At 66.0% G+C, this 458,991-nt stretch carries 423 protein-coding genes, 4 tRNA genes and 5 pseudogenes (2 of these 432 running past the window's edge); 255 read left to right on the forward strand and 177 right to left on the reverse strand.

Translation table 11 applies throughout. The features are described from left to right. Together ACQPYR_RS15935 and ACQPYR_RS15940 are read left to right on the forward strand one after the other, a co-directional pair. Positions 1 to 908: the 3' portion of a class I SAM-dependent RNA methyltransferase gene (locus tag ACQPYR_RS15935; protein WP_433632954.1), read on the forward strand. Its footprint begins 712 nt before the window's first position; the window shows 908 of its 1,620 coding nt (coding positions 713-1,620); its start codon lies beyond the left edge, outside the window; its stop codon occupies positions 906 to 908. A gap of 97 nt (positions 909 to 1,005) precedes the next feature. Further along, entirely contained in the window at positions 1,006 to 1,146 is a 141-nt protein-coding gene (locus ACQPYR_RS15940) for a DUF1330 domain-containing protein (RefSeq protein ID WP_433632956.1), read from the forward strand. Positions 1,147 to 1,149: 3 nt separating this feature from the next. Here the strand turns inward: ACQPYR_RS15940 and ACQPYR_RS15945 are convergent, their stop codons facing one another. The 3 genes from ACQPYR_RS15945 to glsA all read right to left on the reverse strand — a co-directional run bounded on the left by ACQPYR_RS15945 (position 1,150) and on the right by glsA (position 4,645). After that, complete coding sequence (locus ACQPYR_RS15945) at positions 1,150 to 1,953, reverse strand: enoyl-CoA hydratase (protein WP_433632958.1); 804 nt, start codon at positions 1,951 to 1,953, stop codon at positions 1,150 to 1,152. A 63-nt stretch (positions 1,954 to 2,016) separates the two neighbouring features. Next, entirely contained in the window at positions 2,017 to 2,700 is a 684-nt protein-coding gene (locus tag ACQPYR_RS15950) for an SIMPL domain-containing protein (protein WP_433632960.1), read from the reverse strand. 79 nt (positions 2,701 to 2,779) lie between these two features. Continuing rightward, positions 2,780 to 4,645 carry a glutaminase A gene (glsA, locus tag ACQPYR_RS15955; RefSeq protein ID WP_433632962.1) on the reverse strand — a complete coding sequence of 622 codons (1,866 nt, stop codon included), beginning with the start codon at positions 4,643 to 4,645 and terminating at the stop codon, positions 2,780 to 2,782. Positions 4,646 to 4,846: 201 nt separating this feature from the next. On the opposite strand from glsA, the gene dxs reads away from it, so the two are divergent. Further along, positions 4,847 to 6,745 carry a 1-deoxy-D-xylulose-5-phosphate synthase gene (dxs, locus tag ACQPYR_RS15960; RefSeq protein ID WP_433632964.1) on the forward strand — a complete coding sequence of 633 codons (1,899 nt, stop codon included), beginning with the start codon at positions 4,847 to 4,849 and terminating at the stop codon, positions 6,743 to 6,745. Between the two features lie 163 nt (positions 6,746 to 6,908). On the opposite strand, the gene ACQPYR_RS15965 is transcribed toward dxs, so the two are convergent. Then, entirely contained in the window at positions 6,909 to 7,478 is a 570-nt protein-coding gene (locus ACQPYR_RS15965) for a CGNR zinc finger domain-containing protein (protein WP_433632966.1), read from the reverse strand. 107 nt (positions 7,479 to 7,585) lie between these two features. Between ACQPYR_RS15965 and ACQPYR_RS15970 the strand changes: the two genes are divergently transcribed. Next, a complete protein-coding gene (locus ACQPYR_RS15970; RefSeq protein ID WP_433632968.1) occupies positions 7,586 to 8,002 on the forward strand; it encodes an SRPBCC family protein in 417 nt (138 codons plus the stop codon). Between the two features lie 14 nt (positions 8,003 to 8,016). Here the strand turns inward: ACQPYR_RS15970 and ACQPYR_RS15975 are convergent, their stop codons facing one another. Then, positions 8,017 to 9,291, reverse strand: coding sequence for an HRDC domain-containing protein (locus tag ACQPYR_RS15975; RefSeq protein ID WP_433632970.1), 1,275 nt, complete (start codon positions 9,289 to 9,291; stop codon positions 8,017 to 8,019). Positions 9,292 to 9,313: 22 nt separating this feature from the next. Then, on the reverse strand, positions 9,314 to 9,865 hold the full coding sequence (locus tag ACQPYR_RS15980; RefSeq protein WP_387286025.1) for a DUF3000 domain-containing protein: 552 nt from the start codon (positions 9,863 to 9,865) through the stop codon (positions 9,314 to 9,316). A 171-nt stretch (positions 9,866 to 10,036) separates the two neighbouring features. Here ACQPYR_RS15980 and hemE point away from each other — a divergent pair, with 171 nt between their 5' ends. Together hemE and ACQPYR_RS15990 are read left to right on the forward strand one after the other, a co-directional pair. Beyond that, positions 10,037 to 11,092 carry a uroporphyrinogen decarboxylase gene (hemE, locus tag ACQPYR_RS15985; RefSeq protein WP_433632972.1) on the forward strand — a complete coding sequence of 352 codons (1,056 nt, stop codon included), beginning with the start codon at positions 10,037 to 10,039 and terminating at the stop codon, positions 11,090 to 11,092. Between the two features lie 15 nt (positions 11,093 to 11,107). Next, a complete protein-coding gene (locus ACQPYR_RS15990) occupies positions 11,108 to 11,662 on the forward strand; it encodes a uridine kinase family protein (RefSeq protein WP_433632974.1) in 555 nt (184 codons plus the stop codon). A 96-nt stretch (positions 11,663 to 11,758) separates the two neighbouring features. Here ACQPYR_RS15990 and ACQPYR_RS15995 read toward each other — a convergent pair whose 3' ends face one another. Beyond that, a complete protein-coding gene (locus ACQPYR_RS15995) occupies positions 11,759 to 12,400 on the reverse strand; it encodes a TetR/AcrR family transcriptional regulator (protein ID WP_433632976.1) in 642 nt (213 codons plus the stop codon). 217 nt (positions 12,401 to 12,617) lie between these two features. On the opposite strand from ACQPYR_RS15995, the gene ACQPYR_RS16000 reads away from it, so the two are divergent. From ACQPYR_RS16000 to hemQ, 5 genes are all read left to right on the forward strand, one after another. Further along, positions 12,618 to 13,421: an SDR family NAD(P)-dependent oxidoreductase gene (locus tag ACQPYR_RS16000; protein WP_433632978.1), complete on the forward strand. Its 804-nt coding sequence runs from the start codon at positions 12,618 to 12,620 to the stop codon at positions 13,419 to 13,421. Positions 13,422 to 13,451: 30 nt separating this feature from the next. Then, complete coding sequence (locus ACQPYR_RS16005; RefSeq protein WP_433632980.1) at positions 13,452 to 14,579, forward strand: DUF5938 domain-containing protein; 1,128 nt, start codon at positions 13,452 to 13,454, stop codon at positions 14,577 to 14,579. An 82-nt stretch (positions 14,580 to 14,661) separates the two neighbouring features. Further along, positions 14,662 to 16,197 carry an acyl-CoA synthetase gene (locus ACQPYR_RS16010; RefSeq protein ID WP_433632982.1) on the forward strand — a complete coding sequence of 512 codons (1,536 nt, stop codon included), beginning with the start codon at positions 14,662 to 14,664 and terminating at the stop codon, positions 16,195 to 16,197. A gap of 103 nt (positions 16,198 to 16,300) precedes the next feature. Further along, positions 16,301 to 17,659: a protoporphyrinogen oxidase gene (locus ACQPYR_RS16015; protein WP_433632984.1), complete on the forward strand. Its 1,359-nt coding sequence runs from the start codon at positions 16,301 to 16,303 to the stop codon at positions 17,657 to 17,659. 399 nt (positions 17,660 to 18,058) lie between these two features. Next, a complete protein-coding gene (hemQ, locus tag ACQPYR_RS16020) occupies positions 18,059 to 18,754 on the forward strand; it encodes a hydrogen peroxide-dependent heme synthase (protein ID WP_433632986.1) in 696 nt (231 codons plus the stop codon). An 89-nt stretch (positions 18,755 to 18,843) separates the two neighbouring features. Here hemQ and msrB read toward each other — a convergent pair whose 3' ends face one another. From msrB to ACQPYR_RS16040, 4 genes are all read right to left on the reverse strand, one after another. Then, on the reverse strand, positions 18,844 to 19,287 hold the full coding sequence (msrB, locus tag ACQPYR_RS16025) for a peptide-methionine (R)-S-oxide reductase MsrB (protein ID WP_433632988.1): 444 nt from the start codon (positions 19,285 to 19,287) through the stop codon (positions 18,844 to 18,846). Between the two features lie 47 nt (positions 19,288 to 19,334). Beyond that, complete coding sequence (locus ACQPYR_RS16030) at positions 19,335 to 20,681, reverse strand: glycosyltransferase family 87 protein (protein WP_433632990.1); 1,347 nt, start codon at positions 20,679 to 20,681, stop codon at positions 19,335 to 19,337. Positions 20,682 to 20,903: 222 nt separating this feature from the next. Beyond that, positions 20,904 to 22,460, reverse strand: coding sequence for an alpha/beta hydrolase (locus tag ACQPYR_RS16035; RefSeq protein ID WP_433632992.1), 1,557 nt, complete (start codon positions 22,458 to 22,460; stop codon positions 20,904 to 20,906). 32 nt (positions 22,461 to 22,492) lie between these two features. Continuing rightward, a complete protein-coding gene (locus ACQPYR_RS16040) occupies positions 22,493 to 23,254 on the reverse strand; it encodes a pyrimidine reductase family protein (RefSeq protein WP_433632994.1) in 762 nt (253 codons plus the stop codon). Between the two features lie 35 nt (positions 23,255 to 23,289). Between ACQPYR_RS16040 and zapE the strand changes: the two genes are divergently transcribed. Next, positions 23,290 to 24,306 carry a cell division protein ZapE gene (gene zapE, locus ACQPYR_RS16045; protein WP_433632996.1) on the forward strand — a complete coding sequence of 339 codons (1,017 nt, stop codon included), beginning with the start codon at positions 23,290 to 23,292 and terminating at the stop codon, positions 24,304 to 24,306. 11 nt (positions 24,307 to 24,317) lie between these two features. After that, positions 24,318 to 25,112, forward strand: a complete 795-nt coding sequence (locus tag ACQPYR_RS16050) for a tyrosine-protein phosphatase (RefSeq protein ID WP_433632998.1) — start codon at positions 24,318 to 24,320, stop codon at positions 25,110 to 25,112. Position 25,113: 1 nt separating this feature from the next. On the opposite strand, the gene ACQPYR_RS16055 is transcribed toward ACQPYR_RS16050, so the two are convergent. The 3 genes from ACQPYR_RS16055 to ACQPYR_RS16065 form a co-directional block, all read right to left on the reverse strand. Beyond that, a complete protein-coding gene (locus tag ACQPYR_RS16055; protein WP_433633000.1) occupies positions 25,114 to 25,605 on the reverse strand; it encodes a GbsR/MarR family transcriptional regulator in 492 nt (163 codons plus the stop codon). A gap of 75 nt (positions 25,606 to 25,680) precedes the next feature. After that, on the reverse strand, positions 25,681 to 26,445 hold the full coding sequence (locus ACQPYR_RS16060; protein ID WP_433633002.1) for an ABC transporter permease subunit: 765 nt from the start codon (positions 26,443 to 26,445) through the stop codon (positions 25,681 to 25,683). A gap of 42 nt (positions 26,446 to 26,487) precedes the next feature. Beyond that, entirely contained in the window at positions 26,488 to 27,375 is an 888-nt protein-coding gene (locus tag ACQPYR_RS16065) for an ABC transporter ATP-binding protein (protein WP_433633004.1), read from the reverse strand. Between the two features lie 100 nt (positions 27,376 to 27,475). Between ACQPYR_RS16065 and ACQPYR_RS16070 the strand changes: the two genes are divergently transcribed. Next, positions 27,476 to 28,228 carry an alpha/beta fold hydrolase gene (locus tag ACQPYR_RS16070; protein ID WP_433633006.1) on the forward strand — a complete coding sequence of 251 codons (753 nt, stop codon included), beginning with the start codon at positions 27,476 to 27,478 and terminating at the stop codon, positions 28,226 to 28,228. Between the two features lie 5 nt (positions 28,229 to 28,233). Here ACQPYR_RS16070 and ACQPYR_RS16075 read toward each other — a convergent pair whose 3' ends face one another. Then, a complete protein-coding gene (locus ACQPYR_RS16075; RefSeq protein WP_433633008.1) occupies positions 28,234 to 28,773 on the reverse strand; it encodes a GNAT family N-acetyltransferase in 540 nt (179 codons plus the stop codon). Beyond that, a complete protein-coding gene (locus ACQPYR_RS16080; protein ID WP_433633010.1) occupies positions 28,770 to 29,996 on the reverse strand; it encodes an MFS transporter in 1,227 nt (408 codons plus the stop codon). Before ACQPYR_RS16080 ends, ACQPYR_RS16075 begins: the two co-directional genes overlap by 4 nt. A 198-nt stretch (positions 29,997 to 30,194) precedes the next feature. Here ACQPYR_RS16080 and ACQPYR_RS16085 point away from each other — a divergent pair, with 198 nt between their 5' ends. The 4 genes from ACQPYR_RS16085 to ACQPYR_RS16100 all read left to right on the forward strand — a co-directional run bounded on the left by ACQPYR_RS16085 (position 30,195) and on the right by ACQPYR_RS16100 (position 35,784). Further along, positions 30,195 to 31,424: a cytochrome P450 family protein gene (locus ACQPYR_RS16085; RefSeq protein WP_433633012.1), complete on the forward strand. Its 1,230-nt coding sequence runs from the start codon at positions 30,195 to 30,197 to the stop codon at positions 31,422 to 31,424. Between the two features lie 149 nt (positions 31,425 to 31,573). After that, the gene (locus ACQPYR_RS16090) at positions 31,574 to 32,890 is read left to right on the forward strand and encodes a cytochrome P450 (protein WP_433633014.1); all 1,317 of its coding nucleotides are present in this window, start codon (positions 31,574 to 31,576) and stop codon (positions 32,888 to 32,890) included. Between the two features lie 51 nt (positions 32,891 to 32,941). After that, positions 32,942 to 34,465, forward strand: coding sequence for a flavin-containing monooxygenase (locus tag ACQPYR_RS16095; RefSeq protein WP_433633016.1), 1,524 nt, complete (start codon positions 32,942 to 32,944; stop codon positions 34,463 to 34,465). A gap of 368 nt (positions 34,466 to 34,833) precedes the next feature. Next, positions 34,834 to 35,784 (forward strand): LysR family transcriptional regulator, encoded by a 951-nt coding sequence (locus tag ACQPYR_RS16100; RefSeq protein WP_433633018.1) that lies wholly within the window; start codon positions 34,834 to 34,836, stop codon positions 35,782 to 35,784. Positions 35,785 to 35,789: 5 nt separating this feature from the next. On the opposite strand, the gene ACQPYR_RS16105 is transcribed toward ACQPYR_RS16100, so the two are convergent. Continuing rightward, positions 35,790 to 36,977, reverse strand: coding sequence for a hypothetical protein (locus ACQPYR_RS16105; protein WP_433633020.1), 1,188 nt, complete (start codon positions 36,975 to 36,977; stop codon positions 35,790 to 35,792). 400 nt (positions 36,978 to 37,377) lie between these two features. On the opposite strand from ACQPYR_RS16105, the gene ACQPYR_RS16110 reads away from it, so the two are divergent. Further along, the gene (locus ACQPYR_RS16110) at positions 37,378 to 38,361 is read left to right on the forward strand and encodes a hypothetical protein (RefSeq protein WP_433633022.1); all 984 of its coding nucleotides are present in this window, start codon (positions 37,378 to 37,380) and stop codon (positions 38,359 to 38,361) included. Here ACQPYR_RS16110 and ACQPYR_RS16115 read toward each other — a convergent pair. Beyond that, a complete protein-coding gene (locus ACQPYR_RS16115) occupies positions 38,333 to 39,583 on the reverse strand; it encodes a sigma factor-like helix-turn-helix DNA-binding protein (RefSeq protein WP_433633024.1) in 1,251 nt (416 codons plus the stop codon). The genes ACQPYR_RS16110 and ACQPYR_RS16115 overlap by 29 nt on opposite strands. 188 nt (positions 39,584 to 39,771) lie before the next feature. Here ACQPYR_RS16115 and ACQPYR_RS16120 point away from each other — a divergent pair, with 188 nt between their 5' ends. Beyond that, positions 39,772 to 40,842, forward strand: a complete 1,071-nt coding sequence (locus ACQPYR_RS16120) for an MASE1 domain-containing protein (protein ID WP_433633026.1) — start codon at positions 39,772 to 39,774, stop codon at positions 40,840 to 40,842. A gap of 13 nt (positions 40,843 to 40,855) precedes the next feature. Here the strand turns inward: ACQPYR_RS16120 and ACQPYR_RS16125 are convergent. The 3 genes from ACQPYR_RS16125 to ACQPYR_RS16135 form a co-directional block, all read right to left on the reverse strand. After that, a tRNA-Val gene (locus tag ACQPYR_RS16125) sits at positions 40,856 to 40,930 on the reverse strand. A 1-nt stretch (position 40,931) separates the two neighbouring features. Beyond that, positions 40,932 to 41,002: transfer RNA gene (locus ACQPYR_RS16130), tRNA-Cys, on the reverse strand. Positions 41,003 to 41,046: 44 nt separating this feature from the next. Next, positions 41,047 to 41,119: transfer RNA gene (locus tag ACQPYR_RS16135), tRNA-Gly, on the reverse strand. A gap of 527 nt (positions 41,120 to 41,646) precedes the next feature. Between ACQPYR_RS16135 and ACQPYR_RS16140 the strand changes: the two genes are divergently transcribed. From ACQPYR_RS16140 to ACQPYR_RS16205, 14 genes are all read left to right on the forward strand, one after another. Beyond that, a tRNA-Val gene (locus ACQPYR_RS16140) sits at positions 41,647 to 41,718 on the forward strand. Between the two features lie 357 nt (positions 41,719 to 42,075). Beyond that, the gene (locus ACQPYR_RS16145; RefSeq protein WP_433633028.1) at positions 42,076 to 44,340 is read left to right on the forward strand and encodes a SulP family inorganic anion transporter; all 2,265 of its coding nucleotides are present in this window, start codon (positions 42,076 to 42,078) and stop codon (positions 44,338 to 44,340) included. Between the two features lie 278 nt (positions 44,341 to 44,618). Next, positions 44,619 to 46,874: a solute carrier family 23 protein gene (locus tag ACQPYR_RS16150; protein WP_433633030.1), complete on the forward strand. Its 2,256-nt coding sequence runs from the start codon at positions 44,619 to 44,621 to the stop codon at positions 46,872 to 46,874. 70 nt (positions 46,875 to 46,944) lie between these two features. Continuing rightward, entirely contained in the window at positions 46,945 to 47,370 is a 426-nt protein-coding gene (locus ACQPYR_RS16155) for a TIGR02611 family protein (protein ID WP_433633032.1), read from the forward strand. Beyond that, the gene (locus ACQPYR_RS16160; protein WP_433633034.1) at positions 47,367 to 48,041 is read left to right on the forward strand and encodes a (2Fe-2S)-binding protein; all 675 of its coding nucleotides are present in this window, start codon (positions 47,367 to 47,369) and stop codon (positions 48,039 to 48,041) included. The genes ACQPYR_RS16155 and ACQPYR_RS16160 overlap by 4 nt, the downstream gene beginning before the upstream one ends. Positions 48,042 to 48,422: 381 nt before the next feature. Continuing rightward, positions 48,423 to 50,474 (forward strand): threonine--tRNA ligase, encoded by a 2,052-nt coding sequence (gene thrS / locus ACQPYR_RS16165; RefSeq protein WP_387284734.1) that lies wholly within the window; start codon positions 48,423 to 48,425, stop codon positions 50,472 to 50,474. 69 nt (positions 50,475 to 50,543) lie between these two features. Then, positions 50,544 to 51,143, forward strand: a complete 600-nt coding sequence (locus ACQPYR_RS16170) for an HIT family protein (RefSeq protein ID WP_433633037.1) — start codon at positions 50,544 to 50,546, stop codon at positions 51,141 to 51,143. Between the two features lies 1 nt (position 51,144). Further along, positions 51,145 to 51,828 carry a phosphatidylinositol phosphate synthase gene (gene pgsA, locus ACQPYR_RS16175; RefSeq protein ID WP_433633039.1) on the forward strand — a complete coding sequence of 228 codons (684 nt, stop codon included), beginning with the start codon at positions 51,145 to 51,147 and terminating at the stop codon, positions 51,826 to 51,828. Positions 51,829 to 51,901: 73 nt separating this feature from the next. Then, positions 51,902 to 52,900 carry a phosphatidylinositol mannoside acyltransferase gene (locus ACQPYR_RS16180; protein WP_433633041.1) on the forward strand — a complete coding sequence of 333 codons (999 nt, stop codon included), beginning with the start codon at positions 51,902 to 51,904 and terminating at the stop codon, positions 52,898 to 52,900. Continuing rightward, positions 52,897 to 54,021: a glycosyltransferase family 4 protein gene (locus tag ACQPYR_RS16185; protein WP_387284728.1), complete on the forward strand. Its 1,125-nt coding sequence runs from the start codon at positions 52,897 to 52,899 to the stop codon at positions 54,019 to 54,021. Before ACQPYR_RS16180 ends, ACQPYR_RS16185 begins: the two co-directional genes overlap by 4 nt. Positions 54,022 to 54,049: 28 nt before the next feature. Then, entirely contained in the window at positions 54,050 to 55,093 is a 1,044-nt protein-coding gene (locus ACQPYR_RS16190) for an NUDIX hydrolase (RefSeq protein ID WP_433635145.1), read from the forward strand. A gap of 112 nt (positions 55,094 to 55,205) precedes the next feature. Further along, positions 55,206 to 55,379 (forward strand): hypothetical protein, encoded by a 174-nt coding sequence (locus ACQPYR_RS16195; RefSeq protein ID WP_157124470.1) that lies wholly within the window; start codon positions 55,206 to 55,208, stop codon positions 55,377 to 55,379. A 218-nt stretch (positions 55,380 to 55,597) separates the two neighbouring features. Then, complete coding sequence (gene pdxS / locus ACQPYR_RS16200) at positions 55,598 to 56,500, forward strand: pyridoxal 5'-phosphate synthase lyase subunit PdxS (RefSeq protein ID WP_040692437.1); 903 nt, start codon at positions 55,598 to 55,600, stop codon at positions 56,498 to 56,500. Between the two features lie 238 nt (positions 56,501 to 56,738). After that, positions 56,739 to 57,233: a hypothetical protein gene (locus ACQPYR_RS16205; protein WP_433633044.1), complete on the forward strand. Its 495-nt coding sequence runs from the start codon at positions 56,739 to 56,741 to the stop codon at positions 57,231 to 57,233. 307 nt (positions 57,234 to 57,540) lie between these two features. Here the strand turns inward: ACQPYR_RS16205 and ACQPYR_RS16210 are convergent, their stop codons facing one another. Further along, positions 57,541 to 58,167: a hypothetical protein gene (locus ACQPYR_RS16210; RefSeq protein ID WP_433633046.1), complete on the reverse strand. Its 627-nt coding sequence runs from the start codon at positions 58,165 to 58,167 to the stop codon at positions 57,541 to 57,543. Positions 58,168 to 58,277: 110 nt separating this feature from the next. Between ACQPYR_RS16210 and ACQPYR_RS16215 the strand changes: the two genes are divergently transcribed. Further along, positions 58,278 to 59,099, forward strand: a complete 822-nt coding sequence (locus tag ACQPYR_RS16215) for an acyl-CoA thioesterase (protein WP_433633048.1) — start codon at positions 58,278 to 58,280, stop codon at positions 59,097 to 59,099. 25 nt (positions 59,100 to 59,124) lie between these two features. Then, positions 59,125 to 59,475 carry a hypothetical protein gene (locus ACQPYR_RS16220; protein WP_433633050.1) on the forward strand — a complete coding sequence of 117 codons (351 nt, stop codon included), beginning with the start codon at positions 59,125 to 59,127 and terminating at the stop codon, positions 59,473 to 59,475. Positions 59,476 to 59,498: 23 nt separating this feature from the next. Here ACQPYR_RS16220 and ACQPYR_RS16225 read toward each other — a convergent pair whose 3' ends face one another. Next, on the reverse strand, positions 59,499 to 61,190 hold the full coding sequence (locus ACQPYR_RS16225; protein ID WP_433635146.1) for an APC family permease: 1,692 nt from the start codon (positions 61,188 to 61,190) through the stop codon (positions 59,499 to 59,501). Between the two features lie 209 nt (positions 61,191 to 61,399). Here ACQPYR_RS16225 and pdxT point away from each other — a divergent pair, with 209 nt between their 5' ends. Both pdxT and ACQPYR_RS16235 read left to right on the forward strand, forming a co-directional pair. Then, complete coding sequence (gene pdxT / locus ACQPYR_RS16230) at positions 61,400 to 62,050, forward strand: pyridoxal 5'-phosphate synthase glutaminase subunit PdxT (protein ID WP_433633052.1); 651 nt, start codon at positions 61,400 to 61,402, stop codon at positions 62,048 to 62,050. Between the two features lie 113 nt (positions 62,051 to 62,163). Beyond that, positions 62,164 to 62,919 (forward strand): YebC/PmpR family DNA-binding transcriptional regulator, encoded by a 756-nt coding sequence (locus ACQPYR_RS16235; RefSeq protein WP_433633054.1) that lies wholly within the window; start codon positions 62,164 to 62,166, stop codon positions 62,917 to 62,919. Between the two features lie 85 nt (positions 62,920 to 63,004). On the opposite strand, the gene ACQPYR_RS16240 is transcribed toward ACQPYR_RS16235, so the two are convergent. Both ACQPYR_RS16240 and ACQPYR_RS16245 read right to left on the reverse strand, forming a co-directional pair. Continuing rightward, on the reverse strand, positions 63,005 to 63,211 hold the full coding sequence (locus ACQPYR_RS16240; RefSeq protein ID WP_040692396.1) for a DUF5988 family protein: 207 nt from the start codon (positions 63,209 to 63,211) through the stop codon (positions 63,005 to 63,007). 553 nt (positions 63,212 to 63,764) lie between these two features. Then, a complete protein-coding gene (locus ACQPYR_RS16245) occupies positions 63,765 to 64,715 on the reverse strand; it encodes an NADP-dependent oxidoreductase (protein ID WP_433633056.1) in 951 nt (316 codons plus the stop codon). A gap of 70 nt (positions 64,716 to 64,785) precedes the next feature. Here ACQPYR_RS16245 and ACQPYR_RS16250 point away from each other — a divergent pair, with 70 nt between their 5' ends. Then, positions 64,786 to 65,781, forward strand: a complete 996-nt coding sequence (locus ACQPYR_RS16250) for a GlxA family transcriptional regulator (RefSeq protein WP_433633057.1) — start codon at positions 64,786 to 64,788, stop codon at positions 65,779 to 65,781. 33 nt (positions 65,782 to 65,814) lie between these two features. Here ACQPYR_RS16250 and ACQPYR_RS16255 read toward each other — a convergent pair whose 3' ends face one another. Then, positions 65,815 to 67,284: an alpha/beta hydrolase gene (locus ACQPYR_RS16255; protein WP_433633059.1), complete on the reverse strand. Its 1,470-nt coding sequence runs from the start codon at positions 67,282 to 67,284 to the stop codon at positions 65,815 to 65,817. 178 nt (positions 67,285 to 67,462) lie between these two features. On the opposite strand from ACQPYR_RS16255, the gene ACQPYR_RS16260 reads away from it, so the two are divergent. The 4 genes from ACQPYR_RS16260 (at position 67,463) to ruvB (ending at position 70,316) form a co-directional block, all read left to right on the forward strand. Beyond that, on the forward strand, positions 67,463 to 67,948 hold the full coding sequence (locus ACQPYR_RS16260) for an MmpS family transport accessory protein (RefSeq protein ID WP_433633061.1): 486 nt from the start codon (positions 67,463 to 67,465) through the stop codon (positions 67,946 to 67,948). 104 nt (positions 67,949 to 68,052) lie between these two features. Beyond that, a complete protein-coding gene (gene ruvC / locus ACQPYR_RS16265; RefSeq protein WP_433633063.1) occupies positions 68,053 to 68,622 on the forward strand; it encodes a crossover junction endodeoxyribonuclease RuvC in 570 nt (189 codons plus the stop codon). Then, positions 68,619 to 69,224 carry a Holliday junction branch migration protein RuvA gene (gene ruvA, locus ACQPYR_RS16270; RefSeq protein WP_433633065.1) on the forward strand — a complete coding sequence of 202 codons (606 nt, stop codon included), beginning with the start codon at positions 68,619 to 68,621 and terminating at the stop codon, positions 69,222 to 69,224. Before ruvC ends, ruvA begins: the two co-directional genes overlap by 4 nt. Positions 69,225 to 69,230: 6 nt before the next feature. Further along, the gene (ruvB, locus tag ACQPYR_RS16275; RefSeq protein ID WP_433633067.1) at positions 69,231 to 70,316 is read left to right on the forward strand and encodes a Holliday junction branch migration DNA helicase RuvB; all 1,086 of its coding nucleotides are present in this window, start codon (positions 69,231 to 69,233) and stop codon (positions 70,314 to 70,316) included. A gap of 108 nt (positions 70,317 to 70,424) precedes the next feature. On the opposite strand, the gene ACQPYR_RS16280 is transcribed toward ruvB, so the two are convergent. Both ACQPYR_RS16280 and ACQPYR_RS16285 read right to left on the reverse strand, forming a co-directional pair. After that, on the reverse strand, positions 70,425 to 70,997 hold the full coding sequence (locus tag ACQPYR_RS16280; RefSeq protein WP_433633069.1) for a DivIVA domain-containing protein: 573 nt from the start codon (positions 70,995 to 70,997) through the stop codon (positions 70,425 to 70,427). 150 nt (positions 70,998 to 71,147) lie between these two features. After that, entirely contained in the window at positions 71,148 to 71,798 is a 651-nt protein-coding gene (locus ACQPYR_RS16285; RefSeq protein WP_433633071.1) for a TetR/AcrR family transcriptional regulator, read from the reverse strand. A 98-nt stretch (positions 71,799 to 71,896) separates the two neighbouring features. Here ACQPYR_RS16285 and ACQPYR_RS16290 point away from each other — a divergent pair, with 98 nt between their 5' ends. The 8 genes from ACQPYR_RS16290 to ACQPYR_RS16325 all read left to right on the forward strand — a co-directional run bounded on the left by ACQPYR_RS16290 (position 71,897) and on the right by ACQPYR_RS16325 (position 81,676). After that, complete coding sequence (locus ACQPYR_RS16290; protein WP_433633073.1) at positions 71,897 to 73,387, forward strand: flavin-containing monooxygenase; 1,491 nt, start codon at positions 71,897 to 71,899, stop codon at positions 73,385 to 73,387. A 181-nt stretch (positions 73,388 to 73,568) separates the two neighbouring features. Next, entirely contained in the window at positions 73,569 to 73,916 is a 348-nt protein-coding gene (gene yajC, locus ACQPYR_RS16295) for a preprotein translocase subunit YajC (protein WP_063043674.1), read from the forward strand. Positions 73,917 to 74,030: 114 nt separating this feature from the next. Next, positions 74,031 to 75,782, forward strand: coding sequence for a protein translocase subunit SecD (gene secD, locus ACQPYR_RS16300; protein ID WP_433633075.1), 1,752 nt, complete (start codon positions 74,031 to 74,033; stop codon positions 75,780 to 75,782). After that, the gene (gene secF, locus ACQPYR_RS16305) at positions 75,779 to 76,975 is read left to right on the forward strand and encodes a protein translocase subunit SecF (RefSeq protein ID WP_433633077.1); all 1,197 of its coding nucleotides are present in this window, start codon (positions 75,779 to 75,781) and stop codon (positions 76,973 to 76,975) included. The genes secD and secF overlap by 4 nt, the downstream gene beginning before the upstream one ends. A gap of 25 nt (positions 76,976 to 77,000) precedes the next feature. Then, the gene (locus tag ACQPYR_RS16310; RefSeq protein WP_433633079.1) at positions 77,001 to 78,707 is read left to right on the forward strand and encodes an ABC transporter substrate-binding protein; all 1,707 of its coding nucleotides are present in this window, start codon (positions 77,001 to 77,003) and stop codon (positions 78,705 to 78,707) included. 37 nt (positions 78,708 to 78,744) lie between these two features. Further along, a complete protein-coding gene (locus tag ACQPYR_RS16315; protein WP_433633081.1) occupies positions 78,745 to 79,317 on the forward strand; it encodes an adenine phosphoribosyltransferase in 573 nt (190 codons plus the stop codon). 50 nt (positions 79,318 to 79,367) lie between these two features. Further along, complete coding sequence (locus ACQPYR_RS16320; protein WP_433633083.1) at positions 79,368 to 79,733, forward strand: DUF4291 family protein; 366 nt, start codon at positions 79,368 to 79,370, stop codon at positions 79,731 to 79,733. A gap of 362 nt (positions 79,734 to 80,095) precedes the next feature. Beyond that, complete coding sequence (locus ACQPYR_RS16325; RefSeq protein ID WP_433633085.1) at positions 80,096 to 81,676, forward strand: ABC-F family ATP-binding cassette domain-containing protein; 1,581 nt, start codon at positions 80,096 to 80,098, stop codon at positions 81,674 to 81,676. Here ACQPYR_RS16325 and ACQPYR_RS16330 read toward each other — a convergent pair. After that, positions 81,647 to 82,078, reverse strand: a complete 432-nt coding sequence (locus tag ACQPYR_RS16330) for a nuclear transport factor 2 family protein (protein WP_433633087.1) — start codon at positions 82,076 to 82,078, stop codon at positions 81,647 to 81,649. The two genes, ACQPYR_RS16325 and ACQPYR_RS16330, sit on opposite strands and share 30 nt — an antisense overlap. 80 nt (positions 82,079 to 82,158) lie before the next feature. Here ACQPYR_RS16330 and ACQPYR_RS16335 point away from each other — a divergent pair, with 80 nt between their 5' ends. The 8 genes from ACQPYR_RS16335 (at position 82,159) to ACQPYR_RS16370 (ending at position 90,353) form a co-directional block, all read left to right on the forward strand. Next, positions 82,159 to 82,671: a winged helix-turn-helix transcriptional regulator gene (locus tag ACQPYR_RS16335; RefSeq protein ID WP_433633089.1), complete on the forward strand. Its 513-nt coding sequence runs from the start codon at positions 82,159 to 82,161 to the stop codon at positions 82,669 to 82,671. 55 nt (positions 82,672 to 82,726) lie between these two features. Continuing rightward, positions 82,727 to 83,992, forward strand: a complete 1,266-nt coding sequence (locus ACQPYR_RS16340; protein ID WP_433633091.1) for a hypothetical protein — start codon at positions 82,727 to 82,729, stop codon at positions 83,990 to 83,992. A gap of 79 nt (positions 83,993 to 84,071) precedes the next feature. Beyond that, positions 84,072 to 85,343: a hypothetical protein gene (locus tag ACQPYR_RS16345; protein WP_433633093.1), complete on the forward strand. Its 1,272-nt coding sequence runs from the start codon at positions 84,072 to 84,074 to the stop codon at positions 85,341 to 85,343. 72 nt (positions 85,344 to 85,415) lie between these two features. After that, a complete protein-coding gene (locus ACQPYR_RS16350) occupies positions 85,416 to 85,781 on the forward strand; it encodes a DUF4345 domain-containing protein (RefSeq protein ID WP_433633095.1) in 366 nt (121 codons plus the stop codon). 621 nt (positions 85,782 to 86,402) lie between these two features. Continuing rightward, positions 86,403 to 87,362, forward strand: a complete 960-nt coding sequence (locus ACQPYR_RS16355; protein WP_433633097.1) for an acyl-ACP desaturase — start codon at positions 86,403 to 86,405, stop codon at positions 87,360 to 87,362. Between the two features lie 105 nt (positions 87,363 to 87,467). Then, positions 87,468 to 88,418 (forward strand): hypothetical protein, encoded by a 951-nt coding sequence (locus tag ACQPYR_RS16360; RefSeq protein ID WP_433633098.1) that lies wholly within the window; start codon positions 87,468 to 87,470, stop codon positions 88,416 to 88,418. Next, positions 88,415 to 89,668 (forward strand): adenylosuccinate synthetase, encoded by a 1,254-nt coding sequence (locus ACQPYR_RS16365; protein ID WP_433633100.1) that lies wholly within the window; start codon positions 88,415 to 88,417, stop codon positions 89,666 to 89,668. The genes ACQPYR_RS16360 and ACQPYR_RS16365 overlap by 4 nt, the downstream gene beginning before the upstream one ends. Before the next feature lie 58 nt (positions 89,669 to 89,726). Beyond that, positions 89,727 to 90,353 (forward strand): NUDIX hydrolase, encoded by a 627-nt coding sequence (locus tag ACQPYR_RS16370; RefSeq protein ID WP_433633102.1) that lies wholly within the window; start codon positions 89,727 to 89,729, stop codon positions 90,351 to 90,353. Positions 90,354 to 90,386: 33 nt separating this feature from the next. Here ACQPYR_RS16370 and ACQPYR_RS16375 read toward each other — a convergent pair whose 3' ends face one another. From ACQPYR_RS16375 to ACQPYR_RS16385, 3 genes and pseudogenes are all read right to left on the reverse strand, one after another. Next, on the reverse strand, positions 90,387 to 90,719 hold the full coding sequence (locus tag ACQPYR_RS16375) for a YnfA family protein (RefSeq protein ID WP_433635147.1): 333 nt from the start codon (positions 90,717 to 90,719) through the stop codon (positions 90,387 to 90,389). A 264-nt stretch (positions 90,720 to 90,983) separates the two neighbouring features. Continuing rightward, a pseudogene (locus tag ACQPYR_RS16380) lies at positions 90,984 to 91,049 on the reverse strand (hypothetical protein); the annotation flags it as partial. Between the two features lie 8 nt (positions 91,050 to 91,057). Beyond that, positions 91,058 to 91,222 carry a hypothetical protein gene (locus ACQPYR_RS16385; RefSeq protein WP_433633104.1) on the reverse strand — a complete coding sequence of 55 codons (165 nt, stop codon included), beginning with the start codon at positions 91,220 to 91,222 and terminating at the stop codon, positions 91,058 to 91,060. Positions 91,223 to 91,368: 146 nt separating this feature from the next. Here ACQPYR_RS16385 and ACQPYR_RS16390 point away from each other — a divergent pair, with 146 nt between their 5' ends. The 19 genes from ACQPYR_RS16390 (at position 91,369) to ACQPYR_RS16480 (ending at position 112,778) form a co-directional block, all read left to right on the forward strand. Next, positions 91,369 to 92,340, forward strand: a complete 972-nt coding sequence (locus ACQPYR_RS16390; protein ID WP_433633106.1) for an alkaline phosphatase family protein — start codon at positions 91,369 to 91,371, stop codon at positions 92,338 to 92,340. A 193-nt stretch (positions 92,341 to 92,533) separates the two neighbouring features. Then, the gene (locus ACQPYR_RS16395) at positions 92,534 to 94,939 is read left to right on the forward strand and encodes a RelA/SpoT family protein (RefSeq protein WP_433633108.1); all 2,406 of its coding nucleotides are present in this window, start codon (positions 92,534 to 92,536) and stop codon (positions 94,937 to 94,939) included. Positions 94,940 to 95,298: 359 nt separating this feature from the next. After that, entirely contained in the window at positions 95,299 to 96,897 is a 1,599-nt protein-coding gene (locus ACQPYR_RS16400) for a cutinase family protein (protein WP_433633110.1), read from the forward strand. 51 nt (positions 96,898 to 96,948) lie between these two features. Then, on the forward strand, positions 96,949 to 97,884 hold the full coding sequence (locus ACQPYR_RS16405) for a hypothetical protein (protein ID WP_433633112.1): 936 nt from the start codon (positions 96,949 to 96,951) through the stop codon (positions 97,882 to 97,884). Positions 97,885 to 97,904: 20 nt separating this feature from the next. Further along, entirely contained in the window at positions 97,905 to 98,780 is an 876-nt protein-coding gene (locus tag ACQPYR_RS16410) for a MinD/ParA family ATP-binding protein (protein ID WP_433633114.1), read from the forward strand. Further along, on the forward strand, positions 98,777 to 99,418 hold the full coding sequence (locus tag ACQPYR_RS16415; protein ID WP_063043703.1) for a hypothetical protein: 642 nt from the start codon (positions 98,777 to 98,779) through the stop codon (positions 99,416 to 99,418). Before ACQPYR_RS16410 ends, ACQPYR_RS16415 begins: the two co-directional genes overlap by 4 nt. 25 nt (positions 99,419 to 99,443) lie before the next feature. Further along, a complete protein-coding gene (locus ACQPYR_RS16420) occupies positions 99,444 to 99,740 on the forward strand; it encodes a hypothetical protein (RefSeq protein ID WP_040692318.1) in 297 nt (98 codons plus the stop codon). 8 nt (positions 99,741 to 99,748) lie between these two features. Beyond that, positions 99,749 to 100,024: a hypothetical protein gene (locus ACQPYR_RS16425; RefSeq protein WP_245567243.1), complete on the forward strand. Its 276-nt coding sequence runs from the start codon at positions 99,749 to 99,751 to the stop codon at positions 100,022 to 100,024. 23 nt (positions 100,025 to 100,047) lie between these two features. Further along, positions 100,048 to 100,701, forward strand: coding sequence for a hypothetical protein (locus tag ACQPYR_RS16430; RefSeq protein ID WP_433633116.1), 654 nt, complete (start codon positions 100,048 to 100,050; stop codon positions 100,699 to 100,701). Continuing rightward, on the forward strand, positions 100,698 to 101,513 hold the full coding sequence (locus ACQPYR_RS16435) for a hypothetical protein (RefSeq protein ID WP_433633118.1): 816 nt from the start codon (positions 100,698 to 100,700) through the stop codon (positions 101,511 to 101,513). Before ACQPYR_RS16430 ends, ACQPYR_RS16435 begins: the two co-directional genes overlap by 4 nt. Next, complete coding sequence (locus tag ACQPYR_RS16440; RefSeq protein ID WP_433633120.1) at positions 101,507 to 102,367, forward strand: hypothetical protein; 861 nt, start codon at positions 101,507 to 101,509, stop codon at positions 102,365 to 102,367. Before ACQPYR_RS16435 ends, ACQPYR_RS16440 begins: the two co-directional genes overlap by 7 nt. Continuing rightward, positions 102,361 to 103,833, forward strand: a complete 1,473-nt coding sequence (locus ACQPYR_RS16445; RefSeq protein WP_433633122.1) for a hypothetical protein — start codon at positions 102,361 to 102,363, stop codon at positions 103,831 to 103,833. The genes ACQPYR_RS16440 and ACQPYR_RS16445 overlap by 7 nt, the downstream gene beginning before the upstream one ends. 2 nt (positions 103,834 to 103,835) lie before the next feature. Continuing rightward, entirely contained in the window at positions 103,836 to 105,326 is a 1,491-nt protein-coding gene (locus ACQPYR_RS16450) for an SCO6880 family protein (RefSeq protein ID WP_063825095.1), read from the forward strand. 7 nt (positions 105,327 to 105,333) lie between these two features. Then, positions 105,334 to 107,637 (forward strand): hypothetical protein, encoded by a 2,304-nt coding sequence (locus tag ACQPYR_RS16455; protein ID WP_433633124.1) that lies wholly within the window; start codon positions 105,334 to 105,336, stop codon positions 107,635 to 107,637. 55 nt (positions 107,638 to 107,692) lie between these two features. After that, positions 107,693 to 108,001 carry a transposase gene (locus ACQPYR_RS16460; protein WP_433597857.1) on the forward strand — a complete coding sequence of 103 codons (309 nt, stop codon included), beginning with the start codon at positions 107,693 to 107,695 and terminating at the stop codon, positions 107,999 to 108,001. A 40-nt stretch (positions 108,002 to 108,041) separates the two neighbouring features. Further along, a complete protein-coding gene (locus ACQPYR_RS16465) occupies positions 108,042 to 109,724 on the forward strand; it encodes a peptidoglycan DD-metalloendopeptidase family protein (protein WP_433633126.1) in 1,683 nt (560 codons plus the stop codon). A gap of 179 nt (positions 109,725 to 109,903) precedes the next feature. Further along, the gene (locus ACQPYR_RS16470; protein ID WP_433633128.1) at positions 109,904 to 110,443 is read left to right on the forward strand and encodes a hypothetical protein; all 540 of its coding nucleotides are present in this window, start codon (positions 109,904 to 109,906) and stop codon (positions 110,441 to 110,443) included. 48 nt (positions 110,444 to 110,491) lie between these two features. After that, the gene (locus tag ACQPYR_RS16475; RefSeq protein WP_433633130.1) at positions 110,492 to 112,318 is read left to right on the forward strand and encodes a type IV secretory system conjugative DNA transfer family protein; all 1,827 of its coding nucleotides are present in this window, start codon (positions 110,492 to 110,494) and stop codon (positions 112,316 to 112,318) included. A gap of 73 nt (positions 112,319 to 112,391) precedes the next feature. Beyond that, entirely contained in the window at positions 112,392 to 112,778 is a 387-nt protein-coding gene (locus ACQPYR_RS16480; RefSeq protein WP_245567240.1) for a DUF4913 domain-containing protein, read from the forward strand. A gap of 67 nt (positions 112,779 to 112,845) precedes the next feature. On the opposite strand, the gene ACQPYR_RS16485 is transcribed toward ACQPYR_RS16480, so the two are convergent. Both ACQPYR_RS16485 and ACQPYR_RS16490 read right to left on the reverse strand, forming a co-directional pair. Continuing rightward, complete coding sequence (locus ACQPYR_RS16485) at positions 112,846 to 113,400, reverse strand: hypothetical protein (RefSeq protein WP_433633132.1); 555 nt, start codon at positions 113,398 to 113,400, stop codon at positions 112,846 to 112,848. A gap of 453 nt (positions 113,401 to 113,853) precedes the next feature. Beyond that, positions 113,854 to 114,672: a peptidylprolyl isomerase gene (locus ACQPYR_RS16490; RefSeq protein ID WP_433633134.1), complete on the reverse strand. Its 819-nt coding sequence runs from the start codon at positions 114,670 to 114,672 to the stop codon at positions 113,854 to 113,856. Positions 114,673 to 114,831: 159 nt separating this feature from the next. On the opposite strand from ACQPYR_RS16490, the gene hisS reads away from it, so the two are divergent. The 3 genes from hisS to ACQPYR_RS16505 all read left to right on the forward strand — a co-directional run bounded on the left by hisS (position 114,832) and on the right by ACQPYR_RS16505 (position 118,064). Beyond that, complete coding sequence (hisS, locus tag ACQPYR_RS16495) at positions 114,832 to 116,109, forward strand: histidine--tRNA ligase (protein ID WP_433633136.1); 1,278 nt, start codon at positions 114,832 to 114,834, stop codon at positions 116,107 to 116,109. 42 nt (positions 116,110 to 116,151) lie between these two features. Beyond that, entirely contained in the window at positions 116,152 to 116,820 is a 669-nt protein-coding gene (locus ACQPYR_RS16500) for a hypothetical protein (protein ID WP_433633138.1), read from the forward strand. 236 nt (positions 116,821 to 117,056) lie between these two features. Continuing rightward, on the forward strand, positions 117,057 to 118,064 hold the full coding sequence (locus tag ACQPYR_RS16505) for a malate dehydrogenase (RefSeq protein WP_433633140.1): 1,008 nt from the start codon (positions 117,057 to 117,059) through the stop codon (positions 118,062 to 118,064). A 20-nt stretch (positions 118,065 to 118,084) separates the two neighbouring features. On the opposite strand, the gene ACQPYR_RS16510 is transcribed toward ACQPYR_RS16505, so the two are convergent. Beyond that, entirely contained in the window at positions 118,085 to 118,480 is a 396-nt protein-coding gene (locus ACQPYR_RS16510; RefSeq protein WP_433633142.1) for a DUF4267 domain-containing protein, read from the reverse strand. A 58-nt stretch (positions 118,481 to 118,538) separates the two neighbouring features. On the opposite strand from ACQPYR_RS16510, the gene ACQPYR_RS16515 reads away from it, so the two are divergent. Next, positions 118,539 to 118,985 carry a MarR family winged helix-turn-helix transcriptional regulator gene (locus ACQPYR_RS16515; RefSeq protein ID WP_433633144.1) on the forward strand — a complete coding sequence of 149 codons (447 nt, stop codon included), beginning with the start codon at positions 118,539 to 118,541 and terminating at the stop codon, positions 118,983 to 118,985. Here the strand turns inward: ACQPYR_RS16515 and ACQPYR_RS16520 are convergent. The 4 genes from ACQPYR_RS16520 to ACQPYR_RS16535 all read right to left on the reverse strand — a co-directional run bounded on the left by ACQPYR_RS16520 (position 118,978) and on the right by ACQPYR_RS16535 (position 124,118). Continuing rightward, a complete protein-coding gene (locus ACQPYR_RS16520; protein ID WP_433633146.1) occupies positions 118,978 to 120,057 on the reverse strand; it encodes a 2-oxoacid:ferredoxin oxidoreductase subunit beta in 1,080 nt (359 codons plus the stop codon). The genes ACQPYR_RS16515 and ACQPYR_RS16520 overlap by 8 nt on opposite strands. Next, complete coding sequence (locus ACQPYR_RS16525) at positions 120,057 to 121,982, reverse strand: 2-oxoacid:acceptor oxidoreductase subunit alpha (protein WP_433633148.1); 1,926 nt, start codon at positions 121,980 to 121,982, stop codon at positions 120,057 to 120,059. Before ACQPYR_RS16525 ends, ACQPYR_RS16520 begins: the two co-directional genes overlap by 1 nt. An 83-nt stretch (positions 121,983 to 122,065) precedes the next feature. Continuing rightward, entirely contained in the window at positions 122,066 to 123,082 is a 1,017-nt protein-coding gene (locus ACQPYR_RS16530) for an Rv2578c family radical SAM protein (protein ID WP_433633150.1), read from the reverse strand. A gap of 31 nt (positions 123,083 to 123,113) precedes the next feature. Next, entirely contained in the window at positions 123,114 to 124,118 is a 1,005-nt protein-coding gene (locus ACQPYR_RS16535) for an NAD-dependent epimerase/dehydratase family protein (RefSeq protein WP_433633152.1), read from the reverse strand. Positions 124,119 to 124,365: 247 nt separating this feature from the next. On the opposite strand from ACQPYR_RS16535, the gene ACQPYR_RS16540 reads away from it, so the two are divergent. Both ACQPYR_RS16540 and ACQPYR_RS16545 read left to right on the forward strand, forming a co-directional pair. Next, positions 124,366 to 124,695 carry a type VII secretion target gene (locus tag ACQPYR_RS16540; protein WP_433633154.1) on the forward strand — a complete coding sequence of 110 codons (330 nt, stop codon included), beginning with the start codon at positions 124,366 to 124,368 and terminating at the stop codon, positions 124,693 to 124,695. Beyond that, positions 124,692 to 126,308 carry a hypothetical protein gene (locus ACQPYR_RS16545; protein ID WP_433633156.1) on the forward strand — a complete coding sequence of 539 codons (1,617 nt, stop codon included), beginning with the start codon at positions 124,692 to 124,694 and terminating at the stop codon, positions 126,306 to 126,308. The genes ACQPYR_RS16540 and ACQPYR_RS16545 overlap by 4 nt, the downstream gene beginning before the upstream one ends. A gap of 157 nt (positions 126,309 to 126,465) precedes the next feature. Here ACQPYR_RS16545 and ACQPYR_RS16550 read toward each other — a convergent pair whose 3' ends face one another. Together ACQPYR_RS16550 and ypfJ are read right to left on the reverse strand one after the other, a co-directional pair. Further along, positions 126,466 to 126,987, reverse strand: coding sequence for a hypothetical protein (locus ACQPYR_RS16550; protein ID WP_433633158.1), 522 nt, complete (start codon positions 126,985 to 126,987; stop codon positions 126,466 to 126,468). 63 nt (positions 126,988 to 127,050) lie between these two features. Then, positions 127,051 to 127,974 carry a KPN_02809 family neutral zinc metallopeptidase gene (gene ypfJ, locus ACQPYR_RS16555; protein ID WP_433633160.1) on the reverse strand — a complete coding sequence of 308 codons (924 nt, stop codon included), beginning with the start codon at positions 127,972 to 127,974 and terminating at the stop codon, positions 127,051 to 127,053. 161 nt (positions 127,975 to 128,135) lie between these two features. Here ypfJ and aspS point away from each other — a divergent pair, with 161 nt between their 5' ends. Continuing rightward, the gene (gene aspS, locus ACQPYR_RS16560) at positions 128,136 to 129,938 is read left to right on the forward strand and encodes an aspartate--tRNA ligase (RefSeq protein WP_433633162.1); all 1,803 of its coding nucleotides are present in this window, start codon (positions 128,136 to 128,138) and stop codon (positions 129,936 to 129,938) included. Positions 129,939 to 130,003: 65 nt separating this feature from the next. Then, complete coding sequence (locus tag ACQPYR_RS16565; RefSeq protein WP_433633164.1) at positions 130,004 to 130,972, forward strand: DUF389 domain-containing protein; 969 nt, start codon at positions 130,004 to 130,006, stop codon at positions 130,970 to 130,972. Between the two features lie 67 nt (positions 130,973 to 131,039). Here the strand turns inward: ACQPYR_RS16565 and ACQPYR_RS16570 are convergent, their stop codons facing one another. Beyond that, positions 131,040 to 132,257, reverse strand: a complete 1,218-nt coding sequence (locus ACQPYR_RS16570) for a hypothetical protein (RefSeq protein WP_433633166.1) — start codon at positions 132,255 to 132,257, stop codon at positions 131,040 to 131,042. Positions 132,258 to 132,450: 193 nt separating this feature from the next. Between ACQPYR_RS16570 and ACQPYR_RS16575 the strand changes: the two genes are divergently transcribed. Continuing rightward, complete coding sequence (locus tag ACQPYR_RS16575) at positions 132,451 to 133,620, forward strand: phosphotransferase family protein (RefSeq protein WP_433633168.1); 1,170 nt, start codon at positions 132,451 to 132,453, stop codon at positions 133,618 to 133,620. A 21-nt stretch (positions 133,621 to 133,641) separates the two neighbouring features. Here the strand turns inward: ACQPYR_RS16575 and ACQPYR_RS16580 are convergent, their stop codons facing one another. From ACQPYR_RS16580 to ACQPYR_RS16590, 3 genes are all read right to left on the reverse strand, one after another. Beyond that, a complete protein-coding gene (locus tag ACQPYR_RS16580) occupies positions 133,642 to 134,889 on the reverse strand; it encodes an RNA polymerase sigma factor (protein ID WP_433635148.1) in 1,248 nt (415 codons plus the stop codon). A gap of 10 nt (positions 134,890 to 134,899) precedes the next feature. After that, positions 134,900 to 135,247, reverse strand: a complete 348-nt coding sequence (locus ACQPYR_RS16585) for a YciI family protein (protein ID WP_327099960.1) — start codon at positions 135,245 to 135,247, stop codon at positions 134,900 to 134,902. A gap of 158 nt (positions 135,248 to 135,405) precedes the next feature. Continuing rightward, positions 135,406 to 137,061: an alkaline phosphatase D family protein gene (locus ACQPYR_RS16590; RefSeq protein WP_433633170.1), complete on the reverse strand. Its 1,656-nt coding sequence runs from the start codon at positions 137,059 to 137,061 to the stop codon at positions 135,406 to 135,408. 86 nt (positions 137,062 to 137,147) lie between these two features. Here ACQPYR_RS16590 and ACQPYR_RS16595 point away from each other — a divergent pair, with 86 nt between their 5' ends. The 6 genes from ACQPYR_RS16595 to ACQPYR_RS16620 all read left to right on the forward strand — a co-directional run bounded on the left by ACQPYR_RS16595 (position 137,148) and on the right by ACQPYR_RS16620 (position 144,711). Beyond that, positions 137,148 to 138,494 carry a replication-associated recombination protein A gene (locus tag ACQPYR_RS16595; RefSeq protein ID WP_433633172.1) on the forward strand — a complete coding sequence of 449 codons (1,347 nt, stop codon included), beginning with the start codon at positions 137,148 to 137,150 and terminating at the stop codon, positions 138,492 to 138,494. A gap of 103 nt (positions 138,495 to 138,597) precedes the next feature. Then, positions 138,598 to 141,264: an alanine--tRNA ligase gene (gene alaS / locus ACQPYR_RS16600; protein ID WP_433633174.1), complete on the forward strand. Its 2,667-nt coding sequence runs from the start codon at positions 138,598 to 138,600 to the stop codon at positions 141,262 to 141,264. Then, positions 141,264 to 141,797: a Holliday junction resolvase RuvX gene (gene ruvX / locus ACQPYR_RS16605; protein WP_433633176.1), complete on the forward strand. Its 534-nt coding sequence runs from the start codon at positions 141,264 to 141,266 to the stop codon at positions 141,795 to 141,797. The genes alaS and ruvX overlap by 1 nt, the downstream gene beginning before the upstream one ends. Beyond that, on the forward strand, positions 141,794 to 143,365 hold the full coding sequence (locus tag ACQPYR_RS16610; protein WP_433633178.1) for an endolytic transglycosylase MltG: 1,572 nt from the start codon (positions 141,794 to 141,796) through the stop codon (positions 143,363 to 143,365). Before ruvX ends, ACQPYR_RS16610 begins: the two co-directional genes overlap by 4 nt. Before the next feature lie 4 nt (positions 143,366 to 143,369). Beyond that, positions 143,370 to 144,182 carry a shikimate dehydrogenase gene (locus ACQPYR_RS16615; protein WP_433633180.1) on the forward strand — a complete coding sequence of 271 codons (813 nt, stop codon included), beginning with the start codon at positions 143,370 to 143,372 and terminating at the stop codon, positions 144,180 to 144,182. 46 nt (positions 144,183 to 144,228) lie between these two features. Further along, entirely contained in the window at positions 144,229 to 144,711 is a 483-nt protein-coding gene (locus ACQPYR_RS16620) for a B-4DMT family transporter (RefSeq protein ID WP_245721038.1), read from the forward strand. A 206-nt stretch (positions 144,712 to 144,917) separates the two neighbouring features. Here ACQPYR_RS16620 and aroB read toward each other — a convergent pair whose 3' ends face one another. The 4 genes and pseudogenes from aroB to ACQPYR_RS16640 all read right to left on the reverse strand — a co-directional run bounded on the left by aroB (position 144,918) and on the right by ACQPYR_RS16640 (position 148,751). Further along, positions 144,918 to 146,093, reverse strand: a complete 1,176-nt coding sequence (aroB, locus tag ACQPYR_RS16625) for a 3-dehydroquinate synthase (protein ID WP_433633182.1) — start codon at positions 146,091 to 146,093, stop codon at positions 144,918 to 144,920. Between the two features lie 412 nt (positions 146,094 to 146,505). Further along, a pseudogene (locus ACQPYR_RS16630) lies at positions 146,506 to 147,024 on the reverse strand (shikimate kinase); the annotation flags it as partial. Next, on the reverse strand, positions 147,021 to 148,214 hold the full coding sequence (gene aroC / locus ACQPYR_RS16635; RefSeq protein ID WP_433635149.1) for a chorismate synthase: 1,194 nt from the start codon (positions 148,212 to 148,214) through the stop codon (positions 147,021 to 147,023). The pseudogene ACQPYR_RS16630 and the gene aroC, both read right to left, overlap by 4 nt. 81 nt (positions 148,215 to 148,295) lie before the next feature. After that, positions 148,296 to 148,751, reverse strand: a complete 456-nt coding sequence (locus ACQPYR_RS16640) for a prepilin peptidase (protein ID WP_433633184.1) — start codon at positions 148,749 to 148,751, stop codon at positions 148,296 to 148,298. A gap of 155 nt (positions 148,752 to 148,906) precedes the next feature. On the opposite strand from ACQPYR_RS16640, the gene ACQPYR_RS16645 reads away from it, so the two are divergent. From ACQPYR_RS16645 to ACQPYR_RS16660, 4 genes are all read left to right on the forward strand, one after another. Then, positions 148,907 to 150,034, forward strand: coding sequence for a M24 family metallopeptidase (locus tag ACQPYR_RS16645; protein WP_433633186.1), 1,128 nt, complete (start codon positions 148,907 to 148,909; stop codon positions 150,032 to 150,034). 47 nt (positions 150,035 to 150,081) lie between these two features. Beyond that, positions 150,082 to 150,645, forward strand: a complete 564-nt coding sequence (gene efp / locus ACQPYR_RS16650) for an elongation factor P (protein ID WP_387284600.1) — start codon at positions 150,082 to 150,084, stop codon at positions 150,643 to 150,645. Between the two features lie 110 nt (positions 150,646 to 150,755). Then, positions 150,756 to 151,265 carry a transcription antitermination factor NusB gene (nusB, locus tag ACQPYR_RS16655; protein WP_433633189.1) on the forward strand — a complete coding sequence of 170 codons (510 nt, stop codon included), beginning with the start codon at positions 150,756 to 150,758 and terminating at the stop codon, positions 151,263 to 151,265. Further along, entirely contained in the window at positions 151,262 to 151,528 is a 267-nt protein-coding gene (locus ACQPYR_RS16660; RefSeq protein WP_433633191.1) for a YciI family protein, read from the forward strand. Before nusB ends, ACQPYR_RS16660 begins: the two co-directional genes overlap by 4 nt. A 246-nt stretch (positions 151,529 to 151,774) precedes the next feature. On the opposite strand, the gene ACQPYR_RS16665 is transcribed toward ACQPYR_RS16660, so the two are convergent. After that, positions 151,775 to 152,752, reverse strand: a complete 978-nt coding sequence (locus tag ACQPYR_RS16665; protein WP_433633193.1) for an NADP-dependent oxidoreductase — start codon at positions 152,750 to 152,752, stop codon at positions 151,775 to 151,777. Between the two features lie 120 nt (positions 152,753 to 152,872). Here ACQPYR_RS16665 and ACQPYR_RS16670 point away from each other — a divergent pair, with 120 nt between their 5' ends. From ACQPYR_RS16670 to ACQPYR_RS16680, 3 genes are all read left to right on the forward strand, one after another. Beyond that, positions 152,873 to 153,475 carry a TetR/AcrR family transcriptional regulator gene (locus ACQPYR_RS16670; protein ID WP_433635150.1) on the forward strand — a complete coding sequence of 201 codons (603 nt, stop codon included), beginning with the start codon at positions 152,873 to 152,875 and terminating at the stop codon, positions 153,473 to 153,475. A gap of 82 nt (positions 153,476 to 153,557) precedes the next feature. Further along, entirely contained in the window at positions 153,558 to 154,454 is an 897-nt protein-coding gene (locus ACQPYR_RS16675) for a hypothetical protein (protein WP_433633195.1), read from the forward strand. A gap of 152 nt (positions 154,455 to 154,606) precedes the next feature. After that, a complete protein-coding gene (locus ACQPYR_RS16680) occupies positions 154,607 to 155,293 on the forward strand; it encodes a hypothetical protein (RefSeq protein WP_433633197.1) in 687 nt (228 codons plus the stop codon). Here the strand turns inward: ACQPYR_RS16680 and ACQPYR_RS16685 are convergent. Together ACQPYR_RS16685 and ACQPYR_RS16690 are read right to left on the reverse strand one after the other, a co-directional pair. Continuing rightward, entirely contained in the window at positions 155,256 to 156,305 is a 1,050-nt protein-coding gene (locus ACQPYR_RS16685) for a hypothetical protein (protein ID WP_433633199.1), read from the reverse strand. The genes ACQPYR_RS16680 and ACQPYR_RS16685 overlap by 38 nt on opposite strands. A 199-nt stretch (positions 156,306 to 156,504) precedes the next feature. After that, entirely contained in the window at positions 156,505 to 157,452 is a 948-nt protein-coding gene (locus tag ACQPYR_RS16690; RefSeq protein ID WP_433633201.1) for a hypothetical protein, read from the reverse strand. A gap of 222 nt (positions 157,453 to 157,674) precedes the next feature. Between ACQPYR_RS16690 and ACQPYR_RS16695 the strand changes: the two genes are divergently transcribed. From ACQPYR_RS16695 to ACQPYR_RS16705, 3 genes are all read left to right on the forward strand, one after another. After that, positions 157,675 to 159,189: a TIR domain-containing protein gene (locus tag ACQPYR_RS16695; protein WP_433633203.1), complete on the forward strand. Its 1,515-nt coding sequence runs from the start codon at positions 157,675 to 157,677 to the stop codon at positions 159,187 to 159,189. Positions 159,190 to 159,240: 51 nt separating this feature from the next. Further along, positions 159,241 to 159,789 carry a DUF4334 domain-containing protein gene (locus tag ACQPYR_RS16700; protein ID WP_433633204.1) on the forward strand — a complete coding sequence of 183 codons (549 nt, stop codon included), beginning with the start codon at positions 159,241 to 159,243 and terminating at the stop codon, positions 159,787 to 159,789. A gap of 135 nt (positions 159,790 to 159,924) precedes the next feature. Further along, positions 159,925 to 161,154 (forward strand): FAD-dependent oxidoreductase, encoded by a 1,230-nt coding sequence (locus ACQPYR_RS16705; RefSeq protein ID WP_433633206.1) that lies wholly within the window; start codon positions 159,925 to 159,927, stop codon positions 161,152 to 161,154. A 142-nt stretch (positions 161,155 to 161,296) separates the two neighbouring features. Here the strand turns inward: ACQPYR_RS16705 and ACQPYR_RS16710 are convergent, their stop codons facing one another. Next, complete coding sequence (locus tag ACQPYR_RS16710; RefSeq protein ID WP_433633208.1) at positions 161,297 to 162,265, reverse strand: quinone oxidoreductase family protein; 969 nt, start codon at positions 162,263 to 162,265, stop codon at positions 161,297 to 161,299. Between the two features lie 82 nt (positions 162,266 to 162,347). Here ACQPYR_RS16710 and ACQPYR_RS16715 point away from each other — a divergent pair, with 82 nt between their 5' ends. Then, complete coding sequence (locus tag ACQPYR_RS16715) at positions 162,348 to 162,923, forward strand: TetR/AcrR family transcriptional regulator (RefSeq protein ID WP_433633210.1); 576 nt, start codon at positions 162,348 to 162,350, stop codon at positions 162,921 to 162,923. Here the strand turns inward: ACQPYR_RS16715 and ACQPYR_RS16720 are convergent. After that, positions 162,920 to 163,633, reverse strand: a complete 714-nt coding sequence (locus ACQPYR_RS16720) for an HD domain-containing protein (protein ID WP_433633212.1) — start codon at positions 163,631 to 163,633, stop codon at positions 162,920 to 162,922. The genes ACQPYR_RS16715 and ACQPYR_RS16720 overlap by 4 nt on opposite strands. A gap of 132 nt (positions 163,634 to 163,765) precedes the next feature. Here ACQPYR_RS16720 and ACQPYR_RS16725 point away from each other — a divergent pair, with 132 nt between their 5' ends. Beyond that, entirely contained in the window at positions 163,766 to 164,608 is an 843-nt protein-coding gene (locus tag ACQPYR_RS16725) for a hypothetical protein (RefSeq protein ID WP_433633214.1), read from the forward strand. A gap of 8 nt (positions 164,609 to 164,616) precedes the next feature. On the opposite strand, the gene ACQPYR_RS16730 is transcribed toward ACQPYR_RS16725, so the two are convergent. The 3 genes from ACQPYR_RS16730 to ACQPYR_RS16740 form a co-directional block, all read right to left on the reverse strand. Further along, positions 164,617 to 165,063, reverse strand: coding sequence for an SgcJ/EcaC family oxidoreductase (locus tag ACQPYR_RS16730; RefSeq protein ID WP_433633216.1), 447 nt, complete (start codon positions 165,061 to 165,063; stop codon positions 164,617 to 164,619). Between the two features lie 61 nt (positions 165,064 to 165,124). After that, positions 165,125 to 165,751 carry an alpha-ketoglutarate-dependent dioxygenase AlkB gene (locus ACQPYR_RS16735; RefSeq protein ID WP_433633218.1) on the reverse strand — a complete coding sequence of 209 codons (627 nt, stop codon included), beginning with the start codon at positions 165,749 to 165,751 and terminating at the stop codon, positions 165,125 to 165,127. A 51-nt stretch (positions 165,752 to 165,802) separates the two neighbouring features. Further along, complete coding sequence (locus ACQPYR_RS16740; protein ID WP_433635152.1) at positions 165,803 to 166,309, reverse strand: TetR/AcrR family transcriptional regulator; 507 nt, start codon at positions 166,307 to 166,309, stop codon at positions 165,803 to 165,805. Between the two features lie 152 nt (positions 166,310 to 166,461). Between ACQPYR_RS16740 and ACQPYR_RS16745 the strand changes: the two genes are divergently transcribed. The 14 genes from ACQPYR_RS16745 (at position 166,462) to ACQPYR_RS16810 (ending at position 183,542) form a co-directional block, all read left to right on the forward strand. Next, positions 166,462 to 167,322 carry an SAM-dependent methyltransferase gene (locus ACQPYR_RS16745; protein WP_433633220.1) on the forward strand — a complete coding sequence of 287 codons (861 nt, stop codon included), beginning with the start codon at positions 166,462 to 166,464 and terminating at the stop codon, positions 167,320 to 167,322. A gap of 152 nt (positions 167,323 to 167,474) precedes the next feature. Further along, entirely contained in the window at positions 167,475 to 168,110 is a 636-nt protein-coding gene (pyrR, locus tag ACQPYR_RS16750) for a bifunctional pyr operon transcriptional regulator/uracil phosphoribosyltransferase PyrR (RefSeq protein ID WP_433633222.1), read from the forward strand. Positions 168,111 to 168,147: 37 nt separating this feature from the next. Next, positions 168,148 to 169,104: an aspartate carbamoyltransferase catalytic subunit gene (locus ACQPYR_RS16755; RefSeq protein ID WP_433633224.1), complete on the forward strand. Its 957-nt coding sequence runs from the start codon at positions 168,148 to 168,150 to the stop codon at positions 169,102 to 169,104. Positions 169,105 to 169,177: 73 nt separating this feature from the next. After that, the gene (locus tag ACQPYR_RS16760) at positions 169,178 to 170,473 is read left to right on the forward strand and encodes a dihydroorotase (RefSeq protein WP_433633225.1); all 1,296 of its coding nucleotides are present in this window, start codon (positions 169,178 to 169,180) and stop codon (positions 170,471 to 170,473) included. Next, on the forward strand, positions 170,474 to 170,971 hold the full coding sequence (locus ACQPYR_RS16765; protein WP_433633227.1) for a transporter: 498 nt from the start codon (positions 170,474 to 170,476) through the stop codon (positions 170,969 to 170,971). Next, positions 170,968 to 172,083 carry a glutamine-hydrolyzing carbamoyl-phosphate synthase small subunit gene (carA, locus tag ACQPYR_RS16770; RefSeq protein ID WP_433633229.1) on the forward strand — a complete coding sequence of 372 codons (1,116 nt, stop codon included), beginning with the start codon at positions 170,968 to 170,970 and terminating at the stop codon, positions 172,081 to 172,083. The genes ACQPYR_RS16765 and carA overlap by 4 nt, the downstream gene beginning before the upstream one ends. Further along, on the forward strand, positions 172,083 to 175,391 hold the full coding sequence (gene carB, locus ACQPYR_RS16775; RefSeq protein ID WP_433633231.1) for a carbamoyl-phosphate synthase large subunit: 3,309 nt from the start codon (positions 172,083 to 172,085) through the stop codon (positions 175,389 to 175,391). The genes carA and carB overlap by 1 nt, the downstream gene beginning before the upstream one ends. A 16-nt stretch (positions 175,392 to 175,407) precedes the next feature. Next, entirely contained in the window at positions 175,408 to 176,232 is an 825-nt protein-coding gene (gene pyrF / locus ACQPYR_RS16780; protein ID WP_433633233.1) for an orotidine-5'-phosphate decarboxylase, read from the forward strand. 658 nt (positions 176,233 to 176,890) lie between these two features. Then, positions 176,891 to 177,208 (forward strand): integration host factor, actinobacterial type, encoded by a 318-nt coding sequence (gene mihF / locus ACQPYR_RS16785; RefSeq protein ID WP_062993489.1) that lies wholly within the window; start codon positions 176,891 to 176,893, stop codon positions 177,206 to 177,208. 8 nt (positions 177,209 to 177,216) lie between these two features. Continuing rightward, complete coding sequence (gene gmk, locus ACQPYR_RS16790) at positions 177,217 to 177,801, forward strand: guanylate kinase (RefSeq protein ID WP_433633235.1); 585 nt, start codon at positions 177,217 to 177,219, stop codon at positions 177,799 to 177,801. Positions 177,802 to 177,860: 59 nt separating this feature from the next. Further along, complete coding sequence (gene rpoZ, locus ACQPYR_RS16795; RefSeq protein ID WP_040692158.1) at positions 177,861 to 178,142, forward strand: DNA-directed RNA polymerase subunit omega; 282 nt, start codon at positions 177,861 to 177,863, stop codon at positions 178,140 to 178,142. A 25-nt stretch (positions 178,143 to 178,167) separates the two neighbouring features. After that, on the forward strand, positions 178,168 to 179,391 hold the full coding sequence (gene coaBC / locus ACQPYR_RS16800; protein ID WP_063043186.1) for a bifunctional phosphopantothenoylcysteine decarboxylase/phosphopantothenate--cysteine ligase CoaBC: 1,224 nt from the start codon (positions 178,168 to 178,170) through the stop codon (positions 179,389 to 179,391). 287 nt (positions 179,392 to 179,678) lie between these two features. Beyond that, entirely contained in the window at positions 179,679 to 180,893 is a 1,215-nt protein-coding gene (metK, locus tag ACQPYR_RS16805; protein WP_387284559.1) for a methionine adenosyltransferase, read from the forward strand. A gap of 132 nt (positions 180,894 to 181,025) precedes the next feature. Then, positions 181,026 to 183,542, forward strand: coding sequence for a primosomal protein N' (locus ACQPYR_RS16810; protein ID WP_433635154.1), 2,517 nt, complete (start codon positions 181,026 to 181,028; stop codon positions 183,540 to 183,542). A 375-nt stretch (positions 183,543 to 183,917) separates the two neighbouring features. Here ACQPYR_RS16810 and ACQPYR_RS16815 read toward each other — a convergent pair whose 3' ends face one another. Continuing rightward, positions 183,918 to 184,763, reverse strand: a complete 846-nt coding sequence (locus ACQPYR_RS16815; RefSeq protein WP_433633238.1) for an NAD(P)H-binding protein — start codon at positions 184,761 to 184,763, stop codon at positions 183,918 to 183,920. Positions 184,764 to 184,837: 74 nt separating this feature from the next. On the opposite strand from ACQPYR_RS16815, the gene ACQPYR_RS16820 reads away from it, so the two are divergent. The 5 genes from ACQPYR_RS16820 to ACQPYR_RS16840 all read left to right on the forward strand — a co-directional run bounded on the left by ACQPYR_RS16820 (position 184,838) and on the right by ACQPYR_RS16840 (position 189,445). Then, on the forward strand, positions 184,838 to 185,428 hold the full coding sequence (locus ACQPYR_RS16820; protein WP_433633240.1) for a TetR/AcrR family transcriptional regulator: 591 nt from the start codon (positions 184,838 to 184,840) through the stop codon (positions 185,426 to 185,428). A 350-nt stretch (positions 185,429 to 185,778) separates the two neighbouring features. Further along, positions 185,779 to 186,435: a PadR family transcriptional regulator gene (locus ACQPYR_RS16825; protein WP_433633242.1), complete on the forward strand. Its 657-nt coding sequence runs from the start codon at positions 185,779 to 185,781 to the stop codon at positions 186,433 to 186,435. A 203-nt stretch (positions 186,436 to 186,638) separates the two neighbouring features. Then, on the forward strand, positions 186,639 to 187,547 hold the full coding sequence (locus tag ACQPYR_RS16830; protein WP_433633244.1) for an esterase/lipase family protein: 909 nt from the start codon (positions 186,639 to 186,641) through the stop codon (positions 187,545 to 187,547). Positions 187,548 to 187,638: 91 nt separating this feature from the next. Further along, a complete protein-coding gene (locus ACQPYR_RS16835) occupies positions 187,639 to 188,328 on the forward strand; it encodes a TetR/AcrR family transcriptional regulator C-terminal domain-containing protein (protein ID WP_433633246.1) in 690 nt (229 codons plus the stop codon). An 82-nt stretch (positions 188,329 to 188,410) separates the two neighbouring features. Continuing rightward, a complete protein-coding gene (locus ACQPYR_RS16840; protein WP_433633248.1) occupies positions 188,411 to 189,445 on the forward strand; it encodes an NAD(P)-dependent alcohol dehydrogenase in 1,035 nt (344 codons plus the stop codon). Between the two features lie 4 nt (positions 189,446 to 189,449). Here ACQPYR_RS16840 and ACQPYR_RS16845 read toward each other — a convergent pair whose 3' ends face one another. Beyond that, positions 189,450 to 191,402, reverse strand: a complete 1,953-nt coding sequence (locus ACQPYR_RS16845; RefSeq protein ID WP_433633250.1) for a vWA domain-containing protein — start codon at positions 191,400 to 191,402, stop codon at positions 189,450 to 189,452. Beyond that, positions 191,399 to 192,793, reverse strand: coding sequence for a sigma 54-interacting transcriptional regulator (locus tag ACQPYR_RS16850; protein ID WP_433633252.1), 1,395 nt, complete (start codon positions 192,791 to 192,793; stop codon positions 191,399 to 191,401). The genes ACQPYR_RS16845 and ACQPYR_RS16850 overlap by 4 nt, the downstream gene beginning before the upstream one ends. A gap of 228 nt (positions 192,794 to 193,021) precedes the next feature. Here ACQPYR_RS16850 and def point away from each other — a divergent pair, with 228 nt between their 5' ends. The 4 genes from def (at position 193,022) to ACQPYR_RS16870 (ending at position 197,218) form a co-directional block, all read left to right on the forward strand. Continuing rightward, positions 193,022 to 193,585 (forward strand): peptide deformylase, encoded by a 564-nt coding sequence (gene def / locus ACQPYR_RS16855; protein WP_040692128.1) that lies wholly within the window; start codon positions 193,022 to 193,024, stop codon positions 193,583 to 193,585. Continuing rightward, entirely contained in the window at positions 193,585 to 194,508 is a 924-nt protein-coding gene (gene fmt / locus ACQPYR_RS16860; RefSeq protein ID WP_433633254.1) for a methionyl-tRNA formyltransferase, read from the forward strand. The genes def and fmt overlap by 1 nt, the downstream gene beginning before the upstream one ends. Before the next feature lie 677 nt (positions 194,509 to 195,185). Continuing rightward, positions 195,186 to 196,502, forward strand: a complete 1,317-nt coding sequence (locus ACQPYR_RS16865; RefSeq protein ID WP_433633256.1) for an RsmB/NOP family class I SAM-dependent RNA methyltransferase — start codon at positions 195,186 to 195,188, stop codon at positions 196,500 to 196,502. Positions 196,503 to 196,876: 374 nt separating this feature from the next. Further along, entirely contained in the window at positions 196,877 to 197,218 is a 342-nt protein-coding gene (locus ACQPYR_RS16870) for an MmcQ/YjbR family DNA-binding protein (RefSeq protein WP_433633258.1), read from the forward strand. A 6-nt stretch (positions 197,219 to 197,224) separates the two neighbouring features. Here the strand turns inward: ACQPYR_RS16870 and ACQPYR_RS16875 are convergent, their stop codons facing one another. After that, positions 197,225 to 198,082, reverse strand: coding sequence for an RNA polymerase sigma factor SigF (locus tag ACQPYR_RS16875; protein WP_433633260.1), 858 nt, complete (start codon positions 198,080 to 198,082; stop codon positions 197,225 to 197,227). Next, positions 198,082 to 198,504, reverse strand: a complete 423-nt coding sequence (locus ACQPYR_RS16880) for an ATP-binding protein (RefSeq protein ID WP_040692115.1) — start codon at positions 198,502 to 198,504, stop codon at positions 198,082 to 198,084. Before ACQPYR_RS16880 ends, ACQPYR_RS16875 begins: the two co-directional genes overlap by 1 nt. A 96-nt stretch (positions 198,505 to 198,600) precedes the next feature. Here ACQPYR_RS16880 and rpe point away from each other — a divergent pair, with 96 nt between their 5' ends. Then, on the forward strand, positions 198,601 to 199,257 hold the full coding sequence (gene rpe, locus ACQPYR_RS16885; protein ID WP_387286007.1) for a ribulose-phosphate 3-epimerase: 657 nt from the start codon (positions 198,601 to 198,603) through the stop codon (positions 199,255 to 199,257). A 12-nt stretch (positions 199,258 to 199,269) separates the two neighbouring features. Here rpe and ACQPYR_RS16890 read toward each other — a convergent pair whose 3' ends face one another. Beyond that, on the reverse strand, positions 199,270 to 199,740 hold the full coding sequence (locus ACQPYR_RS16890) for a hypothetical protein (RefSeq protein ID WP_433633262.1): 471 nt from the start codon (positions 199,738 to 199,740) through the stop codon (positions 199,270 to 199,272). 577 nt (positions 199,741 to 200,317) lie between these two features. Between ACQPYR_RS16890 and ACQPYR_RS16895 the strand changes: the two genes are divergently transcribed. The 4 genes from ACQPYR_RS16895 to ACQPYR_RS16910 all read left to right on the forward strand — a co-directional run bounded on the left by ACQPYR_RS16895 (position 200,318) and on the right by ACQPYR_RS16910 (position 203,437). After that, on the forward strand, positions 200,318 to 200,947 hold the full coding sequence (locus ACQPYR_RS16895; protein WP_433633264.1) for a riboflavin synthase: 630 nt from the start codon (positions 200,318 to 200,320) through the stop codon (positions 200,945 to 200,947). A gap of 156 nt (positions 200,948 to 201,103) precedes the next feature. Beyond that, positions 201,104 to 202,348: a bifunctional 3,4-dihydroxy-2-butanone-4-phosphate synthase/GTP cyclohydrolase II gene (locus tag ACQPYR_RS16900; protein ID WP_063043206.1), complete on the forward strand. Its 1,245-nt coding sequence runs from the start codon at positions 201,104 to 201,106 to the stop codon at positions 202,346 to 202,348. Positions 202,349 to 202,459: 111 nt separating this feature from the next. After that, positions 202,460 to 202,933, forward strand: a complete 474-nt coding sequence (ribH, locus tag ACQPYR_RS16905) for a 6,7-dimethyl-8-ribityllumazine synthase (RefSeq protein ID WP_063043207.1) — start codon at positions 202,460 to 202,462, stop codon at positions 202,931 to 202,933. A 3-nt stretch (positions 202,934 to 202,936) separates the two neighbouring features. After that, the gene (locus ACQPYR_RS16910) at positions 202,937 to 203,437 is read left to right on the forward strand and encodes a PH domain-containing protein (RefSeq protein WP_433633266.1); all 501 of its coding nucleotides are present in this window, start codon (positions 202,937 to 202,939) and stop codon (positions 203,435 to 203,437) included. Positions 203,438 to 203,623: 186 nt separating this feature from the next. On the opposite strand, the gene ACQPYR_RS16915 is transcribed toward ACQPYR_RS16910, so the two are convergent. Then, positions 203,624 to 205,576, reverse strand: coding sequence for a gamma-glutamyltransferase family protein (locus ACQPYR_RS16915; protein ID WP_433633268.1), 1,953 nt, complete (start codon positions 205,574 to 205,576; stop codon positions 203,624 to 203,626). A gap of 211 nt (positions 205,577 to 205,787) precedes the next feature. Here ACQPYR_RS16915 and ACQPYR_RS16920 point away from each other — a divergent pair, with 211 nt between their 5' ends. Both ACQPYR_RS16920 and ACQPYR_RS16925 read left to right on the forward strand, forming a co-directional pair. Then, entirely contained in the window at positions 205,788 to 206,471 is a 684-nt protein-coding gene (locus ACQPYR_RS16920) for an HAD family hydrolase (RefSeq protein ID WP_433633270.1), read from the forward strand. Between the two features lie 118 nt (positions 206,472 to 206,589). Continuing rightward, a complete protein-coding gene (locus ACQPYR_RS16925) occupies positions 206,590 to 207,027 on the forward strand; it encodes a hypothetical protein (protein WP_433633272.1) in 438 nt (145 codons plus the stop codon). Positions 207,028 to 207,037: 10 nt separating this feature from the next. Here ACQPYR_RS16925 and ACQPYR_RS16930 read toward each other — a convergent pair whose 3' ends face one another. Beyond that, positions 207,038 to 208,042: a bile acid:sodium symporter family protein gene (locus ACQPYR_RS16930; RefSeq protein ID WP_433633274.1), complete on the reverse strand. Its 1,005-nt coding sequence runs from the start codon at positions 208,040 to 208,042 to the stop codon at positions 207,038 to 207,040. A gap of 83 nt (positions 208,043 to 208,125) precedes the next feature. Here ACQPYR_RS16930 and ACQPYR_RS16935 point away from each other — a divergent pair, with 83 nt between their 5' ends. The 9 genes from ACQPYR_RS16935 (at position 208,126) to ACQPYR_RS16975 (ending at position 218,489) form a co-directional block, all read left to right on the forward strand. Further along, the gene (locus ACQPYR_RS16935) at positions 208,126 to 208,971 is read left to right on the forward strand and encodes a LysR family transcriptional regulator (protein WP_433633276.1); all 846 of its coding nucleotides are present in this window, start codon (positions 208,126 to 208,128) and stop codon (positions 208,969 to 208,971) included. A 47-nt stretch (positions 208,972 to 209,018) separates the two neighbouring features. Continuing rightward, a complete protein-coding gene (gene uvrC / locus ACQPYR_RS16940; protein ID WP_433633278.1) occupies positions 209,019 to 211,052 on the forward strand; it encodes an excinuclease ABC subunit UvrC in 2,034 nt (677 codons plus the stop codon). 83 nt (positions 211,053 to 211,135) lie between these two features. After that, entirely contained in the window at positions 211,136 to 212,140 is a 1,005-nt protein-coding gene (rapZ, locus tag ACQPYR_RS16945) for an RNase adapter RapZ (RefSeq protein ID WP_433633280.1), read from the forward strand. Beyond that, positions 212,137 to 213,183, forward strand: a complete 1,047-nt coding sequence (locus ACQPYR_RS16950; protein ID WP_433633282.1) for a gluconeogenesis factor YvcK family protein — start codon at positions 212,137 to 212,139, stop codon at positions 213,181 to 213,183. The genes rapZ and ACQPYR_RS16950 overlap by 4 nt, the downstream gene beginning before the upstream one ends. Continuing rightward, a complete protein-coding gene (gene whiA, locus ACQPYR_RS16955; protein ID WP_040692075.1) occupies positions 213,174 to 214,157 on the forward strand; it encodes a DNA-binding protein WhiA in 984 nt (327 codons plus the stop codon). The genes ACQPYR_RS16950 and whiA overlap by 10 nt, the downstream gene beginning before the upstream one ends. 521 nt (positions 214,158 to 214,678) lie before the next feature. Continuing rightward, positions 214,679 to 215,698 (forward strand): type I glyceraldehyde-3-phosphate dehydrogenase, encoded by a 1,020-nt coding sequence (gap, locus tag ACQPYR_RS16960; RefSeq protein WP_063043215.1) that lies wholly within the window; start codon positions 214,679 to 214,681, stop codon positions 215,696 to 215,698. A gap of 5 nt (positions 215,699 to 215,703) precedes the next feature. Further along, on the forward strand, positions 215,704 to 216,918 hold the full coding sequence (locus ACQPYR_RS16965) for a phosphoglycerate kinase (RefSeq protein ID WP_433633284.1): 1,215 nt from the start codon (positions 215,704 to 215,706) through the stop codon (positions 216,916 to 216,918). Positions 216,919 to 216,921: 3 nt separating this feature from the next. Further along, positions 216,922 to 217,707, forward strand: a complete 786-nt coding sequence (gene tpiA, locus ACQPYR_RS16970; RefSeq protein ID WP_063043217.1) for a triose-phosphate isomerase — start codon at positions 216,922 to 216,924, stop codon at positions 217,705 to 217,707. 152 nt (positions 217,708 to 217,859) lie between these two features. Beyond that, on the forward strand, positions 217,860 to 218,489 hold the full coding sequence (locus tag ACQPYR_RS16975) for a DUF1579 family protein (protein WP_433633286.1): 630 nt from the start codon (positions 217,860 to 217,862) through the stop codon (positions 218,487 to 218,489). A gap of 6 nt (positions 218,490 to 218,495) precedes the next feature. Here the strand turns inward: ACQPYR_RS16975 and ACQPYR_RS16980 are convergent, their stop codons facing one another. Next, entirely contained in the window at positions 218,496 to 219,014 is a 519-nt protein-coding gene (locus ACQPYR_RS16980; protein WP_433633288.1) for a hypothetical protein, read from the reverse strand. Between the two features lie 2 nt (positions 219,015 to 219,016). After that, entirely contained in the window at positions 219,017 to 219,808 is a 792-nt protein-coding gene (locus tag ACQPYR_RS16985) for an META domain-containing protein (protein ID WP_433633290.1), read from the reverse strand. Between the two features lie 176 nt (positions 219,809 to 219,984). Here ACQPYR_RS16985 and ACQPYR_RS16990 point away from each other — a divergent pair, with 176 nt between their 5' ends. From ACQPYR_RS16990 to secG, 4 genes are read left to right on the forward strand one after another with little or no spacing between them, the layout of a single operon-like run. Beyond that, complete coding sequence (locus ACQPYR_RS16990; RefSeq protein ID WP_433633292.1) at positions 219,985 to 220,821, forward strand: hypothetical protein; 837 nt, start codon at positions 219,985 to 219,987, stop codon at positions 220,819 to 220,821. Beyond that, positions 220,818 to 221,450, forward strand: a complete 633-nt coding sequence (locus tag ACQPYR_RS16995; protein ID WP_433633293.1) for a hypothetical protein — start codon at positions 220,818 to 220,820, stop codon at positions 221,448 to 221,450. Before ACQPYR_RS16990 ends, ACQPYR_RS16995 begins: the two co-directional genes overlap by 4 nt. A gap of 50 nt (positions 221,451 to 221,500) precedes the next feature. Then, positions 221,501 to 223,111, forward strand: a complete 1,611-nt coding sequence (locus ACQPYR_RS17000) for an MFS transporter (RefSeq protein ID WP_433633295.1) — start codon at positions 221,501 to 221,503, stop codon at positions 223,109 to 223,111. A 58-nt stretch (positions 223,112 to 223,169) separates the two neighbouring features. Next, the gene (secG, locus tag ACQPYR_RS17005) at positions 223,170 to 223,403 is read left to right on the forward strand and encodes a preprotein translocase subunit SecG (RefSeq protein ID WP_063043223.1); all 234 of its coding nucleotides are present in this window, start codon (positions 223,170 to 223,172) and stop codon (positions 223,401 to 223,403) included. On the opposite strand, the gene ACQPYR_RS17010 is transcribed toward secG, so the two are convergent. Beyond that, positions 223,390 to 224,520, reverse strand: a complete 1,131-nt coding sequence (locus ACQPYR_RS17010; RefSeq protein ID WP_433633297.1) for a YbfB/YjiJ family MFS transporter — start codon at positions 224,518 to 224,520, stop codon at positions 223,390 to 223,392. The two genes, secG and ACQPYR_RS17010, sit on opposite strands and share 14 nt — an antisense overlap. A 70-nt stretch (positions 224,521 to 224,590) precedes the next feature. On the opposite strand from ACQPYR_RS17010, the gene ACQPYR_RS17015 reads away from it, so the two are divergent. Continuing rightward, positions 224,591 to 225,424, forward strand: coding sequence for a LysR family transcriptional regulator (locus tag ACQPYR_RS17015; RefSeq protein ID WP_433633299.1), 834 nt, complete (start codon positions 224,591 to 224,593; stop codon positions 225,422 to 225,424). Positions 225,425 to 225,427: 3 nt separating this feature from the next. Here the strand turns inward: ACQPYR_RS17015 and ACQPYR_RS17020 are convergent, their stop codons facing one another. Beyond that, a complete protein-coding gene (locus tag ACQPYR_RS17020) occupies positions 225,428 to 226,276 on the reverse strand; it encodes an SDR family NAD(P)-dependent oxidoreductase (protein WP_433633301.1) in 849 nt (282 codons plus the stop codon). 54 nt (positions 226,277 to 226,330) lie between these two features. Here ACQPYR_RS17020 and ACQPYR_RS17025 point away from each other — a divergent pair, with 54 nt between their 5' ends. Beyond that, positions 226,331 to 227,317: an alpha/beta fold hydrolase gene (locus ACQPYR_RS17025; protein ID WP_433633303.1), complete on the forward strand. Its 987-nt coding sequence runs from the start codon at positions 226,331 to 226,333 to the stop codon at positions 227,315 to 227,317. 5 nt (positions 227,318 to 227,322) lie between these two features. Here the strand turns inward: ACQPYR_RS17025 and ACQPYR_RS17030 are convergent, their stop codons facing one another. The 4 genes from ACQPYR_RS17030 to ACQPYR_RS17045 all read right to left on the reverse strand — a co-directional run bounded on the left by ACQPYR_RS17030 (position 227,323) and on the right by ACQPYR_RS17045 (position 230,123). After that, a complete protein-coding gene (locus tag ACQPYR_RS17030) occupies positions 227,323 to 227,802 on the reverse strand; it encodes a hypothetical protein (protein ID WP_433633305.1) in 480 nt (159 codons plus the stop codon). A 123-nt stretch (positions 227,803 to 227,925) separates the two neighbouring features. After that, positions 227,926 to 228,324 (reverse strand): DUF397 domain-containing protein, encoded by a 399-nt coding sequence (locus ACQPYR_RS17035; RefSeq protein WP_433633307.1) that lies wholly within the window; start codon positions 228,322 to 228,324, stop codon positions 227,926 to 227,928. A 62-nt stretch (positions 228,325 to 228,386) separates the two neighbouring features. Continuing rightward, the gene (locus ACQPYR_RS17040) at positions 228,387 to 229,208 is read right to left on the reverse strand and encodes an SAM-dependent methyltransferase (protein WP_433633309.1); all 822 of its coding nucleotides are present in this window, start codon (positions 229,206 to 229,208) and stop codon (positions 228,387 to 228,389) included. Positions 229,209 to 229,226: 18 nt separating this feature from the next. Further along, positions 229,227 to 230,123, reverse strand: a complete 897-nt coding sequence (locus ACQPYR_RS17045; protein ID WP_433633311.1) for a Scr1 family TA system antitoxin-like transcriptional regulator — start codon at positions 230,121 to 230,123, stop codon at positions 229,227 to 229,229. Positions 230,124 to 230,316: 193 nt separating this feature from the next. Here ACQPYR_RS17045 and ACQPYR_RS17050 point away from each other — a divergent pair, with 193 nt between their 5' ends. Then, complete coding sequence (locus ACQPYR_RS17050; protein ID WP_433633313.1) at positions 230,317 to 230,745, forward strand: hypothetical protein; 429 nt, start codon at positions 230,317 to 230,319, stop codon at positions 230,743 to 230,745. A 67-nt stretch (positions 230,746 to 230,812) separates the two neighbouring features. Here ACQPYR_RS17050 and ACQPYR_RS17055 read toward each other — a convergent pair whose 3' ends face one another. Beyond that, positions 230,813 to 232,987, reverse strand: a complete 2,175-nt coding sequence (locus ACQPYR_RS17055) for a thiamine pyrophosphate-dependent enzyme (RefSeq protein ID WP_433633315.1) — start codon at positions 232,985 to 232,987, stop codon at positions 230,813 to 230,815. A 127-nt stretch (positions 232,988 to 233,114) separates the two neighbouring features. Continuing rightward, complete coding sequence (locus ACQPYR_RS17060; protein ID WP_433633317.1) at positions 233,115 to 233,468, reverse strand: MerR family transcriptional regulator; 354 nt, start codon at positions 233,466 to 233,468, stop codon at positions 233,115 to 233,117. Positions 233,469 to 233,533: 65 nt separating this feature from the next. Here ACQPYR_RS17060 and ACQPYR_RS17065 point away from each other — a divergent pair, with 65 nt between their 5' ends. Continuing rightward, positions 233,534 to 234,307 (forward strand): amidohydrolase family protein, encoded by a 774-nt coding sequence (locus ACQPYR_RS17065; RefSeq protein ID WP_433633319.1) that lies wholly within the window; start codon positions 233,534 to 233,536, stop codon positions 234,305 to 234,307. Here ACQPYR_RS17065 and pgl read toward each other — a convergent pair. From pgl to tkt, 5 genes and pseudogenes are all read right to left on the reverse strand, one after another. Beyond that, positions 234,304 to 235,065, reverse strand: coding sequence for a 6-phosphogluconolactonase (gene pgl, locus ACQPYR_RS17070; protein WP_433633321.1), 762 nt, complete (start codon positions 235,063 to 235,065; stop codon positions 234,304 to 234,306). The two genes, ACQPYR_RS17065 and pgl, sit on opposite strands and share 4 nt — an antisense overlap. Beyond that, on the reverse strand, positions 235,058 to 235,966 hold the full coding sequence (gene opcA, locus ACQPYR_RS17075) for a glucose-6-phosphate dehydrogenase assembly protein OpcA (RefSeq protein ID WP_387284474.1): 909 nt from the start codon (positions 235,964 to 235,966) through the stop codon (positions 235,058 to 235,060). Before opcA ends, pgl begins: the two co-directional genes overlap by 8 nt. Further along, positions 235,963 to 237,522 (reverse strand): glucose-6-phosphate dehydrogenase, encoded by a 1,560-nt coding sequence (zwf, locus tag ACQPYR_RS17080; RefSeq protein WP_433633323.1) that lies wholly within the window; start codon positions 237,520 to 237,522, stop codon positions 235,963 to 235,965. Before zwf ends, opcA begins: the two co-directional genes overlap by 4 nt. Positions 237,523 to 237,610: 88 nt before the next feature. Next, positions 237,611 to 238,729, reverse strand: a pseudogene (tal, locus tag ACQPYR_RS17085) (transaldolase); the annotation flags it as partial. A 6-nt stretch (positions 238,730 to 238,735) separates the two neighbouring features. Continuing rightward, positions 238,736 to 240,877 (reverse strand): transketolase, encoded by a 2,142-nt coding sequence (gene tkt / locus ACQPYR_RS17090; RefSeq protein WP_433633325.1) that lies wholly within the window; start codon positions 240,875 to 240,877, stop codon positions 238,736 to 238,738. Positions 240,878 to 241,182: 305 nt separating this feature from the next. On the opposite strand from tkt, the gene ACQPYR_RS17095 reads away from it, so the two are divergent. Beyond that, positions 241,183 to 242,172 (forward strand): heme o synthase, encoded by a 990-nt coding sequence (locus ACQPYR_RS17095; protein ID WP_387284466.1) that lies wholly within the window; start codon positions 241,183 to 241,185, stop codon positions 242,170 to 242,172. A 1-nt stretch (position 242,173) separates the two neighbouring features. Here the strand turns inward: ACQPYR_RS17095 and ACQPYR_RS17100 are convergent, their stop codons facing one another. Both ACQPYR_RS17100 and ACQPYR_RS17105 read right to left on the reverse strand, forming a co-directional pair. Beyond that, a complete protein-coding gene (locus ACQPYR_RS17100) occupies positions 242,174 to 243,595 on the reverse strand; it encodes an FAD-dependent monooxygenase (protein WP_433633327.1) in 1,422 nt (473 codons plus the stop codon). A gap of 40 nt (positions 243,596 to 243,635) precedes the next feature. Further along, positions 243,636 to 244,052, reverse strand: coding sequence for a hypothetical protein (locus ACQPYR_RS17105; protein ID WP_433633329.1), 417 nt, complete (start codon positions 244,050 to 244,052; stop codon positions 243,636 to 243,638). 85 nt (positions 244,053 to 244,137) lie between these two features. Here ACQPYR_RS17105 and ACQPYR_RS17110 point away from each other — a divergent pair, with 85 nt between their 5' ends. Next, positions 244,138 to 244,740: a TetR/AcrR family transcriptional regulator gene (locus ACQPYR_RS17110; protein ID WP_433633331.1), complete on the forward strand. Its 603-nt coding sequence runs from the start codon at positions 244,138 to 244,140 to the stop codon at positions 244,738 to 244,740. Between the two features lie 268 nt (positions 244,741 to 245,008). Here the strand turns inward: ACQPYR_RS17110 and ACQPYR_RS17115 are convergent, their stop codons facing one another. Next, positions 245,009 to 245,974, reverse strand: coding sequence for a quinone oxidoreductase family protein (locus ACQPYR_RS17115; RefSeq protein WP_433633333.1), 966 nt, complete (start codon positions 245,972 to 245,974; stop codon positions 245,009 to 245,011). Positions 245,975 to 246,035: 61 nt separating this feature from the next. On the opposite strand from ACQPYR_RS17115, the gene ACQPYR_RS17120 reads away from it, so the two are divergent. After that, positions 246,036 to 246,383: a hypothetical protein gene (locus tag ACQPYR_RS17120; RefSeq protein ID WP_387284456.1), complete on the forward strand. Its 348-nt coding sequence runs from the start codon at positions 246,036 to 246,038 to the stop codon at positions 246,381 to 246,383. Between the two features lie 5 nt (positions 246,384 to 246,388). Here the strand turns inward: ACQPYR_RS17120 and ACQPYR_RS17125 are convergent, their stop codons facing one another. From ACQPYR_RS17125 to ACQPYR_RS17135, 3 genes are all read right to left on the reverse strand, one after another. Further along, on the reverse strand, positions 246,389 to 247,066 hold the full coding sequence (locus tag ACQPYR_RS17125; RefSeq protein WP_433633335.1) for a respiratory nitrate reductase subunit gamma: 678 nt from the start codon (positions 247,064 to 247,066) through the stop codon (positions 246,389 to 246,391). A gap of 16 nt (positions 247,067 to 247,082) precedes the next feature. Then, complete coding sequence (locus ACQPYR_RS17130; RefSeq protein WP_433633337.1) at positions 247,083 to 247,385, reverse strand: hypothetical protein; 303 nt, start codon at positions 247,383 to 247,385, stop codon at positions 247,083 to 247,085. Positions 247,386 to 247,504: 119 nt separating this feature from the next. Further along, the gene (locus ACQPYR_RS17135) at positions 247,505 to 248,197 is read right to left on the reverse strand and encodes a type 1 glutamine amidotransferase domain-containing protein (RefSeq protein WP_433633339.1); all 693 of its coding nucleotides are present in this window, start codon (positions 248,195 to 248,197) and stop codon (positions 247,505 to 247,507) included. Positions 248,198 to 248,382: 185 nt separating this feature from the next. Between ACQPYR_RS17135 and ACQPYR_RS17140 the strand changes: the two genes are divergently transcribed. After that, positions 248,383 to 249,219 (forward strand): hypothetical protein, encoded by an 837-nt coding sequence (locus ACQPYR_RS17140; protein WP_433633341.1) that lies wholly within the window; start codon positions 248,383 to 248,385, stop codon positions 249,217 to 249,219. Between the two features lie 22 nt (positions 249,220 to 249,241). Here ACQPYR_RS17140 and ACQPYR_RS17145 read toward each other — a convergent pair whose 3' ends face one another. From ACQPYR_RS17145 to mptB, 6 genes are all read right to left on the reverse strand, one after another. Beyond that, positions 249,242 to 250,153, reverse strand: coding sequence for an NAD(P)-dependent oxidoreductase (locus ACQPYR_RS17145; RefSeq protein ID WP_433633343.1), 912 nt, complete (start codon positions 250,151 to 250,153; stop codon positions 249,242 to 249,244). A gap of 10 nt (positions 250,154 to 250,163) precedes the next feature. After that, on the reverse strand, positions 250,164 to 250,424 hold the full coding sequence (locus ACQPYR_RS17150; protein WP_433633345.1) for a hypothetical protein: 261 nt from the start codon (positions 250,422 to 250,424) through the stop codon (positions 250,164 to 250,166). Between the two features lie 14 nt (positions 250,425 to 250,438). Beyond that, a complete protein-coding gene (locus ACQPYR_RS17155; RefSeq protein WP_433633347.1) occupies positions 250,439 to 251,413 on the reverse strand; it encodes a COX15/CtaA family protein in 975 nt (324 codons plus the stop codon). 64 nt (positions 251,414 to 251,477) lie between these two features. Further along, positions 251,478 to 252,272, reverse strand: a complete 795-nt coding sequence (locus ACQPYR_RS17160) for an ABC transporter permease (RefSeq protein WP_433633349.1) — start codon at positions 252,270 to 252,272, stop codon at positions 251,478 to 251,480. Beyond that, a complete protein-coding gene (locus ACQPYR_RS17165) occupies positions 252,269 to 253,204 on the reverse strand; it encodes an ABC transporter ATP-binding protein (RefSeq protein ID WP_433633351.1) in 936 nt (311 codons plus the stop codon). The genes ACQPYR_RS17160 and ACQPYR_RS17165 overlap by 4 nt, the downstream gene beginning before the upstream one ends. A 125-nt stretch (positions 253,205 to 253,329) precedes the next feature. Then, a complete protein-coding gene (gene mptB / locus ACQPYR_RS17170) occupies positions 253,330 to 255,069 on the reverse strand; it encodes a polyprenol phosphomannose-dependent alpha 1,6 mannosyltransferase MptB (protein WP_433635156.1) in 1,740 nt (579 codons plus the stop codon). Positions 255,070 to 255,419: 350 nt separating this feature from the next. Here mptB and ACQPYR_RS17175 point away from each other — a divergent pair, with 350 nt between their 5' ends. The 9 genes from ACQPYR_RS17175 (at position 255,420) to ACQPYR_RS17215 (ending at position 262,973) form a co-directional block, all read left to right on the forward strand. After that, positions 255,420 to 256,235 (forward strand): helix-turn-helix transcriptional regulator, encoded by an 816-nt coding sequence (locus ACQPYR_RS17175; protein WP_433633353.1) that lies wholly within the window; start codon positions 255,420 to 255,422, stop codon positions 256,233 to 256,235. Further along, a complete protein-coding gene (sufB, locus tag ACQPYR_RS17180; protein WP_433633355.1) occupies positions 256,232 to 257,668 on the forward strand; it encodes a Fe-S cluster assembly protein SufB in 1,437 nt (478 codons plus the stop codon). Before ACQPYR_RS17175 ends, sufB begins: the two co-directional genes overlap by 4 nt. Then, a complete protein-coding gene (gene sufD / locus ACQPYR_RS17185; protein ID WP_433633357.1) occupies positions 257,668 to 258,879 on the forward strand; it encodes a Fe-S cluster assembly protein SufD in 1,212 nt (403 codons plus the stop codon). The genes sufB and sufD overlap by 1 nt, the downstream gene beginning before the upstream one ends. A 39-nt stretch (positions 258,880 to 258,918) precedes the next feature. After that, positions 258,919 to 259,695: a Fe-S cluster assembly ATPase SufC gene (gene sufC / locus ACQPYR_RS17190; protein WP_433633359.1), complete on the forward strand. Its 777-nt coding sequence runs from the start codon at positions 258,919 to 258,921 to the stop codon at positions 259,693 to 259,695. 1 nt (position 259,696) lies between these two features. Next, positions 259,697 to 260,950, forward strand: coding sequence for a cysteine desulfurase (locus ACQPYR_RS17195; protein WP_433633361.1), 1,254 nt, complete (start codon positions 259,697 to 259,699; stop codon positions 260,948 to 260,950). A 3-nt stretch (positions 260,951 to 260,953) separates the two neighbouring features. Further along, positions 260,954 to 261,451 (forward strand): Fe-S cluster assembly sulfur transfer protein SufU, encoded by a 498-nt coding sequence (gene sufU / locus ACQPYR_RS17200; protein ID WP_433633363.1) that lies wholly within the window; start codon positions 260,954 to 260,956, stop codon positions 261,449 to 261,451. Further along, positions 261,444 to 261,815 carry a metal-sulfur cluster assembly factor gene (locus ACQPYR_RS17205; protein WP_433633365.1) on the forward strand — a complete coding sequence of 124 codons (372 nt, stop codon included), beginning with the start codon at positions 261,444 to 261,446 and terminating at the stop codon, positions 261,813 to 261,815. The genes sufU and ACQPYR_RS17205 overlap by 8 nt, the downstream gene beginning before the upstream one ends. A 169-nt stretch (positions 261,816 to 261,984) precedes the next feature. Beyond that, positions 261,985 to 262,437, forward strand: a complete 453-nt coding sequence (locus tag ACQPYR_RS17210) for a DoxX family protein (RefSeq protein ID WP_433633367.1) — start codon at positions 261,985 to 261,987, stop codon at positions 262,435 to 262,437. Positions 262,438 to 262,541: 104 nt separating this feature from the next. Next, positions 262,542 to 262,973: a DUF4189 domain-containing protein gene (locus ACQPYR_RS17215; RefSeq protein WP_433633369.1), complete on the forward strand. Its 432-nt coding sequence runs from the start codon at positions 262,542 to 262,544 to the stop codon at positions 262,971 to 262,973. A 70-nt stretch (positions 262,974 to 263,043) separates the two neighbouring features. Here the strand turns inward: ACQPYR_RS17215 and ACQPYR_RS17220 are convergent, their stop codons facing one another. From ACQPYR_RS17220 to ACQPYR_RS17230, 3 genes are read right to left on the reverse strand one after another with little or no spacing between them, the layout of a single operon-like run. After that, complete coding sequence (locus tag ACQPYR_RS17220; protein WP_357472111.1) at positions 263,044 to 263,706, reverse strand: methionine ABC transporter permease; 663 nt, start codon at positions 263,704 to 263,706, stop codon at positions 263,044 to 263,046. 11 nt (positions 263,707 to 263,717) lie between these two features. Beyond that, on the reverse strand, positions 263,718 to 264,734 hold the full coding sequence (locus ACQPYR_RS17225; protein ID WP_433633371.1) for a methionine ABC transporter ATP-binding protein: 1,017 nt from the start codon (positions 264,732 to 264,734) through the stop codon (positions 263,718 to 263,720). Continuing rightward, on the reverse strand, positions 264,731 to 265,603 hold the full coding sequence (locus ACQPYR_RS17230) for a MetQ/NlpA family ABC transporter substrate-binding protein (RefSeq protein WP_433633373.1): 873 nt from the start codon (positions 265,601 to 265,603) through the stop codon (positions 264,731 to 264,733). The genes ACQPYR_RS17225 and ACQPYR_RS17230 overlap by 4 nt, the downstream gene beginning before the upstream one ends. A 131-nt stretch (positions 265,604 to 265,734) precedes the next feature. Here ACQPYR_RS17230 and ACQPYR_RS17235 point away from each other — a divergent pair, with 131 nt between their 5' ends. Continuing rightward, a complete protein-coding gene (locus ACQPYR_RS17235) occupies positions 265,735 to 266,601 on the forward strand; it encodes a MetQ/NlpA family ABC transporter substrate-binding protein (RefSeq protein ID WP_433633375.1) in 867 nt (288 codons plus the stop codon). Between the two features lie 7 nt (positions 266,602 to 266,608). On the opposite strand, the gene ACQPYR_RS17240 is transcribed toward ACQPYR_RS17235, so the two are convergent. Continuing rightward, on the reverse strand, positions 266,609 to 267,661 hold the full coding sequence (locus tag ACQPYR_RS17240) for an isopenicillin N synthase family dioxygenase (protein WP_433633377.1): 1,053 nt from the start codon (positions 267,659 to 267,661) through the stop codon (positions 266,609 to 266,611). Positions 267,662 to 267,838: 177 nt separating this feature from the next. Between ACQPYR_RS17240 and ACQPYR_RS17245 the strand changes: the two genes are divergently transcribed. Beyond that, positions 267,839 to 268,459, forward strand: a complete 621-nt coding sequence (locus ACQPYR_RS17245) for a hypothetical protein (protein ID WP_433633379.1) — start codon at positions 267,839 to 267,841, stop codon at positions 268,457 to 268,459. Between the two features lie 3 nt (positions 268,460 to 268,462). Here ACQPYR_RS17245 and ACQPYR_RS17250 read toward each other — a convergent pair whose 3' ends face one another. Then, the gene (locus tag ACQPYR_RS17250) at positions 268,463 to 269,242 is read right to left on the reverse strand and encodes a helix-turn-helix domain-containing protein (RefSeq protein WP_433633381.1); all 780 of its coding nucleotides are present in this window, start codon (positions 269,240 to 269,242) and stop codon (positions 268,463 to 268,465) included. Between the two features lie 88 nt (positions 269,243 to 269,330). On the opposite strand from ACQPYR_RS17250, the gene ACQPYR_RS17255 reads away from it, so the two are divergent. Next, a complete protein-coding gene (locus tag ACQPYR_RS17255; protein WP_433633383.1) occupies positions 269,331 to 269,708 on the forward strand; it encodes a nuclear transport factor 2 family protein in 378 nt (125 codons plus the stop codon). A gap of 326 nt (positions 269,709 to 270,034) precedes the next feature. Here ACQPYR_RS17255 and ACQPYR_RS17260 read toward each other — a convergent pair whose 3' ends face one another. The 3 genes from ACQPYR_RS17260 to ACQPYR_RS17270 are packed head-to-tail and all read right to left on the reverse strand — an operon-like array spanning position 270,035 to position 272,255. Then, positions 270,035 to 270,979: a Ku protein gene (locus ACQPYR_RS17260; RefSeq protein WP_433633385.1), complete on the reverse strand. Its 945-nt coding sequence runs from the start codon at positions 270,977 to 270,979 to the stop codon at positions 270,035 to 270,037. Then, a complete protein-coding gene (locus tag ACQPYR_RS17265) occupies positions 270,979 to 272,082 on the reverse strand; it encodes a lycopene cyclase family protein (protein WP_433633387.1) in 1,104 nt (367 codons plus the stop codon). Before ACQPYR_RS17265 ends, ACQPYR_RS17260 begins: the two co-directional genes overlap by 1 nt. Further along, entirely contained in the window at positions 272,079 to 272,255 is a 177-nt protein-coding gene (locus ACQPYR_RS17270) for a hypothetical protein (RefSeq protein WP_433633389.1), read from the reverse strand. The genes ACQPYR_RS17265 and ACQPYR_RS17270 overlap by 4 nt, the downstream gene beginning before the upstream one ends. 286 nt (positions 272,256 to 272,541) lie before the next feature. On the opposite strand from ACQPYR_RS17270, the gene ACQPYR_RS17275 reads away from it, so the two are divergent. Genes ACQPYR_RS17275 through ACQPYR_RS17300 form a run of 6 tightly spaced genes read left to right on the forward strand, consistent with a single transcriptional unit; the run spans position 272,542 to position 280,907 of the window. Next, positions 272,542 to 273,579 (forward strand): 3-oxoacyl-ACP synthase III family protein, encoded by a 1,038-nt coding sequence (locus tag ACQPYR_RS17275; RefSeq protein ID WP_433633391.1) that lies wholly within the window; start codon positions 272,542 to 272,544, stop codon positions 273,577 to 273,579. Position 273,580: 1 nt separating this feature from the next. Continuing rightward, entirely contained in the window at positions 273,581 to 274,489 is a 909-nt protein-coding gene (locus tag ACQPYR_RS17280; RefSeq protein ID WP_433633393.1) for a hypothetical protein, read from the forward strand. After that, on the forward strand, positions 274,486 to 276,192 hold the full coding sequence (locus ACQPYR_RS17285; protein WP_433633395.1) for a fatty acid CoA ligase family protein: 1,707 nt from the start codon (positions 274,486 to 274,488) through the stop codon (positions 276,190 to 276,192). Before ACQPYR_RS17280 ends, ACQPYR_RS17285 begins: the two co-directional genes overlap by 4 nt. Beyond that, complete coding sequence (locus ACQPYR_RS17290) at positions 276,189 to 277,217, forward strand: NAD-dependent epimerase/dehydratase family protein (RefSeq protein WP_433633397.1); 1,029 nt, start codon at positions 276,189 to 276,191, stop codon at positions 277,215 to 277,217. Before ACQPYR_RS17285 ends, ACQPYR_RS17290 begins: the two co-directional genes overlap by 4 nt. Before the next feature lie 13 nt (positions 277,218 to 277,230). Then, positions 277,231 to 278,649 (forward strand): cytochrome P450, encoded by a 1,419-nt coding sequence (locus ACQPYR_RS17295; RefSeq protein ID WP_433633399.1) that lies wholly within the window; start codon positions 277,231 to 277,233, stop codon positions 278,647 to 278,649. Positions 278,650 to 278,669: 20 nt separating this feature from the next. Continuing rightward, positions 278,670 to 280,907: an MMPL family transporter gene (locus ACQPYR_RS17300; RefSeq protein WP_433633401.1), complete on the forward strand. Its 2,238-nt coding sequence runs from the start codon at positions 278,670 to 278,672 to the stop codon at positions 280,905 to 280,907. Positions 280,908 to 280,963: 56 nt separating this feature from the next. On the opposite strand, the gene ACQPYR_RS17305 is transcribed toward ACQPYR_RS17300, so the two are convergent. Next, complete coding sequence (locus tag ACQPYR_RS17305) at positions 280,964 to 281,728, reverse strand: SDR family oxidoreductase (protein WP_433633403.1); 765 nt, start codon at positions 281,726 to 281,728, stop codon at positions 280,964 to 280,966. A 162-nt stretch (positions 281,729 to 281,890) separates the two neighbouring features. Here ACQPYR_RS17305 and ACQPYR_RS17310 point away from each other — a divergent pair, with 162 nt between their 5' ends. The 3 genes from ACQPYR_RS17310 (at position 281,891) to ACQPYR_RS17320 (ending at position 285,129) form a co-directional block, all read left to right on the forward strand. Beyond that, positions 281,891 to 282,961, forward strand: a complete 1,071-nt coding sequence (locus ACQPYR_RS17310; RefSeq protein ID WP_433633405.1) for a phage tail tip lysozyme — start codon at positions 281,891 to 281,893, stop codon at positions 282,959 to 282,961. A 149-nt stretch (positions 282,962 to 283,110) separates the two neighbouring features. After that, entirely contained in the window at positions 283,111 to 284,742 is a 1,632-nt protein-coding gene (locus tag ACQPYR_RS17315) for an ABC-F family ATP-binding cassette domain-containing protein (RefSeq protein ID WP_433633407.1), read from the forward strand. A 153-nt stretch (positions 284,743 to 284,895) separates the two neighbouring features. Beyond that, a complete protein-coding gene (locus ACQPYR_RS17320; protein WP_062991895.1) occupies positions 284,896 to 285,129 on the forward strand; it encodes a helix-turn-helix domain-containing protein in 234 nt (77 codons plus the stop codon). Between the two features lie 66 nt (positions 285,130 to 285,195). On the opposite strand, the gene ACQPYR_RS17325 is transcribed toward ACQPYR_RS17320, so the two are convergent. The 3 genes from ACQPYR_RS17325 to ACQPYR_RS17335 all read right to left on the reverse strand — a co-directional run bounded on the left by ACQPYR_RS17325 (position 285,196) and on the right by ACQPYR_RS17335 (position 287,647). Beyond that, the gene (locus tag ACQPYR_RS17325; protein ID WP_433633409.1) at positions 285,196 to 286,158 is read right to left on the reverse strand and encodes a hypothetical protein; all 963 of its coding nucleotides are present in this window, start codon (positions 286,156 to 286,158) and stop codon (positions 285,196 to 285,198) included. Positions 286,159 to 286,170: 12 nt separating this feature from the next. Beyond that, positions 286,171 to 286,629, reverse strand: coding sequence for a hypothetical protein (locus ACQPYR_RS17330; protein WP_433633410.1), 459 nt, complete (start codon positions 286,627 to 286,629; stop codon positions 286,171 to 286,173). A gap of 589 nt (positions 286,630 to 287,218) precedes the next feature. After that, positions 287,219 to 287,647 (reverse strand): cupin domain-containing protein, encoded by a 429-nt coding sequence (locus ACQPYR_RS17335; RefSeq protein WP_433635158.1) that lies wholly within the window; start codon positions 287,645 to 287,647, stop codon positions 287,219 to 287,221. A gap of 149 nt (positions 287,648 to 287,796) precedes the next feature. On the opposite strand from ACQPYR_RS17335, the gene ACQPYR_RS17340 reads away from it, so the two are divergent. Beyond that, complete coding sequence (locus tag ACQPYR_RS17340) at positions 287,797 to 288,306, forward strand: MarR family winged helix-turn-helix transcriptional regulator (RefSeq protein WP_433633412.1); 510 nt, start codon at positions 287,797 to 287,799, stop codon at positions 288,304 to 288,306. 47 nt (positions 288,307 to 288,353) lie between these two features. Next, positions 288,354 to 289,148, forward strand: coding sequence for a hypothetical protein (locus ACQPYR_RS17345; protein ID WP_433633414.1), 795 nt, complete (start codon positions 288,354 to 288,356; stop codon positions 289,146 to 289,148). Positions 289,149 to 289,229: 81 nt separating this feature from the next. Here the strand turns inward: ACQPYR_RS17345 and ACQPYR_RS17350 are convergent, their stop codons facing one another. Both ACQPYR_RS17350 and ACQPYR_RS17355 read right to left on the reverse strand, forming a co-directional pair. After that, positions 289,230 to 290,048 (reverse strand): SDR family oxidoreductase, encoded by an 819-nt coding sequence (locus ACQPYR_RS17350; protein WP_433633416.1) that lies wholly within the window; start codon positions 290,046 to 290,048, stop codon positions 289,230 to 289,232. A 42-nt stretch (positions 290,049 to 290,090) separates the two neighbouring features. Beyond that, entirely contained in the window at positions 290,091 to 292,655 is a 2,565-nt protein-coding gene (locus tag ACQPYR_RS17355) for a cytochrome P450 (RefSeq protein ID WP_433633418.1), read from the reverse strand. 98 nt (positions 292,656 to 292,753) lie between these two features. Here ACQPYR_RS17355 and ACQPYR_RS17360 point away from each other — a divergent pair, with 98 nt between their 5' ends. Further along, positions 292,754 to 294,031, forward strand: a complete 1,278-nt coding sequence (locus tag ACQPYR_RS17360; RefSeq protein ID WP_433633420.1) for a glycosyltransferase — start codon at positions 292,754 to 292,756, stop codon at positions 294,029 to 294,031. 26 nt (positions 294,032 to 294,057) lie between these two features. Further along, positions 294,058 to 294,786 (forward strand): ABC transporter permease, encoded by a 729-nt coding sequence (locus ACQPYR_RS17365; protein ID WP_433635160.1) that lies wholly within the window; start codon positions 294,058 to 294,060, stop codon positions 294,784 to 294,786. Positions 294,787 to 294,859: 73 nt separating this feature from the next. Here ACQPYR_RS17365 and ACQPYR_RS17370 read toward each other — a convergent pair whose 3' ends face one another. The 3 genes from ACQPYR_RS17370 to ACQPYR_RS17380 all read right to left on the reverse strand — a co-directional run bounded on the left by ACQPYR_RS17370 (position 294,860) and on the right by ACQPYR_RS17380 (position 299,218). After that, a complete protein-coding gene (locus ACQPYR_RS17370; RefSeq protein ID WP_433633422.1) occupies positions 294,860 to 295,651 on the reverse strand; it encodes an SDR family NAD(P)-dependent oxidoreductase in 792 nt (263 codons plus the stop codon). A 99-nt stretch (positions 295,652 to 295,750) separates the two neighbouring features. After that, positions 295,751 to 296,317: a TetR/AcrR family transcriptional regulator gene (locus ACQPYR_RS17375; protein WP_040691943.1), complete on the reverse strand. Its 567-nt coding sequence runs from the start codon at positions 296,315 to 296,317 to the stop codon at positions 295,751 to 295,753. A 96-nt stretch (positions 296,318 to 296,413) separates the two neighbouring features. Continuing rightward, the gene (locus tag ACQPYR_RS17380; protein WP_433635162.1) at positions 296,414 to 299,218 is read right to left on the reverse strand and encodes an aconitate hydratase; all 2,805 of its coding nucleotides are present in this window, start codon (positions 299,216 to 299,218) and stop codon (positions 296,414 to 296,416) included. Between the two features lie 345 nt (positions 299,219 to 299,563). On the opposite strand from ACQPYR_RS17380, the gene ACQPYR_RS17385 reads away from it, so the two are divergent. From ACQPYR_RS17385 to ACQPYR_RS17420, 8 genes are all read left to right on the forward strand, one after another. Continuing rightward, on the forward strand, positions 299,564 to 300,139 hold the full coding sequence (locus tag ACQPYR_RS17385) for an Rv1476 family membrane protein (RefSeq protein ID WP_433633424.1): 576 nt from the start codon (positions 299,564 to 299,566) through the stop codon (positions 300,137 to 300,139). Between the two features lie 264 nt (positions 300,140 to 300,403). After that, a complete protein-coding gene (locus tag ACQPYR_RS17390; protein WP_433633426.1) occupies positions 300,404 to 301,822 on the forward strand; it encodes an NlpC/P60 family protein in 1,419 nt (472 codons plus the stop codon). A gap of 157 nt (positions 301,823 to 301,979) precedes the next feature. Next, positions 301,980 to 303,203 (forward strand): AAA family ATPase, encoded by a 1,224-nt coding sequence (locus ACQPYR_RS17395; RefSeq protein WP_433633428.1) that lies wholly within the window; start codon positions 301,980 to 301,982, stop codon positions 303,201 to 303,203. A 47-nt stretch (positions 303,204 to 303,250) separates the two neighbouring features. Continuing rightward, the gene (locus ACQPYR_RS17400; RefSeq protein WP_433633430.1) at positions 303,251 to 304,207 is read left to right on the forward strand and encodes a DUF58 domain-containing protein; all 957 of its coding nucleotides are present in this window, start codon (positions 303,251 to 303,253) and stop codon (positions 304,205 to 304,207) included. Beyond that, complete coding sequence (locus ACQPYR_RS17405) at positions 304,204 to 305,208, forward strand: VWA domain-containing protein (protein ID WP_433633432.1); 1,005 nt, start codon at positions 304,204 to 304,206, stop codon at positions 305,206 to 305,208. Before ACQPYR_RS17400 ends, ACQPYR_RS17405 begins: the two co-directional genes overlap by 4 nt. A gap of 97 nt (positions 305,209 to 305,305) precedes the next feature. Further along, positions 305,306 to 306,022 carry a 3-oxoacyl-ACP reductase FabG1 gene (gene fabG1, locus ACQPYR_RS17410; RefSeq protein WP_040691902.1) on the forward strand — a complete coding sequence of 239 codons (717 nt, stop codon included), beginning with the start codon at positions 305,306 to 305,308 and terminating at the stop codon, positions 306,020 to 306,022. A 72-nt stretch (positions 306,023 to 306,094) separates the two neighbouring features. Continuing rightward, the gene (gene inhA, locus ACQPYR_RS17415; RefSeq protein WP_433633434.1) at positions 306,095 to 306,931 is read left to right on the forward strand and encodes an NADH-dependent enoyl-ACP reductase InhA; all 837 of its coding nucleotides are present in this window, start codon (positions 306,095 to 306,097) and stop codon (positions 306,929 to 306,931) included. Between the two features lie 21 nt (positions 306,932 to 306,952). Continuing rightward, a complete protein-coding gene (locus tag ACQPYR_RS17420; protein ID WP_433633436.1) occupies positions 306,953 to 308,014 on the forward strand; it encodes a ferrochelatase in 1,062 nt (353 codons plus the stop codon). 22 nt (positions 308,015 to 308,036) lie between these two features. On the opposite strand, the gene ACQPYR_RS17425 is transcribed toward ACQPYR_RS17420, so the two are convergent. The 5 genes from ACQPYR_RS17425 to ACQPYR_RS17445 form a co-directional block, all read right to left on the reverse strand. Further along, positions 308,037 to 310,499, reverse strand: coding sequence for an FHA domain-containing protein (locus tag ACQPYR_RS17425; RefSeq protein ID WP_433633438.1), 2,463 nt, complete (start codon positions 310,497 to 310,499; stop codon positions 308,037 to 308,039). Between the two features lie 183 nt (positions 310,500 to 310,682). After that, a complete protein-coding gene (locus ACQPYR_RS17430; protein WP_433633440.1) occupies positions 310,683 to 311,453 on the reverse strand; it encodes a S1 family peptidase in 771 nt (256 codons plus the stop codon). A gap of 99 nt (positions 311,454 to 311,552) precedes the next feature. Beyond that, the gene (locus tag ACQPYR_RS17435; RefSeq protein WP_433633442.1) at positions 311,553 to 312,371 is read right to left on the reverse strand and encodes a hypothetical protein; all 819 of its coding nucleotides are present in this window, start codon (positions 312,369 to 312,371) and stop codon (positions 311,553 to 311,555) included. 187 nt (positions 312,372 to 312,558) lie between these two features. Continuing rightward, positions 312,559 to 313,386, reverse strand: a complete 828-nt coding sequence (locus ACQPYR_RS17440) for a DUF3097 domain-containing protein (RefSeq protein WP_433633444.1) — start codon at positions 313,384 to 313,386, stop codon at positions 312,559 to 312,561. A 57-nt stretch (positions 313,387 to 313,443) separates the two neighbouring features. After that, positions 313,444 to 314,661, reverse strand: coding sequence for a DUF7373 family lipoprotein (locus tag ACQPYR_RS17445; RefSeq protein ID WP_433633446.1), 1,218 nt, complete (start codon positions 314,659 to 314,661; stop codon positions 313,444 to 313,446). Positions 314,662 to 314,885: 224 nt separating this feature from the next. Between ACQPYR_RS17445 and ACQPYR_RS17450 the strand changes: the two genes are divergently transcribed. Together ACQPYR_RS17450 and ACQPYR_RS17455 are read left to right on the forward strand one after the other, a co-directional pair. Next, positions 314,886 to 315,317, forward strand: a complete 432-nt coding sequence (locus ACQPYR_RS17450) for an NfeD family protein (protein ID WP_433633448.1) — start codon at positions 314,886 to 314,888, stop codon at positions 315,315 to 315,317. Then, positions 315,318 to 316,565 (forward strand): SPFH domain-containing protein, encoded by a 1,248-nt coding sequence (locus ACQPYR_RS17455; protein WP_433633450.1) that lies wholly within the window; start codon positions 315,318 to 315,320, stop codon positions 316,563 to 316,565. 50 nt (positions 316,566 to 316,615) lie between these two features. Here ACQPYR_RS17455 and ACQPYR_RS17460 read toward each other — a convergent pair whose 3' ends face one another. After that, complete coding sequence (locus ACQPYR_RS17460; protein ID WP_433633452.1) at positions 316,616 to 317,152, reverse strand: DUF3558 family protein; 537 nt, start codon at positions 317,150 to 317,152, stop codon at positions 316,616 to 316,618. A 173-nt stretch (positions 317,153 to 317,325) separates the two neighbouring features. On the opposite strand from ACQPYR_RS17460, the gene argS reads away from it, so the two are divergent. The 4 genes from argS to ACQPYR_RS17480 all read left to right on the forward strand — a co-directional run bounded on the left by argS (position 317,326) and on the right by ACQPYR_RS17480 (position 321,587). After that, positions 317,326 to 319,089: an arginine--tRNA ligase gene (gene argS / locus ACQPYR_RS17465; protein WP_433633454.1), complete on the forward strand. Its 1,764-nt coding sequence runs from the start codon at positions 317,326 to 317,328 to the stop codon at positions 319,087 to 319,089. A gap of 83 nt (positions 319,090 to 319,172) precedes the next feature. Then, on the forward strand, positions 319,173 to 319,298 hold the full coding sequence (locus ACQPYR_RS17470) for a hypothetical protein (protein WP_433633455.1): 126 nt from the start codon (positions 319,173 to 319,175) through the stop codon (positions 319,296 to 319,298). 108 nt (positions 319,299 to 319,406) lie between these two features. Then, entirely contained in the window at positions 319,407 to 320,714 is a 1,308-nt protein-coding gene (locus ACQPYR_RS17475; RefSeq protein WP_433633457.1) for a YhgE/Pip domain-containing protein, read from the forward strand. A gap of 69 nt (positions 320,715 to 320,783) precedes the next feature. Beyond that, on the forward strand, positions 320,784 to 321,587 hold the full coding sequence (locus ACQPYR_RS17480) for an LLM class flavin-dependent oxidoreductase (RefSeq protein ID WP_433633459.1): 804 nt from the start codon (positions 320,784 to 320,786) through the stop codon (positions 321,585 to 321,587). Here the strand turns inward: ACQPYR_RS17480 and ACQPYR_RS17485 are convergent, their stop codons facing one another. From ACQPYR_RS17485 to ACQPYR_RS17495, 3 genes are read right to left on the reverse strand one after another with little or no spacing between them, the layout of a single operon-like run. Then, complete coding sequence (locus ACQPYR_RS17485) at positions 321,588 to 322,427, reverse strand: helix-turn-helix domain-containing protein (protein ID WP_433633461.1); 840 nt, start codon at positions 322,425 to 322,427, stop codon at positions 321,588 to 321,590. It abuts the gene before it with no gap. Further along, a complete protein-coding gene (locus ACQPYR_RS17490; RefSeq protein WP_433597674.1) occupies positions 322,424 to 322,969 on the reverse strand; it encodes a DUF6879 family protein in 546 nt (181 codons plus the stop codon). The genes ACQPYR_RS17485 and ACQPYR_RS17490 overlap by 4 nt, the downstream gene beginning before the upstream one ends. 4 nt (positions 322,970 to 322,973) lie before the next feature. Next, positions 322,974 to 323,291, reverse strand: coding sequence for a hypothetical protein (locus ACQPYR_RS17495; RefSeq protein WP_040691888.1), 318 nt, complete (start codon positions 323,289 to 323,291; stop codon positions 322,974 to 322,976). Between the two features lie 164 nt (positions 323,292 to 323,455). On the opposite strand from ACQPYR_RS17495, the gene ACQPYR_RS17500 reads away from it, so the two are divergent. From ACQPYR_RS17500 to ACQPYR_RS17510, 3 genes are all read left to right on the forward strand, one after another. Then, positions 323,456 to 323,848: a hypothetical protein gene (locus ACQPYR_RS17500; protein ID WP_433633463.1), complete on the forward strand. Its 393-nt coding sequence runs from the start codon at positions 323,456 to 323,458 to the stop codon at positions 323,846 to 323,848. Positions 323,849 to 323,959: 111 nt separating this feature from the next. Beyond that, the gene (locus tag ACQPYR_RS17505; protein ID WP_433633465.1) at positions 323,960 to 324,325 is read left to right on the forward strand and encodes a nuclear transport factor 2 family protein; all 366 of its coding nucleotides are present in this window, start codon (positions 323,960 to 323,962) and stop codon (positions 324,323 to 324,325) included. Between the two features lie 465 nt (positions 324,326 to 324,790). Next, positions 324,791 to 325,693: a S1C family serine protease gene (locus tag ACQPYR_RS17510; protein ID WP_433635164.1), complete on the forward strand. Its 903-nt coding sequence runs from the start codon at positions 324,791 to 324,793 to the stop codon at positions 325,691 to 325,693. Positions 325,694 to 325,916: 223 nt separating this feature from the next. Here the strand turns inward: ACQPYR_RS17510 and ACQPYR_RS17515 are convergent, their stop codons facing one another. Then, positions 325,917 to 326,600 (reverse strand): TVP38/TMEM64 family protein, encoded by a 684-nt coding sequence (locus ACQPYR_RS17515; RefSeq protein WP_433633467.1) that lies wholly within the window; start codon positions 326,598 to 326,600, stop codon positions 325,917 to 325,919. 175 nt (positions 326,601 to 326,775) lie between these two features. On the opposite strand from ACQPYR_RS17515, the gene ACQPYR_RS17520 reads away from it, so the two are divergent. The 3 genes from ACQPYR_RS17520 to meaB are packed head-to-tail and all read left to right on the forward strand — an operon-like array spanning position 326,776 to position 331,963. Then, complete coding sequence (locus tag ACQPYR_RS17520) at positions 326,776 to 328,623, forward strand: methylmalonyl-CoA mutase family protein (protein WP_433633469.1); 1,848 nt, start codon at positions 326,776 to 326,778, stop codon at positions 328,621 to 328,623. After that, positions 328,623 to 330,923 carry a methylmalonyl-CoA mutase gene (gene scpA, locus ACQPYR_RS17525; protein WP_433633471.1) on the forward strand — a complete coding sequence of 767 codons (2,301 nt, stop codon included), beginning with the start codon at positions 328,623 to 328,625 and terminating at the stop codon, positions 330,921 to 330,923. Before ACQPYR_RS17520 ends, scpA begins: the two co-directional genes overlap by 1 nt. Further along, a complete protein-coding gene (gene meaB / locus ACQPYR_RS17530) occupies positions 330,920 to 331,963 on the forward strand; it encodes a methylmalonyl Co-A mutase-associated GTPase MeaB (RefSeq protein ID WP_433633473.1) in 1,044 nt (347 codons plus the stop codon). Before scpA ends, meaB begins: the two co-directional genes overlap by 4 nt. A gap of 40 nt (positions 331,964 to 332,003) precedes the next feature. Here the strand turns inward: meaB and ACQPYR_RS17535 are convergent, their stop codons facing one another. Genes ACQPYR_RS17535 through ACQPYR_RS17550 form a run of 4 tightly spaced genes read right to left on the reverse strand, consistent with a single transcriptional unit; the run spans position 332,004 to position 335,363 of the window. Beyond that, the gene (locus tag ACQPYR_RS17535) at positions 332,004 to 332,159 is read right to left on the reverse strand and encodes a hypothetical protein (protein WP_433633475.1); all 156 of its coding nucleotides are present in this window, start codon (positions 332,157 to 332,159) and stop codon (positions 332,004 to 332,006) included. Between the two features lie 36 nt (positions 332,160 to 332,195). Next, positions 332,196 to 333,083 (reverse strand): amidohydrolase family protein, encoded by an 888-nt coding sequence (locus ACQPYR_RS17540; protein WP_433633477.1) that lies wholly within the window; start codon positions 333,081 to 333,083, stop codon positions 332,196 to 332,198. Continuing rightward, positions 333,080 to 334,108: a nucleoside hydrolase gene (locus tag ACQPYR_RS17545; RefSeq protein WP_433635166.1), complete on the reverse strand. Its 1,029-nt coding sequence runs from the start codon at positions 334,106 to 334,108 to the stop codon at positions 333,080 to 333,082. Before ACQPYR_RS17545 ends, ACQPYR_RS17540 begins: the two co-directional genes overlap by 4 nt. 49 nt (positions 334,109 to 334,157) lie before the next feature. Next, the gene (locus tag ACQPYR_RS17550) at positions 334,158 to 335,363 is read right to left on the reverse strand and encodes an FAD-dependent monooxygenase (protein WP_433633479.1); all 1,206 of its coding nucleotides are present in this window, start codon (positions 335,361 to 335,363) and stop codon (positions 334,158 to 334,160) included. Between the two features lie 102 nt (positions 335,364 to 335,465). Here ACQPYR_RS17550 and ACQPYR_RS17555 point away from each other — a divergent pair, with 102 nt between their 5' ends. Continuing rightward, the gene (locus tag ACQPYR_RS17555) at positions 335,466 to 336,038 is read left to right on the forward strand and encodes a TetR family transcriptional regulator (RefSeq protein WP_433633481.1); all 573 of its coding nucleotides are present in this window, start codon (positions 335,466 to 335,468) and stop codon (positions 336,036 to 336,038) included. Positions 336,039 to 336,059: 21 nt separating this feature from the next. Here the strand turns inward: ACQPYR_RS17555 and ACQPYR_RS17560 are convergent, their stop codons facing one another. Further along, positions 336,060 to 337,406: a CoA transferase gene (locus ACQPYR_RS17560; RefSeq protein ID WP_433633483.1), complete on the reverse strand. Its 1,347-nt coding sequence runs from the start codon at positions 337,404 to 337,406 to the stop codon at positions 336,060 to 336,062. A 44-nt stretch (positions 337,407 to 337,450) separates the two neighbouring features. On the opposite strand from ACQPYR_RS17560, the gene ACQPYR_RS17565 reads away from it, so the two are divergent. Further along, positions 337,451 to 338,356: a dienelactone hydrolase family protein gene (locus ACQPYR_RS17565; protein ID WP_433633485.1), complete on the forward strand. Its 906-nt coding sequence runs from the start codon at positions 337,451 to 337,453 to the stop codon at positions 338,354 to 338,356. Next, positions 338,353 to 339,126, forward strand: coding sequence for a thioesterase II family protein (locus ACQPYR_RS17570; protein ID WP_433633487.1), 774 nt, complete (start codon positions 338,353 to 338,355; stop codon positions 339,124 to 339,126). The genes ACQPYR_RS17565 and ACQPYR_RS17570 overlap by 4 nt, the downstream gene beginning before the upstream one ends. Here ACQPYR_RS17570 and ACQPYR_RS17575 read toward each other — a convergent pair. The 4 genes from ACQPYR_RS17575 to ACQPYR_RS17590 all read right to left on the reverse strand — a co-directional run bounded on the left by ACQPYR_RS17575 (position 339,066) and on the right by ACQPYR_RS17590 (position 343,397). Next, the gene (locus ACQPYR_RS17575; protein WP_433633489.1) at positions 339,066 to 339,455 is read right to left on the reverse strand and encodes a DUF2784 domain-containing protein; all 390 of its coding nucleotides are present in this window, start codon (positions 339,453 to 339,455) and stop codon (positions 339,066 to 339,068) included. The genes ACQPYR_RS17570 and ACQPYR_RS17575 overlap by 61 nt on opposite strands. Positions 339,456 to 339,500: 45 nt before the next feature. Next, the gene (locus ACQPYR_RS17580; RefSeq protein ID WP_433633491.1) at positions 339,501 to 340,970 is read right to left on the reverse strand and encodes an SDR family NAD(P)-dependent oxidoreductase; all 1,470 of its coding nucleotides are present in this window, start codon (positions 340,968 to 340,970) and stop codon (positions 339,501 to 339,503) included. Positions 340,971 to 341,075: 105 nt separating this feature from the next. Next, entirely contained in the window at positions 341,076 to 342,410 is a 1,335-nt protein-coding gene (locus ACQPYR_RS17585) for a hypothetical protein (RefSeq protein ID WP_433633493.1), read from the reverse strand. A 51-nt stretch (positions 342,411 to 342,461) separates the two neighbouring features. Next, on the reverse strand, positions 342,462 to 343,397 hold the full coding sequence (locus ACQPYR_RS17590) for an alpha/beta fold hydrolase (RefSeq protein WP_433633495.1): 936 nt from the start codon (positions 343,395 to 343,397) through the stop codon (positions 342,462 to 342,464). Between the two features lie 182 nt (positions 343,398 to 343,579). Here ACQPYR_RS17590 and ACQPYR_RS17595 point away from each other — a divergent pair, with 182 nt between their 5' ends. Further along, positions 343,580 to 344,284, forward strand: a complete 705-nt coding sequence (locus ACQPYR_RS17595) for a TetR/AcrR family transcriptional regulator (RefSeq protein WP_433633497.1) — start codon at positions 343,580 to 343,582, stop codon at positions 344,282 to 344,284. A 1,142-nt stretch (positions 344,285 to 345,426) separates the two neighbouring features. Here ACQPYR_RS17595 and ACQPYR_RS17600 read toward each other — a convergent pair. Further along, a complete protein-coding gene (locus ACQPYR_RS17600; protein ID WP_433633499.1) occupies positions 345,427 to 347,985 on the reverse strand; it encodes an ATP-binding protein in 2,559 nt (852 codons plus the stop codon). 191 nt (positions 347,986 to 348,176) lie between these two features. On the opposite strand from ACQPYR_RS17600, the gene ACQPYR_RS17605 reads away from it, so the two are divergent. Both ACQPYR_RS17605 and ACQPYR_RS17610 read left to right on the forward strand, forming a co-directional pair. Continuing rightward, a complete protein-coding gene (locus ACQPYR_RS17605) occupies positions 348,177 to 349,322 on the forward strand; it encodes an acyl-CoA dehydrogenase family protein (protein ID WP_433633501.1) in 1,146 nt (381 codons plus the stop codon). Further along, positions 349,306 to 349,977 carry a TetR/AcrR family transcriptional regulator gene (locus ACQPYR_RS17610; protein ID WP_433633503.1) on the forward strand — a complete coding sequence of 224 codons (672 nt, stop codon included), beginning with the start codon at positions 349,306 to 349,308 and terminating at the stop codon, positions 349,975 to 349,977. The genes ACQPYR_RS17605 and ACQPYR_RS17610 overlap by 17 nt, the downstream gene beginning before the upstream one ends. Here the strand turns inward: ACQPYR_RS17610 and ACQPYR_RS17615 are convergent. Next, positions 349,974 to 350,351 (reverse strand): hypothetical protein, encoded by a 378-nt coding sequence (locus tag ACQPYR_RS17615; protein ID WP_433633505.1) that lies wholly within the window; start codon positions 350,349 to 350,351, stop codon positions 349,974 to 349,976. The two genes, ACQPYR_RS17610 and ACQPYR_RS17615, sit on opposite strands and share 4 nt — an antisense overlap. Positions 350,352 to 350,663: 312 nt before the next feature. On the opposite strand from ACQPYR_RS17615, the gene ACQPYR_RS17620 reads away from it, so the two are divergent. Then, a complete protein-coding gene (locus tag ACQPYR_RS17620) occupies positions 350,664 to 351,425 on the forward strand; it encodes a DUF4190 domain-containing protein (RefSeq protein WP_433633507.1) in 762 nt (253 codons plus the stop codon). 11 nt (positions 351,426 to 351,436) lie between these two features. Here ACQPYR_RS17620 and ligD read toward each other — a convergent pair whose 3' ends face one another. The 6 genes from ligD to ACQPYR_RS17650 form a co-directional block, all read right to left on the reverse strand. Further along, the gene (gene ligD, locus ACQPYR_RS17625; RefSeq protein ID WP_433635168.1) at positions 351,437 to 352,447 is read right to left on the reverse strand and encodes a non-homologous end-joining DNA ligase; all 1,011 of its coding nucleotides are present in this window, start codon (positions 352,445 to 352,447) and stop codon (positions 351,437 to 351,439) included. Then, complete coding sequence (locus tag ACQPYR_RS17630; RefSeq protein ID WP_433633509.1) at positions 352,447 to 353,532, reverse strand: ATP-dependent DNA ligase; 1,086 nt, start codon at positions 353,530 to 353,532, stop codon at positions 352,447 to 352,449. Before ACQPYR_RS17630 ends, ligD begins: the two co-directional genes overlap by 1 nt. Before the next feature lie 125 nt (positions 353,533 to 353,657). After that, on the reverse strand, positions 353,658 to 354,056 hold the full coding sequence (locus ACQPYR_RS17635) for a cold-shock protein (protein ID WP_387284272.1): 399 nt from the start codon (positions 354,054 to 354,056) through the stop codon (positions 353,658 to 353,660). 31 nt (positions 354,057 to 354,087) lie between these two features. Further along, positions 354,088 to 355,188, reverse strand: a complete 1,101-nt coding sequence (locus ACQPYR_RS17640) for an SPFH domain-containing protein (RefSeq protein WP_040690060.1) — start codon at positions 355,186 to 355,188, stop codon at positions 354,088 to 354,090. A gap of 37 nt (positions 355,189 to 355,225) precedes the next feature. Then, on the reverse strand, positions 355,226 to 355,459 hold the full coding sequence (locus ACQPYR_RS17645; protein WP_433633511.1) for a hypothetical protein: 234 nt from the start codon (positions 355,457 to 355,459) through the stop codon (positions 355,226 to 355,228). A gap of 65 nt (positions 355,460 to 355,524) precedes the next feature. Then, complete coding sequence (locus tag ACQPYR_RS17650; RefSeq protein WP_433633513.1) at positions 355,525 to 356,445, reverse strand: hypothetical protein; 921 nt, start codon at positions 356,443 to 356,445, stop codon at positions 355,525 to 355,527. A 120-nt stretch (positions 356,446 to 356,565) separates the two neighbouring features. Between ACQPYR_RS17650 and ACQPYR_RS17655 the strand changes: the two genes are divergently transcribed. Both ACQPYR_RS17655 and ACQPYR_RS17660 read left to right on the forward strand, forming a co-directional pair. After that, the gene (locus ACQPYR_RS17655; RefSeq protein ID WP_433633515.1) at positions 356,566 to 359,502 is read left to right on the forward strand and encodes a hypothetical protein; all 2,937 of its coding nucleotides are present in this window, start codon (positions 356,566 to 356,568) and stop codon (positions 359,500 to 359,502) included. A 66-nt stretch (positions 359,503 to 359,568) separates the two neighbouring features. Then, positions 359,569 to 360,684 carry a BTAD domain-containing putative transcriptional regulator gene (locus tag ACQPYR_RS17660; protein WP_433633517.1) on the forward strand — a complete coding sequence of 372 codons (1,116 nt, stop codon included), beginning with the start codon at positions 359,569 to 359,571 and terminating at the stop codon, positions 360,682 to 360,684. A gap of 16 nt (positions 360,685 to 360,700) precedes the next feature. Here the strand turns inward: ACQPYR_RS17660 and ACQPYR_RS17665 are convergent. The 11 genes and pseudogenes from ACQPYR_RS17665 to ACQPYR_RS17715 all read right to left on the reverse strand — a co-directional run. Continuing rightward, positions 360,701 to 361,036 (reverse strand): annotated as a pseudogene (locus ACQPYR_RS17665) (MgtC/SapB family protein); the annotation flags it as partial. A 52-nt stretch (positions 361,037 to 361,088) separates the two neighbouring features. Then, positions 361,089 to 361,715 (reverse strand): TetR/AcrR family transcriptional regulator, encoded by a 627-nt coding sequence (locus ACQPYR_RS17670; protein ID WP_051181995.1) that lies wholly within the window; start codon positions 361,713 to 361,715, stop codon positions 361,089 to 361,091. Positions 361,716 to 361,776: 61 nt separating this feature from the next. Continuing rightward, the gene (locus tag ACQPYR_RS17675; protein ID WP_433633519.1) at positions 361,777 to 363,096 is read right to left on the reverse strand and encodes a pyridoxal-phosphate dependent enzyme; all 1,320 of its coding nucleotides are present in this window, start codon (positions 363,094 to 363,096) and stop codon (positions 361,777 to 361,779) included. Further along, complete coding sequence (locus ACQPYR_RS17680) at positions 363,096 to 364,691, reverse strand: decarboxylase (protein WP_433633521.1); 1,596 nt, start codon at positions 364,689 to 364,691, stop codon at positions 363,096 to 363,098. Before ACQPYR_RS17680 ends, ACQPYR_RS17675 begins: the two co-directional genes overlap by 1 nt. After that, on the reverse strand, positions 364,688 to 365,980 hold the full coding sequence (locus tag ACQPYR_RS17685; protein WP_433633523.1) for a heavy-metal-associated domain-containing protein: 1,293 nt from the start codon (positions 365,978 to 365,980) through the stop codon (positions 364,688 to 364,690). Before ACQPYR_RS17685 ends, ACQPYR_RS17680 begins: the two co-directional genes overlap by 4 nt. Further along, entirely contained in the window at positions 365,977 to 367,275 is a 1,299-nt protein-coding gene (locus tag ACQPYR_RS17690; RefSeq protein ID WP_433633525.1) for an aminotransferase class V-fold PLP-dependent enzyme, read from the reverse strand. The genes ACQPYR_RS17685 and ACQPYR_RS17690 overlap by 4 nt, the downstream gene beginning before the upstream one ends. A 139-nt stretch (positions 367,276 to 367,414) precedes the next feature. Continuing rightward, a complete protein-coding gene (locus ACQPYR_RS17695) occupies positions 367,415 to 367,849 on the reverse strand; it encodes a CBS domain-containing protein (protein WP_433633527.1) in 435 nt (144 codons plus the stop codon). 84 nt (positions 367,850 to 367,933) lie between these two features. Then, positions 367,934 to 369,193, reverse strand: coding sequence for a PucR family transcriptional regulator (locus tag ACQPYR_RS17700; protein ID WP_433633529.1), 1,260 nt, complete (start codon positions 369,191 to 369,193; stop codon positions 367,934 to 367,936). Between the two features lie 442 nt (positions 369,194 to 369,635). Then, on the reverse strand, positions 369,636 to 369,833 hold the full coding sequence (locus ACQPYR_RS17705; protein ID WP_433633531.1) for a hypothetical protein: 198 nt from the start codon (positions 369,831 to 369,833) through the stop codon (positions 369,636 to 369,638). A gap of 190 nt (positions 369,834 to 370,023) precedes the next feature. After that, positions 370,024 to 370,260, reverse strand: coding sequence for a hypothetical protein (locus tag ACQPYR_RS17710; RefSeq protein WP_063040235.1), 237 nt, complete (start codon positions 370,258 to 370,260; stop codon positions 370,024 to 370,026). Between the two features lie 202 nt (positions 370,261 to 370,462). Continuing rightward, a complete protein-coding gene (locus ACQPYR_RS17715) occupies positions 370,463 to 371,260 on the reverse strand; it encodes an SAM-dependent methyltransferase (protein ID WP_433633533.1) in 798 nt (265 codons plus the stop codon). Positions 371,261 to 371,613: 353 nt separating this feature from the next. Between ACQPYR_RS17715 and ACQPYR_RS17720 the strand changes: the two genes are divergently transcribed. After that, positions 371,614 to 371,838 carry a DUF397 domain-containing protein gene (locus ACQPYR_RS17720; protein ID WP_387284239.1) on the forward strand — a complete coding sequence of 75 codons (225 nt, stop codon included), beginning with the start codon at positions 371,614 to 371,616 and terminating at the stop codon, positions 371,836 to 371,838. 88 nt (positions 371,839 to 371,926) lie between these two features. After that, on the forward strand, positions 371,927 to 372,814 hold the full coding sequence (locus ACQPYR_RS17725) for a helix-turn-helix domain-containing protein (protein WP_387284237.1): 888 nt from the start codon (positions 371,927 to 371,929) through the stop codon (positions 372,812 to 372,814). A 6-nt stretch (positions 372,815 to 372,820) separates the two neighbouring features. On the opposite strand, the gene ACQPYR_RS17730 is transcribed toward ACQPYR_RS17725, so the two are convergent. Both ACQPYR_RS17730 and ACQPYR_RS17735 read right to left on the reverse strand, forming a co-directional pair. After that, complete coding sequence (locus ACQPYR_RS17730) at positions 372,821 to 373,768, reverse strand: carbohydrate kinase family protein (protein WP_433633536.1); 948 nt, start codon at positions 373,766 to 373,768, stop codon at positions 372,821 to 372,823. Continuing rightward, positions 373,765 to 374,433 (reverse strand): class II aldolase/adducin family protein, encoded by a 669-nt coding sequence (locus ACQPYR_RS17735; protein ID WP_433633538.1) that lies wholly within the window; start codon positions 374,431 to 374,433, stop codon positions 373,765 to 373,767. The genes ACQPYR_RS17730 and ACQPYR_RS17735 overlap by 4 nt, the downstream gene beginning before the upstream one ends. 54 nt (positions 374,434 to 374,487) lie before the next feature. On the opposite strand from ACQPYR_RS17735, the gene ACQPYR_RS17740 reads away from it, so the two are divergent. Then, on the forward strand, positions 374,488 to 375,126 hold the full coding sequence (locus ACQPYR_RS17740) for a TetR family transcriptional regulator (protein WP_433633540.1): 639 nt from the start codon (positions 374,488 to 374,490) through the stop codon (positions 375,124 to 375,126). 50 nt (positions 375,127 to 375,176) lie between these two features. Here ACQPYR_RS17740 and ACQPYR_RS17745 read toward each other — a convergent pair whose 3' ends face one another. The 5 genes from ACQPYR_RS17745 to ACQPYR_RS17765 all read right to left on the reverse strand — a co-directional run bounded on the left by ACQPYR_RS17745 (position 375,177) and on the right by ACQPYR_RS17765 (position 377,681). Further along, positions 375,177 to 375,485: a hypothetical protein gene (locus tag ACQPYR_RS17745; RefSeq protein WP_084508426.1), complete on the reverse strand. Its 309-nt coding sequence runs from the start codon at positions 375,483 to 375,485 to the stop codon at positions 375,177 to 375,179. A 231-nt stretch (positions 375,486 to 375,716) separates the two neighbouring features. Next, the gene (locus ACQPYR_RS17750) at positions 375,717 to 376,019 is read right to left on the reverse strand and encodes a putative quinol monooxygenase (protein WP_040700936.1); all 303 of its coding nucleotides are present in this window, start codon (positions 376,017 to 376,019) and stop codon (positions 375,717 to 375,719) included. 32 nt (positions 376,020 to 376,051) lie between these two features. Further along, positions 376,052 to 376,747 carry an SDR family oxidoreductase gene (locus ACQPYR_RS17755; protein WP_433633542.1) on the reverse strand — a complete coding sequence of 232 codons (696 nt, stop codon included), beginning with the start codon at positions 376,745 to 376,747 and terminating at the stop codon, positions 376,052 to 376,054. 52 nt (positions 376,748 to 376,799) lie between these two features. After that, positions 376,800 to 377,300 carry a DUF2599 domain-containing protein gene (locus ACQPYR_RS17760; protein ID WP_433633544.1) on the reverse strand — a complete coding sequence of 167 codons (501 nt, stop codon included), beginning with the start codon at positions 377,298 to 377,300 and terminating at the stop codon, positions 376,800 to 376,802. Between the two features lie 114 nt (positions 377,301 to 377,414). Beyond that, positions 377,415 to 377,681 carry a hypothetical protein gene (locus tag ACQPYR_RS17765; RefSeq protein WP_433633546.1) on the reverse strand — a complete coding sequence of 89 codons (267 nt, stop codon included), beginning with the start codon at positions 377,679 to 377,681 and terminating at the stop codon, positions 377,415 to 377,417. Between the two features lie 355 nt (positions 377,682 to 378,036). On the opposite strand from ACQPYR_RS17765, the gene ACQPYR_RS17770 reads away from it, so the two are divergent. From ACQPYR_RS17770 to ACQPYR_RS17800, 7 genes are all read left to right on the forward strand, one after another. After that, entirely contained in the window at positions 378,037 to 379,215 is a 1,179-nt protein-coding gene (locus tag ACQPYR_RS17770) for a lipase family protein (protein ID WP_433635170.1), read from the forward strand. Positions 379,216 to 379,438: 223 nt separating this feature from the next. Continuing rightward, a complete protein-coding gene (locus ACQPYR_RS17775; protein WP_433633548.1) occupies positions 379,439 to 380,842 on the forward strand; it encodes a lipase family protein in 1,404 nt (467 codons plus the stop codon). Between the two features lie 97 nt (positions 380,843 to 380,939). Further along, positions 380,940 to 381,965, forward strand: coding sequence for a fused (3R)-hydroxyacyl-ACP dehydratase subunits HadA/HadB (locus ACQPYR_RS17780; RefSeq protein ID WP_433633550.1), 1,026 nt, complete (start codon positions 380,940 to 380,942; stop codon positions 381,963 to 381,965). 113 nt (positions 381,966 to 382,078) lie between these two features. Continuing rightward, the gene (locus tag ACQPYR_RS17785) at positions 382,079 to 383,020 is read left to right on the forward strand and encodes a helix-turn-helix domain-containing protein (protein WP_433633552.1); all 942 of its coding nucleotides are present in this window, start codon (positions 382,079 to 382,081) and stop codon (positions 383,018 to 383,020) included. Positions 383,021 to 383,156: 136 nt separating this feature from the next. Then, on the forward strand, positions 383,157 to 383,999 hold the full coding sequence (locus ACQPYR_RS17790) for an SAM-dependent methyltransferase (protein ID WP_433633554.1): 843 nt from the start codon (positions 383,157 to 383,159) through the stop codon (positions 383,997 to 383,999). Between the two features lie 55 nt (positions 384,000 to 384,054). Then, positions 384,055 to 384,702 (forward strand): TetR/AcrR family transcriptional regulator, encoded by a 648-nt coding sequence (locus ACQPYR_RS17795; RefSeq protein ID WP_433633556.1) that lies wholly within the window; start codon positions 384,055 to 384,057, stop codon positions 384,700 to 384,702. Next, the gene (locus tag ACQPYR_RS17800) at positions 384,699 to 385,307 is read left to right on the forward strand and encodes an Rv1733c family protein (protein WP_433633558.1); all 609 of its coding nucleotides are present in this window, start codon (positions 384,699 to 384,701) and stop codon (positions 385,305 to 385,307) included. Before ACQPYR_RS17795 ends, ACQPYR_RS17800 begins: the two co-directional genes overlap by 4 nt. A gap of 206 nt (positions 385,308 to 385,513) precedes the next feature. On the opposite strand, the gene ACQPYR_RS17805 is transcribed toward ACQPYR_RS17800, so the two are convergent. Further along, entirely contained in the window at positions 385,514 to 387,064 is a 1,551-nt protein-coding gene (locus ACQPYR_RS17805) for an acyl-CoA carboxylase subunit beta (protein ID WP_433633560.1), read from the reverse strand. Positions 387,065 to 387,466: 402 nt separating this feature from the next. On the opposite strand from ACQPYR_RS17805, the gene ACQPYR_RS17810 reads away from it, so the two are divergent. From ACQPYR_RS17810 to ACQPYR_RS17820, 3 genes are read left to right on the forward strand one after another with little or no spacing between them, the layout of a single operon-like run. Further along, complete coding sequence (locus ACQPYR_RS17810; protein ID WP_433633562.1) at positions 387,467 to 388,438, forward strand: transcriptional regulator; 972 nt, start codon at positions 387,467 to 387,469, stop codon at positions 388,436 to 388,438. A gap of 46 nt (positions 388,439 to 388,484) precedes the next feature. Further along, a complete protein-coding gene (locus ACQPYR_RS17815; RefSeq protein WP_433633564.1) occupies positions 388,485 to 389,435 on the forward strand; it encodes an acyl-ACP desaturase in 951 nt (316 codons plus the stop codon). Next, positions 389,432 to 390,442 (forward strand): alpha/beta hydrolase, encoded by a 1,011-nt coding sequence (locus ACQPYR_RS17820; protein WP_433633566.1) that lies wholly within the window; start codon positions 389,432 to 389,434, stop codon positions 390,440 to 390,442. Before ACQPYR_RS17815 ends, ACQPYR_RS17820 begins: the two co-directional genes overlap by 4 nt. Positions 390,443 to 390,590: 148 nt before the next feature. On the opposite strand, the gene ACQPYR_RS17825 is transcribed toward ACQPYR_RS17820, so the two are convergent. Further along, positions 390,591 to 391,058 carry a hypothetical protein gene (locus ACQPYR_RS17825; RefSeq protein ID WP_433633568.1) on the reverse strand — a complete coding sequence of 156 codons (468 nt, stop codon included), beginning with the start codon at positions 391,056 to 391,058 and terminating at the stop codon, positions 390,591 to 390,593. Between the two features lie 80 nt (positions 391,059 to 391,138). Beyond that, positions 391,139 to 393,868, reverse strand: coding sequence for a discoidin domain-containing protein (locus ACQPYR_RS17830; protein ID WP_433633569.1), 2,730 nt, complete (start codon positions 393,866 to 393,868; stop codon positions 391,139 to 391,141). 157 nt (positions 393,869 to 394,025) lie between these two features. On the opposite strand from ACQPYR_RS17830, the gene ACQPYR_RS17835 reads away from it, so the two are divergent. After that, positions 394,026 to 395,057 (forward strand): LLM class flavin-dependent oxidoreductase, encoded by a 1,032-nt coding sequence (locus tag ACQPYR_RS17835; RefSeq protein ID WP_433633571.1) that lies wholly within the window; start codon positions 394,026 to 394,028, stop codon positions 395,055 to 395,057. On the opposite strand, the gene ACQPYR_RS17840 is transcribed toward ACQPYR_RS17835, so the two are convergent. Both ACQPYR_RS17840 and ACQPYR_RS17845 read right to left on the reverse strand, forming a co-directional pair. Further along, positions 395,018 to 396,070 carry a fused (3R)-hydroxyacyl-ACP dehydratase subunits HadA/HadB gene (locus ACQPYR_RS17840; RefSeq protein WP_433633573.1) on the reverse strand — a complete coding sequence of 351 codons (1,053 nt, stop codon included), beginning with the start codon at positions 396,068 to 396,070 and terminating at the stop codon, positions 395,018 to 395,020. The genes ACQPYR_RS17835 and ACQPYR_RS17840 overlap by 40 nt on opposite strands. A gap of 32 nt (positions 396,071 to 396,102) precedes the next feature. Continuing rightward, positions 396,103 to 396,567, reverse strand: a complete 465-nt coding sequence (locus ACQPYR_RS17845; protein ID WP_433633575.1) for a YdcF family protein — start codon at positions 396,565 to 396,567, stop codon at positions 396,103 to 396,105. Between the two features lie 277 nt (positions 396,568 to 396,844). On the opposite strand from ACQPYR_RS17845, the gene ACQPYR_RS17850 reads away from it, so the two are divergent. Continuing rightward, entirely contained in the window at positions 396,845 to 398,056 is a 1,212-nt protein-coding gene (locus ACQPYR_RS17850; RefSeq protein WP_433633577.1) for an esterase/lipase family protein, read from the forward strand. A 229-nt stretch (positions 398,057 to 398,285) separates the two neighbouring features. Continuing rightward, on the forward strand, positions 398,286 to 399,086 hold the full coding sequence (locus ACQPYR_RS17855) for a VOC family protein (RefSeq protein ID WP_433633579.1): 801 nt from the start codon (positions 398,286 to 398,288) through the stop codon (positions 399,084 to 399,086). A 14-nt stretch (positions 399,087 to 399,100) separates the two neighbouring features. On the opposite strand, the gene ACQPYR_RS17860 is transcribed toward ACQPYR_RS17855, so the two are convergent. Beyond that, a complete protein-coding gene (locus tag ACQPYR_RS17860; RefSeq protein WP_433633581.1) occupies positions 399,101 to 400,054 on the reverse strand; it encodes an AsnC family transcriptional regulator in 954 nt (317 codons plus the stop codon). A gap of 85 nt (positions 400,055 to 400,139) precedes the next feature. Here ACQPYR_RS17860 and ACQPYR_RS17865 point away from each other — a divergent pair, with 85 nt between their 5' ends. The 6 genes from ACQPYR_RS17865 (at position 400,140) to ACQPYR_RS17890 (ending at position 405,486) form a co-directional block, all read left to right on the forward strand. Continuing rightward, positions 400,140 to 401,021 (forward strand): VOC family protein, encoded by an 882-nt coding sequence (locus ACQPYR_RS17865; protein WP_433633583.1) that lies wholly within the window; start codon positions 400,140 to 400,142, stop codon positions 401,019 to 401,021. Continuing rightward, on the forward strand, positions 401,018 to 402,232 hold the full coding sequence (locus tag ACQPYR_RS17870) for a carboxylesterase/lipase family protein (RefSeq protein ID WP_433633585.1): 1,215 nt from the start codon (positions 401,018 to 401,020) through the stop codon (positions 402,230 to 402,232). The genes ACQPYR_RS17865 and ACQPYR_RS17870 overlap by 4 nt, the downstream gene beginning before the upstream one ends. A 24-nt stretch (positions 402,233 to 402,256) precedes the next feature. Continuing rightward, a complete protein-coding gene (locus ACQPYR_RS17875) occupies positions 402,257 to 403,207 on the forward strand; it encodes a hypothetical protein (protein WP_433633587.1) in 951 nt (316 codons plus the stop codon). Then, complete coding sequence (locus ACQPYR_RS17880; RefSeq protein ID WP_433633589.1) at positions 403,204 to 403,656, forward strand: ABA4-like family protein; 453 nt, start codon at positions 403,204 to 403,206, stop codon at positions 403,654 to 403,656. Before ACQPYR_RS17875 ends, ACQPYR_RS17880 begins: the two co-directional genes overlap by 4 nt. Beyond that, positions 403,657 to 404,169 (forward strand): DoxX family protein, encoded by a 513-nt coding sequence (locus ACQPYR_RS17885; RefSeq protein ID WP_433633591.1) that lies wholly within the window; start codon positions 403,657 to 403,659, stop codon positions 404,167 to 404,169. A 237-nt stretch (positions 404,170 to 404,406) separates the two neighbouring features. Next, positions 404,407 to 405,486, forward strand: a complete 1,080-nt coding sequence (locus ACQPYR_RS17890) for an alpha/beta hydrolase (protein WP_433633593.1) — start codon at positions 404,407 to 404,409, stop codon at positions 405,484 to 405,486. 58 nt (positions 405,487 to 405,544) lie between these two features. On the opposite strand, the gene ACQPYR_RS17895 is transcribed toward ACQPYR_RS17890, so the two are convergent. Beyond that, positions 405,545 to 406,762, reverse strand: a complete 1,218-nt coding sequence (locus ACQPYR_RS17895) for a PucR family transcriptional regulator (RefSeq protein WP_433633595.1) — start codon at positions 406,760 to 406,762, stop codon at positions 405,545 to 405,547. A gap of 829 nt (positions 406,763 to 407,591) precedes the next feature. Between ACQPYR_RS17895 and ACQPYR_RS17900 the strand changes: the two genes are divergently transcribed. The 16 genes from ACQPYR_RS17900 (at position 407,592) to ilvD (ending at position 430,615) form a co-directional block, all read left to right on the forward strand. Then, a complete protein-coding gene (locus tag ACQPYR_RS17900; protein WP_433633597.1) occupies positions 407,592 to 407,855 on the forward strand; it encodes an acyl carrier protein in 264 nt (87 codons plus the stop codon). A 3-nt stretch (positions 407,856 to 407,858) separates the two neighbouring features. Continuing rightward, entirely contained in the window at positions 407,859 to 414,071 is a 6,213-nt protein-coding gene (locus tag ACQPYR_RS17905; protein ID WP_433633599.1) for an aminotransferase class III-fold pyridoxal phosphate-dependent enzyme, read from the forward strand. Beyond that, on the forward strand, positions 414,068 to 414,907 hold the full coding sequence (locus ACQPYR_RS17910) for a hypothetical protein (protein WP_433633601.1): 840 nt from the start codon (positions 414,068 to 414,070) through the stop codon (positions 414,905 to 414,907). The genes ACQPYR_RS17905 and ACQPYR_RS17910 overlap by 4 nt, the downstream gene beginning before the upstream one ends. Continuing rightward, positions 414,904 to 415,158 carry an acyl carrier protein gene (locus tag ACQPYR_RS17915; protein ID WP_433633603.1) on the forward strand — a complete coding sequence of 85 codons (255 nt, stop codon included), beginning with the start codon at positions 414,904 to 414,906 and terminating at the stop codon, positions 415,156 to 415,158. Before ACQPYR_RS17910 ends, ACQPYR_RS17915 begins: the two co-directional genes overlap by 4 nt. After that, positions 415,155 to 416,870: a fatty acyl-AMP ligase gene (locus tag ACQPYR_RS17920; protein WP_433633605.1), complete on the forward strand. Its 1,716-nt coding sequence runs from the start codon at positions 415,155 to 415,157 to the stop codon at positions 416,868 to 416,870. The genes ACQPYR_RS17915 and ACQPYR_RS17920 overlap by 4 nt, the downstream gene beginning before the upstream one ends. Then, complete coding sequence (locus ACQPYR_RS17925; protein ID WP_433633607.1) at positions 416,867 to 418,270, forward strand: cytochrome P450; 1,404 nt, start codon at positions 416,867 to 416,869, stop codon at positions 418,268 to 418,270. Before ACQPYR_RS17920 ends, ACQPYR_RS17925 begins: the two co-directional genes overlap by 4 nt. Then, on the forward strand, positions 418,267 to 420,990 hold the full coding sequence (locus ACQPYR_RS17930; protein WP_433633609.1) for a PEP/pyruvate-binding domain-containing protein: 2,724 nt from the start codon (positions 418,267 to 418,269) through the stop codon (positions 420,988 to 420,990). The genes ACQPYR_RS17925 and ACQPYR_RS17930 overlap by 4 nt, the downstream gene beginning before the upstream one ends. Continuing rightward, positions 420,987 to 422,309, forward strand: a complete 1,323-nt coding sequence (locus ACQPYR_RS17935; RefSeq protein WP_433633611.1) for an aminotransferase class I/II-fold pyridoxal phosphate-dependent enzyme — start codon at positions 420,987 to 420,989, stop codon at positions 422,307 to 422,309. The genes ACQPYR_RS17930 and ACQPYR_RS17935 overlap by 4 nt, the downstream gene beginning before the upstream one ends. Position 422,310: 1 nt before the next feature. Next, on the forward strand, positions 422,311 to 423,714 hold the full coding sequence (locus ACQPYR_RS17940; RefSeq protein WP_433633613.1) for a nucleotidyltransferase domain-containing protein: 1,404 nt from the start codon (positions 422,311 to 422,313) through the stop codon (positions 423,712 to 423,714). Further along, positions 423,711 to 424,433, forward strand: a complete 723-nt coding sequence (locus ACQPYR_RS17945) for an HAD family hydrolase (RefSeq protein WP_433633615.1) — start codon at positions 423,711 to 423,713, stop codon at positions 424,431 to 424,433. Before ACQPYR_RS17940 ends, ACQPYR_RS17945 begins: the two co-directional genes overlap by 4 nt. Beyond that, positions 424,418 to 425,350, forward strand: coding sequence for a diacylglycerol/lipid kinase family protein (locus tag ACQPYR_RS17950; protein WP_433633617.1), 933 nt, complete (start codon positions 424,418 to 424,420; stop codon positions 425,348 to 425,350). Before ACQPYR_RS17945 ends, ACQPYR_RS17950 begins: the two co-directional genes overlap by 16 nt. Beyond that, positions 425,347 to 426,123, forward strand: coding sequence for an SDR family NAD(P)-dependent oxidoreductase (locus ACQPYR_RS17955; protein WP_433633619.1), 777 nt, complete (start codon positions 425,347 to 425,349; stop codon positions 426,121 to 426,123). Before ACQPYR_RS17950 ends, ACQPYR_RS17955 begins: the two co-directional genes overlap by 4 nt. 166 nt (positions 426,124 to 426,289) lie before the next feature. Further along, complete coding sequence (locus ACQPYR_RS17960; RefSeq protein ID WP_433633621.1) at positions 426,290 to 426,763, forward strand: HAD-IIIC family phosphatase; 474 nt, start codon at positions 426,290 to 426,292, stop codon at positions 426,761 to 426,763. A 208-nt stretch (positions 426,764 to 426,971) separates the two neighbouring features. Continuing rightward, complete coding sequence (locus ACQPYR_RS17965; RefSeq protein ID WP_433635172.1) at positions 426,972 to 428,150, forward strand: MFS transporter; 1,179 nt, start codon at positions 426,972 to 426,974, stop codon at positions 428,148 to 428,150. 284 nt (positions 428,151 to 428,434) lie between these two features. Further along, complete coding sequence (locus tag ACQPYR_RS17970) at positions 428,435 to 428,851, forward strand: MarR family winged helix-turn-helix transcriptional regulator (RefSeq protein WP_433633623.1); 417 nt, start codon at positions 428,435 to 428,437, stop codon at positions 428,849 to 428,851. Between the two features lie 57 nt (positions 428,852 to 428,908). Next, positions 428,909 to 430,615 carry a dihydroxy-acid dehydratase gene (ilvD, locus tag ACQPYR_RS17975; RefSeq protein WP_433633625.1) on the forward strand — a complete coding sequence of 569 codons (1,707 nt, stop codon included), beginning with the start codon at positions 428,909 to 428,911 and terminating at the stop codon, positions 430,613 to 430,615. Between the two features lie 134 nt (positions 430,616 to 430,749). Here ilvD and ACQPYR_RS17980 read toward each other — a convergent pair whose 3' ends face one another. The 6 genes from ACQPYR_RS17980 to ACQPYR_RS18005 all read right to left on the reverse strand — a co-directional run bounded on the left by ACQPYR_RS17980 (position 430,750) and on the right by ACQPYR_RS18005 (position 438,081). Beyond that, complete coding sequence (locus ACQPYR_RS17980) at positions 430,750 to 430,995, reverse strand: hypothetical protein (protein WP_433633627.1); 246 nt, start codon at positions 430,993 to 430,995, stop codon at positions 430,750 to 430,752. Positions 430,996 to 431,443: 448 nt separating this feature from the next. Further along, positions 431,444 to 433,042 carry a GMC family oxidoreductase gene (locus ACQPYR_RS17985; protein WP_433633629.1) on the reverse strand — a complete coding sequence of 533 codons (1,599 nt, stop codon included), beginning with the start codon at positions 433,040 to 433,042 and terminating at the stop codon, positions 431,444 to 431,446. 104 nt (positions 433,043 to 433,146) lie between these two features. Then, a complete protein-coding gene (locus ACQPYR_RS17990; protein ID WP_433633631.1) occupies positions 433,147 to 434,511 on the reverse strand; it encodes an NtaA/DmoA family FMN-dependent monooxygenase in 1,365 nt (454 codons plus the stop codon). Then, positions 434,511 to 435,578, reverse strand: a complete 1,068-nt coding sequence (locus tag ACQPYR_RS17995) for an LLM class flavin-dependent oxidoreductase (RefSeq protein ID WP_433633633.1) — start codon at positions 435,576 to 435,578, stop codon at positions 434,511 to 434,513. The genes ACQPYR_RS17990 and ACQPYR_RS17995 overlap by 1 nt, the downstream gene beginning before the upstream one ends. 131 nt (positions 435,579 to 435,709) lie before the next feature. Continuing rightward, positions 435,710 to 437,161, reverse strand: a complete 1,452-nt coding sequence (locus ACQPYR_RS18000) for an MFS transporter (RefSeq protein WP_433633635.1) — start codon at positions 437,159 to 437,161, stop codon at positions 435,710 to 435,712. 296 nt (positions 437,162 to 437,457) lie between these two features. Further along, a complete protein-coding gene (locus ACQPYR_RS18005) occupies positions 437,458 to 438,081 on the reverse strand; it encodes a peptide deformylase (RefSeq protein WP_433633637.1) in 624 nt (207 codons plus the stop codon). A gap of 166 nt (positions 438,082 to 438,247) precedes the next feature. Here ACQPYR_RS18005 and car point away from each other — a divergent pair, with 166 nt between their 5' ends. Continuing rightward, positions 438,248 to 441,730, forward strand: a complete 3,483-nt coding sequence (car, locus tag ACQPYR_RS18010; protein WP_433633639.1) for a carboxylic acid reductase — start codon at positions 438,248 to 438,250, stop codon at positions 441,728 to 441,730. Here car and ACQPYR_RS18015 read toward each other — a convergent pair whose 3' ends face one another. The 7 genes from ACQPYR_RS18015 to ACQPYR_RS18045 form a co-directional block, all read right to left on the reverse strand. Beyond that, the gene (locus ACQPYR_RS18015; protein ID WP_433633641.1) at positions 441,731 to 442,354 is read right to left on the reverse strand and encodes a TetR/AcrR family transcriptional regulator; all 624 of its coding nucleotides are present in this window, start codon (positions 442,352 to 442,354) and stop codon (positions 441,731 to 441,733) included. It lies immediately after the preceding gene. Between the two features lie 13 nt (positions 442,355 to 442,367). Further along, positions 442,368 to 443,252, reverse strand: coding sequence for an SDR family oxidoreductase (locus ACQPYR_RS18020; protein WP_433633643.1), 885 nt, complete (start codon positions 443,250 to 443,252; stop codon positions 442,368 to 442,370). Further along, positions 443,249 to 444,727, reverse strand: coding sequence for a flavin-containing monooxygenase (locus tag ACQPYR_RS18025; RefSeq protein ID WP_433633645.1), 1,479 nt, complete (start codon positions 444,725 to 444,727; stop codon positions 443,249 to 443,251). Before ACQPYR_RS18025 ends, ACQPYR_RS18020 begins: the two co-directional genes overlap by 4 nt. Positions 444,728 to 444,811: 84 nt before the next feature. Next, on the reverse strand, positions 444,812 to 445,144 hold the full coding sequence (locus ACQPYR_RS18030; protein ID WP_433633647.1) for an acyl-CoA dehydrogenase family protein: 333 nt from the start codon (positions 445,142 to 445,144) through the stop codon (positions 444,812 to 444,814). A 10-nt stretch (positions 445,145 to 445,154) separates the two neighbouring features. After that, positions 445,155 to 445,448, reverse strand: a complete 294-nt coding sequence (locus ACQPYR_RS18035; RefSeq protein ID WP_433633649.1) for a YgaP family membrane protein — start codon at positions 445,446 to 445,448, stop codon at positions 445,155 to 445,157. Positions 445,449 to 445,484: 36 nt separating this feature from the next. After that, on the reverse strand, positions 445,485 to 445,748 hold the full coding sequence (locus tag ACQPYR_RS18040; RefSeq protein WP_433633651.1) for a metal-sensitive transcriptional regulator: 264 nt from the start codon (positions 445,746 to 445,748) through the stop codon (positions 445,485 to 445,487). A gap of 88 nt (positions 445,749 to 445,836) precedes the next feature. After that, entirely contained in the window at positions 445,837 to 447,909 is a 2,073-nt protein-coding gene (locus ACQPYR_RS18045; RefSeq protein WP_433635174.1) for an MMPL family transporter, read from the reverse strand. A gap of 213 nt (positions 447,910 to 448,122) precedes the next feature. Here ACQPYR_RS18045 and ACQPYR_RS18050 point away from each other — a divergent pair, with 213 nt between their 5' ends. Together ACQPYR_RS18050 and ACQPYR_RS18055 are read left to right on the forward strand one after the other, a co-directional pair. Continuing rightward, positions 448,123 to 449,751, forward strand: a complete 1,629-nt coding sequence (locus ACQPYR_RS18050) for an FAD-dependent oxidoreductase (RefSeq protein ID WP_433633653.1) — start codon at positions 448,123 to 448,125, stop codon at positions 449,749 to 449,751. 1,155 nt (positions 449,752 to 450,906) lie between these two features. Next, positions 450,907 to 452,376 carry a bifunctional phosphatase PAP2/diacylglycerol kinase family protein gene (locus tag ACQPYR_RS18055; RefSeq protein WP_433633655.1) on the forward strand — a complete coding sequence of 490 codons (1,470 nt, stop codon included), beginning with the start codon at positions 450,907 to 450,909 and terminating at the stop codon, positions 452,374 to 452,376. 9 nt (positions 452,377 to 452,385) lie between these two features. On the opposite strand, the gene ACQPYR_RS18060 is transcribed toward ACQPYR_RS18055, so the two are convergent. Next, a complete protein-coding gene (locus ACQPYR_RS18060) occupies positions 452,386 to 453,846 on the reverse strand; it encodes an aminotransferase class I/II-fold pyridoxal phosphate-dependent enzyme (protein WP_433633657.1) in 1,461 nt (486 codons plus the stop codon). 119 nt (positions 453,847 to 453,965) lie between these two features. Between ACQPYR_RS18060 and ACQPYR_RS18065 the strand changes: the two genes are divergently transcribed. Further along, a complete protein-coding gene (locus tag ACQPYR_RS18065) occupies positions 453,966 to 454,520 on the forward strand; it encodes a hemerythrin domain-containing protein (RefSeq protein ID WP_433633659.1) in 555 nt (184 codons plus the stop codon). 435 nt (positions 454,521 to 454,955) lie between these two features. Here the strand turns inward: ACQPYR_RS18065 and ACQPYR_RS18070 are convergent, their stop codons facing one another. Next, entirely contained in the window at positions 454,956 to 456,458 is a 1,503-nt protein-coding gene (locus ACQPYR_RS18070; protein WP_433633661.1) for an alpha/beta fold hydrolase, read from the reverse strand. A gap of 284 nt (positions 456,459 to 456,742) precedes the next feature. Between ACQPYR_RS18070 and ACQPYR_RS18075 the strand changes: the two are divergent. After that, positions 456,743 to 457,145: pseudogene (locus tag ACQPYR_RS18075) on the forward strand (hypothetical protein); the annotation flags it as partial. Positions 457,146 to 457,188: 43 nt separating this feature from the next. Here the strand turns inward: ACQPYR_RS18075 and ACQPYR_RS18080 are convergent. Next, a complete protein-coding gene (locus ACQPYR_RS18080; RefSeq protein ID WP_433633663.1) occupies positions 457,189 to 458,115 on the reverse strand; it encodes a TetR family transcriptional regulator in 927 nt (308 codons plus the stop codon). 158 nt (positions 458,116 to 458,273) lie between these two features. Between ACQPYR_RS18080 and ACQPYR_RS18085 the strand changes: the two genes are divergently transcribed. Together ACQPYR_RS18085 and ACQPYR_RS18090 are read left to right on the forward strand one after the other, a co-directional pair. Next, positions 458,274 to 458,405 (forward strand): hypothetical protein, encoded by a 132-nt coding sequence (locus tag ACQPYR_RS18085; protein ID WP_433633665.1) that lies wholly within the window; start codon positions 458,274 to 458,276, stop codon positions 458,403 to 458,405. Positions 458,406 to 458,787: 382 nt separating this feature from the next. Continuing rightward, positions 458,788 to 458,991: the 5' portion of a hypothetical protein gene (locus ACQPYR_RS18090; protein WP_433633666.1), read on the forward strand. 78 nt of this gene lie beyond the right edge of the window; 204 of the gene's 282 nt are visible here — the first part of the coding sequence; it begins with the start codon at positions 458,788 to 458,790; its stop codon lies beyond the right edge, outside the window.

Consider the following 458,991-nt stretch of genomic DNA (forward strand, 5'->3'; position numbering starts at 1 on the left):
AGCGGGGGCCTGGCAGCGAGTCGCCGCGGACCGGTGCACGTGGACACGGCGACGAAGGCCGTCGGGGCGGATCGGAATGGCGGCGTACCGATGACGCAGACGGCCCTGAGGCCCTGCCCGGCGATGCGGATGGTCGCGGTCGTCGTGCCGAACCGGGGCACGATGGCGAGTGGGATCGGGGCAGGCGTCGGGATCGATCTCGTCGTGACGAGTTCGACGGCGCAGGCTCGCGAGGCAGCGACCGGTCCGGATCGGTTGGGGGAGAGGGGGTTCGGCGGCGGGCGGCGGCCCGGCGGGCGGCGACGCACGCCGCTCGGGACGAGTGGGTGATGGGCGGCAGCGGTCGGACGGTCGAGTATGTGGCCGGACGGCGGTGGGAGCTCGCGGCAACCGGGTTCTGGCAGGCGCATCATGGTGCGGCGCAATGTTATTCGGATGTAGTCGCGGGGTGGGCTGGGCTCGGTCACGGGGAGCGGGCATGGGACCTGTACAGCGGCGTAGGGGTTTTCGCGGCCCGACTGGCCGGACAGGTCGGCCAGACCGGTTCGGTGCTCGCGGTGGAATCGACGCGGTCCGCGGTCGCCGACGGTAGTGCCGCGCTGCGCGATCTGCCCTGGCTGGACCTGCGCGCCCAGCGTGTCGAACACTGGCTGGCCGAACACGCCAGCAGCGCCGCCCCGGATGTGGTCGTCCTGGATCCACCCCGCGCGGGCGCGGGTAAGGAGGTGGTCACCGCCGTGACCACAAGCGGCCCGTCCGGCGTCATCCATATCGGTTGCGATCCCGCCTCATTCGCCCGCGACCTCGGCCTCTACCGATCGGCGGGCTACCACCTCGCTGAGCTACGCGCCTTCGACGCCTTCCCAGCCACCCACCACGTCGAATGCCTCGCCCTACTGGAGCGTTGAAGCCCTGTAACGCCTGGCGCAGAGCAGGACCGCCCGCGATAGCGCCATACCGCCGGTCCCCGGGCGTCGGAGTCGGCATCATCAGCGGCGCCCCGGTATGCGGCTGATGTCGTTCCCGGACGAGCCTTCATTCCGCGAGTGGGCGGATTCCCCTGAGTACCAGGAGATCTCGAAGGACCGCCACGCGGGCGCGGATACGGTGACGTTGCTGATCAATGGCATAGACCGCCGCTCGTGACGGTCAGTCTTCGTATACCGGTGGCCGCCGGTCGCGCCGCGCCCGGATGGCCTCGTCGAAATTCTCGGTGGTGAGTCGGACGTAGAGCTGGGACATGCCCTCGTGCTGCATATGGGATTCGAAACCGCCGGCCTCCATGCCGCTCCACAGCATGCGTTTGGTGAGTTCGGTACCCACGCGGCTGAAGCTGATGATGCGTTCGGCCAGGTCGTAGCAGGCGTCCAGGAGTTTGGCGGTGGGCACGACGCGCGAGACGAGGCCGATCCGCTCGGCCTCGACCGCGTCGACATCCCGGCCGGACAACATGATTTCGAAGGCCCGCGAGGCGCCGATGGCGCGCGGCAGCAGATAGCTGATGCCCAATTCCGCTGAGGTGAGGCCGTTATTGATGCCCGCCGCGCGAAAGTAGGCGTCCTCGCCGGCGATTCGGATATCGGTGGCGACACTGAGACAGAAGCCACCGCCGATTGCCGCACCGTTGATCGCGCCGATGACCGGCTGGTTCATCCGCCGCAGCGTGATCATCACATCGTTGAGCAGATCCATCGAGCGCCGCGCAACGCTGGTTTTGGTGAGACCTTCGGTATTGGGAATCCGGCCCGCGTTCTGCAGATCCGCGCCGGAGCAGAAGCCCTCGCCCGCGCCGGTGAGCACCACGACCCGCACTTCGTTATCGGCACTGACCGTTTCGAGGGCCTCGCGCAGCGGGATCATCACATCGAAGGCCATCGCGTTCATCCGTTCCGGCCGATTGAGCGTGACCAGCGCGACCTGCGGTCGCGGTTTCTCGATGAGCACGAACGACATGCGGACCCCTTCAGACGCGATGAGGCCCTCACTATACCCAAGCAAGCGTTAGGTTAGATGGAATCAGTCGAGCTGCCAGGTCGCGCGGATGGCCGCCGAGATTTCGGATTCGCCGAGTTCGACCGGAACCGGAGCGCCACCGTAGGACTCGTTCATCGGGGCCGACATGGCCATGAGTCGGGGCGTGGCGGTCGCAGTGGAGGTGGCGTTCTCGGTGATTTCGAGAACCGGACCGAGGGTCCGCCGAGCACGGTCCGCATACTGCTCAGCCTTTGCGAGCGCGTTGTCCCAAGCGGCATCGCGGGCGCGGCTCAGCAGGCTCTCCTGATCGGCGAAACCGAGATCGAGGCCGCCGAGGCGGACATCGTCACCACCGGCGTCGACACAGTTGGCGATGATCGTGGCGGGGCCCGGATCCGCGGTTTCGCCGATATCGCGCAGCACGACGGTGAGGTCGGTGGTCGCGACGTAACCGGTGATCTTGGAGCCACCGCCTTCGAGCCAGACGGTTTCGGTGCGCACCGACAGTCCGCTGGTGGCGATATCGGTGCCGGGAACGGCATCGGAGCGCAGCGATTCGGTCACTGCGGCGACGCGCTCACCGGCCTGGCCGTAGGCGAGCGCGACCTTGCCGGCCCGGGTTTCGATGGAAATGGTGACGCGCATCAGATCCGGGGTGGCGCGGGCGCTGCCGGACCCGAGGGTGGTGACCGTGCCGGCGGTGTCGTGGGACTTCTTCTTGCTCACGGCGCTCTCCTGACTTCATCGGTTTCAGACGCAACGGTCGATGCTTCGGAAATGTCCCCCTCGACCCGGGCAAAACCGGTCAATAGTCGCCGCCGCGCACGGCGATCGCGCGTACCGCCGCATCCATCTGCGCATACGCTCCTGTGGCGAGTCGCTCGAGCAGCGCGAGCTTGAGGTCCGGTGCTTGCTCGGTGAGCATGTCGAACCGCTCCGGACGCAGAACCGCTACGCGCACCGCGCTTTCCGCACGTGTCTCGTTCACGAACGGTGTCCCGACCAACATCGGGACCTCGCCGAATGACATTCCCGCCGAAAGCGATATCAGCCGATGGGGCCGGGCATCGGCGCCCTCGAAGGTGATCCGGACCCGGCCCTCGAGAATCAGATACAACCCGGAGCGGGTGCTGCCGCGCTCGGCGATGACCTCGCCGCGGGCAATGGTGCGCACCTCGAAGTCCTTGGCCAGCCGGCTGCGATCATCCGGAGCGAGCGCCGCGAGTGCGGGATGGTCCTCGATCGCCAGGGACGTGCACGCCGGTTCGTCCGCGGGCCGATGGTGATCGAGGACGATGTCCTCGCACCATTCGGTCGCGGTATCGCGATCGATGAATACTCGCCCGCGCGGGTCGGCCGGATCCAGGCTGGAGACCAGATGCCCCAGTTTGCTGTCCGGGTCGACAATGGCGACGTAGCAGCCCGCGGCGGCGAGTTCGATCTGCAAGGCATCGAGCATCTGAACCGCGATCCCGCTGACCTCACCAACCCGCCGCAGGTCCACCACCAATGCCGCCAACTCGCGCGCCTGCTCCTCGATCGCGCGCACCGCCCGCTCCGCTCCGGTGAACAGCAGGTCGCCGTGCAGTTCGTAGACGCGGGCGCGGTGCCCGAATTCGGCGAGGACGTCCAACTCGTCGGTGGTGCGTCGCAGCCGTGAGGGCACCTCGGCCACCGTGTACGCGGCGCGGATCGCGGTGCGCGCAGACCGGGTGACGTGCAGGAAGTGCAATTCGAGCCGCTGCGACAGCGCCCGGCAGGCGGCGACACCGCGCACGCTGTTGCCGTGCTTGTCCAGTCGAGGGGAATAGACGGCGATGCCGATCTGGCCGGGCAGCACGGCCAGGATGCCGCCGCCGACACCGCTCTTGGCGGGTAGACCGACGGTGGTCACCCAGTCGCCCGCGGCGTTGTACATGCCGCAGGTGGTCATCACACTGAGCACGCGTTCGGTGAGAGCCGCGGTCAGTGCGCGTTCGCGGGTCAGCGGGTTGAGTCCGTTATTGGCCAGCGTCGCGGCCATCAGCGCGAGGTCGCGGCAGGTGACATCGATCGAGCACTGCCGGAAGTACCGGTCGACCGCCTCGTCCGGATCGGATTCGATGATGCCGAAGGAGCGCAGCATGTAGCCGATGGCGCGATTGCGGAATCCGGTGCGCGCCTCCGATGCGTACACCGCCTCGTTCATGGTGAGCCTGCGCCCGGCGAAGCGGGAGTAGCAGCGCCGGATGCGCCCGAAGCGGTCGGTCGGGTCGCGGCCGGTGATGAGTGCGGCCGCTGTGATGGCGCCCGCATTGATCATCGGATTGCGTGGGCGTTCGGTCACCGGATCCAGACTGATCTCGTTGAACGCGTCGCCGGATGGTTCGACATCGATGTGCTCGGCGACGGTCGCGATGCCCCGATCGGCCAGTGCCAGTGCGTAGGTGAATGGTTTGGAGATCGACTGGATGGTGAACTCGGTGGTGACGTCGCCGGTACCGTAGACCCGTCCGTCCGCGGTGGCCAGGCACAGTCCGAACGAATCGGGTTGTACCGCAGCCAGTTCGGGGATGTAATCGGCGAGTTCCCCGGAATCGTCGGCGCGGCACAGTTCGTAGACATCGGTGACGATGCGTGCCACGACGCCGGGGTCGACCGTTTGCGGAACCTTCTGCTCGGGCAGGGCCACGGGTCCACTCTAAGCTGGGTAACGTTAGGTGGACCGGCGAACTCGTCCGCCCGAGCGTGTCCTCGGATGGGTGGCGATTCGTGTGGAGGCTCACACTTCCACGCGAAGTCGGCTGGTGGCGGGGCATTGTCGTGCGGAGCCACTGGCGCGGCTCCGTAGACTGATCGGATCAGATGCGCTATCCGGAGGGAGCGAGTTCAGGTGGGAGTGCTTTCCCGGGTCGATACGCCCGAAGACCTGCGACGGCTGACCGTTGCCGAATTGGGTGAACTGGCGGAGGAGATTCGCGAGTTCCTGGTGCAGAAGGTCGCCGTCACCGGCGGGCACCTCGGCCCCAATCTCGGCGTGGTCGAGCTGACCATCGCACTGCACCGGATCTTCGACTCGCCGGCCGATCCGTTGATCTTCGACACCGGGCATCAGGCCTACGTGCACAAGATCCTCACCGGCCGCAAGGATCAGTTCGACACGCTGCGCAAGCAGGGTGGATTGTCCGGCTACCCGAGCCGATCCGAGAGCGCCCACGACTGGGTCGAGTCCTCGCACGCCTCGGCCTCGCTGTCCTATGCCGACGGTCTGGCGAAGGCCTTCGCACTGACCGGACAGAACCGGCATGTGGTCGCGGTGGTCGGCGACGGCGCGCTCACCGGTGGCATGTGCTGGGAGGCGCTGAACAATATCGCTGCCGCGCCGGACCGGCCCGTCGTCGTGGTGGTCAACGACAACGGCCGCTCGTATGCGCCGACCATCGGCGGCCTCGCCGACCGGCTGACCGCGCTGCGCACCCAGCCCGCCTACGAGCATGCGCTGGATGCGGGGAAGCGGATCCTCAAGAGCATTCCGCGCGTCGGTGAATCCGCGTACTCGATGGTGCACGCGGTGAAGGCCGGGATCAAGGATGCGGTGAGTCCGCAGGAGCTCTTCAGCGATCTCGGGTTGAAGTATGTCGGGCCGGTGGACGGCCACGACACCGTCGCGTTGGAAGCGGCGCTGCGTCGCGCGAAGGATTTCGGCGGGCCGGTGGTCGTGCACGTGGTGACGCAGAAGGGCCGCGGCTACTCGCACGCCGAGAACCACGTCGCCGACCAGATGCACGCCTGTGATCCGATCGACCCGCTCACCGGCCGCCCGCTCGGCGGCCCCAAGGCGCTCGGCTGGACCTCGGTGTTCTCCCAGGAGCTGATCGCGCATGCGGAGAAGCGCGACGACATCGTCGCGATCACCGCGGCCATGCCCGGACCGACCGGCCTGGCGGCGTTCGGGGAGCGGTTCCCGGAGCGGATGTTCGATGTCGGCATCGCCGAACAGCACGCGATGGCCTCGGCGGCCGGACTCGCCCTCGGTGGCATGCATCCGGTGGTGGCGATCTACTCCACATTCCTCAACCGCGCCTTCGATCAGTTGCTGATGGATGTCGCGCTGCTGAAGCAGCCGGTGACGGTGGTGCTGGATCGTGCCGGGATCACCGGTCCGGACGGCGCCTCGCACAACGGCATGTGGGATCTGTCGGTGCTCGGCATCATTCCGGGCATGCGCGTCGCGGCCCCGCGCGATGCGGCGACATTGCGTGAGGAGTTGGCCGAGGCGCTCGCGGTGAGCGACGGACCGACCGCCATTCGCTTCCCGAAGGGCAGTGTGGCCGAGGATATTTCGGCCGTCGAGCGGCTCGATGGGGTCGATGTGCTGCGGCTGCCCGAGCGTGAGGGCGGCTCTGCTCGAGCTCAGCGCGGTGATGTACTGCTGGTCGCGGTCGGACCATTCGCATCGACCGCGGTCGCGGTCGCGGATCTGCTGGAGCCGGAAGGTATTTCGGTCACGGTGATCGATCCGCGGTGGGTGCTGCCGGTTTCCGATACTGTCGTCAAACTCGCCGAAAACTACCGTCTTGTAGTGACTTTGGAAGACGGCGGTCTGCACGGCGGCATCGGATCCACCGTATCCGCGCGCTTGCGCGGTGCGGGCTTGGATGTGCCGACCCGCGATCTCGGTGTGCCGCAGCAATTCCTGGACCATGCGTCGCGCAACGAGGTGCACGAAGAGCTCGGACTGACGGCTACCGATATCGCCCGCCGCATCTCGGGCTGGCTCGACGCACGCTGAGTCAGAGGTTGTCGCTCTGGCGCCGACTGGCGCTGGGCGGCACCATCATTGGTGCTTTCGACCGGTGATCGCAGGGCGCGATCGACGGGTTCCTCGGTGCCGGTCCACTTCGGCACGCTCTGCTCGCCGTCCCGTAAGCGATCGCCTGTCTGCGCGACTGCGACTATCGTGCTGCGTTACGGCGATGGGAGGCACGGACTTTCACGCGATTGCCGCAGACGTCCATCGAGCACCAGGTGCGGCCGCGGTTGCGGGAATGATCGTAGAAGGCCCAGCGGCAGCTCGGTTCTCGGCAGGTCTTGAGGCGTGACCAGGTGCCTGCTGCGACGGCGGTGGCGACGTCGGCGAGCAGGGTGGCAAGAGCGTGGTCGACGCCGTCGTTGGTGTGCGGGACCAAGCGGGGCGGGGTGCTGGTCACGTCCAGAGTCAGTGGCAGCGCCACGGTGAGCGCGGCGAGTTCGGTGCGGGCCGCCGGGTTCAGACCGTCCGGACGGGGGCTGGTGACGGGTTCGGCGTTGTTCGTGGCAAGTAGGGCGCGCAGCCCCTCGCGGACTCGGATGGTTCGCTGTCGTGCGGCCGTATCGGCTGAGCCCTCGGGCAGCAATTCGTGTGTGCGGAGCCAATTCGTCAATTGCTCGGGTGTGCCGATGGCATCGCCGTCCGCGCGGCGGGTGTTGACGAATTCCACCAGACGAGCGAGTGCCGCAGGTGCGGCATCGACTGTTTCGGGCATGAAATCAATTATAACCACCCATTGACGATGGCTGGTTACTTAACTACCGTTTGGCGAACAGAAGTTATCCAGAGCGAAGACTCCGCTCCGGTACAGGAGGATCAGTCATGGGATCGGTCAAGAGGGAGATCATCGTCGAGGCGCCCGCCGAGGAGCTGTGGGCGATCATCGGCGACTTCGCACAGGGCCCGGTTCGAATGGCGCCCGGATTTGTCACCGACAGCACCCTCGACGGTCCGGACCTGCGCATCGTCACCTTCGCGAACGGCACAGTGCTGCACGAACGGTTCATCGCGCTCGACGAAGCCGAACGCCGGATCGTGTTCTCCATCGTCGGCGGGAGCGTAACCCCGGAGCACGACAGCTCGTCCATGCAGGTTTTCCCGCACGCCGACGGCAGCCGCTTCGTCTGGATCCACGACACCCTGCCGCACGAACTCGCGGACGCATTCGGCGCGTCCATGGAGCACGGCCTGCAGGTCTTCAAGCAGTCCGTCGAGACCGCCGTCGTGACCTCGTCCTGAACGCCGAGTTCGGCCTACTCGTGGGCGGGGGTCAGGGCGGCGGCGAGTCGGGGGACTGCGAGTTCGCGCTGCCAAGGTCGGGCGCCGCCCGACTTGAGGAATCCGTCGATCGCGGCGGATAGGTCGTCGAGCTCGCCTACACGGTCGTAATCGGGGAGTCCGTCCCAGCACAAGCGGCGCACCAGGTCGGGGGAGAGCAGATTCTCCACCGGAATCGCGTACTCGACGGACAGTTCACCCATCGCCGCGCGCGCTCGAACCAGTCGGGCGGCGGCAGCCGGATCGCGGCGCTCCCAGCGGTTCACCGGGGGCGGTCCCTCGAACGGTTGGGTCAGGGGTGGTAGGTCGGTGTCGGGGAGAGCGCGGCCACGGTCGACGGCGGCGAGCCAGTCGCGGGAGTAGCGGCGCTGGCGTGGCCCGCCGAAGACCGGCAGGGTGCGCAGTTGGGCGATGGTGCGCGGTTCGGCATTCGCGGCGGCGATGATCGCGGCATCCGGGAGGATGCGGGCCGGGGCGACATCGCGGGTGCGCGCCAGGGTATCCCTGGTGGACCACAGTTCGCGCACGATGGCCAGCTGGCGGGTGCGGCGCAGGGTGTGGATGCCGGAGGTACGCCGCCAGCGGTCGGCCTTCGGCGTGCTGGGTTCGGTGATCCGGACATGCTCGAATTCCTGTGCGGCCCAATCGGTCTTGTGCTGGGCGTCGAGCGAAACGGCCACCTCGTCGCGCAGCTCGAGCAGTAATTCGACATCGAGTGCCGCGTAGTTCAGCCAATCGTCGGGCAGCGGCCGGGTCGACCAGTCGGCCGCACCGTGACCCTTGCGCAGCGCACGGCCGAGCAGCCGCTCCACCATGGCTGCCAGTCCGACGCGCTCGAAACCGGCCAGCCTGCCACCCAATTCGGTGTCGAACAGTCGCGCGGGGCGCAGGCCGAGTTCGGCGAGTCCGGGGAGATCCTGGTCCGCCGAATGCAGCACCCACTCGAGATCGTTGATCGCGGCGGCCAGCGGTTCGAGCGCTTCGGCGACCGGAATCGGATCGATCAGGAAACTGCCCGAACCCGCGCGCCGCAACTGGATCAGGTAGGCACGCGCCGAATACCGGAAACCGGAGGCGCGCTCGGCATCGACGGCCAGTGGACCGGTGCCCGCCGCGAGCCGAGCAGCGGCGTCGGCGACCTCTGCTGCGGTAACGAGCACGGGGGGCACACCGTCGGCAGGGACGAGCAGCGGCTCCGCCGTGCTTTCTGGTGGCGTGTTGCTTTGCTCGGACTCGTCTGCTACCGACATAAACCTGAACTTTACGTGGCGATCAGGTGTGGTCGTTGCTGGTATACGACTCCGGGCGCAGATGGGTGATTCCGGCGGGCGGCAAACCGGCCGCATAGGCCAGCACTTCGCAGAAGCCTTCGACGTGCGGGCGCATATCGGTGGTCATCGCGGTCCAGGAGGCGCGCAGCTCCAATTGGTGTGCGCGCGGCGGTCCGGCGATATCGCCGTAGCGCACCGAACTGGTGGAGGTGACGGTGCCGCCGAGCGCGGTAAACGGTTCGCCGCGGGTTTCGAGCGCATCGACCAGCCAGCTCCAGGCGACCTCGGGAAGCAGCGGGTCGGTGGCCAGTGCCGCATCGATATCTGCCTGGATGTAGGCAACCAAACGAAAGACACCGTGCCAGGCCTCGCCGCCCTCGGGATCGTGCAGCAGGATCAGCCTGCCGAAGGCATCGCCCTCGGAATCGACCGGCACCACATTGGTTTCGGGGTGTTTGACTTCCGCGCCTAGTGCGTACGAAAAGGGTGCCAGGCGTTGTGGGGGCCGGATCGGTGCCAGCTCGATTCGAGGGTGCACGGTTGCGGTGCCCATCGCATCGACCGCGGCGCGAAACTGAGCTGGCTCGCCGTTGGGTCCTTCGGTCGGTGCGGCTCCGTCGCGGAAGTCGAGCGGTGTCACGGAAGCGACGGTAGACCTTGCGTGCCCGGCGCAGTCGGAGGCGCGCCGCTAGCGGGCCTTGCGGGCCGCATACGATAGGCGGTGATGAGCACTCAAACCCGTCGCCGGTTGACCGATGCCCCGTTCCTGGCCGCCGCCACCGGCGCCGCACCGAGCCGTCGTCCGGTGTGGTTCATGCGGCAGGCCGGACGGTCGCTGCCCGAATACCGCGAACTGCGCAAGGGCATCGGCATGCTGGAGTCGTGCTTCGACCCGGAGTTGGTGTGTGAGATCACCATGCAGCCGATCCGGCGCCACGGTGTCGATGCGGCGATCTTGTTCTCTGACATCGTCGTTCCGCTGAAGGCCGCCGGTATCGATCTCGATATCGTGGCCGGCGTCGGGCCGGTGATCGCCGCACCGGTGCGCAACATCGCGGACGTGCGCGCACTGCCGCGGCTGCGGCCCGAAGAGGTGGGCGCGGTGACCGACGGGGTGAAGCTGCTGACCGACGCACTCGGCGATACGCCGCTGATCGGATTCGCCGGTGCGCCGTTCACGCTCGCGTCGTATCTGGTCGAGGGTGGGCCGAGTAAGAACCACGAGCGCACCAAGGCGATGATGCACGCCGACCCGACGACCTGGCACGAGCTGCTCGGCGTCCTGACCGATATCACCATCGCCTTCCTGCAGGCACAGTTGGCCGCCGGTGTGGACGCAGTCCAGTTGTTCGATTCGTGGGCCGGTGCGCTCTCGCTGGCCGACTATCGCGAATTCGTGCTGCCGCATTCGGAGCGGGTATTCGCGGAGGTCGCCGCGGCCGGGGTGCCGCGGATCCACTTCGGGGTCGGTACCGGTGAGTTGCTCGGTGCGATGGGGGAAGCCGGCGCCGATGTCGTCGGCGTCGATTGGCGGGTGCCGCTGACCGAGGCGGTGCGTCGGGTCGGACCCGGAAAAGCGTTGCAGGGCAACCTGGATCCGGCCGTGCTGTTCGCCGGATCCGCTGCCGTCGAGGCCGAGGCGCGGCGTATCGCACACGAGGCCGATGAGGCGATCACCATGGGTGCGGCCGGTCATATCTTCAACCTCGGGCACGGGGTGCTGCCCGATACCGATCCGAGTGTGCTGACCGCCCTGGTGCAACTCGTCCACGAACTGTGACCGACCGGTCGGCCGGTGCTGCTGGGTAGGCGTCCGGTGGTCGAGGAGATCGCGGGTCGGGTCGCCGCCCGCGCGCCGCAACTCGGTTCGACCCGCCTGGTTGCGGTGGACGGTCCGGCTGGAGCCGGAAAGTCGACGTTCGCAGCGTCTTTGGCGGCACTGTGCGATGCCCAGGTGGTACACGTCGACGACTTCGCGGCTGGAAACAACGAACTCCCCTGGTGGCCGCGGCTCGAACAGCAGGTGCTGGTGCCGATCGCCCAGTGCCGTGTCGGTCGATATCAGCGATACGACTGGGACGAGCGGGATTTGGCCGAATGGCACGATGTCAGGCCCGGGGGAGTGCTCATACTCGAAGGCGTCTCCTCGGCCCGCGCCGTGGTCCGCGATCGGCTATCGCTCGCGGTATGGATCGACACTCCACGTGCGGTGCGCCTGGCACGCGGTCTCGAACGCGACGGTGCTCATACCCTCCCCTTATGGGAGCAGTGGATGGCCGCTGAAGACGAGCACTTCGCCACCGACAACACGCGCGACCATGTGGACCTGATCATCCCCGGTTCGCCTTGACCACCCGCAGACGAATGACGTAACGGAACCGTCGCGCGGATCGCGCCTGATGTGCGGCCGTAAATGGCTGTGCGACAGGGCAATTCCGGAGGCCGACTAGGGCTTGCGCTGTCCGATCACCACGTCGAGCAGGGCGGCTGCTTCGATGGCGAGTGTGTCTACGGCATCGCTGTGGCCGGCGAGTTTGCGCAGCAGCGCCTGCTGGAAGAGGCCGTCGAAGATGGCGTAGGCCGTGGCGGAGGGGACCAGGAGCGGTCGACCCGACAACTCGGCGAAGCGGTCGACGACGTTGCGGATCATCTCCTCGCGATGGCCGTCGATTTCGAGCACGTCATCGCGGAAGGACTCCTCGAACAGACTCTGGTTGCGCAAGTCGTACCAGAGCCGGTGCAGTGGGGCGTCGGCATCCAGGGTGGCCGCCATTGCGGCGCCGAAGTCGCGCCGGAGCTGGTCGGCCGTTGCCGCTGCGGCGACGATGTCGTCGTAACGAGTGACGCACACCTGCTCGTATTGCCGCACCGCGTGGGTGATCAGCTCGACCTTGTCGTTGAAGTAGTAGTGCAGCACTCCGTGGGTGAACTCGGATTTCTGCGCGATCTCCCGCAGGCTGGTCCGGGCATAGCCGAGTTCGGCGAGGGTGTGCAGTGCGGCGGCGGCCAGCTGTGCGCGTCGCTCGCCGAACTTGTCGACCTGTCGGCGCGCGATTCGATCCCGCCTGGTCTCGACGATTTCGGTCATCGTGGCTTCTCTCCGTCACCGCTCGTGTGAATTCGCCCAGTGTATCGCGGTATCGGTAATGGGCGACCAGCTGGTTTGACGATCGTGCAAGAAATGCTTGACGACTGTCAAAAAAAGTCTTGACGACCGTCAAGCATGCGCGCACACTGTGATCCACATCGCATCCGATCAGTCGAATGCGAAATCCGAATGGACGATCTCGAGGAGGAGATGCCGGATGAGTGGGTACGACCTGACCGGGCGCACGGCCCTGGTAACCGGTGGTGCGCGAGGACTCGGCGCGGGTATGGCCGCGGCGCTGGCCCGCGCCGGAGCGGCGGTCGCGATCGGCGATGTGCGCGAGGATCTCGGTAAGGAGACCGTGGAAGCGCTGCGAGCCGACGGCGCGACGGCCGAATTCGTGCCGCTCGATATCACCGATGACACGCAATGGACGCAGGCGGTCGCCGATACCGTCGCGACGCTCGGCGGCCTGGACATCGTGGTGAACAATGCCGGCGTCGAAATCACCGGCCTCATGGTCGATCTCGATCCAGAAGAAGTGCGCCGGATGCTCGAGGTCAATGTGCTCGGCACCGCATTGGGCATCAAACACGCGTTGCGCGCGATGCGACCCGGCGGCGCGGCGGGGCGCGGTGGCGCCATCGTGAATATCGCCTCGGTCGCCGCGACCATCGCCTTTCCCGGCATTTCGGTGTATTCGGCGACCAAGTCCGCGGTGGATCGGCTCACCAGGGTCGCGGCGATGGAGTCCGGGAAACTCGGCTACGGCGTGCGGGTGAATTGCGTGTATCCCGGACTCGTCCCGACCGAGATGGGTGCCCAGTTGGCCGACGATGTCGCCCGGATCGGCTTGTTCCCCACTGCGGAAGCCGCCGTCGGCGCCGTCATCGAACAGACGCCGCAGGGACGCCTCGGCGAGGTTGCCGATATGGCCGACGCAGTGGTGTTCCTCGCCTCCGATGCCGCGCGCTTCATCACCGGTGCTGGTCTACCGGTCGATGGCGGCATGGGCATGTGAGTACTGCGACAACGAAAGGTTCGAGATTTCATGAGCACCGACAAACCCGTCGTCGTCTACGGCGCATCCGGATACACCGGCCGTCTGGTCTGTGAATACCTTCGCGAATTCAATATTCCGTTCGTCGCCGCGGGCCGGGACAAGACCCGGCTGCAGGAGGCGATCGACAAGATCCCCGGTATCGAAACCGTGGAGCACGAGGTCGTCGAGGTCTCCCACGAGGTCGCAACGCTGACCGAACTGTTTCGTGGCGCCGGGGTCGTCTGCAACACTGTCGGCCCGTTCGCACAATACGGCCACGAGGTGGTACAGGCCTGCGTGGCAGCGGGGACCCACTACCTCGACACCACCGGCGAACAGGATTGGCTGATCGACTGCGATGAGCAGTACGGCGCCGAGATGGCCGCGCGCGGTCTGCTGCTCGCGCCGGGCGTGGCGCAGATGTACACCACCGGCGAGATCGCGGCGAATATCTGCCTGGAAACCCCCGGTCTGGACACCCTCGATATCCAGGTCTTCTGGAAGGGTTTCCCGACGGTCGCGTCCACGAAGACGATCCTGGTCAATGCCGCGCTGTCCAAGGCCTACTACCTCGAACAGAACCAGTATGTGGAGTGGCCCGCGGATGCCGGACTCTACGACGTGGTGGTGCCGGGCCAGCATGAGATCGGGCTCGCACTGCCCTGGGGTGGTACCTCACATCCGGTGTGGTTCAAGCGCGATCCACGAGTCGCGAATGTGAAGGTGCTGGGCGGCGTTTTCAACCGGCCGTTGATGCAGGGCGTGCCGCAGATCGTGCAGGCGGTCGTCGAGCAGGTCAAAGACCTTCCGGTGCAGGAGAAATACCGCGTCCTGGCCGAACAGGCCGCACTGGTACGCGACGAGATGCCGCCGCGGGAGAACCCGCGCATCAACACCTCGCTCGATTCCGTGCACGCGTCCGGACCGCTGGCGCGCGCCCACTGTGTGATCTATGGGAACTGCAACTACAAGCAAACCGGCTTGATGCAGGCATTTGCCGCGAATGCGCTGCTGCAGATGCCGCCGAAACGAACCGGGTTCGCCTCGGCGTGCCAGGCCTTCGGTCATCGGGAACTGCTCGGAGTGCTGCGCGGTTTCGGATTGGTCAGCGAACCGGTCCTGAACGTGCATCGTTGATCGCGGCCGCGGGCCACGGGTGCACAGCGCTGCTCGTGGCCCGAATCGGCCACTTCCACAACAGCTTCCGCAGAGGATTACCGTGCGTTTGACCGACTATCTCGACAAGGGCGCTTCACTCGGCGCCGCCGCGCCCTGCCTGACCATGAACGGGCGCACGCTGACCTATGCGCAGGTGCAACAGCTGTCGTGGCGCATCGCCGGGGCACTGGCACGATCCGGCATCCGGCCCGGCGAGCGGGTCGCGATCCTGTCGGCGAACGACACACTGGCCTTCGCCTGCGTTTTCGGCATCGCCCGCGCAGGCGCGGTGTGGTGTCCGATCAATCCGCGCAACGAGGCGGCGGAGAATCGGGAACTGCTCGACCTTTTCGACTGCACCTGCCTGATATTCCAATCCGCCTTCGCGCCACTCGTTTCGGCCATCGCACCGCAACTACCCGGACTGCGGACCCTCGTCTGTTTGGACGGAAATGCCGCCGACGCAACAAGTTTCGAGGACTGGGTGCGCGAATGTCCGGCCGATCCGACGCAGGTCGAGCCGATCGACGAACTCGCCATGCTGGTCGGCACCGGAGGCACGACCGGACGGCCGAAGGGGGTCCGGCTCACCGGCCACAATATCGAGGCGATGACCGCGCTGACGCTGATGAGTTATCCATTCGAACTTCGGCCCCGCTACCTGGCACTGGCACCCCTGACCCACGCGGCGGGCGTGCTGTGCTTTCCGATCCTGACCCTCGGCGGTGAGATCGTGGTGATGCCCGCCCCGGATCTCGGTGAATTTCTCACGTTGATCGAGCGGCACCGGATCACCCACACCTTCTTGCCGCCGACACTCATCTACATGCTGCTGGATCATCCGGCGCTGTCGGAAGCGAATCTCGGTTCGCTGCAGTGCCTTTGGTACGGCGCCGCGCCGATGTCGACGGCCCGGCTGGCCGCGGCGCTGGATCGGATCGGCCCGGTCATGGGCCAGCTGTTCGGACAGTCCGAAGCGCCCATGATGGTTGCTACGCTGGCGCCGAAAGATCACTTCCGTCCCGACGGCTCGATCGCCACCGAACGACTGTCATCGGCCGGACGGCCGACCCCGCTCACCCAGGTGGCCGTCATGGATGCCGAGGGCCACCTGCTGCCCGCGGGTGAGCGCGGCGAAATCGTGGTCAGGGGTCCGTTGGTGATGGCCGGGTACCACAAGAATCCGGATGCGACCGCCGAGGTGTCGCGGTACGGCTGGCATCACACCGGGGACATCGGTTACCTCGATGCCGACAACTACCTCTACGTCGTCGACCGGGCCAAGGACATGATCATCACCGGCGGATTCAACGTGTACTCCGCCGAGGTCGAACAGGCGATGCTGACGCATCCGGCGGTCCAGGACTGCGCGGTCATCGGACTTCCCGACGATAAGTGGGGTGAGCGGGTCACCGCCGTCGTGCAATTGAACCTCGGCCATACCGCGACCGCCGACGAACTGCGCGAGCACACCAAGGCGCGACTCGGCGGGGTGAAAACTCCCAAGCAGGTGGAGATCTGGCCCGATCTGCCGCGCTCGAAAATCGGCAAGGTGCTCAAGCCCGAGATCCGGGCGCAGCTGCGCGGCGACCGTTGAAAACACCCGCCCGGTCCGCGGACTCGGGGCGCCGACCGTGTGCTCGGTCACGAAGTTCAGGGGTGTGGTCGGTGCGGATCCGCCGGCGGGCTACGGTCGCGACATGAGAATCGCGGTGGTCGGTGGCGGGATCAGCGGGCTTGTCGCGGCGTACCGGTTACGGGGGCTGCTGGGGACGCAGGCGGAGATCGTGGTCGTCGATCGCGGCGCGCGGCTGGGCGGGATTCTCTATACCGGCGAATTGGCCGGGGAGCCCTTGGATCTCGGGGCGGAGGCGTTCGTCGGGCGGCGGCCGGAGGTACCCGCGCTGCTGCGCGAGCTCGGGCTGGAATCGGAGTTGGTGGTGCCCGCCGGGTTGCGGCCGCTGGTCTGGGCGCAGGGCAGCGCGCATCCGCTACCGGAACGCACGTTGATGGGCATTCCGTCGGATGCCGAGTCGATGCGCGGGTTGGTCGATGCCGAGACGCTCGAGCGGATCGATGCGGAGACGCGACGGCCGCTGGCCTGGTATCCGGACGCCGACGTCGACGTCTACAGCCTGGTCGCCGACCGGTTCGGCGCACAGGTCGCCGAGCGCAGCGTCGACCCGCTGCTCGGCGGCGTCTATGCGGGCAGTTCGCGCTCCATCGGGGTGCGCGCCGCACTGCCGACGCTGGCCGCCGCACTCGACAACGGCGCGTCCAGCCTCACCCAGGCGGTCGCCGCCGCGATGCCGCCACCCTCGAACACGCCGGTTTTCGGCGGCCTTCGCGGCGGTTACCGGGTGCTCCTCGACGCATTGGCCGCCAAATCCGAGGCGGAATTCATCACCGCGACCTCGGCCACCCACCTGAGCCGCGCGACCCACGGCTGGGTACTCGAACCGATCGGCGCGGTGGACGCAGTGGTGCTTGCCGCCCCCGCGCCCGTGACCGCGAACCTGCTGCGCCCCTTCGCGCCCGCCGCCGCATCGGCCGCCGACGGCATCGAATTGTCCTCGTCTGTCGTTGTGGCCCTGGCCCTTCCGCGTGACACCGCGCTACCGCACAACTCCGGCATCCTGGTCGCCACCGGAGAACCCTTGCGCGCCAAGGCCTTCACCCTGTCCAGTCGCAAGTGGACCCACCTCGCCCAACGCGAAACCGCCGCCGTCCGAGCCTCATTCGGTAAATTCGGCGACGACTCCACCCAGGCTTGGTCCGACGCCGAACTCATCAATGCCGCCACCGAAGACCTCGCCACCGTCACCGGTGCCACCATCGAACCGATCTCGGCCGTTGTTCAGCGCTGGCCCGGCGGCCTCGCCCAATACGCCCCCGGCCACCTCGACCGCATAGCCGAAATCGAATCCATCACAGCCGATTTCGAGGGCCTCGCGATAGCAGGCGCCTACCTTCACGGCGTCGGCGTCCCCGCCTGCGTAGCCTCCGGCACCGCCGCCGCCCACCGCGTAGCCACCACCCTGACCCACACCGCCGCCTGATCCGCGCAGCCCCACCCAGTTCGGCTGCCGGGTAGGCAGCACCTCGAGCTGCGGTGTCTTGATGGCGCTGCACTGCGCAATGCGACTACCGGGTGGGAAGCGCCATGATCTGAGCCACGGCACGGACCGCGACTATGGATTGCCAGCGCCGGATCCGAGCTCCGGCATCGTGATCGGTGCCGCGCCGCGTTGTTCGACTTCCGGTGGTCGGTCCCGACCCGCGGCGTCCAGATCGACGATGCGACCGGGTTGCAGTGCCCTGACCTGAGCCGCGGCGATCTGATCCGCGCTGCGTCGCGCTGCTCACGGCGGTGTGATCGCGGAGATACGGCGCGCGCATCCGCGTCGGGAACGGCCCGCACGGATGCATCGATTCGGCGCAGTGGCACGATGGGAATCATGGCGCGACTCGACTATCAAGCACTCAATTCCACCATCCGCTACCTGATGTTCTCGGTGTTCCAGGTGCAGCCGGGTGTGCTGGGGGACGACCGTGAGGCCGCCATCAAGGAGGCGCGGGCGTTCTTCGATGGGCTCGCAGAGCGTGATGTCGTGGTTCGCGGCATCTATGACGTCGCGGGGATGCGCGCCGATGCCGATTTCATGATCTGGTCGCATGCCGAGCGGGTCGAGGATCTGCAGTCGGCGTACGCGGATTTCCGGCGCACCACCGAACTGGGCCGGGCCAGCGCGCCGGTCTGGAGCAATGTGGCGCTGCATCGTCCCGCCGAATTCAACAAGAGCCACATTCCGGCGTTTCTGGCCGGTGAGGATCCGGGCAACTACATCTGCGTCTACCCGTTCGTGCGCTCCTACGAGTGGTATCTGCTGCACGACGACGAGCGCCGCAAGATGCTCGCCGACCACGGCAAGGCCGCACGCGGGTACCCGGATGTGCGCGCCAACACCGTCAGCTCCTTCGCGCTCGGCGACTATGAGTGGATCCTCGCCTTCGAGGCACCGGAGCTGCACCGCATCGTCGACCTCATGCGTGATCTGCGCGCCACCGAGGCCCGCCTGCACGTGCGCGAAGAGGTGCCCTTCTTCACCGGCCCCCGCGTCGAAATCGAAAAGCTCATCGCCGCGCTGCCCTGAGCTACTGACCGATGGCGCATGCCCCAGTTTTTCGGGGCATGCGCAACAAGCCGGTCGGTCTGTATCTTTCGCTCAGCGCCGCAGTCGTTCTACTCCGCTGCACTGCCCGAGGGGTGCAGTTGCAGGGCGATGGAGTTGATGCAATAGCGCTTATCGGTGGGCGTGTTGTATCCCTCGCCCTCGAAGACGTGGCCGAGGTGGCTGTGGCAGTTCGCGCACAGCACTTCGACCCGGTGCATGCCCAGTGTGTCGTCGGAACGCAGAATGACCGCCTCCGACTTCGCCGGGTCGAAGAATGACGGCCAACCGCAATGCGAATCGAATTTCTCGGCGCTGCGGAACAATTCGGCCCCGCACGCCCGGCACACATAGACGCCCTCGGTCTTGGTGTCGGTGTACTCGCCGGTGAACGGGCGTTCGGTCGCGGCCTGTCGCAGCACCGCGTATTCCTCCGGATTCAGCTTGGCCTTCCACTCCTGTGGGGTCAGCTGGATCTGGGGTACGGGTAAGGACGTGTCGGCGTCAGAACTCATTGCTCCACGCTAATAGGTTTTCGCCGCCTGCGCCGCCTGTCCCGTCGCTACTTGAGCGCACTCGCCCGCGGGTCATCGAGCAATTCGCTGCCGTTCGCCGCCTCGCCGGGAGTGCTCTCGTATGCCGTCTCCGGCTCGACAACCAGCGGCGCGTCCACGGCAGCAGCCCGCGAATCCGGCGCCGAGCGCATCCACTCCGGATCGATTCCGAACTGCAGCCGACCCTCCCGTCGTGCCGCCAGATACCGATCGCCGAGCACACACGTTATGACGATCAGCAGCAGACCCCAGCCGAAGGTGATGCGCAGATACTCCAGATTGCGGCCGAGGCCCTGCCAGCGGTCCGAGAGCCACTTGTCGTAGGACATGAATCCGAAGACCGCCAGCCACGCCGGCCAGTTCCGCAGCACCGAATTACGCAGTACAACCGACATCAGCAGCGGGAACAGCATCATCGAGTAGTACATCTGCCCCAGTGAGGACAGCAGGAACGACGCGGTCATCAGCACACCGGACGAGGTCGTCACGAAGAACAATTCGTCGTCGCGGTAGTAGCGGTACAGCAGCCACAGCGAGATGGCTACCACTACGCCCATCACGATGCGAATACCCCAGGTCAGCCACAGCGGCAGACCGTAGTACGCCGCATTGCCGACAATCGCGCTGTTGAAGTAGTCCCGGGATTCGAAGATGTAGCGCGCCGTCCGGGTGAAGAACTTGTCCGCGTCCTTCGACAGTGGCCACGCGACAGCGGTGAGCGCGACCGGGACACCGATAGCGGTGTAGAACACCTTCCACTGCCCGCGCGCCGCCGCGATCAGCACCAGCGGTGCGAGCGTCGGTTTCACCGCGATACTCAAACCCAATATCGCGCCGGCCCACAGATCCCGCCGGGCGAGCAGCAGCATGATGAAGGCCACCTCGGCCAGCAGCACGCATCCGTTCACATTGGTGAAAACCAGTGTGTTGATGACGGTTTCGGAGCTGAACATGGCCAGCAGCAGGGCCGGCGCCGCCACCGACGACACCGTGAACTTGAACAGCTTGAGCAGCAGATACCAGGCCAGGACGATGGCGGCGGCATTCAACAGGATGAAGCACCAGCGCGACTTCTCCGGATCGATCAGCGCCAGAGGCGCGATCAGCAGCGTGCCGCTCGGGGGATACAGGTAGTGCGGATCCACCAGATTGTAATTCGCGGTGTACACCGGTCGGTGGTTGAGGAACGCCAGCGACGCGTTGTAGACCGGTTTGAAGTCATCGGTGATGAACCCGTTGACTGCCTTGATGAAGACCCGGTTGAGCACAGTCATGACCGCGAGCGGCCAGAGTGCGAACTTGATCACCTCGGCGGTGGTGCGAGCGGTGCGAGGCTCGAGCTGTCGAAGTAACACTGGGGCACGGTACACCGGATCCGCACACGACGGTTGCCTGGACCTACCTGGCGCGCCGAGGTTAGGGGATATGACCGCGCCTCGCTGGCGCTCGGCTCCGTCATATCCCCTAAGGGGGCTGTGCCATTTGATGCGCTCGCTGCGCTCGCCGATATGACCGCGCCTGGCTGGCGCTCGGCTCCGTCATATCCCCCAAGGGGGCTGTGCCTTTGATGTACTCGCTTATGCGGGGCAAGCGGTGCCATCAGCAGGCAGCTTGGCGTCTTTCAGGTAGTCGATCAGAGCCCGCTGCGCACAACCGGAATGGGCGAAAACCGGATGTCCCCAACCCTGCCAGGTGATCGCGGCCTTACGCGCACCGGCGGCGCCGAGCGCACCGGTCACCGAGGCTTGACCGCCGTCGCCGACCAACGGATCCGCGATCCCGCCGAGCACGAGAACCGGCAGGTCCAGCTTCTCCGGCAGCGGCGGTGCGGCGCTGACCGGCCAGGCGACGCATGCCATCATCCCGATCGCGGCAGACCTGCCGAAGACCGGATATTTGGTGCCCCAGGTGTCCGCGAGCTCCTTGGCCTTGGTGGGGCTCGGCGGCAGCTGGTTGTCGGTGCAGCGGTTGACGAACTGGCCGTCGGCCGCGGTGGCGGCGGTTTCGCGCTGGATCAGCGTCCCGAGCGGGCCGCGATCGCCGCGCCCGGCGGCCGAGAGTGCGTCGGCGAGTTCGGCGATATGCGCGGATTGGTCGCGTGGACCGGCCAGGAAGCCCGACAACCCGGTCAGCAGCGCATTCGCGGAGATATCACCGAGTCCGCCGCTGCTCGCCTTGCGCACCAGATCGATGATCGCCGCGCGTGGGTCGGCACCGAGTGAGCAGCCGAGGCCGGTACAACGCTGGGCGAATGCAGTTACCGCGGCCTCCGCGCCCTGGACGCGCTGTTCGGTGCGGGTGACAGCGTCGGTGCCGACGGCTTCCGGTGAGTCCAGCACCAGGCGCGCCAGGTGGTCGCCGAATTTGCGCGCATAGCTGAGCGCGACCTTCGCGCCGTTGCCCGAACCGAGCAGGTCGATCCGGTCGACTTGCCACTGCCTGCGCAACTGCTCGATGTCATCGGCGGCGTGCGGTGCGTCGAAGGTGCCCTCATAGGGCTGCAGGAAGTCGCGGCAGGCGATGGTGGCGTCCTGGCTGAATCCGGTCACCGCTTCGACGGGATCGTTTGCGCCCGGCCCGAATTGCCCGTTGTCGGCCAGGCCGCGGCGGGACTCGGCGGTCATGCAGTCGATCGGTTGCGAGGTGCCGAGACCGCGCCGGTCCACGGCGACGATCGGGCGGCCGGCCAGCAGCCCGTTGCCGGCGCCGACGGCGAGCCCGGCCAGTGTCGCCGTGGAGGAGCGGTCCGCGCCGGAGGTGATGACCAGCGGCGCGACATCGGTCGGGGTCTGCGGCAGCCGGGCCCGCATGGCACCGGTGCGGAAGTTGCCGAGCACGCCGCCGGTCGAATCGATCGGGGTGGTGTATTCGGCACAGTCCAGGACCAGGCCGGATGGCGCGGGGCCGAGGCCGAGTAGGTCGAGTGTGGGCGTGGTGCAATCGCGCCAGGTCAAATCGGTTTTGGGGACACCGGCATCCGGCGGCGGCGCGATGACCGTGGTCGGGTGCGGCCCCGCCCCGCCCTGCGGTGCGCGCTCGACGGCGACGCCGGGGCGATCGGAAGGTCCCGCACCGCATCCGGCGATCATGATCGAGAGTGTCGATGCCAGCACGACGGCCCGAGTCCAGCGCATGCGCTACAGCCTGCCAGGTTCGTGCGGTTTGTTCATGAACGGGTCCAGCGGGTCAGCACGGTGCCGTCGTCGTCGAGCAGGATATGCCTGCGCACCATCGGTACCCGGAACTCGTGTGCCGACAGCGAGATTCGGCGCGCGGTACCGCCCACCAGGATCGGTGCGGTGGTGATGCACAGTTCGTCGACCGCATCCGCCTCCAGCAACTCGCCGAACAGATGCGGACCGCCCTCGCACAGCACGCGCCGCAGCCCGAGGTCGGCGAGTGTGTTGAGCAGGCCCTGCGGGGTGATCGCGACACCGCCCGCCTCGATGACGTGCGCGCCCGCATCGGCGAGTTGTTGTTTGCGATCCTCCGGCGCAGTGCTGGTCGTAATGATCAGCGTCGGAACTTCGGTCTCGGTGAACAGCCGCGCGCCCGGCTCCAGCGAAGCGCTCGCGGTGACAACGGCGATCGGTGGCGGCGCCCCGTCGCGGTGTCCGCCGATGCCGCGGTCGTACAGTACGCGCCGCAAGACCGGGTCGGTGCCGGCGCCGCCGTAGTTCTCCGCTCGTGCGGTACCCGCGCCGACCACGATCACATCGGCCAATTGGCGCAACAGCATGAAGACGGTTTTGTCGGCCGGGGTGCCGAGGCCTTCGGAGACATTGCCGCTGGTGGCGGAGCCGTCGATGCTGGAGACGAAATTGGCGCGGACCCAAGGAGCCTCGAGTTCGGTGGGGTAGGCGTACAGGTCGGCGAGCTCGTCCCGGCTCAGTCCTGTGAGCTGGATCGCATTGTGGATACGCTGCATGAAGAAAGATCACACCACGTCATTAGGCTTCCAGCATGCAAGAGCGCCTTGTCGATCGCCATCCGGAGGTTCCGGCGGACCAGTTGGTCGCCCAGATGGTGCCACCGCCCATGTTCGACGAGGTCAGTTTCGCCTCCTACATTCCCGATCCCAAGGAGCCGACCCAGGCGGCCGCGGTCCGCAAGGCCGAGGATTTCGCCGGTCAGGTCGCCAAGATCCATCAGGCGGCGAACAAGAAGAGCCTGTTCGGGAAGAAGAAACCGATCAGCGGCGCCGGGCTCTACCTCGACGGCGGCTTCGGCGTCGGCAAGACCCACCTGCTGGCCTCCATCTTCCACAGCGCGCCGGCGCCGAAATCCTTCGGCACCTTCGGTGAACTCACCAATCTCGTTGGCGCACTTGGCTTCAACAATGCCGTCGAGCGACTCGCGGCGAACAGCGTGCTGTGCATCGACGAATTCGAACTCGACGATCCCGGCGACACCATGCTGGTCTCGCGGCTGCTGACCGAGCTGTCGGCGCGCGGCGTCTCCATCGCCGCCACCTCCAATACCCTGCCCGGCCAGCTGGGGGAGGGCCGCTTCGCCGCCCAGGACTTCCTGCGCGAGATCAAGAAGCTCGGTTCGATCTTCGAGCCCGTGCGCGTCGACGGTCCGGACTACCGGCACCGCGATCTGCCGCCCGCTCCCGAACCAACCTCACCGGAACTGCTCACCGAACGCGCGTGTGCCACAACGGGTTCCACGCTCGATGAATTCGACGCGCTGCTGAAGCATCTGAGCACACTGCACCCGTCGAAGTACGGTGCGCTGATCTCCGGGGTGTCGTCGGTATTCATTTCGAATGTGCATCCGGTGACCGATCAGGCGGTCGCACTGCGGATCGTCGTATTGGCCGACCGGCTGTACGACGCGAGCGTGCCGGTGACGGTTTCGGGTGCGAAGCTGGACGAGATCTTCTCCACGGAGATGCTCGACGGTGGTTACCGCAAGAAGTACCTGCGTGCGATTTCGCGTCTGCTGGCGCTTTCGCGCTTCGAAGTCGCCGCGTGATCGGAGCAGTCGTGGTCCGTCGTTCCGTTCGAGTCCCGGTCGCGCTGGCTGCCGGTCTGACCGTCGCCTTCGGGCCGGTGGCAGGCGTCGCACTGGCCGATCCGGTCAGCGTCGCCGATCCGGTCGCCGTCGACCGCGCACTGAATCTGCAGGGCGTGCAGAACGGCCGTGACGCGGGCGGCTACCGCACCACCGACGGACACTGGGTGCGCAGCGGGCTGGTCTACCGCACCGGTCAGCTCAACAATGCGACTCCGGCCGATCTGGCTGTGCTGACCGACCGTCAGGTGCGGGTGGTCGACGATCTGCGCACCGTTTACGAGCGGACCATCGCGGCCGATCGACTGCCCGCTGGTGCGGTCGCGAACTGGAACGACGTCATCGGTCAGGCGCCGCCGCAAACCCTGGTCACCACCCTCACCGGCGGCGACGACCTGTACCGCGCAATCATCACCGCGCCGGGCGCGAACGAGGCCTTCGCCTCGGTGCTGCGCGACATCATCGACACCGACGGCGCTGTCCTCTTCCACTGCACCGCGGGCAAGGACCGCACCGGCTGGACCTCCGCGGTCCTGCTGACCATCCTCGGCGTGGACCGCGACACCGTCACGCAGGATTACCTGCTGTCGAATCAGTACCGCAATGCCAGCCCGAACGATCCGCTCAACGGCGTCTCGGCCGCATGGCTGGATGCCGCGTTCGACCAGGCGAACCAGAGCTACGGCAGTTTCGACAATTATGTCCGTGCGGGATTGAAGCTGTCGGCCACCGATGTCGCGGCACTGAAGGCGAAACTGCTGGCCTGATTCAGGAGCGATGTTCGGTATACCACCGATCGATCAGCGCGGGCAGTTCCTTGCCCATCCACACGAAGAATTCGTGCATATCCCGAACCCGTTCGGCGTCAGCACCATTCGGGTCGTCGAATAGTGCGAGTCCGCGCGCGGTCATATTGGTGAGGTCGGTGTACATGCCGCTCTGCTGACGGGTCAGCTCCGGCAGAATTCCGGGCCGGATCGAGTAGTAGTCCTTGCGATCGCCAGGCTTGGAGACCTTGTCCACCCAGCGCATAGTGACAAGCGTCTTCAATGCCGACGAGATGGAACCTTTGGACGCCTGCAGCGCATCCGCGATCTGGCCGAAGGTCTGCTCCGGCGGATCACTGACCAGCAACCACCCAGCGGCCCGACCCGTCATCCGGACCAGGCCCATCCGCTCCAGTACGAGCGCGAAATCCTCGACGAATGCCAACTTTTCCGGGGTCGGTCCGGTTGTCTGCTCGTTGTCGGTGGTGCCCATCGGAGAAGTATCCCTTCCGGATTGCGGAGAGCGGTGAACGGGGCGGACCGTGTCGGGCCGCCCCGTATCGGTCGATCAGACCGCCAGATCGCGGCGATCGAAGGCGGCCAGCGCCGGCACCAGGGCGACCGCGGCCACGACGACCAGCACCACCAGGTGGATACCGTTCCAGCCGTGTACCAGCGGCGCGCCCCCTTTGGCCCAGTAGAAGGGCGACAGCTTGCGCACGAAATCACCGCCGAGGTTATTGGCCAGATAGCCTGCCACCGCGATCAGTGACGCCGAACCCAGTGTCACCGAACGCTTTCCGGTGGCCGCGCCGATCAGCAGCGTGGTCGCGCCGATGGCCAGTGCCAGCAATCCGAGCCCCGCGCTGGCGGCCACGATATTGCCGGTGGGTACCTCCAGCCCACCCTGCTCGGCCCCGGCGATAACACTCAGGGTGAGCACGGTGGTCGCGATCGCGGTCTGTACGGCCAGTGCGGCGAATCGCTGCAGCAGCAGGTTCATCCGGTTGATCGGTTGTGCGAGAAGCAGATCCAGTATTCCGTTCTCCTCCTGCGTCACCGAACGGCTGGCGAAGGTGACCGTGAAGATCAGCATCAGCAACAGTCCCATCAGCGAGTAGACCGTCGCGTTCAAATATCCGCTGGCGCTGGCGAAATCGCTGATGCCCATGGCCTCGTACATCGTGTTCTGCTCGATATCGAGCGAGCCCTGCTCCTTCAGCGACTGGTAGGACGGCAGGTACATCATCGGGATGACGGCGAAGCCGATCGACCAGCCGATCAGGCCGCGCCGCTGTTCGGTCAAGGTCTGCGTGAAGACCGAGCGAGTCATGACGAATTCTCCTGTGCGATAGATGATTCGGACGATGGGTGATCAGCGGCCATAGCGGCTGAAGAAGATCTGTTCGAGATCCGGCTCGGTGGACAGCACGCTCACCAGTTGGTATTTCGCGGCTGTCTTGAACAGACCGTCGACCTCGCCTTCGGTGGTGCAGCGCAGTGTTTTTCCGTCGACGGTCAGATCGCGCACGCCGGGCAGTCCGGCGAAGTCGTCGCCGAAAATGTCCTCGCCGAAGACCAATTCGACCGAGCGCGGCGAACGCCTGCGCAGATCCTCGACATTCTCGGTGCCGAGCAGTTGGCCGGCGCGCATGATGACCGCCCGATCGGCGGTCTGCTGCACCTCGCTGAGAATGTGCGAGGACATGAACACCGTCTGCCCGTTGCGTTTGGCCGCCCCGACGAGATCCAGAAAGCGTTGCTGCAGTAGCGGATCCAGTCCGGAAGTGGGTTCATCGAGAATCAGCAGGTCCGGGTTGTGCATGAAGGCGGCGATAATGCCGACCTTCTGCTTATTGCCCTTGGACATCGCGCCGACCTTCTTGGACAGGTCCAGATCGAGCAGATCGGCCAGGTCGGTGATCCGATCCGGTGCGACATCGCCGTGCAGATCGGCGAGGAAGGCGAGCAGGTCACGAGCGGTATTTCGACCCTCGATCTGAAGTTCGCCCGGTAGGTAACCGATGCGCCTGCGCAATTGCGCACCACCGACGCGTGGCTCGATGCCGAACACCTCGACACGGCCCGAAGTCGGTCGGATCAGATCCAGCAGGATGCGGATGGTGGTGGACTTTCCCGCACCGTTGGGCCCGAGAAACCCGAACACCTCGCCTTGGCCGACCTCGAGGTTCAGATCGGTGAGTGCGACATGCTTGCCGTAGTGCTTGGTCAGGCCCTTGGTGCGGATCGCGGCGGTGGTCATGATGCTCCTTGAGTTCCTGATGTTCTGCAAAGACTGATATGTTCAGTAGAGACTGAACATGCAGAACTTGTCAACCCATGGGTCGGACTACGATCCGGTCATGACGACGTTCAAGACCTGGGATGGGCTGGAGCTCAACTACCGCATGTGGGAGGGCGCGGGCATCCCGGTCGTACTGCAGCACGGGGTAGTGGCCGATACGAATGCCAACTGGATGGCCACCGGGGTGGTCGGCGCCCTGCAGGCGGCCGGGCACACCGTGGTGTCACTGGATGCGCGCGGACACGGTCGTTCCGAGAAGCCCCATGATCCGGCGCGGTATTCATGGGCGGGGATGGCGCGTGACGTCACCGCGCTCTACGACGAGCTGGGTTTCGATGATGTTGTGCAGGTGGGCTATTCGATGGGCGCGATCATCTCGCTGCTGGTGGCGGGAACGGATGAGCGGGTGCGCAAGCTGGCAGTGGGCGGCATCGGCTCCGGTGTGCTCGACTGCGGCGGCGTCGACCGGCGCGTCATCGATATCGACGATCTGCGCGCTGCCATGCGCGGTGACGGCGCGGGCACACCACCGATCGCGATGATGTTCCGGATCCTCGCCGAGGCGGTGCGCGCCGACCGCGATGCCATCGAGGCGGTCGCGACCGGCCTGGACGACGAGCCGATAAAGACCCTGGCCGAGATCACCATGCCGAGCCTGGTACTGGCGGGCGATAGGGATCCGTTCGCCGCCGAGCCCGATCGACTCGCGGCCGCACTGCCCGACGCGACGTTGCGGATCGTGCCCGGCGATCACCTGATGGCCGTCGTGGATCCGAGCTTCCATGCGGCGTTGGTCGATTTCGTGGCCTGAGCGGGTCAGAAAACTCGGCGCATTACGAAATCGTGATGCACCTGGCTACCCACGGTGAAGGTCTTGGTACCGACCCACTCGAACCCGTGCTTGAGATAGAACCGCTGGGCGCGTTCGTTGTCCTCGTTGACCCCGAGCCACACCCCGGCCACCGCCTCCTCGCGAGCCTGCTCCAGCGATGCGTTCATCAGTGCTTTCGAGACACCGGCGCCATGGTGACCGGGCAGTACATACATCTTGCTGATCTCGACGGCCGGCCGCAGGTCGACGGCCTTGGCGACGTCGGGATCGGCCGGGTCACCGTAGTGCAACATCGCGTAGCCGACGATATCGCCGCCCGCGACCGCCTTGAGCACGGTCCGGGCGGGGTCGGTCAGATACTCGCCGAAGCGTTCACCGGAGAGCACCTCGGCGATGAAGATCTCGATATCGTCCGCGGTGGCGTGCGGTGGACAGGCGAGTGGAAAGGTCGCGGCCGCAACGTCACTGAGGGCCTCGGCGTCCCATAGTCCGGCCCGGTCGACGGTGACTGGGATGTTGCTCATGTGTCCAGTACAGCACGGCCTCCGTTGGAAGCGGAAAGCTCATCCGGTTCGGAACGGGAATGGAATACACGTGCGAGTCCGATAACGATTGCCATGAACAGGACGGGGGTCACGAAACCGATCCGATGGCCGAACCCGGCGGCAATCGCGCCGACCAGCCCGCCGCCGACGAGTGTGCCAACGTAGTTGAAGAGATTCAGGCGCGCGATCAGTGCGTCGAGTTGCCGTCCGCTGGTCAGTAGTCCGGCCTCGCTGAAGCACAGCGGTGCGACGACGCCGGTACCGAAACCGCCTATCAGGAAGCCGATAATCGCGACCACGGGCCCGGGTGCGACCACCGCGACGGCCAGCCCGAGCACGCCGATCGCCCCCGCGATGCGCACCACCTGGCGTCCGCCGAGGCGCCGCACCCACAGATCCCCGCTCAGCCTGGCGGCCAGCGACGCGCACTGATAGACCGCCAACGCCAACGCCGCAGTGGACGAACTGGCGAGCAGATCCTCCTTCAGATACAACGCCGACCAGTTGCTGACGGCGAGATCGATCGCGAAAACGAGCGATGCCGCGATGCCGAAGGCGAGGTACATGCGTAGCGGAACCATCCCGGATGCTGAGGATTCGCTGTCTGCCACCTCCGCTGGTCCGGCCTCGGCCTCCGCGGCGCCGAGCAGGCGTTGGCCGGTCACCAACCCGACGATGAGAACTACGCCCGCTGCCGCCAACAGCGATTCGCGCAGCGTGACGTCCAATGCCTCGCAGGCGGATACGAACAGCGCGCCGAGGATCGATCCGGCACTCCACGCCCCGTAAAACGAGGACAAGATGAATTTCCCATACCCGTGCTGAATGAATACACCCTGCATATTCGTGCTCGCATCGACAATGCCGACCGCGATTCCGTAGCACCCGAGGGCGATCGCCAGCACAGGGATATTCGGGGCCAGCGCGATGGCGCATCCGGTGACCGTGATGCCCAGCAGTCCGATCCGCACCGTGGCCCGGCTGGACCACCGCGTGGCCACCTGCTCGGCCGCCACGCTGCCGACGCCGGCGAGGATCGAAACCAGCACCACCGCACCGACGATCAGGCCATCGGACAGGCTGAAGCGATCCTTCTGCTGGGGCAGTTCGGTGAGCACCACCGCGAAGAAAAAGCCCTGCAACCCGAAGGCGAACGAATTCGCGATCCGGGCTCCGCGCAGGACGGCAGAAATCGATCCCATCCGCGGAGAGTATCGGCCCGGCCGTGGCCGTGCCCCGGCAGACGATCGCGGTCATCCTTTTGGTGGATGCGGCGCGCGCGACGGTCATCCTTTGGTCAGATTCGGTCGCCGCGGTCGACGCGCGGGTGGTCGAGATCGCTATCGCGTGCCACTATCGAAGGGGCGCAAGACAACTCGCGAACGGGGAAGGGCCGTCGAATGAGAAAGCTGCCGCAGGATTTCTTTCGTACACCGTATGCCTTCTACGAGGAGCTGCGCGCCGAAGGCCCCGTGCACCCCATCGAGTTGAACAGCGGCGTTCGCGCTTGGCTGGTGGTGGATCTGGACGTTGCGCGCGAGGTGCTGCGTCATCCGGCCATCCGCAAGGACCCGCGCACCGACGCCAGCCGCAAGGCCCGTGGTCTGCCCACCGGTGACACCGGCGTCGGGGCGGTAAATGCCCGGATCAGCTACCACCTGCTGAATACCGATCCGCCGGCGCACGCCCGACTGCGCCGACTGGTCGTCCCCGCATTCGCACCCGCTCGGATCGAGGCGCTGGCCCCGCGCGTGCTGGCGATCGCCGATGAGCTCCTGGACCGGATCGCCGTAGACGGCGCGGGCCCGGTGGATCTGTTGTCGGAGTATGCGTTTGTGCTGCCCATCACCGTCATCTGTGAACTACTCGGTGTGCCGGTGGCCGATCGCGCGGATTTCCGGGAGTGGTCGCGCATCATCGTCGAGATATCGACCGCGACTCCAGAGGAGGTCCGGCACGCGACCGACGCGATCGCCGACTACTTCGAGCGGCTGATCACGCGGCGGCGGGCCGAGGGGTTGGGGGAGGATCTCGTATCGGACCTGATCACCGCCAGTGCCGACGGCGACCGTCTCACCGACGACGAGCTGATCTCCATGGTGTTCCTCATCCTGGTCGCGGGTCACGAGACCACGGTCAATCTGATCGGCAATACCGTGCTCACCCTGCTCTCGGATCCGGCGCGCTACCGTGCGCTGCACGGGAATACCGAGGCGGTGCCTGCCCTGATCGAGGAGATGCTGCGCTACGACGGTCCGGTGAATGTCGCGACCTTGCGCTACACCACCGAACCGATCACGCTGGGCGGAACCGAGATTCCCGCCGGCGAGATGGTGCTCGTCGCATTGGGTTCGGCCAACCACGACGAACGGCACTTCGGCGACGCCGCAGAGTTCGACCCGCAGCGCTCCGCATCGGGCCACTTGGCGTTCGGCCACGGCATCCACTACTGCCTCGGCGCCGGCCTGGCTCGGCTGGAGGCGCGCATCGCGATCACGAGGTTGGTCGAGCAGTATCCGGAGCTGCGCTTGGCGGCAGCCGATGGGGAATTGCGCTGGCGGGAGAGCATGCTCATCCGAGGGTTGCAGGATCTGCCGGTCGAATTGGCAGGGGCGCCCGCCCTGCGTTGAGTCCGGCGTCCGGGATGGTGCGCAGAACGGCGGACTGCGCCGCTGATCAGGCGTTGTGCCCCAGGGTCTTCCGTCACACCGGACAACTGTGCAACAGTGCAGAGAACCGGGCGTAACGATGCGTCCGGCGCCGGATGCGGAGGGAAGCGATGACTGCGGCGTATCCACCCGGTCCGCCGATGCCCGCATTTCTGCAGGGCCTGCTGTACATCCGTAACCGCGCCCAGGTGCTGCCGCCGCTACGGCGGCGCTACGGCGATGTCTTCTCGCTGCATGTGCCGCCGTTCGCGCAGAACCTCGTGGTATTCACCCGCCCCGAACACATCAAGGAGATCTTCGCGGGCGACCCACGCGACCTACACGCGGGCGAAGGCAATCAGATCCTCGGCCCGGTGATGGGCGAGCATTCGGTGCTGATGACCGACGAGGCCGAACACGCGCGGGCCCGCCGATTGCTCATGCCCGCATTCAACGGCGCGGCCCTGCGCGGCTATCGGGATCTGGTCGCCGAGATCGCGGCCGCGGAGGTCGAACGCTGGCGGCCCGGTTCGATGGTCGTCACCCTCGACCGGATGAACGCGCTCACCCTCGAGGTGATCACGCGGGTGGTATTCGGCGTCACCGATGAGCGCACTCGGGCCGCGCTCGCACCGCGCCTGGGTCGCATCGTCGATATCGGGCCGCTGCAGTACATCGGCCTGATGAAACCGGTGCTGCAGAAGTATCCGCCGTGGAAGTCCTTCCACGGCAATATGGCCGCTATCGATGATCTGCTGTACGCCGAGATCACGGCCCGGCGCACCGCCCCCGACCTGGACGAACGCACCGACGTCCTGTCCCGGCTATTGCAGGCGGGCGGCGATAGCGAGTCCGATCCGCCGCTCACCGACCCCGAACTGCGCGATCAACTCATCACCTTGCTGCTCGCCGGTCACGAAACCACCGCGGCTGCGCTGTCCTGGGCGCTGCACGAACTCTCGGTCAACCCGCAGGTACAACGCGACGCTCACGAAGCGGTCCGCATCGATGACGACAAGGCGCTCGAGGCGGTCATGAAGGAGGCGATGCGGATGCGCACCGTCATCCCCGGCGCGGTCCGCAAACTCACCAGGGATATGACCATCGGCGGCTGGGAGCTGCCCGCGGGCACTGTGGTCAGCTGTTCGATCCTGCTGGCGCATCGCAGCCCGGCCAACTATCCCGACACCTGGGCCTTCCGTCCGTCGCGCTTCCTCGACGGCGAGGTCGAACCGAATACCTGGCTACCCTTCGGCGGCGGCGTGCGCCGCTGCATCGGCGCCGGATTCTCGCTGATGGAGGGTACCGCGGTGCTGCGCGAGATCCTCTCCCGTTACACCCTCGCCCCGCCCGAGGGGGCGAAACGCGAGCGCGGACGGGTGCGCAATATCACCACTGTGCCGCGCGACAAGGCCAGGATTGTAGTCACTCCCCGTTCAACTTCGTGAAATCGCACCGAGGCTTTGCCGCATTCGCGCGAGCGACGTAATCTCCGTGCCATGACGAGCGGGAACCGCATCGCAATCGTAGGTGCGGGCATCGCAGGCCTCGCCTGCGCGAAGGTGTTGCGCCAAGAGGGTTTTCCGGTCGAGGTTTTCGATCGGACCCCGGACGTCGGCGGAGTGTGGAGTGCGACGCGCCGGTATCCCGGCCTGCGCGCACAGAACAGCAAACACACATATCACTTCTCCGACTTCCCGATGCCCGACGACTATCCGCGCGTGCCCGACGGGCAGCAGATGCAGCAGTACCTCGACGGGTACGTGCGGCACTTCGGCTTCGGCGAGAGTCTGCGCCTCGGCACCGAGGTGGTCGCGGCCGATCCGGTCGACAGTGGTTGGTTGCTGGAGATCCGCGACCACCTCGGTGTCCACCGCACCTCCTGCGACCATCTGGTCATCGCCAACGGAATATTCAGTGAGCCGGCGGTGCCCGACTTTCCGGGCGTCGAGCGGTTCCGGCAGGCAGGCGGGCAGATCGGGCACGCCTCGGAGTTCCTGGATGTCGAGTGGGCGCGCGGCAAATCGGTCGTGGTGGTCGGCTATGGCAAGTCGGCCTGCGATATGGCCGAGGCGGTCAGTCACGTCGCGGCCTCGACGAATGTGGTCGCCCGCCGACTGATGTGGAAGATGCCGCGCAAGTTGGCGCGGGGACTGGTCGACTACGAACGGCTGATGCTGACCAGACTGGGGGAGGCGCACTTCCGCTATCAGGAGCTCGGGCGGATCGAACGATTCCTGCATGGTTCCGGTCACAGCTTCCGCGAGAGCAACCTCGATGTGATCCAGGAACTCGCCACCAAGAAGTCGCATCTGCGCGAGCTGGGGCTGGTGCCGCAGGGGCGCTTCGAGGACATCGCGGAGAGCACGGTCAGCCTGGTCACCGAGGATTTCTTCGAGCGGGTGGGAATGGGACTGATCGCGGTGCACCGCGACAGCACCATCACCGAGATGGCCGCGAACCAGGTACGACTGTCCAACGGCACGACCCTGCAGGCCGATATCGTCATCTGCGCCACCGGATTCCACCAGCGGGTGCCTTTCCTGACCCCGTACGTGCAGCGTCAGCTCACCGACGACGAGGGCAATTTCCGCCTGTACCGGCAGATCCTGCCGATCGGCGTGCCGAATCTGAGCTTCGTCGGATACAACTCGTCGGTCATCAGCACGCTCAGCGCCGAGGTCGGCGCACATTGGACCGCCGCCCTGCTCCGCGGCCGCCTCGCGCTGCCGACGCAGGAAGAGATGACCGCGCACGTCGATGAGCGGCTGAGCTGGATGGCCGAACGCACGGGTGGCCACCATGCGCACGGCGGCGCCATTACCCCGTTCTCGATCCACAATATCGACGAGATGCTCGCCGACCTGAAATTCCGCCTGCCGCGCAGAACCCGTGCGGCACAATGGTTCCGGATGATCAAGCCGTCTTCGTATCGTGGCCTCGCCGAGCGGTCGAAGGGGCCGGTGGTGAAAGCGGCGCCGGAAATGGCGCCTCAGCTTCCCGCCGAACAGCGCACGCCGTAACTCGATTGCCCGGAGTGCGCCTAGGGATTGCCGGGTTCTCCTCCGCGCTGACGTGTGGCAGGTCGGACACGGCGTTGCGTATGGAGCGCGTACCGGTTCGATCGACGTCGAGGATCACCGGGGCGGAGATCTCTCGGCTCTCGCCGGCCAATGGCCCCGGCGATGGTTGCCGTTGGCGGATGCGGGATCGGAACAGAGTCCGTTCCCGCTGCGGAGCACATCGATTTACCCAGTGCGACTGTGGGTTTCGAGTAGAAGAAGTGCAAAGTGTGACCGGCGTCGCATAGACGTGCGGTAATTGCGGCCGGAGTCGACAATCGGGCCGGACAGCGCTGTCGGGGTCGACACAGCGGATTATCGCCGATGCAATGTTGGTTACCAGTCTTTCCATTCTGGATAATCCAGGAGTGGACGCCCTCGACATGAATCTGCTGGTTGCTCTGGATGCGCTGCTGGAGACCAACAGCGTCACGCAGGCCGCCGAGCGGCTACACACTTCGGCGCCCGCGATGAGCCGAACGCTGGCCCGGCTGCGTCACATGCTCGGCGATCCGCTGCTGGTACGCGCGGGCCGCAATCTGGTGCCGACGCCGCGCGCACTCGAATTGCGTTACGAGGTAAGCGTTCTGGTGGAGCGGGGACGAACGCTGCTCACCCCGCGCGGCGCACTCGACCCGACCACGCTGAAGCGCGACTTCGCCGTGCAGGCGGGCGATATGGTCCTCGGGGAATTGGCGACGCCGCTGCTGGCCGCCGTCCGCGCACAGGCGCCCGGCGTGACACTGCACCTGCTCCCGGATCGCGACGAGGGCACCGCCGCACTGCGCGACGGCCGCGTCGATATCGAGGTCGGCGTCATCGAGCACACCGATCCGGAGACCACCGTGCAGCGGGTATTGCGCGACCGCGTGATCGGCGTTGCCGCACCGGAACATCCGCTGATCACCGGCCCTGTGACGGTGGCGCGGTTCGCCGCTGCCGCCCACCTCGGCATCTCCCGCCGGGGTCGCGCCCGCGGCCCCATCGATGACCGGCTGGCCCTGCACGGCCGCACTCGCCGCGTCGTGGCCACCGTCCCCGACCTCACCAGCGCCCTGCTAGCGGTCCGCTCCGGCGATCTGATCTGCCCCGTCCCCGCCGCCCTCACCGCGACAACGCGCACCGCACTCGGCTTGTGCGCCTTCGAAATTCCCCTGCCCCTCCCCGAAATCGCCATCGCCATCGCGTGGCACCCCCGTAATACCGCCGACAACGCCCACCGATGGCTACGCGAAGTGATCCGCGGCACCCTTACCGGGCTGGACTCGTCCGGCCGGTGAGTTGCTCAGCCCTCGGTGCGGATCGCGAAGTTCGGATCCACGCCGGGTAGTTCGTTCGGCGCGGAGGACGGTTCCGGGCGACCGAAGGGGCCGTGCGGGTTGCGCTTGAGTTCGTCGAGCATGGCCTGCAGCTTGTCGACGTGCGAGGTGTCCTCGCCGGTGCTCGCCCGGTGCGCGCCTGGGGTCAGTGCGCCGTTGCCCTCGGTGCGTGGTGCGGTCATGCCGGTGTCGGGACGGGGTGTGGGCGTTGGGGATTCGTAGCCGTTGCGAGGCGGGGAGGTGAGTGGCTCCAGACGGCCGTTACTCGAGCCGATCGAGCCGTAGTCGAGGCGGTCGCCGGTGGTCGCGGGTTGGGAGTTGGTGTAGGTCGGCGCGGAAGGTTCGGTGCCGGCGGGTGTGGCCGAGTCGAGCCATTCGGGGCGCGAGGTGGGTGCGGAGAGCGGCTCACTGCGGTAGGTCGGCGGAACTGTGGGCGGCACGGGTTGCGGTGTCCGCGCGGGGAGGGACAGGGAGTCGTTGGGCGTTGCGGGGCCGAAGGGTTCGAGGTGTTCGGTGCGGTTGATCGGCGCGGTGAATTCGGTCCGTGCGGGGCGGGGCGCGATGTCTTCGGGCGCTTTCAGCCGCTCGTTGCGCCCGGTCGTGGCGTCCATAGGTCCGGTCGGGGTCGCTAGGCGCCCGTTGGCTCCGGTCGTCGGCGTGACCAGGTCGTCGCGGCCGGTCTTGGGCTCGAGGCGCTCGTTGGTGTCGGGGCGGTTGTTCTGTCCGGTCGGCGTTTGGCTGAGCACGGTGGTGATGTCCGGGAGGCTGTTGCGGCCGGTCTCGGTGTGCGCGCTCGTGGTGTCGGCTCGCCCGTTGACGGCATCGAGGCGGTCGCGACGTGACGGAATCGGTTCGCGCCGTTCCCTGGTCGCGGGCGCGGGCGCGGGTTCCGGACGCACCCGCAGTGCGGGTTCGGCCGGTTCGTCACTGGGCTCGACGGTGACGACCTGTTCCAACCGTGACCCGATCTTCGAAACATCCTCCCCGGTACGGAAAGCCCACGCCTCCAACTTGGCCAGACGACCGGCCAGGTTACGGTCGTCATCCACGTGGGCGGCGACCGCGTCGAGTTTATTGCTCACCTCGCGCAGGGTCGTCGCGAGACTCGACAAGAGTGCGCCGATCGATTCGCCACTCCGCTCGTCGTGGTCCATCCCATACCTTCTTCCCCGTATCGCCCGAAACTCCGCTCGTGGCCGGCCGATTCTATCTGTCGATCGGTACCGCCGTGGTTCGAGGACCGGCCGTGGCCACGCTGTGCACCTTTCGTCCGGTTACGCGGCGGCTTTCGTTCGCTCGTTCGGCGGCATCGGCCGTGTCCAAGGAATGGCCGCAACTATCAATCACCGGAACAACTGTGGCAATGCTCTCGCGTGTCGCAATGAAATCGCTTGTGAGACAGCGCACATCGGCTGGTCGGAGCGTATTCGCGGGTTGTGGCGCACCCGAGCGCGGGGTATAGGGGGCTGGCGGGCGGGCCAAAGCTGACGCACTCTTGATCTATGGCGTAGGTCGTACCTGACCTGCGGTGGTTTTGGGCAGGGGTGAGGTCGCGTGAGAACGAAGCAGCGCGTCGAGCGGGCGTGCGGGCGTCGGGCGATGCTCGCCGAATTGGGGTTGTCGGACGGTCGCGTCGCGGACACCCGGGTGCCGGATGGTCGCGCACCGGTCGGCGGAGCGGTTGGGGCAGGGGGATACGGCTGCACATGCCCGGAATGTGCCGCCGCGCAATGGGATATCCAGCGGCTGAAGTATTGGCTGTGCGGTCGGCTCGCGTCCTACGGTGCCGAGGTGGCCGAGGTGGACCGCCGGGTGGGTGAGGTCCCGGTGGACGTGCTCTGGCGTAGCGGCGATCGGCAGTACGCTATCGAGGTCCGTACCGGCCCGCTCGATCGGGAATCGGCGCAGCACCACACGACGCGGCTGCGCACCGCCGGATGTGACGGGGTGCTGTGGCTGTGCCCGCCGGGCTATTGGGTCGGCCACCTGCCCGCGCTCGGCATCGCCGACTTCGCACCGCCCGCCTGCGATTACCGGGCCGAAGAGGGCATGCTGGACACTGCGAACAGCGCGGTCGTCCTGCCGCGCCGTGAACCCTATGAACTGCGCGATTTCCTGGGCGGCTGGGTGCGGGGCGAAATCGCGTGGGGCTACCGCGATGTGATGACAGGAGGTTGGGCCACCGTGACCGACTGGGAACACCACACGAGGACGCAGGCCAGCGTCATCGCTCGGCAGCGCCAGGAGTTGGTCAACCAACGCACCACCCTGGCCCTGTCTCGAAAATCCGTGCGGGACAAGCAGAAACAGATCATGAAGCTCACCACCCGGCTGGAACGTGCCGAGGAGTCCGCACAGGTGCGCGCGGACTCGCTGGCCGAGGTCAAGCGCAAGCTCGACAACCACCACCGCGTCGACGCCAGCCTGCGCGCCACCATCGTGAGTCTGCAGAAGGCGATCGGCCACTGGCAGCTGATCACTTATTGCGCGATGATGCTGATCGTGACCTTCATCGCGGGAGCGATGTTCGTGCGATGAGGTGGTCGGCTGGATGGTTGCCGGTCAACCGGAACGGCGCACGGTCCCAACGCCATTCGTTGCGCAGCACCAGCGCGATCAGGTCGAGCAGATCCAGCTCCACCTCCGCACGTAACTGCCGCAGCGCGGACCAGTACACCGGTCCGCGCTCGACCAACTCCCACAGTCGACCCTCGGCCTCCGCGGCTACCTTGCGCCGCAATAGATCTGGAATTCCGATCTTGCTGCCGGTCCACACCAGCCAGCCCCAGCCGTTGGCATGCGCATGGGTGCGACCTGCCGCCGACTTGATCCGATTGATGTGGAAGCCGACATGTCCCACCGGTTCGACATCGATCAGGACGACGCGACCATCGGCCAGTCGTGCGGCGATGGTGGGGTAGTAGCTTCGTTGCGTGCCGTCTATTTCGAAGGTGACCGCACTCGGTTGCTCCTGGAATGTCTCGACCAGGTCGCTTGCGTTCACCGTCTGAAGCAGCCGAGCCTCCAAGCCGGAATCGAACCCGATATCGCGTCCGACCTTGTCGAGATAGAACCGCCCGCGCCCTTCGTCGTCGCCGTCGACTATGCGCGCCGAGGCGATCGGCAGGGGAGCGGGTCCTGGCGCGGACGCGGGCCAATCGACCTGTCCCAGCCATGAATTCAGCTCACTCGTCGCCAGCGGCTCATGCAGTTTCGCCAACCGCCGGTTCGTCTTCTTCTGCCACCCCATGATCCGCTGCATGACATATCCGGCGACCCGCTTGGCATCCTCGCCCGCATGCCCTGCCAGCCGCAGCTTCAGATAAGCCAACTCGTTGGCGGCCAGATCGGTATCCGTCGCATAGGTTTCCACCAACAGCGCCCGTACCAACTGCTGATCTCGTGCCTCCACCGGGTATCGCGTCCCGAAGACCTCGGCCGCCCGATGTCCACTCAGCTGCGCTTCCCGCAGAATCTGCGCCACCGCCCGGGTATGCAACTGTCGAACCCGATCTCGCGACAGATCGAATCGAGCCCCGATCCGCGCCAACGTCTCCGGCGCCTCCCCGCTTACCCCGAGCCGAAACCCCACGATGTCGGCATCGCGCCGCTTGCGATCCCCCCGTATCTCGATCAATTCCCCCAATAGCTCGTTGATCTCCTCGAGATCGAACGACACATCCCCGGCGATATCGTCCAGCACATCGGGATCGGCATGGTCGGCAGCCCGCTCCCGCCGATCCGCCTCACTTGCCGCCACCTGCACCCCTGACCACGACTCGGCTCCACTCGATATGTGCGCCGTAGCCTAACGCCGACCACCGACAACCCGGCCCATCCGACCGATCGGCCGCCGAATCGGGCCCATCGGTGCCTGCCGGCTCGGCGTTGCTGTCCGGACTGTCGATATTTCCTGATCGTCGTGGGAAACGGTTCTATGCTCACGTCGTGGGTCGTTTCCGCAGCAACGCCGAGTTGGCGCTGTGGATCATTGTCGCGGCGGTCGCGTATTTTGCGGCTGCCGAGGTCGGATTGCGTTTTGCCTTGGTCGGCGATCAAGTCACGCCGCTGTGGCCGCCGACCGGGGTCGCCCTCGCATGTCTGTTCGTATTCGGCCTGCGTGTCTGGCCGGGCGTCACCCTCGGCGCGTTGGTGGTGAATGCCCTACTCGGGCCGACGCTTCCCGCCGTCCTCATGATCGCCCTCGGCAACACGGTCGCTCCGGTGGCCGCGTATCTGCTGCTCAAAAGGGTCGGGTTCCGCAGCGATTTCGTTGGTGTCCGTGACGTACTCGAACTCGTCTTTCTCGGTGCCCTCGCCGCAATGCTGATCAGCGCAACGCTCGGTACCGTCACTCTGCTCGTGGCCGGTGTGGTTTCCGCACACGCTTTCTGGGGCGCCTGGCTGGTGTGGTGGACCGGCGACGCCATGGGCGTGCTTCTGATCGCACCGCTGATCCTCGTCGGCAAAGGTATTCGCATACCCAAGGCCCTCAGCCCATTACGGGCAATCGAGGCCGCGATGCTCGCGGTGGGCACATCGGTCGTCGCGGTATCGGCCACCGTAGTGTCGGCAAACCTGCTCTTCCTGGTCTTCCCCTTCGTGACCTGGGCTGCGATGCGCTTCCACCTGGCCGGAGCCCTGCCGTGCGCCCTGATCGCTTCGACCGTCGCCATCGTCGCCGTGACTCGCGACTTTCCCGCCTTCAGCGGCCTCGACCTGACCGCCAAAATGATCACCCTGCAAGCATTCAACGGCTCGGTCGCACTGACCGCCCTCATACACGCCACCATCACCGCCCAACGCGACCGCGCCCGCCAAGCCGTAGACGACACCTGCACCCAACTGGCCCAAACCGTCCTCACCATCACCCAGGGCCGCCCTTTGGAAGGCGTCATCGACACCGCACCCCGCCTCCAAACCCAACCCCCTACGCCCGGCACCGCCCCAAGCTCTCGCCAATTCTCCCCACGTCAACTTCCCCAAACACAAGAAAGCCCCGGCAAAAACCGGGGCTGACCTGGGAAAACGATGGTGCGCGATACTGGGATTGAACCAGTGACCTCTTCCGTGTCAGGGAAGCGCTCTCCCGCTGAGCTAATCGCGCGAGGTGGAGACGGGAATCGAACCCGTGTGCACGGCTTTGCAGGCCGTTGCCTCACCACTCGGCCACTCCACCGTGCGAAGGGGGAAGGCTTTACTATTGCCTGGCCCTACTCCTCGAGCGGATGACGGGATTCGAACCCGCGACCCTCACCTTGGCAAGGTGATGCGCTACCAGCTGCGCTACATCCGCATTTGCATCTCCGGGAGGCTTGCGGCCCTCCGTGGTGCGAGACAGAACATTAGCCGACGTTCGGCGCAACCTACAAATCCGCTGGTAGAAGGGCCTGAAGATGAATTACATAGGTGTTGTTCGCGAGGTTGGACAGTGGGCGTTCGCGGGCAAACGTGCTCGGGACCGGCCGAGTCGCGCCTTCTCTTGCGCCACATCCGAATCCCGCCGTAAGGGGGGAACGTCGGCAGGCGGTATCACGGTGGGTGCTGACCGACCGTGCCGCCGTGCGGGATCGAAGCCGAACCTCGCGCGCTCGGATGGCAAAGCCCGCGAAGCCCGCTGGGTTATCCCGCGGCTGTACGTGGGCGGCCCCTCCCGGACCTGCTGCGCCACTTTGTAATTCATGAGCTTGCAGCAACGTCGGCCGCAAAGCTCGACAGCCGATCGCCCGTGTCGGGGCGGCGATTTGGTGGGACGGCGGTAGTGCGTGCTAAGGTTCCATCTCGTTCGAACGGCAGCTCTGCCGCCGCTCGAACGCCGAGTTCGGTCCCATAGCTCAGCGGGAGAGCGTCCGCCTCACACGCGGAAGGTCGCTGGTTCGAAACCAGCTGGGACCACCCACTGAACAAGGTCGGTGCACTGCGAGTGCCCGGCCTTCTTTCGTATCGGCGCAGGTTCCGCCACATCTCCGATCGATCCCGACCCGGGACACCCTTACTCGCGCTGTGACTTGGGTCACATTTTGGTAGCAGTTGGCCCCATTTGCAACATAGGCCTTTCCATGTGCTTTGCGAAGTCTTTACTATTGCGCCTGACCTTCGCGTCATGGGTCACTGCTTCAAGAAGCTGCTCCATGGAGAGCAGATGTAGCACCCAGCGTTCTCAGAAAGCTTCGCCCGCCGCTCGCTTTCGATGCCAGTACATGTTCGACCGATGAACCGATCGGCTCCACGCCGTTTCGGCGAAGGAGAATAATGTCCACCGACACCGATCCCGTACCCCGGACGTCGCCGCTTCGCGCAAGTCTTCCAGCAAGTCTCGCCGCCGTCGGCCGCCATGACCTACCCGCTTCGGTTGTGGTTTTCCTTGTCGCACTACCACTTTCACTAGGAATCGCGGTCGCCTCGGGCGCGCCGGTTGCCGCTGGACTCATCGCCGCCGTCGTCGGCGGTGTCGTCGCCGGGCTGCTAGGTGGCTCGGCCGTGCAGGTCAGCGGGCCGACGGCCAGTCTCACCGTGGTCGTTGCCGAGAGCGTGCACCAGTTCGGTTGGGCCGCTACCTGTTTCATCACCATAGGTGCGGGCCTATTGCAGATTCTGTTCGGGCTCAGTCGCGTTGCGCGCGGCGCGCTCGCCATCGCACCGGTGGTGGTCCATGCGATGCTCGCCGGTATCGGCGTCATCATCGCGCTGCAACAGGTCCATATTCTGCTCGGCGGCAACTCGCTGAGTTCGTCGTACGCCAGCCTCACCCAACTGCCGCATCAGTTGATGTCGGTGCACCGTGGCGATCTGTTCGTCGGCCTGGTGGTGATCGTCATTCTGATCGGCTGGAAATTCGTCCCGCCCACGATCCGCGTCGTGCCGGGGCCGCTCGTTGCCGTAGTGGTCGCGACGATCCTGTCGCTGATACTGCCGACCCATGTCGAGCGCGTCGTGCTGAACGGTTCGCTACTCGATTCGATCGGTTTGCCCGCGATACCGTCCGGCAGTTGGTTCGCCGTCGCGACGGCCATGGTGACGATCGCGCTGATCGCCAGCATAGAGAGCCTGCTCTCGGCGGTCGCCGTGGACAAGACGCGCCCCGACCATCGAACCAATTTCGATCGCGAGCTGATCGGGCAGGGCTCGGCGAATGTGGTGTCGGGTCTGCTCGGTGGCCTGCCGATCGCGGCCGTGATCGTCCGCAGCATTACCAATGCCCATGCTGGGGCGCGGACCAGGGCTGCGACGGTGCTGCACGGCGTGTGGATCCTGCTGTTCGCGGTCGCGCTGGCCGGGTTGGTGCAGCAGATTCCGAAGGCGGCACTCGCGGGGCTGCTCATCCTCATCGGCGTACAACTGGTGAAGCTGGCCCATATCCGGTTGGCTCGGCGCAACGGCGATCTGTTCGTCTACGTGGCAACGGTACTGGGCGTGGTATTCCTGAACCTGTTGCAAGGCATGGTGATCGGGCTCGTACTCGCCTTCGCCCTGCTGCTGTGGCGGGTGGTGCGGGTGAGCATCCATGCCGAACCGGTGGCCGATGCTCGCCGCTGGCTGATCACCATCGATGGCACCTGCACCTTCCTCGCGCTGCCCAAGCTGACCGCGGAACTGGCGAAGGTACCCGCCGACGTGGACGTGACCATCGAGATGACGGTCGACTTCCTCGACCACGCCTCCTATGAGCTGATCGCCGACTGGGCCGGTTTGCGTGAGGCCGCCGGTGGCACAGTCGATTTCGTGGAAATCGGCAGCGCGCGGATGGCGACCGCGGTGGCGGGCCCGCCCGAACGTGGACGCTCGCGTCAGGTTATCGATGAGGTCATCGGGCCGTGGCGGCGGACGGGTAATCGGGAGGATCCGATCGCCGCGGGCATCGCCGCCTATCACCGCGGCCACGCCCATCTGATGCGCCCCCATCTCCACGGATTGCGCAACCGGCCCGACGCCGACACATTCTTCCTGACCTGTGCCGATGCCCGCATCGTGCCGAATGTCATCACCAATAGCGGGCCGGGAGATCTGTTCACCGTTCGCAACGTGGGCAATCTGGTCCCGTCCGGTGGCAGTGATGTGTCGGTGGAAGCCGCGCTGGTCTATGCGCTGGAGAAGCTGGACGTGCGCGCGGTGGTGGTCTGCGGGCACTCCGGTTGCGGGGCGATGGACGCACTGCATCGGGAGGTTCGCACGGGGCCGGGGCTGGGTGACTGGCTCGAGTACGCGCGGCCCAGCCTGGACCGGTTCCGGCTCGGGCATCCGGTCGCCGATGCCGCGGCATTCGCCGGATTCGGCCCGGTCGATCAGCTCGGCATGGTGAATGTGGCAGTGCAACTGGAGCGGTTGCACGCCCATCCCGTGGTCCGGCGCGGGGTGCAGGAGCGGGGAGTGGCGCTATCCGGACTGTTCTTCGATCTCGCGACCGCCCGGGTCATCGAGGTGACGATGGACGGTATCGCCGAGTTCGACGACGAGCTGACGGTCGAAGCATTCGATGAGTTGGCCGATGTGCCCGGCGTGGCTGCCGAGCCTGTCTAGCCGCCGCGTATCGGGTCGAATGATGCGGTCCGACAGGCGAACTCGGCACGTATGTGTTGCGTTTCACACCGATTCGGAGGTATGGATTCGAGTAGTTGGCGGCGAGTTCTCAGGCTTTGCTAAGTCTTTACTAATAGCCTTGATGCGATTTACATCTCGACCCATCGCTGTGTCGGGAACTGCTTCCGCGAGATGCCGGTTCGCGGTCTGTGCCCTGCTGGACATTTTGATCGTCAACCGACCTCGGCGTTCGCGCCGAGTCGGCGAAGGAGAAGTCAATGGCTATTGATAGCGCTGTAGCCGCACCACCGTTACCGCCCGCTGAACAGGGCGAGGGCCATCGCAGTTCCGAACCTCTGTCCGATCGATTGACATCGATCCTGCGCCACGATCTGCCGTCCTCTATCGTGGTTTTCCTGGTCGCGTTGCCGCTGTCCCTCGGCATCGCGGTCGCCTCCGGCGCGCCGGTGGCCGCCGGACTGATCGCCGCCGTCATCGGTGGCATCGTCGCGGGCACGCTCGGCGGTTCGATACTGCAGGTCAGCGGGCCCGCTGCGGGTCTGACCGTGGTCGTCGCCGAGTCCATCAACCAATTCGGTTGGCGGACAACCACGTTCATTGTCGTCGCCGCCGGTGTGCTGCAAATCCTATTCGGGCTCAGCCGGATCGCGCGGGCCGCGTTGGCCGTCGCACCGGTGGTGGTGCACGCGATGCTCGCTGGCATCGGCATAACCATTGCGCTGCAACAAGTTCACGTGCTGCTCGGTGGGTCCTCGCACAGTTCCGCCTGGAACAACATCACCCAGCTGCCGTCGCAACTGCTGTCGCTGCACGGCGATGACGCGATCATCGGCGCGGTGGTCATCGCGATCATGCTCGGCTGGCGCCGGGTCCCCGCCAAGGTTCGGGTGATGCCGGGACCGCTGGTGGCGGTCTTGGTCGGCACGGTTTTGTCGCTGGTGTTGCCCTTCGAGGCCGAGCGAATCGTGTTGAACGGCTCGCTGTTCGACGCCATCGGCCTGCCGCAGATCCCCAGCGGCAACTGGTCCGCGGTGGCGCTGATGATTCTGACCGTCGCGCTCATCGCCAGCGTCGAGAGTCTGCTATCTGCGGTGGCCGTGGACAAGATGCACACCGGTAAGCGCACCAATTTCGACCGCGAGCTGATCGGTCAGGGCTCGGCCAATGTGCTCTCGGGTCTACTAGGCGGCCTGCCGGTCACCGGCGTGATCGTGCGCAGTGCCACCAACGTGCAGGCGGGTGCGCGCAGTCGCGCTTCGGCCGTGCTGCACGGCTGCTGGATTCTGCTGTTCTCGGTCGTCCTGGCCGGGGTGGTGCAACAGATTCCGAAGTCCGCGCTCGCCGGCCTGCTGATCGTCATCGGTATCCAGCTGGTGAAGCTGGCCCACATCAAGATGGCCAGGCGCACCGGCGATCTGCTCATCTATGCCGTTACCATCCTCGGCGTAGTCTTCCTGAATTTGCTGGAAGGCGTGATCATCGGTCTGGCACTGGCTTTCGGGCTGCTGCTGTGGCGCGTCGTTCGAGTTGCCGTGGCGGCCGAGCAGATTCCCGGTTCGCAGCGCTGGCTGCTCACCATTGATGGTTCCTGCACTTTCCTCGCGCTGCCGAAGCTGTCCGCGGAATTCGCGAAAGTGCCGGCAGGCGTCGACGTCACCGTCGAGATGACGGTCGACTTCCTCGACCATGCCGCCTTCGAAGCCATCGAGGATTGGGTGCGGCAGCACGAAAGCACTGGCGGCGCAGTCGATTTCGTGGAAATCGGCAGTGCGCGAATGGCGCACGCGACCGCGGGTCCGCCAGCCCGCGGATTCGGGCGCGCTGTGCTCGACGAGATTCTCGGCCCGTGGCGCGGCGACGACGCGAATACCGACCGAGTGACCTCGGGTGTGGCGGCCTACCACCGCAGCCACGCCCATGTGGTGCGGCCGCACCTGGACGAACTGCGTGATCGTCAGGATCCCGATACCTTCTTCCTGACCTGCGCGGACTCCCGAGTCGTTCCGAACGTCATCACCAACAGCGGTCCCGGTGACATGTTCACGGTGCGCAATGTGGGCAATCTGGTGCCCGACAGCGGTGACGCGTCGGTGGAGGCCGCGCTGGTCTTCGCGCTCAACGAGCTGAATGTCCGATCCATTGTGGTGTGCGGGCATTCCTCCTGCGGTGCCATGAAGGCACTGCATTCCGGCACCGATGATGGACCGGGGATCGGACCGTGGCTCGCCCATGCCCATCCGAGCCTGGAGCGGTTCCGGCTCGGGCACCCGGTGGCGCAGGCGGCCGCGTCCGCCGGATTCGGTGAGGTCGACCAGCTGAGCATGGTCAATGTGGCCGTGCAGTTGGAAACGCTGCACCGGCATCCTGCGGTGCGTGCGGCGATGGCCGAGCGTGGCGTGACGGTGTCGGGGCTGTTCTTCGATATCGCCAGCGCACGCGTCATCGAGGTGACCGTGGACGGCCTCGCCCATATCGACGACACCGGCGCGCGGGTCACGCCGGAACTCGTATGAGCCGATGACAGCTGGACCCGTCCGACCTCGCTCGGGCGGGTCCACGCACGTCGCTCGTAGGCTGATGGAGATGACTGTCGAGTTGGAATCCGAACCCACGCGCACCGGATGGCGCGCCTTCCGCGCCCGGCTGGCCGCGCGGCCTACGCTGAACCTCGCCTACCGGATCGGGGTCGCGGTGATCGGCATCGCGGTGCTGGTCGTCGGAATCCTGGCGATTCCCTATCCCGGACCCGGCTGGGCGATCGTATTCGCCGGACTTGGCATCCTCGCCACCGAATTCGCCTGGGCGCGCCGGGCGCTCGGCTGGCTGCGTGACAAGTACCGGCAGGGTATGGCGTGGTACTCCGCACGAGGCCCGGCCATGCGGGTGTGCGCGGCGGTGGCGACCTTTGCGCTGGTCCTCGCGACAATATGGGTATTGGGAACATTCGGGTTGGTCGGCGGCTGGATCGGAGTCGAATGGCAGTGGTTGCACAGTCCCCTGGAACGGTGAACACGGTCCCCGGCCGTACCCTGACCGAACCGGACTGGCTGTCGGCGCGGATCGCGGAAATGGGGCGCTCCTGGGGCACCGCCGAACCGCGCGTCTCCGGCACGCTCTGGTGGTGCATGGTCGCATCGGCACTGGTCGAACAACTCGCATGCGCCTACGCGAACGAGGAACCCGCGCCGGAGCCGTTCCTGGACCACCTCGACTGCGAGGTCCGCCCGGACGGCGGTATAGAACGAGTCCACATCCACCCCGTCGCGGGTGCGGGCGTAGGGCAGGGTCTCGACGGTGACAGCGGTGCACCGCGCGAGTCCGACGCCGCGCTCGGTCACGCCTGCGCGAAGGCGTTGCGGGAGACCTTGGCGGCCGTGATCGGCCCCGTAGCGGCGGTCTCCGGTGCGGGAGTGCCGTCACTCTGGGCGATTGCCGCCGATGCCATCGGGAACCGGGCACTCGATGCGGGCAATGCCGAGGCCGGGGCGCGGCTCGCAGGCGAGGTCGGTGGGAAGCTGCCGGTTCCGCGGTTCGTGGATGTCGACGGGCGGACCTTTGTCCGCCGGATCTCGTGCTGCCTGGTCTTCGAGGTGCCCGGCTGCGAAATGTGCACCAGTTGCCCGAAGCGGCCGGCCGCCGAACGCACGGCGCTGCTGGCTCGGCTCGCCGCCGAAAGCTGATCGCCCACAAGGTATTCGGTGTCCGCGCGGGGTACCTGAACGTGCGCGTTGGGCTGTGCGCGCCCGAGCAGAGCACACTCGGCGCAATCCGTCGAACCCGATGTCGGTTCCCAACGACGTGGGCCGCGGTGCCGCCGGGCGCACCGCATCGAACCGGCGGCAGTCGCCTGACGGAACCGATTGCCGGATGTCACGTTCTGGTCTCGCGCAACGGCACCGGTCCACCCGCGACGCGGCGATCCGAGTCCATCGACGCGGGGCCTCCCGGGTGCCGATAGCATGGTCGCGCCGGAGCAATTCGCCTCCGACGATGACCCGTGGGCAACCGCCCGCACCAGCGCGGGAACACGCCCGCCAGCGAACGCCAAGGAGTCTCTCGCCGTGACCACCTCAGCACCTATCAGCCCTGTCGCCCTCGTTCGGGTGCCGGCCGGGACGACGGCGGGTGCCGCGGTGCGCGAGGCGGGGCTGCCGACGAAGGGGCCGGACACCATCGTCGTGGTGCGCGATGCGGAGGGGCTCAAGGATCTGTCCTGGACCCCGGACACCGATGTCGAGGTCGAGCCCGTTGCCGCCAATACCGAGGACGGCCGCAGCGTGATCCGGCATTCGGCCGCGCATGTGCTGGCCCAGGCCGTGCAGCAGGAGTTCCCGGAGGCCAAGCTCGGCATCGGCCCGCCCATCAAGGACGGCTTCTACTACGACTTCCAGGTCGACCGGCCGTTCACCCCAGAGGATCTGGCCAAGCTGGAATCTCGGATGAAGAAGATCGTCAAAGGCGCGCAGCGGTTTTCGCGCCGAGTGGTCGAGGTCGACGACGCGCGTGTCGAACTGGCGAAGGAGCCGTTCAAGCTCGAGCTGATCAGCGATAAGTCCGGTATCGACGATCCGGAGGTCATGGAGGTCGGCGGCAAAGAGCTGACCATCTACGACAACCTGGACCCGCGCACCGGTGAACGGGTCTGGGGCGATCTGTGCCGCGGTCCGCACATCCCGACCACCAAATTCATCCCCGCCTTCAAGCTGACCCGCAGCTCCGCCGCCTACTGGCGCGGCGACCAGAACCGCGAGGATCTGCAGCGCATCTACGGCACCGCCTGGGAATCGCAGGAGTCCCTGGACGAGCATCTGCACCTGCTCGAGGAGGCCGAGCGGCGCGACCACCGCAAACTCGGTCTGGAGCTGGACCTGTTCAGCTTCCCGGACGAACTCGGCTCCGGTCTGCCGGTCTTCCATCCCAAGGGCGGCATCATCCGCAAGGAGCTCGAGGAGTACTCGCGCCGCCGCCACGTCGCCGCGGGCTATGAGTTCGTCAATACGCCGCACATCACCAAGGGGCATCTGTTCGAGGTCTCCGGTCACCTGGACTGGTACAAGGACGGCATGTTCCCGGCCATGCACCTGGACGCCGAACTCAACGAGGACGGCACCGTCCGCAAGCCCGGCCAGGACTACTACGTCAAGCCGATGAACTGCCCGATGCACAACCTGATCTTCCGCTCGCGCGGCCGGTCCTATCGGGAGCTGCCGCTGCGGATGTTCGAATTCGGCTCGGTCTACCGTTACGAGAAGTCCGGTGTCGTGCACGGTCTGACCAGGGTGCGCGGCATGACCCAGGACGATGCGCACATCTACTGCACCAAGGAGCAGATGCACGCCGAGCTGACCAGCACGCTGCAATTCGTGCTCGGGCTGCTCGCCGACTACGGACTCGACGACTTCTACCTCGAGCTTTCCACCAAGGATCCGAAGAAGTTCGTCGGCTCCGAGGAGATGTGGGAGGAGGCCACCGAGACTCTGCGCAAGGTGGCCACCGACTCCGGACTGGAGCTCGTCCCGGATCCGGGCGGCGCCGCCTTCTACGGCCCGAAGATCTCGGTACAGGCCAAGGATGCGCTCGGGCGCACCTGGCAGATGTCGACCATCCAGCTCGACTTCAACCTGCCCGAGCGCTTCAACCTGGAATACACCGCCTCCGACGGCACCAAGCAGCGGCCGGTAATGATCCACCGCGCACTGTTCGGTTCCATCGAACGCTTCTTCGGCGTGCTCACCGAACATTACGCAGGCGCCTTCCCGGCCTGGCTCTCGCCGGTCCAGGTCGTCGGCATCCCGGTCGCGGAAACCTTTGCGCCGCATCTGGATTCGGTCATCGAGCAGCTGCAGGACGCGGGTATCCGCGCGCAGGTCGATCGCAGCGACGACCGGATGCAGAAGAAGATCTTCAACAACACCGCGCAGAAGATCCCGTTCATGCTGCTCGCCGGTGAGCGTGATGTGAACGCGGGCGCGGTCAGCTTCCGCTTCCGCGACGGCACCCAGGTCAACGGCGTACCGGTCGCCGCCGCGGTGGCCACGATCGTGGAATGGATCGCGAACCGGGAGAACGCCTCGCCGACCGCCGAGGGTTTTGTGGTGAAGGGCCCGGAATGAGCAGTCAGGGCCCGGAGGAGGCGGCGGGCGTACCACGGAGCGCCCCGCACATACCAGATCGGATAGAGCATGACTGAGCGCACGGTGCCGGACGGGCTCGTGGAGTTGAACGCGGACTCGGACGAACAGGGGAGCATCGTGGATACCGGTGCCGGTGAGCCGGATCGGTTGCAGCGGCTGTGGACTCCGTACCGGATGTCCTATATCGCCGAGGCCGCCACCGCCAATCCGAAAGACACCACGGGCCATCCGTTTACCGATATTCCCAAGATGTCGGATGAGGACGGTCTGGTCATCGCCCGTGGCGAGCACGTCTACGCGGTACTGAATCTGTATCCGTACAACCCGGGGCACATGATGGTGGTGCCCTACCGCAAGGTGGCCAACCTCGAGGATCTGACGCTCGAGGAGAGCGCCGAACTGATGTCGTTCACCCAGCAGGCGATTCGGGTGATGAAGCGGGTCTCGCGGCCGCACGGTTTCAATGTCGGCCTGAATCTCGGCGGGGTGGCAGGTGGTTCACTTGCCGACCACCTGCATCAGCACATCGTGCCGCGCTGGGGCGGGGATGCCAACTTCATCACCATCGTCGGCGGTGTCAAGGTCATGCCGCAGTTGCTGCGGGAAACTCGGGCGCTGCTTTCGGCGGCGTGGAAGGAAGTCGAGTAGGGTGCTCAGCTTCTTCGGCCGCGAGACGTTCTCCAAAGCGACTGCGCCGCTGGGCAGAGCGCTCGTCAGTACCGGACTCACTCCCGACGCGGTGACGGTGATCGGCACTGTCGCCTCGATCGCGGCCGCGGTCACCTTGTTCCCCACCGGACATCTGTTCTGGGGAACCATGGTGATCTGGCTGTTCGTCATGTTCGACATGCTCGACGGCGCCATGGCGAGAGCGCGCGGCGGCGGCACGAAATATGGTGCGGTGCTCGATGCCACGTGCGACCGCGTCGCCGACGGCGCCATTTTCGCCGGGTTGGCCTGGTGGGCGGTATATCACGAGAACAGTAGGCCGCTGTTCTTCGCAACCCTGGTGGTTCTGATCACCTCCCAGGTGATTTCGTACGCGAAGGCGCGCGCCGAGGCCAGTGGCCTGTCGGCGGACGGTGGACTCATCGAGCGGCCGGATCGCCTGATCATTGTGTTGGTCGGTGCCGGATTCACCGGTATCGGCGGGTATTGGGGGATCGAATGGCTGACCTGGGCCGTGCACGTAGCGATGTGGATTCTGGCGGTGTTGAGCATTGTCACCGTGTTCCAGCGGGTGCTGGCGGTCCGGAATTCGCCGGGCGCACGGGACGTGATTCCGCCCGCGCCGCCGCAGAATCCCGCGGACGCGACGGAGTCGCCCTCGTGAGCGAGCGAAGCGAGGGAACCATGTGCCAGCGTGCGGAACGCACGACGAAGCCGAGCGCCAGCGAGGCGCAGTCGTGAGTTCCCAGTCCGAAGCCGTCGGCTCGCGGATCAAGTCCGGACTGACGGATTGGGCCTATGCGGCGGGTTGGCGGGTTGTGCGCGCGCTGCCCGAATCGACGGCGCGGCGGGCCTTCGATTGGGGCGGTAATCAGGTCGCGGACAAGGCGAATCGCGCCTTCCGTGCCGGTGGCGAACCGAATCAGTTGCGGCGCAATCTCGCTCGCGTGCTCGGTGTTACTCCGGCCGAGGTCCCCGATGAACTGATCCGCGCGAGCATGCGCTCCTACGCCCGCTACTGGCGCGAAGCCTTCCGACTGCCGACGATGGATCACTCGGCACTGACCGGTTCGATCGTGGAGGGTGTGGAGAATCTGGACGCCGCCCTGGCGCGGGGACGCGGTGTGGTGCTTGCGCTGCCGCACTCCGGGAACTGGGATGCGGCCGGTGTCTGGTTGGTCGGCCACAGCGGCACGTTGGCGACCGTCGCCGAACGGTTGAAGCCGGAATCGCTGTTCGAGCGGTTCGTCGCCTACCGGGAGAGCCTGGGTTTCGAGGTATTCCCGCTGACCGGTGGTGAGCAGCCGCCGTTCACCGCGCTGGCCGCCCGCCTGCGCGCGAACAATGTCGTATGCCTGATGGGCGAGCGGGACCTGACCGGTAAAGGTGTCCCGGTGACCATGTACGGCGAGCGCACCTGGCTGCCCGCGGGCGCGGCGAAGCTGGCCATCGAGACCGGTGCGGCGCTTATTCCGGTGCACGTCTGGTTCACCGTAGATGCCGATGGTCGCGAGGGTTGGGGGATGAAGACCGAAGCGCCGCTGGATGTTTCGGATGGTGTCGCTGCGGTCACCCAGGCGCTGGCCGACCGGTTCGCGGCCAATATCGCCGAGCATCCCGCCGATTGGCATATGTTGCAGCCACAATGGGAGCAGGACCTTTCGGCGGAGCGGCGAGCCAGGATCGCCGCGGCGCAGGCTGGGTTGGACAGCGCCAAGGGGGAGAAGACACCATGAAAATCGGCATGGTCTGCCCGTATTCGTTCGATGTCCCCGGTGGTGTGCAGGCCCATGTCGTGGAATTGGCGCGGGTATTCATCGAACGCGGCCACAAGGTGAGCGTGCTCGCGCCCGCATCGGAGGACACACCGCTGCCGGATTTCGTGGTTTCGGCCGGTCGCGCGGTGGCGATTCCGTACAACGGTTCGGTCGCCCGGTTGTCCTTCGGGCCCATGGCATACACCAGGATTCGGCGCTGGATCGACGGCAACGACTTCGATGTGCTGCACATCCACGAACCGAATGCGCCGAGCCTGTCCATGCTCGCGCTGAAGATCGCCGAGGGACCCATTGTGGCCACCTTCCACACCTCGACCACGAAATCGCTGGTGCTGAGCACCTTTCAGGGTGTGCTGCGGCCCTATCACGAGAAGATCAGCGGCCGGATCGCGGTCTCCGAGTTGGCGCGGCGCTGGCAGGTGGAGGCACTCGGTTCGGACGCGGTCGAAATCCCCAACGGAGTCGCCGTGCCTGCCTTCGCGCGGGCCCCGATGCTGCCCGGATATCCGCGCGCGGGCGGAACGGTGCTGTTCCTCGGTCGCTACGACGAACCGCGCAAGGGGATGGAAGTCCTGCTCGGTGCGCTGCCCGAATTGGTGCGCAGACATCCCGATGTCGAGATCCTCATCGTCGGTCGCGGTGACGAGGAGCGGCTGCGCCGCGAGGCCGGGCCGCTCGCCCGGCATCTGCGTTTCCTCGGTCAGGTGTCGGACGAGGAGAAGGCCTCGGCGATGCGCAGCGCGGATGTGTACGTCGCGCCGAATCTCGGTGGGGAGAGCTTCGGCATCATCCTGATCGAGGCGATGGCGGCTGGAACCGCCGTGGTGGCAAGCGAATTGGACGCATTCCGCCGGGTATTGCGCGATGGCACGGCGGGAATGCTCGTCCCGGTGGGTGATTCGGTTCGACTCGCCGCGGCGCTGGACACCCTGCTCACCGACGATGTGCGCCGCGAAGCCCTGATCCACACCGCCGATCAGGTGGTCGGCGAATACGACTGGCCGGTGGTCGCCGAACAGATCCTGCGGGTCTACGAAACGGTCACGGTGGGGGATACGCGCGTGCGGGCCGCCGGATGATCGATAGCACGATGAGGGCTGCTGGATGATTTCGTTCTCCGCCACAACGGTTCTCGTACTCGCGCTCATCGCCGCGGTGGTCGTCGCGATCGGTCTGTGGGCGGCTTCGACGGCAAACCGGCTCGACCGATTGCATGTGCGGTCGGATCAGTCCTGGCAGGCCCTCGACGGTGCGCTGGCACGACGGGCGGTGGTGGCCAGGTCGGTCGCCGTGGCCATCGCGGGCCCGACTGCCGATTCCGCGCTGGTCGAGCAGGCCAAACGGCTCACCACGCTCGCCGATCGGGCCGAGCGGGCGGGTCGCGCCGACCGTGAAACCATCGAAAATCAGCTCTCCGCAGCGCTTTCCGCAATCGATATCGCCCAGTTGCGCCCGCAGCAGGTCGCCGAACTCGCCGATGCCGAGGCCCGAGTGCTGATCGCGCGTCGCTTCCACAACGACGCGGTGCGCGACACCCTCGCCCTGCGCACCCGCCGCCCGGTCCGCATCCTGCACCTGGGCGGCACCGCGCCGCTGCCGACATATTTCGAGATCAGCGAACGCGCCACCCCGGCCGCCTCGACCGGCCTGGTCGTCGATACGGTCCGCACCTCGGCGCGCGTGGTGCTGCTCGACGAACAGGACCGCGTGCTGCTCATGCGCGGCAATGACCCCAAGACCCCCGACGTCTCCTTCTGGTTCACCATCGGCGGCGGCGTGGAACCTGGGGAGACCCTGCGCAGCGCGGCGGTGCGGGAACTCTGGGAGGAGACGGGGCACACCGCGGATCCGACTGCCCTGCGTGGCCCCATCTGGCGGCGGGTCGCGGTATTCCCGTTCGACGGTGAACTCATCCGGGCCGAGGAGCTGTTCTTCGCCCTGCGCGTCCCGGCCTTCGACCCCGAGCCGGGCAATCTCACCGCGGTCGAACGCCGCAGCATCACCGACAACAAGTGGTGCACCGGGGCGGACATCGTCACCCTGGACCACACCGGCGAGACCGTTTACCCCTACCACCTGGACCAACTGCTTCCCGAAGCTGCCAAAGCGGCGTCGGGTGACTCCGATCCCGAGGTGCGGTCTATCCGGTGATCGGTGGATCGCCTCGAGCGTGAACAGCGTGCGCGCCTGGATCTTTCGGCTGTGATGTGTTTCACGATCGTGATAGCGTCGCGACTGGATTGCTGCCGCCTGGGTAGTGCTGGTGGGGGAGCGCTACCGGGAGTTCTGGTGGTACTTCCACTGCAGTGAGATGGTCCGTTGGCGTGTGGAAGGTAAGCAGTACATGTCCTACCTGTTGTTCGATTTCCTATTGCCGTTGTTGGGTTCCGATGCCGCGGGGTATTGGGCCCAGTTGCTGGTAGTCGGCCCGCTGTAATTCCTGTCGGGTGTTCGTCGGGACGGCGCGAGACTTGCGTCGGCCCCGACGGATCCGTCTCGCGACCGGTCCAGTGGTTGCGGCCCGGACCCGGACTCGCTGGTCGGGACAAGGCCAGTGGTGGCCAACTGGCTATCAAGTGGCCTGATCGGCCCGCCTAGAATCGGTGGCGTTAGTTCCAAGCGACCCGATTGGCGCACATGACTCAGGAGTTTGCCGTGACCACGCCCGAGACCACCAACACCATCGGCACCGCCCGCGTGAAGCGCGGGATGGCCGAGATGCTCAAGGGCGGGGTGATCATGGATGTCGTCACCCCCGAGCAGGCCAAGATCGCCGAGGACGCCGGCGCGGTCGCGGTGATGGCCCTGGAGCGTGTTCCGGCCGATATCCGCGCACAGGGCGGCGTCTCCCGGATGAGCGATCCGGACATGATCGACGGCATCATCTCCGCCGTCTCGATTCCGGTGATGGCCAAGGCGCGTATCGGCCACTTCGTGGAGGCGCAGATCCTGCAGAGCCTCGGCGTCGACTACATCGATGAATCCGAGGTGCTGACCCCCGCCGACTACGCCAACCACATCGACAAGTGGAACTTCACCGTGCCGTTCGTATGCGGTGCCACCAACCTGGGCGAGGCGCTGCGCCGGATCACCGAGGGGGCGGCCATGATTCGCTCCAAGGGTGAGGCGGGCACCGGTGACGTCTCCAATGCCACCACCCACATGCGCAAGATCCGCGCCGAGATCCGCAAGCTGTCGTCGCTGCCCGAGGACGAGCTGTTCGTCGCCGCCAAGGAATTGCAGGCGCCGTACGAGCTGGTGCGCGAGGTCGCGCAGACCGGCAAGCTGCCGGTCGTGCTGTTCACCGCAGGCGGTATCGCCACCCCCGCCGACGCCGCGATGATGATGCAGCTCGGCGCCGAGGGAGTCTTCGTCGGTTCGGGCATCTTCAAATCCGGCAATCCGGCCGAGCGCGCCGCCGCCATCGTCAAGGCGACCACGTTCTACGACGACCCGGATGTGCTCGCCAAGGTTTCGCGCGGTCTGGGCGAGGCCATGGTCGGTATCAATGTCGAGGAGCTGCCGGTCGATCACCGGCTGGCCGAGCGCGGATGGTGATTCGGCACTACCGCTGAATCGAATCGACGCCCGCGGCACCAGGATTGCTTGATCCACTGCCGCGGGCGTGGCTCGTCCTGGGTGCGGGGGAGAAGCTGTCGCGGCCCTCACAGTCGTCTTATGTCTGCCACAGAGTTGGTGGCTAGCTTCGGAATTCGGTGCACGTCGGCGGCCGCGCGGGCAATTGGCGCGGCACCGTCGGGGTCACGGACCTGTCCGAACGGCAAAGGATGATCAGTTGAAGCTTCGTAAGACCGGACGTGTCGCGATCGCGGGTCTGGCCGCCGTGGCCGCCCTCAGCCTGTCGGCATGTGGCAGCGATGACTCGAAGACCGCGACCACACCGACCAAGACCTCGACCAGCGTCACGAAGTCGAATGCGAGCTTGCCGCCGACCCCGAGTGTCGCCGACCTCAACGCCCAGTTGCTCCGCGCGCTGGACCCGTCGGTGCCGAGTTCGGAGAAGCTGGACCTGGTGCAAGGCGCGCAGGCCGATCCGGAACTGCCGAACCGTCTCGCGCAGGCATATCAGCAAGCGGGCGCCAAATCCGAGGTCACCGAGGTGAGTGCCTTCGGTGACGCACTCGATGCCAAGGCGAAGTTCACCATCAACGGTCAAGAGAACATCGTCGATGTGCCTTTCGTCGCTGAGGACGGCAAGTGGAAGGTCGAAAAGAGTTGGGCCTGCACCATGTTGACCAATCTCGGTCAGCAGTCAACGGCCTGCGGCTAGTCCTTGATCCCGGCCGCGGTGGGTTCGGCCGGGGGAGTGGGTGATGCGGGGCGGCGAGCATTGGGCTCGTCGCCCCGCTGCGTCTCTCATATCGCGAATATCCGCACCTTCCTTCCTGGGGAGTCGCGTTGTGTACCGCCTTACGGATCTCGAGAAGTTGGGGTATCCAACCGAGCTGCCGGTATGCATTTTGCTACGTGGATATGCGCATCTATCTATGTATTGTCCCTTTGCGCTCGAGTGCGGAACTGTCTGTGTCCCAACAAAATTGCAGAGGATGGGCGGCCGGCGTTCGGACGGGGTACGACTACCGACGAGCGGTGTCGTCTATGCGGAGCGCCGGACGATCGGGGTGCTCCCAGCGGATGAAAAAGGTTGGGTTGCTGGGGTTGTCGCGGTCGTGACCGAGAAGGGCCGGAATGGTCCACCGGTCGTCGGGTGGCGTGCGGCGGTGCAGGGCCCGTTCGGACATGTCGAGGTGAACGGTCAGATCGAAGTGGAGACCGCGGCCCAATAGCATGGGACCCGCGACGAGCAGGACCGTGTCGGGTGCGGCGGCGCGGATAGGGGATCGCGCCGAGCGGTCGCGGTCCTCGTCCCAGAGCGCGGGGAGCCACCGGGCGTCGTGGCGTAGCGCGCGGATGACTTCACGGTCGAGTGCGGGGTAGTCGAACCAGGCGGTGCGATAGGACATTTCGTCGGTGCGGCCGAATTCCATGCGGAGTGACGCCGGGCGGATGTAGTCGTGCAGAGAGACGACCTCGGCGGCGCGGCCGGTGTCACGCAGTTCGCCCGCGACGCGGTCGGCGATCGCCACGGGCTCGGCCGCGTCGGCTCCGTCGATGGCGGTCAGCATCCGCCCGTTGAGCTCGAGGATGCGGTTGGTGATGAGTTCGACGAGGCCGTCCCGGGTGATCGGATCGAAATGCGGCACCGATCCATTCCATCAAACCGTGCCGCGGACCCCTGTTCTGGGCGGCGGACGTGGCCGTTGCTCAGAGGTCACCGAGAAGTCGCGGTGGCGCTCGGGATAATCTCGCCCTCATGGCGACAATCGAAGAGGCGCTGGAGATCGAGCGGCTCGAGCAGAACATCTTCCGTGGCGCGTCCACCAAGACACAGCTCGTGCGCACATTCGGCGGACAGGTTGCCGGCCAGGCGCTGGTATCGGCGGTACGGACGGTGGAGCCGCGGTTCCAGGTGCATTCGCTGCACGGGTACTTCCTGCGGCCGGGCAATCCGGAAGAGCGGACCGTGTATCTCGTGGAGCGCATCCGTGACGGCCGATCCTTCTGCACCCGCAGGGTCACCGGTGTGCAGGACGGCGCCGCGATATTCACCATGTCGGCGTCGTTCCACGTCGGTGACTCGGGACCGGAACATCAGGACGAGATGCCGCCGGTACAGGGTCCGGATGAGCTGCCGGACGCCAGCACCACGATGAGCCCCGAGCGACTGTGGGCCATGCGCGAATGGGAGCACTGGGATATCCGCACCGTGCCGCAGGATGTGGTGACCCGCCGCGACGGCGTCGTCTCCCCGCAGCAGGTGTGGTTCCGCTACCGGCATCCGCTGCCCGACGACCCGGTCGTGCACGTCTGCACCCTCGCCTACATGAGCGATATGACCTTGCTCGGTTCTTCGAAGGTCACCCACCTCGACGAGCCGACACAGAACGCCTCGCTCGATCACGCCATGTGGTTCCTGCGCCCGTTCCGTGCCGACGAGTGGCTGCTCTACGACCAGTCCTCCCCGTCTGCGAGTTTCGGTCGGGCACTGACCGGCGGCAAGATTTTCAACCGCGAGGGCGAGTTGGTGGCGGCAGTTGTGCAAGAGGGCTTGATTCGCACGCTACGCGGGGAGTGAGCGTCCAAAACGCACACTTTTCCCAGTGCTGGGAAATGCCGAACGGTCTGTATTTGTTCGGGCGGCTCGTAGACTGCCGCGCAAAGAAGTCGCCGACCAGGAACGACGGTTTCAATGCGTCAAGAATGGAGGCAGGAATGTGGCTGTCGGGAGCTTTTCCTACCAGAACGGGTCGGGCTATTCAGACCGGATCGATAATCCGGACGAGTACCGGACCTACAACATAGCCATCGGCCGGGGAGCGGCGGACAACCAGACGAGTGCGACGGTCTGGCTGTACGCCCGGACGGACGGTCAAGGGGATTCCATCTACCTCGACCCGGGCGCCAACACCTATCTGAGTACTAGCTACCAGAGCTGCAAATTCACCAGCTGACCGGCCGGATGGGCTCCTCGGGCTCAGACCACCTGGACGCGCAGATGGCACACCACCGTGTCGGTCATCCGACGTAGTTCGCGTTCGAGTTCGTCACTGCGGTGACTTGGCAGTACCCGGTCCCAGCCGGTCGGCGGATCGATCTCGGCGATGACGACGACCTTGCGCCGTCCGGAGAAGTTCTCGCGGACATAGCGTGCGACGGGCCACCCGACCGTGGCGTCGCTGTCCTCCAGCAGAACCAGCCTGACCTCGGGATGCCATGCCTCCCAGGCCTTGGTGAACGCCTTGACCGATTCACCCGGCAGGCAGACATGCACCGCGACAACGTCTTTGCCGATCGACATGGCGGCCGAGAGCGCCTCGCGGCTGAGCTCGGAGACCTCGGAGATCGGCACCACGATCGCCGTACCGGTGGCTTGTGGCTGGTCCGGAATCGCGCCATTGCCGCGGCGGCCGCCGATTCTGGTGTAGGCGCCGCGGACTCGTTCCATACCGAGTACCAGGGCGGGCAGTACCAGCACGATCAACCACGCACCGTCGGTGAATTTCATTGCTGTGGTGACGATGGCGGCGACGCCGGTGAGCAGTGCACCGAAGCCGTTGAGCGTGAGCCGCCAGCGCCAGGCCGCGGTCTTGGTCTGCCACCAGTGCCGGACCATGCCGGCCTGCGCGATGGTGAATCCGACGAAGACACCGATCGCGAACAACGGAACGAGTGCGTTCATATTGCCGCGCGCCGCGATCAACAGCACCCCCGCCGCTACGCCGAGGGTGAGCACGCCGTAGCGGTACACCTGACGCGGCGAGGTGACCGCAAATCGGTGCGGTAGGCAGTTGTCGTCGGCCAGGATCCGGGTGAGCGTCGGCAGCCCGCCATAGGAGGTGTTGGCGGCCAGTGCAAGCAGTACGACCGTTGCGAATTGCACTATGTAGTAACCGATTCCGTGCCCGAGGGCCGCCTCGGTGAGCTGAGAAAGCACCGTCGTACCCTCGGTCGGCCGCACCGAGAACTTCTCGATGAGCACGGCGAGCCCGATCAACATGACACCGAGCAATGCCCCGAGTGCCACCTCCGCCCGTTGCGCGCGTTTGACCTTCGGCGCGTCGAAGCTGGGCACCGCATTCGCGATCGCCTCGACACCGGTCAGCGCCGCACAGCCGCTGGAAAATGCCTTGAGCAGCAATAACACTCCGACAGTGTGAATAGCGCCGACGGCCGTCGACCCGGTGGCGACGTCGGCCGGTTCGGAGCGCATCAGGCCGCCGGCGATGACGGTGAAGATGCCCGCGACGTAGACGATCGTGGGAATCATGAAGGCGCGCGCACTTTCTCGGATGCCGAGCAGATTGAGCGCGGTCACCCCGACCAGGATCGCGAGGCAGATCCATACCGTATACCCGTGCAGCGCCGGGAATGCCGAGGTCAGGGCAGCGACACCGGCCGCGATCGAGACCGCGACATTGAGGATGTAGTCGACGATCAACGAGGCCGCGGCTACCAGGCTGGTGCGGTGACCGAGATGGCGTTTCGCCACCGCGTACGCGCCACCGCCGTCGGGAAAGGCCGCGATCACCTGCCGGTAGGAGGCGACCAGTACGGCGAGCAAGGCGGCGATCGCAAGGGTCACCGGCAGTGTCATGCCGAGTCCGGCGCCACCGGCGGTGGCCAACACCAGCACGATCGCTTCCGGGCCGTAGGCGACCGATGCCATGGCATCGAGGGATAGTCCCGCCAAGCCGGTCGAAACGGTCAAACCCCGCCGCGCCGAACCGGCCGCACGGGGCGCGGGCGCCTTGCGCGGCAACACCGTAATCACATCTGTGAGTGTCGACCGCTTTCGAGCGAATGAACCCGGTCTTGACGCAACGTTGACGGCCACCGTGAGCAGGGCCACAGCGCGGCGCCTCGTAAGCTCATGGCGTGAACGCATCGGTCGCCTCGCCCGCAACGGGCGCGCAGAGCAGTCCCGACCGGCCCACCATCGGTGTGCTGGCCCTGCAGGGTGACGTGCGCGAACATGTCGCGGCACTCGCGGAATGCGGTGCGCAACCGGTGCTGGTGCGCCGCGCGTCCGAGCTCGCCGCGGTGGATGCGCTGGTGCTGCCCGGCGGTGAATCGACCACCATCAGCAAGCTGCTGGAGGTCTTCGAACTCCTCGATCCGGTGCGCGCGCGGCTGCGGGAAGGTATGCCCGCCTTCGGATCCTGCGCCGGAATGATCCTGCTCGCGTCCGAGGTGCTCGACACTCGCCCCGACGCCAAGCATCTGTCCGGTATCGATATGACGGTGCGGCGCAATGCTTTCGGCCGTCAGGTCGATTCGTTCGAGACCGATCTGGACTTCGCGGGCCTGACCGACGGTCCGGTGCGCGCGGTGTTCATCCGGGCGCCGTGGGTGGAGCGGGTCGGCGCGGGGGTCGAGGTGCTGGCGACGGTTCCCAGTGGCCCGGCCGCCGGGCGCATTGTCGCGGTGCGGCAGGGCAAGGTGGTCGCGACGTCGTTCCATCCCGAGGTCACCGGCGATTTGCGGGTGCATCGGATGTTCGTCGATCTGGTTCGGGCAGCCGACTAGTCGCCCACAGGAACCGGCCGTAACCGGACGAGTAGGCTGAGAGAGTTGTCTACCCGGCCGGTGCGGGTACCGTGCGCACGATCAGACGTGCTGTCGACTGGAGGAAGCAGGGAATGAGCGGCCACTCCAAATGGGCCACCACCAAGCACAAGAAGGCGGGGATCGACGCGAAGCGCGGCAAGCTCTTCGCCAAGTTGATCAAGAACATCGAGGTGGCGGCCCGCACTGGTGGCAGTGACCCGGCGGGCAATCCGACGTTGTACGACGCCATCCAGAAGGCGAAGAAGTCGTCGGTTCCGAACGACAACATCGAGCGTGCCCGCAAGCGCGGCGGCGGTGAAGAGGCCGGCGGCGCCGACTGGCAGACCATCATGTACGAGGGCTACGGCCCCAATGGCGTCGCGGTGCTGATCGAATGCCTCACCGACAACCGCAACCGCGCCGCGGGCGAGGTGCGCGTTGCGATGACCCGCAACGGCGGCAATATGGCCGATCCGGGTTCGGTTTCCTACCTGTTCCACCGCAAGGGCATCGTGACCTTGGAGAAGAACGGGCTGTCCGAGGACGATGTACTGCTCGCAGTGCTCGACGCGGGCGCTGAGGACGTCAACGACCTCGGTGATTCCTTCGAGGTCATCAGCGAACCGTCGGATCTGATCCCGGTGCGCAAGGCGCTGCAGGACGCCGGAATCGATTACGATTCCGCCGAATCCGGCTTCCAGCCGTCGGTATCGGTCGCCGTCGACGTCGACGGCGCGCGCAAGGTGTTCAAGCTGGTCGACGCGCTCGAGGACAGCGACGACGTACAGAACGTTTACACCAACGTGGACATCTCCGACGAGGTCGGCTCCCAGTTGGAACAGGACTGACACGGCTCGTCATCGACCAGCGCCTCGGGGCGGTTCGCAAATGTGCGGACCGCCCCGAGTGCGTTTCGCACCAGGCGTGAACCGGTTATTCCGCGATTCGTGTCCGATCGGACCATTCGTAGACGCGCAGCCGCCCCTCGGGCGTATCGGCCTCCCGATTGGTGACCTTGAAGTGCTCGTATCCGCCGCGGTATTCGACTTTGAGCTCGACGCCGGGCGGCGTGATCGGAACGATGCGAGCGGGCAAGTCTTTCGGCCCACCTTCTAGGACAGCCTTCACAACATTGCTCATCCTTCGGATGGTAGGTCTCGGATGTGACGCATGCCACAGACGCGGCCGAAGGGCGCGGGTTGCCCTGGGGGAATTTCGATGCCGCACCCGAGGGCGTCCGAGACGACCGATTGAGATTGCTGCAAGTTGTCTGATCGCATTTCGTCGGTTCGGATCAACTGATCGCTGCTGTCGATATCTGCGGTGTAACGATTGCGGCTCGATTGCTGATATGCGAATCGAGTGCCGCGGCGGACCGTCGCGACCGCAGGCTTTTGCGCACCGAGAACTTGTCCCGCCCCGGAAAGAGACCAGCCATCATGAGTCGATCCCTTGCCGACGAGCGTTCCGGCGATTCAACCGACCTGGATATCACCCTCGCCCCGCTCGCGGTCGCGACCGGACTCATCCTGCTCATCGCCGCATTCGCGACGGTGAATCGGATGCCCGGTTGGGCTGCCGACTACGGTGCGAGCCTGGTGTACTTCGCGATCTTCCTATATGTGGCGATCGCCGGACGCCTGACTTGGTGGGGCGCCGGCACGCTGATCGGCCACGGGCGAGAAGCGCTGACTCACGGCACCGTTAGCACCAATTTGCCTACAGTGCGGCCGGTTTCGCCGAGTGCGTGCGCCTTCGCCGCCTCTGCGAATGGGAATACCCCGGCGACGGCCGGGCGCAACGCCCCGGATTCGGCGAGTTGCGCGAGCGCGATCATTCCGGCGTGATCGTCCTCCACCAGCATGCGCACGGCCCGGACTCCCAATTGCTTCGCCTCGGTGGCCAATTCGGTCGCGCCGAAGGCTCGCAGCGAGACCAGCAGGCCGCCGGGGCGGAGCGTGCGCAAGGAGCGCAGACTGTTCTCGTCATCGATCGAATCCAGCGCAACGTCGGCATCGCGGACCGCCTCGGCGAAGTCGGTTGTGCGGTAATCGATCGTCTCGTCCGCGCCGATTTCGCGCAGGAATTCGTGGTTGGCCGCGCTGGCGGTGCCGATGACGTGCGCGCCGCGCGCCTTGGCGATCTGAACGGCGAAGTGTCCGACGCCACCCGCCGCCGCATGGATCAGGACGCGTTGTCCGGCTTGTAGTTTCGCGGTGTCGACGAGGGCCTGCCAGGCGGTGAGCGCGGCCAGCGGGATGGCTGCGGCCTGAATGTGGTCCAGGTTCACCGGTTTCGGGGCGAAGGCGCGGGCGGGGCCCACGACATATTCGGCGAATGCGCCGTGTCCGTGGGGATAGGGGAGCATGCCGAAGACGGCGTCGCCCGGCTCGAACAGGGTGACCCCGATGCCCGTGGCCACCACTTCGCCCGATACATCCCAACCCAGCACGAACGGCGGTTCGCCGAGGAAGAGTCCGGAGGCGCCGCGATGCCGCCAATCGGTCGGGTTGAGACCGGCTGCCCGCACCCGGACCAGGATTTCGCCGGGGCCGGGTGTCGGGATGGGCAGTTCGACTTCGGACAGGACCTCGGGACCGCCGATCAGGTCTTGGCTGATCGCGCGCATGGTGGTGTCGTTCATGTCGTTCAGCCTGCCGTCGGCGACTCCGTGGGAAAATGGCACGATTGCCAATATTCGATATGATCGTGCCATGGTCGACACCACGGACGGGCGCTCGGCGCGACACCGAGTGGTCGTGCTCGCCTTGGACGGGGTATATCCGTTCGAACTCGGCACTCCGAACCGCGTTTTCGGCACCGCCGCGGATCTGTACGAGGTGAGCACCTGCTCGATCGATGGGGCAGCGGTCCCGAGCCGAGCCGATTTCGCCATTGCCGTCCAGCACGACAGCCGGGCGCTGGCGACCGCCGACACCGTGGTGATACCGGCCTGCGATATCGATATGACACTCGGTGGCACGCTGCCGCCCCCGGTGGCCGCGGCATTCGCGCGCATCCGACCGGGCACCCGCATCGTGTCGATCTGTACCGGCGCATTCGTGACCGCAGCCGCCGGGCTGCTCGACGGTCGTCCGGCGACGACGCACTGGAATGTGGCCGAACTGTTCCGGCGCACCTTTCCTCGAGTGCTACTGAATACCGATGTCCTCTACGTCGACGACGATGACGTGCTCACCTCGGCGGGTGCGGCGGCGGGCATAGATCTCTGTCTGCACCTGGTGCGCCGTGACCACGGCAGTGCCGTCGCGAATACGGTGGCGCGCCGCTGCGTCGTGCCGCCGTGGCGTGATGGCGGCCAGGCGCAATACATCGAAGAGCCGGTGCCGCCGTCGACCTCGGCGGGCACCGCCGCCGCCAGGCACTGGGCCCTCGAGAATCTCCGATTGCCGTTGACCATGGACGATCTCGCCGTCCAGGCCCGAATGAGCAAGCGCACCTTCGCCCGTCGCTTCCGCGACGAGGTCGGCACGAGCCCGGGCCGCTGGCTCATCCAGCAGCGCGTCTTCCGCGCCCGCCAGCTCCTCGAATCGACCGATATGACCGTGGACCGCATCGCGGGCGAGGTCGGCTTCGCCACGGGCAGCTCACTACGCCAACACCTGCACGATTCCATCGGCGTATCACCGCTGGCCTATCGCCGAACTTTCCGCGCCGAGTCGGTCGTCCCGGCCGAAGTCCTGGGCTGAGCGCGGCTCGATTCATCTACCGGGCAATCGGTTTCAGGTCGCGTCGGGTACCGGGAGACCAACGCGGGCGACGATCCAGGGAAACGACGAGGTGAACGCGGCCGAGGCGAATTGCCAGGTATGGCCGCCCTGGGTGGTGTGAATGGTGCAGTCGATGCCGACCTCGTGGCCTGCGTCGCACAGCTTTTCGGCGGCGCCGACCTCACCGGTGTCGAAGACTCCGTCATGACCCCCCATGCCCACGTTGTCGTCGTCGGCGGCTGCGGATTGTTGGCGTGCACCATGGGATCCCGGACCGGATTTGGGCGGGGTGAGATCGTCGAACAGACCCGCCATACCCGTATAGGGACCGTGCTCGGCCATAGCGGTGAGCGGATCGAACGCGGCCCAGCGGTCGGCGTCGCCACCGAAAAGCCGTTGGATCGTTTGTTCCTTATTGCCCGAGGCCGGGCCGAGATCGCCCGCGATATCGATGAAGGTGTGCACCAATTCCGGGTGCATGACCGCCAGATCGACCGCACAGGTGCCGCCCATGGACCAGCCGACAACCGCCCAGTTCGCCGGATCCGCCGAGGCGCCGAAGCGAGATTCCAGATAGCTGGGCACATCCCGGGTCAGATGGTCGGCGGCATCGCCGCGCGGACCGTTCACGCATTCGGTGTCATTGTTGAAACTGCCGCTGGAATCGACGAAGACGAGGATCGGGGCGCGGCCGCCGTTGGCGGCGGTGAACTTGTCCACCTCGGGCATGATCTGACCGCTGCGGATCCAATCGGCGGGCGTATTGAATTCGCCGCCGATCATCATGACGACCGGCAGTGTCGGCGGCGTCGGACCGGCGAACCAGGCCGGTGGCAAGTACACGTATTCGGTTCGATGCGGAAAACCGCTGCCCGCGTCCGGAATCTGCACCGGCACGATCTTGCCGGTGCTGACATCGGTATTGCGCAGTCCGGGCAGCGCATCGATATCGGTCTGATTCGGCAGCGGACCCGCGGTGAGCGCACTCCACGCGGACTGCACGGTGGGGTAGTAGCCCACCCACTGATTGAGCACGATGCCGGTGCTCAACAGTGCCAGCGGTATGGCGAGCACCGAGACGCCACGCCGCCACCACCTGGCACTGCGCCAACCGAGCGCGGCGACCGCGATCGCCGCGACCGCGACGCCGACACAGGCCCACAACTCGACCGGTGCCGGGTCCGAGGCCAGCCCCTGATCGTTCACATACGCCCACGCGGCCACCGCGCCCGCCGCACCGAGCACCACGCAGACCGGCAGCAGCACCAGCCGCCAGCGCCGGGTCCGCCAGCCGACCGCCAGGATCAACGCGGCCACCGCGACCAGTTCGACGGTCACCGGCAACCAGCCGTGCAGCAGCGATATGCCGTGATGAAAGCCGTTCTGATAGTTCGGATTCAGATTCGCCGAAGGCAGCCGCGGTGGTGGCGGCGGTGTCACGGGGGTCGCGGGTGCGGCGAGCAGGGCACGGACTACGGGCACCTACGGCATTGTCGAGACCGTTCCTCGAGAAAGCCTGTGAATTGGCTCCGATGAACCTGGGCGACCCTGAAACGCCGGTCGATCGCATGTCGATAACCGCACAGGTGAATCCGGGCTCCGAACCTCTTGTCCGGTAAAGTCCAGTAGCTGGTCGTGCAGGATTCAGGAGGGGGTGCACATGACTTATCAACCACCGCCGCAGTACCCGGGTTATCCGGGGCAGGGGTATCCGGGCTACCCGGGATATCCGCCGCAGCCGCCCAAGGGCAAGCCGGTATGGCCGTGGGTACTCGGCGGCGTCTTCCTGGCGATCGTGCTCACCGTCGGCGGCTGCGTCGCGGTATTCGGATCCATCGCCTATCGGCTCGACAAGGAATCGAAGAAGGAAACCTCGATCACCTACGAGGTCTCGGGCTCGGGCACCGCTGATATCTCCTACAACACTGGCGATTTCGATACCACCAATGCCAATGATGCACCGCTGCCGTGGACCAAGGCCGTGACCGTGACCGGATATGTCCGCACGGGCCGGGTGTCGGCGACCGTCAGCGGATCCAGCGGCGGCACGGTGACCTGCCGCATCCTGCAGGACGGCAAGGTGGTCGTCGAGGATTCGGACTCCGGCACCTACGCCTATGTGAGCTGCTACCACTCCTTCAACTAGTCCAACTAGCCGAATCCCGGACGGGCGCCGTGTCGTTGGTGAAGGCCGCCCGCGCCGTCCACTAGACTCTCGAACAGTTGTTCGTGCCTTCGAGAGGGGATCGTGTGCGGGTGATGGGCGTCGACCCGGGACTCACCCGGTGCGGCCTCAGCATCGTCGAGGGCGGGCTGGGGCGGAAGGTGACGGCGCTCGATGTCGACGTGGTGCGCACCCCCGCGGATATGGACCTGGCACACCGGCTGATGGGCGTCGCCGACGTCGCCGAACACTGGATGGATACGCACAAACCCGACGCGGTCGCGATCGAGCGGGTTTTCGCCCAGCACAATGTGCGTACCGCGATGGGCACTGCCCAGGCGGGCGGCGTGATCGCATTGGCCGCCGCGCGCCGAGGGATACCCGTGGCCTTCCACACCCCGAGTGAGGTGAAGGCCGCCGTCACCGGCAACGGCACAGCGGACAAGGCGCAGGTGACCGCGATGGTGACGCGTATTCTCGGCCTCCGGGTCGCGCCGAAACCGGCGGATGCGGCCGATGCGCTGGCCCTGGCGATCTGTCATTGTTGGCGGGCGCCGCTGATGGCGCGGATGGCCGAGGCCGAGGCGCGCGCCGCCGAGGCACAACGGCGGTATACACGGCGGCTTGCCGAACAACGGAAGGTGGTGCGCGGGTGATCGCGTCGGTACGCGGTGAGGTGCTCGAGATAGCGCTCGATCATGTGGTGATCGAGGCGGCGGGCGTGGGCTACCGGCTCAATGTCACCCCGGCGACGCTGTCCACCCTGACCCGCGGCGAGGAATCCCGGCTTTTCACGGCGATGATCGTGCGCGAGGATTCGATGACGCTGTTCGGATTCGCCGATACCGAATCCCGTGACCTGTTCGGCCTTTTGCAGACCGTCTCCGGAGTCGGACCCCGGCTGGCCATGGCGGTGCTCGCGGTGCTCGAGCCCGAGTCGCTGCGCAAGGCGCTGGCGGAGAGCAATGTCGCGGCGCTGACCCGGGTGCCCGGCATCGGCAAGCGCGGGGCCGAGCGCATGGTTGTCGAGTTGCGCGACAAGGTGAATCTTGTTCCGGTGCAGGCGGGTCCGCCCGGCAGCACGCCGACGCCGGTGCTCACACCGGTGCGCGAGCAGGTTGTCGAGGCGCTGGTCGGACTCGGATTCCCGGTCAAACAGGCCGAACCCGCGGTAGATGCGGTACTCGCCGAAGATTCCACCGCCGATACGTCGAAGGCGCTGCGGGCGGCGCTCGGCTCGCTGGGGAAGAATCGGTAAGACGTCATGGATCACGATCCCGAACCGGATGCCGAATCCCAGGTCAGCGCAAGCCATCTCGAGTCCGATGGTGATATCGAGGCCAGTTTGCGCCCGAAGTCCCTGGACGATTTCATCGGCCAGCCGCGCGTCCGTGAACAGCTCGCGCTGGTGCTGCGCGGCGCAAAACAGCGCGGCGGCACCCCGGACCATGTGCTGCTGTCCGGTCCGCCCGGGCTCGGCAAAACCAGTATGGCGATGATCATCGCCGCCGAACTCGGTACGGCACTGCGCATTACCTCCGGTCCGGCGCTGGAACGCGCGGGCGATCTCGCCGCGATGCTGAGCAATCTGGTCGAGGGCGATGTGCTGTTCATCGATGAGATCCACCGGATCGCCCGGCCCGCCGAGGAGATGCTCTACCTCGCCATGGAGGATTTCCGCGTCGACGTGGTCGTCGGGAAAGGTCCTGGGGCAACGTCGATTCCGCTGGATATAGCACCGTTCACCCTGGTCGGCGCGACCACCCGCTCCGGCGCGCTCACCGGTCCGCTGCGCGACCGTTTCGGCTTCACCGGCCATATGGACTTCTACGATCCCGAAGAACTTCTGCGCATTCTGCAGCGCTCGGCCCATATTCTCGGGGTCACCATCGACCGCGATGCCGCCGCCGAGATCGCGGGCCGCTCCCGCGGCACCCCCCGCATCGCAAACCGTCTGCTGCGCCGCGTCCGCGACTATGCCGAGGTTCGCGCCGACGGCGTGATCACCCGTCCCATCGCGCAGGCCGCCCTCGAGGTTTACGACGTGGATGTCCTCGGCTTGGACCGCCTCGACCGCGCCGTTCTCGGCGCGCTGGTCCGCAGCTTCGGCGGTGGGCCCGTCGGTGTTTCGACCCTCGCGGTCGCCGTGGGGGAGGAGGCCGCGACCGTCGAAGAGGTCTGCGAGCCGTTCCTCGTCCGTGCGGGCATGGTGGCCCGCACCCCGCGCGGCCGCGTCGCCACCGCCGCCGCCTGGGAACATCTCGGCCTCGTGCCGCCGCCCGATCTCGTCTTCGGCTCCATCGAAGTCCGCGGTCGCGAACCCCACCCCACCCTCGACCTCTTCGACTGACCCGCGGGCGCTCGCTCGAGATCAAGTGGAACTGGCGCCGGTGGCTACTCGCTTGGCGGTTCCGCCATGGATTCCACCTGAGCTCGAGCCGCGTCGTGCGCTGTGGAGCTAGCGGTGGTTGTTTTCGAGGGCGGTGACGACTAGATCGAGGAAGGCGTCGACCTCGTCGCGGGCGTAGCCGCGGGTACCCAGGCGGGCCTCGGTGAAGCGGACGGCGCGGACGTCGGTGACAGTCAGGCTGCCGGGGCCGCCGTGGGCGAGGGTGGCGGCGACGAGGTCCATGAAGGCGTCTACTTCTTCGGTGCCGTAGCCACGGCGGCCGACCGCGGCCTGGGTGAACTGCATGCGGTGCACATCGTCAGGGGTGAGCAATGCGGCGGAGCCGGAACCATTGCCTCCGGCGGGGACCGGACGGGAACCGCGCTGCCGGAATTCCAGTTCGATGCGGACCCGGTCCAGGAATTCGTCGACCTGATCGGCCTGGTAGCCGCGGCCACCGAAGCGGGGGGCGTCGAAGGCGACGTGCCGGATATCGTCAGCGGTCAGCACACCCTGACCGGCCAATGTCGCCGAGACCAGTTCCAGGAACGCGTCGACCTCATCGGCGTGGTAGCCGCGGTGCCCCAAAGGTGGCATGGCGAAGTGGATTCGGCTCACGTCGTCGGGGGTCACCCGCGACATTGTTCCAGGGTCGCTGCCCTGCTCGCGTCGAATGCGGTTTTTTCGAACTAGGCGGTCTCTGCCGAACACGTGTTGCCCCCGTTTGGCGGGTCGATCCGGGTCCACCCTAGCCGGAATCGGCTCACCTAGCCGCTGGAGATTTGCCGGTTTTCAGTCCTTGCGCACGCCGTCGATCAGCAGCCGCCGGATCGCCTCGTTCAACTCCTGCACCGCGGCCTCGTCCGGATTGCGCAGCCCGTGCACGATGCCTGCGAGCAGCATGCCGGTCACCGCCTTCGCGGTGTACTTGGTGTCGAGATCCGCACGCAGATAACCGAGTTCGACACCGTGCGACAGGTAGCCCGCGGTGAGCGCGTCGGCCATATCGAGCAGACCGTAGAGCCGGGCGGTGAGCTCGTCATCGATGCCGGTGGCATGGAACAGCAGCAGTTGGGCGACGCGGCGGTCGTCCACGAGGATCCGGGTGAGCGCGGCGCCGATGCGGTCGATCTGGACGCGATATTCGTCAAGGGAGGTGGCGGCGTCGGGTGCGTTGTCGGTGCCGAGCGCCTCGATGATCCGGGCGGCCAGATCGTCGATGACCACGTCGATGATCTCGCGCTTATTGCTGAAGTACCGGTAGAAGGTGCCGTGGCCGATGCCCAATTCATTGGCGATATCGGCGATGCCGGTGGCGTGATAGCCCTTCTCGGCGAAGCAGACGAAGGCGGTGTCGATGATCTCCTGCCGCAGTTCGGCCTTGCGTCGCTGGATCGCATTTCCGGCCGCTGGGCGGGGCGCACGCGTGGATGGCTTCGTCACCTGTCCGATGATACGGTGTTCACAAACGGAATGATGTGTCATTCCGTGAGGAATGGTTCCTACATTCCCGATGGAATGTTTAAAGCAGGAGGTTCGACGTGGCGCCTCAATACGACGCGGTCGTGATCGGTGCGGGATTCGGCGGCATGGGAGCGGGTATCGAGCTCGACCGGCTGGGTCTGAGCAATTTCGTCATTCTGGAGCGGGAGGACGACCTCGGCGGCACCTGGCATGTCAATCACTACCCGGGTCTCGCGGTCGATATCGCCTCGGTGACCTACTCGTATTCCTTTGAGCCCAACCCGTATTGGACGCGCCTGTTCGCGCCGGGCGGGGAGCTCAAGAAGTACGCCGCCCACGTCGCCGACAAGTACGGCCTGCGCCCCAGGATGCGTTTCGGCACCGTGGTGGACGGCGCCCGCTGGGACGAGGAGCACCAGCACTGGGTCGTGTCCGTCGCGGGCGGTGAAACCGTCACCGGCCGTTACCTTCTCACCGCCACCGGCTTCCTGTCCCAGCCCTACACGCCGCCGTTTCCCGGCATCGATTCCTTCGCGGGCAAGATCATCCACACCACCGCGTGGGAGGACGATTTCGACCTCTCGGGTCGCAAGGCCGCCATTATCGGCACCGGTGCCACCGCCGTGCAGCTGATTCCCGAGGCCGCGAAGAAGACCGAGGAACTCACCGTCTTCCAGCGCACCCCGATCTGGGTCGTGCCGAAGATCGACACCGCGATTCCCGCGCCGGTGCAGAAGCTGTTCGCGCGCGTGCCCGCCACTCAGAAGGCCGCGCGCCTGGTCAACACCAGCATGCTCGAGGCGCTCATGGTGGTCGGCGTCCTGCACTTCAAGCAGGCCAAGCCGCTGAATATGGCCGCGGGCGTACTCGCCAAAGCGCATTTGCGTGCCCAGGTGCGCGACAAGGAGATTCGCAAGCAGCTCACCCCGCACTACGACTTCGGCTGCAAGCGCCCCACCTTCTCCAACCAGTACTTCAAGACGTTCAACCAGCCCAATGTGCGGTTGGAGACCAATTCGATCGATCACATCGAGGCCGATGGCATCGTCACCGCCGACGGACACAAGACCGAGATCGATACCCTGATCCTGGCCACCGGCTTCAACCTGTGGGATGTGAATTTTCCGGCCATCGAGATCATCGGCCGCGACGGCGTCGACCTCGGAAAGTTCTGGCGCGACAACCGTTTCCAGGCCTACGAGGGCATCACCGTGCCGAAGTTCCCGAACTTCCTCAGCCTCAACAGCCCGTACTCCTACAGCGGTCTGTCCTACTTCACCACCATCGAGGCCCAGATGAAGCACATGGGCCGGTTGCTCGGTGAGATGTTCCGGCGCGGCGAGACCACCTTCGAGGTGACCGAGCAGGCCAACACCCGGTTCCTGGACCGCGTCACCGAGAAGTTGGGTTCCTCGGTGTTCTACGGTGGTGACTGCGCGACCGCGCGCAGCTACTACTTCAACCAGCACGGTGAGGCCGCGCTACTGCGTCCGACCAGCACCGTCAATGCCCACCGCGAGGCGGTCAGCTTCCCGCTCGACGACTACATCTACGGCAAGACCGCCTAGAACGCCCCGTTTGGCAGCCCCACGACCTTCGTTCGGTCGCGGGGCTCGTGCTGTCCCGGGGCGGCTCGAGCCCCGGATTCCGGGACTCGAGGGTGTGCCGGTGTGGTGGTGAGGACATGAGCTGGCAGACTGTTGGGGTAATAGCCCATTCCCACCCACAGACTAGGGACTGACTTCGACGATGGAACTTCTGTTTCCGCTCCTACTGGTAGCCCTGCTCGTGCCCATGTTCCTCGGTGTGCGCCGCCAGAAGCGCGAGGCCGAGAAGGTCACGTCCATGCAGGAAAGCCTGAAGGTCGGCGATCAGGTCACCACCACGTCGGGTCTGTACGGAACCGTGGTCGATCTCGACGACACCACGGTCGATCTCGAGATCGCCGAGGACGTTGTCACCACGTGGTTGCGTCAGGCCATCCGCGATGTGCGCACCGAGGACGAGACCACGGATGAGACCGTGACCGATGAGACCGAGGCCGGTCCCGTCGAGGAGTCCGCGGAGCAGACCGAGACCCGGCTGACCAAGGACTGATCGGTTTGCTGATGTGCCCGCGTGCTGCAGATCGCCGCGGGCCATCCGTCCGGGTGCCCGGCCGTGCGCGCCCGCCTGTTCCACCCTCGACTTCCGCCTAGGAGATGACGAACTGTGCCACCTTCCCAGGGATCGGCGCATCCGCTCCGGTTGCTCGGCGTCTACGCCGTGTTGCTGGCCGTGATCTATGCGCTGGTGTTCTTCACCGGTGACCATTCCCCGACCCCCAAGCTCGGCATCGACCTGCAGGGCGGTACTCGCGTCACATTGACCGCGCGCACGCCCGACGGCAGCAAGCCCAACCAGGACAGTCTGCGCCGGGCGCAGACGATCATCGAGAACCGCGTCAACGGTCTCGGTGTTTCGGGCTCCGAGGTCGTCATCGACGGCGACAACCTGGTGATCACGGTTCCGGGTGACGATGGTGGCCAGGCCAAGGCGCTGGCGACGACCGCCAAGCTCTACATCCGTCCGGTGCTGTCGGCGGTGCCCGCGGTCGGCGGCAAGGCCACGCCGCAGACGGGTACGGCGGGTACGGCTGGGACGCCGGGGGCGGCAACGCCGGGCACTGTGCCGGATACCACCCAGCTCAACCCCGATGGCACCGTACCGACCCAGCCCGCGCCCACCACCGAGGCGGCGCCGACCACAGAGTCCGCGCCCGCGGCGGAGTCGACCCCGCAGCCACGCGTCTTTCCCGCGCAGGCCCCGACCTCGCCGCCGGCCCCGCCCGGCGGCCTGACGCCGCAGGAGCAGGCGAAGAAGGAAATCGCGGACGCCAAGGCGACCAGGCAGAGCACCGATCCCACGGTGCAGCAGGCCGCGATGGCCGCGATGGATTGCACCAAGTCCGACCCGCTGGCCGGTAACGACGATCCGAATCTGCCGCTGGTCGCCTGCTCCACCGACGGCAAGGAAATCTTGCTGCTGGACAAGAGCCGCATCGACGGCCAGGAGATCAAGGACGCCACCTCCGGACTCAACCAGCAGCAGGCGCGCCACGAGGTGAACCTCGAATTCAAATCCGGTGGTAGCGATGCGTGGGCCTCGCTGACCGGTGAATACATCAACAAGCGTGTCGCATTCGTACTCGACTCGAAGGTGGTCAGCGCGCCGGTCGTGCAGTCGGGTCCGCAGCAGGGCGGTCGTACCACCATCTCCGGCAGCTTCACCGCGGCCAGCGCCAAGGAGCTCGCGAACACCCTGAAGTACGGTTCGCTGCCGCTGTCGTTCCAGACCTCCGAGGCCGAGACGGTTTCGGCGACGCTCGGTCTGTCCTCGCTGCGCGCGGGTCTGCTCGCGGGTGCGATCGGTCTCGCGGTGGTGCTGCTGTACTGCCTGCTCTACTACCGGATGCTCGGCTTCCTCGCCGGATTCTCGCTGATCGCCTCGGGTGTTGCTGTATACGGCATCATCGTGCTGCTCGGCCGGTGGATCGGATTCACGCTGGACCTGGCCGGTATCGCCGGTTTGATCATCGGTATCGGTCTGACCGCCGACTCCTTCGTGGTGTTCTTCGAACGGATCAAGGATGAAATGCGCGAGGGTCGCAGCTTCCGTTCGGCGGTGCCGCGCGGTTGGCAGCGGGCCCAGCGCACCAACCTGTCCGGTAAGACCGTCAGCCTCATCGCCTCGGTGGTGCTCTACATCCTGGCCGCGGGTCAGGTGAAGGGCTTCGCGTTCACCCTCGGTATCACCACCGTCCTCGACGTGATCGTGCTGTACCTGGTGACCGCGCCGCTGATGATGCTTGCCTCGCGCTCGTCGTTCTGGGCGAGGCCGTCGGTCAACGGGCTCGGTGCGATTCAGGAAGTGGCCAGGGAGCGTAGGGCCGGCGAGGCGCTGGTTAAGGAGACGGCACGATGACGAACTCGACCCTGGAGCCGTTCGCCGACGAGGTGAACGATATCGAGGCGCCCAAGCACAGCATCTTCGAGCGTCTCTACACCGGTACCGGCGGATTCAAGATCGTCAGTCGGCGGCGTTTCTACTACGCGCTGACCGCCGCCTTCGTGCTGATCTCGTTGCTGAGCATCGGAATTCGCGGATTCACCCTCGGCATCGATTTCGCCGGTGGTTCGCGCATCCAGTTGCCCGCGGCGGGCACGGCCACCACGCAGAAGGTCGAGGACATCTACTCCCAGACCATCGGCCATGCCCCGGTGACGGTGCAGAAGGTGGGATCCGGCGCGGCGGAGACCATCCAGGTCCGCTCGGACACGTTGAGCGCCACCCAGACCGACACGCTGCAGACCGCACTGTTCAACGCCTTCCAGCCGAAGGACAAGGACGGCAACGTTTCGCGCAATGCGATCAGCATCGCCGAGATCAGCGAGACCTGGGGTAGCCAGATCACCAAGAAGGCCTTGATCGCGCTGGTCGTGTTCATCGCGCTCACCATGGTCTATATCGCGATCCGCTTCGAACGGGATATGTCGATCGCGGCGATCGCCTCGCTGTTCTTCAACATGATCGTCACAGCGGGCATCTACTCGCTGGTCGGCTTCGAGGTGACACCCGCCGCGGTGATCGGTCTGTTGACCATCCTCGGCTACGTGCTCTACGACAATGTCGTTGTCTTCGACAAGGTCGAGGAGAACACCCGCGGTGTGGTCAATACGACCCGGCGCACCTATGCCGAACAGGCGAACCTCGCGGCGAACCAGACCTTGATGCGGTCGATCAACACCACGGTCATCGGCATCCTGCCGATTGTCGGCATGCTGGTGATCGCGGTGTGGCTGCTCGGTGTCGGCACGCTGAAGGATCTGGCGCTGGTGCAGCTGGTCGGCATGATCGTCGGCGCGTATTCGTCGATCTTCTTCGCGGTGCCGCTGCTGGTGTCGATCAAGGAGCGGTGGGGTCCGGTCGCGGCGCACACCAAGAAGGTGCTCAACAAGCGGGCCGGACTTGCATCGGCGCGTGCCGGAGCCGAGGCGGAGCGGCGCGCTGTCGCGGCGACCGGCCGGGAGCTGGGTGCGCGTCCCGTGCGGGAACCCGGACAGGCTCCGCGTCCGGGCGCACGGCCGAGCGGAAAGCGGAACAAGCGCAGGCACTGACAGCCGACGGCAGGGGTTTGCATATATGAAGCAGTCGCGAGGGGCACGTCTGATCGGAGCGGTGGCTGCGGGCACCGTGGCGGCCACGGTGATGGCGGGGTGTTCCAGCCAGAATCAGGTGCCCTCCATCGGCTATGCCGTCGACGCGGTGATCGCCACCTACAACGGCGGTACCGCGCTCGGTGCGAGCACCGGCTCGGATGCGGTGTTCGCGCGGGTGCTGACCGGGTTCTTCTACACCGGACCGGACGGTCAACAGGTCGCGGACACCGATGTCGGCACCGCGAAAGAGGTGCCGGGCGAGGCGCAGACGGTGCAGTACCGGCTCAATGCGGACGGGGTGTACTCCGACGGGGTGCCGACGTCATGTGACGATCTGGTGCTCGCCTGGGCCGCGCGCAGCGGCCGCTACACCAAACCCGGTGACCGCGGCCAGGTTCCGCTCTTCGATGCCGCGAGCACCGCCGGATACTCCGATATCGAACGGGTGGACTGTCAGCCGGGATCCAAGGACGCCACCGTCGTGTTCCGCGCCGACCACCACTACCTGCCGTGGCGCAACCTGTTCACCGCGGGTGAGTTGATGCCCGCGCATGTCGCCGCTCGGGTGGCGAATGTGGCGAATGTGGTGACGGCCGTGCAGTCCGGTGATCAGGCCGCCTTGCAGCGGATCGCCGACTTCTGGAACAACGGGTGGACGATCGGCGCGGACAAGGTGGATCTGTCGCGGTTCCCGTCGTCGGGGCCGTACCGGATCGATTCCTACTCCGCCAAGGACGGTCTGGTGCTGGTCGCGAACGAGCGCTGGTGGGGCAATAAGCCCGAGACCGGGCGGATCGTGGTGTATCCGAAGACCGCCGACCTGAAGGCGAAGGTCGGCGACAATGCGGTCGGGGTCATAGATATCGGTGCCGGATCGGTGAAAGACATCAATCTGGACGGGTTCTCGGTGCGGACCGTGCCCGGGCGCGGCGCCGAGCAGTTGGTGCTCGCTACTTCGGGAGTGTTCGCCTCGGCCGACGCGCGGCGCGGTTTCGCATTTTGTGTGCCGCGCCAGGACCTCTTCGACAAGCTCGGCAAGGCCAAGGATGCGCCGAAGACCGGGCTCGGCACGGCCGTGCTGAATTCTCGTATCACACAGCAGGATTCGCTGTATTACCCGAACGTGATCGGCGCGGCCGACAAGTACCGCGGTGGTGATGCGACCGCGGCGGCCGCGAGCGCCGGTGCGGCCAAACCGACCATCCGGATCGGATATGTGAAGCCGGACGATCGGCGCGCGCAGACCGTGCAGATGATCGCCGACGCATGCAAACCCGCCGGTATCAATGTGGTGGATGCCGGATCCGCCGATTTCACGCCGTCTCAGCTCACCGAGGGCAAAGTCGACGCCGTCCTCGGCAGCACCGCATCGGCCCCGGGTCCGGCCGGATCCGAGACGGGTGTGGCCGCTACCAGCGCGTTGCGCACCGGTAGCGGGCTCAATTTCGGTCGCTTCGGTAACGGCCGCTACGATTCGATCACCGATCAGCTTGCGGGCGACGACAACTCGACCACAACGCTGAATCTGCGCACCGAGGCCGAGAACCTGCTGTGGGCGGAGATGCCGAGCATTCCGTTGTTCGTCACGCCCCGCACCATCGCGTTCGGCAACGGTCTGCAGAACGGCATAGCCGGGCCCACCCAGGAGGGCACCGGCTGGAACATGGACCGCTGGGTGCTGAAGCGGTGACAGGTGTTGGTGGGTGAGTAACCATGGAGAGGTGTCGATGAGCAAGCATGCGGCGGTGGAATCGGACGACGTCCTAGCCGAGCGGACAGGTAAGGCGGCCGAACTGGTCGAACGCCTCACCCGCTGGCGCGACGATTTCCCCTCTCCCGGCATTCGCTTCGCCGATCTCACGCCGGTCTTTGCCGATCCGGAGGGTTTCCGGGCCGTCATCGACTGCCTCGCGGCGTGCGCGCCCGATGCCGACCTGGTCGCGGGCGTAGACGCGCGCGGATTCATCCTCGGGGCCGGTGTCGCCGCGACGCTGGGAACCGGTGTCATGGCGGTGCGAAAGGCCGGTAAGTTGCCGCCGCCGGTTATCTCGCGTGAGTACAGCCTCGAGTACGGCACCGCATCGCTCGAGATTCCGGCCGACGGTGTCGAGCTGAAGGGGCGGCGCATTCTGCTGCTCGACGATGTGCTGGCCACGGGTGGCACATTGGCCGCCGCCGCGGATCTGTTCCAGGCCGCGGGTGCCGAAATCATCGCGGCCGCAGTGGTTCTGGAGCTGAGTTTCCTCAATGGCCGGGAGCGCCAAGGCGATTACCCGTTGACCTCGGTGGTTCGGGTCTAGGTCGTTCGGCCGGGTTTGCCGGCTCGGATTCGAGCTGCGAGGATCGCGGAGTGGATGTTTCCGCGCCGACACGGCAGATTCGGGCTTCGTACGACGATTCGACAGTAGCTGTCTATCAAGCGTATTCGCCGCAGATTGCCGAACCCGCCGTGGCCGCAGGGACTTTCGTGAGTCCGTTCAAGCGGGAGCGGATGACGTGGATCAAGCCGTCGTTCCTGTGGATGATGTATCGCTGCGGATGGGGCCGCAAGCCCGGGCAGGGGATCACCGAGATCCGAGACGTGACCGATCAGGCGCGGCGAATCCACGAGCTGGTGATCGCCGGGCAGTTGTCCGCAGCTGGTGATGCCCTTCCGGTCGAGCGACCGTATCCGCTGTCGGCGGAGATCTCGGCGGTGATCGGGACCGGCGGGTAGTTCGGCGTTCAGTGTGGGCGGACCGGGTAGTCGAGGTGGGTTACTCGGTCGCCCTGGACGATTCGGGGGTTTTCCGGGAGGAGGGGATGCTGTCGCCGAAGAAGCGGATGCCGGCGCGGGACCAGGGCGGAGGCGAGTTCGTCGACGAGGCTGGCGTTGCGGGCTCGGGTGCCGATTTCGTCGCTGCGGCGTTCCGAACACAGCATGTGATCCGAATATCACTGGCACAACATCCGCGGATGTGTTTAATCTAGACGGGTCTTATCCCCGTTGATCGGAGTCATGTCGTTGCTCTCATGAGGTAGCCACTCGGGCGGCCCGCATCCTGTGCGCCGCATTCCCGCGCAACCTCTGGGGTCCACATGACCAATCTGTCTCTTTCCGATCTCGCTTTCTCCTGGCCCGATGGCACCCCCGTCTTCGACGGTCTGGACGCAGTGCTCGGACCGGGCCACCTCGGCCTGGTCGGCGGCAACGGTGCGGGCAAGTCCACTCTGCTGCGGCTGATCGCGGGTGAGCTGGCCCCGGCGCGCGGTTCGATCTCGCTCACCGGGCGGCTGGGCTACCTGCGCCAGGATCTCGGACTCGGCGACGGTCAGCGCGTCGACGCGGTACTGGGCATCGCCGAGACGCGAAAGGCACTGCACCGCATCGAATCCGGCATCGGCGACGAGTCCGACTTCGATATCGTCGGCGCGCAGTGGGACGTCGAGGAGAGTGCCGTCGCGCTGCTCGGCCGACTGGGCCTGCACTATCTCGCCGACTCGACCGAACAGCTGGACCGCCGCCTCGAAACCCTCTCCGGCGGCGAGACGATGCTACTCGGGCTGGTCGCCGAGCTGCTGCGCGATCCGGATGTGCTGTTGCTCGATGAGCCGACCAACAACCTGGATCACGTTGCCCGCCAACGTCTCTACGAGGTCGTCGCCCAGTTCTCGGGCACCGTCCTCACGGTCAGCCACGACCGCGAGCTGCTGGAGCGGATGTCCGCCATCGCCGAACTGCGTCAGGGTGAATTGCGTTTGTTCGGCGGCAATTTCAGCGAATACGAGCGGATCATCGAAGCTGAGCAGGAGGTCGCGCGCGCGACAATCCGTGACGCACGCAGCGATGTTCGCAAACAGGCACGCGAACTGGTCGAAACTCGGATCAAACTCGATCGCCGGGCCCGCTACGGGCAGAAGATGTTCGAGAACAAACGTGAGCCGAAGATCGTCATGGGCGCACGCAAACGCGCAGCGCAGGTGTCGGCGGGCAAGCTGCGCAATAACCACATCGAAAAGCTGGACACCGCGAAGGAGCAGCTACAGCAGGCCGAGGACCTGTTGCGCGACGACCGACAGATCCGGATCGACCTGCCGGACACCCGGCTCTACCCGGGCCAGGACGTCATCGATCTCGAGGGGGTGGAATTGGCATGCGGTCCGACCGTGACATTGCGGGTCTGCGGGCCGGAGCGGATCGCACTGACCGGTCGCAACGGCGCGGGCAAAACCACACTGCTGCACCGCATCGCCGCCGAACCGCCGCAGGTGCCGTGGCGCATACTGCCGCAGCGCCTCGACATCTTCGGCGAACAGCGGACGGTCTTCGAGAATGTCGCCGCGACCGCACCGCATGCCGGCGCCGAACAGATCCGAGCCCAACTGGCCCGCTTCTTGTTTCGCGGCGTCGACGCCGACGTCGCGGCGGCGGCCCTGTCCGGCGGTGAACGCCTGCGCGCGGCCCTGGCCATGCTCCTGCTCGCCGATCCGGCCCCGAAGCTGCTGCTGCTCGACGAGCCAACCAATAACCTCGACCTGCCCAGTCTCGACCATCTCACCCAGGCCCTGGCCAACTACGAGGGCGCACTGGTCGTCGTCAGCCACGACCCCCGTTTCCTCGACGATATCGGGGTGACCCGACGACTCGAGCTAACCGGTGCGGGGCTGGTCGAAACGTGATAGCGCGCGCCGCATGACGCCCGGATGACGAAGTAGGCGCGGCGCCAGCTTCACCGCCAGCAGGGTCAGCGGGAGCCAGGGCCGCAGGTGCGGTTCGAGGCGGCGGATGCGGCCGTCGGCGTCCAATTCGAGGATCATCGCCTCGGTCATCCGGAACGGTCCGACGGCGGCCTCGGCGAGCAGAACTCGGCGCGCACCCTCGCCGATGTGCTCGGTCCAGCGCAGCCGGCCGAGACTGCCGTACGCCGCGGCCAGCAGGATGCGCAGATCCTGGTGACCGCGGAAGACCAATCTGCCCGAGACCGGAGAGGTCAGTGCGGCATCGGGTGCGAGGGTCGTCATCAGCGCATCGACATCGCCGGCTTCCGTCGCCTCGCGAAACCGCGCCACAGCATCGGACATGTCTCGATCACCCCTTCGCAGTTGGTTGTTTCGCAACGTAACGGAGTCACTTGCAAAAAGCAATGGACTAGGATGGGTGGGTGCCCAAAGCTGCCATGTCCGACATTGTGTGCTCGATCGCGCGAACGCTCGACGTGGTCGGGGAGCGGTGGACGCCGCTGATCCTGCGCGACCTGTTCGTCGGGGTGAACCGGTTCGAGGACATCCGCCGCGATCTCGGCATCGCCTCCAATGTCCTGACCGCGCGTCTGGATGCGTTGCGGCAGTACGGGATCGTCGAGGCGAGGGCCTATCAGACGAATCCGGTGCGCCACGAATATGTGCTCACCGAGCAGGGGCGCGATCTGTATCCGGTGCTCACCATGCTCATCACGTGGGGCGATAAGTGGCTCGCCGGGCCTGCGGGGCCGCCTGCGCTGGTCGTGCATCGCGATTGCGGACACCTCACTTCCGGGGTGGTGGTCTGCCGTGATTGCGGCGGGCCGCTCACCGCCGACAATGTGGACTGGCGGCATGGTCCCGGCGCGCGGCGCGGACCGGGAACCATGCTGATCGGCGATCATCTCGAACCGGCCCCTAGGTCAGTCGGGTAACGCAAGTGTTTCGCTCGAGTTGATCGACGTGCCCGGCTGCAGCATGATCAATCCGATGGATCCGGTGTTGCGGGCGATAGCCGATGTCGATTGGGCCGAGCTGGAACATGCTTACGGCCCGGCGGCGGATGCTCCGGCGCACCTGCGGGCCCTGATGGACGGTGATGCCGAGTCCTGCGTCGACGCGGTCGGCTATCTCGACGCCGCGCTACTGCATCAGGGCAGTGTGTACTCCGCGACCGCGCCGTTCGTCGCGATCGTGGCCGAACTGCTGGCGCGCCCGCATACCGAGATGAAGGTCGAGGACATACTGCCGTGGGATCCGGGTCAGCGACCGTTGCGCGTCGCGCTGCTCGAGTATCTCGAGGTGTTCGCGCAGGGGTGTTGTTCGGGGATCTCCGATGACCAGTTGTATGCCGAGGCCTATCCATCCGGCCGTACCGAAGAGGATCTGCAGCGCGTCAAGGCGAATCGGCGCGCCGGGCTATTGGAATTGGGGCCCGATCCAGCCAATGCCCTTCTGGTGGAACATGTTCCGACGCCACCGGGCTTGCTGGCCGCCATCGATGACCACGAATTCCGCGCGGCGATGCGGGCCAGGGACGAGATCGCTTGTCGCGCAGTTGTTCCCGGCGTGATTGCGGCGGTCGAGCCCCTGGTCGACGCTCCGGATGTGACGGTGCGCATGGCCGCGCTGCGGGCGCTGATCGAACTCACCGCGCATCCGGCCTATGCCGAGAAGCGGGCCGCGCTGCTGCAGCGGGTGGACGAAATCGGGCCGACCATGTCGGATCCGGTCGAACGCGCCACTGCCGCACGGATTTCCGGCCTCAATGGCGGCCGTCCGGAGCAACTGCTCGCCGATGCCCATCCCGGTGTGCGCACCTGCGCCGCCCTCGCGCCCGCATTCGCCGCCGAACAGCGTGCCACCGACGAACTGCTTGCCGCGCTGGAGCATCCTGAGGTCATCGACCGGTGGTTCGATCGCCATCTGCCCGGACAGGACGGCTGGCTGCGCCACGATGTCATCCGCGAACTCGTCAGCCGGGTCGATGATTTCGAGACGCTGCTGCCCGCCGCGATCGAAGCGGCCTGGGCCGCGAATCCGAGCACCGTGCACGCCGACTGTATTTCCTTCCTGCACAGAGCCTTTCCGGATACCGTCCGGGTCGGATCGGAACTGTCCGCCGCCCAGCTGTCGTTCCTCGCGGTACTGGTGGAGATCGATGATCTATGGCAGCTCGGTCAACTCGAACGCTGGCTCGACACCGTGGGCCTGCCCGGCGGGCGGGACGGCTGTCGTCGGCTCGTCGAGCAGTAACCGCTACGTCCCACGTCCACAGACTAAGAGTAGGGTCCTGACTTTCGCCGCCCGAACGCGGACACGAGGATGTGTATCCATGGGAATCGAGTTGCACGCGGCGGGGGTATGCCGCGCGCCCACCGCGGACTTCCTCGATCAGGTGGGGGAGTGGCTGCTGACCGGCCCCGCCGGAGCGCGGGTCGGCTGGACCGCCACGTCCGCGCCACTGCGGAAATCGGTGGAGGTCTCCGGAGATCGCCTGCTGGCAGTGCTGCATCCGGCGGCCGAGCCGGTCGATCTTCGTGCGGCACACGGGCAGGTCGTGGTGAGCGCGGGGTGCGCGTCTGCCGGGCCGGGCTATCACCGGCACGTCGCGGCGGTGCTGCACGAAATGGGTCGGCGATTCGACATCGTGTGGGACGAGGGGACCGAGGATCCGCTCGGATTGGGCGATGACCGTGCCGAGGTCGAGCGCGACTATCTGGTGTGGATCCGCAGTCTCGCGGATGCGGTCCTGACCGAAGTGCCTGCCGAGGGCGCCTGGGTTTCGATCGGATTGTCGCTCGGCAGTGACCGTTTCGACTACGACGGGCTTGCCGCGAGCTGGTTGGGGCCGCGCGACCGCGACTGGTTCCAGGCCGTCCGTGACGGCGACGAGGTGGCCGCGCGCGCGTTCTTCCCGTGGTGGGAGGACGGTTGGACCGCGCCGACGATTCGCAATACCGCGATGGGCATCATGTGGAACGACGTGCGTTGGCGGGCTCCATCGGACGCCGATGACACGCCCGCACTGCACCAGGCCGACGCATTGCTCGCCGAGGCGCACCGGCTCGACGCGGCGCTGGAACTGCCGTGGTCGGCGTGGCACGAATTACGGCTGCTGCTCGGGGATTCGGCCGCCACCGCGCCGGGTGCGCCCGCCGATCTGTCCGAGCGGGCCGCCGCTGCGGACCAGGTGTCGCTCGGCTATCGTCGCCGCCCGGTGCACACCACACCGGTATCGGGGTGGAGCCTGCGCATTCCCGGCGATTTCACCTACGGCTGGGATGGCGATCGGTGGTGGGCCTGGGACGGCACCCGCCAGATCGAGATCACCATCCTGCGCGTCGGCGACCCGAAAACCGGGCCGCCACCGGCCGCGATGCTGCAATACGGCGCCAACGCGACCGCGGGCCATCGCGGCGAACCGGTCAGTGGCGGTCCCGGTGACGGATGGTGGTTGCCCTCGGAGGACGGTGCGGAGGTCGGCGTGCAAGGGATCGCCAGTCGTCGCAATGGTGAATTGCTGCTCGTCACGATCAGTGTTCCCGGGACGCAACTGGATTGGGCGATCGAGGCCTGGCGCTCGCTGCAGTACAACGGCGACTGACCACACGTTTGTGGAAGCGGGTGCCCGCTCCGGTCGGGCATGCTGGCCTTCCGACTCGAACAGGAGGCTCCCTTGGCAACTGTCGTCAACACCGTCGTCGGCGTGTTCTTCCTCGCGATGGGTGTCTATGCCCTCGCGGCGCCCGCGGCACTGACCCGCCCCTTCGGGATTCGCCTCGAACAACCCGAGGCCCGCTATGAGATCCGCGCCGTCTACGGCGGATTCGGTCTTGCGATGGCGGCGATGCTGGCGGTCGCGGCGACCCACGACGGAGCCTTGCGCACCGGAATCATGATCACCATCGGAGTCGCACTCGGCGGAATGGCATTCGGCCGCATCGTATCCGCGGTACTCGATGACCGACTAGCCTTCTACCCCAACTGGTTCTACTGCATCGTCGAGACGGTTGCGGCAGCGGCCTTGGTGTCGGTCTCCTGAGCCGATAGCGGCACGTGCCGCCGCGCTCCGGTGCCTGGCTCGGCGGAAATAGGATCGGCTCAGTAGGTGCAGGAGTCCCTCGGTGTCGATGGCACCGTCGGCCTGACGGCCGGGTGAGCCCCAGCCGTCGAATGCGGATCGGATCTTCGTGCTCAGGCACGAGAAGGATCGCGCCACGGGTCGCGGCCGCCGAACCTTCGGTGGCGAGTCTGATCGTCCTGGCCGTGATACCTCGCCGATGCACGGGGCCGCGATGCGGGTAACGCGCAATATCCCGACGTGGTAGCCAGATGGTGGTGCCGCCGCGCAGGCCGCCGATCGAGGCAATCGATCGGCAGCGCAATTGGTCGAGTTGCCCGCGTCGTATTGGTTGGATCTGTGGGAATACGACCCGGTCGCGGTTGCCGCCACGCTGGGAAGCCGATGTTCATCCTGCGGGGGGCAGGTCACCGGCGATGACGACTTGTCGCTGTGGCGATACCGTGTCGGCCGGTCTTCGCGATAACCAGTAGTGAGCCGTTTGTGTCTCTGGCGAAACGAATTCGCCGCAGGGGATTTCGGCGGCGCGGCAATCGGGGCACTCTGGAAGAGAGCCCTTGATCCGATGACAGGAATCCGATCGTGACACGTACCTTGACACAGCTGGAGTTGCTGACCGAACTCGAACCCGTTGCCGAACAAAATCTCAACCGTCACCTATCGATGGCCAAGAACTGGCACCCGCACGACTATGTGCCGTGGGACCAAGGCCGCAATTTCGCCGAGATGGGCGGAATCGATTGGGAACCAGCGCAGTCCCAGTTGAGTGAACTGGCCAAAGCCGCGATGGTCACCAATCTGCTGACCGAGGACAATCTGCCGTCCTATCACCGACTGATCGCCGAATCCTTCTCCCAGGACGGCGCCTGGGGCACCTGGGTGGGGCGGTGGACCGCCGAGGAGAACCGGCACGGGACCGTCATGCGTGACTATCTCGTCGTCACCCGCGGGGTCGACCCGGTAGCGCTGGAACATGCGCGGATGGTCTGCATGACAGCCGGGGTGCAGCACCCGACCGGGGTGGACGACAACGGATTCCTACCCGGCGTCGCCTACGTGACCTTCCAGGAACTGGCGACCAGAGTCAGTCATCGCAATACCGGCCGGGTCTGCAACGACGCGATGGCCGACCGGATGCTGCAGCGCATTTCCGCCGACGAGAATTTGCACATGGTCTTCTACCGCAATCTCTGCGGTGCTGCCATAGATCTGGCTCCCGACCAAGCGCTGGTAGCGATCTCCGCGATCATCCGCAACTTCCAGATGCCGGGTGCTGGCATGCCGAACTGGCGTCGCAACAGCGTGCTGATGGCCAAACACGGCATCTACGATCTGCGCCAGCACCTCGAGGAGGTTGTCACGCCGGTGCTGCGCAAGTGGAATGTCTTCGAGCGCAACGACTTCGGCGCCCGCGGCGAACAGGCGCGTGAGGAGCTCGGTGTATTCCTCGAGCAGCTCGGCAAGGATGTGCTCAAGTTCGAGGAGCAGCGCGACCGGGCACTGGCCCGTGAGGCGCGCAAGCGCGAGTGGCAGGACGCCTGAGCCGATCCCGCTGGATCGATGATCTTGGTTCTCGTCGGTGGACGCTTGACGCGCTGAGTTTTGGTCGAATACACTAAAACTAGGTTCACGAAAGGAAGTGATGACATGGGATACGGGCATTGGGACGACACCGCCTACCGCGCGGCCAAGACCTTCCGTGCCGGTCGCGGTCTGGACGACTTCGGATACACCGCGCAGATGCAGGGGCAGCCGTATTCGGATTGGCGGGCGCATCCCGCGCTCAAACCGCTCGGCGTCACCATGCGCGAATGCCGGGATTCTGCCGAGCACGGCAATTCGCTGCCGATCGCGGTGCTCTTCGACGTCACCGGATCGATGGGGCGGGTGCCGCGGATCATGCAGGACAAGCTCGGCAAATTGCACGGGCTGCTGCAGCGCAAGGGCTATGCGCAGGATCCGCAGATCATGTTCGGCGCCATCGGCGACGCCGATACCGACCGCGTGCCGCTGCAGATCGGGCAGTTCGAATCAGACAATCGGATGGACGAGCAGTTGCGCAATATCCTGCTGGAGGGTGGCGGCGGCGGACAGAAGTCCGAAAGTTATGAACTGGCCGCGTATTTCATGGCGACCCACGTCGCGACCGACGCATGGGAGCGGCGCGGTAAGCGCGGCTACCTGTTCATCATCGGCGACGAGCTGAACAAAGCGAAGCTGGCGGGGCGCCATATCCGCGGCGTCATCGGCGATCACGTGCGCACCGATATCGAGGTCGCATCGATCTATCGGGAACTGGCCCAGCGCTGGCACGTGTACTACATCCTGCCGAACCAGTCGAGCTACTTCGACGATCCCGAGATCGCCGAACACTGGCGGGGGTTGCTCGGCCAGAACTTCATGAAGCTGGACGATCCCGCCGCGGTCTGCGAGCTCATCGCACTCACCATCGGGCTGGCGGAGGACCGCATCGACGTGCCTGCCGGACTCGCGGATCTGCGCGATGTGGGGTCGATGGCGGAGGCCGATTCGGTCGGAAAGGCGTTGGGCGTCAAGGCGGGACCGAGTCTTTGTGCCCTGTCGCGGGGTGAAAGGTGATTCCGTCTCACATTATCGTGCTCGACCTCGGGTTCGGGGATGCGGGGAAGGGAGCGACCGTCGATTGGCTGTGCTCACCGGAAGCGGGGCTGGACGTATCGGCGGTCGTGCGATTCAACGGCGGTGCGCAGGCCGCGCACAACGTGATCGCCGACGGTCGCCATCACACCTTCGCGCAGTTCGGATCCGGAACCTTTTCCGGTGTGCCGACGCTGCTCTCGCGGCACATGCTGGTCGAGCCGATCGCGCTGGCGCGTGAATCGCGGCAGCTTGCGGCGCTCGGTGTGCGGGATCCGCTGTCGCTCTTGCGCATCGATGGTCGCGCATTGCTCACGACCCCGATCCATATCGCCGCCAACCGCGCGCGCGAGGATGCGAGGGGTTCCTCGCGGCACGGTTCCTGCGGTCGCGGCATCGGCGAAACAGCGAGTTACGCACTCGAATACGATGCGCCGACCGTCTCGGACTGCCTGCGCCCCGACGTGCTGTACGCCAAGCTGCAGGCGATGGCGGCACACTACGGGCCGCTGATCGCGCCGAGCGCGCACCGATACGAAGCGATTCGCGAGCTGGTCGATATGTACCGGGAATTCGCCACCGCCGTGCGCATCGTCGACGGCACCGACCTCGCCTGCCTGGCGCAACGCGGCCGCCTGATTTTCGAAGGCGCACAGGGCGTTCTCCTCGACGAATGGCGCGGCTTCCACCCGTACACCACCTGGTCTACCGTCGAACCGCGCAACGCGCGCGCCCTGCTCGCCGAAATCGACTCCTCCGCTTACACACTCGGCGTCACCCGCACCTACCTGACCCGCCACGGCGCCGGGCCGTTTCCCACCGAAGACCCCACCATGACCATCCCCGAACCGCACAACACCACCGGCCCCTACCAGGGCCATTTCCGACGCGGCCACCTCGACCCCATCCTGCTCCGCTACGCCATCGAGGTCTGCGGCGGCATCGACGGCATCGCTCTCACCCACTTGGACGCGCGCGGAACCGGCTACGCCGCAACGGGATACGCGACTGCGCGCGGGGTAATCGACCGCCTCGAACCAGGCCGCTGGCAAGACCTCGACCACCAACGCGACCTCACCGCCCTGCTGACCAGGGCCGATCCGATCCTGGCAGCCGCGCCAACCGACCCGGTGCCGTGGCTGGAACGTCAACTCGGTGCCCCGATAGTCCTGACCGCGGACGGCCCGGACCGTCGCAACCGGATCCCGAACCGGGTCGTCGCCGCTGCCTAGAACGTCGTTGGTGTGCCACTCGGTCGAAGCCGGCCAGGGTGCGGCAGGATGGGGTGGCGTGGAGCAATCCGTGGTTTCGGTTGATGTGGTGGCATTGCGGTTCTGGGCCGACGATGCCGGGGTGGCCGTGGGTATCGCGCCGCGGCAGGTGGAGCCGTTCACCGGGCAGCTGGCGCTGCCGGGAGTCCTGCTCGGGCGGGGGGAGCGGTTGGTCGTGGCGGCGCGGCGGGCGGTGCATACCAAGTTGGGCGTACCGGAGGCGGCGATCGGGGCGGTCGGGCAGTTGGTGACCTTCGACGAACCCAATCGCGACCCGCGCGGGCCGACGCTGTCCATTGCCATGTGGGCGGTTGTCGGGCCGCATGAGGGGCCCGCGCAATGGGTTTCGTTCGACGCGGTGCCCGAATTGGCCTTCGACCACAATCGCATCGTCGATGCCGCTCGCGGCCAGCTGGCCCGCCTGCTCTGGAAGGATATGGCGTTCACCAGAGCGCTGACCGGCGACGAATTCCCGGCGACCCGCGCGGTGGAACTCAGCTCCTCCGTCCTCGGCGCCCGCCCCGACCCGGCGAACCTGAACCGCACCCTGGCCGCCATCTCCGGCCTGGAACGCACCACCGAACGCCGTCGCGTCAAGGCCACCGGCCGCCCCGCCGCCGTCTGGGCCTTCACTGCCGGCGAATAGCGCACCGCGTCAACGTCTTCCACGCAGCAGCGTTCAGTCACGAGGGGCGTACATGATGACGGCGACGCCGAGGAGGCAGACGGTGGCGCCGAGGTAGTCCCAGCGGTCGGGGTGGAATTTGTCGACGATCATGCCCCAGGCGAGTGAGCCGGCCACGAACACGCCACCGTAGGCGGCCAGGATGCGGCCGAAGTTGGGGTCCGGTTGGAAGGTGGCGACGAAGCCGTAGGCACCGAGTGCGAGTACGCCTGCCGCGATCCACAGCAGCCCGCGATGTTCCCGCCAGCCCTGCCAGATCAGCCAGGCGCCGCCGATCTCGGCGACTGCGGCAAGGGCGAACAGCAACAGCGACCGGACGATCGTCATGCGGTAGAACGGGCCGCCGGGTCTACGGCGAGCGTTTACACCTCGTAAATAGGGTGTGCCCGGGTAGTCGGGAAACCCACCGCTGCCACCCATCACGCCGGCGATACCGACCTGCCGTCCCTGCAGCTCGAGCGTGATCGCATCGCCGTCGAGCACGTGCACGCCGAGTGCGGTGAGCATGGCCGCGATGCGGTCCCCGAGCCGCCGATCGTGATCGTGATTGCCCAGCACCGCGACCGCCGGCATCGCGAGTCCGGCGATCTCGGCGCACAGCAGATCCGTCTCGTGCGGCCCACCGCCCTCGGTGAGATCGCCGCCGAGCAGCAGCACATCGGCGTTCAGTCGCAGGAGTCCGGGCGGAAACGTCCCGCGACGGCATCGCGCATATGCAGATCCGCGACGGCGGCGATCCGAAGGGGTGCGGCGGGGGACATGGCGGTCAGCCAGCCACACGTTGGACGGCGGGTCAATCGGCTTCTGCTGTTCACCTCACCGATACGCACCCGTGAACAGTATGAATAGCTGTTGGCTATTGCTAGTTCAGTGGTTGTTCAGCAAGGCGACCGGCGATGGCGAGACCGATGAAACGTCCATGAACACTCACTCGGTGCGCTACCGAAAGGCACTGTCGTACCGGATCGTTCGGGATATGAGCGCGCGAACCGTAGCCACCACATCCCTCGCACGCAGGCAACTTTTCTCCGGCGCCGTCGCCGTCACGGCTGTTTCGACCGTCCTCGCCGCCGGGCGTGCGCAGGCCGCCCCCCAAGCCGACAAGGTCGTCCTCATCGGACTCGACGGCACGATGTACCGCAAGATCGAGGAGGTGCGGGCGCCGAACCTGTTGCGGCTCAGCGCCGAAGGCACCCTCGGCCGTGGCTCCATCGCCCCGCATATCTCCATCTCCGGCCCCTCCTGGGCCACCGTGCTCACCGGCGTCTGGGGCAGCAAGCACGGCATCACCGACAACAACTTCGACGCCACCCCGTTCGCGAAATATCCGACGGTCTTCACCCGCCTCGAACGCCACGATCCGACCCTCAAAACCCAGTCCATCGCCACCTGGGATCAGATCGCCACCATGACGGCCAGCGGCGATCCGCGCGCCGACGTCGTCATCTCCACCCCGGTCGTTCCCGACGACGACAACGAAAGCGCCACCGACGCCGCCACCACCGACAGCGTCGTCACCGCCATCACCAAATACGCCCCCGACTTCCTCTTCACCCACCTCGACCAGGTCGACCGCGCCGGCCACCAGCACGGCGGCGCATCCAGCGAATACCTCGACGCCGTCACCCGCATCGACGCCCTCGTCGGCCGCATCGTCGCCGCCGTGGACACTCGCGCCCGCGCCAACCCCGCCGAACGCTGGACGGTCCTGGTCACCACCGACCACGGCCACCGGCCCAAGGGCGGCCACGGCGGCCAAACCCCCGACGAGACAAGCAGTTTCGTCATCGCCCGCGGCCCGGACTTCCTCGCCGGTGCGACCAGTTCCAGCTTCTCGCTGGTCGATATCACGCCCACCGTGTTGGACATCTTCCACGCCCCGCTCGACCCGGACTTCGACGGACAATCGCGCATCCGCCAGCCCGTTGAACCTTTTACCAGCCGATAAGGCACCCTCCGCACGCTCGGTTCGTTGTCGCCGCATACGATCGCCTGCGCCGTAATTCACCCGCATAACCGGGGCATTTCCGACTCGGCAACCTCGGATCGGGCAGGTGACCTGCGCGCGGACTAAAGTTGTGGTCTGGGCGGTTGCAGCGGTCGGATACTGTGGTCCGATCGCGGCGTGGAGAGGTGGTGGCATGACTCAGCATCTGGGCGAGGCGAATGTCGAGCAATCGGCAGGTGCCCCGCAGTCGAATGGTGCGGCCGCCTCGGATGTGACCACGCCGAAACCGCAGATGAGCGGCGGTGCCGCACCAGCGCGTCAGCCCGGTACCACGGCCGCGGTCCCGACCTCCGCCTCGCGGCGGGTGCGCGCCCGACTGGCCCGGCGCATGACCGGCCAGCGCGGTATCGCGGCGGTCAAACCGGTACTCGAACCGCTGGCCAGCGTGCACCGTGAGCTGTATCCGAAGGCGAATCTCACGCTGCTGCAGCGTGCCTTCGACGTCGCCGACGAGCGCCACGCCCACCAGTTCCGCAAGTCCGGTGATCCCTACATCACCCACCCGCTCGCGGTCGCCAATATCCTCGCCGAACTCGGCATGGACACCACCACGCTGGTCGCGGCGCTGCTGCACGACACCGTGGAGGACACCGGCTACTCGCTCGAGCAGCTGACCGAGGACTTCGGCGCAGAGGTCGCGCATCTGGTCGACGGCGTCACCAAACTCGACAAGGTCAACCTGGGTGCCGCCGCCGAGGCCGAGACCATCCGCAAGATGATCATCGCGATGGCGCGCGACCCGCGCGTTCTGGTGATCAAGGTGGCCGACCGCCTGCACAACATGCGCACCATGCGCTTCCTGCCGCCGGAGAAGCAGGCGAAGAAGGCCAAGGAAACCCTCGAGGTGATCGCCCCTCTGGCACACCGCCTCGGTATGGCCACGGTCAAATGGGAGCTCGAGGACCTCGCGTTCGCGATTCTGCACCCGAAGAAGTACGACGAGATCGTGCGCTTGGTCGCCGACCGCGCGCCGTCGCGCGATACCTACCTGGCGCGGGTACGCGCGGAAATCGTGAATACGCTTGCGGCATCGCGGATCAACGCGATCGTCGAGGGTCGCCCCAAGCACTACTGGTCGATCTACCAGAAGATGATCGTCAAGGGTAAGGACTTCGACGACATCCACGACCTGGTCGGCATCCGCATCCTGTGCGACGAGGTGCGCGACTGCTATGCGGCGGTCGGTGTCGTGCATTCGCTGTGGCAGCCGATGGCGGGCCGGTTCAAGGACTACATCGCCCAGCCGCGCTATGGCGTCTATCAGTCGCTGCACACCACGGTCGTCGGTCCCGACGGTAAGCCGCTGGAAGTGCAGATCCGCACGCAGGACATGCACCGCACCGCCGAATTCGGCATCGCCGCGCACTGGCGCTACAAAGAGACCCGCGGCAAGCATTCCAACGACTCCACCGAAGTCGACGACATGGCGTGGATGCGTCAACTGCTCGATTGGCAGCGAGAGGCCGCTGATCCGGCCGAATTCCTCGAGTCGTTACGCTTCGACCTGAAGTCACCCGAGATCTTCGTATTCACCCCGAAGGGTGATGTGATCACGTTGCCGCAGAAATCGACTCCGGTCGATTTCGCGTACGCCGTGCATACCGAGGTCGGGCACCGCTGCATCGGCGCGCGGGTCAACGGCCGGCTGGTCGCACTGGAACGTCAGCTCGAAAATGGTGAGGTCGTCGAGGTATTCACCTCGAAGGCGCAGAACGCAGGACCCAGCCGCGACTGGCAGAACTTCGTGGTCTCTCCGCGCGCCAAGGCCAAGATCCGGCAGTGGTTCGCCAAGGAACGCCGCGAAGAGGCTCTGGAAAGCGGTAAGGAGCAGATCTCCAAGGAGGTCCGCCGCGTCGGGCTGCCGCTGCAGCGGTTGATGAGCGTGGACGCGATGACCGCCGTCGCGCACGAACTGCACTACACCGACATCTCCACCCTCTACACCGCCGTCGGTGAGCATCAGGTGTCCGCGCACCACGTCGTGCAGCGGTTGATGGCGCAACTCGGTGGCATCGGCGATGTCGAGAACGAGCTCGCCGAGCGCTCCACTCCGTCGACGACGCCGAGCCGACAGCGCGTGACCGGTGACGCTGGGGTGCTGATTCCCGGCGCGTCGGGCACGGTGGCGAAGCTGGCCAAATGCTGCACTCCGGTCCCGGGTGACGAGATCATGGGCTTCGTGACCCGCGGTGGCGCGGTGAGCGTGCACCGTACCGACTGCACCAATGCCGGTTCGCTGCGCGATCAGGCCGAGCGCATCATCGATGTGGAGTGGGCGCCCTCGCCGTCCTCGGTCTTCCTGGTCGCCATCCAGATCGAGGCACTCGACCGCACCCGGCTGCTCTCGGATGTGACCAAGGTGCTCGCCGATGAGAAGGTGAACATCCTGTCCGCATCGGTCGCCACACACGGTGACCGGGTCGCGATCAGCAAGTTCACCTTCGAGATGGGCGATCCGAAACACCTCGGCCACTTGCTGAATGTGGTTCGCAATGTGGAGGGCGTCTACGACGTCTACCGGGTGACCTCGGCCACTTAGCGCCCACCCGTCAATCTCGCTGGACATAGCCGGCGTACCCGCATGGAAAGTTGCGGTTGCCTCCCGGTGTGGTTCGGCGTTCGCTGGAATGCGAAGTCCAGGTTGATGATTCGAATACCCGGCGGGTCGCCGACCGGTTGCGGGGCGGCTTCCGCCGTCGGAAACTTGTCGGATAATCCAGAATGGCACGCCGTGAACTGTCGTGCGGCACTCGGCGGTTCGCGCAAACTTTTCGTCGAAGCCGCAGCAAGAGTCGGAATCTGTTACGGTCTATTGCGTTTCATGGCGTTTAGGTTAGCTGCGGCAACACGAATTGATTGCGGATCGCTATGATGAACTACTCGGCACGGATCTCGGGAATGCTGATCGCATTCGCCGTTGCTGTGGCGACCGCAGGAACCGCCGTAGCGGAACCGTCCGATTCCGCAGGCCCGTCGACGAACATCGCCATCGGTACGTGTCCGGCACTGTACGCCTTGGGGATTCAGGGCACAGGCGAATCGTCACCCGATGCCGCGCCGACCACCGATACCGGCATGCTCTCCACGGTCTTCATGCCGATGCTGGCCAAGGCCGACCCCAGTCTGGTCGACCGCGCCTATGTCCCATACGAATCCGGTTTCGGCGGCGCGACCGCCGGTGGCACGGTGTCGTATGCGGAGTCGGTGATCGGCGGACTGCTCCGGCTGCGCTCGATGGCCCAGGATGTCGCGACCCGCTGCACCGAGACCCGCTTCGCGATCGTGGGCTATTCGCAAGGCGCGCACGTGGCCTCGATGTTCGCCCAGGAGGTCGGCCAGGGCCACGGCGTGATCCCGCCCGAGAAGGTCGCTGCGGTGGCCTTGTTCGCCGATCCGACCCGCAATCCCGGTGCGCCGCTATTTCCCGGCTCACCGGGCAAGGCGACGCCGGATCCGGCACCGGGCACATCAGGGGACCGCATCGCATCCATCGCGGCACTGTCGCAGGAGCCCGCCAGTGGCGGCGGAATCGGGCCGGAGCGCGATAAGGCCCCCAATTTCGCCGCGCTCACCGGACGTGTCGCGAGTTTCTGTGCCGCAGGCGATCTCGCATGCGATGCACCGGAGGGTGCGCCGATTCTGAAGGCAGTGGCGTCTATTGCGGGCCAGTCCAAGTTGAGTGGTGGCGACCCGATCGCATCACTGGTGTCGATTTCCCAGGCGCTGGCGTACACGTCGATCAAAACCGCCACCAAAGTCATCAATGAGGATGTCCAAGGCAACTCTCTGGCGAATTTGTCGATTTCACCGCAGAAGTCGATTTCGCAGCGCTTGGCCGATGCCGCCGATCCGCGCACACCGCTGAATATCCCTGCGGCACTGCAGGCATTGCTGAACGTCGGCATGATCGGACTGAACGCGGTCGTGACGGTGGTCAAGTCGGTCATCAACTCGGCCGATATCAGGCAGCTGGCCACCGCGGGTCTGACCGATCCGGTCTCCGGAATCCTGCTGTTCGGCACGAAATTGCTGGGCGCAATTCCGCAGTTGGTGCCGCCGACGACCGGTGCCCGACTGGTAACTCAGGCCTTCGACGCGGTTGTACAGAACATCACCGATAACAGCGAACTGCTCAATGTGACGACCTGGGTACGCTATTGGGACACCGTGCAGCGCCACGGCGCCTACAATACGGCGGCGATCACCGCGACCGGTGATGCGCCCACCCGATTCGTCGCGGACTGGTTCGCGGCGGCGGCACACGATCTGGCCGATAAATATGGCAGCGGATCTGTGCCTATCGGCGACAGCAGGAAATCGACGACCGGATTCTTCGGAGAAAGTTCCGGCGCGTCGACTACGCCGAATTCGTCCGGTACGGGACAATTTCCGTTCGGGACAGGAGCCGACGGCACCTCATCCGGCGGCGCGACGTCGACTCCGCCCACCGTAGTACCCGGCACCGTAAACAACACCTACCCGTTCTCCACGAACTGATCGCAGAGAGGGTCCGATTATGCATGTGCCTCGCTCTGCGGGAATGGGGGAATGTTGAAGTCGTACAAACAGCTGTCGCGCTGGTACGGCGCGCTGGAGCCGGAGACGGGGGTAGCGGCCCCGAACCCCGACGAGCCGGGATTGCGGGATCCCGGTGACGAGGACGGTGCGCCCCGGTTTCCGCACTACATTCGCGAGGAGGATCCCGACGAGGTGCGCGCACGCAACGAGGTGCCCGCCGATCTGGCCTCCAGTCGCAGCGAATTCACCGGTGGGTGGTCGGATTGGGTGGCCGGACGCGCGCCCGGTCCCGACGACGACTACGTCGGTCCGCGCGATGGCGAACTTGTACAGTTCCCGTGGCCGGAGGACGACGACCACGACCACGTTCCGCGCGAACGGTCGACTCGCGCGACGCGCGCATTGCGCCAGGAGGCGCGCGATCATCCGGCCACGCGCCGGGCCCGGGTGATCGCGGTGCTCGTCGTGGCCGTGCTGCTGTTGGTCGCGGTCGCCGCGGGCGCGGTATTGCTCCTGCGCTCGTCCGGTGATCGCGCCGCCGCGCCGGTCGTGCCGTCGATGCGATTCACCGCGGGCAGTATCCAATCCCGTGGCATCGCCGACTGTCCGACCGAACGCGGCGATCGCATCGTGCGCAGTGCCGAACCCGGCGGCACCGACTCCGGACCGGACGCGATCCTGGCGTTCCAATACGCCTACTACGTGGAACGCTCCGGCGAGCGGGTCCGGGCGGTGGTCGCCCCGGATTCGAATATCTCCTCGGCCACGGTGATCCAGCACGGCATCGACACCATTCCGTTGGGCACCACGCATTGCGTCCGGATCCAGACGATTACCGATGACCGGTATTCGGTCGAGGTCACCGAGTACCGACCCGGCGGCGCGCCCGCCACGTACAACAAGCAGACCGTCACCACGGTGGTGGTCGACGGCCGCACGCTCATCACGGGCGTCGCGGCCGGATGAATTAGGGAGAGCTGATAGCGATGGGAGACGACTGGAGCCGCTGGCTCGACGAGGCGCCCGATGCGGGTGATCCGTCGGACCGGCATGCGGCTTCGAAGGCTCCGGTGGTGCGTCTGCGGCGTAAGGGCGGAGACAGCGAATCCGCGGAACCGACGCAGCGTTCGATTCTGGTGGTCGGTGGCTGTGGTGGTGCGGGAACCACGACCACGGCCTTGGGCTTGGCCGGTGAACTCGGCACGACGGGCACCTCGACGGTAGCGGTGGACGCCACGGCGGCGGGCAGTGATCTGGCGCTACGCGGCGCCGATGAGCACCTGCATCCGATCAGCCTGCAATCGTGGTTGTACGGGCGCGGCAACGATGAGCCTGCGCCGTTGAAGGAGTGTCTGTCGCAGGCGAGTTCGGGTATCGGACTGCTCTGGCGCGACGCCGCGCCACTGCGTCGGCGTGCCACATATCTCACAGTTGCGCGCGCGATCTATGACGCCGGGTACACCGCTGTCTATGACGGCGGCAACCCGATTGCCGGACGGCAGCTGCGGCCATTGCTGGATGACGCGGATGTCGCTCTGGTACTTGCCATTCCGGCGCGCGCAGATGCCGCGAACCGGCTGCGGGTGACCCTGGAATGGCTCGATGACCAGTTCGGCGCTTCGGCCGAGGGGCAGGGCGGCGGCATCGTCGGCGACACCACAATCGTTGTCTCACACCAGCTCCCCGGCGCGGACTCGCATGTTGCCGATCATTTGCGTGAGCACCTTTCGGGCTGGGTTCGTGATATCAGGGAGATTCCCTACGATCCACATCTGGCGCGTGGTGAACTCGTTCGCCACGCATCGCTGGCTTCGGAGACGCGCCGGGCTTATGGGCGGCTGCTCGCCGGAGTGGCATCATGACGGCCGCCATGAAACTTCGTCGCCAGTCCGAAGCCGCCCAGGCCGGTGTGGTCGCCCCACCGGAGTCCCGTCGCGCGCCCATTTGGGACCGTCCCGTACCCGGCGTCGGCCGGGCACCGCTGTGGTGGCTGCTAGGTGTGCACGGCGGTGCCGGAGCCAGTAGCCTCGCGCGGGTGCTTGCGCCCGCGGCGGATTCGGGCCGCCGCTGGCCCGGCGTCTTCGACCGCGAATCGCCCTTCGTCGTCCTGGTGGCTCGCGAGACCATTGCCGGACTCACTCGCGCGCATGATCTGCTGCGCCAACATCATTCGGGTTTCGCGGGCTCCTGTGAGGTCCTCGGTCTGATTACGGTCGCGGCTCGTCCCGGGCGCATGCCCGCCGAAATCCGCCGCTACCGCGATGTGGTCGGCTCCCTGGCCGGTCAGGTCTGGCAGGTCCCGTGGTACGAGGAATGGACCCTCGTCGAACCGGAGAGCCTGCCGATCTGGACCCCGGGCGACGAGATACCGCAGAAGAAGAAAAGGATCGACCCGCTCGAGGAAGTTCCGCTCGAGATCCGGGAGCTCGGGGCCGATATCGTTGCGGTCGTGCGCGAAAACCTGGACAGCAGTGCATCTTTCGACGAGGGCCACCGTTGACCGCCACTACCAAGAAAGGCAGCCGATGAGCATGATTCTCCTTGCCGTGCAGGACACGTACGGCACTGTCCTGGCTCAGGTCGGCAACCCGACCCCGGAAGCGCCTCCCGGCTCGGAGAAGATCCTGCAGCTGGTGCGATACCTCACCTGGTTCGTGTTGCTCTCCGGTATTTGCGGAATCACCTACGCGGGCGGCAAATTCGCGTGGGAGAAGTGGACCGGTGGTGGGCTCGAATCGCCGAAGATGGTGGCCGGAGCCATGATCGGCGGCGTCGTCGCGACGAGCGCGGGCACCATCATGAACGCCGTCATCGGAACCTGATGTCGGCGATGGCTACCGTGCGAATGTCGGCGGCGGAATTGCTTGCCTACAAGCAGATGCCCGCCGAAGTGCTGCAACCGCTGATGCAGCTGCTGAACTGGCTGCTCTGGTTCGTACTGCTGGTGTGCCTGGCGTGGATGATCGTATCCGCCGGTCGCCTGTGGATCGCGTTCCGGAGCGACCTGGCGATGAACGACGCCTCGCACGGCGTATTGATGAGTCTGCTCGGGGCGGCTGTGGCGAGCACGGCCTCGGGGATCGCGTTGGCGTTCCTGCCGACGTGAACGGGGATGGGGACGGCCCTGGGATGATTTCCACAGTTGTGCGGGAGCAACCCGGCGTGTGGCGGCGCGGCATTCGCAAGCCCGCCGCAGGTGCGTTCGGTGCTGCCATGCTCCTTGCGGCGGTCGGCTGCGGCGGCGGTGACGGTGATGCCGGCCCGAACCTGACGGCCGCACCCACCCAGGTGCGGTGGCAGCCGTTCCAAGGCGTGGCACTCCCGAGTGCCGACCAGGGGCCGAAGCAGATATCTGAAGGCGCCGCAACGGGTTTCGAGCATTCGCCGACCGGTGCCGCGTTGGCGGCGATCATGCACACGGTGCGATTGTCGGTGGCCGCCGACAGCCAATGGGCCGATATCGTGCGCCAAGAGGTGGTGCCGAACAAGGCCAGAGACGAGTGGGCGGTCAACCGGGTGCAGCTCTCGATCACCGGTCCGGCCGCGCCCGAATATGCGCCGAGAGTGCTCGGATACAAGATCACCGGCTACACCGATGCGGCTTCCGCCGTCGACGTCTATACCGAATATTCGGACAACTCGAAGGCGGTGAACCACACCACTGTCGAATGGTTCGGCAACGACTGGAGATTACGACTGCCGGATCCCGACGCGACCGCCCGGCCCATCGAGGCGGTCGATGAATTGCCCACGGACATAGTGAAATTGGAGGCGCCGAAGTGAGTGAGAAGGAGTCTTACGCGCGCGATCGCGTCTCCTTCGGTGCCATCGCGTCCGCTGCCGTGCTGGTGCTCATCGTGGTCGTCGGTGTATTCGTGTACGTAAGCCGGGGCGATTCGGGTTCGGGTGGCGACAAGTCCTCCGCCGCGGCCAATTCCGGCGGTGAGGGCTTCGCGACCCCCGAGGTGGATATTCTCGGCAGGCGCGTCGATATCCCGAACAACCCTGCCGGACAACCGCTTCCGCAGGATCCGACCCGGCAGCGCAGGCCGTCGGACGCGGACTGGCTGACCGCGGCACCCGAGGGCACCACCGCACCGCACGGTTGGCAGCGGGTCTACGGCGCATCGGTCCCGTTCTCCACCTCCGACGGACCGACCCACATCGAAGACGGTCTGGCCGTCGGGTATTCGCACACCCCGCAGGGAGCGGTGCTCGCCGCCGCCCAGATCACCTACCGCCTCAACGCCCGCCCCGCCGACCGCGACCTCTACGTCCGCCAGGTCCGCGTCTCGGCCCAGCAGATCGCCGCCTACGACAAGGCCCTGTCGCAGGACAAACTCCCGCAGCAGCAGCCGGAGAAGGTGACCAAGTATTTCGTCGCCTCGGACGCGTTCAAGGTCGAGAACTATGCCGATGATCTGGCGATCATCCAGCTGGCCACCCGTGGCCAGGTGGTCGATGGCAAGCAGCTGTGGGCGGCGCTGCGATTGGTGATGGTGTGGGATGCGGGGGACTGGCGGCTCAAGCCGGCGACCTCGAACAACCCGCAGACCGAATATGTCGAGTCGTTGAACGGGTGGACCAAATGGTGACCACGGGACCCGGATCCGGTCCGGCAGGCAAACGTTCGCCGCTCGCGATGCTCGGCGTCGGTGCGGTGCTTGCCGTGGTCGTCGCGGTCGCGGTGACCGTGGTCGCCATGCGAGACAACGCCGCCGGGGGTGACCAGGTATCGAAGACCAGCGCGAGTTCTGGCAGCGCGCCGGTCATCGCTTCCGCCACCAGGAGGGCCGCCGGATTCAGCGGCTCCGACGTGGATTCGTTCGGCCATCGTTTTGATGTTCCGAACAACCCTGCCGGACAACCGCTTTCGGAGTCGGTTACGCCGCGTCAGCCCGCCGACACCGACTGGCTGTCCGGCGCTCCGGGGGGCACAGGTGAGCAGGGGGGTTGGCAGCGGGTGTACAGCGGCCCGGTGATCCCGTTCTCGACGACCGACGGCCCGACCCGCATCGACAACGACATACCGATCGGATTCACCCGGACCCCGCAGGGCGCCGCGCTCGCGGCCGAGCAGATCTACTGGCGCACCGTGGCACGTCCGACCGATCGGGCCCTGTGGCAGCAGCTGGTGATCCTGTCGGACCAGGAGCAGGCCGATCGCGACCGGAAGATCGCCGACGGCAAGATCCCGAATGAACTGCCCGACAACATCAAACCGTTGTTGTTCGCCTCCGATGCATTCCGAATCGAAAGCTATGGTGACGATTTCGCTGTGGTACGTATCGCCCGCAAGACCCGTGATTTCCTGCACGGCGGGCGCAGTTGGGTAGCCATGAGACTTAATGTGCTCTGGCGCGATGGTGGTTGGAAACTCAAGTCGTCCACGAGTGATGCACAGCCGCTCGAGACGATCGACTCGATCGATGGGTGGACAAAATGGTGAGGCGCGTTGTCACGATCCTCGCGGTCATCTTCACTGTCATGATCGCGACACCGACGGTGGCGTACGGTCAGACCTACGGATTCGACGATACGTGCAACGAATTGCACGACACGCTCGACAACGTCGGTCTGCCCGGCTTCTCGCTCGGTGACGCCGCGTCGGCCGCGTGCAAGGCGGGCAATGCCGCCTCGCACCCGGGCAGCGCCGCGAACGCGGTCAAGGACAAGGCCTGGGATTCGACCTTCGGCAAGGTCGTCGATTCGCTGATGAACGGTCTCGGTGAGGCCATCATCCTCGCGTTGACCTTCTGGATGAAGGTCCCCAACGAGGCGGCCAGCGATTCGGGTTCGTTGTTCGTCAAGATCAACGACTACACCTATCAAGCGCAGATATTGCTGCTCATCGCCTCGGTGATATTGTCCGGCGCCAGATTAGCCGAGGCCAGACGCGGCGCCGTCATGAATGAGGCAGCCGAATCGTTCCGTATGTTCACGCGGGTGGTTTTCAGTTCCTGGATGCTCGGCGCCGTCATCGTCGCGGGCACCCAGGCCTCGGATCGCTTCTCCGAGTGGATCATCAATGATTCGACCAACGGCAATGCCAAGGACCTGGCCGAGCTGATGGTGAAAACCAGTAAGCTGCAGGCATTCTCGCCGGGTCTGGTGTTGATCATCGCCATCGTCGGACTGCTCGGCGCGCTGGCACAGATCGTGCTCGCCATCGTGCGTCAGGGTCTGCTGATCATCGCGGCCGGTGTGCTGCCATTGGCCGCGGCCGCATCCGGGATGAATATCGGCAAACAGTCGTATCAGAAGCTGATCGGCTGGATCATCGCGTTCATGCTGTGGAAGCCGGTGGCCGCCATCGTCTACATGATCGCGTTCACCACCGCGGGCCATGTGGATTCGCTGACCGATACCGGCGGACTGCCCGAAGGTGAACAGGCACAACGGATGTTGGTCGCCATCGTGCTGCTGTGCAGTGTCGCGTTCGTGCTGCCCGCGCTGATGCGGTTGGTCACGCCGGCGGTCGCGATCGTTGGTAGTGGTGGTTCCGGTCTCACCGCCGCCGGCGGAACCTTGCTCGCGGTGGGCGCTTTGGGTGCGATGGGCACCAAGGCCGTCGCGACGAAGAGCGCCGCCCCGGGCTCGGCGGGTTACGTCAGCGGTACCTCCACCGGTCCGCGTCCACCGGGTGGTGCGGGCGGTCCGCGCGGCGGTGGTGGCGCGCCGCGCCCGGTGCCGCCACGCGGCGGTGGTGGTGGCGGCGGAGCACCTCCGCGCGCCTCCGTCCCGCAGGGCGGGGCGGGAGTACCGTCCGGTGCGTCGAGGGCGGCGGGTGCGATCGGCGTGGCCCGCGCGGCGACCGCGCCGCTGAACCGAGCCGATGAAGCCATGGGTGATGTGGCGGGCGACCGCTGGGCGAACCGTTCGCCCGACCTCGGGAGGAGCACCATTCCGCGATGACGATGACGACGAGCGATACCTACGAGCGCCGCTCGTACGGACTGTGGCAGAAGCCGCGCAGCGCAGGCCTTTTCGGTCTGCGCTGGGAAGAGACCGTCATCGGCTTCGTCGTCGTGATCACGGCCCTGATCTGCGCCATGGTCGGCGGCTTCAAATGGGGTCTGATCGTGGGCGGCACCGGCGTTGTCGTGATGGTTCCACTGGTGTGGCGGACAGGGGGCCGCTCCGGATACGAGAACGGATTGATGATGTTCAACTGGATGCGCTCCCGCAACCGCGGTGAGCACGTGTATCGCGGCGGCCGGTTCTCGCGGATTCCGGGCGGTGTCACGCGGCTGCCCGGTCTGCTCGCGCCCTCGAAGCTCTACGAGGGCATCGACGCGGGCGGCTACAGCTTCGGCATGATCCACCTACCGCAATTCGCCCAGTACACAGTGGTTTTGCGGGCTTGGCCGCAGGGGCACGAGGCCGTGGACCAGCCGGTCATCGATCGCTGGGTCTCGGCCTGGGGTACGTTTCTCGCCTCGGTCGGCCAGACCAGTGACATCGTCGCCGTCGTCCCGGTGATCGATACCGTGCCCGAGACGGGTAACCGGCTGCTCACCGAGGTATCCACGATCACCCGTCCGGAAGCGCCGGAGCTGGCGCAGCAGGTGATGTACGAACTTGCCACCGAGTTGCCGCAGGAACGGGTGCAGCTGCTGCCGCGCGTTGCGATCACCTTCAAGGCGACCACTGCCGAGCGCCGCAAGAATCCGGCCGAGGAGGCCGTCGAGATCGGGCGCAGGCTCCCCGGAATCTGTGCCGCGCTGGCCGAGGCGGGTGTGCGCGCTCAGCCGATGTCGGCCGATGAGGTCATTTCGTTCATCCGGCGCAGCTACGATCCGGCCTCGCAGGCCGATCTCGAGGTCGCCGCGGGCGAACCCGAAGGGCACGGCCTGGATTGGGCCGATGCCGGACCGGTTTCACACGACGAGAAGTGGGATCATCTGGTGCACGACGGTGGCCGTTCGGTCACCTGGGAGATGGACGCGGCACCCGAGGGCGCGGTGGACGAGCGAGTGCTGCAGCGGCTGCTCGCGCCGAACCCCGAAGTGCCGCGCAAGCGCATCGCCATCGTGTACCGTCCGCATTCGGCCGCCGACGCCGCGGAAATCGTCGACGACGATTTCAAGAACGCGCTGGTGGCCCAGCAGAGTGAACGCGGTGTCGTCTCGGCGGCCGCGACCCTGCGGGTGGGCGCCACCCAGCAGGCCCGTGAGGAACAAGCCCGGGGTCACGGTGTGACCCGCTTCGGTGCGCTGGTGACCATCACCGAGCCCCTGCGCGGTGATCTGCCACGCATCGAAGCCATTACCCGCGACCTGTCCACGCAGGCGCGGTTGAAGATCCGGCGGTGCTACCGCTACCAGGCGGCGGCCTTCGCGGCCTCGCTCGGTTGCGGGGTGATCCTGCCGGAACACGCGACAATTCCGAAAGCCTTGGCGGGGTGAGCATTACATGGCACGTGAGTACGAGCCACCCGTGCGCGAACGGGACGAGGCGCCGGTGCGGCGCAGGCGGCGGCCCGAGGACGCGGCATTGGAGCGGCCCGCGGACGAACGCGCTCAGCGGTCCACGGGAGGTCGGGTCGAGCGCTCGGGCATCGAGGAGATGCCCGACCGGGATCGGCGGGCCGCGCGAGGCCCGGCGGGGGTGAGTGGCGGCGAGCGGACCGGCATCGGCGAAACGTCCGATCGGGAGCGGCGACCGTCGCGCGATGCGGCCGAGCGACGGGCGCGACCCGGTGCCGCAGCCGCGGACGGTGGCCGTGCCGATCGGCCGCATCCGGACCGCGGTCGCATCAGACCCGAACACGGCCGCGGTGAACGGACTTCGACGGAGCGCGGACGTCCCGACGGCGTTCGGACCGCTCGCCCGCGCGATGGCGCACCGCAACGAACGGCACGGGGGGAACGCGTGGCACGACCGGAACGCAATGGATCGCGGACGAGTCGCGCGGCACAGCGCGCGGCGAAGATCGACTACACCGCGGACCGCGCCATGGGCACGCCGCAGATGGACAAGGCCGCCCGTCGCGCAAAGGCGAGGTCGGACAAGCGCAAACAGTCCGGTCCGCCGCTGCTCGACGATGTGACCAGGGCCAAACTCGAGCAGATCAGCCGGGAGGGCACCGGCCTGCGGGCGGCATTCGCGACCTTCCGGATCCGCACCGATGATATCCGCCGCCGCAACTACGCGGCGCGTGCCGAACAGGTCTTCGAAGACGGATTCGACCGCAGCACAGCCCAACTCACCGATCGCGGCTATCTGGGTCCCGGCGGCGGCCGGATGAACGTCGTGGGCCGCCCGGTCGAATATCGGGCCACCACCGCCCAGGTGGCGGGTCTGTGGCCGTGGTCGGTCGGCGCGGGTGCGCCGTTGATCGGCACCCCGCTCGGCTCGCATCTGCATACCGGCGCCCCGGTCTGCTTCGATCCGATGAACTGGTTCCTGCGCGGCAGCTTCATCACCGCGCCCAGCCTTTTCGTACTGGGGCTCAACGGTTTCGGTAAGTCCTCGCTGGTGCGCCGGATCGTGCTCGGCGGTATCGCGCAGGGCATCACCCCGCTGATCCTGGCCGATGTGAAACCGGACTACCGTAAGTTGGTCGAACTGGTCGGTGGCCAGGTGATCGACCTCGGTTACGGCCACGGCAAGCTCAACCCGCTCGCCGCCGGTGTGCTCGGTTCGGTCGTGCCGATGCTGGACGAGTTTCCGGCACTGCAACTTCAGGTGCTACAGGACCTGCGCGCCCGCCAGGTCACGCTCATCGCCGGTCTGGTCGAACTCGTACGCGGCGCGCGGGTGCGCGACTACGAGGAGACCCTGATCTCCACCGCGCTGCGCATCCTCTACCGGCCGGGCAGCGGCTACACCCCGGACCAGCCGCCCATCATGGAGAACTTGCTCGAGGTAATCGTCGCCGGCGGTGAGGAATTGATGCTCGACGCGGGTGCCGACAATCCGGACGAATACCAGGTGGCCATCAAGGGCCTGCGCCGTTCGCTGCGCGCGCTGACCCAGGGCCCGTTCGGCGCGATCTTCAACGGGCAGACCACCGTTCCGATCGATACCAGCGCCGTCGCGGTCTGCATCGACGTATCGCATATCCCCACCGGCGATAAGAAGCTCAAGGCCGCGGTGATGCTGGCCTGCTGGGCCGACGGTTTCGCCTCGGTGGAGGCCGCGCATGTGCTCGCCGATGCGAAACTCGGCCCGCAGCGCTACTTCCAGGTGGTGATGGACGAGCTGTGGCAGGTGCTCGGCCTCGGCGACTTCATGGTCGACCGGGTCGATGAGCTGACCCGTCTGCAGCGCACCATCGCCACCGCGCTGATCATGATCAGCCACACCATCAAGGACCTGCAAGCACTGGGATCGGAAGCCGCCATCGCGAAGGCGCTGGGCTTCCTCGAACGCGCGCGCGCCAAGATATTCGGCGCGCTGCCCGGCGAGGAGATCAAGCGGTTGGACAGCGTGGTTCCGTTCACATCCGCCGAGGAGGAGATGGTGACCGGATGGTCCGCACCGCAAGCGCTGACGGGCGAGGCGCTCAAACCTGGTCAGCTGCGGCCGTCGCCGCCGGGTACCGGCAAATTCCTGCTGAAGATCGGTGAGGATCGCCGCCCCGGCATCCCGTTCCATATGGAATTCACCTTGTCCGAGAAGGAGAGTGGGATCCACGAAACCAACCAGCGCTTCTCCGAGTTCACCGAGTCGACTTCGCGTGGTGGCGATTCCCCCAATGGGAGTGCCGCATGAGGGCGCTTCGTGCACGGTTGTCGAGAGCGGTGGATGGCTGTGGGAGGTGGGGCGCATGATGCCGCACCGGTCCTATCGGAGAGTGTCGCCGGAAGTGCGCAAGGCCGCGGTCGAGCAGGTCATCGCACTTACCGGCAAACTACGCAGCGAATCGGAGGCCTGCCGGGTGGTCGCCGAGCAGATCGGCGTGCATACCAACTCGGTGCGCAACTGGGTGCGCGCTGCCGAGGGACCCGGTCTGGAGCGCCTGGACGCGACGGCGCTGCGCCGCAAAGTCGCACTGCTACAACAACAATTGGCCGCCGCCGCGGAGATGAACCGCACCCTGGCCGACACCCTCAACGAATCTCGGCGGCAAACGTGATGGCTTCGGTTCGCGGTCGTTCGGCACTGCCGGGGATGCGGTGACCGGGCGGACCCTCCTCTACCTGGCGCTGACGAGCGTACTCGGGCTGATGACACTGGTGGTCGTCATCGTTATGCCCGCCGTGGACGACTCCTGCGAGGGCACCTCGGTGCTCGTATCGTCGACCATGCTGGCGCCGCTCGGCGGATACGCGCCGGGTAATTCCCGCGTCGCGGGCACCCCCACTCCCATGAGTGCGACCGGCAATCCGACTGCCACCCAAGCCCATTCGACCGCCACCGGTGCGCCGTCGCTGGCCGCGGGCGTGGGGCCGATCCGGCGGACGCTGCCGCTGGCCGCAGGCACCTTCACCGTCTCGGACGTATTCGGCGCACGCGGCGGCACCCATAAGGGCGTCGACTTCGCCGCGGCCGACGGCACCACGATCTACTCGGTCTCCGATGGACGCGTCGTAGCGGCCGGTCCCGCTTCGGGTTTCGGCAACTGGGTCGTCGTCGATTCCGTCGACACCAACGGTCGCGCATATTCCGCGGTGTACGGCCATATGTGGGACAGCGGGGTGCATGTGCACGTCGGCGATACCGTCGTCGCCGGTCAGCCCATCGCGCAGGTCGGTTCGGCGGGTGAGTCCAGCGGCCCGCACCTGCATTTCGAGATCGTGCCGGGCGGACGCTTCACCGGTGGTCGGCAAATCGACCCGCTGCCCTGGCTCGACGGCGCACCGACCCCGGATGTGGGTGGCGCGCAGGCATTCTCCTCCGACCCGCGCTGTAATCGCGGCTTCGGCACCGCGGGTGGTGCGCTGGCCGCGGGCAAGGTGCCGCAGGAACTCGAGATCTGGTATCGGCGTGCGGGTTCCATCTGCCCGCAGATCACCCCGTCGCTGCTGGCCGCACAGGGCAGGCAGGAGTCCGGATTCCGGCGCAGCGCGTCCTCTCCCGCAGGCGCGCAGGGGCTGGCCCAGTTCCTGCCCGGCACAGCGGCCAGTATCGATCCCGATGACGGTCAGCCCTATGTCATCGATGCCGACGGCAACGGCGTCGCGAGCGTGTGGGACGACGGCGACGCGATCATCGGTCAGGGCCGCTATATGTGCGCGCTCGCGCACAAGATCACGGCGTGGGAGTCCCAGGGCCGGGTGCAGGGCGATGTCGTCGCACTGACCCTGGCCGCCTACAACGCCGGCGAAGGCGCGGTACTCGCCTCCGGCGGTATGCCGAACCAGGTGGCCGCGCACTACGCCGAAACCCAGCCGTACGTCGCGAATATCCTTGCGATGGAACCGCAATACCGCGCGCAGGGTTCCAATGGCCGCTTCACCCCGCAGGAGGGGGCGGGCGGCGTTCAGGTCGTCCAGGCGGCGCGGCAATGGCTCGGCACGCCGTACGTCTGGGGTGGCGGTGGCCCGCAGGGGCCCAGCGGCGGCGGCATGGACGGCCCCGGCCTCACCTCGGCTGCGGTGTTCGCGGCCTCGTCGGGCGCGGTGACCTTGCCGCGGACCGCCGAACAGCAGTGGGAGGCGGGCGCCGAAGTACCGCTGAGCAAGTTGCAACCCGGTGATCTGGTCTTCAGTTCATTCGGCCCGCGCGGCCCCGCCGAGGTCGGAATCTATTCCGGCAACGGCCGAATGATCCAATCCGTGCCCGCCGCATACGGGCATTCCAGTGGCGTGACCGAGGTCGCGGTGCCGGGTGACGGCCGCGGGAGGAGGGTGCTGTGACGACAACCGATACCGCGGCCGGCGAACACGCCGAAGCACGCGCGGCGATTGGACCGCACAAGTGTCGGTCCCGGCGGCTAGCCTTGAATAACACGGCGGCGCGAGCGACGGACCCGGAGGCGGTAGCGGAGCGTGACCACGAAGGGGCCCGCGAACGCCGCAAATCGAATACTGCACGCGTGAAACTGGTGGTGATGCTGGTGCTGAGCGTCGCGATGTCGGGTGCGGGGTGCGCCGGCCAGGATCGGGAGTCGGGTTCCGGTGCGCCGCAGCAGCCCACGTCCACGACCCGATTGCTGGAGGGTGTGCCCGCACCCGATCCGGTGACGCCCGACGGCGTCGCCGTGGCCGCGCTGAAGGAGATCTACTCTTGGCAGCCCGCCGCCGAGGCTCAGGGCGCCTCGCTGTCGCGCGCGCGGAAATGGTTGGGCCCCAGCCTGATCCGCATGCTGGACAGCACACCGACCGGGATCGAGACACCGAAAGCGACGCTGCAATGGGCTGACTGGGCCAAGGCGCAGGCACATGTCGAAGCCTTCACCTTTGCGTCGGGTGAGCGCCCGCCCGCGAGCGCCGATCCGAACGTCCAACAGTTCAAGATCGGGATCGAGCAAACGGTCGTCTACCCGAACGGGCGCAAGGAATCCCTGCCGCCCGCGACGGTTATCGCGACCGTGGTGCGTACGTCGGAAGGTTGGCGACTCGACGCCTTCCGCTGAACCCGCACCAGCGACAACCACATAGCTAGGTCCTAACAGGAGGCAGACATGGCGAAAAAGAAGAAGGTGCAGGATCCGGCCGTGGTCGGACCCGACATCACCCTCTACATGATCTACGCCGGTTTCGCGACCCTCGGAACCCTGTGGATCGCCCTGCATCTCGGCAACGCGATGGCTGTCACCCCTCAGGACATTCCGATCAACCCGATCGCGATCGTCGCCGATCTGGTCCGGGGGAAGCTGCACTGGCCGCGCGCCTCCACGGTGATCGTGTTGCTCGTCATCGGCGCGATCGTCGCCTATGTGGTGGTGCGCAAGCAACTCGCCGCACGTCGGTCCGTCGGTCGGCTCTCCGTGGACGACAAGGCCGATGTGATGGGCAGCGGCAGCGCCATCAAATCGCTCACCGAGGCCGGGGTGCGGTCGAAGGCCGAAATGCTCGGTGTGCGGCTCGGCTACAACGACAGCCCGGGTGTGCCCATCGGCATCGGTGTTGCCGATGGGGTGATGCTCTACGGCTCGTATGAGGATCTGCACCTGGACATCTGGGGTCCGCGCCAGGGCAAATCGACCTCGCGGGTGATTCCCGCCATCCTGACTGCCATCGGACCGGTCCTGTCCACCTCGAATAAGCGCGATGTGGTCGATGCGACCCGGGATGTGCGCGAGGCCAAGGGAAGTCGTACCTTCGTCTTCGATCCGCAGGGCGTCGCGGGGGAGGAGCCGACCTGGTTCTGGGATCCGCTTGCCTGGGTGGACGCACATCACGATGGTGCGGAGATGCGGGCCGCGCGGCTGGCCGGACACTTCGCCGATGCGGACAGCGGTTCCGATGCGGCCAAGGGGGATGTGTTCTTCGACCCGGAGGCCGAGGATCTGCTCGCCGGGCTGTTCCTGGCGGCGGCGCTCGGTGGTCGCCCGATCGTCCAGGTCTGGGACTGGGTGACCAATCCCAACGACTCCGAACCCATCGAGCTGCTGCGCAATTCGAGTAAGCACTACACGGCCTCGGGCCTGGCGATGCAGTACAACGCCGATCCACGCACCAAGAGCGGTATTTTCGGCACCGCGAAGAAAATGATCCGCTGCCTGCAGCTGTCCAATGTGCACCCGTGGATCCTGCCGGGCGACAACCGCATGCAGTTCGACGAACTCGAATTCATCGAGAACAACGGCACGCTCTACAGCCTCTCGCTCGAGGGCCGCGGTTCGGCGGCGCCGCTGGTCAGTGCGCTCACCGAGGCCGTGGTCGATGTGGCCATGCGCAAGGCCACGCATTCGCCCGGCGGACGGTTGCCGATCCCGATGCTCGCAGTCCTGGACGAGGCGGCGAATGTGGTGCGCTGGAAGGATTTGCCCAAACAGTACAGTCACTTCGGTTCCCGCGGCATCGTGGTGATGACGGTGCTGCAGTCCTGGGCACAGGGTGCGCGCTGCTGGGGTGACGACGGCATGCTGGCGCTGTGGTCGGCGGCCAATATCAAGGTGCTCGGTCCGGGCGTCGACGATATGAACTTCCTGCGCGACCGCTCCGAGGCGATCGGCGAATACGACGCGATCTCGTCCTCGGTCTCGGAATCCAAAGGCGGCAAGAGCTATTCGCGTTCACTCGGTTCGTCCAAGACATTCACCGTGAACGCGCTGGCTACCCTGCCACAGGGCCGCGCGATCGTCTTCACCTCCGGCCAGCCCGCGGTGCTCGTGCGTACCGTGCCCTGGTGGGAGGGCGACTACGCTGACGACGTGAAGAAGTCGATCTCGCACCATCTTCCGGGGCGTAAGACCGAGATCGCCGACCTGTTCGGCTCGCCCAACCTGACCAAGGCTGCTCCGCCACCCGAATACGGTCAAATCGAGGAGGTTCGGCCACTGTGACCGAGCGTAGCGAGGGAACCATGGACACAGCACGGCCAGTCACAGCGGAGCCGAGCGCCAGCGAGGTGGAGCTGTGACTGAACAGCAGCAACAGCCCATGATCTACAGCAATGTGGTGGATTTCGTCGAGAACTACCTCGGCCTGGTGTACCGGCGTCAGGTCACCGACATCAGTGAAACGGTGTGGTGCCCGGAGTGGTGGAAACATGCCGAGGCGGTGGCACGACTAGATGCGCTCTGGCGCGCATGGGAGCACTACCGGCTCGAGCCGAGCACCGGATTGAGCATCTGGTTCCTCGACCACGCGGACCCGCATATGACCAAACTCTTCGATCCCCGCGGACCGTTCAAGTACTGCAGTGTGCGCAACGGCCACAAGGACATGCTGAGCCCACTGCCGCTGAAGTCGCCCACCCAGGGGCTTTTCGGCGATCCGACCATCGGCGATTTCCGCGTCTGAGGAGCCGAAAACGTCGAAACGCCCGCTGATTTCAGCGGGCGTTTTCGGTTTCCGGCGTCGGATCCAGCTACTGTCGGACGCGTTCCAAACCGCGTGCGTCCTGTTCCCGACCTCGGGCAGCGGCCGCGCGGGCGGCTTCGTCGCGTATGCGTACGGCCTCTTCGGGCGGTTGGCCCTGACCTACCTCGATGAGCATCCGCACCGCCGCGAGTTCCGGTGCGATACCGATCCGGGCGAGATGCGCCGCGATGGCCTGCCGACGCTCCTGGGAGTCGTAACGAACGAGCGGTTTGGACTGGGCCGACGCCGTCGCGGCCATCCGGCTGGCCTCTGCCTGTGCGGAGAAACGGTCCTTCTCCAATGAAATACCCTTGGCCGGAACCGATTTCTCGACCATTCGGGCCAGTTCGAGATTGCGTGGGTCCTTCGCCTTGGCGTCGCGGGCCTCACGGATCTGGACTTCCCGGGCCTCCTTGATGCGGGCCTCGGTCTGCTTGACGCGGGCTTCGGCTTCCTTCTGACCACGCTCACGGGTCCGCAGTGCGACAAGAGTCGCAAGCTGCAATGCGGTCTTCATCAAGGCGGCGGTTTCCCGGCCGATGTCGTCCAGTTCCTCGGACATGGCTGCTCCCCGATGCTGCAGTGATCACTATGGATGTTGTGGTGCTTCGTCACGGACGCCGCCACGTCGAACTGTAGTCCGCCGCGCCGGTGCCCCGCCTGCAAACGTGGACACCCAGAGAACTTGTCGCGTGGCATTCCCGGTTGGGGATCGTCCGGTCCGGAGATGACTACGCTACGCGTTCTCCTTTATTCGAGATTACCCGAGAAAACCCGGCGCCAACCGTGTGGGCGTGCCGCTTAACAGCATATATCGCACAATTCCGGCGGGTACGGGAAAGCTTCGGAGGATATCCGGTTTTAGCACACCCTAACCGAACGATTAGGGTCGCCTACCCTGGTTGGTTCACGGAGGCAGGTCGGGCCCGCTGCTCATTGTGCGCAGCGGGTCCGAACGAAGCGAGTATTCGGATCGGGCGTGTCGTAGCGACTGCTTTGGCCCGAACGGGCCAGCTCAGTCGAGGCGGACCGACTGGATGGTGACGGGAAGATTGGGCTTGCCGTCGCCTTGGCCGTTGGAGTTGTCCTGACCGCCGGCGGCGATCTTGTCCAGCGTGCCCATGCTGTCCGGATCGACGGTGCCGAAGATCGTGTAATTCGGCGGCAGTTTCGAATCGCCGTAGACGATGAAGAACTGACTGCCGTTGGTGCCACCGCCGGTGACGGGATCCGGTCCTGCGTTGGCCATGGCCAGCGTGCCGCGCTTGTAGTCCATGGGCTGCTGCAATGCGGGGTCGGCGGGGTTGTACCGATTGGTCGGGTACTCGTTGTCGAACTGGTAGCCGGGACCACCGGTGCCAGTGCCGGTCGGGTCACCGCACTGCAGCACCTTCAGGCCCTCGTCCGCGGTCATGCGGTGGCAAGTTGTGTTGTCGAAGTAGCCCTGACCGGCCAGGCTGGCGAAGCTGTTCACGGTGCACGGCGCCTTGGCGTTGTCCAGGGTCAGGCCGATAGGGCCCTGGGTGGTCTCCATGCTGACGCTGAGACTCGCATTGTCGCCGGTGTTCTCAATGCCGCTGGTGCGTGGCTTCTGCACCTGCTTATCCGCGGGCTTCTGACTGTCTCGGTAGTCGCAGCTGATGGCCGCGGGCTTATTATCGTCACTCTTGGTCAGGAAGTAGACGCCGACGGCCGCCGCCGCCACGACCACCACGCCGAGCGCCGATCCGGCGATCATGAGTCGCTTGCGCTTGCGCGCCCGGTCGGCCCGGTTGGCCAGCTGGCGCTCCAGCTTGCGTTTCGCCGCTGCCCGTCGCTGTTCGTTGCTCGGCACTACCACGTTCCTCCCGTATCCGTTACGTACGGCACAGGATTGTGCCATCTATTCCTGAGACTGCTCAGCAGGCCATTTCGACCAGTCGTGACGCTGTATGAACCCGTGGTGGCAAACCGGTTGGACTTGACGGGCCGTAGTGGTGGAAACTGGACCATCGTGACCAAGACCAGCAGCTTCTCCGCCCCGAAGGGGGTTCCGGATTACGTGCCACCCGGCTCGGCCGAGTTCGTCGCGGTGCGTGACGGCTTGATCCGTGCCGCCCGACTCGCCGGGTACGGGCATGTGGAGCTGCCGATCTTCGAGGACACCGCCTTGTTCGCGCGGGGTGTCGGTGAATCCACCGATGTGGTGACCAAGGAGATGTACACCTTCGCCGACCGCGGCGAGCGCAGTGTCACGCTGCGGCCGGAGGGCACCGCGGGTGTCATGCGTGCGGTCATCGAAAACGGGCTCGACCGGGGACAATTGCCGGTGAAGCTGGTGTACTCGGGTCCGTTCTTCCGGTATGAGCGCCCGCAGGCCGGTCGGTACCGGCAGTTGCAGCAGGTGGGGGTCGAGGCGATCGGAATCGATGATCCGGCGCTGGATGCCGAGGTGATCGCGATCGCGGACGCTGGATATCGCGAACTCGGGTTGGATGGCTTCCGGCTGGAGATCACCTCGCTCGGTGACGAGACCTGTCGCCCGCAGTATCGAGAGCTGTTGCAGGAGTTCCTGTTCGGGCTGCCGCTGGACGAGGAGACCAAGCGGCGGGCGCAGTTGAATCCGCTGCGGGTGCTCGACGACAAGCGGCCAGAGGTGCGCGCGATGACCGCGAACGCGCCGCTGATGATCGATCACCTGTCGGAGTCGGCGAAGACGCACTTCGAGCAGGTGCTCGGGTATCTCGACGCGCTCGGCGTGGCCTACGTGGTGAATCCGCGGATGGTGCGCGGCCTGGACTACTACACGAAGACGACCTTCGAATTCGTGCACGACGGTCTCGGGGCGCAGTCGGGTATCGGCGGCGGCGGACGCTACGACGGGCTCATGGCCGAACTGGGCGGACAACCGCTGTCCGGCATCGGATTCGGGCTCGGCGTGGACCGCACCATTCTGGCGCTGCGGGCCGAGGGCAAGTCGGCGGGCGATCCGGCGCGGTGCGAGGTCTACGGCGTATCACTGGGCGATGCCGCCAAGCAGCGGTTGGTCGTGCTTGCGGCACAGTTGCGGGCGGCGGGCATCCGGGTCGATCTGGCCTACGGAGGTCGAAGCGTCAAGGGGTCGCTGAAGGCTGCGGATAAGTCCGGCGCGAAATTCACCCTGGTCCTCGGTGACCGGGATCTGGCCGAGAACACCATCGGCCTGAAGGATATGGCAACCGGTGAACAGCGTCAGATCCCACTGGACGAGACGGTGGCCGCCGTCGCGACCGCTCTGCGCTCGGGCGAGTAGTACGGTGCCGGGGTACACCCGCACCACGACGAATGGGCAGCCGTGCCTGTAGAACCCACGAATCCCGGTGCAGCCCAACCAGTTCCGTCGGTAGGACTCGATCTCGTCGCGCCCGAGACCTACGCGCCCATGCTGCGGCGACTCGCCTTCGCCGCGGTAGGGGTGGGTATCGGTGCCGCATTGCTCGCGGCGCTGCTGGTGCCGTGGTCGATCGCGATCGCGATCGGTCTCGTCGTCGGTGCACCCACCGTCGCCTACGCCATCGCGCTGCGCCGTCGGCGGATGTGGTTGGCCGGGACCACGATTCACGCGCGGCGGGTGATCGGGGAGCGTCAGGTCGATATCGCGGCCGCCAACGGCGTCGAGATCCTCGTCTTCCCGGCCCGTTTGAGCCGCATCGTCCTGCGGGTGACCGCAGGCGTCGAGTCGCAGGTCGTGCCGCTCGCGATGTACACCGATGCGGGCAGTGGTCGCGAACTCCATCTGCTCGGCCTCCGCAAACTGGCCGACGCCCTGGCCGCCAGCGAACTCGCCGCGGCCGTAGCGGTGTCGACCATGCTCGTCCACCAACTGCGCGCCGAGGCCCAAGATGCCGGACTGGAGGAGCGGCCGCTGTACCGTGCTGTTCGCTTGGCTCGGGCTAAGGACTATGTGTCGCCGATCGTCCTGACCGATCAGGAAGTCGCGGGACTGTGTGGAAACGCGAGTTGAGTTGTGCGACACGCAAATCGGCGTGCCATGCGAGTTCGCATGCGATGCGCGGTTGCGTCATGCGCTGAACGGTGCGCACTCTGTCGGATTTCGCGCCCGTTGGGGGTGCTTGTCGTTAGCTGGCGCGGGTGGATGGATGTGGCGGGGGGATTGTCGCGTAGCTCACCACTGGGTTCGGGTGCCGTGAGAGTCGTTAGGGTGGGGATCGAGTGTCCGTCTATCGCAAGGAGTTTCTCGTGAGCACCGCTGCCCGGACCGCGCCCGTGACCGTCGCCGTGACCGGAGGTGCCGGGCAGATCGCCTACGGCCTGCTGTTCCGGATCGCGTCCGGTGCGCTGCTGGGATCCCAGACGCAGGTACGGCTGCGGTTGCTGGAGATTCCGGCGGCAGTGGCGTCGCTGGAGGGTGTGGCGATGGAGCTCGAGGACGGTGCGTTCCCGCTGCTCGAGTCGATCGACATCAGTGACGATCCGTGGGTCGGGTTCGAGGGCGCGAATATCGCACTGCTGGTCGGTGCCCGGCCCCGCACCGCGGGGATGGAGCGCTCGGACCTGCTGGCCGCCAACGGCCCGATCTTCACCGAACAGGGCCAGGCGATCAACGCCAGCGCGGCAGACGACGTCAAGGTGCTCGTGGTCGGGAATCCGGCCAATACCAACGCCTTCATTGCCATGAGCAATGCCCCGGACGTCCCGGCCGAGCGATTCACCGCGATGACCCGCCTCGACCACAACCGTGCCATCGCGCAGCTGGCCAAGAAGACCGGCGCGCCCGCCGCCGATATCGCCCGCGTCGCCATCTGGGGCAACCACTCCGCGACCCAGTATCCGGATATCACCCACGCCACCATCGCGGGCCGCCCCGCCCGCGACCTCGTCGACCAGGGCTGGCTGCGCGAGGAATTCATCCCCACCGTGCAACAGCGCGGCACCGCCATCATCCAGGCCCGCGGCGCCTCCTCGGCCGCCAGCGCGGCCAGCGCCGCCATCGACCACATCCACGACTGGTCACTCGGCACTCACACCGACGACTGGACCTCCATGGCCGTCCCCTCCGACGGCTCCTACGGCATTCCCGAAGGCCTCATCACCTCCTTCCCCGTCACCTGTGCGGACGGCGAATATTCGATCGTCAAGGACCTGGAGCTCGACGAATTCTCCCGCGCGCGCATCGACGCCAGCGTCGCGGAACTCGAACAGGAACGCGACGCCGTCATCGACCTCGGCTTCGCCAAGCACGTCTGATCCACATCCGTAGCGACAGCTCAGGCCGCGGCTACGGCCGAGCGCCTGCTGCCGACGGCCAATTGACCCGCGGTGGCGAGATGAATCAGCGCGAGCACGCTGCCGCCGACCATCATGCCCGGAATTCCCTGGGTGGCGCCGATGGCGACGTCACCGAGCTGTACCGCACCCGACACGGTCAGCAGCGGTAGGAGAGCCCGCTTGTGGCGGCTGGCCAGGCTGAATAGCAACGCGGCGCCCAACGGGATGGCACGCGCGGCGTAGGCCTGGGCATACAGATCGACTCCGGGCGAGTCCGCGCTGCCGGTTATCGCCAGAGCCGGATCGACAAGTGCCGCGACGCTGAATGCCACGGCAATGCCCGCGCCGACCGCATTGACAACGATCACGAATCTGGTGAGCTTCTTGTCCTGCATCTTTCACTCCCTAAATCGTTCAGACCATGAATGATTTATGGACAGTATTATGCTGGCTATGAAGAACGTCAAGGTGGAAAAGCTGCCGGAGACCGTTACCTTCCGGCTGGGACTGCTGGGCGCGTTCCTGACCGGCCGCTTCAGCGCCGATGTGTCGAGTCTCGGACTGAAGCCGAAGCATGCCGGGATGCTGAATGTGTTGGCGGCCAATGGCCCGACGTCGCAGATGGAGATGGCGCAGGTACTGCGCGTCGCGCCGAGTCTGGTAGTCGCGCTGGCCGACCACCTCGAGTCCCTCGGGGCGATCGAACGGTTACGGGATCCGGAGGATCGCCGCCGCCAGAACCTGAGCCTGACCTCTCACGGCGGTGCACTACTGCGCAAATGCCTCGACGCCGCGCAGGCGATCGACGCCGAGACCACCGCGGACCTCAGCGCCGCCGAGCGTGCCGACCTACATCGCATCCTCGGCACGCTCGCCGATCGGCACGGTCTGCCTAGCTGATGGTCCAGGTTTCCGAGCCGTTGAGCAGGGACTGCAGTGAATCCTCTTGTACCGGTTTGCGTTCCCGCGCCATGGCGGTTTGGGTGCGAACCGCATCGTCGTAGGTGGGCCGGGTGACGTTGCGGAAGATGCCGGTGACCACGTGGCCGAGGTCCTGGTCGGATAGGCGCGAGAGCGCGTAGGCGTACTCCGGATTGTCGGTGTAGGCGTCGTGCACGATGATCTCGGACTCTTCGACGTCGTCGGTGCGCACCACGGTGAGCCCGAAACCGGCACGTACCACGGCGAATTCGCCATCGGCGCCGAAACGGATCGGCTGACCGTGGTGCAGCGGGATGAGGCGGGATTCGGCATCGCCCTTACGTAGCACATCGAAGGAACCGTCGTTGAAGATCGGGCAGTCCTGCAGGATCTCCACGAATGAAGTCCCGCGGTGTTCGGCGGCGGCACGCAGCACCTCGGTGAGGCCGGCCCGATCGGAATCCAGAGCGCGCGCGGCGAAACTGGCTTCCGCGCCGAGCGCGACCGACAGTGTATTGAACGGATGGTCGACCGACCCCATCGGCGTCGACTTGGTGATCTTGCCCTCTTCCGAGGTTGGGGAATACTGGCCCTTGGTGAGTCCGTAGATCCGGTTGTTGAACAGCAGGATCGTCATATTCACATTGCGGCGCAGGGCATGGATCAGATGGTTGCCGCCGATCGACAGCGCGTCACCGTCACCGGTCACCACCCACACCGACAGATCCGGGCGGGTCACCGCGAGCCCCGTCGCGATGGCGGGCGCGCGGCCGTGGATGGAGTGGATGCCGTAGGCCTCGAGATAGTACGGGAACCGGCTCGAGCAGCCGATCCCGGAGACGAACATCAGGTTCTCCCTGCGCAATCCGAGTTCGGCGAGGAAGCCGCGCACGGTCGCCAGGATCACGTAGTCACCGCAGCCGGGGCACCAGCGCACCTCCTGATCGGAGGTGAAGTCCTTGACCTTCTGCGGCCCGTCCGCGGCCGGCACTCCCGAGAGTCCGGTGAGGCCCAGATCGGTTCCGACGAGTGAGGTTTCGACGATGGTCATCAGTTACCCCCAGTCGAGTACGTGGCACGCGCCCGTGCCGCGAACGCCTTGTCGTGTTCCATATCCTCGATCGACCCGTCCAGTGCCGCATCGATTACCCCGACGAGTTCCTGTGCGGAGAATGCCGTGCCCGCGATCTTCGTCCACGGTTGCACATCCACCAGATACTTCGCCCGCAGCAACATGGCCAGCTGACCGCCGTTCATTTCCGGCGCGACCACCGTCCGGTAGCTCCGCAGCACGGTGTCGAGGTTGGCGGGCAATGGATTCAGATATCGCAGATGTGCCTGTGCGACCGGGACGCCGCGACGGCGGGCGCGCCGACACGCCTCGCCGATCGGCCCGAAGGAACTGCCCCAGCCGATCAGCAGGAGTTCGGCCCGCCCGTCCGGATCGTCCACCTCGAGATCGGGGACGGTGATGCCATCGATTTTGGCCTGCCGCAGGCGAACCATCAGTTCGTGGTTGCCGGGCTCATAGGAGATATTGCCGCTTCCGTCGGCCTTCTCCAGTCCGCCGATCCGATGCGCGCGACCTGTGGTCCCCGGCACCGCGAGCGGCCTGGCGAGGGTATCGGGATCACGGGAGTAGGGCTGGAATGGTGTGCCCTCCTCTGCCTCGGGTTCGAAGCGCGGATCGATCGGCTCCAGCTCGGTGACCCGCGGAATCGACCACGGCTCAGAGCCATTGGCGATCGAGCCATCGGAAAGCAATAGCACCGGCGTGCGGTAGGTGAGTGCGATGCGACCCGCCTCCACAGCGGTGGCGAAGCAGTCGGCGGGGGAGCGGGGCGCGAGTACCGCCACCGGCGATTCCCCGTTGCGGCCGTAGAGCGCCTGCAGTAGATCGGCCTGTTCGGTCTTGGTCGGCAGTCCGGTGGACGGTCCGCCGCGCTGCACGTCGACGATCACCAACGGCAGTTCCGTCATCACCGCCAGCCCGATGGTTTCGCTCTTGAGCGCCAGCCCGGGGCCGGAAGTGCTGGTGACGCCGAGCGCGCCGCCCAGCGCAGCGCCGAGGGCCGCGCCGATGCCGGCGATCTCGTCTTCGGCCTGGAAGGTGGTTACGCCGAAGTTCTTGTGCTTACTGAGTTCATGCAGGATGTCGGAGGCTGGTGTGATCGGATAGGTGCCGAGAAAGACCGGCAATCCGGATAACTGCCCCGCGGTGACGAGGCCGTAGGCGAGCGCGGTATTGCCGGTGATCTGGCGGTATGTGCCCGGCGGGAGCTTGGCCGGGGCCACCTCGAAGGTGGTTGCGAAGCTTTCGGTGGTCTCGCCGTAGTTCCAGCCCGCGCGGAAGGCGAGCAGATTCGCCTCGGCGATATCGGGTTTCGCGGCGAATTTCTCGCGCAGGAAGCGTTCGGTGCCGCCGATCGGGCGTCCGTACATCCAGGACAGCAGGCCGAGCGCGAACATATTCTTCGCGCGCTGAGCGTCCTTCTTGCCGACACCGGTCGGCTCGGTCGCGCCGAGGGTGAGTGAGGTCATCGGCACGCGGTGGACCACGAAATCGCTCAGTGTGTCGTCGTCGAGCGGATCGGTGATGTAGCCGACCTTGCCGAGATTGCGTTTGGTGAACTCGTCGGTGTTCACGATGAGGGTGGCACCTCGCGGCAGGTCCTCGAGATTGGACTTCAGCGCCGCGGGATTCATCGCGACCAGCACATCGGGCTGGTCGCCCGCGGTGAGAATGTCGTAATCGGCGATCTGGATCTGGAAGGACGAGACGCCGGGGAGCGTGCCCTGTGGCGCCCGGATTTCGGCCGGGAAGTTGGGTTGGGTGGCGAGGTCGTTGCCGAATGCGGCCGCCTCATGCGTGAAGCGATCACCGGTGAGCTGCATTCCGTCACCGGAGTCCCCGGCGAACCGAATTACGACCTTTTCCAATTTCGCTGTGCCGACATCACTTTGGTCGGAAACCATATGCCTGCTTCACTTCCTCGTCCGATGGGAGGTGCCATTGGCCAACCTACTCCGCCGTGTGCGGGAATTGCTTGTGAAATGCTTTACGCGAAGAGCGCCAGCTGCGTGTCGTTGGGCAGCGGAGTCGGGGGTCGTGTCTGCGGCTCCGGTGTGTGCTCGCGGGTGAGGCCGTGTTGTTGGAGCAATGGCTGCACCCGCTCGCGTAGCCAGGACGCATACTCCGGCGTCACATAGGCGCCGCGGCCATACAGCTGGCGGTAGCGGCGCACCAGCGCTGGATGCGCCTCGGCCAGCCAACTCAGGAACCAGCCACGGGTGGCGCCGCGCAGATGCATCGGGAATGCGACCACCGATACCGCCCCTGCCTCGGCGACCGCGGCGAATAATGCGTCCAGGTGGGCGCGGCTGTCGGTGAGATATGGAATCACCGGCGCGACCATCACATTCACGTCGAACCCCGCATCGGCCAGTGCCCGCACCATCTCCAACCGCGCCCTGGGCGATGGCGTACCGGATTCCAGGCTGCGGTGCAGATCCATATCCAGGATCGCGATGGAGACGGCGATGCTCACCCGGACCTGGCGTGCCGCCGCCGTGAGCAGGGGTAGATCCCGGCGCAGCAGCGTGCCCTTGGTGAGAATGGAGAACGGTGTGCCGGAATCGGTCAGCGCGCGAATAATGCCGGGCATCAACCGATATCGGCCCTCGGCCCGTTGATACGGATCGGTATTCGTGCCCAGCGCGACCGGTTCGTGATGCCAGGACCGCCGGCCGAGTTCCTTGCGCAGCACCGCGGCGATATTGGTCTTCACCACGATCTGCGAATCGAAATCCCGGCCCGCGTCCAGGTCCAGATACTCGTGGGTGGGCCGCGCGAAACAGTAGCGGCAGGCGTGTGAACAGCCGCGCATCGGATTGATCGTCCAATGGAACGGCAGATTCGACGCCTCCGGCATCTTGTTCAACGCGCTCTTGCACAGCACCTCGTGGAACGTGATGCCCTCGAATTCGGGGGTCTGTACGGTGCGTACGAAACCCGCCCGGTCGAGACCGGGCAGGGCGCCGTCGTCGGCATCCAGGGTTTGGCTTTGCCACCGCACCCCATCAGTCGAACATGTGTTCTAAGTAGTGTCAAGCGATCTGTCGGGCGTCGAGCGCGGTGAGCTGTTTCGGATCGGTGAAGAAGGTGACCAGGTCGCGCACCGTCTCCTCGATGGGCCTGGGCTGATAACCGATTTCGCGCTCCGCCTTGCCGTGGTCGACGATCGGAGCGGAGACCAATGCGCCGAGTGCGGCCTTCGACACGATGTCGGTCTTGAGCAGTTTGCCGATCGGTTCGAGCACCGGAATCAAGCCGTTGACGACCTTGGGCGAGATCGAGAACTTCGGTCCCTTCTTGCCGCCGCATTCCGCCGCGGTGCGACACAGGTCGAGCATCGAGATCATCGAACCGCCGAGCAGGTAGTTCTCGCCGGTCCGGCCCCGCTCTCCGGCCAGGATCAGGCCCTTCGCGACGTCGCGGACGTCGACCAGATCGAAGCCGCCGCCGATCATCGCCGGTACCCGGCCGCGGGCGGCGTCCTTGAGGGTGCGGTTGATCCTGGACAGCGGGGTGCTGTAGTCGAGCGGGCCGAAGACGCCGGTGGGATTGCAGATCACCGCGTCCAGGCCCTGCTCGATCACCTTGCGCAGTTCGATTTCCCCAGCCCATTTGGAGCGGTCGTAGACGGGCAGGCTGGGATCGGTCGAGCGCGCCGAGGTCTCATCGATGCGACCGCCGCAGGTGTACTGGTTGAAGGCGTGGATGGAGCTCGCGTGCACCATGCGGCGCACGCCCAGATCCAACGCCGCCTCGGCCACGACGCGCACCCCCTCGGTATTGACCTTCCATGCCAGGTCGTGCTGCTCGGCCAGGGTGATCACGGCGACGAGGTGGTAGACGATCTCCGCGCCGGCGAGCACGGTGCGCATGGATTCGGGGTCGAGCACATTGCCGGAGACCCAGGTGACGTTCGGGTCCGTCCGCTGCTCCGGAACGACGCGATCGATTGCTGTGACCTCGTGTCCTCGTTCGACCAGCAGGCTGAGCAGATTCGTGCCAAGGTAGCCGGCTGCGCCGGTCACTGCGACCTTCATGCGATCGAGAATATAGAACTTGTTCTAATTTGCAACCTGTTCCAGTTCCTTTCCGGTGGCCGCGTTGGGCTCGAAACTTGCCGGTGGGGTCCGCTATATTGAGCGCAACCGCAGCGGCGCCGGCACCGACTCGCAGCTGCGCAGGGGCCCGATCGCAGCCGAGCTGCCGGTGCGGGCAGGGAGTAGATGTTGATCGACGCTATGAACACGGAACTACAGTTCACGACGATTTGGGGGGTGCAACTCGATGGCTGATCTCTCGGTGGAGACCGATGCGGTCCGAGCATTCGCGGCGACCAATGCCGGAGTAGCCGGCGAGATCGCGGGAGCGGGCAATTTCGATGCCGTGCAGAACGTTGTGGCGCTCACGCCGGTATTCGGGCTGATCGGCGCCGATTATCTGTTGGCGTTCGCCGCGGCACAGGTGTTGCAGGCCAAGGACATCAATGATCTGTCGGCCAAATACGACAAGCTCTCGAAGTCCGCGTTCACCGCGGCCGCAGCGTTCGATACCACCGACTTCGGGAACGCGGGCGCACTGAACGCGATCGCCGACCAGGTCGGAGGCGGGGCATGAGACCGATGGATTCCGGTGCGACCGGCGTGATCGCGCCCGATCAGCAGAGCGTGGCGATCGAAGAGGCCGTGATCGCGACGCAGAATACCGCCGTCGACGCACTGCAGAACGCATCGCAGGGATTGAGCGATCTGTCGCTGCCGCAGTTGCCCGCGGATCTGCCGCCGATCGAGGCGCCCGAATTCGTGCTCGCGCGCAAGATCACCGAGGATTCGCCGCAGCTGGGAACCGTACCGACCGGCATGCCGGGGCTCAACGGCAATTCGACCCCTGACGCGAGCGCGATTCTGTCCGGTGCGGTGCCCCCCGATGTGTCGCAGGCGCTTACCGATGCGCAGACCGCGATCAGCCATGCTGCCGCGCCGGTGGTGCAGGCGGCCCAGAGCGCGGCGCAACAGGCGCAGAGTGCGGTCAGCAGTGCCCTCGGCGGGGCGGGCAACCAGGGCGCTGCGGCGGCTTCGGCGGCGACGAATATTCCGTCCGATCCGGTCGCAGCGCTGATGCAGGGGTTGTCGATTCCCGGAATTCCCGGCATCGACACGCTGTTCCAGCCGATCTTGGAGCTGCTCAACAGCTTCGGCACCGGCGTCATCGGAGCCTTCGACCCGACCGCGATTCTCAGTCAGTCATCCAAGATCATCGAGGCCGCGGTATCGGTCGGCAAGGGTGGTCTGCAGACCGTCGAGCAGCTGTGGCAGGGCCAGTCGTCCCGCGAGGCGCAGGCCGCCAGCAATACCGCGCAGACTCAGGGCCAGGACACCAGTCAGCGCGGTATCGATATCTCCGAACTCACCCAGCGGGCCGCCGCGGTGGTGCAGCAGGGCAATGCGCAGCTGCTCGGGATCGCGAGCGAATTCGCCACGCAGGCAACCGCGCTCGTGCCGGTGGCGCTGACGCCGCCCGGTCAGGCCGCGCTCATCGCGACCGCGACCGAACATCTTGGATCGGCCGTCGCGGTCGCCAATGCCACCCGCGGTGACCTGGCCGGGAAGACCGCCGAGCTGACCGGTTTGGTGAACCAGCTGCTCGGGACCAGCGGTCTGCCCGCGCCGCAGGAGGTCGCGCAGGCGGTCATGCAGAACATCGGTGAGCCGATCATGGAACAGGCGCAGTCGGTCGCACAGGATGCGTCGACCAATGCCGCCGGCCTGTTGGACGGTTCCAACACCTCCGGTTCGCCGAGCACGTCCACCATGGCGGCATCGACCAATACCGGGCACACCACCTCGGGGATCTCGGGCATGAGCGGCATCGGAAGCCGTTCCGGTTCGCCGGGTACATCGGGCTCGCCGTCGACGCAGAAGGTGACCGGCACGCCGGGCAGCACCGTCTCGCCCATCAGCCGGGTCTCGGGTTTGTCCGGCACATCCTTGGGCACAGGTACGTCGACCAGCGCGGCCGGCTCGGGGAGCTCCTTCATGGGCGGCAGCCCCGGCGCCACCGGCCAACGCGGCGGCAACGACGACGAGCACACGCGCAATGTGGACCCGTACCAGAGCCGCACCGGCAACGACGACCTCACCGGGCCACTCGGTGAGTCCACCCCGGACGTCATCGGCGCGACCCACCCGGATGAACTGGTCAGCTCGGACTACGAACAGGACCAGTTCTAGGCCGAAACAGTCCTCCAGTGCCCCCGCTCGGTTTCGAGTGGGGGCACTGGAGTTCCAGCTGGGCATACGTCCGAACGGTGTTGCGGTACCTCGGGCCTCGGAGATACCGCAGCGCGCAACGCTCCTCGTGCCATCGCTACCGAGGTCGGCAACCGGCTCAATGGTCTCGGGTGAAGGCGTCGACGAGTTTGCGATAGAGGTCGGTGAAGCGCTTGCGGTTGGCTTGTTGGTCAGCGGTGAGGTTCTCGGTCGCGTCGGGGGCGTACATGAGGACATGGACGTCCTGGTCGGGCGGCGTAGGCATGAGGTCGATGATCTGAGTGCCCTGGTCGGTGGAGCCGGGCATGCCGAGGTCGAGGGCGGCGAGTGATTTGGTTTCCGCCAGTGCGGCATTCAGGACGTCGGCGGGGACGGTGCCGGTGAGCCGCTGCGGTGGGGTGTCGGCGGCGCGGGTGGTGGAAGCGGCGTCGGGCTGTGCGACCGCGTGGCCGTCGGCGTAGATCTGCAGCACTGGGCGCAGGTCGACCCGCTCGGACCAACCGCTCGGGATGGTGGTGAGTGTCAGCAGTGCCGGGGCGGGCGGTTGTGGTGCGTCGGCCGCGGGGTCGGCCGAGGCGACACCCCAGCTACCCGCAAGCGTCACGACGAGAAACAGCAGTGCCGACTTCGTTCTCCGCATGAAATCCCTATCTACGCTGTGCCACAGTCCAACTGGATTCGATTATCGATCAGCCGTCGGCCATCAGCGTAAGGCCGACGGGTTGTTCAGGTCGGAGGCCGAGTACGTGTCGCATGCTTGGACCTGACCGGATTTGTAGCCGGTGAGGAACCATTTCTGGCGTTGGTCCGAGGAACCGTGGGTCCAGGCCTCCGGGTTGACGCGCCCCTGGGCGGCACGCTGGATTCGGTCGTCGCCGACGGCGGACGCGGCGGAGAGGGCGTCACGGATATCGTTGTCGGACAGAGGTTTCAGGAAAGGTTGATCGCTGCCGGGGGCGGGCTGCTTGTCGGCGAAGTGGGCCCAGATGCCCGCGTAGCAGTCGGCCTGGAGTTCGGTGCGCACCGCGCCGGATTCCGGTCCGCGCGGATCCTGCTGGGCCCGACCGATATCGCCGAGCAGATTCTGGATGTGGTGGCCGACCTCGTGTGCCACCACGTACTCCTGGGCGAGCGGGCCGCCGCTGGAACCGAAGCGGTCGACCAGTTCCTGGAAGAAGGCGGTGTCGAAGTAGGCGGTCCGGTCGGCCGGGCAGTAGAACGGGCCGACCGCGCTGGTCGCATTGCCGCAACCGGTCGAGACCGCGCCGGAGAACAACACCAATTTCGGCTTCGAATACTTCTTGCCGGTCTGCTGGGGCAGCTGTGCCGTCCACACCGCGTCGAGGCTCTGTGCGGTGAGCACCACCCGGCAGTCGACGTACTTGTTGGCGTCCGCGCCGGTCTTGCAGTGTGCGGGCGTGCCCGCGGTGCCGGGCTGCACAGTGCTGCTCTCGCTGCCGTTCAACTGTCCGAGCAGCGAACTGGGATCCCCACCGAGCAACAGGCCGATTACCAGCAGGATCAGACCACCCGCACCACCGCCGAGGGCAAGCTTGCCGCCCATCCCGGGTCCGCCGCCGGATGAAGCCCGATCCGGGTCGATCTGGAGGCCTTCGTTGAAGGTCATCTGCTTCGCTTTCTCGTGTCCTAAACGCCTCGGTCAAACCCTGCCGATACAGCTTCGCACGCGGGGCGGCGATATCGGTTTCCTCTCGGGATATGTGTCTCACTACGATGGCAACCGCACCGGATCGCCCTGCCGGTGTCACATTCGTCGAAAGGAATCCCGTGCTGCGCACCCACTTGGCTGGTTCGCTGCGAAGCGAGCACGCCGGTCAGAGCGTCACCCTCACCGGCTGGGTGGCCCGGCGTCGCGACCACGGTGGCGTGATCTTCATCGATCTGCGCGATGCGTCGGGTGTGGCGCAGGCGGTGTTCCGCGAGGGCGAGCCCGCGGCGCAGGCGCACAAACTGCGCGCCGAATTCTGCGTCCGGGTCACCGGTGTGGTCGAGCAGCGGCCCGACGGCAACGAGAACCCGGAGCTGCCGACCGGTTCCATCGAGGTCAACGTCAGCGAACTCGAGGTGCTCAACGAGAGCGCGCCGCTGCCGTTCCAGCTCGACGAGCAGCCCGGTGACGAAGCCCGCCTCAAGTACCGCTACCTCGACCTGCGCCGCGAGGCGCCGGGCAAGGCCATCCGGCTGCGGTCGAAGGTCAACGCGGCCGCCCGCGCGGTGCTGGCCCATCATGAATTCGTCGAGGTCGAGACCCCGACGATGACCCGCTCGACGCCCGAGGGCGCCCGCGACTTCCTGGTGCCCGCGCGCCTGCAGCCGGGCAGCTTCTATGCGCTGCCGCAGAGCCCGCAGCTGTTCAAACAGCTGCTGATGGTCGCCGGTGTCGAGCGGTACTACCAGATCGCGCGCTGCTACCGCGACGAGGACTTCCGCGCCGACCGCCAGCCCGAATTCACCCAGCTCGACCTCGAGATGAGCTTCGTACGCCAGGAGGACGTGATCCTGGTCGCCGAGGAGATCCTGGAGGCGCTGTGGAAGCTCGTCGGCTACGAGATTCCGTTCCCGATTCCGCATATGACCTACGCGGAGGCGATGCGCCGCTTCGGTAGCGATAAGCCGGACCTGCGCTTCGGTGTCGAGATCACCGAATGCACCGAGTATTTCAAGGAGACCCCGTTCCGGGTGTTCCAGGCGGAGTACGTGGGCGCGGTCGTGATGCCCGGTGGCGCGAGTCAGCCGCGGCGTCAGCTCGACGCCTGGCAGGAGTGGGCCAAGCAGCGCGGCGCCAAGGGGCTGGCGTATGTGCTGGTACAGGAGGACGGCACACTCGGCGGTCCGGTCGCCAAGAACCTCAGCGAATCCGAGCGCGAGGGCCTGGCCAAGCATGTCGGCGCGGTGCCGGGTGACTGTGTGTTCTTCGCCGCCGGTCCGGCCAAAGCGCAGCGCGCGCTGCTCGGTGCTGCTCGTGGCGAGATCGCGCGCAAATGCGGTCTGATCGATGAGAACGCGTGGGCGTTCGTGTGGATCGTGGATGCGCCGATGTTCGAACCCGCCGCCGAGGCAACCGCGAGTGGCGATGTGGCACTTGGTCATTCGGCATGGACCGCGGTGCACCACGCGTTCACCTCGCCCAAGCCGGAGTCGCTGGACACCTTCGACACCGACCCGGGTTCGGCGTTGGCCTACGCCTACGACATCGTCTGCAACGGCAACGAGATCGGCGGCGGTAGCATCCGTATCCATCGCCGCGATGTGCAGGAGCGAGTCTTCAAGGTGATGGGCATCGGGCATGACGAGGCGCAGGAGAAGTTCGGCTTCCTGCTCGACGCGTTCTCCTACGGCGCCCCGCCGCACGGCGGCATCGCCTTCGGCTGGGACCGGATCACCGCGCTGCTGGCAGGCATGGATTCGATCCGCGAGGTCATCGCCTTCCCGAAGACGGGTGGTGGTGTGGATCCGCTGACCGATGCGCCCGCGCCGATCACCGCGCAGCAGCGCAAGGAAGCGGGCCTGGACTTCAAACCGGAGAAGAAGAAGGACGAGGGCGGCGACGCGGGTCGCGCTTCGGAATAGCGCGGGCAGCCGCTGGAACGGTACTTTCTGGTCAGTTTTATCGAAGCTGACCACAAGGGGTTCCAGTGCTGCACTTGCGCATGATCAGCCCGCCCGAACTCACCGACAAGGTGATGGCGGTGCTGAGTGCCGACCCGGGCGTCACGCATGTGACGCTGGCGCGCGGTGTCGCCGTCGAGCCCGTCGGTGATCTGATCCAGGCCGATGTCGCGCGTGAGGCCGCCAATGATGTGCTCGCCGATCTGACCGCGCTCGGCATCAAGCACACCGGCGGCATCACGCTCGGCCCAGTCGAGACGGTGATCTCCGATGCGGGTGAGCGGGCCATCGAGGAGGCTCCGGGTGATCCGACCGACGCGGTGGTGTGGGAGGAACTGCTCGCTCAGACTCATGAGGAGTCCTCGCTTACGCTGACCTTCGTCGCCTTCCTCACCATCGCGTGCCTGCTCGCGGCGGTCGGCGTGGCCACCGACTCACCGGTGACGATCGTCGGCGCGATGGTGGTCGGGCCGGAATTCGGGCCACTGGCAGCCTTTTCGGTGGGGCTGTGGCGGCGCGATTTCATGCTCGCTCGCAAGTCGGCGGTCGCGCTGCTGGTGGCATTTCCGGTGGCGATGGTCATCACGCTGTTGGCGACCTTGCTGTGGGAGCAGTTCGGCTGGATCACGGTGACCGGTGTGGAAACCATCGAGAATGTCGACTTCATTTACGAGGTCGGGCCGTTCTCACTGGTGGTCGCGCTGTTGGCTGGTGCAGCGGGGATGCTGGCGGTGGTCACCGCGAAATCCGCGGCACTGGTCGGGGTGTTCATCTCGGTGACCACCGTGCCCGCGGCCGGATTCGCGGTAATCGCGGCAACTCTGGGGCAGTGGCATATCGCATTCATGTCGGCGGGGCAGCTCGCGGTGAACCTGGCGGGCATCGTCACGGCCGGGGTGCTCGTGCTGGCGCTGCGCCCGCCTGCGGGTAGCGAGGGGGGACCGATCGCCCGGTTCAAGCAATGGTGGTGGCTGCGGTCATTGCCCGCGAAGTGACCGCCAATTGTGTTGCGGGGCTGATGTTCCGGTGCGCTGGGAGCGGATGCCCCCAGCGCACCGGAGGCTAGGACACGGACACGGTGCCGCCGGTGAGTGCCCGGTAGGCGTAGGTCACCGCGATCGTGCACACCGGTCCGGCGACCAGCAGGCCGAAGCCGCACAGCAGGGTGGCGACAAAGGTGATGACCAGTACGGCGAGGCCGAGTAGCAGCACCTGCCCGATATTGGCGATGACCAGCGTGGCGCTGGACTTGATCGCCTCGAACGGACCCTGCTCTTGATCGACGACGAAGTGCAGCGAGAACATGCACAGGAATCCGGCGATCAGACCGGGCACGAAGCACAGCGCCGCGCCGATCCAGGTGAGCGCGAAGGCGAGCAGTGCCGTCAAGAGGACATTGCCCGCATTCACGAAATGAAAGTAGGACGCGAAAGTCGGTTTGTTGCCGTCGGTTTCATAAAGAGCGCCGCGGATCATGGCGGCCTGCAACAGCCAGATCGCGACCATGACCGCGAGGAAGATCAGCAACAGACTGAACAGCGAATTCGGTTGCACGGCCTGGACGATGAGCACGAAGGCGAGATAGATGATCACGCCGGTCGCGGTAACGGCCAGCCAGGGGCCGAAATTCGCGCGGAACTTCTCCCAGCCGTAGCTCAGGGCATTGCCGACATCGAGGGTCGTCGGCGCGCCGGGGGCGGATTGGTAGCCGTAGGTCGGCGCGGCGGGCTGAACGCCCGGAGGCATTGCGCCGGGGGGCGGCATCGTGCCAGCAGGTTCGAAGCCGGTTTGCGTTGCGCCGGGAGGTACGGCACCGGGCGGCATGGTGCCGGGCTTCGCCATGCCGGGGGCTGCTGCGCCGGCCGGATCGAAGCCGGGTTGCATTGCGCCCGGCGGGACCGCTCCAGCAGGCGTTGCGGCAACTCCGGGCGGCATCGTGCCGGGGGGCATCGTTGCGGGATGCGCCGAGCCGGGACCGGTTCCCGGGGGGCCGTAGCTCGGCTGTCCCGGTTGTCCGGGCGCGCCGACCGGCGGTGGCGGCTCCACCGGTTCACTGCCGTACTGCGCCGCGCCGGGACCCTCGAACTGCGGGTAGCCCGCGGGGCCGGCCATCTCGTGCCTGCTGTGCCCGGTGCTGGGTTCCGTCGGGTGCGGATTCGGGCTTTCGTGCTGACCCGGACGCGCGGCGAACTGTTCGCCGTCACCTTCGTCGGGCGCGCCGCCGCTCGGTTCGGGCGAGCCAGTTGGTTCGTTCGGCTTGGGCGACGGTGAGTCGGACATTGTCTGCAGACCTTTCGACGCAACTGGTTTGCGGTGTGGCGCACGGCAGTTGACGATGAGAAAACCGGACAGCCGCAATGGTGTCAAGCAACCAGCGCCCGTTCCGCAACCTTGACGCAGACACGCCGAACGACGCGGAAAGGTTGTGTAACCGCTCGCTAGAAGTGACCCGGTGCGAGTAGCTTGATTAGCGATGACCGCACTATTGGCCGAACGCGCCGCCGAAGTCGTGTCCGCAGCACAGCAGTTGCTCACAAAGCGAATGGGTGCTCCGGTAAAGCTGAGCGATCCGATGGAACTCAGCGGTAGTGGTAGGACGACGGTCCTACGCGTGCGTGTTTCAGAGAACGCCTTCTCCCTGCCCCGGACGCTCATCGTCAAGCAGGTTCGCGGATCCGCGGCGGACCGCACGACGGGTGGACTAGCGCCCGGCGTCGCCAGCGTCGACTCCGCGTTTCTACGCGAGGCCGTGTCGTATCAGTTCACGACCGCGCTCAGTCGCGATCAGCGGCCCGGCGCGTACCTGATCGCGCACAGCCTCCCGGACCGGCTGCTCGTCCTGAGTGATCTCGGCGAGAACGCCCGGATGACGCAGGTGCTGCAATCCGGTGCGGAACCGGCGACGCGCAACGCGCTGATGGCCTTCGCGCAGGCGCTGGGTCGGATGCATGCGGCAACCGTCGGGCGCGAAGCGGATTTTGTCGCGCTGCTGCGCAGGGTGGATGTGGTGCACCGGGTCGACGGCATCGCGCAACAGGCCGAGGCCGCCATCTCCGAGGTGCCTGGCATGCTGCAGCGCGAACTCGGCATCGAGGTGCCCGGTGAGATCGCCGAGCGGATCGTTCGAGGCAATCGTCTGTTCTCCGCGGGGCGCTTCCGCGCATTCAGCCCGTCGGACCTGTGCCCGGACAATGTGATCCTCAACGAGGAGGGCGCACGCTTCCTCGACTACGAATGGGGCGGCTACCGCGACGCCACCCTGGACATCGCCTACGCGCTGGTGTCCTTCCCGGGTTGCCTCTGCGACTTCGAACTGTCCCGCGAGCGCGCCAAGCAAATGGTCGAAGCGTGGCGCGCCGAGGTCGTCGGCGTGTGGCCCGCCCTGGCCGACGACGCCGTACTCGCCGAACGCATCCTGGAAGCCCGCCTAATCTGGGTCTGGCTCACCACCTACTGGTTCCTGCCCGCCGACCACACCCGCATCGCCGCCGCCCGCGAACACGGCCTGTCCGTTCCGCGCTCGGAAGCCCTGATCAATCGCTGGGCCGCCCTGGCAGAAGACGCGCGCTGCACCGGCGACGACGCGGTGGGGGATTTCGCCGAGGATGTGTCGGCGATGCTCGAAGAGCGCTGGTCGGAGTAGTTCGGCGCCTACTCGGCTGCGTCAGGCCGTGAGGTCGGATAGCCGGGATTCGAGGTGGGCTCGCTCTACGGTGTTTTCGGTTAGGAGTAGAGCGGATTCGTAGGCCCGGGCGGCTTCGTTGGTGCGGCCCAATTGGGTCAGAAAGGCCGCGCGGGAAGCTTCGAGGTAGCCGTAGGTGGCGAGGGACGGTTCGGCGGCGAGCGCGTCGAGGAGGGCGAGCGCTCGGCTCGGATTGCCGGAAAGGCCCACTGCTACCGCGTGATTGAGGCGCGCCACCGGTGCGGGCCAGATCCGGAGCAGGAGTACGTACAGGCCGGTGATCTCACGCCAGTCGGTTTCCGCCCAGGAGGGTGCCTCGTCGTGGACGGCGGCGATGGCGGCCTGCAGCGTGTACCGATCCGTATGTGGCAGAGCGGTTTTCACCAAGGCAATACCCTCGGCGATGGCCGCGCGATCCCAGCGGGAGCGGTCTTGGTGTTCGAGAATGCACAGGCGCCCTTCGGTATCCACGCGGGCGGCGCGGCGCGCGTCGGTGAGCAGGATCAGGGCAAGGAGGCCGGTGACGGAAGGGTCGTCCGGGACGAGCGCATGCATCATCCGTGCAAGTTGGAGCGCCCGTTCGACCAGATCGGTACGAACCAACGCGTCACCCGACGGCGCCGTGTGACCGGTGGTGAACAGTAGGTGGATGACCGCGCAGATGGCATCGAGTCGGTCGGGGAGTTCGCGCACCGACGGCACCCGATACGGAATGCGCGCCACCGCGATCTTCTTCTTGGCGCGCGTGATTCGGGCTGCCATGGTCGATTCGCTGGTGAGGAAGGCGCGGGCGACCTCGGCGGTGGTGACACCGCAGACCAGACGCAGGGTAAGCGCCACCTGGGCCTCGCGGGCCAGTGCCGGGTGGCAGCAGGTGCTGATCAGGCGCAACCGGTCATCGGGAATGGCCGATGCCGAATCCAGTTCCGCGAGTGCGAAATCGGCGGTGTCGTAGGCCAGGTCGGTGATCAGCATGGGCAGTGCTCGCCGCATGGTCGAATCGCGGCGCAGCAGGTCGAGGCCGCGGCGGCGGGCGACGGTGGTCAGCCAGGCGCCCGGCTTGGCGGGAACGCCGTGCGCGGCCCACTCGGTGAGTGCCCGCGCGTAGGCGTCCTGCACGCATTCCTCGGCGAGGTCGAAATCGCGGACCAGCCGCACCGTCGCGGCGAGCACGAAGGCCCATTCGCGACGGTGCGCCTGGTCGACGGCGGCAGCCGCATCGGTGTCGATCGGCACAGGGCTAGTCGAAGGTCATGATCGGGCGCACCTCGACGCCGCCGAATCGGGCGGGCACCTGCTTGGCCACTGCGATCGCGGCATCCAGATCTGCGGCCTCGATCAAGTAGTAGCCGCCGAGCGCCTCCTTGGCCTCAGCGAACGGGGCATCGGTCACGGTGAAATCGCCGTCGTCCTTCTGCCGGATGGAGGTGGCGGTAGCAGTCGGCTGGAGTGCGTTGCCGCCCTGCACGGCGTCGCCCGCGATCTCCTGGAAGGTCACATGCGCCTGGTAGACCTCACCCATGACCTGCTCCGATGCGGTCGCGTACGCATTTTCGTCCTCGTAAATCAGCACCAGGTACTGGCTCATGATCTCGCTCCTTCGGGTTGCGCCGGCCCGCCGATCGGGCCGTCGTATTCGTTCCGACGATCGAGCTCGACGGAAATCGACAACCTTTCGCGAGAAATTCTGCTCCTGGAATCGCGCGGCGTCTCGCATGTCGGGCCGATGCGGACTCTCCCGAACGATCAGGCGACCGGTCCCGGGCGTGGCTCGACGCGGCCACCGGAACGAACGGCGAACGAAGCACCGTGACGCACGCCGGAATCGGGATCGGCGACATCGGTGACGTAGAACCAGTCCATCTGCGCCTGCGCCGGGGTGAGCTCCAGGACGCCGTAGCCGTGCGACTCCATCTCGACGTACCGCAGATGCCGATTCAACCCCTTGACGGACTCCTCGACCGAGACCGCGACCGTGCGCGGCGGTGCCTTCAGCAGCTCGCCGAGACTCGACGAAGTCACCGACGGGACCACGAATTCCGCGCCCACCGTCGGCCCGCCCGGATAGTCCGCAGGGTCGACGGGCAGGTCGGCGGCCCACGAGGAGTGGACATCGCCGGTCAGGAAGACGACATCGCGGACCTGCTGATCGGCGATCGACTGGAACAGTGTGCGACGGTCGGCGGTGTAGCCGTCCCACTGGTCGGCGTTGGCCGGAACGCCGGATCGCGGCACACCCACCATGGTCGTGATGGCCTCCGTGGTCGCCGGTTCCAGCGGCGGGAACACCAGCGGCGCGATCATCACCGAATTGCCGACGAGCTTCCACTGCACCGGCGCGGATGCCAAACCGGCAGTGAGCCAATCCATTTGGGCCTTGCCGGTGATGGTGCGCGCCGGGTTGTCGACCTCGCGCCAGCCGGCGACCGGTTCGACCTCCTGGTCGCGGTAGCTGCGCAGGTCGAGCATGGACAACTCGGCGAGGTCGCCGAAACGCAGCCGCCGATAGATCTGGACGTCGGACCCCGAACTGCTCGCCCGGACCGGCATCCACTCGAGATAGGCGCGGGCCGCGGCGCCGCGGCGCCGCTGCCAGTCGCCCTCGGTGGCCGGATCATGGTTGTTCGCACCGCCGGACCAGGCATTGTCCGCGAATTCGTGATCATCCCAGGTGCAGATGAACGGCACCCGCGCGTGCAGCGCGAGCAGATCCGGATCGGTCTTGTACTGCGCGTGCCGAATGCGATAGTCGGCCAGGGTGACGATCTCGTCGGCGGGCTCGTGTGGACGTACCGCGCCGCTGCGCCCGCTGTATTTGCCGCGACCGTATTCGTAGATGTAGTCGCCGAGGTGCACGATCGCGTCGAGGTCGGTGCGATCGGCCAGATGCCGGTACGCGCCGAAGTATCCCGCCTCCCAGTTCGAGCAGGACACCACGCCGAAGCGCAGGCGATCAACCGCGGCAGAAGTAGCCGGAGCGGTTCGGGTGCGGCCGACGGGGGAGTGCACGCCGAACGCGGTGAAGCGGTAGAAGTACGCGCTGCCGGGCTGCAGATCGGTCACTTCGATCTTGACAGTGTGATCGTAATCCACTGTGGCCGTGGCCATTCCGGATGCGATCACGGATGCGAAGCGCTCATCGCCTGCCAGTTCCCAGCGCACCGCCGCGGATGCGCCGACGCCGGAACCGGGTGTCGCGTCGTCGGAGACGGTGACACGGGTCCAGATGATCACACCGTTCGCCAGCGGATCGCCCGAGGCGACGCCGTGACGGAATACCGGTCCCTCGGCCCGTGCGGGCGTGGCGACCGCGAATGCGGCGACTGTCGCCGCGGCACCGCCCTTCAGCAGAGTGCGTCGAGCGAAAGGCTCGGAATCCGGAACGACGACGTTTTCAGCCACGGCTGCGATCACAGTCGATCCACGGTCGGCGAGGCAAATCGGCACACGACCCGGAGCTGTCGGTGCTCCTCGGTAACGTGCTCGGTGTGAGCGAAGGCTTATTCGACGTGCCCGGTGACGAGGTGCCGACCGGACACTCCATCGACAGTGTGGTGCGCCGCGATGCCGGTGCGCCGCTGGCGGTGCGGATGCGGCCCGCGACATTGGATGAGGTGGTCGGCCAACAGCATCTGCTCGGGCCCGGCTCGCCGCTACGACGGTTGATCGAGGGTTCGGGCGCGGCGTCGGTGCTGCTGTACGGACCGCCGGGAACCGGCAAGACGACGCTGGCGTCGCTGATTTCGCAGGCCACGGGTCGGCGCTTCGAGGCGCTGTCGGCCTTGTCGGCCGGGGTGAAGGAAGTGCGTGCGGTCATCGATGTGGCCCGCCGCCGTCTCACCGCGGGCGAGCAGACTGTGCTGTTCATCGATGAGGTGCACCGTTTCTCCAAGACGCAGCAGGACGCGTTGCTGGCCGCGGTGGAGAACCGGATCGTGCTGCTGGTCGGCGCGACGACCGAGAATCCGTCGTTCTCGGTGGTCTCGCCGCTGCTGTCGCGCTCGCTGGTATTGCAATTGCAGTCGCTGACCGCCGCCGATATCCGGCTGGTGCTCGATCGTGCGCTCGCGGACCCGCGTGGTTACGGCGGCGCGTACACGGTGACCGAGGCCGCGCTCGAGCACATCGTGCGGATCGCGGGCGGTGATGCGCGCCGGGCGCTCACCGCGCTGGAGGCATCGGCGGAATCCTCGTTGGACGGCACCGTCGATGTGGATCTGGTCGAGGCCAGCGTGGACAAGGCGGCCGTGCGCTACGACCGTGCCGGTGACCAGCACTACGACGTGGTGAGCGCCTTCATCAAGTCCATTCGCGGCTCGGATGTCGATGCGGCACTGCATTACCTGGCTCGCATGCTCAGTGCCGGCGAGGACCCCCGCTTCATCGCCCGCCGCCTGGTCATTTCGGCGAGCGAGGATATCGGCATGGCCGATCCGATGGCGCTGCAGACCGCGGTCGCGGCGGCGCACGTCGTGCAGCTGATCGGCATGCCCGAGGCCCAACTCACCCTGACCCACGCGACGATCCACCTGGCCACGGCCCCCAAATCCGGTGCCGTGCCCGCCGCGCTCGGCGCCGCGCTCGCCGATATTTCGGCAGGCAACGCGGGTACGGTCCCCGCACATCTACGCGACGGCCACTACGCGGGAGCCGCAGCTCTCGGCAACGCCCAAGGCTACAAATACCCGCACGACGACCCGGACGGCGTACTGGCCCAACAGTATCCGCCCGACGAAATCGTCGGCCGCGACTACTACACCCCGACCGATCACGGCGTCGAACGCGATATCCAACGCCGCGTCGAGAAGCTGCGCAGAATCGTCCGCGGACGATAATCGCTCACTTCGCCGCAGACCCGGTCCGGGTCGCTCCCGCCGGCGGAGGTGGACCCCCGGTCGCTGAAAAAGGGGATGCGGGGCACCGGTAGGCTGGATATCTGTGCAGACCCACGAGATCCGACGGCGATTCCTGGACCATTTTGTCCGTGCCGGACACACCGAGGTGCCCAGTGCCTCGCTGATCCTGGCCGACCCGACCCTGCTGTTCGTCAACGCGGGCATGGTTCAGTTCAAGCCGTACTTCTTGGGCCAGGAGGCGCCGCCGTTCCCGCGCGCGACCAGTGTGCAGAAATGCGTCCGCACCGGTGATATCGAAGAGGTCGGCGTCACCACCCGGCACAACACCTTCTTCCAGATGGCGGGCAATTTCTCCTTCGGTGACTACTTCAAGGAGGGCGCCATCACCCTCGCCTGGGAGTTGATCAGCAAGTCGCAGGAGGACGGCGGCTACGGCTTCGATCCCGAGCGGATCTGGGTGACGGCCTACGAATCCGATCCGGAGGCCGCCGAGATCTGGCACCGGGTCGCGGGCATCCCGAAGGAGCGGATCCAGTTCCGCGACGGTAAGGATAATTACTGGGATATGGGTGTGCCCGGCCCGGGTGGCCCGTGTTCGGAGATCTACTACGACCGCGGCCCCGAATACGGTAGGGACGGCGGCCCGGTCGCCGACGAGGACCGCTACCTGGAGATCTGGAATCTGGTCTTCATGCAGGACATCCGCGGTGAGCAGAGCCCCAAGCTCGGCCACCCGCCGGTCGGATCGCTGCCCAAGAAGAATATCGATACCGGCATGGGCGTCGAACGCATCGCGCTGCTGTTGCAGGGCGTCGACAACGTCTACGAGACCGACCTGCTGCGCCCGATCATCGATAAGGCCGAGGAGTTGACGGGCCGGTCCTACGGTGTCGAACACGAGGACGACCGCCGCTTCCGCGTCATCGCCGACCACGCCCGCACCTCGGCCATGCTGATCGCCGACGGTGTCAACCCGGGCAACGAGGGCCGTGGCTATGTGCTGCGCCGCCTGCTGCGCCGAATCGTGCGCTCGGCTCGGCTGCTCGGCGCGGACAAGCCGGTGATCGGCGAATTCATGAAGGTCGTCAGCGAGCTGATGTCGCCGTCGTATCCGGAACTGGCCACCGACTTCGCGCGGATCGAGAATGTCGCGGTGGGTGAGGAGACCGCGTTCCTCAAGACGCTCAATACCGGCTCCCGGTTGTTCGCCGATGCCGTCGACGAGGTTGCGGCCAAGGGCGGCAAGACGATTCCGGGTTCGGACGCCTTCAAACTGCACGACACCTATGGCTTCCCGATCGAGCTGACCCTGGAGATGGCGGCCGAGGCCGGACTGTCGGTCGACGAGGAGGGCTTCCGCTCGCTCATGGCCGAGCAGCGGAAGATGGCCAAGGAGGATGCGCAGGCGCGCAAGCACGGCCATGCCGACCTGTCCATCTACAAGGAGTTGGTCGACCGCGGCGCAACGGAATTCACCGGCTTCGACGAGCTCACCTCCGAGGCGCACGTTCTCGCGCTGATCGCCGACGGTGTCCGGGTGCCGACCGCCACCATCGGACAGGACGTCGAGGTGATCCTGGACCGCAGCCCGCTGTACGCGGAGTCCGGTGGTCAGATCGCCGATCGCGGCACCATTACGGCGCAGGGCCTCAAACTGCGCGTCAACGATGTGCAGAAGATCGCCAAGAAGCTGTGGGTGCACAAGACCACCGTCGAACAGGGCCAGATCACCGAGGGCGATGTCGTACTCGCCCAAGCCGATCCGGCCTGGCGCCATGGCGCCACCCAGGGCCACTCCGGCACGCATATGGTGCATGCCGCGCTGCGGCAGGTGCTCGGCCCGAACGCCGTGCAGGCCGGTTCGCTGAACAAGCCCGGTTATCTGCGCTTCGACTTCAACTGGCAGGGCCAGCTCTCCGAACAGCAGAAGGCCGATATCGAGGCCGTCTCCAATGACGCGGTCGGCTCGGACTTCCCCGTGAACACCTTCGTCACCGATCTGCCCAAGGCCAAGCAGATGGGCGCGCTCGCGCTGTTCGGCGAGAACTACGGCGACGAGGTGCGCGTGGTGGAGATCGGCGGACCGTTCTCGATGGAGCTGTGCGGTGGTACGCACGTACAGCATTCCTCGCAGATCGGCCCGATCACCGTGCTCGGCGAATCGGCGATCGGTTCCGGTAAGCGACGCGTCGAGGCCTTCGTGGGCCTGGACTCATATACGTATCTGGCGAAGGAGCGTGCCCTGCTGGCCGGTGTCGCGTCCTCGTTGAAGGTGCCTTCGGAAGAGGTGCCTGCGCGCGTCGAGCAGCTCGTGGAGCGGCTGAAGGTGGCCGAGAAGGAGCTCGAGCGCACCAAGATCGCCACGGTGCTCGCTTCGGCGGCCAAGTTCGTGGACGAGGCCGAGCGGGTCGGCAGCGTGCTGCTGGTGGCCGCGGCCGCGCCCGAAGGTGTCACCGCCGGTGACCTGCGCACCCTCGCCACCGATATCCGCGGCCGGTTCGGCACCGAACCCGCGGTCGTCGTGCTGCTCGGCAATGCCGATGGCAAGGTCCCCTTCGTCGTGACGGTCAACAAGAGCGCGCAGGATCTCGGCTTCAAGGCCGGAGACCTGGTCTCGAGCTTCGGCCCGAGCATTTCCGGTCGTGGCGGCGGCAAGCCGGAGATGGCGCAGGGCGCCGGTTCGGACCCCTCGGGTATCGAAGTCGGTCTGGCCTCGGTCCGTGCCCGGGTGGCCGAACTCGCCCGGTGATGGGCGACTCGGAGAGTCATCGTCCCTCGCCCGACACCGATCCCGGCCGCGGCAGGCGGATCGGCATCGATGTCGGCAGTGTCCGGATCGGGGTCGCCTCCAGCGACCCGGACGGCCTGCTCGCCACGCCCGTGGAAACAGTGGCGCGCGCAAAGCCGAATAGGCGCGCGCCCGGACCGGCAAGCGACATTTCCAGAATTGCCGAAATTGTGCGGGAATACGAGGCCGTCGAGGTTATCGTCGGTCTGCCACGGACATTGCGCGGGGAAAAAGGGACCGCAGCCGATGCGGCGATGGCGTTCGCGGAGCGTTTGCGCGCAGTCATAGCCCCGGTGCCTATCCGACTTTCCGACGAACGTTTGACTACGGTGTCAGCTGCACGTGCATTGCGGGACAGTGGAGTTCGCGCGCGTGGCCAGCGGCAGGTGATCGATCAGGCGGCCGCCGTAGCGATCCTGCAGGGATGGTTGGACGAACGGAGTGCGGTGTTGAAGTCGGCCGAAGCGGCGTCTGATTCCGGAGACGGTGCATGACGGATCGATGGGCGCGAGCCGAGGAACGTTTCCGTCAGCGCGAGGCTGAGCGGCGTTACCGGCGAAACGACCAGGCATGGGAGGACTACGACGACGACACCACGGTCATTCCGCGCTATACCGACGAAGATCACGACGAGGTGCTCGCGGCGGAGCGTTCGCGACGTGCGACCCAGCGCGCCGAGCGCGGGGAACCGCGGCGTGGGCGGCCGCAGCGGACCGAAGGAGCCGAGCCGCGGCGGGCCCGCGGTGACGGGCTGGGTGGACGCTCCGGTGCCGCGTCCGCGCGCTCCGGGCGTACCAGGCCCGAGCGCGGCGGGAGCCGGACAGACGAGGAGCGTGCGGAGTCCCGCTCGGAGCGTCGGCGCAGTGCGCCCGCGCGGGGCCGACGGTCCCGGGCGGCCTCCCGCAAGGCGGCCGAGCGCAAGAAACGGCGCCGGAATCTGTGGCTGATCGGTGCGCTGTTCGTGGCGCTGTTCGCCGGCGCCGCGGTATTCGCGGGGATGAAAGTGGTAAAGATGTTCGGCGCGCCCGAGGATTTCGCGGGTCCGGTCGGACCGCTGGTGGTGGTGCAGGTCCATCCGGGCGATACGTCGAACCAGATCGCGGAGGAGATGCACAAGAAGGGCATCGTCGCGAGCAGTGAGGCCTTCTTCCAAGCAGCCGTGCGCAATTCGAATATGAATTCGGTGCAACCCGGCTACTACGCGATCCCGAGTCACAGTCCGTCCACGCAGGCGGTGACGGCACTGCTCGGCAAGAGTTCGCGGGTCGGCAATCTGGTCGTCTCCGAGGGACGGCAGCTGCACGACCAGCAGGACGTGAATACCGGCTCGCGCAAGGACGGCATCTACCGCAAGATCGCCGACGCCAGCTGCGTCGGCACCGGTACGAATCAGAAATGCATCACTTACGACCAGCTCGATGCCGCCGGTGCGGGTGCGGATCTGACCGCCCTCGGCGTGCCGAGCTGGGCCGAACAGCGGGTGCGTGACGTACCCGACCGCAGCAGGCAGCTGGAAGGTCTTATCGCCGCGGGCACCTGGGATTTCGATCCCAGTGGTACGCCGGACCAGATTCTGAAGCAGCTGGTGAGTGCGAGTGCGCGCAGCTACGAGTCGACCGGTCTGCTGCAGTCCGGCGCCGAGACGAAGCTGAATCCGTACCAGACCCTGATCGCCGCCTCGCTGGTGGAACGCGAAGCACTGCCGCAGGATATGGGCAAGGTGGCGCGGGTGATCGTGAACCGGCTCGCGGAGAACCAGCCACTACAGTTCGACTCGACGGTGAACTACGCACTGGACCGCACCGAGGTCGCGACCACCGACGCCGACCGGGCCAAGCGCACGCCGTGGAACACCTACGCCATGCCGGGACTGCCGGCGACCCCGATCTCCGCGCCATCGTTGAATGCGATGCGCGCCGTGGAGAATCCGGAGCCGGGGACATGGTTGTACTTCGTGACAGTCGACAAGCAGGGGACCACCTTGTTCACCGAGAGCTACAGCGAACATCTGCGCAATATCGAAAAGGCCAGGCAGAGCGGAATTCTCGACAGTGGGCGGTGAGGCGATGACGCAAACCCGCAAGGCGGCCGTGCTCGGTAAGCCGATCGCGCATTCGCGGTCGCCGCAGCTGCATCTTGCGGCCTACCGTGCGCTCGGGCTCGATTGGACCTATGAGCGGATCGAATGTTCGGCCGAGGAGTTGCCCGGTCTGGTCGATGGGCTCGGACCGGAATGGGTCGGGCTTTCGGTGACCATGCCGGGTAAAGAGGCCGCGCTGGCATATGCGAGCGAACGCACCGAACGGGCGGTGCTGGTCGGCTCGGCCAACACCTTGGTTCGGATCGGCTCGCAGGGTTGGCGTGCCGACTGCACCGATGTCGACGGTGTGCTCGGCGCGTTGCGCGGCGGTGGTGGCGGTGAGTTGACCGAGGCCGTCGTACTAGGTGCGGGTGGAACCGCACGTCCGGCGCTGCTCGCATTGTCCGAACTCGGTGCCAGGGCGGTCACCGTCGTCGCCCGCGATGCCGGAAGGGCGCGCAACGCAGTGGACCTCGCTGAGCAACTCGGTATGACCACCGCCGTGATCGGCTTCGACAAAGACGCATTGCGCACGGCGTGCGCGGATGCCGGTGCCGTGGTGAGCACGATCCCGGCCGAGGCGGCCGCGGTTGTCGCCGAGGCGGTGGCAGCAGCCCCGGTGGTGCTCGACGCGATCTACAACCCGTGGCCGACGCCGCTGGCTGTTGCGGTCGCGCGGGCGAAGCACACCGTGGTGGGCGGGCTGGAGATGCTGCTGAACCAGGCCTACGGACAGGTCGAACAGTTCACCGGCCGTCCGGCTCCGCGCGCGGAAATGGCCGCCGCGATAAATCTGTAACCGGTTCTCATTTGGATCCGGCCGACTCGAGGCTATGGTGTTGACCATGAATGGTTGGGTGTTGCGGGCCATCGGGCTCGGTGCGCTGGTCGTTTTCCTGCGTGCCGCGTTGGGATTCGCGATGGTGTACTGGCCGACCCAGGGCAGTTGGATGCGACCGCTGTGCCTGGTGGTGCTGCTCGCCGCGGTGGTGTTCTGGGGTGTGCTGGATGGCCGCAAGGACCGTGAGGTCCATCCGGATCCGGAGCACGGCTCCGACCTCACCATCCTGTGGCTGAAGACCGCGGCTGCCGCGGGTCTGGGCAGCGGTGTGGTTTCGTGGCTGCTCGACTGGCTGCCCCGCTTCGATCTCGGCGATAACGGCCTGCTCTTCGAGCTGACGGCGGGCGCGTCCTTCATCATCCTGCTGGTCTTCATCCCGGGCCTCATCGGCATCGGCATCGGCCGCATCATTGCCGACCGCCAGATCAACAAGTCTGCTAAACGGTCGACACCCCAGGCACCGGGCGCCGCCGCGACTCCCGCGTAGCCGCTGGCGAATTCGATTGGAGGCGACCTTCATCGGCCGATACGGCCGCCAGGGTCGCCTTCGTTTTTCCGGATGGACCGCAGCCTGTTCAGGTGCTGAGCTCGCCCATCCCGCGGGCGGGCCGATGCCAATGTGCCTGCGGCCGAGATCGTGACGCAAAAGCGGCGCAACCGACCGAATCGGATGCGCCGCTTCGCTGTTCGTGACTACAGCAGGATCGCGCCGCTGCTGGCGCTGTCCTCGCGGGCGATCGCCGAATAGGCGGCGGCGAGCAGGGTGGGGTCCGGGCCTTCGAGGCGGCCGGGCTTGGCGAGGCCGTCGAGGACCACGAAACGCAGCACGCCGGAGCGGGTTTTCTTATCGGTCTGCATGGCGTCGAGGAGTTGCGGGAGGGCGTCGGCGTCGTAGCTGGTCGGCAGGCCGACGCTGGCCAAGACACTGCGATGGCGGTCGGCGGTGGCATCGTCGAGGCGACCCGCGAGTCGGCCGAGTTCGGCGGCGAAGACCAGGCCCACCGACACGGCCGCACCGTGACGCCAGCGGTAGCGCTCGCGGCGCTCGATGGCGTGGCCGAGAGTGTGGCCGTAGTTGAGGATCTCGCGCAGGCTGGCTTCCTTGAGGTCGGCGGCAACGACATCGGCTTTCACCTGGATGGCGCGGCGGATCAATTCGGGCAGCACGTCACCGGTCGGGTCGAGCGCGGCCTCCGGATCACGCTCGACCAAGTCCAGGATCACCGGGTCGGCGATGAAGCCGGCCTTGATGATCTCGGCCATCCCCGCGACGATCTCATTGCGCGGGACTGTCTCCAGGGTCGCCAGATCTACCAGCACAGCGGCCGGTTCGTGGAAGCTGCCGACGAGATTCTTGCCCGCCTCGGTATTGATACCGGTCTTACCGCCGACGGCCGCGTCGACCATGGCCAGCAGCGTGGTCGGCACATGCACGATATGCACTCCGCGCATCCAGGTCGCGGCGACGAATCCGGCCAGATCGGTAGCCGCACCGCCGCCGAGCGATACCACCACGTCATTGCGGGTCAGGCCGATGCGGCCGAGCACCTCCCAGCAGAAGCCGGCCACGGCCAGATCCTTACCCGCCTCGGCATCCGGGATTTCGACGCGGTGCGCGTCGATAGCCTTGTCGGCCAAGGCCTTGCGCACCACCTCGGCGGTTTCGGCCAGCGGCGGCTGATGGAAGATCGCGACGGTGCGCACGCCGGTGGTCGCGCCGACGACCGACTCGACGAGCTCGCTGAGCAGGCCGCGGCCGATGATCACCGGATACGGATCGGCGGTGCGGACCTCGATGCGACTCGGCTCGGTCGGGCTGGTCGGCTGCTGCTCAGCTGGGCTGATGGGTCGCTCGCTTCGCTCACTCACGTGTACTCGGCTCCGATTCTGTGCGTGCTGATTGTTTGAGCGCTCGCGCGCGGGCGCGACGTGCCCGGGTGCGGCGGGACCGGCTTCCGGGTGTCGCTGGGTCACCGGGTCCTTCGGAACCGGCACGCCCGTTGGCGATTTTGCCGGTGGGCTTGGGGCGATCGACTGTTGCGGTATCGGTCGTGATCCGGCCGGCCGCGGTGATATTGCCGCTGGACTCGAGCCGCTCGGTCGCCGCGGATTCGGTGCCGTCCGCCTGCGCGGCGGCGGCCCGACGACGCGCGGCCGCCCGGGCCCGGGCGGCGCGCCGGGCTCGGGATCTATTGCTGCCCTGCGGTTTCGGCGCTACGACGTCCGGCGTAGGTCCGCTCGAGTCGGGCTCCGCTTCTTGCGGCAGTACCGATTCCATGCCCAGCTTCGCCATGATCATCCGCACCACGCGACCCGGACTGCGACCGTCGGTGCGCACCCGCACCGTGGCGACCTCCCGATACAGCGGTCTGCGCTTGCGCATCAGCTCGCGATATTTCGCACCCGGATCCGCACCGTTGAGCAGCGGTCGCTGCGTACTCGCGCCGGTGCGCCGAAGTCCTTCGGCCACACTGATTTCCAGATACACCACGGTGCGATTGCGCAACAGGGCCCTGGTGTCCTCGGACAGCACGGCCCCACCGCCGAGGGAGACCACACCGCGTTCGGCGAGGATGGCGCGACGCACTACCTGCTCCTCGATCCGGCGGAATTCCGGTTCGCCATCCTCGGCGAAGATCTCCGGGATGGTGCGTCCGGTCTCGCGCTCGATTCCGGCATCGGTGTCGTAGAGCTCGACACCGAGTTCCCTGGCGAGCTTGCGGCCGATCGTCGACTTCCCCGCCCCCGGCGGTCCGACCAGCACCACGCGCGGTGCGCGCGGATCGGACTGCACGATCATTGCGGCACGTGTGGTCGGGTGCCGATGCGCTTGACGTAGCTGGTGATGTTGTCGACGGTCTCGACCAGTGAGTCACCGCCGAACTTCTCCAGCGCGGCCTGCGCGACGACCAGCGCGACCATGGTCTCGGCGACGACACCCGCGGCGGGCACGGCACAGACATCGGAGCGCTGGTGGATGGCGACAGCCTCCTCGCCGGTGGTCATATCGACCGTGGACAGCGCGCGCGGCACCGTCGAGATCGGCTTCATCGCGGCGCGCACGCGCAGCGGCTCGCCATTGGTCATACCGCCCTCGAGACCACCGGCACGGTTGGTCGAGCGCAGCACGCCGTCCGGCCCCGGCTTCATCTCGTCATGTGCCTGGCTGCCGCGGCGGCGCGCGGTTTCGAAACCGTCGCCGACCTCGACACCCTTGATCGCCTGAATCCCCATGAGTGCGCCCGCGAGGCGCGAATCCAGCCGATCCGCGCCGCTGATGAACGAACCCAATCCAACCGGTAGCCCGTCCACGACCACCTCGACCACACCACCGAGGGTGTCGCCGTCGTTCTTGGCGGCCTCGATCTCGGCGATCATCGCGGTCTCGGCGTCCTTGTCGAACGCGCGCACCGGACTCTCGTCGATCGCGGCCAGGTCGGCGGCCGTCGGCACGATGCCGGTGGTATTGGCGGCGGTACCGATCGAGACGACATGCGAGATGACCTCGACGCCGAAGGCTTGGCGCAGGAAATTCCTGGCGACCGTGCCAGCTGCGACGCGCGCGGCGGTCTCGCGGGCGCTGGCCCGCTCCAAAACATTGCGGGCGTCGTCGAAGTTGTACTTGAGCATGCCCGAGTAGTCGGCGTGCCCCGGCCGCGGCCGGGTCAGCGGTGCGTTGCGGGCCAGATCGGCGAGTTCGTTCTCGTCCACCGGATCCGCGGACATGACCGTCGTCCACTTCGGCCACTCGGAGTTCGCGATCTCGATGGCCACCGGTCCGCCCATGGTGCGCCCGTGCCGCACTCCGCCGATGACGGTGACCCTATCGGCCTCGAACTTCATTCGGGCGCCGCGCCCGTACCCGAGCCGACGGCGCGCCAACTGTGCGGAGATCTCGTCGGACGTCACCTCGACACCGGCCACCATCCCCTCGAGGATGGTGACAAGAGCGGGACCATGGGATTCTCCGGCAGTTATCCAGCGCAACACGCTGTCCATCTTCCCATGTCGACGGGGGTGCTCCGGCACGCGGCCCGCCGTGATGACCGGCACGGTGACGTCGCGCATCGGCTAGCCATACGCCGCCGCCAGGCTCACCACCGTCGCGACGCACATGGCGGGCCCATGGGGAAGCGGACGCGGTCCGGCCCGATCAACACCGGACCGAATCCGCCGGTGAGCCAATACGGCGAGCCCGAATGCCGCAGTCAGCACGGGTGCGACGAGCGCCGCCCGCACCCATACCTGCGCACCGCCGAGCGCCGCGACCGCGCCGAGCCCGACGGCCAGTTTCACATCACCCGCCCCGAGTGTGGCCGGTGCGATCAAGTGCACCAATAAATATGGCGTCGCCAACAAGATCGAACCGACCACACCGGCGGTGAATTGTGTTGTGAACAGCGCATATCCGAAGATGATCAGCGCGCCGGAGACGGTGAGCGCATTGGGCAGTCGGCGCTGCCGGATATCGCTGGCGGTGAGTACCGAGCACCATGCCAGCAGCAGGGCAAAAGCGGTGGGGGACATGGCCTTCAGCCTCGTCCGCTACCGGTCGCGGATGCAGCCCCCGATTTCGGATTGGGGATAACCGATCGATATGTGAACATCGATCGCCTCGCTCGAATACCGGTAAACCTGTGTTTTATGCGGGATCTGCGGCGTGTCGGCGGTAGTTTTGATACATGTCTGCTGATCACGCGGGTCCTGGGCCCGACTACGCGGCGCGCCGTGGCGCACTGCGCAGTCTGCTGGTGGAGAACGAGGTCGACGCGCTGTTGGTCACCGATCTGGTGAACATCAGGTACCTGACCGGCTTCACCGGGTCCAATGCCGCACTGCTGGTGACCTCCTGGGATATGCGTAATTCCGAGGAGCGCACCGTGATCGGCACCGACGGGCGCTATCTTGGCCAGGTCGCCGAACAGGTGCCGGATCTGCGCGCCGAAATCGCCAGGGCCGCCGCCCGGCGCATCGTGGAACTCGCGGGGGAGTGGCAGCTCGGCCGGGTCGGCTACGAGAGCCATATCGTCACCGTCGACCAGCATCGCGGATTCATCGAGCAGAAGACCGGATTGGAATTCGTCGCCACTCCGGGGCTGGTCGAACAGCTGCGCATGGTCAAGGACGCTTACGAGATCGAACAGTTGCGTGCCGCCTGCGCCGCAGGGGACGCCGGGCTGGCGACCCTGCTGGAACGCGGCGGCCTGCGCCCCGGCCGTACCGAGCGCCAGGTCGCCAGGGATCTGGAATGGGCGATGTTCGAACACGGCGCCGATGCGGTCGCCTTCGAGACCATCGTGGCGACCGGTGCGAACTCCGCCATCCCGCATCACCGGCCCACCGCAGCGGTCCTGGCCACCGGTGATTTCGTCAAGATCGACTTCGGCGCCGTGGTCGGCGGCTACCACTCCGATATGACCCGCACCTTCGTACTTGGCACCGCATCCGACTGGCACCGAGAGGTGTACGCGCTGGTCGAGGCGGCCCAGCGGGCCGGACGCGAGGCGCTGAAGCCCGGCGCGCCGGTCACCGACGTGGATGCGGCCGCGCGTGCGGTAATCGAGGCGGCCGGGCACGGGAAGCTGTTCGTGCACGGTCTCGGACACGGTGTCGGACTGCAGATCCACGAAGCGCCGGGAATCGCCAAAACCGGAACCGGTACACTTCTGTCTGGCGTGGCGGTGACCGTCGAACCAGGTGTGTACTTCCCCGGCCGCGGCGGCGTCCGGATCGAGGACACGCTCGTGGTGCGCGAGGGGGGCCCGGATCTGCTCACCAACACCAGCAAAGACCTGACCGTCGTCGAATGATGCCGGTCATCGAGACCGCATATCCAGAACTAGGAGATCCGAGAACAGTGGCGGACACCAGCGACTTCAAGAACGGCCTCGTGCTGAAGATCGACGGTCAGCTCCAGCAGATCATCGAATTCCAGCACGTCAAGCCGGGTAAGGGCCCTGCCTTCGTGCGGACCAAGCTGAAGAACGTGCTGTCCGGCAAGGTCGTCGACAAGACCTTCAACGCGGGCGTCAAGGTGGAGACCGCCACCGTCGACCGTCGCGATATGACCTACCTGTACCACGACGGTTCGGATTACGTCTTCATGGACGGCGAGACCTTCGACCAGATCTCCATCTCCGAGGAGACCATCGGCCCCGGCGCCCGGTTCCTGCTGGAGAACATGGTCGTTCAGGTCGCCACCCACGAGGGCGCGCCGCTCTACGTCGAGCTGCCGGTCACCGTCGAACTCGAGGTGCAGCACACCGATATCGGCCTGCAGGGCGACCGCTCCACCGGCGGAACCAAGCCCGCCACCCTGGAGACCGGCGCCGAGGTGCAGGTCCCGCTGTTCATCAACACCGGCGACAAGCTGCGCATCGATTCGCGCGACGGCAGCTACCTCGGCCGCGTGAACGCCTGATCGCCCGCCCCGCGGCAGTAGCGACGGGCCCGGAGGCGGTAGCGCAGCGTGACCACGGAGGGACCCGCTGCTGCCGCCATCAGACACTGCGAACAGGGATAATGAGTGCTGTGGCGGAACAGCCCATAGACAAGAAGTCCACCTTCAAGAAGCTCGGCGCGCGCCACAAGGCCCGCCGCCGGGCGGTCGATCTGCTCTTCGAGGCGGAGGCCCGCGATGTGGACGCGGCCGACCTGCTCACCGAGCGGGTCGAGCTGGCCACCCAGGATCAGGCGGTCGCCCCGGTGCATGCCTATACCCGCACCCTGGTCGAGGGCGTCGCCGACGATCTGGATCGGGTGGATGGCACCATCGAGTCCTACCTCAAGGACTGGGAGCTGTCCCGGCTGCCCGCCGTGGACCGGGCCATCCTGCGGATCGCGGTGTGGGAGTTGTTCCACGCCAACGATGTTCCGCCGGTGGTCGCGGTCGACGAGGCGGTGGAGTTGGCCAAGGAGTTGTCCACCGACGATTCGCCCGGATTCGTCAACGGTGTGCTCGGCCAGGTCGTGCTGGTCGCCCCGCAGGTGCGCGCGGCCGCCGCGGCGACCAGGGCACCGCGTCCGGAGTCGCAGGCGTGATCAACAAGTATCTGGTCATGGCGATGCGCAAGCCGTCGTTCGACCCGGCGGTGATCGAGCCGCACAAGCAGTTCCTGAACGAATTGCTCGAGCGCGGGCAGTTGGTGGAGAGCGGTCGATTCACCGACGGCACCGGCGGCGCGTATGTGATCAACGCCGAAAGTCTGGAAGCCGCAAGGGAAATCGCGTTCACCGACCCGGTGCACACCACCGGTTCCTCGGAGCTCATCGTGTACGAGTGGGAGATCGCCGTCTCCGCCTGATTGCCGTCGGCCAGGCCGCACACCGGAATGGTGTGCGGCTGTTGACGTTTCAGGGCCCATCGATCCGGTGCCATAGCCGCCCCGAGCTCCCGCTGGTGGGTGTACTGGCCCAGCGGGAGCGAACCGCGAGGACCCTCTCGCGGAATCGGGTGTGCCTGGGGCCGCGGTGCGCACCGACGGATGGTGTGCACCGCATTCGGCGAACCTTGGCACGGGTCGATCCTGGTTCCTGAACTGCACTCGAGGTCAAGATTCCACTGTGTGGTCTGGGTCACTCACGGTGAGCACGATCTTTCCGCTGGTTCGGCACTGCTCGATGAGGCGGTGTGCCCGCGCTGCCTGCTCCAGTGGCAGCACTGTTTCCACGTGTGGGCGCAGCTGCCCGCTCTCGACCAGATCGGTCAGTGCTTCGAGGTCGGCGCGGTCGGGTTCCACCAGGTAGCCGCTGGCGCGTACGCCGAGTTCGGCCGCGCGCTCGGCCATTCCGGGTGTCCATGCCACCTGTGCGTTGACGAGAATGCCATCGGGACGCAAGGTTTCGAGCATGCGTAGCGCCGGTTCGCCGCCATGCATCTGGATCACGATATCGATATCGCGGAGGGTCGCTGCGATATCGGTCGTTGTGTAGTCGATGGTCTCGTCGGCGCCGAGTGCGGTCAGGAAGTCGTGCTTGGCCGCGCGCGCGGTGCCGATCACATACGCCCCGAACGACTTTGCGATCTGCACGGCGAGGTGGCCCACGCCACCTGCCGCAGCCGACACCAGAACGCGCTGCCCGGGAGCGACTTTGCCGATATCGACGAGCATCTGCCAGGCCGTGAGCGCGGCCAAGGGCAGCGCCGCGGCCTCGGTGAAACTGGAACCCGTTGGCATGGGCGCGAATTGGTGCGACGGCGCGGTCACGTATTCCGCGTAGGCACCCGCCGCGCGCGGGAACCACGGCATGCCGTACACGCGGTCGCCGGGCCGGAAGCGGGTCACCCCGTAGCCGACCTCCTCGACGATACCGGCGACGTCCCAGCCGTTGACGAAGGGCAACGTCAATGCCCGTACGTACGCCCGTCCTTCTCGGGTGAAGTAGTCGATCGGATTGACCCCCGCCGCAATGACTTTCACCAGAATCTCGGTGTACAGCGGTGTCGGCCGTGCGATCTCGACGAGTCGCATGGTCTCCAGCCCGCCCCACTGCTCCTGCTGAATAGCGCGCATGATCTGTCCTCTCATCTCGAGAATGTGGACGCTCGTCCGAGGTGTTCGAGCGGCCGTGTATCCACTGAGCTGCGGGTTTTCCGCCGATTAGGTATAGAGATTCGCCTATCTGGTTGTCGTCGAGTCGAAACCAAGATCGACAAGCGGCTACAGCGCGGTGAGCGATCTCGCCGCGTCATCCTCGACCGTGCCATGGATATCGCCTCGGTCGAAGGCCTGGAAAGCCTGTCCGTGCGGCGTTTGGCGACCGAACTCGACCTCAGCAAGAGCGGCGTTTTCGCGCACTTCGGCTCCAAAGAAGAACTCCAGCTCGCGACCGTCCGCGCGGCCGTCGAGGTCTTCATCGCACACGTGGTGAGACCCGCTCGACGTGCACCCGCCGGCATCCGCCGGGTCCGGGCACTGGGCGAGTCCTGGTTGGACTATGCCGCGAAGCCCTACTTCAGCGGCGGCTGCTTCTTTCTGTCCGCCGTCGCGGAGTTCGACGCCCGCCCCGGGCGCGTGCACGACGCCGTGGCCGCATCGCGCCGAGACTGGTTGCGGCTCTACGAAACCACCATTGCCGAGGCGATCGGCCTCGGCGAGATCGTCCCCGATAACGAGCCTGCCGACCTCGCCTTCGAACTCGACGCCATCGCACGCACCGCGGCCCAGGATGCGTTGCTGTTCGGCGAATCGGTGCCCTACGGCCGAGCCCGCCGAATCCTCGCCGCTCGACTTGACGCCGTCGCACACTGACTCGCCAGTGCGACTTGACCATTCGCGCGCTGCGTCGACCACAGGTGCACCTATCCTGGGTAGAAACCGTAGGAGAGGCCGTATGGCACGGGTGCTGATCTGGCTGCGGAATAATGTCGACGGTTTCGTCGCCCTGGTTCTCGCGGTCATCTTCGGTGTGATCTCGCTGATCGATATCGGTTTCTTCGATGCGGATCTGATCAACGCGGTCATCCTGCTGGTGCTCGGTTTGCTGGCCACCACGTTGCTGCGTGATCGGCATCTGTCCGGCAAGGCCATTCGGCATTCGAACTCGGGACAACTGCTGTACGGTCCGGAGATCGGGCATGCGCATATGCTCGCGCGCCGCGGTACCGAACAGTGGCTGTTCAAAGGGGGCACCGGAACCTATCTGCGGGCCGTCACACTGCGCGAATGCGTGGAGAACGCGCGCCGCGAACAGCGTCCGCTGCGGATCCAGGTGGAGGTGCTGGATCCGACCAATGAACTGCTGTGCAAGATCTACGCGCAGTTCCGCTGCTCGCTGGTGCCCGAGGCCGACCGCACCGGCGAATTGTGGACCACCGAACGCACCCGCAAGGAGTCCTTGGCGACGGTCCTCGCGGCATGCTGGTACCGGCAGCGATTCACTTTCCTGACCATCGATGTCGGACTCTCCATGGTGATGACAACCTTCCGCTGGGACCTCTCGTCGAGTTGCGTCATTGTCACGCAGGACAATCCGAATACTCCGGCCCTGATGTTCGAACGGGACAAGCCCTCCTACCGGGACTTCAGCCGCGAGCTAGTGGCCAGTTTCAGACAGGCCAGACAGGTGCCGCTGAGCCGGAGCGAGAAACTCGCACTCGCCGACGAGCCGTCGGTCGATCAGACTCGTGCGCTGTTCGATCTGCTCGGTCTCGCGCTACCGGCTTCCTACACCGATCGCGACATCGCCGATATCGTGCGGCGCGCGCTCCAGCCGAGGAATCCGTACTGAATCCTGACCGGCCTATGCGGTCACGAGCCCGCGACTGGCCCGCATCGGGTGCCGCGCCTGACAACGAAGAAATCGCTACGAGGTGCACGATCATGTTCTGGAACGGAGGCTCCGGTGCTCGAAGGTCATGGCGTTCGGGCAGACTCGGGCCTGTGATGACGTATGACAGCCTTCGTCTCGCCGTCCGCGGCGGCACCGCAGGGTCGGTGATGTCGTTCGTGCTCGAGGAGATCGCCGACGGGCGCACAACCATTGCCGCCGTTGCGCATCCGCTCGGGTTCGTCTGCCTTCCGCTGCGCCGAGAAGGGGAACGCGGTGTCTGCGTGCACGCGTGGCGCGACGACGTTCCGCAGGTGGCGCCGACGACCTCCTTCATCCATGCGCACAGTTGGGACCTGTTCAGCTACGTGTTGTATGGCGCGATTCGCAATAATGTCATCGAGATCACCGATACGGTGACCGATCCCACGCACCGGGTCGCCGAGATTCGTAGCACCGGGCCGATCGACGAAATCCGTCCCACTGGCCGATTGGTCCGAAGTGCGACTGTGGCAACCGAACTCACTTCCCGCAGCGCCGTCTATACACTGGATGGCGGGATCTTTCACACGAGTGTTGTCGACGGCCACGCGGCGACCCTTGCCTTCAGCAGCGCATGTCCCGGCGCGATCGACCTCTCGCTCGCCGATCTCGACATGCAGCCACATTCGGTAAGGCGCCGATATTGCGACCGAGTGGAGACCGCCCACATCGCGCGGGAGGTGCTGACGCGGCTGCGGGCCGGCGGCACGCGTGGCCCGATCAGGCCCCCTGAGGCAGGCGGTCACCGGCGCCTCTGAGCGGCCGCCTGGTGTCATGCAACGCCTTGGTAATGATGTCCACTACGTCGGCATCGGTATAGTTCTCGGGCAACGCGAGGCCGAGGACCTCGAACAACGACCGTACATCCGGGACGCTCGGTTCCTCCCTGAGCGGGACATCGCGCGCGTGTTCTATTGGTACCCTTCGGCATTCGTCAAAACTCGTCCCGAGCTCGAAGTCCCAGGAGTCGTAGTAGGGCCGGCCTTTCTCCACAACCATCGCCGGAAATCTCGGTCCACGCTGGGTGAGGATGAGATACCGGGAGGACAGATCCCAGCGAAACATCGAAACGCTGGAGGTCAGCGCGATCTCGATATCCAGCAACCGACCGAGCTGCTGTTTGTGACAACAGGCCGCCAGAATGGTGGCGTACAACTCGATCTGGGTACCTTTGGCATCCCAGGTGCGCGCATCGTCATCCTCGTCCGCCAGTGCTTTGTAGAGCTGTGCGTATCGGTCGCAAACTTCCCGCTTGGTCGGGTCGAGGATCTCCAGCCGCACCTTTAGTTGCCGATGATCACGCTGGGCTTGTCTGATGCAGACCGGCAAGGTCACCACCCGCGTGTGAGTGCCGGTGCCGCCCTTGAAGATCCAGCGATCCGTGCCCGTACGCGCCTGTTCCAGTACATCCGTTACCTCGGCGCCGATCACGAACCGCACCGTCGACAACCCATCCAACGTCTGCTGCAGCTCATTGATCGATGGGATGCGCTCCATTCGCTCATTTACCTCACGCAACGTGCCGCCGAGGGTGGTGATGGTCGTCTGGATCTCGGCATTCACCGTCTCCTGACGCCACCGGTCGCGCAGCATCGCGAACGCGATCACACCAAGCGTCAATGGAATGACCTTGCTGACCAGATCCGTGGGAATCACGTCGACGAGTCCCAGCACGCTCATGGCCACCGCGAGGACCACAGCGACCATGCTCTCCACATTGGCCTTGACCCACAACAGATCCGCTCTGATTCGCGCGGCCAAACGCCCCATCTGTTCCCACCTTCGCACCCACCCCGGCACCCCGTTCAGTTCCGCTCATGCGGGGGAGCCCGCGTGAGCGGCGATCTCCGAAAGAGGTGGCACGGTATGCGGTTCATTCATGGACCGTCTCAGCGTAGCCGCACCGCGCGTGGATCGCTCCGATTCATGCACCGGCACAACGGATCACCGAAATAACGTGGGCGCCATATCACGCGCCGTTATCTTGTGCGAGAGCCGTGTCGACTCCCTCGAGTTTGGCCAGGACATGCTCCAGGTCCTGGAGCAGAATTGCGAGGGCGGGCGGATACGCGAGCGCCGGTCGTCCGTTGATCATTTCATCGACTGATTTGGCCCGCCGCTGCGCGGCTTCGACATAACCGCGCAGGCTGGCGATTTGATCCTTCGGCGGAGCGAGGATGTTCTTGCCCAGCAGTGACTCCAGGTCCCGCAACGCTTTGAGCGAGTCGGAGGTCATCACCGTGAAAGCGCCCCAGAGCTCGTCCTCCTGCGGGACCTCGAACTGGGTGGACAGCGCTTCGTAGGCCTCGTTGCGGCGGGCAACTGCCTCGTGCAGATCGCGCAGCGCCTCTCTGAGCAGGTACCTGGCTTGCTCGGGAAAGGGGTAGCTGGGGAGCTGCATCTGCTGGCTGCCGACCGCGCGACCGATCTGGGCCGCATTGTGGAGTGCCTCGTCGAGATCCTGCATCACCACCGAGAGATACGGCGCCACGAGATAGAACCGCGGCGACTTGGCCTGCAAGTCGTAATACTCGACGGCACGGTTGTTGGCGGCGGTCAGATTTCTTATCAGCAGCGCGATTTGCTCATAGACGCCGTCGCGATGCAGTGTCTCCTCGCGGGCCCGGTTCAGCGCTTCTACCACCTCGGGTGCGGTGCCCTCCTGGATGAGTTGCACCGCGATATCGACACCGTTGCGGCTGAACGCTTTGGTGAAGCAGAAGGTGCTGATGGTCAGCGTGGCGCCGAGCACGAAATCCGGCTGCACCTCGTAGATCTTGTGTAGATTTCCCCTGGCCAGCACCGTCACCGCGATCAACACACCGATACCGACGCCGGCCCACAGGATCTGGGTGCGGGTCATCCTCAGAAGAGCGGCAAGCATCCCGCTGCGCTGCTCCATGCCGGCAGAAGCCATTCGATACTCCGTTGATCGTTCGAGCCACGAAAACGAGGAGTGGGCATCGGAGACCATTGGCCGGTCAGCGGCCGAACCCCCCGTCGCGGTTGCATTCACAGGGTACGCACAATTCTGCCGTCGCGGACCGACTAATCGGGTGGAAGTTACCCCGAGTCCGTCGGATGACCGGTGGCATTCCGATTGGGCCCCTTGCGTATTGGCCTGAGCCATACTGATGGCGTGCTTCAGGGAGGGCGGCGGGACTTTTACATCAGCTATTCACCGGCCGACGAACGATGGGCCACATGGTTGGCTTGGCAGTTGGAGACCGCGGGTTACAGCACCCTCATCCAGGCGTGGGATTTCGTTCCCGGTACCAACTTCATTGATTTCACGGATCGCGGCGTGCGCGAGTCGGCGGTGGTGCTGGTGGTGCTGTCGCAGAACTATCTCGGCTCCTACTACGGAACCATGGAATGGCAGGCGGCCTACCGCATCGATCCGGGCAAGCTGATGCCGGTGCGCATCGGCGAATGCGCGCTGGCGGGGCTGCTCGCAGTGATCACCTATCTCGACCTGGTGCCGGTGCCCACCGCCGAGGAGGCGCGCCGAGTCCTTTTGGAGCGGGTCGGACATCTGCTCGGGGGGCGGGCGCAGCCCCCGTCGGAACCAGGCTTTCCACACGACGTTCCGGATCTGTTCGCAGTCGAAACGATCACGGACACAACAGAATTCGTGCGGCCACGGCGCACGCCGATTGCGGTCCCGGCCTTCCCGGGTGTCACCGATCATGAAGAGTCGCGTACCAGCGTCTCGGTGCTGCATGTCGCCGGTCCGCGCTTCGGTCGTGGGCTGCTCGCGCCGGACGAGCCGAGCACCGCGGCCGAATTGCGGGCGCGCATCCATGCCGATGTGACCCATCTGGTGAATCAGGGTGTGGCCGAACCGGATTTGATCGTGGTGTCAGGGGATATGACCGAATCCGCCCGCCCGCGCGAGGTCGACGAGGCGCTGAGCTTCCTGAGCGGGTTGCCTACGCTGCTCGGCGTCGGTCCGGAGCGACTGGTCGTGGTGCCCGGCAATCATGATGTCTCCAAACCGGCCTGCCACGCGTACTTTCTGAGCTGCGAGGCTCGCGATCGCGAACCGCAGCCGCCGTATTTCCCGAAGCTCGAGCAGTACGCGCGGATGTTCGGCGCGCTGTATCAGGGGTTGGATCACCTCGTCTTCGATATCGGACAGCCGTGGACACTGTTCCCGATTCCCGAATTGCGGGTGGTGGTAGCCGGATTGAACTCGACCATGGCCGCGACCCATCGGCCCGAGGACGATTACGGCCGGATCGGCGAACCGCAGGCGTCCTGGTTCGCCGAGCGGCTGCGCCCGTTCGAGGAGAACGGTTGGTTGCGCATCGGTGTTGTCCGGCATGGTCCGCTGCCCCGCGCAGGCACGCCCGCCCATGATCCGGACCTGCTGCGCGACGCCGATACGCTGTCCCGGATGCTCGGCGGCCGGTTGAACCTGTTGCTACACGGTCCTGGACCCGGTGGTCCGCACCTGGATCGGCTCGACGACACGCTGCCCGTTCTGTCCGCCGCCGCTCCGGGCCGCGACGATATCATCCAGCTCACCGCCGCGGGGCTGGCCCGGTTCTCCGGACGCGGTGAGTCCACCGCGCAGCTCGAAGTCGATTGGCTGAAGGTGACCGCAGCGCTGCCGACGGCCGAAGAGGCCGAACTCCTCGAACCGGAATGAGAGATTGATAGCCTTATTCTCGCAACGCTGCCGTGGAGAAGGAGATCGGTCATGGCCGAGAATGAGAGCGCGCAGTCCGATCTGTCGGACTTGCTCGATGGTGGATGCACGACGGATCAGGCGTGGGAGCTGTTCGATAGATTGCCCGCGGCCAGGGTTGCGGAGGTGACCGTCGGCCGTTGGCGGGGCGAGGAACTGGATACCGGGCATCCGATGGCCGGGGTGCTGGTCGCCTCGGGCTGGTACGGCAAGCAGTTCGATGATCCGGAGTCGGTGCATCCACTGCTGTTCGCCGACGAATCGGGAAATATCTTCGCAGTCGATCCGCGGCGGGTGCCGCTCGGTCTGGCCGGTAAGGTGCCGCTCGCGGGCGTGCAGACGGCGCGGAAGCTATTGCCCGTCCTCGCCCCGGCGATCCGAACTCGCAGGCCGACAGCACGTTTGCGCGATATCGAATACCGCGGTGTGGTGGGTGCCGCGATGGTTTACGACCAGTTGCCGATCATCGACCACTTCCGCCGGGTGGATGTAGATACGCTGCTCGGGGTGATGGATATGCGAGGGATGACCGAGCCGTACTTTTTCGTTCTCCGCCGCTGATCTGATCGCTGCCGCAACGGTTACGTGCCTTGGGCTCGACTGCGCGGCATACCATTGAAGTCGGCCAGGGAAACCGCTACATCCGCGCCCGCGGAATGTCCGTCCGGCGTGTGCGCACGGAGGGAGGTCGGGGCAATGGAACGTACGACGTGTCTGGTGGTTGGTGGTGGACCGGCGGGTATGGTGCTCGGGCTGCTGCTGGCTCGCGCCGGTATCGATGTCACCGTCCTGGAGAAACACAACGACTTCCTGCGTGACTTCCGCGGCGACACAGTACATCCAACGACCCTGGACCTGCTCGATGAACTGGGTCTCGGCGAGGAGTTCGCGAAACTACCCGCGCGCAAGCTGCAGCAGATCCAGCTGCCGATCCGCGGGTCGGTGCAGACGGTATTCACCCTGGAACATTTGCCGGGTACGCACAACTACATCGCGATGGTGCCGCAGTGGGATCTGCTGGACCTGTTGGCGGGGGCGGCCGATCGGGAGCCGAGCTTCCGGCTGCGCAGGAATACCGAAGCGACAGCGGTGATTCGGGAGGACGGCCGGGTCGCCGGTGTCGCCTACCGGACCAGAGACGGCGAAACCGGCGAGATCCGCGCCGATCTGACCGTGGCCTGCGACGGCCGTAACTCGGTGCTGCGGGCCGAGGTCGGACTCGGCTCACGAAGTTGGCCGACACCGATGGATGTGTGGTGGTTCCGTTTGCCGCGCACCGATATCGACCCCACCGGTTTGATCGGACTGCTCAGCGCCCACCGCGCCGCTGTCATGTTCGATCGCGGTGACTATTGGCAGGTCGCAACCCTCATCGCCAAGGGTGGCGACGCGGCGGCCCGGCGCGGTCCGGTCACCGAAATCGTGTGCAGTATGGCCGATTCGGCACCGTGGTTGCGTGACCGGGAGGATGCGCTGCGCGACTGGGACGAGGTGAAACTACTCGATGTGAAATTGGACCGCCTGACCAAGTGGTACACCGACGGCCTGCTCTGCATCGGCGACGCCGCTCACGCCATGTCACCCGCCGGCGGAGTCGGCATCAACCTGGCCATCCAGGACGCCGTCGCCACCGCGAGAATCCTTGCCCCACCGTTGACTTCGGGCACCCTGACCACCCACGACCTGGCCAGGGTGCAGCGTCGCCGCACCCTGCCGACCGCCGTCACCCAGGGCCTGCAACGTATCCTGCACACCGCCGTATTCCGCCCCGCCCTGTCCGGCCGAATCGATATCGCCAATGCCGCAACGACTCCGTTGCCGCTACGCATCCTGCGCCGAATTCCGGTCGTCCGCACCATCCCACCATTCCTGATCGCCCGAGGGATACTCCCAGAACACGCCCCCGCTTTCGCTCGTCGCCCCTGACGCAGCCGGTGGATGCACTCGGCGCAAATATGCAGCCCGCGCACCGAACGCTACATGGGAAAAATCAAGGGCCACAATCCATTTCGATACCCCCCGTACGAACTTTCGATGACGGCAGCGGCGCGGCGGATATCGGCGGTGCTCAGGGACACAGGACGATCTTGCCGATGGGGGAGCGCTGCTCGATGAGCTGGTGGGCTTTGGCCGCCTCGTCGAGGGGGAGAACGGAATCGATTCGGGGAGTGAGTGTTCCGGAAGTAGCTCGGTCGAGGGCGGCGGCACCGGAGCGGGATACCTCGGTGAGCCAGGCCGGGCCGGCGCAGGCGGTGAGGGTGAGGCCGTGGGGGAGTAAGTCTGTTGTGGATATCTGGGCGGGGGCTCCGGAGAGCCAGCCGTAGCTGAGGATTCGGCCGCGTACCGGGGTCATGGCTGCCAGTAGGTCTCGAGCGGTGCTGCCGCCGATGGAATCGAAGACGACGTCGAGTGTTGCGCCGTCGAGGGCTTCGCGCAGCCGGGCCGGCCAGTCCGGCGCATTGTGGTCGATGACCTCATCCGCGCCCAATGTCAATGCCCGCGCGGACTTTTCCGGACCGCCGGCGGTTGCGATGACGCGCGCGGCGCCGAATTCCTTGGCGAGTTGGGTGAGTGCGCTGCCGACTCCTGTCGCGGCGGCTTCGATCAGGACGGTTTCGGTGCCGGTGAGCGCCGCCTTCGTGAGCAGAGGCAGTGCCACCGATCCGTCCATCAGGACAGCCGCCGCGTCTTCCGATGAGAGGGCATCCGGGATCGTGATCGCGGAAAACGCTGGTGCACAGACGAATTCGGCGTAGGAGCCGAAACCTGCGGTGGCCACCGCGACCCGTCGGTCCAGCAGTGCCGAGTCGACCCCGTCCCCGATCTCGACGACCACTCCGGCGGCCTGGAAACCGAAGACCGTCGGTGTTTCGACAGGCATCGGGAACTCACCCGAGCGCAGTTTGGTCTCCGGGAACAGCACCGGAATCGCCTCGGCGCGGATTACCAGTTCGCCGGGGCCCGGATGCGGTACGGCGACATCCTGGGCGACCAGGACCTCGGGTCCGCCGACGCCCGTCATTACGATTGCCTTCATTGCTGACTCCATAACTTGACTGCCGGTCCAGATGTCTCGAACAATATGGACTGCCGGTCAAGTTGTCAATGAAGGTGGTGGAATGACCGACGAACGCCCGAGGGAACGGGCGGATGCCGCGCGTAACCGGCAGGCGATCCTGGCCGCGACGGCCGCCCTGCTCGCCGAACACGGCGCCGACGCACTGACCATGGATCGAGTCGCGGCGGCCGCCGGGGTCGGCAAGGGCACGATCTTCCACCGCTTCGGCAATCGCGCCGGACTACTGCACGAGATGATCGCCGAGAGCACCTTCGCCTTGATGGATGCCGTCCGGAGCGGACCGCCGCCGCTGGGTCCAGGGGCGCAGGCCGGGGAGCGACTACTGGCCTTCTTCGACGCCTTCGTGCGAATGATGACCGACAACATCGAGGTGACGGTCGCCTACCTGCAGGGTCCGCCGCATCCGCGTGCCGCGGAAATTCACGAATTCTGGGACGCACACATCACCGCGCTGTTGCGGGAGGCCCGCCCGGACCTGGATGCCGAAGTGGTCGGCAGGCTGCTGTTCGGCGCACTGGGTGGCGAACAGGTGCCGCGACTGGCTCGTGCGGGAGAGACCGAACGGCTGCTCGCGGCGGTTCGTGCACTCGTCGAATCGGTGCTGCGCGGGCCCTAGTCCCTGGCGAGAATGGCGTCGAAACGTTCGTCGGCGCTGTCGAGCTGGTGCAGGATATGCCTTTTGACGTGCTCGGCGAGCGGGGTATCCGAGCGGGTGACGAGGTCGCGGTAGACATCGGTGAGCGGGCGGTACTTGGTGGCGAGTTTGCGCATCGCCGGTCCGTCGGCGTAGAGGATGCCGACGCCATTGTCGGTGAAGTCGGAGAGTTTGACGATGCGGGCCCACGGCGCCCGATCGAGATTGGCCGCCACATGTTCGCGGTATTGCGCGTGCTGATCTATGTCCGGATCCGGTTCCGGATTGGTGACGGCGGCGACGAGTTCGGCGACCCGGGTGCCGAACCGGGCCGAGAGTTCGGCTAGGGCGGCATCGGTCGGCGAACCGGGACGCGCTCCGGCCAGTTCTTCCGGGTGATCCTCGACCGAATCGTGCAGCAGCCCGGCCGCGACGACATCCGGGTCCCGCACCTCGTAGTGGCTGACGATCCGAATCGCAACGCGCAGTAGGTGACTCAGATACGGCTCGCGGCCGTAACGATCCTCGCGGTGCAGTTCGGTAGCCAGGTCCAATGCCTCGGTGAGCCGTTCGGTATCGGACAGTTCCGCGATTTCCAGCAGTAGTCGTTCACGCAGTCCGCTTTCGCCGTAGACCTCGCTGATCGTATGCAGCGGCATCACGGCCAAAACCCCCGCCCCAGGATTGCTCATATGGCCAATCTATCGGGGGAGGCCGTGCACCGCTGTGCTCTGGACCACTGTTCAACCACGCGAAAAATCCGTTGCCCCGTCGTGGCGGCCGTGTTCTCCTGGAATGCACGCGAGGCAGAACCGGAGGTGAACGTGGCCGCGCAGAACAAACGGCCGCGCCCTGGTTCGGCTACCGACAATATGGCGAAACTGCATCGACGCACCATGGTGCTCGACGGGCGGGTGTATACGGTGCTGAGCCTGCGCCCCGGCAGCGATTTCCGATTCGCCACCAACCATTTCCACGAGACTTGGCATGTGCTCTCCGATTGGCGTGGTGCGCGCATGCTGGCTCGACTGCTGTGGGGCCTGGCTTATCAGCGGCGCCCGGGCACGCTCGTGGTCATCGATCCGGCGCAGCTGGATCCCAATCCGTTCGACGCAGCGCCCTCGGATCCGATTGTGCTGGTTCCCGCCGACCTGACCGTCTTCACTCGCGCCGCCGCGGTCGCTCTGCACAGGCAACTGCCGTTCCGCGACGGTTCGCAGGGCACGGTGCGCTGGCAGACGTTCGGTTTGGATGCCGCGGTGGCCCAGCTGCAGGAGTGGCGTGCGAAGGGGCCGGGGGAACGCGACTGGAATTTCGCCGATATACCGACCGGGTGGGAACGGATCGACCGCATCGGCGGCATGGTCACGATTTTCGGTGCGCGCGATCAGCTGCGATCCTGGGCAACCTCGCTCGCCACCCTCGGGACCTACGCCTACTACGGCATGGATTACGAATACCTGGACGAGGACCGCAATGGCGAGGTGCAGATTTTCCGGCAATACCGCCGGAAGGTGAATATCGCACGTCAGGCCCGCGCCGAAGTGCTCGTCCGATTCGACGGATGTGCCTCGACGGAGGAGGTGCAGCGGGCCATCTGGTCGCACGGCGCGACCGTTCGCCGCCGTCGTTTCCCGACGCGCGAGGAACGGCTCGCCACGCCCTGAACCGATGGCTACTTCGCCTGCGGGACCAGTGTGTTCTGCCGCGCCGCGGTCCACCACCGACCATTCTGTTCGACCAGGACGTACAGCGCGATCATCGCGTGATCGATATCGATCAGTTCCCCCTCGGCCGTGGTCGCCCGGGCGAGCTTGTGCGCGATCGCGATATCGGGCCGCAGGAATACGATGTCGGCGACCTCGTAGCGGACGTACTGATCCTTCAGAAATCCCGCCAGCCCCTGCCGATTCGCCTCCAGCAGTGTGTCTTTCCCGATCATGAGCGCACCGACCGCATTGACCACCGCCGCATTGGCGGTGAAGTCGGCGGTCATGAGTTCGGCATTGTTGGTGTTGTACGCGGTTTCGACATTGGCGATGATCTGCTCGATCGCCGCAATGTCGTCGGTGTGGTCGACCGTGGTGTCCGCGACCACGGGCTGAATTGTCGTTGCGCTCATGCAGGCCAGCTTCTTATCTCAACCGTGGTTGAGGTCAACAAGCCGTCACGCCGCTGCGTAGTCAGCGCACGCCGCGCGGTCGAAATTGAATGCTGATTCGCGGCCCGGTCGGCCTGCGCGTCTTCGGTACGGCGTGTTCCCAGGTGCGCTGGCATGAGCCGCCCATGACCAGCAGATCTCCATGCCCGACCTGAAATCGAAGACTCGCGCCGCCACCGCGCGGTCGCAGCAGCAACGCTCGCGGCGCACCGATCGAAACGATGGCGACCATCGTGTCGTCGGTCGCGCCGCGCCCGAGGGTATCGCCGTGCCAGGCCACGCTGTCGCGTCCGTCGCGGTAGTAGCACAACCCGGCCGTGCGGAACGGTTCGCCGAGTTCCTCGCGGTAGTGCCCGGTCAGTGCCTCCCGTGCCTCGTCCAATGCCGGATCCGGCAACTCCGCGCCCTCTTCGTAGAAACACAGCAGCCGCGGCACATCCACCACCCGGTCGTACATCGGCCGCCGCTCCGCTTGCCACGGCACCCCATCCGCCAACCGTTCGAACAACACATCCGCCCCCGACAGCCACCCGGGCAACACATCCACCCAGGCCCCATGACTCAACGCCGTCCGGCGCACACCATCGAGCCCGCCCACTTCGATGTCTCCGAATCCGTCGAGCAATGATCCCTGCAGCGGTGTCGACATGCCGTCGAATCTACGCGCTGTCGAACATATGTGCTAGCGAGAAACGGTCATTCAATTCTTGGTGAGAATGTCTCGCGCGATATCGACGGCCGCGGCGTAGCACTCGTCGTCGGTGAGCGGAAGGTCGCCCATCATGGCTGTGCTCCAGCTGATGGCGAGCAGGGCTTCGCGTGCACGGAAGACGGCGAGCGGCGGCTGGTCCGGACCGGCCATCAGGTCAGCGAGCACGCGGAACTGGTAACGCATGCTCGAGCCGAAGTCGAGCTGGCGGAAGGCCGGCTGGTTCTCGTGCCAGAAGCGGACCATGCCGCGGCCGATGCCATGCAGCAGCGCGCCGTAGCGGGTGAGGATTTCGTTGGCTCGCTCCCTGCCGGGCGGGGAGCTCTCGGCCCAGGCCACGATGTCGTCGATGCCCCGACGCAGGTCGTCGGAGAGGCTCGCGACGATGTCCTCCTTGGTGCGGAAGTGGTAGTACAGCGCGGCCTTGGTGACGCCGAGGCGGTCGGCGATCTCGCGCAGGGAGGTCTTCTCGTAGCCGCGTTCGGAGAACAATTCCATTGCGACAGTACGAATCCGCTCGCGCGTATCGCTGCGACGTCCGTCCATTGCGTCCTTCTCTTTTTGCTTGACGACCGGCTAGTGGAAGCCTAGCGTCTTCGCTGTGCCCGAACTACTAGCCGGGCGACAAGTTATCTATTGGGGAGGCAGTCATGACCGAAACGCATCCGAAGGCGCCGACAGCCGGTGTCGCATTGACCGCGATCGGTGTCGCGGTCATCAGGGCGAAGGAATCGGCGCGCACGGACCGCTTGTACGACGACCCGTTCGCGCAGCTGTTCGTCGATGCCGCACGCCGCGCCTACGGCGAGATCGACGGCGGAACCGAGCGTTGGGCGCGGCTGGAAGAGGTGGCGGCCATGTTCTTCGAGGGCCGCACGGTCGGCGTCCGGCTCGTCGATGACCGGGTCACCGAGGCGGTCGCTGACGGGATACGCCAGATCGTGCTGATCGGTGCGGGTTTGGACACCAGGGCATTCCGCATGGCTATGCCCGCCGACGTTCGAGTATTCGAGATCGATCTGCCGGAGCTCTTCGCATTCAAGGAACCGGTCCTCGCCGCGGCACGTGCGCAACCTCGCTGCGGCCGCGCGGTGCTCGCCGTCGATCTACGCGAAGACTGGGCAAAGCTGCTCGGGGAGCGCGGTTTTCGGCCGGATCTGCCCACGCACTGGGTGGACGAGGGCGTCCTGGGCTACCTGACCCACGAACACGCGTTGCACGTGGTCACCACACTGACCGAATTATCCGCTCCGGGAAGCCGTTTCGGCGTCAGCCGCTTCGCCGTCGACGAAAATGCCCGGCCGTACGCCGAACTAAAACGCCTGGTCCGCGGCGACGACGCCGCGGATCGTCCGCGCACCGGCCTCGGCGCCGATGCCAGAAGCTGGCTGGACGAGCACGGCTGGCATACCGAATTCCGTAGCTGGGACGATATGGTCGCCGCGCTGGACCGGCCGGTCGCTTCGAACGATCCGGACATCGGAGTCGTCATCGCGGTCCGCGAAGCGTGAACCGCCCGGAATGCCCGGAGTGTCCGAACCGTGCGTGGCCCCGCTCACAGCGGGATATGCCTGGTTAAAGCGGTGCAAACGGCGCTGCTAGGCTGCATGCCGTAAAGACATCCTTTAACGGACCGTCCGGTGAGGCGGGGAAGGAGGTCGGCATGGCCGTGCCCGAGGAACGGGCCGCCAAGTCCGGCGCTGCCGAAACGTCGCAGCGACACACCCCGGAGCGGGTGAGCGCGGGACGCGAGTTGCTGTCTCCCTCCGACGTCGGCCGGACCATCGCGCGTATCGCGCATCAGATCATCGAAAAGACCGCCCTCGATGCGGGCGAGCCGGACGCACCGCGTGTGGTGCTGATCGGCATTCCCACCCGCGGCACCACGCTGGCCGCGCGGCTCACCGACAAGATCGAGGAGTTCTCCGGGGTCCGCCCGGCACTCGGCTCGCTCGACATCACCCTCTATCGCGACGATCTACGCAGCCGTCCGCACCGGCCGCTCGAGCGCACCTCGGTGCCCGACGGCGGTATCGAGGACGCACTCGTGGTCCTGGTCGACGACGTGCTCTTCTCCGGCCGCACCGTGCGCTCCGCCCTCGACGGTCTGCGCGATCTCGGCCGCCCCCGCGCCGTCCAACTCGCGGTGCTCATCGACCGCGGCCATCGCGAACTCCCGATCCGCGCGGATTTCGTCGGCAAGAACGTGCCGACCTCCCGCAGCGAGGACATCTCTGTATTGCTCACCGAACACGACGGCCGCGACGGCGTCTACTTGCATCAGGAGGAAGCGCAGTGAACCGGCTCGCCGGAGCGAGTGTCTATGAGGTGCGCTCGTGAGACATCTCTTGACGGTGACCGACCTCGATCGTGCCACCGCCACCGAATTGCTCGACGAGGCCGAGCGCTTCGAACAGGCGCTGCTGGGTCGCGAGGTGAAGAAGCTGCCGACGCTGCGCGGCCGCACCGTGATGACGGTCTTCTACGAGAACTCGACTCGCACCCGGGTCTCGTTCGAGGTCGCGGGCAAGTGGATGAGCGCCGATGTGATCAATGTCAGCGCGAGCAGCTCCTCGGTCGCCAAGGGCGAATCCCTGCGCGACACCGCGCTGACTCTGCACGCGGCGGGCGCCGATGCGCTCATCGTCCGGCACCCGGCCTCCGGTGCGGCGCATCAGATCGCGCGCTGGATGGATGGCTGGGCGGTCGCCGAGGGCCGGCCGGGCCCGGCCATCATCAACGCCGGTGACGGTACCCACCAGCATCCGACGCAGGCGCTGCTGGACGCCCTGACCCTGCGTCAGCGCCTCGGCGATATCGAGGGCAAGCGGATCGTCATCGTCGGCGATATCCTGCACAGCCGGGTCGCGCGCTCGAATGTCTTTCTGCTCGATACTCTTGGCGCCGAGGTGGTGCTGGTCGCGCCGCGCACGCTGCTGCCGGTCGGTGCGGACCTCTGGCCCGCTCGGATCTCGCCTTCGCTCGACGCCGAATTGCCCGGCGCAGACGCGGTGCTGATGCTACGGGTGCAGCAGGAGCGGATGAACGGCGGTTTCTTCCCGTCTGCGCGCGAATACTCGGTCAACTACGGACTTTCCGAGCGCAGGCTGGCACTGCTCGACGAGAACGCGGTCGTCCTGCATCCGGGGCCGATGCTGCGCGGCATGGAAATCGCCTCGCCGGTGGCCGATTCCTCGCAGGCGGCGATCCTGCAACAGGTGACGAACGGAGTGCATATGCGGATGGCCGTGCTGTTCCGGCTGCTGGTCGGTACCCAGGAGGCAGCCGCATGAGCGAACGAAGTGAGCGAATCATGCGCCAGTGTGCATGGTGCATGCCGGAGCCGAGCGCCATCGAGGTGAAGGCATGAGCCTGCTGCTCAAGGGTGTTCGGCCGTACGGCGAGGGCGAGCCGGTCGACGTACTCGTGCGCGACGGTGTAATCGCCTCCATCGGAACCGATCTCGGCATTATCGACGCCGAGGTCATCGACGCGCAGGGCCAGATCCTGCTGCCCGGCTTCGTCGATCTGCACACCCATCTGCGCGAACCCGGCCGCGAGGACACCGAGACCATCGAAACCGGTTCCGCCGCAGCGGCACTCGGCGGTTACACCGCGGTCTTCGCCATGGCCAATACCAACCCGGTCGCCGACTCGGTGGTCGTCACCGATCACGTGTGGCGGCGTGGTCAGGAGGTCGGGCTGGTCGACGTGTACCCGGTGGGGGCGGTCACGGTCGGGCTGGAAGGTAAGCAGCTCGCCGAAATGGGCACCATGGCCGCCGGAGTCGGCGCGGTGCGCATGTTCTCCGACGACGGCCACTGCGTCTACGACCCGCTGCTCATGCGCCGCGCACTGGAGTACTCGAACTCCCTCGGCGTCTTGATCGCACAGCATGCCGAAGAGCCGCGCCTGACCAAAGGCGCTGTCGCACATGAAGGTCCGACCGCGGCCCGCCTTGGCCTCGCCGGTTGGCCGCGCGCCGCGGAAGAGTCGATCGTGGCCCGCGACGCACTGCTGGCCCGCGACGCGGATGCGCGCGTGCACATCTGCCACGCCTCCACCGCCGGCACCGTCGAGCTGGTGAAATGGGCCAAGGCCCAAGGTATTTCGATCACGGCCGAAGTCACCCCGCACCATCTGCTGCTCGACGACTCGCGCCTGGAGACCTACGACGCGGTCAACAAGGTGAACCCGCCGCTGCGCGAGGTCTCCGACACCATCGCGCTGCGGCAGGCACTCGCCGAGGGCATCCTCGACTGCGTCGCCACCGATCACGCCCCGCACGCCGAACAGGACAAGTGCTGCGAATTCGCCGCCGCCCGCCCCGGCATGCTCGGCCTGGAGACCGCGCTGTCGATCATCGTGCAGACCATGGTCGAACCCGGCCTGCTGGACTGGCGCGGTGTCGCGCGCGTGATGAGCGAGCGTCCGGCCGAAATCGTCGGACTCGACGGTCACGGCCGCCCGATCGAGGTCGGCGAGCCGGCCAATCTCACGCTGGTCGATCCGGATGCGAGCTGGACGGTGCGGGCCACCGAACTCGCCAGCATTTCGAACAACACGCCGTTCGAGGACATGACGTTCCCGGCTCGGGTGACAACGACGTTGCTCCGAGGCCGGGTAACCGCCCGTGAGGGCAAGGCGGTGGGAGGTTCGTAAGTGGAAAGAGCACTGTGGGTGGTCGGACTGCTCGCACTGTTCGCTCTGTGCATCTGGTTGATGTACCGAGGCTGGCAGAACCGTGCCGCGCGGCAGGCGGCCCGGATCGGCGAACTACCGCATGTGCCGGGTGATCTCGGCGCTCAGGTACTGGAGCCGACCACCGGACTGTATCTCGGCAGCACCATCGCACCCAGCTGGCAGGACCGGATCACGGTGGGCGACTTGGGTTTCCGGGCCGTGGCGGAACTCACGCGGTTCGAACGAGGGATTCTGCTCGAGCGCGACGGTGCGACGGTGCTCTGGATTCCGCAGGAATCCATTACCGCCGTACGGACCGAACGCGGACATGCGGGCAAGGTGATGACGGAAGATGGTGTGCTGGTAATTCGCTGGAAGCTGCCGACCGGAACCGAGATAGATACCGGTTTCCGAGGTGACGACAAGACGGTGTACCCGGCGTGGGCCAGGGCGATGACGGGAGACGACGAGGGATGACACAAGAAGCAGCAGCATTGGTGTTGGAGGACGGCCGGGTTTTCCGCGGCGCGGCCTTCGGTGCCGTGGGCGAAACACTCGGTGAGGCGGTGTTCTGCACCGCGATGACCGGGTACCAGGAGACCCTCACCGACCCCAGCTACCACCGCCAGATCGTGGTGGCCACGGCCCCGCAGATCGGCAATACCGGCTGGAACGACGAGGACGACGAATCCGGCAAGATCTGGGTCGCCGGATACGCGGTCCGCGACGCCTCGCGCGTCGCGTCGAACTGGCGCTCGACCGGCACCCTGCAGGGCCAGCTGGACCGTCAGCAGATCGTCGGCATCGCGGGCATCGACACCCGCGCCCTGGTGCGTCACCTGCGCACTCGCGGTTCGATGAAAGCGGGCATCTTCTCCGGCTCGGCGCTCGCCGATGCAGACGAACTGCTGGCCCGGGTCAACGGACAGCCCTCGATGCTGGGTGCGGATCTGGCCGAGGAGGTGAGCACCGACGCGCTGTACACGATCGAACCGAACGGCGACCCGCGCTTCACCGTCGTCGCGGTCGACCTCGGCATCAAGACCAACACCCCGCGCATGTTCGCCCAGCGCGGCATGCGGGTGCATGTGGTGCCGTCGACCGTTTCGCTGGATCAGATCCTGGAGCTGAAGCCGGACGGCGTCTTCCTGTCCAACGGTCCGGGCGACCCGGCAACCCAGGACGGCGCGGTCGCCATCACCCAGGGTGTGCTGGAGCAGGGGCTGCCGCTGTTCGGCATCTGCTTCGGCAATCAGATCCTCGGCCGCGCCTTCGGCCGCAAGACCTACAAGATGAAGTTCGGCCACCGCGGCATCAATATCCCGGTCGTCGAACACGAGACCGGCCGGATTTCGATCACCGCGCAGAACCACGGCTTCGCGCTGGAGGGCGAACAGGGCGAACAGTTCGACACCCCGTTCGGCAAGGCCGAGGTCAGCCACGTGTGCGCCAATGACGGCACCGTTGAGGGCGTGCGCCTGGTCGACGGTCGCGCATTCTCGGTTCAGTACCACCCGGAAGCCGCCGCCGGACCCCATGACGCCGCCTATCTCTTCGACCGTTTCGCCGGTCTCATGGAAGGAGCCTGATGCCTCGCCGCGAGGATCTCAAGCACATCCTGGTGATCGGCTCCGGTCCGATCGTCATCGGCCAGGCCTGCGAATTCGACTATTCCGGCACCCAGGCGTGCCGGGTGCTGCGTGCCGAGGGCCTGCGGGTATCGCTGGTGAATTCCAACCCGGCGACCATCATGACCGATCCAGAGTTCGCCGATTCGACCTATGTGGAACCGATTACGCCGGAGTTCGTCGAGAAGGTCATCGAAAAGGAGCGCCCCGACGCCATTCTCGCCACTCTCGGTGGGCAGACCGCGCTGAATACCGCGGTCGCCCTGCACGAGCGCGGAGTGCTGCAGAAATACAACGTCGAGCTGATCGGCGCCGATTTCGAGGCCATCCAGCGCGGTGAGGACCGGCAGAAGTTCAAGGACATCGTCGCCAAGGTCGGTGGCGAGAGCGCCCGTTCGCGGGTCTGCCACACCATGGACGAGGTCCGCGAAACCGTCACTGAACTGGGCTTTCCGGTGGTCGTGCGGCCGTCGTTCACGATGGGCGGGCTCGGCTCGGGCATGGCCTACAACGACGAGGACCTCGATCGGATCGCGGGCGGCGGTCTGGCGGCTTCGCCGACGGCCAATGTGCTCATCGAGGAATCCATCCTGGGTTGGAAGGAATACGAACTCGAGTTGATGCGCGACGGCCGCGACAATGTCGTGGTGGTCTGCTCGATCGAGAATGTGGACCCGATGGGTGTGCACACCGGTGATTCGGTCACCGTCGCACCCGCCATGACCTTGACCGACCGCGAATACCAGCGGTTGCGCGACCTGGGCATCGATATCCTGCGCGAGGTCGGCGTCGACACCGGTGGCTGCAACATCCAGTTCGCGGTTAATCCGGCCGACGGACGCCTGATCGTCATCGAGATGAACCCACGCGTCTCGCGCTCGTCCGCATTGGCTTCCAAGGCAACGGGTTTCCCGATCGCCAAGATCGCCGCCAAGCTGGCCATCGGCTACACCCTGGACGAGATCGTCAACGACATCACCAAGGAAACCCCGGCCTGTTTCGAGCCGACCCTGGACTATGTGGTCGTCAAGGCGCCGCGCTTCGCCTTCGAGAAGTTCCCCGGCGCCGACGCCACGCTGACCACCACCATGAAGTCGGTCGGCGAGGCGATGTCGCTGGGTCGCAACTTCGCCGAAGCACTCGGCAAGGTGCTGCGCTCGCTGGAGACCAAGGCCGCCGGCTTCTGGACCCAGGGCGACGGCAACTGGACCGATACCGAAGCCATTCTCGAAGACCTGCGCACCCCAACCGAGGGACGCATCTACCAGGTCGAGCGGGCGCTGCGGCTGGGCGTGAGCATCGAGGACGTCGCCGCGGCCTCCGGCATCGACCCCTGGTTCGTCGCCGAGGTGGCCGGACTGGTCGAGCTGCGCCGAGAAATCATCGACGCACCCGTACTCGACGAGCCGCTGCTGCGCCGGGCCAAGCACTATGGACTCTCCGATCGCCAGATCGCCGCGCTGCGACCCGAATTGGCGGGTGAGACCGGCGTGCGCGCACTGCGTCATCGGCTCGGTATTCGTCCGGTCTTCAAGACCGTGGACACCTGCGCCGCGGAGTTCGAGGCCAAAACCCCGTATCACTACTCGACCTACGAACTCGATCCGGCCGCCGAGTCGGAGGTCTCGCCGCAGCGCGAACGCGACAAGGTGATCATCCTGGGTTCCGGGCCGAACCGGATCGGCCAGGGCATCGAGTTCGATTACTCGTGTGTCCATGCGGCGCAGACGCTTTCGCAGGCCGGATACGAGACCGTCATGGTCAACTGCAACCCGGAAACCGTCTCCACCGACTACGACACCGCCGACCGGCTCTACTTCGAACCGCTGACCTTCGAGGATGTGCTCGAGGTCTACCACGCCGAAACCGAGTCCGGCACCGTCGCCGGGGTAATCGTGCAGCTCGGCGGCCAGACCCCGCTGGGGCTGGCGCAGCGCCTCACCGACGCCGGTGTGCCGGTGGTCGGCACCAGCGCCGCCGCCATCGACCTGGCCGAGGATCGCGGCGAATTCGGTGACGTCCTGGTCGCCGCGGGCCTGCCCGCACCGAAGTACGGCACCGCGACCACCTTCGCGCAGGCCAAGAAGATCGCCGCAGGCATCGGCTACCCGGTGCTGGTGCGCCCGTCCTACGTGCTCGGCGGTCGCGGTATGGAGATCGTCTACGACGAGGACTCGCTGGAGGGCTACATCTCCCGGGCCACCGAACTGAGTCCGGAACATCCGGTGCTGGTCGACCGGTTCCTGGAAGACGCCATCGAGATCGACGTCGACGCGCTCTGCGACGGTGACGAGGTCTACCTCGGCGGTGTGATGGAGCACATCGAAGAGGCGGGCATCCACTCCGGCGACTCCGCCTGCGCACTGCCGCCGATCACTCTGGGCCGCAGCGATATCGAGGCGGTGCGCCGCTCCACCATCGCGCTGGCCAAGGGTATCGGCGTCAAGGGCCTGCTCAATGTGCAGTACGCGCTCAAGGACGATGTGCTCTACGTACTCGAGGCGAATCCGCGGGCTAGCCGCACGGTTCCGTTCGTCTCCAAGGCCACCGCGGTGCCGCTGGCCAAGGCGGCCGCACGGATCACCATGGGCGCCACCATCGCCGAACTGCGCAAGGAGGGCATGCTGCCCGCCGAGGGCGACGGCGGCCACGTGCCGCTCGACGCACCCGTCGCGGTGAAGGAGGCGGTGCTGCCGTTCCACCGGTTCCGCAAGGCCGACGGCAGCGGTGTGGATTCGCTGCTTTCGCCGGAGATGAAGTCCACCGGTGAGGTCATGGGCATCGACGCCGATTTCGGCACCGCCTTCGCCAAGAGCCAGGCCGCGGCCTACGGTTCGCTGCCGACCGAGGGCACCGTGTTCGTCTCGATCGCCAACCGGGACAAGCGCGCCATGGTGTTCCCGGTGAAGCGCCTCAACGACCTCGGCTTCCGCATCCTGGCCACCGAGGGCACCGCGGAAATGCTGCGCCGCAACGGAATTCCGTGCGAACAGGTGCGCAAGCACTCCGAGGAGGGGCCGGCCGACCAGCCGACCATCGTGGAGCAGATCCGCGACGGCGAGGTCGACATGGTGTTCAACACCCCCTACGGCAACTCCGGGCCGCGCGTGGACGGTTACGAGATCCGCACGGCGGCGGTCGGGGTGAACATCCCGTGCATCACCACGGTGCAGGGTGCGGCCGCGGCCGTGCAGGGCATCGAGGCGAGCATCAATGGCGGCATCGGGGTGCGCTCGCTGCAGGAACTGCATTCGGTGCTGCGTGGCTGACGAAGGAGATGGTGCGGTGAAGACCTTCGGTGCCCGATTGCGGCACGCCATGCGGCATCTCGGGCCGCTGTGCGTCGGCATCGATCCGCATCCCGGCCTGCTCCGATCGTGGGGTCTCACCGACGATGTCGACGGTGTCGAGGCCTTCGCCGAGATCTGCGTCGAGGCTTTCGACGGCCGGGTCGCGCTGATCAAACCGCAGGTCGCCTTCTTCGAGGCTTATGGTTCCGGTGGAATCGCGGTGCTCGAGCGCACCATCGAGGTGCTGCGCGCCTCGGGCACCCTGGTGCTCGCCGATGCCAAGCGCGGCGATATCGGCTCGACCATGGATGCCTACGCGCGGACCTGGCTCGCCGACGGCACGCTCGGCTCGGATGCGGTGACGGTCTCGCCGTATCTCGGATTCGGTTCCCTCGCACCGGCTTTGACGCTCGCGGAGGCGAACGGGCGCGGTGTCTTCGTACTCGCCGCCACCTCGAATCCCGAAGGTGCACAGGTGCAGCGGGCAGTAGCGGCGGACGGTCGCACGATCGCGCAGACCATGGTGGATGCGGCGGCACAGTGCAATGCGGGCCAGGAATTCGGCTCGGTCGGCATTGTGCTCGGCGCCACCCTCACCGAAGCGCCGGATCTCGCCGAGCTCAACGGCCCGATCCTGATGCCGGGCGTCGGCGCGCAGGGTGGCGGTCCGGAAACCGTGCGTGAGCTGGTGCCGGAGCAGTCGTTGCACGCCGCGGTGCCGACCGTTTCGCGCGAGGTGCTCGGCGCCGGTCCATCCGTGTCGGCACTGCGTGCCAAGGTGAGCGCGCTGCAGGAGGAGTTCGCCTTCCTGCGGCGATGACGCGTGACGATTGCGATGGACCGACGCTTCGGCGTCGGTCCATTTCGCGTTTCGGGCGAGGTGGGCACGCTGATCGGGGATGACGTGTCATATCGAACAGCTGTGCGGCCCGCTGCGCCGATTTTCCCGCCATCGGGCACCCGGGTGGCCGAGGCGGCGTCCTGATCGATCACGGAGCCAACTGGACCGGCACAGAGTGCCGTTCGCTCGCGCCGTGCTGTGGTCCAGGCGAATGCCAGGACTTTGTGGCGATCCGCGGGTCCGGTGTCGGTTCGGGCGGTCCGGAAGCCGGAAATCGGTCATTTCGAGCCTCCGACACGCGCAAGAACAACGCGACACGCGGAAAAATCCCAGAAAATTCCAGGTCGGACACGTGACCGGTTGCTGGTCCTGTGCAGGTTGGCGCCGCAACCACTCCGCTAACCCGCTTTCGGTATGAAAAAGCCCTGCTAGCGGGGCATTTCGAGATTTCGGCGGTAGGATCGCCGCAGCGATCGACGTGCTGTGCGCATCCCGCCGGGCCCACCCTTACGACATCGGCGAATCATGCGCTGACCTGGGGGGTGGGTTCGCAATCGGGCAACGTCGTGGGTACGGTCGCTGAGACTGCTGGGTTACCGGCAGGAGTTGATGCAATGAACGATGAGACGGAGGAACCGTGGCCCTTCCCCAGCTGACTGACGAGCAGCGCGCCGCTGCTTTGGAGAAGGCGGCTGCCGCTCGCCGTGCTCGGGCGGAGCTCAAGGAGCGCCTGAAGCGTGGCGGCACCGACCTGAAGCAGGTCCTCACCGACGCCGAAACCGACGAGATCCTCGGCAAGATGAAGGTGTCGGCGCTGCTGGAGGCCCTGCCCAAGGTGGGCAAGGTCAAGGCGGCGGAGATCATGAGCGAGCTGGAGATCGCCCCCACCCGGCGTCTGCGCGGACTGGGTGATCGGCAGCGCAAGGCGCTGCTCGCCCGATTCGACTTCGCCTGACCACCAAGGTGGTCGAACACACGCGGAAGGGTCGACTGGTAGTACTGGTCGGCCCCTCGGCCGTGGGCAAGTCGACCGTGGTCCGCTGCGTCCGCGAGCGACTGCCCCAACTGGTCTTCAGCGTGTCGGCGACAACCCGGGCCCCCCGGCCCGGGGAGGTCGACGGCCGCGACTACCGGTTTGTGTCCCGGGAGGAGTTCGACGCCATGATCGCGGCGGGCGAACTCCTCGAGTGGGCTGATATCCACGGGGGGTTGCAGCGCTCGGGTACACCGGCGAAACCGGTGCGTGACGCACTTGCCTGCGGCCTGCCGGTGCTCGTCGAGGTGGACCTCGAGGGCGCGCGGTCGGTGCGCAAGGCCATGCCGGCGGCGCTGCTGGTATTTCTCGCCCCGCCCAGCTGGGAGGAACTGGTTTCCCGGCTGACCGCGCGGGGTACCGAATCACCCGAGGTGATCGCCCGCAGGTTGGAGACCGCCAGGACGGAATTGGCGGCCTGTGACGAGTTCGACATCGTCATAGTGAACGACGAGGTGACCAGCGCCTGTGAGCAGTTGGTATCGTTGTTCGTTAGCACAAATTCGAGTTCGTGACCCGCACTCTCGGAAAAACCACCCAGCCCGAAGAACCGATCCCCGCAGGAGCCCTCTCAGTGAGCAGTACGGACATCAAGCCCGCGCCCGCATACGACACTCCGGTCGGCCTCACCAACCCGCCGATCGACGAGTTGCTCGAGCGCACGTCGTCCAAGTACGCGCTGGTGATCTACGCGGCCAAGCGGGCCCGTCAGATCAACGACTACTACAACCAGCTCGGCGACGGCATCCTCGAATACGTCGGCCCGCTGGTCGAGCCGGGTCTGCAGGAGAAGCCGCTGTCGGTCGCGATGCGTGAGATCCACTCCGACCTGCTCGAGCACTCCGAAGGCGAGTAACAACCACATCTAGGCCGGAGGCGTAGTGACCACACGGATCGTCGTCGGCGTCGGCGGAGGGATCGCCGCCTATAAGGCCTGTTCGATCGTGCGCCGGTTCACCGAGACCGGGCACCAGGTACGGGTGATCCCCACCGAGTCGGCGCTGCAGTTCGTCGGTAAGGCAACCTTCGAGGCGCTGTCCGGGAATCCGGTGCACACCGATGTGTTCACCGATGTCCCCGAGGTGCCGCATGTGCGGTTGGGCCAGGAGGCGGACCTTGTGGTCATCGCTCCGGCGACCGCCGATCTGATGGCGCGTGCCGCACAGGGCCGCGCCGACGATCTACTCACCGCCACCTTGCTGACGGCCCGATGTCCGGTGTTGTTCGCGCCCGCGATGCATACCGAGATGTGGGAGCATCCGGCCACCGTCGCCAATGTCGCGACGCTGCGCGCGCACGGTGCGATCGTCATGGAACCCGCGTCGGGCCGGTTGACCGGTACCGATACGGGACCCGGCCGGTTGCCCGAGCCCGAGGAGATCTTCGGGCTGGCGACGCTGCTGCTGGAACGCGCCGACGCCATCCCGCGTGATCTGGCGGGCCGTCGCGTGGTGATCACCGCGGGCGGCACAAGGGAACCGCTGGATCCGGTGCGTTTCCTCGGCAATCGCAGCTCCGGCAAGCAGGGCTACGCATTGGCCAGGGTCGCCGCGCAGCGCGGCGCCCACGTCACGTTGATCGCGGGCAACACGATCGAGATGGCCGCACCCGCCGCCGTCGATCTGGTGCACATCACCACCGCCGAACAGCTCAAGACCGCCGTCGAGAAGCATGCGCTCGGTGCGGACGCGGTGATCATGGCCGCGGCCGTCGCCGACTTCCGGCCGACCACCGTGGCCGCGGCCAAGATCAAGAAGGGCGCGCACGAGCCCGACGTGATCCCGCTGACCAAGACCGACGATATTCTCGCCGGACTCGTTCAGTCGCGACGTGATGGTCAGCTACCCGGAACCGCGATCGTCGGGTTCGCCGCCGAGACCGGTGACGAGCACGGCGATGTGCTCACGCACGCGCGGGCCAAACTGGCGCGTAAGGGCTGTGATCTGCTGGTCGTCAACGCGGTCGGCGAGGGCAAGGCGTTCGAGGTCGACACCAACGACGGCTGGCTACTCGGTGCCGACGGCACCGAACAGGCGCTCGACCACGGATCGAAGGCATTGCTCGCGAGCCGGGTGCTGGACGCGCTCGGTCCGCTGCTGCGCTGAGACCCGTTGCGGCGCTTGGTTTGTGCTGTGCATCGAGGATGTCCGGTGGATACACCGCCGCGTGATGGTTAGGCTGTTGTCGACCGCAACCCGGACTGGTCGATGTGTTGGAGGCTGGAGCCCCGGCCCGACATATCGACGGATTTCAATAGTCTGAGACAGTTGCCTTTCGTCGACCCCGTCGCGTCGGTGGTTTGGAATAGTCTGAATGAAGGGTTGTGCGGTGGCCGCATCGCGTTACCGTCGCAATCCGATACGAGTAACCCGTTGAGGGAGAGGGAAGAACTGTGCCCACGTCTGGCAGCCGCCTTTTCACCAGTGAGTCCGTGACCGAAGGTCATCCGGACAAGATCTGTGACGCCATCAGCGATTCCATCCTCGACGCCCTGCTCGCGGCGGATCCGCGCAGCCGGGTCGCGGTGGAAACTCTCGTGACCACCGGCCAGGTGCACGTCGCGGGTGAGGTGACCACGTCGGCTTATGCGGATATTCCGAAAATCGTCCGCGAAAAGGTTCTGGAAATCGGATACGACTCGTCCGCAAAGGGTTTCGACGGAAATTCCTGCGGTGTGAATATTGCGATCGGCGCACAGTCGCCGGATATCGCACAGGGCGTCGACACCTCGCACGAGGCACGTACCGCCGGATCGGATGACGAGATCGAGCGGCAGGGCGCCGGCGACCAGGGCCTGATGTTCGGCTACGCCAACACCGACACTCCCGAGCTGATGCCGCTGCCGATCGCGCTCGCGCACCGGCTCTCACGTCGGCTGACCGAGGTTCGCAAGTCGGGTGTGCTGCCATACCTGCGTCCCGACGGCAAGACCCAGGTCACCATCGAATACGACGGCGACCGTCCGGTCCGCCTGGATACGGTCGTGATCTCCACGCAGCACGCCGCCGATATCGACCTGGACAACTTGCTGGCACCCGATATCCGCGAGAAGGTCGTCGATGTGGTGCTCGCCGATCTTGATCTGCCCGCGCCGCTGGATGTCTCCGATATTCGCCTGCTGGTGAACCCGACCGGCAAGTTCGTTCTCGGTGGTCCGATGGGCGATGCCGGCCTGACCGGCCGCAAGATCATCGTGGACACCTACGGCGGCATGGCTCGTCACGGTGGTGGGGCGTTCTCCGGTAAGGATCCTTCGAAGGTGGACCGCTCGGCTGCCTACGCCATGCGCTGGGTCGCCAAGAACGTCGTCGCGGCCGGACTCGCCGAGCGGGTCGAGGTCCAGGTCGCCTATGCCATCGGCAAGGCCGCACCGGTCGGTCTGTTCGTAGAAACCTTCGGCACCGAGAAGGTGGATCCGGCGCGCATCGCCACGGCCATCACCGAGGTCTTCGATCTGCGTCCCGGCGCGATCATCCGCGACCTCGACCTGCTGCGCCCGATCTACGCGCCGACCGCCGCGTACGGCCACTTCGGCCGCACCGACGTCGACCTGCCCTGGGAGCACACCGACCGGGCCGACAAGCTGCGCGCGGCCGTCGGCCTGTAGGAGTAGCCGCTATGGATAAGCCGACCCGCCCTGGGAGGCCCTGCCTGATGCGCGCGGACAAGTTGCGCGCAGCCGTCGGCCTGTAGGCATATCGGGGCCCGCGTGCACGAACCCACAGCGGACCTCACCGCCGTGGCTTCCGCAGGGGCGGGAGCCACGGCAACGCACGATTCGACAGCAGCGGGACACCCGATCGCCCGGGTACTCCCGCTGCTTTCGCCTGCTCACCTGGACCGAGACTTCGACTATCTGGTCCCTCCTGAGCTGGACGAAATCGCCCAACCCGGCGTCCGAGTCCGCGTCCGTTTCGCGGGCCGCCTCGTCGACGGGTATCTGCTGGCCCGCCTGTCGCACAGCGACCACACCGGGAAAATGGTCAAACTCGAACGCGTGGTCTCCGCCGAACGCGTCCTGACCCCGGAAATCCTGAAACTGGCCACCGCTGTGGCCGCCCGCTACGCAGGGACCCGCGCGGATGTTCTACGGCTCGCGATTCCGCCTCGGCATGCGCGCACCGAGAACGGGGGCTCGAAGAAGGCGGCCGTATCGTCGTCGCCCGGCTCACCGTCGCCAGATCCCACGCTGGTGACTGACTCGGCAGCTGACGCTGTCGGGCCTGCTGAAACTCCGAATGCCGCAGCGGCGGTGGCGGATTCGCCTGACCTGCCGCCAGTGGGTGATTCGGCGACGGGGGCCGATTCTGCCGAATCCGCTGCGGCCGACGCGGCGCTCGATCATTCCGTCGATGCGCCGACACTGGGCGGCGAGGACGAGGCGGTCGACGTTCGCGATCGGTTCGGTACTGCTCGGACGCCCTCGCGCTCGGCCGATCATGTGATGGCTGCTGGTGTTGGATCGGAGTCGCTGTCGGCGGATTCGATCGAATCGGTGGAGGACGGTGTCGCGGCCGCCGACGGACGAGGGGAGATGGAACCGGAGGGTGCTGACGCGCCGGTGGGTGAGCGCGCTGTCGTTGCTGCTGAATCAGCGAATATTGTTGCGGTACTGGCCGATTCGGGTGGCATCGGGCTGCCGGACGGTGTGGAACTGCGGCCGTGGGAGCGCTACATCCATGGGGCGGCGTTTGTGTCGGCGCTGGGGCAGAGGAAAGGGGTACGGGCGGGGTGGCAGGCGGTGCCCGGGGAGGATTGGGCGCGGCGGTTGGCGGAATTGGCGGCGGTTGTCGTGGGGCGGGGGCGCAGCGCGATTCTGATGGTCCCGGATCAGCGGGATCTGGATCGCGTGCTGGCGGAATGTGTTCGGCTGGTGGGGGATTCGGCGGTCGGGTTGGCTGCGGGGTTGGGGCCGGCCGCGCGGTATCGGCGGTGGCTGGCGGCATTGCGGGGGACCGCACGGGTGATTGTCGGTACGCGCAGTGCGGTGTTCGCTCCCGCAGTTGATCTCGGGTTGATCGCGATCTGGGACGACGGCGACGACACCTATGCCGAGCCTCGAGCGCCGTATCCGCATGCGCGCGAGGTCGCGATGCTGCGGGCACATGACACCGGGGCGGCATTCGTCGCGGCAGGGTTCGCGCGGACGGCGGAGATCCAGGCCGTGGTCGATTCGGAGTGGGCGCACGACCTGGTCGCCGATCGTGCTGTGGTGCGCAAATTTTCCCCACGCATCAGCGCACCGGGTGACTCCGATATCGCGATGGAGCGTGACCCGGTCGCGCGTGCGGTCCGCATTCCCGCCGTTGGTTACGCTGCCGCGCGATCCGCGCTGAAGGAAGGTGCCGCGGTGCTGGTGCAGGTGCCGCGGCGCGGATACATCCCGGCGCTGGCCTGCGCGAAATGCCGTACGCCCGCACGATGTCGGCACTGCAATGGCCCACTTTCCTTGCCGGATGGGCGAGCTGGGCATCGCGGCGAGACCGCGCACAGTCCAGCATGTCGCTGGTGCGGTATCACCGAGGCCGCCTTCCGCTGTCCTGCTTGTGCTTCCAGAGCGCTACGAGCGGTGGTGATCGGTGCGGCCCGGACCGCCGAGGAACTCGGTCGGGCCTTTCCCGGCGTACCGATTCGCGGATCCAGCGGCGGCGCGGTACTCGACACGGTGGAACCGGGACCGCAGGTGATCGTGGCGACGGTCGGCGCCGAACCGGTGCTGCCCGGCGGCTATGGCGTCGCCCTGCTGCTCGACGGATGGGCGCTGCTGAGCCGGGCGGACCTGCGCGCCGCCGAGGACACTCTGCGTCGCTGGATGTCGGCGGCCACCCTGGTGCGCAATCACGGCCAGGTCATCGTGATGGCCGAACCTTCGCTACCCACGGTCCAGGCGCTACTGCGCTGGGATCCGGTCGGCCACGCCCGCGCCGAGGTGGCCGGCCGCGCCGAGGTCGGCTTCCCACCTGCCGTCCGCATGGCCGCCATCGACGGCACCGCCGACTCCATCGCCGAATTGCTCTCCGCCGCAAAGCTTCCCGACCATGTCGACATCCTCGGCCCGGTACCCCTCCCGCCCGGCGCCCGCAAACCCTTCGACAGCGGCGATACTCCCGCCGAAGTCGAACGCATGCTCCTGCGCGTACACCGCACCGCCGGCGCCACTCTCGCCCGCGCCCTCACGGCCGCCCAGGCCGTCCGCAGCACCCACCGCTCCGACGCCCCCCTGCGCGTCCAAATCGACCCGGTCGATATCGGCTGATCCCCCGACGAGACCGTCGCGCTCATCGTCGCCGGCGACCACGCCCAACTCGCCCAGAGAACGGGCGCGAACAAGCAAGAGCGCGGTCCTGTGAACTTGAAAGCCGTCTGTGGTTGACCTGGCCACCTGGTAGGCCGCCCGGGACGAGCTGCTGGTCCGCGAGAAGGCCCACACCCGGGCGGGCGACGCCCTCGCCGCGGCCCGACCAGCTGCCCGGTACCGCAGTGGTCTCGCCCTGGCACGACCCCCGTGTAGACCCGCGGCCGGGACGGCGACCACCACTGACGCGGCTTCGTTCGACGACAAGCTGCTCTCCCTCGGCGCCGATGTACGAGATCGCGAGGGCGAGTACCAGATTCGAGTTGGCGGCGAAGGTCAGCCGAAGATGGCGCGATTGCGTTGCGCCCATTCGGCATACGATGTCGCGGGCCGTCCGAGCACCCGCTCGACATCGGTGCTGACCTGCTGCTCGGCCGGTGTCGGCGCGCCGAGGATATCGAGCGTGCCATCCGCCACATCCTCTGGCATGAATCGCAACATGCCGGAACGCGCCTGATCACGGGTCAATTCGACGAATTGCAACGAAATTCCCAACGCCTCTTCGACGGCTTGGGCCTGCTTGCGCGGACTGATCGCGGCGGGACCGGTCAGTTCATAGGTGCGTCCGGAGTGGCCGTCGGTGCGTAATACGGTTGCGGCGACCTCGGCGATATCTTCGGGATCGATGGCGGGCAGTGCGGTATCGGCGAAGGGGGCGGCAATCACCTGCTCGGCCCGGATCGACTCGATCCACGCGTAGGTGTTGGAGAAGAATCCGGTGGGCCGCAGGATCGTCCAGTCCAACTCCGATCGCTGCAGCGCGGACTCGAACGCATGCAGTCGAGCATGTGAGGCCAGTCCGGGCCGGGTACCCGTCGCCTGCGACGACAGCAGCACCACCTTCTTGACTCCACCCGCCGCGGCGACCTCGATGAACCGCGCCGGATGGGGTCCGGTAACCAGCTGCGGCCCGGTCAGCAGCAGGAAGAGCGCATCCGCGTTTTCGACTGCGGGGGAGAGGCTTTCGGGATCGGCGAGATCGGCCCGCCGATGCCGCACGCCGTCGGGCACGACGATGTCCTGATTCCCGCGGGATACGGCGGTCACCTGCGCACCGGCGGCGGCGAGGTGGCGCACGAGGGTACGTCCGATATTGCCGGTCGCTCCGGTCACTACGATCACGTTCACTCCTGAGTTAGTTGGCTGACTTAAGCGAAGGTAGCCGATGGATCCGATGCTTGTCTATAGTTAGTTGTGTGACTAACTCAGTCGAAGGTCGGCGCGCGACGCCCAAGGCGGGCAAGCGTGAACGCCTCGCCGCCGCGGCCGCTCAGGTGTTTCACGAGCAGGGCGTCGAGAAGACGACCATCGGCGATATCGCGCGGGTCGCCGATGTTCCGCTCGGCAATGTGTACTACTACTTCAAGACCAAGGATCAGCTGGTCGAGGCGGCACTCGGCGCGCACGCGCAGACGCTGCAGGAGTTGATTGCCGTGCTCGAGCAGTACGACGAGCCGCAAGACCGGCTGCAGGCGCTGGTCCGAGGCTGGGTGGACCAGCGTGACCGCGCCGTGCAATTCGGATGCCCCACTGGGACTTTGGCCTCGGAGCTGGGTAAACGTGGCGACGGCCTGGAGTTGGCGTCAGCGGCGAGTATTCGCACGCTGCTCGACTGGATCGAGCAGCAGTTCACGGCAATGGGTCGCGTGGATGCGGGGGAACTCGCGGTTGCGCTGTTCGCCGCCTATCAGGGGATCTCGTTGCTGACCAATACCTTCCGTGATCCGGAACTCATGGTGACCGAGGGGCATCGGCTCGAGCGCTGGATCGATTCGCTTGCGCCATAGTGGAGTTTTCCCGGGTTGATGAGCGCCTGGTCGGTAACTCTCGGTTCGCGACGCCGAGACGCTGGCGAGTGTCCGGCTGCCACACCGTGTTCCGTCGGGCTTCCGCGGAGTTGGGTGCCGGCCGCCACTTGTGTCCTGACTTGCATGCGACATTCGGCGGTGACTTGTTCCACCAGGGCAAACCGCTCATCTGACCAGTCGCTATGCGGGCCGCGCATCGACCGATGCGCGGCCCATTCCTAGTTTCAGAGCGCCCGGTCGGTTCGTGTCGCCGATCACCCTTGCATGCGATGCATTGCCGATATATCGTCGATAGCATGAGATATACACGAGGGCCCAAGGAGGCTGACATGGAGAACATCGAATACGGAGAATTCAGAGGTCGTGGTCGCTGGCGGAAGCCTGGTCACGACGAGGGCGACGCCGGTCGTCGCCAGCATCGCCGCGGTGGGCGGCACGGTTTCGGACCCGAGTTCGGACCGGGCTTCGGTCCTGGTTTCGGGCCCGGCTTCGGTCCGGGATTCGGACGTGGGCGTGGCCGCGGTGGCCGCGGCAGGCGCGGTGACGTGCGTGCCGCGGTGTTGTTGCTGCTCACCGAGCGTCCGATGCACGGCTACGAGCTGATCCAGCAGATCAGGGAGCGCAGCGACGATGTCTGGCGCCCGAGCCCGGGATCCATCTACCCGGCGCTCGCGCAGCTCGAGGACGAGGGTCTGGTGCTCATCGAGAAGGTCGCCGGTCGCAAGACCGCGAAGCTCACCGACGCGGGCGAGACCTACGTCGCCGAGCATCGGGACGAACTCGGCGATCCCTGGGCCGATGTCAAGGAGGACGTCGGCACTCAGGCGATGGATCTGCGTGCGCTGATCGGACAGCTGATGGGTGCGGCCGCTCAGGTCGCGGCGGCGGGTACTCCGCAACAGGCGGCTCGGGCCGCGGAGGTGCTCACCGATGCGCGTAAATCGCTATACCGCATTCTCGCCGAGGACGACGCCCCCGAAAAGTGATGGCAGTGTGAAACGCCGCCTGAGCGTGCACTTTTCGAGCGGATCGGGTACATCATTGTGATATGGAACAGCCGAGCGGTCAGTGGGGTTGGGGAGTATCACAGTTCAGGCGCGTAGTGTCTGCCGGCGTCTTGGCCGGAGCCGTCTTCTTCGGCTCCGGCGCGGCACCCATAGCAAGTGCCGAACCGGCTGATCCTGCGCCGGTGAGTGGCCAGATCGCCGGATATCGCCCGCCGGATGTACCCACCCAGATCGGTCCGTCCCAATCGGACCATCTGGCCGCGGCGGTGTATCAGAAGGCGCACAAGAACGTTGCCCCGGCTGGTACCAACAACTTCGACTGCAAGCCGACCGCCGAACATCCCCGCCCGGTCGTCCTGGCGCACGGCACCGATTCCTCGGCGTACTCCGACTGGGCGGCCATCGGCCCGCAGATCTCGGCGCTCGGCTTCTGTGTCTTCGCACTCAACTATGGCGGTGCACCGGGCAAAGACACCTGGGGCACCGAGGACATGTGGGTGAGCGCCTACCAGTTCGGCGCATTCGTCGACCAGGTACTGGCCGCCACCAATGCCACCCAGGTCGATATCGTCGGATTTTCCCAGGGCGCCAACGTCACTCGCTACTACGTGAACAAGCTCGGTGGCGCGCCGAAGGTCGGTCAATGGATCGGCCTCGCATCGCCGAGCTACGGCGGGGTGATGTATGGACTGGTGCCGGTGGCGCAGGCGATTCCGGGTGCGCTGCAGGCCTTCGCGCAGGTCACCTCACTCGCGGCGGTGCAGCAGGTGCAGGGCTCGCCGCTGATGGTCGAACTCAATGCGGGCGGTGACACGGTGCCCGGCCCGCACTATGTGACCATCGGCAGCCGCGTCGACGAGATGATCCAGCCGTTCAGCAATATCGCACTGCACGGCCCGAACGTGGAGAACATCGCACTGCAGGACGAATGCGCGATCGACCAGACCGGTCACTTCCACATGGTCTACGACCCATTCGTGCAGGAACTATTGCTGCGGACGCTGGACCCGGTCCACGCACCGGCTCCGACGTGCCGAGAGGTGCCGCTCGGCACCGGCATTCCCGAGGTCATCATCGCCGGACATTCCTGACGGCCGCCGTTCGGTCGACCGGGCGGAGTGTCGACCCTCCGCCCGGCTCGGCCGTCCATGCCGGGCTTACGCCGTATGGGAGGATGCGTAAGTGGCGGCCGAAGTCGAGTCTCGAATCCCATTGAGCCGGATGCGAGTACTTTCCACGGCAATCGGCGTCGCTGACACGAGTGGTATCGAAGCGCTGACGATGCGTCGGTTGGCGGAACTGCTCGGGGTCGAGGCGATGTCGCTATATCACCACGTGGCCAACAAGGAAGACGTGCTGGACGGCGTCGTCGACGTCATCGCGGGGGAGATCAACGAGGTCGTTGCCGACATCGATGTGCCCGCTGCCGGCGCCGCGTGGAAGCAGGCCGTGCGGCAGCGGATTCTGTCCGCACGCGAGGTGCTGCTCCGACATCCTTGGGCGCCGGGTGTTTTCCAGACGCGGACCAATACCAGCCAGGCAGTGCTGCGCTACTACGACGGCCTGCTCGGGCTGATGCGCGAAGGCGGCTTCTCCTACGACCAGACCCATCACGCGATGCATGTGCTCGGTAGTCGGGCACTGGGTTTCACCCAGGAGTTGTTCGATCCCGGCGACGGGCCGATGGATGCCGAAGCCATGGCCGCGCTCGATGGAATGGCCGAGGCGCTGCCGAATCTGGTCGGGATGTTGCGAGAGGTCGCCCACGACGATCCGGACTCGACGCTGGGTTGGTGTGATGACCAATTCGAATTCGAATTCGCGCTGGATCTGATTCTCGACGGTCTCGACCGCCTGCGTGAGACTGCTTGATCTGCAACGACTTCGGTCGGCATCACTCGCGGCAGCCATTGACGCGCCTTACAACGTAAGGGTACCTTACGTTGTAAGGCGCATGAGCGCGGGCGGCGTCTCGGTGCCGAGATCTGAGGAGAACATGATGAAGGCCTATGCCCTTCGCGCATTCGGACCACCGGAACAGCTGGCTCTCACCGATATCGACCAGCCGGCACCGGCCGAAGACGAGGTATTGGTTCGCGTGCGTGCCACCTCGGTCCAGCCCTATGACTGGCACTTCCTACGCGGCGAGCCGTATATCGCGCGGCTGATGAGTGGCGGCGTCGGATTGCGCAAGCCGTCCATCGCCATCCTTGGCGCGGACGTGGCGGGAGTGGTCGAAGCTGTCGGCACAGCGGTTACCGGATTCCAGCCCGGCGACGAGGTATTCGCGATGCTCAAAGGGGGCGGCTTCGCCGAGTACGTATGCGTGCGGGAAAACGAATTGGCGCCGAAGCCCGAGAACCTGTCGTTCGAGCAGGCGGCCGCGGTACCGCTGGCGGCCAATACCGCACTGGTGGCCCTGCGTGACGAGGGACGGATCCAGCCCGGGCAGCGGGTATTGATCAACGGTGCGTCGGGAGGTGTCGGCACGTTCGCCGTACAACTCGCGCATGCGTTCGGCGCGGTGGTCACCGGTATCTGTGGCACGCGGAACATGGAGCTGATCCGCTCGCTCGGGGCGGATGCGGTAATCGACTACACCGCAGCGGATTTCACGCGCAGCGGGCAGCGCTACGACCTGCTGGTGGATATCGCGGGAAGCCGCTCGATGTCGGCATGTCGCCGTGTGCTGACCGCCAAGGGCACCTATGTCGCGGTCGGCGGGCCGGCGGGTCGTTGGGTGCAACCCGCCGGACGGATGTTCGCGGCGTTGGCGCTCGCGCCGTTCATCTCGCAGCGAGTCGCGCTGGCGGAGGTCACGCGATGCACTCGCAACAGGGAAAACCTCATGGAGCTTACCGAGCTCATCGAGGACGGAAAGATCACCCCGGTTATCGACCGGACATATCCCTTCACCGAAATACCGGCGGCCGTGCGCTACCAGGAGGAAGGCCATGCCACCGGAAAGGTGGTCGTGGTCGACGACTAGCGGATCAACCGCGCCTGCCGCGCAGGTAGTCGCTGACCACGGCGGCGCCGAGTCCGTCCAGGTCCGGGGCGACGACGCGACCGCCGCTGCGGCGGGCCACCAAATCGACGAATGCGGCCAGGCTCGGATCCTCGCCGAGCATGAAGACGGTGACCGATGCGCCGAGCTTGGCCAGGGCGTCGACCTGGGCCATTGTCACGGCCAGGGTGCGCGGTGCGGTCGGCCAATTGAAGTACGCCGCACCGTTCGGTTCCAGGTGCGCGGTCGGCTCGCCATCGGTCACGACGAGTACAACCGGCACCGCGTCCGGATGTCTGCGCAGATGGCGTGCGGCCAGCAGTAATGCGTGGTGCAGGTTGGTGCCCTGTTCCCAAACGCCTTCCAGCGCAGTCAGTTCGCCGATATCGACGGTGGTGGCGTGCCGACCGAAGGTGATCAGGCTCAGCGCGTCGGAGCGGAACCGGGTGCTGATCAGCTGATGTACCGCGAGGGCAGTGCGTTTCATCGGCAGCCATCTGCCCTCCTGCACCATCGACCATGAAGTGTCGACGCAGAGCGCAACAGCGGCCCGGGAGCGCTGTTCGGTTTCCATGATCTCGACATCGGACACGTCGAGCGTGACGCCGCGACGGCCCACCGACATCGACCGCAGCACCGCATTGCGCACCGTCCTCGGCACGTCCCACGGTTCGGCATCGCCGAACTGCCATGCCCGGGTGGCGCCGGTCGGCTCGCCCGCCGCACCGGCCAACCGGGTATCCCGCTCGCCGCGCCGGGACCGCAACTGTCCGATGACATCGCGCAGCGCGGTCTCGCCGAGCCGTCGTAAAGCCTTGGGCGTCAACCGAAGTGAGCCGTCCGGTGCTCGCTCGAATACGCCCTGTCTGCGCAGTTCGCGTTCCAGTTCGGCCAATCGGGCGGCATCCACGCTCGCGTCGTCGCCGAGTTGGCGGGCCAGGGCGTCCAGATCGATATCCTCGAGGCTGGCGCCCGGATAGGACTGGCTGAGTTGTTCGGCGAGCGCGTCGAGTTCGGCGAGATCCTGCAGGGCTTGGGTGCCCGCACCCAGGCCCAATGGATCGTTGCCCCGAAACCGCTGGGCGGAGTCCCAGTCCTCGCCCGGCCGCAGCGCCCGCAGCGCGGCGTCGAGGGCGGCGACCTGCTGGGCAACGCGCGGATCGCCGAATGCCTGCCCGATCAGCTCGGCGAGTTCGGCTTGCTGTTCGGCGGACATCGAGTTCAGCATGCGTTGGGCAGCGGCGGACCTGGCGGCGAGCGCGTCGATCAGTTCGTCGGTATCGCGCGGATTCTCCGGGAAGAATTCGCCGTGCTCGGCCATGAATTCGGCGAACTGCTGTTCGGTGTCTTCGCCTCTCGCATGCGCCGCGAGCAGGTCGTTCAGATCCGATAGCATCCGTCCGACGCGCTCGACATCCTCGGGAGTGGTGTTCTCGAGGGCCTGTTTCATGCCCTGGAACCGGGATTCGAGCAGTTCCTGACCGAGCAGGTCGCGGATCTTCTGGTAGCTTTCCCTGCCGGTGTCGGATCGCCATTGGTAATCGGCGAGTTCGTTGACGGCGGCCGCGGTGCTCGGCGGCAAGGCATCCAGCTGTGCCTCGGCGAATCTGGCATCGTCGGAGGGATCCGGAAACAGTTCGCGGCGTTCGGCTTTCAGAGCCTGTTCCAGCAGCTCACGGACCTGTTGCAGGGTGCCGTCGAGCCGGTGTCGGCGACTGATCTCGGCGCGGCGCTGCCACACCTGCCGGGTGAGCTCATCGAGCCCCCGCATTTCGCGCATACCGCGGCGCAGCAACTCCTCCAGTGCGGAGCGGGGGGAGCTGCCCTCCATCACGTCGCGGCCGATCTGGTCCAGCGCCTCGCGCAGATCGAGCGGAGGCGCCAGTGGATCGGGTCCGTCGTGATAGGGCCCGTAGGCATAGCGGTCGGACGCGGTCATGAGCCGTACACCGCGACGCCGTCGTCGGAGTCCTTGGCTATCTGACGAGCCAGATAAAGGGCTTCCAGCGCGAATTCGACCGCGGACGCGATGCGGGCCGGCGGTTCGTCGGCGCCGACGCCGAGCCGACGGGCCACCTCGTGCAGGACAGGCAGTTCCGGCAACGCCGAGAGCACATCCTTGCCAGGGACGCGTTCGCCGGTGGTGACCAGATGACCGTCGCCGACCGCCTCCGCCAACGGCCGCAGATTCAGGCCACCGAGCAGCGCACTCCCGGCCTCGGCGAACGAACGCCGCATCAGGTGTGTGAGATGCTCCTGCTCCCGACCTTCCTCTCCGGACTCGAATTCCAGCTTGCCGCGCAATACCGCGGGCACGGATTCGAGGTCGACGGGTCGCGCGACCGCGGGACGCTCGCCGGTGAGCGCCGATCTGCGCAGTGCGGCAGCCGCCACCGTCTCGGCGGCGGCCACCGCGAATCGGGCGGATACGCCGGAGCGCTGGTCGATCGCGGACGATTCGCGCAGGTGCCGCACGAATCGGGCGAGCACCTCGATCAGCGGGTCGCCGACCTCGGCCACCAATTCGGCCTCCTGCCGGACCAGCGCCACCTCGGCCGGCACGCTCAACGGATAGTGGGTGCGGATCTCCGCGCCGAACCGGTCCTTCAGTGGGGTGATGATCCGGCCTCGGTTGGTGTAGTCCTCGGGGTTGGCGGTGGCGACGAGCAGCACGTCGAGAGGTAGTCGGAGGGTGTAACCGCGGACCTGGATATCGCGCTCCTCCATCACATTCAGCAACCCGACCTGGATGCGTTCGGCGAGATCGGGCAATTCGTTGATGGCGACGATGCCGCGGTGCGCGCGCGGTACCAGCCCGAAGTGGATGGTCTCGGGGTCGCCGAGGCTACGGCCCTCGGCCACCCTGACCGGATCGACATCGCCGATCAGGTCACCGACCGAGGTGTCCGGAGTCGCGAGTTTCTCCGCGTAACGCTCGGAACGGTGCCGCCAGGTGACCGGCAGGTCCTCGCCCAACTCCTCGGCCAATCGGCGACCGGCCGGGCTGATCGGCGCGAGCGGATGCTCGCCCAGTTCGGTACCCGCGATGACGGGTGTCCACTCGTCGAGCAGGCCGATCATGGTGCGCAGCAGCCGGGTCTTGCCCTGGCCGCGCTCACCGAGCAGTACGACATCATGGCCGGCCAGCAGTGCACGTTCCAGCTGCGGCAGGACGGTCCGATCGAAGCCGACGATGCCCGGCCACGGATCGTCACCGGAAGCCAACCGGGACAATAGGTTCTCGCGAATCTCGGACTTCACGCTGCGCGGCAGATGGCCGCCCGCGCGCAACTCGCCGACGGTGGTCGGCAGGTGCTCAGGAACAATCACCCCATCGACGCTACGTCGGTTCGGCGACGCGGTCGACGTTCAGCGTGCTTGGAAACAAGCCGGAAATAAGCTTGACAAGCACAGGCGGCCGGGCGGAGGGGTGAACACCCCGCCCGGACCGCATTGGAGTTCTACCAGCTTTTTCCCGTTCGGTCGGGGAGATCGGTGTGAACGGTGTCGCTCTCTAGAATGAATCGACCGTGTTCATCGTTTTGGGGAGCCGCCACCGTGACCATTCAGCCCGTTCGCCTCTTCGGCGATCCCATCCTGCGATCACGTGCGGCGGAGGTCACCGAATTCGATCGTGAGCTGCGGCAGTTGGTCACCGACCTGACCGAGACCATGCACGATGACGGCGGGGTCGGAATGGCCGCGCCGCAGATCGGCGTCGGGCTGCGGGTTTTCGTCTACGACACCGAGGACGCCAGGGGGCATCTGATCAATCCGACCTACGAGGTAGTGGGTGCGGAGGAGCAGGTCGGGCCCGAGGGCTGCCTGTCCATTCCTGGGCTGCGCTATGACACGCGCCGCGCGCTGCGGGTGCGGGCCGCCGGTGTCGATGTGAACGGTAAGCCGGTGGAATTCGCGGCCGAGGGCCTGCTGGCCCGCTGCGTACAGCACGAGACCGATCATTTGGACGGTGTGCTGTTCATCGATCGGCTCGATCCCGCGCAGCGCAAGGAGGCGATGCGCACCATTCGCGAATCCGATTGGTTCAGTGCGGGTATCACCGTGCGCAGTTCGCGTGCGCTCGGCTCGACCGAGGCCGGACCGTTCGGACGGGGTCGCTGATGCGCATCGTCTTCGCGGGCACACCGGAACCGGCGGTCCCGTCGCTGCAGCGTTTCATCGATTCGGAGCGGCACGAGGTGCTCGCCGTGCTGACCCGCCCCGATGCCATCGCGGGGCGCGGACGCAAGGTGCAGCGGTCGCCGGTCGGGCGGCTCGCCGATGAGCACGGTATTCCCGTGCTGACGCCGCGGCGCCCGGCCGAGCCAGAATTCATCGAGCAGCTCACCGAACTGGCGCCCGACTGCTGTCCGGTCGTGGCCTACGGTGCGCTGCTGCCGCAGCAGTTGCTCGATATTCCGCGCTTCGGCTGGATCAATCTGCACTTCTCGCTGCTGCCCGCATGGCGCGGCGCGGCTCCGGTGCAGGCGGCGATCGACGCGGGCGACGAGATCACCGGCGCGTCCACGTTCCAGATCGAGGCGGGCCTGGACACCGGCCCGGTCTTCGGTGTGGTGACCGAGAAGGTCGCGGTGACCGATACCGCGGGCGCGTTGCTCGACCGGCTCGCGAATGCCGGGGCGGTGCTGCTCGAGAAAACGCTCGACGGCGTGGAAGACGGGACACTGCAGGCGGTTCCACAAGCGCATGACGGTGTTTCCTATGCACCCAAGGTGCCGGTCGAGGCCGGGCACATCCGCTGGGATCAGCCCGCGCTGGCGATCAACCGCCGCATTCGCTCGGTCACCCCCGCACCCGGTGCCTGGACCGAGGTGAACGGCACCCGCTTGAAGGTCGGTCCCGTCGAGATGGTCGAGGAAGTCCTGCCGGAACGGACGATCGAGGTCCGCAAGTCCGGGGTCTTCGTGGGCACCGCAACCACCGCGGTCCGCCTCGATCAGGTTCAGCCGCAAGGTAAACGCATGATGTCGGCTCTCGACTGGGCCCGCGGTGCGCGCCTGCAGGCCGGCGCGGTGGTCGAGTGACCACGCCGAATCGCGAGTCCGCAGTCGACGCTGGTTGGCTCGCCCGCGCGACGTCAGCGAAAAGTGGTGCACAACAGAAGAATTCGCAGTCCATACGGCGCGACGAGGAAGCCCGACCGTGGCGCACCGACCAGATCCGCGGCGCTGTGCCGCGGACCCAATCAGAGCGGCGGAATATGACCGATCAGCGCAAGTCCGCATCATCGGGGGACAGTTCGTCGCAGCGCAAAGGTTCGGGCTCGGCGCCGGGCAAAGGCTCGGCGCGCGGTGGATGGCAGGGCGGTCGAGCCGGCGGGCAGGACGAGCCGGCGAGGCGTGGCGATGCCACCAGGCGGTCTTCGGCGCGGGATGACAGCACCCGGGACGCGCGACGGTCCGGCGATGACCGGCGCGGGGGCGCGTCATCTTCAGCGGACCGGCGTGCTCGTGCACACGAGAGCGATGCCGCGTCCGGCGGGCAGCGGCGGGTCAACCGCTCGGCGAAGTCCGGTTCGGCGGGATCGAACGAGGGGCGACAAGCTGCGGGTGGTGATGAGCGGCGTTCGAACCGTGCTCAGGGCTCGGCTGCGGCGGCAGGCCGAGGCGGCCGAACCGGTGGCGCGGACACGCGTGCCGCCGCATCGAAAGGTCGTGGGCGGCAAAAGGATTCGGTAGCACACGGCGATCCGGTGCGGCTGGTGGCGCGCGACGTGTTGCGGGCGGTGCGGGAGCGGGACGCTTACGCGAATCTGGTGCTGCCCGGGCTGCTGCGCGACCGGCGTATTTCGGGGCGGGATGCGGCGTTGGCGACTGAACTGACCTACGGGGCCTGCCGTTCACTCGGGCTGCTGGACGCGGTGATCGCGGCGGGCGCTGGGCGGCCGGTTGACGAGATCGATGGGCCGCTGCTGGATGTGCTGCGGCTCGGGGTGTACCAGTTGCTGCGTACCCGGATCGGGGCGCATGCCGCGGTGGATACCTCGGTGGCATTGGCGCGCACGGAATTCGGTGCGGGCAAAGCGGGTTTCGTGAATGCCGTGCTGCGGCGGGCGGGGGAGAAGTCCGTCGACGAGTGGGTGGACGAGCTCGCGCCGCGAGATCCGGTGGGCCGGTTGGCATTCGAATTCGCGCATCCGGTGTGGATCGCGCAGGCATTCGCGGATGCGCTCGGCGCGCGGGCCGGGGAACTGCGGGACGTGCTGGCAGCCGACGATGCTCGTCCGATCGTGCATCTGGTGGCTCGTCCCGGCGATATCACCGCCGAGGAACTGGCCCTGGTGACGGGCGGCGAAGAGGGCAAGTGGTCGCCGTACGCGGTCTACCTCGACAGCGGCGGCGACCCCGGCAAGCTGGAGCCGGTCCGTGAAGGTATGGCGGCAGTACAGGACGAGGGCAGTCAACTCGTCGCACTCGCGCTGACCCGCGCAGAACTGGACGGTCCGGACAACGGCCGCTGGCTGGACCTGTGCGCAGGCCCCGGCGGCAAGGCGGCCCTGCTCGGCGCGATCGCCGCAATCGACGGCCACCGCGTCGACGCGGTCGAACCGGCAGAACACCGCGCCGAGCTGGTCCGCAAGACGGTCCAAGACCTACCCGTCGACGTGCACGTCGCCGACGGCCGCAATAGTGGCCTCACTCCCGGCTACGACCGCATCCTCGTCGACGCACCGTGCACCGGCCTCGGCGCACTGCGTCGCCGCCCGGAGGCCCGCTGGCGGCGCACGCCCGCCGACGTCGCCGAACTGGTCGTCCTGCAGCGCGAACTCCTCGCCGCCGCATGGGATCTCCTGCGCCCCGGCGGCGTAGTCCTTTATTCGACCTGCTCCCCACACCTTCTGGAGACGGTCACCGTTGTCGCAGACGCCGCCCGCCGCACCGGCGCCATCCAACTCGACACCCGCGACCTCCTTCCCGGCGTCACCGATATCGGCGATGGCCCAGGCGCCCAACTCTGGCCCCACCGCCACGGCACCGACGCCATGTTCCTGGCCGCCTTGCGCAAGCCTGTGGAGTAGCACCTGATCGGAGACGCGCCCAGCGGTCTGCGACATTGGGCTCGGCAATCGAGCGGCGACGGGTCGCGAGTTCGTGCCAGGTGCGGCATGGGATCCGCACCGCCGGGTGGCGACGCCATGTTCGTGGCTGTGCTGCGTCGCATGTCGAATAGCACCTGATCCGAGGCACCTCTGGCAACTTTCCAGGGTCCCGTTGGCAGTCAGCTTGGTAGCAGACTGTGCCGCTTGCGGTTTGTCGCGCTGCATCGTCGCGCGTGCCGCATCAACATCGCGTCGGGCCTTGCATCGGTCGGCCTGGAAAGACCACAGGAGGTCCACAGTCCGAGGCGACATTCGTCCAAGACTCGGGCAGGTCGGCGGCGCAGACTGATCGCATGGCGATGACATGGGAGCAGGTGGTGGCGCTGGCGACCGAACTGCCCGAGGTGGCGGAATCGACGTGGTGGCGCAGTCCCGCGCTGAAGGTGAGCGGTAAGGGGTTCGCGCGGTTGCGGTCGGAGGCCGAGGGCGGACTTGTGCTGCTGTGCGAGATGGCGGAGAAGGAGGCCATGCTCACCTCCGGTGACCCGGCCTTCTACACCACCTCGCACTATGACGGATATCCCTACATCCTCATCGACCTCGACCGGATCGAGCCCGATCACCTGCGCGAGCTGCTCGACGCCGCCTGGTGGTTGTCAGCGCCCGCGAAACTCCGCAAACAGCAGGCACGCTGACTCCGCTCAGTCGCGGGCCGACTGTTCGCGCAGGCGGGCAAGGGTTTTCGCAAGAATGCGCGAGACGTGCATCTGCGAGATACCCATGCGCTGGGCGATCTGGGTCTGCGTCATCGATTCGAAGAACCGCATGGTGAGGATGCGGCGTTCGCGTTCCGGGAGTCCAGCCAGCAGCGGACGGATCGCGACATACTCCTCGACCCGGTCGAATTGGGATTCCTCCTCGCCGAGGGTATCCAGCAGCGATGCCTCGGTATCGCGCCCGAGTGAGGCGGCATCGATGGAACTCGGCTGGTAGGCGTTGCCCGCGATGACGGCCTGGGTCACCTCGTCGGGATCCACATCGAGTTCGGCCGCAATCTCTTTCGCGGTCGGGGAGCGGCCGAGGGATTGCGAGAGCGCGTCGATGGCCGCGCCGATGCGCAGATGGGTCTCCTTCACCCGTCTCGGCACCCGCATGGCCCAGGTGTTGTCGCGGAAATAGCGACGCACCTCACCCATGATCGTCGGCACCGCGAAGGACAGGAAGTTCGAGCCCCGGGAAATATCGAAACGGTCCACCGCGTGCACCAGACCGACCCGTGCCACCTGCGTGAGATCATCGAACGGCTCACCGCGCCCACTGAATTTGCGGGCGATGTGGTCCGCGAGTGGAATGCACCGGCTGATCAGCTCGGCACGCAGTGCGGTATGCCGCGCGGTACCCGGTTTGGCGGCGGCGAGCTGCTCGAACAGCGCGCCGACATCGTCGTACCCCGCGCCGGACGCCTGGAGGGTTTCGACTTCCTCGGCGGCCTCTTCGGTCAGCACGGGTTCGGCGTCGTCGTCTCGCTCGGCGTCGGACACGGTGTTCTCGTCCGCCACTACGCTTTCCCCCGGACCCGACGGAACTCCACCGTCGTCGGATATCCGGATGCGGCCGAGTCGAATGGGTCCTGTGTCGCTTGTACTTCATCGGTGAGGGTGCGCAGCACATGCCAGCCGAAGCTGCGCTGATCCGGCAGCCCCTCCGTCCCGGCGAGGCCGGTGACCTTGACGAGCAATTCGGTGTCACCCACGGTGAACCGGCAGTGCAGGCTGGTCGCCGGTGCTGCGACCGCGATCAGCGTCGAGCACACCTCGTCCACGGCCAGCCGGATGTCGGCCACCTCATCGAGGGTGAAATCGCTGAGCAGCACCAGTGTTTCGGCGAGCCCGCGCACGATCGGCAGCTGCGTCACCGACGCAGCCACCCGAATCTCCACCGGGGTGCTGTAGAGCCCCTGTTCCGCCGAAATGTTGATCACCCTATGCAGGCTACCCACTCCCGGCCGGAGCAACCCTAGGTACCGGTAAGCTCCCGCGATGTGTCCTCTTCGACGTTTACGCGCCCGACCACGCCGATGATCGCCCCGTCCATCCTGTCCGCCGACTTCGCACGCCTCGCGGATGAGGCGAATGCAGTGCATGGCGCGGATTGGTTGCACGTCGATGTGATGGACGCACATTTCGTGCCGAATCTCACTCTCGGACTCCCGGTGGTCGAAAGCCTGTTGAAGGCCACCGATATTCCGCTCGACTGCCATCTGATGATCGAGGATCCGGCCCGCTGGGCTCCGCCCTACGCGGAGGCAGGCGCGTACAACGTCACCTTCCATGCCGAGGCGACCGACGATCCGATCGCAGTCGCGCGAGATATTCGCGCGGCAGGCGCCAAGGCCGGTCTTTCGGTGAAGCCGAATACGCCGATCGAGCCGTATCTGGAAATCCTGCGCGACTTCGACACACTGCTGGTGATGAGTGTGGAGCCGGGCTTCGGTGGCCAGTCGTTCATCACGCATGTACTGGAAAAGGCGCGGATCGTGCGTCGACTGGTGGACGCGGGCGAGCTGCGTTTGATCGTGGAAATCGACGGCGGCATCAATGCCGACACGATCGAGGCCGCAGCGGAGGCGGGCATCGATTGTTTTGTCGCCGGATCCGCGGTCTACAACACCACCGATCCTGGTGCTGCCGTGGAAAAGCTGCGGCAGCAGGCCGCGGCGCTGCGTAGCTCCTAGCTCGCGAATCTCCTAGCGGGCGGGCGCTTTCCGGCTGCCGATGGCACGTGTCGCTTCGATCACCGCGCTGAGCGGTGGCAGGGTCGTCGCGTTCTCCGGCGGCTGGATCCAAGTGCGATAGCCGGTGCGCTCGTCATCCGGTGAGGGCAGCACGACCTGGCTCCCGGTACAGGCGACCGTCGCGTAGAGCCGGAACAGCTCTGCGGAGACGGCCGCGCTGAGGGTATCGGGCCGGGCGGGGCCGGTGATGAAGGTCCAGCGCTTGGCTCGCGGATGGTGCACCACCGGTGCCGCGATCTGCGTGTGGGTGAGCTGCTGCTGCACCTGCTCGCCCAGCTCTGCGGGCATCGTTATAGCGCCGTAATGGGTGCCGATATGGAGCAGGATGCGGCGGGACGTCGGGTCGATCGACGCCGGCATATGGAATTCGCGCCGATACTGCACACAGCGAACTTCCAGCGTCGAATCGACAAGAGTGGTCACGCAACACCCCCGTTGGTATCGAACCTGATTTGACCCACTGCTGTCTCTGGCTTCCTCGAGTGGTGGATTTCCCTGGGTCGAACTCGCCGGACCGCGTCGGACTGGGTAGAACCGTTCCGCACTGCACTGCTCGGGTCGAAGTTGAACGATAGGAATCAACAACATAACAATCTTGCGACCGTTTTCGGACCCGCGCAAGGTTTTGGTGTAATCGTGTCTCCGCTGGGTATTACGACCTGTTCGACACTATGCGCCACGTATGAAATCCATTCGTGTGGTTCCGGAAACAGGAATGAATAATTGTCGTCGCCGCTGAAACGGCGATATTTCCGCGTGGATGCGTACTATTTCGCTTCGAAAAATAACTGCCGCTGGTTCGACGCTGCTCGCGCTGCCCTGCGGTCCGCTTCCCGGCGGGCTTGCCGAACCGCGGTATCGACCGACCGCTGGTTGGAACCGCGGTGTCGTCTACGACCCGGCGTCGTTAGGCTGAGGAGGGATCGGCGTACCGGCGGGAATAGTCGTCCGATCCCGGCTGTTCGGCAACCGTAGAAACGACGCGACAGGGAGTCAAGGCATGTTCACAGGCATCGTCGAGGAACTCGGCGAGATCGTCGCCACCGAAGAGCTGGCCGATGCCGCTCGGCTGACGATCCGGGGCAAGCTGGTCACTTCCGATGCCGGACACGGTGATTCGATCGCCGTCAACGGCGTCTGCCTGACCGTTGTCGACGTGGTCGACGGCGACTCGTTCACCGTGGACGTGATGCAGGAGACGCTGAACCGCTCCGGCATCGGCGGACTCGGCACGGGTTCGCGGGTGAACCTCGAGCGTGCGGCCGCGCTGAACAGCAGGCTCGGCGGCCACCTGGTGCAGGGCCACGTCGACGGCACCGGGACCGTGCTCGCGCGCACACCCTCGGAGAACTGGGAGGTCGTGCGGATCTCGCTGCCAGATACGATCGCCCGCTATGTAGTGGAGAAGGGTTCGATCACCGTCGACGGCATCTCGCTGACCGTCTCGGGCCTCGGCATCGCCGACGCGCCCGCCGCAGACGGCAACCGCGATTGGTTCGAGGTCTCGCTGATCCCGACCACCCTGTCCATGACGAACCTCGGTGCCGCCGCCGTCGGTGCCAAGGTGAACCTGGAAGTCGATGTCATCGCCAAGTACGTCGAACGCCTCCAGCAGCGCGGCGCTGTCTGATTCCGCGCCTGCGGCGCGGCGTGTTCGCGGCCGACTGGCCGCGAACGTCGCTCGTAAGACTCGCTCCGCGGTGGCTGGTCGGACGGCTCGGCGTCGGCCTATGACCAGTCGACTACTGTATGTCAGGCACCTATATCGAGATGGAGCACAACAGACGTGACCAGGTTCGACACCATCGAGCGCGCAGTCGCCGATATCGCTGCCGGTAAGGCGGTTGTCGTCGTCGACGACGAGGACCGTGAGAACGAGGGCGACCTCATCTTCGCGGCGGAAAAGGCGACCCCCGAGCTGGTCGCCTTCATGATTCGCTACACCTCGGGTTATATCTGTGTGCCGCTCACGGGTGAGGACTGCGATCGGCTCGGCCTGCCGCCGATGTACGCGCAGAACCAGGACAAGCACGGCACCGCCTACACCGTTTCGGTCGATGCCAGGGACGGCATCACCACCGGTATCTCCGGTGCGGACCGTGCCACCACCATGCGACTACTAGCCGATCCGAACGCCAAGGCCGACGATCTGACCCGGCCCGGTCACGTGGTTCCGTTGCGCGCCAAGGAAGGCGGCGTGCTGCGTCGTCCCGGGCACACCGAGGCCGCGGTCGATCTGGCGCGGATGGCCGGATTGCAGCCCGCCGGTGTCATCTGCGAGATCGTCAGCCAGAAGGACGAGGGCCATATGGCCCGCACCGAGGAACTGCGCGTCTTCGCCGACGAGCACAACTTGGCGTTGATCTCCATCGCGGAAATGATCGCTTGGCGGCGCAAGCACGAGAAGCAGGTCATTCGGGTCGCCGAGGCCAGGATCCCCACGGCGCACGGCGAATTCAAGGCCGTCGGCTATCAGAGCATCTACGACGATGTCGAACATGTCGCGTTGGTGCGCGGTGATATCGATGACGGCGACGATGTGCTGGTGCGCGTGCATTCCGAATGCCTCACCGGTGACGTCTTCGGTTCGCTGCGCTGCGATTGCGGTCCGCAGCTGGACGCCGCACTCGAGATGGTGGCCCAAGAGGGGCGCGGTGTGGTGCTCTACATGCGCGGACACGAGGGGCGCGGCATCGGGTTGATGCACAAGCTGCAGGCCTACCAGCTGCAGGATTCGGGCCACGACACCGTCGACGCGAATCTGGAGCTCGGTTTGCCCGCCGACGCCCGCGACTACGGCACCGGCGCACAGATCCTGGTGGACCTCGGGATTCGGTCGATGCGCCTGCTCACCAACAATCCGGCCAAGCGCGTCGGACTCGACGGCTACGGGCTGAAGATCACCGAGCGGGTGCCGATGCCGTTGCGCGCCAACGCCGAGAACCTGCGGTACCTGCGCACCAAGCGGGATCGGATGGGGCACGACCTGATCGGGCTGGACGAACTCGATCTCGGCGAGACCGCCCAGTGATTTCTCACCTCGACGCAGCCTGGAAGGGACACCAGTGAGCGAGCGCAGCGAGCGAGCCATGTCACAGCGTGCATCGCGCATGCCGGAGCCGAGCGTCAGCGAGGCGCAGGCATGAGCGGCACTGGCGTACCCAGCTTCGAGCTGTCGGATGCCAAGGATCTGAAGCTCGGCATCGTCGCCTCGCGCTGGCACACCCAGATCTGCGACACGCTGGTCGCGAATGCGGAGCAGGTGGCCAAGGACGCGGGCGTCGAGCACATCACCGTGGTCCGGTGCGCGGGTGCGATGGAACTTCCGGTGGTCGCTCAGGAGTTGGCCCGCTCCCACGACGCGGTGGTCGCGCTCGGTGTGGTGATCCGTGGTGGCACACCGCATTTCGAATACGTCTGTGATGCGGTGACCGCCGGCCTGACACGGGTGTCACTCGATGCGGGTACGCCCGTGGCCAACGGTGTGCTGACCACCAATAACGAGGCGGAGGCGCTGGACAGGGCCGGATTGCCGGGCTCCGCCGAGAACAAGGGCGAACAGGCCGCCGCGGCAGCGCTCGATGCCGCGCTGACGCTGCGCGCACTGCGGCCGTAGATCATGCCGGTCGTTCGCATCTGGCGTAGAGGCCCGGCCGCGGCTGCCGAATCGGGCTCCGGCGAGTGGGAGCTCGAGGTGCGGCCGCATCGCGCGGTGCGGACCGCATGGACCGTGGCGGTGCTGCTCGTCGCCGGTTTCACCGCGGGCGGCATCCTGTTGCGCCACGGTTCGACCGGTGTGAATTTCCGGCTCGCGGACCAATTCGCGATGATCGGCATCGGCGTGCTCGGTGCGGCGGCGGTACTCCTGCTGACCCGGCCGCGCGTCCGTGTCGGCAAGCGCGGTGTCTCGGTGCGGAACATCCTGGGTGACACCGAATTCCCCTGGGAGTACATCCGCGGCGTCTCCTTCCCGGACCGAAAGTCCTGGGCCCGCCTCGAACTCGTCGATGACGACTACGTCCCCCTCATGGCCATCCGTTCCAACGATAAGCAACGCGCCGTCGAGGCTTTGGACAAACTGCGCGCACTCGGCGCGAAATACACCGCCGCCGAAGAGTAGTCGGCGCCGGACGTCAGCTGTCGCCGAGGCATTCGCTGACGATCCGTTCATGACCTACTTCTGTCCGATTGCGGTTCGCCGTCGAACAGCGCACCGCTGTTCTGGGATTCATGCAGCCTGACCTGGCGCTCGACGACGGCCCGATGCTTCTATCCGATGCCGCAGACCGGATAGAGCAACCGCGGGTTAACGGGTGTCGCCGAGGACGGCGCCTTCGCGTCGGGGATCCGCACCGCCGATCCAGCCTTCGGCACCGTCACGTTGCAGTGCGCTGAGGCCGCTGGATTGGGGGGCGACCGAGACCTGGTGGCCGAGTTCGCGCAGGCGTAGGACCAGTGGGTCGTGATCGCCGTTGTCGGTGGCGTTGATGGCCGGATGCTCGCCGCCTACACCGGTGGCCGGACTGTTTCCGGCGCCGAACGCGACCGCGGACACCGCCTGTTGCGGGTCCAGGCCCCAATCCAGCACGCCGACAAGTGCTTTCACGACGAACTGGATGATCACCGAACCACCGGGGGAGCCGGCGACCTGGGTCAGATCGCCGCGTGAGCCGTCGGCATTGTGGTCGAAGACCAGGGTCGGGCTCATCGAGCTGCGTGGCCGCTTACCCGGCTGCACGCGATTGGCGACGGGTGCGCCGTCGGTGCCGAGCGGATCGGCGGAGAAGTCGGTGAGCTGGTTGTTCAGCACGAATCCGTCGACGAGATGGAATGATCCGAAGGCCGATTCGACCGTGGTGGTCATCGAGGCGGCATTGCCGTACTTATCGACGACCGAGATATGGCTGGTGCCGTGCTCGGGCGGCTGCGGGCCGACACCGAGTGGCACCGGGCCGAAATCGCCCGGCTGCGCGGTGCCCATGCTGTGGCCGGGATCGATGAGACCGGCACGCTGCTTCAGGTAGTCCTTGTTCAGCAGGGTCTGCGGTGAATTACCCGGCAGTGGAATGAAATCCGTATCGGCGACGTACTTGTTCCGGTCGGCGTAGGCGAGCCGCTCGGCCTCCGAGATCAGATGCACCGCTTCGGCCTTCGGCTTGCCGCCGTTGCGGTCGATATTGTCCGGCTTCAGCGGCGATAGGTCGAAGTTCTCCAGAATGCCGAGCGTGGCCGCGACGGTAATGCCGCCCGAGGACGGGCTGGGCATACCGCAGATCTCGTGCGTGCGGTAGTTCGTGCAGAGCGCGGTCCGCTTCTTGGCCTGATACCCGGCGAGGTCGTCGGCGGTGATGAGGCTCGGGGTACGCCCGCCCGCGGCGGATCCGGCCGCATCGACGATGTCGTGGGCGATAGCGCCGGTGTAGAAGGCATTCGCGCCGTCGGTGGCAATGGCGTTCAAGGTCTTCGACATCGCCGGGTTGGTCAGTACGGTGTCGGCCCGTTTCGGGGTTCCGTCCGGATTGAGGAAGTAGGCCTTCGCGGACTCGTCCACCGCGAGATCCTTGGCGGATTCGGCGATCTGACCGGCCAGGCGCGGACTGATGGGGAAGCCGCGATCGGCCAGTCCGACGGCCGGGTCGAACAGGTCTCGCCAAGCGGTCTTGCCGTGGTCGCGATGCGCCAGTTCGAGCATGCGCAAGACGCCGGGCACGCCGATCGAGCGTCCGCTCGCACGGGCACTCGGCTTCGGCTCGGTGCGATCGGTATCGCTGACCCAGCGCAGATAATTCTCGGTCGCCGCCGCGGGGGCGATCTCCCGACCGTCGTACGCCTCCACGCTCTTGCTGGCCGCGTCGTAATAGAGCATGAACGAGCCACCGCCGATGCCGGAGGCCTGCGGCTCCACCAACCCGAGCACCATCTGCGCCGCGACGAGCGCATCCGCGGCCGTGCCGCCGTTGCTCAGCACCTCACAGGCGGCCTTGGTGGAGACCGGGTTGGCCGTGGACACCGCGTAGGACTTGGTGCGCACCGCCGTCATATCGGACCGGTAGCCGGTCGCGATCTCGGGATTGGTGCTCAGATCCTTGGTCGCGCCTGGAGTCGCACCCGCTGAGGTCGCGACCACCGGGGTTCCGTTCGGCGTCGCACTACACGCCGCGCTCGTGGGTGTGTCGTCGGAGGAACATCCGCTGACAACGCCGACGATGAGCGTGAGCGCCGCCGCGGCGCTGACCCAGGTTCTTCGCGTGCCACTCATGGACGGCACTGTATCGCCGATCGCCGAACGTCGCGGCAAATCCGGCGCTGTGGGCTCCCAGTGCTGGTAAGTTCAGCGAAAACGGTTAGCGGGCAATTGCATTGAGCGCCCATTCTGAAGCGATTTCCGCGAAATCTGCGGAGGAATGGGGGCGCTGAGGCCAATTCCGCTCGACCCCAATGACAACCGTCGTCATCGGTAGGCTGGCCCAGTGGCGATCGAGGCAGTTCTCTTCGACTTCTCCGGCACTCTGTTCCGGCTGGAACCCGATGAAACCTGGGCCGATATGGTCGGGGCCGATGGCAAACCCCTGGACCGGTCGCAGCAGGATGCGATCCTGGATCGGATGACCAGGCCGGTCGGCGACGGTGCGGTCTTCGACGCGGAGGGCCGGTTCGCATGGGAACGGCGGGATCTGGATCCGGCGATGCATCGCATGGCCTACCACGAGTTGATGCGACAAGCCGGGGTGCCGACACCGGCGCTGGTCGCGCGACTCTACGACTGGATGCTCGACCCGCTCGCTTGGACGCCGTATCCCGACACTGGTGCCGTATTGAAAACCTTGGCGGCACAGGGCATCCCGGTCGCCGTGGTGAGCAATATCGCCTTCGATATCCGTCCGGCGTTCGCCGCAAACGGTTGGGATCGGCTGGTCGCCGCGCACACGCTGTCGTTCGAAGTCGGTGCGGTGAAGCCGGATCCGCGGATCTTCCTGGCCGCGGTGGAACAGCTCGGCGTGCGTCCCGAATCGGCGCTCATGGTCGGCGACAGTGCCGAGGCCGATGGCGGCGCGGTCGCGGCCGGCTGCGGTTTCGCGCTGGTCGATCCGTTGCCGACGGTGCAGCGTGCCGAAGGTCTGCTCGAGGTATTGCGGCGGCACGAACTGACCTAGTGTCCAGTATGTGACCTGCGACACACTCTGCTGTTCCTGGATGTCGATGTCCGCGAACTGAATTAGCTTGCTGTGACGCCCACCACATCGCGGTGCGCAAGCTCGACGGGGAGTGGCCATGGATGATGCCGAGGTATATTTCGAATCGTCGGTTGTGCGGAAGGTGCGGCCCGCCGGCCTGCCCGGATCGGTCGGCGAGGCCAGAGAGGCCGCATTGGGACTCGCGGGCTTCGGCGTCGCGTATCCGGTCGTCATGGGCCTGATCGCCGGGGACGAGGCGGCCAGATCCGCGGCCCTGCAATTCGGCTGCAGTTGGGTACTCGGCCTCGCGGTACTGGTTCTCGGCCATGGGCCGCGGGTGCGCCGGGTCGCGATCGTTTCGGTCGTGCTGCAGTCCGTCGCGGTACTGCGGATTCACGTAGAGGCTGTCCCGGACTCGGCCCGGCTGGTCGTCGTCCTCTTCACACTGGGCGCGTCGGCGACGATCCTTTACCAGCTGTCGCGACCGGAAGCCAAGGCGTGGTTCGACATTCGGGTCGCCGACGCCGAGTGGTGAACAGTTCGGATCAGGCGGGTTGTACGGATGGCTCGGCTGTCGCGAGATCGGCCGGTGCTGATCGCGCGGAGCGCTGAGCGAGCACGGTGCAGGTCAACAGCTGAATCTGGTGGAAGACCATGAGCGGCAACACGATCAAGCCGACCTGATGTCCCGCGAACAGGACCGAGGCCATGGGGAGACCGGTGGCCAAGCTCTTCTTCGAACCGCAGAATACGGTGACGAGCTGATCGGGGCGGGCGAAGCCGAGGAGGCGACTGCCGAAGGTGGTAATCGTCAGGACCACGGCGAGAATGCCTGCGCAAACCGCGACGATTGCCAGTAGCGCCTGCGGCGAAATGCCGCTCCAGATGTGTTCCACCATGCCCGCGCTGAAGGCGGCATAGACGACGAGATAGACCGAGCCACGATCGACGGCCTTGGTCACCCTGGCATGCCGCAGCAGCCAGGTCATCCGGGGGCGCAAGAGTTGGCCCGCCAGGAACGGCAGCAGCAACTGAACGACGATCGCGAGGATCGCGGCGGGCGAGACGGTCGCGTCGCCGGTGGTGTCCATCAGCAGCATGACCAGTAACGGGGTCGCGAAGACGCCGATCAGATTCGACAGCGACGCACTGACCACCGCGCCCGCCACATTCCCGCGGGCAATCGAGGTGAAGGCGATCGATGACTGCACGGTCGATGGCACCAGGCACAGGAACAGCACGCCGGTGTACAGATCGTCGGACAGCACCGATGGCACCAGCACATGCGACGCCAGCCCGATCAGCGGGAAGATCAGATAGGTCACCGCCAGCACCGTCGAATGCAACCGCCAATGCCGTAGCCCGGCGAGCGCCTCACCAGGCTCGAGCCGGGCGCCATAGAGCAGGAACAGCACACCGATCGCGATCTTGGTTATCCAGTCGAGCGCATCGGCCGCGATACCCCGCGCGGGCAACAGCGCGGCCACCGCCACGCTGGCCAGGATGCCGAGCATGAACGCATCGATCCGGAGTTTGGCGAGGATCTTCACCGGTCGACCGTACGACTCGGCCAATTGAACGCGAAAGGCGTTCAGCACGATATCTGTAAACGCAAACAGTGATAATTGAGGGTGTGTTCGAACCCGAACTGCTGCGCACCTTCCTTGCGGTCGAGCGCGCGGGCGGATTCACCGCCGCCGGTCGCATCCTCGGCCTGCGTCAGTCGACCATCAGCGGCCACATCGCCCGGTTGGAGAAGGCCGTGGGGCGCGAATTGTTCCGCCGCGATACGCGCAATCTCGCGCTGACCGCCGACGGCGCGGCCATGGTCGGCTTCGCCCGCACCATCCTCGACGCGCAGGGCCAGGCCGAGCGCTATTTCTCCGACTCCACCCTCACCGGCCTGATCCGGCTCGGCGCCTCCGATGATGTGATGGCCCGCGAACTCCCCGACGTACTCCTGGAATTCCAGCGCACCCATCCTGGGGTCGATCTGGAACTCACCGTCGGCCTGAGCGAAAACCTCAAAACTCGTATGGAGACCGGTGAACTCGACCTGGTCGTCGGCAAACGCCTGCCCGGCGAACGGCACGGCGAACTGCTCTGGCGCGACCGCCTGGTGTGGGCCGGCCGTTCGGCGACAACGGAATTCGAGGATCCGGTCCCGCTGGTGACCTATCCGCCACCCAGTCTCACCCGCCGCATCGCATTGCAGGCGCTCGAACGCGACGCCCGCAGCTGGCGCGTGACCTGCACCAGTGACAGCCAGCTGGGCTTGCGCGCCGCGGTGCTCGCCGGTCTCGGCGTCATCGTGCATGCCGAAACCCTGATCCCGGACGGTCTGCGCGTGCTCGCCGACCCACGGCTTCCGGTGCTCGGCGACCTCGAATTCGTGCTGATGCGGCGGCGGACGACCCTGTCCGCGCCGGGCCAGGCGCTGTGCGACGCGATCGTCGCCAGTGCCCGCCGCTTCGGCTGAGCCGCGCCCGTGCGGATGTGTCGGAGCCGGTCGATAGGCTTGGATTCGTGGCAGATCCCGCGACCTACCGGCCGAAGCCGGGCACGATTCCCGTTGAACCCGGTGTCTACAAATTCCGGGACGCGCACGGGCGTGTGATCTATGTCGGCAAGGCGAAGAGCCTGCGCAGCAGGTTGAATTCGTACTTCGCCGATGTGGCGTCGCTGCATCCGCGGACCAAGCAGATGGTCACGACGGCGGCCGGCGTCGAATGGACCGTGGTCTCCACCGAGGTGGAAGCCCTTCAGTTGGAATACAACTGGATCAAGGAGTTCGATCCGCGATTCAACGTCCGGTATCGGGACGACAAGTCGTATCCGGTGCTGGCGGTCACCTTGAACGAGGAGTACCCGCGGCTGTTCGTCTATCGCGGCGCGCGCAAGAAGGGGGTGCGGTACTTCGGGCCGTATGCGCACGCCTGGGCCATTCGGGAAACCCTGGATCTGCTGCTGCGGGTCTTCCCCGCGCGCACCTGCTCCAACGGAGTCTTCAAGCGGCACAACCAGATCGGGCGGCCTTGCCTGCTGGGCTATATCGACAAATGCTCGGCCCCGTGCATCGGCCGCGTCGATGCCGACGAGCATCGCCGGATCGTCGAGGACTTCTGCGACTTCCTGGCCGGACGCACAGATCGCATGGTGCGCGACTTGGAGCGCCGGATGCACGACGCCGCCGAGGACCTGGACTTCGAAACCGCCGCTCGGCTGCGCGACGACGTCCAAGCGCTGCGGCGGGCACTGGAGAAGCAGGCCGTCGTCCTCGGCACCGGCACCGACGCCGATGTGGTCGCCTTCGCCATCGATGAGCTCGAGGTGGCGGTGCAGGTCTTCCACGTCCGCGACGGCCGGGTGCGCGGCCAGCGCGGCTGGGTGGTCGACAAATCCGGTGACGCCATCGACGGTCAGGAGGCCGGTGGTGAGGTCGCCGCACTGGTCGAGCAGTTCCTCACCCAGTTCTACGGCGAGCAGGCCGCACAGGCCGAACAGGGTGCGGACGAACAGGGCGAGGCCGAACAACCGGCCACCGCGGTGCCGCGCGAGGTGCTGGTGCCGGTACTGCCCGCCGATGCCGAACAGGTGGAGGAATGGCTGAGCAAACTGCGCGGCTCGGCGGTGCGGCTGCGGGTGCCGCAGCGCGGTGACAAGAAGGCGCTCGCCGAAACCGTGCAGCGCAATGCGATGGAGGCGCTGGCCCAGCACAAACTCAAGCGCGCCGGCGACCTGACCTCGAGATCCGCTGCGCTGCAAGACATTCAAGATGCCCTCGATCTGGACAGCGCGCCGCTACGAATCGAGTGTGTGGATATCAGCCACGTGCAGGGCACCGATGTGGTGGCTTCGCTGGTGGTGTTCGAGGACGGCCTGCCGCGCAAGTCCGAGTATCGCCACTACGCGATCAAAGAGGCCGCGGGCGAGGGCCGCTCCGACGATGTCGGCAGCATCGCGGAGGTGACCAGACGGCGGTTCTATCGCCTGCGCCGCGAACGCGACGAGCTGGCGGCCGAGGAGTTGACGTCCGGTCAGGAAAACGGACACGCCGACGACGACCTCGAACTGATTTCACGCCCCGGCATCGACCCACGCACCGGCCGTCCGCGCAAATTCGCCTACCCGCCCAATCTCTATGTGGTCGACGGCGGCGCACCCCAGGTCGCGGCCGCCGCGGAGGTCCTCGACGAACTCGGCATCACCGATGTCGCGGTGATCGGCCTGGCCAAACGGCTGGAGGAGGTGTGGGTGCCGGGGGAGAGCGATCCGGTGATCATGCCGCGCAACAGTGAGTCGTTGTATCTACTGCAACGGGTGCGCGACGAGGCGCACCGCTTCGCCATCACCTTCCACCGCAGCAAACGCTCCCGTCGGATGACCGCGTCCGCACTGGACTCGGTGCGCGGCCTCGGCGAGTCGCGCCGGACCGCGCTCGTCACCCATTTCGGGTCGGTTGCCAAACTGAAGGAGGCTACGGTCGAGCAGATCACCGAGGTGCCCGGCATCGGTGTGGCGACCGCGAAGGCGGTTTTGGCCGCTTTGCGGGAGGAATAAGACACCTACGTTGTGTGTCTGCGCCCGATACCCGAACCGGTGCGGGATGATCGACACGCACCCTGACACAGATCCGGTAGGACATGACACGCGTCGAATCGAACAACAGTGCGGGCAGCCCGCGGTCGACCGCTGGGCGGACCGGCCCCGCGGGCCCTGTCGGCGCACCTGTCGAACGCGGCGACGGCAGCCCGGCGCAGCCAAAGGTCGAGGTCGTCATCGTGACGGGGCTATCCGGCGCGGGTCGCGGTACCGCGGCCCGGGTACTCGAGGATCTGGGCTGGTATGTCACCGATAACCTGCCGCCCGAGCTGATCGGGCGCATGGTGGAACTCGGCGCCTCCGCCGTACCGCCGATTCGCAGGCTCGCGCTGGTCATGGATGTACGTAGTCGTTTCTTCACTGGCGATCTCTCGGCCGTCACCGATCAGCTGCGGTCCGCGGGCGTGCCGACCAGGATCCTGTTCTTGGAGGCCTCCGATGACGTGCTGATCCGGCGCTTCGGCTTCGCACGCAGACGCCACCCGCTGCAGAGCGAAAGCGCCGACGGTACGCTCTCGGCGGGCATCGCAGCCGAACGGATCCGCCTCTCCGCCGTGAAAACGGCGGCCGACCTGGTGATCGACACGACTGAACTCTCGATCCACCAGCTGCACCGCAAGCTGGAGGAGGCCTACGGCGGCGGGGCGCCCACCGCACTGCAGCTGACGGTGCAGTCGTTCGGATTCAAGTATGGGGTTCCACTCGATGCGGACATGGTGTTGGATGTGCGTTTTCTACCCAATCCGCATTGGATACCGGAACTTCGGGAACATTCGGGACAGGAGACCGTGGTCAGCGAGTATGTATTGTCGCGTCCCGGCGCGGCCGATTACTTGAGCACCTGCCACCACCTGGTCGACCTGACGACGAATGGTTACCGCCAAGAGGGGAAGCGATACATGACGGTGGCAGTGGGCTGCACCGGAGGTAAACACCGCAGCGTGGCGATAGCCGAGGCGCTCGGCGAACTGATCGGCTCCGAGACGGAGAAATCCGGCCCGGCCGATGTCGTGCGGGTCGTGCATCGGGATCTGGGGCGCGAATGACGGGGTGGGAATCGGATCCCGCCATAGTTGCGCTCGGTGGCGGGCACGGGCTGTATGCGACGCTCACCGCGGTGCGGCGGCTGACCAGAAAGATCAGCGCGGTGGTGACCGTCGCCGATGACGGCGGATCGTCGGGCCGACTGCGCGCCGAACTCGGTGTGCCACCGCCCGGCGATCTGCGCATGGCCCTGGCGGCGCTGGCCGCGGACGGCGACGATGTGTGGACGCGCACCGTGCAGCACCGCTTCGGCGGCACCGGCGCGCTGGCCGGACATTCGGTCGGCAATCTGATCCTCGCCGGCTTGACCGAGGTGCTCGGCGATCCGGTCGCCGCGCTCGACGAGGTCGCCAAGATGTTGCGTATCACCGGACGGGTGTTGCCGATGTCGCCCATCGCCCTCGATATCGAGGCGGATGTTTCTGGGCTGGAAGCGGATCCGCGGGTGAGCCGCTGTATCCGCGGCCAGGTCGCCGTCGCGACGACACCGGGCAAGGTGCGGCGGGTGCGGCTGATTCCGTCCGATCCGCCCGCCAGTCCGGAGGCAACCTCGGCCATCGAACACGCCGATGTCGTTGTGCTGGGCCCGGGTTCCTGGTTCACCAGCGTGATTCCGCACGTGCTGGTACCCGAATTGCGTGATGCGCTGGTCTATACCAGAGCACGCAAGATCCTGGTGCTGAATCTGGCCGCGGAGCCGGGAGAAACGGCGGGTTTCTCCGCGGAACGCCATCTACATGTATTGTCCCAGCACGCACCGGAATTCGTGGTCGATGAGGTATTGGTCGATTCCGGGTCGGTGCCGGAAGGTCGCGAAAGAGAACATGTGGCCAGGGCTGCCGAACAATTGCGGGCGCGAGTAACCTTCTCCGATGTCGCCGAAGCGGGAAGCGACCGGCATCACCCCGGAAAGCTTGCCGCCGCACTGGATCAGCTGATCCGGCAACCTCGGCCACATATGGCAGGGCTTCGAGTCGAGGGACGGCACATGGGTCAGGATGTGCGTTCCGGGTTGGGTGGAAAGGAGCGCGTCTCGTGGCGATGACAGCCGAAGTGAAGGACGAGCTGAGCAGGCTCACGGTCTCGCAGGTGAGTTCTCGCAAGGCGGAATTGTCTGCGCTGCTGCGGTTTGCGGGCGGTCTGCACATCGTCGGCGGGCGGGTGATAGTCGAGGCCGAGGTGGATATGGGTTCCATCGCGCGCCGGCTACGGCGCGAGATCTTCGAGCTGTACGGCTACGGCTCCGATGTGCACGTGCTCGGCGCGGGCGGTCTGCGCAAGACCTCGCGCTACGTGGTACGGGTGTCCAAGGAGGGCGAGGCGCTGGCCAGACAGACCGGCCTGCTCGATGTGCGTGGCCGTCCGGTGCGCGGTCTGCCCGCACAGGTGGTCGGCGGCAGCATCGGTGATGCCGAAGCCGCTTGGCGCGGAGCGTTTCTCGCGCACGGCTCGCTCACCGAACCCGGTCGCTCCTCGGCGCTCGAGGTCAGCTGCCCCGGCCCGGAGGCCGCACTGGCACTGGTCGGCGCGGCGCGGCGGCTCGGCATCACCGCGAAGGCGCGTGAGGTACGCGGCACCGATCGGGTCGTGGTACGCGACGGCGAGGCCATCGGCGCACTGCTGACCCGGATGGGCGCGCAGGACACCCGGATCGTCTGGGAGGAGCGCAGGCTGCGCCGCGAGGTGCGGGCCACCGCGAACCGCTTGGCCAATTTCGACGACGCCAACCTGCGCCGATCGGCCCGTGCCGCGGTCGCCGCCGCCGCGAGAGTCGAACGCGCACTGGAGATTCTGGGCGATGAGGTGCCCGACCATTTGGCCGCGGCGGGCAAGCTGCGCGTGCAGCACCGCCAGGCGTCCCTGGAGGAGCTGGGCCAGCTCGCCGATCCGCCGATGACCAAAGACGCTGTGGCGGGCCGGATTCGGCGACTGTTGTCGATGGCGGACCGCCGGGCCAAGGAGCTGGGGGTACCCGATACCGAATCGGCCGTCACCGCCGAACTGCTCGACGAAGCCTGAGCCGAATCGCCGCCCGAGACTGGGCGGCGATTCGATCGGACGTCGCATGTCAATGTGTCTTACGTCGAATATCGGTGGCGTCCACCCAGCGGTGCAACCAGCCGGTAATTGGGGATCGCCACCGCCGAGTTGCCCGCCGACGTGAATTCAATAGACAACGATTCGATCGACGTAGGTCCCGTTCCGGGCCAGTTGACCACCATGGAGCGAGTCTTACGAGCGAGGTTCGCGGCCCGTCTCGCGTCCGAATCGTCGAAGCGCATGCGCCGTAGGCGCGAGTTTCGACAGCGCCGCTAGCGACTGCTTGCAGGTCGCTCGAAAGGGTCGCCACGCTCATCGAACGCCGCCGGACGCAGTCCGCCATCAGTCTCTTGCGCTTGGACGAGCGAACGCGAGGCCACCGCACACCAGGGGGGCCGCGAACACGCAGCGCCGTAGGCGCTGCAAATCCGACACAGCTCGGGCACTACTGTGGTCTATGGCATCGGAATGAATCCGCTTGAAAGCTGAGGAGCGATAACGTGACTGTCCGGGTAGGCATCAACGGCTTCGGCCGTATCGGACGTAACTTCTTCCGGGCGGTGGAGGCGCAGAAGGCGCTCGGCACCACCGACATCGAGATCGTCGCGGTCAACGACCTCACCGACAACGCGACGCTGGCCACTCTGCTCAAGTACGACTCGATCCTGGGCCGCTTGCCCCAGGACGTGTCGCTGGACGGCGACGACACCATCGTGGTCGGCGACCAGCGGATCAAGGCGCTGGCCATCAAGGAGGGCCCGTCCGCGCTGCCGTGGGGTGACCTCGGCGTCGACGTGGTCGTCGAATCCACCGGCATCTTCACCGACGCGACCAAGGCGAAGGGCCACATCGCCGCGGGCGCCAAGAAGGTCATCATCTCCGCGCCCGCCAAGGGTGAGGACCTGACCGTCGTCATGGGCGTCAACGACGACAAGTACGACGGCAGCCAGAACATCATCTCCAACGCGTCCTGCACCACCAACTGCCTCGGTCCGCTGGCGAAGGTGCTCAACGACAGCTTCGGCATCGAGCGTGGTCTGATGACCACCATCCACGCCTACACCCAGGACCAGAACCTGCAGGACGGCCCGCACGGCGACCTGCGTCGCGCCCGCGCCGCCGCGCTGAACATCGTGCCCACCGGCACCGGCGCCGCGAAGGCCATCGGCCTGGTGCTCCCGGAGCTCAACGGCAAGCTCGACGGCTACGCGCTGCGCGTCCCGGTCCCGACCGGCTCGGTCACCGACCTCACCGTGACCCTGAGCAAGTCGGCCTCGATCGATGACATCAACGCCGCCTACAAGGCCGCCGCCGAAGGTGCACTGAAGGGCATCCTGAAGTACAACGTGGACCCGATCGTGTCCAGCGACATCGTCACCGACCCGCACTCGTGCATCTACGACGCGCCGCTGATCAAGACCATCGATGACCAGGTGAAGGTTGTCGGCTGGTACGACAACGAGTGGGGCTACTCCAACCGCCTGGCCGACCTCATCGGTCTCGTCGGCAAGTCGCTCTGACGCGCATGGCAGTCGAAACACTCCAGGATCTGCTGAACGAGGGTGTCGAGGGTCGGGGCGTACTCGTGCGCTCCGACCTGAACGTCCCCCTCGACGAGAACGGCGAGATCACCGACCCGGGCCGCATCATCGCCTCGGTGCCGACGCTGCGGGCGCTGGTCGAGGCCGGTGCCAAGGTCGTCGTCACGGCGCATCTGGGCCGTCCCAAGGGTGAGCCGGATCCGAAATTCTCCCTCGCTCCGGTCGCGGTGAAGCTGGCCGAGCTGCTGGGCCGCAATGTCCAGCTGGCCGGTGACGTCGTCGGCTACGACGCGCTGTCGCGCTCGGAGGGCCTCACCGACGGCGATGTGCTGCTGCTGGAGAACGTGCGCTTCGATGCACGCGAAACCAGCAAGGACGATGCCGAGCGGGCCAAGCTGGCCGCGGCGCTGGTCGAGCTGGTCGGCGATGACGGTGCGTTCGTCTCCGACGGCTTCGGTGTGGTGCACCGCAAACAGGCCTCGGTCTACGACGTGGCGAAGCTGCTGCCGCATTACGCGGGCACGCTGGTCGCCGCCGAGGTCGAGGTGCTTGCCAAGCTGACCGAGAATTCGGAGCGCCCATACGCGGTTGTGCTCGGCGGGTCCAAGGTCTCCGACAAGCTGGCCGTCATCGAGGCACTGGCCCCCAAGGTCGACACCCTGGTGATCGGCGGCGGCATGTGCTTCACCTTCCTTGCCGCACAGGGCCTTTCGGTGGGCGCCTCGCTGCTGCAGGAGGAGATGATCGAGACCTGCGAGGGGCTGCTGGAGCGCTACGGGGACGTCATCCACCTGCCGCGCGATATCGTCGTCGCGAATAAGTTCGCGGCCGATGCGGACTCGAAGGTGGTGCCCGCCAACGAGATTCCGGACGGCTGGCTCGGCCTCGATATCGGTCCCGAGTCGGTGGACCGGTTCGCGGCGCTGCTCACCGAGGCGAAGACGGTGTTCTGGAACGGCCCGATGGGCGTATTCGAGTTCGAGAACTTCGCCGCGGGTACCCGGGGTGTCGCCGAGGCGATCGTGACCGCGACGGGCAAGGGTGCCTTCACCGTTGTCGGCGGTGGCGATTCGGCCGCGGCCGTGCGCGCGCTCGGCCTGCCCGAGGACGGTTTCTCGCACATCTCTACCGGTGGCGGCGCATCCCTGGAATACCTCGAGGGCAAGGAACTGCCCGGTATCGCGGTACTGGAGGACTGAACCATGGCACGCAAACCGCTCATCGCGGGCAACTGGAAGATGAACCTCAACCACCTCGAGGCCATTGCCCTGGTGCAGAAGATCGCCTTCGCGCTGCCGGAGAAGTACTTCGCCAAGGTCGACGTCGCGGTGATTCCGCCGTTCACCGATATCCGCAGCGTGCAGACCCTTGTCGAGGGTGACAAGCTGTTGCTCACCTATGGTGCGCAGGATGTTTCGACGCACGACGAGGGCGCGTACACCGGCGAGATCAGCGCCGCCATGCTGTCCAAGCTGGGCTGCACCTTCGCGGTCGTTGGCCATTCGGAGCGGCGGCAGTACCACTCCGAGGACGACGCCACCGTGCTGGCCAAGACCAAGCAGGCGCTGAAGTACGGGATCACCCCGATCGTGTGCATCGGCGAGGGTCTCAATGTCCGCGAGGCGAAGACCCATGTCGAGTACAACCTCGAGCAGTTGCGTGGTTCGCTCAAAGGTCTGACGGCCGAAGAGATTTCGAAGATCGTCATCGCCTATGAGCCGGTCTGGGCCATCGGCACCGGCAAGGTCGCCACCCCCGCCGACGCGCAGGAAGTCTGCGGTGCGATTCGCGCGGAGCTCGTCGAACTGGCCTCGCCCGAGGTCGCGGCGGGCGTGCGGGTGCTCTACGGCGGTTCGGTGAATGCCAAGAACGTCGGCGAGTTGGTCGCGCAGACCGATATCGATGGCGCGCTTGTCGGCGGTGCGTCGCTCAAGGGCGACGAATTCGCCACGCTGTCCGCGATTGCCGCGGGTGGTCCGCTGCCCTGACGGGTGAATGTTCGAATCAGCCCGGTAGCACGCTCGAGCGCGTGTTGCCGGGCTGATTTGCGTCGGGCCTTCCCGCTCGGGGCAAGGCATACCGGAGCTCGGGATGCGATGCTGTTCGAGTCTCTGATCCGTAGGCCGACAAGGACTTTCACGTGAGATCAACGAAGGCGCGCGCACTGGTGACGGTTGCGCTCATGGCGTTCACCGCGTTCGGGGCCGGATGCTCCGACGATTCTCCCTCGCCGGTGGAAACCATATCGAGTTCCGAGGCGGCTCCCACCAACCAGGATGCCGGGCACCAGAAGTTGAATCAGCTGGTGGGCGAATGGAATGGCGCGAAGTCGACATTCATCGCGGGCGGCACCGCGGACAATCCGATAAAGAGCGATATCACCTCGCGCTGGCACTGGATCGGCAAGACGGGCAACAACTTCATGCAGGAGGAGGCCGAGGGTACCTTCGGTGGCAAGCCGTACTACCGGCTCGGCACGCTCGGCTATTCGCCGACCGACGACCGCTACGAATGGTCCACAGTGGACAGCGTGACCCCGATGATGATGACCTACAAGGGCGCCAAGGCCAGCGGCAGCGCCGCCGACATCGAGGTGGCGGGGGAGTTCACCGATCCGGGTGTGCTCGGTCCGCAATTCGTCGGCAAGACGATTCCGATGCGGACGGTGATCAAGCTGGAGTCGGCCGATCGGGTGACCATGGAGCTCTACTTCGCCCCGCCCGGGGAGGCTGAGCGCATTGCGGACCGGGTGATCCTGACGCGGAAGTAGTTGGGATCACAGGTGGTTCACGATGAAACCGCTGGCGGTGAGTGCCAGCTCGAGTGGCTCGTCGTGCGGGTCCGTCGAGATCTCGGCGGTCCGCACGTTCGGATAGTGCACGTGTAGTCGGTACAGGGTGCCGCGCAGGAGGTGGGCGAGTTCGGCGGGCTGCTTGGTGGCGTGCACGATGTACAGCTTGGCCGTGGTACCGGAGATGCCGACCGAGCATTCGGCCAGGAGTGCGCCGTCGGGGTCGATAAAGCCCAAAGTGAAGGTGGTGTGCAGGAATTCGTCGCGCGCGGCGAGTAGCGCGGCGACGGTATCCATATCCAAGCCGCCGTGTTCGGTGCGGCGGATGCGGCCCGCGGCGGTGTAGAGCTCGGCGTAGCGGACGAGGGTTACCGGGGACGGCGGCGCGGGCAGCTTCTCGATGTGGGCGGACGGAAGGTCCGGCCACGGGCCTATCTCGGTATGCCAGGTGCGTTTGCGGTCCGGGTGGCGGAGATTCGGTGTGCGGGAAGCGTTTTGGTCCACGACTATGCCGCGCGTAAGGTCAGGCCGAAGCCGTTGGTATTGCGCAGTATCAGCGCGTCCGCGTCGATGGTCGCTGTTGTCTTGCCGTCGAGGGCCTTCAGCACCGCCTGCTCGACCTCCATGATCTCCGGCGCGCACGCCATCTTCGTGGTGCCGATCTGGAACGTGACGTCCGGACCGTTGGCGGTGGGCGATGCGGTGGCGTGACCGGTCATGCGATTGCATCCGGCGCTTCCGGCGACCCCACCGTCTGCCGCGATGGTGAGCGTCGGCTTCACATCGTCCAGCGTCTGGGAACGGATCTGCGCATCGGGCGTCATCAGGGCGGAGACGATCCATGTCGTGCCGATGAGCGGCCTATCGGGTTGGGCGAGCTTCTTGTCCAGCAACGTGACCGTTGTTTCCTTCCCGGTCAGCGTCAGTGTCGAATCATCGACCCGCCACTTCGGCAGCGACGTCAGCACTTTGTCCTGCCAGCTATCGGCTTGGCTGCGTTCATCCGGGCAGGCCATCAGCGTGCTCGAGAGCGTGCCGACATGCAGGGTCCCATCGGTCAGATCCACCGTGCCATCGGCGGTATTGCAGCCGGAGTTCGCCGAGATCCTGCCATCGGTAAAGGTGAGCGTCATCGGTCCGCCGCCCGGAATCTGCCGCCCCTCGACCCCGGTCGAGACAAATGTGCGCCCCATCGGCGACCCCGCCGGTCGGTTCTGCTTCTCATCGTCCGAACATCCGGCCACCAGACCGGCCGCCATAGCCAGAAGAATCCCGACGCGCACCGTTGTAGCCGACATGTAGCCGATGGTACGGGCGTTGCCGCTGGAAACCGCGCAATTCAGCTGGCCACTGCGGCGGGCTCGACCGTCGAAACAGGTAGTGGATTACTCGTGTCGGTGTGTCGGGGCGGGGCACAGACTTGATTCCGGAGCACGGATCGATGCTCGGTGATCCGCGTTTCGGAGAGGTAGCTATGAGAAGCGAGGTGCGAGCGTTCCTTGTCGCGGCGGCCGCCGCGGGTGTGCTCGGCGCGGTGGCGGTACCGATGGCGGTGTCGGAGCCCACGACAACCACACCTACACAGACCACACCTACGCCGACCACATCTTCGACAACCGCAGGGCAGGCGGGGCCGTGCACTACGGCGCGCACGGCGGTGGGGGAGACTTGTCCGCGTCCCGATCCCACTTTCGACGTTGCGCCGACCCGTGCGGAACGAGGCACACAGATCGCAGTGAACGGCAGTTACTGGCCGTGTACCGTGGTCCGGCTTACCCCGAGCTGGTCCGGTTCGCCGCAGAACGCGTCGGTCTCCCAGGGGACCTTCGCCACTTCCATTGCCGTGTCCAATCAGGCCGCAACCGGCCCGCAGACGATCAGCGCGGCGTGTGGCGAGGCGTCCGCAGTCCGGCAGATCACGATCGCACCTCGCTCCGGCACGACCACGACCACGACCACCAAGCCGATCACGACGACCACTAGCCAAGCAGCTGTCGCGCAAACATCCGACACGTCGACGGCAGGGCGGGCGCCGCAGCGGCGCAACCACTTCGGCGCAGTGTTGGGAATCGGCTTGCTCCTCCTCGCCCTCGGTGTGGCGGCGCTCGTACTGCGCCAGTGGCGTAAGGCAGCCGATCGGTCGCGCGCGTACCACCGTGATCCGCGCCCGCCGTCGGTACGCGTGGAGGTGGCGGGGGACTTGCGGCCGTCGATTCATATTCGGGAATTCACGCGCCCCACGGTTCCGGCTGTTCGGGTTCGGCTGAGTGCCGGTGAGCCGCAACTGCACATCAGGGAGGTTTCGCGATGACGAGGCCGATATCGATCACGGCTCGGGCGGTCTTGTTCGGGCAGCTAGCGCGTGAGGCCGTCGAGGGAGAGCTGGCCGAGCGCTTGGGCGCGAGCGGCGTCGAGCAGCTGGCTTTGCGCAGAACACCGGTCGCTACCGAGGTCGTGCGGACGGCGGCGCTGCATGAGGTGGCGCGGGTGGTGGACGGGTTGCTCGAGGTTGATCTCGGCGGGGTCGTGGTCGCGGGTTGGCGTCGCTACCAACGGCTGCACAATGCGGCGATGCGAACCCGCACGGGCGGAGTCGAGCAGGTCGAATTGTTCGAACACGAGGTCACCCGGAGCTATTGTCCGCGCCTCGAGGTAACTGTCGACGGCAGCCAGGTGGGCGAATTCGAGCTCGAACTCTGTGTCGCGGTGCTGGTTCGGCCACTCGCGGCAACTGTTCGCGATGGCATGCTGGCGGCGTTGGGCCCTGGTGACTGCACGGTGACGGTTTCGATCGGCGTACCGGAAGTCGGGCCGATCATCGAGCGTGCACATCCGATCCCGCTGGCGACCATGGTCGATCTGCGGCGGCCGATCCCGCTCGTCGACCACCAGCCGCTCCGGCCTGCCACCGCGGCGACCCGAGCCGTGCCGAGGTCGTAGTCACCAGATCCACACCAATGGCGAACGGGCACGTAATTCGACCCGTAGCTATGCTCGGGCCAGTGACCACTGCTGATGCGACGACACCCTTATCCACTTGGGCGCCGTTACGGTCGCGAATCTATCGAGCGCTCTGGATCGCGCAGCTGGTCTCGAATCTGGGTACCTGGATGCAAACCGTTGGGGCGCAGTGGATTCTGGTCGATGCGCCCAATGCCGCGACGTTGGTGGCCTTCGTGCAGACGGCGACGACATTGCCGGTGATGCTGTTATCGATTCCGTCGGGGGTGTTGGCGGATCTGTTGGATCGGCGCAGGTTGCTGGTCGGGGCCCAGTCGGCGATGGCGGTGTTGGCGGCGGTGCTCGCGGTGTCGACGGCGACCGGGCACACCACTGCGGGCGTGCTGTTGACGTTGCTGTTCCTGCTCGGGTGCGGGCAAGCGTTGACGGCGCCGTCTTGGCAGGCGATTCAGCCGGAACTCGTTGCGCGCGAACAGATCCCGTCCGCCGCCGCGCTGGGCAGCATGAATATCAATATCGGGCGCGCGGTCGGACCCGCCATCGCGGGCGTACTGGTCTCGGTATCCGGGCCGACGCTGGTGTTCGCGCTGAACGCGGTGTCGTTCGTCGGCATCGTGACGGTGTTGCTCAGCTGGCGAAGACCGGCGAAGGAACGGAAGCTGCCCACTGAACGTCCGCTGGCGGCGCTGCAGGCGGGCACCCGGTTCATTCGCGCCGCGCCCGCGATCCGGCGGGTGTTGTTGCGCTCGATTCTGTTCATCGCGCCGGCGAGCGCGGTGTGGGCGCTGCTTCCGGTCATCGCCCGCGACGAACTCGGCTTGTCCTCATCGGGCTACGGTCTGCTGCTCGGCGCGCTCGGGCTCGGCGCGGTGGCGGGTGCGGTCGGGTTGGGTCGGGTCCGTGCCCTGTTGACACCCACGCAGCGCTTGACCGCGGCCGCGGTACTGTTCGGCATCGCCTCGGCGGGTGCGGTGGTGCTGCCCAGCGTGCCGGTGGTGCTGGTGCTGCTGGTCGGGGCCGGATTCGCCTGGCTGCTCGCGATGTCGACGATGAACTCCACCATGCAATTGCTGCTGCCCGCATGGGTGCGGGCGCGCGGGTTGTCGGTGTACATGCTGGTGTTCATGGGCGGCCAGGCACTCGGTTCGCTGGTGTGGGGTCTGGTCGCCGGCGCGGTGGGCCCGGTGGCCGCACTGCTGGCGGCGGCGGTGCTGTTGGCGGGTTCCGCGCTGAGTTCGGTCTGGCTGCCGATCCGCCACAACGCGGAGGAGATGGATCTGAGCCCGAGCGTCTTCTGGCCGGAACCGCAGCTCGTGGTCGAACCGGATCCCGAGGACGGGCCGGTGCTGGTGTTGCGCACCTACGATGTCCCGCCGGAGAAGATCGACGAATTCCTGGCCGCGATGGTGTTCGTCGGAAGGTCCATGCAGCGCACCGGCGCGATGGAATGGCGGCTGTATCGCGACGTCGGGGTGATCGATCGCTACGTCGAGGCCTTCGTGGTGCGCTCCTGGTCGGAGCATATGCACCAGCATCAGGTGCGGCTGACCGCTCAGGACCAACTGCGCGAACGCGCCGTCGCGGAGTTCATGATCGGCCAGGACACCGCCACGCACCTGGTTGCGGTAGACACACCGTAGGTCGCGTCGAGCCGGGGTGATTATGCGGGTACCGACCCGCACCCATAGACTGTGCGGCATGCGGATGTTCCTGGATATCCTCCTGATCGTCACCAGCGTGCTGCTGGTGCTGCTGGTGCTGCTGCACCGCGCCAAGGGTGGAGGTCTGTCCAGCTTGTTTGGTGGCGGCGTGCAGTCCAGCCTGTCGGGTTCGACCGTCGTCGAGAAGAACCTCGACCGCATCACCATCTTCACCGGCTTGATCTGGCTCATCGCCATCCTCGGGATCGGCCTGGAGATCAAGTTCGCCTGAGTTGCCTGGCGACGATGACGGCTGCCGCTGTCGCCGCCGCCAGCACGAGGGTCGCGATTACGAAGGCCATCGCATAGCCGTCGCCGATTACCGGTGCGACAACCAGGGGACCCAGCATCTGCCCCGCGCCATAGACCGCGGTGAGTGTGGCCGCGGCTCGATGGTCGGTCAATTCGATGCCGATCTGGATCGCGAGCATGCAGATGCCCATGAACGTCGCGCCGAACAGTGCGGCCGCGATAATCGCCGACCACATGGTTGTCGACCAGGCGAGCAGGGCCGACGAGGCGCACTGCGCGAGCAGCGCGAGGACCAGGGCGGTCGTCGGCGTCCAGCGATGTGCGGCAATGCTCCAGAGCACCGCCGGTGCGGCAGCCGCGCCGACGATCACCCACATCGCCGAGCCCACGGTCGCGTTGTGCGCGCCGACGGCGGCGACCAAGAAGGTACCGATCACGATATAGCCGACGCCTTCGAGCGAGTAAGAAACCAGCAGTGCGCGCCAAGCCGTGCTTTTCCGTTTCGCGTGGACCACCTCGGCGCCCCGCCCGTCGTGGATATCCAGTCGGAGGGCGGGCAACAGCAGTAAGGCGGTCAGTCCGGCGGCACCGAGCCACAGGCCCTGCCAGGACAAGACCGGCTGCGCGGCCAGCGCGAGCAATCCGGTGAGTGCGATACCGAAACCGACCCCGCCGAAGGCGATGCCCGCAGCATGCGCGCGGCCACCGAGTCGAGCGATCGTGCCCGCGCAGCCGACGAAGATCATCGCACTGGCCAAGCCCGCGATCAGTCGCAGCAGCGCGGGGATCACGGTCGGGCCGGGCAATACGACCAATGCTTCGCTGACCACCAGGACCACGGTCGAAATGCGAAAGATAGTGCGGCTGTTCATCTCCGGACGACGCGCGAGCAGCACCGCGCCCACCAGATAGCCCGCATAGTTGGCGGCGGCGATGAGCGCGCCATCGTGGGCGTCGATGCGGTGCGCGTCCACCATCGCGGGCAGCAGCGGTGTGTAGGCGAAGCGCCCGACACCGACGGCGCCTGCGAGGCCCGCACCTGCGGCGATTGCCGGTGCCATGGTGCGGCGCGGGGTGTCGAGAGCTGATGCGGTCACAAGATCCGACGGTATGGCCCGCTGACAAGCCTGTGAAATGCTTTCTGTGCACGATGTATACCCTCGACGCATGGATATCGAGCTGCGGCACCTGCGGGCGTACGTCGCGCTCTGCGACGAAGCGAACTACACCCGCGCCGCCGCCCGGCTGCACCTCAGCCAGCCCGCGCTGACCCGAACCATCCAGCAGTTGGAGCGCCTGGTCGAATGCCGGTTGGTCGAGCGCACGTCCCGGCGCTTCGAGCTGACCGACGACGGAGCCGAGCTGCTCGAACACAGCAGACGCATCATCGGCGATATCGAGACCGTCCAGGCCGATCTGCGCATGCGCGCCACGATCGAGGTCGGATTCTCTTGGCTGGTGCCCGATGCCTGGTTCGCCGCGATCCGCACCCGCTACGAGGCGCTGGGCGGCCGGATTTCGCTACGCCGCGTGGAGGATCCGATGGCGGCACTCGACGACCGCTCGATCGATATCGCCATCCACCGCAACGATATCTGGTTGCCGCACCATCTCGAATCCCGCGAAATAGGGTCGGAGCAGCGGGTGTTGGCGGTTTCGGTGCATTCACCGCTGGCAACCGCGGTCGAGCTGCGTTGGGCCGATCTCGCACACTTTCCGCTGGTGGCCAATACCGTTTCCGGCACCACCGATGCCGAATCATGGGACGCACCCGATCCGAACCGAACCGTGATCACCTGCACGAATTTCGACGAATGGATCGAACTCGTCGCGGCGGAACGCGGTATCGGGATCGTGCCGGTGCTGGCACGCTCTCGGGCACCGCATCCGGGCGTGGTCTATGTCGACATCGTGGATGCGCCGCGCTCGCATATCTATCTGACCTGGCGGGTCAAGCCGACGCCGTTGCGATCGGTGCGGCGCTTCCTGAGCCTGGTCTGAATCTCAGTCGTTGCGCGGGATGCGGCCGTCGACGTCGGTGAAACCGTACTCTTCGGCGAGATCCGCTATGCGCCAAGCCGATCCGGAGCGTTGGCTGCGGTCCGGATCGGCGGCCAGTGCGACGACCGCGCGGCCCGGAAAGCGGGGGGATTCGGCGTTGTCGAGGTCGTAGGTGCCCTCACCGGGCAGCGAGACGACGCGGCGGCCGTCCTTATCGCGTGGCACCATTTGCAGCAGTTCGGTGTCGACGATTCCGGGCCACAGCGAGACCACCGTGACGCCCGAATCGGCGAGATCGTCGGCCATATCCGAGGTGAGCCGGTCCAGCGCGGCCTTGGCGACGCCGTATACCGCGTTGTGCATATAGCGTTCGGCGCCGGGGGAGGAGATATTGGCGATCAGGCCCGCCGATTCGATCAGCAGGGGAGCGGCGAAAACGCTTGCGACGTAATGTGATCGGAGGCCGACGTCGAATGTCTCATCCCAGGCCTGCGGCGGCACCTCCCAAAACGGTTTGCCCAGCCAACGCGCGGCAGCGGGAGCGTTGTAGACGTTGTTCACCAGCACATCTAGTCGTCCGTGCTCGTTGCGGATCCGCTCGAACAGTCGCTCGACCGCATCGTCGTCGCGGTGATCGCAGACGACCGGAACCCCGACGCCGCCGTGCAGGTCGATCTCGGCCGCGGTCGCGTGCACGGTCCCCGGCAGCCGTCCTGGTACGGCCGAGCGCCCGGTGACGAAGACGGTGGCCCCCGCAGCGCCCAGCTCCAGCGCGATGCCCTTGCCGATGCCGCGGCTCGCGCCGGTCACCACTGCGACTCGGCCGCCTAGAACCTGAGGTATTCCGTTCACGATCCCGGGACATTACCGTGAAACAAGAACACGTTCTAGCAATTGGAGGCCGTAGTGGAATTGATCCATCGGTTCGTTACGAGCAACGGCATTCGCATGCATGTCGCCGAGCAGGGCGAGGGGCATCCGGTGATCTTCTGCCACGGCTTTCCGCATACCTGGTTCATGTGGCATCGCCAGCTCGCGGCCGTCGCCGCCGCGGGTTACCGGGCCGTTGCGCCGGATTTGCGCGGATACGGGCGCACGGATGTGCCGACCGATATTGCGGACTACACCAACCGCGCTGTCATCGGCGATCTGCTCGGCCTGCTGGACGAGATGGGTGCCGAGCAGGCGGTCTTCGTCGGTCTGGACTTCGGGGCCGCGCTGGTGTGGGAGCTGGCGTTGCGCGCGCCGGAGCGGGTCAGCGGTGTCATCGTGCTCAATAATCCGTTCGCTCCGCGGCCGCCGCGCGCGCCATCGCAGCTATGGGCCAAGGCCGCTCAGCGTCACTTCCTGCATCTGGACTATTTCCAGAAGCCTGGCGTAGCCGATGCCGAACTGGGCGGTCGCACAAGGGAATTCCTGGCTCGCGTCTACTATTCGCTCAGCGCCGACTACCACTATCTCGACACCTGGCGCTTCCCGGCCGAGGGTACCGGCTACCTCGACGTTCTCCCCGAAGCCCCGCTGCTGCCGTGGCGCTGGCTCTCCATCGCCGAATTCGACACCTTGGCACAGGATTTCGAGCGCACCGGCTTCACCGGCGGTCTCAACTGGTACCGCGTGCTCGATCGGAACTGGGAAGTCACCGCCGAATTCGCCGGCGCCGAGATCTCCGTTCCGACGTATTTCCTCTACGGCGACCGAGATCCGGATATGGAGGGCTTCAGCGGGCGTGACCCGCTGGCAACTCTGCGTGCGAACGTTCCGGAGCTGCGCGCCGTCACCAAGATCGCGGACGCGGGTCATCTGGTGCAGTTGGAACGCACCGACGAGGTCAACGCTCTGATCACGAGCCACCTGCGCGACCTGGTCCCGAATCCGGCCCTCACGCAATAGCCGGGTCAGCGGTATTCGTTGGTCAACTCGGGGTAGTCGGCCCAGCTGGGGAGTGGACGTCGGTCCAGGTAGGCGGTGAGCCGATCCAGCAGGTACTGCCAGCGCGGGCCGACCGAGCAGGCGTCGGCGGGGCAGATGTGGCGGCGGATGAGTTCGAGATTGGTGACGACCCCCACCTGTGTCATATGCATTTCGAGGATGCCGCCATCGATATGGATCACCAGATCATGTGGTGCGCGGCAGTCTTCGACACGGATTGCGATGGGGCCGGGGACCGGACCGTCGAACGGTTCGATGGTCAGGTTGCCATTGCCACCGGTGACCTTGCCGAACCAGCGATCCAGTTGCCTGCGTTCGGCGCAGGCGGACCATACGTCGAGTACGGGCAGGCGGAACGACCGCAGAAAGTGCAGTAGCACCCGGCCTTCCTCGATCGCCCGATCGTGTTCGGGTCGTACCTCGCCGAGCATGGACATCGTGGTCATAGCCGTGCCCTTTCGCCGCTGGTCACCGTAGGTCCACTGTATTTCCCCGGTGGCGCCGCCGAATCGGATTCACCGGAAGTCGGCTACCGCGTGTCGGATCGGTCGGCGCCACCGGGATAGCTCTCAGGCCGCGATGAATCGCGCGCAATCGAATTCGTTGTTCAACACACCCTGCCGGAAGGCATCGAACTCATCCTGATCGAAGAGTAGTTCCACGCCATCGATCGGCTGGGGAATGGCGGCACGGAAAACGTATCCGCCGTCGCGACGCGATATCGCCAGATATCGATCCTCGACGCGACCCGCCCGCATCCCGGCCTGGAAAACGTCGAACTGCTCATCGGTGAAGACGAGAATTTCCTGGTCGCGCAACGCCGTTCCGGGCGTGTAGCGTTCGTCGGCGAGCTTGTCGTCCCAGACCGCAGTCCACCCGTTCTTGCGTGCGATGCGCACGCAATTCTGGTTGGGCGAGCTGAAGGTCGCCTTGCGGAATTCGGCGACGGTGAAGGTGGGCTGCGTCATTGCATGTCCTTTCAACGGGTAGAGCAGGAGTCGCGCGGGTTGGCAGACCCGTTGCTCGTCCTTCAAGGCTTATAGCCAACGGCGGCGAAATTACACGGCCGCGCCGTATCCGCCCGGTCGACCGGTTGGTCCGGGCGCCAGTCCGGTGCGTAGGCGATACCGGGTTCGACCAGGTCCAGGCCGTCGTAGAGGGCGGTGAACTGGGCGCGGGTGCGCAAGGACACCGGATCGGAGGTCTCGTCATACAGTGCGGCGGCTGCGGCCATCTGCTGCTTGATCTCCGGACCGGCGTCGTCCAGGGATACGTGGGTCATCGCGGCATAGCTGCCCGAGGGGAGCCGGTCGCGTAATCGAGCCATCAACTCGTGCGGCTGGTCGGCGTCGGGCACGAACGGCCAGACGCTGACGATCAAGAGGCCCAGCGGCTGCCCGAAGTCGATCAGCCGTCGGGTATCCGGATGGTCCAGAATCAGGTCGGGATAACGCAGGTCGGCCTCGATGACGGCGGTGTTGTCGAGGGCATCGCCGTGCAGCAGGAGGTCGTGGGCGCGATTGACCGCTTCCAGGTCGTTGTCGACATAGACCACGCGCGAATCCGGCGCCGATTCCCGTGCGACCTCGTGCGTATTGCCGACGGTGGGGAGTCCGGAACCGATATCGAGGAATTGCCGGATGCCCTGCTCCACCATGAATCGTGTTGCGCGGCGCAGGAATCCGCGGTTGAGATGTGCCCACACATCAAGGAACGGAAGTATTTCGAACAGTCGCTCACCGAAGATCTTGTCGACCTCGAAGACGGCTTCCCCGGACAGGTAGTAGTGGTACATGCGGGCCGCGGATGGTCGGCTCGCATCAATTTCTCGGGGCTCGAAGTCGGCGGACATCCGGGTGCTCCTGATTCGTCAAGTACTTGTGAATGTCTTGCGGCGCAACGATCGTGCGACGTGCTCCATGAATTTCCGGGAGTCCGCGGCGCCGAGAGCGGCGGCGCTGAGCCGGGACCATACGGTTTCGCGGGCCGCCACCGCGGGTTTGTCATCGATGTAGCGGATATCGCCCTGGCTCTCCACGATCGCCATCTCGAGGTCGCCTGCGGCACCCGGTGACGGCACTCGGACCAGGGTGTACCGGTCCTCCATCCCCGCCCCGCGGGTGGTGACAGTGAATGGGAGTACCTGGATCAGGATGTTCGGCCGCCTGGACAGACTCGACAAGTGTTCGAGTTGTTCGAGCATCACCTCGCGCCCGCCGTATTCGCGGCGCAGACAGGATTCGGACAGGATCGCGCGGAATTCCGGCGGGTCCGCCTCGGTCAGGACCTGTTGCCGGGCCAGCCGCGCCTGCACCGACTCCTCGACGGTCACGCGGTCGGCCGCGACCGTGGTGGTTGGTTCGTGCAGTGCGCGAATGTAGGACTCGCACTGCACGAGTCCCGGCATGATCTCCGCCTCGGCGGTGCGCAACAGACTGGCATGCGCCTCCAGATCGACGAGGAGTCGCAGGTCCTCGACGTAGGCGCGGCGATGGCCGGTGGTCCAGAAGCCGCGCTTGTGGTTGTCACGGCGTAGTTCCTTGAGCGTCTCGACATAGCCCGGATCGGTGAAACCCAGTGTGGTCGTGAGAAGTTCCAGATCGCCGACGCTGATGGCGCCGACTCCGTTGATCAGCTGGTTGATTCGGCTCTGGGTCGACTCGATGATTTTGCCCGCCTCGGTCTGGCTCACACCCGCGGTGCGGACCATATGCTCGATCTCGCGTCCCAGCAACAATTTTCGCGCGGTCCGTAATCGAGTTCCCATGGCTCCCCAGCGTATCGGTCTGACGCTACTCATCCGATTCACTTCCTGGAGCGTGATAATCACGCTAGCATTACCACACCAAAGATATCACGGCACGCCGAGGCAGTGGGTGTCATCGAGGACTGTCCCCTGCGTCGCGGTTTGAGGGGGCGTCGGATGACGACAGCCACGAACGATCGTCGGATGGTGTGAAATGGCCAGTAGCGCAGAGGCAACCGCGCAGCGCTGTCGGCACTACCAACGCGATCTGGGACTGCCCGCGGTGATCCTGCCCGACACCGAGACGCGGATCATCGTGCAGACCGGACCCGTCAATGCGGTGTTGATGCCCTCGAGACTGGCAACGGAAGTCGTCGCGCAGCAGCAGGGGCCGTTGGGGCCGGTGATAGAGCATCCGGCGTCGCGGCGGTGGGCCTTTCTGACCGGACCGTCCGGACCGTGTCCGGAGAGTCTGACCCCCGCGCTGCTGCGCTGGAATATCGGCGTTGCGTCGAACTACATTGTGCTGCCCTCTCCCGCTGACGAGCGGCGCGGATTTCGGCGCTGGATCCACGAGCCGCACAACAGGTTTCGGCCATCGATGCGAGAAGTCCTGGAAACGGTGCTGCGGTTGCGGCGATAACGGTTCCAGCGGGCGCGCGGTACTCGCCGATACGAGGGGTCGGCGAGTGACGCGCGGTCCGGAACGGCTAGCGGGTGAGGAGTTTCGTGGCTGCGGATTCGATTCGGGATTCGTCGAGCAGGACGGTAGTGGCGGCCTTGCCCAAGGGGATGAAGGAGTCTGCGCTGGTTACGCGGGTGACGGGGCCGTTGAAACCGGCGTCGATCAGGGCGGCGCAAAGGGATTCGGAGACGCCGCCCGCGTGGCGGGTTTCGTCGGCGATGAGGACTCGGCCGGTGGCGCGGGCGTGGTCGAGTAGGTCGTCGAGAGGGAGGGGCGAGAGCCAGCGGAGGTCGAGCACGCGGACTCGGATGCCGCGTGATGAGAGCCGTTGGGCTACACGCAGACTCATGGGGACACCGTTTGCGAAGGTGACGATGGTGAGGTCGGTGCCGTCGCCGTAGCTGCGGGCGCGGCCGATGGCGATATGGTCGGTGTCGGAAGGTGTTGCAAGCCAGGCATTGTCGCCGGGTTGGTGCAGGTCGCGGGTGTGGTAGAGGGCGATCGGTTCGAGGTAGAGGCATACGCGGCCGTCGACGCGCGCGGCGGAGACACAGGTGCGCAGCATGGCGGCGGCATCGTCGGCGCGAGCGGGGGAGGCGATGATCAAGCCCGGGATATCGCGCAGTGCGGCAATGGAATTGTCGTTGTGGAAGTGGCCGCCGAACCCCTGCTGATAGCCATAACCGGCGATGCGGACGATCATCGGATTCCGGTATTGCCCCTGGGAGAAGAACGACAGTGTGGCGGCTTCTCCGCGCAACTGGTCCGCGGCATTGTGCACGTAGGCGAGATACTGGATCTCCGGAATCGGCACGAAACCGGCGAGCCCGGCGCCCAGAGCCGTGCCGAGCACGCTCTGTTCGTCGAGCAATGTATCGAAGACGCGGCGCACACCGAACTGCTTCTGCAGGCCCTTGGTGACGCCGTACACGCCGCCCTTGCGGCCGACATCCTCACCGAATACCAGGACGTCGTTGTCCCGGTCGAGCAGGGCGGCGAGCGTCTGATTGATCGCCTGCGCCAATGTCACCGAATCACCTTGTGTCGCTGAGTGTCCTCGACGCAAAGCGTCGGCCTGCACCAGGTCCGGATGCGGCGGGGCCAGCGGTGCCATCACCGCAGCGGCAGAAGTCAATTTCGGTTCACGACAAACCAATTCGGCCATGGCGGCGACTCGGCCACCGATTTCGTCGTAGCGTGCGATGACTTCGGCCGGGGTGGCGACACCGGAAGTGACCAGGATGCGGCCCGTTGCAACCACCGGGTCGCGGCGCAGGTCGGCGGCGATATCGGTGGGGTTGCGGTAGGCGGATTCGACATCGGATCCGGCGTGTCCCATGAGTCGTACGGTGCTCAGGTGGAGAAAGGCGGGCTTGCGGTGTTCGCGCACCCAGTCGACAACCTGGGTCGCGGTTGTCGCGACGTCGAGGAGATCGCAGCCGTCCGCGTCGAAATACTGCAGCCCGAGGCGGATGCCGTAGGACTGTTCGATCCAGCCGGGCGGGGTCGGGACGCTGATGCCGATGCCATTGTCCTCGCATACGAACAGTAGCGGCAGCGGAACACCTTGGCGCGCTGTGTGAATCGCGGCATTGATGGCACCGGCGGCGGTGGAGTGATTGGCCGACGCATCGCCGAAACTGCAGAGCACCACCGAATCCGACGGCCATTCACAGGTTACGCCGAGCCGAGCCGCACGCTCGATTGCGAAGGCGAGTCCGACGGCGCGCGGCAGATGTGATGCGATGGTAGAGGTCTGCGGGATAACCGCGGCCGGTTTGCTGCCGAAAACCTTGTGACGGCCGCCGGATATCGGTTCGGTGGCCGCCGCGACCACGCCGAGGAGCACATCGTGGATCGGGTCGAGGCCGGGCACCTGCCTGGCCCGGTGCACGAAGAATGCCCCGGAGCGATAGTGCAGCAGTGCCGGATCGGTGGGGCGCAGAGCCGCCGCAACCGCCGCGTTGCCCTCGTGCCCGGACGACCCGATGCTGTAATAGCCGCGCTTGGCGCTGCCCAACCGGCGCGCCGCCAGATCGAGATGCCTACTGGTCGCCTGTGATTCGAACAGGTCCAGGCACTGGGCTCCGGTGAGCCCTACCTCCTCGAGCGGCTGTTCGACAGGACGGCTGGGCCGCGGCTCCAAGGCCGATAGCTCGGCACGGAACCGCTCCTCGAGGTCGACTCGCTGTTCGGTCACGCTGTGATCATCTCCGACAAACGCTGCTCCGCGGACCTGATTTCGGCGCTATTTCCGAAAATATTCTGATCACCTCGGTAGTTGCAAGAAAATTCTCCGAGTACCACGGCGTCGAATCGCGGATCTATCAGCCTGACTGCTCGGTCTCCTCGATCGTCCGCCGCAGCAGATCGCGCGCGGTATCGAGCTCGGCGGCCCGCCGATCCAACTCCGCCAGCCGATCCCGCAACGCGGGCAACACACCAGGACAGGCCCGCAACGCACCGTCGTCGAGAGCGCACGGCAGCAACTGCCCGATCACCCGGGTCGAGAGCCCCGCCGCGAGCAACGCGCGAATCTGCCCGACACGCTCCTCGGCATCGGCGTCGTACTCGCGATACCCATTGTGGCGGCGTTCGGCCGACAGCAACCCGACCCGCTCGTAATACCGCAGCAGCCGCTCACTGGTGTGGGTACGGCCGGCCAGCTCACCGATCAGCATGATTTGACCTTCCCATGGTGTCAGGGATCAACACTCGAGCCCACAACTCGATTCCGTCAGGAGAAATGTTGATCATCGACGCACACAGCCACGTCCACGACCCGCTCGCCGACCACATCGCGCTACTCGATGAGGCAGGCGTGGACAAGACCATCGTGTTCATGACCCGACCACATCCCGAACGAGCCGGAAACCTCACCGAACTACGCGAAGAGATGGACCTGCTGACGCAGGCGCTCGCCGGCGGCGGCGACCTCGGGCGCGAAACGGCCCGGCGCGAACTCGATGCCGCAATCGCCGCCTACCCGGACCGCATCATCGGATTCGCCTCGGTACCGCTCGACCCGCCCGATGCCGACGCGATCGTCGACCGCGACGTAGTCGGGCGCGGTCTGCGCGGCATCGGTGAGTTGACCCCGCCGCCCGACCGAGCGGCCCTGATCGAGCCGGTACTCCGCGCCGCCACCGACCACGATGGACTTCCTGTCGTCGTGCACGGCGCCGCACCAACAACCGCCGCCGACCTGCGCACCCTGACCGCCCTTGCGCGACGCTACCCCCGCGTGCCGCTCGTGGTCTCCCAACTCGGCGGCGCGCACTGGATGGACGCGATCGAACTGGTTCGCGACACCCCGAATATGTACCTGGAACTGTCCACTGCCAGTATCGTTTTCGCGGTCCGCCTGGCCATCGCCGAAATTCCCGAGCGCACCCTCTTCGGCTCGGATGCCCCCTATGGTGACCCGGTCATCGCACGCATCACCGTGGAACGCGCCACCCGCTCACCACACGTGCGTGAACTGGTCCTCGGCGCAACCGCGCAGCAGTTGCTGAGTTAGCTCGCGGCATCCGGCAATGCCGCGGCCGCATCCCGATCCAACAGCCACGTAGTGGATTCCGACCCGACGGCACCCGCCGAGGGAATCTCCACCGGATCCGCACCGGCAACCGCGGCGGCGACGGCCTCGGCCTTGGCGGCACCACCGACAACCAGCACAACATGGCGACTGTGTCGCACCGCGGGCAGCGTCAGCGTGACCCGCACCGGCGGCGGCTTCGGCGAATTCGATACCGCGACAACGAGTTCGTGCTGTTCGCGCACCGCATCGGTATGCGGGAACAGCGAATTCACATGCCCCTCGCCACCCATACCGAGCAGATGCAGATCGAAAGCCCCGTGCTCGGCCAGGTGCGCGTGCACTGCCGCCGCATATTCGGCGGCGGCTTCGACCGGATCCGGATACTCACCATCGGAGGTGGCAACCGGATGCACTCGCGACGGATCAACCGGCACATGATCCAGCAGCGCCTGTCGCGCCTGCAGATCATTGCGCTCCGAATCGCCCGCGGGCACGAATCGTTCGTCACCCCAGAACACATCGAGCCGCGACCAGTCGATATCGCCGGGTGCCTTACGGACCAGTTCCAACAGTCCGATCCCGGTGCCACCGCCGGTCAACACCACCGACGCGGAGCCACGTTCGGTCTGCGCCGCCACCACGACCGCGACGAATCGCGCGGCTGCGGCGGCGATCAAGGCATCGGTGTCGTCGTGTACTTCGACGGCGCTCGCGGGAACATTCGCGCGGTCACTCATATGTCACCTTTTCGATTCCGGCGAGTGCCTCGGCATAGATCTCGTCGGCATCCAGCCGTCGCAGTTCCTCGGCGAGGCAGTCGCGAGTTTCTCGGCGCGCCAAGGCGATTCGCTGATCCGGATCACCGGTGCGGGTGAGTGTCGCGGTGCGCCCGGTCTGCGGCCGCTCGATCGCGATCGACACCGTCGGGCGATGCACCTCCACCCGCAACGCACCCGAGCGGCGACGCACCGGACAGTTGAGCCGGGCGGCCAACCAGCCCGCGAGCATATCCAGCGCGGGTTCTTCGCGCAGTCCGGAGATGATCACCGAATCCACCGGCTCGAACGGCGGTTCGTCCATGGCGGCCGCCAACAGCGCCCGCCAGTAGGTGATGCGACTCCACGCCAGATCGGTATCGCCGGAGGCGTAGGAGCCGAGCCGCTTCTTGATCGTCGCCTGCGGATCGGCGGCGAAGGTGGCGTCGGTGATGCGGCGAGTCGCCAAGCGCCCCACCGAATCCTTGGACGGGAACTCCGGGGCACCACGCGGCCACCACGCCACGACCGGGGTGTCCGGCAGCAGGAACGGGATGACGACGCTGCTCTCATGGTTGATCAGATCCCCCTGCAGCCGCAGCACTATCACTTCGGCTGCTCCGGCATCACCGCCGACGCGGATCTGGGCATCCAACCGGGTCTCGGCCTCGCGATCCCCGCGCGCCAAAACGACCACACGGCAGGGATGTTCGCGGCTGGCGTCATTGGCGGCGTCGATGGCGTCCTCGGCCTCGGAACTGTCCAACGTGCACACGACCAGAGTCAGCACCCGGCCCATGGTGATCACACCATTGCTCTCCCGAAGGCGCACCAGGCGTTTGGTGACCTCGGCGGTGGTGGTCTGCGGCATATCGACGATCATGGCCGCCGCCATTCGCGCCCGGTGCGGGCCAGCATCTCATCGGCCGAGGCCGGACCCCAGGTCCCCGCCTCGTACTGTTCGGGTTTACCGTCGGCGGCCCAGTGCTCGAGCACCGGATCCAGGATGCGCCAGGACAATTCGACCTCCGCGTTCACCGGGAACAGGGACGGCACCCCGAGCAGCACATCGAGGATCAGGCGTTCATAGGCCTCGGGGGAGGATTCGGTGAACGCCTCGCCGTAGCTGAAATCCATATTGACGTCGCGCACTTCCATGCTCGACCCCGGCACCTTCGAACCGAATCGGGTGGTGATGCCTTCATCGGGCTGCACCCGGATGACCACTGCGTTCTGCCCGAGGTCCTCGGTCATGGTCTGGTCGAACGGCAGATGCGGGGCCCGCTTGAACACCACCGCGATCTCGGTCACCCTGCGGCCCAGGCGTTTTCCGGTGCGCAGGTAGAACGGCACACCCGCCCAGCGCCGGGTGTCGATGTCGAGGGTGATCGCCGCGTAGGTCTCGGTGCGCGATTGCGGGTCGAAACCCTCCTCGTCGAGCAGCCCGACCACATGCTCGCCGCCCTGCCAGCCCTCCGCGTACTGTCCGCGCGCGGTGGTTTCGTCGAGGGGCTCGACGAGTTTGGTCGCCGAGAGCACCTTGATCTTCTCCGCCTGCAGTTGCTTGGGCTCGAAGCTGATCGGCTCCTCCATGGCGGTCAGCGCGAGCAACTGCAGCAGGTGATTCTGGATGACATCGCGGGCCGCGCCGATACCGTCGTAATAGCCTGCGCGCCCGCCCAATCCGATGTCCTCGGCCATGGTGATCTGCACATGGTCGACGTAATTCGCATTCCAGATCGGTTCGTAGAGCTGGTTGGCGAAGCGCAGCGCCAGGATGTTCTGCACCGTCTCCTTGCCGAGATAATGATCGATGCGGAATACCGTCTCCTCCGGGAACACCCGGTTGACCAGTGCGTTGAGTTCGACCGCGCTGTCCAGGTCGTGGCCGAACGGCTTCTCGATCACCACCCGACGCCAGGGTTTGCGGCCCTCGCCCTCGGTTTTCGTCGGCTGGGCCAGTTTGTGCTCGGAGAGCTGATCGAGCACCACCGGGAACATATTCGGCGGAATCGACAGGTAGAAGGCGTGATTGCCGCCGGTGCCGCGGTCCTTGTCCAGCTTCGCCAATACGTCGGCGAGTTTGGCGAAGGCGGAATCATCGTCGAAGGAGCCCTGCACGAAGCGGATGCCCTCGGCCAGGTGGTCCCAGACCTCCTGCCGAAAGGGGGTGCGGGCGTGCGCTTTTACCGCCTCGAGCACGACATTCGCGAAGTCCTCGTCAGCGTAGTCCCGGCGGGCGAAGCCGACCAGCGCGAAGCCCGGGGGCAGCAGCCCCCGGTTCGACAGATCGTAGATGGCCGGCATCAGTTTCTTCCGGGACAGATCGCCGGTGACGCCGAAGATCACCATGCTGCACGGCCCCGCGATGCGGGGGACCCGCTTGTCCCGCTCGTCGCGGAGCGGGTTCTTCCAGGTATTCGTCTGCGTGCCGGCCATCGGGTCAGTTGTCCCCGGACCCGGCAGGATCGGCAGGCCCGGAGGAGGTAGCTTGCGTGGCCACGGAGGGACCCGATCCTGCCGAATCGGCAGCAGTCAGTTCGCCTGCCGTGGCGGAAAGCAGCTCCTCCCACGACTTCTCGAACTTCTCCACACCCTCGCGCTCGAGCACGTCGAACACGTCGTCGAGGTCGATGCCGACCGTGGTCAGCTTGTCGAAGACCTCCTGCGCGGCCGCGGCGGTACCGCTGACGGCGTCGCCACGGATCTCGCCGTGATCGGCGACGGCCTCGAGGGTCTTCTCCGGCAGCGTGTTCACTGTATTCGGAGCGACGAGTTCGGTGACATACAGCGTGTCCGAGTACTCCGGATTCTTCACACCCGTCGAAGCCCACAGCGGCCGTTGCCGATTCGCACCGGAGGCGGCCAGATGCGCGTAGGTCGAGGTGTGCGCTCCACCGTCGAAGACATCCTGGTATTCGGCGTAGGCCAGGCGCGCGTTGGCGACACCAGCCTGTCCGCGCAGTGCCAGCGCCTCCGGTGTACCGATCGCCTCGAGTCGCTTATCGATCTCGGTGTCCACGCGGGAGACGAAGAACGAAGCGACCGAATGGATCTTGGCCAGGTCGTGGCTGGTGGCCTTGGCTCCGCGCAGACCGTCGAGGTAGGCGCCCATCACCTGGCGGTAGCGCGTGACCGAGAAGATCAGGGTCACGTTGACGCTGATGCCCTCCGCGATCACCCGGGTAATCGCGGGCAGGCCCGCCTCGGTGGCCGGAATCTTGATGAACAGGTTGGGCCGATCCACCGTCTTCCACAGGTCGATGGCCTGCGCGACCGTCTGCTCGGCGTCGAAGGCCAGGCGCGGGTCGACCTCGATGGAGACCCGGCCGTCGACACCGTTGCTGGCCTCGTAGACCCCGGCCAGCACGTCGCAGGCCGCACGCACGTCGTCGGTGGTGATGGTCCGGATCGCGGAATCCACATCCGCGCCCTGGGCGGCAAGCTCTTTCACCTGACCGTCGTAGGCGTGGCCCTGGCTCAGGGCGCCCTGGAAGATGGTCGGATTGGTGGTGACGCCGACGACGCTGCGGGTTTCGATGAGCTCGGCCAGGTTCCCGGACTGGATCCGGTCCCGAGACAGATCATCGAGCCACACCGAGACGCCCGCGGCGGAGAGGGCGGCGAGGTTTTCGTTCTGTGCCATGAGCTCTTATCCCTTCACATTTTCCAGGGTGCGCTGCGCGGCAGCGACTACGGCTTCCGCGGTGATACCGAACTCGCGGAACAGGGTCTTGAAATCGGCCGAGGCACCGAAGTGCTCGATCGAAACGATCTCGCCCGCGTCACCGGTGAACCGGTACCACGGCATCGCGATACCGGCCTCGACGGCCACGCGAGCGGCGACCGCCGGCGGCAGCACCTCGTCCCGATATGCCTTGTCCTGCGCGTCGAACCACTCCACACACGGCATCGAGACCACGCGGGTGCCGATGCCCTGCGCTTCCAGCGTAGTGCGGGCGGCGACTGCGAGTTGGAGCTCGGATCCGGTCGCGATGAGGATTACCTGCGGGGTGCCGGTGGACGCCTCGGCCAGCACATAGCCGCCCTTCTTGACGCCCTCGTAGCTGGTGCCTTCGACGATCGGCAGATCCTGGCGGGTCAGCGCGAGCGCGGACGGCCCGTCCTGGTGTGCCGGTTCGGAGACCGAGAAGTGCGAGGTGTGCTCGCTGCTGTCGCGCTCGAGGATGGTGCGCCAGGCGTAGGTGGTCTCGTTGGCGTCGCCGGGACGGACCACGTTCAGGCCCGGAATCGCGCGCAGCGCGGCCAGGTGTTCGATCGGCTGATGCGTCGGGCCGTCTTCACCGAGGCCGATGGAGTCGTGCGTCCACACGTAGATCGCGGGCACCCGCATCAGCGCCGCCAAGCGCACGGCCGGGCGCATGTAGTCGGAGAAGACCAGGAAGGTGCCGCCGTACGGACGGGTCGGTCCGTGCAGGGCGATGCCGTTCAGGATCGCGCCCATGGCGTGCTCGCGCACACCGAAGTGCAGGGTGCGGCCGTACGGGTTGGCCTTCCACATGCCGGTCGAGATCGACTCCGGACCGAAGCTCGGCGCGTCGGGCATGGTGGTGTTGTTGGATTCGGCGAGGTCGGCCGAACCGCCCCACAGCTCCGGCAGCACCGGCGCCAGCGCGGCGAGCACCTTGCCGGACGCCTTGCGGGTGGCCATCCCCTTCGGATCCGCCTCGTAAGTAGGCAGATTCGCGGCCCAACCCGCGGGCAGCTCACGCTTGGCGAGCCGATCGAACAGCGCCTTGTTCTGCGGGTTCGCGGCGGCCCACGCGTCGAACTGCTGCTGCCACGCCGCATGCGCCTGCCGACCGCGCTCGATGACCTTGCGGGTGTGCGCGATGACGTCGTCGTCGACCTGGAAGTTCTTTTCCGGGTCGAAGCCGAGGATCTTCTTGGTCGCGGCCACTTCGTCTGCGCCCAGTGCGGCACCGTGCGCGGCGCCGGTGTTCATCTTGTTCGGGGCGGGGAAGCCGATGATGGTGCGCAGCACGATGATCGACGGCTTACCGGTCTCCGCCTTGGCCGCGGCCAGCGCCGCCTCGATGGCGACGACGTCCTCGCCGCCCTCGACCACCTGAACGTGCCAGCCGTAGGCCGCGTAGCGCTCGGCGACATCCTCGGTGAAGGCGATGGTGGTGTCGTCCTCGATGGAGATCTTGTTGTCGTCGTAGATCACGACCAGGTTGGCCAGCTGCTGGGTGCCCGCGAGCGAGGAGGCCTCGGAGGTGACGCCCTCCTCCATGTCACCGTCGGAGGTGATGACGTAGATGAAGTGGTCGAACGGGCTGGTGCCCGGTGCGGCGTCCGGGTCGAACAGACCGCGCTCGCGCCGTGCCGCCATCGCCATACCGACCGCGGAGGCCAGACCCTGACCCAGCGGGCCGGTGGTGATCTCGACGCCGTCGGTGTGGCGGAATTCGGGGTGGCCCGGGGTGAGCGAGCCCCACTTGCGCAGGTGCTCGAGATCGTTCAGCTCCAGACCGTATCCGGCCAGGTAGAGCTGGATGTACTGGGTGATGCTGGAGTGGCCGCAGGACAGTACGAAGCGGTCCCGGCCGACCCAACTCGGATCGCTCGGGTCCAGGCGCATGGTGCGCTGGTAGAGCGTGTAGGCCAGCGGTGCGAGGCTCATCGCGGTGCCGGGGTGCCCGTTCCCGGCGTTCTGCACCGAATCGGCGGCCAGAACCCGAACGGTGTCGACGGCCTTGGTGTCCAGATCCGTCCAGTCGTCCGGGTGGTGCGGCTGAGTGAGGGCGCGGATGTCGTCTGTCACTGACACGACCGAGGTTCTCCTGACATTGTTTCGTCGACGGTGGCGGAGGGGTGCACGCACGGCAGCGGTGGAATGCGAACCGGTTTACCCCAACTACCCTAGATGTGCCCGGTGACCGGCATGTGAGGAACCCGGCTTACTACGGGTGTCGAATCGCTGCGACAGTGTGCCGGAGCGAGGGGCTATGGAAAGAAGGCTGTGCGGCTGGGTCTACCATCGTCTGTAGTAGTTGCCGCCTCGCACCAGCTCGAGCAGGGGGGGACGGTGGCGGTTCGATGCCGGATGCGATGCACAGCGTGCGAGGAGAGACAGTGCGGATTGGGCAACAGCCGGGTGGCAATGGCGCACACGGCTCCTCCGCGACGGCGCTGGCCGACCGGTTGACCGGCGACGGCCTGCTGTCCCGACTACTGCGGCGACCCCTCGCCTATATCGCGTTGACCAAGCCGCGCGTCATCGAGCTGCTGCTGGTCGCGACCATTCCGACGATGCTGCTGGCCGATCGCGGCCATGTCGACATCCGGCTGATCCTGGTCACGCTGTTCGGCGGTTGGATGGGCGCCGCGAGCGCCAATACGCTCAACTGCGTCGCCGATGCCGATATCGACAAGGTGATGAAGCGGACGGCGAAGCGGCCGCTGGCCAGGGACGCCGTGCCGACCTCGCATGCCTTCGTCTTCGGTGTCACCCTCGGCATCGGCTCCTTCGCCTGGCTGTGGTGGCAGGCGAATCTGCTCAGTGGTCTGCTGGTCGTCGCGACCATCCTGTTCTACGTCTTCGTGTACACCCTCGGCCTCAAGCGCCGGACCTCGCAGAACGTGGTGTGGGGCGGCGCGGCCGGATGTATGCCCGCGCTGGTCGGCTGGTCGGCGGCCACCGGAAATATCGGCTGGCCCGCGATCGCGCTGTTCGGTGTCATCTTCTTCTGGACGCCGCCGCACACCTGGGCGCTGGCGATGCGCTACAAGGAGGACTACCGGGCGGCCGGTGTGCCGATGCTGCCGGTCGTGGCCACCGAGCAGGCCGTCACCAAGCAGATCGTCATCTACACCTGGCTCACCGTGCTCACCACTCTCGCGCTGGTCCCCGCGACCGGTGTGGTCTACGCGGCCGTCGCGCTCGTGGCCGGAGCCTGGTTCCTGCTCATGGCGCACCAGCTGTACTCCGGTGTGCGGCGCGGTGAATCGGTGAAGCCGCTGCGACTGTTCCTGCAGTCCAACAACTATCTGGCCGTGGTGTTCTGTGGTCTCGCGGTGGATTCGGTGCTCGGGTGGGACACGATCGGCAGCTTCTTCGGCTGAATCAGCCGATATATCCGTCGGGCCGGACTCGTACGGTGGTGCCGTCGACCGCGTCATAGGCGGTGAAGGCGTGACCGTCGACATCCACGACGTACTGTCCGGTCGCCTTGTCGCCGGGACGGATCACCATGTACACCTCGACACCGGGGTCGGGCGGTATGTCGGTTTCGCCGAACGACAGCAGCGTCGCATGCGGTCCGCGGAACAGGTCGAACAGTCGAATCGGCCGCCCCTCGGCATCTTTGACCGGTGCGTCGGGTGCGCGATCACCGGCGACCAGCACGCCGTGCTGGGCGGGATCTCGGTAGCTGATATCCAATTGACGCGTCTCCTCGCCACGCTGCATGGCGTCCTCGGCGCCGTCGACCAGCTTGTCCAGCAGTTCGGTACTGATCCCGAGCACCCGCGCGGCTACTGTGCGGCGTTCGGATTCGTAACTGTCCAGCAGTGATTCGTCGCCTGCGACGGCGGTGGCGAGCTTCCAGCCTAGATTGTAGGCATCTTGGATACCGGTGTTCATGCCCTGTCCGCCGGTGGGCGGATGCACATGTGCGGCGTCGCCCGCGAGGAATACCCGCCCCTCCCGGAATCGTTGCGCCAGACGGATATTCGGCCGCCACACCGTTGCCCAGGTGAGATCGGTCAGGACGATACCCAGATTTCCGGCATAGCGGTCGAGGAATTCCTGTAGCATCTCGATGGTGGGCTCGGTATCGGTGTCCAATGGCGCACCGAACTGGAACTGGCTGCCACCGGGCAACGGGGACAACATGATTCCCTCCATCGGCCGACCGGCCGCGGCGAACCAGTAGCCGTAGTCGTGATCGAGTGCATCGGCGCCGACATCGCCCAGCAGCATCCGGATCGAATCGTCGGTGGTGCCTTCGAACGGAATGCCGAGCGTCTTACGTACGGTGCTTTTCCCGCCGTCCGCACCGACCAGATAGGCGACACGCAACGTCTCGACGACACCGTCGTGCGCCAATTCGACGCTGACACCCGTCTCGTCCTGCTCGAAACCGACCAGCGCCGTGGCGAGTTCGACCCGCACGCCGAACTCCGCGAGCCGGTCACGCAGTATCGCCTCGGTCCGCGACTGGCCGAGTACCCAGAGGTTGGGGTAGGGGACCGAGGGCGTCGGCTCGACCGGTTCGGCCATCCGATGTTCGCCCGCGAATTCACCGCCGAAGTACGCGCGGATCACCGGCGACGGTGATCCGGCCCGGCGGACCGCATCGAGCACGCCGAGGTCGTCGAAAACCTCGAGTGTGCGTGGCTGGATACCGTCGCCGCGCGACCCGGCGAAGAATTCGGTGGCCCGGTCGATGATGCGCACGGGAATATTGCGGCGGGCCAAGTCGATGGCGAGGGTGAGGCCGGTGGGTCCGGCGCCCGCGATGAGTACTTGCGTGTGGTCGTGCACGATATCTCCGTACTGAATTGTGTTGGTTACCGTCGATGGATCAATCCGGGACGACGACTACCCGGGTGGCGCCGAATTGCGCGGCGGCCCACGCCTCTTCGATCTTCGAGAGCGGGAACTCCTGCACCGCGGTGTCCAACCGGCCGTCGGCGATCAACTGCATGTACTCGGGGATCGCGGCCAGGATCGACTGCACCGACGCGGATCCGGCCCCACTACCCGAGATCGTGATGCGACGGCTGCGCAACAGCGCCGCCGGAACGGCCGCCTCGGCCCCGGCCGTGGCGCCGATCGCCTCGGCCAGTGCCGACGCGGTGGCGTCTTTGTCGTCCTGCAGCGTGACCGTGGTCGCGCCGTATCCCGCCGCCACCAGCTCGACCAGCTCTCGGCCTTCGGTCGCCTCCGGCTCGTCGAAGTCGGGAATCTCGCCGGCGCGGCGCAGGACTGCTGCTTTCATGATCCTCACCAAACTGAATTGAAATTCACTGAATCTGAATTCAGTATGGAGGTTGATAGGTTTTCGTGTCAAGGAGGTGGTGCGAGTGACGCCGAGTCGCCGGGAGAAGTCCGCAGAGACCGAACAGGCACTGAAGGATGCGGCGCGGCGGGTGTTCGCCGAACGCGGCTACTTGAGCACCAAGATCACCGACATCACTGCGGCCGCTGGGCGTGCGGCCGGGTCGTTCTACAACCACTTCGCGAGCAAGGAGGAGCTACTCCAGGCGCTGCTGAACGATCTGGCGAGCGCGGGCGACGAGCGCGCGGAGCAGCCCGAACACAAATCCGATTTCAGTGATCCGGAGGCGGTGCGGTATCACATCGCCGGGTACTGGTCCTTCTCGCGGGAACATGGGGCGGTGATGCGCGCGATTACTCAGGCGGCGATCGTCAGCGAGGATTTCGCCCGGGTGCTCGGACAGTTCGGGGTAGAACAGCGCGCGGATATCGCCGATCACCTGGATGGCCTGGCCGACAAGGGATTACGGCTGCCGAGCAGCGTCGATGCCAGTCTGGCGATGATGTTCCAGGTCACCCAGGGGATGTTGGCCGCGGTCGAGGACGGTTCCCTCACGCTGACGGATGAACAGGCGATCGAGGGTTTGACGCGGTTTGTTTATCGTGGTCTGACGGGGCAGGACTACTGATCCGACGGATCTGGTTGCCGGGCAGCGGAAACCGGCTCGGCAGCACCCGAGAGTGTGAATCGAGCTGACGGGCGTCGGAACCGATCGGGCGGCGGCCGGTATTGCGAATCTGGTTGCCGTGTGGCGGAATCGATCAGGTTGGGGCTGCGGGTGTGAATCGAGTTGCTGGGCAGAACCTTATCGGTACCGTCTGAGGTGCGAATTAGGCTGCTGGGCAATGGATTCCAGGTGCCAACGGCCGCGCTGGGGCGCGGCCGTCGGCATAGGGTTACGGCAGCAGGACGATCGACCCGGTGGTCTTGCGGCCCTCGAGATCGCGGTGCGCCTGCTCGGCCTCGGCCAGCGGATATGTAGCGCCGATCCGCACATGCAGCGTTCCGTCGGCGATCGCGGTGAGGATATCGGTTGCGCGCCAGAGTAATTCGGCCCGGTCGCGGGTGTAGTGCACCAGCGTGGGGCGGGTGACGAACAGCGATCCTGCCGGGTTGAGACGCTGCAGGTCGAAAGGCGGTACCGGGCCGCTGGCCGCGCCGAAAAGTGCCAGCATGCCGCGCACCCGCAAAGACGCGAGGCTGGCCTCGAAGGTGGCCGCGCCGACCCCGTCGTATACGGCCGCGACGCCGACGCCCTCGGTGCGTGCACGAACCTGATCTGCGAGATCATCGCTGTAGCGCAGCACCTCGCTCGCGCCCGCCTCGCGGGACAGTTTTTCCTTCGCGTCCGAGGAGACGGTGGTGATCACCCGCACCCCGCGCGCGGCGGCGAGCTGGGTGAGCATGAGACCGACGCCGCCCGCGCCCGCGTGCACGAGTACGGTTTCGCCCGGTTCGGGCTTGTAGATCGATTCGATCAGGTAGTGCGCGGTCATACCCTGCAGCAGCGCCGAGGCGGCGACCGGTGCGTCGACACCGTCGGGCACCTTGACCGCGACCGCCGCAGGTACCGCGACCCGCTGGGCATAGCTGCCGGGTGCGGCTGCCCAGGCGACCCGGTCGCCGACTGCGAATTCCGTCACATTCGTGCCGATCCCGGCCACCACGCCGGTGCCCTCGGCGCCCGGAATATAGGGCACCGCCTGCGGGTAGCGGCCGGTGCGGATATAGGTATCGATGAAGTTGATGCCGATCGCCTCGGTGTCGACGAGCAGCTGATCCGGACCGATCTGCGGATCCGGCACCTCGACGTAGTTCAGGACTTCGGGACCGCCGTGCTCGGAAACCTGAATAGCGCGCATGAGATCCGTTCTACACCCACAGGGGCTGGACCCGAACATACCGGTCAGTAAACTGACCGCCATGAGTGTTGAAGCCGCCGCCCCAGTCCAGCTGTCGGGTTCCCTGGTGGATTCGGTCAAGGGATTCGTCGCCGAGCACGGCGGCTCCGCCACCGCTGTACTGCAGCCGATCGGCCGCGCGGGCGTGCGCGTCACCCTGATCGGCTCCGACGGTGTCCTCGGTGACCGCGTGGTCGACGACCTGGCGACCGCCAAGGAATTGGTCGAGACCATCAATGGCCTGACCGAAGCCGATGAATGGGATCGCGAGCTGATCTCGGTGGTCACCCCGCGCAAGGGACACTGGGCCAAGATGGCCGGTTGGGTCGCCCGGCAGACCCGTTTTCCCAAGGCGCGCAACGAGAACTGAGCCGTTCAGCCTCCCGTGGTCGCGCCGTTCAATCCGCGAGTCTCGCGTGGGACGGCGCGCAGGATCCGCCGCGCGACCGGGCCCGCGAAGATACCCGCGAGCCGGGTGAATGGCCAGATACCGAGGACCAGCAGCAGGATCAGACCCCGCGCCTGGTAGATGAGAGGTGCATGCTGCATGGCCTCTGGATTCGGATCGATGGTGACCAGCGAGCGGAACCACGCGAAAAGCGTTTCGCCGGTTCGATATTCGCGCGCCACCGTGGTCGGATCGTATTCGATGATCACCCCGGACAGCAGCGCGGCCGTCAGGGCCGGGAAGGTTATGCGGTCCAGCGGGGTGGTCACCGGACGCGAGGGACCCACTATCAGATCCGGTAGGAACAGCAATACCGCCCCGATGGTGGCAGCGGCGACGCCGCCGATCTGCACGATCGTGGTGACCACGTGCAGCGCACCGGAGGGGCGGGCGTGCGGTTGGGTGGTGATCACATTGATCAGTCGGGTGAGGACTATGAGGCACACCCCGGACCGAAATGCCGTCGATCCGAACCGCTGGCTGCGGTCCATCTCCGGATAACGGGTATAGCTGCGGAAACCGTCGCGCCGGTAGCGCCACACATGACCGAGCACGAAAGACACGAACGCGCCATAGGGCAGCGCGATCCACAACAGCGATGTCACGCGAGTTCGCTTCCGCTTACCGATGATCGGACGTACCACCGTCGCAGAGACACCGAATGTCGAACAAGGGACCAACGGCCCTTACCGAAGGGTACTTCGGGCGTCGGCGGCGAATCGTTCGCGGATCGCCGCCGACTCGCGGTCGATGGCCGACGAAGACATTCTGCACCTTGGTTTCCAGCTCCTCGGCCGGGCGATCCAGGAACCGACGGGCGCCACCAGACTGCCGCGTCCGGTGATCGATCAGAACTTCGCCGAGATGGTCCGGCTTGATCGTCGCGGTGACGCGGGCGATCTTGCCGATCACGTCTGTCGCCACCGACACCTCCCTGCCGCGGTTCGACCACTGCACGCTAGACCTCGCGGCCACCGAGAGCCGTTGGCGCAAGCGATCTTTACGTTTCCCTTATGCCCGCTGGCTGCACGCCCTGTCTCGCCTCAGCCCAGCGCTTTGACGATCTCTGCGGCCAGCGGTGCCGACGATGCGGGATTCTGGCCGGTGTAGAGATTGCGATCGATCTCGATATGCGGTGCCCACGGCTCGCCCTCGCGGAAATCGACGCCGAGCTCCACGAGCCGATCCTGCAGCAGCCACTTGGCCTTATCGGCGAATCCGGCTTGTGCCTCTTCGGCATTGGTGAATCCGGTGACCTGGTAGCCGACGAACGGGGAATCGCCACCGATAGCGGTCGCGAGCAGCGCGGCGGGCGCGTGGCAGACGACGCCGAGTGGTTTGCCCGAGGCCAGCGCGGCGGTGAGCAGGGCACCGGAGTCGACATTCACCGACAGGTCTTCCATCGGGCCGTGTCCGCCCGGGTAGTAGACGGCGTCGTAGTCGGCCAGGTCGACATCCTCGAGCCGGATCGGGCTGCGCAGTTCTGCCGCATCGGCCAGGGTCTCGGCGATCTCCGCGGCACCGTCCGCGCCGCCGTTGACCTCGGGTGCGAGACTGCCCTGGTCGACCGTCGGTTCGACGCCGCCGGGAGTGGCGACCACGATCTCGTGACCCGCCGCCTTGATGGCCTTGTACGGAGCCACGACCTCTTCGGCCCAGTACCCGGTCGGATGTTTCGTGCCGTCGGCGAGCGTCCAGTAGTCGACGCCGGTCATGACGAAAAGAACCTTCGACATCGTGTGCCTCCTGATCGGGGATTAAATTGACGCGCTGGCGCGTGCGGCGTGTCAGTTCGTCGCGATGTCGACGTTAGGCACCCGTTCATCGAAGCACCAATAGGATCGCCAATAAGAGACATCGTAATATTGATGGGTCTCTGGTTCCGGGTGCGGGCGGCGTCCGGATCGTAAAGTAGGGGACGATGAACGCGGATAAGGCGAGCGAGCTGGCGGCTCGGCGGGTCGGCACCGCGCATGCCGACGCGCAGCACCGCGTCGCGCTCGCCGAGAGCTTCTATCCGCCGCAACTGCGCGCCTACCGTCGGGCCGAAATCGCTTTTCTGCAATGGGAACTCGCTCGCGGTGTGCTGCACGCCGATACCGGCAGCCCGTGGTGGCGGGCCATCAACGACCGCTTACTGCACGACAAACTGGAGGCCGCGCTGCTGCATCACGCCGATGCCCGCGACGCGTCGACACCCGGTGCCCGGCTGTGGCTCGAATTCCTCATCGCGCCTTCGCCCGCGGCGTGGTACCGGGCGCACAATCGCAGCATCGTCGCCGGTTATCTGGAACATCAGGAGTTGGCCGCGGCCGAATTGCCCGCCGAGCGGTTGATGATCAATGTGACGCTCATGCGGGTGCTGTTCACCCACGTCCTGGTGGCGCGGCCGACGCTGGCGCTGGGCCGGTTCGGGGCTCTCGGCAGCTGGTCGGCCGATCCGCGCCGCAGCTCGGTTCGCCTGTTCCTCGACCTGCGGAATGTTTTTCCCGAGGTGTATCCGCTGGCGAATATGTCCGTCGATGCGGTGCTCGCGCTCGAGGGACGCGTGGCGCGGGCGCTCGATTACGGTCTGATCGTGCCCAAGTTGGAGCAGATATATGCGTTCGCCGCGGAGCAGTTGGATGAGCCGACGATCGTCGGGCTCGTCGAGAACGGCGATCCGTGCTATGCGGGGTTGCGCATCGAACGCGGGCAACTGGCATCGGATGCTTTGATCCGAACACTCGCGCGTGTCACCCGGCCGCGGTCCGGGTAGCCGCCGTTCATCCGTGAGCGACTCAATAATCCCCGCGCACAAGGTTTTTCGGTAGCTCACCAGCCGCGAATCGGGCGATCTCCGCGGCGACAACGGCGTAGGCGCGTTCGAGGCTGCCTCGACTACTTCCCGCGACATGAGGTGTCAGCAACAGGCCGGGCGCTGTCCAGAGCGGATGCTCGGGCGGAAGGGGCTCCGGGTCGGTGACATCCAGGGCTGCGCGCAATCGCCCCGAAACCAGTTCGGCCAGTAGCGCTCCGGTCCGCACGATGGGTCCGCGCGCGACATTCACCAGTACCGCCCCGTCGGCCATCTTCGCCAAGAATTCGGCATCGACCATGCCGATGGTCTGATCGGTCACCGGAACCATCAGCACGATGGCATCGAATTCGTTCAGCAGCCGGGGCAATTCGTCGACACCGTGTACACCGTCGCGGGCGGTCGTGCCGACCAGCGCCAACGTCGCGTCGAAAGCCTCGACCCTGCGGCGCAATTGGATACCGAGATCACCCGCGCCGATGCCGAGGATCCGCTTGCCCGCCAACGTATCCGTCCGATGCTGATACCAGCGCTGCTCGCGCCGCAAATCTGCGAACTCCGTCAGCTCGCGATAAATCGTCAGCAGCGCCGCGACCACCCACTCCGCGGAACTGCCGCCATGTGCACCCCGCGCATTCGACAGCAGCACCCCATCCGGCAGCCGACCGATCCACCGTTCGGCCCCGGCCGTCAGCATCTGCACCAACCGCAACTTCGGCAACCCGGACATATCGATCGAATCGGGCCGAGCCAGAAACGCTGGAACCAGCACCTCCGCCAACTCCGCTCCCGCGGGCAGCGGTTCGCCGGGCGAATACCGCACCGGGCGAATCCCATCGAGCCGGGCCAATACCCCGACTCCAAAATCATCTGGCACGAGGACAGTGACCGGCATGCCTGCCAGGTTAGCCGCGCCCGCCGCCGAATTGCATCCGATCATCGGACCATTCACCTGGATATACGTTGGGATCGAATAACTTTGCCGATCCGCGGCGGCCGCCGCTGCCCGGTCCGCCGTGCACCACGAGCGCGGGCTTACCGTGCGAGTTACCGCTGGTCTCCCAATAGACCTGGTTTCCGTCGCCGACGTCGAGGAGTCCGACCTCATACGGCTCGATATCCGGGAAAGGTTGTGGCGCTTCGGTACTCGACGCGGATGGGCACATCGGAACAGTGTGCGCTATGCCAACTGTTCCGCGGAGTTGGAGACCGACGCCGTGACGCGTTCGCGGGTGTGCAGGCAGGCCCAGAGGGCGGCGGTGGCGGCGGTGCAGGCTGCGGCGCCGCCGACGTGGGTGGCGACCAGGGCGGCGGGCACGTCGGTGAAGTACTGGACGACGCCGACGAGAGACTGGGCGCAGACCAGGCCGAGCAGGACGAACAGTCGGGTGCGGACGGCGGGGGCGATGCCGACGGCGAACAGGCCGAAGGCCAAGCCGATGAGCAGTGCGAGATAGCCGACGAGCAGCTGCGAGTGCAGATGCACCAGGGTGACGATCTCGACCTGCAGGCGTTCGACCGGTCGCTCGATGCTCTTATCGCCCGCATGCGGTCCGGCGCCGGTGACCAGCGTGCCCGCGACGAGGACCCCGGCGAGCGCGACCCCGCTCAGTCCGGTGAGCCAGCGCAGTGGCGCGGGCGCCTGGATCACTTCGATGCCGTCGTCGGGTTCGCTGACCTTCGCGAACATGACCACCGCGACCCACACCATCAGCATCGATGCCAGCAGATGCACCGACACCGTCCACCACAGCAGACCGGTGCGCACGGTGATGCCGCCGATGATCGCCTGCAGCACCGTGCCGCCCGGCATCAACCATGCGTACACCAGCACCTCGCGACGGCGACGGGCCCGGGTGACGGCGAGCACGATGAGCGCCGCGCACAGTGTCACCGCGAAGGTCAGCATGCGGTTGCTGAATTCGACGGTCTGATGCAGCACCGGAACCTCGGCCACCCCGGTGGGGGTGAAGCTGCCCGGGAAGCACTGCGGCCAGGTCGGGCACCCGAGTCCGGACGCCGTGACCCGCACGATCGCACCGGTGACGGCGATACCCGCCTGGGAGACGATGACCGCGATGGCGATCAGTCGCTGCACCCGCAACGAGGGCAGCGGGAGCAGATCGACGAGTCGCAGGAATGCGCGATACAGCACCCAACGATGGTAGCCGGGCCACTTCGGCCACCCACACCCGGTCTACTACATTCCGTCGTTGGCCCTATTGATCGAAGCGGAAGAAGCGGGTGGCGAGGAAGGCGGCGACGCCGCCCCAAGCGGCGAGCACGGCGATGCCGAACCAGTCGATGCTGGTGCGCATGGCGTCTTCCAGCGTGACGGCCAGCGCCCCGGACGGCACCAACCGCACGAGCACATTCACCGCCGCGGGCAGATCGTCGGATGCGAACACGATGCTCGAGATACCGAGCATGACGAACCACAGGATATTCGCCAGCGCCAGCACGATCTCCGCCTTGAGGGTGCCGCCGAGCAGCAGACCCATTGCCGCGAAAGTGGCTGTCCCGAGCGCGATCACCAGTGCGCCGAGCGCGACCCCGGCGAGTTCCGGTCGCCAGCCGAGCGCGAATCCGATGGCCCCCAACAGAATTGCCTGCATCACCACCACGATCAGGACCGCGGCGCTCTTGCCCGCCACAATGCCCCAGCGGGGGAGCGGGGTCGCGCCGAGGCGTTTCAGCGCACCGTAGCGCCGGTCGAATCCGACCGCGATGGCCTGTCCGGTGAAGGCGGTCGACATGACCGCGACCATCATGACCGCGGGCACGATCTTGTCGACCCGGTCCTCGCCGAGGTCCCCGAACGGCAACAGACTGAGCCCGACCAGCAGCGTGATCGGAATGAACATGGTGAGCAGCAGCTGTTCGCCGTTGCGCAGCAACAGGATCAGCTCGAGCCGGGTCTGCGCGGTCATCATGGCGAGGCGGCCGCTCGGGCGCGGATCGGGGGTGAAAGTGCCCGGCGCGAAGCGGTTCCCGGTGAGATCTGGCTGATTCATCCGCGTAGGTCCCGTCCGGTGAGTTCCAGGAAGACGTCCTCGAGGCGACGCTGATCGATCCGGATATCGGTGGCCAGCACATTCTGCTGGGCACACCAGGCGGTCAGCGTCGCCAGCACCTGCGGATCGATCTCACCCTCGAGCAGATACTGTCCCGGCGTTGTCTCGCGCGGCGAGAAGCCTTCCGGTAGAGCGGTTTTCAACAGGCGCAGATCGAGTTTCGGCGGGGCGGAGAAACGCAGCTGCCCGGCCGCACCGTGTGCGGTGACCTCGGCGGGTGTTCCGGAGGCGACGATCCGTCCGTGATCGATGATCACCAGTTGGTCGGCCAGTTGCTCGGCCTCGTCCATCATGTGGGTGGTGAGCAGCACCGTGACCCCGTCACGGCGCAGCGCGTCGATCAGCTCCCACACGATGAGTCGGGCCTGCGCGTCCAGGCCCGCGGTCGGTTCGTCGAGGAAGACGATCTCCGGCTTCCCGACCAGCGCGCAGGCCAGGGCGAGTCGCTGCTGCTGGCCGCCGGACAGCCTTCGATACGGGGTGCGTCGGTTGTCCTGCAGCCCAAGGGTTTTCAGCAACCACTCGGGATCGAGCGGGTCAGCCGAGTAGGCGGCGACCAGATCGAGCATCTCGCCCGCGCGCGCGCCCGGGTACGCGCCACCGCCCTGCAGCATGACGCCGATGCGCGGTCGCAACCGGTCGGAGTCGGTGATCGGATCGAGTCCGAGCACCCGGACCGAACCGGCATCCGGGGTTTTGAACCCCTCGCACATTTCGACCGTGGTGGTCTTGCCCGCACCGTTCGGGCCGAGCAGGGCCAGCACCTGTGCCCGTTCGACCGCGAAGCTGATCCCGGCGACGGCGGTGGTTTCGCCGTAATGCTTGACGACGCCGTCGATACAGACGGCGGGTTCCGAGGCTGCGGTCACCATCGCGCCCCGGTGCTCGGCTCCGTCGCGTCCAAGGGTGCTGTGCCCATTGTTCGCTCGCTTCGCTCCCTCACGGTGTCACACCGTAAGCCGTCGACGGATGTGACCCGGACGACACCCCTGCCTCGTCAACTCTGCGGTCCGGAAGGACCGGCCGCGGTGGGCGCGGTGTCGGCGCCGAGTTGGTGTAGGCGCCACGGCAGCGACTTGCGGGTGGCCAGGATCATCAGCGTGCAGGTGAGGATGGTGATGCAGGCCGCATAGATAAGGACGAAAGGCTGGATTTCGCTGCCGGAGGGCATGAGCATGACGCTGATCGCCGCCGAGGCGATCGTGGCCGGGACCCGGAAGGCGGGGCGGCTGGCCCACGCCGCCAGCGGGACGATGCCCCAGAGCAGATACCAAGGCTGCACCACCGGGAACAGCAGGACGACCGCGCCGAAGGCGACGCCGAGCGCACCGACCGGATGCAGCCGCCCGCGCCAGGTGGCCACCATCAGCCGCACCACGATCAGCGAGGCCGCGACCGCCGCGATCGGTCGGGTGATGCTCAACAGCGCGGTGGTGTGGTCGCCCAATCCCAGTAGAACGCCGCCGAATCCGGTGACCACCCCGAGCGCGGTGGGCAGCGACATCCAGCTGCGCACCGAGTTGGCCATGGTCAGGGTGTCTATCCAGCCGAAACCGAGACCGCTGCCCAGGCAGACCGCGAGCATGACGGTACCGGTGACGCAACCGAGGAATAGCGCGGATCTGAGCACGGCACGCCAATCGCCGCCCCATTTTCGGCTCAGTGCCATCCACACGAACGCCAGTGCCAGCATCGATGGAATCTTGACCATGGCGGACAGTGCGATCAGCGTGGTGCCCGATAAGAGCAGCACGAGTGCGTGTCCGCGCATCGGTCCGATATTGCTCAGCGCCGCCAGACAATATTCCAACCCGACCAGCATCAGGCCGAGCATCATGGCTTCGTTGTGCACACCGGATACCAGGTGGAATATCACCAGTGGGTTCACGGCGCCGAGCCACAATGCGGCCACCGGCGATACCCGGCAGCGCTGGGCCAGTCGCGGCAGCGCCCAAACGATGCAGGCCACGCCGAGCAACGCCAGCATTCGGTGCAGCAGCACTCCGGCGAGCATATTGTCGCCGACGATTTCGGCGATGCCCTTGCCCAGCCAAATCGAGAGGGGCCCGTATGGCGCGGGCGAATTCTGCCAGATATTGGGGACGCTGCGCGTCAGAATATGGTCCTGGCCGAGTCCCTGTACCGGGCCGACGTCGTAGGGATCGAGTCCGCTGGCCGCGATCTCACCCTGCGCCAGATAGGAATAGACATCTTGACTGAACATCGGCGGTGCGACCGACAGCGGGATGATCCACAGCAGCAGCGTGCGGTCGAGTTGTGATCGGCTGATGCGGCGGATGCGATTGGACTGCAAGCCGAGTGCGAATCGGCCGAGCAGCAGCCACGCCAGCATGACGATGACCGTACCGACCATGGTCGTCGCCAGTCCCGAATTGTGCACCCGCGCGGGCAGCCCGAGAATCGCCTTGCCGTAGGTCGGATTCTGCAGCGTGGGCTGGGCGCCGAGGCCGAGCGCGCCGATGGCCATCATCACCGCACCCGTCGCGCCCAACAGACGGACGCGGCGCAGCTGTGCGGTCTCCTGCGGGTTGAGTTCGGCGGCTTCGGGTTCGTTGATGTGCAGGGTGTCGCCGACGGTGTGGTCGGGCGCGACATCCAGACCGATGACCCGGCGCCCCAGCGCAACGGCGGTGCTGATGGGCGCGGTCCGACGCAGGCGAATCAGGGTGGTCGACCGGCTGCGTTCGACACCTGGTTCGCCGTGTTCGCCTGACATCACGCGGCCAGCGTAGCCGATACCACCGGCGGATCCGGTGCCCCGCGGAACCGACCGCGGGCAGGTTCGGGCCGGGCACAGGCGCGGCCGCGTAAGTCCGAACCGAGCCCACTGTCAGGTGTCGATGAAGCTGGTCACGGTGCGCTGACGGATTTTCGGCACCGACGTGTGGCCTAAATCGCACTCATGATTTCGTCGGATGCTCGGGCCGGTCGTCGTACGAGACCCGCAGGTAACGAACGTGTCGCAGCCGAACGCCGCCGGAAAAGCGCTCCCGTGCAGGTCATCGGCGCGTTCAACTCAGGGCACCCTTATTAGATTCCGGGAACGAATTCCGTCACACTGGTGTTGTGAAAACCGTGGGTTTGCCGCACGACGAGGATCGAGGGGCCGGTCGCCGTACCGGTGCCGGGTCCGTTGTTGCGCCCGCGCCCCTGGTGACGGGCGGTGAAGGACATACTCGCGCCGCCGTGGTCCAGCTGCTGCTCGAAGAGGGCCCGATCACCGCGACCGCGATCGGCACCAAGCTCGGCCTGACGCCGGCCGGTGTCCGTCGGCACTTGGACGCGCTGATCGAATCCGGTCAGGCGCGGGCCAGCCGCTCGGCGCCGTGGCAGCAGAAGGGTCGCGGCCGGCCCGCCAAGCAATATCAGCTGACGGCCGTCGGCCGGGGACGGCTCGGCCACGCCTACGACGATCTGGCCGGTGCGGCCATTCGCCAGCTGGGTGAGGTCGGCGGCGAGCAGGCCATTGCCGATTTCGCGCGCAAGCGGGCGCGGGCCATCGTCGAGGGCATCGAGCCGGTCGCTGAACACACCCCCGAGACCACCACCGCCAAGGCCGACGAGATCGCCGAGGCCTTCACCGACGCCGGATTCGCCGCGTCCACCCGCAAGGTCGGGGCGGGCGTGCAGATCTGCCAGCACCACTGCCCGGTGGCCCACGTCGCCGAGGAATTCCCGCAGTTGTGCGAGGCCGAACTCGAGGCTTTCCGGGACCTGCTCGGAACCCACGTGCAGCGACTTGCGACGATCGCCAACGGCGACTGCGCGTGCACGACCCATGTGCCGCTGTTCGTTCTCCCTATCACCGATAACGCTTCCCATAAAACCGCTGCACAGCCCGCAGCGGTACGTACGAACGACTCCGGAAGGAGTGCCGAATGACGACGACCACCGACCAGGTGCAACCGCTCACTCAGGAAGAAACCATTGCTTCCCTGGGCAAATACGGTTACGGCTGGGCCGATTCGGATGTGGCCGGTGCCAGTGCGCAACGAGGCCTGTCCGAGGCTGTCGTCCGCGACATCTCGGCCAAGAAGAACGAGACCGAGTGGATGCTCGAGCATCGGCTCAAGGCATTGCGCATCTTCGATCGCAAGCCGATGCCGAGTTGGGGCTCCAACCTCGACGGTATCGACTTCGACAACATCAAGTACTTCGTGCGCTCCAGCGAGAAGCAGGCCGAGAGCTGGGAAGACCTGCCCGAGGACATCAAGAACACCTACGACAAGCTCGGCATCCCGGAGGCGGAGAAGCAGCGCCTGGTCGCCGGTGTCGCCGCGCAGTACGAGTCGGAGGTCGTCTACCACTCGATCCGCGAGGACCTCGAGAAGCAGGGCGTCATCTTCCTCGACACCGATACGGGTCTGCGTGAGCACCCGGAGATCTTCGAGCAGTACTTCGGCTCGGTCATCCCGGCCGGTGACAACAAGTTCTCCGCGCTGAATACCGCCGTGTGGTCGGGGGGTTCGTTCATCTACGTGCCGCCGGGCGTGCACGTCGACATTCCGCTGCAGGCCTACTTCCGGATCAACACCGAGAATATGGGCCAGTTCGAGCGGACCCTGATCATCGTCGACGAGGGTGCGTACGTGCACTACGTCGAGGGCTGCACCGCGCCGATCTACAAATCCGATTCGCTGCATTCCGCGGTGGTCGAGATCATCGTGAAGAAGGGCGGCCGCTGCCGCTACACCACCATCCAGAACTGGTCGAACAACGTCTACAACCTGGTCACCAAGCGGGCCAAGGCCGAGGCGGGCGCGGTGATGGAATGGGTCGACGGCAATATCGGCTCCAAGGTCACCATGAAGTACCCGGCCGTGTGGATGACCGGCGAGTACGCGCGCGGTGAAGTGCTGTCGGTGGCGTTCGCCGGTGCCGGCCAGCACCAGGACACCGGTGCCAAGATGCTGCATCTGGCGCCGCACACCTCCTCGACCATCATCAGCAAGTCGGTGGCGCGCGGCGGCGGCCGGGCCTCCTACCGCGGTCTGGTCCAGGTCAACAAGGGCGCGCACGGCTCCAAGTCGACCGTGAAATGTGATGCGCTGCTCGTCGATACGATCAGCCGCTCCGACACCTACCCCTACGTCGACATCCGCGAGGACGACGTGACCATGGGCCATGAGGCCACGGTCTCGAAGGTGTCCGAGGACCAGCTTTTCTACCTGATGAGCCGCGGCCTCACCGAGGACGAGGCGATGGCGATGGTGGTGCGCGGCTTCGTCGAGCCGATCGCCAAGGAACTCCCGATGGAGTACGCATTGGAACTGAACCGGCTCATCGAGCTGCAGATGGAAGGGGCCGTTGGCTGATGGCGACTGGTGTAATTGGAGCGGTCGAGGGCGAGAACCCCACGGCCAAGCCGATTCAGAACCCGGGCGCAGGGGCCGCGACCAACAAGGGGGAGGTCTTCACCTCCTACGAAGTGAACGCCTTCGAAGTGCCTTCGGGCAAGGACGAGGCGTGGCGGTTCACCCCGCTGCGTCGACTGCGCGGTCTGCACGACGGCACCGCGGTCCGCGACGGCAAGGCCACGGTCGAGGTCTCCTTGGTCGCCGGTGTGAACGTGGAGACGGTGGCGCGCACCGACTCTCGTCTCGGCGCGGCCGGTGTGCCGTCGGATCGTGTTGCCGCCCAGGCATACTCGGGCTTCGAGTCGGCGACGGTCGTATCGGTCGGCTCGGAGATCGAGGTCGCCGAGCCGGTGGTCGTGACGGTCACCGGTCCCGGCGAGAGTAAGACCGCCTACGGGCACCTGCAGATTCGCCTCGGCAATTTCGCCGTGGCAACCGTGGTCATCGACCAGCGCGGCAGCGGAACCTACGCCGAGAATGTCGAATTCGTGCTCGGTGACAGTGCGAAGCTGACCGTCGTCGCGGTCCAGGACTGGGCCGACGACGCCGTGAACACCACCGCGCATCACGCCAAGCTCGGTCGCGACGCGACCCTGCGGCATATCGCGGTGACACTGGGCGGCGATCTGGTGCGCCTCACCGCGAACGTTCGCTACGACGGCCCCGGCGGCGACGCCGAACTGCTCGGCCTCTACTTCGCCGATGCCGGTCAGCACTTCGAACAGCGCCTGCTCATCGACCACGCGGTGCCGCACTGCAAGTCCAATGTGCTGTACAAGGGTGCGCTGCAAGGTGATCCGCATTCGCCCAAGGGCGATGCCCGCACCGTGTGGGTCGGTGACGTGCTGATCCGCGCCGCCGCCGAGGGCACCGACACCTTCGAGGTGAACCGCAACCTGGTGCTCACCGACGGCGCGCGCGCCGATTCGGTGCCGAACCTGGAGATCGAGACCGGCGAGATCGTTGGCGCCGGACACGCCTCCGCGACGGGTCGTTTCGACGATGAGCAACTTTTCTACCTCCGCGCTCGCGGTATTCCGGAGGATGCGGCCCGCCGTCTGGTGGTACGCGGCTTCTTCCACGAAATCATCCAGAAGATCGCGGTCCCCGAGATCCGGGAGCGGCTGGAGGCGGCCATCGAGGCCGAACTCGCCGCGATCGGCGTCTGATCGACTGATACCTACTCCCCACAAAGGAACTCGAATTCGATGACCACTCTGGAAATCAAGGACCTGCACGTCGAGGTCGCCAACCCGGACGAGTCCGGCGAGCCCATCAAGATCCTCAAGGGCGTGAACCTCACCATCAAATCCGGTGAGACGCACGCGATCATGGGCCCGAACGGCTCCGGCAAGTCGACGCTGTCGTACGCGATCGCGGGGCACCCGAAGTACACGGTGACCTCCGGTTCGATCACCCTCGACGGCGAAGATGTGCTCGCCATGTCGGTCGACGAGCGGGCGCGCGCGGGTCTGTTCCTCGCCATGCAGTACCCGGTCGAGGTCCCCGGTGTCTCGATGTCGAACTTCCTGCGCACCGCCGCCACCGCGGTCCGCGGCGAGGCGCCCAAGCTGCGCACCTGGGTCAAGGAGGTGAAGGAGTCGATGAGCGAGCTGGAAATCGACGCCGCCTTCGCCGAGCGCAGCGTGAACGAGGGTTTCTCCGGCGGTGAGAAGAAGCGCCACGAGATCCTGCAGCTGGGCCTGCTCAAGCCGAAGATCGCCATCCTGGACGAGACCGACTCCGGCCTGGACGTCGACGCGCTGCGCATCGTCTCCGAGGGCGTCAATCGCTACAAGGAGCGCGAGAACGGCGGCATCCTGCTGATCACGCACTACACCCGCATCCTGCGCTACATCCAGCCCGAATTCGTGCACGTCTTCGTCGGCGGCCGCATCGTCGCCGAGGGCGGCGCCGAGCTGGCCGAAGAACTCGACGCGAATGGCTACGTCCGTTTCACTCAGACCGCTACCGCTGGAGCCTGATATGACCGCCACGGTCCGCACCCTCGATGTCGCCCGGATCCGGGCCGACTTCCCGATCCTGAGCCGCACGGTTCGGGACGGGAAGCCGTTGGTGTACCTGGACTCCGGCGCGACCTCGCAACGTCCCCTCGCCGTGCTCGACGCGGAACGTGAATTCCTCACCGAGCGCAATTCGGCCGTACACCGCGGTGCGCACCAGTTGGCCGAGGAAGCCACCGACGCCTACGAGGGCGCGCGGGCCGATATCGGCCGATTCGTCGGCGTGGACGCGGACGAGATCGTGTTCACCAAGAATGCGACCGAATCGCTGAATCTGGTGACGTACGCGTTTTCCGATGACCGCTTCCCCTACCACGTCGGTCCGGGCGACGAGATCGTGATCACCGAGCTCGAGCATCACGCAAATCTCGTGCCCTGGCAGGAGCTCGCCCGCCGGACCGGTGCCACCCTGAAGTGGTACGGCATCACCGACGACGGCCGGATCGACCTCGATTCGTTCGAATTGTCTTCCGCCACCAAGGTTGTCGCGTTCACGCATCAGTCGAATGTGACCGGCGCGGTCAGCGATGTCGCCGAATTGGTCCGCCGGGCAAAGGAAGTCGGCGCGCTGACCGTGCTGGATGCCTGCCAGTCGGTGCCGCATGTGGCGGTGAACTTCCGTGAGCTGGGTGTCGACTTCGCCGCATTCTCCGGGCACAAGATGCTCGGCCCGTCCGGCGTGGGCGTGCTCTACGGGCGGCGTGCGCTGCTCGAGGAGACCCCGCCGTTCATCACCGGCGGCTCGATGATCGAGACCGTGACCATGGAGGGCAGCACCTACGCGCCGCCGCCACAGCGGTTCGAGGCCGGTGTGCCGATGACCTCGCAGGTGGTCGGATTGGGCGCGGCCGTGCGGTATCTCGAACAGATCGGCATGGATGCCGTTGCGGCGCATGAGCACACGCTCACCGGCGCGGCGCTGGAGGGACTCGCGGCGATCGCGGGCGTGCGGATCATCGGACCGACCGAGAACATCGATCGCGGCGGCGCGGTGTCGTTCGTGGTCGAGGGCATCCACGCCCATGACGTCGGGCAGATTCTCGACGATGAGGGCGTCGCCGTGCGAGTCGGTCACCACTGCGCCTGGCCGCTGATGCGTCGTCTCGGCGTGCCCGCCACCGCCCGTGCGTCCTTCGCGGTTTACAACACCCTCGATGAGGTAGACCAGCTGGTAGCCGCCGTGCGGAAGGCCCAGAGCTTCTTCGGAGTTGCATAAGACATGCGCATGGAGCAGATGTACCAGGAAGTGATCCTGGATCACTACAAGCACCCGCATCACCGCGGGCTGCGGGAGCCGTTCGGTGCCGAGGTGCACCACGTCAACCCGACCTGCGGTGACGAGGTCACCTTGCGCGTCCAGCTCGACGACAACGGTGATGTCGCCGATGTGTCCTACGACGGTCAGGGCTGTTCGATCAGCCAGGCGGCCACCTCGATCCTGACCGATCAGGTGATCGGGCTGCCGGTGCAGCAGGCGCTGAAGGTCGTCGACTCGTACAGCGAGATGATCTCCAGCCGCGGCACCGTCGAGGGCGACGAGGACATGATCGGCGACGGTATCGCGCTGAGCGGAGTGTCCAAGTACCCGGCGCGGGTCAAATGCGCACTGCTCGGCTGGCTGGCGTTCAAGGATGCGGTGATCCGGATATCCTCCGCGGAAGAGGCCGAGCGGACCATGGGCAGCGACATCTCCACGAATGGAAAACGGCATGAGTGAGACACCAGTCACCGAAACGATCGAGCAGGCCGAACTTTCGGCCGAGGACATCAAGCAACTCGAGGACATCGAGGAGGCGATGCGCGACGTCGTCGACCCCGAACTCGGCATCAATGTCGTCGACCTCGGCCTGGTCTACGGCATGAGCGTCGACCAGGACAATATCGCTACCCTCGATATGACCCTCACCTCGGCGGCCTGCCCGCTGACCGATGTCATCGAGGATCAATCTCGCAACGCACTGGTCCGCTCCGGCCTGGTCGAAGACCTCAAGATCAACTGGGTCTGGATGCCCCCGTGGGGCCCCGACAAAATCACCGAAGACGGCCGCGAACAGCTCCGCGCCCTCGGCTTCACCGTCTAGCACCACGAATCCGGCCGCGGCCGAACCCATTCGCAGCGACCCCGACCATCCGGTCGGGGTCGCCGCGTTTCGCGCCGTCGTCACATTTCACGGCAGGGAGCGGTCATAGCGGTGGCGGCAGATGTCCGTCGCCGCCGCATCGCGGTGGATGACCTGCGGAAGAGGGAACATGTCGCAACGCTTTCGGTCGGAGCGGGTACGTACCGGGCTCTACTGGTTTCTCGGATTCGAGTTCTTCGTCGGCTTCGCAACCAAGTTCTGGCCCGGGTCTACGTTTTTCGGACCCGCCTATTCGGAGAAGTTCGCGGAGTGGGGATTTCATCCGAGCATGCGGTTCGTGGTCGGTGGACTGGAGTTGATCGCCGCTGTGCTGCTCGTGCTTGCGCGCCGCGAGAGCAGATTCTTGGGCGCGGCCATGCTGGTACTGGTGCTGACCGGTGCGGTCACCACACATCTCATCGATGACGCGCCGTTCTGGCAGGGCACCTCGGCGCCGATTCATCTGGTGATCATGATGGTTGTGGCGCTGGCGAATTGGCCGGCGGACTGGCGGGATGTGGTGCCGCCGTGGGGCTCGTCGGCGTTAGCGGCAAGAGGACCTGAGGCGCTGGGGGATCGCTGACCGACGGGTTGTCCAGCTCTGGTGATACAAAGGTTTGGACAATTCGGATCGGAGCGGTCAGGATTTCGATCCGAAGCTATTTTCGGAACTGGGGAGCGCAACACATGTCACTATCGTCCAAGGCTGCCATGGGTCTGGTGGCCGCGTCCGCGGGTGCGTTCGTCGCCGCCGGCACCGCACAGGCGGACGATGGCCTCTACGGCTCATTGGCGATTTCGGTCTCGTCGCGCGGCGACGCGACCCTCGGATGGGCGTACAACTACTCGAACTGGGCGGATTCGGACCGCGCGGCGGTGCAGCAGTGCGGACTGTCCAGCTGCCATGTCATCGTGCAGTTCGCCAATGCGTGCGCCGCCGTGGCCCGCAATGGCGATGATCACCTGGGCTGGGCCTGGGCGCCGACACGGGCCGAGGCCGAGCAGCAGGCGATCGCCAATGCCGGGCCGACCGCACCGCCGCCGCTGCTGAACTTCGGCAGTTCGGCACCGCGCGAACCGCGCATCGTCGATTCGCAGTGCACCGCCAACGCGAGCTGAACGGAAAACCGAGTGCGCTCTCGACGCGATCGGCGTCGAGAGCGCACCTGGTTGCGGCAGCGCCGAGGGATCAGCGGCGCAGCACCTTTCGGGCAATGATATTGCCCAGGAACTGAATCCCCTGCACGCCGACGATAATGATCAGTGTCGCGACCAGGGTGACCTGCCAATCGAAGCGCTGATACCCGTAGACCAGCGCGAAATCACCGAGCCCGCCGCCGCCGACCGTGCCCGCCATGGCGGACATATCGACGATGGCGATCACCACGAAGGTGTAGCCGAGTACCAAGGGCCCCAACGCTTCCGGGATCAGCAGTGTCAGAATGATCCGCAGCGGCCCGGCGCCGACGGCCCTGGCCGCCTCGATGACGCCTGGATCCACCGTGACCAGATTCTGTTCCACGATGCGGGCGATACCGAAGGATGCCGCCACGATCATGACGAACGCGGCGGCCTCTGTGCCGATGGTTGTCCCGACTACTTCGAGGGTGACCGGACCCAGTGCCGCGAGCAGAATGATGAACGGAATCGGCCGGACGACATTCACCAGCACATTGAGCAGCACATTGATCGGCGCATTCGCCAGTAGCCCGCCCTTGCGGGTGGTGTAGAGGGCAGTACCGAGGAACAGCCCGATCAACCCGCCGACTACGAAGGTGAGCAGCACCAGATAGATGGTGGTGCCGATGGCCTCGGTCAGTACCGGCCGGAGTTTGTCCCAATCCGTATGCACGAGTTCTCCCTTCAGCCGGCCCGGTGATCGAATACCTCGACCACCTTGTCCACATCGTCATCCGAACCGTGCAATGCCAGCGTCACGCTGCCGAACGTCTTGTCCTGCAACGTACTCACCCCGCCGTACACCACCTCGAACTCGACACCCGCATGCGCGGCTGCGGCCAGCGCCGCACCGATCCCACGCTTGTCATCGATATCCACGGTGACCAACCGGCCGCCGTGCAGTTCACCGAGTCGCCGCAGTTCTTCGGCGTCGGGCCGATTGTGGAGCACGGTCTCGACGAACGACTGTGTCGGCGCCGCCTGCGGAGTAGCGAAAACTTCGAAGGTGCTGGCCAATTCGACGATCTTGCCTTCGGCGAGCACAGCGACCCGATCGGCCACCGCGCGGATCACATCCATCTCGTGCGTGATCACCACAATGGTGACACCGAGTTCGCGATTGATCTTCTTCAGCAGCCGCAGCACCTCACCGGTGGTCTCCGGATCCAGCGCCGAGGTCGATTCATCGGCGAGCAGCAGCGACGGCGAGGTCGCCAGTGCCCGCGCGATGCCGACCCGCTGCTTCTGACCGCCCGAGAGCTGATCCGGGTAGCTGCGGGCCTTGTCGGCGAGGCCAACGAACTCCAGCAGCTCCTTGACCCGTGCCTTGCGCTCGGCGCGCTTCCAGCCCGCGACCTTGAGCGGATATTCGATATTGCCTGCGGCCGTGCGCGATCGGAACAGGTTGAATTGCTGGAATATCATGCCGATATCCCGGCGGATGCGGCGCACCTGGGCCTCCCGCACACCCGTGACGGGCGTGCCCGCGACCTCGATGGTGCCGGTGGTCGGTTTCTCCAATGCGTTGATCAGCCGGACCAGCGTGCTCTTGCCCGCGCCGGAATAGCCGATCACACCGAAGATCTCGCCCTGTTCGATGCGCAGGTCGATATCGTCGAGCGCGACCTGCGCCTCCGCGCCCTTGCCGAAAACCTTCGTGACCGACCGGAATTCGACCGCAGGGACCGCTTGCTCGCTCACTTGCCGTCTTTGATGGTCTGCTGCACCCTGGCCAGGATCTGCTCCAACTCGGGACCGCTACGCTTTACTTCGACCGCGGTGTTCTTGGTGACCTCGGCGTGCGCCTGCTGCACCTCCGGATCGTGCCAGAGTTGGGCCACTTTCTGATAGAGCTCGTTGTTCTTGTCCTCGGCCCTGGACACCACGACATTGATGTACGGCTCGGCCGCCGGATTCTTCGGATCATCCTTGTAGAGCGCCGAATTCGGGTCGATGCCGGAACGATCGAGGAAGGTGTTGTTGATGATCGATCCGTCGACCGAGGCCAGCGAGAGCGCGGTCTGCGCCGCATCGACCGGGGTCACCTTGACCTTGGACGCGCCCTTATCGATATCGGCGGGGGTCGGCGCCTTGCTGTCGCCGGAGAGCTTCAGCAAACCAGCAGCTTGCAGGACGAACAGCGCCCGCGCTTGATTGGTCGGATCGTTCGGGATCGCGATCTCAGCGCCCTGCGGCAGATCCGTGAGCGCCTTGTGCTTCTTGGAGTAGAGCCCGAGCGGCACGATATAGGTTGAGGCGATCGGCGTCAGGGTGTCGTTGTTGGCCACGTTGAAGGCGCCGAGAAACTGCAGATGCTGGAACAGATTGAGATCGATCTGCTTTTGCGACAGTGCGAGATTCGGCTGCTTGTAATCGGAGAAGTTGGTAATCCGCAGGTTGATGCCCTGTGCCTTCGCCTTCTCCTCGAAGACGTCCCAGGCGTGGTCCTTGTCGGTGGTGCCGATGCGCACTACGTTGTCGGCGGAAGCCTTGTTGTCGCCGCACGCCGTCAGGGTGAGGGCCGCGGTGGCTACCAGGACCGGGATCGCCAGTACCCGATGGAATTTCACTCGTGCTCCCGAATGCTTGTCGCAATATGAACCCGGTAATCCAAGCGATGCGCACGGGGGTCGGACAACGGTTTGGATTGTGCTGAGCGAAACTCTGGCAACTAATTGGACAAGCGTCTAGGTTGCCTGCAATGCGATTGCTGCGCCGTGTTCTGGTGATTCCCCTGCTCCTTGCTCTGGCCGCCGGTGGGGTCGCGTGTGGTCGGGAGCACCATGACGATGTCGTGCGCATCGGCGTGAACGACATCTCGCTGCCGCATTGGGATGTCTACAAGAAGAAGGCCGCCGAACAGGGCATCGCCATCGAATTCGTCAACTTCACCGACTACAACCAGCCGAATCCCGCACTGGCACAACGTCGGATAGATCTCAACAAGTTCCAGCACGTGCGGTACCTGGCCAACTACAACGTCCGCAACAACGACACCCTGGTGCCGATCGGAGCGACCGAGATCTACCCGCTCACGCTGTATTCGCGCAAGCACAAGTCGGTGGCGGAGATCCCGAAGGGCGGCCAGATCACCCTGAGCAATAACCCGGCCAATCAGGTTCGCCCGCTGCTCGGTTTGGCTGCCGCCGGACTGATCGTGCTGAAGGGCGGTGCGAGTTGGGATTCGAAGATCGAGGATGTGGACACCGACGCGTCGCGGGTGACGCTGAAGACCATCGATCCGACCCTGACCGCGCAATCACTGGAAAGCGTCGATGCAGCATTCGTCGACGACACCTTCGCGCGTCCCGCGGGTCTCACCAAGAACGAGACCATCTTCACCGACGACCCGGAACGCCCGGAACTGAAGCAGTACATCAATATTTTTGCGGCTCGCGCCGAAGACAAAGACAACCCGAAACTGCTTGCGCTGGTGCGGCTTTACCACGATCCGGAGGTCGAGGCCGCCATCCGTGCGGAGGCTGGATTCCAGGGCATCTTCAAGACGAATGATGCGGCAGATCTGCAAGCCACGCTCGCCGAGCTGGAGACGAAATTCCGCAAGTGAGTGGCGCTCACTCCGGAGTGCGTTCGGTGCTGGCAGCGGCGAGGGCCCGTGCCGCCTCGCGAGTGGCATCGGTATTGGGTTGCAGGGCACGGGAACCGGCGAGTTTCGTGCGCAGGTGTTCGGCGACGGTGATCGGGGCGTATTTACTTCCCTCGCCGAGGCAGGAGGGGAGTGTTTCGATGACGGCGTCCGGATTGCCGTCGTGGAAAAAGGCCGCGCTGCGACGTCTTTGGATGGTTCCGTCGGTGATCGGCGGCATGACGCGGTGCAGGGTGGACAACCAGCGTTCGTTGGTCCAGCGCGCCATCACGTCGCCGAGATTGACCAGCAGGGCGTTGTCGGCGGGTTGTACATCGTGCCAACGGTTATCGGCGCCGACGACCTGGAGACCGGGGACTTGGTCCGCCCACAAGACGGTGACGATGCCGTAGTCGGTGTGTTCGCCCATACCGGTGAGTTCGTCGTCGATTTCCACGGGGCCCGGCGGCAGCGCGTAGTTGTTCATCCGCAGGACGTCGAGGGAATGGTCGGTGAACCTGGTGAAGTAGCCCGGCGGCAGCTCGAGGGCATCGGCGAAAATGGTGGTGAGGGTTCGCGCGATCCGAGCGGCATGTGCGAAATAGGTCTCCACGGGTGCGCGGAAGCCGGGAACCTCTGTCGGCCACAGGTTTTCGGCGTAGTTGCCAGCGGACAACTCGACCTCCGGATAGGCGGCCGCGGAGATGCCCACATTGAATGCCTCGAAGTAATCGTTCATGCGGGTGGCGTATGCGCCGCCGAGGCTCAGGCTGAGACTCTCGCTCTTGGGCGGTGAATAGCCGCGATTGATTTCGGGCGGGGTGCGATAGCCCTGTTTGGTCACCGGTTCGAGGTCGAAGAAGCTGTCGAGTGCGGCCGCGAAGTCGTCGAGCACCGGTTGTGGGATGGCGTGGCCGGTGATCTGCATGAAGCCGACCGTGCTCGCGGCGGCGTCGACTGCGCGGGCAACGGCCCGGCGTTCGGCCGGGGCGCCATCGCCGATGTAAGACGAGATATCGATGACCGGCACTTGGAATTCCACGGCAGTGTCCTTCCCTCGACAACATCTTGATAATAGGCGACAGCAATCAGAATTTGCTGGTCTGGTCGAGCGGGGCCGGTATCAGCCGGCCGTTCGTGAGCCAGATCGAGCGCGGTGTCAGCGCGCCATCGGTGCGATTCGCCAGCGCGGGCGCCCCGCAGCGGCGATGATTTCCGGGTGGACGACATCACGTATCGGAACACCCGGCTCGCGCTGCACGCGGTGGGGGAGTTGTTGATCGCGGGCCCACAATATCGGCGCTTCGGGACCATCCGGCTACGGGTGGTGCACGGTGGTTTCGGCGGTGCGCAGTGGCCGGTGTCGGTGGTCGGCACCGATCTGGTGTGGCCGGAGGGCCGGGTCGCGCTCGCAGGCACCTTCGACAAGGTCGCTGCCGCCGCGGGCTTCGAAACCGAGGCACCGGCCGGTGTCTACGCCGATACCACCGGAGTCGACCCCGGCGATCAACTGGCCGTCGATCCCGAGGCAGCGGGCCTCATCGCGGACTGGTTCGCGCTCGGGGATTCGACGCTGCGCTGCACAGCGCCTGATGTCATCCCGGTGCTGTGGCCGGAGCACTTCGATCTGTCCAGCACGCTCAACGAGGTCAATTACGGTGTGTCACCGGGTGATTCGGCGCATCCGGGACCGTACGCCTATGTCGGGCCATGGACGCCGCGCACCGGCGAATTCTGGAATGCCTCGTTCGGCGCGCTGCGCCCGCGCGAGGAGGTGAACAACCCCGCCGCCCTGCTCGATTTCTTCGAAGAAGGCAAAGCGCGGGCCGCCGAGGTCTGAAGATCACCTGGCGAATGAGTGCAGGTAGGCGCTGGTGGTTTGATCGGCAGGAAAGTAGGACTCGATGGCGATCTCGTCGAGGGTCACGTCGAAGGCCGCGCCGAACCGCATGATCGTATTGAACAGCGACAGCTGCGTGCCGCGGTGTTCGAGATGGATGGGCAGCGCGACCTCGGACGGATCTAACTGCGGGAAAACGTTTTCCGATGCGAACACACTCAATTCCGCATGGAGCGCGGCCAATTCGGGATCGCCGGACAGCGCCGCCTGCCGCGCGAGCCGGGGCAGCAGGAATCCGCGCACCTGCTCGATATTCCGCACGCGCGGCGCGAACCCGTTGGGATGCAGACCGATTCGCATCATATTTATCGGCGGCTCCAACAGCTCCGCGGCCACATTCTCGAAGAACACCTCAGCCGCCGTGTTGGCGAACAGCAGATTCCACTGTCGATCGACCGCCAGCGCGGGGAACGGTTCGTGGGCATCGAGTACGCGCCGGACCGCGGCGCGTGCCTGCGCAAGATCCGGATCGTCGAGTGCACGATGCCGGTACGTCGGCGCGTAGCCGGCCGCGACGAGCAGCCGATTGCGTTCGCGCAACGGGATCTCCAGATGTTCGGCGAATCGCTCGACCATCGCCGGGCTCGGAATGGTGCGCCCGGTCTCCACGAAACTCACATGTCGCGTGGAGATGCCCGACTGCACGGACAACTCGAGCTGGCTGAGTCTGCGCCGCAGCCGCCACTCGCGCAGCAGCACTCCGACGGGGCGTTCGCTATCCACCCGGTCAGTATCACCACACCATGCGAGCAGCCGCCATTACATGCCAGGTAATCGACAGGCTTACCGTGTGATTGCGACGGTTACCGCCATGACGAACAACCTGGCAACCCGAAATAGGGATCTCTTACTGCACGGCCTCGCCGAGTTCAGTGCGGGCAATATCGAGGTACTGCGAGATCTGTTGCACGAGAACTTCATCGAGCACAGTCCGGGCAATCCGTCCGGCCGTGACGCCTTCATCGAGTTCATCGCGAACGCGCCGGTGGCCGCCGCCCGACTGGAGATCAAACGGGTCGTCGCCGACGATGAATATGCCGTCGTGCACTACCACATGATCACGCCCGACGATGCCTGCGGCGTGGCGGTGGTGGATATCTGGCGGCTGGTCGACGGCGTGATCACCGAGCACTGGGATGTCGTACAACCGGTGCCCGACGCCGACCAGCTCCCGCACGGCATGTTCTGATCCGGGCTAGCGGGCGCCCCGTCCCTCAGCGGCCAGTCGGCCGCGGCGGATCAGCGCCCGCTTCGTGCCCGGCGGCACCGCGGCCGGGCGCCGTCCGTGGAATCCAGTTCGGGCTCCGATCGGAGTCGGGGGCGCCCAGCACGCGTTATCCGGGCTGTCCAGATGTTCGGCACCGAGGTGAGCGACCACGAGGTGTACGGCTTGGTGGTGGTTTCGAATGCCTCGTAGCCCAGATCGAGCACCTAGCGCAGAGGCTGGGGCCCATCGAGACGATCGCTACGGCCGGGTCCATGCGGCAAGTTTGCCAGGAGTATGCGGGTAGTCGGTTATGCGCCCTTGCGGGCCGCTGCTTTCTTCGCGGTCTTCTTGGCGGGCTTGGCGGCGGTCTTCTTGGCCGCAGACTTGGAGGCCGCTGCTTTGGTGGCCTTCTTCGCCGGTGCCGCCTTGGCCTTGGCGGCCGGCTTGCCGGAACTCTCCGCTGTCCGCCGCCCACTGGCCTCCAGACTGCGTTGCAGCGCGGCCACCAGGTCGACGACCTCGGCGTCCATCGCGGCGGGCGCCTCCTCGGGCTGACTGACCACCTTCCCGGTGCCGCTGGCGATGGCCTCGTCGAGCACCTTCTGCAACTCGATCTGGTACTCGTCGGTGTATTGCTCGGGATCGAAATCGTCGGACATGGTCTCGACCAGCGTCTCGGCCATCTTGATTTCCTGCGGCTTCGGCTCGGCGACACCGTCCAGGGATTCGAATTCGACGGCACGGACCTCATCGGGCCATAGCAGCGTCTGCAGCACCAGTACGCCGTCGCGCACCCGCAGTGCCGAGAGCCTGGTCTTCTGCCGGAGCGTGAAGTGTACGAGCGCGGTCCGATCGATGCGTTCCAGTGTGGTCGCCAGCAGGACGTAGGCCTTGGGGGTATTCGAGTCGGGTTCGAGGTAGTAGCTCTTCTCGAACAGGATCGGGTCGATCTGGTCGTTGGGTACGAACTGCAACACCGGAATCTCGTGCTTCTCGGCGGCAGGCAGCTTCGAGAAGTCCTCGTCGGTCAGGATGACCTTGTCCCCCTCCGGGGATTCATAGGCCTTATCGATATCGGCGAATTGCACGGACTTGCCGCAGACCGTGCAGACGCGGTCGTACTTGATCCGGCCACCGTCCTTGGCGTGCACCTGGTGGAACCGAATGTCGTGGTCCTCGGTGGCCGTGTACACCTTGACAGGGACGTTTACCAGCCCGAACGCAATCGAGCCCTTCCAGATAGCTCGTGCCATCACTCCATCATGGACGAACCGATTCGAATAGGCGAGCGAATCGGAATCCCGAGTGTCGCGGTCGCGACGCGCCGACGCAGCGGTGCGGGCAGGGCGGCGAAGAGGGTGCGCATGGCGGCGACGGTGCCGCCGAGATCGGTGCGGCCCGACAGATAGGCCCGTTGCAGTTGCGGTGGCAGGGTGAAGAAGGCATCGAAGAAGACGGGAAGGTCGGCGGGCGGCAGTGCGAGCAGTGCGCGCAGACCCGCGGACCGCAACGCGTGTACCGCTCGCGCCCGGGCAGGCCATGCCGACGCATCGCGGGCGACAGTGTCGGCGGCGGCGAGCGATGCGGTGACGCTGTAACCCGTTGCGGGATGAGTGAATGCGCCCGCCGCGCCGAATCGTCGCTGTCCGGGGTGACCGCCCTGCACCGGGAAACGCACGCGCTCGATCGGTTCGGTGCCGGTGAGTTCGATTCCGCGCGAGCGCAACCGGTGGTGCAGGCGGTCGCGCAGCACCGCGGTGTCGAGGGCGGGGCGTCCGGCGAGGCAGGTCTCCTCCAGCAGCATCGTCTCCGCGTTCAGCGGCACCGCGTACAGAAACGACCGTGGCGCATCGGGTTCCGCGCCGTTGTCCACGCGCCAGTCCATGAACAGAGGTTCGATGTCGCCGTCGCGTCGCACGACCACGCCGTACGCGGTTTGCTCGGCGAGTTCGGAGGAGCGGGCAATTCCTCGTGCGTCGATAACACGTTTCCCGCCGAATATTGTTTCCGAAGCCAAAGTCACTGTGTTGTGCCGAATTTCGACAACCCGATCGGTAACTATTTGCGCACCATCGAGATTCAGCGAATCCCACAACCGCGCGGAGTCGAAGACGACATAGGTTCGGTCGAGTCGATGCGGCCTCGCACCCCAGGCCGTCGGATGCTCAACGGTAGTGGCGATGACCGAAGGATCCAGCCATCCCGGCAGCTCGTCGTACCACCCCGCATACGTCGCCGACCAGCATCGATCCGGCACCGGATCGATTGCGGTGACCGACATTCCGTGTGCGAGACAGCGGTGCGCGAGTGCGCGGCCGGCGGGTCCGAGACCGCAGACGACGATGTCCGCGGTCATCGCGTTTCCCATGCGGAACGTGGATGCCGTTGTGGCACAGCGAGTTCGGTGGTGTGCAGGGTGGACCCCTTCGTTGTCGGCGCGGTTCGTCGGTCGTGCGGATCGTACTGCCGGGCGGTCGGGTCACCGTTGCGCTGTGATAGTTCACGGATATCGACGGTGACATTCTTCATAATGCGATCATGTCAGATCTCGCTTTTCCAGCAACGATGTGACTCGCCAGTAGCACCGTGCTGTCAGCTGGCTGGTCACATTGTCTGGTGCGCCGTATGCTCGGCGTTGTCGAACGGATTGCCCAGGGTCGGGTAATTCGGATCCGATTACCGAAACCAATGTCGATTTCGGAACCTTCTGTCCTCGCGATCGCGTGGAACGGAATTCCCGCATCATCTGCCCGCGGCCATTGTCGTGCCAGCCGGGGAGTTCGTGCTGCCCGTCTCTGTCGAAAGGACCGCTACGGTGAATTCTTCCCGATTACGCGCCCTGGGAGCCGCCCTTCCGGACGGCGAATACACCACTTCGGAAGTGCTGAGTCGGATGACGAGCGGCGGCGAGTTCGACGTCGAGCGAATTACCGGCATCGGTCATCGCTATATGGTCGACCGCACCAGCGAGGACACCCTGACGCTCGGCGCGCGGGCCGCGCAGGACGCGCTGGCGAAGTCCGGGTTGGACGCCGCCGACCTGGACATCATCATCTGTGGCGGCACCACCGTGCACGACGGGTTCCATATGGTCTTCGAACCGTCGGCGTCGCAGGAGATCGCCCGGCGCATCGGCGCGGTCAATGCCTCCGGCTATGACGTGGCGAATGCCTGCGGCGGCACCATGACCGGAATCTATCTGCTGGACAATCTGATTCGCGCGGGTGCGGTGCGCAATGGCATGGTCGTCACGCCCGAGGTGATCTCGCCGGTGACCGAGGGCGCACTCGCCGAGGCCGTCGATGTGCGCGATCCACAGTTCGCCGCACTCACGCTCGCGGATGCCGCTGTCGCGGTCATTCTGGACCCCGCGGTGGACGAGGAAGACGTACTGCACTACGTCGATCTGACGACCTGCGCCGAGTACTCGCCATTGTGTATTGCCAAACCGAGCGATGCCAGCGAGAACATGATCATGTTGACCGACAATCTCACCATGCAAGCCGCGCCGCGTCGGGAAACATGGGCGAAATTCCATCGCGATATCCTCGCAAAGCGCGGCACCACATTCGCGGACGAGAAGTTCGACTTCATCGTGTTCCACCAGCTCGGCGTCGGATTCACCGAGAAGCTCGCCGAATCCGGCAGCAAGATTCACGGCACCGCGATGCCACCGCGGCTGGCGACCGTCGAAAAGTATGGCAACACCGGCGCAAGTACGCATTTCCTGGTGCTGCACGACTACATTTCCCGAGGCGAGCTCCCGAGGGGGGCCAAAATCTGTTTCGTGCCGACGGCCTCCGGAATGGTCTTCGGTGTCCTTTCGGCAACTATCAGCGCATTGGTGGGATGAAATGACGTTCACTATTCGGCGGTCCGCCGTCAGTGCCGACCCCACCCTGGGTTCCATCGACCACGCCGTGCGGGCGGCCGGGGAGTGCCTCTCGGGCGCGGGCGTCGAGCCGGACGATATCGACGTGCTGATCAATGTCGGCGTCTACCGCGACAGCAATATCGTCGAACCGTCCAATGCGGCGCTGATCCAGAAGGAATTGGGGATGCACCTGGACTACCAGGTCGGCTCCTCGCGGGCGGGATTCTCGCTCGATCTGCGCAATGGGGCCTGCGGCGTGCTCAACGCATTGCAGGCCGCGGGTGCGCTGCTGGAGAACGGCACGGTCGAGCGGGTGCTGATCGTCGGCAGCGACGCCCATCCCGGCGGCGTCGGACACGCACCGGCCGACTTCCGATATGCCGCGGTCGGTGCCGCCTTGCTGGTGACCAAGGGGATCGATGAGGGCACCGGCTTCGACCGCGTACATATCCCGGCGCCGCTGCCGCGCGCGGTCGGTACCCATCCCGGTGTCGCCGGGTATCTCGATCTGAAGGCGATGGGTAACGACGGGCAGCGCTCGATCACCGTCGATGTCGCCGACGACTACGCCGAATTGGTCAGCGGCGCAGCATTTGCCGCGGTCCGTCCGTACCTGGCCGAACATCCGGAGGGGCAGCGCGTACTGGTCACCAATAACCCGGTGCCCGACTTCGCGACCACCCTGGCGAGCGAATTCGGTTTCGTCCGAACCCATCAGGCCGCGACCGGCGACCTGGACGCGGGCAGCTCGGGTTTGATCATCGGCTACCACCAATTGCTCGAGGCCGGTGCACTGTCGGCCGGTGACGAATTGCTCTTGGTCGCCGCGGGATCCGGTCCGATCGCCGGCTGCGTGAGCTACACCGTTCCCGTCGGCGGTGCGGGGTGAGCCAGCAGCCCGCAGATCTGAGCGCGCTGCTGGAGCACCAGCTCCGGCAGCGCGCCGACCTGCCCGCTATCAGCTATCCGACCGTCGCGCATCCCGAACGTGCCGAAGGCGCAGCCGATCTCGACTTCGCGGTGCTGACCTTCGCCGAACTCGGCGCGCGGGTCGAGGCGTATGCCGCGGCCTTCGCACGGATCGGAATCAGCAAGGGCGTCAAGACCATTGTCATGGTCAAGCCCGATCCCGATCTGTTCTCGGTGATCTTTGCGCTGTTCCGGGTCGGCGCGGTGCCGGTGGTGGTGGATCCGGGTATGGGCGTGCGCCGCATGCTGCATTGCTTCCGCAGCGTCGGTGCCGAGGCGTTCATCGGTATACCGCTGGCGCATCTGGTGCGGCTGGCGGCGCGGCGCACCTTCGCATCGGTGCGGGTGCATGTGACGGCCGGACGTTCGTTCTGGGGTGGGCACACCTTGCTCGCCATGCGGCAGACGCCCGGTGCGGCCGCACCCGAAATCGACCATGTGCCCGGCGATCTGCTGATGATCGCTTTCACCACCGGCAGTACCGGACCGGCCAAGGGAGTCGAGTTCACCAGGGCCGGATTCGCGGCCTCGCTGCGGGTGATCGAGCAGTTGCACGGTCGCCCAACGGGTTTCGTCTCGCTGACCTCGGTGCCGCTGTTCGGCATCTTCGATCTGCTGCAGGGTGCGCATGTGGTGCTCGGACCGGTCGATCCGGTTCGGGTGTCCAAGGCCGATCCCGCACTGCTCACCGATGTGGTCCAGAGTTTCCAGGCCACCGATATCACCGCATCGCCCGCCCTGCTCGGTCCGCTCGGCGCATATCTGACAAGAACCGGGATCACGCTGCCGAGTCTGGTTCGGGTCATCTCGATGGGCGCGCCCGCGAACCTCGATGCGCTGGCGGGGGTCAGGGCCGCTCTCGGTGAGTCCGCGCGCGTCTTCACCACCTACGGTGCGACCGAGGCATTGCCGCTGACCACCCTCGAATGGTCCGAACTCGACGAAACCCGCAAGCAGACCGCCGAGGGCGCGGGCACCTGCGTCGGCCGCCCCATAGCGGAATCCGACAGCGCTGGGTCCGAAAACGAGTCGAGAGTACGGATCATTGCCGTCTCCGATGACGAAATCCCCACCTGGCGTGAGGATCTCGTGCTGCCGCAGGGGCAGATCGGCGAAATCGTCGCCACCGGTGCCCAAGTCAGCACCGCCTATCACCGCAACCCGGCCGCCGATGCCCGCAACAAGATCGACGAAGCCCGCCCGGACGGCTCTGTGCGCCGTTGGCATCGCGTCGGCGATCTGGCCTGGCAGGACGAGTCCGGTCGGCTGTGGTTCTGTGGCCGCTCGGCGCAGCGGGTCCGCACCGCGGCCGGTGACCTGTTCACCGTGCAGTGCGAGCAGATCTTCAACACCCACCCGGATGTGCAGCGCACGGCGCTCGTCGGTGTCGGGGAGCCGGGTGCACAGATTCCGGTGCTGTGCTTCGAATTACGGTCCGGGGTGGCGGAATCCGAGATCCCACGGGTCCAGCGGGAGCTGTGGTCCATTGCGCGTGAACGCGAATTCACCAGATCCATCAAGGTATTCCGCGCCCATCCCGGATTCCCGGTCGACATCAGGCACAACGCCAAGATCGGGCGCGAGGAATTGGCCGTATGGGCCGGAAAGGGTATGACGCCATGAGGGCCTTGGTCACCGGGGCAACCGGATTCCTCGGCAGCCATCTCGTCGACGCCGCGGTGGCGGCCGGTGACGAGGTACGTGCTGTCGTCCGGCCGTCGAGCGATCTCGGCTACCTGTCGACGGTGCCCGAACTCGAAACGGTGGCAGGCGATCTCGGCGACTACGAATCGCTGGTCACCGCGTGTAAGGCCGTCGATGTGGTGTACCACAGCGCCGGGCTGGTCGCCGAGGTCGGTAGCCGGGCGCAGTTCCGGGAGGCCAATGTCGAGGGCACCCGGCGGCTGATGAAGGCCGCGCGGGAGGCCGGTGTCGGCCGCTTCGTCTTCGTCAGCAGCCCCTCGGTGGCGACCTCATATGACACCGACCGCTTCGGCATCGACGAGTCCGAGCCGTACGTGACCGCCCCGAAGAGTCTGTACGTGGAGACCAAGGCCGCCGCCGAACAGCTCGTCCTAGCCGCCAACACCCCGGATTTCGTGACCTGCGCGCTGCGACCGCGGATGATCTGGGGTCCGCGTTCCTCGGGTTGGATGACCCTGCTGCTGCGAAAGTTGCAGTCCGGCAAGCTGCCCGACCTCTCCGGCGGCAAGAACGTCATGGTGTCGATCACCTACTGCGAGCATGCCGCGCAGGCCTGTCTGCAGGCGGCGCGCTCGGCTCAGGTCGCGGGCAATGCCTACTTCCTAGCCGATCCCGAGGATGTCGATCTGTGGAAGTTCGTCAAGGATCTCGCCGTCGCATTGGATCTGACGCCGCCCACCCGGACCATTCCCAAACCGGTATTCGACGCCGCCATAGCGGTTTTCGACACTATTTGGCGAGTGCCGGCGATCAAGGAGCGCTACGCGCCGCCGCTGTCCAGCTGGACCACCGCGGCACTGACCGTCTCCAGCACCTATGACACCAGCGCGGCCACCCGGGATTTCGGCTACGCGCCGACGGTCTCGCTGGCCGACGGACTGGCGGCCTACGTGGACTGGGTCGGACAGATCGGCGGCGTCGACGCCGTCATCGCTCGCGGATGACTAGGAGACTCGCATGATTACCACTCGGCTCGCCAGCCGCCCGACCGGCACGAATGCGGTGCCAACCGCACCGGGCGCCCTACCCCTCATCGGCCATTCACACCGCCTCGCGCGCAGGCCGTACCGCTTCCTGCAGACGCTGTCGGACCTCGGACCCGTGGTGCGGGTGAAGATTCCGGGTTACGACACCTATGTCGTCACCGAACCGGATCTGATTCGCGAGGCCTTCGTCGGCCTGTCCGATCAGGGGGCGATGATCGATCGCGCGGAGGCGTTGCTCGGCGCCGGCGTCACGGTGCTGTCGGGCCCGCAGCACAAGCGGGAACGCCGAATGATCGCCCCGGCCTTCGCCCGCGGCCGCATCGCGCAGTACGCCACCGTAATGACGCGTCTGGGCGCGGAACAGGCCGATGCCTGGCGCGACGGTCAAATGGTGGTCGTCGATACCGAGATGCACGATCTGGCGCTGCGCACCGTCGCGGGGGCGCTGTTCAGCGGCGACCTCGGCGCGGAGACCGGTGCGGAAATCCACGAGATGCTCACGCCGGTCATGACGCTGCTCGCCCGTCGCGTCACCCGCCCGGCCTGGATCGACAAGCTGCCACTGCCCGGCAACCGGCGCTTCGAAGGCCTTGTCGCCGGGATGAAGTCGGCGACCAGCAAGATCATCGCCGCCTACCGTGCGGACCTGGCCGCCGACCCGAACCTGGATCACGGCGACTTGCTGGACACCCTGATCAAGGCCCGCGACGAGGACGGTGTCGCGCTCACCGATGCTCAGGTCCACGACGAGCTGATCAACTTCCTGGTCGGTGGCACCGAGGCCACCGGCATGACGCTGTCCTGGGTGTTCCACGAGTTGGGCCGAAATCCCGAGCTGGAGGCCGCTTTCCACGCTGAGATCGACGCGGTGCTCGGCGGCCGCCCGGCCGAATTCGCCGATCTCGGTCGACTCGATCTGACCAAGCGGATCGTCACCGAAACCCTGCGCATGTACTCGCCGTGGCTGACTGTCCGCGATGTGCCCGCGAACTACGAACTCGGCGGCAAGGCGTTGCCGGAGGGCGCCATGTTGCTGGTGTGTCCCGTTGCGGTACATCGGGATCCGGCGATCTTCCCGAAGCCCGACGAATTCGACCCGGACCGCTGGCTGCCTGCGGCAATGGAGTCCCGGCCCAAAGGCGCGTACCTGCCGTTCGGTATGGGCACGAGGCAGTGTCCGGGAAACGTGTTCTCGCTCACCGAGGTTGCCCTGCAGGTTGCTACGATCGGCGGGCGCTGGCGCCTGCGCCCGATGCCCGGTATCGCGGTGCAAGAGACGGTGATCGGCGCTCTGGTGCACCCGAAGTATCTGCCGATGCGGGTGGTGGCCAGGCAGGTGCAAACCGGGCACGTCGCGGATTCGTCAGGGAGCGAACGCGGCGCGGCTTAACGAGTGATGAGGGTGTAGCGGTGTTCGAACCGACCAAGCTGACCATTTCGAGCGACCGGCAAGCAGTCGCTACGCAGCGCAGCAAATGGATTCTCGGCATATTTGTCGGTCTCGCGCTGCTGATGGGGATGCTCAGCTCGACGTTGTTCGACAAAGTCCAGGGGGGTGGCTACAGCGATCCCGGCGGCGAATCCAGCCGGGCCATCGAGATTTTGCGCGATACCTTCGGTCAGGCGCCGCCGAACTTCGTGCTGCTGGTGCACAGCGACACCTCGGTCGATGATCCTGAATCGGCCACGGCCGCAGTGAAATTGGCGCTCGGGCTGAAAAATGAGCCGGGCGTCGCGGGTGTCATGTCGTACTGGATGGACAAGTCGCCCGCGCTGCGCAGCGCCGACGGCAAATCAGGGCTGATCGTCGCGAGCATTCTCGGCGAGGAGGGCGCGGTCGACCAGAAGGTCGGCGGTCTGGCGGATCGCTACGGTGGCACGCACGGGCCGGTGCGGGTGCGCGTCGGCGGTTACGCGATGTTGTTGCACGAGACGGTGCAGCAGAGCGAGAAAGATGCCGTACTCGGCGAATCCATCGCCTTCCCGATAACCCTGATCGCCCTGCTGTTCGTATTCGGCGGTTTGGTGGCGGCCAGCCTGCCGCTGGTCGTCGCGGCGGTGACCGTGATGATCACGATGGGCGCGCTGTGGATGATCACCCTGGTCACCGATCTCGCCGCGACCGCGACCAATGTCGCCACTCTGCTCGGCCTCGGTCTCGCGATCGACTACAGCCTGCTGATCATCAGCCGCTACCGCGACGAATTGGCCGCAGGTGCCGCGACCGGTCCGGCTGTTGCCGCGACCATGCGTTCGGCCGGACGTACGGTGGCCTTCTCGGCGGTCACCGTCGCGGTCGCGCTGTCGGGCCTGCTGTTCTTCCCGCTGCTCGCGGTGCGTTCCATGGGCTATGCCGGTCTGGCCGTCGCGGCGATCGCCGCGACGGTATCGCTGACGGTGCTGCCCGCGATTCTGCTGCTGCTCGGCAGCCGCATCGATCGCGGCCAACTGGGTTGGTTCTTCCGTCCGCAGCGTCCCGCGCCCGGTGAGGGTTTCTGGCATCGGCTCGCGGTATTCGTAATGCGCAAGCCGATGCCCATCGGCTTGGCGGTCGCGGCCTTCCTGCTGCTGCTCGGGACCCCGTTCCTCGGTGTGAAACTCGGCTTCCCGGACGAGCGGGCGTTGCCGGAGTCGATGAACAACCGGCAGATCACCGAGACCATCCAGCGCGACTTCGCCGCCACCGACACCAATGGACTCTTCGTCGTACTGCCCGACGGCAAATCCGGGCTGGACGGCTACGCCAGGAAACTCTCCGAGGTCGACAATGTCCGTCGCGTGGATACCGCCACCGGCAGCTACGCCCACGGCGGGCAACTCGCCCCGGCCATGGCACAGCACGCGCGCTTCGAAACCAAGGACGCCGCATACCTTTCGGTGACACCGGACACCAGCGATCCGGCGCTGCTGGATCGGGTGGCCAAGGAGTTACGCGCCGTGCCCGCCCCCGCACAGCGGTTGGTCGGCGGCATCGCGGCGGCGAGCGCCGATTCTCTCGATGCGGTGACCTCGGCGCTGCCCGTGGCATTGGCCTACGTCGTGATCGTCATGCTGGTCGTACTGTTCCTGCTGACCGGCAGCGTGGTGCTGCCGCTGGTCGCGATCGTGCTCAGCGCCCTGAGCCTCACCGCGGCCTTCGGCGCGCTGGTCTGGATCTTCCAGGACGGGCATCTGTCCGGCCTGCTCGATTTCACCGTGACCGGCGACCTGCCGCCGACCGTGCCGGTCATGCTCTTCGGTGTCGCCTTCGGTCTGGCCATGGACTATCAGGTATTCCTGCTGTCACGGATCCTCGAAGAGTACGAACGCACCGGCAAGAACGAATCCGCCGTTGCCCATGGCCTGGAGAAGATCGGTCGGATCGTCACCGCCGCCGCGGTCCTGATCTCCCTGGTGTTCCTGGGATTCCTGGCCTCGGACATCACCTTCATGAAGTCCTTCGGCATCGGTCTGCCGCTGGCGGTGCTGGTCGATGCGACCCTGGTCCGTGGCTTCCTGCTGCCCGCGGTGATGAAACTGCTCGGCGACTGGAACTGGTGGGCGCCCGGCCCGCTCGAGAAGCTGCACGAGCGTTTCGGATTCGATGAGGGACCGTCCGCGCCGTCACTGCCCGATCCGGCAGATCTGCGCCAGCCCGCCAGGGTATAGCGACGCCGATGGCCGTGCGGTATTCGCCGCACGGCCATCGGTTCTGTTGGGACGGTTCAGATTCCGCCGGTAGACAGCAATCCGCCGTCGACGCGGATCGTCTCACCGGTGATCCACTTGGCCTCGTCCGAGACCAGGAATCCGATCAGCTGCGCCACATCCTCCGGCGCACCGAGTCGCTTCATCGGGTACACGCTCGCGGCCCGCTCCTCATCCGCCGAGTACAGCGCATCGGCGAACTTCGTCTTGATCACGCCCGGCGCCACCGCGTTCACCCGGATATTCGGGCCCAGCTGCCAGGCCAGTTCATCGGTGAGCCGGATCAGCGCGGCCTTGGACGCGCCGTACGCCGCGATCACACCGGTCGAGCGCAGTCCGGCGACACTGGCCACATTCACCACCGCACCGCCGTGCTCGCGCATCCAGGCCTTGTAGGCCTCCTGCAGGTAACCGAGTGCCGCGACGACGTTGACGTCGAAGATCTTGCGCACCGCCTCCAGATCCGCATCCATGAGCGAGCCGTAGACCGGATTGATGCCGGTGTTGTTGATCAGGATGTCCAGCGAGCCGAATTCCGAGACCACCCGCCCCACCGCGGCGGCCCGGCTGTCCGGATCACCCGAATTGCCCGCCAGCGCGCTGACCTCGCCTCGATGACCGAGCGCCCGCAGCTCGGCGGCCGCCTCCTCGAGCGGTTCCGGCTTGCGGGCGGTGATCAGCACATTTGCGCCGCGGCGCAGCAACTCCGCCGCGACGGCCTTGCCGATGCCCCGGCTGGCTCCGGAAACGAGTGCGCTCTTGCCCAACAGATCGGTCGTCATGTGATGGCACGCTACCGCTGTTCAAATCCGCCGAATGGACCCGGTCGGTTTTGCGCGAAATCGACCAGGCGCGACTGTTCCCACAGGCGGGGATCCAATGGTCGGAGCATGGCGCCTAGCTGCGATTAAGCTGCCGGAGAGGTATCGACGGGAAGGTGAGAAATGGCTGTCGACACATCGCTGCCGTCGCGCCCGGATGCACCTATCCTCAACGCCTTCGCCAGTCACATAGAGACGGTGCTGGCGAAGTTGGTGAAGGCGGTGGGCGACGGTTCGGCGAAGTCGATTACGGTCGAGGGACTGAACGGCCTGGGGGAGTCGCAACTGAAGGACGGCGATCTCGTCGCGAAATACCAGGCCAAACAGACCGACGACACGAAATATAAAGACGATCTGAACTCGTTGGACAGCAGTATCGCCCAGATCGCGGCGAAATCGGCCGATGTGTCCAACACAGTGACCAAAGAGGTCGAGAAACTGGTGGGCGACATCAAGGAAATTATGGCCGGTGTGCCGAATCTGACCGACGTGGCGCTGCCGCGCAGCATCGAGTTGCAGATGAGCGCCATAGACAAGATCGATGAGAAGGTCGACAAAGCAGCGAAAGCAGTCTCGGACGCGTACGACGCACTCGACGATCACGCCGGAAAGATCACCGACCCGGAGTCGACCGACAGCGGAAGCGCCCCGAATTCGATCGGTAGCGGCAACCAGTTCCCTGCCTATACCGGAAGCGGTGGAAACCGCCGCAACTCCACCGGACCCGCAGGTCTCGGCAACAGCGCGAGTGCCCAACCCATCAGCGGCGGTAAGCGAGTGACGGCCAGCGATATCTATAAGTATCTCCTCAGCAAGGGCTTCACACCGGCGCAAGCCGCGGGCATCTTGGGCAATATGCAGGTCGAATCGGGTTTCGATACCGGCGCCTACAATCCCGGCGAGGGAGCCATCGGCCTCTGCCAGTGGGAAGGCGGCCGACGGACGAATCTCGAGGCGTTCGCCGCCGCTCAGGGCAAGTCGGTCACCGACTGGCACGTCCAGGTCGATTTCATGATGCACGAACTGCAGGGCACCGAATCGGGTGCCTACGGTCAGATCAAGTCTGCGAACTCGGCGGGTGCCGCGGCGGCGGCGTTCGATCAGTACTACGAACGCAGCTCCGGCGAGGCCCGCGGCCAGCGCGTCGCGAATGCCAACAGCATCGCGTCGAGCATGGCCGGCCTGGTTGCCTAGCACCGGCTGCGGAGTTAGCGCGGTCACACCTGGATCGTGGGGTGTCAGAAGCACCGCTGGCACCAGGTAAAATCGGTGGTTCTTGTGCGGGTTCGCGTCGCACAATCGAACAGCAACCGACCAGCACCACGTACCCGTAGGAGAAGCCTGTGATCACCGCGACGGACCTGGAGGTCCGGGCCGGCGTCCGCACCCTGCTGTCGGCCCCCGGGCCCGCGCTGCGGGTGCAGGCCGGCGACCGGATCGGACTGGTCGGACGCAATGGCGCGGGCAAGACGACCACGCTGCGCATTCTGGCGGGCGAGGGTGAGCCCTACGCCGGAAAGATTCTGCGCTCCAGCGATATCGGCTATCTCCCGCAGGATCCGCGCGAGGGCAATCTGGACGTACTCGCCCGCGATCGCGTGCTCTCCGCCCGCGGCCTGGACACCCTGCTGCGCGATATGGAGAAGCAGCAGGCGCTGATGGCCGAGGTGGTCGATGACGCCGAACGCGAGAAGGCGGTGCGCAAATACGGTCGGCTGGAGGAACGCTTCTCCGCGCTCGGCGGCTATGTGGCCGAGAGCGAAGCCGCGCGCATCTGCAATAGCCTCGGCCTGCCCGATCGGGTGCTCGGCCAGGCGCTGCGCACGCTCTCCGGTGGTCAGCGCCGCCGAATCGAGTTGGCGCGCATCCTGTTCGCGGCTTCCGACGGCAGCGGCGGACGTTCGGACACCATTCTGCTGCTCGACGAGCCGACCAACCACCTCGACGCCGACTCCATCACCTGGCTGCGCGGCTTCCTGCAGAACCACGACGGCGGTCTGATCGTGATCAGCCACGATGTCGAACTGCTCGGCGATGTGGTGAACAAGGTCTGGTTCCTGGACGCGGTGCGTGGTGAGGCCGACGTCTACAATATGGGCTGGCAGAAATATCTGGACGCGCGTGCCACCGACGAACAGCGCCGCCGCCGCGAGCGCGCCAATGCCGAGAAGAAGGCCGGCGCCCTGCGCGCCCAGGCGGCCAAACTCGGCGCCAAGGCCACGAAAGCCACTGCGGCACAGAACATGGCCAAGCGCGCGGACCGCTTGATGGCCGAACTCGACGAGGTGCGGGTGGCCGACAAGGTCGCGCGGATCAAATTCCCCGAACCCGCCACCTGCGGCAAGACCCCGCTGATGGCCGAGAACCTGACCAAGGTCTACGGCTCGCTGGAAATTTTCACCGGCGTCGATCTGGCCATCGACCGCGGCAGCCGCGTCGTAGTGCTCGGTCTCAACGGTGCGGGCAAGACCACACTGCTGCGCCTGCTCGCCGGGGTGGAGACGCCGACGGCGGGCGGTCTCGTGCCCGGTCACGGGCTCAAAATCGGCTACTTCGCCCAGGAGCACGACACCCTCGACGATCAGGCCACGGTGTGGGAGAACATCCGCCATGCCGCGCCGGATGCGGGGGAGCAGGAATTGCGCGGACTGCTCGGTGCGTTCATGTTCTCCGGACCGCAGCTGGAGCAGCCCGCAGGCACCCTCTCCGGCGGTGAGAAGACCCGTCTCGCGCTGGCGGGGCTGGTCTCCTCGGCGGCCAATGTGCTGCTGCTGGACGAGCCGACCAACAACCTGGACCCGATCTCGCGCGAACAGGTCCTCGACGCGCTGCGTACCTATGCTGGCGCGGTCGTGCTGGTCACCCACGACCCGGGTGCGGCCGAGGCGCTGTCCCCGGAACGGGTGATCTTGCTGCCGGACGGCCAGGAAGACCACTGGTCGGCGGAATATTTGGAACTGATTCAGCTGGCCTGATCCGGGGTGATCCGGCCGGAGTTTCGTTGCGGGCGGTGGGTTTTCGCTTCCCCGGGATCTGATCTCCGGTGATTTTCATCACAAAGACCCGTTGATCACAGCTTCCTGAGTGTCTAGCCTGGAAAGACGCGGCTCGGCGACTCGGAGGAAGCCATGAGCGACAGGCCCACACAAGTCAAGGCCACACTGGGTAAGGGCACACGCGTCACGGGGAAATCACGAGACCGTTTGCAAACCCAGCTGAAGAAGCAGTACGAGGCGGGTGCCAGCATTCGATCGCTGGCCCGGTCCACCGGCCGCTCCTACGGCTTCATCCACAACGTGCTGGTGGAGTCGCACGTGCAGCTCCGCAGTCGTGGCGGTGCGAACCGCCGCAAGGGCCAGTAGCGTTCCTGGATCTGGATGCCGGTGTCGGCGAATGGATTTCGCCGACACCGAGCGAGATCGTGCGCGCTAATAGCCCGGCACCGCGCCGTCACCGTTGACCAGCAGGTTGGCGAGGCTGCGGAACATCGGCAGGCCCGTCTTGATCTCCAGATACGCGAACTGGCCCTGTGGGTTGACCTCGAGGAAGTAGTACTCGCCGTCGAGGCCGAGGCGGAGATCCAGCACGCCGAAGCTCAGGCCGAGTGCGCCCATCAGCGTCGCCAGCGACTTGCTGACCGAGGCGGGCAGATGCTCCGGTACGAAGTCGACCGTGGTGTCCAGCCGGGAATCGACCCGGCCGACCCCGGACTGCGAGTCGATTCGCACCGCCCATTCGACGCCGTCCATCCACACCACACGCAGATCGCACTGTGCCTCGACGTAGTCCTGGAAGGTGGTCGGCGCGGAGCGGATGCCCGCGAGGCGGCCGAAGTCGGCCTTGGTAATCAATCGGGTTTCGGCGAATTCGGCGCGTCCGGTGCCGGTTCGCTTGTAAACCACCGAGCCCGAACGTGATTCGACGAAGCTGCGTGCCTCGTCCGGATCGTTGGTGATGAGCGTTTCCGGAATCACGAAACCGGCTCGCCGTGCGGTCTCCAACTGCACGATCTTGCGGCTCGCGGTGCGATCGGCGCCCGGATCGTTGACCCAGTACGCCGGAATCGACCACAGCAGACCCTGGATGAAGCCATCGCACTCGGCTTGGCGGTAAGCGTCGTCCGAGGCGCGCACGCCGGCCGGAACCTGTGCGGGATGCGGTCTGCGCCACCAGACCGAGCGGACGTCGTCGAGTCCGATCACATGCGATAGCGAACGCGTGGTGCCCTGCCGATCGAGCCGGAAACTTCCGGATTCGCGCGGGAAGTCGCGCAGGTCGAGGTGAATCGGGCTGAGCCCGTGGTGTTCTCGCAAGGTTGCCGCCATCGCGGTCCCGTGCAGATCATCGGATTCGGAGACGATGAGGACCGAACCTGTCCGGCGCGCCGCCATGCGCAGTTCCGTTCAGTCGAGACTGTCGCAGTTTATGCCGTCGTCGCTTGTCGCGAGCGATTTGGTTTGGCAGTAGGTGAAGGTCGCTCCGCTGGTGCCCGGGCAATCGGCGAGCTGCAGGCTGTCGGCCCAGGATGCGGTGAGTTGTTGCAGCGCTTCATCTCCCAGTGCCGCGGAGGGTTCCTCGGCCAGTGTCATGGGCCGGTCGACGAGGTCGATGCGCAGACGGCGGGTGAAATCGGCGGTGGCGCCGGGACGGATATCCATGAGCACCGGACGGCCTTCGCGCTCGGTGGTCGCGCTTTCGGTCCAATCGAGGACCCGGAGTACATCGTCGCGGCGGAAGGTCCAGGTTCCTTCGGTCACTCTGACCGTGAAATCTCGTTCCGACTCGGCCACCAGCAGTCCCTGCAACGCGGGGACGCGGTCACCCGCCGGCCCGGTGCCGGGGAGGTGGATTGCGTCGGTCATAGTGAGCTCTCCGATCTGCTCGCGATTTGCCAGGACCCCCGAGCGGGAACTGGATCATATCGCGCAAGTGGTCTCGCACGGTCCGGATCGCGAGATTTCACCGCCGCTGGCAAACCAGATTTCGGCTCGGGATGCGCTAGCGCCGAAAGATTTTCGGTATAGACCCGCCACGGTATCAGCAATCATTGAGCTACTTCCGAACGGTTTCGTGCGATCGATATTGCCCGGGATTGGCGGCTGTGCATCCGTTGGCGCGGATCTGCCCGCCGCGGTTGAGAGTCCGAGCAGATCCGGTTGTTCGGCGATGGCGCGCAAGCGTTCGCCGGGATCGGTGACCAGTTTGCGTGCGGTGAGATCCAAGATGCCGAGTACCATCTCGACCTCTGCTGCGACAGTACCGTCGATCTCGCGGATCTCCTGGTGTATTCGAAAGATCTTGCCGCCGGCTCCTCCGCCTCCCTGGGTCTTTTGCCGGTCGTGGGTACCTCGACCGTCTCGTCGCGGGCCGGCGGTCGACCGTTCGGTTGCGTTTTGGACGTACACGACGAGTTACCCATGTGCGTACGAAATCAGTTGTCGCTGTGTTGCTTCACGAATCGCGCCGGTTCGCGTTGCGCTCGGCCCACCATTCGGGCGACTCGACGAACCAGTTGTCGAATTCCTCCTGGGATGCCGCCAGTTCTTCGAAGGTGGCTTCGCCCTTGACCAGCCGGTCGAGCAGGCGGAAGTAGCCGAAGCGCTCCACCGCGGGCATCAGGGCGATCAGGATCCGCGCGGAGCTGTCCGGGGCGGCGCCGAAGGCGTGCGGCATGAGCTTGGGGACGACGATCGACCCGCCCGCTCTGACGGTGACGATCTTGTCCCCGGCCAGTACCTGCAGTTCGCCGTCGGCGACGTAGAACAGCTCGTCCGACTTGGTGTGGTAGTGCGGTGCCGCGCCGTCTGCGCCCTTGTCCATATTGACCTCCAGATGGCTGACCGCGCCGCCCGCTTCGTTCGAGTCGATGAGCAGGCGCATGGTGACCGAGGGGGTCACCAGGGTTTCGGCATCCTGCGGCTGGCGGATGGCGAAGTTGCGGTCGGTGGTGGCGTTCACGATGTTCTCCGATTGATTCGGTGGTTGATAATTCGCTACCGAACTATATAGCAGCGAATAGAATCTTGTCCATGGGTGAGATCGAGCGGGATCCGGTGGATGCGATCGTCGAGCAGTGGCGGCGGGAGCGGCCGGACCTCGAGCTGGAGGCGATGGGCGTAATCGGGCGGCTGGGTCGGCTGCTCGTGGTCGCGCAGCGGGATATCGAGGCGGTCTTCATCGCGCACGGGCTGCAACGCGGCGAGTTCGATGTGCTTGCCGCACTGCGTCGTTCGGGTGAGCCGTGCGAACTGAACCCATCGGTGCTCGCCGACACTCTGATGCTGTCGCGCGCCGGAATGACCGGGCGGCTCGACCGTCTGGAGTCGGCGGGGTTGGTCCGGCGCACCGCGGATGCGCAGGATCGCCGCGCCATCCGGGTGGCGCTCACCGAGGCGGGCCGCACGCTGATCGACAAGGCCGTCACCGCGCATACCGAGAACGAGACCAGGATGTTGTCGGTCCTTTCGGCGAAGGATCGACGCGACCTGGATCGGATCGCCCGGGTACTGCTCGGGAGCCTCGAGGGCGGCGCGAAATAGGGTAGTTCGCTACTCGGGTGCTGGGCGGGTCATGAGTTCACCATGGGATGATGATCGACATCATCACCCTCCGCGGCACGGGTGAACCGCGGAATACCAATGGGACGCCCGCCGGCATGCTGCGCGATGTCACGAAACTGCTCGATCCCGGCCGTTTCACCGCCTTCGAGCCGGATTGGCCTGCCTCGGTCGGGCCGAGCCCGGATCTGTGGGGCCCTTCGCTGGATACCTCGATCCGGCTCGGTGTTGCCGCGGGCGTGCGGGCGATTCAGGACTCGCCGAATGTCTGTGGGCTGCTGAGCTATTCGCTCGGAAGTATCTGTGCGAGCAAGATTTTGGAGGGAGTGCGGTCGGGTAAGTACAAGAACACCGATGGCTCGCCCCTGGAGATCGCCTTCGCCGTCAATATCGCGAACCCGCTGCGCAAACGCGGCCAGTCGGTCGGCAATCTGTGTCCGGCAACGACTTACGGCCTGCACGGGGAACGCGGCGCCTGGCCGGCCCTCGATGTCAAGGAGTATGCGAATCCGGGCGATATCATCACCGCGTCGCCGGGCGACTCGCCGCTGCGGGTCATCGATGTCGGCATCTCGCCGTTCTCGTTCGTCGAAGGCGCTCGCATCGGAAATGTGGCCCCGCTGATCTTCGCCGAATTGCTGCGTTTCCTGATGAACGATCCGATCGGCAATCTCGATCGCTATGCGACCGCGGTCAACGGTGTCATCGGCTATCTGACGCCGTGGCCGGACGGTCAGCACGTTCTCTACTCCGGACACAATATGCCCGGCACGAATGTCCTGTGGACGACCCATGCCGCCGACTATCTGAACGCCAACTACTGACCCGTCCGCGGCGGTTTCCGCCGGGGACGGGGCGACCATCATCCCCACTCTCCCCGGCGGCGTCGCACCAGAGATCGCGGCTCAATCCCCTTGTGCGGCAGCGGAGATGGGCTGCCACTCGCGCCAGAGCGCCAAGCGGGATTCGTAATCCGCGGTGGCGATGGTCAGCGGGACCTCGCCGAGGAAAATGCGCAGCGGCGGCTCGGGCGCGTCGACGACCGCGAGGATGGCGGCGCTGGTGGCGGCCGGATCGCCCTGGCGCACCGCCGAGCGTTGGGCGGCTCGCGCGGCCCTGGCCGCATCGTAGGCCGGGAGCGGGGTCGCATGCCGCGAAGAGGGGCCAGCCCAGTCGGTGCCGAATCCGCCCGGTTCGATCAGGGTGACGTGAATGCCGAAGGGTGTGACCTCCTGAGCGAGCGCCTGTGAGAAACCTTCCAGCGCCCATTTCGACGCGTGGTACGCACCGAGGTTCTGGAAGGCCGAGATGCCGCCGATGCTCGATACCTGGATGATGTGGCCGCTGCCCTGGGCCCGCAGGATCGGCAGTGCCGCCTGGGTGACCCACAGTGCGCCGAAGACATTGGTTTCCAATTGGGCGCGAAACTCGTCCTCGCTGAGTTCCTCGATCATGCCGAACTGGCCGTAACCGGCATTGTTGATGACGATATCGAGCCGTCCGAATCGCTCGGCGGCCTGCTGGACTGCGGCAAAATCGCCGTCCCGGTCGGTGACATCCAACTGCAGCGGAAGGAATGTGTCCGGATACTTGGCGACGAGATCATCGAGTGTGCTGGTATCGCGAGCCGTGCCGGCCACTTGATCGCCGCGCTCCAATGCGGCGAGTGCCCATTCACGACCGAATCCTCGTGAGACTCCGGTGATGAACCAAACTTTGCTCATGCGACCCACGCTAGTGACCTGGAGTGCACTCCAAGCAAGTATTTATCGCGGTCGCAGCGTAACCGGCAGCGCCGAGGGAGACAGTACGAAGTCTCGATTGGAGGCGCGCACCGTGTAGTTCGGGTCGGGTGTCGGGCGCCAGCGGGCCAGCAGCGCGGCGGCGGCGAGGCCGATCTCGATCATGGCGAAATGGTCGCCGAGGCAGCGGCGACGGCCGACGCCGAACGAGAGGTTGGCCTTCTTGTCGATATCGGCTGCGCGCTCGGGCGACCAGCGATCCGGGTCGAACGCTTCCGGATCGGCGTAGTAGCGCTTGCTGTGCTGAACCAGGTAGGGGGAGAACATTATTGCCGTGCCGTCCGGAACGGTGAGTCCGCCGATGGTGACGTCGCCGTCGGCGGTGCCCGCGCTGATCCACGGCCCCCAGAACCGAAGCGTCTCTGCCACAACCTGTTTCAGGTAGGGAAGTGCGCCGAGATGATCGGCGCGGACCGGGCCCGTTCCGACGACGGCATCGAGTTCGGCATACAACCGCTCGGCGATGTGCGGGCGACGCATGACCTCGTGCCAGAGCCAGCCGGTCAGCGATGCCATCGAACCGACGCCACCGGCCAGCATGAGGATCGCTTCGTCGATGATGTGCTCATCGGACAGCGTCGCGCCGGTCTCGCTGTCGGTGTGCCGGATGAGCGCCGAGACCACATCGTTGAAATCCTCATCGCGGCGGCGGTATTCGGCGATGACGGCGCCGATGGCCGTGCGCAGGTGGCGAGCCTTGGTGCGCCAACGCCAGTTCGAGATGAGCCGCAGGCGGCGCACCTGCGGGGGCAGCGCGGTGCGCAGAATGACCTGACTGAGCAGCCACGGGACGCTGTCCCGGATCTCGCGGCGCGCGTGATCGCTGAACTCGGCGGTGAACAGTGTCGAGGAGACGGTGTCGAGAATCAGGCCGTGCGCCTCGTCCATGAGATTCACGCGTCTGCCCGAAGGCAGTCCCGCCGACCAGGTTTCGGCGATATCGGCCGCCGACCGCGTGTATTCGGCCAGCCTGCTCTGCCGCAGTGCGGGCGAGATCATGCGTCGCCGCAGCTTGTGTTCTTCACCGCGCAGAACATTGACGGATCCGCCCGCGACATCCTCGATGGCCTCACGCAGATCGTCCCGATTGAGTTCGGCATCGCCGAGCCCGACCTCGCGCACGAGATCCGGTGTGGTGAGCAGATATCCGGTCTTCTGGCCGAACCGCAGGCGCACGATCGGGCCGAGATCGGCCAGCGAGGTGACGAAGCCCGGAGCGTCGCGCAGGGCCCGCGGACTGTGGCCGACCAGTGGCAATCGACCAGGCGCGGTAGGTACTTCCGAAAGTGATTGCGGCATGACCAATTCTGGGCTGCGCGCGGACTCGGCCCGAGCCTGTCGATAGATTTCGAGCACGGTCCCGATGTGCTGCGACTGGCGCACCGAGTCGCCGTATTTGCCGAGAATCTGGCGCATTTCCGCGAGCGCGGCGCGATCGGTGTCGAGCTCGGCAATGGTGTCGGCGATCGCTACCGGCGACGGATCGGCGGTGCGAATGCCACCCCCGGCAGGCACCGACTCGTCGAGATCGGGATCGCAATAGATGATCGGCAGGCCCACGGCCACCGCCTCCAGCAGGACCATGCCCTGTGTGTCGAAACCGTTGGAGGGGAACAGCAGTGCGTCGCCTTCGGACATGGCGGCGAGGCACTCGGACTGAGTGATCCTGCCGTGCAAGCGGATTCGGTCCGCGAGTCGAAATTCGGTGATGGTGGCGGCCGCCTGGGGCAGCAGGTCGCCGTCGCCGAAGACGTCCAGTGTGCAGTCGTCTAGATACCGCACTGCCTCGATCGCGGCGAGCAGCCGCTTCTCGGCCGACAGCCGCCCGCACCAGATCAGCCGCAATGGCGCGTCGATCGCGCGTTCGACAACCGGTGTGCCGCCGAGGTTTTCGATGAGCTCGTCATCGACGCCGTTGGATACCACCCGAAGCGGCCGGGTCAGACCGTGGGCGAGTAGTTGGTCGGCGAAGTGCTGGGTCGGCGCGATGACGCGATCCGCGGCCTGGGCCTGAGCGACGATCGTCCACCAGGCATGGCGTGCCGCACGGCTTTCGGCGCGGTGCGGCATGTGCTGATCGTGCGGTACGAACCGGCCGTGCAGGGCGCGCAGTGCCAGCGCCACCGGATAGGGTGCGGGCGAGGTGTTCTCGATGAACGCGTCGTCGCGGCTCTGGGCCGTGTGGATCAGCGGAATCCGGTGTCGCCGTGCGGCTTTCATGCCGGCGATGGCGACACCGTAGGTGGTGTGGGTGTGTACGAGGTCGATCGGGCCGCGCGCGGCGAAGGCGGCGTCGATGAGTTCGGCATTGTGCTTGGTCGGCAGCACAACTGGGAATCCGTTCACCGCGAGACCACCGGCGGCGCGCAGCGGCACCACATTCGGGAGCCGGTCGGCGCCCGGCTGCGGTGCGACGAACAGGGTGACGCGGTGACCTGCGCGTTCGAGTCCTCGGCACAGCGAAGCGACCGCGGTCTGGACCCCACCGAGGGTGGCCGGGTGGTAGTCCATGAACATCGCTATGTGCACAATGGCACTGTACTGACACATCGCCGCCGTGCGGAGCCCTCAATTCTGTGGAATATCCGGTCGGCGTCGTCAGGGGACCCGATACCGAAAGAGCCGCCGTGAAAATAGCGATTCCGCTCACCGGAACCCGCGGTGATGTCCAGCCCGTCGTGGCGCTCGGACTGGAGCTGCGTCGTCGCGGCCACGATGTGCTGCTCGGGGCGCCGCCGAATCTGGTCGAATTCGCCACGGCCACCGGGCTTGCCGCCATCGCCTGCGGACCGGATGTGCAGCAGCTCTACAGTTCGGACGCCGGGCAGCGGGCGCTGGCCGCGGGCAACACCTTGCGGTTGATGCAATTGGTAGCCCGGCAGATGGCCGACTATGCCCAGCAGATGAATCGAGACGTCATCGACGTGTGCACGGGTGCGGATCTGATCGTGGCGAGCACGGTCACCGAGGACCGGGCGAGTTCGGTTGCGGAGGCAATGGGGATTCCGCTGGTAAGCCTGCATTATTTCCCCTGCCGGAGTAATGGCGCATATCCGTTTCCGGGTGCGCTGCCGCCGCGGTGGAATCCGCCCGCGGCCGTGAATCGTGTGACATGGGCGATCGCGGAGAATCTGCGCCGGATGGTGTTCATGCGTTATCTCAACGATCTACGCGCCACGCTCGGGCTGCCGAAATCGTGGGCGAGTACCGCAGCGGTATTGGCACGTGCGCATGTTCCCGAGGTGCAGATCTACGATCCGGCGTTGGTTCCCGGATTGCCCGAACAATGGGATGAGCGTAGGCCGTTCACCGGATTTCTGACGCTCGATCACGCCGCCCGCCAGGCCGTTGGCGATCTGGCCGGCGACCACGCGGGCATTCTGTCGTGGATCGAGGCGGGGGAGCCGCCGGTGTTTTTCGGATTCGGCAGTATGCCCATTCGGGATACAGCCTCGGTGCTGGCGATGGTTATCGAGGTGTCTGCTCGTCTGGGGGTGCGTGCTTTGGTCAGTGCGGGATGGAGTGATCTGGATATTGCCGATGCGCAGGCGGGGCCGAATGTGAAAGTTGTCGGTCCGTTCGCGCACGATCTGGTTTTTCCGTATTGTGCCGCGGCGGTGCATCACGGCGGTATCGGGACGCTGTTCGAGAGTCTGCGCGCCGGATTGCCGACGCTGGTGTGCTCGGTGTCGTTCGAACAACCCATGTGGGGCGGGCAGGTCGAGCGGCTCGGTGTGGGTGCGCATCTGCCGTTCACGCAACTGACCGAAGCCCGGCTGGAACAAGGCGTCGCGTCGCTGCTGACGCCCGAACGCCGCTCCCGCGCAGCAGAATTCGCGAAGACGCTGAGCGCCGAGGACGCCGCCGCCCGCACCGCCGACATCATCGAAGCCGCCGCCCGGTGACCGACGTCTTCGCCGACACCCTCGTCATGTTCCGACGCTGTGCCCGGCACACCTTGCGCAGCCGCGACACCCTGATCATTTCGCTGCTCATGCCGATTCTGGTGATGCTGCTGTTCACCTACGTCTTCGGCGGTGCCATCGATGTCGGCGGACCCTACCTCGACTATGTGGTGCCCGGAATCATGTTGCTGTGCACGGGTTTCGGCTCATCGATCACCGCCACCGCCGTCTCCACCGATATGACAGGGGGCAGCATCGACCGCTTCCGTACCCTGCCGATGTTCCGTCAGGCCGTGCTCGCAGGCCACGTCGCCGAGGGCGTTGTCCGCAATCTCGCGGCCATCGCGATCGCGGTCACGGTGGCGCTCGCGCTCGGCTACCGCCCGCAGGCCGGTCCACTCGGCTGGCTGGCGGCCCTCGCGGTAATCACCCTGTTCGTCACCGCGATCTCCTGGATCGCCGTCGCGCTCGGCCTGGTCGCCAAGAATCCGGAAGCCGCCGGCGGCCTCACCTACGCCATTATGTTCATCCCCTACATCAGCAGCGCCTTCGTCCAAACCACCACCATGCCCCACTGGCTGCGCGGCTTCGCCGACTATCAACCCGCCACCCCCATCATCGAAACCGTGCGCGGACTCCTGAACTCCCTGGACACCGGCCACAACGCCCCCCTCGCCCTCCTCTGGTGCGCTGTGCTCGGCACCCTCGGATTCGCCGGTGCCGGCATCGTATTCAGTCGCCTGTCGCACAGCTGACCAGCTGCTACGCGCCGCCGGTGCGGATCGAGGCGACGAGTATTGCGGGATGCGTCGCATCCCGTCGTAGGGCTCAGCGCATATTGCGGTGACCAGCGGCTAGTTCGGTCATTACCTTGTCGGCGCCGAAGAGACGCTGGACGCGGCTCGAGAGATTGGGGGCGATCAGGGCCAATGTCGCGCCGAGGCGGACCGGGAGGGGGGCCACGTCGGTTTCGGCGATGTTCCGTTCGATCGCTCGGACCACGGCTTTCGCGACGTCTTCCGGGCTCCGGGTGCCGGCGCCCCGTGGCACGGCCGCGCCGGATTTGACGAACATGCCCGCGTCCCTGACGAATCCGGGGTAGATCGAGGAGACACCGATGCCCCGGCTTTGCAGGTCGGCGCGTAAGGCCAAGGCGAAGCCGCGCAGTCCGAATTTCGTCGCGTTGTACATCGCCGCCTTGCCGGATGCGGCCTTGCCGGACAGGGAGTTGATGAAGACCAGATGTCCTTTGCCGCGTTCGGCCAGCTGCGCACCGGCAAGGCGGGCAAGCACGATGGGGGCGCGCAGATTGACCTCGAGCGCTCGATCGATGTCGGTCAGCGAATAGTCGAGCAGGTCGCCCGAACCGGGCAGTGCGGCGTTGGCGATGACGACATCGAGGTCACCGGCCTCCTCGAGCAGCTTCTCGGCACCACCCAGCACGGCGAGGTCCGCGACCACCGCCCGCGCGCCGAACCGGGTCGCGACCTGGTCGAGTGCTTCGGCTCGCCGTCCGGACAGCACTACGTTCGCACCCCGTGCGGTGACCGCGGCGGCGATCGCGACCCCGATCCCGCCCGTCGCGCCGGTGATCAGGACTCGTGCTCCGTTCAGTTCCATGTCGAGGATTATTGTCGAGATTCCGCATTCCGTGACGCATCCGTGGTTGCAGGGTGTCGTCGTGACCGGATGGTCCGCGCGGGGGATGCCGCGGCTGACTCACTCCTTGCGCCGGACCGAGGCTTCTACGAGATCCAGTACGGCCGAAAGGTTTTCGTTGGTGTGCCCGGAGGCGATGCGGGCGATGAGCCCGTCGAGCACGAGGTCCAGATATCCGAGCAACACGTCGGTCGGGACATCGTCGCGCAAAGCGCCTGCGGCCTTGCGGCGTTCCAGGCGGGCGAGGGTGGCTGCGGTCAGTTCGGCGGAGCGCTGGGTCCAGCTCGCACGGAATTCCGGATCGGTGCGCAGGCGGCGCGCGATCTCCAAACGGGTTCCGAGCCAATTGAATTGCTCCGGGTGGGCGAGCATATCGCGCATGACCTGCACCAGACCCTGATTGGCCGCGACGTCGGCCATGCGGTCGGCATCTTCTTGGGCCAGCGCGAGGAACAGGGCGTCCTTGTCCCGGAAATGGTGGAAGATCGCGCCGCGAGACAGGCCGATGGCCTCTTCCAGGCGGCGCACGGTCGCACCGTCGTACCCGTACTCGGCGAAACAGGCCCGCGCCCCGTCCAGAATCTGACTACGCCGGGCGGCGAGGTGATCATCACTGACTTTGGGCATTTCGGCGGGCTCCTCCGAGCGAAGCGGGCAATGCAATGTGAAGAGGTCCGCGCACCGCGGGTAATGCGGTGCGCGGACCTACTACAGCACAGTCGTTCAGCCGCGAATCATGTTGCGCAGCACATACTGCAGGATGCCACCGTTGCGGTAGTAGTCGGCCTCACCGGGGGTGTCGATCCGGACCACCGCGTCGAAGGTGACGACATCACCGTTCTCCTTGGTGGCGGTGACCTTCAGGGTCTTCGGAGTCGCACCCTCGTTCAGCTTGGTGATGCCCTCGATATCGAAGGTCTCGGTGCCGTCCAGCTTCAGCGACGCGGCCGACTCACCGGCCGGGAACTGCAGCGGAATGACACCCATACCAATGAGGTTCGAGCGGTGGATGCGCTCGAAGGACTCGGTGATGACGGCCTTCACACCCAGCAGCGAGGTGCCCTTGGCGGCCCAGTCACGCGAGGAACCCGAACCGTACTCCTTACCGCCGAGCACGACCAGCGGGATGCCGGCGGCCTGGTAGTTCTGCGAGGCGTCGTAGATGAACGCCTGCGGGCCGCCGTCCTGGGTGAAGTCGCGGGTGTAACCGCCCGAGACATCGTCGAGCAGCTGGTTGCGCAGCCGGATGTTGGCGAAGGTGCCGCGGATCATCACCTCGTGGTTACCGCGACGCGAGCCGTAGGAGTTGTAATCCTTGCGCTCGACGCCGTTGGCCTCCAGGTACTGCGCGGCCGGGGTGCCCGGCTTGATGTTGCCCGCGGGGGAGATGTGGTCGGTGGTGACCGAGTCGCCCAGCAGTGCGAGCACGCGCGCGCCCGTGATATCGGTGACCGGCTGCGGCGTCTGCGGCATGCCCTCGAAGTACGGAGGCTTGCGGACGTAGGTCGACTCCTCGGCCCAATCGAAGGTCTTGCCCTCCGGGGTCGGCAGCGAACGCCAGCGCTCGTCGCCCTTGAAGACGTCCTTGTAGTCGTCGAGGAACATATCGCGGGAGATGACCCGGTCGATGGTGTCCTGGATTTCCTGCGGCGAGGGCCAGATGTCCTTCAGGAACACATCGTTGCCGTCGGTGTCCTTGCCGAGCGCATCGTTCTCGAAGTCGAAGTCCATGGTCCCCGCGAGCGCGTAGGCGATGACCAGCGGCGGGGAGGCCAGGTAGTTCATCTTCACGTCGGGGGAGATGCGGCCCTCGAAGTTGCGGTTACCGGAAAGCACCGCGGTGACGGTCAGGTCGTTGTCGTTGACCGCCTTGGAGATCTCCTCCGGCAGCGGACCGGTGTTGCCGATGCAGGTGGCACAGCCGAACGCGACCAGGTTGAAGCCCAGCTTGTCCAGGTACGGCCACAGGCCAGCCTTCTCGTAGTAGCCGTTGACGACCTGTGAACCCGGCGCCATCGAGGTCTTCACCCACGGCTTGCGGGTCAGGCCCTTGTCCACCGCGTTGCGGGCCAGCAGGGCCGCGCCCAGCATGACCGACGGGTTGGACGTGTTGGTGCAGGAGGTGATCGAGGCGACCACGACCGCGCCGTGGTCCAGCACGAAGTCGCCGTACTCCTCGGTGGAGACCTTGACCGGCTTGGACGGGCGGCCCACCGCACCGTTCGCGGCCGACGGCAGCACGGCGTCGTCCTCGGCGAAGGAAAGCACCGCCGGATCGCTGGCCGGGAAGGACTCCTCGATGGCCTCGTCCAGGTGGGTGTGCGGGGTCGTGGCGGCCGGACCGGTCTCGGCATCGCTGGTGTAGTTGTGGATGTCCTTGCGGAAGGCGGTCTTGCTCTCCGACAGCAGGATCCGGTCCTGCGGACGCTTCGGGCCCGCGATGGACGGCACCACGGTGCTCAGATCCAGCTCCAGGTACTCCGAGTAGGCGGGCTCCTTGTCGGCGTCGTGCCAGAGGCCCTGCTCCTTGGCGTAGGCCTCGACCAGCGCGACCTGCTCATCGGAGCGGCCGGTCAACTTCAGGTAGTCGACGGTCACCTCGTCGATCGGGAAGATCGCTGCGGTGGAACCGAATTCGGGGCTCATATTGCCCAGGGTGGCGCGGTTGGCCAGCGGCACCTCGGAGACGCCCTTGCCGTAGAACTCGACGAACTTGCCGACCACACCGTGCTTGCGCAGCATATCGGTGACGGTGAGCACCACGTCGGTGGCGGTCACGCCGGGGTTGATCTCACCGGTCAGCTTGAAGCCGACCACGCGCGGGATGAGCATGGAGACCGGCTGGCCCAGCATGGCCGCCTCGGCCTCGATACCGCCGACGCCCCAACCCAATACGCCGAGACCGTTGACCATCGTGGTGTGCGAGTCGGTGCCCACGCAGGTGTCCGGGTAGGCCTGGCCGTTGCGAACCATGACGACGCGCGCCAGGTGCTCGATATTGACCTGGTGCACGATGCCGGTGCTCGGCGGGACGACCTTGAAGTCGTCGAAAGCCGTTTGGCCCCAACGCAGGAACTGGTAGCGCTCACCGTTGCGCTGGTATTCGATGTCGACGTTGCGCTCGAAGGCGTCCGCACGGCCGAATACATCGATGATGACGGAGTGGTCGATGACCATCTCGGCAGGGGCGAGCGGGTTGACCTTGTCCGGGTCGCCGCCGAGGGTGGCGACGGCCTCACGCATGGTGGCCAGGTCGACGATGCAGGGCACACCGGTGAAGTCCTGCATGATCACGCGGGCCGGGGTGAACTGGATCTCGGTGTTCGGCTGAGCCGACGGATCCCAGCTCGCGATGGCGCGGATGTGATCGGCGGTGATGTTGGCGCCGTCCTCGGTGCGGAGCAGATTCTCCGCGAGGACCTTCAGTGCGTAGGGGAGTTTTTCGGTACCGGGCACGGCCGAGAGACGGAAGATCTCGTAGGAGTTGCTTCCGACCTCGAGGGTGCCCTTGGCGCCGAAAGTATCGATACTTGTCGTCACGTCAGCTCCACTCGTCTGTGAGGGTGGCCGCGGGCGGGGCTGTGCCCGCGGCTGGTTTTTCGAGCGACTTGCAGGCAGTCGCTACGGTTACGTGTTCGGAGGGTTCCAGCGCTGGAACGTACTGGCTCCTCGCGGCTTCGAGCCTAACAGTACGCTTGTCCTGTGAAACGCGCGGGTGCTGTTGAACGCGCCGTCCGAAGGTGAGCCGACACTCCGTCGCGTACTGTGCTTTCGAGTTGTTCGGAGTGACCGGTGGGCCCGCACCGGTTCACCCTGCAGTGTTGTATGCCCGTCGCCTCGCGTGCCGATGCGGCTCGACAGACCGGATGGAAGATGACCGTCTCGCACACCTCGGTGTTCACGCCTATGCGCGCCGAACTCCCCCCTGGTATCGACGACAAGACGTTGACCCAGATCAAGGAGGATGTGGTCGACAATCATGTGGCCACGCCGAAGGGGAAGGATCAGGACGCACTCGAGGCGGTCGTCGCCGATGCTCGTGCCCACGGCATCGAGCTCAGCATCGTGGTGATTCCCGGTAATCCAGGCCACGACTCCAATCTACGGGACCTGGCCACCGAGGTCGGCAAGACCGAGCACGGAACCGTTGTGGTGTTCAGCGACGACTGGGTCGGCACCTACAGCGACTCGATCAGCCGGGTGAAGCTGGAGCGGGCGGAGGACCTTTCCAAGAGCACGCAGGGGCATTCGGCGCAGGCGGCGCAGCTTTTCGTCGATCAGCTGGAGCGGCCGGAGACGTTCTCCTGGACCGTGATCACCAGTGTGCTGCTTGTCGGCACGGCGGCGCTGGTCGGCGGACTCTACTGGGTGAAGTCCCGCCGTTCTGCCGAGCGGGCGGTGCCGGTAGGGGTTTCGGGTCGCGGCGACGACCGGGACCCCACCTCGTAGCGAGCATCCGCTCAGTTACTTTTCCTGTCGGTCGGTTTGTTTTTGCCGACCGAATCCCCGTGCCCGTGTGGCTATTTCTCGGCAACGACCAAATTACGCGGCTGTAGTTCTGTTGCCGGAGTTTCTTTAGTGAATGATGTGTCGTACGGTTCGAATGATGACTGATGGGGAAAGAGTGTTCAGAGAGCTATCTGTGCACCACTGAGCGTGATGGTTCGCAGGGGGCTCGTGAGGTTAAGCCTGGTCGGGTCCTTGGGAGGTGCGATGCGCAACAACGGCGTTGCCGGTTCTCGGCGTCCGCTGTGGGTCGCTCTGGGGTTGCTGGTCACTGCCGCTGTGCTCGTCACGGCCGGACCGGTCGCTGCGGTGCCGCCTGCCCCGCCCAACCCGAGCGATAGCCAGATCGCCGACGCCGGAGCGCAAGTCGACGCCAGAGTGACCGAGGTCGGCGCGCTGATCAACCAGGTCGCGGTGACGGATCAGAAGCTGCAGGAACTCGACGGCGCGATCGCCCGGAAGCGCGAAGAGGTGAACAGGGCCCTCGTCGATCTGCAGGACGCTCGCGACGCCGCCGACGCGGCCGCGGCCGCGGTGGTGCGGACCCAGCGCGAACTGAGCGACGCCGGAGCCCAGGTCGACCAGGCCAGACGCAACTTCGACCAGTTCGCGGTGCAGGCGTACACCCGGCCCGCCGCGACCTCGATGGTCACCTATCTGTCCTCGGCCACCCCGGATGTCGCCCTCAGCCGCGCCCGGGTGGTCACGCTGGTATCGAAGAATCAGCAGTCGGTGCTCGATTCGTTGCGCCGCGCCCAGATCGAACAGGGCAATAGGAATGCCATTGCGCGCCAAGCGAAATCGGCCGCCGACGCGGCCGCCGCGGTGGCCGAGCAGAAGAAGACCGACGCCGAAAACGCCGTTGCCGCCGTGAAGGCCGAACAAGATCAGCAGGCGGCGCAGCGGGAGGGCCTATTACGCGAGCGCGCGGTGGCGCAGGGCCGTCTCGACCAGGCGCGCGCGAATGTGGCCGGGCTGCAAGGGCAACGCGAGGCCTATCAGGCCTGGGACGAACAACGCAAGGCCGAGGAGGCCGCCATCCGCGCGGCCGCCGCGGCCGCCGCCGCCCGTGCGGCCCAGGACCAGGCCGCCAAGGACCGCGCGGCACAGGCGGGCGAGGGTAAGCGGCCGCATATCCAGATGGAGGGTTCGCCGTCGCCGCGCCAGACCCGCCCGCGGGTGACCATGCCGTCCATCGGCGGCTCCGAGGCGATCGAAACCGTGGTCGATCGGGCCATGTCGCAGCTGGGTGTCGTCTATGCCTGGGGCGGTGGCGACGAGGACGGGCCGACCCTCGGCATCCGCGACGGCGGTGTCGCCGACAGCTACGGCGATTACAACAAGGTCGGCTTCGACTGCTCGGGTCTGATGATCTACGCCTTCGCCGGCATCGGCGTCTCACTGCCGCACTACAGCGGCTATCAATACAACGCGGGCACCAGGGTGCCCGTCGCCGAGCGCAGCCGCGGCGACATGCTGTTCTGGGGGCCGAACGGCAGCGAACATGTTGCGCTCTACCTCGGAAACGGGAAGATGGTGGAGGCGCCGCAATCCGGCGAGGTGGTACGGGTGTCTCCGGTGCGCGAGGGCGGCATCATGCCGTACGCGGTGCGGATCGTCTCGTAACCCCTAGGCTCGTCTGGTAACCCCCGGGCTGGGCCGCACGCCGCGAACCCGACCGTGAACCTGTTGATTTGCCGTGATCTCGGGTCCGGTTGCGGCATATGCGGCCATTACCTGGAATAGTTGTGGCAGCACGCACAGGACCAAAGCGAAAGCGGGGATGTTGGTGACTTCGACGGACGGTGTGAGCGGGGCAAGTTTGGCGAAAGAGGCCGCTGCTCCCGCACCCAGCACCCTGGAGCGTGACGTCCAGACCCTGGAGAAGGCGATATACGAGGTCAAGCGCGTTATCGTCGGCCAGGACCGGCTCGTCGAACGGCTGCTCGTCGGGGTGCTCGCACGCGGCCACGTACTGCTCGAGGGTGTGCCGGGTATCGCCAAAACCCTTGCGGTGGAGACCTTCGCCAGGGTGGTCGGCGGTTCGTTCGCCCGCGTCCAGTTCACCCCCGACCTGGTGCCCACCGACCTGATCGGTACCCGCATCTACCGCCAGGGCCGCGAGGAATTCGATACCGAACTCGGCCCGGTCGTGGCGAACTTCGTGCTCGCCGACGAGATCAACCGCGCGCCGGCCAAGGTGCAGTCCGCACTGCTCGAGGTGATGGCCGAGCGGCATGTGTCGATCGGTGGCAAGACCTACCCGATGCCCGATCCGTTCCTGGTCATGGCGACCCAGAACCCGATCGAGAGCGAGGGCGTGTACCCGCTGCCCGAGGCGCAGCGCGACCGCTTCCTGTTCAAGGTGGTCGTCGACTATCCGTCGGTGGAGGAAGAGCGCGAGATCATCTACCGGATGGGTGTCACCCCGCCGGAGGCCAAGCCGATCCTCGAGCCGTCCGAGCTGATTCGCTTGCAGAAGGTGGCCGCGAATACGTTCGTGCACCACGCGCTGGTCGACTACGTGGTCCGGGTGATCGCGGCGACCCGCAAGCCCGGCGATTTCGGCATGCAGGATGTGGCGAGTTGGATCGCCTACGGTGCCTCGCCGCGCGCCAGCCTCGGCATCATCGCCGCGGCCCGCGCCGTCGCGCTGATCCGCGGCCGCGACTATGTGGTGCCGCAGGATGTCGTCGAGGTGATTCCGGATGTGCTGCGCCACCGGCTGGTGTTGTCCTACGACGCGCTCGCCGATGAGATCAGCCCCGACGATGTGATCAAGCGTGTGCTGCAGACTGTCGGCCTGCCGCAGGTCGCGCCGCAGGCGGTCGCACCTCGAGGAGCCGGGGCACAGCCGCAGGCCGCACCCGTTCCGGCCGCGTCGCCCGCCATGGGGCCGCACGGGGCGCAGCCGCCGATCCCGCAGCCGCCCGCCCCCCAGGACGCGGTGCCGCAGCCGCCGGTCGCGCAGATGTCTCCGGCCGCCGGCAATAACCAGCCGAAGTGACCTCGGCATCGGCTGTGCCTGATTTTCCACAAGACGGGGTTCCACCAATGCCGATGTCCCCACATGCACCACCGTCTTTCCGATCGGGTGAACTGTCCGACCCCAAGCTGACCGCAGCGCTCAGAACGCTGGAACTGACCGTCCGTCGCCGGCTCGACGGTGTTCTGCACGGCGATCACCTCGGTTTGATTCCGGGCCCCGGCTCGGAGCCGGGCGAGGCAAGGACCTATCAGCCGGGCGACGATGTGCGCCAGATGGATTGGTCGGTCACCGCCCGCACCACCCATCCGCATGTGCGGCAGATGATCGCGGACCGGGAACTCGAGACCTGGATGGTGGTCGATTTGTCGGCCAGCCTCGACTTCGGTACCGCGCTTTGCCAGAAACGCGATCTGGCCGTCGCGGCCGCCGCGGCGATCACCCACCTCACCAGTGGCGGTGGCAATCGGATCGGTGCGGTCGTCGCGACCGGTGAGCAGTTGACCCGCATTCCCGCGCGCAGCGGCCGGGTGCACGCGCAGTCGATGCTGCGCGAGATCGCGACGACGCCGCACGCCCCCGACGGTGTGCGCGGCGATCTGCGCGAGGCGATCGAATCGCTGCGCCGCCCGCAGCGCAAGCGCGGACTCGCGGTGGTCATCAGCGACTTCCTCGGTGATATCAACTGGCAGCGCTCACTGCGCGCCATCTCCGCGCGCCACGATCTGCTCGCGGTGGAGGTGCTCGATCCACGCGACCTGTCGCTGCCCGATGTGGGTGATGTGGTGCTGCACGATCCCGAGACCGGGCGCACCCGCGAATTCAGCGTGACGCCTTCGCTGCGTGCCGATTTCGCGGCCGCCGCCGAGCGGCATCGTGTTCAGGTCGAACAGGCGCTGCGTAGTTGCGGCGCACCGGTGCTCACCCTGCAGACCGATCGGGACTGGATCTCCGACGTGGTCCGGTTCGTGTCCACCCGGCGCCACGCATTCGGCGCCCCGAGCGGACGGGCGCCGCGCCAGTGAGTATTTCGCATTTCACCGCGCTGGTCTGGCTCGGTTTTCTCGCTGTGGTCGTACTGATCGCGTTGGGCTATATCCTCGTTCAGCGCAGCCGCCACCGGCACATGCTGCAGTTCACCAATATGGAGCTGCTGGAGAAGGTCGCCCCGTCGCGGCCGAGTCCGATGCGGCATGTGCCGATCGCGCTGATGCTGGTGGGTCTGGTGTTCCTCACCATCGCGGCCGCGGGGCCGACCGCCGTCAAGAAGGTGCCGCGCAATCGCGCGACAGTCGTTCTGGTGATGGACGTTTCGCTGTCCATGGAGGCGACCGATGTGCCGCCGTCGCGACTGAAGGTGGCGCAGAAGGCCGGTAAGGAATTCGTCGACGGGCTACCGCCCGGTATCAATCTCGGCTTCGTCACCTTCGCAGGCACCGCCTCGGTGATGGTGCCGCCGACGACGAACCGCGAGGCCGTCAAGGCGGCCATCGACAACATCAAACTCGCCGAGCGCACCGCCACCGGTGAGGGCATTCTCACCGCGCTGCAGTCGATCGACACCATCGCCACGGTGCTCGGTGGTGCGCAAACGCCACCGCCCGCGCGCATCGTGCTGATGTCCGACGGTAAGCAAACGGTGCCCGACGACAAGGATGTCGACAACCCACGGCACGGTTTCACCGCGGCCCGCCTCGCCAAGAACAAAGGCGTTCCGGTGTCGACGATTTCGTTCGGCACGTCATGGGGCACGGTGGAGATTCCGGATCAGGACGGTAAAGGCGCCCAACGCGTCAAGGTGCCTGTCGACGACGATGCGCTGCGCGAGATCGCCAAACTCTCCGGCGGCGATTTCTATACCGCCTCGAGCCTGACCGAGTTGACCGCGGTCTACGACACGCTCGAAGAGCAGATCGGTTACGAGATGACCAGGGGCGATGCCAGCAGACCGTGGCTTTTGCTCGGCATGCTCGTTGTCGCTGCCGGTGTAGTTACCGGCTTGCTCTATCGTCAACGCCTGCCGTAGTCGTCAATGCCTGCCGTCGCGACGCGCCCGGTTCTACATAGAGCACTATGTGTGGCCCGGGCGTGGCGCACGAATCCGAACAGATAGGTTGGTCCTCATGTCGAACATCACATCCCGGTCGGTCCTGGTGACCGGTGGCAACCGCGGTATCGGACTCGCGGTCGCGCAGCGTCTGCTTGCCGATGGGCACAAGGTAGCCGTCACGCATCGTGGGTCGGGGGTTCCGGACGGTCTGTTCGGTGTGAAATGCGATGTGACGGATAGTGATTCGGTCGATGCCGCCTTCACCGAGGTGGAGCAGCATCAGGGGGCGGTCGAGGTGCTGGTCGCCAACGCGGGCATCACCGACGACACCCTGCTGATGCGGATGAGCGAGGAGCAGTTCACCAAGGTCATCGATGCGAACCTGACCGGTGCGTTCCGCTGCGCCAAGCGTGCCAACCGCGCCATGTTGCGGGCGCGCTGGGGTCGGATGATCTTCCTGGGCTCGGTGGTCGGTCTTGCCGGTCAGGCCGGACAGATCAACTATGCCGCGTCCAAGGCCGGTGTCATCGGTCTGGCTCGCTCGGTCACCCGTGAACTCGGTTCGCGTTCGATCACCGCCAATGTCGTCGCGCCCGGCTTCATCGAGACCGATATGACCGCTGAGCTGCCCGACGATCTGCGCGATATGGCGAAGAAATTCATTCCGCTGCAGCGGCTCGGCGAGCCCGAGGATGTCGCGGCCGTGGTCAGCTTCCTCGCTTCCGAGGATTCGCGCTACGTGTCCGGCGCGGTGATCCCGGTCGACGGCGGCATGGGCATGGGCCACTGACCCAACCGACAGCCGGCGTGTTCGGCGGTCGCGTAACCAGTTGAACTTCGATTACAGGAGAACCGAAAACCCATGGGCGGATTGCTCGAAGGCAAGACCATCCTGATCACCGGCATCATCACCGATTCCTCGATCGCGTTCCACGCGGCGGCGGTCGCGCAGGAGCAGGGCGCGAAGGTGATCATCACCGGCATTCCGGAGCGGCTGCGGCTGATCGATCGGATCGCCAAGCGGCTGCCGCAGGAGGTCGCCCCGGCCATCCCGCTCGATGTCACCAACGAGGACGACTTGGTCGCGCTCGCCGATAAGGTCCGGGAGCTCGCACCGGACGGCCTCGACGGTGTGCTGCACTCGATCGCCTTCGCGCCGCGCACGCTGATGGGCCCGGAGGCGCGTCCGTTCCTGGACGGTCCCGGTCCGGATGCGGCCAAGGCCTTCGAGATCTCGGCCTGGAGCTACGCCTCGCTGGCCCGCGCCGTGCTGCCGGTGATGAACGAGGGCGGTTCGCTCGTCGGCATGGACTTCGATCCGCGCACCGCGATGCCGTTCTACAACTGGATGGGTGTAGCCAAGGCCGCGCTGGAGTCGGTGAACCGGTATGTGGCGCGCGAGGTCGGCACCGCCAAGCGGATTCGCTCGAATCTTATCGCCGCGGGCCCGATCAAGACCCTCGCCGCCAAGGCCATCGCGGGCACCGCGACCGACGATGCCGCCAAGCTGAACCAGCTCAACACCTACTGGGACGGCGCGTCGCCGATCGGCTGGGACGTCGACGACCCGACCGTGGTGGCGAAGTCGATCGTCGCGCTGCTCTCGGACTGGCTGCCCGGCACCACCGGTTCGATCATCTACGTCGACGGTGGAGCCAGCCACAACACCTGGTTCCCGGAGAACATGTCGATCAACTGAGGTAATCCGAAGGGAGACACCGTGGTTCGGGCCGCCGACGCCCTGCTGCTGCTGTCGTTCGGCGGTCCCGAGCGGCCCGAGGACGTGATGCCGTTCCTGGAGAACGTCACTCGGGGCCGGGGCGTGCCGCGCGAACGTCTCGAGGAGGTCGCGCAGCATTACCTGCACTTCAGCGGTGTCTCCCCGATCAATGCGCTCAACCGCGACATCATCGCCGCGGTGGAGCGCGAATTGGCCGGTGCCGGAATCGAATTGCCGGTGTACTTCGGTAACCGCAACTGGGATCCGATGGTCGAGGACACCGTCGCGCGCATGGCCGCCGACGGTGTGCGGTCTGCCCTGGTGTTCCCGACCTCGGCGTGGGGTGGATACTCCGGCTGCCTGCAGTACGACGAGGACATCGCAAGGGCGCGTAGCGCTTTCGGGCCGGACGCGCCGGAACTGGTGAAGTTGCGGCAGTACTTCGATCATCCACTGTTGATCGAGGCGTTTGCCGCGGCGATTCGCGCCGCGGTGGATTCGCTTGCGGCCGAGCGCCGGGAAGGTGCCCGGCTGGTGTTCACCGCGCACTCGATACCGGTGTCGGCCGATATTTCCGCCGGACCGCCCGCGGACGGTGGTCGGCTGTACAGTCGTCAGGTCGCCGAGGCCGCGCGATTGTGCGCCGCCGCAACCGGATTCACCGATTACGACGTGGTGTGGCAGTCCCGCTCCGGTCCGCCGCAGATTCCTTGGCTCGACCCCGATATCGTCGATCATCTCGAGGATCTGTCCGGCAAAGGTGTGGATGCGGTCGTGGTCTGCCCGGTCGGGTTCGTCTCCGATCACCTCGAGGTCATCTGGGATCTGGATAACGAGGCCAAGGAGAAGGCCGAGGAACTCGGCATGGCGTTCGCGCGGGCGGCCACCCCCGGAACCGATCCCCGCTTCGCGCAGTTGGTCGTGGAACTGATCAACGAGCACCTGACCGGTATCCCGCCGCGCCGACTCGGCGACATTCCGGGTTATGGGTGCACCGTGAACGGTGCCCCCTGCGCAATCGACTGCTGTGCCGCACCGCGACGGCCTGCCGCGGCAACGTAGCTGTCGAAGTGGGCGTCCGCCGTCAAATCCTCGCGCGGCGCGCACCGCGGCGCCGTGGACGCAGCTGATACAGGCGGTACCAGGCCAGCGCTAGGAAGACTGCCCCCAGCCCGGCGACGACTCCCATATCGAGCAGCCATGTGCCGATGCTGTGTTTCCACAGCGGGTCGGCCGCGCCCGAGTGCGGTGAGAGGGTGTCCAGGTCGATGGTGGCGGCTCCGGCGGCGAACCCCCAGCGGGCCGGCGCTATGTATGCCAGTTGCTCCAGGCCGAAGGTGCCGGGTAGCCGCACCAGCCCGCCGGTGAGCACCAGCTGTGCCATCGACAGCACAATCAGCAGCGGCAGTGTCTTCTCCGAGGTGTTCACCGACACCGACACCAGCAAGCCCAATGCCAGCGATGCGATCCCGAGCAGCGCCATCGCCAGGATCAGCTCCAGCTCGACGGATGTGAAGAGCCCCTTGGGCGGTCTATCCACACCGATGAGGCCGATCAGCACGAGCACCGCCGACTGCAGGGCGGTGATCACGCCCAGGACCAGCAGTTTCGACATCAAATAGACTCCGGCCGACAGGCCGGCCGCGCGTTCTCTGCGATAGATCGTCTGTTCCTTGACGATCTCGCGAATCGAGTTGCCGGTGCCGACGAAGCACGCACCGAATGCCAAAATCATGAGCTTGGTCGCGGCATCGATATTGGATCCCGGCGCGCCGGCGAATCCCTGGCCCGACGGGATCGCAGCGATCAAGCCGCCGAGTAGCAGGGGCATCACCCCGAGGAGGGCCAAATAGCTGCGGTCCGAGGCGATCACTGCCAGATATCGCCGGCACAGGGTGCTGAGCTGGCTGAGCTTGGACTGCTGTGCGGGCGGGGGCGCGGGTGTGTGTACTTCCGTTGGGCCGACGTCGTCGGTCAGCCCGACCGCCACGTAGTTTTCGAAGCGTGGCGAAGTACGGAACTCATCTGCCCAGTCGCGGTCTTCCTCGCGGTCGAACGCCTGGAACACCTCGGCCCAGCTGCGCTGTGCGAACTGCTGCAGCCCCTCGGCGGGCGGCCCGTAATAGGCCAGCCGACCGCCGGGCACCAGGACCAGCAGGCGGTCGCAGGAATCGAGATTCGCCACGCTGTGAGTGACGACGATGACGGTCCGTCCGTCGTGCGCCAGTTCCGACAGCATTTCCATGACCGTCTTGTCCAGGCCCGGGTCGAGGCCGGAGGTCGGTTCGTCGAGGAACAACAGGGACGGTTTGGTCAGCAACTCCAGTGCCACGCTGACCCGTTTGCGCTGCCCGCCCGAGAGCCGATCGATGCGAGTATCGGCGTGCCGCGCCAAACCGAGCTCGTCGAGGACCTCGTCGACCCGCTGTTCGCGCTCCTCGGCGCGCGTATCGCCGGGGAAGCGCAGCTCGGCCGCGTAAAGCAGTGCGCGCCGGGTCGGAAGCTGGTTGTGCAGGATGTCCTCCTGCGGGACGAGTCCGATGCGGTGCCGGAGTTCGTCGTAGTCGGTGTACAGGTCGCGTCCGTCGTAGCGGACCGTCCCCTCAGTCGCGGGCCGTAACCCGGTGACCGCGCCGAGCAGTGTCGACTTGCCCGCTCCGCTCGGCCCGATGACTCCGACAAGTGAGCGTTGCGGAATGGGGAAGCTGACCCCGTCGAGGAGCACCTTGCCCTCGGGAGTCCGCACGGTGAGGCTCTGCACCGAGACCGATACGTCACCGGTGTCGACGAACTCGCGCAGTTCGTTGCCCACCAGCCGGAACGTGGTGTGGCCCATGCCGATCAGATCGGATTCGGACAGGTCCGCGGCGTCGATCCGGTGGCCGTTGACGTAGGTGCCGTTGTGGCTGTCGAGGTCGACGATCCGGTATCTGCCGTCGCCGATCGTGCGCAGCTCGGCGTGATGGCGGGAGAGCATGAGGTCGTGCGCGACGATGTCGTTGTCGGCCGCGCGTCCGATCCGAATGGTGGGCGATGTGATCTGGACGATCGCGCTGGGGCGGGCCACCGAAGGTGACGTTCGCGAAACTCGCCTGGACCGACCCGCGTGGAATCTCGTGATCGTTGCTTCATCGGCGAGGTCGTAGCCCGGATCGGAGACGATCATCGTGTCTACCCCGATATCGGCATCGGACTTTTGGCCGGTTTGGTCTTCTTGCCCTTCTAGGGAACAGGCCAACTGCTCGCCGTCCACGGCGTGACCGAGCTGGAACGTCTCGTCGTGGTCGATCAGCATCCGCTCGACGCGGTGACCTTCGAAAAAGGTGCCGTTGAGGCTGCCCGCATCCTCGATTTCCCAACCGTCCGCACCGCGCTCCAGCACCGCATGCACCGAAGACGCGCGTGGATCGGTCACGATAACGTCGGATGCCGGATCGCGACCGACGTTATACGCCGTCCCAGCGCGTAGCCGATAGACGCGTTCCCGGGTGTGCACCACAAGAACCGGCGTCCCGGGGGATTCGATGGAGGACTGGTGATCCGCCATGACGCGAGTATACGACTGGACCGCAGCCTCCCGGCAATGTTCGACTACCTCGCAACTCCGGTCGTCGGCAACCCGCCAGCACAAACACTCGTTCGGTGTTGGTGTCGACGATGTATACAGCGGTCCAGGCTGACGTCGGGACCCGCAGACCAGTTCAGGCAGGCTCCGTCGCGGTGTTGTCGATCAGAAGCTGAGGGTGGTGAGGTAGGCGTAGACACCGGGATACCCCGGGCGGGCGCTGCCCTTGCCCCAGGAGGTGAGCCCGATCAGGCGGCCCGCGACGAGGAGTGGATCGCCGCTGTCGTATTCGGCGGTATCGGCGTCGGGGGATCCGGCGCAGAGCATATCGGCGGGGTCGAAGGCGGAGCCATATGCGGCAGCGCACGTGGCGTTGGAGACGATCGGGACGGGTGCGGAGCGCAGGAGCGTATTCGAAGTGTCGCTCTCGGAGGTCGCGCCCCAGCCGACGATGGTGCCGGTGTCGCCGTATGCGCGCGGATCGCCCTGTGGCGCGGCGATTTCCAGGAACGGGCCCGGTCTCGGCTCGTCGAGGACGAGGATCGCGAGATCGTTGTGGTGCACGGTCTCGCCCTCGAAATCGGATTCCCGGAAATCCGGGTCGATGCGAATCTCCTTGACTCCCACGGTGACTCCGTCGTGCGCGCGCAGGTCGGTGCGGCCGAAGGTGACGGTGATCGCCTGCGGCAGCAGCCGCGCCACATCGACGCAGTGCGCAGCTGTCACAACCCGATCGGGCGCGATGAGCGCACCGCCGCAGAACTGCCCGGATGGTCGGAAGACGTAGAACGGGCTGCCGACGGCGGCGAGCCACGGGTAGGCGCTCGCCGCGGTGGTATTTCCGCCCACGATCGCCGTGGCGGGAACGGCAGGGGCGCTGAGGGCGACGATGAATGCGGCGGTTACCGCCGCGGCAATGCGAGATATGCGAAACATGGCGCCTCCCGGACGATTCAGGCGATCGCTCGGCCCATTCAACCAGAGGATGCCGGTGTTCTCGCGCCTACGGGACCGGTGGCCGCCTTGCGCCGTGCTTTACGAATTGCCACGAGCCGCGGCGTGTACCGCCACCAACCGTGCGGCGCGGATCGCGTCCCACAGTGGGCGTAGGAGGTCTTCCTGCGCGCCGATGGCGGTGGCCGAAGTGGGGGAGGAGGCCGGTTCGCGTTGGGCGACAGTGAGGATGGCGGCGACGTGGTCGGCGCTGTCGAGGATTCGCCTGGCGCGCAACGGGATCGAATCCGGATAGTCGTGGCGGGAGTAATCCGCGAGCTCGGCCTCGATGAGTTCGCGTGGGTCGGAGTCGACGGACGCGCCCGCGGCAGTGGTGTGCAGGCGCATCAGGGCGTCGGCGGCATCGCGCACCGCTTCACGCATCGTGTATTCCGCCTCGCCGAGCGACATATCCTGGCCCGGCGCGGTCGGAATCGGGGTGCTGTAGACGGTCCACTGCAGGGTGTCGTCATCGGGCCACTGCGGGATCAATCCGGTGCCCTGCTCGCCCGGAACGCCGAACAACATTCCCTCGCCCGCCTCGATGGCATCAGCGGCGAAGGCCGTTCCGGTCGGCAGTCCGCGCACATCGCCGGGCACCGGCAACACCAAGCGCAGCTGTGCACCGGGTTGTGCCATCGCCTCGCGAATCACCTTGAGTAGCGCCATGACTCCGGTGCCGGACAGGTTGTCGCGAGAAGACCACGGCAGGTCGTCGCGGCCGCCGGTCAACGGATCGCCTGCGGCGATGGTGTGCCGCGGCGCCCAGGCGTACAGCGCCTCGAGGATGTCGTCGGGCGCGCTGCAACCGGCCAGCCAGGAGCCGGCCCACACCGTCAGCGTGGCACTAGGAGAGCACATAATTATCGAGCATAAAGGAGGGTTGCGACTCGGGGGCGGCCATGCCGGATACCCCGGTGAGCTGCGCGCATCGATCCGCCACCCGGTACCGCGAGTACCACAACGGCGGGTGCGCCGCCGCCGTCGGCGTGCGGGCCGAATTCCGCGGAGTGGGACATGATTTCAGCGAATGGACCCGATATACAGGTCACTCCGGTTCGGTGACGAAGTCGATGAGCCGCTCCACCGCGCCGATCAGGGGGGATTCCAGATCGCGGAAGGATTCGACCGCGTTGTAGACCCGCCGCCACCCCTCCTGCGGTGTGCCCCAGCCGAGACGACGGCAGATGCCGGTCTTCCAATCCTCCCCGCGCGGCACCTCCGGCCATGCCGCGATACCGACCGCGGCAGGACGCACAGCCTGCCAGACATCGACATAGGGATGCCCGGTGACCAGCACATACTTACCGAGGCCGGTGGTCAGCTGGGTTTCCTTGGAACCGGTGACCAGATGGTCGACCAGCACACCGACCCGTCGACCCGGTCCGGGCGCGAATTCGGTCAGCCGCTCGGCCAGATTGTCCAAACCCTCGAGATGTTCGACCACCACGCCCTCGACCCGCAGATCGTGCCCCCAGACCCGCTCCACCAATGCGGCATCGTGGACGCCCTCCACCCAGATCCGGCTCGTCTTCGCGACCTGCGCGCGCAGCCCCTCCACCCGAGTCGAACCCGATGCCGACCGGGTCGGCTTCTGCGGCGCCGCGGCCTTGGGCCGCACCAGCGTGACAGGCGCACCGTCGATCAGGAATGCTGCCTCGCGCAATGCGAACAGCCGCACGGCACCGCGCGCATCCTCCAACTTGACGAATTCGCCGTCGTAGCTGCGGTCGAATCCGACCACGGCACCGCAGAATCCGGTCACCGCATCCTCCACCACGAGGTCGCGTTCGGCGACGACCGTCGGCACGGTCCGCTTCTTCGATCGCGAATGTCCGGAGAAGATGTCGCCGCCATACATGTCACGCTCGCTCACCCGCCCGAAACTAGCACCGCCGGTTCGGGTTGCGGCGCAAGCGAGTTGGTGTGCCGGTCACAGACTATTGGCGAACAGCGCGTATTGCGCCGCCACTTTCTGCCGAACGTCGGCTTCGTTATCGCCGTTTACGTTCCCGACATAGCGCTTATAGGTGACGTAGCAGCTGTGCTTGTACTGCTTATCGGTATCACCGCGCCGATTGAGTCGCTGGCAGATCGCGCCGGGCACATCCTTGGGCGCATCGATCGGATCGTATTCGTCACCGGAACGCGCGATGAGCTCGTTGACCAGGCGCGGCCCCGAGGCCTCGTCGCGCACTCGATAGACGATGGTGTCGTCCGCGATCGCCCAGGCGTCCAACCCGGTTTCGTCGATCATCCGCTGCGAGGTGGCCTGATTGGTGGCGGTGTGCACGACGATGGCCGGGCCGTACACACTGAATTCGCGCAGGTCGAGCGTGTGGTTGCGGCGGTCGCGGACGACAGCGCGGGCCAGCAGCCCATCCGGATCGATCTTCAAGTCGTCGAGTTGGTCCACGGGGGTGGCCCGGAATTTGTCGGCGACGGCGAGTTCGGCGTCGAAGGTGTTGCCGAGCCAGCCCAGTAGATCGCGTTCATCGGCCTTGGGTCGCTGGATGAATACCTGCAGGACGAATTCCTTATCGGCGATGAAGGATCCGATATTGGCGACATCGGGCCGCCAGTGGATGTGGGCATTGGGATATTTGTCCAGCTCGAGCCGCTTATTCTGATCGGGTGCGACCGCGAAATCGGCGGCTTCGAGTTCGCGTGCCGCCTGTTCGGCCTCGGTCGCGTTCGGGAAACGCATCAGCAGTTGCGAGATGATGGTGACGTCCGGGCCGGGGCCGCGCTGATCGATCTGGAACGGCTCATAGGGGCGGTCCGCACCGACCGCGCCGTAGGCGGCCAGCATTTTGTGGCGCTCGAGCACCGGTATCGACGCGCTGCCGGTGTAGTAGTCGGCCGCTTCCTGGTTGTCGGATACGACGCCACCGAGCACACCGAAGGTCAATTTCGGATCGATACGGCTCGTCGGCACCACCGCCTCGGCCATCCGAATGCCTTCCAGCAGTGCGCCGTTGCCGTGCGCGTCCTGGTCGTAGTGGTATTTGTCGACCGGATAATCGCCGATCTCCAGCTTGCGAACATCGGGTTCGGCCGCGACCGGTATACCGGCGATGCCGCACCCGGCCAGCAGACCGGCTACCACTATGCAGGCAGCCGAAATGACGGTGCGTGATCTCCGAAACATGCCAGGTTCCTCGTCCTTCGTCCGCGATGTTGTTGCGATTACGGACGCGGAGCCGGATTGGTTCAGCGGATTGCCGCTGGGTCGGCGTTTCGGCCGAAATCAATGGGCGCACAGTCGTTTCGGCTTCGATGGCTGAGCAGTGCGACAAAAGACGCGGCGAACCGCCGCCGGTGATCTCGAGTCTGTCGCGCCCCAGAAGTGGTTCGGACCACTACAGTGGGGCTGTGGCCGCAATCGTTTGGCTGGTCGCGGGCCTGCTGCTCGCGGCGGCGGAGATGCTCACCGGGGACCTCACGCTGCTGATGTTGGGCGTCGCCGCGCTCGGCACCGCGGGAGTCGGTGCGGTGGCCGATACCGGACTGGTCGCCGACGCCGTGATCTTCGCGGTGCTGGCGCTGATACTGCTGCTCGGGGTGCGGCCAGTTCTGCGGCGCCGCTTCGGAACTCCGCCGCCGATCCCGACCAATGTCGATGCGCTGCCGGGCAAGCAGGCGCTGGTGCTCGAACCGGTCGCCGAACACAGCGGCCTGGTCAAAATCGGTGGCGAAGAGTGGACCGCGCGGCCGTTCGATTCGACGGTCGAGTATCCCAAGGGAACTACGGTGTACGTCATGAAGATCGACGGCGCGACCGCCGTCGTCTGGAAGGAGCCGTAAATGGCTGTGCTCATCGTTGCCGCCGTGCTCGTGCTGTTGGTCGTGGTGGTGGTCTTCAAGTCGATCGCCCTGGTGCCACAGGCGGAGGCGGCCGTCATCGAGCGATTAGGCCGATATTCGCGCACAGTCTCGGGCCAGCTGACGTTCCTGGTGCCCTTCGCCGACCGGATCCGCGCGAAGGTCGACCTGCGCGAGCGGGTGGTGTCCTTCCCGCCGCAGCCGGTGATCACCGAGGACAACCTGACCCTGCATATCGACACCGTCGTGTACTTCCAGGTGACGAGTCCGCAGGCGGCGGTGTACGAGATCAGCAACTACATCGCGGCCGTCGAGCAGCTCACCGTGACGACTCTGCGCAATGTGGTCGGCGGCATGACCCTGGAGCAGACGCTGACCTCCCGCGATCAGATCAACGGTCAGCTGCGCGGGGTGCTCGACGAGGCCACCGGGCGCTGGGGGCTGCGCGTCGCGCGGGTCGAACTCAAGAGCATCGATCCGCCGCCATCGATCCAGGAGTCGATGGAGAAGCAGATGAAGGCCGACCGCGAAAAGCGTGCCATGATCCTCACCGCGGAGGGCACCCGAGAGTCACAGATCAAGACGGCCGAGGGCGCCAAGCAGGCGCAGATCCTCTCCGCCGAGGGCGCAAAGCAGTCTTCGATCCTGGCGGCCGAAGGTGAACGGCAGAGCCGGATTCTGCGCGCCCAGGGTGAACGGGCCGCTGCCTACCTGCAGGCGCAGGGCCAGGCAAAGGCCATCGAAAAGGTCTTCGCCGCAATCAAATCCGGTAAGCCGACACCGGAACTGCTTGCCTACCAATACATGCAGACGCTGCCGATGGTCGCCCGCGGTGACGCGAACAAGGTGTGGCTGGTGCCGAGCGATTTCGGCAAGGCGCTCGAAGGCTTCGCCCAGAACTTCGCGACCAAGGGCGAGGACGGCGTATTCCGTTACGAACCCACCCCGGTCGACGATGTGGAGAGCAAGCCGGAGGACGATTCCGATGTCGAGGGCTGGTTCGATACGGCCCGGGATCCGGCCATCGAACAGGCGGTGCGCGCGGCGGAGGCCGATGCCCGCGCTTCGGTGGAGGGCGTGGCGACTCCGGTGACCCGAACCCAGCCCTCCCCACATCAGCCGGTAATGCCAGCTCGGCAGGAGACCCCGCCGCAGCAGATTCCGCCGCACCAGCCGGCGTACCGTCCGGACGGGCCGCAGGGACAGTCCTGGCAGCCGCCGGCGCAGTAGCCGCGAACACCCCGGATCCTGTCGAGATCCGGGGTGTTCTTGCTCGTTGCCTACGGCGCGAGATCGATGGTCAGCGTTGCCAATTGGAGTGCGATGGCGCAGGGATCGGGTGTTGTCGTGTGGGAATTGTTTTGCGCGCGCCAGACGATGGTGCCGTTGTCCGCGGCTGCGACCGCGCAGTCACCAGGATCCTGTGGATCGCGTGTATAGAAACCGGTCGCGGTGACGGTCGCGCCGAAGATCTGTTCGGTGATCGTCAGATGTTCGGTCTGGAAACCGTCGTTCTCGGCCCGCTGCCATGTCTGCTGGAGCGATTCGCGGTCGGTGTAGGTGAAAGTCAGCTCGGATTCGTCGGCGCCGCGTTGTGCCTGCCAGACGCAGATCGGTGGACGGTGGCGGGTGGTGAGGGTGTCGGCCTGCGCGGCCCGGCTGATCTGCTCTTCGGTCAGCGGTGTGCAGTTCGCCAATGAGCCGGCCGCAGGGGTGGCGGAGGGATGGGCGTCCGGTGCGGCCTTATCTGAACAGCCGGTCAGCAGTCCGGTGGCCGCGAGCACGGCCAGTCCGCTACGCACACGGAATGCGGTCACAGCCGCTCCCTTCCTCGAACACCGAGCCTCGGCCACTCGTCGAGGCTACCGGCCGGTCCGCAGGCAGGGCGGTCTCGCCGCGGTGACCTGGTCAGCGCCCGCTGGGGAAAATGGTTCGGCGTGGCATCGGGTGCGCTGCAATACTCACGGTCCACAAGGACAGGAGATTGCGCGTGGCTGATTCCGGGGTATTGCCGCTGCTCGATCGGGTTGCCGTGGCCGTAGGCGCGGCGATCGGTCGGGCTCGTGCGGACCTGGTGGGGACGGATCCGGTGGTGCGGCGCTCAGAGCGTGCGGATTTCCAGTCGAATGTCGCGCTTGCGGCCGCGAAGCGGGTGGGGGTGCGGCCCGCCGAGTTCGCCGCGGAATTGGTCACGGCGTTGGGTTCGGGCGATGGCCTGTTCGACGCGGTGACGGTTTCGGGTCCGGGATTCCTCAATATCGCCGTGTCGGATCATGCCGTGTGGGAACAGGTTTCGGCTCGACTCGATGATGGGCGGTTGGGTGTACCGGATTTCGAGCGTGGGCGGCGGACGGTGGTCGACTATTCGGCACCCAATATCGCCAAGGAAATGCATGTCGGGCATCTACGGACAACGATCATCGGCGACTGCATCGCACGGGTGCTGACCTTTCTCGGCGCCGCGGTGATTCGGCAGAATCACTTGGGAGACTGGGGGACTCAGTTCGGGATGCTGATCCAATATCTGGATGAGCATCCGGGGCTGCTCTGGCGGCGCGATGAGCTGAGCGGCGATGCGTCGGTGGTTTCGGCATTGGATGGCCTGTACAAGGCGGCGCGGACGGAATTCGACGGTGATCCGGCGTTCGCGCAGCGGGCCAGGGCTCGGGTGGTGGCGCTGCAATCCGGCGATGCGGCCACCCTGCGGCGGTGGCAGGAGATCGTCGCCGAATCGGAGCGGGCGTTCGGTGAAATCTACGATCGGCTCGGTGTGCTGCTGACAGCCGCCGATTATGTCGGCGAGTCGTTCTACAACCCGATGCTCGCCGACACCATCGCCGAGCTGGTCGACAAGGGCATCGCCGTCGAGAGCGACGGCGCCCTGGTCGTCTTCTCCGAGGAGGTCGATGGCCCTGACGGCCAACCGGTCCCGCTGATGGTGCGCAAGCGCGACGGCGGATACGGCTACGACACAACGGATTTGGCGACCATCCGGTACCGGGTGCAGACCCTGCGCGCCGAGCGGCTGCTGTATGTCACCGATTCCCGTCAGGCCCTGCACTTTCGGCTCGTCTTCGAAGCCGCCCGGCGGGCCGGTTGGTCGACCGATGTCATCGAGGCCGAACACATCGCCTACGGCACCGTGCTCGGCCCGGATGGGCGGCCCTTCAAAACCCGTGCGGGCGGCACGGTCAGACTGACGGACCTACTCGACGATGCTGTCACGAAGGCCAGAGCCGTTGTCGCCGAACGGAATCCGGACCTGGTCGCCGCCGAACTCGACGCGATCGCCGAACCGACCGGGATCGGTGCGGTCAAATACGCCGACTTGTCCACATCCCGGGTCAAGGACTACACCTTCGATCTGGACCGCATGGTCGCATTGAACGGCAACACCAGCGTCTATCTGCAATACGCGCACGCCAGAATCCGGTCCATCCTGCGCAAAGCTCGAGATCACGCCGTGCGGATCGATCCGACGATCGCACTCGAACCCGCTGAACGGGCCCTGGCACTCGAACTCGACGCCTACAGCACCGTCGTGATCGAGGTCGCCGCAACCCTCGAACCCCATCGACTGTGCGGATACCTCTACGACCTCGCGCGCGACTTCACGGCCTTCTACGAGACCTGCCCGGTCCTCACCGCGTCCGATCGGATACGGGAAAACCGTCTCGCACTGTGCGATTCGACAGCGCGGACGCTCGCGCACGGACTCGGACTTCTGGGCATTGCCGCACCCGAGCGCATGTAACCAGGCTCAATCGCCCGATATCGCAGATTGCGCATACTTGCGCAACTGATTGACGGACCGCTGCGGCGGGTTTCTAATGATTGATGGCGCAATTCGTGCTGGTGGCCACCAACGGCTATGACCGCCATGGCCGCGAAATCGGCGTCGCGGATATGCGCGGCACCATATCGCGGATGAATGCGGCCGAGGAGAAGGGCTGGCTGCGCTGAGGCTGTGATCGCGGTCTCGGTGATGGGTGTCGGTGGCGGGGTGTGAGCAGCCACCGATACGCGCCGGATCGGTACCGAAAAACCGCCGCGACGGATTACCGTGCGCCCATGACGATTGCCGGAACGGCTGCCCGCCATCTGCGGCCACGGGCTTGGATCGCCCCGATCGCCGTGGTCACTCTGCTCATGTCACTGCTGGCCACGATGTATCTGGCATATGTGGTCAATCCGACCAAGAACCTGCACGATTTCCCTGTCGCACTGGTCAATCAGGACGACGGCGACACCCTGGGCGCCAAGCCCGCCAATGTCGGCGATCAGATCACCGACGCACTCGTCGCGAGCCTGCCCACCGACAAGATCGACCTGCGGGTCGTCGGATTCGGCGAGGCACAACGGCAACTGAGCCAGGGCAAGGTCTACGGTGCGATCGTCATCCCCAGTGACTTCAGCAAGCGGCTGGCCATTCTCGGCGCGGCCGGTGTGGTGCCGGGCAAGGTCGAACAGCCGATCATCACGGTGCACACGAACCCTCGGGCGGGCAGTTTCGCCACCGGGGTCATGCAGCGCATCGCCGATCAGGCGTTGACTCGCGTCGATGAGACAGTCGGCAAACAACTCACTGATACCGTGCAGACGCAGTTGCAACCTGCCGGGGGCGGCCAGGCGCCACAGCTTGCCGGTGCCAGCCAATTGATGCTCGCCCATCCGATCCAGGTGGTGGTCGATCCCTATCGGCCGCTGCCCGAGGGCACCGGACAGGGTTTGTCCGCGTTCTTCTACACGATCATGGTGCTGCTCGCCGGATTCACCGGCGCGATGATCATCCACGCGATGACCGATTCCGCCCTCGGTTTCGCGCCCACCGAATACGGCCCGTGGTACGTGCACTATCCGGCCGCGCCGATCTCCCGCTTCCGCACCCTGCTGTTGAAATGGGCGATCCTGATCGTCACCGCACCGATCGTCTCCGCGGTATTCCTCGGTGTCGCAGCGGCATTGGACGTGCCGCTCGATCATCCGCTCGCGCTGTTCCTGTATTGCGTGCTCGCGATCATCGCGGTCGGTGTGACCGCGCTGTCGGTGCTGGCCGCGCTCGGCACCGCGGGTCTGCTGGTCAATCTGATCCTGTTCATCGTGCTGGGCCTGCCGTCCTCGGGCGGTAGCGTGCCCATCGAAGCCACGCCGACGTACTTCGAGTGGCTGGCCACCTTCGAACCCATGCACCAGGTCTTCCTGGGGTTGCGCGCCATCCTCTACTTCAACGCCAACGGTGCCGCCGGACTCGCGCGTGGAAGCTGGATGGCGGTGCTCGGTTTGGGCGTCGGCCTGGTCGTCGGTGCCCTGGTGACCCAGTATTACGACCGAAAGGGCTTGCACCGCAAACCCGCCGAGCAGGCGGCCACGACGGAATGAGCGTTGCGGGCATGGGGCTGAGCGATCGAGCCATTGGAACGCTCACAATTCGTTCCTAACGTTGTGCTCATGACCTTCGATATCGGCGTGATCCTCCCGACCTCCACCCCCGATCCGGCGCATCCGATCCTCGGCGATGTGCGGGCCGCCGCCCGCCTCGCCGAACAACTCGAGCTCGAATCTGTGTGGTCCACCGACCATCTCGTGGCCAGCGCGCCCATGCTGGACAGCACCGTAACGCTGGCGACCGCTGCCGCCGTCACCGAGCGGATCCGGATCGGCTACAACGTCATGCTGCTCGCACTGCGCCCGGTGGCGTGGGCGGCCAAGCAGATCAGCACGCTGCAGTACGTATCGGAGAACCGGTTGCTGCTCGGTGTCGGCACCGGAAATCCGGCGCACGGCGATATCGGTTGGCGCGCGGCCGGTACGACATTCGAGAACCGCGGTCGGCGCACCGATGCGGCGCTGCGGGTGCTGCCCGATCTCGTCACCGGTTCGACCGCAACGGTCAACGGCGTCGACGTGGCGCTGGCACCCGGATCGACGATGCCGCCGGTCCTGGTGGCGGGCAATGGGACTCGGGCGCGGCGGCGGGCGGCCGAATACGCCGACGGCTGGATCACCCTGCAGCCGGGCCTGGACCAGTTGGCCGCCGACTTCGACGAATTGCGGACGCTGGCAGCAGGATTCGATCGCCCGGTGCCAGCGGTGACCGTGGTGGCGCCTACATTGCCCGCCGATCATTCGGCGGCTGTCGAATTGCTCGTCGCCCACCGGGACGCCGGCGTCGAACGCGTCATCCTCGCTCCCACCGGCCCCGAATGGCAGCACGATTACGAGAATGCCGCGAAACTCCGTGCGGCACTGTAACTACAGCTGCGTCAACCGCAGCTTCAACGCATCGGTGATTATGGCTCGGGCGGCTTCGCCGTACCGGGCCTGCCGGTGCAGCGCTGCCCAGGTCTTCTCGTAGTACGCGAGTTCGCGCGGCTGGGTGATGGTCAGACCCGCCGAGATGGTCTCGACCTCCGCGATGCGTTTGTCGAGAAGTACGAAACATGTTGTGGTGTAAAGGAAGTCCGCCGTCCGCGGAATGATGCCGAGTGCGAGCCGGGGCAGCGGCATCACATCGATGAGACGTTCGAGCTGACCGGCCATTACCTCGTTGTCGCCGACGGTGGTGTAGAGCGCCTGTTCGGCCAACAGGATGCTGATCCGATGGGTGCCGTGATGCAGAATCCGTTGGCGCGCGATCCGCGCCGCCACCGCGCGATCGATATCGTCGATACCGCCGACGAAGTCGATACAGGTCTCCAGCACGGCTCTGGCATAGGGTTCGGTCTGCAACAAGCCGGGGACGACTGCGTTCTCGAAATTGCGGATGGTGGTGGCGCGCGCCTCCAACTCGATGCGGCGGCGCTGCTGCTGGGCATGTCCGGTCGCGGCGATGCGCCGCCACTCCTGCCAGAGCGCCTCGATATTCGCCAGTGCCGCACGCAGATCCGGCAGCAGCAGTTCGGCGCCGCACAGTCGGCACCACTCGGCCAGATCGCTATCGCTCGGCGTTTGCTTACCGTGTTCGATGCGCGACACCTTGGCCGAATGCCAGCCCGCGTCGGCGGCGAGCTGCACGCCGGTCAGATGTGCGGCCTTGCGCACTTCGCGTAAGCGTGCCCCGAAGGCTTGCCGGGACTGCTCTACACCGGTCATCCACTCCGCCCGCCGGGCATATAGTCGTGGTGCGGAATTGCTTTGTTCCACAGTGTATCTCGTACTGTTGTGCAGCGTGCGACCAGCACGGGGTCGGTGGTCACCGCGGCCCCCGCCAGATCGCCGGTCTTGGTGAAGATCGTAAAGGCGACCGTATCGTCGAGCAGCCACCATTCGTCGTCGGTGTATTCCGAGGGATCGGCGAGATGCCTTGGCAGCCAGCGGATATCCTCGCCGTAGCGCTGATTGCGATCGGTGAGCGCGTGCAGGAATCGCACGTAGTCGGTGAGCGGCTCCGAGACCACCCGAACGCGCCGGATCGGCACACCGCGTCCGGCGACCTCGCTGGTGAGCTCCTCCCAGGCCCGCCACGACGGCGGATAGGACTCCTCCTCGAACGGCGGAAGGCCCGCGAGCACGCGGCGCATCGGTTCGGTCTCGTCGGAGACCTGGGAGTGGTCATCGGATACCTCGAGATGGAAAGCGTCGCTTCGGGTCTCGCGAATGAGATCGTTGGTTTCCTCGATGCTGAAGAAGAGCATTGCATTACCATTCCCACGGGCTCTGTCCGACCGGGACCGCGACCGCGGTTTCGTGCTCGGGAATACGCATATGCGCCAAGGCATCCGGATCGGTGATCGGCTGTCCGGCGAGGGTGAAGGAACCGTGCCCGGAATCGAGCAGCGGAGCGCCGATGTAGGTGCCGGGCTGCAGCCAGCCGAGCAGCATATGCGGTATTTCGACGCGGTTCGCGTCATGGGCCACCCGGTAGCCCTGCACGAGATATAGATGTCGATCCTCATCGATCCACAGCCGGGGCGAGCCGGTGTTGTTGGTGGGTCCGCCGAGCAGTTGTATACGCATCAGAGTGGCCTCGTCTCGCGTGGGTATTGCGCTGGCTGCACACCATCGTCACCGGTCAGCGTCAAATGGGTCAACAACTTCCGCAAATCCCCGCAAAACCATGGTGCCGCGCCCGGCCGATTTTCTACCGTTCTGGGTGGGTGCTGGCAGACAGGGTTGGTGATATGAGCGGGTCGGAACCATGGGAGGTTGTCGGGCGGTTGGCAAGCGAAACGGGGTCACTTGGCAACGGGGTGGCGATCAAACCGTGGGCGATCGGGTTCGTGCGGTGGGATATTTCGGGATCGATGGTCGATCACGATGTGCGGGTGACCCGCTGCTGCGCGGCTCGAATGGGGTACGAGTTGGTCTCGATGAAGGTGGGTCCGCAGGGCGATCCGGTCGCACGGCTGCTCGCGGCCATCGTGCGCTGCGGTGCGCGTGCGGTCATCGTGCCGAGCAGAGAGCACATCTGGGCGTCGCGTCGCGCGGTCACCGAGATCTGCGATCTGGTCGTGGTCGCCGGGGACACGGTGTGGGAGCGCGGCCATCAGTGGCCGCGGTGGTTCGCGCGCTGATCCTTACCTCGCGCGTAATCGACTCCGTGATCGGCAGCGGGCAAGGTTGAGGGCATCCGCCGGAGCTTTCCGGCGGAGACCGAAATACCTTCCAGCAGAGGATGATTCGCTATGTATCAGTACGAGGATGCGGTGCGGCGCTACTTCACGGCATGGAATGCCACCGATGACGAGGTGCGCGCGAAGGCAGTGGCGGCGGCCTGGCGCGAGGACGGTTTCTACACCGATCCACTGGCCGATGTCGCCGGACACGAGCAACTGACCGCGGCCATCGGGGGCGTGCACCAGCAGTTCCCCGGCTTCGAATTCCGGCAGCTAGGAGCGGTCGACGGACACCACAGTACCGCCCGGTTCTCCTGGGAGCTGGTTTCGCCCGACGGGAGCGCACCGGTTGCCGGGACGGATGTGATCACGCTCGCCGAGGACGGCCGGATCATCGGTGTGCACGGCTTCCTGGATCGCGTGCCCGGCGCGTAATCGAACGAATCTCCACCAATCGCGTGGTTCCCGCGCACCAGCTCGGCCGGGCGACGGCCGGGCAGGTGCTGCGCGGCGGCGGGGCGCGGCTGACGCTCGGCTGCTCGGAGCAGGTGCGGGGCGCGGTGGCATCGCGGACATCCTCGGGCAGGTGGCATCCACGACCAACTGCACCCTCGGCTCCGTCGCGCCCGGACGCTCGCACCCGATACCGTCTCAGACGGTTGGGCAATAGTTGTGCGCGGACGCGCTGCCTCCGCGGGCGTTGGTGAACGTCGGATGAATCCGGTTGCGCCTGTGGCGAACACGCTGCACCGGACGATGTGGCGGAGGATGCTGGAGAGGGCGGCCTAGATATCGAGTGCGCGCCCGATGAGCAGGATGGTGGTCAGCGTGGACGACGAGTCGGTCCCGTTGTCGGGTCCGGAAGACACCACACGGCAACAGGATCTGGATGATTCGGCGATGGACGCGTACTCGCGGTCGGTCATCGCCGTCGCGGCGTCGGTAACACCACATGTCGCGAGTGTCCGGACCCGGCGGGGGAGCGGATCCGCGGTGGTCTTCACCGACGACGGATTCCTGCTGACCAACGCGCATGTGGTCGGCTCGTCGAGCAGCGGCGATGTGGTGTTCGCGGACGGTGTGGAATCACGCATCGACGTCGTCGGCATCGATCCGCTCTCCGATCTCGCGGTGCTGCGCGCCCGCGCCGGTGCGCCGGGCGCGGTGGTGCTCGGCGATGCCGACAAGCTGGTGGTCGGCCAATTGGTGGTGGCGGTCGGAAGTCCGCTGGGGTTGGCGGGCTCGGTGACCGCGGGCGTGGTGAGCGCGCTGGGGCGCGCTGTCCCGGTCGCCTCCCGCCGGGCCGGTCGGGTGATCGAGGACGTGATCCAAACCGATGCCGCCCTTAATCCGGGCAATTCCGGTGGCGCACTTGCGGATTCATCGGGACGGGTGGTCGGTGTCAATACCGCGGTCGCGGGCGTCGGACTCGGCCTCGCCATCCCGATCAACGCCACCACGCGTCGCATCATCAGCACCCTGTTGAAAGACGGCCGGGTGCGCCGCGCCTACCTGGGCCTGGTCGGCGTTCCGGCTCCATTGCCCGCATCGGTCGCCGCCCGGACCGGCCAACATGCCGGTGTCCGCATCGTCGAAGTCGTCCGCGGCGGCCCCGCCGATCACGCGGGGCTGCGCCGCGGCGACCTCGTACTCAGCGTCGCCCGCTCGGAAGTGGCCGACGCCCAGGGCATCCAACGCCAACTCTTCGGCGACGCCATCGGGGTCTCGATGCCGGTGACGGTATTGCGCAACGGCGCGATGGTCGATGTCTTCGCCATCCCGATCGAGTTGACCGTGGATTAGCTCAGGTCGTCATCGGCCCCACGGTCGGATGACGTCGTCGGCTAGATCTTCGCGGGGGTCTTGATTCCAGTTGTCGTGGTTATTGCCGTTCGGCCCTGGTTCGACTGCGTGTACCGCCATCGTTCGTCACCTCCCTTCGAGCGGTCGTTGCTGTTGCGGGTTAGCCGTCCGCACGCAACCGCAAACCGGAATCGATGCAAAGCGTGCATACGCCGCTCGGGCGTCAGTCGGTCACGGTGACGGGGGCGGTCTCGAGATCCGGCTCGTGGGTTTGCGTCCAGCGCGCATCGATGATCAAACCGATGATGCCGATGGCGATGAGCACCCCGGAGACTGCGAGCATGCCGGGGTGGGTACGGCCGGTGAGAGCATCGCCCAGGATGACAGTGCCGATGGTCCCCGGGAGGATGCCGATGACGGTGGCGATCAGGTATGGCCAGAAGCGGATCGAGGAGAGGGCGCAGCAGTAGTTGATCACCGAGAACGGTGCGAAGGCGATCAGGCGCAGCGAGCCGACGGCGAGCCAGCCGCGGCGTTCGAGGCGTTCATCGATGGATCGGACCGCCGGATGGGTGAGGTGGGCGGCCACTCGATCCCGATCCAGCGCGCGGACGAGCAGAATCGCGAGTGCGGCGCTGACCGTGGTCGCCGAGGCGGCCAGGACGATGCCGAGCGCGGGACCGAACAGGACGCCCGCACTCACCGTCAGCACGGTCCGTGGGACCGGGGCCACCGTGACCAGCGCATGGACCACGAAGAACAGCAGCGGGAAGATCGGGCCGACCGAGGTGGCCCAATCCTGCATCTGCTGCGGTGTCGGTAGCGGGACCAGCATGGCCGCGGTGAACAGCGCCGCGCCACCGACGAGCAGGGCGAGGATGCGGGGGTCACGGATGAGCCTGAGCACCGCGCAAGGTTACCCGTTGGTAGTGGCGGCCACGGTCAACCGGCTGCGGAGCTGCCGCTAGCATCGAAGGAAACGCCGACGAATGCTCGTTAACCGATGTGCTCGCTGAGCTGGGCGAATGCAACGGTTTCGGGCGCACGCGAGATGTGCGTCGAGGAGAAGAGGAACAGCAGCTATGCCGATTGCTTCAGAGCCGGTGCCCGATTACGCCGCATGGCGCAAGGGCGTGGCGGAGGTACTGGCGAAGGCCCGCAGGGTCGACGTCGCCGAACTTCCGGAGGAGCCAGAAAAGCTGCTCGAGGAACAGACCTACGACGGTCTGACCATCGCCCCGCTGTACACCCGCGGGAATGAGCGGGCCGAACTGCCGCTGCCGGGTGAATATCCGTTCGTTCGTGGCCGCGACGCCACCAGGGACGTGCATCGTGGCTGGTATGTCAGCGCCTTCATCGGCGCGGCCGATGGCGCCGCGGCGAATCGCGAGATCCTGGCCGCGCTGGAGAACGGGATCAGTGCACTGTGGCTCGGCGCGGGGGAGCGCGGTGTGCCGGTGGCCGAACTGCCCGCGGCGCTGTCGGGTCTGCTGTTCGAACTGGCACCGCTGACACTCGCCGCGGGTGACGCGGTTTCCGCAGCGGCACAACAGGTCTTCGCGCAGCTCGACGATTACCAGGTGGCGGACCGGACCGAAATTCGAGTCGCATTGGGTGCGGCCCCGCTCACCAGTCGCTTCGCCGGAACCGCCGATATCGAGCTGGCGGAGGCCATCGACTTGGCCGGTCAGGCGGTGCAGCGTCCGGAGAGCGTGCGCGCTATCACGGTGGACGGCACCGTCTTTCACGATGCGGGCGCCTCGGACGCCCAGGAGCTCGGTGCGGCGGTGGCCGCCGGCCTGGCCTACCTGCGTGCACTCGCCGAAGGCGGTCACGACATCGCGGATGCCTTCGAGCAGTTGGAGTTCCGCTTCGCCGCGACCGACGACCAGTTCGCCACCATCGCGAAATTCCGTGCGGCCCGCCAGCTCTGGGCCCGCGTCGCGCATGTGTGCGGCGCACCCGCATTCGGTGACGCCCCGCAGCATGCGGTGACCTCCGCCGCGATGATGACCCAGCGCGACCCGTGGGTGAATATGCTGCGCACCACCCTCGCGGCCTTCGGCGCGGGAGTCGGTGGCGCGGACACGGTCACGGTGCTGCCCTTCGATTCGGCATTGCCGCCCGGCGAACTCGGCGTCTCGAAGTCGTTCGCCGACCGCATGGCTCGCAATACCCAGCTGCTGCTGCTCGAGGAGTCGCACCTCGGTCATGTGCAGGATCCGGGCGCCGGTTCCTGGTACGTCGAGGATCTCACCGCCGCACTCGCCGCCAAGGCATGGGAGTTCATGCAGGAGCTCGAGGCCGCGGGCGGTTACCCGGCCGCGCTGGACTCCGGCCTGCTCGCCGAGCGGATCGCCGCGACCCGGTCGGCTCGGGACGCCGATGTGGCACACCGCAAGACGGCGGTCACCGGTGTCAACGAATTCCCGAACCTGGCCGAGCAGCCGCTGTCGGAGGCCGCGCGCCGGCCCGGACAGGTGGTTCGCTACGGCGCCGCCTTCGAGGCGCTGCGCAACCGCTCGGATGCCTACCTCGCCGCCAAGGGGGCGCGACCACGTGCGCTGCTGGTGCCGCTGGGAACAGTGGCCGAGCACAATGTGCGGGTCACCTTCATTGCGAACCTGCTGGCCTCGGGCGGTATCGAGTCGATCAACCCCGGTCCGCTGGATGTGGCCGGAATCGGGACGGCGGCAACCGAATCCGGTGCCACGATCGCCGTATTATGTGGTTCGGACAAGCGTTACGCCGAGCAGGCGGGCCCGGCGGCCGAGCAGTTGCGGGCCGCCGGTATCGAGACGGTGCTGCTGGCCGGTGCGGAAAAGGCCGTCGCCGACCTCGGCGCCGCACAGCGCCCCGACGGTTATCTCGCGGCCCGCATCGATGCGGTGGCCGCACTGTCCGACCTGCTGGAGAAGGTGGGAGCCTGATGACATTGAGTCATATCGACAAGCCGGGCGAAATCGACGAGCCGGGCGGCATCGAGCACCGGATCGGTAGTTTCGCCGAGGTGCCGCTGTCCGAACGTCCGGCCGAGCCCGCCGACGTCGACTCCGCACAGGTCGACGCCTATGTGCGCGCCGCCGCCGAGGCGAACAACTACACCCCCGAACAGTTGGTGTGGTCGACGCCCGAAGGTATCGATGTGCCACCGGTTTTCACCAAGGCCGACCGTGATGCCATTGCGGCCGAAGGGTATCCGCTCGACAGCGTGCCCGGTATCGCGCCGTTCCTGCGCGGTCCGTACCCGACGATGTACGTCAACCAGCCGTGGACCATTCGCCAGTACGCGGGCTTCTCCACCGCTGCGGATTCGAATGCCTTCTACCGCCGCAATCTGCAGGCGGGCCAGAAGGGTCTGTCGGTCGCCTTCGACCTGGCCACCCACCGCGGCTACGACTCCGACCACCCGCGTGTCCAAGGTGATGTGGGGATGGCCGGTGTTGCCATCGATTCCATCCTCGACATGCGTCAGCTCTTCGACCACATCCCGCTGGATCAGGTCTCGGTGTCGATGACCATGAACGGCGCGGTGCTGCCGATCCTCGCGCTCTATGTGGTCGCGGCCGAGGAACAGGGCGTCGCACCGGAACAGCTGGCCGGAACCATTCAGAACGACATTCTGAAAGAGTTCATGGTCCGCAATACCTACATCTACCCGCCCAAGCCCTCGATGCGGATCATCTCCGACATCTTCGCCTACACCAGCGCGAAGATGCCGAAGTTCAACTCGATCTCCATCTCCGGCTACCACATCCAGGAGGCCGGAGCCACGGCCGATCTGGAATTGGCCTACACCCTCGCCGACGGTGTCGAGTACATTCGCGCGGGTATCGCCGCGGGCATGGAGGTCGACAAGTTCGCGCCGCGGCTGTCGTTCTTCTGGGCCATCGGCATGAACTTCTTCATGGAGGTCGCCAAACTCCGTGCGGGACGGCTGCTCTGGAGTGAGCTGGTCGCGAAGTTCGAGCCCAAGAGCGCGAAATCGCTTTCGCTGCGGACGCATTCGCAGACCTCGGGTTGGTCGCTGACCGCGCAGGACGCCTACAACAATGTGGCGCGCACCTGCATCGAGGCGATGGCCGCGACCCAGGGCCACACCCAGTCGCTGCACACCAACGCCCTCGACGAGGCGCTGGCCCTGCCGACGGACTTCTCCGCGCGTATCGCCCGCAATACCCAGCTGCTGATTCAGCAGGAGTCCAACACCACCCGCCCGATCGACCCCTGGGGTGGTTCGTACTACGTGGAATGGCTCACCCACCAGCTGGCCAACCGCGCTCGCGCGCATATCGCCGAGGTCGAGGCGCACGGCGGTATGGCGCAGGCGATCGGCGAGGGCATCCCGAAGCTGCGCATCGAGGAGGCGGCCGCTCGCACGCAGGCTCGCATCGATACCGGTCAGCAGCCCGTGATCGGCGTGAACAAGTACCAGGTCGAAGAGGACCAGCAGGTCGAGGTCCTCAAGGTCGAGAATTCGCGGGTGCGCGCCGAACAGATCGAGAAGCTGAACCGGCTTCGCGCCGAACGCGATTCGGCCGAGGTGGAGCGGGCGCTGGGCGAATTGTCCCGTGCGGCGGCCGCTTCCGAGGGCGGCATGGAGAACAACCTGCTCGCGCTGGCCATCAACGCCGCGCGCGCCAAGGCCACCGTCGGTGAGATCTCCGATGCGCTGGAAAAGGTGTACGGCCGCCACCAGGCCGAGATCCGTACGCTCTCCGGTGTATACCGCGACGAGGCCGGGAAGGTGACAAACATCAGCAAGGCGATCGAACTCGTCGAGGAATTCGCCGAGGCGGAGGGTCGTCGGCCGCGCATCCTGGTCGCCAAGATGGGCCAGGACGGGCACGACCGAGGTCAGAAGGTGATCGCCACGGCCTTCGCCGACCTCGGCTTCGACGTCGATGTGGGCCCGCTGTTCCAGACCCCGGAAGAGGTGGCGCAGCAGGCGGCCGATAACGACGTACACGTCGTCGGTGTGTCCTCGCTGGCGGCCGGCCACCTCACGCTGGTGCCCGCCTTGCGGCAGGCACTGGCCGATGTCGGGCGACCCGACATCATGGTCATCGTCGGCGGCGTCATCCCGCCCGGTGACTTCGAGGAGCTGTACGCGGCGGGTGCCGCCGCGATCTTCCCGCCCGGCACGGTGATCGCGGACGCCGCGATCGATCTGCTGAAGAAGTTGGCGGGCGAACTCGGTCACGAGATCGGCGGCGGCAGCGGCGAATGACTCCAGCATCGCGCAGCGATTCGAGCAGCGGTGGTGGTCGGGCGACGGGTGCGAAGCGCGTCATAGATGTCGACGCGCTCGCGCAGGCGGTCCGCTCTCAGGAGCGGGCCGCCCTTGCCCGGGCCATCACCCTGGTCGAGTCGACCAGGGCCGATCATCGCAAGCTTGCGCAGCAACTGCTGCTGCAGCTGACCCCGCCGACCGATGCGGTCACCTCGAATCGTGTCGGCATCACCGGTGTCCCCGGCGTCGGCAAGTCGACGTTCATCGATGCGCTCGGTATGGATCTGATCGGCAAGGGGCATCGGGTCGCGGTGCTGGCCGTCGACCCGTCCTCGACCCGCACCGGCGGCTCCATCCTGGGTGACAAGACCCGCATGGCGCGACTGTCGTTGGAGCGCAACGCCTATATCCGTCCGTCGCCGACCGCGGGCACCCTCGGCGGCGTCGCCAAGGCGACCCGCGAGACCATCGTGGTGCTAGAGGCCGCGGGTTACGACGTGATCCTGGTGGAGACCGTCGGTGTCGGTCAGTCCGAGGTGACGGTCGCCGATATGGTCGACGTATTCTGCTTTCTGACCCTGGCCCGCACCGGAGATCAGTTGCAGGGCATCAAGAAAGGTGTCCTGGAACTCGCCGACCTGGTCGCGGTGAACAAGGCCGACGGCAAGCACGAGATCGAGGCCAAGGCCGCCGCTCGCGAGTTGGCCGGGGCGCTGCGCCTCATCCATCCGCACGACGCGCTCTGGCGTCCACCGGTGCTCACCATGAGCGGTCTGCAAGGCCATGGGCTGGACAAGTTCTGGGACACCGTCCTCGACCACCGCCGGGTGCTCACCGAGGCCGGTGAATTCGCCGAAAAGCGGCGCCGCCAACAGGTCGACTGGACCTGGACCATGGTGCACGACCAACTGCTGCGCCGCCTCGCGGAGAATCCGAACGTCAAAGCCATTCGCGCACAAGTGGAGAAGCAGGTGCGCGACGGAACCTTGACCGCCGCACTGGCCGCCGAACAGCTTCTCGACGCCTTCGACAGTTGAGGTGGTGACCCGCAGTGCCGCGGGGTTGTCGCCGAGCGTGTCAGAGCGAATCGCCGTGGGCCTCGCGCAGGGTCGGCGAACCGGCGCCGACCGGCTCGGCGCGGACGAACTGCTCATGAATGCCGACCGAGTCTCGGCGATATCCGTAGCGGAATTCGCGGTAGCGCTGCTCGACGAAACCCAGCGACTCTCGCACCGGCGAACCAGGTTCACCGGCGCATCGGTGTGCGTGCTATGCGATGTCGAAGAGCCGTGCGGCATTTCGGTAGCAGACCTGCCGCAGCCAGGAATCACCCAGGTCCAGGCGCTCCAGCGCACTGATCGAATGCCCGTAGGAGTAAGGGATATTCGGAAAGTCGCTACCGAACAGAATACGGTCACGCAACGAGTGCAGCCTGCTGTGCTCGGCGGTCGGAAAGGGTGCGGTGGCCTCGGTGAAATCGGTCCACACCATCGTCGTGTCCAGGTGCACACCCGGGTATTCCTCTGCCAGATCCAGGAATTCGGAGTACTCGGGTGTGCCCATATGCGCGATGATCAGCCGTAGGCGCGGATAGCGTTGCAGCAGACCGGCAATGGGCTCCGGACCGGTGTACTCGCCGGGCGCGGGTCCGGAGCCGCAGTGGATCAGCACCGGTATTCCGGCGTCCTCGATCATGCCCCACACCGGATTCAGCAATGGATCACCCGGATGGAAATCGCCGACCTGCACATGCACCTTGAACACCCGGGCACCGCGCTCGATCGCCGCCTCCACATAGCTGTCCGCGTAATGTTCGGGATAGAACGTCGCCGTGTGCAGGCAGTCCGGGGTGCGTTCGGCGAAATCGGCGGTCCATTCGTTGAGCCACGCCGCCATATCCGGCTTATGCGGATACACCAGCGAGGTGAACGCGCGAACACCGAAGCCGCGCAATGTCTTCAAACGGACCTGCTCATCGTCGCGGTAGGCGATCGGCCACTCCCGGCCGACCAGCGGGCCGGCCGAATCGAAGTACGCCCACACCTTGGCCATGACCTGCTCCGGCATGAAATGCGTATGGACGTCGATGATTCCGGGCAGTTCCAGCCGGGTGCGGAAAGCGGTCAGGTAGAGATTGTCGTCGCTGTCACCGATCATCGAGCAGCCTCCTGCGGGTATACCGACCGCGCGAAGCCACCGACCCTGGTGATCAATCGCTCGAAGAACACCTCGGGGTCGGTGCCGACCACGATGTCGGCGTTGGGTTCTCGGCCCCACATGCCCGCCCAGTCCGCCACCGTGGTGGCCCGGGTGATGGCGCCGACGAGTTCGACATCGACAGTGGCCGGTCGAGTTATGGCAAGCGCCGGATCCAGCGCGACGGCCGCCGCGAACGGATCGTGCATATGCGCGAGATAGCCCTGGTCGTAGAGTTTGTGGAAATCGAAGTAGAACCGGACCGCATCGGTGAAGTAGCGCACGATCGGGTTACTCGTCGCGGACCTGGCCTCCGGTGGATCGGTCTCCGAAACCAGCTCCACCGGCAGACTCCCCGCGCGCTCGGCGAGCTGCGCCACATGCTTGGGCCGCATCTCGATGGTCTCGGTGATATCGAGCGCGCATACGATCGGCCGTCGATCGGCGGGGGCGGCGGAGAAGGCGTCGAAGACCTCCTTGGCCGCCTCCGGATCCACGTGCACATTCCATTCGTTGGTCGGCGTGGTGTTGCCCGGGTGATTGAAGGCTCCGCCCATGATCACCAGCCGCCGCAGCAGCAGCGGCAGCCGTGGTTCGAGGCGAAGGGCGAGCGCCAGATTCGTCAGCGGTCCCGTGCAGAGCCCGACGATCTCGCCGGGAGCCCCGCGCACCAGTTCGACCCACATCTGCGCCGCCGACCGGGCCGAGATCGGCCGAGCGGATTGCGGCAGTTCCGCATATCCGACCCCCTGCGGCCCGTGCGTGTCCTCGGTGGTGCGCAGCGGGATCGCGAGCGGTTCCGCGGCACCCAGCGCGACCTCGATATCGGGTGCGCGGCACACATCCAGCCAGGCGAGATTGTTCGCCGCCACCTGAGGTGCGGGCACATTGCCCGCGGTGGCGGCGATTCCCACGATCTCGGCCTCCGGGGAGGCGAGCAGGTAGAGAAGCGCGAGTGAATCATCGATCCCGGTATCGACATCCATGACGATCTTCTGCCGCACCAGTCGAGCCTAGCGAGCGGGCCTGGGCGGCTCAGTAGGTGGGCAGCACGTAGTCGTCGGTATTCGACATCATCCGCAGCATGACCGGGCGCATCACCCGCGAGGTCATCACCTTCATACTCGCGCGCGCCATCCGCGTGCCGAGGCGCGAGGTGGGCAGCATCATCTTGATGCCGCCACCGGGCAGCTCCTTGGCCTTGTCCAGGAACGGTTCGACGATTTCCTCGTAGCGGGTCAGTGCGGTCGCGAGGTCATCTGGGGTGGCGGCGATTTCACCGGCCAAGACGTAGGCGCCGACAATGGCCATGGCGGTACCCATACCGGTCATCGGGGAGCCGCAAAAGCCGGAGTCACCGAGCAGCGTGACGCGTCCGGTCGACAGCGACGGCATATCGACGCGTGCCAGCATGTCGAAATAGAAGTCCGGGGTGGTGCTCATCGCGTCGAGTATGGCCGGGGTCTCCCATCCGGCCTCGGCCAGCATGTCGTGGATGAGCCGCTGCTGCGCGGCGACATCGCGGCGCAGCGCCGGATCGGCCTCGGTGCGCAGGGTGATGATCGCCTTCGAGGTGGCCGGATCGGCATCCGGTCGAATCGCGACCGCGGCGCTGGGCACAGTATGCATCTTGAACCAGCCCGGCTCGGTTCCGGCGGGTGTCGGGATGGTGAAGAACGACATGTAGCCGCCGAGATAGGTGACGAACTGCTCCTCCGGTCCGAAGGCCAGTTGCCGGGTCGCCGAGTGCACACCGTCCGCGCCGACGACCAGATCGAAACGCTCGGTGCGCCCCGATGCGAAGTCGACCTCGACCCCGGTGTCGTTCTGGCGCAGCGCCGCGATCCACTCGCCGTAGCGGTAATCGAGTTCGCCCGCCGTGCCGGCCACTTCGGTGAGCAGTACCTGATTCAAATCGCCTCGGGTGATTTCGATTTCGGCCACCGGGCCCTTGCCGTCGAACATCTCCGCGGGCATCCGCGCGAATTCCCGGCCGTTTTCGTCGACGTAGGCCATGCCGCGCTCGTCGAGCTGGTACTTGCGGATGCCCGACATGAGTCCCATCCGCTCGGCGACTTCGCGGCTCGGGCCGCGCAGGTCCACGGCCTGTCCGCCCGGGCGTGGCTTCGGAGCGCGCTCTACGACGGTGGTTCGGATGCCCGCCCGCAGCAATTGCAGTGCGAGTGCGTTGCCCGCGATGCCGCCGCCGCTGATGAGGATGTGGAGGGATTTGATGCTCATGCCCCGCGCCAATCTTTCGAACGAATGTGTCAGACGTATGTCTAACACATGGTTGGCACGAGTGTCTAGTACAAATGTCTTAGGCGTGTGTAAGCTGAGGTCATGGGAAACCGAGAAGACCTATTGGCAGGAGCGCGTAAGGCCATCATCGAACGTGGCGTGGCGAAGACGACCGCACGCGATATCGCGGCGGCCGCGGGTGTCAGCCTGGCCGCGATCGGCTATCACTTCGGCTCGAAGGATCGGCTGATCACCGAGGCGCTGGCGGAGGCGCTCGGCAACGATATCGGTGATCGGATGGAAGCTCTGATCCGCGCGGGCGGCGGCCAGTCGCCGCTCGAGGCGTTCACGCAGATGTGGAACGCGATGCCGCAGGTCTTCGAGGACAACCGGGACGGCATGCTGGCCAGTCTGGAGAATCTGGTTCGCGTCGCGCGGACGCCGGAATCGCGGACGTTCATGGACGAAAGCCTCGACGGTGCATACGAGGACATCGGTCGAGCGGTCCGGGAATCCCGTCCTGACCTCGATGCGGACACCGCCCAGGCGATAGGTGAGCTCTACTTCGTGCTGACCCAGGGCCTCGGCATCCTGTGGACGATCACCCGCGGCGAGAACCTGCCCGACGGCGCGCGACTGGCCAAGGCGATTGCGGCCCTTGCCGGTGAGTCCTGAGCGCGTCGAACGGCGGGCGTGCTATCGGGTGTGCAGCGGCCACACCGGCCGGTCCGCGCCGTATCTCGGTGCCGGCCACGCGTAATCCGGATACTCGGCGAGCACCGGGGCTGCGGTGGTGACATTGCCATGGGTGACCGCCGCCATCGGACTCGGCGGCGCGGCCTGCGAATGACGCGGGGTGCGTCCGGGCGCGTCGAGGAGCCAGGCTGCGGTGCGCGCCAACGCGACTCGGACGTCGCGGCCGATACCGTCGTGTGCGCGGGCGACCAGCGCATCGATCACCCCGGCGGCCAGCAGATAGCCGGAGGCGTGGTCGAGTGCCTGCGCGGGCAGCGTCCCCGGCACCGCGGGTGCGCCCTCGACGATCGAAATACCGGCTGCGGCCTGCACGATGCTGTCGAAACCGCGCCGCCGACCCCACGGGCCGGATTCACCCCACGCCGATATCCGACCGTGGACGAGGCCGGGACGACGGGCGGCGGTGAGCCCGGCGTTTTCCAGTACGCCGGGTCGATATCCGGTGATCAGTACGTCGGCGGCGGCGAGCAGCTCGTTGATCAGCGGCAGGTGCCGGTGCAGATCCAGCAGCGTGGAGCGCTTGCCCTGGCAGGTGTCGTGATACTGCCATGGGATCTCGGGTAGGTGCGGCGGGTCGATCCGCAGCACCTCGGCGCCGAGCAGCGCCAGGGTCCTGGTCGCGACGGGTCCGGCGATCACCCGGGTCAGATCGAGTACCCGGACTCCACGTAACGGCTGCAATGGCGATGCCCCGATCGGCAGGCCGAGTTCGCCACGGTCGATCCGGGTGTCGATCGCCACCAGCGGACCCGATGCGGCGGCCTCACCCTGTGGGCTCTGGGCCCACTCCTGCTCGCTACGGACTTGGACCGCAATGGCGCCGTGCGCGGCCGCACGCTCCTCGATATCGCGGGCCCGGCTCATCGCCATCTGCGCGACCGCGAGATCGACGGGGGCGTCGTCGGGCAGTCCGAGCGAGGCGAGCAATCGCGCGCGATGATGCGGATAGTTGGCGTGGGTGCGGACCCAGCCGTCGAAGGTGGGAAAGAATCCCGACAGATCGGCGAATACCTTGGCGGGCGCACCGCCGACGCGCAGCAGGCGTTCACTGGAGAAGGCGGCGGTGATCCGGACCGGATCCAGTCGGTGCAGCACCGGATTCAGGTGGTGTGCGTCGCGAATTCGGTTCGCCGCCGCCGTCACCGCGGCCACCGATCCGGCGGCCAGCGCCCAAACCGGCAGCGCCGCAGCCAAACAGCTGCCCGGATCGGCGGCGGGGACGGTGCCGGAGGCCGGTACACCGATTCCGACCTCATAGTCGCGGACCAGCTGTTCGTGCGCAATCACAAGATCGAGAGTAGTTGTTGCGCCGCAGTAGTAGGGTCGGGGCCATGACGCCGCTGCAGCGTTATATCGCCGAAGAGATAGCCACCGACCATGCCGACGGATTGATCGGCCGCCGGGAAGCACTGCGCCGACTAGGAATGCTCGGGGTCGGCGCCACCGCCGCGGTCGCCTTGCTCGCCGCTTGCTCCAATAGCGGCGACCAGGCGAATACCGCGTCGACGGGCTCGAAACCCGCGGCGTCGTCGGCCCCGCCGGGCACCAGCGGCGCGGTCTCGGCCACCGCGATCACCTTCCCCGGACCGGACGGTCGCCGGCTACAAGCCGCGTGGGCGGCCGCGTCGCAGCCGCGCGGCAGCGTGCTCGTCATCCATGAGAACAAGGGTCTGACCGACCACATCCGTTCGGTGACAGGACGTTTCGCGGGTGCCGGATATTCCGCACTCGCGGTCGACCTGCTGTCCGAACTCGGCGGCACCGCCGCCTTCACCGACCCGGCGGCGGCCACCGCCGAACTCGGCAAGATCGCGCCGCAACAGTTCATCGGCGATCTGCAGGCCGGTATCGCCGAGTTGGAACGGCGGGTGCCGGGAAAGAAGATCGGCGCGACCGGATTCTGCTTCGGCGGCGGTCTGGTGTGGATGCTGCTTGCCGCGGGTACGCCGACACTCGCTGCGGCGACACCGTTTTACGGCCCATTCCCGGAGAACGGGGATCTGTCCGGTTCGAAGGCGGCGGTACTCGGGATCTACGCCGCCAAGGACGAGCGGGTGATCGCTTCGCGTCCCACCGCGGAAGCGGCCCTGGACGGGGCCGGTCTCACTCATGAGATCTACGTCGCACCGAATGCGGACCACGCCTTCTTCAACGACACCGGACCGCGCTACAACCCGACCGCCGCCGCGGAGGCGTGGCAGCGGGTCCTGGATTGGTACGGAAAGTATCTCGGGTGAAGGAGAGCGACGTGGGCAAGGCCATTGCCGCGACGGACTGGCTGCGGGTGTTGCGCGCACATCCCGCGCCGAGCCATCAACTGCTGTGTTTCCCGCCGGGCGGGGGAGCGGTCACGGCTTATCGGGCACTGGCCCAACGCTTCGACAACGGCATTGCCGTTGCCGCCGTCCAGTACCCGGGTCGGCAGGACCGGCTCGGTGAGCCCACCATCGGCGATATGGACACCCTCGTCGACCGGATCGTGCACGAGGTGCTGAATCAGGGCCCGGTGGAACAACTTTCGCTGTTCGGTCACAGCATGGGCGCGACCGTGGCCTTCGAAACCGCACGCCGCCTGGAACGCAAGGGGCAGCCGCTTACCGCGCTGTTCGTATCCGGTCGTCCCGCACCGACTTTCGTCGAGCAGAGTCGGCTGCATCTCGGCTCCGACGACGATCTGATCGGTGATCTGGAGCGCTTGGCGACCGATCCCGCGTCCGTCCAGATCCTGCGCGACGAACCGAGCCTCGCCGAACTGGTACTGCCCGCGGTGCGCAGCGACTACCAGGCCGTCGAGACCTACCGTTACCGCGAGGGCGTACCGCTGTCCTGCGCTGTGTCGGCCCTGGTCAGCACCGAAGATCCGACGATGACACCGGAGCAGGCCGAGGAATGGCGCGAACACACCACCGGGTCGTTCGACCGCACGGTCTTTCCCGGCGGTCATTTCTACCTCGACGACAAGGTCTGCGAGGTCGCCGACCTCATCGTCCGCACCCTCCACACATAGCCCACCCACGACACCACCACGCACACCGCGACCAGCCCGCGCACCAATCCGAGCGCACTCTGCGGGTAGATCACCCCGGTCAGATAATGGTCGATGAACCCGCTCGGCGGCAGCCCCGCCATCCCGGCCCGGTGCCGTGCCCAATTCTCCAAATATGTGAGCGGACAATCGAATCCGAACAGCACTGTGCTGAATCCCCACCCGAACGCGATCAGATGCAGCCAGATGGTGCGCGGCCACCGCCACGCCACGAACCCGCCGACCACCACGTACGCCACGAATACGAAATGCACCGCGGCGGTGGCATCGGCCAGCAGCCGATACAGCATATGCCCAGCGTAGCGCTGGATGCGTACGGCCTCGGCCCTAGCGGATCACCAGGGCGAGGGTTGGTAGTCCTTGAGGAAGCAGCCGTAGAGGTCGGTACCGGATTCGCCTTGGACGATCGGGTCGTAGACGCGGGCGGCGCCGTCCACCAGGTCCAGCGGCGCGTGGAAGCCCTCTTCGGCGAGGCGGAGTTTGGTGTAGTGCGGGCGTTCGTCGGTGATCCAGCCGGTGTCCACTGCGGTCATCAGGATGGCGTCCTGTTCGAACATTTCGCGGGCACTGGTGCGGGTCAACATATTCAGCGCGGCCTTGGCCATATTCGTATGGGGGTGGCCCGCACCCTTGTACGCACGGGAGAACTGGCCTTCCATCGCGGAAACGTTCACAACGTATTTGCGGCGGGCCCCGGCAGCGGCCATGGCCGGGCGCAGCCGGGAAACCAGAATGAACGGCGCCACCGAGTTGCACAGCTGGACCTCGAGCAGCTCGGTCGGGTCCACCTCGGCGACGGTCTGCACCCAGCTGTTGGTGTGGGCGAGATCCGGCACCAGGCCACCGGCGTCGATGGCGATACCGCGCGAAATGCGTTCCGGCGTGGCCGATCCCGCGACCAGCGCCAACTCCGCCACATCGGCCGAGGACAGCGTCGGGGTCAGGGATGCGGTGAGTGCGGTGGGGTGCGCCTGCATGGTCTTGCCGAAGGTCACCACATCCGGCAGCGCACCCGCGGGCAACGGACCGGACTCGGCATCGACCAGCGCGCTGTACGCGCCGGGGGAGCGGCGCACGGTCTGGGCGGCATTGTTGATCAGGATATCCAGCGGTCCCTGTGCCGCGACGTCATCGGTGAGCGCGACGACCTGGGCCGGATCCCGCAGATCGATGCCGACGATGCGCAGCCGGTGCAGCCAGTCGGCGCTGTCGTCCATGGCGGCGAAGCGGCGGATCGCATCGTTGGGGAAACGGGTGGTAATGGTGGTGTGCGCACCGTCGCGCAGTAGCCGCAGCGCGATGTACATGCCGATCTTGGCGCGACCGCCGGTCAGCAGGGCGCGCCGCCCGGTGAGATCGGTACGGGCGTCTCGTTTTGCGTGGCTGCCTGCCGCGCAGTCCGGGCAGAGCTGGTGATAGAACGCGTCGACCCTGGTGTAGCGCTGCTTGCAGATATAGCAGGGCCGTGCCCGCAGCAGCGTGCCCGCGCTCGCACCCGCCGCATTCGAGGTCAGCGGAATGCCAGCGGTTTCGTCATCGATCCGATTCGGCGATCCGGTCGCGGTCGCCGCGACCACCGCCCGGTCCGCCTCGGCGACCGCATCCCTGGCCACGGTTCGCTTGCGTTGCTTCAATTTCTTGAACATATGGCCGACGGCGCGCTGCACCGTGACCGACGCCGGATCGTCCTTGTCCAACTGCCCGGCCTGCTCCAGCACGCGCAGACAGATCGCCAGCTCATCGGGGTCGATGGCGGTGCCGCTCGGCGCTGGTGCGGTAGACGTCGACGCGGTGTTCTGAACCATCGGAATGCGAATTTATCCTTCGTGAACTGGGAGGTTGACCCAGCCATTGTCGCATTCGAATGCGGACCGGTCGGCGCGGGCGGTCCCGCACCGACCGGACATCGCCTATTTGCGCAGCTTGCTCATGGTCGAGGTAGCCGTCTTCTTCAGCAGATCGGTGACCTCGGACGCGCTGAGGATCTTGCTCGAAGACTTCGACGAACTGGACGAATACTGCGACCAGCTGATGTGGTAGGTGGCCCAGCCGTCTCGCACGGCCAGTGAGACATCGGCCGTCGGATCGTCCGACTTGTGCTTACCGGTGATCACATACGCCTCGTCGCCGAGTCCGGAGATCTTGTCGACCTTCGCGTCCTTGCCGTATTCGCTTTGGGTCCAGGTCTCGTACGACGCGGTGAACTCCGGTCCCGGATTCGTCTGCTTGTGCACCTGCGCGCTGGTGTAGATGGCGGCGTAGTCGTACTTCTCGGTCGAGCCGGACGGGGTGAAGCGGACATCGCACCCCATCGAATCGACCGCCGCGTGCTTGGAACCCTCGTGCTTCGGGTAGGTATTGCCCGAGGAATCGGTCTTCGACAACGTCAAGCCGGCACTGGTGTAGGGCGAGGTGTCGGTGATATCGCAGAGATTGGCGACGTACTTGTAGCCGCGCAGATCGGCATCCTTGCTGATATCGGCCTTGCCCGCATCGAATGCGCCGATCGCGAACATCGCTCCCGCCCATACCGCGGAGGTGACGACGACCGCGCCGAGCGCCCAAAGCCAGCCTTTGCCACCGGATTTGGGCGGCTGCTGATATCCGGGTGCCTGTTGCTGGTATGCGGGCTGTTGGAAACCCGGTGCGCCCTGCTGGAATCCGGGCGCGGCCTGCTCGAATCCGGGTTGCTGGAACCCTGGCTGCGCGAATCCCGGTGCGGCCTGTGGCGCCCCGGCTTGCGGGAATCCGGGTGTGGCCTGTGGCGCCCCACCCTGCTGGAATCCAGGCGCGGCCTGCGGCGTTCCCGGCTGCGGATATCCGGGCGAGGACTGGTGGTAGCCCGGTTGCTGATATCCGGTGCCCGATTGGTATCCGGCTGGTGTGGCTTGCGGTGCTCCGGCCTGCTGGAATCCGGGCGCGGCCGGCGATGTCCCCGGCTGCGGATATCCGGGCGAGGACTGCTGGTATCCGGGTTGCTGATACCCGGTGCCCGATTGGTATCCGGCGGGCGCGGCCCCCGGCTGATCGAACGACTGACGCACCATCGTCGGATCAGCGGGCTGCTGCTCGGCTGGGCCTTGCGGTCCAACCACCGGAACCGCGGGCTGCGACGGCAGTTGATACCCCGGCTGCCCGACCATCGTCGGATCCGATTGTGAATACTGCGGTCCCTGCTGCTGCGGCTGTTCCTGCGCCCACCATGCGTCGTTGGGCTGGTTCTGTTGTTCCCCCGGTCCGGTCATGCGCGCAAAGTACCACCCCGTCAGATTTGTCGGCCACTCACCGCTGACGGGTCACCGCGGGATGCTGGTGTTCGCCGCGCGCAGATCCTCGACGAAGTTCGCGATGGCCTCGGCGACGAGCAGCGGCTCGGTCACCGGCAGCCAGTGATCGGCCGGAATCGGGCAGCGCCACAGTCGATCCACCCAACGTGCGCTGCCGTAGTAGAGGAACGGGGGCACCAGCACGTCGGTGGTGTCCACGACGAGTTGCACCGGAACCGCGGTGGTGCGCTCACGCGGCCGCAGCAGATGATGCGCCAGATTGGCCAACGCGATCCGGGCTCCGGCGGCCAGATCCGCGCGCCAGGTCGGTGCGATCGGCGCGTACATCCGGGCGACGCCGCCGAGCTGTTCGATCAACCAGGTACGCACCCGGGGCGGATAGGCGATCCGGCGGGCTGCGGTCTGGGCCGTTCCGACTCCGTGCCGCCAGAATTTCCGGTCGGCGATCAGCTCCAGCGCTCGGCGGGGTTGGCCGGCCAATTCGCGCAGTGTCATGCCGACGTGATCGAGATTCGGACCCGCGACGGCGGTGAACGAGGCGATCCGGGTATTGGCGCGCGGATCGCAGACCGCCTCCCACACCTGCACCGCACCCCAACCGTGTCCACAGACGTGCACCGGCCGCTTCGGACTGATCGCATCGATCAGCGCGAAGAAGTCCTCGGCCAGGTGATCGAGCCGATAGTCTTGTGGCACACCGGGTTTCGCCGATCCACCGTGCCCGCGCATATCGTAGGCGATGACCCGGAAGCCATCGGCCAGCAGCGTCGCCACCGCGGACCAGACCAGATGGGTATCGGACAACCCGTGCACAAGCACGAGTGGTTCCGCGCCGCGATCGCCCCATTCGAAGACTGCCAGCTCACCGTTCGCGCCGGCCACCGTGGAGTGGCGGTGTGGACGCTGGATGCCGGTCGGGTCGGGGGAGTCGAGCTGTTCGGTCATCTGCTTGCCTCGATCGATGCGCTGGGTGCCGCGTGTACCGCCGGTACGTGATCCGATACTGACAGTACGTATTACCCGAGGCAATGGATTGAAACCAGGACCGACTATGAGGTCGGTCACGCAATAATCCAGGGCGCTTCGGCTCAACGGGTCGTACCGCCGGTACGTGTATGCTCCGGACCATGGCCCGTTCGGACAGATCTGCCAGATCAGCGTCGCGGACGATCACCCGCGAGGAGATCGTCGACGCCGCGATTCGGGTGATCGACCGGGACGGTCCGAGCCCCAGCATGGACGACATCGCCCGCGAGGCCCGGATCACCAAACCGCGCCTGTACCGCCAGTTCGCCGACAAGGCCGATCTCTACACCGAAATCGGCGATCGGATGGCCGGTTCCGTCGCCGCCGGCGCGGGCAACGATCTGACGCTGATGCTGCAACCGCCCCGGGTTGCGCTGCGCCGCGTGCTCACCGGCTATGCCGACAGTATTCTGCAGCACCCCAATGTCTTTCGGTTCCTGGGTCACGCGCACGTCACCCAGCACTCCGACGGTTCGGTACCGCAATTCGATCTCGGCCGCGCGGCCGCGAGTCGCGTCGCGCGCCAGGCACGCGAGATTGCCGAATCCATTCCGATCGATGCCACCGGCATCGACTATCTGGCCCGCGCGGTCGTCGGCGTCGTCGTCGCGATCACCGACCTGTGGCTGGGTGACGTGCATCCCCGCCGTGCCGACGGCACCGCCGAATTCGTCGACCAGGCAACCGAATTCGTCTGGGGTCTGATCGATGGATTCCTGCGCCGCCAGGGCATTTCGGCTGATCCGGACATCCCGATCTTCACCGCCCTCGCGGCCGTCAACCAGGCGCAGCGGCCGACCGGCTGATCCGCTAGGTTCGAGATCGACCGACGAGGCGATGTTGTCATCGCTGTGCGCGGCAGCGACAGGCTTGCCACATGCACCGTCGGTCGGGATCTGGTGCGGCGCGGGGCGCACGGTGCGGATCTGGAACCGGCCACACTTCCAGCCGGACGCCTTCGAGGGCGGCGCCGCCGGTCGAGCTGCGATCGACCCCGCCGTGGCCGTACCTCGCCGCGGCCGCAGTCACAAATCGACTTCGTGCACTGCGGCACCCGCTCGCACTTCGAGGACCGCCAGCAGGACCATCCGGCACACCGACATATCCGACATGTGTCCACGCAGGGTTATCACCGCGTGTGCCTCGGCTCGCCGGCATTCCTGGACGAGATCGACGAACGCCGGGGGCAGTGTCCCGTTCCGCGGTGGGGACTCGCAAAACACGGCGCCCAGCTCGTAGCCGAGTGACCTGGCAGTGTCCCGCAGTCTGTCTTCGCTCGAATTCCGGTCGCGGCCATGGAGCAAATCGTCACGCAGGTATCCGTATGCAAGAGGTAATAGTGCAGTTGTCATGGGATGGTTTGGTCTCCGGTCGGTCGGCCGCGAGAGATTACACTGCTGGCAGCCGGAATTGTTTTGTCATCGCAGGGCGGGAAATGCGCACCTGTTCGCCGTCGACTCGGCAATGAAGTCGAGTTCGGCCGTCGCAAGGTTGTGTGGTTGAAGGTCTGATGGTGGCGTCACCTGGACCTTCGTCTTTCGCGCGGACAACCAGCATGGCTCGTAGGTATATATCGCCGCATCGGTAATGGACGTGGGTTATACCTATGGAAAGGCAGCAGCATGGCCTCGCGAACACAAGCGCCACTCGGGCGTGCAGGAGGATGACCTCGAAGAATGCCGAATGTCAGAATGAGCGCGGTCGATCAGAACGCTGTCCTCGAACTCGACTGTCGACCTCGAATGCACCACTCACCGACCTGGCCTCCGGGAAGGACTCCACACGCCGTTGCCTGGACGAGCTGAGCGCCTACATCCGCGACAGTTTCGTCGAACTCGCCGATGTGTTGATACCGGGTGATGATGGCGAGCTCGCTGACGACATAGCCCGGGTAAGTCGGGACCGAGATCGGATCCTCCGGGTCTTTCGGACGGGACGGTCCCTGCTGTCAGCGCGGCCGGCGGGCGATTTCGCCTCGGACCTGGTCGGCGAATCCACTGGGGATGTGCTGGGATATGTCCGCACGTGAAGTGATGGTCAGTTTATTGAAAATCGCCGCGATTTGGGCGTCGACAGTTCGGGACGACTTTCCACGGCGGAACGCAATGTCGATGTTGGTCCACCCGGCCGCAGCCAGGATCGCGACCTGTTGTTCGGTCCGGGTCAATTCGTGCCAGTGCGATGTGGCGGCCGCCTCGGCGGGAGCATCGATGGTCAGTCTGCCCAGTGCCAGCCGTTGCACTTCATTTCGTTCCGGACGTAGACGCATGCCTCGGGCTTCTGCCGCAGCGTAGGCGTCGGGCCCCAGTACCCGGCGGGCGACAGCAATAGCCTTTTCGGATTCGTCGAGGAGGGGGCCTGACGCCTTGATGTCGATGCCGAGCTTGGCTCGTAGGGTTGTGGTGCCGCCGGCCAGGTAGGCGATTTCGGTGGCGAGGGCGACCAACTTCTTGCGGTCGGATTTTCCGGCGACGATCGAGTCGGTGATGATGTGCGCCAATGACCATGTCCGGTACTGCACCAACCACACCGCCGCCCATTGCTCGTTGGTGGCGAGGTGATATGCCAGCGAGGATCGTTCGAGGGCCAATGCTTCAGTGGGGTTGCCGTGTCGGGACAAAGCTGTCGACCTGGTGAGTTCGGCGCAAGCCTTTTCCCATGGAATTCCGCCGACGTTCGCGCGCTCGAGGTAACGCTGCGTGATCTCATGGGCCTGCTGCGCGGTTCCCAACATGCCCGCGGCGAGGGCAGTGAACAGCTCGTTCATCGAGGCAGCGCCGCGGTCGCCGTAGGCCTCGAATTTAGCCTGGGCTCGGCTCAGGACGGTGATGGCGCGGGCGTCACGGCGCGCGAAAATCAGCTCCGCCCCCCATGCGAATTCGACAGGAGCGGGCAGCCCGATGTCGGTCTCGGCGGTGTCTCGCCAGTTACGCCTGGTGTCCGGGTCGGGGATGCAGGCGGCGACGCAGTCCTCGAGCAGCTGTTCGGCATCGTCGAGGGTGCCTTGGAGCGTGGCGAGCCATGCGATGGTGGCCATGGCCCCGATCTGGAGTTCGGTGGGTTGCGGGGTCGCTGCTCGGGTTGCGTCGAGGCAGCGAAGGGTCCACTGGCGTATTTCTCGTACCGAGCCGCTGGTGAAGCACACCTGCAGGGTGATCAGCCCGAGACAGATCTCCAGACCGTCGCCGGCTCGGCCCGGGGTGGTGATGCTGGTTTCGATCGCGGTCAGGGTGTTGGCCCAGACCGTCCGGGCCCAGTCCACCAGGGCTTGCCCTTCGGGATCGAACCAGTTGGCTGCGGCGTAGGCGATCCTGTCGTGGTAATAGCGGCAGTGCCGCTGGGCCAAGCGGGTGGGTTCGTCCACCGCGGCGGTGGAGCGCTGGCGCAGTCGCTGCTGGGCGAACACCCGCAGGCTCTCCACCAGTGAATACCGCACGGTGGTCGCCGTCCTGTGCATGGTGACCAACGATTGATCGACAAGGCGCTCGAGCAGGCCCTCGATTTCCTGCCGGGGCAGAGGCACTTGGGTATCGCTGGTTTCGTCGTCGCAGCAGATTGTCTCGATGGCGTCCAGCTCAGCACCCACATCCGGTGCAGCCTCTGTGGTGTCGTCGGGATTGGTGTCGTAGCCGGCGGCGAACACCGACAGGCGGTCGAACAGCAGACGTTCCTTATCGCTGCACAGCTCGTAGGACCAGGAGATGACGTCGACGACACCTCGATGGCGCAGGTCGACGCCCACGCGGGGGCCATGCGTCCAACTCAGTCGAGTGTCATCAGCGTGGCCGGTGAGCCCGTGCAGGATGGCGGCCAACGGCTGGCGCAGCAGGCGTGCGGCCGCCAACTGGATGTAGAGGGGATGGTTGTGCACGTGGTGGCAGATCTCGGTGGCGGTGGTGGCCTGGTCTTTACCGGTGACGGGATGCTCGGTGAGTTCGGCGCGTTGCCGAAATAGGGCCAGGGCCTCGCGCTGCGATAGCGGCGGAACGGTGATCAGATGTTCGTCGATCCAGCCGATGGGTTCGCGGCTGGTGGCCACGATGCTCAGCCCCGGTACCGTCTCGATGAGGTCAGCGATCAGGGGCCCCACACCGGAGAGGACGTGCTCGCAGTTGTCGAGCACCAGCACGGTGTGCCGGGCACGTCCGGTGGTGTCGGTTGGGGTGAGGGTGTCGACCAAGGCGTCCCACGCCGATCGCCCGGAGAAGTCCGCCTCGATCACTGCATGGGCGACTTCTTCTGCTACCGCGGTCGAATCCGAACCCGGAGACAATCGAGCCAATCGCACCCAGCACGCTCGTGTTTGCCTGGCTTCGGCTTTACTGCAACGGCGCAACGCTTCGACGGCCAGACGCGTCTTTCCGATACCACCCGGGCCGGTGAGAGTGATCAACCGGGCTGGGCCCAGCAGTAGGGTGCTGATCTTCTCCAGCTCGCGGTCTCGACCGACAAAGCTGTGGGTAACAGTCGGTAGGCTGCCTACACCTTCCCGGCGCCTGACATCCATATCACATAATCATAGCCCCGCAGCCCGGGCTGAATCCCGTGTCATCAGCGTCCGCATGCCCCCTTCGTGATCCGGGCCACGGACGCCTCGACCAGCCTCGCCTTGCTTTGTTGACATCATGCCAATAGTGCGCCAATCTGATGACGAGACGCGGGTGCGGTGGCCCGCGCGATGAGCAAAGGATTTCTGCGATGGCACGCGCGGCATGGAGTGACGACGAGGTCGAGGCGGTCCGGGAACTGGCGCGCAACTTCTTTGAGAAGGAAGTCGTCCCGCACGAGGAGAAGTTCGTCGCGCAGGGACATCCCGACCGCGCTCTGTACAACCGGGCAGGCGAACTCGGCCTGCTCTGCACCGCGACCCCGACCGAATACGGCGGCGGCGGTGGCACTTTCGCGCACGAGGCCGCCATTATCGAGGAACAGGCCTTCGCGGGTGACGGCTCGATGGGCATGGCCGTGCACACCTCGATCATCGCGCCCTATATCCACCACTTCGGTACCGAAGACCTCAAGCGGCGGGTGCTGCCCAAGGCGGCGTCCGGAGAGATGGTGCTCTCCATCGGCATGACCGAACCGGGCACCGGCTCGGATCTGCAGAACATCAAGACCCGCGCGGTCCGCGAGGGGGACGAATACGTCATCACCGGGTCGAAGATCTTCATCACCAACGGCTGGCTCTGCGACGGCATCATCATCGCCGCCAAGACCGATCCGACCAAGGGCGCGGCGGGCGTTTCGCTGATCTTCGCCGAGGTGGGTGATGACACCCCCGGCTTCAAGCGCGGCCGCATCCTGAACAAGATCGGCGGCAAGGCCCAGGACACCGCGGAACTGTTCTTCGACGGACTGCGCGTGCCCGCCTCGAATCTGCTCGGCGAGGCAGAGGGCAAGGGCTTCTATCAGATGATGCAGCTGCTGGCCCAGGAACGGCTGGTCACCGGCATTATCGCGGTCGCGATGATGGAGAAGGCCGTGCAGTTGACCGTCGACTACACCAAGGGGCGCGAGGCCTTCGGCAAGCCGCTGTTCGCGATGCAGAACACCAAATTCGAGATGGCCGAATGCGCGACCATTGCCAAGGTGAGCCGGATTTTCCTCGACGACTGCATCGGCAAACATCTGCGCGGCGAACTCGATATTCCCACGGCTGCGATGTCGAAGTACTGGCTGACCGACCAACTCGGTATTGTGGTCGATCGCTGCCTGCAACTGTTCGGCGGCTACGGCTACATGACGGAGTATCCGATTTCCCAGCTCTACACCGGTGCCCGCGTGCTGCGCATCCTCGCGGGCAGCAACGAGGTTATGAAGGATCTCATTGCCAGGTCACTCTGAGGTCGCCGCCAGCGATCGCTTGCGGGTCGCTCGAAACGACACCGAGGCGCAGCCGCGCAGGCGCAGGCTGGAACCGGACGAGCGGCGCGCACAGATCCTGGAGTGCGCGATCGACATGTTCGGCGAGCGGCCCTACGCGGCGGTCTCCACCGCGGAACTCGCGCAGCGGGCGGGCGTCGCGCGCGGGCTGATCAACCATTACTTCGGCAATAAGCGCGACCTGTATCTCGCGGTCGTGCGCAGGATGGTCACCCTGCCGCGCCTCGACGATATGGTCGCGCCGACCGGCACCGATCGCGAACGCGTCGACGCGAGTGTGCACTGGCTGCTGGATGTGATCTCCGAACACGGCAGCACCTGGGTCAAGGTGACCAGTCACGAGGGCGTCGGCGATGATCCCGAAGTGCAGCAGATCCTGGATCAGGCCGATGACGCGGCCGCCGAGCGGATGCTGCTGATGGTCGGGCGCGCGGAGTCGGCGCACAGTGCGCAACTGCGCGCAATGGTCCGCGCATTCGGTGGCTTGGTGAAAGTCGCGGGCCGAGAATGGATCACCCGCGGCGCCCTCACCCGCGAGCAGGTACACGCGCTGCTGTCCGACATGCTGATGACACTGGTGACCGAAACCATGCCGAAGGTGGATCCCGGGCACTAACTGTGCGGCGTCGGCTGTTTCGGCAATTCCGAAGGCCTTTCGCCCGCCGCGATCCTGCGCTTGGTCGCGCTGTAGCGGACGCGCCGCACATGCCCGGGGGCGTGCCCGTTGCGACCGTACTTCCGCTCGATCACTTCCTCGCGGCGATGCTCGACCAGCAGTGCGGCGATTCCGGAGATCCACAATGCGGCGGTCACTGTCGCACCGATCTGGGTCCAGCCGATGAAGCCGTAACCGGCCGCGGTGAGTGTGCACGCCATGGCGACGATGCCGAGCGCGCACAGAATGATGCCGGGCACGTTGTAGTCGTCACCGAGTAGATCGCCCGCGTGGGAATGCCACGGCCGCCCCTGTTGTCCTCTCGAACCGCGCATGCATCCCTCCTCTGCTGACGTCATCGCATGGATCGGTCCCGAGACCAGCATGTACCTCGACGGCGCGCGGCGCGAGTGGTGTTTGCCGGTTTGTTACTCCGGTGCTGGAACCGCACCGTGCCGAATCCGGTCGCCCCGGTGCCGAGTAGAGGCCGAGTTGACATGGTGGCGTTCGCGATTACGGTTTGATGACGATTGATCGGCCGTTTCGGATGATGTTGCGGCCGTCGGCCCCTATCCTTTGTCGGTATCGGGGCGGGTCCGGGCAGTTCGTGGTTCCTGCGCGGTTTGTGGTGTGGAAGAGGGACCTGAATGGCACGGACGGATAACCGTGAGCGCGAGCGCTGGCCGGAGGCGCAGCCGGAGGAGTACGAGCCGGAGACCGGAGCGATCGGCCGGTGGCCGGATCCGGATCCCAACGACCGCTGGCCGGAGGCCGAGCCGCCGGCCCGACGCCCGACCCGGGCCGGTCGCCTGCGGGTCGAGGTCCCGCCCATCGTCAACCCGTATGCGATCGTCGCGTTGGTGGCCGCGCTGCTCGGCCTCTTTCCGGTCGCGATCGTCTTCGGGTTCATCGCCTTCAGCCATCCGCGCGGCAAGACGATGGCGGTGTGCGCACTGCTGCTCGGTGTGATCGAGGTGGTCGGTATCGCCGGATATGTCGTGCTGTCGGGCAGCAATTTCTCCGACGCGCTGTCCGGGGCGCACCGGGCCCCGGTCGTATCGAGTGCCGCGCTGCCCTCCACCATCGCCCAGACCGCCGTCCCGCAGCCCTCGGTGGTGCCGACCGTTGTCACACCTCCGGCCACCTCGGCCGCGGCGCCGACGAGCCAGGTGGCCCCGAAGAAGGGCACGGTGTGCACCGAGCCGGGCCGCATCGGCACGGGGGCCGACGGCAACACACTGCTGTGCCTGGCCAGCGGCGGTGTCTACCAGTGGAACGGTCCGTACACCGTCGGCGGCACCGTCGCGGAGCCGGGGACCAAATGCGACGGTTCGACGAAGAGTGCCCGCACCGCGGACGGGCGTGCAGTGACGTGCGAGAGCAAGGTGTGGGTGCTCTGGACCGAATAGCCTGCTGGTAGCTAGCCTGCGGTTTCCGGCTTCTTGGCCCGGCTCGGCTGTACTCGGGGCGGCTCGTTCGGCATCTTGGGATATTGCGGTGGCCACGGTGCGTCCATGAGTCCGGATGCCATATCCCGCTCCGACATTTTCAGCAGCGGCTCGATGGACTGGGCCGGTCGGTCCGCCCACGGGTCACCGGATTCGGCCAGCCGCGCGGGGATGGTGGCAATGGTCAATTCCTCGGGGACAACGGTATCCAGATCGGACCAGGCGATCGGCGTGGAGACCTGCGCGCCGACCTTCGGTCGCACACACCACGCGCCGAAAACCGTTTTGTGCGGGGCATTTTGGTTGAAGTCGACGAAGACACGGTTGCCGCGCTCCTCCTTCCACCACTGCGCGGTGATCTCGTCCGGATGTCGCCGCTCCAGTTCGCGAGCCAGCGCGACCGCGGCCGCGCGCACCTGATAGCCGTCCCATTTCGGTTCCAGCGCAACGTAAATGTGCAATCCACGCGAGCCGGAGGTCTTGATGCGGGAGTCGATGCCGAGTTCGGTGAACAGCTCACGAGTGAGTACGGCGGCGTGTTTGAGATCATCGAAGGTGATACCGGGGGAGGGGTCCAGGTCGATGCGCAGCTCGTCGGCGATATCCAGATCGTCGATGTGATTGGGCCAGACGTGGAAGCCGAGGCAGCCCTGGTTCACCGCCCACAGAATGTGTGCGAGATCGTGGGCGACCAGGGCATCGCTGGTGGTGCCGTTGGGCGTGGCGACCTCGACGGTGTGCAGCCAATCCGGCGCGGATTTCGGCACCCGCTTCTGGAACCACGACTTACCGGACGCCCCATCGGGATAACGCTCCAGCAGCAGCGGCCGATCGCGCACCACCTGCAGGAATGGGTCGGCCACGGCCTGGTAGTACTGGATCAGATCGAGTTTCGTCTCACCGCGTTTGGTGAAGTAGATCTTGTTCGGATTGCTGATGGCGACGGTTCGGCCGTCCACCTCGATATCGACCGACTCGGTCATCATTGCCCCCGGGCTTCGGTGAAGATGTCGCTCAACTCGGCCGGTGCGACCTCGTCGAGTTGGGCGTAGGTACACGATTCCGGTGTTCGATCGGACCGGAAGCGCACCAGCCTGCCGCCGTGCCGCAATCGGCCGGACTGCACATGTTCGTAGCGGACCTCGGCGACCAACTCCGGACGCAGCGCCTCCCAGGACAGATCCTTACCGCCGGTCCATCGGCTCACCCCGCCCGGCATCTTGCCGTCGGCCTTCGCCTGCGCCGCGGCATCGGCCCACTCCCGCCACGGATGATTCGCCAATGCGTTCTCCCGCAACGGTTTCAGCTCATCCACCAGCGACTTGCGTTTGGCCGCGGTGAAACTGCTCGCGACTCCGACATGATGCATATTGCCCTCGTCGTCGAACAGTCCGAGCAGCAGCGAACCGACGCCCTCGCCATCCTTGTGCCAGCGGAAACCGGCCACCACGCAGTCCGCGGTGCGCTCGTGTTTGACCTTGAGCATCACCCGCTTGTCCTGCAGATACGCCAGCTCGTTGGATTTGACCATGACGCCGTCGAAACCCGCACCCTCGAAGCGGGTGAACCAGTCCTCGGCGACGGCGGGATCCTGGGTGATCGGAGTCAGGTGCACGCGGGCGAGTTCGGTATCGAGAATTGTCTCCAGCAGCCGTCGACGTTCGGCGAACGGCTCACTGGTCAGATCCTTGTCGCCGAGAGCGAGCAGATCGAAGGCTACGAAACTGGCCGGTGTTTCCTTGGCCAACTTGTTGACTCGTGAGGCCGCCGGATGCAACCGGTTCTGCAGGGTGTCGAAATCGAGTCCCTCATCGGTCACCACCACGATTTCACCGTCCACCACGCATTTATCCGGCAGCGCCGCCTGCAGCAGTTCGGCGACCTCGGGAAAATAGCGGGTGAGGGGGCGGTCGTTGCGGGAACCGAGTTCCACTTCGTCGCCGTCGCGGAACACCACGCAGCGAAAGCCGTCCCATTTCGGTTCGTAACTCAGGCCCGGCTCGTGCGGCACCGAGGGTGCCGTTTTCGCCAGCATCGGCCTGACAGGCGGCATGACCGGTAGGTCCACACGATCCTCCTCGGGGTTCGCTCCTCACCTGTGCCGACGTCGCGGGCGACGCGGATTCATCGGTGCGGGCTCGAGCTCGATCGTAAATCGCAGGTCCGACAAGCTTGTGAACTTCGCGTTGCGCGCTATTCCAGCCAGCCGTGCTGATCGGCGAAGGCGGTGAGGCGGTCGCGGATGGTGAGGATCTCACCGGCGGTGAGGGCGGGGCTCGCGTCCAGTAATAGCTCGGTGATCAGGCGTTTGTGTTCGGTGACAGTCAGCTGGCCGGAGCCGGATCTGTCCTTTTTGTGCCGAGGAGCGGGTGGTAGTGGTTGACCGCCGACCACCGCGAGGTTGACTGCCTTCGGACCACGATCACCCTCGGTCACATCGAATTCGAACACCCGCCCCTGGCGCAGTTCATCCTCGTCCAGTCCGATGTCGTTCACATGAACGAACACATCCGGGCCACCATCGTCGGGCCGAATGAACCCGAACCCCCGCGAACTGTCGAACGACACCAATTTCCCGATGGACACCAACACCCGCTCCTCGCGCCGTCGCTACTCGGCCACTTTAGCCCGCATTATCCCCGTCGTTGGATGAAAGCGCCTTTTGTAACGAGTTGAATACAGTGAGGCCCTGACCGACCATTCCGTTGACCAATTCGCCGACACCGTCAGGTCCGTTGAGCACCGTCAGGTTGGCGTTCGCCAGGCCGTTGGAGGCCTGCTTGACGATTTCCGGCAGCTGCTCGATCAGCAACTGGTCCAAGGCGATCCGGTTGTTCGAGGCCGCCGCCTCGGCCTGGATCCGGGTCCGATCGGCCTCGGCCTCGGCGAGGATGCGTACCCGTTCGGCTTCGGCCTGAGCGGGTTTCACGACTTCGGCCTGCAACTGCTGCTCCCGCAACTCGGCCTCCTTGCGCGCCTGCTCGGCCTGTGCGGTGAGCACCTCCTGCATCGCCTTGGCCTCGGCCAGCGGACCGGCCTGTGCCGCTTCGGCATTGGCCTTATCGATATCCTGCTGATACTGCGCCTGGAGAATGGCGGTCTCACGCTGATATTCGGCTCGGCGGCGCAGCGATTCCTGTTCGGCCTCGGCGGCACGCTGCGCGGCCTGTGATTGCGCGATCTGCGCATCGCGCTGCACTGCCGCGTTGTGCGGTGCGGCCAATGCGGTGATGTACCCCAGATTGCCGTCATCGATGGATTGGATTTGGAACGAATCCACCCACAGACCGATATTGCTCATCTCCACCTTGGAGGCCACCAGCACCTCGTCGGCCAGCCGCTGGCGTTCCCGGATGATCTCCTCGACCGTCATCGAGCCGACGATCGAGCGCAGGTGCCCGGAGAAGATGCGGCCGGTCAGCACCGACATCTCCCGCTCCTGTTCGGACAGAAAGCGTTGGGCCGCATTGACGATCGACTGGGTATCGTTGGCGACCTTGAACGCGATCACCGCGCGCACCTCGAGTTGGATGGCCTGCTTGGTGACGCAGCGTTCCTTGATCTCGGCCTCGAACATGGCCAGCGACAGATAGCTCACCTTGCGGAAGAACGGCATCACCCATTTGCCGCGCCCGATGACTACGCCGAAAGGCGCGTTGTCCTTGCTCGTACCGCCGCTGACCAGCATCGCTTCGTCAGGATCTGGAACGTGATAACCCAGCACTGTGCCTCCCTGGCAGTTCATAACTTCGGTCGCGGTGTCAGATGTCATCGACCGGGACGGGTTCCAGCGGAATCCACGGCACCACATCGACGATGCGGCCCGGTAGTACCGCGATGATCAGGACGGTTTCACCGGCCGAGATCGGCTCGGCCGCCCGCGCGATGTATATCTCCGTGCCCCCGCGAATCGCAACCAATACTTCGCCGAGCATTCCGGGTCCCCGGATCGGCGAGGTGAGCGTACCCGTCAAACCTTGCACGGGGTCGGTCATCGCGGTGAACTCCTCGCACTCGGTGCCAGAGTTGTCAGCGTACGCGCGATTCGGAATAGCTCCGGTTACGAGAGGGACTCGGCGATGATGCGCCCGACCGATTTCTTGGTGAGATAGTGCGTGGCATCGTGCGGACTGGAGCCATTGTCGAGTTCGGGATGGGTCGTCGGCACCACATCGCGTCCCGGCGCGGGCGGGAAATAGGGCGCCAGATCCAGGTGCGCCGCGACGATATCGTCGCGATCGGCCAAATTCTCCCAGCGGGTGAGCGCGGCGGGCACCGTGGGCGGCTGCGGGTGCAGCAGCGGATAGATGATGGACTGCAACGCCAGCGGCGAACCAAGGGTGACCAGCGTCGCGGGCTGATCGGTCCGATGCAGTGCCTCATAGGCGACCACCGAGCCGAGCGAATGTCCGATGACGAGCCGGGTCTGCGAACCGATCAGGTCGAGCACCTGTTGCTGCGCGTAGGCACGCACCGCGTCCTCGGCCAGATATCTGCTGACCTGGGCCAGTGACCGGTTGACGAATTTCCCCGCCATCCCGAAACCGAAGGGCGCGAACCACTTCAGCTTGGTCAGCGTATTCGCCGCAGGCCTGGCCTTGCGGCCGAAGCCCTGTGCACCCTCGGTGCCGAGCGCGGAATTGTCCAGGTAGCGTCGCGCTTCCAGCCGATCGCGCTGGTCGGCCGCCTGCTCGGCCGCCGTTGCCAACCACGCCTCGGCGATCTGCTCGGTGAGTTCGGCATTCTCGGTACCGACCGGTCCGCCGCCGCCTTGCGCGCCGGGATCTAGAAAGGCATTGCCGTAGAACGCCATTCGAACCTCTAGCACCCCCGGGCGCTGGCCGCGCCACAGCTGATCGGCGAGTTCACCGTAGCCGGCCGTGCGGACCCCCGCGGCCAGCGCCGGAAGCCATTGCGCTTCCAGCAGATCCGCGCCGTATTGCTCCTGTGCGATCCCGTGCACCAACACGATCGCTGCCATCAGCCGCCCCCGTTGTCACTTGCCCCGATGTGTGTTCGGGTACCTTCCTACCACGCACGGCGGCCCATGTCGGGGTGTCGACGTGGTCGGGGAGTCGAAGGTGGGAATGGTGGTGCTGATATGGGAGGAAGGCTCGCCCTGGTGGTCGGGTCCGAGTGTGCGGCACTGGGGGAACTGGGATTCACCGGTGAATTGGCCACGGGTCTGTATGGGACACTGACCGGATCCGGCGGTTGGCGGGCGGCGACGCAAGCCTCCGGTCCGGTACTGAACCCGACAGTGGCACAGCTGGTTACGGCGGTGGACGAGGCATTCGACGCGGCCGCGCGGGAGCAGGCGACGCTGCTGATCGGATTCGTCGGCCATGGCACCGCGACCAGCGCGGAGGATTTCTTTCTGCTCGGCCATGATTCGCCCGTGGTGCCGAACTCGCATACGGCCTTCCATCTGACACAGGAGATTCGAGAGCGGCTGAACCGATCGTCGCTGGACGGGCTGGTCGTCCTGGTCGACGCGTGTGAGACCGAACAGGGCGTACTCGGCGCGGCCCGTCGCTGGACCGACCTGCTGTCGCGGGCAGCGGGCCGGATGGAATTGCTGGTCGCCGCCGGTGACGGGCCGGCGTATGCCGGATGCTTCACCCGAACGCTGCTGTCCACCTTCGCCGCCGGACTACCAGCGCGCGGGGAGAATCTGCTGCCGTCTGATCTGGTCGATCCGATCGCCGCGGCCTGCACCCGGCAGCAGCCCGAACATCTGTCGTTCACCTCGGGCACGGTATCGGCGGCCGAGGGCGGTGATCCCGGCCTGTGGCTGGTGCCGAATGTCGCCCGTCACCGCGATGCCGTAACCGGCCGTCCGGCAGCGGGTTTCGTCGATCAACTCACCCGCAGACTGCTACTGACCACGGCCGTGCGCGAGACGCTCGACGATATCGTCGGATCCGGCAGCTACCGGTTGCGCGGGGTGATCGGACCGCCCGGCGTCGGCAAATCGACACTGCTGGCAATGCTCATTCGGCCGAGCCTGGTCGACACTCTGCCGGTCGCACCCGAATACATCACGGCCGCAGTATTTTTGACCGTCAGCAGTTCCCTCGAGGCGGTCGCGGCCGAGTTGTCCGCGCAATTGAGCACCCGGTTGCCCGGTTTCCGAGCCGCGGTCGCGGCGGCGCGTGGCCTGGCCCGACACAGTCTCACCCCACCCGATGTCTTCGATGTCGAGGTGCGACAACCGCTGGCGGACCTGGGCGGATGGGGTCGCCGGGTCACCATAGTCGTGGACGGACTGAACGAACCGGAGCAGGGCACCCAGCGACTGCTGGTGGCCGCCGTGGCGGAGTTGACCCGGCGACCGGAACTCGCGCACGTCCGGGTGATCGTGGGCATCCGGGAGGGGCTCGGCTTCGAGAACGATCCGGAACTGCGGCATATGCATCGGATCGTCGTCGCCGAGCCGGTGGCCGAGGATATCGCCGCGATCGTCGAATCGGCCGGATATGAGCGCGCCGCCATCGACGAGCAGGAATGGGTCGGCTGGATCGATGCGCGGTTGGCCGAAGCACCAACGGCGCGTGCGGATTCCCCTGCCGCTGCGGCGGGTTGGCTGTTGGCCGGATTGCTGGCCGAGGTCGCCAACGAGGTCACCGATCGGGTGGTTGCCGAGGATATCGGCGTCGACGGTCTGGTGGCGTTGCGGGTCGGCGCGGCCATCCGGGCCGCGGCGGGCGATGGACCTGATATCGCACCGAATGTCGCCGATGCCTGGGGGATCGGCGCGGTGCTCGGTGTGCTCGTCGCGGCAGGTGTCGGTCCGGTGCTGCCGCTGGAACTGCTGGATGCGGCGATGCGTGAACTCGGGGCCGAGGTGAGCATTGCCGGAATCCGCGATCTCACAGTGGGTTTGGGTGTGCTGGTCACGCGCAGCCGCCCCGGCACGGCCGACGAATCGCTCGGTATCGCGCACGCCGCCCTGCTCCCTGGACTGGCCGATGAATGCGATCGGCTCGGTGTGCACAGCGAGGATGCGCACCGCGCGGTGATCGCGGCCATCGAGTCGGCCACCACCGCGCGCGTGGCCGACTATGCCCGTGGTGCGGCGGTGCGCCACTACTTGGCCTATGGTGCCGCGGCGGCCGCCTTCGGCTACCTCGAATCGCTGGAAACCACACGCGTGGTGGACAATCGGGACCTGTGGGTGGCCTGGCTGCCGAGCTTCACTGCCGCTATGGGGCCGGATCATCGCGTCACGCTGCTGGTTCGCAACCATCTCGCGAACTGCCGTGGCCGAAGTGGCGAATTCGACGCCGCCGTCACCGAATTGGAGGAGCTGGCCCGCGATCAGACGCGGGTACTGGGCGTAGATGATCTCGACACCGTCACCACCCGCTACGACATCGCGGATTGGCGCGGTCATATGGGCCAGCTCGAGCGGACGGTAGCGGACTTCGAACGGCTCGTCATCGATCACGCCCGCATCCTCGGCACCGACCATCCGTGGACGCTGCGCGCGCGAAACAGCCTGGCCTACTGGCGCAGTGAACGCGGCAGCCTGCGCCGTGCTGTCATCGAATTCGAACAGCTGATCGCCGATCAACAGCGCGTCCTCGGTCCCGTCGACCCGCAAACACTGCGCACCCGACTGCATCTCGCGCGTTCCCGCGCCATGGCGGGCGAGTTGGTCCGCGCGTTCACCGAATTCGAACTGTTGCTCGTCGATCAGGTCCGCATCCTCGGCCCGGATGACGCCCAGACCCTGCGCACCCGCATCAGTATGGCGCGCTGGCGGCGGGAGAGCGGCGAAACGACCAGGGCCATTACCGAATACGCCGCCCTGCTGACCGATCAGTTGCGCATTCTCGGGCCGGATCATCCCGATACTCTGCACACCCGCAATTGCCTCGCGGGCTGCTATGGCGAGGCGGGTGATATCGGTGCCGCCATTGCCGGATTCGAGCCGCTGCTCGCCGATCAGATCCGGGTCCTCGGGCCCCACCATCCGCACACTCTGCTCACCCGCAGCAACCTGGAATACTGGCGCGCTCGATCCGATGGCTAGGCGGGACGTGTCGGGGGTTAATGTTCTTGTGGGCCAGCGGCTGGCCCAGTCGTAAGGAGTGCGACGATGGCCGAAATGCGGGCGCAATTCGGTGTGCTCGGGCCGGTGCAGCTGTCGATCGATGGCGTCGCGCAGCCGGTCGGCGGGCCGAAACAGCGCGCGGTGCTGGCGTATCTGGTGGTCAATGCCAATCATCCGGTCTCGGTGGATGCGCTGGCGCAGGCGGTGTGGGAGCAGAGTCCGCCCTCGGATGTGCGGGTGAGCCTGCACGCCATCATCTCGAATCTGCGCAAACCGCTGCGCGCTGCCGGAATCGACGCCCGCGGCGTACTTACCCAGGTCGGAACCGGTTACCGAATTGCGGTGGCCGATGGCGCAAGTGATGTGCAGCGGTTCCGGGCGCGCAAGGAGGCGGGCCTGCGGGAGCTGGCGGCGGGTCACTTCACAGCGGCGGCCGAAGCGCTGTCGAGCGCACTGGAGCAGTGGCGGGGCCCGGTGCTGTCGGATCTGCGCGGTCTCGGATTCGCAGACGCCTACGCCGCGGCGCTCGACGATGAACGGGTCGGTGTCATCGAGGCGCGGGCCTCGGCCGATATCGCGCGCGGACGCGCGGACTCCGTCGCGGCCGAACTCGCCCTGCTCGTGGGGGCGCATCCGTTGCGAGAACCATTGTGGGAGAAGCTGATCACCGCACTGTATCTGAGCGGGCGGCAATCCGACGCGCTGGGCGCGGTCCGGCAGCTACGGACCACACTGGACGACGAACTCGGCATCGACCCCGGCCCGGCGATCCAGGAGTTGGAGGCAAGGATCCTGCGCCAGGATCCGCTCAGCGTCCGGGCGGTCGCCGATGTGACGATGACCCGGGCGACCACCATTGTCGAGCAGGCCGCGGCCGGGGCGCGGGCCGAATTGCGCGATCGGCGGAGCGAGGTCTATCCGATCACCGGATCGGTGACCCGGATCGGGCGGCTGCCCGACAACGACATCGTGCTCGAACACGGCAAGGTCAGCCGTCAGCATGCGGTGATCGTGGACAACGGGCTGAATTTCGTGATCAAGGATCTGTGGTCGTCCAACGGGGTGTACCTCGATGGTGCGCGCATCATCGACAGCGTGACGCTCACCGACGGCGCGGTGATCCGCATCGGCGAATTCGAATTCGTCTTCACGCTGATCTGAGTTGTGGCCGGATCTCTGCGCCCGCGGCAGCAGTGATGAACATGCCCGCACCCGCCAACGCGCCGACCGCGGCCGAACACCACGGTGTCGCAGCGGTATTGAGTCCGCGCACATTCAAACCGTCGCGGATGATCACACCCGCGCCGAGGAAACCGATGCCGGAGACGATCTGCGCGGCCACCCGGGTCGGATCGGCGCCACCGCCGTGGAAGCCGTGCGCCGAGAGCAGGACGAACAGTGTCGCACCCGCCGCGACGAGCGCGGTGGTGCGCAGCCCCGCCATCCTGGCCCGATACTGCCGCTCGAATCCGATCACCGCGCCCAAGCCGACGCCGGTCAGCAGCCGCCCGATGTGAGCCGCGCAACGTCCAATCGCGCTGCGGCGGAGCCGAATGCGTGTCGAATCAGGACTGGTACAGCGAGCGGTAGGCGGCGAGCGTGGCCACGCAGTGGTCGATTACCTGCTCGCGGGTGGCGCGCAGCGATCCGTTCAACCATGCCGAGAACATGCCCGCATTACCGCTGGCCATGGTGAGCGCGGCCAGTCTGCGGCGCACCGGGTCATCGATATGAGCGAACAGGTGGTCCTGCAGGACCTTGGTGAAGACCGGCATGACCGCGATGGTGGTCTGGCCGAGGCCGGTACTCGAGTACGGTTCGACCAAGAACAGTCGGGACTTGCGCGGGTCGGCCAGCACCTTGTCGACCAGGATCTCCGACAGCACGCGGTCGCGGGAGGGATCGGCGGCGGCGAACGCTGTCATCGGTTCCAGGAATTCATCGGCGACCTGCCGGTAGAGCACATCCAGCAGTTCGTCGCGGCTGGCGAAGCTCTCATAGAAGTACCGGTCGGTGAGATTGGCACGCCGGCATACCGCGCGCATGGTGACACCGCCCGCGCCCGATTCTCCGATCAGGTCGAGCGCGGCCTCGAGCAGCGCGGAGCGGCGTGCCTCCCGACGTTCGGTGAGCGTGGTACCGCCCCAGATCCGAGGACCGGCATCGTCAGCTGATTCCTGGCCTTTTTGCACCCGCCCACACTAATGCCTGGCCGTAATGACCGGCTCAGCGCTGGGCCACACCGATCGGGAATCAGCCGCCGCGTTCGAGTGCGAATCCGGCATCGCGCCAGGCGACGATCCCGCCGCCGAGGCTGCTGGCGTCGAAGCCGTCCTGGCGGGCGATGGCGGCGAAGCGCAGCGATAGTTCGCCGACCGGACAGACGAAGACCAGCGGGCGCGATCGGGAGAACGGGATGCCGTGGGTGAACATATCGTCTAGTTGGTCGTCGCGGATATTGATCGCGCCGGGCACATGGCCGATGCGATAGGCCATCGCGCCGCGGGTGTCCACGATGGTGGGCCGCGCGGTGCGGTCCAGTTCGGCCAATTCCTGCGGGGACACCGCCGGTGTCGCGGCGAGTTCGGCGGGGGTGGGTGCGCGGCGGCGATCGACGCGGTCGAAGAGTTCCGGTCTGCGTTTCTTGATATAGGACAGGTACGGCTCGAGCCGATCACAGACGATGAAGACCGCGACGACAGGTTCTTTCGATGAAAGTTCCTGCTCACCAAGGGCTTCCAGCGCGGCGGCATAGCTCGCGCCGCTGGTCGGACCGGCCAGGATGCCATACCCGGTGGCCAGCGCGAGCGTGGCGTCCACCGCTCGGGTGGAATCGACAGTGACGATGCGGTCGTAGAAATCGGGCTGGAACAGCCCGACATCCCACATCTCGGTCTCCGAGCGGATACCGGGTATGAAGTCCGACCGATCGGAAACTACTGCGATACAACGCAATTCGGGATTGTGCTTGCGCAGATAGGTTGCGGTCCCACGGGTGGAGCCGGTGGTGCCGAGCCCACCGATCAGATAGTCGACGCGGGTGATGTCGGAGGCGGCCAGATCCTCATGGATTTCGCGGCCGGTGCCGTGGTGATGCGTCTCGATATTCTTCTCATTGGTGTACTGCGAGGCGTGATAGTAGGCACCCGGCTCCTTGGCCATGGTCGCCTCGATCACCGAATACACATCGTTCGGTGTGGTCGGGTCCGGACATTCGGACAGCCCGGGCAACTCCACGATCTCGGTGCCGAACAGCTGCAGTAGCTCTCGCACCTCGGCGACCTTGATCCGATTGGTCACCGCGCGCAGGCCGATGCCGTGTATCGCGCCGAGAATGCGCAGCGCCTTGGCGGTATTGCCGCTCGACGCCTCGATGAGCGTCTGCCCGCTCGCTCGGATCTCGTCGAGATCATCGCGGAGCATGCCCCAGGCCACCCGGTCCTTGACCGAGCCGAAGGGATTGTGCGACTCCAGCTTCGCGTACAGCTCGACATCGGCCAGCCCGTGCACGGCCGGATCCAGCCGCAGCAGCGGCGTATTGCCGATCAGCTCGGTGATGTGGTCGTAGCGCATTACGGCGCTCCAGAGGGTCGGCGCGGCAGCGGACGACGCGGGCCGCGCGGGGGAGTGCGGCGCGGTGGCGGCAGACCGACGGGTATGAGCGGTTCGTAATCGGTATCGCGATAGACCTGGAAACTGCCCGCACGGTGCACGACAGCGAGTTTCGCGGGCAGTGCGTGCATCGACGCCGAGGCCGCGGACAGGTCCATGTGATAAGCACCGGTATTCGGGAACACCACCAGATCGCCCTGGCGCGGGCACTGCGGCAGCCACACCTTGTGATTGGTGATCAGATCGCGCTCCAGGCACAGGCGTCCGGCGAAATACACACCGACCGGCCCGGATTCGATCACCGGACGCAGGGTCGGCATGGTGTCGGCGGCACTGCGCAGCGGCGTCACCCCATCACCCGGGACGGCGTTGTGGACAGCAGCGCTACTCGGTATATGCGCGACACTCGGCAGGATCACCGGATCGACCATGACCTCCTGATCCGCCGGGGTCACCTGATCCCGGCTCAGATCCAGATTCACCAGCACCGTGCCATCGGCGAGTTCCTTGACGAACTCCACTCGCGACACCGTCACCCCCGCGTGATCGACCAGCGCCTTACCCGGCTCCAACCAGATATCGAGCATATTGTCCCCGGCCACTTGGGCCACCGTGCGGCCACCGTGCCGCTCCAGCGCAGCGCCGAGCAGATCGTTCAACATCGCCGTCGCGGGAACGGTGTTCGCATACTTGTGGAAGACCGGAATCCCGTGCACCACACCGTCGTCCACGTGATAGCCGAAGGTATTGTTCGACCAGCTCATCGATTCGCCGCGGCCGAGCAGCGATTCGCGCAGCGCCCGGACATACCCGTCGAAGCGGTCCGCGTCGGCGGTGAACACCTGTCGGAAGCCGCCGCCGATATTCAACACCGACGGGCCGAGGCCACGGTCGTAGGCGCGCTCGACCAACTCCAGGCAGGCGTCGATGGCTCGGATGCGTTCCCCGGTGTCACCGGAGTCGATATGAAAAGCGAAGCCGAGGAACGCGATTCGCCTGCGATTCGCCGACAGCAGATCCAGGGCCTGGTCCACATGGGCCAGCGGCACACCGAACCGGCTCACCGCCGTCTCGTCGAAACCGGAAACTCGCAGCAGCACCGGGACTCTCGCACGGTCGCCGGCTAATTCGGTGATCCGCCGCAGCTCCCACAGATTGTCGACATTGATGGTGACGCCGCAGTCGATCAGATCACGCAGGAACGCTTCACCTTTCGGCCCGGTCACCTCGATCCGCATCGGACCGAATCCGGCCCCGATGGCACTGGCCAACTCCTGCGGAGAAGCGACATCGATGGCGATACCGGCATGTTCGGCGGTGCGCACCAAGGCACGCGATTGATTCACCTTGTGCGCATAGCAGATTCGGTAGCGCCCACCCCTGCTGTCGAGTACGGCGCGCAACCGTTTCAGATTCTCCGCGTAGACCTGCGGAAACACCAGGTGGGTCGGTGAACCGAAGCGAATCAGCGTTTCCTCGACGGCATCGCGGGTATCGAGAAAGGCGCGTACCAGCGGATGGATCTTCGCGGGTAGCGCCGGTAGCGGTGCCGTCATACGACGGTTTCCGTGGGCTGGGACCGTGGGGATGTCAATGCGGTTCGGGCCGGTTTCTCGGCCACCGGGTTGTAGCCGCCGTCGCGGATCGACTCGAAGGCGCGGGCCCGATTACGCGGACTGCGGAATTCGGCGACCACCCGTTTACTGGGCAGATCTATCTCGATCACCTTGATGCCCATCGTCTCCAGCACCCCGGTGATCGTGCGGACACAGTGCTGACAGCTCATATCCGGCACATAGAAGATCCGATCCTCGGCGCTGGCAGGAGCGTCGGCGGTGAGTTCGTCCAGCTCCGGACTCACCTCGGTGATCCGAATCCGCTCGGCGAGTTGTTCGAAGATCTCGACGAACTTGTCCACCACCAGCGGCAACAGATTGTAGTGCCCGCCGCCGAGGTGATGGGGCATGGCGGCCAGGCAAGAGGGGCGGGTATTGGCGGGCAGCAACGCGTACTGGCGGGAGATGAGATCGAGATCGTCGTGGTATTTCGCGATGGCCGCGTCGACGCTCAGTCCCTCGACCCGGGTCGCTCGCCGCATCACCGCGTGCGCGTCCTCGATGGTGGCGTCCTTCATCGCGCGCAGTGTCGCCACCGTGTCGGCGGTGTAGCGCACCGTGCCGTCCGGTTGGGCGGCCAGCGTCACCGGGATCATGCCGCGCCGGTAGGTGGAGGCCTGCAGTTCCCAGAACCAGCGGGTGGCGACCGCCGAGAAGATGCCGGAATTGTGTATGCCCCTGGCGAATTCGGCCGCACTGCGATAGTGCGTCTGCCGCGCCAGCAGTGCGTGCTGGGCCAGTGCGCGCCCGGTGGCCTCGATGCCGACGCGGAAGATTTCGATCGGATCGTGATCGGTGGTGGTGCCCTCCAGCACCGCGTGTTCGCGCGGGCCGAGACCGTCGACCCGTTGTGTCAGTGCGGAATTCGCGGCGAGGGCATGCCACAGCACCAGCACGGTTTCGCGCATGGCGATGGGCACAAGCGGCCCGAGGCCGTCGGCTCGGAAGTGTCCGGTATTGGGGACGCCGTCGCTATCGGTCCAGGCGATGCGGTGCGTCGCGCTGGTGACCTGCGCGGGTTGGCACGGCCGCATGAACTGCTGCAGGTACAGCCGCTGCGAATAGGTGAGGTGACTGTCGGGCTCGGGACGCAGTGCGGCGCAGGTGTATTCGATATGTCGACGCGACGGTACCGCGATCGCACTGGTGAACAGTCCGGGTTGGGCCAGGCCCGCCAGCACGCGGGACGCCGCCCGCCGGTCATAGCGCGGGGTGTCGTCCATTCTCATGTGACCTCCTCGGCAATCGTCTTGACGCAGGTCGCGAACCGGTCGATCTCCTCGACGGTGTTGTAGATGTGCGTGCTGACCCGTACCGAGTCCGTGGCGTCGTCGCCAGCCCGGGGTGAGCAGTGTAAGCCGGTGCGGACCAGAAAACCCAACTCGCTCAATACGAATCCGAGATCGGTCGCGGAAATGCCTGCGAGCGTGAAGGACACGATGCCGTAGCCGATCGCGCACGGCGCATGCGCCGGACCGGGCAGGAATTCCAGCCCGGGCACCGGACGCAGATTGTCGATAAGCCGCAGCGTCAACTCGCGATTGTGCGCGGCGATCACAGCGACATCCAGCGATTCCAGCACCTCCAGCGCGCTGCCGAGAGCCAGGATACCGGGGATGTTCTGGGTGCCGCCCTCGAGCAGTTCCGGCATGCCGGTCGAGGTCAATCCGGCGTCGGTGAGGTCGACCCCGGTATTGCCGCCGGGCAGGAAGGGCAGCAGCCGATCGTGAACTCTGCGGTGGCAGTAGAGGATTCCGGTGCCCGGTGCGCCGAACATCTTGTGCGCAGCGAAGATCGCGAAGTCGGCTCCGAGTTCGGTCACATCCAGCGGCATATGCCCACCGCTCTGACTGCAGTCGAAGCACAGCAGAATCCGGGGATCGAGTTGGCCGCGCAACTCCTCGAGCGTGGTGAGTCCGCCGAAGACGTGGTGCAGATGGCTGGTGGTGATCAGCCGGGTGCGCGGCCCGACCTTGTCCAGAATGTCCGCGGTATCGGCTTCGCCGAGTTCGGTCGCCCGGTAGGGGACCAGTTCGATGCGCCGACCGAAGCGCGCGAGCACCTGGCGCAGATGGTGCCACGGATGCACATTCGAGGCGTGATCGCGTGGGTTGTAGAGGATTTCGTCGCCGTCATCGAGTTCGGCCAGCCCCCAGGACAATGCGACGGCATTGAGCGCCGCGGTCGCGCCGCCGGTGAAGACCACCTCTACGGGCGATTCGGCGCCGATGAAGGTTGCCATGCGATCGCGGACCCGGGCCAGGCGGGTGGTGAGGTTGGTAGCCCACGGGTAGGTTCCGCGACCGGCGTTGGCGGTACACGAAGTGTGATAGCGGTGGATGGTCTCGATGACCGGCAGCGGCTTCTGCGTCGTGGCCGCGCTGTCCAGATAGATCTCCGTGGATTCGCCCAGCGCCGGAAAGAGTTCGCGCACGGTCGCGAGGGGCGACGGCGCCAGAATCCGCGGTGCGGACCGGGTGGTGGCCGGTCGGGCTAGGTGCGTCCCGGACGCAGATGACCGCAAGGTGGCGCTCCCTCCGAGAACCGCGCTGGACGCCACCAACGATACGCACATTCGGTGACGACTTCGAAGGATTCTCGTAGCCAACGTCTTTCGGCAAGTCGCAGCTACCAAAGGCCCTGTCGCGGATAACCGCGACAGTTCAGTACTGCCCCTGTACGTACTCGACCAGATGCTGACGTTCGGTGGCCAGTTCGGAGATCGCGCTCTTGACCACATCGCCGATGCTGACGATGCCGATCAGGCGGCCGTCGCGGACCACGGGCAGGTGTCGGACGCGGTGCTCGGTCATGGTTGCGCGCAGTCCGTCGACCAGGTCGTCGGGTGCGCAGGTGCGCACATCGACGGTCATGATCTCCGAGACGGGCGTATCCAGCAGCGCGGCGCCACGCGCGTGCAAACTGCGCACCACATCGCGCTCGGAGACAATGCCGACGATCCGGCTGCCGTCCGGCGATACCACCACCGCCCCGATATTGTGCTCGGCGAGCTTGCCGAGCAGGGCCCGTACCGTGGTCTCGGGCGCGACGGTCGCAACGTCGCTGCCCTTCCTGTGCAAGATCTCCGCTATTCGCATAATCCACCATCCAGAGGTCGCAGCACTACCAGGATGACGCCTTTGTGATCTCGTGACCAGCACAAATCCGCATCAGGGTGCAATCTACAACCGTCGGGCGACGCTGCGGTCCAGATCGCGCGCGAGCAGAGCGATGGCGGCCTGTGAGATGCCCGCCGAGGTGGCCAGATCGATCGAGGTCAGCTGGGCGATGCGGCGTAGCCGGTAATCGACGGTATTCGGGTGCACATAGAGCTGGCGCGCGGTGAGCTGGCGATTCATATCGTTGCCCAGGTAGGCGCGCATGGTGTCGAACAGTTCGGGATGGGCGTCGAGTGGATCCAGAATGGTCGCGATGCGTCGAGTGGCCGGGCCGCCCCGGGTGAGCTGGTACTCCACGGCCAGGTCGGCCATCTGGTACAGGCCGGGATTGCGTCCGCCGACCCGCACCAGATTGAGTAGTTCGTGGGCCTGATCGGCGGCGTCGGGTATCTGGTCGGTCTCGCTGGTGACCAGCGTGGCGGTGAGCGCGACCTCGGCGGATTCGGCGAGTAGTCGCAGTGTTTCGGCGGTCAGGCCCGGTGCATCGTCCTCGATCGGGACCAGTAGCGTGCCGCCCTTGGTGCTCAGCAGCGCGAGTACCCGGGATTCGAAGGCGGTGGCCAGCTCCGATTGCAGGCGGCGCAGTTTCCTGCGGGCGGCGACATGGCTGTCGACGCGTGGATCGCGCTCGTCCGGATGTTCGGGAATCGATAGCGCGACCACCTGGTACGAGTCGGCGATCGGGATGCCGGCCTGGCGGGCGAGCGCGGAACTGCCGCGACCGCTCAGCAGCGCCGAAGCCAGCGTCTGCGTCGCGGTCTGGTGTTCGCGGGCGACGAGGTGCTGTTCCTCGACGTAGGCGTCCGAAACCGCCGCGGTGATCGCCTCCAGGAGTTCGAGCATGAGGTCGGTGGCGACCAGCAGTTCATCGATGTCGTCGGCCTTGGCGCGCGCGGTCACCAGCCCGAATGCGATGCGCAGCCCCTCGTGGTAGGCGCGCAAGATGGTGCCGAGCGGCACCGCCTCGCGGGCCCATTGCGCCGCCGCCTCCCTGACCTCGCCGAGCTGTTCCTCGCCGGGAACCGTGCGCTTGTCGAACATTTCGGCGGCCAATGCCAGGCAGCTGCGGGTCAGCTTGGTGACATCGCCGCGTAGCTGCTCGCCGGGCAGCGTGCGACACGGTGCCATACAGGTCGCGAAGTAACCGACCATGCGCGAGGCGACGCGGTCGGTATTGAGTAGGGGAATCGACGCGGGCTGGCCGCCGATCTCTAGGACAGGGTCCGTCGGGTCGACGGACAGATCCAGCGCGGAGAAGGTCATACGCGTCGCTCCAGTGCCACATCGGACGTGATAGATCTGCGCCCGAATCGTTGCACCACTATACGAAATGGTTATGAACCAGGGAAGACTACGCGAAATCTATTGCGGCGCGGCAACGTTGTGCATTGTCCACATGCGGGCCATGTCCCGTGGTGGCAAGCTCCAGCACCCGGCGCGAGTTGTCGAAATCCGTGACCAGCCGCCTTAACGTCGGCCTCGGAACCGACGCCGGTGTGTGATCGGCCTGCGCCAGCGTGACGCGCAGATGCGACAGTGCACGACGTCACCTCCAGGACGGCTGTGATCAGGAACATGTCCGTGCACCCGACGACGATGTCCGCGCCGCGCACGGCATCCATTGCGCTGCAAGCACTCGACCCGGCCGTACATCCGAACCTGCTGTGCGCCTTGCACTCCCGGTTCGTCGGCGGCGCCGCCGAAGCTAGGCCGCGCCTTGCTGATTTTGCCGTTCGGAATCGATTACGGCAGCGCCGCTGCGGATTTCGCGTTCGATCGCGATGGCGGCGTAGTGCTGGCCGCTGGCGCGCAGTTCGGCGATGCGTCGCTGCAACGCGTCGGTGCCGTAGGCCGCGGCGATATCGGCGATCCCGAGTCGACCGGCAACGCGTGGTGGATTCATGCGAATGCCCCCTGTGGCTCTGGCGCCGAGAGATCCCGATGGCGACAGCGGCACGGGCTCTCGATGCGAAACTCCCTTGTCGCGCACGAGTTTAAAGCGGCGTGTCGTGCAGATGCAAGTACATCCGTACGAACATCGCTGCGTGCGAAGCGATTTGGGGCCGTGTCAGTGGAACCGTTGGGGTCGAACGTTATTCGTCGTCCAGTCCGGCGGAGAGGTAGGCCGCAGCGGCAAGCCATTGGCGGCACTGCGGGCCGTGTACCTCGTGCAGGTGCAGGATCTCGCGGGCCTGCCGATAGGTGAGGCCACGCGGTTCGACACCGCAATCGAGGGGCGCATACTCCGGCGCCGAGCATTGCCGCAGGGTGTCGATCCCGGATCCGCCGGCGATCGTGGCCCCGCGCGGAGTTCGGAATGGCGTACTCATCTCGACCGCCCCTCGCGTCTGCCGGATGGGGAGGTGAATGTGGTGACGCCGGCGTGAACTCCCTGCGTACCTCCCCGATTCTGGTTCCGAGTCTAGGCTGTCGGCACTTACAGATGCAAGTACATTTGCACGAACGACCAACAGAAATATGAACGGCGGTCGACGACCGGGTGGCCGATGACCGCCGTTGTGCCGCTTGCGCTTAGGGCTTGCGCGCGACCGCGCCGTAGGCGGAGATCGGCCGGACCTCACCGACCTCGGCGGCATCGGTGCGCCACTGGGTGATCGATACGAATCCGGGATCGACCAGTTCCAAACCGTCGAAGACGGCACGGATTTCGTCCTGGGGTCGGGGAACATAGGGCACGCCGCCGGTGCCGGTGTAGTTCTCACACAGCGTCACATACTCCTTGCTGTCGTCGGTGCCGTCCCACATGACCAGGAAGCTGCCCGACGGTACCGCCGCGAGCACCGTGCGCACGATGCGAAGCAGCTCGTCGTAGGACTTGGCGTGGCCGAGCACGCCCATGAACATCACGGCGACCGGCTCATTGAAATTGAGCACGTTGCGGGCGTCGGCGATGATCTGGTCCGGATCGTGGTAATCGCAATCGACGTAAGTGGTTACGCCCTCGGGAGTCGTGCTGGTGAGCAGCGCTCGCGCCATCGTGAGGACCAGTGGGTCGTTGTCGACATAGACGATCTTCGAGTCGGGCGCGACGCTCTGGGCGACCTCATGGGTGTTCTGCATCGTCGGCAGGCCGGTGCCGATATCGAGGAACTGGCGGATGCCCTCCTCGCCCGCCAGGTAACGCACCGCGCGAATAAGGAACTGACGCGACTGCACGGCCATGGTGGTGATGTCCGGATCCACCTCGACGCCGGCATCACCAGCGATCCGGTCGATTTCGTAATAGTCCTTACCACCCATCCAGTAGTTCCAGATGCGCGCGGAATGCGGGATGTCGGTCCGGATGAGCGGGGTTTGGTCGTCGGACATGGGGCTGGACTCCTCGGCGAGCTGATAAACGGTGAACCGGACTGCTCAGGCGGCGGGTGTCGCGATTGGCTGGCACGGCCGATGTGCACTGTGACAGTACAAGATTCGCATCGGCCCGACCTGCGGGATGGAGTAGTCGATCACCCATTTCGGGTACGTCGTGTGCAGCACTCGCGTAACGCGTTGAACAGGGGTCACGAAGGGGACCGGCAGGTCTGAATTCTTTTGTGCCGCATAGGGGAGCTTCGTGCTATCTTGCAGATGTAGGTGCAAATGCAAGAACGTTTGAGCGCACATCTGCAAAGCCGCTCGAGCGTACATCTCACACTGGAAGCAGCCGAGGAGTGGGGAAGATGTTCGACACCGGTACACCCAAGATCAAAGGCACGTGGCGCAAGAGCTCGTTCAGCGGTCCGTCGGGCGGTAACTGCGTCGAGGTCGCCGAGGCGTCGGATGGTTCGATCGCCGTTCGCAATTCACGCGACCCGGAAGGTGGCATCCTGTTCTACACTCGACCGGAGATCGACGCGTTCGTGCGCGGCGCGAAGGCCGGGGAGTTCGACGACCTGACTAGCTGAGCGGTAACATAGGCGATCGGTGCGGTGTGTTTCCAAACGTGGTATTTGTGACACACTGTGGTCAAACCCGAGTATCGGAGATGACTTCATGATCGCAGAACCCGATGACGACGGTCGTGTGCAATCGGTTGTAGTGGAACGTGGTCCGACCGTGTTGCGGATCGCGCTGGGCGGGCAGTTGCGTGACCTGCGGGTGAAGAATGGCATCACCCGTGAGGCCGCAGGTGACGCCATCCGCGGTTCACACGCCAAGATCAGTCGTCTCGAGTTGGGGCGCACCGGATTCAAGGAACGCGATATCCGCGACCTGCTGACCCTCTATGGCGTCACCGACGCCGAGGAGCGGGAGCGATTCCTGGATCTGGCCAGGCAGGCGAACGAACCAGGCTGGTGGCATCGCTACAGCGATCTGCTGCCGTCCTGGTTCGGCACCTACCTAGGCTTGGAGCAGGCCGCGACCAAGATCCGTACCTACGAGGCGCACCTGGTGCCCGGGTTGCTGCAGACGCCCGAATACGCCAGGGCCGTAATGTCACTCGGGTACGAGGACGCCGATATGGATCGCCGCGTGCAGGTCCGCATCCGTCGGCAGGAGGTGCTGCGCCGGGCCGAGCCACCGATCATCTGGGCGATCATCGACGAGGCCGCGCTGCATCGGCCGGTCGGTGGTTCGCGGGTGCACCGCGAGCAGATGGAACACCTCATCGAGCTGGCGGAACTTCCGAATGTCACGGTGCAGGTCCTGCCGTACTCGGCGGGCGAACACGCCGCTGCGGGTAGCTCGTTCAGCATCTTGCGTTTCGCCGAGACCGAACTGCCCGACATCGTCTATCTCGAACATCTGACCAGTGCGCTGTACCTGGATCGGAAACAGGATCTGGCGCTGTACCTCTCGGTCATGGACCGCCTGAGTGTGCAGGCCGAGGCACCCGGCGAGTCGCTGAAGATCCTCGCCGAGTACGCCAAGAACGCCTGAACCTCGCTATCGACCCGGCTCGTTCGGGTCGATAGTGCGTGTTTCGGCTGCGAACGCCTCCACCGCGGCGAGATCGAAATCGCCGTGGTCGCTACCGAGTCCGCGGGCGACCAGTGCCGCGACCGCATTGCCGAGGATCGCAGCGGCACGCAGATTCCGGCCCAGTGCGATCGCACGGATGAATCCAGCGGAGAAGGCATCACCACACCCGGTGGTGTCGACGACGTCCACGGCGAACGCGGGAATGTCGTGATAGTTGTCCGGGCCGACGAGTAGGGTGCCGTCCGCGCCCCGCGTGACCGCCAGGATGCAAGCGCCCGCGTCCTTCAGCACCTCGCAGCCTGCCACCAGGTCGGTGGTACCGGTGAAGCCGAGCACTTGTTCGTCATTCGGGAGGAAGTAGTCGGTATGCGGGAGGACTTCGGCGATGGCGTCGAGGCTACCGAGTGCGCCGGGCGCGATCAGATCGACCGAGGTGCTGACGCCATTGTCCTTGGCGTGCCGCAGGATTCGCGCCGCGGATGCCGCACCGATCAGTTCCGGACCACCGAGGTGCAGATGATCGGCGGCGGCGACCGCAGCCCAATCGACATCGTCGAGGGTGTAGAACGGGTTGGCGCCCAACAGATGCAGGCTGGGACGCTGCCCGTTGGGGCGGATCGGCAGCACCGACGACGAGGTGGGCTGATCTTCCTTGCGCACCACCAGTTCGGTATCGATGCCGGCCTTGGCGAGCAGACCGAGCAGGATATCGCCGGAGGTGTCCGCGCCGATCGCACCCGCGGTCCGCACGCTCGCGCCGAGTTTGGCCAGTGTCAGCGCGGTACCCGCGGCCGTACCCGCCGCGGTGATGCGGATGTCCTCGACCAGTGCGGTCTGCTGCCCGTCCGGTATTGCCGCGACGGGTCGGACCAGGATATCCAAAACATGTGCACCCAAAGCGATTACGTTCATTCGGTGTCCTTCTCCAGCGGTTTGCGGGTGCCGTATCCGGTACGTAGTGCGACCTCGACGACCGCGGCCTGCTGCTGTTCGGTGAGTTCGCGCGGCCTACCGATCGTCATCGCGTCCAGGTACAGCGCGCAGGCCCATTCCAGCAGCAGTGCGGATTCGACGGCCTGGTCCAGCGATGCGCCGATGGTGACCGCGCCGTGATTGGCCAGCAGCGCGGACTGCTTGCCCTGCAACGCCGTTCGCACCGCATCGGCGAGTTCGACGGTGCCGAAGGGATGGAACGGGGCGACCCTCGTCGCACCGCCGAGCAGCAGCTGCTGGTAATGGATGACCGGCAGTTCGTCGAGCACACAGGCGATGGCCGTCGCCTTGGGCGCATGGGTGTGCACGACCGCCTGCGTGGCGTAGGTGCGATAGATATCGAGATGCAAACCCAATTCGGAGGTGGGCGCGTAGCGGCCAGCGACCACCTGACCCGCCAGGTCGACCACCGTGACGTCGTCGGCGATGACCTGCGCCAGCACCGCGCCGGTGGCCGTGACGGCGACCAGATCGCCGCAGCGCAGGCTCACATTGCCCGCGGTGCCGATCAGCAGTCCGTGTGCGGCCAGGCGCTGACAGGCCGCCGCTACCTCGGCGCGTTCGGTTGGTGCGGTGGTGGTCATCCGGATACTCTACCCAAACCTGAATATGATTCATATTACGTTCGGAGGTATTCCGTGCCGATCCGTGCACTACCCGAGGTGGGCCTGCGTCGCGTGCCGATTCAGGCGCGCAGCCGGGAGCGGTTGGCGCGGGTGCTCGAGGTGGCCGATCGCCTGATCGCCACGGAGGGCGTCGAGGCGCTGACCATGATCAGAGTGGCTGCGGAGGCACGGATTTCGGTCGGCTCGCTGTATCAGTACCTGCCGGATCGCGAGGCCGTCATCGAAACCCTCGCCGTGGCCTATATCGAGCAATTGGAGGCCAAGGCGGCCCTGCTGCTCGAGCTCGCGCGCGCCGAGCGCTGGGACGATCCGATCGGCGTGCTGGTGGATGCGTTCGCCCAGGTCTACCGCGACGAGCCGGGCTTCCGCGCGCTGTGGTTCGGCAAGGATTTCAACGAGGCCGCCCGCGCCGCCGATCGCGAGCACAAACGCCGGATGGCGGTGACGCTGCGGGAGGTCATGCTTGCCCAAGGCGCCGTCGCCGATATCGAAGGACTCGATATCGCCTGCCGCGCCGCCCATCTCATGGGCGATGCCGTCCTGCAGGAGGCGTTCCGATCCGATCCCGACGGCGACCCGAATCTGTTGCGCGAGGCCAAGGTCGCACTGCGGGCCTATACGGCACAGTGGGCATCGCCGACCGAGGCGTAACGCAATTCGGTTGCGCTGCTACATCATGGACGCAGTGGTCGGTACTTAGGTCACTGCTTGATGAAGCTGGAGGCGATGCGCCAGAAGGTCGCCGGTTGCAGGGTTTCGATGTCCCAGTCGTCGGCCATCGCGTGCGCGGTGGTGACGATCCGGTCGATGTCGAAATCATGTCGAGTGGCCGCACCGGTCGACTCGACGGCATCGATGACGAAAGCGACTGCGGTTTCTCGCGAGTACGCGGTACTGCGCTGTCCGCTTCGGGTCGACGGTGTGCTCATAGTTGTTATACCGTTCGCTGGCTGGTCGGCCAGTGCGGCTTCGGCGATTCCGAGCCGACCGCCGTGAAGTGGTTGGTCCATTCGAACGCCCCTGACGTCTGGCGGCAGCAAACCCCTGGCGACATCGGCCCTTGGTTCACCCACGCGGCCTCCCCTGGTTGTCCCCTGTAATGCCTTGCGGGACTGAGTTTAGGTCTGTGTGCCTTTCATTTGCAAGCACATCTGCACGATCGATTGTGCCTTCGCAGTTGGGTTTTCGCACCTGCTAATCATCCGCGAACCGGCGCGGATGCGAGGGCTAATTCGGCGCGATCATTTCGCATTGATCACGACATCGGTGCTGTAGTGCACCTGAGTGCCCGGCTCCACATATCGGTCGGCCGCGCAGCGCCAGGCCAGGAAATGCTCGGTGAAACGGTGTGCTTCGGCGGCCTCCTCATCGATATAGACCTGGTAGAGGAAAAACCGGTGCGGATCCACCCGGTCGGCGCACACATCGAATCGCAGGCAACCGGGTTCCTCGCGCACCGATGCGGCGGCACTGCGACTGACCACATCGAGGAATTCGCCGCGGGATCCGGGTCGCAGCTTCAGGGAAGTGATACGGCTGAACACGGTTATCTTCTCCAATCTGGCGGCGAAAAATATCAATCGGTAAGTGCGGCACCGCCTTCGGCGACCGGCTGGCTACCAATATCCGAGACGGCGCGCGTTACCGAAATGTCGCCCGCGACGAGTTCCAAAGTGGTGTGCGTGGTCTGTGCTGCGCGCAGAATTTCGGCGAGGACGGCGGCGACGTCGGCCCGCGCGATGCTGCCGAAGGGCAGTGGCGGCGTGCTCAACAAGACCCGGTCGGTCGCGGCGGTATCGAGCAGCCGGCCCGGGCGCAGGATCGTCCAATCGAGATCGCGGGCGCGTAGATCGTCCTCGGCCTGGGTCTTGGCGTCGATATAGGCGGCCCAGACCTCATCGGTGCCTGGCGCGGGCGGCTTACCCGCGCCCATCGTGGAGATCTGCACGAACCGCCGGACACCGGCCGCCTCCGCGGCATCGGCCAGCAGCACCGAACCGCCCTTGTCCACCGTGTACTTGCGGGCGGCGCCGCTGCCCGCGCCGGCGCCCGCGGCGAAAATCACCGCATCGGAACCCTTTACGACGGTGGCGAGCTCGGCCACCGTGCTGTGTTCGAGATCGAAGACGACCGGTCGTGCGCCGGTGGCCGCGACCTCTTCCGCGTGATCGGCATTGCGGATCAGGCTCTCGACCTCGTCGCCGCGCCCGGTCAGTATTTCGCCGAGCAGTAGCGCGATCTTTCCGTGTCCGCCTGCGATGACGACGTGCATATGGGGGGTCCTTTCAGGCCGTGGCGATTGCTTGGCAGATCGCTCGAAATGGTCAGCGTTCGGGTCCTCCGGGATTACACGATGCCTGGACAGTGGCCTGATAGCCCACGGCCGGCCGCCAGGGTTCCAGATTCCAGCTCTCCTTGTTGGGCTGCACCATGCGGGCCCAGACCCAGTGACAGACGAACTGGTCGCGCATACCGGGCGTATCGGCGTCGGGGGAGTGCGTGAGCACCTCTTGCCACGCCCGTTCCTCGGTATCGGGGAAGGTTTCGCGCCGCCCGGCCTCGGTGGGGTAGACCTTCAGGCGAGCACCGTCGACGCCCTCGGTCCACATGGTGTGGTCGATGAGCGGCATATCGGCGTAGGGATCGACGCTCGGCAGCGCGGCAAGCGCAGTGGTGGTTACGGCCGCGGCCGTGGGTGTCGTCGTGGTCGTGGCTACGGCCGACGGTGCCTCGTCGGAGCCGCACGCCGCGACGGCCGGGGTCAGCGCGCCACAGCACAGCAGCGCGGCACCCCATCGTGCCCATTCGGTATTCCGCTGGGTCAACGTCGATCCTCCCGCATGGTGTCCACCATCCGAGAGTAGCCATCGTGCGGCGACGTAACAGCCATACCGGGATGTGGCCGCCCAGCGTTTACGGCAGCGACGCCGCAGCCACGGTCAGTGCCACAGCGAGCGGCACGGCAGTCTGCGCAGTCCGGGTCGCACCTTGCTGTCGACCGTCACAGTGAGCCCGGCGTTGAGCGCGGCCGAGGTGAACTCCCAGGCCTCGGTTCGGGTGGCGGCGTACTCGAGCACGAGTGCGTCCTCGGCGGTCGGACCGTCGAAGTAGACGGTGACCCGTCGCGTCGGTGGATCCTGGATATCCATCGGATACACCGAGCTTCGCTCGGGGGAATCCGTTCCAGATTTCACAGTGCCGTCCATGCCACCGTCTCCTTCCGACCCGACTTGCCGCGTCGATAGGTGTGACGGTAAGTCGCGCACCATGGTGCAGAACATGGTCTGGCCGATCGGCTGGACATGTCACAGGCACGACACCTCGCGATCGGAGACAGTCACGAAGACGCCGGACCGCCGACCACGGTTCGGGCGCCCGAGAGTTGTGATTTCTCAAAACATTTCGCTTGCCCGTTGCCTTCGCGACAATCGCCATCGACTATGTTCCCAACGTTGGACCAAACTCTCTCCCGGAGGCAATACGTCGATGAGACAGGCCCTGCGTAGACCGATTCGCGCAGTCGGCGCCGTGATTCGAGCGACCGGCAAACGGTCGCTGGCCATGACGATCGGTCTGCTGATGGTGCTGACGGCGGCGGCTGGCGTCGCCCACACCACCCCTCTGTATCCCAGCCCTGATCCCGACCCTTTCTACGCCACCCCGCCCGATCTGGCGGATAGGAAACCCGGTGATGTGATCGCGACGCGGGTGATGCCCCCGCTGGCGATCTTCCCGGATACCACCGTCACCGTCGTGCGCTTCCGTTCCACCAGCTCCGAAGGTCAGCCGATCGCGGCGACCACCACGGTGCTCACTCCGAAGGCGCACGCCCCGGACGGCCCCCTGCTCTCCTACCAGCACATCATCAACGGTCTCGGTGCCGAGTGCTCGGTATCGCGGGTGCTCTACACCGGCGATCCGAACCTCATCGTCCGGGAGGCGCCGGGCTGGAATGTGCTGCTCTCGCGCGGCTGGAGCGTCGCGCTGCCGGACCACCTCGGGCCGAATTTCGCCTACGGCGCGGCCAAATTGGGCGGCATGATCACCCTCGACGGCATCCGGGCGGTGAAGCAGGTCGCCGAATTGCAGGTGCAGAAGAGCCCGGTCTCGATGGTCGGGTACTCCGGCGGCGGCATGGCTACCGCATGGGCGGCCGCACTGGCGCCCAAGTACGCGCCGGAGGTGGAGATCGCCGGCGCCGCGATGGGCGGTGTGCCGATGAATCTGGTGACCATGCTGGAGACCCTCGGCCTCAACTCGCATCCGGTCTTCGGGCTCGCCTTGGCGGCCGGTCTCGGCCTGGAGCGGGAGTATCCCGACCGCTTCCCGCTCAGCGACCAACTCAACGAGCGCGGCCTCGCCGCACGGACCGCGATCGCCAATAGCTGCACCAACGACATCCTGGCCGCGGGTGCGGGGCGTGGGGCACTGGACTTCGCGAAGTCGACCTCGATGATCAACGATGCGGCCGCACGCGCGGTGGTCGAGGAGAACAGCCTCGAACTCTACGACGGCGTACCGAAAACGCCGATCTTCGAATGGCATTCGCCGATCGACGGACTCATTCCCGTCGATGCGGTGGTGAATACCGATAAGCGCTGGTGCGCGGCCGGGGCGCGGGTGCAGTCCGAGCAGATACCGGTACCCGACCATCTCACGGCCGCGGTCCTGGGCATTCCGGCGGCGCTGAATTGGTTGGACGCGCGATTCCGAGGGGAGGCAGCGCCGAGCAACTGCTGAATCCGACCGCGCCGGATCCGCGTTGCTGGACAAGCGGATTCGGCTCGGATTGTTGCGATTCGGCGACATGACACACACAACTCGGGCACGGCGGGGTATCCGCGCGAGTTCCCTCGGTTAGCCTGACTTCCTGGCCTCGGCACTCAGGGGCATTTCGGGGGTCGAAGGCACCAAAAAACCCGGGCGCCAGGGAACCCGACGTCGCACCCTGGGGCGTGTGCCAATGAAGTGCCTGCGTGTCATCATTTTTGTGCTGTTGCTTGTGTTTCCGGTCGCGGTGGGGGAGGCGTCGGCCGAACCGCCGCCCGCTCTTCCCGGCCTGCCCGCATTGCCGATTCCGACCGATGCCGGTTCGATACTGCCGGATCTGCAGCAGTGGATCGATAGCGTCATCCCGCCGCCACCGATCGCTGTCGGGCCGCATTTGTCCGGTCCGATGCAGGAGGCAACCACCATGTCCCCGGCGCTGGCCGCGCTGCGCCAGGCCTCGGCGCCGAGCGCTATCGGTGATCCGGCCTTCGACGCGTGGCCGGCGAACCTGGACGATTACGCGCCCGGCGAGCTCGTAGAGGTGCGCGATGTCAGCGCGACCGCCGCACCGCTGGTATTGGTGCCGATTCGGCAGGCGCTGCTGTTGAAATACCGCACCGCCGATTCGCGCGGCGCGGCGTCGTATGCCACTGCGACATTGATCATTCCGGCCACCGCATGGCCCGGTCCGGACAGCCGACCCGTCGTGGTGAACAACCTCCCGATCGATGCGCTCGGCCGGGACTGCACCCCCGGCTACACCTTCTCGCACGGTTGGTCACGCAATACCAGCATCACCGACTTCCTCCCGCCCACAACGCAATTGGCCGCATTGCGCGGATACGCGGTGCTGATTCCGGATCACGAGGGACCGTGGATGGCCTACGCGGAGCCCTACGTCGCCGGACATGCCGTGCTCGATGCCATCCGCGCGGTGCGTGGATTGCGCCCCGACGAATTCGGCGACAGCCGATTCGGAATGACCGGATACTCCGGCGGCGCCATCGCCACCAAGGGAGCGGTGAAGCTGATCGATAGCTACGCCCCGGAATTGGCCGGATCGATCGTCGGTGCCGCGCTCGGCGGTGTACCCGCCGACTACGAAATCCTCGGGCGCAGCATGAACGGCAACCTCGCCTCGGGGGTCTTCCTGGCCGCGACCTTCGGCGTCGGCCGGGAGCGTCCGGAGATCCTGGCCAGCATGAACAACCTGGCGCAGTGGGCGGCGACATCACCGCTGAAAGACCTGTGCGGCAGCGTATTCGGTGCGGTCGGGTTGTTGATGCTGCCGATCGATATCGCTGCCAGGATTCCGGATCCGCTGCACTCCGAGGTCGCCACCGAGATCTACGATGTGACGCGCATGGCGGGCATGAAGTCCGCGACACCGCTCTACATCTACAACGGTGAGCAGGAATTCTGGATTCCGGCCGAGGGCGCGCGCAACCTCTACCGGGAGCAGTGCGGCCTCGGTGTCTCGGCGGTGTATCGCAGCGTCCTCGGTGAACACATCATCGCAGGCGGGCTCGGTTATCCGGATGCGATGATCTGGCTGGATCAGCGCCTGCGGGGGGTGCCGGCACCCGATGAATGTTGAGAGATTTATGGCGGTCAGCTATTAGTGTTGCAACTGGCGCCCGGGGCGCGATTTATGACACGTGACGGTTTTGAGTGGATCTGAACAAGCTAGCGCGATGGTGGGGCGCCACTATCGGATGTCCGACCATTACGAGGTCGGGCGGGAGAAGATCCGCGAATTCGCCCGTGCGGTTCGCGGTGTCCATCCTGCGCACTATCACGAGGAGGCGGCGTGGGACCTCGGCTACGACGGGCTGGTCGCCCCACCCACCTTCTCCGCGATCATCTGGCTGCTGCTTCAGCGCAAGATGTTCGATTCGGTGCTGACCGGCTACGACATCAGCCAGGTGCTGCATACCGAGCAGAGCATCCGGGTGCACCGGCCGCTCGTTGCCGGTGATCAACTGCGCTGCGACACCTATGTCGAATCGTTCCGGCAGTTCGGCGACATGGACTTCATGGTCATCCGGAGTCTGCTCACCAATCAGTACAAGGAATTGCTGCAGACCGCGCACACCACCGTGGTGGCCAACTCCGGCGCCGACGTCGCCACCGAACTGGTCACTGCGGTCGACGGCGTCATCATGAGCGGCGAGGCGCTGAGCCAACGGCAGGACGCCACCCGGCGGCCGGAGCATCCGTTGGACGGCGGTGTCGTCGAATGCTTCGACGAGGTGTTGCCCGAGGACCGGGTGGACGAGCCACCGGTGCGGGTGCCGTGCGGCATCGAGTTCGACGAGCTGCGGGTCGGTACCGAACTGCCCGCCCGTGTCGTGCCGCTATCACGTGGTGATCTGGTGAATTACGCTGGGGTGTCGGGTGATTCGAATCCGATCCACTTCAGCGAGCATGTCGCGGTCGCCGCGGGACTGCCCGGCGTGGTCTCGCACGGCCTGCTGACCATGGGGCTCGGCGCGAGCTACCTCACCGACTGGCTCGGCGATCCGGCCGCGATCAGCGAATACGGTGTGCGGTTCGCCGGATTCGCCCCGGTCTCGGCGACCCGGCAGTGCGAGATCGAATTCCGCGGGCGGGTGAAGGCATTGGATCCGGATCGCCGCGCCGCGACTATCACGCTCACCGCGATCTGCGACGGCCGCAAGCTGTTCGGCCGGGCAGGCGCGGAGGTGCTGCTGCGCTGAACCGAAGCCGGTCCGAAGATAGTCGGGAATGTCCTTGCAGATGTACGAATACTTGTGGAAATAGGGCATTTTGGTTCTAGAGAGTCGCGGCTATTTCATGGCAGACTCATCGAATGCGTGCTTCGGAAGTGCGACATTCATTTTCCGGCAAGAACCCTGCTGACGACGGTGGACCGACCGTGCTGCGGATGATGCTCGGCAGCCGGATGCGACGGTTGCGCGAGACCTGTGACATCTCCCGCGAGGATGCGGGCGAGGCGATCCGCGGTTCCCATTCCAAGATCAGTCGACTCGAGTTGGGGCGCACCGGTTTCCGGGAACGCGATCTCCTCGATCTGCTTACGCTCTACGGGGTCACCGACCCGGATGAGCGCGAGGAGTTCAGGGAGCTCGCGCGCCAGGCCAACGCCTCGGGCTGGTGGCATCGCGACAGCGATTGGTTGCCGAAGTGGTTCGACACCTATCTCGGACTCGAGCAGGCCGCCAAGCTGATCCGCGGCTATGAGCCGAGGGCGGTGCCGGAACTGCTGCAGACCGCGGACTACGCGCGGGCACTGCTTGCCATGGCGCATCCGGCCGAATCGGCGGAGGGGATCGCACGGCGGGTCGCGCTGCGGTTGCGCCGTCAAGAGATCTTGCGTCGCCCGCATCCGCCGCAGTTGTGGCTGATCGTCGAGGAGGCCGCGCTGCGCCGACCGATCGGCGGGTCGACGGTATGGCGGGCCCAGCTCGAGTATTTGCTGCGCATCGCCGAGGAGCCGCACATCACCGTGCAGGTGCTGCCCGATCATGTGGGCGGTCCGGCGTTGGCCGACGGTGCGTTCACCATGTTGCGCTTCGCCGAAGCCGATCTCCCCGACATCGTCTATCTGCAGCAACTCACCAGTGCGCTGTATCTGGACAAAACCGCTGACCTCGACGCGTATCGCGCGGTCGCCAATCAACTATCGGTGCATGCCGCGCCACCCGAGTACTCCCCGGGGTTGCTGCGCGCCCTGTGCGAACGGCATCCGGAGACGCTCGATCACCCGGCCGCGCCCGGCGATTCGCGGTGATAAGCCGAAAATAATAAGCGGGGCAATCGAACTCGGCGTGGTGCGCTGCCATGCCGGGTTCGTCAAGTGCGTACGGTGTGATGCCGGGTCTCATACGATAGGAACCGCACAGGTCCCGTGGACGAAGGTGTTGACAATGACCGACGATGCTGCGCCCACGACTCGGCTCGACCGGGAAATCGATCAGAGCAAACCGAGTATCGCCAGGGTCTATGACTATCTGCTGGGCGGCAAGGACAACTACCTGGTCGACCAGGAGATCGGTGATCACTTCAAGCTGAACCTGCCAGGTTCGGTGGCGATCGCCTTTACCAGCAGGCAGGCGCTGACCCGCGGGGTGCGCGATATGGCCCGCGCGGGGATGCGGCAGTTCATCGACTTCGGCAGCGGTCTGCCGACCGCCGACAATGTGCATCAGGTCGCGAAGCGGCACACCGCCGACGCCCGGGTGGTCTACGTCGACAATGATCCGATCGTGCTCGCACACGGTCGTGCGCTGCTGGCTACCGATAAGAACACCACGGTGATCCAGGCCGACGCCCGCGATCCCAAGTCGATCCGCGATCATCCGGATATCGCGCGGCTGATCGATTTCGAGCAGCCCGTCGGCGTCATCTTCAGTTCGATCCTGCACCACTTCAACGACGACGAGGATCCGGCCGCCGTGGTGCGCTTCTGGAACGACCAGATTCCTTCCGGCAGTCACGTATTGATCACGCACTTCCGATCCGGGCACAATCCGGAGACCACCGCGGCCGAACAGAAGCTGCAGGCTACCTTCGGCCGCGGCCGCTGGCGCGATACCGAGGAGATTCGCGACCTCTTCGGCGCCCTCGAAGTCCTCGAACCCGATATCGTTCCATCGGCGCAGTGGCGACCGGATGTGGCCGCCGGTGACGCGGCGTCGGTCGGCAGCCCGGGGCGCGAGCTCACCGTCTGGGAGCAGCTCATCGTCACCGGGCTGGCACGGAAACCCTGATACGAATCACACCGAACTAATGTCCCGATGGGACAATAGGGCGTAGACTGCGGATATGGGTATCGACGACGCGGTCGACCTCGACGGCCGTCGGCTGCGCACGCTCCGCAGTCGCGCGGCAATGTCGCGCGCCGCATTCGATCTGCTCAACGAGCGCGGGTTGGGCGCGGTGGCCGTCGAGGACATCGCGGAGCGCGCCGGGGTCACCCGGCGGACCTTCAGTCGTCATTTCTCCTCCATCGAGGATGCCGTGCTCGGTGAAATCGACCAGGATGTGCACCTGTTCAACGAGGCGCTGTGCCGCCGGCCCGCTGGCGAGTCGCCGCTGGTCGCCTACCGCAATGCCCTGCACGACTGGCTGGCCACCGAGCACACCGGCGCGAAGGCGGCGCGCCTGGCCCGACGCTGGGCGCTGTTCCAACTCTTCGAGACGGAACCGACACTGGCCGCAGGCTATCAGCGCATCCGACTCGACGGGCAGCGCGAATCCGTGCGGATCATCGCCGCCAGACTCGATGTCGATCCCGCGGTGGACCGGCGTCCGGAGGCGGCTGTTGCGGCCGGGACCGGACTGCTCATCGCCGCACTGCAGGTCTGGGGCGCGGGCTCGGACACCGACGGACTCCCCGATCTCATCGACACATTCTTCGACACCCTTAACGGGCTGACAGCTGAATTCCAGAGCGAGGTGTCATCGTCATGACCGCAGCAACCGGGTCACCCAGCGTTGTCCGCCGCACCTGCCGCCGGGTCGGCCTGGATCGAAATCCGATGCGCCGCCGCGAGGATCGCCTGCAACTGGCGGTCGCCGCGGTGCTCACGCTGTTGTTCCTGATCATCGCCCCGGTGCTGTCGATGGCGATCGGCGGCCGGATCTACCAGACGGAGGACCGCATCGCGCGCGCCGAGGCGGCGCAGTTACACGAAGTCGACGCGACCGTGCTCGAGGTCGGCAAAGCGCCGCTCTACGCGCCCATCACCCCGGCTCGGGTGCAGTGGCGCGACGCCGACGGTGTCACGCACACCAGCGACTACCAGGCCACCGGAGTGATGAAAGCCGGTGCCACGGTGAAGATTTGGCTCGACGGCTCGGGCAAGGTCACCGAGCCGCCGTCGGATACCCGGGCACTGAGCAAGGCATTGCTGATCACCACGGGCATGGTCTTCGGGATCGCGGTCTGTTTCGGCTGCGGATACGCACTGCTGCGCCGCGCGCTCGATCGGCGCAGGGCCCGGTTGTGGGAGACCGAATGGGCCACGGTGGAACGCACTTGGGGCAACCACGGGACACGTCCGGATCAGGCCTAGTTTCAAGTGCGGCGCGCCCACTCGCCAGTGGGTAGGGACACTCTCGGTGGGCGCGCCGCGTACCCGGCCGTCGTGCGGCGAACACGGGTCGGGCACGGATGACGTTAGGGCACAGCGGTATCGGGCCGCGTGGCGAGCGAACCAACATCGGATATCACACGACCGATACGCGTTTGTGCTGTGACACAACACAAACGGGCCGACGACTAGACCGGGAAGAGGCTGTGCTTGCGCGGGTTGTGCTTCCTGACCGCGCCCTTCTCGCGCAACAGGCGCAGCGCCCTGCGAATCTCCAGCCGGGTCTGCGACGGTTCGACGACGGCATCGATGTAGCCGCGTTCGGCCGCGGTCCACGGAGTGGCGACGGTGGCGTTGTAGAAGTCGATCATCTGCTGGCGCACGGTAGCGCGCTGGTCGGGCGGGGTCGCCTCCAGCTGCCTGCGGCCGATGATGCCGACCATGCTCTCGGCGCCCATTACCGCGATCTGTGCCGTCGGCCAGGCCAGTGCAAGATCCGCGCCCAGCGGTTTGCAGCCCATCACCGCATAGCCGCCGCCGTAGGCCTTGCGCGTCACGATCGAGACGATCGGCACCGTGGCCTCGATGACCGCGCGGAAGAACCGGCCGCCGCGCTTGATGACGCCATTGCGTTCCTCTTCGAGACCGGGCAGCACCCCCGGGGTGTCGACGACGAAGATCAGCGGCAGGCCGAAGGCGTCGCACAGCCGGATGAAATATGCCGCCTTATCCGAGCACAGTCCGTCCAGCGCGCCGCCGAGTACCTGCGGCTGATTGGCGACCACGCCCACACTGCGACCGTCGACCCTGGCGAATCCGGTGATCAGGTTCTGGGCGGTACCAGCGCTGATCTCGTGGAACTCGCCGTCGTCGAAGATGCGCAGCAGCACCTCGTGCATGTCGTAACCGGACCGGTCGGAATCCGGAATGATCGAGTTCAGCTCGAGGTCGTGTGCAGTGGTTTCGGGTTCCAGTCCCGGATTCACCACCGGAGCCTGTTCGAGGCAGCTCGACGGCAGGTAGCTCAGATAGCTGCGGACCCAGTCGAAGGCGGCCTGCTCGTCGGCGGCGACATGGTGCACGGTGCCATTGGCCTGCAGGGCGGCGGCGCCGCCGAGATCGTCGGCGCTGACCACCTCGCCCGTCACGCCCTTGATCACCTCCGGGCCGGTGACGAACATATACGACTTCTCGGTCGCGACCAGCACATCCATATTCACCGGACCGTAGACCGACCCGGCCGCGCATTTGCCGAGCATGACCGCCACCATCGGCACGAAGCCGGACAGATCCTCCTGGCGTCGGCACATCAGCGCGTACCAGGCCAGTGAGGTCACCGCCTCCTGGATGCGGGCGCCGCCGGAATCGTTGATCGACACCACCGGGCAGGCGTTCTCCTGTGCGAACTCCATTGCGGCGGCGACTTTTCGGCCGAACATCTCGCCGACCGAACCGCCGTGCACGGTCTGGTCGTGGGCGATGACGACGACCGGCCGGCCGTCGATGTAGCCGCGGCCGGTCACCACACCGTCGCCGTACATGCCGTCGGTGCTGCCCGGCTGTCGCACCAGCGCGCCCATTTCCACGAAGGAGCCCTGGTCCAACAGCATGCGCACGCGCTCGCGCGCGCTCGGTATGCCCTTTTTCTTGCGTTTCGCGATGCCGGTCTCGCCGGCGGGTTCCTCGGCGAGCTCCAGGATGTCCCGGAGTTCCTCGAGCTTTTCTCGCGTGCCGCTCATATGGGGTATGCCATCCTTCGAACTAGTCGCCTGTACTGTCCGGGTCCACCGAACGGTACAAGGCGCTCGATGCTATCGGGTGTAGGACCCGCAGCACAGGGACTCAACTTTAGTCATGGGACGGCTCACCGGTCCGCCGGGTGTGCCGTCCTCGGTGCCGTCGGTGGATCATCGCCGGGCGTTACAGCCACCGCGCCGAAGTGTCGCACCCGCGTCAGTGTCCCCGTGGAGCACTCGGTGTCGCCGACTATATCCGGTCATCCGAATGACCGGAAATATTGGACCGAGAATCGCTCCGCTGCTTGTGATTTCGCCCAAGCTGTTCGGCACGGTGTGATGACTTTCCTAATTAGCGGGCCGGGTATGCAATTTCGGTACGAATGCCGCTAGCCTTTCGGAGTCATGGTGGGCAGACAGGCTGGTTCGGGCAGCAAGAGCCTGGAATCGAAACTGGTCGAACATTTGACTTTTCAGGCCCGGCGCACGCAGCGCGGAGATCTCGGTACTATCACGCGCACCTGTTTGGCGGAGGCCGCGCAAGTGCTGGAACCGCAGCTGGATCCGGTCCCGGAGCAGCCCGCGGTGATCACCGGATCGGCCGCGCGGTGGGCCCGCGAGGGGGTGGCGCTGGAAACTGTGCTGGACGCCTATCACGACGGTGTGCGGGTCGGACTGGAATTCCTTGCCGATCAGGCGGCGGACGAGGATGCCGATCAGGTGGCGGCCGCGGCCGGATTGATCGTGCGCGTGCTGGAAATGGTGACGACGGCGACATCCACGGCCTATCTGGATGAACACCGCCAGGTCGCCCGGGAACAGCAGACCGCCGCACAGACTCTGGTATCGGCGCTGCTCAGCGGGCACGGCGTTGCACGGCTGGCCGGTCGCGCCGGCATCAACGTCGCCGCGTCCTATCAAGTCGTCGCCCTCGCGATTCCCGCACATCCGGACGAGCGAAGACGCGGTCTGGGTGCGCCGTCCGCGGCCCGACGGAAGTTGCGCCGGGTGCAGGCGGCGCTGGCGATGCCGCTCGGTTCCCGGGCACTGTCGCTGCTGTCCGATGAGGGCGGCACGGTCCTGGTGCCGATCGACGAGGTATCCGCCATGACACCGCTCGCACTCACTCCAGACGTGCTCGAGCTGGTCAGCGAGGCTGCCGAGGTACCGCTGACCGCGGTGGTGGCCTCCGGTGAAACCGCTCGGATTCCCGAATTGGCCGGATCGGCACAGGAACGGCTCGCCCGACTTCTCGCCGAAGGCTGGGAGCCGGGGCTCTATCGGCTGGCCGATCTGCCGGGTTGTGACGGTTTCCAGCCAGGTCGTCGAGCTGTCGTCACCTCGCCCAATGATCGTCGAATCACCCGTTCGGCCTGAACAAGCCCGCTTATGGTCGATTCGGGGAGTGAACAAAGGAGCACGTGTGACGACCGCGTTGACCGATCTCGACATTTTGCGCGAACTGGAGCCCGTCGCCGAACGTCATCTCGACGAGCATCTGCGCAAGGCCAAGGAGTGGCACCCGCACGACTATGTGCCGTGGGACGACGGCCGGAATTTCGCCGCCATGGGCGGTATCGATTGGCAACCGGAACAATCTCGGCTGTCGGAGGTCGCGCGGACCGCCATGGTGACCAACCTGCTCACCGAGGACAATCTGCCCTCCTATCACCGGGAGATCTCGGAGTCGTTTTCGCAGGACGGTGTCTGGGGCACTTGGGTCGGGCGCTGGACCGCGGAGGAAAACCGTCATGCGATCGTCATGCGCGATTATCTGGTGGTCACTCGCGCGGTGGATCCGGTGGCCCTGGAACAGGCCAGAATGGCGCATATGACAACGGGTGTCGCGAAGCCGGAGAAAGGCCCGCAGTTCCTGCGTTCGGTCGCATATGTAACGTTGCAGGAGCTGGCGACCAGAATAAGTCACAGAAATACCGGCGCCGCCTGTAATGAGCCCGTCGCCGAGCGTATGCTGCAACGGATTGCCGCCGACGAGAACCTGCATATGATCTTCTACCGCAACCTCAGTGCCGCCGCCCTCGACCTCGCACCCGACGAGGCCATGCGTGCGGTCACCGATATCGTCACGCGGTTCCAGATGCCCGGACTCACTCAGCCCAACTTCCGGCGAAACGCGGTGGTACTGGCCAAAAACGGCATCTACGACTTGCGTCAGCATCTGGATGTCGTGCTGCGGCCGGTGTTGCGCGCCTGGAATGTCTTCGAGCGCACCGATCTGTCCGACGAGGGCGAGCGCGCCCGCGACGAGCTCGGCGCCTACCTCGACGAATTAGCCATCAAGGCAACACGTTTCGAGGAGCAGCGCGACCGGGCCGCGGCCAGACAGGCGAATCGAGCCGCCGTCGTACTATGAGTTTTCGAGCACCGATCACCGCGGCGGCGATGGCCCTCATCGCCACGCTGGCGTCCGTGCCCGCAGTCGCGGATCCGCCCGCTGTCGATCCGGCCATGACACGGACCGGAACTATCAGCATCGAGACGGTCGGGCCGCGGCACGAACGTTTCGCCATCGCGTCGGCCGCCATGCGTCGGGTCATCACGGTGGATGTGTTGCACGGCAGCGGTTCCGGACCGCGTCCGCTGCTGTATCTGCTCGATGGCGTCGACGGCGAGGCGGTCTCGGGGTGGCTGACCAAGGGGCATGCGGCGGAGTTCTTCGCGGATAAACCGGTCGATGTGGTGTTGACCAGCGGTGGCACCGGGAGCATGTACAGCGACTGGTTGCGCCGCGACGCCACTCTCGGGGTCAACCGCTGGGAAACCTTTCTCACCGCCGAGCTGCCGCCGATTATCGAGTCGTATCTGAAAACCGATGGGCGGCGGGCGATCGCGGGTGTGTCCATGGGTGCGCAGGCGGCCATGATGCTTGCCCAGCGGAATCCGGGGCGATACCGTGCGGTCGCGGGAATGAGTGGATGTTATTCCACCGCAGACGATCTCGGCCGGGCGGTCACCACGATCACCGTCGCGTCGCGCGGTGGCAATGTCGAAAACCTCTGGGGCCCACCCGGATCGCCGGAGTGGAGTGCGCACGACAGCCTGCTCGGCGCACCGCAGCTACGTGGCACCTCGATCTACCTGGCCGCGGCGACCGGCCTGCCGACCGATGCCGACCTTGTCGCGGTATCGCGTGCGTCCGACCTCGGTGAAGCCTTGAAGACGGCAGGCGGGGGTCTGGCCCTCGAGGCCGGTGCGCGCTCGTGTACCGAACGCTTCGCGGCACGACTGGCGGAGCTGAATATCCCGGCCACCGTCGACTACGCCCCGACGGGTATGCACACCTGGCCCGACTTCGAGGCCCAGCTGCCGCGGGCCTGGCGCGTGCTGGCACCGGCGCTCGGCCTGCCCGACCCGCACTGATTCACTCGACACTCCGAGCCGGCGAGGCTCGTCTTGGTGCGGCGCGTCGGTAGCTCGTCTATCTCGCGCGGCTGCGCCGGCAATCCGCCGCCGCGGCCAAGTGGTACGCGGCCGACGCGCTGGACCGATTGGCGCTGAAGGTGGCGGACTAACCGGGCAGTGTTGTCGTGGTGGCACAGGCGCTGTCGCGCAGGAGTTTCGCTGTGGTGTCGAGTGGAATGTCGTACCAGAGATCGAGTTCCAGTCGGTTCCCGGCACCGATGGTCACCTCGGTCGGTTGACGTTTGATGGCCATGGCATCGTTGCTGACCGGATGTGTGGTGCCCGCGGCGTCGTCGAGTTGGTAGTCGGTGGTGTGGGTCGTATGGAATGTGTTGTCGGCGTTGACAATCGCCACTCGAACGCGAACGAACTGCCCCTTGGGCAGCCATTCGGCATGCGTGCCGGAGATATAGCCGTGCCCGGGCTCGACAACGAGCGCGGTGATTTCCAACTTGATGCAATCCGCCGGTGTGCGGACGTAATCCGTGGTCGTAACGGTCGTTGCGCTCGGCGTCGCTGTCGGGTCAGCGCAGGCTGCGAGCGGGAGGAACAAGAGCGAAAGCAACTGACGCACCCGTCTCATGCTAGGGCCCGACCCGGGGTGACGTGCCCGTATTGTGCACCGGAACCAATCGGAGCGCCCAGGAGTGCGGATCAGGTTCGGGGGCCGGTGATTTCGAGTTCTCGGAGGGTGGGGTGCGGGGTTGGGGTCGAGAGTTCCAGGCGGATGTAGCGGGTCGAGAGGGGAGTGGGAAGGGTTCCGGTGGTTGGGTCGGGGGTGATCGGGGTCCAGGTCTGATTGTCGAGGGAGGTGGTGAATGTGGTTGGGGTGGGGGCGGTCCAGTGCGGGAGGATCCGTGCGATGTGGGTTTCCTGGCCTAGGTCGACGGTGAGGGTGGCGGTGGGGGTGTTGGGGGACCAGCTGGTGGCGGGGGTGCCGTCCACGGCGGCTTCGGCATATTTGCCGGGTTCGTCGGAGCTGGTGGTGACCGGTTTGCAGCGGGCCAGGTTGTCGGTGGGGGTCCGGTCGGGGCGCCGGGTCGGAACGGTCAGTTCGCTGTCGAGGCGGTGGGTTTCGGTATCGGTTCGGACCGGTAGCGGTTGTCCGTCGGTCAAGGTCAGTTCGGTTTTATCGGGACCGATGGTGGCGTCGAAAGTTCGTCCCTGCCAGTGGATTCCACGGATGGTGAGGCCGTCGGTGAGTTCGGGTGGAAGGGTTGGGGCGATCCGGATTTCGTCGGTGTCGAAGCGCAGGCCCAGTAGGCCGTTGGTGAAAGTCTGCAGGAAGCCGCCTGCCGCGGTGACGAAGGTGAAGGCGGGCGCACCGGCGAGCGGGTCCTTCGATCCGACTTTGGCCCCGCGGGCTTCGGCGAACTGGCCGAAGGGGGCGCGGACGAACGGGCGTGCGGCGCGCTCGAGGAAGGTGTCGGCGGCACAGCCGGGGACACCGATTCTCGCCGCGTCGATGGCGTGCACCGAATCGGTCATCGCTGGACCGTCGGGATCGGTTCGCTCCGAATAGTATTCGAGCACATTGGCCGCCACATCCGGCGGCATCGGCCAGTCCAGGGGATAGATCAGTAGTGCGGTGTCGGCCTGTTTGATGGGAGTGCCCGTGTAGCCGTCGAATTGGACGAAGATCCGTTGATTGCGATCGAACGGCATGCGCAGCCCATCGGCGATCGCGGTCCACTCGGGCCGGTGCGGTTCGCCCAGAATCTGCGCCGCGCGGGTGGCATTGCGCAGGGCGAGGGCGGCGACAGCATTGGTGTAGACCGCGTCGTCCACCCCGTTGCTGTACTCGTCGGGACCCGCGACATTGCGAATCGAGTAGCTGCCGTCGTCGTTGCGCGTCACCCGCGAGGCCCAGAATTCGGCGAGCGCGCGCAGCACCGGCCAGCCGCGTTCGCGCAGATAGCCGGTATCGCCGGTGGCCGCGTAGTACTGCCAGGCCGCCAGGGACGCATCGCCTTGCAGATGGATCTGGGTCAGGCAGTGCGGCGGATCCCAGCTGTGGCATTCGTCGAGATCGCCACGGCTCGCACTGGTCCACGGATAGAACGCGCCACGGTAGCCGAGCCGCTTGGCGTTCGCTCGGGCGGCGGGCAATGTCCGAAAGCGGTAGTCCACCACCGATTTCGCCAACTCCGGTGCGAACTGCAGCAATCCGGGGAACATCCAGATGTCCGCATCCCAGAACACCGCGCCGCCATAGTTGTCGCTGCTGAGCCCGACGGGCGAAATGCTGTTGTCCTGTTGGGAGTTCGTGCTCGAATACAGCGAATACAGCGCACCGCGCGCCCAGGTCTGCACATCGGGTTGACCGGGCACCTCGATGTCGCCGCGCCACCGTGCCCGCCAGGCCGCGGATGTTTCCGCGAGCAGGTTCGCCCACCCCGTCCGCACGGCCCGCTGTGCCGACTCGAGCGCGGTCGCCGCCGGATCAGGAGAGGTACGGGTGGTGTCGACCCCGACGAACTTCGCCAACTGATACGTGCCGCCGTCGCGCACCGGAAACCGAACATCCTGGCGCGCACTGAGATCGCGGCCCAGTGGCATCGGCTGAATCGCGTTCGAAGCGATACCCGCCCCCGGCCGCAGCACCGAGAAGATATCGCCGCCGACATCGGTGCCGTCGGCACGGAATCCGACCCGGATGGTGTCGTCATCGCGAGCGCCGACCTCGGACTGGCCGACCCGACGCGCGCCGGCGCCGTCGACGAGATCGGAGACGACCATCTCGCCCGACCAGTGCGGCATCACCGTGACGTGCACCGCGCCGACATGCTGATCCGCCTGGTCGGTGAGCACGTCGTAGACCAGATCGGTGGCCTTGCCATCGGGCGCGCTCCAGGTCAGCCGGGTCCGCACCAGTCCGCAGCGCAGGTGCAGTGTTTGCGTGAAGTTCGAGATCTGAGCAGCGGGTGTGGCGGGCGAGTAGGTGTGCTCGCCGACGCCGACGAGCAATCCGGACCAGTTCGGAATGGCCGCGGCGACCTCGCGGTTGTCGGCTACACCCGGAGTGTGCGCATAAAGACCGGCGACGAAAGCGCCGTCGTAGGCGGGCGTGTAGAGCGGCCAGCCGGTCGTCTCATCGGTCGCGGTGTATCCCATGCCGCGCGGTGGCACACGCAATCCGAGATAGCCGTTCCCGACGAACGGATGTGCATCGATCGGCACGTCCACCTGATCGTTCGACGGCGCCCAGCCGGGAGCCGAGCCCGATGGGTCGTCCGGACATGCACCACTGGCAACTCGATCGGTGTGACGCACCGCGACCAGCACCGCTGTAACCGCCAACATGATCACCGCCGTTAGCGCGATACCCAACACAATGGTGGTGCGACGGCTCACACGTTGGAACAACTGGCCGATCCGGGACATTCGCGCCTCCACGTCGAGCTCGACGTTCGTGCCGAGCCGCGATACGCGTCGACGACCGCAGGACCGGCTACCGGGTTACGCAGGTGTGATTCCCATTGTTCCATCCACAACGATCCGCGCGGTGGAATGCGGCGGCGCCCGGGGTGTTGACACACATATGACTTCGGTACTCGATGCGGTGCGGTTTTCGATTCTGGATCGCTCGCGCGTACGACGCGGACAGAGCCACCCGGAGGCACTGCGGGAGACCGTGGAGTTCGCGCGCTCGGCCGAGGATTGGGGATATCACCGGTTCTGGGTCTCGGAGCACCACAGCGTGCCCGGCGTCGCAGGCTCGGCGCCAACCGTGCTGGCCGCGGCTGCCGCTGCGGTGACTTCGCGGATCCGAATCGGGACCGGCGGGGTGATGCTGCCGAACCATCAGCCATTGGTCGTGGCCGAGCAATTCGGTGCCCTGGAATCGCTGTACCCAGGGCGGATCGATATGGGGCTCGGGCGTTCGGTGGGTTTCACCGATGGGGTGCGACGGGCGCTCGGACACGGCAAGAGCGACGCCGACGATTTCGATCAGCAGCTCACCGATGTGCTCGAATACTTCACGCGCGGCAAGTCGGGTGTGCACGCTTGGCCTGCGGAGGGGTTGCGGGTACCCGCATTCCTGCTGGCCACCGGCTCCGGTGCGGAGCGCGCTGCGCGTTTCGGCCTGCCGCTGGTCATCGCCTCGATCGCCGGAACGGGGCGCATGGTCGAGGCGATCGACCACTATCGCGCGGAATTCCGGCCGACGCCCTGGGGGTCCGAACCGTATGTCGTCGTATCCGGTGCGGTGGTGATCGCCGATTCGACCGCCGAAGCCCATCGGCTGTTGCTGCCCGAGGCGTGGTCGAGCGCGTATTCCCGTACGCGCGGTGAGTTTCCGGTGCTGATTCCACCCGCGGAGATCGAATCCATGACGATGACCGAGCGGGAACGCCGTATCTTCGATGAGGCGCTGCGCGAGCACATCCACGGTACCGAGGATGAGGTCGCGGAGGCGTTGGAAGCCTTGGTCACACGCACCGGCGCGGACGAAATCCTGGTCCACACCAGCACTTACGACCGCGCCGCGCGGCTGGACTCACATCGCAGACTCGCGCGGCTGACCGGACTTCAATCCCGCTTCGGGAAAAGGACTTCCGCCGCCGCGTAGCCGAAAAGCCTACGGCCGTGCGATCTTGCGTCCAGCGCGACCGTGGCCTTACGGCGATGCGAATCGAGTGAGGCTATCCGACCACGGAATTCGATGGCGCTGGCCTGTAGCGGCGGAATGTGCAGATAGTGCGTGTAATGCGCGAACTGGGCGCGGAATCGGGTGGCAGCCGCCGGGTCACCGAGCCAGCCGCCGAGGTACCCGGCGGCCAGGCCGAGTTTGAGCATGCCGGGGGCGACGACGGTCGGTAGACCGGTCGCGTTGGCGGCCTGCTCACTGAACAGCACCGGATTGGTATCACCGGTCACCCCGGCATAATTGACCAGGTCACCGCGCGACAGATGTACGATCCGGGCCGGCAGCTCCGTACCGACCGTAAGAGAGTCGAAATCGACCATGGTTCGCGGTGCGCGGGATGAGATCGGTGCCACGATCGCGTCGCCGTCGCCCGGAACAACGACGCCGGGCGTACCCGGCGCATCTGTGGAGTGCATGGCGATCCGGCCGACCCACTCCGCCGATCCCGCGCCCTCCGGCCTGGTGCGTGCCAGCAGAGCCGTCGACCCGGTCTGGACCACCTCGCCATGCTGGTCGGTCAATACGCTCTTGACCGCGAGTACGTCGTAACCGGCGAAATGCCGGAATGATTCGAAATAGACATCACAGGTGATCCGGTCGCCGGCGACCAGTGGCCGACCGATATCGAGCACCTGGTCCGCGTGCAGGATCCGGTGCGAATCGTAGCCGGTGATGAGGGTATCGAGTATTTCGCGATGGACCCGGAGCAGGATTATCGAGGAGAATGTGGGCGGAGCGATCAAACCGTCGAAGCCGAGCTGCGCGGCCGCCTCCTCGTTCCAATGTGCGGGGTGGAAATCCTGTATCGCGCGGGCGAATTCACGGATCTTTTCCCGTCCGACCTCGTAGGTGGTGGCGGATCGATATCGGTGGTCGAGTAATGCGCGGACCTGGTCGGCTGGGGCGGCAGCAGCATCGACGGCGCTCTTGTTCATGTTTGCTCCTGTGTTGCGGAATGTGGTGCGGCTCAGGGTCTCGGCCCGAACTCCCAAACGAGCGGCGGTACCTTTTCGGGAGTGACCGTGGCGACGACGGCTATTCCGGCATCGCCGAAAAGCGCCGCGGCCCGGTCGATATGGTCTGCGGAGGTCACCACGACGGCGTCGCGCATGCCGATGTCGTGCATGATCCGAGCCGAACGTTCGGCATTCTGCGCGGTCGACACCGCCTCGGGCTCGATATGGACGCGCTCGGCCGGAATGCCGTGTCCGATAAGCCAATCCGCCATCGTCTGCGCCTCGGTGACTCCATTGCGCGGACCGCAGGCCGGCTGTGCAGCAATGCCGCCACCGTCACGGCACCGAGCACGGTTCCCGCGGTCATCCGCGCGACGCCGCGGCCGAAACGGACGGTGGACTCGATCGGGTCGAACATGGCTGCTCCACTCATTAGCCGTCGGGTGGCCGCCGACGGTTGGAAAAGGTGGAACCATGGTCGTGCCGAATATCGCGAATTCCTCGTGATCCGTTGGTGATCTGGAGAATTCACCGAATTCGATCGTGCGAATTGTGTCCGCTACCGCGGCGCCGGAAACCGTCTTTGTGTCGCACCCCTAATGGAGACAAAGCCGTTTCGTGAGGTATCCAGTTACCTTGCCGCCGTATGGGTTTCGCCTGCACCCGGCTTTAGCGTTGGCGCAGTTTCGGTGCCGTCGACCGACATACCTCGGCGCTGCGACTCGAACGCTGTCGTTCTCCAGGAGGCATGTCATGAAACGAAGTAGATGCGGTCGGTCGGTCAGCGCCGCGGTGATGATGGGCGTCTCGGTGCTCGCCATGAGTGTGACCGGGGTCGCAGCCAATGCGAATCCCGATCCGGCGCCGACGGAGCAGACATTGGCCGACTACATCGCCGCGGGCCGGAAGGCGGCGCCGGTCGCTGCCGATTCCGGCAGCGCGGGCAGTTCGGGTTCGGCCTGCACCTCGGGTAGCGGTGCGGGATCGGGCAATGGCTCCGGTGATTGCTACGGCGGCTCCGGTAGCAGTTCCGGATCATCGGGCGGATACGCCAGTGACACAGTAGGTTACGGCCCGCCGAGCACAGCGTGGCTGGCCGCGTTCGGCTACGGTCTGCTGAATCCCGATGTCGCGCCGCCCGGCACCAACGACTGGAACTGCAAGCCGACCGCCGAACACCCGCGCCCGGTGGTCGCACTGCACGGCACGTGGATGAACGCCTACAACGGGTTCGCCTACATGGGCCAGCCGATGAAGGATGCGGGCTTCTGTGTCTTCACCTTCAATTACGGACGCTCGAACCTGCTGGAAGGCGGCGGTCTCGGATCGGTGCTGCCCGGTGTGATGGGCACCGGCTATATCCAGGATTCGGCCGAACAGGTCGCGACCTTCGTCGATCGAGTACTCGCCGCGACCGGCGCGTCCGAGGTCGATATCGTCGCCCACTCGCAGGGCGGTTCGTTGGCCAACTGGTACACCAAGTTCGAGGGTGGTGCGGCCAAGGTGAAGAATCTGGTCACCTTCGGCGCCACGCACCACGGCACCAGCCTCGACGGCATCGGCGCACTGGGCCGGGCCATCAATAACTTCGGGATCGACATTCTCGGCTTCATCGAGATCTTCGTCGGTCACGCGGGCATTCAGCAGACCATCGGCTCGGATTTCGTGAACCAGCTCAACGCCAACGGCGACACCATTCCCGGCGTCGACTACACCGTGGTCGGAACTCGCTACGACGAGGTCACCAACCCCTACGACCTGACCTTCCTGAAGGCGGGTCCGGGCGTGACCGTCCACAACATCACCCTGCAGGACGGTTGCGAACAGGACCTCTCCGACCACCTGACGATCATGTACTCGCCGCGCGCGCTGTCGATCGCGCTCAACGCGCTCGACCCGGCCGGCCATCCGAATCTGGACTGCGCCTTCAACCCGTGGCTGATCGGCGGTGGTGGCCGACTGTGACATCCGAGTAGGCGCGTGGCGGCGTGCCCACCGGGCCGATCCGCACAAATCGGCCCGGTGGGTATTCGCATATCCGAACCCGTGTGGTGTCTGTAAACGTTCGGCAACTCCAAGACATCGGCCAGTGATGCTGGTTCACTACTAGACAACAATGTGATCGGCATCATTTCGGGCGGTGTCAGCGCGTCTGCCCGGTACCGCAGCAATCGACGAGTGAACGGAGATGTAGATGCCTGTTCGAAGCACGCCTTGGTCCGAGGGCACCCCGTGTTGGGTCGACTGCCAGGTCGACGACCCGGTGAAGGCGAGCGAGTTCTACGCCGATCTGTTCGGCTGGACCATCGAGGGCGGCGGGGACGAGGCCGGCGGATATCTGATGGGGATGAAGAACGGGCAGGCTGTCGCTGGGATCGGCCCCAAGCCGCAGCCCGCCATGCCCTCGGTATGGACGACCTACCTCGCCGCCGACAATGCCGACGCGATTGCAGAGAAGGTGGGTGCGGCAGGCGGTCAGGTCGTCATGCCCCCCTTCGACGTGCTCGACGCCGGGCGCATGTTCATCGGGGTCGATACCGTAGGCGCGGCATTCGGCGTCTGGCAGGCCCGTGCGCACAACGGCGCCGCCGTCCACAACGAACACGGCGCCTACTGCTGGAACGAACTGCACACCCGGCAGCTCGACACCGCCAAGAAGTTCTACGCCGATGTCTTCGGTTTCACCTACGCCGATGTCGGCGACGGCAAGAACATGATCTACGCGATGTTCACCCCGCGCGGCGGCGAACAGTCCGCCGGCGGCATGAACGACGACACCGTGATGCCCGGCGAACCCATGCCCAGCTACTGGCTGACCTGGTTCCAGTTCGACGACGTCGACGCCGGGTTGGCGCGGGCCGGCGAGCTCGGCGCGACGGTGCTGATGCCGGCCTCCGACTCGCCTGCCGGCCGGATGGCGATGGTCGCCGCGCCACAGGGTGAGGTATTCGGAATCATCGACACAAACGTGCGGGTGGGGGAGATGCCGCAGTAAACGACCGTCGACGACTAACGAAATATTTGGGCGTCGCGCTTGGCGTGGGAGGCGATCGGTGTGGTTTCCATGCGTTCGATGCCGTCCAGTGTGGTGATCCGCTCGGTGAGGTAGGCATACAGCTCTGCCGAGTTGCGGAAGATCGCGATCGCGATCAGATTGTGCTCGCCGGTGGTGGCGCCGATGAATGCTGCCTCGAAGTCGGAAGCCAAGGCTGTCGCCACAGTCTGGAGCTGATGCGGAACTACGCTCATCCAGATCACGCAGGAGACGGTGAAACCGAATGCGGCGGGGTCGATTTCGACGCTGAACCGCAGGATCCCGGCGCGTCGAAGCTCGTCGAGTCGACGCCGGATCGCTGTCTCGGACCAGCCGATCCGGCGGGTGAGGTCGGGGTAGGAGGTACGGCCGTCGAGCGATAGGGCGGCGAGTAGCCGGTGGTCGAGCTCGGTCAGCGAGAGCGACTGTGTCGCGGCGGTATCCGGTGGTTGCAGTGCCTCGATTTGCGCGGTGGTCAGCGCGCAGGTGCGGCCGCGCCAGCGGCGTTGCATGAAGTGGTGCAGGAGCCGGTGTGCGGAGATATCGAGGACATCGCCGTGCCGGGCGAGTCCGGCCAGCGGTGCCGGGCCGTCGTCGGGAATGCGGAAGATGCACACGATTTCGGTACCGCTGTCCACCACCGTCACCCAGGCGGTGTCCGGTCGCTGGGCGAGGGCGCGCGCCAGCGTGCCGGCGGCACTGGCTCGAACCGTGATTCGGACGATCCACTCGGCGGTAGCGATCGGCCCCGGGGCCGCGACGCCGGTGACTCGGACGAGTCCGTTGGTGCGCAGACGGCCGTAGCGGCGGGCGACGGTACGCGAGGAAACCCCAAGTACCTGGGCGATTGTGCTGTATGCGGCCCGGCCGTCGATCTGTAGTGCGTGCAGCAGTTGCAGGTCGAGATCGTCGAGGGTGTCCGAATCCACCCGATCAGGGTAGACAGATGTCCGAAAACGGCGTCGACCGCCCGATAAGCGGTCTTCGACGCTGTGTTCGAGCAGGCTCGTTCGCATGAACGACGACATGGGCCAGCAGTACATCGGAGCCATCCACCACACCGGTCTCAAGGGCAGTGACTTCGATGCGATGACGAGTAGATACCGGTCCTTCGGATTCACCTTGACCCCACGGTCTCGGCACCTGATGAGCCAGCGGCCGGGGGAACCGGCGATTCTGGGTTGCACCGCCAACGAATGCGCCGTGTTCGGCGACTCGTACATCGAATTGTTCGGCATCGTGGATGCCGCCGCGCCGGACCCATGGCACGCGAAGCGGCTGCCGGATGGATTCCGGATTCTCAATCTGGAGACCGACGACGCCGCGACGGTCAGCGCTGGGCTCATCGAAGCCGGACTGCCCGCTTCCGGTGTGCTCGAGTTGGAACGTGACGTGGACACCGAGGACGGCGTGCGGACCATGCGCGCCCGCACGGTGCACATCGACCCGCGCAGTACGTCTGAGGGTCTGCTCGGCATCTCCCAGCACCTGACCCGCGAATATGTGCACCAGCCACGGTATCTCGACCATCCGAACGGGGCGCGCGGGATCGCGGCGGTGACGATCGTGGCCGCCGACACCGAGTTCGACGAGATCGTCGATCGCTACCGCCGCATCGTTGCGGTCGATCCGACCACCGAGGATTCGTTGACGGTGTTGGCGCACAAAGAGGTTCGACTGGAGTTCGTTCGGGCGTCGGACGCCGACAAGGTGCTGCCTGGTGAGCCGGTGCCTGCGCCGTCGTATTTCGCGGCGATGACCATTCGGGTCGAAGATGTCGAGCACGCGCGTCGGATTGTGGAAAGCACTGTTACGCCGACTCGCACCACCGCGACGGGGTTCTTTGTGTCCGCGCGTGACGCGTACGGCGCCGGACTGACATTCGTCGCGCGATGATCGTCGAGACGGCCGCGGGGAAGATCAGGGGGAGCGCCGACGGTGCGGTAACCGCATTCCGCGGCATTCCATTCGCGACTGCCGAGCGGTTCGGCGCGCCGCGCGCTCCGGAGCCGTGGCCGGGCATCCGCGACTGTATCGAGATCGGCCCGGCCGCACCGCAGTTGGCGTCACGGCTGGAGCGCGTCATGGGTCGGTTCACGATTGGCCAGGCCGAAGACTGTCTGTCGCTGAATGTTTGGGCACCGGCCGGGGCGGGTCATCCGGTGCTGGTTTTCCTGCACGGCGGCGGATTCACCAGCGGCTCGGGCGGATTGGCCTGGTACGACGGCGCGGAGTTGGCCGAGCACGGTGACATCGTGGTCGTCACGATCAACTATCGACTCGGTGTTCTCGGATATCTGTGCCTGCCCGGGGTGAGCGAAGGCAACCTCGGATTGCTCGACCAACTGGCCGCACTGGAGTGGGTGCGCGACAACATCGCCGCGTTCGGCGGGGACCCGGCGCAGGTCACCGTTGCCGGGCAATCCGGCGGGGCGCTCTCGATACTCGCGATGCCGACCGCAACCGCCGGACTTTTCCGGCGTGCGATCCTGCAGAGCACCCCTGCCGGTATGCCGCCCGCGCCACTCGAGGACGCGGCCACTGCCGCGCGAATGCTGTTGAGCGAGTTGGGTCTTGCGTCGGAGGAGCAGCGGCGATTATTCGATGTTCCGGTGGCCGAGCTGCTCTCGGCGCAGTATGCGGTCGCGGCCCGCGTCGGTGGCGCGGCGCCGCCGTATCAACTGGTCGCCGACGGTGTTCTCGTGAGCGACGACTTGGTGCGGTCGGTCTCTGCTAGGGGCATCGAGGTCCTGCTGGGAACGACAAAGGACGAGGCGGCGGCGATGGTCGACGACGCAGCCGACACCGTGACCCACCAACTGTTCCGTGCTCCTACCTTGCGTTTGGCGGAAACCCTTGCCGCGCAGGGAAATGCCGCATGGCTCTACCGGTTCGACTGGCATCCGGCAACCAGCCCCTTCGGTGCCTGTCACTGCCTGGAACTGCCGTTTCTGCTCGGGAACGCGGCAGCGTGGGCGCACGCACCGATGCTCATGGGCGAGCGGCCGCAGGCCCTGGTCGAGGACATGCGCGAGCGCTGGATCGGCTTCATCCGCCACGGCGACCCCGGCTGGTCCCGCGCCACCGAACACCACATAAACACCTGACGAGTTCCTGCCGAAGGACACGACATGACCGCCCTGCACTGGCATCGCCCACTGATGCTGCTCGCCATCGCGATGGCACTGCTTGTTCTATTCTCGATCGGGGGCCTGATCGTCGACGATCGCATTCTCACCGGACTGCCGATCTGGGCCAAGGCGGTGAAATTCGCGCTCTCGGTGCTGATCTACGCGCTCACCTGGGCCTGGCTGATCGCCCAGCTCACCCGCTGGCGGCGGGTCGCCTGGTGGGCGGGCACGGTGGCGGCCGTCGGCCTCGGTGTGGAACTGGCTGTCATCGTGACCCAGATCGTGCGCGGCACCACCAGCCACTTCAACTTCACCACTCCGCTCAATGCGGCGCTGTGGGACACCATGGGGCTGTCCATAATCGTGGTCTGGGTCGCGACGCTGGTCGTATCGCTGGTTCTGTTCGGTAATCCGACGCCGGATCCGGCCCGAAAGGCCGCGATCCGCTACGGCGCCGCACTGTCGCTGATCGGCGCGGCGCTGGGGATGCTCATGGTGCTGCCGACTCCGGCCCAACGCGAGACCGGCAGCGCCATCCAAGGCGCGCACACCGTCGGCCTCCCCGACGGCGGACCGGGCCTGCCGATTCTCGGCTGGAGCACCACCGGTGGTGATCTACGCATCCCGCATTTTGTCGGAATGCATGCGGTGCAACTGCTTGCGCTGGTCGTCATCGCCCTGGAACTCGGTACCCGCCGAATCCCTGCCTTGCAATCGGCCCGATCCAGAGCAGCGCTCGTGACTGTCGCGGCGGCAACCTTCGGCGGCCTGCTCGCCGTGCTGACCTGGCAGGCGCTGCGCGGACAATCCGTGGTGCATCCGGACGCACCGACACTACTGACACTCGCCGTAATCGTCACTGCTGCAACCGGATCTGCCACGGTGATCATTCGGCGCCGACCGCGAGCCACGCATCCGTCACCGCTGACCGCGATGGGAGCGACTCGATGACCCGTGCGCTATTCGATCTCACCTTCTGGTCGGCTGCGCCTTTCTGGGCACTGATGATCCTGGCGCCGCGTTGGCACCGAACCCCAACCGTCGTCGCGTCACCCCTGATCTGTGCGGCGCCGCTGCTGATCTACGCGACGCTGGTGCTACCGGAGTTCGGGCCGTTCCTGTCCGTGCTCACCGCGCCGAACTTGCCTGGGCTGCAAGCGATTCTTGCCGGTGGTACGGGCGCGGCGGCAGCGTGGGCGCATTTCGTCGGATTCGATCTGTTTCTGGGCCGCTGGATCTACTTCGACAGCCGTGCACGCGGCGTCCATCCCGTACTGATCAGCGGACTGCTGACGTTCACGATCTTGTTCGCGCCGCTGGGCGTACTCGGCTACCTGACCATCCGATTGCTCCCGGCATACCGACCGGAACCACAAACACCCACGCATGCGGAGGCATAAATGGAAACCCTGATCTTTCTCCTGATCGTGCTGCTCGGGCTGCGTCTCGCGGGTGCGCTGGGAGCCAAGCGACTCACCGGCTGGCCGACGTGCGCGGCGTATGCGCTCGCCGCGATGCTGATGCTCACCGGCACAACGCATTTCCTGCCCGACAGCCTCGCCGATGGACCCGCTCCCACCCACGGCGATCTGGTGCCGATGGTGCCACCGTTCGTGCCGTTTCCGGATTTCATGGTGTACCTGACCGGGGTGCTCGAACTGCTCGGCGCGCTCGGACTCGTCCTGACCACGACCCGTCGACCTGCCGGGGTAGGCCTGGCCGCACTGTTCGTCGCACTGCTGCCCGCCAATATCTACGCCGCCGTATCGGACACTCCGTTCCACGGCGCACCAGCATCTCCGCTGTTGATTCGGATACCCGAACAGCTGCTCTACATCGCGGTGGCGCTGTGGGCGGCCGGGCTGTACGGCCGGAGCCGTGCCGAACTCGTCGACGTGGCAGTGCAACGCTGACCGGTGTCGTCACACCGAACGTCGGGTCTTTGTGCTGGCAGGGCACCAGCGGCCGCCGAGGATCGCGCGGGTTGTGCCGTATCCCCAGGGGTGTCGGAGGCATTCGTGAGGTGTCCAGATCCGGCCGGTGCCAGCGGAACATCATTCCTTTCTGGTTTTAGCGTTGGCAGAGTTTCGACGCCGTTGACGAGGACGAACGGTGCGAGTCGGCGAACGCCAGGGTTGTGGAGGAAGTGAATGACGAAACGAAGTTCCGCCGGACGAACGGCTGCGGTGGTTGCCGAATCCGGCCGAGCGAGCGGTGAAATACGTTGCCGCCCTTGGGTACGTGCGTTCGCCGCGCTTGCTGCGGTGTGCACTGTGGGTGCGGGCGTGGTCGCGGTGCCATCGGATGCGAAGGCTGATGCGTCGTCGATCACCGGGTCGTGGGCCGAGGACGATCGCACGGTGCAGCTGCGGGTGTATTCCGCTGCGATGCAGCAGGACATCATGGTGAAGGTGTTGCGTCCGGCGGATCGGTCGACACCGCGGCCGACGTTGTATCTGCTGAACGGTGGTGGGGGCGGGCAGGACAGCGCGACGCGGCAGAAGAACACCGATGTCCTGAAGTTCCTCGCCGACAAAGACGTGAATGTGGTGCAGCCGGTGGGCGGCAAGTGGAGCTACTACACCGACTGGCGTGCGCCCGATCCGAAACTCGGTCTCTACAAATGGAAGACGTTCCTGACCGAGGAGTTGCCGCCGCTGATCGATGCCGAGCTCGGTACCACGGGCGTCAATGCCATCGCGGGGCTGTCCACGTCGGGCACTTCGGTTTTGCAGTTGCCGATCGCGAAACCCGCTCTGTATCAGGCGGTTGCGGCCTACAGCGGTTGCGCCCAGATCAGCGATCCGGTCGGGCAGCAGTTCGTGAAGCTCGCGGTGGAGGGCTGGGGTGGGGGCGATACGGTGAATATGTATGGGCCGCCGAATGATCCGATGTGGGCGGCCAACGACCCATACCTACATGCCGACCGGTTGCGCGGCATCCACCTGTTCATCTCGACGGGGACGGGCGTGCCTGGCATGTATGACCGCTACAACGGCCGTCATATGCAGCCCGGACCGCGCGGGTTCGTCAATCAGCTGGTGATCGGCGGTGTCATCGAGTCCGCGGTGAACTGGTGCACCCAGAACCTGCGCACCGAACTAGACCAGTTGGGCATCCCGGCCACCTACGACTTCCAGCCCACCGGGACACACTCGTGGGGCTATTGGCAAGAGGCACTGAAGACTTCGTGGCCGGTGCTGGCCGAAGGGCTCGGCATTCCCTCCTGATAGTGAAAGGCCCGCCGAACGACAATCCGGCGGGCCTTTCACCATCAAGTGCGAGTTGTCAGGTGCGGTACGTGCGCGCGACCAAGGCGGAGCGCAGATACCAGAGCCCGGACGGCTGTGACGGATCGAAGCCGGTGAGCTGTCCGATGCGCTTGAGTCGGTAGTCGACGGTATTGGTGTGCACGTGCAGCACCCGGGCGGTGCGCTGGCGGTTGAGGTTATTGCCGATGTGGCGCTGCAGCGTCTCCAGCAGTTCGGGGTGTTCGTCCAGCGGATCCAGCAGCGAACCCAGGTATTCGCGGCCCGGGCCCGGCCGGGTGAGTTGGTATTCGAGGGCGAGCTCGTCGAAGCGGTAGAGCCCGGCCACCGCCTGCAGCCGCTGCACCATGTCCAGGAGTTCGTGCGCCTGGTCGGCGGCGTTCGGAATCTGTTCCGGCGTGGCGACGACCATGGTCGCCGTAATGCCGACCTGCGCGGCGTGCGAGAGCCTGGCCACCACCGCTTCGAGCTTGTCGTTGTCGAATTGGGCCGAGGGGATCAGCACGGTGCCACCGTCCACACTCAGCAGCGACAGTGCGCTCGCGCCGCACTGCGTGGCGAGTTCGGCCTGCAGCCGACGCAACTTGCGCCGGGCCACCACCTGGGCGTCGAGCATCGGATTGTGCTCGTCGCGATGCGGTGGAATGGCAACGGCGAGAACGTCGTACGACTCCGCGATGGCGATGCCGCATTCGCGCGCCATGGTCGAAGTGCTGTGCCCGCCGAGCAGCGCGGAGGTGAGGGTGTGCACGGCGGTGTGGTGCTCGCTGACGACGGCGCGCAGCTCGCGGATGTAGGCCACCGAGATCGCCGAGGTGAGCTTGTCGAGCAGTTCGACGACCATTTTGGCGCCGTCGACGAGATTGTCGTAGTCCTTGATCGTCGCACTGGAAACCACCAGCTCGAGGCCCATTTGGAAGCCCTCGTGGATGGAGTGCAGGATGGTGTCGATCGGCACGCCCTCGCGGGCCCAGCCCGCGGCATGGTCCTCGAGCCGCTGCACCTTCTCCGGGATGTCCTTGCCGTCGAGCATGCTGACCGCGATCTCGAGGCAGACGCGGGTGCTGGCGGTGAAGTCGCCGGTAATGGCTTCCCCCGGCATCGTCGCGCACGGGATGACGTTGTCCACGAAGTGGCCGACCATCTGCCGGGACAGCGCGCGGACGTCCTTGAGCGGGGACGACATCGGCTTGCCCGAAAGGGTCAGGGTCGGCCTGGTCGAGTGGTCGACGGACATTGGCGACTCCTTTTTGGGCCACGGGTGTAGCTGTGTGGAGCATTTACAGTAACTGCCCGGGGTGGCATGTGGACCGGTTCGCTTGGTTCTGTGAGAGTGCGCTATCCGGGTGGTCGGGCGCTTGTGACCGGTCACAGCGCTTCAGAGGAGCTACCGGCGGGTAATGAGAGCCGTCACATCCGCCGCCGGGACCAGAAGTTAGCCGAGAGTTCGGGCGGTGCGCATGTCCGGCCGCGCGACGTAAAAACGCCGTTACCCGACTTTGCATTCGGCGCGGAATGTGTTACCGCTCAATACAAAACAAAAGTACCGATAGGTCGGTTCGGAAACTCTGCTGTCCGCTCAGTGAACCGGGTATGAACAGCGCATTTATTGACAAATGATCCCGCGCCGCCGCCGGTGGTCGAATTGACGAATTGTCTGTGACCGTGAATCGTGGAATGAATTGTCTCAGACGGCGCTTCGGCACGCCCCCTTTTCGATGGGTGTAGCCGAGTTACGCGCACGCCGACGAGTGGTATTAGCGAAATAGTTGCTGAAAGTTTGAACCGGCTCTGAGTCGCGGCTATTCACATTGCCAGTCGTAAATCATCGGTGTACAGATGTGTGCATGCACCGCTGTGATTGCCAACAGTTGTGCGCATGGACGAGATATTGGACGTGACAGTCCTGATTGCCGTATCGGAGGGCAAGTGATCGCAGTCTCGGCTGACGCTGGATTCCGCACTGAGCAGCCAAGATTCATGGTTTTCGCGACGGAGTCGATGTTCTGTACCCGCGTCGCGCGAGCAGCGGACGCGGCACGTTCGAGCGCGTGGGAGGACGTGCGATGACCGAGTTGAACGAGGTCGGTACACGGGTGTGCGAACTCTTTTCGCGGGGACTACAAGTGCCGTCGATCGATGTGAATACGCCGTTGCTGGATTATGGCTTGGACTCGGTCCGCTCAGCGGAGCTCGTGATAGAACTCGAGCGGACGTTCGAGATCGAGATCTCCGATGCGGAGGCTGCGACACTGTACACCGCGCGTGACGTAATCGACTGTGTGGTCGCAAAGTCTGCCGCCGACCGGCACTCTGGTATTGGGGCATAGATCATGTCGGCAGGCGTTCTGTTTTCGGAACAAATAAATTACTCCGCCATTGTTTCCGAAGACGAATTATTCGATGATTTCGCCCGGCACAACCGTCCCGGACTGGCTCGGTTGCTACGGGCGTGCCACCTGGATGTCGTGTATACGGGTGCCGAAAGTGACTATCTGATCCGGCCGGATGGGAGCCGGGTATTGGATCTTGTCGGCGGTTTCGGTGCGGCGCTGTTCGGGCACAACCATCCGGCGCTGGTGCGGGTGGCGACGGCTCGGCTGAATCAGCAGACGCCGTTCGTCGCCCAGGGCAGTGTCCGGCCCGGGGCCGCGCGACTTGCCCGGAGGCTTTCCGAAGCGGTGGCCGCCGGGAGCGGTCGCGACTACGTGGTGACGTTCGGGTCCACCGGCGCCGATGCGGTGGAGGCGGCGATCCGGCATGCGGCGGTGGCGCACGCCCGTTCCCTCGCCGATCTCGAGAACGAACTGCGGCGCACCCTGCGCCGGGTTCGGCGCGACGGCCTGCACGATGTTCGGCCGATCGCCTTGGGCGACAACGGCTCCGACGACGACAGCGACTCGGTCGCGCAGATGCTCACCGAATCGCTGCGCGAGATCGACGAATTGCGGCGGCGCGGACCGGTTTTCGTCTCGCTGGCCGGTGCCTTCCACGGCAAGACCGCCGGCGCGTTCGCCCTGACCGAGCACGCCGATACGCCCGCGGACCTGGTGGTGCCCGGTCCGGAGCGGCGCAGGCTCGACACTTGGGAACCGGACGCGGTGACGAATGCGTTCGCCGATGAACTGCGTCCGGTATGCCGGATCACCTTCGATGGCACGGGGCGCCCGGTGCGGTCGTGGACCAGGATTTCGCCGATCGCGGCGGTATTCGCCGAGCCGATCCAGGGTGAGGGCGGGGTTCGCGAGGTCCCGGCCGCGACCTTGCGGGCATTGCGGGAGTTCGCCGATCGGCACACGGCGGCCCTGGTGTTCGACGAGATCCAGTCGGGCATGGGGCGCACCGGAACCTTCCTCGCCTCATCGCCGTCGCAGGTGAGCGCGGACTACTACCTGCTCTCGAAGTCGCTGGGCGGCGGGCTGGTGAAGATCTCGGCCCTGCTGGTCGACCGGCAACGCTCGATCGCCGACTTCGGCCGATACCACACCTCGACCTTCGCCGATGACGATCTGTCCTGCGCGGTCGCCGACGCCGCACTGGACCTGCTGCGGGACAACCAGATCCGCATCTGCGATACCGGTGCCCGGCTGCGCTCCCGGCTCGACGCGGTGGCACGGCGGTGGCCCAAGGAGATCCTCGCCGTGCGGGGGCGCGGGCTGCTGCAGGGTATCGAACTGTCGCCACCGGAACCGACATCGGCGCTGCTGCGCGAAATATGCGATCCGGAGCTGTTCGGATACGTGGTGGCGGGGTATCTGCTGCACGTCCACCGGATCCGGATACTGCCAACGCTCTCCGCGCCGACCACACTGCGCATCCAGCCCTCGGCTTTCCTCGCCGACGCCGAACTGGACCGACTTACCGCGGCGCTCGACGATCTCGCCGCACTGCTGCACCGCGGCGACTACGCCCGGCTGCTCACACACCTGGCCGCACCGGTCACCACGAATTGGCCGGTGCCGCAACGCCGATCACCATCGCGGCGGCGCACCCGTGAGGTCGCCCGCGATTGGAATGCCCCGACCAGGGTGGTATTCCTGGCCAATCTGCCCGATGCCGCGGATCTGCGCAGATTCGCACCGGAGCTGGCCGAATGGTCCGACGGCCAATTCGCCGCACTGTTCGAACGGCTGCGCGGGGTAGCCGAACCCTTCGAACTGACCAGACAGCTCGTCACGTCGCCGACCGGCGCCACGGTCGAGGTATGTCTGATCGCGGTGCCGATTTCGGCCGAGCAGATCATCGAATGCCAGCGCGCCGGACATCGCGCCTGGCTGCGCGATCTGGTGCTGGAGGCCGTCGAGCAGGCAATCGCGCTGGGCGCCAGCGTAATCGGGCTCGGCGGGTACACGTCCATCGTCACCGATGCCTCGCGCGATGTCGTGGAGGACACGGTCAAGGTGACTTCCGGCAATTCGCTCACCGCGGCCTGCGCCTACGAGGTGGTTCGTACCGAACTCGCCGGCCTCGAACCGGGCCATCGCCGGATCGGCATCCTGGGGGCGCTCGGCAATATCGGTGCGGTTATGGCGCAACTGCTTGCGCCGCTTGCGGATTCGGTGACCCTGGTCGGGCGCACCGGATCAGCGTCCCGGCTCGAGCGCGTTGCCACGGGCCTGCCCGGCGCGGTGACGGTCAGTGAGGACCTGACCGCCCTGCGTACCTGTCGCATCGTCCTCACCGCCACGAATTCGGCCGTGCCAGTGGTCACCGCCGACGTGCTGGCCGACGACCATCCGGTGCTCGTGGTCGATCTCGCGGTCCCCGGCGATGTGGATCCTGCGGTGTCCCAGCAACCGAATATCACCCTGGTCTCGGGCGGGCGCATGGCACTGCCGCTCGGCCAGACACCCCCGTTTCCCGAAACCGGGCTGCCCGCCGGAGTCGTCTATGCGTGTATGGCCGAAACCGTTCTGCTCGGTTTCGAACCGCGCACGGCGAGTCCGTCCTACGGCGGCCTGACCGCGGCAGGCGTGCGCGCCGCCCGCGACCTGGCCGCTCGTCACGACGTGCGCCCGGTTCTGCTTCCGACAGGAGCTCCCACCGTGTCCGAAACTCCCACCGCAGCCAACCCTGCCCCGATGTTCCTCGGCGCGGCCGATTTCGCAGCGGACCGCGCCGGCGGCAAGGCGGGCACCCTGCACGAATTGACCGTGGCAGGCTTCGAGGTGCCGCCCGGATTCGTCGTCACGGCCGATCTCGACCTGGCCGAGGTGTCCGACGAGGATCTGACCGGCTGGGTACGGGCGCTGGGCGGCTTCCCGGTCGCCGCCCGTTCGAGTGGTGTGCTCGAAGACCTCGACGACGCGAGTTTTGCCGGTCAGTACGAGTCGTACCTGAATATCACCGATGTCGCGGCCTTGCGCGAACATATCGAGCAGTGCCGAGAATCGGTGCACAACGAGCGAGTTCGCACCTACCTGGCCCGGCGCGGCTATCGAGAAGCCGGTGCATCGGTCGCCGTTCTGGTGCAGCGCATGGTCGATGCGCGTTGTGCCGGTGTCGGTTTCAGCCTCGATGCGCTCACCGGCATCGAGGACCACGCGGTCGTCGAAGCCTGCCGGGGACTGGGTGAGCGACTCGTCTCCGGGCATGTCACACCGACGAGGTACACGCTGCGGCTGTTCGACGGCACCGTGGTCGAGCGGGATGCAGGCGATGAGGATGTCGAGCTGAATGCCACCGCCACAGCCGAACTCGCCGCCCTCATGCTCGCGGTGCAGGCGCATAGGCACCGCCCGCAGGACATCGAATGGGCCATCGACGGCGACGGGAAACTGTGGCTGCTACAGGCGCGGGCCATTACCGCGATCAGCTGGCGCACCGATATCGACCAGTTCTCCGACGCGGACCTGCGCGACGGCGGCGTCTCGGCGCGGGTCTGCACACCGATGATGTTCTCGTTGTACGACAACGCCTTCCAGTACTCGATGCAGCAGTTCTTCGAACGGTTGAAGCTCGCCGAACCGGGCGCGGAACCGGACTGGATGGCCATGTACTACGGTCGCGCCTACTGGAATGTCAGCGCGGTGAAGAAGTGCTTCTTCCGCATTCCCGGCTTCGACGAGCAGCATTTCGACGACGACCTCGGTGTGCTCAACGACTACGGGCCCGACGGTCCGCACCGCACCGCGACGAATGCGAAGACCATTGCCAGGGCGCTGCCCGCGGCGCTGGCCGTGCAGAAGAGCTACCAGGATCAACTGGCGGCGGTCGATGCGTTCGCGGCGCAGTGGCCCGCGAAATACGCGGTGTGGCGCGCGCGTGCACGCGAACTGCCGCACACCGATGAGGCCACCTTCGTCGCGGATCTGGCGGACTGCCTGCTCACCTTCCACGCCGCCACCGAGCGCACCTACTTCACCACCATCTACAACAACTCCAGCGTCCAGACCGACTTCAAGCAACTGCTCGACAAGGTGGATGCCGCGACCGACGGGACCACCTCGGCCATCGACTTGATGGGCGGGCTCGCCGATATCAGCCATATGCAGCTGCAGCGCGGCATCGTCGAATTGCACCGGGTGGCAGGCGGTCACGGCCTGGACAGTCCCGAATGGACGAAGGCGCTCGATGCCTTCCTCGACGAGCAAGGCTTCCACGCCGACGCGGAACTGGATCTCACCAGCCCGCGCTGGTCGGAGGCGCCCGAGCGGGTGCGCTCGATGATCGCGGTCATGCTCGAACACGGCACCGCGCCCGCGGATCCCGATGTGACGCTGGTAGATCAGCGCAAACGCTACGAAAACGAACTCGCCGCGGTGCGCGCCCGGGTGCGAGCCAAGCCGCTGACGCGGGTGAAACACGCCAAGGCATTGGATAAGCAGATCGAGCGGATGCGCCGGTATCTCGTTGCGCGCGAACGTATGCGGGAGTTTTCCTCGCAGTGCTATGCCATTGTGCGCGCGTACGTCGTGGAGGCCGGGATGCGCCTGGCTGCGGCGGGCACGCTCGAGCAGGCCGATGACGTGTTCCAGCTGTCGATCCACGAGCTGTGTGATCTCGCGGCCGGTCGGGTGGATATCTCTACGCTCGCACCGCAGATCGCTTATCGGCGTGCGGTTTACGCGGGCTATCGGGATCTGGTGCCACCGCATGAGCTGGGTGGTGGTGTCACCGTGGGCGCGGTTCGCGAGATCGGCGACGGTGATCTGACCGGGCTGGGTTGCAGTCCAGGTATTGCGGAGGGCACCGCTCGGGTGATCACTTCGCTGGCCGAACTCGACCAGCTGCACGAGGGTGACATCCTCGTGACTCGATTCACCGATCCCGGGTGGACGCCCGCGCTCGGGCTGGTTTCCGCCGTGGTGACCGAGGTGGGCGGGATGCTCTCGCATGCGGCGGTCATCGGACGCGAATACGGCATACCCGCGGTGCTGAATGTCGCGGGTGCGACGACCGCGGTCCGCTCGGGTCAGCGGATCCGGGTCGATGGCGGTGCGGGGGTCATCAGCGTGCTGGAGACCGCGGTCTCGTCCGAGCCGGTTGCGCCGCCGTCCGGCTCTGACAACGGGCACGGACTCGATGTCATCGCAGATCCCGAGCGGTCGCGGGAACGTCTGCGCCGGGTCGCTGACGGGCGCCGGGTCGCTGAGGAGCGCCGGGTCGCTGAGGAGCGCCGGGTCGCTGACGGGCGCCGGGTCGCTGAGGAGCGCCGGGTCGCTGACGGGCGCCGGGTCGCTGAGGAGCGCCGGGTCGCTGAGGAGCGCCGGGTCCCTGAGGAGCGCCCGGTCCCTGACGGGCGCCCGGTCCCTGACGGGCGCCCGGTCCCTGACGAGCGGCCGGTCGCCGACGAGCTGCCGATCAACGAGCCGAATGAGCCCGCCCCGCTGAAACCCGCGGTGCCATTGTGGCCCGCCGAACCCAAGCAATCGCCCCCGGAGCACCTACGCCCGGCGGCCGCCAGAACGGATGAACCACTGACCGCACGCAAACGCCTGATCTGCATCGCCGGTGCCGACGGATCGGGTAAGACCACCCAGGTGGCCCGCATCGCCGCGGAATTCGAGGCGCAGGGCCAAAGCGTTGCCGCCGTGACCATTTGGGATGCGTTCCTGGATCCGAAGGTCTCCTCGAAGCTGCCGTGGCGCAGTCCGTCCGAGATCTACGGCTACCTGAAACTACTGTCCCCGCTGAGTCGCGCGCACTTCCTGTTCCACGCCATGCAACTGTCCTTCGACCTCGCCGCCGAACGCGGCCCGGACATCCTGCTGGCAAATGCCTACTGGTACAAGTACTTCGCCACCGAGGTCGCACACGGCGGCGATCCGGCGGTGCTGCGCAAGCTGGCATCGGGATTCCCGGAACCCGATCGCACCTTCTACCTCGCCGTCAGTCCGCAGGATGCGTTGGGGCGCAAGCAGTTGCGCAGCGACTACGAGAGCGGCTACGGCGATGAGGAGACCTTCCTGGCCTTCCAGCGGCGCAGTCACGATGCGCTGGAGGCGCTGTCGGAGGAGTTCGGCTGGATCCGCTTGGACGGCACCGACACACCCGCCGAAGTCACCAGGGCGGTCCTCGCTCAGCTGCGGGAGGACGACCGGTGACCCGTCGCGTCGCGATTGTCGGCATCGACGGTGCAGGCAAGTCCTCGGTCATGGCACGGCTGCGCGAATTGGCGCCGGGCGCAGGCTCTTTCGCCTCGATGACCTGCCCGGACTTCCACAACACCCGCAATGTGCCGCTGACGGACCTCTCCGAGCAGCTCAAGGCATTCAGCGTCGGATGCGATGAAATCGGCAGCCTGGAAATGAAGGCCACCGCGATGTATCTGCAGATGACGCTGTTCGGTCCGGTGGAGCGGCACTTCCTGACCACCTGGTCACCGGATGTGCTGGTATTCGAACGGCATCCGCTGATCGAATTGCTGGTCTACGGGCCGCTGTATGTCGTGCTGGCCCGCCCGGAATGGAACGGTCACGATCGCGCCGAGGATATCGCGGCTGTGTTGGAGCGCCACCGGCCGGGCACCTTCGACGACATCCTCGCTTGGCAGCGGTCGGAATCCATGCGTCTGGGCAGTTCCCCGGACATCTGGGAGTTGTTGTCGGAGATCGCGGATCTGGTGCGCCGGGATGTGACCGAATCCGTGCCCGGCTTCGCCGAACGCTTTCGCACGACACTGCCCGACGCGGTGCTCTGGCTGGACGCGCCGCCGGAACAGGCCGCTGCACGGTGTGCGGAACGTTCGGGGAACGGGCCCAAGGAGGCCCATGAAACAGCAGAGCGGCTCGGAGCCCTGCGTGACGGATACCTACAGGTACGCGAGACCCTCGCGGTGGCCTTCCCCGAAGTGGGATTCCACCGCATCGACACCGGCGACGGCGTCGATCTCGAGGAGTCGGTCCGCGCCTGCGTGACGGAAGGGAAGTTACTCGGATGAGTACACAGGCAGGTACCCCGGCCACCGAGATCGAGGCGCGGGTGCGCGCCATTGTCGGTGAGGTGCTGTGGGTTTCGGCGGACGCGATCGACGCGTCCGCGCAATTGATCGACTACGGACTGGATTCGCCGACCGCTATCGAGCTGACCATTCAGCTGGAGCAGGCCTTCGGCATCGTCATACCGGAAGATGCTGCGGCGCAGCTGAATACGGTCGGCGAGATCGTGCGATACGTGCGGGGTGAGCAGTGACGGAATTGGTTCCCCGACATTCGACGATCGTGCATGCGCTACTTGCCAACGCCGAGCGTGGCACATCGGCACCATCCACGATTTTCGTTCCGGAGCGCGGTGACGCCGACGGTGAAATCGCCTGGCGGCACAACGATCTCGCGGCTGCGGCCGGACGCACCGCGGCCGCCCTGGCCGCCGAGGGGGTCGAGCCGGGAGATCGGGTTATGCTGTGTCTGCCCACCTCCCCGGAGTTCGTCACGGCGTTCTTCGGTGCGCTCGTGCTCGGCGCGGTGCCGACCGCGGTGGCGACGCCGGGCGGGTTCGGTTCGGCGGATATCTTCCGCGACAAGTTCACTCGGCTGCTCGGCTATCTGGAACCCGCGGCGGTAGTCGCGACGCGGTCGGTGCTCGCAGGGGGAGCACTGCCGGACACCGTGGCCGCCATCGACGGCGATGTGCTGCACGCCTGGGCCTGTTCGCCGGACGCGCCGACGCTGGCGCCCAGACTTCCCGAACCGGCAGATCTGGCGTTCATCCAGGCGACCTCCGGCTCGACGGGAACACCGAAAGGTGTGCAGATCACCCACGCGAATCTGGCCGCCAACTGCGAACAGATCGCACAGGCCGCCGCGATGGGCGCGGGCGACACCTGGGTCGGCTGGCTGCCGCTGCACCATGATATGGGGCTGATCGGCGGATTCCTGACTCCGGTATTCCGTGGCATCGACGCGGTGCTCATGCCGCCGAGCCGATTCCTGCGCAGTCCGGGGGATTGGCTGCGTGCGGTCAGCCGGTATCGCGGAACATTCACGGCGGCACCGAATTTCGCATACGGATATGCGGCCGCCCGGGTTACCGACGCCGAACTCGACGGCGTCGATCTGTCGAGCTGGCGGTTCCTGTTCTGTGGCGCGGAACCGATCCATCCGCCGACCGTGCAGAGTTTCCTCGACCGGTTCGCGGCCTGGGGGCTGCCGAAGGATGCGTTGGTGCCCTGCTACGGCATGGCCGAGGCATCGCTCGCGGTCACCGTGAATCGCCCGCACGCGCCGGTCGCCTACGACTCGGTGTCGCGCCGGGCACTCACCGGAAAGGGCGTGGCCCTGGACGTTCCGGAAGACGACCTCGATGTGCTGCATATCGTCGACTGCGGCGCACCGCTGCCCGGTACCGAGGTACGTATCGTCGACGAGGACGGCGCGGTGTGCGGTTCGGACGTGGTCGGCCGCATTCAATTCCGCGGCCCATCGATGACCATGGGTTACTTCCGGCTGCCCGAAGAGACCGCGGCCGCCACTCGGGACGGCTGGTGGGACACCGGCGATATCGGCTACCTGCGCGAGGGCAGGCTGCGCATCACCGGCCGGCATAAGGACCTGATCATCATCCGCGGCGCGAACTACCTGCCCACCGATTTCGAGCTCGCCGCACAGGAAGTCGCGGGCGTGCGCCTGGGTGGTGTCGCGGCCGTCGGTCATGCCGATACCCGCGGGCTCTCGGAGGAACTGCATCTCATTGTCGAATCCGGTGCGGAAGCGACCGAACACGACGCGTTGCGCCGAGCGGTTCGGGTCGCGGTGAGCAAGCGCACCGGCGTGCTGCCGGCCGGGGTCCGGGTGGTGCCGCCGCGCAGCATTCCGAAGACCACGAGCGGCAAGGTGCAGCGCGCCGAGGCCAGGCGGCTGTTCCTGGCCGAGGACGATCTGATCGGTGCCGGAGGCGCGGCATGAGTGGGCAGCCGAAATTCCGCGGCCGCAGGCTCGGCGGTCCGGCGCTGCGACATCCACTGGGTGCGTATCCGGATTACCGCGCCGACCCGCTCGCGCTGTTCTACGAGCAGGCCGTCGCGCACGGCGGCAGCGTCCGGCTGCGGCTGGTGCATCAGCAGATGCATCTGCTCGTCGAGCCGGAGCACATCAACCAGGTGCTGGTCACCAATGCGGTCAAGTACGAGAAGGGGATCAGCTATCAGAGCCTGAACTACTTGCTCGGCCCCGGACTCCTGACCAGCGGCGGCGAACTCTGGAAACGTCAGCGCGCCTTGATCAAACCCGCATTCTCCCGCCGTCACGTCGACACCGAGATTCCGCTCATGGTCGAGTGCGGACAGCGGATGCTCGATCGCCTCGATGCCCACGCCGCGACGGGCACGGCCTTCGACCTGGTCCCTGAGGTGATGGGTTTCGCGGCCGATGTGGTGTGCCGCGCGGTCATGGGTTCCGATATCGACGGTGTCCTGCCCCAGATCGAAGACGATGTGCGCGAGGGTGTTTCGTGGGTGATGCGGCATATGGCCGCACCCATCCAGGTCCCGCCGAACGTGCCGACCCCCGCCAATCGCCGTTTCCTGGGTGTTCGCGAACGACTACATCGCGTGGTGGACAGCGTCGTCCAGCGTCACCGAGAAGCCGATGCCGAAGCGACGTCGCTGCTGGCCCGATTGCTCGCGGCCCGCGATGATGCCGGGCACGCCATGGATGACGCGCAACTGCGTCACGAGGTGCTCACCTTCCTGCTCGCCGGACACGAGACCACCGGCGGCGCGATGGCGTGGACCATCTACGAACTGGCCCACAACCCGGCGGTGCTCGCGCGGGTACGCGACGAGATCGATATCGCACTCGCGCTGTCCGACGGCGTCGACCGGGCCCTGCCCGCGTTGGAGCTGACCGGGCGCGCGATCGACGAGGCCATGCGCCTGCACCCACCGGCGTGGGCATTCAGCCGCACCGCCGTCGAACCGGACAGCTTCGACCGCTTCGATCTGCAACCGGGCGCGATCGTGGTGATCAGCCCGTTCGTGAACCACCGCTTCCCCGAATTCTGGGATTCACCACTGACCTTCGATCCGGAGCGGTTCACCAAGGAACAGACCAAGGCACGCCCGCCGTACCGCTACTTCCCGTTCGGCTGGGGCGCACATCTGTGCGTCGGCCAGCATATGGCGCTGATGGAGGTGCGGGCGGGCATCGCAATGCTGTTGGCGCGCTATGACATCGAACTCGTCAACGGGATGCGGGTGCGGGAGAACCCGGAGATCTCCAATACCCCCGATCCGGTACTCGTGCGACTCACCCGACGTGCGTCCGCGGTGCCGTCGGCCACGACCATGCAGGAGGCCGCGCAATGACCGGAACAACCGTCAGCGATACCGCACTGGCCACCGATGCGGCGATGGCGCCGCAAGTGGGCGCCAAGGCCGCGAATCTCGGCAGGCTCGTAGCGGCCGGCTACCGGGTGCCACCGTTCGTGGTGCTGAGTGCCGCCGCGTGTGCGCGCATCCTCGAACCGGTCCGCGGATCCATCGCCGACGCGCTGGATTCGCTCGATCACACCGATCCGGCGTCGTTGCGTGCGGTGTCGGCGGAGATCCGCACGATCATCCGCGCTCAGCCGATCCCAGCGGATATCAACACCGAGCTGGGCGCGGCTGTGCGCGAAATCGCCGAGCGCACAGCACAATCCGGTGTTCGCCTAGCGGTGCGTTCCTCGGTGAGCGGTGAGGATTCGGCGACGGACTCCTTCGCGGGCCAACTCGATACCCTGCTGAATGTCGCCCCGGCGGACGTATCGGCGGCGGTGCTGGAAGTGCTCGCCTCGGCCTACTCGGAGCGGTCACTTTTCTACCGAGCGCATCGCGGACTGGACAACACCGAGATCGACTGTGCCGTCCTGGTTCAGGTGCTGATCGACAGTGCGGTCTCCGGTGTCGCCTTCAGCTGCAACCCGCAGACCGGCGACCCGGGCGAGGCCGTCGTCTCGGCGGCCCTCGGCCTGGGCGAAGGTGTGGTCGCCGGAACCGTGGAGTGCGATACCTACTTCGTCGATACCGCCGCGCGCACGATCGTGTCCCGCTCTGTGGGCGAGAAGCAGAGCCGGGTCGCGGTTGCGGCCGATGGTTCCGGCACCGTCATCGAGCAGATCGCCGCCGTCATCGAGCAGGCACTCACCGATGCGCAGGTGGTCGAACTCGTCGATACCGCAATGGGATTGGCCGAGGCTTTCGGCTCGCCACAGGATGTCGAATGGGCCTATGACGCCGAGGGCGTGCTGCACCTGCTCCAGGCCCGCCCGATCACCGCGACCGGTGCCCGCGAAACCATTTTCGACAATGTGAATGTCGCCGAGTCCTATCCCGGTCTTTCCAGCCCGCTGACCTTTTCGATCCTGCGCAATGCCTATGAGCAGGTGTTCCGGGCCTGTCACAAGGATTTCGGCGCAACCGACGCCATCGTCGACCGCAATGCAGCGAGCCTGTACCCCTATTTGGTCGGTACCGCGCACGGCCGCATCTACTACAACATCAGCAACTGGTACCGGCTGTTCCTGCAGATCCCGGGCATGGAGTTCGCCATCGAAGGCTGGGAGGCGGCACTCAATATCGAGAACCGCTACCAGCGGCCCGCCGCGCCGAAACGAGGGCTGGCACGGGCGAAGATGTATCTGCTGCGCTTGCGTATCGCCGCCATCATCACCGTTGGCTGGCTGCGACTGCCGCGGCGGCTGCGCGCGTTCTTCACCGAACTCCAGGCTTTCACCGCCGATCTGAACCACCGGCTCGACCCGGAAACACCGGAGCGGGAACGGGATCCGGAAGCGCTACTGGAGTGGATGGAACACTGCCTGCACGAACTCGTCCCCGCTTACGCGGTGCAGATCTTCAACGACTTTCTGGCCCAGCAGATGTTCCACGTCGTGGGTCTGCTGCTGGAACGCGAAGGCCTCACCGAAACAGCCGCCATCACTTTGCGCAATGAATTGTTCTGCGGCGAAGAAGGTGTCGACAGTGTCGACCCGGTCCGCTCGGCGCTCGCACTGACCGCAACGGTCCGGGCGGATGCCGCGCTGCGGGAGCTGGTCGAGGGCCCGCTGGAACCGCACGAAGTGTGGAAAGCGCTGGCACAGCCCGAATTCGCCGATTTCCGCGGCGCATGCCTGCGGCATATCGCCCTGTTCGGCGACCGTACTGTCGACGAGCTGAAGCTGGAAACCGATCCGCTGGGAGAGCATCCGGAGCGACTGGTTCCCATGTTGCGCAACTACCTGCGTGGCGGTCAGAACATCGATGAAATGGCGGCGCGCGAGAAGCAGATCCGCCGTGACGCGGAGCGCACCGCGGCGCGGCTGTTCCATGGAAAGCTCCTGCAACGCTTGGCATTCCGGTTCGCACTCGGCCGGGCGCGCGAGCATGTGAAACAGCGCGAGAACATGCGACTGGGTCGCAGCCGCTCCTTCGGCCTGGTCAAACGGGTATTCCGGGAATACGGCAGGCAGATGCGCGCGGCCGGACTACTCGAGGATCCGCGCGATATCTTCTGGCTCACCTACGAGGAGATCGCGGCCCTCACCCGGGGAACCGCTGTCGATACCGATGCGGCGCGCATGGTCGCCACCCGCAAGAGCGATCACGAGCGGTGGCGCATCGAGCAACTGCCGTCGCGGATCGTCACGGCCGCAATCGCGGCCGTCGGCATCAACGATCCGGCCTTCGACCATCCGGCTTCCACCGGTGATTCCGGCAGTGTGCTGCACGGAATCGGTTGCGCGCCGGGCCGAGTCGAAGCTCCGGCACTGGTGTTGACCACTCCGGAACCGGATGTGGTCGTCGACGGTCAAATCCTCGTCGCAGCCAGTACCGATCCCGGTTGGGTCTTCCTGATGGTGGCTGCCGGGGGATTGGTCAGCGAGAAGGGCAGCCCGCTCTCCCATACCGCCATTATCGGCCGTGAACTCGGCATTCCCACTGTCGTCGGCGTGCCGGGCGTCACCCGGCTGGTCGCCAGCGGGGATGTGCTGATTCTCGACGGCAAGGCCGGAACCGCAACCATCGTTCAGGAACACAGCTCATGACATCCACCGCAGCCGCACCGCACGAGACCGCGCACGGCGAGAACTTCAGCCTCGAGCATTACCTCGATCCCGCCGCGCACACCTTTGAACAGCGCTTCGAGGAATTCCGGCCATACGTCGCGAACGCGCGCGGCACCGGATTCGTCCTGCGTGAGATCACCGGGCCGGCGGGTCCGGTCGTACAGGTCCGCGATCCCGACGGGGGCGCGGTCCGCGACCTGATCATGTTGGGGTCGAACAACTACCTCGGCCTCGGCAACGAACCGGAGATCGTCGAGGCCGCCGTCCGGGCCGTGCGCGAATTCGGTGTCGGCCATGGCGGACCGCCACTGCTGAACGGCACCACATCGGTGCACCGGCGGCTGGAGGAACGCCTCGCCGAGACCAAGGGCTGCGAATCCGCGCTGGTGTTCTCCTCCGGCTACGCCGCCAATGTGGGCTGGGTGACCGGTCTGCTGCGCAAGGGCGACATCCTGCTCTACGACGAACAGAGCCATGCCAGCCTCTATGACGGCATCCAACTCGGGCGGGTCCGCTCGATGGCCTTCGAGCACAACGATCTTCGGCATCTGCGCCACCGGCTCATGCAGATCCGCTGGCGCAATCCGGGCGCGAATATCGTGGTCGCCGTCGAGGGCGTGTATTCGATGGACGGCGATATCGCACCGCTGCCGGAGATTCGCGCGCTGTGCGATTCGTTCGGAGCATGGCTGGCCATCGACGACGCACACGGCACCGGTGTGCTCGGCGCGAACGGCCATGGCACCGCCGAACATTTCGGCATGGCGGCCGGATCGGTCGAGCTGTACATGGGCACCTTCTCGAAGGTGTTCGCAACCACCGGCGGTTTCGTGGCGGGGTCGAAGGATCTGGTGGACACGCTGCGGTTCTTCGCGCGCCCGTACATGTTCTCCGCATCGCTGGCCCCGGCGGTCGTCGCGTCGGTACTCGCCGCCATCGATTTCATCGATGCGCATCCGGAGCGGATCCGCCAATTGCACGACAATGTCGACTACTTCGTGCGCGAACTGCGTCGGATGGGCTTCGCGGTCGATCCGCAGACCGCGATCATCCCGATCCTGGTGCCGCAACGCCTCGCCGTCGCCGAGGTCGTCGCGGCACTGCACGCCGAGGGCGTGTTCGTCAACGGCGTCGAATTCCCGGCCGTCCCACGCGAACAGCAGCGACTGCGGGTCAGCATGATGGCCACGCTCAGTCGCGACCAGCTGGATTTCGCGCTGGCGAAGATTTCGGCCGTGGCCCGCCGCTTCGCCTTCCATCCCGAGCAGATCGGTCCGACCGAAGAAGGGATCCGCTGATATGACCGGAACCGAAATCGCCGCGGGCGGTACGGCTGCCGAACGCCTGCTCGTGCACGCGGCACTTGCCGACCCGAGTCAGGACGAACGCGCCGCATTGGCGAAACTCGCCCACGAGATCACCGACTGGGCCGAGGTTTTCGAACTCGCCGAGCTCAATGCGACCGTCCCACTGGTGCAGCGTCGGTTGGCATCCGAGGAGCTCTACGACCTCGTGCCCGAGCTGGTGCTCGCACATTTCGCCGGCGTGACCGACCACATTGCCGCCGTGAACGATCGGCGCCTGGCCGGTGCCAGGGAACTCTTGCGCCGCTTCGACGAACGCGGCGTGCGCTGCGTGGTGCTCAAGGGCATGTTGTTCTCGGCGGAGATCTACCACGACCCGCGGTATAAGCGCATGAACGACCTGGACATCCTCGTCGAACTCGATCAGGTGGACACCGTCATCGAGATCTACCGGGAGATGGGGCTTTTCGCCACTTCCGAACTGCTCGGCAAGGCACCGAAGGTCCGCGCCGAACGCTCACACCACCTGCCGTCGTTCGTCTCCCGCGACGGATCCCTTGTCGTCGGCACGCACTGGGGCCTGATCACGCCGTTGGCTCCCTACACCGTCGACTACGCCGCGATCTGGAAGCGCGTGCGGCGCATCGACTTCTACGGTGTGCCCGCCTGGGCTATGTCGCACGAGGACAACCTGCACCACCTCGGCATCCACTTGCCCTACTACAAGACCGGTGTACGCGAACTCGCCGACATCTGGAACCTGGCCCGCTACGCCGATGACCTCGACTACGACCTGCTGGCCGGTGAAATCGCCAAGGCGGGCAGCGAAAGCCTGATGTACCACGCCCTCTCGCTGGCCGATCGGCTCGTGCCCCAACCGGAGTTCGCGGCCTTGATCAGCTGGATCGCACCGAAGATCAACCGCTTCACCCGCTACGACACCGCGCGCAAAACCGCCGATATCCATGCCCTGCTGCGCAGCCGCTCCACCCACACCTCACGCATCGAAAAGGCCTACACCGAATTCAATATGACCGCCGTGGCAAGCGAAAAGCGTGACCGCTTCGGTCGCCTGTGGTCGGATCTGCTGCTGGTGCCCGGTGACGAAGCACGCAAGATGAGTTCGCTGCGCGACCCAGCGCCGCTATCCGATCTCGGCGCCCGAATCTGCGCCCCCTACCGGCTGACTCGGGTTTTCCAGCGCGACCTCGGCCGCTGGCTGTTTCCGGCGGCTCTGGCCAAGACCGTCTTCGATCTCGGCGCCGCGTACGGTTCGGAGCTGGCGAGCCGGGCCGGAATCGGTACCGCCGCGGCCGAACGTCCCGGTATCGACGAATACGCGGCCCAGCTTGGCCTGACCCGCGCCGATCTCCAAGCGGTACTGGACAGCCAGGAATGAACCGCACAGTGCTGTGGGACCTGGACGGCACCTTGGTGCGGTTGCATCGGCGCCGTTTCAAGGCGCTGATGCCGCTGGCGGCCGCGCAGGCATTTCGCGAATTGAGCCCACCGCATCGTTTTCTGCGTGTCCTGCCCGGCGTGCTGAAGCAGGTACGGGCCAACGACACCGAGCACACCAACACCGACCTGATGGTCCGACTGCTGGCCGAGCGGCTGCGAGTCACGCCCGAAGCGGTGGCGAGCCAGCTGAAGAGCCTGGCGGAGACGGGTTTTCCGCGTCTGCGCCGCTGCTTTCCAGCGGAGCCGTCGGCACTGCACACGGTGACCCGGCTCCGGGAATCGGGCACGGTACAGGTCGTTGCGACCAACCCGCTGTGGCCGGACAGCACCGTCACCACCCGGCTCGGCTGGGGCGGATACGACCCGTCCGTGTTCACTTTCCGCACCAGCGGCGAGAACATGCGCCGCTCGAAACCACGCATCGAGTTCTACCGGGAACTGCTCGACCGGCTCGGCGCGGAACCGAGGGAGTGCGTGATGATCGGCAACGACGCCGCCAACGATGCACCGGCGGCACTTCTCGGGATCCCCGTATTCCTCGTGAACGCGCCGGAATCCGCTGTTCCACAGAAATATTCGGGTCTTGTAAGTACGGGGAATTGGCCTCGGCTGCGCGAGTGGCTGGGTATCGAGGAGAAATCATGCTCGTCGTCCTGAATTCACAGTCCAATGCCGGAACCGCGCTGCGGCGGTGGCGTCCGGTAGAAGACGTGCTACGCGAACGGAATACCGATCTCACCGTCGAAATGCCCAGTGACGCAGAACAAGCCATGAAACTGGTGCTGGCGAGCCTCGAGTCGGATCCACCCGAGGTGATCGTGGCGGCGGGCGGCGACGGCATGGTCAACCTGGTCCTCAATGCGATCATGGACCCGGCGACCGACCGACCGCGACAAGGCGCGGAATCGGTCGCACTCGGCGCGATCGGTCTGGGCAGTTCCAACGACTTCCACAAACCGGTGCGAACGAGCATCGCCGATATCCCGGTCCGGCTCGGCGCGCCCGAGCTCGTCGATGTCGGCAAGGCCACCATGCTGCTCCCGGACGGCACCCGGACGGTGCGTTACTTCCTGCTGAATGCGAGCATGGGACTCGTTGCGGCAGGCAATCATTCGTTCAACCAAGCGCGCGGGCTGATCGGCTGGCTGAAATCCCGCAATGTCGAGGCGGCCATTATCGCCACCGCGCTGAGCAATATCGCCACCCACAAGCCACTGGCCGTCCAACTGCGCGGATCCGACTGGGTGCACTCCGCACCGATCATGAATGTCGGTGTGCTCAAGAGCGTGCACTTCGCCGGCGGCATGTACTACGACACGCCGGTCACCCGCGCGGACGGCATGTTCGACGTGAACATCTGGGAAGCCGCCGGACGAGCACGGATTCTGGGACTCATCGCAAGTCTCTACCGTGGCAAGTTCCGGGGCTCGGCGCTGGCCACCTGCCGTCGCGACACCGCGGTGGAACTGCGGCCCGGCGCACCCGCACCGCTCGAATTGGATGGCGAGATCACGATCGTGGAATCGGCCCGGTTAGAGGTGCTGCCGCGCGTATTGCGGGTGTGTGCGCTGTGACCGTTGTCCTGGTGACGGGGGCCGCCAACGGTATGGGTGCGGCGACCGTCGAATACCTTGCGCGCATCGGCTATACGGTCGAGGGCAGCGACAAGATCGCGCGGGATGGCGTGCGTGCGGTCGATGTCCGCGATACCGAGGCGGTGCGGAGTTGGGTGAAATCCGTGCACGTACGGCACGGCCGCATCGATGCGGTGGTCACCTTCGCCGCCTACGGCATTGTCGGTTCGGTGGAGGAGACCGATCCGGACGAGGCCGCCGCACTTATCGACACCAATGTGATCGGCACTCACCGCGTGCTGCGCGAAGTGCTGCCGATCATGCGTGCGCAGGGCCACGGTCGGGTGATCGTGGTGAGCTCCGGTGCGGGTGCGATCGCCGAACCCTACGGCGGCTGGTATTCGGCCACCAAGGCGGCCGTCGAACGTCTCGGTGAGGCGATGCGGATGGAGACCGCAGGCTTCGGCATCCACGTCTCGGTCCTCGCGCCGGGGTGGACGGTCACCCCGATCATCGATTCGGCTGCGCGCGTTGCCGACCCGATCGAGGCATACACGCCGGATCGGACTTCGGTGCTGTCGCGCGTCACCGGATATCTGGAACACGGACAATCCGCGGAGATGGTAGCCAGGAAGGTGCGGACAATCCTGAAAGCACCCGAACCGCGCCAAACCTACCTCTGCGGCAGCGACGTTCGGCTCTCGTTCTGGACCCGGCGATGCACGCCCGCTCGGGTCTACGAACGGCTCGTTCGCCGCTACTACGGCCTTTGACAGGAGCATGCGCGGGCAGTGCCGGTAGTATCACCTCGGCCGCACGGGCTCTCGGGAAAGCGGGGGCTTGTCCGGTACGTGCCGTTCGCTGGATGGTTTTCGCAGTAGCCCATCTGCCGACGACACGGCAGGAGAGGCAGCGATGACCAACCGATAGGGGCAGGCGATGGCACCGGCTCTGAGATGTCTTGTCTGGGAACTGGACAACACCCTCTGGGATGGTGTCGTCTGCGATGCGACGAGCAGCGCACCACGCCCCGCCGCCCTGCGCACGCTGCTGAAGCTCAGCGAGCGCGGCATCTGGCACGCCGTAGCCAGCCGCAGCGACCGCGACCTGACCCTCAAAAAGCTCTACCGCCACGGTCTCTACGACATGTTCTCGGCCATCGAGATCGGCTGGGGCCGCAAATCCGCGTCGATATTGCGAATCGCACACACCCTCGGACTGGAACTGGACACCATCGGTTTCATCGACGCCGAACCGGTGGAGCGAGCCGAGGTCACCCGCGCACTCCCACGCGTGCGCTGCTACGCCGCCCGCAACGCCGACGTCCTACCCGCCCTCCCCGACTTCCGCCCAGTCCTGCGCACAGGCCCATCGCCCACCCCGCCCATGGGTTTCGCGAGCGTCCGAGGATAAGGCCCGTTCCCCACACGGGATCAAGATCAGGTGGAAGCTGTGGCGGCATCGATCGAGCGAGTAGCCCGCCCCACCAGTGCCACCTGATCTTGGTAGGTCGACTGTGGAATGTGGCCGCATTGCGGGCTTCGGGGTGCATAAGCCTGCTGGGTCGGCGGATCGTCGCTATTCTCTGTGCGTGTCGGCGGTTGTGCCCGGGCCAGCGGCGATGAGTCCATGGCGGTTCGTCGTCGGGTTCGGTGTGGTCAGTCTGCTCGCCGATATCGTCTACGAGGGCGCTCGGGCGGTCACCGGTCCATATCTGGCCTCGCTCGGTGCGAGCGCTGTTCTGGTGGGTGTGATCACCGGTGCGGGTGAGGCATTCGCGCTCGCCGGTCGTTTGGTGAGCGGTCCACTGACCGATCGGACGCGCGCCTACTGGCCGCTGGCCTTCGGCGGGTACACACTGACCGTCGCCTCGGTTCCGCTGCTCGGGTTCGCTACTGGGCTGTGGTCGGCGGGGGTGCTCGTGATCGCGGAGCGGGCGGGTAAGGCGGTGCGCAGTCCCGCGAAGGATGTGCTGTTGTCGCATGCGGCCGGTGCCGTCGGTCGTGGTCGTGGTTTCGCGGTGCACGAGGCACTCGATCAGATCGGCGCGTTGGTCGGGCCGCTCGTCGTCGCGGGGATACTCGTGCTTTCGGCAGGTGACTATCGCCCAGCGTTCTTCACACTGGCGATACCCGGTGCCGCCGTCCTTGTGGTGTTGGTGAGATTGTGGGCGCGCGTGCCGAATCCGGCCGCGTACGAACCGACGGTGCCGCCGACCGAAACCGATACGGTCCCAACCAGATTGCCGTCGCAGTTCTGGACCTACCTCACCTTCGCCGCCGCGACCACCGCCGGCTTCGCCGGGTTCGGCCTGCTCGCCTTCCATCTCGCCACGCGCGAACTCCTGCCGGTGGCGGTGATCCCGGTCGTCTATGCCGCGGCAATGGTCGTCGATGCCCTCGCCGCCCTGCTCACCGGCTGGTGCTACGACCGCATCGGTGCCCGAATCCTCATTGTGGTGCCCCTACTCTCGGCCCTCATCCCGCCACTTGCCTTTCAGGACAATGCGATTCCCGCAGTCATCGGTGCACTGCTGTGGGGCGCGGTGCTCGGCGTCCAGGAATCGACACTCCGCGCGACCGTCGCCGACTTGGTCCCGGCGCACCGCCGCGGCACCGCCTACGGTGTTTTCGCCGCCGGTTCGGGTGTGGCCGCCTTCGCCGGATCCGCGCTCCTCGGCCTGCTCTACGCCCGGTCCCTGACCGCCGTGGTCAGCGTTACTGCTGCCATCCAACTCGTAGCGCTGCTCGTCTTCGTAACCAGCAGGCTTCGCCTCGGCACGTCGAGTCGACGCGTGTGAGCGATCGGCTACCGCACTGACCGGAGGAATCCGTCGATGTGCTCGAAAGTGGCCTTGGGCTGTTCCAATTGGGGCAAATGCCCTGCCGCACGGATGATTTCGAAGGGGGCATCGGCAAAGGCGGCCGCAGAGGCCGCGCCCTAGGCTGGGGTGACGATGCGATCGCTTTCACCCCAGAGCAACAGACGGCGGCGAGGCGGGGGAGCAGTCGCCGCATAAGTCCGTAGTGCGGCCATATTCCTTTGGCGCATGGCCGATTGTGCAGCGGGAATATCGGCGGGGTCTTGGTAGAAGCGCGCGGGGTCGTGGATCCGAGTGCTCGGCCACGCCGCGGGCATCGAGGGCGAAGCAGTCGGCGAGCGCGGCTGGCGACGGTAAGGACCACCCTCGCCCAGTGGGACGCCTTGCGCGCCATCGACCGCATTCCCGGTTCCACCGCACGCGCCTTGGCCGAGGAGACATTCCAGAGCGAGCAGGCCTTCGGCACCCTCGCCAACCGGCTCGTGACACGCGGTCTCATCGAACGCACCCCCGGTCGCGGTCGCGCAATCGAGCACCGGTTGACCGTCACAGGCTCGCAGGTCCTGCGCGCCGGTCATCGGGTCGCGAACGAGGTATTGACCGAATCCTTCGCCGCATTGTCCGCCGGCGAACGCGCGACCCTGCTCGATCTGCTCCACCGAATCGGCACGCACGGATAATCACCTTGATCGGCGTGGTCGACGGCGGTGGGGATGCGGGCGGGGAATGATGTGGCCATGGTCAATGATCCGAACGGTCCCGATATCAAGCCGCGTAGTCGCGATGTCACCGATGGTCTGGAGAAGACGGCCGCGCGTGGCATGTTGCGGGCGGTGGGCATGGACGACGGCGACTGGGGCAAGTCGCAGATCGGGGTGGCCTCTTCGTGGAACGAGATCACGCCGTGCAATCTGTCGCTGGACCGGCTCGCCAAGGCTTGCAAGGAGGGGGTGTTCGCGGGCGGCGGGTATCCGATGGAATTCGGGACCATTTCGGTCTCCGACGGCATCTCCATGGGGCATGAGGGCATGCATTTCTCCCTGGTGTCGCGGGAGGTGATCGCCGACAGCGTGGAAACCGTCATGCAGGCCGAGCGGCTCGACGGTTCGGTGCTGCTGGCCGGATGCGATAAATCCTTGCCCGGCATGCTGATGGCGGCGGCGCGACTGAACCTGGCGAGTGTGTTCCTGTACGCCGGCTCGATCCTGCCCGGTATCGCGAAACTCAGCGATGGCAGCGAGCGCGAAGTGACGATCATCGATGCGTTCGAGGCGGTCGGCGCCTGCTCGCGCGGTTTGATGAGTCGCGAGGATGTGGACGCCATCGAACGGGCCATCTGTCCGGGTGAGGGCGCCTGCGGCGGCATGTACACGGCCAACACCATGGCGAGTGCGGCCGAGGCATTGGGTATGTCGCTGCCCGGCAGTGCGGCACCGCCCGCGACCGATCGGCGGCGCGACGGTTACGCGCGGCGCAGCGGTGCGGCGGTGGTGGAATTGCTGCGGCGGGGAATCACGACGGCCGACATTCTCACCAAAGAGGCCTTCGAGAACGCGATCGCGGTGGTCATGGCGTTCGGCGGCTCCACCAATGCCGTACTGCATCTGCTGGCGATCGCCCACGACGCGAAAGTCGATCTGGCACTGGAGGACTTCGCGCGCATCGGCCGCCGGGTGCCGCACCTCGCCGATGTGAAACCCTTCGGGCGACATGTGATGACCGATGTCGACCGGATCGGCGGCGTGCCGGTGATGATGAAGGCGCTGCTCGATGCCGGACTACTGCACGGCGACTGCCTGACCGTTACCGGTCGCACGGTCGCGGAGAACCTCGCCACTATCGCGCCGCCCGATCCCGACGGAAAAGTGGTGCGGGCCATGGCATCTCCGATCCACCCCACCGGTGGCATCACCATCCTCGCCGGATCGCTCGCGCCCGGCGGCGCGGTGGTCAAGTCGGCAGGCTTCGATTCCGACGTATTCACCGGTACGGCACGGGTTTTCGATCGCGAGCGGGCGGCGATGGACGCGCTCGAGGACGGCACGATCACCGCGGGCGATGTGGTGGTCATCCGCTACGAGGGCCCCAAGGGCGGTCCCGGCATGCGCGAGATGCTCGCGATCACCGCGGCCATCAAGGGTGCCGGCCTCGGCAAGGACGTGCTGCTGCTGACCGATGGGCGCTTCTCCGGCGGCACCACCGGTCTCTGCGTCGGCCACGTCGCTCCCGAGGCGGTCGATGCCGGGCCGATCGCTTTCGTCCACGACGGCGACCAGATCCGCCTCGACGTTGCCGCAGGCACCCTCGACCTTCTCATCGCCCCTGAAGAACTCGACCGCCGCCGCGAAGGCTGGAAACCCTTGCCGCCCCGCTACACCCGTGGCGTGCTCGCCAAATACTCGAAGTTGGTCGGCTCGGCGTCCTTCGGTGCGGTCTGCGACTGAAGCAGGAGTATCGGCGGCGCGCTCGCCGAGTATTCGAAGTTGGTTGGTCAGCGTCCTCGGGTGTCGTCTGCGGTTGAAGTCGCCTTCGTCAGCTGCGTGGCGGCGTGCTGCGCGACGCCTGAATTTCCCCTGGCTCAGGGCAATTCGGGAAGGACGGCGATCTCCAGGTGCCGCAGGCGGGTCGGATCGGCGATCACCTCGTAGCCCGCGATCCGGTCGTCCGCGACCGTAACCGCCAGCGCGAGTAGCAGTTTGCCGCGCGGCGCGACAATGATGCCGACCGCGCCGTCGACCAGTGCGAGCGTGGCGACCCGGGAGCGGCGGCGCAGGATAACGGTCTCGCGGGCCACCGCCTGCGCACCCCGCGCGACCGGCCCCATACCCGAGAGCAGCGCGGCCGGATCGGCCGTACGCAGTCATCGCTCTGGTGGGTGTTGTCGTGCTGCTCGGCGCCGCCGCGCTCCCCGAATATCGGCGCGCCGCCGGACGCGCCGCTGTCCTGCTGGGTGTCATTGTCCTTCGTGGTGCTGCCGCACCACTTTTCGGCGGAGACCAGTGGCTCGCCTCGATGACGCAAGCCACTGCGGCACAACACCAATCGGTCAGGCGGGCGCCTTGACATTCGGTGCGGCACAGCACGTTATGCGCACGAGCATGCAATGCGATATTGCATTGCATGCCATTTCGAGCCCGATCTGCGGCACGCACTCCGGGGACCACTGATTCCCTTGCCGCCCGGCACATTCCGCCGCCGCGGAGACTCCCGCGGGCCCGACCGGCTACAAGCCCAATGGTGGTCTATCGAAACCCTATGCCTGCGGCAGCACGCTAACCGTGCTGGATGAACTTGGCCGCCTGCTCACCGATGAACACGCTCGGCGCATGCGTGTGCCCGCGGATCAGCAACGGCATCACCGACGCGTCCGCAACGCGGAGTCCTTGCACCCCACGCACTTCCAGTCGCGGCGTCACGACACTGCCCACATCGGTACCCATCCGGCAGGTGCCGACCGGGTGATACAGGGTGTGCGAGTAGCCGTTCAGTGTCAATTCCATCGCGGCCTCGAGCTCGGCCGGAGCCTGCGGAGGATAGATCAGCGGCCCGAGTGCCGCCTTCAGAGCCGGAGCCGCGGCCAGTTCGGCGCACACGCGCAAACCGGACATGATCGCGGCCCGGTCCGCGCCACCGCTATCGGAGAGATAGCGTGGGTCGATGATCGGTTTGGCGGTGGGATCACCGGAACCCAGCGAGATCCGGCCGCGGCTGTGTGGCCGCAACAGCACCGTCGCCAGCACGACCCCGTGCTCGGTCGGATCCACGAGACCCTCGTAGAAGAACGGTGCGGGCGCGAAAATCAGCTCCAGATCGGGCAATTCGAGATCGGACCGGCTGCGGATGAAGCCGTAGGCCTCACCGACATTGGAGGTGAGCATGCCCCGGTGCCGGATCAGATAATCGAGCAGCTGACGTGGCTTCTCCGCCGTGAACAGCGAATCGGATTCCACGCCGTAGCCGAGCGCCGCAACAAGGTGATCCTGCAGATTGGCGCCCACCTCGGGCGCATTGTGCACAAGCGGAATGTGATGGCGGGCCAGCTCGTCCGCATCGCCGATACCCGAGAGCATGAGCAGCTGCGGACTATTGATCGCACCACCGCAGAGCAACACCTCACGCCTGGCGGACACAGTCTGTGTGACGCCGTCCTTGCGGTACTCCACGCCCGTCGCGCGCGGCCCTCCGGTCGGCGAGGTTTCGAAGATGATCCGCGACGCGAGCGCGTCGGTATAGACGGTGAGATTCGCACGGCGCATCGCGGGCTTCAGATACCCGTCGGCCGTACTCCACCGCCTGCCGCCGCGCTGGGTGACCATGGTCTCACTGAACCCCTCCGGCTGCGGCCGATTCGGTGGCTCCACAAGGAATCCGGATTCCTTGGCCGCGGCCAAATATGCCGCGGTCAAGGCGCGCGGACTGCGCTGCCGCGAAATATGCAGTGGCCCGGTCGCGCCCTCATCCGGATACTGGGCGTCCTCGACTGACTCGATCTTGCGGAACTGCTCTACCGCCGCCGAGAACCCCCACTCGTCTCCGGCCAGCAGTGCCCACTCGTCGTAGTCGGCACGGAATCCGCGCACCCACATCATCGCGTTCATCGACGACGATCCGCCGAACATTTTCCCGCGCGGCCAGTAGATCTGCCGATTCTTCAGCTCGGGCTGCGGTTCGGTGAGGTAGTCCCAATCCACCTCCGAGCGGAACAGCTTGGCGAATGCCGCCGGGATATGGGCGAACTTGTTCTTATCCGGCGGTCCGGCCTCGAGCACCACTACCGAAACATCCGGATCGTCGCTGAGCCGGTTGGCCAGAACCGCGCCGGCCGATCCGGAGCCGACGATCACATAATCCGCGGTAACCCCTGCTTGCACTATCCCACTCCGATCTGCACTGCGTATGGCAAACATACGAGTAAGACGCGGCCTCGGGTTCGGTTTCGGTGACAAACCGGCCATGTTTCGCGTATCGGACCCGGCTATCTGCGCCTGGTCAGCGGCGGTCGCAGCCCGAGATGTTCGCGCAGGGTGGTGCCGGTGTAGGCGGTGCGATAGGACCCGCGCTCCTGCAATTCAGGAATCAGCCAGTCGACGATCTCGTCGAGTCCGGTCGGCACCAGATACGGCGAGATATTGAACCCGTGGGTCGCGCCGTGGCGGACCCAGCGGGTGAGTTCGTCGGCGACCTGGCTCGGTGTCCCGGCGAATCCGGACCGCTGCGAGGTCTCGATGGCGACCTGGCGCAGCGACAGATTCTTGGCCTCGGCCAGCGCCCGCCACTGCCGGGCGATCGCCACCGGATCCTGACCGTCGCGCTGGGCGCCGCGCTCGCCCGAAATCACTCGGGGCTGTGGGTCGTCCGCGGGCAGCGGACCGTCCGGATCGAGATCCGACAGATCGCGACCCCACACCTGCCCGACCAGGGAAAGTGCGGTCTGTCCGGTGAATTGGCCCTCCAGCACCCAGCGCGCCTTCTCCTCGACCTCGGATTCCCGCTCCGCCAAAACGATCTGGGTGCCGGGTAGGATCTTGATGTCATCGGCCGGTCGGCCCGCGCGTTCCAGGCGTGCTCGAATATCGTTCGCGAAGGCGAGCGCGGCGTCGAAATGCGTTCCGTGCCTGGAGAAGATGACCTCCGCGTGGGCCGCTGCGAAGTCGCGACCCACAGCTGAATCACCGGCCTGGAAGATCACCGGATGGCCCTGGGCGCTGCGCGGCAGGGTCGGCGTGATGGAGACTTGGAAGTGCTCGTTGTCGCGGGTCACCGTCTGCACCGAATCCGGTGCGGCCCAATCGGTATCGTGGCGCGAGGTCGCGATCGCATTATCGGCCCAGGCATCCCAGATCTCGCGGGCCGTCCGGATGAATTCGGCCGCGCGCTCGTAGCGCTGCGCGTGGTCGAGGAAACCGCCGCGCCGGAAATTCGCACCGGTCCAGGCATTGTCGGTGGTGACCGCGTTCCAGCCCGCACGGCCGCCGGACAGCAGATCCAGGCTCGCGAGTCGGCGGGCGAGATCGGCGGGTTCGTTGTAGGTGGTGTTCTGCGTGGCGACCAGACCGATCCGGCTGGTGATGCCGGCCAGCGCCGCCAACTGGGCAATGGCGTCGGGACGCCCGGCGATATCGGTATCGAGTAGCTTTCCGTTCTGCTCGCGTAGGCGCAGGCCCTCACCGAGGAAGAATGCGTCGAAGAGTCCGCGCTCGGCCGTGGTGACGATATGCCGGAACGTTTCGAAGTCGATCTGCGAGCCGCTGCTCGAATCCGACCAGATGGTGCTGTGGTTGACGCCCTGGAAGAAAACGCCGAAATGAACCTGTGCGTCGGGGAAAGGAACCTCGGACATCAGTGCTGATCCTTCGCATAGCGGTTGATCGGCCGCTCGAGGCCGAGATTGGCGCGCAGGGTCGAACCCGGCACCGGACGGTGGGCGACATCGGCGCGGAAGAGGGCGGGCAGGACGTGGCGCGCCAGCGCCGGGAGGTCTTCGTCGATAACGGCCGGATGCAGGCGTACGCCGTCGACATGGCGAGCGAGTTCGGTGATGAGACGCACGAGTTCGGTCGGTGAGCCCGAGAACGCCAGGCGCTCGGTGCGATTCGCGGCCGCGTGCTTGCCCAGGTCGGCGAGGCGTTCGGCGGCCGTCACGTGCGGAATATCCAGGGCGACATCGAGTTCCGCGAACACCAGCGCACCGGTGGCCCGCGCGTGGTCCGCGGCGGCGAGGGTCTGAGCGAGGTCGGCTCCGGTGACCAGGATGACGTCGGCATCACCGGTGTCATGCGCGAAGACGACCACCTGCCCCTGCGGCGGCCGCGGCACGATCGCCGGACCCTTCACCGAGAACGTTTCGCCGCTGAAGTCGATGTAGTGCAGCTTGTCTCGATCCAAGAATCGGCTCGCCGCATAGTCGCGCACCACGGCGTCGTCTTCCCACGAATCCCACAGCCGACGCGCGACCTCGATCGAATCTCGTTGTTCGCGTGCGAGTTCCGCCTCAGCTGTGCGTGGCGGTCGTCCCCAGGCGGTGGCGGCTGCGGGATCTGTCGTGGCGATCCACCCGCCGCGCCCGCGCGAGGCGTAATCGAGCGTGGCCAGTTGTGACGAGGTGTGGAACGGCTCCGCGTAGGTGGTCGCGACCGTGGCGACCAGCCCGATGGTGCTGGTTGTCGCCGCGACGAACGAAGCCCGCGTCACCCCGTCGATCCGCCCCGCCGGATGCCCGGTGGGTGGCAGGATCGAATCGTCGAAGGTGGCGAGGGTGAAACCGGCATTCTCGGCGGCGCTCGCCCGTTTGTGCAGCGTATTTCCGGTGAGCAACTGGTCGGGCGCATGTGCGGCCCGCCGCCACGCGGCCGGGTGATATCCCTCGCCATCCAGTTCGATGCCCACCGCGAAGACATTTCCGCTCATTGGTATGACGATCGTCAAACTTGGCCAGCGCCGCCATGATTTGCGTCGCGATGATCCGAATCCGCACCGCCGACGATCGCGATAGCGGTGACCCCGGACTCGCCACCCAGCGAATCCGGGATCGGTTGCACTTACCGCGCGGCGCGGGCAGACAGCGCAGCGGCAACCAAAACGGTGACACCCTCCGCAATGGCGGTGCCGCCCAACGCATGTGCGGCCGAGAGCACCGTACTGCCCATGAGGCCGAGGAATACCGACCCGAAGCAGGCGATCCCGACCACGATGCCGAGCTGCACACTGGTCACCAGAATGCCGCTGGCATCGGCCGCGAGGGCCATCGGAATCCTGGCCAGGGTGCGGGTCATCAGTGGACTGAAGGCCAGGCCGAAACCGATGCCCTGGATCCCGAAGACGACCAGCGGCAGCGGACCGAAGTCGGCGCCGTTGCGCAGCATCATGCCCAACGTCACCATGGTGGCCGCGCCGACCACCAGGCCGAACGGAATCATGTTGGCGTGCAGGCGATGTGGGATACGCTCCCAGTTCAAACTGGCCAGCGCGAAGGTCACGCCCATCGGGATGAACAGCAGACCCGCGTGTAGTGCGGTGTAGCCGAGGGTGCTCTGCAGGTGGATCGCCATGACGAACATCCAGCCACCGAATGTCGCCATGATCGTGAAGAGCGTGCCCGCGGTGAGCGCCAGGCCCGGCGATTTCAGCACCCGCTGCGCGAACAGCGGTTCACCGTCGCGTGCCGCGACCGCCCGCTCTATCGCCACGAACATTCCGACCCCGATCACGCTGGCGCCCAGCATGATCCATGTCCACAGCGGCCAGTTCTGCTCATGCCCCAGCACCAACGGCAACACGAGCAGCAGCACCGAGATGGTGAGCATGGTCAGGCCCGCGAGATCGAGTTTCCGATCGAATCGCGCAGCGGCCGTTGGCAGTACCCGCGGCGCGATCAACAGAAGCACCGCACCGATCGGCACATTCACCAGGAATACGCCGCGCCAGCTACTCCCGAAAAGGTCGGCATTGACGATCAATCCGCCCGCCACCTGACCGACGACCATGCCGCCGGAAATGATCGCCGAGTACGCGCTGAGCGCCTTGGCCCTGGCATTGCCGGTGAAATTCCGCTGGATCATGGTCATGATCTGCGGAATCATCGCGGCCGCCCCCGCGCCCTGCAGAAACCGGAATACGATGAGCGAGAACTCATTCCATGCCAACCCGCAGGCCAGCGAGGCGACGGTGAACACCGCGAGCCCGGTGATGAAGGTATGGCGCTGAGTGAACCGATCACCCAATCGCGCACCGGTCACGAGCAGTACCGCATAGGCGATCACATACCCCGCGACGATCAACTGCAGTGCGGATCCACTGGTATGCAACGAAGTACGAATAGAAGGAATGGCGACATTCACGATCGAGGCGTCGAGTACCGCCATGAACTGCCCGGTGAGCAACACCGCGAGCACCGCGATGGTCCGCCGCGCACCGAACGCGGCGGGTTGAACTGCCGATTCCGCAACGGCCGACGTGGCCGCAGCGTTACCCGGCTGCAAGGTCTGAGTCATGCCATGAGCTTGCAACCGATCCGACACCAGTAACAGGAGTCCGATAACACTGGTACTGGCAACACCTGGATACCGACCGGGGGCCGCTGCGAAGGCCGTCGAAGCGCGGCGAGATGTATACCGACGATATCGCTCGCTCTGCTGCCCGCAGCGTCGCAGGCAGCGGGCGATCCGTTCAGCACCGTTCGGCCGTCGTACTGAGCTGGACCTGCGCTGCTCGCTCGGACAGCGGCTCGAGCCGCTCAGACGTTTGCCGCCGCGCTACGACCGAATGAGTTCGTCGAGGAGTCGCGAATTCAGGGCAAGTCGAAGCCCATGGCCTCCGCCGCGGCCGTAGGGGTCGGTTGGGGCCAGCGGTCGATCAGATTCTGGGTGGAGGTCAGGGAGCGGGTGATGGCGCGATCGATGTAGAGGGTGCCGTCGAGGTGTTCGGTTTCGTGTTGGACGATACGGGCAGGCCAGTCGGAGACTTCCTCGTCCAGCTCGCCGCCGCGTTCGTCTTGGCCGCGCAGGCGCACGCGGGCATGGCGCACGACCACGGCCTGCCAGCCCGGAACGCTCAGGCAGCCCTCGAAGAATGCCGCGGGGGCGTCGCCGATGGGTTCGTAGGTCGGGTTGACCAGAACTCGGAAGGGTAGCGGGACCCGTCCGCGAACCGCGCGCACCTCGTCGGTCACTTCGGCCGGATCCTCCAGCACGGCCAGCCGCAACGGTATCCCGACCTGCGGGGCGGCCAGTCCGACACCCGGCGCGGCTTGCATCGTCTCCCGCATAGCCCGCACCAAGCGGTCCAATTGAGCCTGCGTCAGTTGTCCGTCGTAGCGCGCCGCGGGTGTGCGAAGCACCGGATCGCCCGCGGCGACAATGGAGAGTGGACCACCGAGCAGCGTCTCGACGAGATCGGGAAGCGGGATCGTCATGGTTTCAGCATCGCAAAGCGCCGCGCAGCGCAATGATATGGCCAGGCCCGTTGCCGAATTAGGACCGCCCTGGAATATTTAGCCAGGCTAACGTGTTACTGGATACAGGCGTCTTCAATCTGAACAGAACAACCGACGGTCGACATGCGATCGAAGGAGGCTGGCCATGATTATTGATACGCGGATGGAACAGGTCATGAACCGCATCGCCGACCTGTACGCCACCTATCCGGACATTCGCAACGCGCGACCGAAACCGGAGACTTTCGCCGCGATCCGAGAACCCGGAATGCGGCCATCGCAGATCGTGGCTACGGTCGTGGCGGCCTACGCCGATCGGCCCGCGCTCGGGCACCGGGTCCTCGAACCCGCCACGGACGAGTCCGGGCGGTGCACGCTGCGACCGCTGCCCGAATTCGCCACCATCACTTACGGCGAGATGTGGGCACGCGTCGGTGCGATCGCCGCAGCCTGGCATCACAATCCCGACAACCCCGTCAAAGCGGGTGACTTCATCGCGACACTCGGCTTCACCAGCGGCGACTACACCACGCTCGATCTGGCCTGTCTATATCTCGGCGCGGTCGCCGTGCCGCTGCAGGCCGGTGCGGCACCGAAGCAATTGTCGGCGATCATTGCCGAGACCGAACCATGCATCCTCGCCGCGACCCCCGAAACTCTCACTACCGCAGTGGAATGCGTGCTCGCGGGTCCGACGCCGGAACGCCTCGTGGTCTTCGATTACCACCCCGAGGACGATGATCAGCGCGACGCATTCGAATCCGCCCGCGACCGCTTGGCGAGCACTCCGATAGTGGTGGAATCGCTGGAGTCGGTAGTCGAACGCGGCGGTACCCTGCCGCCCGCGCCGCTGTTCGTACCCGACGACGATGACGCTTTGGAGCTGCTGATCTACACTTCCGGCAGCACCGGAACCCCCAAGGGCGCGATGTACACCAGTCGGTTGGTAACCGCGATGTGGTTGGCCCAGCCGGAAGTCGGGGGGATCGGCCTGAACTACATGCCGATGAGCCATATGGCCGGACGCATGTCGCTCTACGGCGTGCTGGCCCGCGGCGGCACGGCGTATTTCACGGCCAAGAGTGATATATCGACGCTTTTCGAGGATATCGGCCTCGTTCGGCCGACCGAGATGTTCTTCGTGCCACGCGTGTGCGATATGGTTTTCCAGCGCTATCAGAGCGAAATGGCACTTCGCGCCGAACCGGGCATCGACCGCGCCGAACTAGACCGTGCGGTGAAAGCCGAACTGCGCGAGGACTTTCTGGGCGGCCGATTCCTATCACCCATCGTCGGTAGTGCGCCACTGGCCGCCGAGATGAAGACATTCATGGAATCGGTCATCGAGATGGACCTGCACGATGGCTACGGTTCGACGGAGGCGGGCGGCGCCATCATGGTCGACAATGTGATCCACCGTCCACCTGTGCTCGACTACAAGCTGGTGGACGTGCCGGAGCTGGGATATTTCGGTACCGACCAGCCGCATCCGCGCGGTGAGCTGCTGCTGAAGACCAGCACCATGATTCCCGGATACTACAAGCGTCCCGAGGTCAGCGCGGAGATATTCGACGCGGACGGGTTCTACCGGACCGGTGACATCGTGGCCGAACTCGGACCCGATGAACTCGTGTACCTCGACCGTCGCAATAATGTGCTGAAGCTTTCGCAAGGCGAATTCGTCGCGGTCGCACACCTGGAAGCCGTATATGCCAGCAGCCCGCTGCTCGAGCAGATCTTTGTATACGGCAGCAGTGAGCGCGCCTACCTGCTCGCGGTTGTCGTCCCGACCGAAGAGACGCTGCGCAGCGCGGATCCCAAAGCGGCACTGAGTGATTCGCTGCAGCGCATCGCCAAGGAGGCCGATCTGGAGTCGTACGAGATCCCACGCGATTTCCTCATCGAAACCGAACGTTTCACCACCGAAAACGGTCTGCTCTCCGGCATCGGTAAGTTGCTGCGTCCCAAGTTGATCGAGCGCTACGGCGAGCGGCTGCGGCAGCTGTACACCGAACTGGCCGAAGGTCAGGCGAACGAACTGCTCACACTGCGCCGCGACGCCGCCGACCTGCCGGTTCTGGAAACCGTGAGCCGAGCCGCGCAGGCACTGCTCGGTTGTGCCACAACCGATCTACGACCGGATGCGCATTTCACCGATCTGGGCGGCGATTCCCTGTCGGCGCTGTCGTTTTCTAATCTGCTGCGCGATATTTTCGCCGTCGAGGTCCCGGTGGGCGTTATCGTCAGCCCGGCCAACGGATTACGTGAGTTGGCGCAGTATGTCGAATCGGCGCAGGGGTCCGGCGCCGTCCGGCCCACCTTCGCCGCGGTCCATACCCACGGCGGCGTCGCACGTGCGGATGAACTGACACTGGACAAGTTCATCGACGCGCAAACACTGTCCGCCGCAACGACTCTCCCGCACCCGACCGAGACGCAAACGGTGTTGCTGACCGGTGCCAACGGCTACCTCGGCCGCTTCCTGTGCCTGGAATGGCTCGAGCGACTCGACAAGACGGACGGCACACTCATCTGCATCATCCGCGGCAAAGACGCCGCGGCAGCGCGCAAGCGGCTAGACGATGCCTTCGACAGCGGTGATCCGGACCTGCTGCGGCACTACCGCGAGCTGGCGGCCCGCCGCCTCGAAGTGCTGCCCGGTGATATCGGTGAGCCGAATCTCGGTCTGGACGATGTGACGTGGCATCGGCTGGCCGACACCGTCGATCTGATCGTGCATCCCGCCGCGCTGGTCAACCACGTCCTGCCCTACGACCAGCTGTTCGGCCCCAATGTCGTCGGTACCGCTGAACTGATCCGCCTGGCCATCACCACCCGGATCAAGCCCGTCACATATCTGTCCACAGTGGCCGTCGCCGCCCAGATCCAGCCATCGTCCTTCGAGGAGGACGGCGACATCCGCGAAATAAGCCCCACGCGTGCCATCGACGACAGCTACGCCAACGGCTATGGCAACAGCAAATGGGCGGGGGAGGTCCTGCTGCGGGAGGCGCACGATCTGTGCGGACTTCCGGTCGCCGTCTTCCGATCCGATATGATCCTGGCGCACAGCCGATTCGGTGGCCAGCTCAATATTGCGGATATGTTCACCCGGCTGCTGCTGAGTCTGGTGGCCACCGGCATCGCCCCGTACTCCTTCTACGAGACCGATGCCGACGGCAAGCGTCAACGCGCACACTACGACGGGCTGCCCGTCGACTTCACCGCCGAATCGATCACCGCCATCGGCGCCCAGGCACGCACCGATTTCCACACCTTCGATGTCCTCAACCCGCACGACGACGGCATCTCCCTCGACGAATTCGTCGACTGGCTCATCGAATCCGGCCACCCCATCCGCCGGATCGACGACTATCAGGAATGGTTGAGCCGATTCGAAACCGCACTGCGCGGCCTCCCCGAGAAACAGCGCCAGGCCTCGCTGCTACCGCTGCTGCACGCCTATACCCGGCCCGCTCGGCCGAGCCATGGCGCTGTCATCCCGGCAAAGGGGTTCACCGCTGCCGTACAAGCCGCCGAAGTCGGTGTCGAACGAGATATTCCGCATCTGACCCCCGCGCTCATCGACAAGTACGTCAGCGATCTGCGGTTGCGTGGACTGCTGTAGTCAGGTGAGCTCGAGAATGGTGATGGTGAGTCGAGTGGCGTAGTCGACCACCTCGTCGCGATTTGCCTCGACATCGTCGTCGAGCCAATCGAGGAACAGTGCGACGAGTGCGCCGGATATCGCGCTGACCGGCAGCGGAATCCGGCCCGGTGCGGCAGCGAAGCGCGCGGCCCGCGCCGGGGCCAGTTGCGCGGCGACGAGGGTGACGAAGGCGGGGAGCGCGTCGGCGCCGCGTGCCCGCAGGGTGTCATCGGCGAGGGTTTCGCGGAACATGATCCGGCCGCGGCGCGGATCGTCCGCGAAATACTGCGCCGCCGCGTCGAAAGCCGCTCGGGCACGGGCAGTTTCGTCGTCGGGTGCTTCGGCCAGCCGCGTGGTGACGGCGTCGACGAGGCCGTGTGCGGTCTGGTCGTAGATCGCGATGAGCAGGGCTTCGCGATCGGCGAAGTTCTCGTAGAAGTAGCGCAGGCTCAGGCCCGCTGCACGGCACACCGCCCGCATGGTGGTCGCCGCCGCGCCCTCGCCGCCGAGCAGCGCGTAACCGGCGCGCACGAGTTGTTCGCGGCGCTCGGCGGCCCGGCTGGCCATGGTGCTGCCGCGCCAAGTGGTGGCTGACGAAGTCACGGGTTGGATCATGTCATGCGCGGTTGGACTCGCTTCGCTGGCGTTGTTCCAGCTTGCGGAGCAGGACCCGCAGCTGTTCGTCAGTGCTGAGGTACTGATCCATCAGCACATTGACGGCACCGCGCAGCAGGGAGTAGGGCTCCCAGACGCGGGGTGCGATGGTGCGCGGGGCGCGCTGGACGATGCCGTCGGCAACGGCCAGCGCGGCCTGCGCGGCGCTGATGCGCTGGTTGAGCGGCCAGGGCAGCATGGCATCGGCCGCGCGGCCGAATTCGTCGTCGTCGAGTGTGTGGTGGGTCATGGCGGTGTCGACGATGCCGAAATAGGCGACTCCGGCGGTGGCGCCGGATGCGGCGAGCTCGACCCGCAACGCGCGGCCGAGCTGTTCGACCCCGGCCTTGCTGATCATGTACGGGGAGCCGCCCATGCCGGGCGCGAATGCCGCGCAGGAGGAGACCACGACGACGTGGCCGCCAGTGGCGACGATATCGTCGAGGGCCGGTCGTACGGTGTTGAAGACACCGGTCAGATTGACCCCGATGACCCGGTCGAAATCGGCGGGGTCCATCGTGCGCAGGGTGGCGGGCGTGGGGGTGATACCGGCATTGGCGACCACGAGATCGATACGGCCGAAGCGGTCACGGACCGTCGCCATGGCGGCCACCATGCCGTCGCGGTCGGCGACATCGGCGCGCAGTGGAAGGGCGCGTGACCCCAATCGGGATGCGGCGGTGCGTACTTTGTCCTCGTCCAGATCGAGCATGACGACCCGCGCGCGGCGGCGGCACAGGATTTGCGCCAGTTCCGCACCGATGCCGCGTCCTGCGCCGGTGATCACCACCACCTTGTCGGCCACATCGAAGGTGCGATTGGTCGGCAGCAGCCGCAGCAGGTTCATGATGCCTCGATCAGGTAGGCGTCGGAATCGAATCGCATAGTGCGCCTGGCATATTCGAAGCTCCAGTTCGGATACAGCCCGGCGTTGTGGTGGCCGTCGGCGGTCTGATAGTAGCTGCGGCAGCCACCGGTGACCCACACCGTGTCACGGCTGCGCTGCTCCATCTCCTCGACGAAGTCCCGCTGCACCTGCGGTCGCACCTCGATACGGCGAAGTCCGTTGTCGCGCATATGCTTTACCGCTTCCACGATATAGCGGATCTGCGCCTCGATCATGAAGATCGCCGACTGGTTCCCGGCCGCGCCGAACGGGCCGAGGGTGGTGAAGAAGTTCGGAAATCCGGTGACGGTGGTACCCAGATAGCTGCGTGGGCGCTCGCGATACAGCTGAGCGAGTGTGCGGCCCCCGGTGTCGTGGATGGCCTCGAATATCCGTGGCGGCACACCGAAACCGGTGCCCCAGATGATCGTGTCGACCTCGTGTTCGGTGCCGTCCACTGTGACGATCGAGCGCGCCCGGACCTCGGCGATCCCGGCGGTCTCCACCTCGACATTGGGCTTGGACAGCGCGGGATAGTAGGCGTCGGAGAAGATCGCGCGTTTGCAGCCGATCATGTAGTCGGGCGTCAACTTTCGGCGCAGTCGCGGATCGGGAACCTGGCGGCGCAGCTGCAATCGGCCCAGCGCCTCGAACGGATGACGGAACCGCTTGTCCACGAACCCGACCAGTCCGAATCCCTCGATGCCGGTGAAGTATGCGGCGCGGATCGTCTTGCCCAGCAAGGGCATCCGGCGCAAGAGTGTGCGCTCGAGGGTGCTGGTCGCCCAATCCATGCGCGGGACGATCCACGGCGCAGAACGCTGGAAGACCGTGAGCCGTTCCACAACGGGCTGGATCTCCGGAATGAACTGCACTGCGGACGCGCCGGTGCCGATCACCGCGACCCGCTCACCGGTCAGCTCGTGGTCGTGATCCCAGTGCAGGGAATGGAACTGAGTGCCGGTGAAATCCGCGATACCGGGCAGGCGGGGGATCTGCGCCTCGCTGAACGGACCGATCGCCGAAACCAGCACATCGGCGGTCAACGACCCCTGCCCGGTACGGATGCGCCACCGTCCGGCGGCTTCGTCCCACGCGGCGTCGAGTACCGCTGTGCCGTACCGAATATGTTGCGGCACATCGTATTTGTTCGCCACGCCGTGCAAGTAGTCGAGGATCTCCGGCTGGGTGCCGTAACGGCGGGACCAATTCGGGTTCGGGGCGAAGGAATACGAATACAGCATCGAAGGCACGTCGCACGCACAGCCGGGGTAGGTATTGGCGCTCCAGGTGCCACCGAGGTCGGAGCCGCGTTCGAGAATGACGAAGTCGCGGAAACCGGCCTCGCGCAGCTTCACCGCCAATCCGATACCCGCGAACCCGGCGCCGATCACAACGATCGGCACATGGTCTGGTCGCGCCGTCGGCTGATCCATCGGCCCTCCTCCGAACGCGTCCGCGCCCATTAGAATCAGTCGATTCCAATGGAATCAGATGATTCCTTTATGGTTGGTCTTGTGTCAAGGCTGATCGGTGTTGTCGCCATGAATTGCCGGTCCGGGCCTTCTCGGTAGTTCTCCTGCGCTCGTGTGATCCCAAGTCGCGGCAGGATTCATGCCATGTCGCGATCGGCGCTGGTCGAGCTTTTTGCCGAGTACCTGTGCGGCGATGGTGTTCTCGAGCACCTGCATGATGCCGCCGGCGATGGAGGAGACGATGACGTCGCGGAAGCATCGTTCCGGTGGGAAGCCGGTGATGAGGCCGTTGCCGCCGAGGATGTGCATGGGTTTCCAGCACACGTCGCGGCCCATGCCGGCGGCGTGGAGTGCGGGTTCGCCGGTAATCTTGGCCATCAGGTCGGGATCATGGCTTCGGCGATGATGGTGTCGTCGGTGGCGGTGTCGCGGCGGATGACGACGTTGCGGGGGAGCAGCCGGCCGGTTCGCCGGGAACGCCTGCTCGCTGTAGCAGTAGCGTCGCCGGGCACCATCCGACCGCGCTGTAGAACAGTAGGTTCGCGCCCACGAATCCGGTGAGGATCAGCCACCATTGCGAGAACACTGCGGCGAGTGGCGCGCTCATCAATACGATGGCGCCTGCGAGCAATGGCACCACGCGGGGAATCGACCAGCCGTGGTGTCGGGGGAGTTGTGGCATAGGTTGTTATCCGATCATGTTGTGCGCCTTCGGTTGTCAGGCGAGGGTGAGAAAGAGCTTTTCGAGTTCGGCTTCAGTCATGGGGCCGTCGGCGGCGTCGCCGGTGCGGCATTCGCGCAGGCCGGTGGCGACGATTTTGAATCCGGCGCGGTCCAGCGCTTTCGACACCGCCGCGAGCTGGGTGACGACGTCCTTGCAGTCGCGACCCTGTTCGATCATGGAGATCACCCCGGTGAGCTGGCCGTGGGCACGGCGCAGGCGATTGAGTACTTGGGCGATGGTCTCTTCGTCGCCGACCATGATTTGTTCCTTTCCTTTATCAGGTCAACGTGTAATACCCCCAGGGGTATTTCCGGGCTCGGCGTGAGCCGAGCCCGGGACGGCGATATCAGTGGTGGGCGAAGCTGATCGAGGGCAGGACCTTGCCCAGCCAGGCGGGCGACCACCAGGCGGCGTGTCCGGTCAGGCGCAGCAGCACCGGCAGCAGCACCAGACGTACCGCGAACGCATCCAGCAGCACGGCGACACCCAAGATGACGCCCATCTCCTTCGGCGGCAGCGGGTCGGCCAGGGCGAAGGTGAAGAACACCGCCACCATCACCGCGGCCGCGGCGAAGATCACCCGCCCGGAGTGGGCCATGCCGTCGATTTGCGCGGTCTTCGGGTCACTGGAGTGTTCGTAGTGTTCCTTAGCGGTGGCCAGCAGGAACACCGTGTAGTCCATGGCTATCGCGAAGATCATGGCGAAGAAGAACACCGGGCCCCAGCCGTCGAGGAAGCCCTGCGGTGTGAAACCGAGCAGGCCGGCGCCGTGGCCGTCCTGGAAGATCAGCTTCGCGACGCCGAAGGCCGCGGCGGTGGACAGCAGGCTGACCACGGTGCCCAACGCGGCGATCAACGGTGCTTGCAAGGCGATGAGCAGCAGCGCGAATCCCAGCACCAGGATGATCCCGACGATTATCGGCAGGTAATCGTCGAGGGCCTGCTGCAGGTCCAGGTTCTCCGCGGGAGCGCCGCCGACCAGTGCGGCGGACGGCAACCGATCGCGCAGCGTGTCCAGGATTTCGCCCATGCGCGCATCCGACGGATCGACGTTCGGCATAACCTGCAACATCACCAGGCCGCTACCGTCGCTTGCCGGTTGGGCTGGGGTGACCATGCTGATTCCGTCCACGGTCATCGCGGCCGACGCGACCTGTGCGGCCTCATCGGCGGGGGCGATGATCTGCAGCATACCCGGCGCGCCCGCACCCATTTGGGCCTGCACGAGCTCATAGCCTTGGCGCACCGGCGCATCCGAGGGCACGACCTGGATCGAGGGCATCGCCACCTTCAGCCCGAACACCGGAATCGACAAAGCGATCAACACCATCAGCGCGCCGATCGCGAACGGCCACGGCTTGTCGTGCAGCAGTCGGCCCCAAGCCGCGAAGCGGGGGGAACGGTGCTGCTGACGCTTGGCGTGTGGCAGCGCGCCGGCATTGACCTTTGCGCCCAACGCTCCCAGCGCGGCCGGCAGCAGTGTCATGGTGGCGGCCAGTACGAACGCCACCGCGAACATGATCCCGACTGCCATGGTCCGCACCGCCGGTGCCGGCACGATGAGCACCGCGGACAGGCTGACCAGCACCGTAAGCCCCGACAGCACAACGGCTTTGCCCGCGGTGTCCATGGTTTCGGCCACTGCCGCCTTGGCGTTGGGGGCGGTGGTGAGCGCGTCGCGGAAGCGAGCGACGATGAACAGCGCGTAGTCGATGCCCAGCGCCAGGGCGAACATCATGGCGAAGTTCATGGCCCACACCGAGATCGGTGTGATCTGGTTGAGCAGCACCAGCCCGCCCGCCGAGGCCACCAGCCCGGCCAGGGTGAGCAGCAGCGGCAGCCCGGCGGCGACCAGTGACCCGAACGCCAGCACCATGATCGCCAAAGTGACCGGCCAGGAGAACATTTCGGCCTTGATCATGGCGTCGTGATTGGCCTTGTTGAAATCGCTCCACAATGCCGACGCCCCGGTGGGGTAGACCTCGATTCCATTGCCGGACAAGGCTGTCAGCGCATCTATGTGCTCGTCGACGGCCTTGACCATGTCATCGGTGGAGGCGTTCGCGCCCGCGATGAGAATCCCGGTGTGCCCGTCGGGGCTGATCGACATTCCCGGTTGCGGCGCGACAACTTCGCCGAAGCGCGTATCGCCGGCGAAGACGCCGGTGATTTCGGTGAGCACCTTCTGCGCCTGCGGGCTGTCGATCGATGCGGTGTCGGAATGCACCACAACCTGCACCGCCGCCGAGGAGTTACCGCCGAAGTGCTGCTGCGCGAGCTCGCGCACGCGCACCGACTCCGAGCCGTTCGCCTGCCACCCCGCCCCCGCGAGGGAGGTGAACACACTAGGCGCGGCGGCACCGAGAACGATCAAAACCAGAAACCACACACCGAACACGATCCGGGCGCGTCCGGCCATCGCTGCCCCGAGCCTGCCCAATACCCCGCCGGTTCGGACTGGTGGCGAGGTGTCATGTGCCGGGGAAACCGCCAAAGAGTCGGTCGTCACAATTCTCCTTTCATACCCCACGGGGTATATTCGACTTCCGAACCGAAGATACCCCTGGGGGTATATAACTGTGAAGAGTGGCATCCGACACAAGCGATGTCGTGGCCCGCTGGGAGGCGTGGGATGAAAGTTGTGATCGTCGGCGGAGTGGCCGGTGGCATGTCGGCCGCAACCCGGTTACGGCGACTGATGGAGTCGGCGGAGATCGTCGTCATCGAGCGCGGCGACCATGTGTCCTTCGCGAACTGCGGTCTGCCCTACTACGTCGGAGGGGTGATCCCGAAACGGGAATCGCTGCTGCTACAAACGCCCGAGTCGCTGGCATCACGATTCCGATTGGATGTGCGAGTGCGGCACGAAGTAGTGGCGCTCGACCCTGCGGGCCGGACCGTCACCGTGCGCGAACTGGACTCGGGGCGCGAATATGTCGAATCGTTCGATGACTTGGTGCTGAGCACTGGCGCCACCGCTGTCGTGCCGCCGGTCCCTGGTGTCGAGCGCGCCCTGGTGCTGCGCGATGTCGCGGATGTGGACCGACTGGCCGAAGCCGTCGGCGGTGCGCGGTCCGCCGTGGTGGTCGGCACGGGCTTCATCGGTGTGGAGGTTGCGGAGAACCTGGTGCGACGTGGGATTACGACCACGGTGATCGAACGCGGCCTGCAGGTGCTGGGCCCGCTGGATGTCGAGATGGCGGCACCCGTCGCTGCCGAGATGCGCAGGCATGGAGTCCGGCTGGAAGTGGGTGCGGAACTGACGCGCATCGACGCCGACACGGTGACCCTGTCCGACCAGCGAGTCGTCCCGGCCGATCTGGTGGTCATGGCGATCGGGGTGCGCCCGGAAGGTGCTCTCGCCCGCCGGGCCGGCCTCGAAATCGGTTCCGGCGGTGGCATAGTCGTAGACGATCGATTGCGTACCTCGGTGCCGCACATCTACGCCGTCGGCGACGTGGTCGAGAAGAAGGATGCGGTGAGCGGGCAGTCGACGCTGATTCCGCTGGCAAACGCCGCGAATCGGCAGGGGCGGCTGGCCGCCGACGTGATCGCGGGATTGCCGGTCACCGACCCGCCCGCGCAGGGCACCGCGATCCTCGGCGTCTTCGGCCTCACCGCGGCAATGACCGGATGGAGCGAGAAGCGCCTGCATGCCGCGCGCCGCCCGTTCCGGGTACTGCATTCGCATCCGCTCGCCCACGCCGGCTATTACCCCGACGCCCGCGCGATGTCGGTCAAACTGCTCGTCGATCCCGACACCGACCAAATCCTGGGCGCGCAGGCCGTAGGTGCGGACGGCGTCGACAAGCGCATAGACGTGTTGGCAACCGCCATGGCCGGCGGTATCCCGGCCTCCCGGTTGATGGATCTGGAGCTGGCGTACGCGCCCCAGTTCGGCTCGGCGAAAGATCCGGTGAACATGCTCGGCTACATGGCCGACAACATCCGCACCGGTACGCTGCGCACGGTCCAGTGGTATGACATCGACGAGGCGATCGCGATGGGGTCACAGCTGGTCGATGTGCGCTCGCCCGAGGAGTTCGCGGCGGGCTCCATCCCCGGTGCGCTCAATGTCCCCCTGGACGAACTCCGCGAGCGGGCGGCTGAAATCCCGGCCGGTCCGGTACTGGTCTTCTGCCAGGTGGGGCAGCGTGGCAACAGTGCGACGCGGTTGCTGACCCAGCTCGGCCGGGACGCGGTCAACCTCGACGGTGGATATCGAACCTGGCGCGACGCCGTCGCGGACCAGATTCGGTAATCCAAGACAGAGGACCCTTGCCAGAGAGAGGAAACAATAGAATGTGTCAACGAATTGTCTGCCAAAAGTGCGGCAAGCCGGGCTACTCGGGATGCGGCAGTCATGTCGAGCAAGTGCTCGGTGATGTGCCGAAGGGCAAGCGGTGTTCGTGCGCCGAGCAGTCACCGCCGCGTAAGCGCTGGTTTTTCGGCGCTTGACGGCGGCCGGGAATCGTTGCGCTGAACCACAGGAATCAGAAACTGGTGTGGTGATGCCATGCGGTTTGTCGACGGATCCCGCGAAGCTTCGGATCGCTGGCAGGGGTCGGCATCTAGTCCGGCGTACCGAAATCGCTCGCAGCAGCTTGCTGGACCGAACACAACCCGGGCACGGCTGCGCCCGTGGCCGCTGGCCGGCACACACTTTGCTGTTCGATGTGCGGAATCTAGTAGCAAGCTATGTATCACTTATGAGTTCCGCTCCGGATCTGGCCGTGTATCGGGCAGCCGGTTAGCGTGTCCGCTGGTGGAATGCTGGGGATTCGAGTTGTGCCGTTGCGCTGCTGCGGAATTCGACTCGGTCGTCAGGCATTTCCGCCGTCGCCGCGTCCCGATTTCGGGCTGGGCGATGCCCATCCAAGGCGTTCGCAGTCGCGCGAATTGCCGAGTATCGAGAGGTCCACCGATGTTTGGTCTATTTCACCTGCCACCGACCGGTAGCTGGCTGCCTCCGACCGGTAGCTGGCTGCCGTTGCTGACCAGCATTTGGCCGCCGCGGCCCGAATGGTGACCGCAAATGCCATCGCGTCCGACCCGCTGATCGGGGCCGTAACGGCCTGACGATGCTCGCAGGCCCAGCCGTGGTTCAACACCGATGGGCACTGGCACGTTCTGCCGGACCGCATGATTCATGCATCCGGCAGGGCATGTGCGCACTACTCGGCGTAACCGGTCACCTTGCCGATCCTGAAGTCCGAGGCATCCTCGTCGGATCCACGACCGGCATTCCAGTACCTCCGTGGGAAGATCACATCGGCTCCACCGGGTGTTGCGCGGGTTGAACTCCGGTTTGACCGGCTGCTCGCCAAGTCCGCATGGTGTCCAGGCCGAGGCCGCCGCGGGTTCGGACTCGCCGGACTCTGGGATATCCATGGGGAATCGCAACTAGCCTGTGGGCATGCGCAAGCAGTCACCGAAGTTCTCGGGTCACGTGGACGCGTGGCTGGTGGCGCGAAGTGCCCGGGTGCGGCCGACCCCCGCCGATCGGTTCCTGCGGACATTGAGCATGAGCGCCGACCACAGTCGCCTGTGGCTGGTCGTGGCGGCGCTGATGTCGATGGGCGGCCGAGCACCGCGACGGGCGGCCGTGCGCGGGCTCCTCTCGGTCGCGCTGGCCAGTCCGGTGGCAAACGGCATCGCGAAGCCGCTGTTTCCGCGCCGCCGACCGCCGGACGAGTCGGTGCCCTTCGTGCGACGGCTGGTGAAACCGCCGGTGTCCTCCTCGTTCCCCTCCGGCCACTCCGCCTCCGCGGCGGCCTTCGCAACCGGCGTCGCCCTCGAATCTCCGGCCGCCGCGGTCGTTGTCGCGCCGATAGCGGCGGCCGTCGGCTACTCACGCGTGCACATCGGTGTGCATTGGCCCTCCGATGTGATCGCGGGCGCGGCACTGGGCAGTGCGATTGCCCTCGGTACCCGGCGTTGGTGGGCGCAGCGCGACGATGAGCCCGCCGAGCTGGGTCCGCGTGAACGAATCACCGCTATGCACAACGGATTCGGGCTGCTGCTCGTCGTCAATACCGATTCGGGCGGCGGTGCCGACTCGGAGCAACTGCAGTTACTACACGAAAACCTGCCCGCCGCTGAGATTTTGACGGTGACCGAAGAACTCACCGCCCAGCTCGCCGAACGTGCCCGCCGCCACCATATCGCCGCACTCGGCGTATTCGGCGGCGACGGAACAGTTTCGGCCGTCGCGGCCGCGGCGGTCGAACACCGGCTGCCCCTCGCGGTATTCGCCGGTGGCACCCTCAACCATTTCGCCCGCGACACCGGGGTTGAGCACCACGAGCACACTTTGGCCGCACTGGAATCCGGCGACGCGGTCCGAACCGATACCGCCGAGGTGCGATCCGACGGACTCGGCCCGCGCACCTTCGTCAATACCGCAAGCCTGGGCGGCTATCCCGACTTCGTCCGCATCCGCGAACACTGGGAGCCACGCCTGGGCAAATGGCCCGCCGCGGGAATCGCCATGGTGCGCGTGCTGTTTCGGGCCCAACCGCTACCCACGACCATTGACGGCACCCGCACTGACATATGGATGCTGTTCGTCGGAAACGGCCACTACCGCCCCGCCCACCAGATACCGATGTCGCGTCCCGCGCTGCGCCACGGCACCCTCGACATCCGATATCTGCGCGCGGACCTGCCGTTTTCCCGAATCCGCCTGATCTGGGCCACCCTCACCGGCACCCTCGACCGCTCCGCGACCTACGTCAACCGCCGCGCCGACCGGCTGACCGTGCACGTCGATGGTGGCCAGGTCGCCCTGGCCACCGACGGCGAGGTCGAGCACCGCGGCAACGACTTCACCTTCACCAGCCGCCCCGCGACGCTCATACTGTTCCGCCGACCGGAGCCGAGTTGATCCGGCGCGTCAATTCGCGACCACCCGGACCGTCCGCATCGAACTGTCGGCGGCATCCGGCACCATCATTCCGGCGCGAACCCCGGTGACCAGGTAGTCGATCACGGCCTCGTTCAGCCTCTCCCCAGGCACCGCGACCGGTATACCGGGCGGATACGGCGTGAGCTGTTCGGCGACGATCCGCCCGGCAGCGGACTTCATCTCGACCGTATCGACGGCCCCGAAGAACGCGTCGCGGGGGAGCATCGTGGTATCGAGTTCGAGATCTTGCGGAGCGGGGAGTCGAATCGGTTCCGGCGCAGGAATTTCCGGGGCCGCCGCGCTGAGCGCCAGCAGTGCATCGAGCAGTCGCCTGGTGGTGGACTCGTCATCGGCCATCGACAGCGTCGCCATGATCCGGCGGTGATCGCTGAGTCCGACGTCGATGCGCGCGTTCTCCCGCAGCCAGTCGGCACACTGATAGCCGGAAAGCCCGAGCTCGTCGACATCGATGAGCACCTGCATCCGGTCCAGGTCGTGCGACGCCTCAGCGCCGAGCAACTCGTCCTGCATTACGTGCAATCCCGGAATGTCCTCGATATCGGCGCGTAGTTGTCCGGCCAATTTCAGTGCGGCGCCGAGCAATTCGTTACCGTGCTCGACCATCTGACGTCGCCACCCGTCCAATGCCGCGTACACCATGACATTCGGGCTGGTGGTCATCAAGAGATCGGCACACGCCGAGAGACGTTCGCGTTCGACCAGATCGCCCTGCAGATGGAAGACCGAACCCTGCTCGAATCCACTGCCCATCTTGTGCACGCTGACCACACAGACATCCGCGCCCGCATCCATTGCCCATGTGGGCAATTCGTCGTGGAACGGCAGATGCGCGCCCCACGCCTCATCGACGATGAGCGGCTTACCGCGCTCATGGCACACCTCGGCGATACCCCGGATATCAGCGCACGTTCCGTACGGACTCGGGCTGACGATCAAGGCCCCCGCCGCATCCGGATAGCGCTCCCAGGTTTCGCGGATCCGCTCGGGCGACGGCGGATGGGACAGGTGCTGCTCGGCATCCCAGCGCGGGGTGATCCAGCGCGGCTGCACACCGGAGAAGATCAAACCGGCAACGACCGACTTGTGACTGTCGCGCGCCACCAGCAGCCCCGGTGAACCTCCCGCGACCGCCATCATCGCCGCCTTGACCGACAGTGAACTACCGCAGGTCGAAAAGAACGCGTAGTCGGCGCCGACCGCGTCGGCCATCAACTCCTCGGCGCGCGCCAGGTAGCCACCGCTTGCCCGGCGGTCGTCGAGTCCGCTGTTGCCGAGGACGTCCGAACCGAATGTCTCGGCGCCGAGGATGCGCCGCGCACGTTCGTCCGCGCCGCGGCCCTGGCGGTGGCCGGGCGGGGTGAAACCGTATCGGCCCAGTTCACGGTATTCGACCAGGGCTTCGAGTAAAGGGGCTCCGGCATGGTCCATATTGCCGACCTACCCAGGGGCGCAGGTAGCAAACGGCTCGGTGGCGAGTTTGCCCGTGGCGCGCTGGTCGGCCTTCGGAGGAAGATGTGTAGTACTCCGCCGCAGAAATGAGGTGCACGATGGGAAAGCTGGATCAGAATGTGATCGATCTGCTGACCGACCAGCACGAGCAGATCCGGCGCCTGCTCGAGAAGCTGAAATCGGGCCAGGACGATAAGCGGGAACTGTTCACCGAGCTGGTGCGCCTACTCGCGGTACACGAAACCGCCGAGGAGGAGGTCGTGCATGCGGTGGCACGGCGCGCGGCCTTCGGCGCCGACGACATCATCGGCCCCAGACTGGCCGAGGAAAACGCGGTGAAGCACGCACTGGCCGAACTGTACGACATGGGCGTCGACCATCCGGATTTCGCTGCGAAGCTCGCCGTATTCGCCGATAAAGTCTCCGCACATGCCGCACACGAGGAGACCGAGGAATTCCCCTTCCTGCTCAAACAGTTCTCGGTCAACCAACTCGAACGTTGGGCCGGCATGGTGCGCGCCGCCGAGAGACTCGCCCCGACCCGCCCGCACCCCCATGCGGGAGAGACCGGACTGGCGAACCTCGTGATGAGCCCGCCACTGGCCGTATTCGACCGAGCGCGGGACGTCCTTCGCGATATGCGCTCGCACTGAAGCTATTACCGGCACCTGAGCTGCGGTACTTCTTGGCGGTCGCCGAGGAGCGCCGCGCGCTTTCGGGAATGGGCTGCTGACCTGGCGTGTGCGCCTGTGCCACACGCACGTGCGGAGTTGCCTCGTGGACAGCGTGCCGCCGCGTCCGCTGTGCTGGACACCGGACGGGCCTCGAGATGAGGTGTCGCCGCACAGGACCGGAGACCGCACATGGCACTTACCGCATGGGGCTTCGTGTGCACCGCGCCCGGTAGTGATCCGAGCCGCGAGACGGTGGTGGAAACAGCAAGCTGCCGAACGGTTCTCGTGGGTGTGGACCAACCGGAGCAGGCCCTTCCCGTCTGATCACCCAGGCGTCTGCAGGCCGTGAGCGGCTGGAAAACAGCCAAAACGGCCAGATCCGATAAGATCATTCGCCCAGTTCAATGAGACGGCTCAGGTGGTGTCCGGCATGGAAGCGGCGCGAGTCCGGTTTGCGGCCTCTGCATCCGCGTAGCAGGTGATGTCTGTATCCGGCATGGTCCCCACGCTGAAGTATGTGTTGATCGCGTTGTTCACGCAGGTGCTCAGTTCGGGCCGGAATGTCATGTGGATACGGACATCCTGCAGCGTCACCATCCGTGACTCGGACATGTCCTGATGCAATCGGACGCCGTGGGCATAAGGAGTTCGAGGATCTCCCGTCGCCTGCAAGATGAGCGCGGGCACCGAATTCCGGACGATAGTCGCAGGCTCGACCGGCCGAGGCCACAAGGCGCACGGCTGGATGTTGTTCGCCAGCGCGCCGAACACCGGCTGTGTGGTGCGGGTCTCTTCGATGTTGCGCCAGTACCAGGTCGGATCAATCGGCGCCCCGACATCGCCGCAGGCGATCTGCGCAAGCACCGAGTTCTCGTTGTCGCGCAGCGCCTCCACGATGGCGTGAAGCCGGGGTGTTCGCGATGTAGTGGGCGGACCGCCCGCAGCATCGGCGATCTCCCGCACGGTAGCGGCCATCGCTTCGTTCAGCCGGAAGTTCATCAGCAATCCGTGCAGGATGAACGGAAGCCAGTGGTCGTCAATGGCAAACCCATCGATGACAATGGGTTGGCGTGCGGCGATACGAACGAGCTCCTCGATCTTCGCTCGCACCTGCTGCGGAGTCGCACCGAGCCGGAACTCGTCATCCCGACCGGAAACCCAGCCGGCCCAGTCGTCCAGCGCGATCTCGTCTGCCGGACCCCAATCCTGAACCAAGCCCTCCCAATACCGATCCGGGTCGATCGAGCTATCGAGCACAACGCGGTCACTCCTGTCGGGGAACATCTGCGTGAACACGGCACCGAGGTAGGTGCCATAGGACACGCCGTAGAAGTTGACCTTCTCCTCACCCAGGGCGCCTCGCACAACGTCCATGTCACGTGCGGTGTTGCGAGTGGTGAACTGCCTCAGCTTGTTCGGATCACGAATCAGGCAGGTCGCGGCCATCCCCGCGGACTGAACGGTGTCGTGCACGAATCCCAGCGGATCCAGACCCGCCGACCGAATCATCTCGCCTACCGGCCACCCGCACCGCGGACTCCGACCGGATTCGCCGACCCCGCGTGGATCCATGCCGATCAGGTCGTAACTCGCCAAGACCTCCGTCGAGAGCACATCACCGAGCAGATCCAGACTGTCCAGCCCCTCCGCACCGGGGCCGCCCGGATTGGACAGCAGAATTCCCCGCCGCTGCCCCGGATCGCCGGCCTTCACCCGCGAAATCGCCACGGTTATCGTTCGATCGTCGGGTTTCTCGTAGTCGAGGGGCACCAGTACATCAGCGCACTCGCCACCGGCCCTGTCGACATTCTCGACGCCGCAAGGCTTCCACTCGAGCCGCTGGTGATAGAACCGGTCCAACCCGATCGGGTGCGTGTCGTCCACCGGGCCCGCCTGGCTGTACGCCGGCGCAGTCATCAGCAGGGGCACCGCCACTACAGACATCCAACGCCAGAACAGGTTCACCGACAACAGACTTCACCTCTCGACATGAGGGATCACGCAGGTTGGTGCGACGTGAACCGTAGCCGATACGGCGGTTCGATTGTGGTAGCCCACACCCACCCAGGAAGAGCCGAGTATTTCGGCGCGCATCGAGCCCATCCAGCACGCTGTCCAACCCGGAGTGTGAATCCGCCGGGTGAGTCCGGAGACTTGTTGGTGTGACTGCCCGGCCGGTTGTCGAGCGTAGCGGCGGCCTCGTGGTCATCACCACTGCGCTCGCGCCGGGCCGCCCTGCGCCGCCACTGGTCACCGCCGCGGTGGAGGGTACGCAGCCCGGTTCGGTGATCATGGGCATGACCGACGAGACCGGCGGCAACTGCGAACTCACCGCACCCGGCAGAACCATTGTGCGACACGGCGTCACCATCGCCTCGCCATTGAACTGCCGGCGACCATGCCCGAGCACGCATCGCAGCTGTATTCGAAAAATGTTGCCGCGCCGCTGGATTTGATGCTCTCGGATGGAAGTTGGCGCCGGATTTCAGCGACAGGACCTCGACGATGTGGCACGTCGCCCGGCCCGACCAGATCGATGCCACGCTCCTTGGGCTGGGTCACGGTGTGCACTGTCGTCGAGTGTCTCTGAAATCAGTCGCCTAACGGTCAGGTTCGGCTACTCGGGGGCGGTCGAGATCCGCCGTTGTCATCCCGACACTTTCCCGGAGGGAGCCTGGGCCATGACGGCTCCGGTTGTGTGTCCGCGCATGATGTCGACGGCGAATTGCGCGTATTCGACGGCGATTTGTTCTCGAGAGATGGGGCCGACAGGGCGGAACCACTGCGGCAGAGAAGTGCACATAGTGGCGACAGCGCGGGCGGCCTCGCGTGGGTAGGGGGTGGTGAACTCGCCTGCCCGGATGCCGGCGGCAACTTCGTCGTCGATCATTCGCTGAATGTCTATGCGCTGAGTAGCGACTCGGGAGCGGTTGGGTTCGTCGAAGCTGCGCATTTCGCTGGCGCCGATGAACGCGAGGTCACCACGGTACGCGTGGAACAGCGCGAGGGCTTCGACCATTTTGGCGAATCGTTCGACCGCGGTGACGCCGTCATCGCGGGCCGCGGGGATTCGCCAAAGCAGTTCGGACATTCCGAGGTCGAATATGGCGACGAGCAGGTCTTGTTTACTCGGGTAATAGTGGTAGACACCGGCGACGCTCATACCGGCGGTGGCCGCGATGCTCCTCATCGTCGCGCCGTGGTAACCGGTTTGCATGAATGCTGCGATCGCTGCGTGGAGAGCAGGATCGAGTACCAGGGGCTCAAAAGTGCGCCATGTTTGCCCGTCACCGGCCGACCGGGCGGGTGATGTGCCGGTAGCGTCGGCCGCCCATGGTAGCCGGGTGGCGAGAATGTCGACGGTGGAGACGCCGAGTTCGGCAGCGATCCGGTCGAGCCGGCCGACGGTCAGTGGTGTTTTGCCGTTCTCGATGGCACTGAGGGTCCCGGCGCTGACGCCGATGTTGCGCGCCAGTTCGCGCAGCGAGACTCCAGCCGCCGTTCGAGCCTGGCGCACCAGACGACCCGCACCGGTGTCGACCGAACCCTTACGCGCGATCTCCTGTTCAGTCATACTGAACACCCTACATCACCTTTGTTGATCGAATTGCAGAAGTGCCAGCTGACGGCTTGACATCCTTACGAAATGCAGTGACGATGGTCACCAACTGAACAGCTACCTATCGAACGTACGGTGAATGTTCACACCCCGGGTGCACGGAAGGATGCGCGATGGCCGAGCCAGCCCTTATGGACTCGCTGCGGGGTTCGCCGACGAACTGGGGCAAGTATCGCTTTGACGACGAAGCGGGGGTGCTGAACCATCCGACGGCCGAGGAGGTCCTGCGGGAGGTTCGGAGATGACCGTGGGCAAGGTGTTCACGTGGCAGCGACTGACCAGGGATCCGAAAGGTGATCCGGTATGGACGGGCCGGTCGCCGGCCATGCTGGCGCAGGCCGCCGCGGAATCTATTTCCGCCGTGTCTCCTGGTGCGTACGACTGGCGATCCGATCCTCTGCGAACCGGACTGTCGCGACGAGACCTTCGCTACCATTCGCCGGTTCGCGCACCCCCGGACTCTGAACGGCGAACGCGTCGATCCAGTCCTCTGGCTTGCGGCAACTGGACCGCGGGTTGCTGGCGGAGCTCCTAGTGGATAGGTAAATGCGATCCGAATGTTGCTGTCTCTTGCTATCGCCGCCATCGCCGGAGGTGTCTCACACTAATTCAAACCAAGGATTGATCATGAATTCTCACGAAATAGATATCAACAGAGCCGGGTTTCATGCGGCTATGGAAGCCCTGATGATGGACGATCCCCACCCAAGTGATTGCATTAGTGATTACTTTCAAGATTGTCCCTCACGATGGCTGCAGAGGGCGCTCTACGCATATGAATGGGCAAAGCGAACCTACCTTGTTCAGAACATTGGTTCCACGCTCTACCAG

Source organism: Nocardia sp. CA-120079 (genome assembly GCF_050955745.1).
Lineage (GTDB): Bacteria > Actinomycetota > Actinomycetes > Mycobacteriales > Mycobacteriaceae > Nocardia.

What these genes read in the sequence shown, in the direction of transcription:
- ACQPYR_RS15940 (WP_433632956.1), top strand. Translation starts at nt 1,006, where the DNA reads ATGCGGCTGATGTCGTTCCCGGACGAGCCTTCATTCCGCGAGTGGGCG.
- ACQPYR_RS15945 (WP_433632958.1), bottom strand. Translation starts at nt 1,953, where the DNA reads ATGTCGTTCGTGCTCATCGAGAAACCGCGACCGCAGGTCGCGCTGGTC.
- ACQPYR_RS15965 (WP_433632966.1), bottom strand. Translation starts at nt 7,478, where the DNA reads ATGCCCGAAACAGTCGATGCCGCACCTGCGGCACTCGCTCGTCTGGTG.
- ACQPYR_RS15970 (WP_433632968.1), top strand. Translation starts at nt 7,586, where the DNA reads ATGGGATCGGTCAAGAGGGAGATCATCGTCGAGGCGCCCGCCGAGGAG.
- ACQPYR_RS15975 (WP_433632970.1), bottom strand. Translation starts at nt 9,291, where the DNA reads ATGTCGGTAGCAGACGAGTCCGAGCAAAGCAACACGCCACCAGAAAGC.
- ACQPYR_RS15980 (WP_387286025.1), bottom strand. Translation starts at nt 9,865, where the DNA reads ATGGGCACCGCAACCGTGCACCCTCGAATCGAGCTGGCACCGATCCGG.
- hemE (WP_433632972.1), top strand. Translation starts at nt 10,037, where the DNA reads ATGAGCACTCAAACCCGTCGCCGGTTGACCGATGCCCCGTTCCTGGCC.
- ACQPYR_RS15995 (WP_433632976.1), bottom strand. Translation starts at nt 12,400, where the DNA reads ATGACCGAAATCGTCGAGACCAGGCGGGATCGAATCGCGCGCCGACAG.
- ACQPYR_RS16000 (WP_433632978.1), top strand. Translation starts at nt 12,618, where the DNA reads ATGAGTGGGTACGACCTGACCGGGCGCACGGCCCTGGTAACCGGTGGT.
- ACQPYR_RS16005 (WP_433632980.1), top strand. Translation starts at nt 13,452, where the DNA reads ATGAGCACCGACAAACCCGTCGTCGTCTACGGCGCATCCGGATACACC.
- ACQPYR_RS16015 (WP_433632984.1), top strand. Translation starts at nt 16,301, where the DNA reads ATGAGAATCGCGGTGGTCGGTGGCGGGATCAGCGGGCTTGTCGCGGCG.
- hemQ (WP_433632986.1), top strand. Translation starts at nt 18,059, where the DNA reads ATGGCGCGACTCGACTATCAAGCACTCAATTCCACCATCCGCTACCTG.
- msrB (WP_433632988.1), bottom strand. Translation starts at nt 19,287, where the DNA reads ATGAGTTCTGACGCCGACACGTCCTTACCCGTACCCCAGATCCAGCTG.
- ACQPYR_RS16035 (WP_433632992.1), bottom strand. Translation starts at nt 22,460, where the DNA reads ATGCGCTGGACTCGGGCCGTCGTGCTGGCATCGACACTCTCGATCATG.
- ACQPYR_RS16040 (WP_433632994.1), bottom strand. Translation starts at nt 23,254, where the DNA reads ATGCAGCGTATCCACAATGCGATCCAGCTCACAGGACTGAGCCGGGAC.
- zapE (WP_433632996.1), top strand. Translation starts at nt 23,290, where the DNA reads ATGCAAGAGCGCCTTGTCGATCGCCATCCGGAGGTTCCGGCGGACCAG.
- ACQPYR_RS16055 (WP_433633000.1), bottom strand. Translation starts at nt 25,605, where the DNA reads ATGGGCACCACCGACAACGAGCAGACAACCGGACCGACCCCGGAAAAG.
- ACQPYR_RS16060 (WP_433633002.1), bottom strand. Translation starts at nt 26,445, where the DNA reads ATGACTCGCTCGGTCTTCACGCAGACCTTGACCGAACAGCGGCGCGGC.
- ACQPYR_RS16065 (WP_433633004.1), bottom strand. Translation starts at nt 27,375, where the DNA reads ATGACCACCGCCGCGATCCGCACCAAGGGCCTGACCAAGCACTACGGC.
- ACQPYR_RS16070 (WP_433633006.1), top strand. Translation starts at nt 27,476, where the DNA reads ATGACGACGTTCAAGACCTGGGATGGGCTGGAGCTCAACTACCGCATG.
- ACQPYR_RS16075 (WP_433633008.1), bottom strand. Translation starts at nt 28,773, where the DNA reads ATGAGCAACATCCCAGTCACCGTCGACCGGGCCGGACTATGGGACGCC.
- ACQPYR_RS16080 (WP_433633010.1), bottom strand. Translation starts at nt 29,996, where the DNA reads ATGGGATCGATTTCTGCCGTCCTGCGCGGAGCCCGGATCGCGAATTCG.
- ACQPYR_RS16085 (WP_433633012.1), top strand. Translation starts at nt 30,195, where the DNA reads ATGAGAAAGCTGCCGCAGGATTTCTTTCGTACACCGTATGCCTTCTAC.
- ACQPYR_RS16090 (WP_433633014.1), top strand. Translation starts at nt 31,574, where the DNA reads ATGACTGCGGCGTATCCACCCGGTCCGCCGATGCCCGCATTTCTGCAG.
- ACQPYR_RS16095 (WP_433633016.1), top strand. Translation starts at nt 32,942, where the DNA reads ATGACGAGCGGGAACCGCATCGCAATCGTAGGTGCGGGCATCGCAGGC.
- ACQPYR_RS16100 (WP_433633018.1), top strand. Translation starts at nt 34,834, where the DNA reads ATGTTGGTTACCAGTCTTTCCATTCTGGATAATCCAGGAGTGGACGCC.
- ACQPYR_RS16105 (WP_433633020.1), bottom strand. Translation starts at nt 36,977, where the DNA reads ATGGACCACGACGAGCGGAGTGGCGAATCGATCGGCGCACTCTTGTCG.
- ACQPYR_RS16145 (WP_433633028.1), top strand. Translation starts at nt 42,076, where the DNA reads ATGTCCACCGACACCGATCCCGTACCCCGGACGTCGCCGCTTCGCGCA.
- ACQPYR_RS16150 (WP_433633030.1), top strand. Translation starts at nt 44,619, where the DNA reads ATGGCTATTGATAGCGCTGTAGCCGCACCACCGTTACCGCCCGCTGAA.
- ACQPYR_RS16155 (WP_433633032.1), top strand. Translation starts at nt 46,945, where the DNA reads ATGACTGTCGAGTTGGAATCCGAACCCACGCGCACCGGATGGCGCGCC.
- ACQPYR_RS16170 (WP_433633037.1), top strand. Translation starts at nt 50,544, where the DNA reads ATGACTGAGCGCACGGTGCCGGACGGGCTCGTGGAGTTGAACGCGGAC.
- ACQPYR_RS16185 (WP_387284728.1), top strand. Translation starts at nt 52,897, where the DNA reads ATGAAAATCGGCATGGTCTGCCCGTATTCGTTCGATGTCCCCGGTGGT.
- ACQPYR_RS16215 (WP_433633048.1), top strand. Translation starts at nt 58,278, where the DNA reads ATGGCGACAATCGAAGAGGCGCTGGAGATCGAGCGGCTCGAGCAGAAC.
- ACQPYR_RS16225 (WP_433635146.1), bottom strand. Translation starts at nt 61,190, where the DNA reads ATGGCATCGGTCGCCTACGGCCCGGAAGCGATCGTGCTGGTGTTGGCC.
- ACQPYR_RS16235 (WP_433633054.1), top strand. Translation starts at nt 62,164, where the DNA reads ATGAGCGGCCACTCCAAATGGGCCACCACCAAGCACAAGAAGGCGGGG.
- ACQPYR_RS16240 (WP_040692396.1), bottom strand. Translation starts at nt 63,211, where the DNA reads ATGAGCAATGTTGTGAAGGCTGTCCTAGAAGGTGGGCCGAAAGACTTG.
- ACQPYR_RS16245 (WP_433633056.1), bottom strand. Translation starts at nt 64,715, where the DNA reads ATGAACGACACCACCATGCGCGCGATCAGCCAAGACCTGATCGGCGGT.
- ACQPYR_RS16250 (WP_433633057.1), top strand. Translation starts at nt 64,786, where the DNA reads ATGGTCGACACCACGGACGGGCGCTCGGCGCGACACCGAGTGGTCGTG.
- ACQPYR_RS16260 (WP_433633061.1), top strand. Translation starts at nt 67,463, where the DNA reads ATGACTTATCAACCACCGCCGCAGTACCCGGGTTATCCGGGGCAGGGG.
- ruvB (WP_433633067.1), top strand. Translation starts at nt 69,231, where the DNA reads ATGGATCACGATCCCGAACCGGATGCCGAATCCCAGGTCAGCGCAAGC.
- ACQPYR_RS16280 (WP_433633069.1), bottom strand. Translation starts at nt 70,997, where the DNA reads ATGTCGCGGGTGACCCCCGACGACGTGAGCCGAATCCACTTCGCCATG.
- yajC (WP_063043674.1), top strand. Translation starts at nt 73,569, where the DNA reads ATGGAACTTCTGTTTCCGCTCCTACTGGTAGCCCTGCTCGTGCCCATG.
- secF (WP_433633077.1), top strand. Translation starts at nt 75,779, where the DNA reads ATGACGAACTCGACCCTGGAGCCGTTCGCCGACGAGGTGAACGATATC.
- ACQPYR_RS16310 (WP_433633079.1), top strand. Translation starts at nt 77,001, where the DNA reads ATGAAGCAGTCGCGAGGGGCACGTCTGATCGGAGCGGTGGCTGCGGGC.
- ACQPYR_RS16315 (WP_433633081.1), top strand. Translation starts at nt 78,745, where the DNA reads ATGAGCAAGCATGCGGCGGTGGAATCGGACGACGTCCTAGCCGAGCGG.
- ACQPYR_RS16325 (WP_433633085.1), top strand. Translation starts at nt 80,096, where the DNA reads ATGACCAATCTGTCTCTTTCCGATCTCGCTTTCTCCTGGCCCGATGGC.
- ACQPYR_RS16330 (WP_433633087.1), bottom strand. Translation starts at nt 82,078, where the DNA reads ATGTCCGATGCTGTGGCGCGGTTTCGCGAGGCGACGGAAGCCGGCGAT.
- ACQPYR_RS16340 (WP_433633091.1), top strand. Translation starts at nt 82,727, where the DNA reads ATGGATCCGGTGTTGCGGGCGATAGCCGATGTCGATTGGGCCGAGCTG.
- ACQPYR_RS16345 (WP_433633093.1), top strand. Translation starts at nt 84,072, where the DNA reads ATGGGAATCGAGTTGCACGCGGCGGGGGTATGCCGCGCGCCCACCGCG.
- ACQPYR_RS16360 (WP_433633098.1), top strand. Translation starts at nt 87,468, where the DNA reads ATGGGATACGGGCATTGGGACGACACCGCCTACCGCGCGGCCAAGACC.
- ACQPYR_RS16375 (WP_433635147.1), bottom strand. Translation starts at nt 90,719, where the DNA reads ATGACGATCGTCCGGTCGCTGTTGCTGTTCGCCCTTGCCGCAGTCGCC.
- ACQPYR_RS16390 (WP_433633106.1), top strand. Translation starts at nt 91,369, where the DNA reads ATGAGCGCGCGAACCGTAGCCACCACATCCCTCGCACGCAGGCAACTT.
- ACQPYR_RS16395 (WP_433633108.1), top strand. Translation starts at nt 92,534, where the DNA reads ATGACTCAGCATCTGGGCGAGGCGAATGTCGAGCAATCGGCAGGTGCC.
- ACQPYR_RS16400 (WP_433633110.1), top strand. Translation starts at nt 95,299, where the DNA reads ATGCTGATCGCATTCGCCGTTGCTGTGGCGACCGCAGGAACCGCCGTA.
- ACQPYR_RS16405 (WP_433633112.1), top strand. Translation starts at nt 96,949, where the DNA reads ATGTTGAAGTCGTACAAACAGCTGTCGCGCTGGTACGGCGCGCTGGAG.
- ACQPYR_RS16410 (WP_433633114.1), top strand. Translation starts at nt 97,905, where the DNA reads ATGGGAGACGACTGGAGCCGCTGGCTCGACGAGGCGCCCGATGCGGGT.
- ACQPYR_RS16415 (WP_063043703.1), top strand. Translation starts at nt 98,777, where the DNA reads ATGACGGCCGCCATGAAACTTCGTCGCCAGTCCGAAGCCGCCCAGGCC.
- ACQPYR_RS16420 (WP_040692318.1), top strand. Translation starts at nt 99,444, where the DNA reads ATGAGCATGATTCTCCTTGCCGTGCAGGACACGTACGGCACTGTCCTG.
- ACQPYR_RS16425 (WP_245567243.1), top strand. Translation starts at nt 99,749, where the DNA reads ATGGCTACCGTGCGAATGTCGGCGGCGGAATTGCTTGCCTACAAGCAG.
- ACQPYR_RS16430 (WP_433633116.1), top strand. Translation starts at nt 100,048, where the DNA reads ATGATTTCCACAGTTGTGCGGGAGCAACCCGGCGTGTGGCGGCGCGGC.
- ACQPYR_RS16440 (WP_433633120.1), top strand. Translation starts at nt 101,507, where the DNA reads ATGGTGACCACGGGACCCGGATCCGGTCCGGCAGGCAAACGTTCGCCG.
- ACQPYR_RS16445 (WP_433633122.1), top strand. Translation starts at nt 102,361, where the DNA reads ATGGTGAGGCGCGTTGTCACGATCCTCGCGGTCATCTTCACTGTCATG.
- ACQPYR_RS16450 (WP_063825095.1), top strand. Translation starts at nt 103,836, where the DNA reads ATGACGACGAGCGATACCTACGAGCGCCGCTCGTACGGACTGTGGCAG.
- ACQPYR_RS16455 (WP_433633124.1), top strand. Translation starts at nt 105,334, where the DNA reads ATGGCACGTGAGTACGAGCCACCCGTGCGCGAACGGGACGAGGCGCCG.
- ACQPYR_RS16460 (WP_433597857.1), top strand. Translation starts at nt 107,693, where the DNA reads ATGATGCCGCACCGGTCCTATCGGAGAGTGTCGCCGGAAGTGCGCAAG.
- ACQPYR_RS16475 (WP_433633130.1), top strand. Translation starts at nt 110,492, where the DNA reads ATGGCGAAAAAGAAGAAGGTGCAGGATCCGGCCGTGGTCGGACCCGAC.
- ACQPYR_RS16485 (WP_433633132.1), bottom strand. Translation starts at nt 113,400, where the DNA reads ATGTCCGAGGAACTGGACGACATCGGCCGGGAAACCGCCGCCTTGATG.
- ACQPYR_RS16510 (WP_433633142.1), bottom strand. Translation starts at nt 118,480, where the DNA reads ATGCAGGACAAGAAGCTCACCAGATTCGTGATCGTTGTCAATGCGGTC.
- ACQPYR_RS16515 (WP_433633144.1), top strand. Translation starts at nt 118,539, where the DNA reads ATGAAGAACGTCAAGGTGGAAAAGCTGCCGGAGACCGTTACCTTCCGG.
- ACQPYR_RS16520 (WP_433633146.1), bottom strand. Translation starts at nt 120,057, where the DNA reads ATGACCATCGTCGAAACCTCACTCGTCGGAACCGATCTGGGCCTCACC.
- ACQPYR_RS16525 (WP_433633148.1), bottom strand. Translation starts at nt 121,982, where the DNA reads ATGGTTTCCGACCAAAGTGATGTCGGCACAGCGAAATTGGAAAAGGTC.
- ACQPYR_RS16535 (WP_433633152.1), bottom strand. Translation starts at nt 124,118, where the DNA reads ATGAAGGTCGCAGTGACCGGCGCAGCCGGCTACCTTGGCACGAATCTG.
- ACQPYR_RS16540 (WP_433633154.1), top strand. Translation starts at nt 124,366, where the DNA reads ATGGCTGATCTCTCGGTGGAGACCGATGCGGTCCGAGCATTCGCGGCG.
- ACQPYR_RS16545 (WP_433633156.1), top strand. Translation starts at nt 124,692, where the DNA reads ATGAGACCGATGGATTCCGGTGCGACCGGCGTGATCGCGCCCGATCAG.
- ACQPYR_RS16550 (WP_433633158.1), bottom strand. Translation starts at nt 126,987, where the DNA reads ATGCGGAGAACGAAGTCGGCACTGCTGTTTCTCGTCGTGACGCTTGCG.
- ypfJ (WP_433633160.1), bottom strand. Translation starts at nt 127,974, where the DNA reads ATGACCTTCAACGAAGGCCTCCAGATCGACCCGGATCGGGCTTCATCC.
- ACQPYR_RS16570 (WP_433633166.1), bottom strand. Translation starts at nt 132,257, where the DNA reads ATGTCCGACTCACCGTCGCCCAAGCCGAACGAACCAACTGGCTCGCCC.
- ACQPYR_RS16575 (WP_433633168.1), top strand. Translation starts at nt 132,451, where the DNA reads ATGACCGCACTATTGGCCGAACGCGCCGCCGAAGTCGTGTCCGCAGCA.
- ACQPYR_RS16585 (WP_327099960.1), bottom strand. Translation starts at nt 135,247, where the DNA reads ATGAGCCAGTACCTGGTGCTGATTTACGAGGACGAAAATGCGTACGCG.
- ruvX (WP_433633176.1), top strand. Translation starts at nt 141,264, where the DNA reads ATGGGCGACTCGGAGAGTCATCGTCCCTCGCCCGACACCGATCCCGGC.
- ACQPYR_RS16610 (WP_433633178.1), top strand. Translation starts at nt 141,794, where the DNA reads ATGACGGATCGATGGGCGCGAGCCGAGGAACGTTTCCGTCAGCGCGAG.
- ACQPYR_RS16615 (WP_433633180.1), top strand. Translation starts at nt 143,370, where the DNA reads ATGACGCAAACCCGCAAGGCGGCCGTGCTCGGTAAGCCGATCGCGCAT.
- ACQPYR_RS16620 (WP_245721038.1), top strand. Translation starts at nt 144,229, where the DNA reads ATGAATGGTTGGGTGTTGCGGGCCATCGGGCTCGGTGCGCTGGTCGTT.
- ACQPYR_RS16640 (WP_433633184.1), bottom strand. Translation starts at nt 148,751, where the DNA reads ATGTCCCCCACCGCTTTTGCCCTGCTGCTGGCATGGTGCTCGGTACTC.
- ACQPYR_RS16645 (WP_433633186.1), top strand. Translation starts at nt 148,907, where the DNA reads ATGTCTGCTGATCACGCGGGTCCTGGGCCCGACTACGCGGCGCGCCGT.
- ACQPYR_RS16665 (WP_433633193.1), bottom strand. Translation starts at nt 152,752, where the DNA reads ATGAGAGGACAGATCATGCGCGCTATTCAGCAGGAGCAGTGGGGCGGG.
- ACQPYR_RS16675 (WP_433633195.1), top strand. Translation starts at nt 153,558, where the DNA reads ATGGCACGGGTGCTGATCTGGCTGCGGAATAATGTCGACGGTTTCGTC.
- ACQPYR_RS16685 (WP_433633199.1), bottom strand. Translation starts at nt 156,305, where the DNA reads ATGGGGCGTTTGGCCGCGCGAATCAGAGCGGATCTGTTGTGGGTCAAG.
- ACQPYR_RS16690 (WP_433633201.1), bottom strand. Translation starts at nt 157,452, where the DNA reads ATGGCTTCTGCCGGCATGGAGCAGCGCAGCGGGATGCTTGCCGCTCTT.
- ACQPYR_RS16700 (WP_433633204.1), top strand. Translation starts at nt 159,241, where the DNA reads ATGGCCGAGAATGAGAGCGCGCAGTCCGATCTGTCGGACTTGCTCGAT.
- ACQPYR_RS16705 (WP_433633206.1), top strand. Translation starts at nt 159,925, where the DNA reads ATGGAACGTACGACGTGTCTGGTGGTTGGTGGTGGACCGGCGGGTATG.
- ACQPYR_RS16710 (WP_433633208.1), bottom strand. Translation starts at nt 162,265, where the DNA reads ATGAAGGCAATCGTAATGACGGGCGTCGGCGGACCCGAGGTCCTGGTC.
- ACQPYR_RS16715 (WP_433633210.1), top strand. Translation starts at nt 162,348, where the DNA reads ATGACCGACGAACGCCCGAGGGAACGGGCGGATGCCGCGCGTAACCGG.
- ACQPYR_RS16720 (WP_433633212.1), bottom strand. Translation starts at nt 163,633, where the DNA reads ATGAGCAATCCTGGGGCGGGGGTTTTGGCCGTGATGCCGCTGCATACG.
- ACQPYR_RS16730 (WP_433633216.1), bottom strand. Translation starts at nt 165,063, where the DNA reads ATGAGCGCAACGACAATTCAGCCCGTGGTCGCGGACACCACGGTCGAC.
- ACQPYR_RS16735 (WP_433633218.1), bottom strand. Translation starts at nt 165,751, where the DNA reads ATGTCGACACCGCTGCAGGGATCATTGCTCGACGGATTCGGAGACATC.
- ACQPYR_RS16740 (WP_433635152.1), bottom strand. Translation starts at nt 166,309, where the DNA reads ATGGAATTGTTCTCCGAACGCGGCTACGAGAAGACCTCCCTGCGCGAG.
- ACQPYR_RS16745 (WP_433633220.1), top strand. Translation starts at nt 166,462, where the DNA reads ATGACCGAAACGCATCCGAAGGCGCCGACAGCCGGTGTCGCATTGACC.
- pyrR (WP_433633222.1), top strand. Translation starts at nt 167,475, where the DNA reads ATGGCCGTGCCCGAGGAACGGGCCGCCAAGTCCGGCGCTGCCGAAACG.
- ACQPYR_RS16760 (WP_433633225.1), top strand. Translation starts at nt 169,178, where the DNA reads ATGAGCCTGCTGCTCAAGGGTGTTCGGCCGTACGGCGAGGGCGAGCCG.
- carA (WP_433633229.1), top strand. Translation starts at nt 170,968, where the DNA reads ATGACACAAGAAGCAGCAGCATTGGTGTTGGAGGACGGCCGGGTTTTC.
- carB (WP_433633231.1), top strand. Translation starts at nt 172,083, where the DNA reads ATGCCTCGCCGCGAGGATCTCAAGCACATCCTGGTGATCGGCTCCGGT.
- ACQPYR_RS16825 (WP_433633242.1), top strand. Translation starts at nt 185,779, where the DNA reads ATGGAGAACATCGAATACGGAGAATTCAGAGGTCGTGGTCGCTGGCGG.
- ACQPYR_RS16840 (WP_433633248.1), top strand. Translation starts at nt 188,411, where the DNA reads ATGAGCGCGGGCGGCGTCTCGGTGCCGAGATCTGAGGAGAACATGATG.
- ACQPYR_RS16845 (WP_433633250.1), bottom strand. Translation starts at nt 191,402, where the DNA reads ATGACCGCGTCCGACCGCTATGCCTACGGGCCCTATCACGACGGACCC.
- fmt (WP_433633254.1), top strand. Translation starts at nt 193,585, where the DNA reads ATGCGCATCGTCTTCGCGGGCACACCGGAACCGGCGGTCCCGTCGCTG.
- ACQPYR_RS16870 (WP_433633258.1), top strand. Translation starts at nt 196,877, where the DNA reads ATGGCGATGACATGGGAGCAGGTGGTGGCGCTGGCGACCGAACTGCCC.
- rpe (WP_387286007.1), top strand. Translation starts at nt 198,601, where the DNA reads ATGATCGCCCCGTCCATCCTGTCCGCCGACTTCGCACGCCTCGCGGAT.
- ACQPYR_RS16895 (WP_433633264.1), top strand. Translation starts at nt 200,318, where the DNA reads ATGTTCACAGGCATCGTCGAGGAACTCGGCGAGATCGTCGCCACCGAA.
- ribH (WP_063043207.1), top strand. Translation starts at nt 202,460, where the DNA reads ATGAGCGGCACTGGCGTACCCAGCTTCGAGCTGTCGGATGCCAAGGAT.
- ACQPYR_RS16910 (WP_433633266.1), top strand. Translation starts at nt 202,937, where the DNA reads ATGCCGGTCGTTCGCATCTGGCGTAGAGGCCCGGCCGCGGCTGCCGAA.
- ACQPYR_RS16915 (WP_433633268.1), bottom strand. Translation starts at nt 205,576, where the DNA reads ATGAGTGGCACGCGAAGAACCTGGGTCAGCGCCGCGGCGGCGCTCACG.
- ACQPYR_RS16925 (WP_433633272.1), top strand. Translation starts at nt 206,590, where the DNA reads ATGGATGATGCCGAGGTATATTTCGAATCGTCGGTTGTGCGGAAGGTG.
- rapZ (WP_433633280.1), top strand. Translation starts at nt 211,136, where the DNA reads ATGACACGCGTCGAATCGAACAACAGTGCGGGCAGCCCGCGGTCGACC.
- ACQPYR_RS16950 (WP_433633282.1), top strand. Translation starts at nt 212,137, where the DNA reads ATGACGGGGTGGGAATCGGATCCCGCCATAGTTGCGCTCGGTGGCGGG.
- ACQPYR_RS16965 (WP_433633284.1), top strand. Translation starts at nt 215,704, where the DNA reads ATGGCAGTCGAAACACTCCAGGATCTGCTGAACGAGGGTGTCGAGGGT.
- tpiA (WP_063043217.1), top strand. Translation starts at nt 216,922, where the DNA reads ATGGCACGCAAACCGCTCATCGCGGGCAACTGGAAGATGAACCTCAAC.
- ACQPYR_RS16985 (WP_433633290.1), bottom strand. Translation starts at nt 219,808, where the DNA reads ATGTCGGCTACAACGGTGCGCGTCGGGATTCTTCTGGCTATGGCGGCC.
- ACQPYR_RS16990 (WP_433633292.1), top strand. Translation starts at nt 219,985, where the DNA reads ATGAGAAGCGAGGTGCGAGCGTTCCTTGTCGCGGCGGCCGCCGCGGGT.
- ACQPYR_RS16995 (WP_433633293.1), top strand. Translation starts at nt 220,818, where the DNA reads ATGACGAGGCCGATATCGATCACGGCTCGGGCGGTCTTGTTCGGGCAG.
- ACQPYR_RS17000 (WP_433633295.1), top strand. Translation starts at nt 221,501, where the DNA reads ATGCTCGGGCCAGTGACCACTGCTGATGCGACGACACCCTTATCCACT.
- secG (WP_063043223.1), top strand. Translation starts at nt 223,170, where the DNA reads ATGCGGATGTTCCTGGATATCCTCCTGATCGTCACCAGCGTGCTGCTG.
- ACQPYR_RS17015 (WP_433633299.1), top strand. Translation starts at nt 224,591, where the DNA reads ATGGATATCGAGCTGCGGCACCTGCGGGCGTACGTCGCGCTCTGCGAC.
- ACQPYR_RS17030 (WP_433633305.1), bottom strand. Translation starts at nt 227,802, where the DNA reads ATGACCACGATGTCCATGCTCGGCGAGGTACGACCCGAACACGATCGG.
- ACQPYR_RS17035 (WP_433633307.1), bottom strand. Translation starts at nt 228,324, where the DNA reads ATGACGCAGCCCACCTTCACCGTCGCCGAATTCCGCAAGGCGACCTTC.
- ACQPYR_RS17040 (WP_433633309.1), bottom strand. Translation starts at nt 229,208, where the DNA reads ATGTCCGCCGACTTCGAGCCCCGAGAAATTGATGCGAGCCGACCATCC.
- ACQPYR_RS17045 (WP_433633311.1), bottom strand. Translation starts at nt 230,123, where the DNA reads ATGGGAACTCGATTACGGACCGCGCGAAAATTGTTGCTGGGACGCGAG.
- ACQPYR_RS17050 (WP_433633313.1), top strand. Translation starts at nt 230,317, where the DNA reads ATGGCCAGTAGCGCAGAGGCAACCGCGCAGCGCTGTCGGCACTACCAA.
- ACQPYR_RS17060 (WP_433633317.1), bottom strand. Translation starts at nt 233,468, where the DNA reads ATGCTGATCGGTGAGCTGGCCGGCCGTACCCACACCAGTGAGCGGCTG.
- ACQPYR_RS17065 (WP_433633319.1), top strand. Translation starts at nt 233,534, where the DNA reads ATGTTGATCATCGACGCACACAGCCACGTCCACGACCCGCTCGCCGAC.
- pgl (WP_433633321.1), bottom strand. Translation starts at nt 235,065, where the DNA reads ATGAGTGACCGCGCGAATGTTCCCGCGAGCGCCGTCGAAGTACACGAC.
- opcA (WP_387284474.1), bottom strand. Translation starts at nt 235,966, where the DNA reads ATGATCGTCGATATGCCGCAGACCACCACCGCCGAGGTCACCAAACGC.
- zwf (WP_433633323.1), bottom strand. Translation starts at nt 237,522, where the DNA reads ATGGCCGGCACGCAGACGAATACCTGGAAGAACCCGCTCCGCGACGAG.
- ACQPYR_RS17105 (WP_433633329.1), bottom strand. Translation starts at nt 244,052, where the DNA reads ATGAAAGCAGCAGTCCTGCGCCGCGCCGGCGAGATTCCCGACTTCGAC.
- ACQPYR_RS17115 (WP_433633333.1), bottom strand. Translation starts at nt 245,974, where the DNA reads ATGCGCGCTATTCAGGTTTCCGAGCACGGCGGTCCCGAAGTCCTGAAC.
- ACQPYR_RS17120 (WP_387284456.1), top strand. Translation starts at nt 246,036, where the DNA reads ATGAGTGTTGAAGCCGCCGCCCCAGTCCAGCTGTCGGGTTCCCTGGTG.
- ACQPYR_RS17135 (WP_433633339.1), bottom strand. Translation starts at nt 248,197, where the DNA reads ATGTCGAAGGTTCTTTTCGTCATGACCGGCGTCGACTACTGGACGCTC.
- ACQPYR_RS17140 (WP_433633341.1), top strand. Translation starts at nt 248,383, where the DNA reads ATGAACGCGGATAAGGCGAGCGAGCTGGCGGCTCGGCGGGTCGGCACC.
- ACQPYR_RS17145 (WP_433633343.1), bottom strand. Translation starts at nt 250,153, where the DNA reads ATGCCGGTCACTGTCCTCGTGCCAGATGATTTTGGAGTCGGGGTATTG.
- ACQPYR_RS17150 (WP_433633345.1), bottom strand. Translation starts at nt 250,424, where the DNA reads ATGTGCCCATCCGCGTCGAGTACCGAAGCGCCACAACCTTTCCCGGAT.
- ACQPYR_RS17160 (WP_433633349.1), bottom strand. Translation starts at nt 252,272, where the DNA reads ATGAATCAGCCAGATCTCACCGGGAACCGCTTCGCGCCGGGCACTTTC.
- ACQPYR_RS17165 (WP_433633351.1), bottom strand. Translation starts at nt 253,204, where the DNA reads ATGGTGACCGCAGCCTCGGAACCCGCCGTCTGTATCGACGGCGTCGTC.
- mptB (WP_433635156.1), bottom strand. Translation starts at nt 255,069, where the DNA reads ATGTCAGGCGAACACGGCGAACCAGGTGTCGAACGCAGCCGGTCGACC.
- sufB (WP_433633355.1), top strand. Translation starts at nt 256,232, where the DNA reads ATGACGACGACCACCGACCAGGTGCAACCGCTCACTCAGGAAGAAACC.
- sufD (WP_433633357.1), top strand. Translation starts at nt 257,668, where the DNA reads ATGGCGACTGGTGTAATTGGAGCGGTCGAGGGCGAGAACCCCACGGCC.
- sufC (WP_433633359.1), top strand. Translation starts at nt 258,919, where the DNA reads ATGACCACTCTGGAAATCAAGGACCTGCACGTCGAGGTCGCCAACCCG.
- ACQPYR_RS17195 (WP_433633361.1), top strand. Translation starts at nt 259,697, where the DNA reads ATGACCGCCACGGTCCGCACCCTCGATGTCGCCCGGATCCGGGCCGAC.
- sufU (WP_433633363.1), top strand. Translation starts at nt 260,954, where the DNA reads ATGCGCATGGAGCAGATGTACCAGGAAGTGATCCTGGATCACTACAAG.
- ACQPYR_RS17205 (WP_433633365.1), top strand. Translation starts at nt 261,444, where the DNA reads ATGAGTGAGACACCAGTCACCGAAACGATCGAGCAGGCCGAACTTTCG.
- ACQPYR_RS17210 (WP_433633367.1), top strand. Translation starts at nt 261,985, where the DNA reads ATGTCGCAACGCTTTCGGTCGGAGCGGGTACGTACCGGGCTCTACTGG.
- ACQPYR_RS17215 (WP_433633369.1), top strand. Translation starts at nt 262,542, where the DNA reads ATGTCACTATCGTCCAAGGCTGCCATGGGTCTGGTGGCCGCGTCCGCG.
- ACQPYR_RS17235 (WP_433633375.1), top strand. Translation starts at nt 265,735, where the DNA reads ATGCGATTGCTGCGCCGTGTTCTGGTGATTCCCCTGCTCCTTGCTCTG.
- ACQPYR_RS17255 (WP_433633383.1), top strand. Translation starts at nt 269,331, where the DNA reads ATGACGAACAACCTGGCAACCCGAAATAGGGATCTCTTACTGCACGGC.
- ACQPYR_RS17260 (WP_433633385.1), bottom strand. Translation starts at nt 270,979, where the DNA reads ATGGCACGAGCTATCTGGAAGGGCTCGATTGCGTTCGGGCTGGTAAAC.
- ACQPYR_RS17265 (WP_433633387.1), bottom strand. Translation starts at nt 272,082, where the DNA reads ATGACCGCGGACATCGTCGTCTGCGGTCTCGGACCCGCCGGCCGCGCA.
- ACQPYR_RS17270 (WP_433633389.1), bottom strand. Translation starts at nt 272,255, where the DNA reads ATGAAGAATGTCACCGTCGATATCCGTGAACTATCACAGCGCAACGGT.
- ACQPYR_RS17280 (WP_433633393.1), top strand. Translation starts at nt 273,581, where the DNA reads ATGACGTTCACTATTCGGCGGTCCGCCGTCAGTGCCGACCCCACCCTG.
- ACQPYR_RS17290 (WP_433633397.1), top strand. Translation starts at nt 276,189, where the DNA reads ATGAGGGCCTTGGTCACCGGGGCAACCGGATTCCTCGGCAGCCATCTC.
- ACQPYR_RS17295 (WP_433633399.1), top strand. Translation starts at nt 277,231, where the DNA reads ATGATTACCACTCGGCTCGCCAGCCGCCCGACCGGCACGAATGCGGTG.
- ACQPYR_RS17305 (WP_433633403.1), bottom strand. Translation starts at nt 281,728, where the DNA reads ATGACGACCGATCTGTTGGGCAAGAGCGCACTCGTTTCCGGAGCCAGC.
- ACQPYR_RS17310 (WP_433633405.1), top strand. Translation starts at nt 281,891, where the DNA reads ATGGCTGTCGACACATCGCTGCCGTCGCGCCCGGATGCACCTATCCTC.
- ACQPYR_RS17320 (WP_062991895.1), top strand. Translation starts at nt 284,896, where the DNA reads ATGAGCGACAGGCCCACACAAGTCAAGGCCACACTGGGTAAGGGCACA.
- ACQPYR_RS17325 (WP_433633409.1), bottom strand. Translation starts at nt 286,158, where the DNA reads ATGGCGGCGCGCCGGACAGGTTCGGTCCTCATCGTCTCCGAATCCGAT.
- ACQPYR_RS17330 (WP_433633410.1), bottom strand. Translation starts at nt 286,629, where the DNA reads ATGACCGACGCAATCCACCTCCCCGGCACCGGGCCGGCGGGTGACCGC.
- ACQPYR_RS17335 (WP_433635158.1), bottom strand. Translation starts at nt 287,647, where the DNA reads ATGCGCCTGCTCATCGACTCGAACGAAGCGGGCGGCGCGGTCAGCCAT.
- ACQPYR_RS17340 (WP_433633412.1), top strand. Translation starts at nt 287,797, where the DNA reads ATGGGTGAGATCGAGCGGGATCCGGTGGATGCGATCGTCGAGCAGTGG.
- ACQPYR_RS17345 (WP_433633414.1), top strand. Translation starts at nt 288,354, where the DNA reads ATGATGATCGACATCATCACCCTCCGCGGCACGGGTGAACCGCGGAAT.
- ACQPYR_RS17350 (WP_433633416.1), bottom strand. Translation starts at nt 290,048, where the DNA reads ATGAGCAAAGTTTGGTTCATCACCGGAGTCTCACGAGGATTCGGTCGT.
- ACQPYR_RS17365 (WP_433635160.1), top strand. Translation starts at nt 294,058, where the DNA reads ATGTTCCGACGCTGTGCCCGGCACACCTTGCGCAGCCGCGACACCCTG.
- ACQPYR_RS17370 (WP_433633422.1), bottom strand. Translation starts at nt 295,651, where the DNA reads ATGGAACTGAACGGAGCACGAGTCCTGATCACCGGCGCGACGGGCGGG.
- ACQPYR_RS17375 (WP_040691943.1), bottom strand. Translation starts at nt 296,317, where the DNA reads ATGCCCAAAGTCAGTGATGATCACCTCGCCGCCCGGCGTAGTCAGATT.
- ACQPYR_RS17385 (WP_433633424.1), top strand. Translation starts at nt 299,564, where the DNA reads ATGACCGTCTCGCACACCTCGGTGTTCACGCCTATGCGCGCCGAACTC.
- ACQPYR_RS17390 (WP_433633426.1), top strand. Translation starts at nt 300,404, where the DNA reads ATGCGCAACAACGGCGTTGCCGGTTCTCGGCGTCCGCTGTGGGTCGCT.
- ACQPYR_RS17395 (WP_433633428.1), top strand. Translation starts at nt 301,980, where the DNA reads ATGTTGGTGACTTCGACGGACGGTGTGAGCGGGGCAAGTTTGGCGAAA.
- ACQPYR_RS17400 (WP_433633430.1), top strand. Translation starts at nt 303,251, where the DNA reads ATGCCGATGTCCCCACATGCACCACCGTCTTTCCGATCGGGTGAACTG.
- fabG1 (WP_040691902.1), top strand. Translation starts at nt 305,306, where the DNA reads ATGTCGAACATCACATCCCGGTCGGTCCTGGTGACCGGTGGCAACCGC.
- inhA (WP_433633434.1), top strand. Translation starts at nt 306,095, where the DNA reads ATGGGCGGATTGCTCGAAGGCAAGACCATCCTGATCACCGGCATCATC.
- ACQPYR_RS17425 (WP_433633438.1), bottom strand. Translation starts at nt 310,499, where the DNA reads ATGGCGGATCACCAGTCCTCCATCGAATCCCCCGGGACGCCGGTTCTT.
- ACQPYR_RS17430 (WP_433633440.1), bottom strand. Translation starts at nt 311,453, where the DNA reads ATGTTTCGCATATCTCGCATTGCCGCGGCGGTAACCGCCGCATTCATC.
- ACQPYR_RS17435 (WP_433633442.1), bottom strand. Translation starts at nt 312,371, where the DNA reads ATGTGCTCTCCTAGTGCCACGCTGACGGTGTGGGCCGGCTCCTGGCTG.
- ACQPYR_RS17445 (WP_433633446.1), bottom strand. Translation starts at nt 314,661, where the DNA reads ATGTTTCGGAGATCACGCACCGTCATTTCGGCTGCCTGCATAGTGGTA.
- ACQPYR_RS17455 (WP_433633450.1), top strand. Translation starts at nt 315,318, where the DNA reads ATGGCTGTGCTCATCGTTGCCGCCGTGCTCGTGCTGTTGGTCGTGGTG.
- ACQPYR_RS17470 (WP_433633455.1), top strand. Translation starts at nt 319,173, where the DNA reads ATGGCGCAATTCGTGCTGGTGGCCACCAACGGCTATGACCGCCATGGC.
- ACQPYR_RS17475 (WP_433633457.1), top strand. Translation starts at nt 319,407, where the DNA reads ATGACGATTGCCGGAACGGCTGCCCGCCATCTGCGGCCACGGGCTTGG.
- ACQPYR_RS17480 (WP_433633459.1), top strand. Translation starts at nt 320,784, where the DNA reads ATGACCTTCGATATCGGCGTGATCCTCCCGACCTCCACCCCCGATCCG.
- ACQPYR_RS17485 (WP_433633461.1), bottom strand. Translation starts at nt 322,427, where the DNA reads ATGACCGGTGTAGAGCAGTCCCGGCAAGCCTTCGGGGCACGCTTACGC.
- ACQPYR_RS17490 (WP_433597674.1), bottom strand. Translation starts at nt 322,969, where the DNA reads ATGCTCTTCTTCAGCATCGAGGAAACCAACGATCTCATTCGCGAGACC.
- ACQPYR_RS17495 (WP_040691888.1), bottom strand. Translation starts at nt 323,291, where the DNA reads ATGCGTATACAACTGCTCGGCGGACCCACCAACAACACCGGCTCGCCC.
- ACQPYR_RS17500 (WP_433633463.1), top strand. Translation starts at nt 323,456, where the DNA reads ATGAGCGGGTCGGAACCATGGGAGGTTGTCGGGCGGTTGGCAAGCGAA.
- ACQPYR_RS17505 (WP_433633465.1), top strand. Translation starts at nt 323,960, where the DNA reads ATGTATCAGTACGAGGATGCGGTGCGGCGCTACTTCACGGCATGGAAT.
- ACQPYR_RS17510 (WP_433635164.1), top strand. Translation starts at nt 324,791, where the DNA reads ATGGACGCGTACTCGCGGTCGGTCATCGCCGTCGCGGCGTCGGTAACA.
- ACQPYR_RS17520 (WP_433633469.1), top strand. Translation starts at nt 326,776, where the DNA reads ATGCCGATTGCTTCAGAGCCGGTGCCCGATTACGCCGCATGGCGCAAG.
- scpA (WP_433633471.1), top strand. Translation starts at nt 328,623, where the DNA reads ATGACATTGAGTCATATCGACAAGCCGGGCGAAATCGACGAGCCGGGC.
- meaB (WP_433633473.1), top strand. Translation starts at nt 330,920, where the DNA reads ATGACTCCAGCATCGCGCAGCGATTCGAGCAGCGGTGGTGGTCGGGCG.
- ACQPYR_RS17540 (WP_433633477.1), bottom strand. Translation starts at nt 333,083, where the DNA reads ATGATCGGTGACAGCGACGACAATCTCTACCTGACCGCTTTCCGCACC.
- ACQPYR_RS17545 (WP_433635166.1), bottom strand. Translation starts at nt 334,108, where the DNA reads ATGGATGTCGATACCGGGATCGATGATTCACTCGCGCTTCTCTACCTG.
- ACQPYR_RS17550 (WP_433633479.1), bottom strand. Translation starts at nt 335,363, where the DNA reads ATGAGCATCAAATCCCTCCACATCCTCATCAGCGGCGGCGGCATCGCG.
- ACQPYR_RS17555 (WP_433633481.1), top strand. Translation starts at nt 335,466, where the DNA reads ATGGGAAACCGAGAAGACCTATTGGCAGGAGCGCGTAAGGCCATCATC.
- ACQPYR_RS17565 (WP_433633485.1), top strand. Translation starts at nt 337,451, where the DNA reads ATGACGCCGCTGCAGCGTTATATCGCCGAAGAGATAGCCACCGACCAT.
- ACQPYR_RS17575 (WP_433633489.1), bottom strand. Translation starts at nt 339,455, where the DNA reads ATGCTGTATCGGCTGCTGGCCGATGCCACCGCCGCGGTGCATTTCGTA.
- ACQPYR_RS17580 (WP_433633491.1), bottom strand. Translation starts at nt 340,970, where the DNA reads ATGGTTCAGAACACCGCGTCGACGTCTACCGCACCAGCGCCGAGCGGC.
- ACQPYR_RS17585 (WP_433633493.1), bottom strand. Translation starts at nt 342,410, where the DNA reads ATGACCGGACCGGGGGAACAACAGAACCAGCCCAACGACGCATGGTGG.
- ACQPYR_RS17590 (WP_433633495.1), bottom strand. Translation starts at nt 343,397, where the DNA reads ATGACCGAACAGCTCGACTCCCCCGACCCGACCGGCATCCAGCGTCCA.
- ACQPYR_RS17595 (WP_433633497.1), top strand. Translation starts at nt 343,580, where the DNA reads ATGGCCCGTTCGGACAGATCTGCCAGATCAGCGTCGCGGACGATCACC.
- ACQPYR_RS17600 (WP_433633499.1), bottom strand. Translation starts at nt 347,985, where the DNA reads ATGGATGTCAGGCGCCGGGAAGGTGTAGGCAGCCTACCGACTGTTACC.
- ACQPYR_RS17605 (WP_433633501.1), top strand. Translation starts at nt 348,177, where the DNA reads ATGGCACGCGCGGCATGGAGTGACGACGAGGTCGAGGCGGTCCGGGAA.
- ACQPYR_RS17615 (WP_433633505.1), bottom strand. Translation starts at nt 350,351, where the DNA reads ATGCGCGGTTCGAGAGGACAACAGGGGCGGCCGTGGCATTCCCACGCG.
- ACQPYR_RS17620 (WP_433633507.1), top strand. Translation starts at nt 350,664, where the DNA reads ATGGCACGGACGGATAACCGTGAGCGCGAGCGCTGGCCGGAGGCGCAG.
- ligD (WP_433635168.1), bottom strand. Translation starts at nt 352,447, where the DNA reads ATGACCGAGTCGGTCGATATCGAGGTGGACGGCCGAACCGTCGCCATC.
- ACQPYR_RS17645 (WP_433633511.1), bottom strand. Translation starts at nt 355,459, where the DNA reads ATGACCGACCCCGTGCAAGGTTTGACGGGTACGCTCACCTCGCCGATC.
- ACQPYR_RS17650 (WP_433633513.1), bottom strand. Translation starts at nt 356,445, where the DNA reads ATGGCAGCGATCGTGTTGGTGCACGGGATCGCACAGGAGCAATACGGC.
- ACQPYR_RS17655 (WP_433633515.1), top strand. Translation starts at nt 356,566, where the DNA reads ATGGGAGGAAGGCTCGCCCTGGTGGTCGGGTCCGAGTGTGCGGCACTG.
- ACQPYR_RS17660 (WP_433633517.1), top strand. Translation starts at nt 359,569, where the DNA reads ATGGCCGAAATGCGGGCGCAATTCGGTGTGCTCGGGCCGGTGCAGCTG.
- ACQPYR_RS17675 (WP_433633519.1), bottom strand. Translation starts at nt 363,096, where the DNA reads ATGCGCTACGACCACATCACCGAGCTGATCGGCAATACGCCGCTGCTG.
- ACQPYR_RS17680 (WP_433633521.1), bottom strand. Translation starts at nt 364,691, where the DNA reads ATGACGGCACCGCTACCGGCGCTACCCGCGAAGATCCATCCGCTGGTA.
- ACQPYR_RS17685 (WP_433633523.1), bottom strand. Translation starts at nt 365,980, where the DNA reads ATGAGAATGGACGACACCCCGCGCTATGACCGGCGGGCGGCGTCCCGC.
- ACQPYR_RS17695 (WP_433633527.1), bottom strand. Translation starts at nt 367,849, where the DNA reads ATGCGAATAGCGGAGATCTTGCACAGGAAGGGCAGCGACGTTGCGACC.
- ACQPYR_RS17700 (WP_433633529.1), bottom strand. Translation starts at nt 369,193, where the DNA reads ATGACCTTCTCCGCGCTGGATCTGTCCGTCGACCCGACGGACCCTGTC.
- ACQPYR_RS17705 (WP_433633531.1), bottom strand. Translation starts at nt 369,833, where the DNA reads ATGAATCCACCACGCGTTGCCGGTCGACTCGGGATCGCCGATATCGCC.
- ACQPYR_RS17710 (WP_063040235.1), bottom strand. Translation starts at nt 370,260, where the DNA reads ATGAGTACGCCATTCCGAACTCCGCGCGGGGCCACGATCGCCGGCGGA.
- ACQPYR_RS17715 (WP_433633533.1), bottom strand. Translation starts at nt 371,260, where the DNA reads ATGTCCGACGACCAAACCCCGCTCATCCGGACCGACATCCCGCATTCC.
- ACQPYR_RS17720 (WP_387284239.1), top strand. Translation starts at nt 371,614, where the DNA reads ATGTTCGACACCGGTACACCCAAGATCAAAGGCACGTGGCGCAAGAGC.
- ACQPYR_RS17725 (WP_387284237.1), top strand. Translation starts at nt 371,927, where the DNA reads ATGATCGCAGAACCCGATGACGACGGTCGTGTGCAATCGGTTGTAGTG.
- ACQPYR_RS17730 (WP_433633536.1), bottom strand. Translation starts at nt 373,768, where the DNA reads ATGAACGTAATCGCTTTGGGTGCACATGTTTTGGATATCCTGGTCCGA.
- ACQPYR_RS17735 (WP_433633538.1), bottom strand. Translation starts at nt 374,433, where the DNA reads ATGACCACCACCGCACCAACCGAACGCGCCGAGGTAGCGGCGGCCTGT.
- ACQPYR_RS17745 (WP_084508426.1), bottom strand. Translation starts at nt 375,485, where the DNA reads ATGGACCAACCACTTCACGGCGGTCGGCTCGGAATCGCCGAAGCCGCA.
- ACQPYR_RS17755 (WP_433633542.1), bottom strand. Translation starts at nt 376,747, where the DNA reads ATGCACGTCGTCATCGCAGGCGGACACGGAAAGATCGCGCTACTGCTC.
- ACQPYR_RS17765 (WP_433633546.1), bottom strand. Translation starts at nt 377,681, where the DNA reads ATGGACGGCACTGTGAAATCTGGAACGGATTCCCCCGAGCGAAGCTCG.
- ACQPYR_RS17770 (WP_433635170.1), top strand. Translation starts at nt 378,037, where the DNA reads ATGACGATCGGTCTGCTGATGGTGCTGACGGCGGCGGCTGGCGTCGCC.
- ACQPYR_RS17775 (WP_433633548.1), top strand. Translation starts at nt 379,439, where the DNA reads ATGAAGTGCCTGCGTGTCATCATTTTTGTGCTGTTGCTTGTGTTTCCG.
- ACQPYR_RS17780 (WP_433633550.1), top strand. Translation starts at nt 380,940, where the DNA reads ATGGTGGGGCGCCACTATCGGATGTCCGACCATTACGAGGTCGGGCGG.
- ACQPYR_RS17785 (WP_433633552.1), top strand. Translation starts at nt 382,079, where the DNA reads ATGCGTGCTTCGGAAGTGCGACATTCATTTTCCGGCAAGAACCCTGCT.
- ACQPYR_RS17790 (WP_433633554.1), top strand. Translation starts at nt 383,157, where the DNA reads ATGACCGACGATGCTGCGCCCACGACTCGGCTCGACCGGGAAATCGAT.
- ACQPYR_RS17795 (WP_433633556.1), top strand. Translation starts at nt 384,055, where the DNA reads ATGGGTATCGACGACGCGGTCGACCTCGACGGCCGTCGGCTGCGCACG.
- ACQPYR_RS17800 (WP_433633558.1), top strand. Translation starts at nt 384,699, where the DNA reads ATGACCGCAGCAACCGGGTCACCCAGCGTTGTCCGCCGCACCTGCCGC.
- ACQPYR_RS17805 (WP_433633560.1), bottom strand. Translation starts at nt 387,064, where the DNA reads ATGAGCGGCACGCGAGAAAAGCTCGAGGAACTCCGGGACATCCTGGAG.
- ACQPYR_RS17810 (WP_433633562.1), top strand. Translation starts at nt 387,467, where the DNA reads ATGGTGGGCAGACAGGCTGGTTCGGGCAGCAAGAGCCTGGAATCGAAA.
- ACQPYR_RS17820 (WP_433633566.1), top strand. Translation starts at nt 389,432, where the DNA reads ATGAGTTTTCGAGCACCGATCACCGCGGCGGCGATGGCCCTCATCGCC.
- ACQPYR_RS17830 (WP_433633569.1), bottom strand. Translation starts at nt 393,868, where the DNA reads ATGTCCCGGATCGGCCAGTTGTTCCAACGTGTGAGCCGTCGCACCACC.
- ACQPYR_RS17835 (WP_433633571.1), top strand. Translation starts at nt 394,026, where the DNA reads ATGACTTCGGTACTCGATGCGGTGCGGTTTTCGATTCTGGATCGCTCG.
- ACQPYR_RS17840 (WP_433633573.1), bottom strand. Translation starts at nt 396,070, where the DNA reads ATGAACAAGAGCGCCGTCGATGCTGCTGCCGCCCCAGCCGACCAGGTC.
- ACQPYR_RS17845 (WP_433633575.1), bottom strand. Translation starts at nt 396,567, where the DNA reads ATGGTTCCACCTTTTCCAACCGTCGGCGGCCACCCGACGGCTAATGAG.
- ACQPYR_RS17850 (WP_433633577.1), top strand. Translation starts at nt 396,845, where the DNA reads ATGAAACGAAGTAGATGCGGTCGGTCGGTCAGCGCCGCGGTGATGATG.
- ACQPYR_RS17855 (WP_433633579.1), top strand. Translation starts at nt 398,286, where the DNA reads ATGCCTGTTCGAAGCACGCCTTGGTCCGAGGGCACCCCGTGTTGGGTC.
- ACQPYR_RS17865 (WP_433633583.1), top strand. Translation starts at nt 400,140, where the DNA reads ATGAACGACGACATGGGCCAGCAGTACATCGGAGCCATCCACCACACC.
- ACQPYR_RS17870 (WP_433633585.1), top strand. Translation starts at nt 401,018, where the DNA reads ATGATCGTCGAGACGGCCGCGGGGAAGATCAGGGGGAGCGCCGACGGT.
- ACQPYR_RS17875 (WP_433633587.1), top strand. Translation starts at nt 402,257, where the DNA reads ATGACCGCCCTGCACTGGCATCGCCCACTGATGCTGCTCGCCATCGCG.
- ACQPYR_RS17880 (WP_433633589.1), top strand. Translation starts at nt 403,204, where the DNA reads ATGACCCGTGCGCTATTCGATCTCACCTTCTGGTCGGCTGCGCCTTTC.
- ACQPYR_RS17885 (WP_433633591.1), top strand. Translation starts at nt 403,657, where the DNA reads ATGGAAACCCTGATCTTTCTCCTGATCGTGCTGCTCGGGCTGCGTCTC.
- ACQPYR_RS17890 (WP_433633593.1), top strand. Translation starts at nt 404,407, where the DNA reads ATGACGAAACGAAGTTCCGCCGGACGAACGGCTGCGGTGGTTGCCGAA.
- ACQPYR_RS17895 (WP_433633595.1), bottom strand. Translation starts at nt 406,762, where the DNA reads ATGTCCGTCGACCACTCGACCAGGCCGACCCTGACCCTTTCGGGCAAG.
- ACQPYR_RS17900 (WP_433633597.1), top strand. Translation starts at nt 407,592, where the DNA reads ATGACCGAGTTGAACGAGGTCGGTACACGGGTGTGCGAACTCTTTTCG.
- ACQPYR_RS17905 (WP_433633599.1), top strand. Translation starts at nt 407,859, where the DNA reads ATGTCGGCAGGCGTTCTGTTTTCGGAACAAATAAATTACTCCGCCATT.
- ACQPYR_RS17915 (WP_433633603.1), top strand. Translation starts at nt 414,904, where the DNA reads ATGAGTACACAGGCAGGTACCCCGGCCACCGAGATCGAGGCGCGGGTG.
- ACQPYR_RS17925 (WP_433633607.1), top strand. Translation starts at nt 416,867, where the DNA reads ATGAGTGGGCAGCCGAAATTCCGCGGCCGCAGGCTCGGCGGTCCGGCG.
- ACQPYR_RS17930 (WP_433633609.1), top strand. Translation starts at nt 418,267, where the DNA reads ATGACCGGAACAACCGTCAGCGATACCGCACTGGCCACCGATGCGGCG.
- ACQPYR_RS17935 (WP_433633611.1), top strand. Translation starts at nt 420,987, where the DNA reads ATGACATCCACCGCAGCCGCACCGCACGAGACCGCGCACGGCGAGAAC.
- ACQPYR_RS17940 (WP_433633613.1), top strand. Translation starts at nt 422,311, where the DNA reads ATGACCGGAACCGAAATCGCCGCGGGCGGTACGGCTGCCGAACGCCTG.
- ACQPYR_RS17945 (WP_433633615.1), top strand. Translation starts at nt 423,711, where the DNA reads ATGAACCGCACAGTGCTGTGGGACCTGGACGGCACCTTGGTGCGGTTG.
- ACQPYR_RS17950 (WP_433633617.1), top strand. Translation starts at nt 424,418, where the DNA reads ATGCTCGTCGTCCTGAATTCACAGTCCAATGCCGGAACCGCGCTGCGG.
- ACQPYR_RS17960 (WP_433633621.1), top strand. Translation starts at nt 426,290, where the DNA reads ATGGCACCGGCTCTGAGATGTCTTGTCTGGGAACTGGACAACACCCTC.
- ACQPYR_RS17965 (WP_433635172.1), top strand. Translation starts at nt 426,972, where the DNA reads ATGAGTCCATGGCGGTTCGTCGTCGGGTTCGGTGTGGTCAGTCTGCTC.
- ilvD (WP_433633625.1), top strand. Translation starts at nt 428,909, where the DNA reads ATGGTCAATGATCCGAACGGTCCCGATATCAAGCCGCGTAGTCGCGAT.
- ACQPYR_RS17980 (WP_433633627.1), bottom strand. Translation starts at nt 430,995, where the DNA reads ATGGGGCCGGTCGCGCGGGGTGCGCAGGCGGTGGCCCGCGAGACCGTT.
- ACQPYR_RS17990 (WP_433633631.1), bottom strand. Translation starts at nt 434,511, where the DNA reads ATGTCCGAGGTTCCTTTCCCCGACGCACAGGTTCATTTCGGCGTTTTC.
- ACQPYR_RS17995 (WP_433633633.1), bottom strand. Translation starts at nt 435,578, where the DNA reads ATGAGCGGAAATGTCTTCGCGGTGGGCATCGAACTGGATGGCGAGGGA.
- ACQPYR_RS18000 (WP_433633635.1), bottom strand. Translation starts at nt 437,161, where the DNA reads ATGACTCAGACCTTGCAGCCGGGTAACGCTGCGGCCACGTCGGCCGTT.
- ACQPYR_RS18005 (WP_433633637.1), bottom strand. Translation starts at nt 438,081, where the DNA reads ATGACGATCCCGCTTCCCGATCTCGTCGAGACGCTGCTCGGTGGTCCA.
- car (WP_433633639.1), top strand. Translation starts at nt 438,248, where the DNA reads ATGATTATTGATACGCGGATGGAACAGGTCATGAACCGCATCGCCGAC.
- ACQPYR_RS18020 (WP_433633643.1), bottom strand. Translation starts at nt 443,252, where the DNA reads ATGAACCTGCTGCGGCTGCTGCCGACCAATCGCACCTTCGATGTGGCC.
- ACQPYR_RS18025 (WP_433633645.1), bottom strand. Translation starts at nt 444,727, where the DNA reads ATGGATCAGCCGACGGCGCGACCAGACCATGTGCCGATCGTTGTGATC.
- ACQPYR_RS18030 (WP_433633647.1), bottom strand. Translation starts at nt 445,144, where the DNA reads ATGGCCAAGATTACCGGCGAACCCGCACTCCACGCCGCCGGCATGGGC.
- ACQPYR_RS18035 (WP_433633649.1), bottom strand. Translation starts at nt 445,448, where the DNA reads ATGCCACAACTCCCCCGACACCACGGCTGGTCGATTCCCCGCGTGGTG.
- ACQPYR_RS18040 (WP_433633651.1), bottom strand. Translation starts at nt 445,748, where the DNA reads ATGGTCGGCGACGAAGAGACCATCGCCCAAGTACTCAATCGCCTGCGC.
- ACQPYR_RS18045 (WP_433635174.1), bottom strand. Translation starts at nt 447,909, where the DNA reads ATGGCCGGACGCGCCCGGATCGTGTTCGGTGTGTGGTTTCTGGTTTTG.
- ACQPYR_RS18050 (WP_433633653.1), top strand. Translation starts at nt 448,123, where the DNA reads ATGAAAGTTGTGATCGTCGGCGGAGTGGCCGGTGGCATGTCGGCCGCA.
- ACQPYR_RS18055 (WP_433633655.1), top strand. Translation starts at nt 450,907, where the DNA reads ATGCGCAAGCAGTCACCGAAGTTCTCGGGTCACGTGGACGCGTGGCTG.
- ACQPYR_RS18060 (WP_433633657.1), bottom strand. Translation starts at nt 453,846, where the DNA reads ATGGACCATGCCGGAGCCCCTTTACTCGAAGCCCTGGTCGAATACCGT.
- ACQPYR_RS18065 (WP_433633659.1), top strand. Translation starts at nt 453,966, where the DNA reads ATGGGAAAGCTGGATCAGAATGTGATCGATCTGCTGACCGACCAGCAC.
- ACQPYR_RS18070 (WP_433633661.1), bottom strand. Translation starts at nt 456,458, where the DNA reads ATGACTGCGCCGGCGTACAGCCAGGCGGGCCCGGTGGACGACACGCAC.
- ACQPYR_RS18080 (WP_433633663.1), bottom strand. Translation starts at nt 458,115, where the DNA reads ATGACTGAACAGGAGATCGCGCGTAAGGGTTCGGTCGACACCGGTGCG.
- ACQPYR_RS18085 (WP_433633665.1), top strand. Translation starts at nt 458,274, where the DNA reads ATGGCCGAGCCAGCCCTTATGGACTCGCTGCGGGGTTCGCCGACGAAC.